General features: G+C 38.5%; 419 protein-coding genes, 1 other RNA gene, 11 pseudogenes, 1 riboswitch and 1 other annotated feature (2 of these 433 cut by a window edge). Of the genes and pseudogenes, 139 read left to right on the forward strand and 292 right to left on the reverse strand.

The window, feature by feature from the left end:
* Positions 1-266, reverse strand: partial view of a transcriptional repressor LexA gene (gene lexA / locus IGK01_RS06230; protein ID WP_010735571.1) — the beginning only. It extends 358 nt beyond the left edge of the window; only the first 266 of its 624 coding nucleotides appear in the window; the start codon lies at positions 264-266; its stop codon lies beyond the left edge, outside the window.
* A 151-nt stretch (positions 267-417) separates the two neighbouring features.
* Here lexA and IGK01_RS06235 point away from each other — a divergent pair, with 151 nt between their 5' ends.
* The 30 genes from IGK01_RS06235 to IGK01_RS06380 all read left to right on the forward strand — a co-directional run bounded on the left by IGK01_RS06235 (position 418) and on the right by IGK01_RS06380 (position 39,259).
* Positions 418-669 (forward strand): DUF896 family protein, encoded by a 252-nt coding sequence (locus IGK01_RS06235; protein WP_010735570.1) that lies wholly within the window; start codon positions 418-420, stop codon positions 667-669.
* Positions 670-767: 98 nt separating this feature from the next.
* Positions 768-2,762 carry a transketolase gene (gene tkt / locus IGK01_RS06240; RefSeq protein WP_244062920.1) on the forward strand — a complete coding sequence of 665 codons (1,995 nt, stop codon included), beginning with the start codon at positions 768-770 and terminating at the stop codon, positions 2,760-2,762.
* A 257-nt stretch (positions 2,763-3,019) separates the two neighbouring features.
* Positions 3,020-3,889: a glucosaminidase domain-containing protein gene (locus IGK01_RS06245; RefSeq protein WP_019724201.1), complete on the forward strand. Its 870-nt coding sequence runs from the start codon at positions 3,020-3,022 to the stop codon at positions 3,887-3,889.
* Positions 3,890-4,022: 133 nt separating this feature from the next.
* Positions 4,023-4,949, forward strand: coding sequence for a cysteine synthase A (gene cysK, locus IGK01_RS06250; RefSeq protein WP_010735567.1), 927 nt, complete (start codon positions 4,023-4,025; stop codon positions 4,947-4,949).
* A 182-nt stretch (positions 4,950-5,131) separates the two neighbouring features.
* Positions 5,132-5,557 carry a Fur family transcriptional regulator gene (locus IGK01_RS06255; protein WP_019724202.1) on the forward strand — a complete coding sequence of 142 codons (426 nt, stop codon included), beginning with the start codon at positions 5,132-5,134 and terminating at the stop codon, positions 5,555-5,557.
* Between the two features lie 373 nt (positions 5,558-5,930).
* A complete protein-coding gene (locus IGK01_RS06260) occupies positions 5,931-7,283 on the forward strand; it encodes an NADH oxidase (protein ID WP_010735565.1) in 1,353 nt (450 codons plus the stop codon).
* Positions 7,284-7,543: 260 nt separating this feature from the next.
* Positions 7,544-7,834: a DUF5960 family protein gene (locus IGK01_RS06265; RefSeq protein ID WP_023519579.1), complete on the forward strand. Its 291-nt coding sequence runs from the start codon at positions 7,544-7,546 to the stop codon at positions 7,832-7,834.
* A gap of 237 nt (positions 7,835-8,071) precedes the next feature.
* Entirely contained in the window at positions 8,072-8,776 is a 705-nt protein-coding gene (locus IGK01_RS06270; protein WP_010735563.1) for a DnaD domain-containing protein, read from the forward strand.
* A gap of 1 nt (position 8,777) precedes the next feature.
* Positions 8,778-9,443 carry an endonuclease III gene (gene nth, locus IGK01_RS06275; protein WP_438840571.1) on the forward strand — a complete coding sequence of 222 codons (666 nt, stop codon included), beginning with the start codon at positions 8,778-8,780 and terminating at the stop codon, positions 9,441-9,443.
* Positions 9,444-9,915: 472 nt separating this feature from the next.
* A complete protein-coding gene (locus tag IGK01_RS06280; protein ID WP_010735561.1) occupies positions 9,916-10,491 on the forward strand; it encodes a hypothetical protein in 576 nt (191 codons plus the stop codon).
* Between the two features lie 540 nt (positions 10,492-11,031).
* Entirely contained in the window at positions 11,032-12,528 is a 1,497-nt protein-coding gene (locus tag IGK01_RS06285; protein ID WP_438840572.1) for a helix-turn-helix domain-containing protein, read from the forward strand.
* Between the two features lie 261 nt (positions 12,529-12,789).
* Positions 12,790-14,142: a lytic polysaccharide monooxygenase gene (locus IGK01_RS06290; protein ID WP_137072376.1), complete on the forward strand. Its 1,353-nt coding sequence runs from the start codon at positions 12,790-12,792 to the stop codon at positions 14,140-14,142.
* Positions 14,143-14,465: 323 nt separating this feature from the next.
* The gene (locus IGK01_RS06295; protein WP_096081506.1) at positions 14,466-15,926 is read left to right on the forward strand and encodes an HTH domain-containing protein; all 1,461 of its coding nucleotides are present in this window, start codon (positions 14,466-14,468) and stop codon (positions 15,924-15,926) included.
* A gap of 35 nt (positions 15,927-15,961) precedes the next feature.
* The gene (locus tag IGK01_RS06300) at positions 15,962-17,701 is read left to right on the forward strand and encodes a VirD4-like conjugal transfer protein, CD1115 family (protein ID WP_438840573.1); all 1,740 of its coding nucleotides are present in this window, start codon (positions 15,962-15,964) and stop codon (positions 17,699-17,701) included.
* 2 nt (positions 17,702-17,703) lie between these two features.
* Entirely contained in the window at positions 17,704-17,940 is a 237-nt protein-coding gene (locus tag IGK01_RS06305; RefSeq protein ID WP_010735554.1) for a hypothetical protein, read from the forward strand.
* A 29-nt stretch (positions 17,941-17,969) separates the two neighbouring features.
* Entirely contained in the window at positions 17,970-18,794 is an 825-nt protein-coding gene (locus tag IGK01_RS06310) for a hypothetical protein (protein WP_062805304.1), read from the forward strand.
* 15 nt (positions 18,795-18,809) lie between these two features.
* Positions 18,810-19,160 carry a PrgI family protein gene (locus tag IGK01_RS06315; protein ID WP_062805303.1) on the forward strand — a complete coding sequence of 117 codons (351 nt, stop codon included), beginning with the start codon at positions 18,810-18,812 and terminating at the stop codon, positions 19,158-19,160.
* Positions 19,102-21,411, forward strand: coding sequence for a VirB4-like conjugal transfer ATPase, CD1110 family (locus tag IGK01_RS06320; RefSeq protein ID WP_077151368.1), 2,310 nt, complete (start codon positions 19,102-19,104; stop codon positions 21,409-21,411). The genes IGK01_RS06315 and IGK01_RS06320 overlap by 59 nt, the downstream gene beginning before the upstream one ends.
* A complete protein-coding gene (locus IGK01_RS06325; RefSeq protein WP_438840574.1) occupies positions 21,404-24,631 on the forward strand; it encodes a lysozyme family protein in 3,228 nt (1,075 codons plus the stop codon). Before IGK01_RS06320 ends, IGK01_RS06325 begins: the two co-directional genes overlap by 8 nt.
* A gap of 19 nt (positions 24,632-24,650) precedes the next feature.
* On the forward strand, positions 24,651-25,580 hold the full coding sequence (locus IGK01_RS06330) for a hypothetical protein (protein WP_062805300.1): 930 nt from the start codon (positions 24,651-24,653) through the stop codon (positions 25,578-25,580).
* A 39-nt stretch (positions 25,581-25,619) separates the two neighbouring features.
* Positions 25,620-30,062: a hypothetical protein gene (locus IGK01_RS06335; RefSeq protein ID WP_438840575.1), complete on the forward strand. Its 4,443-nt coding sequence runs from the start codon at positions 25,620-25,622 to the stop codon at positions 30,060-30,062.
* An 18-nt stretch (positions 30,063-30,080) separates the two neighbouring features.
* Positions 30,081-31,403 (forward strand): MucBP domain-containing protein, encoded by a 1,323-nt coding sequence (locus tag IGK01_RS06340; protein WP_438840576.1) that lies wholly within the window; start codon positions 30,081-30,083, stop codon positions 31,401-31,403.
* Positions 31,391-32,530 carry a MucBP domain-containing protein gene (locus IGK01_RS06345; protein ID WP_438840577.1) on the forward strand — a complete coding sequence of 380 codons (1,140 nt, stop codon included), beginning with the start codon at positions 31,391-31,393 and terminating at the stop codon, positions 32,528-32,530. Before IGK01_RS06340 ends, IGK01_RS06345 begins: the two co-directional genes overlap by 13 nt.
* A 31-nt stretch (positions 32,531-32,561) precedes the next feature.
* Entirely contained in the window at positions 32,562-33,122 is a 561-nt protein-coding gene (locus tag IGK01_RS06350; RefSeq protein ID WP_438840578.1) for a hypothetical protein, read from the forward strand.
* Positions 33,123-33,168: 46 nt separating this feature from the next.
* Complete coding sequence (locus IGK01_RS06355; protein WP_023519596.1) at positions 33,169-33,342, forward strand: hypothetical protein; 174 nt, start codon at positions 33,169-33,171, stop codon at positions 33,340-33,342.
* 74 nt (positions 33,343-33,416) lie between these two features.
* Positions 33,417-34,607 (forward strand): hypothetical protein, encoded by a 1,191-nt coding sequence (locus IGK01_RS06360; RefSeq protein ID WP_224434705.1) that lies wholly within the window; start codon positions 33,417-33,419, stop codon positions 34,605-34,607.
* A 147-nt stretch (positions 34,608-34,754) separates the two neighbouring features.
* On the forward strand, positions 34,755-37,715 hold the full coding sequence (locus IGK01_RS06365) for a BspA family leucine-rich repeat surface protein (RefSeq protein ID WP_438840579.1): 2,961 nt from the start codon (positions 34,755-34,757) through the stop codon (positions 37,713-37,715).
* Positions 37,716-37,844: 129 nt separating this feature from the next.
* A complete protein-coding gene (locus tag IGK01_RS06370; RefSeq protein WP_371740692.1) occupies positions 37,845-38,294 on the forward strand; it encodes a hypothetical protein in 450 nt (149 codons plus the stop codon).
* Positions 38,295-38,318: 24 nt separating this feature from the next.
* Positions 38,319-38,882, forward strand: coding sequence for a hypothetical protein (locus IGK01_RS06375; protein ID WP_153829870.1), 564 nt, complete (start codon positions 38,319-38,321; stop codon positions 38,880-38,882).
* Between the two features lie 5 nt (positions 38,883-38,887).
* Positions 38,888-39,259 carry a hypothetical protein gene (locus IGK01_RS06380; protein ID WP_438840580.1) on the forward strand — a complete coding sequence of 124 codons (372 nt, stop codon included), beginning with the start codon at positions 38,888-38,890 and terminating at the stop codon, positions 39,257-39,259.
* 88 nt (positions 39,260-39,347) lie between these two features.
* Here the strand turns inward: IGK01_RS06380 and IGK01_RS06385 are convergent, their stop codons facing one another.
* Together IGK01_RS06385 and recU are read right to left on the reverse strand one after the other, a co-directional pair.
* Positions 39,348-41,738: a PBP1A family penicillin-binding protein gene (locus IGK01_RS06385; RefSeq protein WP_023519603.1), complete on the reverse strand. Its 2,391-nt coding sequence runs from the start codon at positions 41,736-41,738 to the stop codon at positions 39,348-39,350.
* A complete protein-coding gene (recU, locus tag IGK01_RS06390) occupies positions 41,728-42,369 on the reverse strand; it encodes a Holliday junction resolvase RecU (protein ID WP_438840581.1) in 642 nt (213 codons plus the stop codon). The genes IGK01_RS06385 and recU overlap by 11 nt, the downstream gene beginning before the upstream one ends.
* A gap of 64 nt (positions 42,370-42,433) precedes the next feature.
* Here recU and IGK01_RS06395 point away from each other — a divergent pair, with 64 nt between their 5' ends.
* From IGK01_RS06395 to IGK01_RS06425, 7 genes are all read left to right on the forward strand, one after another.
* The gene (locus IGK01_RS06395; RefSeq protein ID WP_010735546.1) at positions 42,434-42,973 is read left to right on the forward strand and encodes a DUF1273 domain-containing protein; all 540 of its coding nucleotides are present in this window, start codon (positions 42,434-42,436) and stop codon (positions 42,971-42,973) included.
* Positions 42,974-43,062: 89 nt separating this feature from the next.
* Positions 43,063-43,476: a cell division regulator GpsB gene (gene gpsB / locus IGK01_RS06400; RefSeq protein WP_023519604.1), complete on the forward strand. Its 414-nt coding sequence runs from the start codon at positions 43,063-43,065 to the stop codon at positions 43,474-43,476.
* Between the two features lie 18 nt (positions 43,477-43,494).
* An RNA gene (gene rnpB / locus IGK01_RS06405) (RNase P RNA component class B) lies at positions 43,495-43,865 on the forward strand.
* A gap of 297 nt (positions 43,866-44,162) precedes the next feature.
* Entirely contained in the window at positions 44,163-45,332 is a 1,170-nt protein-coding gene (locus IGK01_RS06410) for a THUMP domain-containing class I SAM-dependent RNA methyltransferase (protein ID WP_438840582.1), read from the forward strand.
* Between the two features lie 81 nt (positions 45,333-45,413).
* Positions 45,414-45,881, forward strand: a complete 468-nt coding sequence (locus IGK01_RS06415) for an ASCH domain-containing protein (RefSeq protein ID WP_023519606.1) — start codon at positions 45,414-45,416, stop codon at positions 45,879-45,881.
* Between the two features lie 60 nt (positions 45,882-45,941).
* Positions 45,942-47,444 (forward strand): carboxypeptidase M32, encoded by a 1,503-nt coding sequence (locus IGK01_RS06420; RefSeq protein ID WP_023519607.1) that lies wholly within the window; start codon positions 45,942-45,944, stop codon positions 47,442-47,444.
* A 30-nt stretch (positions 47,445-47,474) separates the two neighbouring features.
* The gene (locus tag IGK01_RS06425; RefSeq protein ID WP_224434709.1) at positions 47,475-48,149 is read left to right on the forward strand and encodes an HD domain-containing protein; all 675 of its coding nucleotides are present in this window, start codon (positions 47,475-47,477) and stop codon (positions 48,147-48,149) included.
* A 177-nt stretch (positions 48,150-48,326) separates the two neighbouring features.
* Here IGK01_RS06425 and IGK01_RS06430 read toward each other — a convergent pair whose 3' ends face one another.
* Positions 48,327-48,650 (reverse strand): hypothetical protein, encoded by a 324-nt coding sequence (locus IGK01_RS06430; protein WP_010735540.1) that lies wholly within the window; start codon positions 48,648-48,650, stop codon positions 48,327-48,329.
* A 127-nt stretch (positions 48,651-48,777) separates the two neighbouring features.
* Between IGK01_RS06430 and IGK01_RS06435 the strand changes: the two genes are divergently transcribed.
* Together IGK01_RS06435 and IGK01_RS06440 are read left to right on the forward strand one after the other, a co-directional pair.
* Positions 48,778-49,923 (forward strand): VanZ family protein, encoded by a 1,146-nt coding sequence (locus tag IGK01_RS06435; RefSeq protein WP_438840583.1) that lies wholly within the window; start codon positions 48,778-48,780, stop codon positions 49,921-49,923.
* A 75-nt stretch (positions 49,924-49,998) separates the two neighbouring features.
* A complete protein-coding gene (locus tag IGK01_RS06440) occupies positions 49,999-51,348 on the forward strand; it encodes a DEAD/DEAH box helicase (RefSeq protein WP_409173912.1) in 1,350 nt (449 codons plus the stop codon).
* Positions 51,349-51,455: 107 nt separating this feature from the next.
* On the opposite strand, the gene IGK01_RS06445 is transcribed toward IGK01_RS06440, so the two are convergent.
* Complete coding sequence (locus tag IGK01_RS06445; RefSeq protein WP_010735537.1) at positions 51,456-51,884, reverse strand: GNAT family N-acetyltransferase; 429 nt, start codon at positions 51,882-51,884, stop codon at positions 51,456-51,458.
* Between the two features lie 359 nt (positions 51,885-52,243).
* Here IGK01_RS06445 and alaS point away from each other — a divergent pair, with 359 nt between their 5' ends.
* The 3 genes from alaS to IGK01_RS06460 all read left to right on the forward strand — a co-directional run bounded on the left by alaS (position 52,244) and on the right by IGK01_RS06460 (position 56,828).
* A complete protein-coding gene (alaS, locus tag IGK01_RS06450; RefSeq protein ID WP_438840584.1) occupies positions 52,244-54,886 on the forward strand; it encodes an alanine--tRNA ligase in 2,643 nt (880 codons plus the stop codon).
* Positions 54,887-55,053: 167 nt separating this feature from the next.
* On the forward strand, positions 55,054-55,650 hold the full coding sequence (locus IGK01_RS06455) for an ECF transporter S component (protein WP_065095763.1): 597 nt from the start codon (positions 55,054-55,056) through the stop codon (positions 55,648-55,650).
* 38 nt (positions 55,651-55,688) lie between these two features.
* The gene (locus IGK01_RS06460; protein WP_010735534.1) at positions 55,689-56,828 is read left to right on the forward strand and encodes a cation diffusion facilitator family transporter; all 1,140 of its coding nucleotides are present in this window, start codon (positions 55,689-55,691) and stop codon (positions 56,826-56,828) included.
* A gap of 931 nt (positions 56,829-57,759) precedes the next feature.
* Here the strand turns inward: IGK01_RS06460 and IGK01_RS06465 are convergent.
* The gene (locus IGK01_RS06465; protein WP_010735533.1) at positions 57,760-58,155 is read right to left on the reverse strand and encodes a ribonuclease HI family protein; all 396 of its coding nucleotides are present in this window, start codon (positions 58,153-58,155) and stop codon (positions 57,760-57,762) included.
* Positions 58,156-58,230: 75 nt separating this feature from the next.
* Between IGK01_RS06465 and IGK01_RS06470 the strand changes: the two genes are divergently transcribed.
* A complete protein-coding gene (locus tag IGK01_RS06470; RefSeq protein WP_010735532.1) occupies positions 58,231-58,668 on the forward strand; it encodes an EbsA family protein in 438 nt (145 codons plus the stop codon).
* A 108-nt stretch (positions 58,669-58,776) separates the two neighbouring features.
* Here the strand turns inward: IGK01_RS06470 and IGK01_RS06475 are convergent, their stop codons facing one another.
* Complete coding sequence (locus IGK01_RS06475; protein WP_062805278.1) at positions 58,777-58,989, reverse strand: cold-shock protein; 213 nt, start codon at positions 58,987-58,989, stop codon at positions 58,777-58,779.
* 180 nt (positions 58,990-59,169) lie between these two features.
* On the opposite strand from IGK01_RS06475, the gene IGK01_RS06480 reads away from it, so the two are divergent.
* A complete protein-coding gene (locus IGK01_RS06480; protein WP_438840585.1) occupies positions 59,170-60,840 on the forward strand; it encodes a formate--tetrahydrofolate ligase in 1,671 nt (556 codons plus the stop codon).
* A gap of 378 nt (positions 60,841-61,218) precedes the next feature.
* Here IGK01_RS06480 and IGK01_RS06485 read toward each other — a convergent pair whose 3' ends face one another.
* Positions 61,219-61,476 (reverse strand): hypothetical protein, encoded by a 258-nt coding sequence (locus IGK01_RS06485; RefSeq protein ID WP_438840586.1) that lies wholly within the window; start codon positions 61,474-61,476, stop codon positions 61,219-61,221.
* 298 nt (positions 61,477-61,774) lie between these two features.
* Between IGK01_RS06485 and IGK01_RS06490 the strand changes: the two genes are divergently transcribed.
* The 20 genes from IGK01_RS06490 (at position 61,775) to IGK01_RS06585 (ending at position 80,331) form a co-directional block, all read left to right on the forward strand.
* Entirely contained in the window at positions 61,775-61,969 is a 195-nt protein-coding gene (locus tag IGK01_RS06490) for a helix-turn-helix transcriptional regulator (protein WP_196768995.1), read from the forward strand.
* The gene (locus IGK01_RS06495; RefSeq protein ID WP_010735523.1) at positions 61,956-62,447 is read left to right on the forward strand and encodes a DUF6773 family protein; all 492 of its coding nucleotides are present in this window, start codon (positions 61,956-61,958) and stop codon (positions 62,445-62,447) included. Before IGK01_RS06490 ends, IGK01_RS06495 begins: the two co-directional genes overlap by 14 nt.
* Before the next feature lie 96 nt (positions 62,448-62,543).
* A complete protein-coding gene (locus IGK01_RS06500; RefSeq protein ID WP_096081520.1) occupies positions 62,544-62,927 on the forward strand; it encodes a hypothetical protein in 384 nt (127 codons plus the stop codon).
* Positions 62,914-63,612 (forward strand): CBS domain-containing protein, encoded by a 699-nt coding sequence (locus tag IGK01_RS06505; RefSeq protein ID WP_023519620.1) that lies wholly within the window; start codon positions 62,914-62,916, stop codon positions 63,610-63,612. The genes IGK01_RS06500 and IGK01_RS06505 overlap by 14 nt, the downstream gene beginning before the upstream one ends.
* Before the next feature lie 4 nt (positions 63,613-63,616).
* Positions 63,617-64,081, forward strand: a complete 465-nt coding sequence (lspA, locus tag IGK01_RS06510; protein WP_010735520.1) for a signal peptidase II — start codon at positions 63,617-63,619, stop codon at positions 64,079-64,081.
* Positions 64,078-64,989, forward strand: coding sequence for an RluA family pseudouridine synthase (locus IGK01_RS06515; protein WP_077151345.1), 912 nt, complete (start codon positions 64,078-64,080; stop codon positions 64,987-64,989). The genes lspA and IGK01_RS06515 overlap by 4 nt, the downstream gene beginning before the upstream one ends.
* A 240-nt stretch (positions 64,990-65,229) precedes the next feature.
* Complete coding sequence (gene pyrR / locus IGK01_RS06520) at positions 65,230-65,769, forward strand: bifunctional pyr operon transcriptional regulator/uracil phosphoribosyltransferase PyrR (RefSeq protein WP_029594119.1); 540 nt, start codon at positions 65,230-65,232, stop codon at positions 65,767-65,769.
* A 14-nt stretch (positions 65,770-65,783) separates the two neighbouring features.
* A complete protein-coding gene (locus IGK01_RS06525) occupies positions 65,784-67,067 on the forward strand; it encodes a solute carrier family 23 protein (protein ID WP_010735517.1) in 1,284 nt (427 codons plus the stop codon).
* Positions 67,068-67,079: 12 nt separating this feature from the next.
* Positions 67,080-68,006 (forward strand): aspartate carbamoyltransferase catalytic subunit, encoded by a 927-nt coding sequence (locus IGK01_RS06530; protein WP_023519624.1) that lies wholly within the window; start codon positions 67,080-67,082, stop codon positions 68,004-68,006.
* A gap of 20 nt (positions 68,007-68,026) precedes the next feature.
* Positions 68,027-69,307 (forward strand): dihydroorotase, encoded by a 1,281-nt coding sequence (locus IGK01_RS06535; RefSeq protein WP_349519410.1) that lies wholly within the window; start codon positions 68,027-68,029, stop codon positions 69,305-69,307.
* A 4-nt stretch (positions 69,308-69,311) separates the two neighbouring features.
* Positions 69,312-70,391 carry a carbamoyl phosphate synthase small subunit gene (locus IGK01_RS06540; RefSeq protein ID WP_010735514.1) on the forward strand — a complete coding sequence of 360 codons (1,080 nt, stop codon included), beginning with the start codon at positions 69,312-69,314 and terminating at the stop codon, positions 70,389-70,391.
* Positions 70,391-73,576, forward strand: coding sequence for a carbamoyl-phosphate synthase large subunit (gene carB / locus IGK01_RS06545; RefSeq protein ID WP_438840587.1), 3,186 nt, complete (start codon positions 70,391-70,393; stop codon positions 73,574-73,576). Before IGK01_RS06540 ends, carB begins: the two co-directional genes overlap by 1 nt.
* An 85-nt stretch (positions 73,577-73,661) precedes the next feature.
* Positions 73,662-74,438, forward strand: a complete 777-nt coding sequence (locus tag IGK01_RS06550) for a dihydroorotate dehydrogenase electron transfer subunit (RefSeq protein ID WP_062805262.1) — start codon at positions 73,662-73,664, stop codon at positions 74,436-74,438.
* Entirely contained in the window at positions 74,435-75,364 is a 930-nt protein-coding gene (locus tag IGK01_RS06555; RefSeq protein ID WP_438840588.1) for a dihydroorotate dehydrogenase, read from the forward strand. Before IGK01_RS06550 ends, IGK01_RS06555 begins: the two co-directional genes overlap by 4 nt.
* Positions 75,361-76,071, forward strand: a complete 711-nt coding sequence (pyrF, locus tag IGK01_RS06560; protein WP_438840589.1) for an orotidine-5'-phosphate decarboxylase — start codon at positions 75,361-75,363, stop codon at positions 76,069-76,071. Before IGK01_RS06555 ends, pyrF begins: the two co-directional genes overlap by 4 nt.
* A gap of 3 nt (positions 76,072-76,074) precedes the next feature.
* Positions 76,075-76,707, forward strand: coding sequence for an orotate phosphoribosyltransferase (pyrE, locus tag IGK01_RS06565; RefSeq protein WP_010735509.1), 633 nt, complete (start codon positions 76,075-76,077; stop codon positions 76,705-76,707).
* Positions 76,708-76,903: 196 nt separating this feature from the next.
* Positions 76,904-77,545 carry a YfbR-like 5'-deoxynucleotidase gene (locus IGK01_RS06570; RefSeq protein WP_010735508.1) on the forward strand — a complete coding sequence of 214 codons (642 nt, stop codon included), beginning with the start codon at positions 76,904-76,906 and terminating at the stop codon, positions 77,543-77,545.
* A gap of 41 nt (positions 77,546-77,586) precedes the next feature.
* Positions 77,587-78,288, forward strand: a complete 702-nt coding sequence (locus IGK01_RS06575; RefSeq protein ID WP_010735507.1) for a carbonic anhydrase family protein — start codon at positions 77,587-77,589, stop codon at positions 78,286-78,288.
* Positions 78,285-79,187, forward strand: coding sequence for a LysR family transcriptional regulator (locus IGK01_RS06580; protein WP_010735506.1), 903 nt, complete (start codon positions 78,285-78,287; stop codon positions 79,185-79,187). Before IGK01_RS06575 ends, IGK01_RS06580 begins: the two co-directional genes overlap by 4 nt.
* A 208-nt stretch (positions 79,188-79,395) precedes the next feature.
* Positions 79,396-80,331 carry an ETX/MTX2 family pore-forming toxin gene (locus IGK01_RS06585; RefSeq protein WP_438770702.1) on the forward strand — a complete coding sequence of 312 codons (936 nt, stop codon included), beginning with the start codon at positions 79,396-79,398 and terminating at the stop codon, positions 80,329-80,331.
* A gap of 77 nt (positions 80,332-80,408) precedes the next feature.
* Here IGK01_RS06585 and efbA read toward each other — a convergent pair whose 3' ends face one another.
* Positions 80,409-82,109 carry a fibronectin-binding protein EfbA gene (gene efbA / locus IGK01_RS06590; RefSeq protein ID WP_153829855.1) on the reverse strand — a complete coding sequence of 567 codons (1,701 nt, stop codon included), beginning with the start codon at positions 82,107-82,109 and terminating at the stop codon, positions 80,409-80,411.
* A 192-nt stretch (positions 82,110-82,301) separates the two neighbouring features.
* On the opposite strand from efbA, the gene IGK01_RS06595 reads away from it, so the two are divergent.
* From IGK01_RS06595 to IGK01_RS06665, 15 genes and pseudogenes are all read left to right on the forward strand, one after another.
* Positions 82,302-82,928 (forward strand): hypothetical protein, encoded by a 627-nt coding sequence (locus tag IGK01_RS06595; protein ID WP_023519630.1) that lies wholly within the window; start codon positions 82,302-82,304, stop codon positions 82,926-82,928.
* 422 nt (positions 82,929-83,350) lie between these two features.
* Positions 83,351-84,376 (forward strand): tryptophan ABC transporter substrate-binding protein, encoded by a 1,026-nt coding sequence (gene trpX, locus IGK01_RS06600; RefSeq protein WP_023519631.1) that lies wholly within the window; start codon positions 83,351-83,353, stop codon positions 84,374-84,376.
* Positions 84,373-85,254, forward strand: a complete 882-nt coding sequence (locus IGK01_RS06605; RefSeq protein ID WP_409173917.1) for an ABC transporter permease — start codon at positions 84,373-84,375, stop codon at positions 85,252-85,254. Before trpX ends, IGK01_RS06605 begins: the two co-directional genes overlap by 4 nt.
* A 2-nt stretch (positions 85,255-85,256) precedes the next feature.
* Positions 85,257-86,027, forward strand: coding sequence for an ABC transporter ATP-binding protein (locus IGK01_RS06610; protein WP_023519632.1), 771 nt, complete (start codon positions 85,257-85,259; stop codon positions 86,025-86,027).
* A gap of 181 nt (positions 86,028-86,208) precedes the next feature.
* Entirely contained in the window at positions 86,209-87,069 is an 861-nt protein-coding gene (locus IGK01_RS06615) for a shikimate dehydrogenase (protein WP_438840590.1), read from the forward strand.
* A 114-nt stretch (positions 87,070-87,183) separates the two neighbouring features.
* Positions 87,184-88,332, forward strand: coding sequence for an LCP family protein (locus IGK01_RS06620; protein WP_438840591.1), 1,149 nt, complete (start codon positions 87,184-87,186; stop codon positions 88,330-88,332).
* Between the two features lie 163 nt (positions 88,333-88,495).
* On the forward strand, positions 88,496-88,759 hold the full coding sequence (locus tag IGK01_RS06625) for a type II toxin-antitoxin system Phd/YefM family antitoxin (protein ID WP_010735497.1): 264 nt from the start codon (positions 88,496-88,498) through the stop codon (positions 88,757-88,759).
* Positions 88,759-89,026 (forward strand): annotated as a pseudogene (locus tag IGK01_RS06630) (Txe/YoeB family addiction module toxin). The gene IGK01_RS06625 and the pseudogene IGK01_RS06630 overlap by 1 nt, the downstream one beginning before the upstream one ends.
* A 623-nt stretch (positions 89,027-89,649) precedes the next feature.
* A complete protein-coding gene (locus IGK01_RS06635; protein ID WP_438840592.1) occupies positions 89,650-90,003 on the forward strand; it encodes a hypothetical protein in 354 nt (117 codons plus the stop codon).
* A 151-nt stretch (positions 90,004-90,154) separates the two neighbouring features.
* Positions 90,155-90,736 (forward strand): hypothetical protein, encoded by a 582-nt coding sequence (locus IGK01_RS06640; protein ID WP_062805249.1) that lies wholly within the window; start codon positions 90,155-90,157, stop codon positions 90,734-90,736.
* 142 nt (positions 90,737-90,878) lie between these two features.
* Entirely contained in the window at positions 90,879-91,496 is a 618-nt protein-coding gene (locus IGK01_RS06645) for a hypothetical protein (RefSeq protein ID WP_438840593.1), read from the forward strand.
* 342 nt (positions 91,497-91,838) lie between these two features.
* A complete protein-coding gene (locus tag IGK01_RS06650) occupies positions 91,839-92,381 on the forward strand; it encodes a hypothetical protein (RefSeq protein WP_438840594.1) in 543 nt (180 codons plus the stop codon).
* On the forward strand, positions 92,378-92,905 hold the full coding sequence (locus IGK01_RS06655; RefSeq protein WP_438840595.1) for a hypothetical protein: 528 nt from the start codon (positions 92,378-92,380) through the stop codon (positions 92,903-92,905). Before IGK01_RS06650 ends, IGK01_RS06655 begins: the two co-directional genes overlap by 4 nt.
* Positions 92,906-93,033: 128 nt before the next feature.
* The gene (locus IGK01_RS06660) at positions 93,034-93,588 is read left to right on the forward strand and encodes a hypothetical protein (protein ID WP_438840596.1); all 555 of its coding nucleotides are present in this window, start codon (positions 93,034-93,036) and stop codon (positions 93,586-93,588) included.
* An 18-nt stretch (positions 93,589-93,606) separates the two neighbouring features.
* Positions 93,607-94,188 carry a hypothetical protein gene (locus IGK01_RS06665; protein WP_023519644.1) on the forward strand — a complete coding sequence of 194 codons (582 nt, stop codon included), beginning with the start codon at positions 93,607-93,609 and terminating at the stop codon, positions 94,186-94,188.
* A gap of 111 nt (positions 94,189-94,299) precedes the next feature.
* Here IGK01_RS06665 and IGK01_RS06670 read toward each other — a convergent pair whose 3' ends face one another.
* Positions 94,300-94,917, reverse strand: a complete 618-nt coding sequence (locus IGK01_RS06670) for a hypothetical protein (RefSeq protein ID WP_375148440.1) — start codon at positions 94,915-94,917, stop codon at positions 94,300-94,302.
* 125 nt (positions 94,918-95,042) lie between these two features.
* Positions 95,043-96,923 carry an RNase A-like domain-containing protein gene (locus IGK01_RS06675; RefSeq protein WP_438840597.1) on the reverse strand — a complete coding sequence of 627 codons (1,881 nt, stop codon included), beginning with the start codon at positions 96,921-96,923 and terminating at the stop codon, positions 95,043-95,045.
* Between the two features lie 415 nt (positions 96,924-97,338).
* Between IGK01_RS06675 and IGK01_RS06680 the strand changes: the two genes are divergently transcribed.
* Together IGK01_RS06680 and IGK01_RS06685 are read left to right on the forward strand one after the other, a co-directional pair.
* Complete coding sequence (locus IGK01_RS06680) at positions 97,339-99,510, forward strand: DNA topoisomerase 3 (protein WP_438840598.1); 2,172 nt, start codon at positions 97,339-97,341, stop codon at positions 99,508-99,510.
* 76 nt (positions 99,511-99,586) lie between these two features.
* Positions 99,587-99,901 carry a hypothetical protein gene (locus IGK01_RS06685; RefSeq protein WP_438840599.1) on the forward strand — a complete coding sequence of 105 codons (315 nt, stop codon included), beginning with the start codon at positions 99,587-99,589 and terminating at the stop codon, positions 99,899-99,901.
* Between the two features lie 36 nt (positions 99,902-99,937).
* On the opposite strand, the gene IGK01_RS06690 is transcribed toward IGK01_RS06685, so the two are convergent.
* The gene (locus IGK01_RS06690; RefSeq protein ID WP_077151336.1) at positions 99,938-100,426 is read right to left on the reverse strand and encodes a GNAT family N-acetyltransferase; all 489 of its coding nucleotides are present in this window, start codon (positions 100,424-100,426) and stop codon (positions 99,938-99,940) included.
* A 261-nt stretch (positions 100,427-100,687) separates the two neighbouring features.
* Here IGK01_RS06690 and IGK01_RS06695 point away from each other — a divergent pair, with 261 nt between their 5' ends.
* Positions 100,688-103,228: a cation-translocating P-type ATPase gene (locus IGK01_RS06695; protein WP_438840600.1), complete on the forward strand. Its 2,541-nt coding sequence runs from the start codon at positions 100,688-100,690 to the stop codon at positions 103,226-103,228.
* 742 nt (positions 103,229-103,970) lie between these two features.
* Positions 103,971-104,144 (forward strand): hypothetical protein, encoded by a 174-nt coding sequence (locus tag IGK01_RS06700; RefSeq protein WP_179099911.1) that lies wholly within the window; start codon positions 103,971-103,973, stop codon positions 104,142-104,144.
* A 222-nt stretch (positions 104,145-104,366) separates the two neighbouring features.
* Here the strand turns inward: IGK01_RS06700 and IGK01_RS06705 are convergent, their stop codons facing one another.
* The 13 genes from IGK01_RS06705 to IGK01_RS06765 all read right to left on the reverse strand — a co-directional run bounded on the left by IGK01_RS06705 (position 104,367) and on the right by IGK01_RS06765 (position 116,287).
* Positions 104,367-104,507: a hypothetical protein gene (locus tag IGK01_RS06705; RefSeq protein ID WP_438748019.1), complete on the reverse strand. Its 141-nt coding sequence runs from the start codon at positions 104,505-104,507 to the stop codon at positions 104,367-104,369.
* Positions 104,508-104,628: 121 nt separating this feature from the next.
* Entirely contained in the window at positions 104,629-104,868 is a 240-nt protein-coding gene (locus IGK01_RS06710; RefSeq protein WP_081398701.1) for a hypothetical protein, read from the reverse strand.
* A gap of 115 nt (positions 104,869-104,983) precedes the next feature.
* Positions 104,984-105,928 carry an L-lactate dehydrogenase gene (locus tag IGK01_RS06715; RefSeq protein WP_034688252.1) on the reverse strand — a complete coding sequence of 315 codons (945 nt, stop codon included), beginning with the start codon at positions 105,926-105,928 and terminating at the stop codon, positions 104,984-104,986.
* Between the two features lie 114 nt (positions 105,929-106,042).
* Positions 106,043-106,567, reverse strand: a complete 525-nt coding sequence (locus tag IGK01_RS06720; protein WP_077151334.1) for a hypothetical protein — start codon at positions 106,565-106,567, stop codon at positions 106,043-106,045.
* A 5-nt stretch (positions 106,568-106,572) separates the two neighbouring features.
* Complete coding sequence (locus IGK01_RS06725; RefSeq protein WP_077151333.1) at positions 106,573-106,908, reverse strand: hypothetical protein; 336 nt, start codon at positions 106,906-106,908, stop codon at positions 106,573-106,575.
* A gap of 35 nt (positions 106,909-106,943) precedes the next feature.
* Entirely contained in the window at positions 106,944-107,135 is a 192-nt protein-coding gene (locus tag IGK01_RS06730; RefSeq protein WP_019724541.1) for a hypothetical protein, read from the reverse strand.
* A gap of 162 nt (positions 107,136-107,297) precedes the next feature.
* Positions 107,298-107,591 carry an rRNA processing protein gene (locus tag IGK01_RS06735; protein WP_438840601.1) on the reverse strand — a complete coding sequence of 98 codons (294 nt, stop codon included), beginning with the start codon at positions 107,589-107,591 and terminating at the stop codon, positions 107,298-107,300.
* Positions 107,592-107,674: 83 nt separating this feature from the next.
* Complete coding sequence (locus IGK01_RS06740) at positions 107,675-109,723, reverse strand: beta-galactosidase (protein WP_244063030.1); 2,049 nt, start codon at positions 109,721-109,723, stop codon at positions 107,675-107,677.
* Positions 109,720-111,966: an alpha-galactosidase gene (locus IGK01_RS06745; protein WP_438840602.1), complete on the reverse strand. Its 2,247-nt coding sequence runs from the start codon at positions 111,964-111,966 to the stop codon at positions 109,720-109,722. Before IGK01_RS06745 ends, IGK01_RS06740 begins: the two co-directional genes overlap by 4 nt.
* 92 nt (positions 111,967-112,058) lie before the next feature.
* Positions 112,059-112,496, reverse strand: coding sequence for a DUF3284 domain-containing protein (locus tag IGK01_RS06750; protein WP_153829836.1), 438 nt, complete (start codon positions 112,494-112,496; stop codon positions 112,059-112,061).
* A 12-nt stretch (positions 112,497-112,508) separates the two neighbouring features.
* Positions 112,509-113,843 carry a PTS sugar transporter subunit IIC gene (locus IGK01_RS06755; RefSeq protein ID WP_010735470.1) on the reverse strand — a complete coding sequence of 445 codons (1,335 nt, stop codon included), beginning with the start codon at positions 113,841-113,843 and terminating at the stop codon, positions 112,509-112,511.
* 147 nt (positions 113,844-113,990) lie between these two features.
* A complete protein-coding gene (locus tag IGK01_RS06760; RefSeq protein ID WP_438840603.1) occupies positions 113,991-115,034 on the reverse strand; it encodes a LacI family DNA-binding transcriptional regulator in 1,044 nt (347 codons plus the stop codon).
* Positions 115,035-115,249: 215 nt separating this feature from the next.
* A complete protein-coding gene (locus tag IGK01_RS06765; RefSeq protein WP_010735468.1) occupies positions 115,250-116,287 on the reverse strand; it encodes a Gfo/Idh/MocA family oxidoreductase in 1,038 nt (345 codons plus the stop codon).
* A 212-nt stretch (positions 116,288-116,499) separates the two neighbouring features.
* Here IGK01_RS06765 and IGK01_RS06770 point away from each other — a divergent pair, with 212 nt between their 5' ends.
* Positions 116,500-117,372, forward strand: a complete 873-nt coding sequence (locus tag IGK01_RS06770) for a MurR/RpiR family transcriptional regulator (RefSeq protein ID WP_010735467.1) — start codon at positions 116,500-116,502, stop codon at positions 117,370-117,372.
* A gap of 97 nt (positions 117,373-117,469) precedes the next feature.
* On the opposite strand, the gene IGK01_RS06775 is transcribed toward IGK01_RS06770, so the two are convergent.
* The 7 genes from IGK01_RS06775 to IGK01_RS06805 form a co-directional block, all read right to left on the reverse strand.
* Positions 117,470-118,048 (reverse strand): histidine phosphatase family protein, encoded by a 579-nt coding sequence (locus tag IGK01_RS06775; RefSeq protein ID WP_349519457.1) that lies wholly within the window; start codon positions 118,046-118,048, stop codon positions 117,470-117,472.
* Between the two features lie 259 nt (positions 118,049-118,307).
* Complete coding sequence (locus IGK01_RS06780; RefSeq protein WP_010735465.1) at positions 118,308-118,919, reverse strand: TetR family transcriptional regulator; 612 nt, start codon at positions 118,917-118,919, stop codon at positions 118,308-118,310.
* 18 nt (positions 118,920-118,937) lie between these two features.
* Positions 118,938-119,618 (reverse strand): ABC transporter ATP-binding protein, encoded by a 681-nt coding sequence (locus IGK01_RS06785; RefSeq protein WP_010735464.1) that lies wholly within the window; start codon positions 119,616-119,618, stop codon positions 118,938-118,940.
* Positions 119,619-119,625: 7 nt separating this feature from the next.
* Complete coding sequence (locus tag IGK01_RS06790; RefSeq protein WP_010735463.1) at positions 119,626-120,699, reverse strand: ABC transporter permease; 1,074 nt, start codon at positions 120,697-120,699, stop codon at positions 119,626-119,628.
* A 282-nt stretch (positions 120,700-120,981) separates the two neighbouring features.
* The gene (locus tag IGK01_RS06795; protein ID WP_438840604.1) at positions 120,982-122,826 is read right to left on the reverse strand and encodes a carbohydrate-binding domain-containing protein; all 1,845 of its coding nucleotides are present in this window, start codon (positions 122,824-122,826) and stop codon (positions 120,982-120,984) included.
* A gap of 13 nt (positions 122,827-122,839) precedes the next feature.
* Positions 122,840-123,514, reverse strand: a complete 675-nt coding sequence (locus IGK01_RS06800; protein WP_438840605.1) for a DUF4956 domain-containing protein — start codon at positions 123,512-123,514, stop codon at positions 122,840-122,842.
* Complete coding sequence (locus tag IGK01_RS06805) at positions 123,504-124,229, reverse strand: polyphosphate polymerase domain-containing protein (RefSeq protein ID WP_023519668.1); 726 nt, start codon at positions 124,227-124,229, stop codon at positions 123,504-123,506. Before IGK01_RS06805 ends, IGK01_RS06800 begins: the two co-directional genes overlap by 11 nt.
* Before the next feature lie 141 nt (positions 124,230-124,370).
* Between IGK01_RS06805 and IGK01_RS06810 the strand changes: the two genes are divergently transcribed.
* The 7 genes from IGK01_RS06810 (at position 124,371) to IGK01_RS06840 (ending at position 131,791) form a co-directional block, all read left to right on the forward strand.
* The gene (locus IGK01_RS06810; RefSeq protein ID WP_010735458.1) at positions 124,371-125,045 is read left to right on the forward strand and encodes a response regulator transcription factor; all 675 of its coding nucleotides are present in this window, start codon (positions 124,371-124,373) and stop codon (positions 125,043-125,045) included.
* Between the two features lie 4 nt (positions 125,046-125,049).
* A complete protein-coding gene (locus IGK01_RS06815) occupies positions 125,050-126,360 on the forward strand; it encodes a sensor histidine kinase (RefSeq protein ID WP_244063025.1) in 1,311 nt (436 codons plus the stop codon).
* 247 nt (positions 126,361-126,607) lie between these two features.
* Positions 126,608-127,606, forward strand: coding sequence for a tyrosine-type recombinase/integrase (locus tag IGK01_RS06820; RefSeq protein WP_438840606.1), 999 nt, complete (start codon positions 126,608-126,610; stop codon positions 127,604-127,606).
* A gap of 621 nt (positions 127,607-128,227) precedes the next feature.
* On the forward strand, positions 128,228-129,757 hold the full coding sequence (locus IGK01_RS06825; RefSeq protein ID WP_153829829.1) for an AMP-binding protein: 1,530 nt from the start codon (positions 128,228-128,230) through the stop codon (positions 129,755-129,757).
* A 175-nt stretch (positions 129,758-129,932) separates the two neighbouring features.
* Positions 129,933-130,739 carry a bifunctional hydroxymethylpyrimidine kinase/phosphomethylpyrimidine kinase gene (locus IGK01_RS06830; protein ID WP_438840607.1) on the forward strand — a complete coding sequence of 269 codons (807 nt, stop codon included), beginning with the start codon at positions 129,933-129,935 and terminating at the stop codon, positions 130,737-130,739.
* The gene (locus IGK01_RS06835; protein ID WP_010735452.1) at positions 130,729-131,226 is read left to right on the forward strand and encodes an ECF transporter S component; all 498 of its coding nucleotides are present in this window, start codon (positions 130,729-130,731) and stop codon (positions 131,224-131,226) included. The genes IGK01_RS06830 and IGK01_RS06835 overlap by 11 nt, the downstream gene beginning before the upstream one ends.
* 16 nt (positions 131,227-131,242) lie before the next feature.
* Positions 131,243-131,791, forward strand: coding sequence for a TIGR01440 family protein (locus IGK01_RS06840; protein WP_077151324.1), 549 nt, complete (start codon positions 131,243-131,245; stop codon positions 131,789-131,791).
* A gap of 64 nt (positions 131,792-131,855) precedes the next feature.
* Here the strand turns inward: IGK01_RS06840 and IGK01_RS06845 are convergent, their stop codons facing one another.
* The 12 genes from IGK01_RS06845 to IGK01_RS06900 form a co-directional block, all read right to left on the reverse strand.
* Positions 131,856-133,496 carry a glycoside hydrolase family 13 protein gene (locus tag IGK01_RS06845; protein ID WP_438840608.1) on the reverse strand — a complete coding sequence of 547 codons (1,641 nt, stop codon included), beginning with the start codon at positions 133,494-133,496 and terminating at the stop codon, positions 131,856-131,858.
* A 176-nt stretch (positions 133,497-133,672) separates the two neighbouring features.
* The gene (locus IGK01_RS06850; RefSeq protein WP_438840609.1) at positions 133,673-135,910 is read right to left on the reverse strand and encodes an AAA family ATPase; all 2,238 of its coding nucleotides are present in this window, start codon (positions 135,908-135,910) and stop codon (positions 133,673-133,675) included.
* A 22-nt stretch (positions 135,911-135,932) separates the two neighbouring features.
* Positions 135,933-136,412, reverse strand: a complete 480-nt coding sequence (locus IGK01_RS06855) for a DUF6530 family protein (RefSeq protein ID WP_010735448.1) — start codon at positions 136,410-136,412, stop codon at positions 135,933-135,935.
* A 155-nt stretch (positions 136,413-136,567) separates the two neighbouring features.
* Positions 136,568-137,416, reverse strand: coding sequence for a DegV family protein (locus IGK01_RS06860; RefSeq protein ID WP_010735447.1), 849 nt, complete (start codon positions 137,414-137,416; stop codon positions 136,568-136,570).
* A 263-nt stretch (positions 137,417-137,679) separates the two neighbouring features.
* Entirely contained in the window at positions 137,680-139,272 is a 1,593-nt protein-coding gene (locus tag IGK01_RS06865) for a polysaccharide biosynthesis protein (RefSeq protein WP_010735446.1), read from the reverse strand.
* Between the two features lie 128 nt (positions 139,273-139,400).
* On the reverse strand, positions 139,401-139,718 hold the full coding sequence (locus tag IGK01_RS06870; protein ID WP_194179954.1) for an AzlD domain-containing protein: 318 nt from the start codon (positions 139,716-139,718) through the stop codon (positions 139,401-139,403).
* Entirely contained in the window at positions 139,711-140,490 is a 780-nt protein-coding gene (locus tag IGK01_RS06875) for an AzlC family ABC transporter permease (protein ID WP_010735444.1), read from the reverse strand. Before IGK01_RS06875 ends, IGK01_RS06870 begins: the two co-directional genes overlap by 8 nt.
* Positions 140,491-140,756: 266 nt before the next feature.
* Complete coding sequence (locus IGK01_RS06880) at positions 140,757-141,731, reverse strand: cation diffusion facilitator family transporter (protein ID WP_349519474.1); 975 nt, start codon at positions 141,729-141,731, stop codon at positions 140,757-140,759.
* Positions 141,732-141,761: 30 nt separating this feature from the next.
* Entirely contained in the window at positions 141,762-142,154 is a 393-nt protein-coding gene (locus tag IGK01_RS06885) for a DUF4430 domain-containing protein (RefSeq protein WP_153829825.1), read from the reverse strand.
* Positions 142,155-142,270: 116 nt separating this feature from the next.
* Positions 142,271-143,347: a hypothetical protein gene (locus IGK01_RS06890; RefSeq protein ID WP_438840610.1), complete on the reverse strand. Its 1,077-nt coding sequence runs from the start codon at positions 143,345-143,347 to the stop codon at positions 142,271-142,273.
* A complete protein-coding gene (locus IGK01_RS06895; protein ID WP_010735438.1) occupies positions 143,347-144,225 on the reverse strand; it encodes a hypothetical protein in 879 nt (292 codons plus the stop codon). Before IGK01_RS06895 ends, IGK01_RS06890 begins: the two co-directional genes overlap by 1 nt.
* A 191-nt stretch (positions 144,226-144,416) precedes the next feature.
* Entirely contained in the window at positions 144,417-144,608 is a 192-nt protein-coding gene (locus IGK01_RS06900; RefSeq protein ID WP_010735437.1) for a hypothetical protein, read from the reverse strand.
* 159 nt (positions 144,609-144,767) lie between these two features.
* On the opposite strand from IGK01_RS06900, the gene IGK01_RS06905 reads away from it, so the two are divergent.
* The 3 genes from IGK01_RS06905 (at position 144,768) to IGK01_RS06915 (ending at position 148,600) form a co-directional block, all read left to right on the forward strand.
* Positions 144,768-146,270 (forward strand): DUF1846 domain-containing protein, encoded by a 1,503-nt coding sequence (locus IGK01_RS06905; protein ID WP_010735436.1) that lies wholly within the window; start codon positions 144,768-144,770, stop codon positions 146,268-146,270.
* Between the two features lie 418 nt (positions 146,271-146,688).
* Positions 146,689-147,870 carry a NupC/NupG family nucleoside CNT transporter gene (locus tag IGK01_RS06910; RefSeq protein ID WP_096081545.1) on the forward strand — a complete coding sequence of 394 codons (1,182 nt, stop codon included), beginning with the start codon at positions 146,689-146,691 and terminating at the stop codon, positions 147,868-147,870.
* Between the two features lie 169 nt (positions 147,871-148,039).
* Entirely contained in the window at positions 148,040-148,600 is a 561-nt protein-coding gene (locus IGK01_RS06915; protein WP_023519683.1) for a guanylate kinase, read from the forward strand.
* Positions 148,601-148,630: 30 nt separating this feature from the next.
* On the opposite strand, the gene IGK01_RS06920 is transcribed toward IGK01_RS06915, so the two are convergent.
* The 25 genes from IGK01_RS06920 to IGK01_RS07040 form a co-directional block, all read right to left on the reverse strand.
* Positions 148,631-149,137, reverse strand: coding sequence for a GNAT family N-acetyltransferase (locus IGK01_RS06920; RefSeq protein ID WP_010735433.1), 507 nt, complete (start codon positions 149,135-149,137; stop codon positions 148,631-148,633).
* A gap of 13 nt (positions 149,138-149,150) precedes the next feature.
* The gene (locus IGK01_RS06925; protein WP_062805223.1) at positions 149,151-150,113 is read right to left on the reverse strand and encodes a sce7725 family protein; all 963 of its coding nucleotides are present in this window, start codon (positions 150,111-150,113) and stop codon (positions 149,151-149,153) included.
* A gap of 7 nt (positions 150,114-150,120) precedes the next feature.
* Positions 150,121-150,810 carry a hypothetical protein gene (locus IGK01_RS06930; RefSeq protein WP_062805222.1) on the reverse strand — a complete coding sequence of 230 codons (690 nt, stop codon included), beginning with the start codon at positions 150,808-150,810 and terminating at the stop codon, positions 150,121-150,123.
* 265 nt (positions 150,811-151,075) lie between these two features.
* Positions 151,076-152,533 (reverse strand): amidase, encoded by a 1,458-nt coding sequence (locus IGK01_RS06935; RefSeq protein WP_438840611.1) that lies wholly within the window; start codon positions 152,531-152,533, stop codon positions 151,076-151,078.
* Between the two features lie 146 nt (positions 152,534-152,679).
* A complete protein-coding gene (locus IGK01_RS06940; RefSeq protein ID WP_062805220.1) occupies positions 152,680-153,621 on the reverse strand; it encodes a dihydroorotate oxidase in 942 nt (313 codons plus the stop codon).
* 83 nt (positions 153,622-153,704) lie between these two features.
* Positions 153,705-154,346, reverse strand: a complete 642-nt coding sequence (locus IGK01_RS06945) for a PepSY domain-containing protein (RefSeq protein ID WP_023519688.1) — start codon at positions 154,344-154,346, stop codon at positions 153,705-153,707.
* 180 nt (positions 154,347-154,526) lie between these two features.
* Positions 154,527-155,693: a class I SAM-dependent methyltransferase gene (locus tag IGK01_RS06950; protein WP_438840612.1), complete on the reverse strand. Its 1,167-nt coding sequence runs from the start codon at positions 155,691-155,693 to the stop codon at positions 154,527-154,529.
* Between the two features lie 177 nt (positions 155,694-155,870).
* A complete protein-coding gene (locus tag IGK01_RS06955) occupies positions 155,871-156,692 on the reverse strand; it encodes a hypothetical protein (protein ID WP_010735426.1) in 822 nt (273 codons plus the stop codon).
* Between the two features lie 12 nt (positions 156,693-156,704).
* Positions 156,705-157,556: a sugar ABC transporter permease gene (locus IGK01_RS06960; protein ID WP_010735425.1), complete on the reverse strand. Its 852-nt coding sequence runs from the start codon at positions 157,554-157,556 to the stop codon at positions 156,705-156,707.
* A gap of 2 nt (positions 157,557-157,558) precedes the next feature.
* Positions 157,559-158,857 (reverse strand): carbohydrate ABC transporter permease, encoded by a 1,299-nt coding sequence (locus IGK01_RS06965; protein ID WP_010735424.1) that lies wholly within the window; start codon positions 158,855-158,857, stop codon positions 157,559-157,561.
* Between the two features lie 144 nt (positions 158,858-159,001).
* On the reverse strand, positions 159,002-160,261 hold the full coding sequence (locus IGK01_RS06970; RefSeq protein WP_010735423.1) for an extracellular solute-binding protein: 1,260 nt from the start codon (positions 160,259-160,261) through the stop codon (positions 159,002-159,004).
* A 98-nt stretch (positions 160,262-160,359) separates the two neighbouring features.
* Positions 160,360-162,126 carry a glycoside hydrolase family 13 protein gene (locus IGK01_RS06975; protein ID WP_096081549.1) on the reverse strand — a complete coding sequence of 589 codons (1,767 nt, stop codon included), beginning with the start codon at positions 162,124-162,126 and terminating at the stop codon, positions 160,360-160,362.
* Positions 162,127-162,285: 159 nt separating this feature from the next.
* Positions 162,286-163,398 (reverse strand): o-succinylbenzoate synthase, encoded by a 1,113-nt coding sequence (menC, locus tag IGK01_RS06980; RefSeq protein ID WP_226076621.1) that lies wholly within the window; start codon positions 163,396-163,398, stop codon positions 162,286-162,288.
* Entirely contained in the window at positions 163,389-164,225 is an 837-nt protein-coding gene (menH, locus tag IGK01_RS06985) for a 2-succinyl-6-hydroxy-2,4-cyclohexadiene-1-carboxylate synthase (RefSeq protein ID WP_409173357.1), read from the reverse strand. Before menH ends, menC begins: the two co-directional genes overlap by 10 nt.
* Positions 164,225-165,934 carry a 2-succinyl-5-enolpyruvyl-6-hydroxy-3-cyclohexene-1-carboxylic-acid synthase gene (gene menD, locus IGK01_RS06990; RefSeq protein WP_409173358.1) on the reverse strand — a complete coding sequence of 570 codons (1,710 nt, stop codon included), beginning with the start codon at positions 165,932-165,934 and terminating at the stop codon, positions 164,225-164,227. Before menD ends, menH begins: the two co-directional genes overlap by 1 nt.
* On the reverse strand, positions 165,931-167,289 hold the full coding sequence (locus IGK01_RS06995) for an isochorismate synthase (protein ID WP_226076497.1): 1,359 nt from the start codon (positions 167,287-167,289) through the stop codon (positions 165,931-165,933). Before IGK01_RS06995 ends, menD begins: the two co-directional genes overlap by 4 nt.
* Positions 167,270-168,754 carry an o-succinylbenzoate--CoA ligase gene (menE, locus tag IGK01_RS07000; RefSeq protein WP_349519484.1) on the reverse strand — a complete coding sequence of 495 codons (1,485 nt, stop codon included), beginning with the start codon at positions 168,752-168,754 and terminating at the stop codon, positions 167,270-167,272. Before menE ends, IGK01_RS06995 begins: the two co-directional genes overlap by 20 nt.
* On the reverse strand, positions 168,729-169,544 hold the full coding sequence (menB, locus tag IGK01_RS07005; protein WP_010735416.1) for a 1,4-dihydroxy-2-naphthoyl-CoA synthase: 816 nt from the start codon (positions 169,542-169,544) through the stop codon (positions 168,729-168,731). The genes menE and menB overlap by 26 nt, the downstream gene beginning before the upstream one ends.
* A 439-nt stretch (positions 169,545-169,983) precedes the next feature.
* Positions 169,984-170,271 (reverse strand): transposase, encoded by a 288-nt coding sequence (locus IGK01_RS07010; RefSeq protein ID WP_023519698.1) that lies wholly within the window; start codon positions 170,269-170,271, stop codon positions 169,984-169,986.
* A 280-nt stretch (positions 170,272-170,551) separates the two neighbouring features.
* Positions 170,552-171,553, reverse strand: coding sequence for an N-acetylmuramoyl-L-alanine amidase (locus IGK01_RS07015; RefSeq protein WP_010735415.1), 1,002 nt, complete (start codon positions 171,551-171,553; stop codon positions 170,552-170,554).
* Between the two features lie 122 nt (positions 171,554-171,675).
* The gene (locus IGK01_RS07020; protein ID WP_224434735.1) at positions 171,676-172,575 is read right to left on the reverse strand and encodes a peptidoglycan recognition protein family protein; all 900 of its coding nucleotides are present in this window, start codon (positions 172,573-172,575) and stop codon (positions 171,676-171,678) included.
* Positions 172,576-172,605: 30 nt separating this feature from the next.
* On the reverse strand, positions 172,606-172,878 hold the full coding sequence (locus IGK01_RS07025) for a holin (protein ID WP_010735413.1): 273 nt from the start codon (positions 172,876-172,878) through the stop codon (positions 172,606-172,608).
* A gap of 1 nt (position 172,879) precedes the next feature.
* Positions 172,880-173,113, reverse strand: a complete 234-nt coding sequence (locus IGK01_RS07030) for a hypothetical protein (protein ID WP_023519700.1) — start codon at positions 173,111-173,113, stop codon at positions 172,880-172,882.
* A gap of 287 nt (positions 173,114-173,400) precedes the next feature.
* A complete protein-coding gene (locus IGK01_RS07035) occupies positions 173,401-173,814 on the reverse strand; it encodes an ArpU family phage packaging/lysis transcriptional regulator (RefSeq protein WP_023519701.1) in 414 nt (137 codons plus the stop codon).
* 641 nt (positions 173,815-174,455) lie between these two features.
* Positions 174,456-174,716 carry a helix-turn-helix domain-containing protein gene (locus tag IGK01_RS07040; protein ID WP_066025029.1) on the reverse strand — a complete coding sequence of 87 codons (261 nt, stop codon included), beginning with the start codon at positions 174,714-174,716 and terminating at the stop codon, positions 174,456-174,458.
* Between the two features lie 135 nt (positions 174,717-174,851).
* On the opposite strand from IGK01_RS07040, the gene IGK01_RS07045 reads away from it, so the two are divergent.
* The 7 genes from IGK01_RS07045 to bsh all read left to right on the forward strand — a co-directional run bounded on the left by IGK01_RS07045 (position 174,852) and on the right by bsh (position 179,396).
* A complete protein-coding gene (locus tag IGK01_RS07045; protein WP_023519703.1) occupies positions 174,852-175,298 on the forward strand; it encodes a helix-turn-helix domain-containing protein in 447 nt (148 codons plus the stop codon).
* Between the two features lie 97 nt (positions 175,299-175,395).
* Complete coding sequence (locus tag IGK01_RS07050) at positions 175,396-175,587, forward strand: hypothetical protein (protein WP_023519704.1); 192 nt, start codon at positions 175,396-175,398, stop codon at positions 175,585-175,587.
* Positions 175,588-175,790: 203 nt separating this feature from the next.
* Complete coding sequence (locus IGK01_RS07055) at positions 175,791-176,150, forward strand: PaaI family thioesterase (RefSeq protein WP_010735408.1); 360 nt, start codon at positions 175,791-175,793, stop codon at positions 176,148-176,150.
* Positions 176,151-176,387: 237 nt separating this feature from the next.
* Complete coding sequence (locus IGK01_RS07060) at positions 176,388-177,236, forward strand: YitT family protein (RefSeq protein WP_062805210.1); 849 nt, start codon at positions 176,388-176,390, stop codon at positions 177,234-177,236.
* Between the two features lie 162 nt (positions 177,237-177,398).
* Entirely contained in the window at positions 177,399-177,809 is a 411-nt protein-coding gene (locus tag IGK01_RS07065; RefSeq protein ID WP_010735406.1) for an organic hydroperoxide resistance protein, read from the forward strand.
* A 55-nt stretch (positions 177,810-177,864) separates the two neighbouring features.
* The gene (locus tag IGK01_RS07070) at positions 177,865-178,305 is read left to right on the forward strand and encodes a MarR family winged helix-turn-helix transcriptional regulator (RefSeq protein ID WP_010735405.1); all 441 of its coding nucleotides are present in this window, start codon (positions 177,865-177,867) and stop codon (positions 178,303-178,305) included.
* Positions 178,306-178,421: 116 nt separating this feature from the next.
* A complete protein-coding gene (gene bsh / locus IGK01_RS07075) occupies positions 178,422-179,396 on the forward strand; it encodes a choloylglycine hydrolase (protein ID WP_010735404.1) in 975 nt (324 codons plus the stop codon).
* Between the two features lie 71 nt (positions 179,397-179,467).
* On the opposite strand, the gene IGK01_RS07080 is transcribed toward bsh, so the two are convergent.
* Positions 179,468-180,826 carry an LPXTG cell wall anchor domain-containing protein gene (locus IGK01_RS07080; protein ID WP_438840613.1) on the reverse strand — a complete coding sequence of 453 codons (1,359 nt, stop codon included), beginning with the start codon at positions 180,824-180,826 and terminating at the stop codon, positions 179,468-179,470.
* A gap of 129 nt (positions 180,827-180,955) precedes the next feature.
* Between IGK01_RS07080 and IGK01_RS07085 the strand changes: the two genes are divergently transcribed.
* From IGK01_RS07085 to IGK01_RS07100, 4 genes are all read left to right on the forward strand, one after another.
* Positions 180,956-182,488 (forward strand): helix-turn-helix domain-containing protein, encoded by a 1,533-nt coding sequence (locus tag IGK01_RS07085; protein WP_438840614.1) that lies wholly within the window; start codon positions 180,956-180,958, stop codon positions 182,486-182,488.
* Between the two features lie 141 nt (positions 182,489-182,629).
* A complete protein-coding gene (locus IGK01_RS07090) occupies positions 182,630-182,980 on the forward strand; it encodes a DUF2200 domain-containing protein (RefSeq protein WP_438840615.1) in 351 nt (116 codons plus the stop codon).
* Positions 182,981-183,049: 69 nt separating this feature from the next.
* Positions 183,050-183,577 carry a DUF308 domain-containing protein gene (locus IGK01_RS07095; RefSeq protein ID WP_010735400.1) on the forward strand — a complete coding sequence of 176 codons (528 nt, stop codon included), beginning with the start codon at positions 183,050-183,052 and terminating at the stop codon, positions 183,575-183,577.
* A gap of 175 nt (positions 183,578-183,752) precedes the next feature.
* A complete protein-coding gene (locus IGK01_RS07100; RefSeq protein ID WP_010735399.1) occupies positions 183,753-184,904 on the forward strand; it encodes a cation:proton antiporter in 1,152 nt (383 codons plus the stop codon).
* 68 nt (positions 184,905-184,972) lie between these two features.
* On the opposite strand, the gene IGK01_RS07105 is transcribed toward IGK01_RS07100, so the two are convergent.
* The 5 genes from IGK01_RS07105 to IGK01_RS07125 form a co-directional block, all read right to left on the reverse strand.
* Complete coding sequence (locus IGK01_RS07105) at positions 184,973-185,131, reverse strand: hypothetical protein (RefSeq protein ID WP_023519711.1); 159 nt, start codon at positions 185,129-185,131, stop codon at positions 184,973-184,975.
* A gap of 228 nt (positions 185,132-185,359) precedes the next feature.
* On the reverse strand, positions 185,360-187,393 hold the full coding sequence (gene pbp4 / locus IGK01_RS07110) for a penicillin-binding protein PBP4(5) (protein WP_438840616.1): 2,034 nt from the start codon (positions 187,391-187,393) through the stop codon (positions 185,360-185,362).
* A 175-nt stretch (positions 187,394-187,568) separates the two neighbouring features.
* The gene (locus tag IGK01_RS07115) at positions 187,569-188,450 is read right to left on the reverse strand and encodes an LCP family protein (protein ID WP_077151305.1); all 882 of its coding nucleotides are present in this window, start codon (positions 188,448-188,450) and stop codon (positions 187,569-187,571) included.
* A 319-nt stretch (positions 188,451-188,769) separates the two neighbouring features.
* Positions 188,770-188,936, reverse strand: a riboswitch (M-box (ykoK) riboswitch).
* Positions 188,937-189,099: 163 nt separating this feature from the next.
* Positions 189,100-189,714 carry a flavin reductase family protein gene (locus IGK01_RS07120; protein ID WP_010735396.1) on the reverse strand — a complete coding sequence of 205 codons (615 nt, stop codon included), beginning with the start codon at positions 189,712-189,714 and terminating at the stop codon, positions 189,100-189,102.
* Positions 189,715-189,902: 188 nt separating this feature from the next.
* On the reverse strand, positions 189,903-191,195 hold the full coding sequence (locus IGK01_RS07125) for a lytic polysaccharide monooxygenase (RefSeq protein WP_438840837.1): 1,293 nt from the start codon (positions 191,193-191,195) through the stop codon (positions 189,903-189,905).
* 451 nt (positions 191,196-191,646) lie between these two features.
* Between IGK01_RS07125 and IGK01_RS07130 the strand changes: the two genes are divergently transcribed.
* Positions 191,647-192,414: an ankyrin repeat domain-containing protein gene (locus IGK01_RS07130; RefSeq protein WP_010735394.1), complete on the forward strand. Its 768-nt coding sequence runs from the start codon at positions 191,647-191,649 to the stop codon at positions 192,412-192,414.
* Between the two features lie 80 nt (positions 192,415-192,494).
* Here the strand turns inward: IGK01_RS07130 and IGK01_RS07135 are convergent, their stop codons facing one another.
* The 14 genes and pseudogenes from IGK01_RS07135 to IGK01_RS07200 all read right to left on the reverse strand — a co-directional run bounded on the left by IGK01_RS07135 (position 192,495) and on the right by IGK01_RS07200 (position 205,144).
* Complete coding sequence (locus IGK01_RS07135) at positions 192,495-194,048, reverse strand: bifunctional metallophosphatase/5'-nucleotidase (protein ID WP_409173363.1); 1,554 nt, start codon at positions 194,046-194,048, stop codon at positions 192,495-192,497.
* A gap of 22 nt (positions 194,049-194,070) precedes the next feature.
* Positions 194,071-195,354 carry an extracellular solute-binding protein gene (locus tag IGK01_RS07140; protein ID WP_438840617.1) on the reverse strand — a complete coding sequence of 428 codons (1,284 nt, stop codon included), beginning with the start codon at positions 195,352-195,354 and terminating at the stop codon, positions 194,071-194,073.
* A 17-nt stretch (positions 195,355-195,371) separates the two neighbouring features.
* Positions 195,372-196,652 (reverse strand): annotated as a pseudogene (locus tag IGK01_RS07145) (MBL fold metallo-hydrolase).
* Positions 196,636-197,454: a carbohydrate ABC transporter permease gene (locus tag IGK01_RS07150; RefSeq protein ID WP_010735390.1), complete on the reverse strand. Its 819-nt coding sequence runs from the start codon at positions 197,452-197,454 to the stop codon at positions 196,636-196,638. Before IGK01_RS07150 ends, IGK01_RS07145 begins: the two are co-directional and overlap by 17 nt.
* Positions 197,451-198,338, reverse strand: coding sequence for a carbohydrate ABC transporter permease (locus tag IGK01_RS07155; protein WP_041684204.1), 888 nt, complete (start codon positions 198,336-198,338; stop codon positions 197,451-197,453). Before IGK01_RS07155 ends, IGK01_RS07150 begins: the two co-directional genes overlap by 4 nt.
* Positions 198,338-199,408: an ABC transporter ATP-binding protein gene (locus IGK01_RS07160; protein WP_062805200.1), complete on the reverse strand. Its 1,071-nt coding sequence runs from the start codon at positions 199,406-199,408 to the stop codon at positions 198,338-198,340. The genes IGK01_RS07155 and IGK01_RS07160 overlap by 1 nt, the downstream gene beginning before the upstream one ends.
* A 553-nt stretch (positions 199,409-199,961) precedes the next feature.
* On the reverse strand, positions 199,962-200,204 hold the full coding sequence (locus IGK01_RS07165; protein WP_010735387.1) for a GlsB/YeaQ/YmgE family stress response membrane protein: 243 nt from the start codon (positions 200,202-200,204) through the stop codon (positions 199,962-199,964).
* 34 nt (positions 200,205-200,238) lie between these two features.
* The gene (locus tag IGK01_RS07170) at positions 200,239-200,793 is read right to left on the reverse strand and encodes an Asp23/Gls24 family envelope stress response protein (RefSeq protein ID WP_019724584.1); all 555 of its coding nucleotides are present in this window, start codon (positions 200,791-200,793) and stop codon (positions 200,239-200,241) included.
* Between the two features lie 12 nt (positions 200,794-200,805).
* Entirely contained in the window at positions 200,806-200,994 is a 189-nt protein-coding gene (locus tag IGK01_RS07175) for a DUF2273 domain-containing protein (protein ID WP_438840618.1), read from the reverse strand.
* Between the two features lie 12 nt (positions 200,995-201,006).
* Positions 201,007-201,573, reverse strand: a complete 567-nt coding sequence (gene amaP, locus IGK01_RS07180) for an alkaline shock response membrane anchor protein AmaP (RefSeq protein ID WP_023519722.1) — start codon at positions 201,571-201,573, stop codon at positions 201,007-201,009.
* Positions 201,574-202,269: 696 nt separating this feature from the next.
* Entirely contained in the window at positions 202,270-202,434 is a 165-nt protein-coding gene (locus IGK01_RS07185) for a cyclic lactone autoinducer peptide (protein WP_010735382.1), read from the reverse strand.
* A 2-nt stretch (positions 202,435-202,436) separates the two neighbouring features.
* Positions 202,437-203,003, reverse strand: coding sequence for an accessory gene regulator B family protein (locus tag IGK01_RS07190; RefSeq protein ID WP_137072478.1), 567 nt, complete (start codon positions 203,001-203,003; stop codon positions 202,437-202,439).
* Positions 203,004-203,105: 102 nt separating this feature from the next.
* Positions 203,106-203,858 carry a LytR/AlgR family response regulator transcription factor gene (locus tag IGK01_RS07195; RefSeq protein WP_438840619.1) on the reverse strand — a complete coding sequence of 251 codons (753 nt, stop codon included), beginning with the start codon at positions 203,856-203,858 and terminating at the stop codon, positions 203,106-203,108.
* A gap of 2 nt (positions 203,859-203,860) precedes the next feature.
* Positions 203,861-205,144, reverse strand: coding sequence for a GHKL domain-containing protein (locus IGK01_RS07200; protein ID WP_438748087.1), 1,284 nt, complete (start codon positions 205,142-205,144; stop codon positions 203,861-203,863).
* Between the two features lie 586 nt (positions 205,145-205,730).
* Between IGK01_RS07200 and IGK01_RS07205 the strand changes: the two genes are divergently transcribed.
* Both IGK01_RS07205 and IGK01_RS07210 read left to right on the forward strand, forming a co-directional pair.
* Complete coding sequence (locus IGK01_RS07205) at positions 205,731-206,204, forward strand: DUF2975 domain-containing protein (protein ID WP_010735377.1); 474 nt, start codon at positions 205,731-205,733, stop codon at positions 206,202-206,204.
* 8 nt (positions 206,205-206,212) lie between these two features.
* Positions 206,213-206,428 (forward strand): helix-turn-helix domain-containing protein, encoded by a 216-nt coding sequence (locus IGK01_RS07210; protein ID WP_409173367.1) that lies wholly within the window; start codon positions 206,213-206,215, stop codon positions 206,426-206,428.
* A 73-nt stretch (positions 206,429-206,501) separates the two neighbouring features.
* Here IGK01_RS07210 and IGK01_RS07215 read toward each other — a convergent pair whose 3' ends face one another.
* The 14 genes from IGK01_RS07215 to IGK01_RS07280 all read right to left on the reverse strand — a co-directional run bounded on the left by IGK01_RS07215 (position 206,502) and on the right by IGK01_RS07280 (position 216,161).
* Positions 206,502-207,938, reverse strand: coding sequence for a helix-turn-helix domain-containing protein (locus IGK01_RS07215; protein ID WP_096081557.1), 1,437 nt, complete (start codon positions 207,936-207,938; stop codon positions 206,502-206,504).
* A gap of 152 nt (positions 207,939-208,090) precedes the next feature.
* Positions 208,091-208,453 (reverse strand): LPXTG cell wall anchor domain-containing protein, encoded by a 363-nt coding sequence (locus IGK01_RS07220; protein WP_010735374.1) that lies wholly within the window; start codon positions 208,451-208,453, stop codon positions 208,091-208,093.
* Positions 208,454-208,651: 198 nt separating this feature from the next.
* Entirely contained in the window at positions 208,652-209,068 is a 417-nt protein-coding gene (locus IGK01_RS07225) for a hypothetical protein (RefSeq protein WP_010735373.1), read from the reverse strand.
* Positions 209,034-209,510, reverse strand: a complete 477-nt coding sequence (locus IGK01_RS07230; protein ID WP_224434746.1) for a hypothetical protein — start codon at positions 209,508-209,510, stop codon at positions 209,034-209,036. The genes IGK01_RS07225 and IGK01_RS07230 overlap by 35 nt, the downstream gene beginning before the upstream one ends.
* Positions 209,507-209,704 (reverse strand): hypothetical protein, encoded by a 198-nt coding sequence (locus tag IGK01_RS07235; RefSeq protein ID WP_224434747.1) that lies wholly within the window; start codon positions 209,702-209,704, stop codon positions 209,507-209,509. Before IGK01_RS07235 ends, IGK01_RS07230 begins: the two co-directional genes overlap by 4 nt.
* A 476-nt stretch (positions 209,705-210,180) precedes the next feature.
* Positions 210,181-210,423, reverse strand: a complete 243-nt coding sequence (locus IGK01_RS07240; RefSeq protein ID WP_010735371.1) for a GlsB/YeaQ/YmgE family stress response membrane protein — start codon at positions 210,421-210,423, stop codon at positions 210,181-210,183.
* 87 nt (positions 210,424-210,510) lie between these two features.
* Entirely contained in the window at positions 210,511-211,281 is a 771-nt protein-coding gene (locus IGK01_RS07245; RefSeq protein WP_409173368.1) for an Asp23/Gls24 family envelope stress response protein, read from the reverse strand.
* A gap of 11 nt (positions 211,282-211,292) precedes the next feature.
* On the reverse strand, positions 211,293-211,481 hold the full coding sequence (locus tag IGK01_RS07250; protein ID WP_010735369.1) for a DUF2273 domain-containing protein: 189 nt from the start codon (positions 211,479-211,481) through the stop codon (positions 211,293-211,295).
* A gap of 12 nt (positions 211,482-211,493) precedes the next feature.
* A complete protein-coding gene (gene amaP / locus IGK01_RS07255; protein ID WP_010735368.1) occupies positions 211,494-212,057 on the reverse strand; it encodes an alkaline shock response membrane anchor protein AmaP in 564 nt (187 codons plus the stop codon).
* A gap of 30 nt (positions 212,058-212,087) precedes the next feature.
* Positions 212,088-212,981 carry an SDR family oxidoreductase gene (locus IGK01_RS07260; protein WP_023519734.1) on the reverse strand — a complete coding sequence of 298 codons (894 nt, stop codon included), beginning with the start codon at positions 212,979-212,981 and terminating at the stop codon, positions 212,088-212,090.
* 64 nt (positions 212,982-213,045) lie between these two features.
* Positions 213,046-213,987 (reverse strand): magnesium transporter CorA family protein, encoded by a 942-nt coding sequence (locus IGK01_RS07265; RefSeq protein ID WP_409173369.1) that lies wholly within the window; start codon positions 213,985-213,987, stop codon positions 213,046-213,048.
* Between the two features lie 26 nt (positions 213,988-214,013).
* Positions 214,014-214,364: an iron-sulfur cluster biosynthesis family protein gene (locus IGK01_RS07270; protein WP_010735365.1), complete on the reverse strand. Its 351-nt coding sequence runs from the start codon at positions 214,362-214,364 to the stop codon at positions 214,014-214,016.
* 44 nt (positions 214,365-214,408) lie between these two features.
* On the reverse strand, positions 214,409-215,311 hold the full coding sequence (locus IGK01_RS07275) for a glycosyltransferase family 8 protein (RefSeq protein ID WP_010735364.1): 903 nt from the start codon (positions 215,309-215,311) through the stop codon (positions 214,409-214,411).
* Positions 215,304-216,161, reverse strand: a complete 858-nt coding sequence (locus tag IGK01_RS07280) for a glycosyltransferase family 8 protein (protein ID WP_010735363.1) — start codon at positions 216,159-216,161, stop codon at positions 215,304-215,306. The genes IGK01_RS07275 and IGK01_RS07280 overlap by 8 nt, the downstream gene beginning before the upstream one ends.
* Before the next feature lie 325 nt (positions 216,162-216,486).
* On the opposite strand from IGK01_RS07280, the gene IGK01_RS07285 reads away from it, so the two are divergent.
* The 4 genes from IGK01_RS07285 (at position 216,487) to IGK01_RS07300 (ending at position 218,975) form a co-directional block, all read left to right on the forward strand.
* Positions 216,487-217,299 carry a Cof-type HAD-IIB family hydrolase gene (locus tag IGK01_RS07285; RefSeq protein WP_096081560.1) on the forward strand — a complete coding sequence of 271 codons (813 nt, stop codon included), beginning with the start codon at positions 216,487-216,489 and terminating at the stop codon, positions 217,297-217,299.
* Positions 217,300-217,312: 13 nt separating this feature from the next.
* Positions 217,313-217,804, forward strand: a complete 492-nt coding sequence (locus tag IGK01_RS07290) for an isochorismatase family cysteine hydrolase (protein ID WP_438840620.1) — start codon at positions 217,313-217,315, stop codon at positions 217,802-217,804.
* 536 nt (positions 217,805-218,340) lie between these two features.
* Positions 218,341-218,574: a helix-turn-helix domain-containing protein gene (locus IGK01_RS07295; protein ID WP_010735359.1), complete on the forward strand. Its 234-nt coding sequence runs from the start codon at positions 218,341-218,343 to the stop codon at positions 218,572-218,574.
* Positions 218,575-218,612: 38 nt separating this feature from the next.
* Positions 218,613-218,975 (forward strand): TIGR02328 family protein, encoded by a 363-nt coding sequence (locus IGK01_RS07300; RefSeq protein ID WP_023519740.1) that lies wholly within the window; start codon positions 218,613-218,615, stop codon positions 218,973-218,975.
* Between the two features lie 121 nt (positions 218,976-219,096).
* Here the strand turns inward: IGK01_RS07300 and IGK01_RS07305 are convergent, their stop codons facing one another.
* Both IGK01_RS07305 and IGK01_RS07310 read right to left on the reverse strand, forming a co-directional pair.
* Entirely contained in the window at positions 219,097-219,297 is a 201-nt protein-coding gene (locus IGK01_RS07305; protein WP_010735357.1) for a cold-shock protein, read from the reverse strand.
* 184 nt (positions 219,298-219,481) lie between these two features.
* On the reverse strand, positions 219,482-219,958 hold the full coding sequence (locus IGK01_RS07310; protein ID WP_438840621.1) for a flavodoxin family protein: 477 nt from the start codon (positions 219,956-219,958) through the stop codon (positions 219,482-219,484).
* A gap of 419 nt (positions 219,959-220,377) precedes the next feature.
* Between IGK01_RS07310 and IGK01_RS07315 the strand changes: the two genes are divergently transcribed.
* Both IGK01_RS07315 and IGK01_RS07320 read left to right on the forward strand, forming a co-directional pair.
* Positions 220,378-221,097: a hypothetical protein gene (locus IGK01_RS07315; protein WP_438840622.1), complete on the forward strand. Its 720-nt coding sequence runs from the start codon at positions 220,378-220,380 to the stop codon at positions 221,095-221,097.
* Positions 221,098-221,368: 271 nt separating this feature from the next.
* Positions 221,369-221,518, forward strand: coding sequence for a hypothetical protein (locus IGK01_RS07320; RefSeq protein ID WP_010735353.1), 150 nt, complete (start codon positions 221,369-221,371; stop codon positions 221,516-221,518).
* Positions 221,519-222,268: 750 nt separating this feature from the next.
* On the opposite strand, the gene IGK01_RS07325 is transcribed toward IGK01_RS07320, so the two are convergent.
* The 11 genes and pseudogenes from IGK01_RS07325 to lepA form a co-directional block, all read right to left on the reverse strand.
* Positions 222,269-225,112 (reverse strand): endo-beta-N-acetylglucosaminidase, encoded by a 2,844-nt coding sequence (locus IGK01_RS07325; protein ID WP_153829802.1) that lies wholly within the window; start codon positions 225,110-225,112, stop codon positions 222,269-222,271.
* A 303-nt stretch (positions 225,113-225,415) separates the two neighbouring features.
* Positions 225,416-226,222, reverse strand: a complete 807-nt coding sequence (locus tag IGK01_RS07330; protein WP_438840623.1) for a MerR family DNA-binding transcriptional regulator — start codon at positions 226,220-226,222, stop codon at positions 225,416-225,418.
* A 352-nt stretch (positions 226,223-226,574) separates the two neighbouring features.
* Positions 226,575-226,982, reverse strand: a complete 408-nt coding sequence (locus IGK01_RS07335) for a NusG domain II-containing protein (RefSeq protein WP_023519745.1) — start codon at positions 226,980-226,982, stop codon at positions 226,575-226,577.
* 36 nt (positions 226,983-227,018) lie between these two features.
* A complete protein-coding gene (locus IGK01_RS07340; protein ID WP_224434756.1) occupies positions 227,019-227,396 on the reverse strand; it encodes a hypothetical protein in 378 nt (125 codons plus the stop codon).
* A 30-nt stretch (positions 227,397-227,426) separates the two neighbouring features.
* Positions 227,427-227,594, reverse strand: a complete 168-nt coding sequence (gene rpmF / locus IGK01_RS07345) for a 50S ribosomal protein L32 (RefSeq protein WP_010735347.1) — start codon at positions 227,592-227,594, stop codon at positions 227,427-227,429.
* Between the two features lie 17 nt (positions 227,595-227,611).
* The gene (gene rpsN, locus IGK01_RS07350; protein WP_010735346.1) at positions 227,612-227,881 is read right to left on the reverse strand and encodes a 30S ribosomal protein S14; all 270 of its coding nucleotides are present in this window, start codon (positions 227,879-227,881) and stop codon (positions 227,612-227,614) included.
* Between the two features lie 429 nt (positions 227,882-228,310).
* Entirely contained in the window at positions 228,311-228,493 is a 183-nt protein-coding gene (locus IGK01_RS07355; RefSeq protein ID WP_023519747.1) for a hypothetical protein, read from the reverse strand.
* 242 nt (positions 228,494-228,735) lie between these two features.
* On the reverse strand, positions 228,736-230,115 hold the full coding sequence (locus IGK01_RS07360; protein ID WP_438840624.1) for a C39 family peptidase: 1,380 nt from the start codon (positions 230,113-230,115) through the stop codon (positions 228,736-228,738).
* A gap of 225 nt (positions 230,116-230,340) precedes the next feature.
* Positions 230,341-231,048, reverse strand: a pseudogene (locus tag IGK01_RS07365) (ABC transporter ATP-binding protein).
* Positions 231,049-231,241: 193 nt separating this feature from the next.
* On the reverse strand, positions 231,242-232,606 hold the full coding sequence (locus IGK01_RS07370) for a hypothetical protein (protein WP_409173375.1): 1,365 nt from the start codon (positions 232,604-232,606) through the stop codon (positions 231,242-231,244).
* A 386-nt stretch (positions 232,607-232,992) separates the two neighbouring features.
* On the reverse strand, positions 232,993-234,828 hold the full coding sequence (gene lepA, locus IGK01_RS07375; protein ID WP_010735341.1) for a translation elongation factor 4: 1,836 nt from the start codon (positions 234,826-234,828) through the stop codon (positions 232,993-232,995).
* A 148-nt stretch (positions 234,829-234,976) separates the two neighbouring features.
* Here lepA and IGK01_RS07380 point away from each other — a divergent pair, with 148 nt between their 5' ends.
* From IGK01_RS07380 to IGK01_RS07390, 3 genes are read left to right on the forward strand one after another with little or no spacing between them, the layout of a single operon-like run.
* Entirely contained in the window at positions 234,977-236,194 is a 1,218-nt protein-coding gene (locus IGK01_RS07380) for a GNAT family N-acetyltransferase (protein ID WP_023519751.1), read from the forward strand.
* Between the two features lie 20 nt (positions 236,195-236,214).
* On the forward strand, positions 236,215-236,709 hold the full coding sequence (locus IGK01_RS07385) for a nucleoside 2-deoxyribosyltransferase (protein WP_010735339.1): 495 nt from the start codon (positions 236,215-236,217) through the stop codon (positions 236,707-236,709).
* Entirely contained in the window at positions 236,702-237,370 is a 669-nt protein-coding gene (locus tag IGK01_RS07390; RefSeq protein WP_062805177.1) for a hypothetical protein, read from the forward strand. The genes IGK01_RS07385 and IGK01_RS07390 overlap by 8 nt, the downstream gene beginning before the upstream one ends.
* A gap of 82 nt (positions 237,371-237,452) precedes the next feature.
* On the opposite strand, the gene IGK01_RS07395 is transcribed toward IGK01_RS07390, so the two are convergent.
* From IGK01_RS07395 to IGK01_RS07640, 50 genes and pseudogenes are all read right to left on the reverse strand, one after another.
* Positions 237,453-238,307, reverse strand: coding sequence for a GRP family sugar transporter (locus IGK01_RS07395; RefSeq protein WP_010735337.1), 855 nt, complete (start codon positions 238,305-238,307; stop codon positions 237,453-237,455).
* Between the two features lie 125 nt (positions 238,308-238,432).
* Positions 238,433-241,015 (reverse strand): glycosyl hydrolase, encoded by a 2,583-nt coding sequence (locus tag IGK01_RS07400; protein ID WP_077151295.1) that lies wholly within the window; start codon positions 241,013-241,015, stop codon positions 238,433-238,435.
* 2 nt (positions 241,016-241,017) lie between these two features.
* On the reverse strand, positions 241,018-242,127 hold the full coding sequence (locus IGK01_RS07405) for a PTS fructose transporter subunit IIC (RefSeq protein WP_077151294.1): 1,110 nt from the start codon (positions 242,125-242,127) through the stop codon (positions 241,018-241,020).
* 27 nt (positions 242,128-242,154) lie between these two features.
* Positions 242,155-242,469: a PTS fructose transporter subunit IIB gene (locus IGK01_RS07410; RefSeq protein WP_010735334.1), complete on the reverse strand. Its 315-nt coding sequence runs from the start codon at positions 242,467-242,469 to the stop codon at positions 242,155-242,157.
* Between the two features lie 23 nt (positions 242,470-242,492).
* Complete coding sequence (locus tag IGK01_RS07415) at positions 242,493-242,942, reverse strand: PTS sugar transporter subunit IIA (protein ID WP_010735333.1); 450 nt, start codon at positions 242,940-242,942, stop codon at positions 242,493-242,495.
* 1 nt (position 242,943) lies between these two features.
* On the reverse strand, positions 242,944-244,851 hold the full coding sequence (locus IGK01_RS07420; RefSeq protein ID WP_077151293.1) for a BglG family transcription antiterminator: 1,908 nt from the start codon (positions 244,849-244,851) through the stop codon (positions 242,944-242,946).
* Between the two features lie 280 nt (positions 244,852-245,131).
* Entirely contained in the window at positions 245,132-247,744 is a 2,613-nt protein-coding gene (gene clpB, locus IGK01_RS07425; protein WP_077151292.1) for an ATP-dependent chaperone ClpB, read from the reverse strand.
* A gap of 377 nt (positions 247,745-248,121) precedes the next feature.
* Positions 248,122-248,616 (reverse strand): GrdB-related putative oxidoreductase, encoded by a 495-nt coding sequence (locus tag IGK01_RS07430; RefSeq protein ID WP_169058370.1) that lies wholly within the window; start codon positions 248,614-248,616, stop codon positions 248,122-248,124.
* A gap of 17 nt (positions 248,617-248,633) precedes the next feature.
* Complete coding sequence (celB, locus tag IGK01_RS07435) at positions 248,634-249,986, reverse strand: PTS cellobiose transporter subunit IIC (protein WP_438840625.1); 1,353 nt, start codon at positions 249,984-249,986, stop codon at positions 248,634-248,636.
* A gap of 76 nt (positions 249,987-250,062) precedes the next feature.
* The gene (locus IGK01_RS07440) at positions 250,063-250,398 is read right to left on the reverse strand and encodes a PTS sugar transporter subunit IIB (protein WP_010735328.1); all 336 of its coding nucleotides are present in this window, start codon (positions 250,396-250,398) and stop codon (positions 250,063-250,065) included.
* Positions 250,399-250,445: 47 nt separating this feature from the next.
* Positions 250,446-251,393: a N(4)-(beta-N-acetylglucosaminyl)-L-asparaginase gene (locus IGK01_RS07445; RefSeq protein WP_010735327.1), complete on the reverse strand. Its 948-nt coding sequence runs from the start codon at positions 251,391-251,393 to the stop codon at positions 250,446-250,448.
* 168 nt (positions 251,394-251,561) lie between these two features.
* Positions 251,562-252,863, reverse strand: a complete 1,302-nt coding sequence (locus tag IGK01_RS07450; RefSeq protein WP_169058369.1) for a Sapep family Mn(2+)-dependent dipeptidase — start codon at positions 252,861-252,863, stop codon at positions 251,562-251,564.
* 10 nt (positions 252,864-252,873) lie between these two features.
* A complete protein-coding gene (locus IGK01_RS07455) occupies positions 252,874-253,602 on the reverse strand; it encodes a GntR family transcriptional regulator, LSA1692 subfamily (protein WP_438840626.1) in 729 nt (242 codons plus the stop codon).
* Positions 253,603-254,047: 445 nt separating this feature from the next.
* Positions 254,048-255,100, reverse strand: coding sequence for a lysylphosphatidylglycerol synthase transmembrane domain-containing protein (locus tag IGK01_RS07460; RefSeq protein ID WP_438840627.1), 1,053 nt, complete (start codon positions 255,098-255,100; stop codon positions 254,048-254,050).
* A 10-nt stretch (positions 255,101-255,110) separates the two neighbouring features.
* Positions 255,111-255,383: a DUF1294 domain-containing protein gene (locus IGK01_RS07465; RefSeq protein WP_409173414.1), complete on the reverse strand. Its 273-nt coding sequence runs from the start codon at positions 255,381-255,383 to the stop codon at positions 255,111-255,113.
* A gap of 13 nt (positions 255,384-255,396) precedes the next feature.
* On the reverse strand, positions 255,397-256,299 hold the full coding sequence (locus IGK01_RS07470; protein WP_409173415.1) for a diacylglycerol/lipid kinase family protein: 903 nt from the start codon (positions 256,297-256,299) through the stop codon (positions 255,397-255,399).
* A gap of 200 nt (positions 256,300-256,499) precedes the next feature.
* A complete protein-coding gene (gene pepT, locus IGK01_RS07475) occupies positions 256,500-257,732 on the reverse strand; it encodes a peptidase T (protein ID WP_010735319.1) in 1,233 nt (410 codons plus the stop codon).
* 15 nt (positions 257,733-257,747) lie between these two features.
* A complete protein-coding gene (locus tag IGK01_RS07480; RefSeq protein ID WP_010735318.1) occupies positions 257,748-258,872 on the reverse strand; it encodes a Nif3-like dinuclear metal center hexameric protein in 1,125 nt (374 codons plus the stop codon).
* Between the two features lies 1 nt (position 258,873).
* Positions 258,874-259,566 (reverse strand): tRNA (adenine(22)-N(1))-methyltransferase, encoded by a 693-nt coding sequence (locus IGK01_RS07485; RefSeq protein WP_137072496.1) that lies wholly within the window; start codon positions 259,564-259,566, stop codon positions 258,874-258,876.
* A gap of 222 nt (positions 259,567-259,788) precedes the next feature.
* The gene (locus tag IGK01_RS07490) at positions 259,789-260,220 is read right to left on the reverse strand and encodes a hypothetical protein (RefSeq protein ID WP_010735316.1); all 432 of its coding nucleotides are present in this window, start codon (positions 260,218-260,220) and stop codon (positions 259,789-259,791) included.
* 183 nt (positions 260,221-260,403) lie between these two features.
* Positions 260,404-261,330 (reverse strand): primosomal protein DnaI, encoded by a 927-nt coding sequence (gene dnaI / locus IGK01_RS07495; RefSeq protein ID WP_010735315.1) that lies wholly within the window; start codon positions 261,328-261,330, stop codon positions 260,404-260,406.
* The gene (locus IGK01_RS07500) at positions 261,330-262,712 is read right to left on the reverse strand and encodes a replication initiation and membrane attachment family protein (protein WP_438840628.1); all 1,383 of its coding nucleotides are present in this window, start codon (positions 262,710-262,712) and stop codon (positions 261,330-261,332) included. Before IGK01_RS07500 ends, dnaI begins: the two co-directional genes overlap by 1 nt.
* A gap of 22 nt (positions 262,713-262,734) precedes the next feature.
* Entirely contained in the window at positions 262,735-263,220 is a 486-nt protein-coding gene (nrdR, locus tag IGK01_RS07505; protein ID WP_010735313.1) for a transcriptional regulator NrdR, read from the reverse strand.
* Positions 263,221-263,678: 458 nt separating this feature from the next.
* Positions 263,679-264,011: a hypothetical protein gene (locus IGK01_RS07510; RefSeq protein WP_010735312.1), complete on the reverse strand. Its 333-nt coding sequence runs from the start codon at positions 264,009-264,011 to the stop codon at positions 263,679-263,681.
* 57 nt (positions 264,012-264,068) lie between these two features.
* Positions 264,069-264,689, reverse strand: coding sequence for a dephospho-CoA kinase (gene coaE / locus IGK01_RS07515; RefSeq protein WP_349519738.1), 621 nt, complete (start codon positions 264,687-264,689; stop codon positions 264,069-264,071).
* Complete coding sequence (gene mutM, locus IGK01_RS07520) at positions 264,662-265,498, reverse strand: DNA-formamidopyrimidine glycosylase (RefSeq protein WP_010735310.1); 837 nt, start codon at positions 265,496-265,498, stop codon at positions 264,662-264,664. The genes coaE and mutM overlap by 28 nt, the downstream gene beginning before the upstream one ends.
* 401 nt (positions 265,499-265,899) lie before the next feature.
* On the reverse strand, positions 265,900-268,545 hold the full coding sequence (polA, locus tag IGK01_RS07525) for a DNA polymerase I (RefSeq protein WP_438840629.1): 2,646 nt from the start codon (positions 268,543-268,545) through the stop codon (positions 265,900-265,902).
* A gap of 300 nt (positions 268,546-268,845) precedes the next feature.
* A complete protein-coding gene (locus tag IGK01_RS07530) occupies positions 268,846-269,526 on the reverse strand; it encodes a Bax inhibitor-1/YccA family protein (RefSeq protein WP_019722650.1) in 681 nt (226 codons plus the stop codon).
* 1 nt (position 269,527) lies between these two features.
* The gene (locus tag IGK01_RS07535; protein WP_010735307.1) at positions 269,528-270,001 is read right to left on the reverse strand and encodes a MaoC/PaaZ C-terminal domain-containing protein; all 474 of its coding nucleotides are present in this window, start codon (positions 269,999-270,001) and stop codon (positions 269,528-269,530) included.
* A gap of 338 nt (positions 270,002-270,339) precedes the next feature.
* Positions 270,340-271,674: a UDP-N-acetylmuramate--L-alanine ligase gene (gene murC, locus IGK01_RS07540; protein WP_010735306.1), complete on the reverse strand. Its 1,335-nt coding sequence runs from the start codon at positions 271,672-271,674 to the stop codon at positions 270,340-270,342.
* A 137-nt stretch (positions 271,675-271,811) separates the two neighbouring features.
* On the reverse strand, positions 271,812-272,570 hold the full coding sequence (locus IGK01_RS07545; RefSeq protein ID WP_023519770.1) for a YdcF family protein: 759 nt from the start codon (positions 272,568-272,570) through the stop codon (positions 271,812-271,814).
* Between the two features lie 21 nt (positions 272,571-272,591).
* Complete coding sequence (locus tag IGK01_RS07550) at positions 272,592-273,059, reverse strand: SprT family protein (protein ID WP_010735304.1); 468 nt, start codon at positions 273,057-273,059, stop codon at positions 272,592-272,594.
* Positions 273,056-275,236, reverse strand: a complete 2,181-nt coding sequence (locus IGK01_RS07555; protein ID WP_409173419.1) for a Tex family protein — start codon at positions 275,234-275,236, stop codon at positions 273,056-273,058. The genes IGK01_RS07550 and IGK01_RS07555 overlap by 4 nt, the downstream gene beginning before the upstream one ends.
* Before the next feature lie 299 nt (positions 275,237-275,535).
* A complete protein-coding gene (locus IGK01_RS07560) occupies positions 275,536-276,273 on the reverse strand; it encodes a metallophosphoesterase (protein WP_438748125.1) in 738 nt (245 codons plus the stop codon).
* A gap of 191 nt (positions 276,274-276,464) precedes the next feature.
* Positions 276,465-277,403, reverse strand: coding sequence for an oxygen-dependent tRNA uridine(34) hydroxylase TrhO (gene trhO, locus IGK01_RS07565; protein WP_438748127.1), 939 nt, complete (start codon positions 277,401-277,403; stop codon positions 276,465-276,467).
* Between the two features lie 193 nt (positions 277,404-277,596).
* Positions 277,597-277,968 carry a VOC family protein gene (locus IGK01_RS07570; RefSeq protein ID WP_010735300.1) on the reverse strand — a complete coding sequence of 124 codons (372 nt, stop codon included), beginning with the start codon at positions 277,966-277,968 and terminating at the stop codon, positions 277,597-277,599.
* A 439-nt stretch (positions 277,969-278,407) separates the two neighbouring features.
* A complete protein-coding gene (locus IGK01_RS07575; protein WP_409173420.1) occupies positions 278,408-278,674 on the reverse strand; it encodes a hypothetical protein in 267 nt (88 codons plus the stop codon).
* Positions 278,675-278,890, reverse strand: a pseudogene (locus IGK01_RS07580) (TIGR04197 family type VII secretion effector); the annotation flags it as partial.
* Positions 278,891-279,087: 197 nt separating this feature from the next.
* Complete coding sequence (locus IGK01_RS07585; protein ID WP_019724480.1) at positions 279,088-280,479, reverse strand: L-cystine transporter; 1,392 nt, start codon at positions 280,477-280,479, stop codon at positions 279,088-279,090.
* A gap of 214 nt (positions 280,480-280,693) precedes the next feature.
* Positions 280,694-281,092: a DUF1149 family protein gene (locus tag IGK01_RS07590; protein ID WP_010735294.1), complete on the reverse strand. Its 399-nt coding sequence runs from the start codon at positions 281,090-281,092 to the stop codon at positions 280,694-280,696.
* 52 nt (positions 281,093-281,144) lie between these two features.
* Positions 281,145-281,765, reverse strand: coding sequence for an HAD-IA family hydrolase (locus tag IGK01_RS07595; RefSeq protein WP_196228153.1), 621 nt, complete (start codon positions 281,763-281,765; stop codon positions 281,145-281,147).
* Between the two features lie 54 nt (positions 281,766-281,819).
* Positions 281,820-282,242 (reverse strand): hypothetical protein, encoded by a 423-nt coding sequence (locus IGK01_RS07600; protein WP_224434815.1) that lies wholly within the window; start codon positions 282,240-282,242, stop codon positions 281,820-281,822.
* Positions 282,243-282,308: 66 nt separating this feature from the next.
* Positions 282,309-282,980 carry a hypothetical protein gene (locus IGK01_RS07605; RefSeq protein ID WP_010735291.1) on the reverse strand — a complete coding sequence of 224 codons (672 nt, stop codon included), beginning with the start codon at positions 282,978-282,980 and terminating at the stop codon, positions 282,309-282,311.
* A 211-nt stretch (positions 282,981-283,191) separates the two neighbouring features.
* Positions 283,192-283,479, reverse strand: a complete 288-nt coding sequence (locus IGK01_RS07610) for a hypothetical protein (RefSeq protein ID WP_010735290.1) — start codon at positions 283,477-283,479, stop codon at positions 283,192-283,194.
* 1,220 nt (positions 283,480-284,699) lie between these two features.
* Complete coding sequence (locus IGK01_RS07615; RefSeq protein ID WP_010735288.1) at positions 284,700-285,074, reverse strand: P-II family nitrogen regulator; 375 nt, start codon at positions 285,072-285,074, stop codon at positions 284,700-284,702.
* Complete coding sequence (locus tag IGK01_RS07620) at positions 285,071-285,844, reverse strand: DUF1538 domain-containing protein (protein WP_409173423.1); 774 nt, start codon at positions 285,842-285,844, stop codon at positions 285,071-285,073. The genes IGK01_RS07615 and IGK01_RS07620 overlap by 4 nt, the downstream gene beginning before the upstream one ends.
* On the reverse strand, positions 285,841-286,524 hold the full coding sequence (locus tag IGK01_RS07625) for a DUF1538 domain-containing protein (protein WP_010735286.1): 684 nt from the start codon (positions 286,522-286,524) through the stop codon (positions 285,841-285,843). The genes IGK01_RS07620 and IGK01_RS07625 overlap by 4 nt, the downstream gene beginning before the upstream one ends.
* 359 nt (positions 286,525-286,883) lie before the next feature.
* A pseudogene (locus IGK01_RS07630) lies at positions 286,884-287,690 on the reverse strand (carbohydrate ABC transporter permease); the annotation flags it as partial.
* Positions 287,691-287,758: 68 nt separating this feature from the next.
* Positions 287,759-288,628 carry a carbohydrate ABC transporter permease gene (locus IGK01_RS07635; RefSeq protein WP_010735284.1) on the reverse strand — a complete coding sequence of 290 codons (870 nt, stop codon included), beginning with the start codon at positions 288,626-288,628 and terminating at the stop codon, positions 287,759-287,761.
* Positions 288,629-288,983: 355 nt separating this feature from the next.
* Complete coding sequence (locus IGK01_RS07640) at positions 288,984-290,273, reverse strand: ABC transporter substrate-binding protein (RefSeq protein WP_438840630.1); 1,290 nt, start codon at positions 290,271-290,273, stop codon at positions 288,984-288,986.
* A 225-nt stretch (positions 290,274-290,498) separates the two neighbouring features.
* Here IGK01_RS07640 and IGK01_RS07645 point away from each other — a divergent pair, with 225 nt between their 5' ends.
* Both IGK01_RS07645 and IGK01_RS07650 read left to right on the forward strand, forming a co-directional pair.
* Entirely contained in the window at positions 290,499-291,998 is a 1,500-nt protein-coding gene (locus IGK01_RS07645) for a response regulator transcription factor (protein WP_169058828.1), read from the forward strand.
* Entirely contained in the window at positions 291,995-293,722 is a 1,728-nt protein-coding gene (locus IGK01_RS07650; protein ID WP_010735281.1) for a cache domain-containing sensor histidine kinase, read from the forward strand. The genes IGK01_RS07645 and IGK01_RS07650 overlap by 4 nt, the downstream gene beginning before the upstream one ends.
* Before the next feature lie 145 nt (positions 293,723-293,867).
* Here IGK01_RS07650 and IGK01_RS07655 read toward each other — a convergent pair whose 3' ends face one another.
* From IGK01_RS07655 to IGK01_RS07665, 3 genes are read right to left on the reverse strand one after another with little or no spacing between them, the layout of a single operon-like run.
* Positions 293,868-294,821, reverse strand: a complete 954-nt coding sequence (locus IGK01_RS07655; RefSeq protein WP_010735280.1) for a beta-galactosidase small subunit — start codon at positions 294,819-294,821, stop codon at positions 293,868-293,870.
* Positions 294,802-296,679, reverse strand: coding sequence for a glycoside hydrolase family 2 TIM barrel-domain containing protein (locus tag IGK01_RS07660; protein WP_438840631.1), 1,878 nt, complete (start codon positions 296,677-296,679; stop codon positions 294,802-294,804). Before IGK01_RS07660 ends, IGK01_RS07655 begins: the two co-directional genes overlap by 20 nt.
* A complete protein-coding gene (locus IGK01_RS07665; RefSeq protein WP_010735278.1) occupies positions 296,663-298,897 on the reverse strand; it encodes an alpha-galactosidase in 2,235 nt (744 codons plus the stop codon). Before IGK01_RS07665 ends, IGK01_RS07660 begins: the two co-directional genes overlap by 17 nt.
* Positions 298,898-299,010: 113 nt before the next feature.
* Here IGK01_RS07665 and IGK01_RS07670 point away from each other — a divergent pair, with 113 nt between their 5' ends.
* Entirely contained in the window at positions 299,011-300,039 is a 1,029-nt protein-coding gene (locus IGK01_RS07670; protein ID WP_023519788.1) for a LacI family DNA-binding transcriptional regulator, read from the forward strand.
* Positions 300,040-300,344: 305 nt separating this feature from the next.
* On the opposite strand, the gene IGK01_RS07675 is transcribed toward IGK01_RS07670, so the two are convergent.
* Together IGK01_RS07675 and IGK01_RS07680 are read right to left on the reverse strand one after the other, a co-directional pair.
* Positions 300,345-301,475 (reverse strand): 5-methyltetrahydropteroyltriglutamate--homocysteine S-methyltransferase, encoded by a 1,131-nt coding sequence (locus IGK01_RS07675; protein WP_194179807.1) that lies wholly within the window; start codon positions 301,473-301,475, stop codon positions 300,345-300,347.
* Positions 301,476-301,558: 83 nt separating this feature from the next.
* Positions 301,559-301,790, reverse strand: a binding site (T-box leader).
* Positions 301,791-301,835: 45 nt separating this feature from the next.
* A complete protein-coding gene (locus tag IGK01_RS07680) occupies positions 301,836-302,600 on the reverse strand; it encodes a MerR family transcriptional regulator (protein WP_438840632.1) in 765 nt (254 codons plus the stop codon).
* Positions 302,601-302,697: 97 nt separating this feature from the next.
* Here IGK01_RS07680 and IGK01_RS07685 point away from each other — a divergent pair, with 97 nt between their 5' ends.
* A complete protein-coding gene (locus tag IGK01_RS07685; RefSeq protein WP_438840633.1) occupies positions 302,698-304,446 on the forward strand; it encodes an ABC transporter ATP-binding protein in 1,749 nt (582 codons plus the stop codon).
* Positions 304,433-306,220: an ABC transporter ATP-binding protein gene (locus IGK01_RS07690; protein WP_010735273.1), complete on the forward strand. Its 1,788-nt coding sequence runs from the start codon at positions 304,433-304,435 to the stop codon at positions 306,218-306,220. Before IGK01_RS07685 ends, IGK01_RS07690 begins: the two co-directional genes overlap by 14 nt.
* Positions 306,221-306,285: 65 nt before the next feature.
* Here IGK01_RS07690 and IGK01_RS07695 read toward each other — a convergent pair whose 3' ends face one another.
* The gene (locus IGK01_RS07695; RefSeq protein ID WP_224434823.1) at positions 306,286-309,300 is read right to left on the reverse strand and encodes a bacterial Ig-like domain-containing protein; all 3,015 of its coding nucleotides are present in this window, start codon (positions 309,298-309,300) and stop codon (positions 306,286-306,288) included.
* A 189-nt stretch (positions 309,301-309,489) separates the two neighbouring features.
* On the opposite strand from IGK01_RS07695, the gene IGK01_RS07700 reads away from it, so the two are divergent.
* Positions 309,490-310,977, forward strand: a complete 1,488-nt coding sequence (locus tag IGK01_RS07700; protein WP_438840634.1) for a helix-turn-helix domain-containing protein — start codon at positions 309,490-309,492, stop codon at positions 310,975-310,977.
* A 300-nt stretch (positions 310,978-311,277) separates the two neighbouring features.
* On the opposite strand, the gene IGK01_RS07705 is transcribed toward IGK01_RS07700, so the two are convergent.
* The 15 genes and pseudogenes from IGK01_RS07705 to IGK01_RS07775 form a co-directional block, all read right to left on the reverse strand.
* Positions 311,278-311,784: a DUF3114 domain-containing protein gene (locus IGK01_RS07705; RefSeq protein WP_438840635.1), complete on the reverse strand. Its 507-nt coding sequence runs from the start codon at positions 311,782-311,784 to the stop codon at positions 311,278-311,280.
* 253 nt (positions 311,785-312,037) lie between these two features.
* Entirely contained in the window at positions 312,038-312,166 is a 129-nt protein-coding gene (locus IGK01_RS07710) for a hypothetical protein (RefSeq protein WP_010735268.1), read from the reverse strand.
* Positions 312,167-312,549: 383 nt separating this feature from the next.
* Complete coding sequence (locus tag IGK01_RS07715; RefSeq protein WP_269147263.1) at positions 312,550-312,675, reverse strand: hypothetical protein; 126 nt, start codon at positions 312,673-312,675, stop codon at positions 312,550-312,552.
* 628 nt (positions 312,676-313,303) lie between these two features.
* A pseudogene (locus IGK01_RS07720) lies at positions 313,304-313,801 on the reverse strand (GNAT family N-acetyltransferase); the annotation flags it as partial.
* A 343-nt stretch (positions 313,802-314,144) separates the two neighbouring features.
* Positions 314,145-315,509: a 23S rRNA (uracil(1939)-C(5))-methyltransferase RlmD gene (gene rlmD, locus IGK01_RS07725; protein ID WP_023519797.1), complete on the reverse strand. Its 1,365-nt coding sequence runs from the start codon at positions 315,507-315,509 to the stop codon at positions 314,145-314,147.
* 163 nt (positions 315,510-315,672) lie between these two features.
* On the reverse strand, positions 315,673-316,719 hold the full coding sequence (locus IGK01_RS07730; RefSeq protein WP_010735265.1) for a diacylglycerol kinase: 1,047 nt from the start codon (positions 316,717-316,719) through the stop codon (positions 315,673-315,675).
* 9 nt (positions 316,720-316,728) lie between these two features.
* Positions 316,729-318,159, reverse strand: a complete 1,431-nt coding sequence (gatB, locus tag IGK01_RS07735) for an Asp-tRNA(Asn)/Glu-tRNA(Gln) amidotransferase subunit GatB (RefSeq protein ID WP_010735264.1) — start codon at positions 318,157-318,159, stop codon at positions 316,729-316,731.
* Positions 318,156-319,628, reverse strand: a complete 1,473-nt coding sequence (gene gatA / locus IGK01_RS07740; protein ID WP_409173429.1) for an Asp-tRNA(Asn)/Glu-tRNA(Gln) amidotransferase subunit GatA — start codon at positions 319,626-319,628, stop codon at positions 318,156-318,158. Before gatA ends, gatB begins: the two co-directional genes overlap by 4 nt.
* Entirely contained in the window at positions 319,628-319,933 is a 306-nt protein-coding gene (gene gatC, locus IGK01_RS07745) for an Asp-tRNA(Asn)/Glu-tRNA(Gln) amidotransferase subunit GatC (RefSeq protein ID WP_010735262.1), read from the reverse strand. Before gatC ends, gatA begins: the two co-directional genes overlap by 1 nt.
* A gap of 93 nt (positions 319,934-320,026) precedes the next feature.
* Positions 320,027-322,069: an NAD-dependent DNA ligase LigA gene (gene ligA / locus IGK01_RS07750; RefSeq protein WP_409173430.1), complete on the reverse strand. Its 2,043-nt coding sequence runs from the start codon at positions 322,067-322,069 to the stop codon at positions 320,027-320,029.
* A 20-nt stretch (positions 322,070-322,089) separates the two neighbouring features.
* Positions 322,090-324,333 carry a DNA helicase PcrA gene (pcrA, locus tag IGK01_RS07755; protein WP_409173431.1) on the reverse strand — a complete coding sequence of 748 codons (2,244 nt, stop codon included), beginning with the start codon at positions 324,331-324,333 and terminating at the stop codon, positions 322,090-322,092.
* Between the two features lie 599 nt (positions 324,334-324,932).
* A complete protein-coding gene (locus tag IGK01_RS07760) occupies positions 324,933-326,864 on the reverse strand; it encodes a PTS fructose transporter subunit IIABC (RefSeq protein ID WP_010735259.1) in 1,932 nt (643 codons plus the stop codon).
* A gap of 18 nt (positions 326,865-326,882) precedes the next feature.
* Complete coding sequence (gene pfkB / locus IGK01_RS07765) at positions 326,883-327,797, reverse strand: 1-phosphofructokinase (protein WP_224434826.1); 915 nt, start codon at positions 327,795-327,797, stop codon at positions 326,883-326,885.
* A complete protein-coding gene (locus tag IGK01_RS07770; RefSeq protein WP_409173432.1) occupies positions 327,794-328,546 on the reverse strand; it encodes a DeoR/GlpR family DNA-binding transcription regulator in 753 nt (250 codons plus the stop codon). Before IGK01_RS07770 ends, pfkB begins: the two co-directional genes overlap by 4 nt.
* A gap of 254 nt (positions 328,547-328,800) precedes the next feature.
* Positions 328,801-330,126, reverse strand: coding sequence for a hypothetical protein (locus tag IGK01_RS07775; RefSeq protein WP_409173433.1), 1,326 nt, complete (start codon positions 330,124-330,126; stop codon positions 328,801-328,803).
* A gap of 125 nt (positions 330,127-330,251) precedes the next feature.
* Between IGK01_RS07775 and IGK01_RS07780 the strand changes: the two genes are divergently transcribed.
* Positions 330,252-330,401 carry an SPJ_0845 family protein gene (locus IGK01_RS07780; protein WP_010735255.1) on the forward strand — a complete coding sequence of 50 codons (150 nt, stop codon included), beginning with the start codon at positions 330,252-330,254 and terminating at the stop codon, positions 330,399-330,401.
* Between the two features lie 67 nt (positions 330,402-330,468).
* On the opposite strand, the gene yihA is transcribed toward IGK01_RS07780, so the two are convergent.
* The 7 genes from yihA to IGK01_RS07815 all read right to left on the reverse strand — a co-directional run bounded on the left by yihA (position 330,469) and on the right by IGK01_RS07815 (position 337,262).
* Positions 330,469-331,056: a ribosome biogenesis GTP-binding protein YihA/YsxC gene (yihA, locus tag IGK01_RS07785; RefSeq protein ID WP_029594239.1), complete on the reverse strand. Its 588-nt coding sequence runs from the start codon at positions 331,054-331,056 to the stop codon at positions 330,469-330,471.
* A gap of 115 nt (positions 331,057-331,171) precedes the next feature.
* Positions 331,172-332,419, reverse strand: coding sequence for an ATP-dependent Clp protease ATP-binding subunit ClpX (clpX, locus tag IGK01_RS07790; protein WP_010735253.1), 1,248 nt, complete (start codon positions 332,417-332,419; stop codon positions 331,172-331,174).
* A 187-nt stretch (positions 332,420-332,606) separates the two neighbouring features.
* On the reverse strand, positions 332,607-333,893 hold the full coding sequence (gene tig, locus IGK01_RS07795; protein WP_010735252.1) for a trigger factor: 1,287 nt from the start codon (positions 333,891-333,893) through the stop codon (positions 332,607-332,609).
* 151 nt (positions 333,894-334,044) lie between these two features.
* On the reverse strand, positions 334,045-334,980 hold the full coding sequence (locus IGK01_RS07800; RefSeq protein ID WP_409173435.1) for a hypothetical protein: 936 nt from the start codon (positions 334,978-334,980) through the stop codon (positions 334,045-334,047).
* 88 nt (positions 334,981-335,068) lie between these two features.
* The gene (locus IGK01_RS07805; RefSeq protein WP_224434897.1) at positions 335,069-335,746 is read right to left on the reverse strand and encodes an RDD family protein; all 678 of its coding nucleotides are present in this window, start codon (positions 335,744-335,746) and stop codon (positions 335,069-335,071) included.
* Between the two features lie 188 nt (positions 335,747-335,934).
* On the reverse strand, positions 335,935-336,960 hold the full coding sequence (gene sppA, locus IGK01_RS07810) for a signal peptide peptidase SppA (RefSeq protein WP_023519806.1): 1,026 nt from the start codon (positions 336,958-336,960) through the stop codon (positions 335,935-335,937).
* A gap of 11 nt (positions 336,961-336,971) precedes the next feature.
* Positions 336,972-337,262, reverse strand: coding sequence for a hypothetical protein (locus IGK01_RS07815; RefSeq protein WP_010735248.1), 291 nt, complete (start codon positions 337,260-337,262; stop codon positions 336,972-336,974).
* Positions 337,263-337,653: 391 nt separating this feature from the next.
* Between IGK01_RS07815 and glmS the strand changes: the two genes are divergently transcribed.
* A complete protein-coding gene (gene glmS, locus IGK01_RS07820) occupies positions 337,654-339,462 on the forward strand; it encodes a glutamine--fructose-6-phosphate transaminase (isomerizing) (RefSeq protein ID WP_137072519.1) in 1,809 nt (602 codons plus the stop codon).
* Positions 339,463-339,558: 96 nt separating this feature from the next.
* On the opposite strand, the gene IGK01_RS07825 is transcribed toward glmS, so the two are convergent.
* Together IGK01_RS07825 and IGK01_RS07830 are read right to left on the reverse strand one after the other, a co-directional pair.
* Positions 339,559-340,317 (reverse strand): ABC transporter permease, encoded by a 759-nt coding sequence (locus tag IGK01_RS07825; RefSeq protein ID WP_023519808.1) that lies wholly within the window; start codon positions 340,315-340,317, stop codon positions 339,559-339,561.
* Complete coding sequence (locus IGK01_RS07830; RefSeq protein ID WP_137072521.1) at positions 340,318-341,247, reverse strand: ATP-binding cassette domain-containing protein; 930 nt, start codon at positions 341,245-341,247, stop codon at positions 340,318-340,320.
* 94 nt (positions 341,248-341,341) lie between these two features.
* Here IGK01_RS07830 and IGK01_RS07835 point away from each other — a divergent pair, with 94 nt between their 5' ends.
* Positions 341,342-342,301, forward strand: coding sequence for an Rgg/GadR/MutR family transcriptional regulator (locus IGK01_RS07835; RefSeq protein ID WP_023519811.1), 960 nt, complete (start codon positions 341,342-341,344; stop codon positions 342,299-342,301).
* A gap of 73 nt (positions 342,302-342,374) precedes the next feature.
* On the opposite strand, the gene glmM is transcribed toward IGK01_RS07835, so the two are convergent.
* The 4 genes from glmM to nifJ form a co-directional block, all read right to left on the reverse strand.
* Positions 342,375-343,730 (reverse strand): phosphoglucosamine mutase, encoded by a 1,356-nt coding sequence (gene glmM / locus IGK01_RS07840; RefSeq protein WP_010735243.1) that lies wholly within the window; start codon positions 343,728-343,730, stop codon positions 342,375-342,377.
* A gap of 23 nt (positions 343,731-343,753) precedes the next feature.
* Positions 343,754-344,929, reverse strand: a complete 1,176-nt coding sequence (locus IGK01_RS07845) for a CdaR family protein (RefSeq protein ID WP_137072525.1) — start codon at positions 344,927-344,929, stop codon at positions 343,754-343,756.
* Positions 344,926-345,810 (reverse strand): diadenylate cyclase CdaA, encoded by an 885-nt coding sequence (cdaA, locus tag IGK01_RS07850; RefSeq protein WP_010735241.1) that lies wholly within the window; start codon positions 345,808-345,810, stop codon positions 344,926-344,928. Before cdaA ends, IGK01_RS07845 begins: the two co-directional genes overlap by 4 nt.
* 170 nt (positions 345,811-345,980) lie before the next feature.
* Complete coding sequence (gene nifJ / locus IGK01_RS07855; RefSeq protein ID WP_438840636.1) at positions 345,981-349,658, reverse strand: pyruvate:ferredoxin (flavodoxin) oxidoreductase; 3,678 nt, start codon at positions 349,656-349,658, stop codon at positions 345,981-345,983.
* A gap of 291 nt (positions 349,659-349,949) precedes the next feature.
* Between nifJ and IGK01_RS07860 the strand changes: the two genes are divergently transcribed.
* Entirely contained in the window at positions 349,950-350,465 is a 516-nt protein-coding gene (locus IGK01_RS07860; protein ID WP_010735239.1) for a DsbA family protein, read from the forward strand.
* A gap of 75 nt (positions 350,466-350,540) precedes the next feature.
* Here the strand turns inward: IGK01_RS07860 and IGK01_RS07865 are convergent, their stop codons facing one another.
* The 12 genes from IGK01_RS07865 to uvrB all read right to left on the reverse strand — a co-directional run bounded on the left by IGK01_RS07865 (position 350,541) and on the right by uvrB (position 364,583).
* Positions 350,541-350,714, reverse strand: a complete 174-nt coding sequence (locus IGK01_RS07865; protein ID WP_153829763.1) for a hypothetical protein — start codon at positions 350,712-350,714, stop codon at positions 350,541-350,543.
* Positions 350,715-350,837: 123 nt separating this feature from the next.
* The gene (locus tag IGK01_RS07870) at positions 350,838-352,037 is read right to left on the reverse strand and encodes a hypothetical protein (protein WP_438748162.1); all 1,200 of its coding nucleotides are present in this window, start codon (positions 352,035-352,037) and stop codon (positions 350,838-350,840) included.
* Between the two features lie 380 nt (positions 352,038-352,417).
* Entirely contained in the window at positions 352,418-353,128 is a 711-nt protein-coding gene (locus tag IGK01_RS07875) for a hypothetical protein (protein WP_438840637.1), read from the reverse strand.
* Positions 353,129-353,355: 227 nt separating this feature from the next.
* Positions 353,356-353,640 carry a helix-turn-helix domain-containing protein gene (locus IGK01_RS07880; protein WP_023519818.1) on the reverse strand — a complete coding sequence of 95 codons (285 nt, stop codon included), beginning with the start codon at positions 353,638-353,640 and terminating at the stop codon, positions 353,356-353,358.
* Positions 353,641-353,677: 37 nt separating this feature from the next.
* Positions 353,678-354,097, reverse strand: coding sequence for a hypothetical protein (locus tag IGK01_RS07885; protein ID WP_438840638.1), 420 nt, complete (start codon positions 354,095-354,097; stop codon positions 353,678-353,680).
* 202 nt (positions 354,098-354,299) lie between these two features.
* Entirely contained in the window at positions 354,300-355,235 is a 936-nt protein-coding gene (gene whiA, locus IGK01_RS07890) for a DNA-binding protein WhiA (RefSeq protein WP_010735234.1), read from the reverse strand.
* Between the two features lie 36 nt (positions 355,236-355,271).
* The gene (locus tag IGK01_RS07895) at positions 355,272-356,267 is read right to left on the reverse strand and encodes a gluconeogenesis factor YvcK family protein (protein WP_010735233.1); all 996 of its coding nucleotides are present in this window, start codon (positions 356,265-356,267) and stop codon (positions 355,272-355,274) included.
* Entirely contained in the window at positions 356,264-357,148 is an 885-nt protein-coding gene (gene rapZ, locus IGK01_RS07900) for an RNase adapter RapZ (RefSeq protein ID WP_010735232.1), read from the reverse strand. The genes IGK01_RS07895 and rapZ overlap by 4 nt, the downstream gene beginning before the upstream one ends.
* A 375-nt stretch (positions 357,149-357,523) precedes the next feature.
* Complete coding sequence (locus tag IGK01_RS07905) at positions 357,524-358,228, reverse strand: amino acid racemase (RefSeq protein WP_010735231.1); 705 nt, start codon at positions 358,226-358,228, stop codon at positions 357,524-357,526.
* 3 nt (positions 358,229-358,231) lie between these two features.
* Positions 358,232-359,497, reverse strand: a complete 1,266-nt coding sequence (locus IGK01_RS07910; RefSeq protein WP_041684221.1) for a D-aspartate ligase — start codon at positions 359,495-359,497, stop codon at positions 358,232-358,234.
* Between the two features lie 262 nt (positions 359,498-359,759).
* Entirely contained in the window at positions 359,760-362,579 is a 2,820-nt protein-coding gene (uvrA, locus tag IGK01_RS07915) for an excinuclease ABC subunit UvrA (protein WP_438840639.1), read from the reverse strand.
* A gap of 9 nt (positions 362,580-362,588) precedes the next feature.
* The gene (gene uvrB, locus IGK01_RS07920; protein ID WP_019723722.1) at positions 362,589-364,583 is read right to left on the reverse strand and encodes an excinuclease ABC subunit UvrB; all 1,995 of its coding nucleotides are present in this window, start codon (positions 364,581-364,583) and stop codon (positions 362,589-362,591) included.
* 198 nt (positions 364,584-364,781) lie between these two features.
* Between uvrB and IGK01_RS07925 the strand changes: the two genes are divergently transcribed.
* Together IGK01_RS07925 and IGK01_RS07930 are read left to right on the forward strand one after the other, a co-directional pair.
* On the forward strand, positions 364,782-366,371 hold the full coding sequence (locus IGK01_RS07925) for an amino acid ABC transporter substrate-binding protein/permease (RefSeq protein WP_438840640.1): 1,590 nt from the start codon (positions 364,782-364,784) through the stop codon (positions 366,369-366,371).
* 1 nt (position 366,372) lies between these two features.
* Entirely contained in the window at positions 366,373-367,110 is a 738-nt protein-coding gene (locus IGK01_RS07930; RefSeq protein WP_019723724.1) for an amino acid ABC transporter ATP-binding protein, read from the forward strand.
* 60 nt (positions 367,111-367,170) lie between these two features.
* On the opposite strand, the gene IGK01_RS07935 is transcribed toward IGK01_RS07930, so the two are convergent.
* The 5 genes and pseudogenes from IGK01_RS07935 to lacG form a co-directional block, all read right to left on the reverse strand.
* A complete protein-coding gene (locus tag IGK01_RS07935) occupies positions 367,171-368,802 on the reverse strand; it encodes a glycosyl hydrolase 53 family protein (protein WP_194179793.1) in 1,632 nt (543 codons plus the stop codon).
* Between the two features lie 20 nt (positions 368,803-368,822).
* A pseudogene (locus tag IGK01_RS07940) lies at positions 368,823-369,143 on the reverse strand (lactose/cellobiose PTS transporter subunit IIB); the annotation flags it as partial.
* A gap of 77 nt (positions 369,144-369,220) precedes the next feature.
* Positions 369,221-370,505 (reverse strand): annotated as a pseudogene (locus IGK01_RS07945) (PTS transporter subunit EIIC); the annotation flags it as partial.
* A gap of 18 nt (positions 370,506-370,523) precedes the next feature.
* Complete coding sequence (locus tag IGK01_RS07950) at positions 370,524-370,835, reverse strand: PTS lactose/cellobiose transporter subunit IIA (protein WP_010735223.1); 312 nt, start codon at positions 370,833-370,835, stop codon at positions 370,524-370,526.
* Positions 370,836-370,851: 16 nt separating this feature from the next.
* Entirely contained in the window at positions 370,852-372,252 is a 1,401-nt protein-coding gene (gene lacG, locus IGK01_RS07955) for a 6-phospho-beta-galactosidase (protein ID WP_010735222.1), read from the reverse strand.
* 226 nt (positions 372,253-372,478) lie between these two features.
* Here lacG and IGK01_RS07960 point away from each other — a divergent pair, with 226 nt between their 5' ends.
* Together IGK01_RS07960 and IGK01_RS07965 are read left to right on the forward strand one after the other, a co-directional pair.
* Entirely contained in the window at positions 372,479-373,255 is a 777-nt protein-coding gene (locus IGK01_RS07960) for a DeoR/GlpR family DNA-binding transcription regulator (RefSeq protein ID WP_019723884.1), read from the forward strand.
* Positions 373,256-373,265: 10 nt separating this feature from the next.
* Positions 373,266-373,964: an HAD family hydrolase gene (locus IGK01_RS07965; RefSeq protein ID WP_023519827.1), complete on the forward strand. Its 699-nt coding sequence runs from the start codon at positions 373,266-373,268 to the stop codon at positions 373,962-373,964.
* 28 nt (positions 373,965-373,992) lie between these two features.
* Here IGK01_RS07965 and dnaJ read toward each other — a convergent pair whose 3' ends face one another.
* The 7 genes and pseudogenes from dnaJ to IGK01_RS08000 form a co-directional block, all read right to left on the reverse strand.
* Positions 373,993-375,159, reverse strand: coding sequence for a molecular chaperone DnaJ (gene dnaJ / locus IGK01_RS07970; protein WP_010735219.1), 1,167 nt, complete (start codon positions 375,157-375,159; stop codon positions 373,993-373,995).
* Between the two features lie 354 nt (positions 375,160-375,513).
* On the reverse strand, positions 375,514-377,343 hold the full coding sequence (dnaK, locus tag IGK01_RS07975) for a molecular chaperone DnaK (RefSeq protein WP_010735218.1): 1,830 nt from the start codon (positions 377,341-377,343) through the stop codon (positions 375,514-375,516).
* Positions 377,344-377,398: 55 nt separating this feature from the next.
* On the reverse strand, positions 377,399-377,947 hold the full coding sequence (grpE, locus tag IGK01_RS07980; RefSeq protein WP_010735217.1) for a nucleotide exchange factor GrpE: 549 nt from the start codon (positions 377,945-377,947) through the stop codon (positions 377,399-377,401).
* A 79-nt stretch (positions 377,948-378,026) separates the two neighbouring features.
* On the reverse strand, positions 378,027-379,070 hold the full coding sequence (hrcA, locus tag IGK01_RS07985; RefSeq protein WP_023519830.1) for a heat-inducible transcriptional repressor HrcA: 1,044 nt from the start codon (positions 379,068-379,070) through the stop codon (positions 378,027-378,029).
* 232 nt (positions 379,071-379,302) lie between these two features.
* Positions 379,303-380,484, reverse strand: coding sequence for a radical SAM family heme chaperone HemW (hemW, locus tag IGK01_RS07990; protein WP_062805103.1), 1,182 nt, complete (start codon positions 380,482-380,484; stop codon positions 379,303-379,305).
* A gap of 358 nt (positions 380,485-380,842) precedes the next feature.
* Positions 380,843-381,285, reverse strand: a pseudogene (locus tag IGK01_RS07995) (IS3 family transposase); the annotation flags it as partial.
* A gap of 9 nt (positions 381,286-381,294) precedes the next feature.
* Complete coding sequence (locus tag IGK01_RS08000; RefSeq protein ID WP_438840641.1) at positions 381,295-381,525, reverse strand: hypothetical protein; 231 nt, start codon at positions 381,523-381,525, stop codon at positions 381,295-381,297.
* Between the two features lie 115 nt (positions 381,526-381,640).
* Between IGK01_RS08000 and IGK01_RS08005 the strand changes: the two genes are divergently transcribed.
* Positions 381,641-382,183: a hypothetical protein gene (locus tag IGK01_RS08005; protein ID WP_224434841.1), complete on the forward strand. Its 543-nt coding sequence runs from the start codon at positions 381,641-381,643 to the stop codon at positions 382,181-382,183.
* A gap of 10 nt (positions 382,184-382,193) precedes the next feature.
* A complete protein-coding gene (locus IGK01_RS08010; RefSeq protein WP_010735211.1) occupies positions 382,194-382,646 on the forward strand; it encodes a hypothetical protein in 453 nt (150 codons plus the stop codon).
* Positions 382,647-384,249: 1,603 nt separating this feature from the next.
* On the opposite strand, the gene IGK01_RS08015 is transcribed toward IGK01_RS08010, so the two are convergent.
* From IGK01_RS08015 to IGK01_RS08040, 6 genes are all read right to left on the reverse strand, one after another.
* Complete coding sequence (locus IGK01_RS08015) at positions 384,250-385,986, reverse strand: glycosyl hydrolase family 28-related protein (protein ID WP_178946442.1); 1,737 nt, start codon at positions 385,984-385,986, stop codon at positions 384,250-384,252.
* Positions 385,987-386,268: 282 nt separating this feature from the next.
* The gene (locus IGK01_RS08020; RefSeq protein ID WP_438840642.1) at positions 386,269-387,282 is read right to left on the reverse strand and encodes an RnfABCDGE type electron transport complex subunit D; all 1,014 of its coding nucleotides are present in this window, start codon (positions 387,280-387,282) and stop codon (positions 386,269-386,271) included.
* Complete coding sequence (locus IGK01_RS08025; RefSeq protein ID WP_349519696.1) at positions 387,279-387,872, reverse strand: SLBB domain-containing protein; 594 nt, start codon at positions 387,870-387,872, stop codon at positions 387,279-387,281. Before IGK01_RS08025 ends, IGK01_RS08020 begins: the two co-directional genes overlap by 4 nt.
* A complete protein-coding gene (locus IGK01_RS08030; protein ID WP_224434845.1) occupies positions 387,872-388,549 on the reverse strand; it encodes a hypothetical protein in 678 nt (225 codons plus the stop codon). Before IGK01_RS08030 ends, IGK01_RS08025 begins: the two co-directional genes overlap by 1 nt.
* A gap of 523 nt (positions 388,550-389,072) precedes the next feature.
* Positions 389,073-389,969, reverse strand: coding sequence for a 6-phosphofructokinase (locus tag IGK01_RS08035; RefSeq protein ID WP_023519838.1), 897 nt, complete (start codon positions 389,967-389,969; stop codon positions 389,073-389,075).
* Between the two features lie 596 nt (positions 389,970-390,565).
* Entirely contained in the window at positions 390,566-390,823 is a 258-nt protein-coding gene (locus tag IGK01_RS08040) for a hypothetical protein (protein ID WP_023519839.1), read from the reverse strand.
* Between the two features lie 1,106 nt (positions 390,824-391,929).
* On the opposite strand from IGK01_RS08040, the gene IGK01_RS08045 reads away from it, so the two are divergent.
* Positions 391,930-392,388, forward strand: coding sequence for a helix-turn-helix domain-containing protein (locus IGK01_RS08045; RefSeq protein ID WP_023519840.1), 459 nt, complete (start codon positions 391,930-391,932; stop codon positions 392,386-392,388).
* A 49-nt stretch (positions 392,389-392,437) separates the two neighbouring features.
* On the opposite strand, the gene IGK01_RS08050 is transcribed toward IGK01_RS08045, so the two are convergent.
* The 20 genes and pseudogenes from IGK01_RS08050 to rpsB all read right to left on the reverse strand — a co-directional run bounded on the left by IGK01_RS08050 (position 392,438) and on the right by rpsB (position 415,067).
* Complete coding sequence (locus IGK01_RS08050) at positions 392,438-393,289, reverse strand: GRP family sugar transporter (RefSeq protein ID WP_169058790.1); 852 nt, start codon at positions 393,287-393,289, stop codon at positions 392,438-392,440.
* A 10-nt stretch (positions 393,290-393,299) separates the two neighbouring features.
* Positions 393,300-394,085 (reverse strand): glucose-1-dehydrogenase, encoded by a 786-nt coding sequence (locus IGK01_RS08055; protein WP_244063099.1) that lies wholly within the window; start codon positions 394,083-394,085, stop codon positions 393,300-393,302.
* Positions 394,086-394,275: 190 nt separating this feature from the next.
* Positions 394,276-395,220: a riboflavin biosynthesis protein RibF gene (gene ribF / locus IGK01_RS08060; RefSeq protein ID WP_062805094.1), complete on the reverse strand. Its 945-nt coding sequence runs from the start codon at positions 395,218-395,220 to the stop codon at positions 394,276-394,278.
* A gap of 7 nt (positions 395,221-395,227) precedes the next feature.
* The gene (truB, locus tag IGK01_RS08065) at positions 395,228-396,151 is read right to left on the reverse strand and encodes a tRNA pseudouridine(55) synthase TruB (protein ID WP_438840643.1); all 924 of its coding nucleotides are present in this window, start codon (positions 396,149-396,151) and stop codon (positions 395,228-395,230) included.
* 505 nt (positions 396,152-396,656) lie between these two features.
* Entirely contained in the window at positions 396,657-397,004 is a 348-nt protein-coding gene (rbfA, locus tag IGK01_RS08070) for a 30S ribosome-binding factor RbfA (protein WP_010735198.1), read from the reverse strand.
* A gap of 24 nt (positions 397,005-397,028) precedes the next feature.
* Positions 397,029-398,918, reverse strand: a pseudogene (gene infB / locus IGK01_RS08075) (translation initiation factor IF-2); the annotation flags it as partial.
* A 138-nt stretch (positions 398,919-399,056) separates the two neighbouring features.
* Positions 399,057-399,479 (reverse strand): annotated as a pseudogene (locus tag IGK01_RS08080) (translation initiation factor IF-2 N-terminal domain-containing protein); the annotation flags it as partial.
* Positions 399,480-399,491: 12 nt separating this feature from the next.
* Positions 399,492-399,803, reverse strand: coding sequence for a YlxQ-related RNA-binding protein (locus IGK01_RS08085; protein ID WP_010735196.1), 312 nt, complete (start codon positions 399,801-399,803; stop codon positions 399,492-399,494).
* The gene (gene rnpM, locus IGK01_RS08090; protein WP_010735195.1) at positions 399,800-400,093 is read right to left on the reverse strand and encodes an RNase P modulator RnpM; all 294 of its coding nucleotides are present in this window, start codon (positions 400,091-400,093) and stop codon (positions 399,800-399,802) included. Before rnpM ends, IGK01_RS08085 begins: the two co-directional genes overlap by 4 nt.
* A gap of 23 nt (positions 400,094-400,116) precedes the next feature.
* Positions 400,117-401,304 (reverse strand): transcription termination factor NusA, encoded by a 1,188-nt coding sequence (gene nusA, locus IGK01_RS08095; protein WP_010735194.1) that lies wholly within the window; start codon positions 401,302-401,304, stop codon positions 400,117-400,119.
* Positions 401,305-401,325: 21 nt separating this feature from the next.
* Entirely contained in the window at positions 401,326-401,799 is a 474-nt protein-coding gene (gene rimP / locus IGK01_RS08100) for a ribosome maturation factor RimP (protein WP_010735193.1), read from the reverse strand.
* Positions 401,800-402,004: 205 nt separating this feature from the next.
* Positions 402,005-406,357: a PolC-type DNA polymerase III gene (locus tag IGK01_RS08105; protein WP_137072540.1), complete on the reverse strand. Its 4,353-nt coding sequence runs from the start codon at positions 406,355-406,357 to the stop codon at positions 402,005-402,007.
* Between the two features lie 404 nt (positions 406,358-406,761).
* Positions 406,762-408,471, reverse strand: a complete 1,710-nt coding sequence (locus IGK01_RS08110; protein ID WP_010735191.1) for a proline--tRNA ligase — start codon at positions 408,469-408,471, stop codon at positions 406,762-406,764.
* A gap of 58 nt (positions 408,472-408,529) precedes the next feature.
* On the reverse strand, positions 408,530-409,798 hold the full coding sequence (gene rseP, locus IGK01_RS08115) for an RIP metalloprotease RseP (protein WP_062805088.1): 1,269 nt from the start codon (positions 409,796-409,798) through the stop codon (positions 408,530-408,532).
* A 200-nt stretch (positions 409,799-409,998) separates the two neighbouring features.
* Positions 409,999-410,799: a phosphatidate cytidylyltransferase gene (locus tag IGK01_RS08120; protein ID WP_023519848.1), complete on the reverse strand. Its 801-nt coding sequence runs from the start codon at positions 410,797-410,799 to the stop codon at positions 409,999-410,001.
* Positions 410,796-411,602 carry an isoprenyl transferase gene (locus IGK01_RS08125; RefSeq protein WP_010735188.1) on the reverse strand — a complete coding sequence of 269 codons (807 nt, stop codon included), beginning with the start codon at positions 411,600-411,602 and terminating at the stop codon, positions 410,796-410,798. The genes IGK01_RS08120 and IGK01_RS08125 overlap by 4 nt, the downstream gene beginning before the upstream one ends.
* Before the next feature lie 180 nt (positions 411,603-411,782).
* Positions 411,783-412,340 (reverse strand): ribosome recycling factor, encoded by a 558-nt coding sequence (frr, locus tag IGK01_RS08130; protein WP_023519849.1) that lies wholly within the window; start codon positions 412,338-412,340, stop codon positions 411,783-411,785.
* A gap of 3 nt (positions 412,341-412,343) precedes the next feature.
* Positions 412,344-413,066, reverse strand: a complete 723-nt coding sequence (pyrH, locus tag IGK01_RS08135; RefSeq protein WP_010735186.1) for a UMP kinase — start codon at positions 413,064-413,066, stop codon at positions 412,344-412,346.
* Between the two features lie 234 nt (positions 413,067-413,300).
* Positions 413,301-414,182, reverse strand: coding sequence for a translation elongation factor Ts (gene tsf / locus IGK01_RS08140; protein WP_010735185.1), 882 nt, complete (start codon positions 414,180-414,182; stop codon positions 413,301-413,303).
* Between the two features lie 102 nt (positions 414,183-414,284).
* A complete protein-coding gene (rpsB, locus tag IGK01_RS08145; protein WP_010735184.1) occupies positions 414,285-415,067 on the reverse strand; it encodes a 30S ribosomal protein S2 in 783 nt (260 codons plus the stop codon).
* A gap of 374 nt (positions 415,068-415,441) precedes the next feature.
* On the opposite strand from rpsB, the gene IGK01_RS08150 reads away from it, so the two are divergent.
* Both IGK01_RS08150 and IGK01_RS08155 read left to right on the forward strand, forming a co-directional pair.
* Positions 415,442-415,921 (forward strand): arginine repressor, encoded by a 480-nt coding sequence (locus tag IGK01_RS08150; RefSeq protein ID WP_010735183.1) that lies wholly within the window; start codon positions 415,442-415,444, stop codon positions 415,919-415,921.
* A gap of 401 nt (positions 415,922-416,322) precedes the next feature.
* Positions 416,323-417,306 carry a hypothetical protein gene (locus IGK01_RS08155; protein WP_438840644.1) on the forward strand — a complete coding sequence of 328 codons (984 nt, stop codon included), beginning with the start codon at positions 416,323-416,325 and terminating at the stop codon, positions 417,304-417,306.
* Positions 417,307-417,324: 18 nt separating this feature from the next.
* Here IGK01_RS08155 and IGK01_RS08160 read toward each other — a convergent pair whose 3' ends face one another.
* The 5 genes from IGK01_RS08160 to arcA all read right to left on the reverse strand — a co-directional run bounded on the left by IGK01_RS08160 (position 417,325) and on the right by arcA (position 425,280).
* Positions 417,325-419,352 carry an EndoU domain-containing protein gene (locus IGK01_RS08160; protein ID WP_438840645.1) on the reverse strand — a complete coding sequence of 676 codons (2,028 nt, stop codon included), beginning with the start codon at positions 419,350-419,352 and terminating at the stop codon, positions 417,325-417,327.
* A 356-nt stretch (positions 419,353-419,708) separates the two neighbouring features.
* Complete coding sequence (gene argS, locus IGK01_RS08165) at positions 419,709-421,400, reverse strand: arginine--tRNA ligase (protein ID WP_349519713.1); 1,692 nt, start codon at positions 421,398-421,400, stop codon at positions 419,709-419,711.
* A 458-nt stretch (positions 421,401-421,858) separates the two neighbouring features.
* Complete coding sequence (arcC, locus tag IGK01_RS08170; RefSeq protein ID WP_010735176.1) at positions 421,859-422,812, reverse strand: carbamate kinase; 954 nt, start codon at positions 422,810-422,812, stop codon at positions 421,859-421,861.
* Positions 422,813-422,925: 113 nt separating this feature from the next.
* Positions 422,926-423,945 (reverse strand): ornithine carbamoyltransferase, encoded by a 1,020-nt coding sequence (gene argF / locus IGK01_RS08175; protein WP_010735175.1) that lies wholly within the window; start codon positions 423,943-423,945, stop codon positions 422,926-422,928.
* Positions 423,946-424,050: 105 nt separating this feature from the next.
* Positions 424,051-425,280 carry an arginine deiminase gene (gene arcA, locus IGK01_RS08180; protein WP_062805084.1) on the reverse strand — a complete coding sequence of 410 codons (1,230 nt, stop codon included), beginning with the start codon at positions 425,278-425,280 and terminating at the stop codon, positions 424,051-424,053.
* Between the two features lie 459 nt (positions 425,281-425,739).
* Between arcA and IGK01_RS08185 the strand changes: the two genes are divergently transcribed.
* Positions 425,740-426,441, forward strand: coding sequence for a Crp/Fnr family transcriptional regulator (locus tag IGK01_RS08185; RefSeq protein ID WP_023519859.1), 702 nt, complete (start codon positions 425,740-425,742; stop codon positions 426,439-426,441).
* Positions 426,442-426,549: 108 nt separating this feature from the next.
* Here the strand turns inward: IGK01_RS08185 and IGK01_RS08190 are convergent, their stop codons facing one another.
* The 18 genes from IGK01_RS08190 to galE form a co-directional block, all read right to left on the reverse strand.
* Positions 426,550-427,968, reverse strand: coding sequence for an oligosaccharide flippase family protein (locus tag IGK01_RS08190; protein ID WP_010735172.1), 1,419 nt, complete (start codon positions 427,966-427,968; stop codon positions 426,550-426,552).
* 4 nt (positions 427,969-427,972) lie between these two features.
* Complete coding sequence (locus IGK01_RS08195) at positions 427,973-429,139, reverse strand: nucleotide sugar dehydrogenase (protein WP_438840646.1); 1,167 nt, start codon at positions 429,137-429,139, stop codon at positions 427,973-427,975.
* Complete coding sequence (locus IGK01_RS08200; RefSeq protein ID WP_301358384.1) at positions 429,136-429,927, reverse strand: glycosyltransferase family 2 protein; 792 nt, start codon at positions 429,925-429,927, stop codon at positions 429,136-429,138. Before IGK01_RS08200 ends, IGK01_RS08195 begins: the two co-directional genes overlap by 4 nt.
* 44 nt (positions 429,928-429,971) lie before the next feature.
* A complete protein-coding gene (locus IGK01_RS08205; RefSeq protein WP_438840647.1) occupies positions 429,972-431,237 on the reverse strand; it encodes an O-antigen ligase family protein in 1,266 nt (421 codons plus the stop codon).
* Positions 431,238-431,565: 328 nt separating this feature from the next.
* On the reverse strand, positions 431,566-432,711 hold the full coding sequence (locus IGK01_RS08210) for a glycosyltransferase family 4 protein (protein ID WP_301358386.1): 1,146 nt from the start codon (positions 432,709-432,711) through the stop codon (positions 431,566-431,568).
* Positions 432,712-432,820: 109 nt separating this feature from the next.
* Positions 432,821-433,570: a tyrosine-protein phosphatase gene (locus IGK01_RS08215; protein ID WP_438840648.1), complete on the reverse strand. Its 750-nt coding sequence runs from the start codon at positions 433,568-433,570 to the stop codon at positions 432,821-432,823.
* Between the two features lie 17 nt (positions 433,571-433,587).
* On the reverse strand, positions 433,588-434,265 hold the full coding sequence (locus IGK01_RS08220) for a CpsD/CapB family tyrosine-protein kinase (RefSeq protein ID WP_062805073.1): 678 nt from the start codon (positions 434,263-434,265) through the stop codon (positions 433,588-433,590).
* A 12-nt stretch (positions 434,266-434,277) separates the two neighbouring features.
* Positions 434,278-435,054, reverse strand: a complete 777-nt coding sequence (locus IGK01_RS08225; protein ID WP_010735161.1) for a YveK family protein — start codon at positions 435,052-435,054, stop codon at positions 434,278-434,280.
* A 20-nt stretch (positions 435,055-435,074) separates the two neighbouring features.
* The gene (locus IGK01_RS08230) at positions 435,075-435,929 is read right to left on the reverse strand and encodes a hypothetical protein (protein WP_438840649.1); all 855 of its coding nucleotides are present in this window, start codon (positions 435,927-435,929) and stop codon (positions 435,075-435,077) included.
* 9 nt (positions 435,930-435,938) lie between these two features.
* Positions 435,939-436,586 (reverse strand): class D sortase, encoded by a 648-nt coding sequence (locus IGK01_RS08235; protein ID WP_023519871.1) that lies wholly within the window; start codon positions 436,584-436,586, stop codon positions 435,939-435,941.
* Positions 436,587-436,617: 31 nt separating this feature from the next.
* Positions 436,618-437,199, reverse strand: coding sequence for a hypothetical protein (locus IGK01_RS08240; protein WP_010735158.1), 582 nt, complete (start codon positions 437,197-437,199; stop codon positions 436,618-436,620).
* Positions 437,200-437,492: 293 nt separating this feature from the next.
* Positions 437,493-438,536 (reverse strand): tRNA (adenosine(37)-N6)-threonylcarbamoyltransferase complex transferase subunit TsaD, encoded by a 1,044-nt coding sequence (gene tsaD / locus IGK01_RS08245; RefSeq protein ID WP_010735157.1) that lies wholly within the window; start codon positions 438,534-438,536, stop codon positions 437,493-437,495.
* Positions 438,533-439,003, reverse strand: a complete 471-nt coding sequence (gene rimI, locus IGK01_RS08250) for a ribosomal protein S18-alanine N-acetyltransferase (protein WP_010735156.1) — start codon at positions 439,001-439,003, stop codon at positions 438,533-438,535. Before rimI (IGK01_RS08250) ends, tsaD begins: the two co-directional genes overlap by 4 nt.
* A 6-nt stretch (positions 439,004-439,009) precedes the next feature.
* Positions 439,010-439,552 carry a ribosomal protein S18-alanine N-acetyltransferase gene (gene rimI / locus IGK01_RS08255; protein WP_375152353.1) on the reverse strand — a complete coding sequence of 181 codons (543 nt, stop codon included), beginning with the start codon at positions 439,550-439,552 and terminating at the stop codon, positions 439,010-439,012.
* A complete protein-coding gene (gene tsaB, locus IGK01_RS08260) occupies positions 439,536-440,258 on the reverse strand; it encodes a tRNA (adenosine(37)-N6)-threonylcarbamoyltransferase complex dimerization subunit type 1 TsaB (RefSeq protein ID WP_153829881.1) in 723 nt (240 codons plus the stop codon). The genes rimI (IGK01_RS08255) and tsaB overlap by 17 nt, the downstream gene beginning before the upstream one ends.
* A gap of 134 nt (positions 440,259-440,392) precedes the next feature.
* Positions 440,393-441,388: a LacI family DNA-binding transcriptional regulator gene (locus IGK01_RS08265; protein WP_010735153.1), complete on the reverse strand. Its 996-nt coding sequence runs from the start codon at positions 441,386-441,388 to the stop codon at positions 440,393-440,395.
* 29 nt (positions 441,389-441,417) lie between these two features.
* Positions 441,418-442,902 (reverse strand): UDP-glucose--hexose-1-phosphate uridylyltransferase, encoded by a 1,485-nt coding sequence (galT, locus tag IGK01_RS08270; RefSeq protein WP_224434858.1) that lies wholly within the window; start codon positions 442,900-442,902, stop codon positions 441,418-441,420.
* A gap of 10 nt (positions 442,903-442,912) precedes the next feature.
* Positions 442,913-443,902 (reverse strand): UDP-glucose 4-epimerase GalE, encoded by a 990-nt coding sequence (gene galE / locus IGK01_RS08275; protein WP_010735151.1) that lies wholly within the window; start codon positions 443,900-443,902, stop codon positions 442,913-442,915.
* Positions 443,903-444,148: 246 nt separating this feature from the next.
* Between galE and IGK01_RS08280 the strand changes: the two genes are divergently transcribed.
* Positions 444,149-444,316, forward strand: a complete 168-nt coding sequence (locus IGK01_RS08280) for a DUF3042 family protein (RefSeq protein ID WP_010735150.1) — start codon at positions 444,149-444,151, stop codon at positions 444,314-444,316.
* A 371-nt stretch (positions 444,317-444,687) separates the two neighbouring features.
* Here IGK01_RS08280 and IGK01_RS08285 read toward each other — a convergent pair whose 3' ends face one another.
* The 16 genes from IGK01_RS08285 to IGK01_RS08360 all read right to left on the reverse strand — a co-directional run bounded on the left by IGK01_RS08285 (position 444,688) and on the right by IGK01_RS08360 (position 456,687).
* Positions 444,688-446,490, reverse strand: a complete 1,803-nt coding sequence (locus IGK01_RS08285) for an FAD/NAD(P)-binding protein (protein ID WP_438840650.1) — start codon at positions 446,488-446,490, stop codon at positions 444,688-444,690.
* A gap of 333 nt (positions 446,491-446,823) precedes the next feature.
* Positions 446,824-447,219, reverse strand: coding sequence for a rhodanese-like domain-containing protein (locus IGK01_RS08290; RefSeq protein WP_010735146.1), 396 nt, complete (start codon positions 447,217-447,219; stop codon positions 446,824-446,826).
* 14 nt (positions 447,220-447,233) lie between these two features.
* Positions 447,234-448,199: an ROK family glucokinase gene (locus tag IGK01_RS08295; RefSeq protein WP_019723942.1), complete on the reverse strand. Its 966-nt coding sequence runs from the start codon at positions 448,197-448,199 to the stop codon at positions 447,234-447,236.
* A gap of 2 nt (positions 448,200-448,201) precedes the next feature.
* Positions 448,202-448,411 carry a YqgQ family protein gene (locus IGK01_RS08300; RefSeq protein WP_010735144.1) on the reverse strand — a complete coding sequence of 70 codons (210 nt, stop codon included), beginning with the start codon at positions 448,409-448,411 and terminating at the stop codon, positions 448,202-448,204.
* Positions 448,412-448,430: 19 nt separating this feature from the next.
* Positions 448,431-449,135 (reverse strand): rhomboid family intramembrane serine protease, encoded by a 705-nt coding sequence (locus IGK01_RS08305; protein WP_349519756.1) that lies wholly within the window; start codon positions 449,133-449,135, stop codon positions 448,431-448,433.
* An 18-nt stretch (positions 449,136-449,153) separates the two neighbouring features.
* The gene (locus IGK01_RS08310; RefSeq protein ID WP_349519758.1) at positions 449,154-449,705 is read right to left on the reverse strand and encodes a 5-formyltetrahydrofolate cyclo-ligase; all 552 of its coding nucleotides are present in this window, start codon (positions 449,703-449,705) and stop codon (positions 449,154-449,156) included.
* A gap of 542 nt (positions 449,706-450,247) precedes the next feature.
* Positions 450,248-450,637, reverse strand: a complete 390-nt coding sequence (locus IGK01_RS08315; RefSeq protein ID WP_349519760.1) for a hypothetical protein — start codon at positions 450,635-450,637, stop codon at positions 450,248-450,250.
* A 126-nt stretch (positions 450,638-450,763) separates the two neighbouring features.
* Positions 450,764-450,931, reverse strand: a complete 168-nt coding sequence (locus IGK01_RS08320; protein WP_438840651.1) for a hypothetical protein — start codon at positions 450,929-450,931, stop codon at positions 450,764-450,766.
* 21 nt (positions 450,932-450,952) lie between these two features.
* Positions 450,953-451,099 carry a hypothetical protein gene (locus IGK01_RS08325; protein WP_157072117.1) on the reverse strand — a complete coding sequence of 49 codons (147 nt, stop codon included), beginning with the start codon at positions 451,097-451,099 and terminating at the stop codon, positions 450,953-450,955.
* A gap of 162 nt (positions 451,100-451,261) precedes the next feature.
* The gene (locus IGK01_RS08330) at positions 451,262-451,624 is read right to left on the reverse strand and encodes a hypothetical protein (RefSeq protein WP_034687665.1); all 363 of its coding nucleotides are present in this window, start codon (positions 451,622-451,624) and stop codon (positions 451,262-451,264) included.
* A 16-nt stretch (positions 451,625-451,640) separates the two neighbouring features.
* Positions 451,641-453,062 (reverse strand): transposase, encoded by a 1,422-nt coding sequence (locus tag IGK01_RS08335; RefSeq protein WP_438748252.1) that lies wholly within the window; start codon positions 453,060-453,062, stop codon positions 451,641-451,643.
* Complete coding sequence (locus IGK01_RS08340; protein WP_010735297.1) at positions 453,059-453,406, reverse strand: DUF3958 family protein; 348 nt, start codon at positions 453,404-453,406, stop codon at positions 453,059-453,061. Before IGK01_RS08340 ends, IGK01_RS08335 begins: the two co-directional genes overlap by 4 nt.
* Positions 453,406-453,687 carry a TIGR04197 family type VII secretion effector gene (locus IGK01_RS08345; RefSeq protein ID WP_438840652.1) on the reverse strand — a complete coding sequence of 94 codons (282 nt, stop codon included), beginning with the start codon at positions 453,685-453,687 and terminating at the stop codon, positions 453,406-453,408. The genes IGK01_RS08340 and IGK01_RS08345 overlap by 1 nt, the downstream gene beginning before the upstream one ends.
* A gap of 209 nt (positions 453,688-453,896) precedes the next feature.
* On the reverse strand, positions 453,897-454,901 hold the full coding sequence (locus IGK01_RS08350) for a FecCD family ABC transporter permease (RefSeq protein WP_023519883.1): 1,005 nt from the start codon (positions 454,899-454,901) through the stop codon (positions 453,897-453,899).
* The gene (locus IGK01_RS08355; RefSeq protein ID WP_062805058.1) at positions 454,898-455,887 is read right to left on the reverse strand and encodes a FecCD family ABC transporter permease; all 990 of its coding nucleotides are present in this window, start codon (positions 455,885-455,887) and stop codon (positions 454,898-454,900) included. The genes IGK01_RS08350 and IGK01_RS08355 overlap by 4 nt, the downstream gene beginning before the upstream one ends.
* Complete coding sequence (locus IGK01_RS08360) at positions 455,887-456,687, reverse strand: ABC transporter ATP-binding protein (RefSeq protein ID WP_023519886.1); 801 nt, start codon at positions 456,685-456,687, stop codon at positions 455,887-455,889. The genes IGK01_RS08355 and IGK01_RS08360 overlap by 1 nt, the downstream gene beginning before the upstream one ends.
* 165 nt (positions 456,688-456,852) lie before the next feature.
* Here IGK01_RS08360 and IGK01_RS08365 point away from each other — a divergent pair, with 165 nt between their 5' ends.
* Positions 456,853-457,809 (forward strand): iron-hydroxamate ABC transporter substrate-binding protein, encoded by a 957-nt coding sequence (locus IGK01_RS08365; RefSeq protein ID WP_438840653.1) that lies wholly within the window; start codon positions 456,853-456,855, stop codon positions 457,807-457,809.
* A 153-nt stretch (positions 457,810-457,962) separates the two neighbouring features.
* Here the strand turns inward: IGK01_RS08365 and IGK01_RS08370 are convergent, their stop codons facing one another.
* The 3 genes in view from IGK01_RS08370 to IGK01_RS08380 are tightly spaced (at most 27 nt apart) and all read right to left on the reverse strand, a layout consistent with a single transcriptional unit that may run on beyond the window.
* Positions 457,963-458,646: a response regulator transcription factor gene (locus IGK01_RS08370; RefSeq protein ID WP_349519770.1), complete on the reverse strand. Its 684-nt coding sequence runs from the start codon at positions 458,644-458,646 to the stop codon at positions 457,963-457,965.
* A complete protein-coding gene (locus tag IGK01_RS08375; protein WP_137072551.1) occupies positions 458,624-461,248 on the reverse strand; it encodes a sensor histidine kinase in 2,625 nt (874 codons plus the stop codon). Before IGK01_RS08375 ends, IGK01_RS08370 begins: the two co-directional genes overlap by 23 nt.
* A gap of 27 nt (positions 461,249-461,275) precedes the next feature.
* On the reverse strand, positions 461,276-461,373 hold the 3' portion of the coding sequence (locus tag IGK01_RS08380) for a potassium-transporting ATPase subunit C (protein WP_023519889.1). It continues 424 nt past the right edge of the window; the window shows 98 of its 522 coding nt (coding positions 425-522); its start codon lies off the right edge, out of view — the gene reads right to left on this strand; the stop codon is at positions 461,276-461,278.

Here is a 461,373-nt window from a genome sequence, read left to right on the forward strand (position 1 = left end):
ACGCCGAGAACAGGGATCGTCGTTGGGCGAATCCCAATTTTTGATAATCCTTGTTGCGTCAATTCGATTGCACGTGGTTTCGTAGGGTCTCTTTGAATAAAGCCTTTTTTCTCTAATCGGGCAAGATGACCATGGACTGTCGATGTGGAAGAAAGCTGAACAGCTTCTCCGATCTCACGGACAGTCGGTGGATAGCCTTTTTGGGTCACTTGTTCGTGAATATATCGTAAGACTTCGATTTGTCTTGTTTCAGTTTGTCGGGCCACAAGGTACACCTTCTTTCACTTGATAACTAAATAGTACCATAGAAAATACATGATTTCAAACAAATGTTCGCATTAAAGACTATTGATGTAGTTGTTTTTTTTTCGTTTTTTATATAAGATGTAGGAGAAGCAAAAGCGAGGAGGAATAGTTGTGTTATCGCCTGAAAAAATCGAACGTATCAATCAGTTAGCTAAAAAGAAAAAAGCAGAAGGATTGACACCAGCTGAAGTCAAAGAGCAAAAGGAATTACGAGAAGCATATCTGACAGCCTTTCGTTCTGGCATGAGACATCATATTGAAGGGATGAAAGTGGTTGATCCCGATGGAAATGATGTCACACCAGATAAATTGAAAGAAATCCAGAAGAAAAAAGGCCTCCACGATCGAAATAGCAAGTTTTAGTAAAAAAAACTAAAAGTCGTTGCTTTTTCAGAGGAGATACTATAAAATTAGAAGTAGAAATATAGGTAAAAAAAACCTAAATTACAGGAGGGGTTACATTGTTTGATAAAATTGATCAGCTTGGTGTGAATACGATCCGTACATTGAGTGTCGATGCAGTACAAAAAGCAAATTCAGGACATCCGGGGTTACCAATGGGTGCCGCGCCAATGGCTTATGCCCTTTGGACGAAACACTTGAAAGTGAATCCGAAAACTTCTAAAAACTGGGCAGACCGTGACCGTTTTGTCTTATCTGCGGGACATGGTTCAGCGATGTTGTACAGTTTGTTGCACTTAGCAGGGTACCAAGTGACGATTGATGACTTGAAACAATTCCGTCAATGGGAGTCAAAAACACCAGGACACCCTGAGGTCAACCATACGGACGGCGTCGAAGCAACGACTGGTCCGTTAGGACAAGGGATCGCAATGGCTGTGGGGATGGCAATGGCAGAAGCGCATCTAGCAGCGACCTACAACAAAGATCAATTCAACGTCGTTGATCATTATACCTATGCGTTATGTGGCGATGGCGACCTGATGGAAGGCGTATCTCAAGAAGCAAGTTCGATGGCTGGTCATATGAAATTAGGAAAATTAATCGTTTTATACGATTCAAACGATATTTCTTTAGATGGACCAACCTCAAAAGCCTTCACTGAAAATGTTGGCGCACGCTATGAAGCTTACGGTTGGCAACATATCTTGGTCAAAGACGGCAATGATTTGGAAGCTATCTCAAAAGCAATTGAAGAAGCGAAAGTCGAAACAGACAAACCGACATTGATCGAAGTGAAAACGGTCATCGGATTTGGTGCACCAAACCAAGGTACTTCTGCGGTCCACGGCGCACCACTTGGCTTAGAAGGCATTCAAAAAGCCAAAGAGATCTATGGTTGGGAATACCCTGACTTTACCGTACCAGAAGAAGTGGCGGAACGCTTCCGTCAAACAATGGTTGAAGAAGGCGAAAAAGCTGAAAATGCTTGGCGTGAGATGTTCGCAGCATACAAAGCAGCGTATCCAGAATTAGCGCAACAATTCGAAGATGCTTTTGCTGGGAAGTTACCAGAGAATTGGGATGCCGAACTTCCAACGTACGACGAAGGTGAAAGCCAAGCGAGTCGTGTCTCAAGTAAAGAAGTTATCCAAGAATTATCAAAAGCGATCCCAAGCTTCTGGGGTGGTTCTGCCGATCTATCTGGATCAAACAATACGATGGTGACAGCAGACAAAGATTTCACGCCTGAACACTATGAAGGCCGCAATATTTGGTTTGGTGTTCGTGAGTTTGCGATGGCATCAGCGATGAACGGGATCCAATTGCATGGTGGTACCCGGATCTATGGGGGAACATTCTTTGTCTTTGTCGATTACTTGCGACCAGCTGTGCGTTTAGCAGCGATCCAAAACACGCCAGTTATTTTCGTCTTGACCCATGACTCTGTGGCAGTTGGTGAAGATGGCCCGACGCATGAGCCAGTGGAACAATTGGCTTCGGTTAGAAGTATGCCAGGTGTCCATGTCTTACGTCCGGCGGACGGGAACGAAACTCGTGCGGCGTGGAAAGTTGCGATGGAATCGACAGATACACCAACGATCTTAGTCTTGAGTCGTCAAAATCTACCAGTTCTTCCAACAACAAAAGAAGTGGCGGATGATATGGTTAAAAAAGGTGCCTATGTCTTGTCTCCAGCTAAAGGGGAACAACCAGAAGGAATCTTGATCGCGACAGGTTCAGAAGTGGATCTAGCGGTCAAAGCGCAAAAAGTATTAGCGGAACAAGGAAAAGATGTCTCAGTGGTTTCTATGCCAAGTTTTGATTTGTTTGAACAACAATCTGCAGAATATCAAGAAAGTGTCTTGCCAAAATCAGTGACGAAGCGTGTTGCGATTGAAGCGGCTGCTTCATTTGGATGGGAACGTTATGTAGGAATTGAAGGTCAAACGATCACGATCGATCACTTTGGTGCTTCTGCTCCTGGAAACAAAATACTTGAAGAATTTGGTTTTACAGTAGATAATGTAGTTAACGTCTTCAATCAATTATAGACAAATACTGAAAGCAGTTCGATTGGAGTGCTTGGAGATTTTTTCCAAGCCTCCAATTTTCTATTTTTTTAGGTACAAATTAGTAAAAAGGGATAATTGTCGTTACTTTTGTGTTACTTTTTGATTACGTGAAGATTACAAAAAGTAAATAATTGAAGATTCGTTTGAGTTTCAATAAAATAAAACGTATAATTTAAATGATTAAGTTTCGTTTAAGAGGAAGTTTTATTTACTGTTTCATTTGAGGAGGAATTTGAATGCAAGAGCTGAGAACCCGTAGCGCTCGACACCATAGGCCCAAAAGGAAAATGACCATCAATAAAAAAGCCATTGCACCTTTAGTGGGGACAAGCCTATTAGTTGGGCCAATGTTGGTCACAGCAACACCACAAACTGTACGTGCGGATGAGTTAGATGTCGCATCTTCTGCCGATCCGCAAGCATTTATCAATCAAATCGGATGGGCTGCTTCTGAAGTTGCAGCAAGCAATGACTTATATGCATCTGTCATGATTGCACAAGCATTACTTGAAAGTGCTTATGGTACATCTGGATTATCAAGTGCACCATATTACAACTTATTTGGAGTCAAAGGTAGCGCAGGTCAATCTGTGGTATATATGAATACGCAAGAATATTTGAATGGTCAATGGGTAACGATGAACGAACCTTTCCGTCGCTATTCATCTTATTGGGAATCATTCCAAGATCATGCGAATGTTTTACGATCTACTAGTTTTTCGACAGGCGATTATCATTATTCAGGTGTATGGAAAAGTAATACAACCAGCTATTATGATGCAACAGCTTATTTAACTGGACGTTATGCAACAGATCCTAATTACGCATACAAATTAAATGAATTGATCAGCACATATAATCTGACTCGCTTTGATACACCATCAACTGGTTCAACAACAACTAGTACGACAAGTACCACAACGACCAGTACGACAACCTCTACAACGACTACGACAAGTAGTAACCAAACTTATACTGTCGTCTCTGGAGATACACTTTGGGATATTGCTCAAAAATTTGGTATGTCCGTCGATGATCTGATGGCAAAAAATGGCATGACGATGTCAAATTATTCATTATTGGTTGGACAAGAAATCAATGTCTAACTTTATATCAACTTAAAAATAGAGGCATATCATTGGATATGCCTCTATTTTTTGCTTCTCCAGTAAGAATCACTCGCAGAAGTACCTCTTTTGTATTATGATTAATAGAGAAGCAAATGAAGGGGGAAAAAACATGACACAGATTTATCAGTCGATCACAGAATTGATCGGTAAAACACCTATCGTTCGATTAAATAAGATGGTTCCAGAAGGAGCTGCGGATGTTTTTGTTAAATTGGAATTCTTCAATCCAGGTGGAAGCGTGAAAGACCGTATTGCCTTGAATATGATTGAAAAAGCAGAACATGATGGAATATTGAAACCGGGTGATACAATCATTGAACCAACTTCAGGGAACACTGGTATTGGTTTAGCGATGGTCGGTGTAGCAAAAGGATATCATGTGAAACTTGTCATGCCTGAAACGATGAGTATCGAGCGTCGCTTATTGATGAAGGGCTACGGAGCAGAACTAATTTTGACTCCAGGGACAGAAGGCATCAGTGGTTCAATCAAAGAAGCAAAACGTCTGGCTGAAGAAAATGGGTATTTCTTGCCTCTGCAATTTGAAAACCCAGCTAATCCATTAGTTCATGAAAAAACGACTGGTCCAGAAATCCAAGCGGCGTTTGGTGTGAATGGGTTGGATGCGTTTGTCGCAGGAATCGGTACTGGTGGAACGATCACCGGTGCGGGACACGAATTAAAACGGATCAATCCAGCGCTTAAGATCGTTGGGGTTGAACCAGCCGAATCTGCCGTTTTAGAAGGAAAAGAACCTGGTCCACACAAAATCCAAGGCATCGGAACAGGGTTTGTTCCGGATACGTTAGATACGAATGTATATGATCAAGTCTTATCAGTATCTAGTGAGCAAGCAATGATCACAGCTCGCCGTATGGGGCAAGAAGAAGGTATCTTAGTGGGTGTTTCTGGAGGAGCTGCAGTTGAAGCTGCACTTAATGTAGCTAAAGAACTAGGTGCTGGAAAAAAAGTTCTTGCGATTATTCCTGATAACGGAGAACGTTATTTGTCTACTCCTTTGTATCAGGATATGTAAGTCTACGTGAAAATCTGAATAAAAAGTGTGAAATAATGGTGAAACATCTGTTATTTTACACTTTTTTTGCATAAAATAGGCAAAATTATAAAATTCTTTTCTTTTTCTTTCCATAATATGTAGATTTAAAAAAATAAAAATAGTATGATAATAAAAGAACAATAAGGTGGGGTTTTGTTTATATGGAAAATAAAAAAGTAGAAGCGGCGATCGAGCAGCTGAAAAAAGAAAATATTCGGATTACGCCGCAAAGATACGCAGTTTTAGAGTATCTGATTGAGCATCGTTCGCATCCAACTGCAGATGAAATCTACAAGGCGCTTGAGCATCGCTTTCCTAATATGAGTGTTGCTACAGTTTACAATAATTTACGATTGTTCACATCGATCGGGTTTGTTCAAGAAATGAAATATGGTGATGCATCAAGCCGATTTGATTTTAGTTCACAAAGACATTATCATGTGATTTGCCAAAATTGTGAGACGATCGTCGATTTTCATTATCCAGGGCTAGAAGATATTGAAATGGCGGCGGGGCGCTTAACTGATTTTGAAATCCATGATCATCGTTTAGAATTATATGGGCTATGTCCGAATTGCAAAAAATAAATCGTGCGAACATCTGAAACATCGATAAGGTCAAATGACTTTGTTGATGTTTTTTTGTCTTTTATTTGTGACGTGTAGAAAAACATGGAATACCTACTCCTATGAAACTAAGAGGAAAACACACTAACAGTTTTAAGAAAGGTGAAAATATTTATGCGATTTTTTATGCGATTTCGTATTCATTCACAAGCATAGAGGTGTTAGTTTAAAACATCACAAAAAGAACGTTTGTTTATCAGCGTTTTAAATCGAAAATGCGCAAAATATGATAAGTAAGCACTTGTGAATTCACAAGCATAAAACTGTTGGATACGTTTTAATTTTGCTATAGTAAAAATTGTTAAAGGACAAATCGTTTATCGGAGGGACACACATGAAAGTAGTAGTAATCGGCTGTACCCATGCAGGAACAGCAGCAGTAAAAAGCATCTTAAAAAACAACCCAGAAGCAGATGTTACAGTTTATGAACGTAACGACAATGTTTCATTTTTATCTTGTGGGATCGCATTGTATGTTGGAGGCGTCGTGAAAGACCCAGCAGGCTTGTTCTATTCAAACCCTGAAGAGTTAGCTTCGTTAGGTGCGAAAGTGAAAATGGAACATGATGTCACTGATGTTGACACAGAAAACAAACAAGTCACAGCGAAAGATTTAAAAACTGGCGAAACTGAAACAGTTTCTTATGACAAATTAGTAATGACTACTGGTTCATGGCCAATCATCCCGCCAATCAAAGGGATCGAATCTGAAAATATTCTTTTATGTAAAAACTATAATCAAGCAAACGAAATCATTGCTAAAGCAGAAGAAGCGAAGAAAGTAGTGATCGTTGGTGGTGGTTATATTGGGATCGAATTAGTCGAAGCGTTTGTCGAGTCTGGCAAAGAAGTGACATTGATCGATGGTTTAGATCGTATCTTGAATAAATATCTTGATAAACCATTTACGGATGTGTTAGAAAAAGAATTGGTTGATCGTGGAGTTACTTTAGCTTTAGGTGAAAACGTTTCTGAGTTCATTCCAGATGAGAATGGTAAAGTAAAACAAGTAACTACAGCTAGCCAAACATTTGATGCGGACATGGTTATTTTGTGTGTTGGTTTCAGACCAAATACAAAATTAGTAGAAGGTAAAGTAGAAACATTGCCAAACGGCGCAATCAAAGTAAATGAGTACATGCAAACAAGCAATCCAGATATTTTTGCAGCGGGCGATTCAGCAGTTGTCAATTATAACCCAAGTGGTACGCAAAACTACATTCCTTTAGCAACAAATGCAGTCCGTCAAGGATTGTTAGTAGGAAACAATTTAACAGAGCAAAAAATGGCTTATCGTGGAACACAAGGAACTTCTGGTTTGTACTTATTCGGTTGGACGATCGGTTCAACAGGTGTAACAACAGAAAGTGCCCCAATGAATAACTTGGATGTCCAAGCAACACTATTTGAAGATAACTATCGTCCAGAATTCATGCCAACGACTGAAAAAGTCATGATGGAATTAGTATATGAAAAAGGAACAAATCGTATCGTAGGCGCACAATTCATGTCTAAATACGACATCACTCAATCTGCTAATACGATGTCATTAGCGGTTCAAAATAAAATGACTGTTGAAGACTTAGCTCTTTCTGACTTCTTCTTCCAACCTCATTTTGACCGTCCTTGGAACTACTTGAATCTTCTTGCACAAGCAGCTCTAGGAGAAATCGAGACAGCTCAATAATTGGTCAAAGCGTCATAGACGAGCCATCTGGAAGCAATATTGTTTCCAGTTGGTTCTTTTTTTTGGAACTCAACTGGCTATTTAAAGGTCAAAATTTTTTATTGACACTTTTTGTTTTATTTCTCACGAGACAGGAATGGTTTGTTGCAGACTTCACCAGTTGCAATTAGTTGTTTTCCTTTGTTTTTTTTGTCAAAATAATAGATGTAATTAATTTCCAACAAAGCAGATGTAGTGAGTTGGACTAGAGGAGGATCATTATGGAAAAAGAATATTTTGTACAACAGGATAATTTTATTGAAGATTATAAAAAAGTGACAGGGAATGAAACGATCGATATCGATTCTTTAGCAGAAGAAGTGATCAATCAATTAAATGAAACTCAAGCAGAAGAATTCGTTTTATCTGGAGATGAGACAACAGATGGTGAGGACCATCAATTTCCGTTTAGTCGACGGATCTATACCGATGAAAATGATGGAACATTGAATACAGAGTATACGTATGAAGGACAACCATACGAGCTACGAACGGATGACGAAGTACAATAATAAACGTTCTATCGAGCGTGAGCGTCATTCTCTAAGCTGCTTGTAGATTAGATATTAGACCTTTTCATAGAGGAGAGCATATACTAATACAAGCAGCCTTTTTTTCTAGCATACATATATTCCGAAAAGTGAAAACTAAATATAAAAACCACTAAAACATTTTAAAAAAATTCAACCAATCCTTTCTTGCTTCAATTCTTGTTTTTACGTATACTAATTTTAAAGAGAGGGATAATAATGTTGAATTTAGAAAACTATTTAAAAGCTGGTCAAACGATCGTTTCCAATCTTTTGCTTAAAAATTATCATCGTATCGGCTTACAAGCAGATGAATTTTTATTTATATTACAGTTGCATATGGCACAATCAGAAGGAGATTCATTCCCGGATCTGATGAATATTTCCCAGAATATGGGCGTTAAGCAAGAAAAAGTTTTTCAAATTTTGAATCGATTGGTCAGTGGTCATTTCATAGCGATCGAAACTACACTTATTGATGGACGTAAAGCGGATCGCTATGATTTGACACCAACGTATGTGCATTTAGAAAGATTATTAGAAAAAGACTCTCTAAAGCAAGAAGAAGAAGTCCAAGAAAAAACGACACGTTCAGTCTATCAATTATTTGAACAAGAGTTTGGACGGCCCTTATCCTCTATTGAATTCCAACGGATCGGACAGTGGTTGGAAGAGGACCATTATCATCCGGAGATTTTGAAATTAGCTTTACGGGAGGCTGTATTGAACCAAGCGTATAGTTTCAATTATATCGACCGTATCTTATTATCTTGGGAACGGAAAAATTTAAAAACCAAACAGCAAGTAGAAGAAGATCAAAAACGCAGAAAGCAGCAACTGCTTCAAAAAGAAATCGATCAGCCAGCCCAACAAGAAGAGCTGCCAAAAGTATCATTAAAGAATTGGCTGGAAGAATGGGAGTAATATGTTAGGTAAACAACGTACAATGGAAGCTTTTGAGAAAATGTATGAGATGTTTCCAGAAGCGCATGGAGAATTACAACATAAGAATCCTTATGAATTATTGATTGCCGTCATTTTAAGTGCACAAGCGACAGATGTTTCGGTCAATAAGGCAACACCTGCTCTATTTCAGGCTTTTCCAACTCCTGAGGCGTTAGCTAAAGCCCCACTAGAAGAGATCATTCCTAAAATAAAAACAATTGGATTGTATCGGAATAAAGCGAAAAACATTAAAGCATGTGCGCAACAGCTGATTGATCATTTTGAAGGACAGGTCCCTCAGACAAGAGAAGAGTTGGTCTCATTACCTGGTGTGGGTAGAAAAACAGCAAATGTGGTGCTTGGGGATGCATTTGGGGTGCCAGCTATAGCAGTTGATACTCACGTAGAACGTGTGACGAAACGACTAAGAATCTGTAAATTGGATGCGTCAGTACAAGAAGTTGAACAAACATTGATGAAAAAGGTGCCGGAAAATTTATGGGTAAAAACGCATCATACATTGATTTTCTTTGGACGGTATCACTGTACTGCTAGAAGTCCCCACTGTGAAGTATGTCCTTTACTGGATATGTGCCAGGATGGCAAAATGCGAATGAAAAATCCTGCAAACAAACACTTAAAATAAGAAAGAAGAGGTCATGACAGAAGTGTTTAGCCTCAATCAATAAGGCACCATCCACGAAAATTGTTCGTCCAATTTTTGTGGATGGTGCCTTATTTCTGAATTAGTTACTTTTATTCTTGCCATTTATTCGATTTTTGAATATGTGAGCGGAGGAAAATCCCACTTTTTTTTGTAAAGAAAAAAATGTTGAGAAAAACACATGAGAGTAAAAGAATAAATAATTGTTTATAACATTACGAGCAAATTTGCTGAATGATACAAACGAGAATTATTTCGACGAAATAAATAATAAAGGATTATCAGGATAATAAAATAAATCAGTTATTTTATTATGATGTTTTTATAAAATATGTATGTTTGAATTAGGCAATTATAACACATTTAATTTATTTATTTTGTTTTAAGTATGTTATATTTTTAGTTTTAAATAAAAGAGTTTTCTGTTAGAATTTAATTATAGAGGAGGAATTATATGATTAAAAAAACATTGCTTTTATCAACTTTAGTTTTAACGATGGCGGGATGCGCTACATCTGCCCAAGGAGAAGACTCAACTAGTACAACAAATGAGACACAGAAGGAAACACCGGTCATTACTCTTTCGGATGTAGAAGAAGCACAACAAGAATGGGCAGAGAATATTATTGCGATTGGTGAAGCTAGTTTGGAAAGTGACGAAAAAGCCGAAGAAAAAGCGCTTGAGACACTGGAAAATCTATATGCTTACGATGACGGTCAAGTGCTCTTCAAACCAACGAAAGCTGCGGAAGTACCATTTCGTGGAACAAAAGATGAAGCACTATCTTATTTTGTTGGTGGGGACATCGCAGAAGATGGTGGATTTGCCTTAGAGCCTTGGACAGATATCCGCTTTGATAATCACGATACGATCTTGAACGGTGATACAGCGATTTCTTCAGGTGTATATTACTTTACTTCAGGGGAGACCAACCAAGAAGTCAAAGTTGAATACACATTTGGTTATATCATGGATGAGGATGGCGACTTGAAAATCCAGTTACATCACTCAAGTGTGCCATTCGGATAAGAAAAAGATGTATGGCTAAATCAACAAAAATGGCTGACTATCCTGCTTGATCTTCTAACGCTTCCACCATGTAAGAGTGATACATAATGTAGGGTAGTCAAACGAATCATCGAAATAAATTATAGGCACCAACTGAAATGATTTTAAACAATATTTGTAAAACAATTGGAGGATCAAACGAGGTAACTCATTGGTTCTTCAGTTTTTTTTGCTAGGTATCGTATGTAAAAAATCAATAAATTTCTTTTAAATTTATTGGTATAAAATAAATTCAAGAATATAATTATTGGAATTTTACGCATAAATATTCTAACATTAGATTGTACTTGTATTTTTATAATAGTTATTTTAGGTTATCTTTAAAGAGAACGAAATTTTACTCTGTTTTCATGTCAAATAATTACTATAAAACAACAAGTATCTTTTGTTTTCTAAATAGTAAGAATATTTTTGCTATTTAAAAATGACAGAAAAAGATTGAGGTGATGTTATACTATTTGAATTTTTACATTTCAACTATAGATTGAGGAGAAAATAAATATGCTGCCAGATAAATTAATATTATTATTCATTACAAAAACACAATTTTTACAAATGAAGGTATTAAAAGAAATGAAACATGGAGCAGTCTCAATAAAAAAGCTGGAAGATGAAATGGATCTAACAAAAAGACAAGCAAGGAAGATACTTCAAAATTTGATGAGAGAGTATGATGAAAGTGAAATTTCAAAAAAAACGCACACCTCTTTGATTATAGATAAAGATGAATTGCGCTGTATGCCACAACTAACCGATACGGAATATCTCGAATTGATCAATATTTTTCAAGAAAGATATTTTGCAGAGTCAAATTTGTATCAGACATTGTTATATGTGTTGGAAAAAAGGAAATTCAGTGTTTCAGATATCGCAAAATATCTAATCTATAGTGAGTCACATGTATACAAACTTTTAGGAAAGTTGAAAGAATTGTTTCAATTACTAAAAATTGATATTCGATTGATGAAGGTCAATGAAACATTGATTGAGTTAACAGGTAGTGAATCTACTATACGTATGTTGCATTATCTGGGAATTGCAGTCATTTCAAAAGGAAACTATTGGTTGTTCAAAACGATTACACAAGAAGAAGTAATCAACTTACGCTTATCCATCAACTTTGATCATTACCAAAAGTTATCTCCGCTAGGGAAAAAGCGTATCAACTATTTATTAGCGGTTAGTTTGATATCATTGAAAAATGGGTACCAAATCCAGGATCTATCCTCAGAACTCGTGGAGCTGGGAGAAACAGTCTATAAGGAGGAGATGGATGCGTGTTTAGAAAAGCTGACTGTCAAAAAGATGATAGATGGCACAAATGCACGAAATGAATGTATCCATTTCGCCTTTCTATCCAACTATTTTGCACAAGATTTAAATAAGAAAGAAGAAAAAGAAGAACTGGGAAGAAAGCTAGGGGAGCTAAAGAAGAATTCAATCGTCACCAAATGTAAAAAATTACTCACGTGCATGATTGATTACTTTCATATACCAGAAACGATTTTTTACCAACTACTCTATTATTTGACAAACAAATTAGTCACTATCCATCATTTGGAATTATATAAATTTATGCCTATATATCATGATGCATTACCAACAAATCGTTATGGAGCCTATATAGAGCGTTGCATCGATAAAAACTTAAAATCTTACCAAAATGAGCCTTCTTACCATCACATCAAAAATAGTTTTGTGCAAGTCATCTTAGGAAGCTTGGCCTCCAACAGTCTTAAATCTGAACATAAAGTTTATGTGGAATTTTTTAACCTTCCAGAATCTAAAAATATAGTCGAAAATGTTATTACTCATTACTACAATAATAAACGAATAAAAATCGTAGAATCGTATGATCATGCTGATATCGTTATTTCGGATACCCATGGATACGAAGATAAAGATTTATTTTATTTTAAGCATATCTCAGATAAGGATTCATGGACGAGGTTGGGATCGTATTTTAATAAAGTCATCGTAAATACGTACAAATTTTGACCACCGATTGACTAAATAACATAATCAGATATGACAAATCGAAGTTATTTGCTAAATCTGTTTATCATCTCTTGGTTTAAATGAACAATAAATGAATAATAGTTTTGATTTTCACAATAAATAAACACTTATTTATAAAGGTTTGTGTTTATTTTATATGTTAATTTGTGATTTATTGAACAATAAAAGCGTGCTATTTTTAAATAAGTTATTATGTTATAAAAATAATGTAACAAAAAAATATTGGAAGGAAGGTATGATATGAAAAAAAGATTATTGGGTAGTGTTGTTTTGGTTTTAAGTCTAGGAGGAATAATTTTTGGTGCGACAAAAGATGTTTCTGCACATGGGTATGTAAGGGAACCAATTAGTCGAGGATACCAAGGGTCATTAGATGCTCGCACCAACTGGACTGCAGCATTTCAGAAATATGGGGCAGTGATCAATGAGCCACAATCTTTAGAAGCATTGAAAGGCTTCCCAGCAGCAGGACCAGCGGATGGACGAATTGCTTCTGCAAATGGTGCATTAGGTTTTGAGTTAGATCAACAAACAGCAACTTTATGGACAAAGCAAGATATCAGTACTGGTCCTAATAATTTCACTTGGCATTTTACGGCAAATCACCGGACCGCGAAATATCATTACTACATCACGAAAAATGGTTGGGATCAAAACAAACCACTTGCGAGAGAGGATCTAGAGTTATTATCGGAAATCGATGGTGGCGGACAATCTTCTGCGAATATTAGCGCAACGCACACAGTCAATATTCCAGAAGACCGAATGGGGTATCACGTTATTTTAGCAATTTGGGATATTAGTGATACTGCGAATGCTTTTTACAATGTGATTGATGCGAATATCAAGAGTAATGGAGCAATACCAGTCGTACCAAATAAACCAACGAATGTCAGAGCAGTGAATACGACAAAACAGTCAGTCTCACTTTCTTGGGATGCACAAGCAGCTGTTGAAAAATACAATGTGTATCGTGATGGTCAACTGATTACTACAACTTCTGCGAACAACTATCAAGATAATCAATTAACAGCAAATACCACGTATAAGTACGAAATCGAAGCAGTATCGTTTACCGGACAAGTATCTGAAAAAAGTGATGCGCTTCAGGTAACAACGTTAGCAGATAACGAAGTAGAAGTGCCAACAAGACCAGGTAACTTACATTCAATGGGGGAAACGATGAACTCAATCTCATTGATGTGGAATCCTTCGAGCCACTCTGCAGGAATCAAAACATATGAAATCTATAGAGATGGCCAATTAGTTGGTAAAACTGCAAATACCACTTATCTAGATACTGGGTTGAATGCGGGGGCTCAGTATACGTATACGATCAAAGCAGTGAGCAATGATTCTATTCGATCAGAGGCAAGCAATCGCTTAGTGATTTCAACAAAAACAAATGAAATTGCACCACCAAGTGAACATCGTCAATTTGAGTTAGGAAGTTTGTTTAATCCTGTGAGATATACTAAGGATGAAATTATTTTTCATGAGGGAAAACTTTATACGACACTAGTTACTCATGATAATTATGGGGACCCATCTTGGGCGCCAGATAGTGCCGCTAGTTTATTTAGAATTAAATAACTTTTAAAAGTCTTTTAGTCTTTTGAATTAATTTAGGATTCCAATAGAATAACTTTTTTATAGAAAGCTTAAAATCTCAGAGGGCCATTTATTGTAGATAAATAAAAATAGTGGATTAGTGTTATTAATTACGCCTTAAAGAGGCTATACAATTTGTATAGTCTCTTTTTTATTGTTATCTCTCGAATCTGAAATCTATAAAAAAACTTTAAAAAAACTTCGTCTTCTAAAGAATTTTTTTCTCTAAGTCGGGAAATACAATACCTCGAAATAAAAAAACAGATTGTTTATAGTGAAGTTGTTATGTGAAAGGGGGAAGGTAAGTGGAAGAGATTCTTGAACGATTAATATCGAATGATTACAAAAAACGTGTCGTATTTATCTTGAATACTTTAGAAAGAAGAAAAAATGTGACCGTTCAATATCTTGCAAAAAGTCTCAAAGTAACTAGAAGAACGATTACCAATGATTTAAAAACGATTCAAGATGAATTTTCCGACACAATTGAAATATTGACTTCCTATAAAGGGGTCAGCATGTTTGTATTGAACCATTTTAAATTATTCGAGAAAAAAAAATCTTATTACATGAATGAAGACTTAGTAAAAGTGACAACAAGTATCCTTACAGGTGAACTGAAGCAGGTGATCGATTGGAGCTGGGAATTACATTACTGTGAGAAAACAGTGATCCAAAAAATGCGAAAGCTAAAGAAAATCTGCCATCAATATGGTTTGAATTTAAAACTTTCACCGGTTGAATTTTTAGGGAAGGAGATCAGAATCAGAAAACTGTTTATTGATCTTTACATTAAATCAGCTTATCTAGAGATCGAAGATTATTGCCCCTATAAAAATGAAATGGAAGAAATAACCAAAATCGTTTTGGCGTTATGTTCGGATGTTTCCCAATCAATCACAAAGAAAATACTTGCTTTAACTTTTATCCGGTTTGGAAAAGATAAATTATATATCCAGTCGCGATTGTTAGATTGGTTTAGAAACAATCCCTTAACGAATCAATTATTCGTTGAATTTATTCAATTAGATTGTTTCAAGACCTATTCTAAAGAAGTCATTTTTGAAGAATGTTGTTTTATAGCTTGTATGATCCATTTACATGAATGTTATTACACAGAGATAGAAAAACACAATAAAGGATTTGCAGAATACTTTGGTTTTTCCGAGACAGTCAAACATTTAGTTTTAGATCTCAAGAGTGTTCTCGGGAATCGGATCCAAGTTGATAATGAGCAACTGTATTCAATTGTCAATTGCTTTTTATTTCAAGAGAAAATCAAACAGGAACTTGAAATTGATTTTTCATATAACGATGAAGAATCGGCGATGTTGATTGATTCAATCAACCGGCGACTATATAAAGAAATGAATACAGTCATCAAAAAAAATAAAGCGATCCAAAAGAATTTCCTTCAAAAAAGATGTGCTTCGTCATTTACTTCTGACTTATTACTTTTCTTATATACGAACAAGGCATGTGAAGTTTTAAGTACAGTTGTTGTTGCATTGAAACGAGGATTTTTAACGGATTTTGCATTAAATGAAATTATTGAAAGATATCTACACACCAGAGCAAGTATCATGTACCAGGAACAATTGGAAACCATTGAAAATCCACTTGATGTAGATATCTTAGTGACAAATATTCTACCATTTCCGTATCAAGTTGGGGATAAAACCAAAATGTTTTATCTACCAGAAAAAGCAGATATTGATCGAACGATGGACGTCGTTTCAGATTTGCTTGTTACGGATTTTAGATAATAAAAAAGATAACTTATGTCGTTTAGGAGGACAAGTTGAAAAACTCAAAGACTTGGTATTATAAATTACTTTTACTATTTTTATTTCTTGTATTCGCGTATACGGCAAATCGGACCATCCTAATTTACGAGAATTTCCGACAACAGACAGAAGATATCGCACAAGTCTTGGTTCGCACAATCGACCAATTGGGACTAGAAGTTAGTCGCTTTGAGTTTGATTTTAACTATAGTATAGCAAGTATCATTGGTACATTTACAATCGTGGGGGGGCTTGCTCTTGGTATCTTGTATCACTCAGGCATGCCGAAACATACAGAGTTTGAATACGGAAGTGCCAGATGGGGCAACAAAAAAGACATAAAGCCGATGATGGATAAAAAAAAAGACAACAATATCATTCTCACAAAAAGTGAATCGCTGTCTATGTCTGGTCGTATGAAGATCACTAAGTCTAATAACTTTAATCGGAATAAGAATGTTATCGTAGTAGGAGGAGCTGGATCAGGGAAAACAAGGTTCTATGTAAAACCTAATTTGATGCAACTACATTCTTCCTATGTCGTCAGTGATTCTAAAGGACTCTTGTTAAGCGAAACAGCAACGATGTTTAAAGAGGCCGGATATGAAATCAAGGTTTTTGACTTGATCACGCGGGAAAATACAGACTACTATAATCCTTTTACTTACATCCGTACTGAAGACGATATTTTAAAAGTCGTCAACAACTTGATCAAAAACACTTCAGATCCAGAAAAAAAGGGTGGCGATGATTTTTGGGAGAAAGCTGAGACAGCCTTATTGATGGCTACATTCAGTTATCTTTTGCAAGAAGTTGATGAAGAAGATCAAACATTGACGAATGTCGTTGAAATGGTCCGCTTAGCAAACTGTCCAGAGGATGTGCCAGATTATGTTTCCCCACTAGATGTGATTTTCAATGAACTTGAAGAAAAAGATCCTACCAACTTTGCAGTCGCGCAATACAAAATTTTCAAATTAGCGGGGGATCGCACCGCAAAAAGTATTTTAGTCAGCTTAGGAGTACGATTATCACCTTTTGATATTCCGAATATCAAAAAAATCGTGAGTAAAGATACGTTAGCATTAGACACGGTTGGGGACAAGAAAACGATTATCTATATTTTATTATCAGATACAGATACAAGTTTCAATTTCTTAGCAAGTATGCTGTACCAACAATTATTCGATAGCTTAGTTTACAAAGCAGACAATGTCTACAAAGGTCGTCTACCACATCATGTGCGATGTGTCTTAGATGAATTTGCCAATATAGGACAGATTCCAGACTTTGAAAAAGTGATTTCAGTGATTCGAAGTCGTGAGATATCAGTCAATGTGATCTTACAAAACATTAGTCAGCTTAAAAATTTGTACAAAGATACTTGGGAAACAATCATCGGGACCAGTGACGTTTTTCTTTATTTAGGTGGAATGGAGTTAAGCACCCATGAGTATATCTCTAAATTACTAGGAAAGAAAACGATCCAGCACAAGAACGTTAGCATCACCAAAGGTAGTAATGGGAACTACAGTGAAAATTATCAAAAAATGGGTCGGAATTTATTAGATGTAGATGAAGTGGCGAATCTTAGTGGAACAAAAGCGATTTTGAAGATTCGTGGAATAGTTCCGTTTATCTCAGAAAAATATGATATTACGAAACATAAAAATTATAAAAAACTCGGAGATGTGACTCCAAAGAATTGGTACGAACGAAATCAATCACCAGAAAATGAAGAGGAGAATAAATAGAAATGAACAATAACCAACAATTATTACAGGATGTATTTAACTTGATTTCAAGATTTACGATGGTTGGCGGAGGATTATGGATTATTTGGGGAACTGTTATCTTAGCCGGAGCATTAAAAGATAAAAATGGACCACAGCTACAACAAGGGATCTGGCAAGTCGTCGGCGGTGCATTGATTTTAGTTGCCGCAGTTTGGTTCGTGACCGCATTTGATGTCGGCTCACTTTTAAGTAGGTAAAAAATTTTTTATAGAAAGAAGGTTAATCAGTGCGCTCAGCGATAATGATGCTATTTGATCGAATGATGGAATATTTAAATGGGGACAATATTGCAGAAACCTTAAGCCGTGGTTTGCAAGATTACATGGCAGATGCCTATCGAGTAGCAGGAATCATCCAACAAACGATTATAGCTCCAGTTGCATTTTCAATACTAGCGATATTCATCTTATTTGAATTTCAAAAAATTTCTTTAAAAGTTGAGAATGCAGGTGGTGCTCCAACTTTGGGATTTGAAATGATCATGAAAGCATTTGTAAAATTTATTATTTGTTATATTGTCATCTTAAGAATCCAAGTGATTCTCGATGCCATTGTCGCATTAGGGGCGATGTTAGCAGGGCAAATAATGGCCCTAAATAGAGATGATTTTTTAAGTTCTTATCGCAATGTAGTCGATTCAGCAGTAAGAAGTCTTTCGTGGTGGGAAGTAATGGTCGTATTAATGATTTTTGTTGTTCTATTTTTAGTTTCTTTAGTGGTAGGGGTCTTTATCAATGTCATTGTCTATATAAGATTTTTTGAATTATATATATTTAGTGCGATTGCTCCTATTTCGATGGCGGCATTACCCCACCAAGAATTTTCATCGATGGCAAAAGGATTTTTCAAGAATTTTGCAGCTTCCTCCTTACATGCTGTAATGATCGCATTAGTATTGACCATTTATCCTTTGATTTTTGTGAATTTCTTAAATAGTCATAGGAGTGGCATGTGGTCGCTGATTTTTGGTTTGACGATTTACATGATTGCTTTGATGTTTGCAATAAATAAGACAAAAGGATGGGCGAAAATGATTGTATCCGCCTCATAGAAAGGAATAAAAGTAATGGCAATTGAAGTCAAAGTCCATAAAGATGTACGTGAATATAAAGAGCGGATCGTAGCAGGTATGAGTGTCAGACAACTAGGGTTTCTTTCCGTCGCGGTACTGATTAATATCGTGATCAGTTTTGTCTTTGTTCGCTTTTTTGGTTACTCCATGGACGTGATCAGTTGGCTGATGATTCTCGTTTCAATGCCAATCGTCGCCTTTGGGTGGCTAAAAAAAGAGGGACTGCCTTTTGAACGTTATTTGAAATACTATTTTATTTACCATTTTGATCAAGGAGTAGTTGTGTATGAAGAATCTGATCGGCCCCAATTTAATGAAGGTGAACTTCAGACAAAACAAGAATAAGAAAAATACGCAAGAAGAAAAAAAATCTTTTTTACTTTTTGAAGAAATCTACGATAACGGTATTTGTTTAATTGCTGAGAAAGAATACTCTCTAACGATCAATATTGACGATATCAGTTATCAGCTTTGTTCCGAAGAACAACGTATGCAGATATTCATTAAATATTGTGAGTTTCTAAATTCTTTAGATGCTTCCATAGATTACAAAGTCACGTTAGTAAAAAAGAAAAAAACAGTTGAAGAATTGAACCATGTGCTTTTTAAAGAAAAAAATGAACGATATGATGATAAATACCGCCAAGAAATGAATGACTATTTAAAGTTGAAGATCAACGAAAAGAAAAATGCGTTTGAAAAGAAAATTTTTATCACCTTTACTCAAAAACACGAGAATCAGTCATTTGCTGAAAGAGAGTTATTCTTGGTTGCCGATCAAGTGGATCTATTCGCTCGAAAAATTGGCTCGACGATCCATATTTTAAAAGGAGAAGAACGCAAAAAATTGATTGGTCAAATATTAAACAATGAGAATCACGAATTGCTACCAAAGCGAATCGAGCTTAAATCTGATAAGCGCTTGATCAAGGTGGACGACAAACTAAATCAGACGCTCTATTTGGATGGCTATCCGGCTGAACTATCAGATGAATGTTTGACAGGCCTTATGGAAATCGATGAAGAAATCACTCTTACGGTTAGTTGCAAACCAATACCAATGGCAAACAGTTTCGACTTAGTAAAGACTAAAATGGCGTATATGGATCAGCAAAAAGTGGATGAACAGCGAAAAGCCTTAAATAGTGGGTACGATTATGACATGCTACCGTATGACTTATCTTATTCCATGGATGAAGCAAAAGAGCTTTTAGATTCATTACAAAGCAAAAGTCAGAAACTATTTGAAGTGACCGTATTGATCAATTTCTATGCAGATAATCAGGAAAAGTTAAATAAAATTGCAAGTAAAATCAAGTCGGTAGGCCGAAGATTTGGCTGTACGATCATTGGATTAGCCTATTTACAGAAGTTTGCTTTAAATACAGTGTTACCAATAGGAAAAAATCATATTCCTTTAAATCGCTTATTGGCAACTTCTGCAGTTTCGGCGTTGATGCCATTTTCGATCGCTGAAATGCTCCATGAGAATGGAAATTATTATGGGATCAATTCTGTGACAAAAAATCTGACGATTCTTGATCGGAAAAAACTAATGGCGCCCAATGGGTTTGTCTTAGGTACACCAGGATCAGGTAAGAGTTTTTCTGTCAAACGGGAAATTGTCAATGTTTTATTAAGAAACGCTGAAGATGAAGTGATCGTCATTGATCCTGAATCAGAATATCAGCATATTTGTTCAGAATTTGATGGCCAAATGGTTCGATTGGCTGGTAATTCAAACACCTGCATCAATCCAATGGATATCAATAGTAACTATGGCGATGATGCAGACCCAATCGCTTTAAAAACCCAGTTTTTGATTTCACTTTGTGAGCTGATCACTGGAGGTATTTTAGGATTATCTTCCCAACAAAAAACAATCATCGACCGAGTATGCCGAAAAATTTACCAAGAACAGACGCAGTTACCGACATTAAAAGAGTTTTATATGGCGCTAAATGTACAGCCAGAAGAAGAAGCAAAGCAATTGGCGATTGAATTAGAACTTTACACAGAAGGTAGTCTAGCACTATTTTCTAAAAAAACAAATGTGGATCTGAATAAACGTTTGATTATTTTTGACATCAAAGATTTAGGAAAACAACTCAAGCCGTTTGGAATGTTAGTTGTGTTAGATCAAATTTGGAACCGAATCACGTTGAATCGAGAATCAGGAATTCGTACATGGTTATATATTGATGAATTACAGTTACTCTTTACAAATGAATACTCAGAAAATTATTTCTTTGAATTGTGGAGTAGGGCAAGAAAGTGGGGCGCTATACCGACGGGGATCACCCAAAATGTAGAGACGTTATTGCTTTCGGATCTAGCTAGAAGAATGCTTTCAAATAGTGACTTCGTTGTTATGTTCAATCAAGCAAAATCTGACCGCTCAGAGTTGACTCGTTTATTCGATATATCGGAAGAGCAGGAAAAGTATGTATTGAATGGAAGTGAAGGTACTGGATTGATGGTGTTTGGGGACACGATCATCCCATTTGAAGACCGACTTCCTAAAGAAACAAGTCTCTATCAAATTATGACAACTAAACCTGGTGAAGAGGTAAAGACAAAGCAAGATTATGAGTGAAACATATGACGGGAATAAACAAGAAAACAACAAGCCGCAAGATTTGTTATCAATCAAATTGAACCGTGTCAGTACGAAAGAGCAAAAAAAGAAAGCATTGAAGAAGCGCCTCCGATTAAAAAAACGTCAACAACAATTAGCAAGAAAAAAAAGAGACAACTTACAGCTGAAAAACAGAAATATCGTTGATTTCAAACAACATATGGTGAAGAGCCAGTCAAGAAAAGATCCATTAAGTAAAGGCGTAACAAGCACAAAAACAAACGACAGTGGTTTTAAAAAGCGCTATCTTATGACAAATAAAAAAAAGTTAAACAAAATAAACAGAAATAAAAAACATAGTACCACTAGAGAAAAGGCCTATTTCATAAAGAATAAACATCGCTCACCTAAAGAAATCGATCATGCGCTTTTAGGAATAAAAAAGAGACAAACTTCATCCAATAATATAGGGACGAATCAGCGAAGTCAGCTTTCTACTGATAAAATCAATAAACAAAAACTAGGATCAAAAAAATTTTATCATAAGAAACAAGAAAAGCTTGACAAAAATATTCTCAATCTAGCTGGAATAAAGAATACACTTACTGCGACTAAACAGACCAGAACTAAGAAGCTTGAAGAGAAACTATTCGGCATCAAAGACAAACTTGAACGTAAACATCAAGTATTAAGTAACTCCAACAAAATCAAACGATTAAAAAAGCAAACAAAAATTCCATCGAAAAAAAAATTCAAACCCAAACTGAAAAAAAATCTGGCACAAACAGCCATAGACACAGTTGGCAGGAACAAAGATGGCGAATTAAATATTCTTGGAGTGCTTTTAGTCTTATTTATTATTCTCAAACTAATCCTCATGTTGTTGTCTGTCAAAGTAATGATGATCTTGGCGGTCGTCATCGTCGTCATCGTCGTTATTATCGCCATCTTTAATTTTATCGCTAGTATATTTACTATAAAAACGGAAGATATGGCATTAGCAGAGGCATATGAGCATATCACACTTTTGGATGCCAGAAAGAACAAAGAAGTACAACGGGTTTTTGAAGATTTTTCAGAAAATTCTGAAATTGAAGAAGTTTATTTTGTTGTAAATGGTGTTGCAAGACCAGATAACAATTTTATCTATAGCTCTGATGCAGATACGTACCTCTATTACCTGAATGCAAAATATGAAGATTATAACATCAGTAAACGTATTTCAGCGAGTAGCAATATCTTTGGTGCAACTAGAGTTCGTGGAGAAGTAGAAGGGATCCATGGGTATACCTTTAATTACACGACAGAAATCGAAACAAGAGAAGTACCAATCATTTATCCTGATGAGCCTAATCCAGAAGAGGATGAATCGGAAGACCCTGATGATTCAGAAGAAGATGAGGAACTAGAAGAAGACCCTGATGATTCAGAAGAAGATGAGGAACTAGAAGAAGAACCAGAAGAATCTGATGATTCAGAAGAAGATGAGGAACTAGAAGAAGAACCAGAAGAATCTGATGATTTAGAAGAAAATGTGGAACCAGAAGAAAAGCCTGCTGATATAGAAGGAGACAAGGAACTAGAAGAAATTGATGATCTAAATGAAGATCACGAGCCTGAAGAAGACCCAGAGGAGCTGGAAGAAGAATCTGAAGCAAATCAAACGAATGAAGGCCCGACTGGGGACCGACACGTTCCCCCTCATAATGAAGAAGATCGTCCAACCCATCGCACGATAAAAGTGGCATTGATCAATATTGAAATCAAAACAATCAGTCAATTCATTGATGAAAATTCAGACACGATGTCGGAGGAAGAACTAGATAAATTCGGACCAATTCAGGAATTGGACCGATTTGAAAATAAATTGTTTTTGCAAAGTCCTTTTGGTATGAATCAAGATGCCATCGTTGTTCAAAAATATGGCTATCGTGGATCAGATGACAGAAATAGACATAACCACATTGAGCTGTTGGCTCAGCCTGGTACCCCTGTCTATGGGATCGATAATTCTGGATCAGGAAGAGTTCATGCTGCTGGGAATGATTATGTAACTATCAATACTTCTTTGAGTAAAAGAGTTGTTTTGTCTCCATTAAAAAATGTCCGAGTGAGAAATGGAGAATGGGTAGATGCCGATACCCTAGTTGGAGAAACGACCGGGAATTTGAAGGTTGAAGTCATTGAACGTCGAACATTCTGGCCAAACAGACACATTTATCCATCTGCTTATATTTTTGATCTGGAATTTCAATATCCATCTGAGATAGAAGGGTTTACACATAATTCTTCAAGATCGATCTCAGGAAGTCTTAAAAATCCTGGACAAATGATTTTACAATGGGAACATCTTGTTCGAGAAGCCTGTGAAAAGTATGGGATTCCAGAGTATGTCAACATGATCTTGGCAATCATCCAAGTAGAATCAGGTGGTGATGCAGAAAGATTCCCTGACATCATGCAGGCCAGTGAGTCACAAGGTTTGTCTCCTAATACGATCGATGATCCAGAACTATCAATTGATCGAGGCACCCACTATTTTGCCCAATTATTAAGTAAAGCGAGAGAATTACATCTGGATGACCGTGCGGCACTTCAAGCCTATAACTACGGAGAAGACTTTTTAAATTGGTTAGCAAATACCAATAAGCAATATAGCTTCTTTCATGCAGAGTTATATGCAAGAGAAAAAAGCAATAGACAAACCGTTCGTTATACCCATCCAGTAGCTTTAGCACATGGATTTTCATGGCGATATGCTTACGGAAATATGTTCTATGTACCTATAGTAACTAACTATCTATGGCTCGAAAACTCAGATTTCCTTGAGGCCGCAATCAACGAGATTGGCACGATTCAAGGTGAGAAATACTGGCAATGGTATGGATTTGAAGGAAGAGTAGAATGGTGTGCGATCTTTGTAAGCTGGGTAGCAGATCAAGTAGGTTATCTCAATCAAGAAAAAATAATCAAGTCTGCTAACTGTTTAGAAATGATCAACTGGTTAACAGAAAAGGGAAACTATAAGAAAGCTTCAGAGAACTATCATCCACAACCAGGTGATTTGATTTTCTTTGATTGGAATGGAGGTGGTACAGGAAAAGATCATGTGGGAATCGTAGAGTTTTCAGATGGAAATATCATTCAGACCATCGAAGGGAATACTGCCAACAAAGTAGCTAGAAGGACCTATTTCGTCAATGATCCAAGTATTTCAGGTTACGGTATTCTTCAATAAAGAAAGAAAAGGATGAACAATGAAACAAATAAAAAATATAGTTGAGTCAAAAGAAGGTAAAAGAATCGTGTTTATAGCTGTCGGTATTTTCATCGCAATGTTCAGTTTTATTTTTTACTCGCTATTTTTTCATCGCAATACGGATGAAAACGCAGGATCTACTACAAATAGTGAACCCTTGTCTGTAAATGAGCAAAAAAAAGAGGACCTAAATTTAGTGGAAAAAAACGAAGCCTTAGTCTATAGAGGGATTTGGTACTCTGATCGAGCGGATGGCATGGTCTTAGAATTAAAAAATGATGGGACCTATCAGAGTACTGATTGGCTCTCAACCGGTAATTATCGCTTGGTGGATACAAAACTTGTGTTGACCGACAAAGACGAGAAGGAAGTTACTTTTGAGCTGATGACCAGGCTAGGGGAAACGATCTTCTTTTATAAAGACAATGAGGGGGACATTACCTATTTCTATCCAAGTGTTGAATTGATGGAGAAAGCAAAAGAAATGATGGATTCTGGTGGTGATGAAGTGAATGAGATGATTAGTCAGAAATGGAATGACGTGTTACTTCAAGGTAGTTGGACAGGTACAACGATGAATAGTCAAGTGTTGATTGATTTCACAGAAGATACATTTGTTCAACGAAAAGTGGATGACGGAGACGAAATAAGTCGAACTTTTTACTATCGAGTCATTTCTGAAGATATTTCTGAGACGTCATGTGTGTTAGAACTGTCAGTCACCGATGAAAATTCAGCAGTTAAAAAATTTGAAATCACATTAGAAGAAACAGAATTTGGGTATCGCATGAATTCCCTCCCAGGAATGTTTTTATGGGTAAATAATTACGAAAAACCACATCAAGCAGTGCGATTAACTCAAACAGGTGTATATAGGGAAGAAAATACATCTTTAGAACAGTTGCTTGAACATCGCTTAAATGGTTAATCGACTCTTAAAAAATTCTTCGTTGAATGGAGGAGACCGATGTTTTATAAAAAATATGAAGACTATCTTAAAGAATATCTAAACAAAGATATTTCAATAAAATCAGTAAAACCTCATGAAGAAAAAATATTCAATGAGTTTCAAGCAAAAGCAATATTGGATAGCAACTCTGAAACTTTGAGAGAAGAATTCCACTTCGTTCTAGACTTGATTTCTTCACGAAAAGAAGTGAATGAAGAAAAGACAAATGATTTAAAAAAATCATTTGAAAGAATGATCCAAGGCATTGATCCATCAGACTATAATGCGCTGAGATTCTCCATATATAAATCGCGGATGATGGTCTTAAAAGAAAATATACGTGAGCGAGAAACAAGTTCAAAAGAAGTGCCACCTACTTTTACGTCGAACACATCATTACAAGCATCTGATGAATTGGTAAGTCCTAAATTAGTGGCGGAACAGGAAAAAAGATTTGCAGAACAAGCAACACTCAATAAAAGAGACAACGGAAAGCAAGAAGCTTTATCCAATGAGCAGATAAAAGAGAATGTCGCGACGTACGTAAATTTGGCCCATACTACGAATCAATCTACAAAAGAAGAACAGCACCAAAGACCTAAAGTGAGTGATTTAAAAGAACGATTTGAAAAAGAACGTTCTTATAATAAAGAACCCCATTCAGCTGAAGTACCATCAGGGACAGTCAACCGATTGCGCCAATACTATGAAGGTCTGAATCATTCAACAAATGATCATTCACCATTAGAAAGTCAAAAGTCGTCTAGATGGAGAACCTCGCAAACGAATGATTCACAGAATGTTCAAAATAGGCAAAATCAACCGACAGATCGACAGAACCAAAGAAATGAAGGAACATCATCTTATCAAAAATCTCCTCCATTAAAAGGTACTAGCGAGTTTGTGCGTAGAGGATACGAACGTACAGTCTATACGAATGAATCATCACCCACAAATAAAGCAGAGCCGGATCAAACCGGCATGACGAACGAAGAACTTCAAAGACGACGAGACCGGTTTGGCAATATGCCTGGACCAAGTAACGAACCACCAGTCATAAAGAGAACAACCCAAAGCGAACCGGATAATTATCAGACAGCTACTTATCAAAATCCACCTAGGCAGCAACGAAGTAGTGAGCTAGTGCAAGAAGGTCAAGCTAGTAGGATAGATAACAATGATTCATTGAGGACAAACAATGCAGAATGGAGTCAAACTGGTAGGGCGAACGAAGAATTTCAAAGATATCGAGACCGATTTGGCAATATGCCTGGACCAAGTAATGAACCACCAGTCATAGAGAGAACAACCCAAAGCGAACCGTATAATTATCAGACAGTTGCTTATCAAAATCCACCTAGGCAGCAACGAAGTAGTGAGCTAGTACATGAAGGTCAAACTAGTAGGATAGATAACAATGACTCATTAAGGACAAACAATGTAGAACTGAATCAAACTGGGAGGGCAGACGAAGAATTTCAAAACCTTTTTGCTCGATTTGAAAATCAGACTAGTACAAGCAATGAACCATCGTTTTCCAAGAAAAAGAGTCGTGGAGAGAATGAACATCAAGGAACTTCTTATCAAAGAGCTACCACCCTGCATGGCAGTAGCGAAATCGTACGTAAAGGAAACGGAAGTGCAGTTCATACGAATGATTCAGCATCTGCAAACGAAACAAAATCGAATCAAAACGACATGACGAACGAAGAATTTCAAAACCGTCGCACTCGATTCGAAAATTCCAGTGTAAAAAGTGATAACCACCTTGCATCAGAATCCACGGGTCGAGTGAAAGCAGTGAGAGATCAGTTTGAAAATCCGAACGCCTTTAGCAATGAACGATCAATTCCAGAACCCACGGGTCAAGTGAGAGCAGCGAGAGAACGGTTCGAAAAAGCGAATGTCCTTCGTGATAAGCGACCAGCTCCAGAATCCACGGGACGAGTGAGAGCAGCGAGAGAACGGTTCGAAAAAGCGAATGTCCTTCGTGATGAGCGACCAGCTCCAGAATCCACGGGACGAGTGAAGGCAGCGAGCGATCAGTTTGAAAAAGCGAACGATCATCCTAATGAGCGACCAGCTCCAGAATCCACGGGACGAGTGAGAGCAGCGAGAGAATGGTTCGAAAAAGCGAATATCCTTCGTGATGAGCGACCAGTTCCAGAATCCACGGGACGAGTGAGAGCAGCGAGAGAACGGTTCGAAAAAGCGAATATCCTTCGTGATGAGCGACCAGTTCCAGAATCCACGGGACGAGTGAGAGCAGCGAGAGAACGGTTCGAAAAAGCGAATGTCCTTCGTGATGAGCGACCAGTTCCAGAATCCACGGGTCAAGTGAGAGCAGCGAGCGACCGGTTTGAAAAAGCAAATGAGTTTTCTAACAACCGCCCATTTCCAGAATCCACGGGTCAAGTGAGAGCAACGAGAGACCGGTTTGAAAAAGCGAATGAGTTTTCCAACGACCGCCCAGTTCCAGAACCCACGGGACAAGTGAAAGCAGCGAGAGATCGGTTTGAAAAAGCGAATGAGTTTTCTAACGACCGCCTTGCTCCAGAATCCACGGGTCGAGTTGAAGCGATGCGAAGACAGCACGAGTCCAGAACTGGGAGAGAAACTGAAGCTAGTGTCTCTAATGAAACATTACAGCAACAAAATGGCTTGGCTAATGAAAGATTTCGTCAACGCCAAAACCAATTTGAAAATCCTGCTGGAACAAGTAGTGATGGCCCAAAATCGGAAGAAAGTGTTACATCCGATCAGCTAGATCGTAGAAAAGAATCAAGCAACCAACCTACTGCTCTCTCTGCTGATCAAACAGGTATTGTTGATGGTAACACAAAAAAAATCCGTGAATTGTTAGCTGATAAACTCAAATTTAATCCAATAGAGAAAGAACCACCTGAAACAAACACTCAAACAGATAGTTCCAACGTGCCAGTAGAGGAATCTTCCTCAGACACTCAAAACAGCCAAATGAGAAATCAGATGAGTGAAGGTGGGGAACCGAAACCAACAAAACTGGATGAAGCGAGTATAGTCACTCGAGGAATGGATAAAAAACGGTCGGAAAACACAACTGATTCTTTAGATAAACTTGGAATAGACGCGAGTAGTGATACTTTTGGCTTGAATGAAAATGCTTCAGAAAAAACGGATAAAACTACAGAAACCGATTTTATGGATGACGATATAGAATTGCCAGAGTCAGGACCGCATACACAAAAAAAGAAAATCCACACAAAAAAAAGCCGAGCCATTCAAATCGGAAGAATTTTGTTGAACTTACTACCATTAGCATCTTGGCCATTGATCAGCATGTGGGTAACTGGCATTTTAGGTATCGTTCCAATCTACTTTGCTATGTATGGGCTACCACTAACTCTGTTCATTTACGGTACGGTTTTGGCTGCCTTTTATGGGCCAAAACTCATCAACTATATTCGTAAACTTCGTTCTAGAATACAAAACTACCGCCAAGCAGAACGAAATCGACAGAGAAACTTAAAAGATCGAGTGATTGATCCAAAAGAAAAATCAATTCAAAGAGAAACTGCTGCTCATGAGAAAGAAACAGCAAAAACAAAAAAACAGAATCACGCATCAGAAAAAGTTGGTTTTGAAAATCCAGAAAAAGACAAATCTGTAAAGGGCTATTTTAAAAGAAATTGGAAATCTTTTGCGATCATCATTGGTGTTGGCTTAGCTGTAGCAGGAATTGGTATTGCACTGACACCAGTAGTAGCACCATATATCTTTGCGGCGGCCACTTCAACTCCTTTATTTATGTACAAAGCAACTTCAGTTATTGCAATGGCACTTGCGGTTTCCTTTGGTGTGACTGCCTTGAGTAAAGGACTGCATGCACTACAAAGAAAGTTTTATAAAAAAGAAAATCAAACATTAGAAACCACGACACAAAAAGAAACAATCGAAAAAAATTCTTTAGAGGTAGATAAGGATTTTGATAAAGTCTATGAAAAAGTGGATAAGGATGATCGTGCACCTGCCCATGATAATTCTTCAATAGAAAGTGCTGGATCAAAAGAAGATAGAATAAAACTCGCTAGTAATGAAACGAAGTCAATGGAAAAAAGTCCATATGCATGGGTCTATGGTCAAGAGACAGAAAATAAAGCACAAAATGAATCGAATCGTTCAAGTCGGAAGAATTCGTTCAATACCCATGAAACACTTCATGTAAAAGCGGATATTCATGAGCCACCGTCACAGTCATTACGTGAAAACCGTGCGACGAATCAATTAAGTGAAGCCGCAAGATATCAGGTAGATAATAGGAAATCTGAAAGTAATCCACAAATTGCTGAACAGAATAAAGGAATCAATCGTCAGCCAGCCGTCAAAGAGGCATTTGATTCAATCAAACAAAAAGCAATTTCAAAGAGTAATAATGTCAGTGGCAAGCCCCTACTGAAAGGTCAAATATCTTTTGAAAAATAGAGAATACGGAGTGATTCAATGAATAAAATCAAACTTATGAGCATATTTAGCGTCATCTTGTTGCTCTTGCATTTTCCAGTGAGTGTTTATGCTGTTCTTAATCCTATTTTTAATCCTGAGATGCTCAATGAAAACCATCAAGGAAAGACCTTGCGAGCATGGTTGTATGACGAAGGAGAAAACGCAATCTCTCAACAAATCAAGGCTATACCACAAGTAGATGGTTCTTTGGGGGTGGATATGGGGGATAGTGTGAGTTTTTCGATTGATATTCCTACCTACGCCTTAGTGGCAGACCGAGGTGGCTGGATTCCAACACTGACGGGAGGTAAGAGTGGAAATGTGTTTGTACCCAATTATTTTTATAAAGAGATGCGTTATGAAAAGGCACCAAATCTGACAGGTGATTTTAGCATAGGTGAGGTGACCGCGTCAAATCTTCCTTTGGGAGTGACCATTAGTAGAGTCGTTGGCTCGACTACGGGAAATTTTACAAAAGTTGATGTGACAGTTACTAGGACTCAGGTGAGTGATATAAATGGTCATACTAACTCAATCAATCTTAACTTGAGTTCGCTTTATTTAGATACATGGGCGAGTGAAACACCAAATTCTAATTCTCCTGGACAAAGTCCGATGAATGTAGGGGGCATCACACTTACTAATCTTAATTTAGGCACATTGTCACTGCGAACAAAAAATTCAATCAGAGTGAGATATATCGATGAGGCAGGAAATGATCTCCAAGAGCAGCTGGTCGAACAAATGGAGGTTGGTCAAAACTATGCGTATACACCTCCAGCCATTCCGGGATATACCTATAGCAGATTATCACCTGGAAGCGTAAGTGCTTCCGGTCAGATGGTAGCTGGTTCGGAAAGACTTGTTGAATTTGTCTATACAAAGAATCCAACGGTAGGCGGAGCAATCACAGTGAACCATGAATTTATCGGTGATCCGACTAAGAATACGAGTGAGCGATTCACGGATGTCGGTAATGTAGGCGATCGATTTGATTTGACGCCTAGAACAGAAGTTGGCTGGCAAGTAAAAGGTGAGTTGCCACAAGTGACAGTGACGGAACAAGCACAAACAGTAACCATCCAATATGAACGTCAAACCGGCGGAGCAATCACAGTGAACCATGAATTTATCGGTGATCCGACTAAGAATACGAGTGAGCGATTCACGGATGTCGGTAATGTAGGCGATCGATTTGATTTGACGCCTAGAACAGAAGTTGGCTGGCAAGAACAAGCACAAACAGTAACCATCCAATATGAACGTCAAACCGGCGGAGCGATCACAGTGAACCACGAAAAGGTGAATTGCCACAAGTAACAGTGACGGAACAAGCACAAACAGTAACCATCCAATATGAACGTCAAACCGGCGGAGCAATCACAGTGAACCATGAATTTATCGGTGATCCGACTAAGAATACGAGTGAGCGATTCACGGATGTCGGTAATGTAGGCGATCGCTTTGAGTTGACGCCTAGAACAGAAGTTGGCTGGCAAGTAAAAGGTGAGTTGCCACAAGTGACAGTGACGGAACAAGCACAAACAGTAACCATCCAATATGAACGTCAAACCGGCGGAGCAATCACAGTGAACCATGAATTTATCGGTGATCCGACTATGAATAGCAGTGAGCGAATCACAGATGTTGGCTATGTGGGCGATCGATTTGACTTGAAACCTAGAATAGAAGCCGGGTGGCGAGTAAAAGGTGAATTGCCACAAGTGACAGTGACGGAACAAGCACAAACAGTAACCATCCAATATGAACGTCAAACCGGCGGAGCGATCACAGTGAACCACGAATATATCGGTGATCCGACTATGAATAGCAGTGAGCGATTCACAGACGTAGGAAATGTGGGCGATCGCTTTGAGTTGACACCTAGAACGGAATCCGGTTGGCAAGTAAAAGGTGAATTGCCACAAGTGACAGTGACGGAACAAGCACAAACGGTAACGATCCAATACGAGCGTAAAGTTGGCGGTCAAGTAGTCGTCAACCACATTTTTGAGGAAGCACCTGAAAAAAATCGAATGGACATTCTACTTGGACGTTGGGGAGAAGCTTTTAAGGCGGAGCCAATGCAAATAGCTGGTTGGGAAGTGAAAGAAACCATCGGCCAACCTACAGGTGTATTTACAGATGAGGAGCAAGAGATAAATTTCATCTATGTTAGAAATGAGGAGCAGCCGATACCAGAGGAAGACAAACCTAATGATAATAAGGAAAAGCACCCTGAAACAAAACCGGTGGACCAAACAACTGACAAAAAAACTTCAACTAAAAAGAATGATGGGGTCGCAATCAGAAGAAAAGAAGAGAAGCGTTCGCTACCAAGATTGAATAGTCAAGCAGGAATTTCCTTAACTGTAGTAGGGACGTCAATCGTTGCATTTGTCTTTTGGAAACAACTAAAAAAGCGAACTAAATGTAAAAATAAATGATACCAAACGTTTGATTTAAAGGAGGAGTTCGATGATCACCAATGAACAGCCAGATCCAGAGGTAAAAATGCTACAAAAAACATCCTTGAAAACGCCTAAATTTGGTTTTATGGGACTAAAATATTTAGGACGATTTGTCGTCAAAGTGACGAAGATGATCAAAAATAGAATCACAAAAAAGAAAGAAAAAGAGCAATCACCTTTAGAAGCATTTGCTAATACGACGAAGGCAGCTAAAAAACAACCTGTCAAGCTGGAAGCTGCGAAAGAAAAAGCGCCTGTTGTAAAAAATATCGCAACAAAAACCAATCGGAACCTTTTTCAGTTTTTATACAAATTAGGGACGAACTTCATGAAGGTTGATCTTTTAAAAAGTATAAAAACACTAGGTATCAGTGCAACATCCTCTCAACGAAGAATCAAATCTGCCGAAGTCAAAACAGTGAAAGCGGCAAAACAACAATCCGTTGCTAAAGTCAAAAAATTAAGTTTTGCTACAGTAAAAAAAGAGGCGATCAGTAAAAGTAATAAAATCAATCAATTATCAAAAAATAATCAGTTAACAAGAAGACCATCATTGCAAAGATCATAAGGAATTTTCATGATCAATTTGAACCATCCTGATTGGAGGAGAAAGAATGGAACATGAGCGTATGAGTGATGAACAACGAAGAATCGGCCGCGAAACTAAGCGAATCCAAACAATGAAAAGGATAGAAGAAAACAAGAGAGAGCAAGAACGCGTTTATTTGGAGAGTGTTCGATCGTCAGAGGGATTCAAACGTTCGTTACTAAAGAAAAATAAAAAATAGGAAATAAGTCATTTTGTTCATAAATAATTTCGCAAAGACAGATAAAGGATTTCTTTAAGAAAGTGGGAATGATAATGGATGAACAACTCGCAAAATTAAACCAAAAAATTGCACGTATAAAAGATATCAATGATCCTGAATATGATCGCTTAGTAGCAGAGAGAAATAAGCTGCGACAACAAATCACTGCACAGAATGAAAGACAGTCAACCGCTACATCTAGTACCTCTATAGCTACTGAGGTAAAATCAGACCCTGAGAAGATTGAGCAATTAACGGAAAAAATCTCACGGAAACAAGCCCAAATAGACCGCCTCAAAGATTTGAGTGATCCTCGCTATGAACAATATGAAGCGGAGAAAGCACAGTTGATTCAAGAAAGAGAAGCAGAAAGACTTAAATCAGATCAGGGTAGTAAATCGACAAAAAGAATAGACGTATCTAACCAAATGAAAGAGACGGCACCAATCGTTCAAGCAGATTTAAAACAAGCCAAAAAAATGATCCATCATGAACTTGATGATCAATTTGAAAAATTATCTGTTTTTTTTGATCAATATAAATTTCAGTATGATTCAGCAAAAGATGAAAAAAATATCAATGAGTTAGGTGATAAAATCGCAATGCATAAAAAAAGATATGACTTGAAGATGGATGCTAGTTTCAAGGATTCGGATTTTTATGGCAGGTTTAAACAACATCAAACACAAAGTGAATTAGCACTTGGTAATTTCATTGAAAACTGGAAAGAAAATCAAGGATACTATCGAGATACTCATTCCGTTTTTGAAAACATCCATGAATTAAAAGAAACAATTATAAAAAATCATAGTTTAGAGAAATACAGTATGAAAGTCATCACGAAACAAAATGAATTAACCGAATTACAAAGTAAAAAACAGCGAATCAATTTTTTTAGTAAGTATATTTTTAACCGCGCAAAATATCGTCAATTAAAAAATCAGATCAGTGAATTGAAAAATGACTTAAATATCGCACAAAAAGCTCGATTACTAGCCATGAAAGGCGATTATTCAAAGGCAGAGGCTTTATTCAATGTGAGTGATCGCACGGGGACGTCTCATGAAGTGAAGCAACGAAGACTGACGCAAAAAACATTAACACCTTCCTTAGCGACAAATATCGCCGGTCCCAGTAAGCTACAAAACAAAATGGAAGCAAGCGTAAACAAATCAGCAGAAATCATGCAACGCAAAAGTTCAGAGAAATTGCGTAGTTCTTCCCCTAAAGAGCAACGCGCATAAAAAAAGTATCTCTAATCGCTAAAAATTTTATCGATTAGAGATATCAATGATTAATTGTCTGATGAATAGTCACGTTGTTAATTTATAAGAACTCTAACAAAGAAAGAATATTCGCTTGTTGCAACAGCTAAAAGTTAAGGAGTACCAATGAAAAGCAAAATAAATAGTAAAAAAATAATCATCTTAATGACTGTATTAGTGATTCTTTTGACCCATCTACCTTTTCATTTTGCCTATGGATCAGAAACTAGTGAACTTACACCCGAAAGCCAAAATGATCCAAGTTTAGGAGTAGAGAGAAATGCAACAATTACATTTGAAACAAGCCCTTCAGAAGGTGGTAGACCTAGTTCTATACCTCGTATAACTCTGCCAGGGGGAAGTTTATTATACACTATCAGTGCAAATCCGAACCAAGGGTTTCGTTTTGTTCGATGGGAGCTAATCAACGGATGGAATGCTTCGATAGGCAATCTAAATGCAGAAACAACAAGTCTTACTATCTCTACTGGTGGCCCTATAGGACCACCAGTGCATGAGACGATAACGATACGAGCAATATATGAGAGGGTTTACAATTTAACTTTCCAATCTTCTCCAAATGCTGGAGGAAATCCAAGAGCGGATAAAGCAATACTGGCACAAGGTGAAACGACCACGATCCATGCCAACGTTTCGAATGGATATCGCTTTGTTCAATGGGAACTTGTTTCTGGAAACACGACTATCGCAAACCGAACGAGTCAAAGTACATTCATTACGATGGGGGCAGGAGATTCGTCCATTCGAGCAGTCTATGAACAAATCACTCATAGTGTGAGTGTGCAGGCCAATCCAACGATTGGTGGCAATCCTACGGTTTCAGCTTCATCCGCTGCCCAAGGAGCAACCATCAATTTGAATGCGAATCCAGCTGTCGGATATCGGTTTGTCAATTGGCAGTTTCTAACCCAAAACGGAGCGACGATTACAAACAGTAATCTTGCGAATACCAGTTTACGAATGGGTACGGGACCTGTGAGCGTTCAAGCCAATTATGAACGCTTGCAACAAGGCAGTGTCGTCGTAAGGTATGTGGACGAAGAGGGTAATGAGATAGCTCAAAGCGATATTTTAACGGGATTTAGCGGAGAAGCATATCGTACAGAAGCAAAAGAAATCGAAGGGTGGGAATTGCTTGTTGCACCGGAAAATGCAACAGGGGTTTTCACGAATGTTGAGCAAATAGTCACCTATACTTATCGGAAGAACCAGCAGTTATGGGGAACTGTCCCTTGGGAATACGACGAGGCAACGAAAACGATCCATTTGTATGGTGGAATCGGTGGATCGGTCCCAGAAGCGCCATGGAAAAGCCATTCCGAAGTTGAAACGATCATTGTCACCAACGAGGTATTTTTACCGGAAAATAGCGCATCTCTTTTTAACGGAGCAAGACAGTTAGAAAGTATTGAAGGTGTAGGGAATTTTAATACATCTAAGGTAACGAATATGGATGAGATGTTTGCCCATACTTTGGCGCTAAAAGAGCTAGATATTAGTCAATGGGATGTGTCTAATGTAACTAGCATGAGTCACACATTTGCTTGGATGACCAATTTAAGAAAGCTAGATGTCAGTCAATGGGATGTGTCAAATGTGACAACGTTGACTCATGCATTTGCGTGGACATCCAACCTTGTTGATATAGATGTTAGTCAATGGAATGTTGGTAAGGTTTCTAGCATGAGCAATTTATTTATGTCTTCCTTTTCGCTAACTGAATTAGACTTGAGCAATTGGGACACAAGAAATAAAGATATCAGGGGCATGTTCTATCTTGCATCAAGACTTTCATCCCTTAAATTAGGAAAAGAAACAGTTATCGGAAATACCAGCTTACGAACTATCGTTCCGACAGCGGAATATACAGGACGATGGGTGCTTGAAGAAAGCTTGGATAGTTCAGTTCGAACAATCACGTTTGAGAATTCAAACGAATTTATGGCAAATTATGACGGAAATCATCCAGGAACTTATGTATGGGAACGTTCTCGTCCGGAAGAATTAGTGGCAGCATTAGAGCCATTAAGTGACCAATCAACAGCAATCACTGGCTGGATGACAGAAGTAACGGATAATCGAACGATCACCTATCAAAATACAGCGGGACAAACAGTCACTGTAACTAAAGAATCACCGAGGATCAAGTGGGGAGATTACCAAGATGCAGATCAACGGATTCGACAGTTTGAGATACCCTTAGCAGAAAATGAGCGTTTAGCAACAGACACAGAGGTAACGCTCACTGTTGCTAAACCATCCGTCGAAACAACTGGTGATTTGACGATTGACAAAAAGGTAATCAAAGGTCTCGACTACACTGCAAATCACTTCACTTTGGAGCGTAAGAAGTTAGAGGCATTAACCAGTCAAGCAGAACTCCATGAATTGATTCTGAAGGAAAGTCAGGCAACAGCACACGATGTTTTGACACAGGACGATCGCAGTCAGGAAATTAAAATCGTGGCTACAGATTTAACCAAGGATGAAGTGGACGATGGCACGTATTTCGCTACATTTCAAGTAGGGAACAAAGCCTATCAATTTACAATAGGCATTGATGTTAATTCGAAGATCCATCATCTAAAAGTTTCCATACCGACGAAAATGGTGTTCGAATCCCTCTACCAAGGCGAGGAAACTAATCGTGAATTTGTTAGTCCAGATTACGAGATCCGTAATCATTCAGATCTTTCTGTTGATACGTATGTAAATCAGTTCATTATTGAAGATGATGCAGGGGTCACCTTGTTAAGGGAGGATGAAAATCCTTTAGATCACGCGCCATTGCAAGAAGGACAACCGAAAAACTTCTCTGATATCAAACAACCACTATTGGAATTACAGTTGATGTCTAATGAAACCAAAATTTCTTTATATGGACGAAGAAGTGAACAACGCTTGGCACAAGTTGCACCATACTCAAGTGTCCCTTTCCATTTGACCGGTCGATTTTATGGGCCCTATCCTAAGTGGATCTCGGAAAGTGACAATGAACAAGGGGGCTATTATCAAGATTCATTCGTTCCTACCTATCGTATGATTTTACGATTTGTTCCCAGATAGAGGGCATAAATGTACGAGATAAAAGAATGATAATAACTAGGAGACGTTCAACCAATGAGTAAAACAAAACGAAGGAATCAACAAAAGAAACGACGGAAGAACGGCGTCTTATTATTGTTTGTTTTTTTAATGGTGATGGCTGTTGCTAGTTGGTATTGGTTTAGTCACGAAGGACCCACTCCAGTTATCAGCGCGGATTTGTTACCTGAAATCGGTGATGCGAGTGATCTACGGATTTCTGAGCGTGCGCAAGAACTAGCAGATGCAAATTATTTCACCTTGCAGATCAACCCAGAAGCAGTTTTCGAAAATGGCAGAAGTCGTGGATCGATCGAAATCGTCAATCCTGGCACGAATGTTTATCCGATTGCGGTCGATATCACGATCAATGATACGAAAGAAGTGATTTATTCTTCTGGCGCGATTTATCCCAATCAATTGATTGAAGAGGTGTATTTGAAGCGACCTTTAGAAAAAGGAGAATATCCTGCAACAGCGACAGTCAGTATCTATGATCCAGAAACCAAAGAAAAACAAGGCGTAACCGAAGCAGAAATTAGCATATTGATAAAAAATTAATCCAATTTAAGTGAGGCTACCTAAATGAAAAAAGCAACAAAATTAGTATTAAGTATTCTAACAATTACAGGAGTATGTATTAGTGGAATTACCGCTTTTGCTAGTCCAGTCCAAACCATCGATGGGCGAGAAGGCGCAACTTCTGGAGATATCACTATAAAGGGGATCATCGGTGAATTTGATAATACAAAGCCTGGTCCAAATCCAGAAAATCTCGATCAATGGATCAATGTGACCCTACCGACGACAGCTATTTTCCGGACAACAGAAGAATCTGAGCATAAAAAGATTACTTCTCCGGCTTATCACGTGACGAACCATTCTGCGCTAAGTGTGCGAGCTTCCGTTTCAAATGTGACAGAAGTCAAAGAAATGAGCGAAGTGGATCGACTAATGATCAATACGATCGAATTATTTAAAGACGGAGTTTCGACAGTTGCAGCTACGCCTTTATTCACCTTATCTGGTAATGAGGGGAATCATACGGTTGGTAACTTCCGATTTAGTGGGGATGCGGCACCGAAAAATGCTTCCGTAGAAAGTAATCCGAGTTTTAAACTAGTATTAAATTTTGCAGTAGAGGAATAAAGTAAATGGAAAATCTACTATCAGATAGTAAGATGAGGAAGTCTAGAAGTAAAAAATGGCAAATTTTATCGGTACTACACATACTTCTTATTATCAGCTTATCCTTTTCAACCCTAGTTAAGGCAGAAGAGGTGCAATCCACTCACAATATCAGAGTATCTGGTACGATTGGATCGACTGTTGAAGAAACAAAAGAAACAAATAAGCATCAGACACTAGTCGCAGATCTTTCTGCGATCACTCAAAAAAATCTACCGGAAACTGGAACAGTAGTAAATCAACGAATCGTTTTCTTAGGCTATCTATTGATTGGAATTTCTGGGGGAGTATTTTTGTTTTGTAGGAAACAAAAATATCCTATTGAATACTTTCAATGATCAAGCTAGTAGGGCAATGATCATTGAAAAATAACAGAAAACGAGTAAACAAAAAAGCCATCCGCAGAGGATGGCTTTTTTCTATTGGTCAATCACTACTGTTTCTTGACGAAGCTCGAGTAGAAGGTGCAGTTCGTGTCCCGCTGTCACCGCCAGCAGCATTTGTATCTTCAGAGCTTGATGGCGTAGCAGAGGATTCAGGTGGTGCTTCCTCGCTAGAAGAGGCTGGTGGTTCTGTAGAAGGCACACTACTTGGTTCAGTTGGTTCACTACTTGGTGGTGTCGACTGTTCAGAGCTACTAGGTTCAGTCGTTGAGCTTGTAGAAGTCTCAGGAACAGTTTCACTAGTTGAAGAGTCTGGAACAGGAGTTACAGGGACGACCGCAGATGAAGAAGGAATCGTCGTTGAAGGCACCGTAGCGTTTGAATTGCCAGATGATGATGCATTTCTAAAGAATAATTCACCACCAGAACGGTACAGTCCGCTAGGCATCGTCCAATCCGTATTTGTCACATTTGCGGAGACAAATTTCATCAATTCGCGATAAACATCTGAAGCTACATCTGTTCCAGTGGAAGTGATCGGAGTCATTTTATCATTGTATCCCGTCCACACAGAAATTGCATAATTCGGTGTGTAACCAGCAAATAAAATATCTGGATAAACGCCCGTTGAGGTACCTAACTTAGCATATTCCTCGTCCGTATAATTAGATGTTCCTGTTTTACCTGCTTGAATCAACCCTGGGATTGCGGCATTCGTACCAGTTCCGCGAGTAATCGTATCTTTCAAGATGTCAGTAACCATATACGCTGTTTCTTCAGACATCGCTCTCGTTCCTTCTGGTTCAAACGTTTCTTCAGTGCCATCTTGGAAAACGATCCGATTAACGTATTGTGGTTTATAGTAAGTGCCACCGTTTGCTAAGGCAGCGTATGCTGCGGCCATTTTTTCAGAAGAAGCACCGTATTTTGTACCATCTTGTTGTTCAGTATTACTTGAAATCGCATTTGACTGATGGATCGTGCTATATTCGATCCCTAAGCTACTCAAGAATTCTGCGACTTTATCTGCGCCAACTTCATTGAAGAGCTTGACTGCCGGGACGTTTCTTGAAAGGTATAACGCTTGGCGCAAGGTGACCATTCCCATGTAACGGTTGTCCCAGTTCGAAACAGGAATAGAAGTTCCTTCATAATTGTAAGGTGCATCGGCGATCAATTTGCCAGTAGAATAGTTCAATTCTTCAAATGCTGGCGCGTAGTCAGTGATCGGTTTCATGGTTGAACCAAAGTCACGAGAGGTATTAACAGCCAAGTTATTACCTAAAGCGACATCATCCGGAATGTTTCTTCCACCGATCTGCGCGGTGACTTGTCCAGTATTGACATCGATCAACGTAGTGGCAACTTGCATTTGATCATCTGGATATGCAACGTATTGATCTGTATTCACTACATCATATAAGTGTTTTTGGGCATTCAAGTCTAAGTTCGTATAAATATCTAAGCCATCGGTATAGACATTCTTGTCTGTTTTAGCATGGACTTCATTGATGACCTCTTTGACATAATTGTCGACGATCCGTGTATTAGTGTCTTCTTGGGTTAATTCTTGTAAACCATCCGTGATCGGTGTGTTGATCGCTGTATTGTACTCTGTTTGAGAGATTTTTTCGTTTTGGAGCATCGTGTACAAGACAGTGTCACGACGTTTTTTTGCTTGCTCTGGAAACTGGTAAGGATCATAAGCTGACGGTGCTTGAGGCATTCCTGCTAAAAGCGCGGTTTGCGGTAAATTCAATTCGCTTAATGTTTTTCCAAAGTAAGATTGAGCCGCTGTTTCCATGCCATAAAGACCGTTAGACATATAGACTTTATTGACATAATAGGTCAATATCTCTTGTTTTGATTTCGTTTGTTCCAGTCTGACAGCCATCCAAGCTTCTTGGGCTTTACGTCTGATTGTTTGGTCTTCGGTACTAGTTGAGAAGAAAGAGAGCTTGATCAGCTGCTGAGTCAACGTACTACCACCCTGTAAGCCGCCAGATGTAAAGTTGGATAATGCGGCACCGATGATCCGAACAGGGTCGACACCGATATGTTTGTAAAATCTTCGGTCTTCGACTGAAACGATGGCATCTTCAAGTGTCTTTGGCAGTTCGTTGGCAGAAATTTTCTCTCTTTTTTCCGCCCCTAGATCCTCAAACAACTCGCCATCTTTTGTATAAAGTTTTGACGAAACTGTTGCATCCAGTTTTTCGTCGGTCAAAGCAGGAGCATCTTTGGCATAAAACCAAAAAAGTCCGACCCCTGCGAGAAAAGCGACACAGATCAAGGAAAGACCAATTAAAAGAATACGTGTGATCAATCCTTTTCGATCTTTTCCAGTGCCTTTTTTCGTTGATTGTTTTCCTCTTTTCTTTGGAGAAGAAGAGGAGGTGCTTCTTTTAGAAGATCTCGTTTGATTAGTTGGCATTCTTTGGTTCTCCTTCATTAGATTCTAAGTACTGGTCGATTGCTTGCAAGTATGGAACACGAGGGGCAAAGCCACTTGGAATCTCGATTCCTAATTCTTCGATCAATGAAAGCGGCAAGGATTTTCTTCCTTGTGTCTGTTGTTCGTGCCAATAGTGGATTAAATGTGTACTATCTAAATAAAAACAACGCTGTAAGGTAGAAAACCATAAAAGGACAAAACAGATTCCTCCTTGTTTTTGACAAGCTTCCATATGTGAGATTTGATGGGGATGAAAATTTTTAAATGGAAATGAAGTTTTGTTTTTTGTCTCTTTTGCTTCAAAATCCAAATAGAAACCTCGATAGACACCGTTATAATCAGTTGTGGAAGCTTGTGTAAAATAAGCTTCTTTAATGACAGCGGCACTACGTCGAGGGTAGTCAACTTTTACGATTTGAACCGGTGTTGGCTTTTTATGGATAACGGCCATTTGATGTGCCAGGTAATACTCGTTGCTTTCATTGATGGCTTCTTCAAATCGCATCCCGCGATTGCCAAACTCCGTATTTGGGTTCCTTTTTACTTGTTTTTTTTCTTTGGACGAGGCATCCTTGATATAAGGACAGCCATTTGGATAGCGTAAAACCATGATCGAATCACTCTCCTAGGCCACATTATAGCAAAAAAGCACAGAGAAAGAAAAGGAAACTGGAATGGATACAATAAAAGTAATGTATATCTCTGGTTATCGCAGTTTTGAATTAGGCATATTCAAAGATAATGACCCTAAAATGACAGTTATTAAAAAAGTTTTAAAAAATGAATTGACTCAATTAGTGGAAGAAGGATTGGAATGGGTGATCATCAGCGGTAACTTAGGTGTCGAATTATGGGCAGGTGAAGTCGTCGCTGAAATGAAGACGGATTATCCAGAATTGAAGCTTGGGATCATTTATCCGTTTGCAGAGTTTGGCAATGGTTGGAATGAGAACAATCAGGAAAAGAAAAGACTGGTAGAACAGCTTTCTGACTATCGTGAGTCGGTGAGTCATCAACCCTATCAATCACCAAGTCAACTAAGGAATCATACCCAATTTATTCTACAACACACAGACGGGACCCTATTGATTTATGATCCAGAATATCCTGGAAAAACAGACTATTTTTTTAAGGATGCACAAAAATATCAAGGGAGTCATCCTTATGAGATTCGAACCGTCAGCATGGATGATTTGCAAAATTTTAGTGAATAAAATAATATAGTGTTTGATTTATCAAGTCTTTTCCGATACAATAAAAAAGTAGAAACGTTAATACGTAAATGAGAACTAGAGGTGTAAATATGGCGAATTTGATTTATAGTCCTAAAGACATTTTACAACAAGAATTCAAAACAAAAATGCGCGGATATGATCCGATCGAAGTGGACGAATTCTTAGACAATATTATCAAAGATTATGAGAATTACAGCAAACAACTCCTTGCTTTACAAGAAGAAAACGATAAATTAAGTGCAAAAGTCGCTCAATTATCGAAAAACCAAGGAGCAGCTCCAAGTCGTGCACAACAAACAGAAACTCCGAAAAGTGCGGCAGTAACAAATTTTGATATTTTAAAACGTCTATCAAATCTTGAACGTGAAGTATTTGGTAAAAAATTAGATGCACAAGCAGGAAATGTACCACCAGTAACACCTAATCCAAACAACTATACAACAACAAACGAAGATGACAACGAAGCAACACGTCAGTTTTAAGCAATGAATCGATTTGTGGTTTTCGGGTAATCGCGGTCTGGCTTTGACCAGACTGAGGAAAGTCCATGCTCGCACAGGCTGTGATGCCTGTAGTGTTCGTGCTTAGCGAAAAAATAAGCTAAGGTACTCTTTTTAGAGTAACGGCAGGAAAACAAGCTAAGGTTTCGGCTATGCTTCAGTATCCTTGAAAGTGCCACAGTGACGAAGCGAACGAGGAAACTTGTTCGGTGGAACGCGGTAAACCCCTCGAGCGAGCAACCCAAACAACGGTAGGGGCGCTTTTTGTCGGGGAATCAGAACGAGACAAAAGGGCAGTTGATCTGCAGATAGATGGTTACCGCTTTGTTTTTCTCCCTGGAAAAACAAAGTACAGAACATGGCTTATAGAAAACCACATCTTCAGGGAATAAATCGTTAGGCGAATAACAGCCTACAAAATCAGTACTAACAATAGCTTTTTCCTACGTCAAGCCTTTTCACATAGAAAAGATCGGATGTAGGGGATTTAGAAGAGGGTGTGACGGAAGCGCACAGCTCCAAGAATTAAGCAGCAACATACGAAAATAGCTTATCGTATTTTTGGGTGTTGTTGCTTATTTTCTAAGGGCTGCTTCTGCCACACCATTTGTTTGATTATAGAGGATGAAGATCATCATGCCTCTTTTTTGATTGATAAGGAGAATACAATGGATAAAAATAGAGAATTCAATTTAATAGCGACAGCGGCAAGCGGGCTAGAAGCATTAGTAGGAAAAGAACTTAGAGATCTTGGCATCGAGTGCCAAGTCGAAAATGGTCGTGCGCGTTTCAAAGGGACGATGGAAACGATTGCTACAACCAATCTATGGTTACGTACAGCAGATCGTATCAAGATCGTCGTGGGTGAATTTGATGCCCGTACGTTTGATGAATTGTTCGAGCAAGTCAAAGCGTTACCATGGGAAGATTACCTTCCATTAGACGCCTCTTTCCCGGTTGCAGGAAAATCAATCAAATCGACGCTTTATAGTACACCAGACTGTCAAGCCATCACTAAGAAAGCAATTGTTGAAAGACTACGTACGTATTATCATCGTCCGTCTACTGTGCCATTGACAGAAACCGGTGCACATTTCCAACTAGAAGTTGCTTTACTGAAAGATCATGTGTTAGTGACCCTTGATACAACTGGTCCAAGTTTGTTCAAACGCGGTTATCGCTTAGAAAAAGGTGGTGCCCCATTAAAAGAAAATATGGCAGCAGCTTTAGTGATGTTGACGAACTGGCGAAAAGATCGTCCGTTTTATGATCCCGTTTGTGGTTCAGGAACACTGTGTATCGAAGCTGCACTGATCGGTCATAATATCGCCCCTGGTTTCAATCGTGAATTTGTGTGTGAGACGTGGGATTGGTTCGATCCGGCTATCATGGAAAAAGTTCGTGCAGCAGCAGAAGAACAGGCAGATTATGATATCGAATTAGATATCACTGGGTCTGATATCAATGGTCAATTGATCGGTATCGCCAGAGCCAATGCGGAAGAGATCGGTTTAGGAGATTCCATCACTTTCCAACAACGGGCAGTGAAGGACTTCAAAATGGAAAAAGAATACGGCGTGATCGTTGCTAATCCCCCTTATGGTGAACGCTTAGGTGAAGAAGAGTCTGTTCGTCGTCTCTACAAAGAAATGGGTGAGGTCTTCCGACCATTGAAAACGTGGAGTAAGTACATCTTGACAAGTGATTTAGCATTTGAAGAATTTTACGGACAAAAAGCAACAAAAAAACGTAAATTATACAATGGTGCATTGCGCACAGATCTGTTCCAATATTGGGGAACTCGGCCACCAAGAAAAGAACGGACTGAAAACGAATAACTAGGATATAAGTATGGACACCTAAAAACCATGGTTGGGACTTTAAGACCTTTGACCCTATGATTTTTGGAGGAATTCAAAATGAATGAACAAGCAAAAAAGTATTGGAAAGAATTTTGGCAAGGTGAATTCCCTCCAACAAATGTTACGGCAGAGCAGTGGGGTTGGGAAGGGACACCGATGGCAGATGAATTGGCGGACTTGATTTTAAAGGGGATCAAAACGGCGTCATGTTCATCATACGATGAATGCCTGTATTACGATGAAGCCCCGTTGTCTAAAATCGGCAGTTATACCATTGTTTTAAATAGTAAAGACGAACCTGTAGGCATCATAAAATATACAGATATGACGGTAATGCCAATGAATGAAGTAACAGAAGAAATTGCCCGTGCTGAGGGTGAGGGTGATTTGAGCTATGATTACTGGTATAAAGTTCATAAAAAATTTTTTAGGGAGTTACTGCCCCAAATTGGAAAAGAATTTTATGAAGAGATCCCCCTTGCTGTTGAACGGTTTGAATTAATCAACGCAAAGGAAATGTCGTAAAAGTAAGTGAGCGATAACTATTGGATAAATGATAACTAGGATAAGTTGGAGGATTTTTGGATGAATGAAAAGGAATTTTTGAAAGAAGTCAAAGAAATCGATTTAATGAGTCAAGCGTTAACAGTATTGGACTGGGATATCCAAACAGGCATGCCAGAAAAATCAAGTGAAGAACGCAGTGAAGTCAACAGTTATTTATATGGGCTATATTTCTCAAAAAAAGTCGGACCGAAAATCGCAGAAGCAATCGAATACTTCTCTGCGCACCCTGACGAATTGTCTGAACTTGGAAAAACGGTTTTTGAGAAAGTCAAAGAAGACTATGAATTAGAGCATAAAGTACCGGAAGAATTGATGATTGCTTTAACTTCTGCGACTTCTAAAGCCCACACAAAATGGCAAGAATCGCGTGAATCAAAACAATTTGGTGATTTTGAATCCGCGTTATCTGAAAACATCAAGATCACAAAACAATTGATTCCATATTGGCGTAAAGAGGAGAAAACAGACTATGATGTGCTGTTGAATCAATATGAACCAGGCATGACCGTAGAGATCTTAGATCAAGTATTTGATCAAGTCAAAGAAGGTATTATGTCCATCCGTCAAGCCTTAGTCGAAAAAGGAACAGCACCGGAGACAGATTTTCTTTCACGTAAAATGACGAAGGAACAACAAAAACGTTTTGTAGTCGGTGTGATCAAACAGTTAGGATATGATTTTTCTAGAGGTCGCTTAGATGACACGATCCATCCATTTATGATCGGGATCAATCGTAATGATGTCCGCATCACGACACGTTGGAATGAAGAGGACTTCAAAATGGCAACGTTTGGAGTGATCCATGAAGCCGGACACGGGATGTATGAACAAAATATTGATGAAAAATATATGTATACACCAGTTGGTGAAGGTACTTCGATGGGCATCCATGAGTCGCAATCACTTTTCAATGAAATCATTGTCGGCAGCAACCGCAGTTTCTGGGAAAAGCAGTACCCATTCTTCCAAGAGTGTGCTGAAGGAACCTTTGATGATATTTCTTTTGATGATTTCTATCGTTCATTACAGTATACAAAAGCAAGCTTGATTCGGATCGAAGCAGACAGTTTGACGTATCCATTACACATCATTATACGTTATGAGATCGAAAAAATGATGTTCAATGAAGGGTTAGAAGTTGAGAAATTACCAGAAGTATGGAACCAAAAATATGAAGAGTATTTAGGTATCCGTCCAACAAACGATTTAGAAGGAATCTTACAAGATGTCCATTGGTCAGGTGCAAGTTTTGGTTACTTCCCATCTTATGCGTTAGGATTCATGTATGCTGCACAATTATTACATGCAATGAAAAAAGATATCGCTGTTGATGAGATTTTGGCTTCTGATGATTACTCACCGATCAAAGAGTGGATGACAGAAAAAATCCATCAGTACGGCGCATCAAGAAAACCAAATCAATTGATTCAAGAGGCGACAGGAGAAGCATTGAATCCGCAGTACTTGATCGATTTTATGCGAAAACTTTACTTTAGCGTTTATGGTGTTGAAGAAGTCTAAAAAATTCTCAAATAGAAGGTGAAAGCGGCAGTGGATAAATTAAATGAAATTGCTAACTACAGCATGGCACAATTGTCTTTGGATCGTTCAGGACATGGGGTGGACCATACGAATCGAGTAGTCGAACTTTCCCGACAAGTCCTTGAGACACTACCGCAAGCCAATCCTTTTATCACGCTGGCAGCGGCATATCTACACGATACGATCGATGATAAAGTGGTTGAAGATGAAGAGCAAGCGAAAGAAGGACTCAGAGTCTTTTTGGCAAACATCGGAGTTGCAGAATCAGAGATTCATCAAATCTTTCATATCATCGAAAATATGTCTTTTTCAAAAAGTTTGTCTGATAACGTCGAATTGTCCTTAGAAGGCAAGATCGTACAGGATGCAGATCGCTTAGAGGCGTTAGGTGCGATGGGTATCTTACGTACGGCATATTATGGAGGACATAAGGGGCATCCGATTTTTGACCCAGCCATCCAGACAATCAATTATACGAACAAACAAGATTATCGTAAAGGCTCGACAGTCATCAATCATTTTTATGAAAAATTGTTGTTATTGCCAGATCAAATGAATACGGGGTACGCGAAACAAGAAGCAAAACGACGTGAAGTGTTCATGCGTGAATTTCTAGAGGAGTTCTACAAAGAATGGTTTGTCGGCGATGATTCACTAGATGCACAAATCTGGCGTAACCGATAATTAAATAGATACGTCTGAGCCATTCGTCCTCTCGCGTCATCTAAAATCAAATAAACGGCGGGAACAGAAGGAAGTTCTTCGTAAAATAAGGCGTCATCCACAAAAAGTTGAAAAACAATTTTCGTGGATGACGCCTTATTTTTTGAGGTTAAACACTTCTGTTTCGATCTCGTCTTTCTATTTGTTTTTTCGAATTTGCTTGATCCTTAACAATGCTCGGAAGATATTCAACAAAAATAATAAAGTAGCAATTCCAATCGGTACCCAGATCAAATAGACAGAATAGCCAAGTTCTGCAGAAAGTTCTGCACTTGAAGAATGTGAAAGCTCAGAGACTGCTTGTTGCCATGTCTGTAAGTTGAAAACAAGCATAAAGCCTGCGATGATCAATAGAATAAAGCCTAAGTAATGGATCGATGTCCGCTTACGAATCAATGCAAAGACTAAATAGAGAATAAGTAAAAATGCTGGAACACCAAATACAAAATAAATATTAAGCAAAATGAATCGCCTCCTCATAATAATCATACTTCAATTGATAGGAATTTAAAAATAATTTAGTCATTACTTGCATTCTTTTCACCAATATTGCTAAGATAACTGTATTCAAAGGAGGTCTTTTTGTTTTATGGCAAGTTATATCGAGCCGATTCGTTTTGCGTTGATTGTCTTTCCTTTTCTTGCATTGGCGATTTCTGCTATCTTTTTTATTTATGAATACCGAAAGTATGGAACGTTTCTCCTAACTAGAGCGGTCATTTTATATTCATTTGTCTTTTATCTATTATGTGCTTACTTTTTAGTGATTTTACCTTTACCTACTAAGGAAGCTGTTGCGAAAATGACAGGTCCAAAAATGGAATTACACCTATTTGCGTCTTGGGAGAACTTCAGAGCGAATACAGTCCTCGTGTTGTCCGATCCGAGTACCTATTTATCTGCGATGCGACAAAGTGTTTTTTTAGAGCCATTATTCAATGTCTTTTTACTCTTACCTTTTGGCATCTATTTAAGGTATTATTTCCGACTATCCTTCGTCAAAACGGTCATTGCAAGTTTCTGTCTCTCCCTATTTTTTGAGTTGACACAATTAACCGGTCTTTACTTTATCTATCCACGTCCGTATCGATTATTCGATGTCAATGATTTACTGACCAATACATTTGGCGGAATGCTTGGCTATCTTGTGACGCCAATCTTTACGTTTATGTTGCCAACAAGAGCGAGAATGGATGAAGTATCTTATGAAAAAGGCAAGACAGTCTCTTTGACACGCCGTCTGGTTGCCTATTTGATCGATTGGTTTTTCTTATCTATTTGTACGTCGATCATCGGAGTGGTTGCCGGATTGTCGATTGGAAGTAGCGAGTTCACCTCCTATAGTTGGTGGTTGTTCGTGCAAGTCTTTCTCTATTTCATGCTTCTTCCTGTCTTTACAAATGGTCGAACACTTGGGAAAAAAATCGTCCGGATCAAGCTTGTTGAAGATGGGAGGGAACGAATCAGATTTCGTGCATTGTTCATTCGATATGCGTATCTCTATTTCTTATTTTATGGGCTAGGCTGGTTGAGCCAATTAGTTGGTCCAGTCATCAATCAAGCGACTGGTGTCACACAGATGAGTGCAGTATTCATTTTCTTATGTACCTTGGTTGCACAGTTCATCTTCGGCCTGAATCTATTCTTATCTTTTTTTCGCAAAAAGAGAGTTTTATTCTATGAGAAAGCGAGTCATACTTATACGATCAGTACGATCAAAGATAGAAAAGCCTGACCTTTTCAAGCAAAATAAGCAAATTTATGGTATAATTCCAAAGTCGTGAAAAATACAAAGAGAAGAGGTGTCGAAATGAGTCATTTTAAACAATTCAATTTTCATCCGTTTATCAACGAAGCGTTAGCAGAAAAAGGGTTCCAACAACCAACAGAAGTGCAAGAACGATTGATTCCTTTGATTTTAAAAGGGAAAAATATCATCGGACAATCACAAACTGGTTCAGGAAAAACGCATACGTTTCTTTTGCCTCTATTTCAAAAAATCAATGCCAATAAAGAAGAAGTCCAAGTGGTGATCACAGCACCAAGTCGTGAACTGGCGACGCAGATCTATGAAGCTGCTATTCAAATCGCTAAGTTTTCCGATCCGGAGATTCGCGTATCGAATTTTGTCGGCGGAACAGACAAACAACGTCAATTAAATCGCTTGAATCACCAACAACCGCAAATCGTTGTCGGTACACCAGGGCGTATCCTTGACATGATGAATGAGCAAGCTTTAAAGATCCATACAGCCTTTGCGTTCATCGTGGATGAAGCAGATATGACCTTAGATATGGGATTCTTGAATGAAGTTGATCAAATCGCTAGCCGCTTGCCAGAAAAATTACAATTTTTAGTTTTCTCAGCAACGATTCCAGAAAAACTACGCCCATTCTTGCGTAAATATATGGAAAATCCAATCATCGAAGAAATCAAACCAAAAGCAGTGATCTCAGAAGATATCGAGAATTGGTTAGTTTCAACAAAAGGAAAGGATAAGAATCAAACGATCTATCAATTATTGACGATCGGGCATCCTTATTTAGCAATTGTCTTTGCAAATACGAAACAACATGTAGACGAAATCGCTGATTACTTGAAAAACCAAGGCTTGAAAGTAGCGAAGATCCATGGAGATATCACTCCTCGTGAGCGTAAGCGTGTGATGCGTCAAGTGCAAAACTTAGAGTATCAATATGTAGTTGCGACAGACTTAGCTGCTCGTGGTATCGATATCGAAGGCGTTTCTCATGTCATCAATGCGGAGGTTCCAGAAGATCTAGATTTCTTTATCCACCGTGTCGGTCGTACTGGTAGAAATGGCTTAAAAGGAACCGCGATCACTTTATATGCACCAAGTGATGAGCCATTGATCGAAGGCATCGAAAAAATCGGTATTGTTTTTGAGCCAATGGAAATCAAAAATGGTGAAATCGTTAAAACCTATGACCGTAACCGTCGGACGAAACGTGAAAAATCAAAAGATAGTCTTGACCCAACGCTGATTGGTTTAGTCAAAAAGAAAAAGAAAAAAATCAAACCTGGTTACAAGAAAAAAATCGACTGGGCGATTGCGGAGAAAAATAAAAAAGACCGCAAGATCGAAAGACGTCAACAAACGCGTACAGCCAGAAAAAATAAAAAGAATTCCAACCAATAAGAGCAGTCATGAGCGAATCACGCTGCCCTTGACTTTTAGCCCCAAAAACCTAAATAGGAAATCTATTTTGGGTTTTGGGGCTGATTTTTTTGATTAAACAGTTGATATTAGGAGAGCTGTTTTCGCATCTGTTGACAAAGAATGCCGTCTTCGATCAGTGGGTCTGAAAAACTCTGATAGCCCTGCTTTTCGTAGAAAGGAACGGCGGGAATTTCTGCAATCAAATAAATTTCTTTGAATGCTTCATTTAGTGCTCGCTTTTCTGCCAATTGAAGCATTTCTCTGCCAATCCCACGTTTGCGCCAATCTTTTGCGACACAAAAACGATCAAATTGGATTTGTTCGTCACTTTGTTTTTGGTAACGTAAGGTAGCAATTGGCTGTTCGTTATGGATCATGACAAGGTTTGGGTAATAGGCATCCTTACCGTCAAATTCTAAATGAGCAGGTATTTCTTGCTCTAACACGAATACGTCATAACGTAAAACGTAACTGCTGGCTTTTATCCATTCTTCGGTTCCAAAATACGTTTCCATTGTTTTGCCTCCCTAGGGTTCTTTCCTGATTATAGCAAGGAAAACGTAGACCGCAAACAATGAAAAATCAAAAAGTAGGATTGACAGCATCGCTAAGAATACGTATACTGATAAAGTACAAAAAGGACATAGTTTGTTTTAGACTGACTCACAGAAAATTCTTTCTCGGCTGAAAAAAGAATAGTCACTGTTCAAACTGCTCCCTTTTTCAATTTGATAGAAATATCAACGCGACTCAGCGTTAACGAGTTTAAGAGGTAATGAGTAAACATCATTGCAATCAAGGTGGTACCGCGAGTTTTCGTCCTTGGCTGTAATGGTGTTTTTTGTCGTTTATTATGTAGAAAGAAGGTAAAACAATGAAAAAATTAAGCAGTGCAGAAGTACGTCAAATGTTTTTAGACTTTTTCCAAGAAAAAGGACATACGATCGAACCTAGTGCTTCACTAGTACCGGTCAATGATCCAACCTTATTATGGATCAACTCAGGAGTGGCGACACTAAAGAAATATTTTGATGGATCTGTTGTACCAGACAATCCAAGAATCACGAATGCGCAAAAATCGATTCGTACGAACGACATCGAAAATGTAGGGAAAACTGCACGTCATCATACGATGTTTGAAATGTTAGGGAACTTCTCGATCGGCGATTATTTCAAAGAAGAGGCAATCCACTGGGCATGGGAATTTTTAACAAGTCCAAAATGGATGGCGTTTGATCCTGAGAAATTATATGTCACTGTTTATCCAAAAGATACAGAAGCAAAACGTATCTGGCACGAAGAAGTAGGATTATCTCTTGACCATATCGTGGATGTAGAAGATAACTTTTGGGATATCGGTGCTGGACCATGTGGGCCAGATACAGAGATTTTTTATGATCGTGGCGAAGCCTATAATGACTTGGAAGAAGATGATCCTGAAAACTACCCTGGTGGCGAAAATGAACGTTATCTTGAAATCTGGAACTTAGTATTTTCAGAGTTCAACCACAAACCAGATAATACGTTTGAACCTCTTCCACATAAAAACATTGATACGGGCATGGGCTTGGAACGAATGGTTTCAATCGTTCAAGATGCACCAACCAACTTTGAAACAGATTTATTTATGCCGATCATCCATGCAGTTGAGCAATTGAGCAACAAAGTAAAATACGGTGAGGATGCCTTAACTGATATTTCATATAAAGTAATCGCTGACCATATCCGAGCATTATCCTTTGCAATCGGTGACGGGGCATTGCCTTCAAATGAAGGTCGTGGCTATGTCTTGCGTCGTTTGTTACGTCGAGCAGTCATGCACGGGAAAAAATTAGGGATCGAGCAAGCTTTCTTATACCGTTTAGTGCCTGTTGTTGGCGAAATCATGGAGAGCTACTACCCTGAAGTTTTGGAACAAAAAGAATTCATCGAAAAAGTCGTTCGTATGGAAGAAGAACGTTTCAATGAAACGATCAACGAAGGGCTTGAGATCTTGAACCAAGTGATCAAAGAGGTAAAACAAGCAAACGGAACAACGCTTGCCGGAAAAGATATCTTTAAACTTTACGATACGTATGGATTCCCAGTTGAATTGACAGAAGAAGTGGCGGAAGATGAAGGATTGAATGTCGATCACGCAGGCTTTGAAACAGAAATGCAGGCGCAACGTGATCGCGCGCGTGCGGCTCGTAATACAGAAACATCTATGGGTGTTCAATCTGCTTTATTGACAGATATCAAAGTAGATAGCACATTCATCGGTTATGACCATATTGAATCTGACAGTGAATTACTAGTGATCGTCCAAGACGAAACAATCGTCAGTGAACTATCAGATGGGGAAGCGCAATTGATCTTTGATCAAACACCATTTTATGCTGAAATGGGTGGACAAGTAGCCGATCAAGGTTGGATCATTGATGCCTCTGGTGAAACAGTAGCAAATGTGACTGATGTTCGTAAAGCACCAAATGGACAATTCTTGCATAAAGTAGAAGTCCTTTCTGAGATCAAAGAAGGAAACACCTATCATTTATTGATTGATGAACCAAGACGTAACCGAATCATCAAAAACCATACGGCTACTCACTTATTGCACAAAGCATTAAAAGAAGTATTAGGCGATCATGCCAACCAAGCAGGTTCATTGGTTGCACCAGGTCATTTGCGTTTTGACTTCACACATTTTGGTCAAATCACAAGTGAAGAATTAGCGAAAATGGAACAAATCGTAAACGAAAAAATCTGGGAAGCCATTCCTGTTGAAACGATCGAAACAGACATCGATACAGCGAAAAATATGGGCGCAATGGCATTGTTTGGCGAAAAATATGGCAACGAAGTCCGCGTGGTCAATATCGGCGGTTGGTCGATCGAGTTATGTGGTGGTACGCATGTTGGTAATACCGAAAACATCGGAATCTTTAAAATCGTTTCTGAATCAGGGATCGGTGCAGGGGTTCGTCGGATCGAAGCGGTGACAAGTAAAGAAGCTTATGAATTGTTGGAAAGCGAAGAACAACAACTAAAAGAAGTTGCGGCAATCGTGAAATCACCACAATTGAAAGAAGTCGTAGTTAAAGCAGAACAATTGCAACAACAATTAAGAGAACTACAAAAAGAAAATGAACAATTGGCAAGTAAGTTAGCCAACCAACAAGCAGGAGATATTTTCAAAAATGCAGAGACGATCAATGGTAAAACGATCATCACTGCACAAGTTAAAGTAAAAGACATAAATCAATTACGTCAATTAGCCGATCAATGGAAACAAAAAGCAGTTTCAGATATTCTTGTCTTGGCAAACGAACAAGAAGGTAAAGTCAGCTTGTTAGCAGCAATGACGCCTGAAGCAAATGAAGCAGGTTTAAAAGCTGGCGATTTGATCAAAGCAATCGCACCGAAAGTTGGCGGTGGTGGCGGTGGTCGTCCAGATATGGCGCAAGCAGGTGGAAAAAACCCAGCTGGTATCTCAGACGCATTGACAGAAGCAAAAACATGGTTAGAAAATAAATAGAAGCAAGCGTAGTTTTTTACTACAAATAAATGGCAAGCGAGTTTGGGATGATTTCCCAAGCTCGTTGCTTTATTTTCATTGGCTCAACGGTTGTTGATATGTACAAATTTATTGACAAATCAACAAAACGCTATAGGATTAGAGTAAAGCAAACAGGGGGAGATTCAATGAATAGCAAAAATAAAACATTTCGGTTAGTACTTCGTGCCATTTTGTTAGCCATCATTATCGTTCAATCAATGATTCCATGGTTAGGCTTTATCCCATTAGGTTTTATTAGCTTGACGATCATCCATATCACAGTAATCGTAGCGGCCGTAGTATTAGGACCGAAAGATGGCATGTTGATCGGCTTGTTCTGGGGAATTGCGACGATCATCCGAGCCTACGCGATGCCAACTACACCGTTCGATACATTGGTTTTTACCAATCCAATCATCTCAGTTGTACCCAGAGTTTTAGTGGGACTAGTGGCTGGCTTAGTATTCCATTGGTTGTATAAGCGTTCCTCTACGATCGTCGTACCGGCTGTTGTAGCTGGGATTCTAGGCTCTCTAGTCAATACGATCCTTGTTTTAGGATTTATGGGCTTATTTTATACGAATGCCACAGCTCAAGCTTATGGTGTCGATGCTTCGGTCTTGTTCAAGACACTTGCTGGGATTGCTGCAATCAATGGGATTCCAGAAGCTATCGGCGCGGGGATCATCACACCATTACTCGCCAAAGCATTATTTGCAGCAACACCTTTAAAACCTGAATGATATAAGACCAGCAATCACAGATAAAAGGAGTCACAAATTTGGCAAAGAAACAAGAAACACTAACAGCAAAAGAACGAACAAAAAAAGCATTGATGGCAGGAGTATGGGGACTGTTAACTAATGTGATCCTATTCGTTGCGAAATTGATGATCGGACTACTCTCTGGAAGTGTGTCGATCATGGCGGATGCCATCAACAGTTTGTCGGATACCGCTTCTTCTGTTTTGACTTTGGTTGGCTTCAAAATCGCGGCAAAACCAGCAGATCCGGAACATCCTTATGGACACGAACGTTTTGAATATATTAGTGGACTATTCGTATCTCTCATCATCACGTATGTCGGATTCCAGTTCTTACACTCCTCAATTGAAAAAATCATCGATCCGGAAAATATTGCCTTATCACCGATCATCTTTTTAGTTTTAGTCTTTTCGATTGCTTTAAAAGTTATTCAGGGACGTATGTACAAGAAAACCGCAAAAATGATCGATTCGGAAACGTTACATGCCACTGCCAAAGACAGTTATAATGATGTATATACGACCTTTGCTGTTTTACTCTCAGCTTCTGTCGAATGGTTGACAGAGTGGCGCGTGGATGGCTATATTGGCTTCTTGTTAGCACTTTACATTTTGTACAGCGGCGTAATGATGTTAAGAGAATTCGTATATGAATTATTAGGGAGCCGTCCTACTGTTGAACAGATCCAGGCGATGGAGGAGCAGCTAAATGGCTATACAAAAATACTCGGTTATCATGACTTGTTAGTGCATAATTACGGACCAAATCAACGTTTTGCTTCAGTTCACGTGGAAGTCGATGATCGGCTAGATTTGAATGAAGCACACAAGATCATGGACATTATCGAAAAGGATTTTAAACGATCATTAGGTGTAGAATTAGTCTGTCATCTAGATCCTGTACCAGTCAACAATGAGAATTATCAAGAGATTCTTAATGAGTTGAAAAAAATCATCAATGAGACAGCAGAAGGTCTGAAAATCCATGATTTCCGCATGATCCATAAAGGACAGATCCTACAATTTGATGTCGTTGTCCCTGAAGGTACGCGATTGTCTGACGAGGAATTAGAACGAATGATGCGTATCCAAATAGAAAAGAGAGTCGGGCAGTATCAATTAGATATCACCTTTGATCATAATTATTTACTTTTCTAAATTGTTGACAAAAAATAATACGCGATGTTTAAATATCTATACGACCTATCTGTCGCGATGAGATTTTGACTAAACTTAAAATAAGCAAAAAACCCGATTATTTAAGATTTCAGGTTTTTTGCTTATTTTAAAACAAATCTTTTAGCCTTTCATTTTGGTTATTAGAAATACTATAATGGATGACAGTAGACTTTTACGTTATATTGTTCTGAAAGACGTATGTGTTTTCTAGGACAAAATAGGATAACCAAAACAGACAATGGCTGCTTCTTCGTTGTACCTACAAATGTTTGACTGAACCTAGATGAAAGTTTTCGCGGATTTGTTCGTCACGCTAAATCGAATTTTGATGGTGAAAGAATCAGAAGAGGCAACTTCTCGTCGGATTTAGACATGGTCAAATAGTACATCCGAGGGATAATAAAAGGAAGTGAAAAATTTGGCAGAAAACTAAAAACGAATCCTCTTTTGGAACAGACTTCAATGATAGCTTTTATATCTTATCATGACCCATAAAGACAGCGTTGATAAAATAAACAGAATGATCGATACATATATGGATAGTCAGACTTTTTCAGAAAATACCTTGGAGATTATGAGGTCATGTTAGCTGAATTCGGCGTATGTTAATAGTTGACCAAAATAAAGCAGTCAAAAATTTTGTCGGAATCTAGCTATTAGGACTTATTTATTCTAATCGATAACTGGAAACAATAAACATTTATTTTGCCCTTACAATCTTTGAGTTAGTCCAAATAACAGCGACATAAAATTCTGAATATTTAGCAAATGTTTGAAAGAATCGTGTCTCAACATTTGTTGATCTATTATTATGAATATGTTCTTTTATAGACCGAGACAAAAGAAGAAGTTGACCGTATAAAGTGCTTGCAAATCAAGGTACGATTACTAATTGCTTTGTTCCAATATTTTATAAAAATTTTTGTAAAGCTTGTCTAGCTAGATTATCAGCGCCTTTATTTTTACTTTCAGGTACCCACTGAAGGATCAACATTGAAAAATCTTTTAATAGACTTTGTATTTTTTCTAAATAAGGTAAAAAATCTTTGTTGTTCGTATGATTTTTATCGATAGTTGATACAAGTACTTTACTATCGGAATAGCAGAGAATGATTTCTTCGGTCATCTGTCTATTCTTTAGAATTTCTAAAGTTTTTAAAAAGACTTCAAACTCGGCTTGATGGTTTGAACCAAAGGACAAAGGGATAGACAACTGTTCTTGTTGTTGATCAGCGATTATTAATATTCCTCCACCACTAGGTCCAGGGTTGCCTTTTGTTGATGCGTCAATGTATACTTTTAACATAAGGAAAAACACGCCCTTCAAAAATTGTCGGTTTGACTTATTATACCACTACAGATAAAGACACGAGGTTGAAGAATGAAAAAAAATATTCGCTGGCAGCCCGAAACGGCACAGTCGATCATTTATTGGTCATCAACATTTATTCTATTATTTTTGAGTTTGATTTTATCGTTAGAAAATACAAGGCCTTATTGGAAAAGTAATATTTTAATGGGAATTTTCTTTATTTTTCTTTTGCTAGGATTTCGACGCTCACTAGTTTTAAAGAAAGAGGCAATAAAAATAAAATATGCTGCTTTTTGGAGAGATCGCGACATACCTATCAATGAAATCAAGGAAGTCCACGTACAAAAACGTAAAGTATCTTTATCTCTTGTAAAAGGCAAAGAGCCATTCGTGATTTTCGTCAATCAGAAGGCACAAGGAAAATTGCTTGATCACTTGAAACATCCACATAAACAAACGATCAACACTTCTTCACTGTTAAAGAATACGAATGATTTAGTTGAGTAAAAAATAACAATAGAGACTTTAGCTATTTTTAACTGCACAGAGAGTCGTCTATAATAATAAAAAAGCTATTCCGAAAAACACCGGAATAGCTTATTTTGTTTGATTGGACTAAGCTTGATCATTGATCTTTTTGACATGGGCCGCCTGAATGCCTCGATTACCTTCAATGACGGTAAATTCTACCACTTGGTTTTCTTCAAGTGTTTTGAATCCTTCTTCTTCGATTGCAGTAAAATGTACGAAGATCTCTTCTGTTTCATCATAACTAATAAAGCCATATCCTTTTTTGTTATCGAACCATTTCACCATTCCTGTGGTCAAAACACTCACGACCTTTCTATGTCTGATCATAGCCTATATTATAAAGAGAATTAATAGGTACGTCAAATAAATTAAAAGTCAGTTTTTTTTGTTTTTTTTTACAAGGAAAACAGGTATAATGGATTTAACTTAACAAAATATAATTATTTTTATATATAGTTCGTGAAAAGGGGCGTTTTAATGAAGAATGATTTAGAAATTTCACAAGAAACACAGCTAAAACCGATAGTTAGAGTTGCGGATAGCATTGGAATCAATGAAGATGATTTGGAATTATATGGAAAATACAAAGCAAAAATAAACTTTACCGTAATAAATGATTTTTCGGAAAAAGAGGATGGTCGCCTCATATTGGTAACTTCTATCAATCCAACACCAGCGGGAGAAGGAAAATCAACAGTTACAGTCGGATTAGGTGACGCGTTGAACCAAATAGACAAAAAAGCAGTGATTGCATTGCGTGAGCCCTCATTAGGTCCGGTTATGGGAATCAAGGGCGGAGCGACAGGAGGTGGCTACGCACAAGTATTACCAATGGAAGATATCAATTTGCATTTTACTGGCGATATGCATGCCATCACTTCTGCAAACAATGCATTGTCAACTCTATTAGATAATCATATCCATCAAGGAAATGAGCTGGGGATCGATCCTCGACGTGTCATTTGGAAACGTGTGGTGGATTTAAACGACCGAGCATTGCGAAATGTGATCGTTGGGCTGGGCGGACCGATGCAAGGGGTACCAAGAGAAGATGGATTCGACATTACTGTGGCTAGTGAAATCATGGCAATTTTGTGTTTAGCTGCTGATTTAGATGATTTAAAAGCTCGGTTAGCACGAATCGTGATTGGCTACACCTATGATCGTCGCCCTGTAACAGCAGGGGATCTAAAAGCAGAGGGTTCCCTTGCTTTGTTATTAAAAGATGCAATTAAACCGAATCTCGTACAAACGATCTATGGTACACCAGCATTTATCCATGGTGGACCATTTGCAAATATTGCTCATGGCTGTAATAGTGTACTAGCAACTAAAACTGCTTTGAAAATTGCGGATTATGTAGTGACTGAAGCTGGTTTTGGTGCTGATTTAGGAGGAGAAAAATTCCTAGATATCAAAGTTCCTAATTTGCAGAAAGCACCAGATGCGATTGTGATCGTAGCAACTGTCCGTGCGTTAAAAATGCACGGGGGATTGGATAAGGCAGAATTACAAAATGAAAATCTCAAGGCGTTGCAAACTGGATATGCGAACTTAAAACGGCATATTCGTAATATGAAAAGTTACCAGATTCCAGTGATCGTCGCAATCAATGAGTTTGTGACTGATACAGACGCTGAATTAGAATTACTGAAAGAATTGTGTGAAAAAGAAGGAGTCGTAGCAAAACGCGCAAGTGTTTGGGAAAATGGTGCGGAAGGTGGCGTGGACTTAGCAAAGGCAGTCGTAGAATTGATCGATACAGAAAGCGCGGATTACGTTCCATTGTACCAATCCAGTGATCCGATCAAAACAAAAGTCCAAGCGGTTGTTCAAAAAATCTACGGTGGCAAAGAAGTCTCTTTTAGTAAAAAAGCAGAAAATCAAATCATTGAATTTGAGAAAAATGGTTGGTCTGACTTACCGGTTTGTATGGCAAAAACCCAGTTCTCTTTTTCTGATGATCCAACATTATTAGGTGCACCAGAGGATTTCACAATCACGATCCGTGAATTTGTACCTAAGTTAGGTGCCGGATTTTTAGTCGCTTTGACAGGCGAAGTGATGACGATGCCTGGATTACCAAAAAAACCAGCCGCCTTGAATATGAACGTAACGAATCAAGGAGAAGTAATCGGTTTATTCTAATCGAAAAATTAAAAATTTGAAGTAGTCTTAACTAGACCTTTTCAATATGAAAGTGCATAATCTAAAAAATAGAGCAACTATTTTCTTGCTCTTTGTCAATCAGGATTAATGCGTTGAAAAAAATCAAATCTGGATCAGAATGAACCTCATTCTGGTTCAGATTTTTTGTTATCTCACTTTAATTAATTGATTTAATAGATTCTATTTTTCATGTGGACAAACAGTTTAAATCCTTAAGATAATCGCTTTATTGTCTTTACGTGGGCATTCTTCGCTTCTATATTTTAATTAGAGTAAGGATAGATCATCTCATTGGTGATGCCTTCTACTGATTCATAAAAAAGAGCACACCTCTTTTTTGGAATGTTGAAACCCCAATCAATCAAGCATCATTACTTCAGTAAGAAATGGGTATTTATTTAGGTGCTCGGAAACTGTTGTATGTTTCATATTCACGCGGAAATGATTGCACGTTTTTTTAGTAGAAAGCGCCAGTTCTTGTTCAGTTTTTCTGCATAGCACGTATAGGCAACTCACTGAAAGCTTGAATCTATATTTGACAATATGACATCGATCAATCACTTCACTTGTATTTGGCAGAACACATTTGGCGGGCTGTAAGTAGTCGGGGTGCATGTCGGCGACTAAGAAGGATATTTCTTTCGATAATCTCAGTATATTTTGTAATGATTTCCTTCTATTAGAGCTTATTATGTTTTTTTATCTCTAAAATGAAAATGGGACTGAAGAATTAATTCTACTTATTCAGTTCAAAAATTTTAAAAGAAATAATGCTTTTCCTGTATTTTTATTATCACTAATCTTCATTTTCTTTCTTTTGAAGCAATATATATTTTACATTTAGTAAGATATAGTTTACAATCAGGATGACTGTGAAGAATGGAGGTTAACCATCAAGTTGAAAAACATCCGAATGAAACTCGCGCGTTTAGCAAATGATTTAAGCCAAGAAGAATTGGCCCAACGTGTAGGAGTGACAAGGCAAACGATTGGATTGATTGAAGCAGGGAAGTATAATCCCACACTCAAGTTGTGTCAGGCCATCTGCCATGAATTAAATCAAACATTAGATGATCTATTTTGGGAGGATAAAGATGAAAAAGAATAAACTTAAAGATGAACGTATCGTACAGGTCAATAATCAAATACAAAGTGAAGCCTTTTTGTTATTATTGGTATTATTAGGGACTTCGATCTTTGTAAAAAGTTATTTGTTGGAGCAACCAGTTTCTGAAGTGTTTACCGAATTATTGTTGCTAGGAGTAGCGTTCATCTATTTATTGATCCGTGGCTCACTGATTGGTCACGAGCTTATCGATCAATCCAAACATGCAAAGAAATTACGAGTGTTAGCAGTCATTGTTGGAAGTGTATTCGTTTCTGCAGTTACTGGGGTGAGAAATTATAGCTTATATCATGAGTTATACACTGGTTATTTCGATCCTCATTTTTTAGCGATTTTAGGGATTACATTTATATCTTCGGCTTTATTTATGTCTGCCTTAGTGTTTTTGGTTTCTTCTGTCAATCGATTTGGGCAGAAAAGACTGGAAAGTAAATTAGAGGATGAAAATGAGGAAAAATGATTGCTGAAAAAGATGATATAAGGATCGATCCATTAGGGATAACAGAGATTCCGCTTGTGTTTTGATAGAGACTAACGCATAATAGGAGGAGCGAAAATGGAAGTGAATGTTACTAGAGATACGGGATTTTACGGAATGGGTAGTCCAATCACATTACGGGTGGATGATCGGAAAATCAGTTTGGGGCAAAACCAATCTGTTACTCTAGATGTAGACGCCCCGTTTCAGATGCAAGTCACCTTTTTTTGGCTCAAAAGTCCAGTCTATACGATAACAGAACCAACTAAAAACTATCGGATTACGATGAATTTATTGCTATTACAGTTATATCCCGTACTTTTCTTATTTACAGGGATCAGTGCTGTTGCTATTCAAAGTATCCTTTATAGTTTACTGATCGTCGTCGTAATGATTGGTTTCTTTCTATTTATAAAAAATAAAGCATATGTCATCAAGGAGGCTAGTGATGAAGAATTCTGATCTTTTTTTGAGTAGCTTTAATCGGATCGAAAAATGGATGCAAGAAGAGATGGGGAATCCACGAAATATGGGGTTCACTGAACTCGTTCGTCGTTTAGCACAAAAGCAACACCAAAGTATCAAAAAATATGAGGATGACTTACTACAGTTGGCTCAATTACGTAATGCGATCGTGCATGATCGGATCGCCGTCGATTTTATTATCGCTGAACCTAATGAATGGGCGACGAAGCGTATCCAAAGAATCGAGCAAGAACTGATTCGTCCAGAAACAGTGTTACCGCGTTTCGCAAAGCATGTAACTGGGTTTGAATGGGACATCCCATTACCTAGTTTGTTGGAGACTGTTGCTCAAAAGCGTTATTCTCAGTTCCCGCTTTATCATAAAGGAACATTCAAAGGATTAGTGACGTTGCGGATGTTAGGTTTTTGGTTAGCCAAAGAAAGTCATCATGGTGTGATCGATCTTCAAGGAAAAATAGCTGCCGATCTGATCACTCAAGATGGTAAGTACACCAATTATCATTTTGTATCCGCTCAGACAACGATTGCTGAAGTAGAAAAAATGTTTGGCGAGCAGGGTACGCTTGAGGCTGTGTTGATCACCAAAAACGGCGACCCTAACGGAAATTTATTAGGGATCATCAGACCAAGAGATATTTATCATGAAGTAGAAAAGGAATGATTGTTTGTTAGCGATATATTGGATTATAAGTGCGTTGATCATCGGCTTAGATCAATGGGTAAAATGGTTGATCGTCGATAACTTTGCTTTAGGAGAAACGAAATCAGTGATTCCAGGGATCTTGTCCTTGAATCATATCCGTAATTTCGGAGCAGCTTGGAGTTTACTAGAAGGAAAAATGTGGTTTTTTACTGTCGTGACGATCATTGCAGTTGTAGTGATCTTGACGTTGATGATCAAAAATCGTAGCAACGGAAATCGTTGGTTCATGATCGGTCTGACATTGATTCTAGCTGGAGCAATCGGTAACTTTATCGATCGTGTCCGTTTAGGGTATGTGATCGATATGTTCCAAACTGATTTCGTGAATTTCCCGATTTTTAATGTGGCAGACATTTCTCTAGTGATCGGTGTGATCTGCGTATTGATTTATATTATTTTAGATGAAAAGGAACAACGAAAAAAATGACACAATTAAAAGCAACTATCAAAGAAGAAAAAGGACGGATCGATAAAGTTCTGACAGCATTATTTGCGGATCATAGTCGTTCACAAGTTCAACAATGGTTGAAAGACGGTGCCGTTTCCGTAAATGGGGAACCAGTAAAAGCGAATTACAAAGTAAAATCGGCTGATGCAATCGTCGTGGAAGTACCAGAGCCTGAAGAACTTGAGATCGTAGCAGAAGACTTACCAATAGAAATCGTCTATGAAGATGACGACGTAGCTGTGGTCAATAAACCACAAGGCATGGTCGTTCATCCTTCTGCTGGTCATGCCCAAGGAACACTAGTCAATGCGTTGATGTACCATATGAAAAATCTATCATCGATCAATGGCGTGATCCGTCCAGGGATCGTCCATCGAATCGATAAAGACACGTCTGGATTATTGATGATCGCCAAAAATGATCAAGCCCATGAAGCGTTGGCGCAGCAATTGAAAGATAAAACTTCCCTAAGAAAATATATTGCTTTAGTCCATGGCGTTATTCCTCATGAAAAAGGGACGATCAATGCACCTATCGGGCGCTCAAAAGTCGATCGAAAAATGCAAGCGATCCGCGAAGATGGAAAACCAGCTGTGACGCATTTTACTGTACTAGAACGTTTTGAGAATTTCACTTTAGTAGAGTTACAATTAGAAACAGGGCGTACGCATCAGATCCGTGTGCATATGAAGTATATTGGTTATCCTTTAGCAGGTGATCCCGTATATGGACCAAAGAAAACCCTCAAAGGCAATGGCCAATTTTTACATGCGAAATTATTAGGTTTCACTCATCCTCAAACGAATGAACGAATGACCTTTGAGGCACCATTGCCAGAAGTTTTTGAAAAAACTTTAGAGAAGTTGAGAAAAGATATTGCTTTTTAAAGTACTTAACGGTATAGTAATAAACAATAAAAGAAAAACTTAATAGCAGTCCTTTAAGTTTAGTCCCGTGAGGCTAAGAAGGGTGTGAGTAAGAATTCCTGTGGTGCGCCATAGCGAGACTTGCTCAATGACGTCGCATACACAAAGCGACCGGTGTGGTAGTATACACTCAGTCTAAACATTCCTCCTGTCCTCTTAGGGCAGGAGTTTTTTTGTGTAAAAAATGGAGGGGGAAAAATGATGCAAGCAAAAGAAGTAGTGGATCAAGTAACGATGAAACGAGCGCTAACACGTATCACTTACGAAATCATCGAAAGAAATCAAAGTATCGAAGAGATCGTCTTAGTCGGAATCAAAACGAGAGGGATCTACATCGCTGCTCGAATTGCCGAACGTCTGAAACAACTCGAAAATATCGAAGTACCTGTAGGAGAACTTGATATCACATTGTACCGTGACGATAAAAAAGAGATCGCTCAAGAACCAGAATTGCATTCTTCAGATATTCCAGTCAGTTTAGAAGGAAAAGAAGTTATCTTGATCGATGATGTGTTATACACAGGACGGACGATCCGCGCTGCAATGGATGCAGTCATGGACTTTGGTCGTCCAAGAAAAATCTCACTAGCAGTTCTAGTTGATCGGGGACACCGAGAATTACCGATCCGCGCAGATTACGTAGGAAAAAATATCCCTACAGCAAAAAAAGAAGAAATCTTAGTAGAGATGCAAGAATTAGATGGACAAGATCGCATCATGATCTTAAACGAGGAAAAGTAGAGGAGTAAGGCAAGATGGCAGAAGAAAAAAAGTTCCACAACGATAGTGTGGTATTAGACATCCATGATCGACCAACCATTGGACACTGGGTGGGTTTAAGTTTACAGCATTTATTCACGATGTTCGGTGCAACTGTCTTAGTACCGATCTTAGTCGGAATCGACCCTGGGATTGCCTTGGTCAGTTCAGGATTAGGAACGATCGTTTACTTGATTACAACAAAAGGGAAGATTCCAGCATATCTAGGCAGTAGCTTTGCGTTCATCGCCGCTATGCAGATGTTGATGAAAACCGACGGCTTCCCGGCGATCGCACAAGGCGCGATGACAACAGCACTTGTCTATCTGATCGTTGCGTTGATCATCAAGAAAATCGGTTCGGCTTGGTTAGACAAAATCTTGCCACCGATCGTGGTTGGCCCAGTCATCATGGTCATCGGTTTAGGTTTAGCTGCCAACGCAGCAAACAACGCGATGTTCAATCAAGACCATTACGATTTCAAATATCTATCAGTTGCGTTGATCACTTTAGGATTGACGATTTTCTTCAATATGTTCTTACGCGGGTTTCTAGGATTATTACCGATCTTGCTTGGCATCATCTCTGGTTACATCGTGGCTTTGCTTTTCGGGATCGTTGACACCCAACCAATCATCGATGCGCCATGGTTCGCGCTGCCTAACTTTGAGATTCCATTTGTGCAATATCAACCGAAGTTATATATAGGGGCAATCACTACGATGGCACCGATCGCCTTTGTCACAATGACCGAACACATCGGCCATTTGATGGTCTTGAACAAATTGACCAAACGAAATTTCTTTGAAGATCCAGGCTTACACCGTACATTGACAGGAGATGGCTTGGCTCAATTAGTGGCAGCTTTTGTTGGTGGGCCGCCAGTGACAAGTTATGGTGAAAATATCGGCGTCTTGGCAATCACTCGCGTACACAGCGTGTTCGTGATCGGAGGCGCAGCGGTCTTCGCAGTGATCCTTGGCTTCATTGGCAAACTAAGTGCTTTGATATTAAGTATTCCTGGCCCAGTCATTTCAGGTATCAGTTTCATCCTATTCGGAGTGATTGCGGCAAGTGGGATGAAAATCTTAGTCGAAAACAAAATCGATTTTGATAAAAAGAAAAATCTATTGATTGCTTCAGTCATCTTAGTCGTAGGTATCGGGGGATTAGTCCTAGAAGTCGGGACATTCACTTTATCTGCCATGGCACTAGCAACAGTTTTAGGAATCATTTTAAATCTTATCTTACCAGAAACTTCACGCAGCGAAGAAAATTAAGGAGGACATCGCATGATCATCAAATCAGAACGCATCAGTTTAAAACACTTATTAACGGTAGAAGCATTAACAGACCAAGAAGTAATGGGGTTGATCCGACGAGGACAAGAGTTCAAACAGGGCGCAACTTGGTCACCACAAAAATCCCAATATTTTGCAACGAACTTGTTCTTTGAAAACAGTACACGAACGCATAAAAGTTTTGATGTAGCAGAAAAGAAACTTGGTCTTGAAGTGATCGAATTTGAAGCAAGTACAAGTTCAGTTACAAAAGGTGAAACATTATACGATACCGTTCTAACGATGTCTGCACTTGGGGTGGATGTAGCTGTTATCCGTCATGGAGATGAAAACTACTATGACGAATTGATCCAAAGTAAAACGATCCAATGCTCGATCATCAATGGCGGTGACGGTAGCGGGCAACATCCAACGCAGTGCTTACTTGATTTGATGACGATCTATGAAGAATTTGGCTATTTTGAAGGCTTGAAAGTGGCGATCGTCGGAGATATCACACATTCTCGTGTCGCAAAATCGAATATGCAGATGTTGAAACGTCTTGGCGCACAGGTTTTCTTCTCAGGTCCAAGAGAATGGTATGACGATGAATTTGAAGTTTACGGTCATTACTTACCACTAGATGACTTGCTGGATCAAGTCGATGTCATGATGATGTTACGTGTGCAACATGAACGCCACGATGGAAAAGAAAGTTTTTCAAAAGAAGGCTATCATCAAGAGTACGGCTTGACAGTCGAACGCGCTAAAAAAATGCAAAAACATGCAATCATCATGCACCCGGCACCAGTCAATCGAGATGTCGAATTGGCGGATTCACTGGTTGAAGGGTTACAGTCACGGATCATTCAACAAATGAGCAATGGTGTATTTGTCAGAATGGCGATCTTAGAAGCTGTATTAAGTGGAAAAGCATAAACATAAGAGGAGGAAGAAACATGAAAACACTCATTAAAAACGGTCAAATCAATACAAAAAGAAATGAAACAACACCAGCAGAAATTTGGATCGAAGAAGGAAAGATCAAAGCAATCGGTACAGGCTTTCCTGAGGCTGAATTTGATGAAGTGTTTGATGCACAAGGGCAGTTGATCACACCTGGATTAGTGGATGTCCATGTCCATCTGAGAGAGCCTGGCTTTACTTACAAGGAAACGATCGAAGCTGGCACGAAAGCAGCTGCTCGAGGTGGGTTCACCACTGTTTGTGCGATGCCAAATCTTGACCCAGTACCTGATACAGCAGAAAAATTAAAACAAGTCTATGACATCATCAAACGTGATGCTGTCGTCAAAGTATTACAGTATGCACCGATCACTGAAAATCTTCGAAGTGAAGAACTGGTCGATCAAGAAGCATTGATCAATGAAGGCGCATTTGCTTTTACCAATGATGGTGTCGGCGTGCAAACAGCAGGCACGATGTACTTAGCGATGAAAGAAGCTGCGAAAAACAATAAAGCACTCGTTGCTCACACAGAAGATGAATCATTATTATTTGGCGGTGTGATGCACGCAGGAGAAAAAGCAGAAGAGCTAGGGTTGCCAGGTATTTTGAGTGTGACTGAGTCTTCTCAAATTGCTCGTGATCTCCTATTAGCGGAAGCAACAGGCGTTCACTATCATGTCTGCCATGTTTCAACAAAAGAAAGTGTGCGGGTGATCCGCGATGCGAAAAAAGCCGGGATTCACGTGACTGCAGAGGTTTCACCGCATCATCTGATCTTGATCGATGAAGATATCCCAGAAGATTTTGGTTTTTGGAAAATGAATCCACCGTTGAGAGGCAAAGCCGATCGCGAGGCATTGATCGAAGGCTTGCTTGATGGCACGATCGATTGTATTGCCACCGACCATGCTCCACACGGATTAGAAGAAAAAAGTCAAAGTTTCTTGCAATCACCTTTCGGGATCGTTGGAAGTGAAACAGCCTTCCAACTCGTGTATACACATTTTGTTGAAACAGGAAAATTCACACTAGAGCAAGTGATTGACTGGATGGCAGTCAAACCAGCAGCCATCTTTGGTTTGGAAGCTGGCACCTTGACGATCGGCGCACCAGCAGACTTGGCAGTTTACGATATTGCGCATTCTGCAGTAATCGATAAAAAAGATTTCTTATCAAAAGGCGAGAACACACCTTTCGTCGGTTGGGAAATCAAAGGGGAAACATTGATGACATTTGTCAACGGAAAACTTGTTTGGCATAAGGGGGAATAATTGGATGGAACGGTTGCTGATTTTAGAAGATGGCACAGTATTTAAAGGGAAATCATTTGGCGCGACAGCCAATGTGTTTGGAGAAATCGTCTTTACGACAAGTATGACAGGATATCAAGAAACGATCACAGACCAAAGTTTTAATGGACAGATCATTACATTTACGTACCCGATGGTAGGGAATTATGGCGTCAACCGTGATGATTATGAATCGATTGCACCAACGTGTAAAGGTGTAGTGGTCAAAGAGCATGCACGTGTTGCGTCAAATTGGCGTAACCAAATGACATTAGACGAGTTCTTGAAACAAAAAGGAATCCCTGGTATCTCTGGCATCGATACACGGGCGTTGACACGAAAAATCCGTGAAGTTGGGACGATGAAAGCCAGTATCGTGGATGCAGGCGACACATTTGAACATGCGTTTGACCAACTAAAAGCAACCGTCTTGGCAACGAACCAAGTCCAACAAGTTTCAACCAATAAACCTTATCCTAGCCCAGGAACAGGAAGAAATGTGGCAGTCATTGATTTTGGATTGAAACATAGCATCTTACGTGAATTGAGTAAGCGTGACTGTAATTTAACAGTCTTACCGTACAATACGGATGCGGAAACGATCCTTTCATTATCGCCAGACGGCGTGATGCTGACGAATGGACCAGGGGATCCGAAAGATGTACCAGAAGCGATCGAGATGATCAAACAAATCCAAGGAAAAATCCCGATTTTCGGCATCTGCTTGGGGCATCAACTTTTTGCACTAGCAAATGGTGCAGATACGTACAAGATGAAATTTGGTCATCGTGGACTGAATCATCCTGTGCGTGAAGTTGCAACAGGAAGAATCGATTTTACGTCACAAAACCATGGCTATGCGGTAAATGAACAAACGATCGATCCGGAAAAATTAATTGTCACTCATGTGGAAGTCAATGATGGCACAGTCGAAGGTGTCCGTCACCGTCGCTATCCTGCCTTCAGTGTGCAATTCCATCCAGATGCAGCACCTGGCCCACATGATGCACTACATTTATTTGATGAATTTATGGAAATGATGGACGCTGGAAAGGAGCAATTCTAATGCCAAAACGCACAGATATCAATAAAATCATGGTGATCGGTTCTGGTCCGATCATCATTGGTCAAGCCGCTGAGTTTGACTATGCAGGTACACAGGCTTGTCTTGCTTTAAAAGAAGAAGGCTACGAAGTCGTCTTAGTCAACTCCAATCCAGCAACGATCATGACTGATAAAGAAATTGCCGATCAAGTCTACCTAGAACCAATCACATTAGAATTTGTCTCACGAATTTTGCGAAAAGAACGTCCTGATGCGATCTTACCGACATTAGGTGGGCAAACAGGTTTGAATATGGCGATGGAATTAGCTGAATCAGGAATCTTGGACGAATTAGGCATCGAATTATTAGGGACGAAATTAAGTGCGATCGACCAAGCAGAAGATCGTGACTTGTTCAAAAAGTTGATGGAAGAATTAAATCAACCGATCCCAGAATCAGAAATCGTGACAACGGTGGAAGAAGCAGTCGCCTTTGCCAATAAAATCGGTTACCCGATCATCGTTCGACCAGCCTTCACATTAGGGGGGACTGGTGGTGGTATGTGTGAGAATGAAGCCGAACTACGACAAATCGCGGAAAATGGCTTGAGCTTGTCGCCCGTCACACAATGTTTGATTGAACGTAGTATTGCAGGCTTCAAGGAAATCGAATATGAAGTGATGCGCGACTCTGCCGATAATGCCATCGTTGTCTGCAACATGGAAAATTTCGATCCAGTCGGTATCCATACAGGGGATTCAATCGTCTTTGCACCGAGTCAAACATTAGCAGACCATGAATATCAAATGTTAAGAGATGCGTCACTATCGATCATCCGTGCATTGAAAATCGAAGGTGGCTGTAACGTTCAGTTAGCATTAGACCCTCATAGTTTCAACTACTATGTCATCGAAGTGAACCCTCGTGTTTCACGCTCCTCTGCTTTAGCAAGTAAAGCGACCGGCTATCCGATCGCAAAATTAGCAGCTAAAATCGCGTTAGGCTTGACCTTGGATGAAATGAAAAATCCAGTAACAGGAACGACTTATGCAGAATTTGAGCCCGCATTGGATTATGTAGTAGCAAAAATCCCACGTTGGCCTTTCGACAAATTCGAAAACGGTGAACGTGTCTTAGGCACGCAAATGAAAGCAACCGGCGAAGTGATGGCGATCGGTCGTAACATCGAAGAATCTTTACTAAAAGCCGTTCGTTCATTAGAAATCGGGGCGCACCACCTTGAATTGCCAGAACTGAAGACAGTCAGTGAAGAACGTTTGATGGAGAAAATCGTCCGAGCACAAGATGATCGTTTATTCTACTTAGCCGAAGCGATCCGTCGTGGCTATCCGATCCAAGAATTGGCAGACTTGACGAAAATCGATTTATTCTTCTTGGATAAATTGTTGCATATCATTGAATTAGAAGAGGAGCTTTCGGCACAACCGAAACAGCTGGATCTACTTCTTGCTGTGAAACAAAATGGCTTCACAGATCGCAAAATTGCGGAATTGTGGAAAACGACGACGGAAGCGATTCGCCAATTACGTACGGAAAAGAACATTCAACCTGTTTACAAAATGGTCGATACGTGTGCTGCCGAATTTGAATCCCACACACCTTACTTCTATAGTACGTATGAAATCGAAAATGAAAGCCATCGTTCAGAAAAACCGTCTGTTCTAGTACTTGGTTCTGGACCGATCCGTATCGGACAAGGAGTAGAATTTGATTATGCAACAGTTCATTCAGTCAAAGCCATTCAACAAGCAGGCTATGAAGCAATCATCATGAATAGTAATCCTGAAACCGTTTCGACAGATTTCTCGATTTCTGATAAACTTTACTTTGAGCCTTTGACTTTTGAAGATGTGATGAATGTCATCGAGTTGGAACAACCAATCGGTGTCATCGTCCAATTTGGAGGACAAACAGCGATCAATCTAGCTGAACCATTAGCAAAAGCAGGTGTAAAAATCCTAGGCACAACGATCGAAGACCTTGATCGTGCGGAGAACCGTGATCTATTCGAACAAGCGTTACAAGAATTAGGGGTGCCTCAGCCACTAGGAGATACTGCGACAAGTAAAGAAGAAGCAGTTGCAGTTGCCAATAAAATCGGCTATCCAGTACTTGTTCGTCCAAGCTATGTCTTGGGAGGTCGGGCAATGGAGATCGTTGAGAACCAACGCGATCTAGAAGATTATATGGAACATGCGGTCAAAGCTTCACCAGAACATCCAGTCTTAGTCGATCGTTACTTGATCGGTAGTGAGTGCGAAGTCGATGCGATCTGTGATGGCGAAACCGTCTTGATCCCAGGAATCATGGAACATATCGAACGTGCAGGGGTCCATTCAGGCGATTCTATGGCGGTTTATCCACCACAAGCGCTGTCAGAGGAAATCAAGCAAACAATCGAAGATTACACGATCCGTTTAGCACGAGGGTTGAATTGTATCGGGATGATGAACATCCAATTCGTGATCCATGACAACCAAGTATATGTCATCGAAGTGAACCCACGTGCGAGTCGAACGGTTCCTTTCTTGAGCAAAGTGACGAATATCCCGATGGCACAGATCGCGACAAAAGCCATCTTAGGAGAAAAATTGAAAGACTTAGGCTATGAAGATGGTTTGTACTCTGAAACTGCCAACGTCCATGTCAAAGCGCCAGTTTTCTCATTTACGAAGTTGCATAAAGTGGACACTTATTTAGGCCCAGAGATGAAATCGACAGGTGAAGTCATGGGTTCGGATCAAAACTTAGACAAAGCGCTGTATAAAGCGTTCGAAGCATCTGGTTTACGCTTGCCTGATTATGGTGCTGTCTTGTTTACGATCGCCGATGAAACGAAAGAAGAAGCCTTAGGTCTAGCAAAACGCTTCGCAGAAATCGGCTATAGCTTATTGGCAACGAAAAATACCGCAGTGTTCTTTGAACAACACGGACTTGTGGTGACACCAGTAGCTAAAATCTCTGAGGAAACAAAAGAGAAAAATGTCGTTGACCTGATTCGTGCGGGCAAAGCACAAGTGGTCGTCAATACCATTGATAAAGATCGTGGGAATGCGTCAAAAGATGGTTTTATCATTCGACGTGAAGCAGTAGAGCATGGCACGCCATTGTTTACTTCCCTTGATACTGCGGATGCGATCGTCCGCGTGATGGAATCCCGAGCATTTTCAACACAAGCAATCTAATCGTGGAGGGCAATTGCCCTCCTATTTAAAAAATGAAAAAAGCAAAGCAGTCTAGCGAAAAGTCCCAAAACATAGGAGTGTTAAGATGAAACAAGAAGTAATGAAAATCGTTCACCAACGGCAACTAGCACCACGAATCTATGAAATGACACTGACTGGGGAATTAGTCCAAGAAATGACACGCCCTGGACAATTCCTTCATATTCGCGTACCCCGAGCAGATTTGTTGTTGCGCCGACCAATCAGTATCAACCAGATCGATCAATCACAAAAAACTTGTCGTATCATCTACCGTGTAGAAGGAGACGGAACAAAGCATTTCGCAGAATTGACTGCTGGTGATTCTTTAGACGTCTTAGGGCCTTTAGGGAATGGCTTCGATCTTTCAGGATTAACGAACAAAGATGAGGTCTTCATTGTCGGTGGAGGGATCGGTGTTCCTCCTTTATACGAACTATCGAAACAGCTGAAGGAACGAGGCGTCAAAGCGATTCACTTTTTAGGCTTTGCTTCACAAGAAGTAATGTATTATGAAGAAGAATTTCTAAAGCTAGGTGATACAAGGATCGCAACGGATGACGGCACCTATGGACTCCATGGGAATGTCGGTAATCTATTACTTGCGGCAAAAGATAAGCCTGCTGCTATTTTTGCATGCGGTTCAAATGGATTACTAAAGACAGTGGAACAGCTTTTCGCCGGTCATCCTAACGTCCAATTGTCATTAGAGTCTCGCATGGCCTGTGGTGTCGGTGCATGTTACGCATGTGTCTGTCATGTCCCAGGCGATGAAACAGGAACGAAAAGCTTGAAAGTCTGTGATGAAGGACCGATTTTCCAAGCAGGAGAGGTGATTTTATGAGTAACCCTTTAGCAGTTAAACTTCCAGGATTAAACTTGAAGAATCCAATCATGCCAGCAAGTGGCTGCTTTGGATTTGGCAAAGAATATGGCAAATACTACGATTTGAACCAACTTGGCGCAATCATGGTCAAGGCGACGACACCTAAAGCGCGCTTTGGTAATCCCACGCCGCGAGTAGCAGAAACACCTTCTGGTATGCTCAATGCGATCGGGTTGCAAAATCCTGGAATGGAAGTGGTCATGGAAAAATCGCTACCTGAATTAGCCACCTATAAAGATTTGCCGATCATAGCAAATGTCGCTGGCGCCTGTGAAGAAGACTATGTTGAAGTTTGTGGCAAGATCGGTGATGCACCGAATGTCCATGCCATCGAACTTAATATCTCGTGTCCAAATGTCAAACATGGCGGAATTGCTTTTGGTACTGACCCAGATGTGGCGTTCCAACTGACACAAGCGGTGAAAAAAGTGGCGAATGTCCCTGTCTATGTCAAATTATCTCCTAATGTTACGGATATCGTGCCAGTGGCACAGGCTATTGAAGCTGGCGGCGCCGATGGGTTTACGATGATCAATACCTTGCTGGGGATGCGTATCGATCTGAAAACTAGAAAACCGATTCTTGCCAATCAAACAGGCGGTCTCTCAGGACCAGCAATCAAACCGGTGGCTATTCGTTTAATCCATCAGGTGGCAAGTGTCTCAAACTTGCCGATCATTGGGATGGGCGGTGTGCAAACCGTTGATGATGTACTGGAGATGTATATGGCAGGTGCAAGTGCAGTTGCTGTTGGGACAGCCAACTTTACCGACCCTTATATCTGTCCAAAACTGATTGCAGACCTACCAGCGAGAATGAGCGAGTTAGGCATTGAGTCTTTAAAGCAATTGATCAAAGAAGTGAAAGAAGGTAGAAATCAATGAATCAACGACCAATTATTGCTTTAGATTTTTCATCTTGGCAAGAAGTAGAAACCTTTATGCAACGTTTCCCAGAAGACGAAAAGTTATTCGTTAAAATCGGTATGGAGCTCTTTTATCAAGAAGGACCAATCATCGTTCGTTGGTTAAAAGACGCTGGACATGACGTTTTCTTAGATTTGAAATTACATGATATCCCAAATACCGTGGAAAAAGCGATGCGAGGCCTAGCAAAATTAGGCGTAGACATTACTTGTGTCCATGCTGCCGGCGGTATCCGTATGATGGAAGCGGCGATGCGTGGCTTGACAGATGGAACACCCGAAGGTAAGAAACGACCTTTACTTTTAGCAATCACGCAACTGACTTCCACAAGTGAAGAAGAGATGTACCATGATCAACTGATCGAAGTACCCTTAGAAGAAAGTGTGATCCACTACGCAGCTTGTGCAAAAGAAGCAGGTTTAGATGGGGTCGTATCTTCAGCACTTGAAGTGGCATCGATCAAAGCAAAAGCAGGTGACACATTTACGTGTCTAACCCCTGGCATCCGACCGGAAGGAACAGTTGCTGGTGACCAAACCAGAATCGTGACACCAGCCCGTGCAAAAGAAATCGGATCAACCTTTATCGTTGTCGGTCGACCTATCACACAAGCAGAAGATCCTTACCAAGCCTATCAAACAATCAAAGCAGAATGGAGTCGTTGATCTATGAATATCGAACAAACTATTGCCAAAGACCTTTTAGAAATCGAAGCTGTTTTCTTAAGCCCAAACCAACCATTTACTTGGGCAAGTGGCATCAAAAGCCCCATCTATTGTGACAATCGCATCACGATGAGTTATCCAAAAGTAAGAAAAGAAATCGCTCAAGGATTAGCTGAAAAAATCAAGCAAGAATTTCCAGAAGTCGAAGTGATTGCTGGAACGGCAACTGCAGGAATCCCTCATGCAGCATGGGTAGCTGAGATCTTAGACTTACCAATGGTCTATATTCGCAGCAAAGCGAAAGCTCATGGCAAAGGGAACCAAATCGAAGGACGGATCTTCGAAGGACAAAAAATGGTGGTCATTGAAGATTTGATCTCAACAGGTGGAAGTGTACTAGAAGCCGCTGAAGCAGCGAAACGAGAAGGTGCGGATGTTTTAGGTGTCGCAGCTATCTTTACTTACGAGTTGCCAAAAGGAAAAGCTAACTTTGAAGCAGCGGGTCTACCATTGGTTACTTTGACGAATTATTCTGTGCTGATCGAATTTGCTTTAGAAAATAAAACCATCGACGAAACAGAATTAGCTTTACTAAAAGAATGGAAAAAAGATCCTGAGAACTGGGTGACGGATTAAGTTGAAAAAAGGGCGGAAAACATTTGTTGTTTCAGCCCTTTTTCTATTTGTGGAATAGGTAAATCCTGATGATACATAGTAAAAACTATTCTTTTATAAATGAAAACCTCTAAAGATAATAAGCTGAAAATTTGCGAATTCAAGTTATTTAATGATAAGATTATCGGAAAAGTCATCTCAAGGAGGAGGAATCTTTATGGGATTGAATGAATTTATTTTAGGACTAAATAACTTAGAAAGAATCACACGGGCGCCAGGTTTCTTCAAACACACTGAACATACTGTTGCGGCTCATTCCTATCGTGTGGCTTCAATTGCGCAAGTCTTAGGTGATATTGAAGAACTCCATGGGCAATCAATCGATTGGAAACTCTTGTATGAAAAAGCTTTGAACCATGATTACACTGAACGTTTTATCGGCGACATCAAAACTCCAGTAAAATATGCAAGTAAAGAGTTGCGGGGGATGCTACAGACTGTCGAAGAAAAAATGACGGATGAGTTCATCAATCAAGAAATTCCCGAAGCGTTACAAGACGTCTATCGTCGCCGCTTGTTCGAAGGAAAAGACGATACGGTCGAAGGCGAATTATTAGCAGTTTCAGATAAAATCGATTTGTTGTACGAATCATTTGATGAGATCAGTAAAAATAATCCGGAGAAAGTCTATAAAGAGATGTTTATTGAGGCAGTCACAACGATCAAAGGCTTCGACCATCGACCTTCCGTCCAATATTTTTTCAAGGAGATCTTTCCGGAGTTGCTCAATCAAGAATTCTATGGAAAAGAGGATTTCTTAGCAGCTGTTTCAAACATTGTCAAAAAAGAAAAAGAATAGTCGAAGTGCCTTGTAGGTAACTGATTCAGGAGGAATTTTAGTTGAAGAAGAATATGGATGTTGAGTGGGGTTATTCTGGTGAAAGAGGACCGGAACATTGGGCAGGATTGTGCGATTGGTTTGCAAAAGGAGCCGAATTTGAGTGGCAATCGCCCATTTCTCTAGTTACATGTGAAGAAAGCAGTGACACGAAAGAAACACTGTCTTTTCATTATCAGAAGCAACGCTTCACGGATAAGGAGTTCAAGAACACGATCCATCTTGTGCCATACGATCAAATCAGTTACGTTCTTTTCAATGAAGACAAATACTATTTGACCGACATCCATTTTCATATGCCGTCAGAACACGTCATCAATGGGAAACAAGAAGATATCGAGTTTCACTTTGTCCATACGAACGAACGACAAGAAAACTTAGTGGTTGGTGCGATGTACCATCTATCAAATGATGAGGGTTGGTTGTACGATCGCCAAAATGGCGACAAATGGGATCTCGATGCCCATGAGCATTGGACCGATGCCTCTGTCTTTTTCCCTGAGCAGAAAAGTCATTATCATTACGTTGGCTCATTGACCACTCCGCCAACGAGTGGGCCGATCCAATGGTTCGTCATGGATCAAGTCGGTCAATTGAACCGTGATTTTTTGATCCCATTCAAAGGACAATATGCGCAACCAAATAATCGTCCATTACAACCACTAAAGGAACGAAAAATTTATTATTACAAGGGGACGAAATGAACATCCAACAATTGAAATATGTCACTGCGGTAGCGAATAATGGAAGTTTTCGAGAAGCAGCAAAAAAATTGTTTGTTTCTCAACCAAGCCTTTCTGCAGCGATCAAAGAATTGGAAAATGAATTAAGTATCACTTTATTTACCCGCACGAATCGAGGTGCCTATCTAACAGAAGATGGTCAAGCCTTTTTAAAACGGGCGGAACGGATTTTAGTACAATTAGATTCTTTGGAAAACTATTACCAAAAAAGTGAAAAGCGAGAAAGCTTTTCGATTGCTTCACAACACTATGATTTTCTAGGACCATTGACTGCGCAACTGATCGAGACGTTTAAAGCAGAAGTGAAGCAGTTTCGGATCATGGAAACGACAACAGCAAACGTGATCGAAGAAGTCCAACAGCAGCAAAGCGAGTTAGGTATCCTTTATATGAATGACCATAATCGCACTGGGATCAAGCGTTACTTAGAACAAGGGGAATTAGTCGCGCAGTCTTTAGGAACATTTAAGACCCATATCTTTCTTAGACAGCGCCATCCACTTGCCCAGCAAGAAGAAATAAAGGTAGAAGAGTTAGCAGCATTTCCACAAGTTCGGTTTACACAAGATGGCAATAATTTTCCTTACTTTTATGAAGATCTAATTGAGATCCCTGAACAAGAATCGGTGATCTATACGAGTGACCGTGGCACGTTGATGAACATTGTGTTAGAAACAGATGCCTATGCTTCAGGCTCTGGCATCGTGATCGGGGAGATCAAAGAATATTTACGCTTGATTCCTTTAGCGGATAGTCCGATGAATGAGTTATATGTCATTTATTCTGGAAAGCAGCCATTAAGTGATATCGCCAAGAAGTTTATCACAAGTATCCAACAGGTGATGAAACAGGTGAAGTGAACGTTTAAAATCGAATCAATCCTTTCATTGGAAAAGAAGGTAAAGCAAAAGATAAGTCGTGAAATCAGTGAATGTTGATTTCAGGCTTATTTTTTTGTTCTTTCAAGTCTGACTGTATTGTTGCAGTAAAGTACATAATATCATTAATAAAACGATCGGTAACGATTTCATCATCGGTTTATCAATAATGATAAAGGGGATCAGCAAAATGAAAAAAGTAATTAAATTAATGTTAGGAGTAGTGGGAGCGACGAGTGTAGGACTATTTAAAGGGGAGTCTGTTGCTTGTGCGGATGATTCGCTTCCACAAATCGGAGAAGGGTATTTGAAATCGGTCAATCAAAGCACGATCGATCGCATGAGTACGATGGCCTATGCTTTATCCTACCAAATGTATCAATGGGGAGATATTGGTGTGAATGAAAGACTCACTGGCAATGAATACAATCCAAAAAATGTGTCCAGTCAATCCTATTCAGTAGGAGTCAATAGTGATATGGGAACGAAACAAACGTCAAAAACTGTGAATACAAGTGTTTTTCATAATCAAACAAATCAAGATCAAACGTTTACCACACCTTCTTATACCGAAACTTATATAGATTCGATTACGACATCAACCACACATTCTGCAGGTATTTCTACATCAGCGAGTACTGAAATCAGGGTACCAATGTTTGGCTCGGCAAGTATGGGTCTTGAATTAAGTTACAATTTTAGTACAACCACTTCGCATACACGGGAGACACAAAAAGGCTGGACTGTTCCTGGTCAAGCCATCAATGTTCGACCGGGACATACAGTCGAAGTCAATTGGGTATTTTATACGGGTGAAGCAACAGGAACGGTTGATTTGCAAGAACGCATCCGAGCAGATATCCCATACAAAAAAGATGCTGCTGGGCGCATCCATACATATGGACTTGGAATGGTAGTTGGCGACCGCCAAGTGCTGTCAGATAGTTATTGGTATCGCTATATCACAGAAACTCGTAATAACTGGAAGAAAGTCGATGCAAATGTGGCAGGACATAAAATTGGTGCTGGTACCTATCGTGTCGATTATGGTTCAGGATTTGTCTTAGAAGCCTTTGACCGTACAACTGGCACAAAAGAAATCATTGCGACAGGCTACCAATTTTAATTGAAGATAGTTTTAAACACACAAAAAAACCGATCGTCAGAAGTCATGACTTCTTGACGTCGGTTTTTTTAGCAAAATCAATCTTTCGTCATTGCTTGGATTTTTTCTTCTTCTGGCGTCACAATGATCGTTTTTTGGTTTTCGTAAATCACATATCCTGGTTTAGCGCCATTCGGTTTGCGAATATGTTTGACTTGCACTAGATCCACAGGCACTTGTGCAGAGTGGCGATATTTGGAGTAATACGCAGCTAGTTCAGCAGCTTCCGTAATGGTTTCATCAGAAGGCTGATCACTCTTGATGATCACGTGAGACCCTGGAATGTTTTGCGCGTGCAACCAGTGATCCGTTTTTCTTGCAGTTTTCATGGTTAATTGATCATTTTGCAGATTGTTTTTACCAACTAAAATCTCAGTGCCGTCAGAAGAGAAGTAGCGATCAGGTTGAGAAGGTTTTGCTTTCTTTTGTTTTTTGTTTGTTTTCTTTTTCAAGTAGCCCTCTGATAATAGCTCTTCTTTGATCACTTCGATATCCATCGGTCCAGCAATCTCCAATTGCGAAAGGACAGATTCAAGGTACTGGATCTCGCTTTTCGCTTCTTCGATTTGTTTCCCGATCAATTTGACCGCATTTTTAAGTTTTTGGTAGCGATGAAAGTACTTTTGCGCATTCTGATTAGGTGTTAAGGCGGGATCAAGAGCAATCCGGATTGGTTGATTCTCTTCATAATAATTCGCCAAGGTCACTTCAGTCGCGCCACGAGGAACTTGAGTCATGAAAGTCGTCAATAGTTCGCCATCACGACGAAACTCTTCCGCATTTTCTGAATCAAGCAAGGTCTGCTCGCGCTTTTTCAATTTATTGCGATTACGTTTCAGTTCATTTTCGATTTTACGGATCAGTTCGCCGCCTTGTTGTTTTGCTCGATCTTTTTCCGCTTTTTCCTGGTAAAACGCATCTAACAACGCGCTTAATGTGGCGTATTCTTGTGCTGAATCGGCTTGTTTTGCCAATTCTTGATAAGCGATCGGCGTAAAGTATTCTTTTGTGCCGACTTCATAGTGTGTGGGTGTAGGTTGATTGATCGCAGTAAAGAATTCTTCCCAGACAGCCATTTTTTCATTCGGTCGCTGATTGATCCGTTCGACTAATTCTAATGCAGTGTCGTGACCTAATCCTTGAAATGCTTGTTGTAGTGCTTTTGCATTTGGCTCGATTTTTGATAGGCGTTCAAATACTTGTTCTTTTGTTGCTTCAAAAGGATCAAGTACCGCTTGTTCAGGTGGTGCGACATATTCGACACCAGGGAGTAACGAACGATACGTGTTTTGTGAGCTGCCGATATGTTTGATCGCGTCTAGGATCTTTTGTGTTTGTTGATTCACTAAAACGATGGTACTGTGTCGTCCCATCAATTCAACGATCAAAACAATATTTTGTAAGTCGCCTAGTTCATCCCGCTTTGAAAAATGGAAGTGGATCACTCGGTCATTTTTGATTTGCTTGATATTTTCTAAAATCGCACCATCTAAATGTTTACGCAACATCATCACGAAGTTCGGTGGATTTTCTGGATTTTGATAATCGATCTCTGTGATCTGGACACGGGCATAGCTTGGATGAGCAGATAACAACAATCGGTGGTTCTTTCCACGAGAACGAATCACCAAAATGATTTCATTTTCATACGGTTGGTGGATCTTTGAGACCCGACCAGATAATAGTGTTTCGCGCAATTCATGGATCATTGCATGGGTAAATACACCATCAAAGGACATGATTCATTCCTCATTTCTATTCATAAGTACACTTATTATAACGAAAAAAGAAAGGAAAGACCAATGGACCGGATGATTTCTTCTATAAAAGAGAGAATAAAGAAAGAAATTACATGAAAAACTAGTGTTTTATTTCGTTCTTTCGCTTGATTTTAGGTATAATTAGAGAAAGAACAGGTGGGGGAAAAGAAGATGCAGCGATTAATGGTAGAGATAAAGGATAAAATCATAATGAGCTACACGAATTTATCAGAGGATTTTGAGCAACATCCTCAAAAATATTTCAGACGGATCGGTCTTCTTTTGAGCTGTTCATTTTTGTTGACGGTCGCGATGTTTTTCTTGCCGAGTAAAATCAAAGAAGCACAGGTGGATTCATTGATCTATTCCTCGATACACTCCGAAAAGTTACAGCCTTTGCCATTTTCTTCCGCGCATCAAGAGATCACTGATAGTCGAGCCATCTCTGTCATGTTTAGTCTGCCGAAGGGTGAACTTTACAAGCAAGTGGTGGATATATTTGAAGATCCGCAACAAAGTAGTGAATTGAATCGAACGATTTTCTTCTATCCACTCGTTTATGATACCCAAGAATTAGAACAACGTTATGGGATCGAAAAAGATAAAATCACTATTATTTTCTTTGATGGCGGAAAAGAGAGAAATCGCTTAGTCCTTTCTGACCAAAGTAAAGAGGAACTTGAGAAAACCTTGGTTCCTGCATTGAATCGATTGCCACTGATCAACATCAAACAACTTGAAAAAGAATTAGCAAACGGCGAACAAGCGGAAGAAACAACAGAGAGTACCTTGGAGTAATTGTAGCGAAATACTTAGTGATAAATAACAAAAAGTCAAAAAAATAAAAAATTAGTTGACGGATAAATAAAATTCGATTAGACTTAGGATAACACTTAAAGGAAAGGATGGTCCAAGATGAACTTATCAATTCAATTTTTATCAGAACATAAAAATAATTGGCGTAACTGGCGTAGATAAGTTGTATCAAGGGCGAACTTTTTCGTAGATACAACTTTTTAGAGTACAACAATGTACGATTCTAAAGTTTGTATCTATGCTGGACAAGAATTTGACGACCGCATAGATGGCTCTATGCGGTTTTTTGTTGGTAAAAGACAATGACCGTACCAGCGGTGATTGTCTTTTTTTGTTCATTCGCTCAAAGTTACAAACGTAGCCGATTTATTTAAAAAAATACATAACAAAAAGGGGAAATAAAAATGAAAAATAAACGATTGATCGCAGTAATCGCACTGATACTTATCTATTTGACCGGTACATTTATCTACGAAACGATCAAGGATCAGCCACCTGTTGAAGGAAATCGAACAGGTGATAAGAAAGTTGTTGGGGTCTTACAGTTCGTTAGTCACCCTGCGTTAGATGAAATCTATCGAGGGATCAAAGATGGATTAAAAGAGTCAGGTTTGGAAGAAGGACGAAACCTAGAAATCAATTTCCAAAATGGTCAAGCCGACCAAAGTAAGTTAGCAACCATGAGTCAACAATTGGTTCAAAATAATCCAGACGTTCTCGTAGGTATTGCGACACCAGCAGCACAAGCCATCGCAAACACCACAAAAGATATCCCACTTGTCTTGGGCGCAGTGACTGATCCTGTAGGGGCAGGGCTAGTAAAAAGTTTAGAAGCACCAGGGGGCAACATCACAGGAGTTTCTGACCAACCGCCTGTGGAAGCGCAGATCCAGTTAGCGACAGAACTATTACCAAAAGCAAAAACGGTCGGGATTCTTTATGCATCATCAGAAGACAATTCACGTTATCAAGTCAGTCAAGCAGAAGAAGCGGCAAAAGCCAAAGGACTAACACCAGTGAAGTATGCCGTCCCTTCAACGAATGAAATTGCACAAACCGTCCAAGTCATGAGCCAATCAGTTGATTTTATCTATGTTCCTTTAGATAACACGATTGCTAACGCGATGCAAACGGTCATCAAAGAAGCAAATAAAGCAGATATCCCAGTAATTCCTTCTGTCGATACGATGGTCGAACAAGGCGGATTAGCGACAATCGGGATCAATCAATACGAATTAGGTGTACAAACAGGTAAAATGGCAGCCGCTTTAGCAAATGGGAAAGAACCAGCCACCACCCCTGTCTATGTGTTTGATAAAGGCGATATCATCGTCAATGAAAAACAAGCAGAACTGTTAGGAATCACGATTCCTGAATCCATCAAACAAGATGCAAAAGTACTGACAGAGATCAAGGAGGAAGAACAATGATCGTATCCACAATTTCACAAGGTATGTTATGGGCCATATTAGGTTTAGGGATTTTTATGACTTACCGCATTTTAGATTTCCCTGATATGACAACAGAAGGTTCATTCCCGCTTGGTGGGGCTGTCTGTGTAACAGCGATCACGCATGGCGTTAGTCCATTATTGGCAACGATTCTAGGGGTTTTGGCCGGAATGGCAGCTGGACTTGTTACAGGCTTACTTTATACAAAAGGAAAGATTCCAGTCATCTTAGCCGGTATCTTAGTAATGTCAGGTTTAAACTCAGTTATCTTGTTCGTGATGCGCACACCCAACCTTTCATTGTTGAATCATCCAGTCTTACAAGATGTGTTCCACGCACTACATTTACCGAATTATTTTGACACTGTCTTATTAGGATTATTATCGCTGGGCTTATTGATCAGCGTATTGATCTTCTTCTTCAATACAGATCTAGGGCAAGGCTATATTGCCACTGGGGATAATGAGACAATGGCACGTTCATTAGGAATCAAAACCGACCGCATGAAAATCTTAGGTTTGACTTTATCTAACGGAGTAATTGCTTTATCAGGCGCATTGATCGCTCAAAACGATGGCTATGCGGATGTCAATAAAGGAATCGGCGTGATCGTGATCGGACTAGCTTCAATCATCATCGGGGAAGTCATTTTCCAAGAGTTGACATTGATCGAGCGTTTACTAGCAATCGTTGTCGGAAGCATCATCTATCAACTATTGATTTTAGCTGTTATCAAATTAGGTTTTGATACGACTTATCTGAAACTATTCTCAGCGATCATCTTAGCGGCTTGCCTGATGATCCCACAAGTAAAACAAGCATTGAAATTAAAAACTGGCTTTGAAAAGGAGGTCTAACGATGACAGCTATCTTAACGATCAAAAATGGTAGAAAAGTAGTCAACAATGGGATGCACGAAGAAAAAGTATTATTGGATGATATCCAATTGACCATCAATGAAGGAGATTTTATCACTGTTCTTGGCGGTAATGGGGCGGGCAAAAGTACTTTGTTCAATACGATTGCCGGAACATTACAATTAAGTCAAGGTGGGGTTTATTTCAAAGACCAGCCAATCACTAAGTTATCAGAAGAAGCACGAGCTTTATTTCTATCACGCGTATTCCAAGACCCAAAAATGGGGACTGCACCACGGATGACCGTGGCAGAAAATCTATTGTTAGCCCAAAAACGAGGTGAGAAACGGCCGCTTCGTTTGCGTCAATTGAAAAACCAAAAAGAAGCGTTCTATAAAATATGCCAAGAAGTAGGCAATGGATTAGAGCAACATTTAGATACACCTGCTGGCGAATTGTCAGGGGGGCAACGTCAAGCCTTAAGTTTATTGATGGCAACGATCAAAGCGCCAGAATTACTTTTATTGGATGAACATACCGCAGCACTAGATCCTAAGACAGCCAAGCTGCTGATGGAATTGACCAACCAACGCATCACAGAGCAAAAGTTAACATGCTTGATGATCACGCACCGTATGGAAGATGCTTTGAACTATGGGAATCGCTTGATCGTCTTACAAAAAGGCCGGATCGTCAAAGACTTAGCGAAAGAAGAAAAACAAGCATTATCCATGAACGATCTCTTACACTTCTTCGAAGAAGTCATCGATTAGTCATTCGAGAACGCTATCTCCGTTTGACAAGTTTGTTTCCTTCAATTTATACTTGTGATAGCAGGTATAATAACAATCAAAATCAATACGATTCATATCAGAAAAATGATTGATGCCGCTTGTTCCTTCGTAGGTTCTACGAATGGACGCGGCATTTTTAGCGTATTATAGGAGGCGTTCCATGATTTCAGGAAAAACAAGATTAGCAGGGATTTTTGCATCTCCCGTTACCCATAGTTTATCTCCATTGATGCATAATACAGCCTTTCAAGCTCGTTCGATCGATGCTGTTTACTTGGCATTCACAGTCGATCAGTCGAATCTTATGCAGGCGGTTGAAAGCATTCGTACATTCAATATGTTAGGTGTCAATCTTTCCATGCCTAACAAAACAGCAGTTATTCCTTATTTAGATGAATTAAGTCAAGAAGCGCAGTTGATAGGTGCTGTTAATACAATCGTTCATCGAGACAACCGCTTGATCGGCTATAATACGGATGGCATGGGCTTCATGCGTTCAGTACACGAAGCGGGTGTCGCAATCAAAAACAAAAAAATAATCATGCTAGGTGCAGGTGGCGCAGCGAAAGCAATCGTTGTTCAAGCGGCGTTAGATCAAGCAAAAGAAATCGTCATCTATAAACGGAAGAATGCTACTTTTGCGAGTGTCGTTGCGGATTTTGAGAGAGTTGCGGAACAAACCAACTGTTCCATCATCGTCAAAGATTATGCAGATACTGAGCAGTTGAAAAAAGATCTAGAAGATACGGACCTTTTGATCAATGGTACCGATATGGGCATGGGCAAAAAAAAAGAGTTGATGCCAATTGATCCTCAGTTTCTCCATAAGAAACTCGCAGTTTTTGATTTGATTTATTCCCCTAAAGAAACACGCTTTCTAAAAGAAGCCAAAGCAATCGGTTGTCTCATACGAAATGGGCTAGGGATGCTGATGTACCAAGGAGCAATTGCCTTTGAGCTTTGGACAGGCGAGACCATGCCGATTGAAGAGATCCAACCTTTACTCGTTTCAAAGAGATGAAACGAGTGATATCAAAGGATTCGTTAGCTTTTAGTTAAATTTACAACGATCTTACTGTTTTTCATTAAGAAGTATCGTATGATTTTACTGAGTTGAACAAAGGGAGGAAATCAAATGAGTCGGATGGATCGCTATCAGAACATCCATAAAAAAGCAAAACCAATCAAAGAAAAGTCATCGCCGCTATCTTGGCGACGCGCAAGTAAGAAACAGGCAGAGCCTGAAGAGGAAGCAATCCCTTCTTACGAACAAACTTATGAAGAACGTCCAAGTGATTCTCGATACTCAACGCCTTACGAAGAACACGTTCATTCAGAACAACCACCCCAGAAAAAAGGACTCTTTAAAAAGAAACAGCCCAAAGGTCCACGTAAGAAGCGGTCTTGGTGGAAAATCATTTTAGGAATTTTACTAGTCTTGTTTGTCTTTTCACTGATTTCATTTTTCGTCGGCAAGTTCGTGGCTGAAAATGATCAGTCACTGGAACCAGCGACTTCAGAAACATTCAATGGCACCCAATCAATAAGCGGCGCACACAATATTTTGATTTTAGGAAGCGATACAAGGGGTGAAGATGCGGGACGAGCAGATACGATCATGGTTCTGCAATTAGATGGACCAGCTCGTAAACCCAAATTGATCTCATTCATGCGGGATAGCTTCGTGACGATCCCTGGGGTCGGAGACAATAAAATCAATGCAGCTTATGCTTATGGTGGCGCTGAGTTAGTCCGACAAACCTTGTTAGAAAACTTTGGGCTGAACTGTCAATACTACATGAAAGTCGATTTCAAATCATTCGAAAAAGTGATTGATGCCATGTTCATGAATGGCGTGTCGATCGATGCTGAAAAAGACTTGAATCTAGACGGTGTTGATATCGCTAAAGGCAAACAACGGATGGACGGTCATGTGCTGTTGCAATATGCGCGTTTCCGGATGGATGAAGAAGGCGACTTCGGTCGCGTCCGCAGACAGCAACAAGTAATGGATGCGATTTTTGGACAACTAAAAAATCCATTGAACTTGATCCGCGCGCCATATGCTGCCGGAAAAGCAATCGGTTATACATCCACCGATGTACCGATGACTTTTTTAGTCAGAAATAGTTTCTCTATCTTACGTGGTGCTGGCGGAATCGACCGTTTAAGTGTCCCAGCTGATAATACTTGGAGCTATGGTCAAAGTGATTATGCGGGTAGTATCCTCGTATTAGATAAACAAATGAACCGTGAAAAGATTGAACAATTTTTGAGTAAATGATCGTTGATGTTTTGTTAAAAAGGCTTTTCTAGAAGTATTTAGTTCTAGAAGAGTCTTTTTGTGATGTTAATTTATTTTGCTTGCTATAAGAATAGTTTTATAATTGATTTACTTATTTGAGTACGTCAAAATATAGGTAATAAATGCAAAAAGGAGAAGGAAAATGTCTAATACTACTTTAAATCCGAGTACTGCACGAAAAAAATTTTATCAATTGTTAAAAGAAGTGAATGAAAATCATACAGAAATCGAGATTATTAGTGAGCGTAATGAGAATAACGCGGTCTTGATTGGTTTAGAAGATTGGCGAGCAATCAAAGAAACGCTATTTTTGGAACAAATTGGTACACTTGACATCGTAAAGAAAAGAGAACAAGACGATACGGGATTTATAAATGTAGACGATATTGATTGGGATGACCTTTGATGGGGAGTTATAAGGTAGTAGTTAAAAACTCAGCTGAAACAGATTTTAAAAAAGCTAAAGAGCTCTAATTTAAAAAATCAATTTCTTGCTATTATCGAAACATTAAAAACTGATCCTTATTGCCCTAAACAAGCATTTAAAAAGCTAAAGCCAACTCATGAAGGAAGGTATTCAAGAAGATTGAATCGCCAACATCGAGTGGTGTATAAAATAAATGACAAAGAAAAAATTGTTGAGATTTACTCTGCATGGACTCACTATGAATAATCGATCACACAGGAATAACTTGTCATCAAAGATTTTTTTATGGCTTTTCTAGAAGGATTTACTTCTAGAAGAGTCTTTTTGTGTTTCCTTTTTTACTGGTTTCAAACGCATGCTATTTCCTTAAAAACGTACTTATCTCTATGGTTCTAAAAGTATACTGATTACTGTCAATCAGTGCTTTTTTTTATTATACATACTTCATAGATCGATGCCGATTTCAACATTTCCATATTATTTACCTAACAAATCAACTTATCATTCACAATGATTTCATCAATTATTTTGTGCTTTTTTTATGCGCTTATTTTTGCTTTTATTTCTTAAAAATAAATGTTTGTTTCGTAGGTATAAGGTAATAAAAAAACAACATGGTTTAAACAAAAGAACTTGTCGATTTATTTATCATGCTATAATATAAATTTATAATGATCTTACCGCTATTTTGATTTACATAAAATAACGAATATAAATTAGTTTTCAGATTGTCGATTTGATTTTTTAGAGGTTCGAAAGATCAATATGAATTTTAAGTAAAAGTCTGGTAATTTAGGGATAAAATAAATCTTTATAAAAATTATATGAATAATAGTTAAGTACATACAACATTTCTAAAGGAGGTAAAGATGAAATTTTTGGAAAAGGAAACAGATCGATTTGTTCTGACTATGGTTGAAAAAAATATCTGGATGAAAGATTTAGCAATCAACTATGCATTCTTCCAAGAAAAAAAACATCAAGAATACGAAAGCCATAGAAAAGCAGCTTTGGCATTTGTTACGTTCATCAATCAGAGACGAGGGCATGATCAAATTGAGTATACGAATAAACTTGAATTACCAGTCAATATATCAGTAACCTATTCCATAAACTTAAATTTAATGGATGCAGCAAGAATTCCAGTCGATACTTTTTTTTCTGCACACAGCGACTTAGAAGGTCATTATATTTCAGATTATATTCCGAGAAGGAAACATTAGTCATTTATCAATGGAACAACACGTGGTCAGATTATTTCGCTTATGGAAAACATTCCGGAAAAGGAGCGTACCTTTGGACGATTTATGATCCAACAAGAAAAAGATTTACGGTATGTGGGGCATCAACATTGAGTTGAATGAGGAGGACAGAATGAAGTTATTAAAAGAAGATACGTATCAATTTAAACAAAAACTCTATTTAAGAAAATTTCCAATCAATGGACTTTTACTTGATTATGTATTTTTTGAAGAAACAGGTTATCGTGGATACTCCAGTCATCGTAAAGCCGCTCTTCAATTTATCAAAGTAATGAATGAAAAAAGAAATATTCCAGGTCTTCTATATACAGATTTGCATTATTTCGATCACTTACCCATAGTATGTAGCCCAATAAGATTGAGTTATGCCGTAAATCCAGAGTTAATGTATGGAAAACGGATAAAGGCAGATGTTTTCTTTTCTGTTGAAAAAACAGCTTCTGGAAGCTATTTAAATTGGTATGCACAAACATTTCTTTTCCCACCATATTCATATAGTGGGGACGAAGAAGATTTTATTTCCTTGAATAAATTATTATTCCCTAAGAAAAGTGTGTTAATCATTTATGCATGGAATAACAATTGGTCGAATTACTTTTCTCCTGGGAGAGAATGGATGGATGCCTTTCTTTGGACGATTTACGATACTGCATCGAATAAACTGACTGTCATAGGATCTTCTATGACAGATTGAGTTTAATTTAGTTTTTTAAATTTTTATCCTACTTAGTAGGTAAATCAAGTCACAATTATTGTTGATTAATATGTTCAAGAAAAACAATAACTATGACGAAATAGGTATCATGTAATACATAAAACTTCGAGGAGGAAAAGACATGGAATTATTGGTAAAAGAAACATTAGAATTAAAAAAAGGGGATGTACTTTTTCCGCATTACGTTGGTTATACATTCTTTAAGGAAAGTGATTACCAAGGAAAGGTCACCCATAAAGAGGCAATTTTGGCTTACTTAAATTATACAAGTCGCATAATAAGAACAAATCTTTGGTCATCAAAAAAACGCAAAGAAGCTGGAAAAACGGTTACCCATGAAATGTATGTAGCGAAATTTCTTGAACTAAATTCTGATTCAATTATATACACAGCAATTGATCCTACTACGTTAAACTTAGATGGCTACCCCATTGAAGTCAATGAAGAGATGATGGAAGGCATTGAACTAACTGCGGAGGAATTTTTTATGGATGGCGGGGTATATGAGGAAGCTTTTTTTGATGAATTTCATGGTACAAAGTTATCTAAGACAGACTTTAATCTGGTAAATCAACGGTTCTTTCCTTTAAAAGACAAATTAATCATCTATTCATGGAATTCAGAGTTTACAAATTACTTCAACTATCCTAGAGTATGCATCGGTGCCTATTTATGGAGTATTTACGATACGAATACAAAGAGATTTACAGTCATTGATATTTATTTAGGCTATGAATAAAATTTAGAACTTAAAAATTATTTCAATTATACGCGTGTGGGCTGGGGCGCCTATCTTTGGAGTGTTTATGATTCTAGAACCCAAATCTTTACGATCATCGAGATTTTTTTAGCAGAACAGGGGTAAGAGGATAACAAACCTATAATTAGGTTAAACAATTGAATCATTTAGTAAAAGTAAATAATTGGGTAATAAAAACATAGGGAAACCGAAAACTGATCATTATGAAATGTATGCAGAGAAATTTCATTCATCGGATTTTGACTCAATTTTCAGTGCTTGGTGCTTTATTGACTACATAATAGAAAAGAAAACATCACATTAAAGAAAGGAAAAATCAATTTGAAATTATTAGATGGAGAGACGTATCGATTCCCTTTGACTATGATGGAGAATAATATCCCGATTCTTTTTCTATTCTTTCATGAGAAAGATTACGAGGAAGATAGCAGTCATCAACAAGCAGCAATTCAGCTTGTTAAGTTTGCGAACCAGAAAAAAAGATATCCTATGATTACTTGGAATAAGCAGGAACATTTAGATAACCGAATACAAGAATATACAATAAATCCTACGCTCATGACCGCTCGACGTTTAAGTCACGAGGTTTTTTTCTCAATTTCTCGGAAACCTAAACAACCGTTTCTTTCAAATTATGCTTATGCATTCTTCCAGATGTCTTCATACTATCTCGGAAAAGTAGACCATTTTATTCAAATGAACGATATTCTTTTTCCAGATAAAGAGCAACTGATTATTTATGAGTGGAATAATACTTGGTCAGATTATTTTCATTATGGCAGACAGCATAGAGGAACTTTTATATGGACGATCTATGATCCTAAAAGAAATAAGTTTACGGTGATCAATGCAAGCATTTTATGAGATTAGGAGAAAAATATAATATGGAGTTTTTACTACAGGAAACAGAAGTATTGAGCCAAAAATTAGAGGAGAAAGTATTATTTACAAGACGTTTAAATTTAGACTTTGTCTACTTTAAAGAGAAGAATTATCGAAATGTGGAGAGTCATCAACAAGCAGCGATTGAATTTATAAAGGTGATGAACAAAAAAAGAGTAGGGTACTCATGTGTTCATTCAACAGAATTACATTGTTTTGATGATTTACCTATTTTTATTAAGTCTTTGGCTTATCCTTATGCAGTGAACCCAGAGTTGATGTATGCGAAATCAGTATTGCCTCCTGCCTTTTTCTCTACTAAATGTGAGAATGGTAAATATGAATCTTCCTATGCTTATTCCATACTCTCACAGATATATAAACCTCAGCGAGAAGAGATTTTTTTAAAAGCCAATGAGTATCTATTTCCTGTACAAGAGAACCTAATAATCTACCAATGGAATAATGATTGGTCAAATTATTTTTCAATAGGGAGAGAGGAGTAGGGGCTTATTTATGAACGATTTATGAGAGGGAAACTGAAAAATTTACAGTGATAGGTGCTTCGATGAGGTACTGAATACTACGTGAAAAATACTATCGAGTACATACAACATTTCTAGAGGAGGGAAAGATGAAATTTTTGGAAAAGGAAACAGATCGATTTGTACTGACTATGGTTGAAAAAAATATCTGTATGAAAGAGCTCGTACTTACTTACGGCTTCTTCCATGAAGAAAATTACAAAGGGGAAGAAAGTCGCAAAAAAGCAGCACTTGCCTTTGTGACAGCAATCAATCAAAAGAGAGGACATACAAAAATTGAGTATACGGATAGAGTAAATTTCCCTGTCAATCTGAGAAAAACTTATTCCATCAATCAACTACTGATGCAAGGGTTTATAATCGAAGGGAATGTTTTCTTTTCTACAGCCTATGATTCGGACAAGAAATATACTTCCGATTATGCCACTGCTTTCTTTAAATTATCTTCATCTTATAAAGGAGAGGAGAAAGATTTTATTCAATTGAACAATCATATCTTTGAAAATAGAGCCAAACTGATTATTTATCAATGGAACAATACTTGGTCAGATTATTTTTCTTACATAAAGAAGATGAATGGAGCTGCTTACTTATGGACAGTTTACGATGAAGAAAGTAAGAAGTTCACAGTTTTAGGAACTTGAGAAAGAAGGAGGTCGATCATGAGATTATTGAGAAAAGAAACATTTGAGTTTAAACAAAATGCCCACAAGAGAAACATTCCAGTGCAGGGTCTTTTGATAGATTATGTTTTTTTCGAGGAGAGCGAGTATAAAGGGCGCTCTAGTCATCGAAAAGTAGCACTTGAATTTATTAAAGTGATGAATGAAAAAAGGGATGTTCCAGGAATTTACTATACTGAATTACTTTATTTTGATTGTTTACCTAGATATGGCAATCAACTCCAGTATAGATATGCCGTGAATCCAGACTTAATGTATGGGAAACTCTCAACGATCGAGGAGTTAATATCAATAGACAACAAAAGTGCAGGTGGTTATCAATCTATGTATACCTTTCTTTTTCTTCATCCTCCGTACAGCTATGGTGGTAAAAAAGACCACTTTATACAACTTAATGATTGGTTGTTTCCTAATAAAAAAACGCTAACGGTGTATGAATGGAACAGCGAATGGTCAAATTACTTTTCTTTTGGAAGAGAATTATATGATGGATTTTTATGGACGATATATGACAAAGCACAACATAAATTTACAGTGATCGGAATTTCAATAGCTGATTGAATAACACAATTAATCAAGTATAATAATATGCAACTGAAAGTCATGTGATGACTCTCAGTTGCATATGTAAATAAGTGAAGAAAAAGCATTTTTTCAAATACGGGTTCATCACTAAGGATTCAAAAATACACTGATTACTGTAAATCGTTTTCTTTTTTCATCGTAAATACTCCATAAATATGCACCGTAACAATCACGCGCACGATTAAAGCGATTGGAGAAGGATGCATCCCACTCGTAGATTTTTAAATGCTCTCTTTCAGGAAAGAATCGTTGATTAAGCACTAAAAATTGTTCTTTACTCACTGTAGTTGTTTGAGTTTCATGGAAAAAGGCTTTTTCATAGGCTCCTCTATTTTTAAATAGGATTTCAGGATTAATTTTTTCTGCTTTCATCATTTCTTTATTGACGTAAATCGGGTTTGTTTTCCAACCTAAATAATCAGGGTCTCTTTTGATATAGATGAGCGGATTAGCTTTTATTGAACAGAAATACTCGTTGAATTGTTCTATACTAGCAGGGTTTCCAGTTTTTACTCTGAGGTCTGATGCCCAGTGGTTACATTGGGCGATTCGATGTAAAAACTCTAGATATCCTATTATAGCTTGCTGGTGACTGTGAATTCCTTGATAATATGGTTCATTAAAGAAGCTATAATTAACATAATTTGGTATATTTTCTCCATTCCAATCCCGGCATGCTAGTGTTTCTTTTTCTAATAGTTCCATCTACTTTCCTCCTTTATGTCACTCAATTTCTTAAACCTCCAGTGTTCGAGAAATCGGAAGGTTAAATTAGAAAAAGATGAATCTTTAAATCCACCTTTTTCTGATTATTTTCTAACGAACTTCTATCAACTAGGACTCCATCCCTGAACCGTTCTTTCTAAATCAGGAAATGCAGTAACAATAAAATATTTTCTATTTTTTCGGACTGCTTGTTTGGTTTTTCGGATCATGACCTTTGCATAAGGGATGTGCTCATGCCGATCAAATTGATTAGGTATTGTGGTTTTTGATAAACCAAAACCTAGAGAAACCCCTAATGACAATTGACCATAGGATCGATAAGAAATCGAATTGCTATTTTCTGGTAAATTGCAGTAACCTAAGTCGAAGCCTTTATCTCCGGCTAATAAATTTTCATGTTTTGCTGTCCAAATGGCATAGTTGACTATTAATAAAGCTTGGAGGGCGTTGTGAAAACTTGTAGTATATTTTAGTTCGTCGTCACCTTCCATTCTAGTTAACAAGGTGTCCCAATTTTGAATAACATGATCTGTAATCGTATGGCCTTTGCCACCATGAGCATAGTACTCATCATAGATTAAGTCGAGGGGGGTATACCAGGCATCTTCGTTATCGTCATATTTACGTAGTTCAGCCACCAGAGTTTTGTAGCTAGCAATGGTCCAGTCCCCTAATGCTGAATCAATTAAAGTTTCATTTGTTCCTTCATTGATTATGCTTCCTGTTTCTGGATCAAATGTCCCTCGCCTACCGTTAATCGTAAGAGCATTATCATAAGGTATTGACTCTTCACTATAAGAAAACTCAATCGCTCCAACTAAATGCGCTGGAACGGCTTGTTGCGTTTGAGCATAGATAAAGTTCCCAGCGTGATCCAATACAACTGCGGCACCATATAATGTAGCGATCATTCCTGATGGATCAAAGTCTAACCCATTGTTGTTTGGAGCCAAGGCTTCGCTTAAACTTTGGCTGATTTGGCTGGTTCGTTCATCATATGCGACAGCCATTTCTTGGGCAGTTTCAATAGCTAAGGCCTTAGAAGGTTCATTGACGACCCCAAATTCAAAGGGTGTGGTTGCTTGGACGTAGTCGAGCAATTGTTCTTTTGTTGTGATCTCTGTTAAGAGCGTAGAGATGCTCGTATCAAGCTTGACTTGATAATTAAAAGGTTCTGGGAAATCATAGCCGTAGTAAGAAGAACCGGTGATGTTCAAGATGGCATCATCTGCACCACGAACGGATTCGCCATACTGGATGCTTTCTAAAACGAAAAACTCATTCTGGGAGAGAGAATCGGCTAGTGACGTGTTACGTCCGACCACCGCTGCTTGCTCTCGTAGTGTCCAAAGGATGGTGTAGTTGATGTAGCGACGATAGAGTTCAACACGGTCACTGACGCTGAAAGTAAAGATTCCGTGGTCGCTCTCGCCAGTCAAGTACTCACGCATCAACGCATTGCTTGTTACATCTTGTGCGTAGCGGTTTTGTAAGGCTGCGGAGAAATTGTAGGTATTTGTTGTCGAATCAATTCCAGACATTGCAAAAGCGTTCAGTTCATTTTGAGTGGAGGCACTGCTACCGATCGATTCAAATAAGCCACTGTTTGTTTTCGCTAAATCAGCTGTTGCTACGCCTAAAGAGGCACCGAGCTGATAAAAACCGACCCCTAGACCAATTCCTAGTAGAGCGGGGGCAAGAACAGCGGAGGCGGCGGTCGACAGTAAGCCAGCGCTAAGTGTACTACCTGATAAACCAGATGCATAAGCAGACATGCTGATTCCATTAAAAACGTTTAAGGCAACTGCTGCATTTTGTGGTTCTGCGGACGAAGGAATCGCTGAGGTGGTATCGATCGGAACGATGGTTTCGTCAGGTTGGGTTATTTCGCCAGCGATCGCTTCTTGGGCGTGGACATCAAGTGGCAAAGTGGCAAAAGGTGCGAGCAACAGACCAACAAGTAATAGGCGATAAAATTTTTTCATTTTTTACTCCTTTTTATCAAATGGCTTGAGTGACTACCAACAGTTCAACTACCAAAAACCTCCTTATTTGTGTCGTAGGTTGCTTAATTATATTTTCCAAAATATAACAATAAACTTCAAGTTTATTTAAAATTATAATTATAAAAAAACTCATTTTTTTATATAGTTATTTTCTTTGCAAATACTAATTATATGTTAAGACATGCTGTTCTTTTATCAATGTTTTTATCCTTATTTAAAAATAACAGCATGATAATAATAAAAAGGTAAATGTTCTTCTTTAGGTGATTATAGTTATTTTTTTGTAACGCTTTTTTCCATTCAACAAAAACATCTTCAATTTTTTCGCTATTCTTTTTGAAAACCATTTGGTAAACTGTTAAAGAATTCTTATTTTATCAAGAGGAGGAAAAACATGAAAACAGTGATACTTGCTGAAAAGCCTTCTCAAGCAAAAGCGTATGCGGAAACGTTCAAAAAAAAGAAAAAGCAGGAAGGTTATTTTGAAGTCAGCGATCCACTATTCACAGGTGAAGTAACAATCACTTATGGATTTGGTCATTTAGTGGAAATGGTTCCTCCTGGAGAGTATGAAGAACGCTGGGCGAAGTGGTCATTGCCCAACTTGCCGATATTTCCTGACCAATTTAAATATACGGTGCCTCCAGAGAAACGGAGCCAATTCGCCATTGTCAAACGACAATTGCAAGCAGCTAATACGATCATTATCGCAACAGATAGTGACCGTGAAGGTGAAGCGATTGCTTGGTCGATCATCCAGCAAGCAAAAGCCTTTACGAAGCAAAAGCAGTACTTACGTTTATGGATCAATTCATTGGAAAAAGAAGCCATCTATCAAGGGTTCAAACAACTGAAACCGGCGGAGCAATTTTATCCAAAATACAAAGAAGCACAAGCACGTCAACATGCGGATTGGCTGATCGGGATGAATGGCAGTCCACTGTATAGTTTGCTGCTGCAACAAAAAGGAATCTCAGGGAGCTTCTCCTTAGGGCGCGTGCAAACACCAACGCTTTATATGATCTACCAGTTACAAGAAGAAATCAGGAAGTTTAAAAAAGAGCCTTATTTCGAAGGAGAAGCGCAGATCAAAAGTCAACATGGGCAGTTTGTCGGTAAAATCGAGCCGAAACAAACTTTTAAGACTGCGAACGAATTAGTTACTGCGATTGAGGGAAAAGGAGCGCATTTAGGAAAACAACAAGGAACGATCTTACAAGTAACGAAAAAAGAAAAACAACAAAGTAGTCCACGTTTGTTTTCTTTGTCAAGTTTACAATCGAAAATGAATCAACTGATGAAAGTCAGTGCGAAAGCCACACTTGATGCAGTTCAAGGTTTGTACGAAAGTAAGTTTTTGAGTTATCCTCGAACAGATTCTTTTTACATTACAGAAAGCGAACACCAGTATCTTGTCCAAAATCTTGATCGCTATAAAGCGTTTTTAGGGATCACAGAGGTAGCGACACCAGAAACATTTCCTAAAAAACGATATGTGGATGCAAAAAAAGTCCAAGAGCATCATGCGATCATTCCCACAAAAACGATACCGACGAAGGAACGTTTTGCGAAGCTTTCCCGACTAGAGCAAGCGATCTATTTGCAGGTGATGCGTACGACTTTAGCAATGTTTGCAGAAAATTATCGCTATGAAGAAACCGTGATCCTTACAGGAGTGGAACGATTGCGTTTAAAAAGTGTCGGGAAACGTCCGATTGCAGAAGGCTGGCAACAAATCTTGACCGTAAAAAGCAAGAAAAAATCAGATGGTCAGCTTTTGCCTAAAGTTAGTGAACAAGAGGTAGTGGCTGTTGATCTGAGAAGGCTTGAGAAAGAGACTCAACCGCCTAAGCCCTACAATGAGGGAACGCTGATCACTGCGATGAAAACCGCAGGAAAGACCTTAGATGATGAAGAAGCGCAAGAGATTCTGAAAGAAGTGGAAGGGATCGGAACGGAAGCTACCCGCGCGAGCATTATTGAAAACTTGAAACAAAGGCACTATATCGAAGTCAATAAAAATGATATTCAAGTGACTGCCAAAGGTATCACTTTGTGTAAAGCAGTAGCAGGAGAATCTTTACTGACAAGTGCTGAGATGACGGCGCGGTGGGAAAGTTATCTAAAAAAAATCGGTGAACGGCAAGGAACATCGGAAGTCTTTTTAGAAAATATCAAAAAATTTATTCTGCATTTATTAGAAGTCGTCCCAGAACAAGTAAAAACAGTCGACTTGTCGGAAGAGCAAAGCGGCTTGATGCAAATCGAAGCAATGGAGAAGAAGAATGACCAAGTCGGGCGTTGTCCGAAATGTAAAAAAGGCATTGTGATGTTGTATCCAAAAATCGCGACATGTACGAACAAGGAATGTGATTTTAAATTATGGCCTACGATTGCTAAGAAGAAATTGACTAAAACAAATCTTAGAGAGTTACTCTCAAAGGGAAAGACCAGAAAAGTGGTCAAAGGATTCACGGGGAAAAAAGGAAAGTTTGATGCTGTCCTTATTTTGAAAGAAGATTTAACGATCGGCTTTTCATTTCCTTGGATGGAAAAACAAGAGTAGGTATATATATTCCGAAAAGTAAAAATACCTAAACCAAAAAATACTAAAGTAATCATTATTAGAGGAGTACTTGTACGTGAAAAAAATCAATTCGCTTTTGAATTATGCAATGGGGTTGTTAACGCTGGTTGCGCTATATCAAGCAGTTATTGCATATCCAGAATACGGAACCAAATTATTAGCTATTACAAAACATCCGACTGGCTACTCACCGATGGTCATTTTGACAACTTTGACCGCAGCAGCCAAAAGTGGCACTTACTTGTTGCATACAACGAGTAGTCTACTGAAAAGAAAGAAACAGCGGAAACAGTTGCTTTTCGTATTAGCTGCGGCGGGTGTTGTTTATTTCTTACCGGTGATTACGCAATTTATTCAACAGTTCATATAAATAGATAAAAAAGACGACGATAAGAGAAAAATTTCCTTATTCGCCGTCTTTTTTTAACTCTTTAATATACCAAGCGTCCATCGTCGAGTGTTCAGAACCTGCTAGTGGATCAGCTATCAAGTGAAAGCCGAACTTTTCATATAGTTTACAAGCTGGCTTTAATAAATGCATCGTTTCTAAATAGCATTGACGGTAATGTTGAGTGGCATAAGACAATGCTGTTTCCATCAATTGGTTGGCAATTCCTAAACCTTTTGCTTCTGGGGCTAAGTACAATTTTTGTAATTCACATATCTGCTTTTGCTCGTCAAAAGGTGTGATTCCGATTCCGCCAACTACTTTATTTTCTAATTCCACCACCCAATAAGCAGCACAGGGGAGAGCATGGTAGTAGTCTGTTAAATGGTCTAATTGTGGGTCGAAATAGGCAGTTCCTTCAATCGCTAAATCGAGTGATTCTAGGGAAGTTTGAATAATTTCTTTGATGATTGGATCATCTTGTGGTTTGATTTCTCGGATCAGCATCGGACAAGGCTCCTTTTCTATCGTGTTTATTTATCGTAATACAAATGAACGGAAGGGTCAATTTACTTTGTACTCAGAGGAACATTCTTTTATCAACTTCTCCCTTGACCCATTGCTTGAACTGTGAAATAATAACTTCATAAAAAATTTATGACTTAAGAGCGTTCGCCGGAACGATCTTGTAGGAGTCAGACAAACGAACCGTAGGCTTTAATGGTTCGTTTGCCTGGCTCCTTTTTGTTTTGGGAGGGAATAGGCAGAATGAAAATAGAAAACTTACAGACAGATAGACAAAAAGGATTGACGGAACAAGAAGCAAACGATCGATTAGAATACTACGGTGTAAACTCGATTGACACTCAGTCAACTAAATCTTTTATTGTTTATTTCAAAGAAGCAATGAAAGATATCACGATTTTGATTTTACTTGTTGCCACAGGACTATCTACGTTTATTGCTTATCAAACACATCCGGATGATTTTACAGAACCGATTGTCATCTTTTCAATTGTCCTATTAAATCTTTATTTGTCGATACAGCAACAAAAAAGTGCGGAAAAATCAATGGATCAACTGAAAAAAATGAGTACGCCATCTAGCCGTGTCTTGAGAGAAAGTTCCGTTAAAGAAATCAACAGCTCTGAGATCGTTCCTGGTGATATCGTACAACTTAAATTGGGTGATCGTGTCCCTGCTGACGCGAAAGTAATTACAAGTACTAATTTCTTTGTTGACGAATCATTTTTGACTGGAGAAAGTGAACCGAGTGAAAAGGACGCTTCTTATCGTGCTAGTGATATTGAAGCATTGAGTGATCGTAAAGACCTAGTATTTTCAGGTTCATTGGTTGTGACAGGTAAAGCAACGATTTTAGTAGAAAAAACTGGTAAAGCTACAGAAATCGGAAAAATCTCTCATTTAATCACGAATGAAGGAACGCATGTCGCACCACTGCAAATCAAAATGCAAAGATTGGGTAAAGTACTAGGAATAGTCGCAATTACTGCTGGTTTCTTAGCAATTGTAATTGGTTTAGTAAAAGGTTTGAGTGTGGAATCAAGTATCATGACTGCAATTTCAATGGCAGTTGCAGCAATACCAGAAGTATTACCGGTTGTCGTAACCATCTCTTTAGCTGTGGGAATGGGGAATATGGCAATTAAGAAAACCATTGTTCGAACACCTTCAACTGTTGAAACAGTAGGCGGTGTCTCTGTGATTTGTTCAGATAAAACGGGTACGATCACTGAAAATAAAATGACGTTAAAAAAAATCGTTCCTCTAACAGAATTACCTATTCTTATAGACTTCACTAAAGACAAGGAAAAAAATCTACTTTTACTGTTTTATCTTGCGAGTGGTTCTTCTGAGAACGATGGAGGGGGCAATCCAACGGAATTAGCGATTCAAAAAGCTGTAAAAGATCGATTTTCGGAGAAAGAATTACAGGAATCTCTTTCTGACTTGAAAAAAATCAAAGAATTGCCCTTTGATTCAAAAAGAAAACGTATGACAGTCGTCTATCGTATGGGTCAAGAATATTTTTCAGTCACAAAAGGAGCATTCGATCGGCTGCACTTGGTGAATCCAAGCGAACATTACCAAGCGGAACATGATCAACTTGCTGATCAAGCGTACCGTGTATTAGGAGTAGCGTACAAGATATTCCAGCAACCGATTGAAGAATTATCAGAGGAAGAACTAGAGGAGGAGTTGAAATTTGCCGGCTTTATCGGCATTATCGATCCAGCGAGGAAAGAAGCAGCAAAGGCAGTGGAAATAGCCAAAAAAGCAGGGATCAAAACCGTTATGATCACTGGCGATCATTTATTAACAGCTTCACGTATTGCTAAAGAAGTAGGGATAATGGGAGAAGGAGACCAGGCAATGACAGGGGCGGAACTGAAAAGAATGGGTGACAAACAGTTAGCCGAAACTATCGATAGATGTCGAGTGTTTGCTCGAACGTCACCTGAGGACAAGATACGAATCGTTAAAGCTTTTCAACAAAATGACGAAATCGTCGCCATGACAGGGGACGGAGTGAACGACGCTCCGGCATTAAAAGCAGCGGACGTCGGCATTGCTATGGGGAGTGGAACGGAAGTGGCGAAGGAAGCTTCTGATATGGTTTTAGTAGACGATCATTTTGCAACGATCGTCCAAGCGGTAGAAGAGGGGCGCAGAGTGTATCAAAATATCCGTAAATCTCTATATGCCATGTTAGGTTGTAATATTTCAGCTTTAACGATCGTATTGATTTCTTTGATCTTAGGTTGGGGGGCGCCAGTCACAGCGATCCAATTATTGATCATCAAAGTAGTCGCAGATGGCATCCCTGGTTTTAGTTTAAGTGTCGAACCTGCAGAGGAAAAAAATATGGAAAAACAACCGATCCATAAATACGATAGCATTTTTTCACGAGGATTGACCTTTAAGATCCTGGAAATCTCTGTCGTGTTTACCGTCGTCACATTATTGGCTATAGTTATTGGTCGTACACAATCAGTAGCGATTGCTGAAACAATGACATTTATTGTCTTAGGGTTATCCACGATCAGCCATATGTATAATTGTCGCAGTGAAGTATCTATTTTACGATTGAAATTTTTGGGCAATCCATTGCTAGTCTTAACTACAGCAATTGGTGCATTGATCATTGTCTTATTAGTGACAATCCCTCTGACACAACATATCTTTGGATTTGTTACGATTGGACTTTCCAACTGGCTATGGGTTCTTGGTTTATCTTTTATTCCAGTAGCCTATATCGAAGTGAAAAAATGGACACATCTGTTTTAAAGAATTATTTTAAAGAATTACCTGAAGGATTTTCTCTTAGTTAAGTTTAATTATGTTCGTCTGTAGTTTATTTTTTCCGAAGCTACGGACGAACTTTTCTTAAAATGACTTAAAAAAGCGCAAATGATAAAAATAAATACAGATAACAAAAAAACTAGAGAATTATGGAAATTTACGATTAGTGAGAGAGGTTAGAACGAGGAATTATGAACGTAATCATTTTTTATTTATTCTAGTTTACATAATATATATTATACAAAGTAGATTCAAATGAAGTATAAACCATTATCAACCTGAATTAATCCGAATTTTACCACAAAACCGATTTTTGGCCCTTCTGCAAAATTTTAAAATTATTTTGCACTTGATTTGTTTATTTTCTATTACTTACCAACCATCTGTTTACAGAAAACTTAGATTTTAAATCTATATTCCTACAATCTACAAAATATCAGATTGACATTCTTGCATCAGATTTCAGTTGGTCTCAAGAATTTTTTATGACTTCGTCAATATCAACTAATCTATATCAGTCATTCTAATAGTATGTTTTACTAATTCCATATGTTTATTCATAAATCGCATGTTAACGATCAGTTTAGCAATCTTATTCTATTATTATTACTTTAAATAACTTAGCTATTTAAGTTCCTTATTTTCCTCGAAAATCACTTTTTTGGTTCTCTTAGGCCAAGCTTAATGTGATATGTTATCTATAGAATAATAACTGAGGTGATAAAAAATGAAAATTGTCAAACTAGAGAAAGAAAAAATCAAACAGTACATATTAAATGAAGCCAATGAACAAGATATGATTGAAATGATCGAGCTGATGCGTGCCAAGAAAGCGATTTTAGACTTAGAAAAAATCGCAACGGAGAAGAAAAAAATCGTTGATAAATTTAACAAATTGTAAGAGTTCTAGCTATTTTTTTATCTACCCCACTTCTTTACGATTTGAAGGAATGCTAATAAACGAATTCATAAAGAAGTGAGGCGGTTCCGTACAATAATATCGTAGTCTAGCGTTGCCAAGAAGGTCCAGAGCGCACAACATTTGATTTTTCTTGATCTCTTAATCTGGATAATTCACTGCGGACTTTCTGGATGTTCCTTTCTACATTCACTCGTTCAATTGCTACGTCACATTGTGTGCTTTAAAACTTGAATTTTTAATAGGTAGCCTTTTTTCGGCCTCTGTGACAGAAGCTAAAAAGCGTTTTTTAGCTTCTAATGCAGAAAGTTCGGCTTCCAATGCATTTATTCTTTGCCTATTCATTCTTCAATCCTCCTAGATAGTATACTTGAGTATTTTGAATAGCATAAGGTATTATTTTGCAGAGGGTTAGGAATATTTAGGTATAACTTGTTCTTCTTTTACATTTATGAATCCGTTATCACTAAAAGTGGATCACAGAAATATGATAAAAAATAATCCCAATAAATACGCCAAATAGAATATGTAAAACAACAGCAAAAACTAACGGAACAACCTTGGCTCCTTTTTTATCCCAGCTGTACTTTGCTTTCTTATTCTTCCATAGTAAAGAGATAAGTAATAAACTGAGAATCACGATCCATAATAGAAACGCAATACCAACTAAAGGCATTATTTTTTCATTAATAATAGCTATACCCATAAATACTCCTTTCTTTTCTATATACTCTTCTATCATCAAAAAAAACGGGAACAATCGGAAATAATTTTTTTGCTATTCCGATTGTTCCCGTTTTTTGTTCATTTCATTGCTGATGTTAGCGTACAGTATCAAGTACGGCTTTTAATTCACTGACTGATTGATGGAACATTGCTTTTTCTTGAGGTGTGATCGATAGATCAATGATTTCTCTTACCCCATTTTCATCAACGATCGATGGCACACCAGTAAAGATATCTTCTTCACCATACTCGCCATTTAAGTAAGCTGAAACTGGTAGTACAGCTTGTTCATTATTTAGGATGGCTTTGACGATTCGAGTCGTACTCATACCAATACCGTAATAAGTTGCTTTTTTACGGTCAATGATTTCATAAGCTGCATTTTTTACTTTGTCAGCAAGTACGGTTAAATCATTTTCTTCTAAACGATGATCTTTCTCAACATATTCCATGATTGGTTTACCACCGACTGTAGTATGTGACCAAGCAGCTACTTCTGAATCCCCATGCTCACCTAAGATATAACCGTGTACGCTACGTGGATCAACTGCAAGTTTCAAAGCAATTTCTTTTCTGAATCGAGTTGTATCTAAAGTTGTTCCAGTTCCTACCACTCTTGAAGCTGGTAAACCAGATTCTTGCCATGTTAAGTAAGTTAAAATATCGACTGGGTTTGAAGCAACAACGAAGATACCATCAAATCCTGAAGCCATTACTTCTTTAACGATTTGACGAGTGATTGTTGCATTTGTTTTCACTAGATCTAAGCGAGTTTGACCAGGTTTTTGGTTCACGCCAGCAGTTAAGATCACTAGATTTGCATCTTGACATTCTTCATACGTGCCAGACCATACAGAAACGTTCTTTTCGCCCCACGCCATTCCATCTAGTAAGTCTAAAGCTTCTCCTTCTGCTTTTTCTTGGTTGACATCGATTAAGACAAGTTCATTGGCAACACCTTGATTGATCATCGCATAAGCAATACTTGTACCGACAAATCCTGTACCTACGATTACAACTTTACGACTTGTTTTTTTCATGTCTAACACACCTTTCATCCGTTCTTTGTTATTTTCATGAAAATTATAAATCGATTACCATCATTTTTCAATAATATAGAAATTATATATACTATAATTTTTTTTTATAGAAAGTCAATAACGTTTATAGTCAGATTGTGTTCTTCTCACTCTTGGTATTTCTTTACGAGAAGTGGGCAATTCTTTAGTTGAAGGATCATTTGCTTTTGCTAAAGCAGTCATTTGCGGTGAAAGGTTTTTAACTTTAGATCGTAAAGACATAAGTTCAGGTTTTGTTGGTTGATAAGTTTGATGTTCATCAGGTAAAGAATTGGTACTGGATTGTCGTGAAATATAACTAAAATTAGGATCTTCTTCCAAACGAGTAGGAGAAATTTTTAGTTGTAAATCTTCGACATAAATTCTTGAAGAAGGTTTTTTATAGAGTGGATCACCAAGTTTAGGGAGCAAGTTTTTTCTTCTTTCGCTGCGATTGAGCTTCTTAGCTAACCGCTCCATTTCATTTTCACCAGTAAATTTAGGATAGTTTGCAGCATGATAAGTCGAATAGATGGCTTCGTTGATTCGTTGGAATAACATTTCCCGATATGTATTTGTATTGAATAATCGATGAAACTGATACAGTATAAAGTTCCTCAATCTTTTTACTCCTCATTCTGGTTCCATGGCTCAAAGACATCACTTTGTCTACTTGCTCGGGCCTTTTCTTTTTCTATATTGCTTTTAACTCTTTCTTCTTGGACTTTATATGAAGCCGCAACTTCTTTTTTAAAATGCCTGCGATCTTTACGAGTCACTCTTTTTATATATTTGAATATTTGCCAAATAATTACGACAAGTAAGTAAACCGTAAAAAAGCCAGAAAAACCAAACTGAATAATAAACGCCATAACAAAAGCAGCAAGCTTACCTGCTTGACTAGATGGTGAAAAATTTTCCTGCTGTTGCGCAATAAATGTTGAAACCCAGAACATGCCCATTTTCTTTTTCCCCCTACTCCTCTTTGTTCCAGTGATTACTTACTCTTTTTATACCGACTTTTGGCGAGTGCTTGTTTAGATGGTTTCTCCATTTTAGGTTGTGCAACCATTTTTACAGAAATAAAAACACACAAAACAATAACAAAACTTGTGATACCGATGATCATAGATGTGTTATTGATAAAATATTTTGTCAATAATTGAATGATGTCTGTTTGACCAACCACTATGTTTCACCTCCTTTAGACATACAATAAGCAATCATAGTTTATAATGAAAGGCTGGTCCGAAAAAAACTCTTTTTGACTTATTTTGAAAAAATAGAAAAGAACTTGCATCCGTAAGCCTTCAACATGGCTCATGTGGATACAAGTTCTTTTTTTGATTACTTATTCTTTGTGTTTCGTTTTAAAAGCGTCAAATTTTTCTTTCGCTTCTTCTACCACTTCTTCTAGTTCGTTCTTCAAATGATGTTTCTTTGTAGGATGCTCAGACTCTTCTTCCACAGCATTTGAACCAGACATCGCGACTTCTTTTTCTTCCCCGGAGTTGGTCCCAGCTAACGCCTCTTCTTTATTTGTTGTTTCACCTGAATTAGTTCCGGCTAATGCAACTTCATCATCTGTTTTAGGCGCCATTGACCCTCTTAAGCGTTTTTCTTTTTCTCCATCATAATTTGTCATGTTCTCGTCCTCCTTGTTGCTCTGTCTCTATCCTACAACAAGAATAAAATAACTGTCAAAACATAAAGGCGTATTCATTCGTATTAATTTTCTTTCCTTAGAATTTTCACTTCGTAAGGTGCAAACGTTAGTATACCAGTAAGCGTTTGATTTGTTTCGATAGCCAAGTGAGGATCAAGTAACTCAAGTTGTTGCATCTCATCAGAAAAGTTCATTAGAAAGTAATAACTCTGTGTCCCATCTGTTCGCGATTGAATCGATACTTTTGGATGTGATGCCTTAACGATTCCTTGTTGCAACGCTAATTTTTCGATGATCGGTTGGTAAAATACTTCTAAAAAATCGAGATTGGTACGAGCCGCTAAATAATAAGCAGTCCCCTTCCCTAAGCGATTTTCAACTAAAGCTGGCGTACCAGTATAAAAGTCCTTTTGGTAAGTAGCCCTCACCTTCCCTGTCGTTTCTTTGACGATACCACAGTAGTCTTTTGTTTGATACGTTTGTTCCTTGTAAAGGATTTGATTGTGTTCACCTGGATAAAGCGTATCAAGCTCTTTTGGCAAGACACCAAAAAGTGTTTGCAATACTTGTGACCATTCTCCAAGATGTAACCGATCGTGTTCATTGACCATTCCGGTAAAATAGCTACCAATCAACGTACCACCATTTTTGACATACTCTGAGAGTGCAACCATTGTTTCTTCCCGCATCAAATAGAGCATTGGTGCAACGACTAAAGCATAATTAGAGAAGTCTTGATTTGGCGTCAAAATATCAACAGCGATATCTCTTTCCCAAAAGAATCGGTAATGTTCTTGTAGTGTTTGGATATAACGACGAGTTGGACGACCAAAACCACCGCCTCTTTTTAATGCCCAATTGCTTTCCCAGTCAAATAAAATAGCGACTTTTGCCTCTGTTTGTGTACCTTTGATCGAAGACAAAGTGTCTAATCGTTTTCCGTAAGCCGCTACTTCTTGGAAGACTCGATTGTTTTCTGAATTGTCATGTTCGATCACCGCCCCGTGGAATTTTTCGGAATTTCCTAGTGATTGCCGCCATTGAAAATAGAGTGTGCTATCTGACCCATGTGCCAGTTGTTGCATCCCACTGAGCAGGTGCATCCCTGGCTTCTTCGCCTTGTTGAATGCGTGCCAATTCACGTAACTAGGCGTCGATTCCATCACGAGAAACGGTTGTTTCTTCAATGAACGATATTGATCGTGGACGTAAGCTGATTTCATGGCGGTCACATGTAAGGATTCGTACGGGTTATGCCAGTCGGGGTAGCTATCCCAACTGACGATATCTACAACTTCAGCAAATCGGGAATAATCAAGTCCTTCCAAGGGAATAAAGTCATGTTGATCATGGCCTTCTGCCATAAAATTAGTCGTTACTGGGATTGCTGGTGTGAGTTCTCTGATCGGTTCGATTTCATGTAAAAAGAAATCGATCGTCCGATCTGTCACAAATCGTTTCCAGTCTAAGTCCATGCCATGTACTTTATGTTCTCCAAGAGGCGAAGGTGGTACAACTTGTGACCAACTGGAATAATCATTACTCCAAAATGTCATCCACCAAGCGTCATTCACCGCTTCTAAGGTTTGATATTTCGCTTTGACCCACTCACGCCATTTGGCTGCACAAAGTGGACAGTAGCATTCTCCTGAGTATTCATTACTGATATGCCACAGCAATAATGCCGGATGGACACCATATCGTTCAGCTAAACGCCGATTGATTTGCTGGACTTTTTTTCGATAAATAGGGGATGTGTAGCAATGGTTATGGCGAAAGCCATGATGATGCTTTTGTCCTTTTGCATTCGTTCGATTCACCTCTGGATATTTTTCACTCAGCCATTGCGGTCGTCCGCCACTTGGTGTGGCCAAGATCACACGTCCTTGACGTTTGTGCATCTCTTCAAACACTTTATCCAACCAGTCAAAGTGATAAACCCCTTCTTCTGGTTCTAATGTACTCCATGAAAAGATCCCGACAGTTACGGTATTGACATGTGCTTTGTCCATCAACTCAAAATCTTTTTTCAAAACTTCAGGGTGATTCAACCATTGTTCCGGATTATAATCCCCACCATGGAGTAAACGTGTGTCATTATAAGTCTTCACTTCATTTCCCTCCTTTCTACCAAATGATAGACGAATGATTGACAGTCTCCTGCAAGTTGGTACGTCGTATGGTTGGCTCCATTGAACAAATGTGGTTTTTTCAGACCAACATTCATCAGGAAATGACCGCTAATCGTTTCTTTTTCATTGATTTGATAATAACTATCCTTATTCAGGCATTCTGGAAGTGGTAAATATGCCTGTGCAGCTGGATTTGCACGTCCTAATTTTTGATAAAAACCAATGATTGCTTCTGACCGATCGTGATTAAATACCCCCCAACAAATTTCATTATCATACGGATGATTTGGCAAGATCTGGAGAAATTCACCATGAGTCAGCAACTGACGATGGGCTTTGTAAAAAGTGATCCGGTCGCTGATCTGTTGTTTTTCTGCTTCTGTCAAAGTCAATAGGTCTAATTCATAGCCTAAAGGCCCAAACATGGCTACATCTTGGCGGAATGATAAAGAGGTCTCACGTAATACTTGATGATTCGGAGAAGCAGAGACGTGATTACTAAAGCTAGAAAGGGGGTATCCTGCCATTGTTCCGCTAAGAATACTTAAGCGTTCCAACCCATCACTGGTATCACTAGGCCAGATTTGCGGACTATAAAATAAGATACCTAAATCATATCTCCCTCCCCCGCCAGCACAACCTTCAATCAAAAGATCAGGATAGCTGGTCAATAATTTACCGTAAAGCGTGTAGACGCCTTGGACATAGCGATGGAAAAACTCCTGTTGATGCATCCCTTGTTTTTCTAAATAAGCGGAATAGGCTTCAGTAATATTGCGGTTCATATCCCATTTGATATAAGTTAAATTCGTTTCTTCGATGATCTTTGCCATTTGCTCATAGATTCCTTCAACAACCGCCGGATTCGCAAAATCAAGCACATATTGTCCACGTCCCACCGAGATACGTGAATAGGGATGTTTCACCACCCAATCTGGATGTTTTTCCAATAACTGACTATCAGGAGAGATCATTTCAGGCTCGAACCACATGCCGAATTGAAGACCCATGTTTTTGAGCTTTGTTGCAAAGGAAGCCAAACCGTGTGGGAATTTTTGCTTATCAGGCGTCCAGTCACCTAATGAGGAACGATCATTGTTTCGTTTGCCGAACCAGCCATCATCTAAGACAAAACATTCCATCCCTAATTCTTTTCCAATGGTCGCAAGGGACAAGAGTTTTTCCTCAGTAAAATCGAAATACGTTGCTTCCCAGTTGTTGAAGACGATTGGCCGTGGCGTGTCTTGCCATTGACGATCAATCAGATAGTTTTCGATAAAATGTGTCAATTGTTTGGCAAGACCATTCGTACCTGCAGCGCTATACATCAAGACTGCTTCGGGTGTCGTAAAGCTTTCCTTAGGCGCTAATGCCCAAGTAAATTGTGTCGGATGGATACCGATCATCACTCGCGTTTTATCCCATTCATCCACTTCTGCTTGAGCGAGAAAATTACCGGAATAAACGAGATTCATTCCATAGACCTCTCCTTGATCAAGCGTTGAATTTTGATGTTCTAGCCGGATAAAGGGATTATGCTGATGGCTACTTGCACCTTTTAGTGAGCCAATTGCTACGACTCCTTGTTCAAGCGGTCGTTTCTTTTCATGCCGTTCTTTTAACCAAGCACCTGAAAAATGAGTGAAATCATATGCTTTGGTAGAAAGATTCAAGACCCCTGAAAGCATGCGATGGATCTGTAACTCTGCCTCAGATTGATTGATCAGCGTCTGACTTTGTACAATGGCGGTGGAATCGTAAAATAATGTGTAATGAAGTATTATTTCTAACTGACGCTCCTGATCCATTAATCGCAATGAGAGTGTTTCAGTTTCTTCCTCATTCCCATAGGTAGCGGGACAGTTTAAGGTTCTTTTCTTGCCTTTTTTAGTCGTGGCTTTGACAAAGCGGAAATCTGTGTAGTAAGGCGTTTGGTTGCTTGAAAGTTCGATCGCGCCTTCTTTGAAATCAGAAGAACCATACACAGGATATGCTTGTGGATGATCAGTCAACGTAAAGTTAGGGTCATCTTCAAAAAACTTGACTGTTCCAGCAGATTTATTTTGATCTGTGACCAAGTAGTCGATTTCTTCGACAGATAAGCCATGTAAAGGTTTCCCGTAATAAATCTGCTCGATCTGTCCATTTTGCATGACATGGAGAATAAAGCTAACTTGCGAATTATTCATGTGAAATATGCGGTTATTTAATTGTTCAATCATGGAAGGCAACACCTCTTAATTTTTAGTTAGTAAAACAGACAAGGAATGAAGAGAACGACGTTTTGTTCCTCCATTCCTTGTTTATGGAGAAATCAGAGCTTTTGTATCAAATAATTGACTCTTTTGGCTAACTGACGATTGTAAAAGAATTTATAAAATGGCAGGACAAAAAGCAAACTCAGCTGCGTTTTGGCATCAACCAGTTCATTTCTTTCAGAATAATACAATGTGAACTGCTGCTCATCATGACGTTTCAGTTGGTAGGTTTGAATGATTTTTCCACCGGAGTAATCAGTAGTCATTTCAAGTAGTTCATCTTTGACTAAACGTTGGATCGTTAGCGTACTTTCGACAGTTGCTTGCCCTAGTTTTGTTTGAAGCGCAGTCGTGACGGCTGCTCCTTCTGTCAGCTCGGTAATTGAAGAGTCCTTGCTGTGAAAATAGTTTAATTGTTCTTCAAGAAGTACTTGGTAAAAATGTGCGGAGTGTGTCGGTATTTTCTTTCGGTAGTTCAAGGTATCGATCCGCATACGAATCACTCCCTACTGTTCTTCTATGGTGATTTTTCCATCCATCAGTTGGTTTTCTTTTTCTTGTTTCACTTGTTGGCGTTCTTCCTTCAAATATTCACGGTCCATTGCAACTAAGAAAGGCACCCAGATCAGTGTCATCACAACTACTGTTACGATTTGTAAAAGTGCGCCGGTGATCGAACCAGTTCCTAACCACCCTGACAGTAAAATCGGAGTCGTCCAGACAACCGTTGCCCCGATTGGACGAGGAACGAAGCCGAAGTAAATCGCAAAGTATGAAATCGTGGTAGAAGCTAGTGGCGCTAGAATCCAAGGGATGAATGCTATAGGGTTCAGCACGACGGGCAGTCCAAAAGTCATTGGTTCTGATACATTAAAGATCGCTGGCGCCATGATCGTTTTCATCGTTTTCTTCATTCGGATGGAGCGAGCAATAAAGAACGCCATCGTGATCGAAATACCAAGTTGCATTCCTTGATTGACGAACACCCCCATAAAGGTCGTATTGATGATATGTGGCAACTGCTCAACGCCATTTTTATATGCTTCAAAGTTTTCGATGGCTAAAGCACCCATGATTGGATCAATCACTGCATTGATGACTAACGTGCCATGGATACCGAACCACCAGAAAAGTTGCGTAAAGAAAACAGCGATCAATACAGCTGGTAAAGTTCCGCCAAGTCCCATCAAAGGTTGTTGCAACATCTGATAAACGAAATCGACTGCATTTCCCCAGGTGGTAAAAGTAAATAGATAGCGGATGATGTTGAATAAAAACAAAGGAGCAGCTCCAGGGATGATGGCCACAAAAGATTCAGCAATCATCGGCGGTACAGATTCTGGCATTTTGATCGTAAACCCTGAGCGACTGATCCGGCTATAGATTTCTGTAGCGACGATCGCTGTCAAGATACCCACGAACATCCCTTCAGCGCCTAGCTTCGATAAAGGAATAAACGTACCCATGGTTTCATCGCTCCCAAACGGTAACAGCATGATGAAACAAGAAAGTGAAATGGCACCAGCAAAGATTTGTGGTTGTTTGTAGTGCCCAGCCAATTGATAACCAATCCCAAATACAATAAAAAGTGCAGAAATACTCATTGTCGCATTGCCAACAGGACCAAAGAACTCATTTAAAAAGGTATTGAATGCTTCTGGCAGAAAAGTAGCGAAGCCAAATGTTGTTGGCAAATTTTGGATAATGATCATGATGGAAGCAAACATTGTTGCGGGAAAAGCCATCATAAAACCATCTCGGAGACTGAGTAGATATTTATTATTTGCGATCAGCGTTGCAGCGGGCACCATTTTTTCAGCTAATTTATCGACAAATTTCATGTGGGATAACTCCTTTTATTTAATATGTGCAAACGTTTACTTGGTGAGTATAATTGTTTACTTAATGTTTACACAAGAGAGAACACAAAAAAAGTTCGAGAAAGAGAGATTCTCGAACTTTTTCAAGGGTTAAATGTGCAAAATGAGTTAATCTAAAAGCGGACTGTCCTGTCCGATGGAATCTCGTAAGACGAATTCACTGTGACAGATCACACGAATCGGCATCGTTCGTTCTTTTAACATGCGTTCCTTCGCTAAGCGTACAGCTAAACGCCCCATTTCTTCCGGATTTGCCTTGATACTTGATAAGCTTGGTGTCATGAATTGAGCCATTTCGATATCATCAAAGCTCACGACAGCAATATCATCAGGGATTTTTTTATTTGCTTCACTGATTGCTTTATAGACACCTACTGCCATCGGATCACTGGCGACGATAACTGCTGTGGGCGGTGAGGATTGCGCCAATAACTCTTTGCCTAAACGAAGGCCATCTTCAGGTTTCCAGTTTCCTTGATAGGTGTTGGCATAATGTGGCAGGCCATTTAATTTCATCCATTTAAGGTAAGATTCCGCTCGGATCTCTTCTTTGTTTTTATGAACTTCACCGTTTTCAGCTACTTGACTGCTGTATCCACCGATAAATGCGATGTTTCGATGGCCTTTCTTATAGAGAACTTCTAATACTTCAACGGTTTTTTGTTGGAAGTCGGTTTGGATACAATCAAATTCCTCAGAGTTCGAGTAATTATCCACCAAGATCAAGTTGGGATTGATTGTAGCGATTTTTTTCGTTGCTTCAATCGTCATTTCACTGATCATGATCACTGCACCATATTTCGCTAACTCTTTCCATTCTTTATGGGCATCTCTCATATGGAAAGCACGGATCGTGCGAAAACGCCACTTTGCTGCTTCTTTTTCAATGCCACCACGGATTTTGCGAAAATAGGGATCATCTAATTCTGCTTCTTCTTGATGTCGAACGATCAAGGCAATCGTCATTTCATCTCCTAAACTTCGACTGCCGCGTTTATTTTTATCAACAGAATAATTTAATTGATTGGCAATTTCAATCACACGTATCCTCGTTTGTTCGTTGATGCTAAATGTGGGATCTTCATTCAGGATACGGGAAACACTCGCTGCTGAAACCCCAGCGATTTTTGCGATATCACGTATAGATGCCATTTACTCACCTCTTGTTTACTGTTTACTAAATAGTAACAGAAAATCAAACAAAAGGCGAATGAAAATTTAGCATTTGCTCTTTGAGAATTTGTTGTTGCATTGTGTGAATCAGTGGGCAGGATAAACGAAAAAACCGTAAATCATCCTTTGGATTTACGGCTCGATTCTTTCATTACTTGGAAAAAGAGTATCCCCTTTTGGATGTAACAATATCCTTAATTTTCAAATGCAGTTTTTGCTTCTTCAATCTGTTGGATACCTGTTTCTAATATTTTCATTTGTAATAACGTTTCTTCATCTTTTACGATTTTTTCTGCACCATTGATCAACGTTTCGTAGATTCCTTCGTACACTCGGCGATAATCTCCGACTTCAGAAACAACTTTCTCTTCATGATAAGTTCCTTCTTTATCAATATAGGTCAATACACCATAGTGTTCCGGTTGATCAATCCCGAAGTCCGCGTTTTCAGGCATATAGAACATTTTCAAGTGTTCTTCTTGTCGGTCTTTTGTTTGTTTGACAAACATCCCTTTTTTGCCATAGGCAACAAAACTAGGACGTTCTTTGATACGGAAATAACTTGATTTGATCGAAACTTTCATTCGACCGTAGTAAAAGTCTAAGTCAAAGTAATCATTCATTCGGCCGGTTCCTAGTAATTGACGGACATCGTAATGGATATCATCTGGTTCACCAAAATAAGAAAGGACCTGATCCACTGTATGACAAGCATGGCCATATAAGTAGCTGTTGGCAACTGAAAATTCCTTTGTACCCTCTGGGATTTCTGGACGGAAGTAGTCATAGTGCATTTCCACTTCTAAAATATCACCAAGCTTTCCACTTTCGATCACTTTTTGGACAGTCAAAAAGTCCGAATCAAAGCGGCGATTTTGATAACATTGGATAAATAGTCCTTTTTCCGCTGCTAAATCGAATAATTCTTTTGCTTCTTTTGAAGTTTCTGCAAAAGGTTTTTCGACTAACACGTTCTTGCCATTTTCCAAAGCAAGTTTGGCGTATTCTGCATGAAATTGGCTTGGTGTCGTGATGACTACTAATTGGATTTCAGGATCATTCCACAGATCAGACAATTGATCGGTATATTCGATCTCATCAAAAGTTTCCCAAATTGGTGCTGATGGAGAGTAGATTTTTTTGACGTTGATTTTGTCTGGTAGCCTTCTTGAGAAGGGTAAATGATAGCGATTGGTACTTTTACCATTACCTAAATATGCGATTGTTAACATGTCGTTTCCTCCTACTTTCGAATGATTTCTTTTCTTGAGTATAGCGCACAATAGGTAAAAGAAAGCCGACTCTAGTTTTTTTGGTAGAAATGTTCAAAGAAATTGAAAGAATGTCGATATTTTTGAAAAAGATGTTCAATCTTAGACTACTGTAAAAAGAAGTGGTTATTTTTCTAGTTATTCAGTAAGATAGATTTGGAGGTGTGTGATGGATGCTTATCGAAGAAAAATTAACCCAACAAGAAACATTTACTACAAATGAAAAACGGATCGCCGATTATCTGCGGATGAATTTGGAAGCAGCAGTTTATATGACGATTGAAGAGCTGGCAAAGGAGACCTATACCTCCCATTCCGCCATTATCCGATTCTGTAAAAAAATCGGCTATAGCGGATTTAAAGAATTTCGCTTTGAATTAGGACGAGAAGTCCACCAACTGGTTGCTCAGTTCAATCAAGTCATCGATCCTAATTTTCCTTTTACCGTTGATGATGATGCGAAGATGATTGCCAAAAAAATGGCAGATCTATCCATTCAAGCTATCAAAAAAGCGCAATTTCAAATGGAAGATCAATCGTTAGAAACCATCGCGACTGTTTTAAACAAAGCAGAGCGCATTTTCTTATTTGCAAAAGGTGATTCGCAAACAACTGCTCGGAAATTCCAAAATAAATTAGTTAAACTAAATAAGTTCTTGATCTTAGCCGAAGAATATAGCGATTCGTCCTGGAATGCGGCTAATTTGACGGAAAATGACTGCGGGATTTTTATTAGCTATAGTGGACGCATCCATCATTACGAACGTATTCTTACCTATCTAGCACATATTGGCGCACCTAGTTTATTGATCACAGGAAATGAACAGTCTGAAATGGCAAAGAAAGCAGCCATGCGGTTGGTCGTGTCTCAAGAAGAGTATGATTTTGCGAAAGTTGCTACATTCTCTTCTCAAATTGCCTTCGACTATGTCTTGAATACCTTATACTCCTTGATGTATACGCAAAACTACCAAGAAAATTTATTGAATTTGAAAGAAAAACAAGAGTTGATCCAAAAAGGATTGTTAAAGGAATACAAGAAGTAAGCGTTGTAGTAACAAAATAATAGCCCAAAGACTGAATCCTTCGTTTCGTCTTTGGGCTATTAGTATGGGCGTATAAAACTTCATTCATCAAAAAAACTTAAAATTGATGATTGATCGCCTGGATGAATGAAAATTGACGATAGCTATACTCGAATTCTAAAATACAACAATTTGAAAATTTTATCTTGGCCACTTGCTCATAAGGCAACCATTTTTGAATGAATAAATACATGGCACCACCATGGCTAACTGCTAACACGCTTTGGTGCTCTTTTTCCATGATGTCGATCAAGGTCGTGTTCATTCTTTGTTGGAGTTCTTTTGCCGACTCACCGCCATAAGGAACAAATGAATCACCATAGGAAGTTTCGCCAACTGGTCGTTTAGGATTCAATGCTTCACTTTCTCCCTCAAATCGGCCAAAGTTCCATTCTTTTAACCCTTTACATCGCTGATATTCTTTTTCCCCGATAATGATTTCTAGCGTATCAGAAGCTCGTTCTTGTGTGGATGAATAATACGCATCAAAGGTGATTTGATTGGTTTCAAAATAGTCTCTTGCCACCTCTGCTTGTCTGATCCCAGCTTCTGTCAATGGAGAGTCACAAGCCCCTTGGATTTTCCCTAATTGATTGAACAAGGTTTGACCATGACGCATGAGATAAAGTTTTTTCATTTAAAGACCTCCTGTTGGTTTGTATATGTATCTTCATTATTTAGTATAGTCTCTGGAGTAAACTCCAAGTCAATAGAAAACCTATTTTTTTCGATGAGGTGGGGATAAAAGTTGTCTTGACTTGAGATGATCAATGCTCCAGATGTTTACCATCAAGCTTTAATCATGGTTATTCAGCTATTGTATAAAAAAGAAGCGCCTACTCCCAATTACAAAGAATGATGCGGAAGTAGATGCTTCTTTTTATTTATAGACTTGTCTAACTATTAGCCTTACTCTTTACCCCTATCTCTAGCCATTTGACTTTATAGCGGAAATCCTCTACTAGTTCTTCAGCTGTCCATTGGTTGATCATATAATCTGTCAAAGAATTCATGACAAGAGCCATCACGAAATATAAAAAGCTGATGGCTTCTTCTGTCGTAGCCATGACGATCTGGTTGATTTTTAACAAATCAAGCCATTGTTCAACCATCGATGTGTCACCTTGATCATTTGAACGCTTCGCTGAACCTAGATCGTTTGCACGTGTGAGTAATTTGATGGATCGCCAATAAGAACTATCTTTACTTAGCTGTCCACACCAGGCGAGATATTCTTCGATTCCTAAGAAAAAATGATCTCGATTTCGATTGATCGAAGCGATGATATCTCCATGGACTTGATTGGAATAGTTTCGGACAGTAAACGTATACGCATCTTCTAAATCCTGAAAATATTTGTAAAATGCACCACGAGACATCCCCATTGCTTCAACGATTTCTGAAACTTTGACTTGGCTGATGTGCTGATCATAAAATGTATCTAATAAAATCTCTAAGATCCATTGCTGTTTTTCTTTGGAAATATTGAAAAATGTTTCTTTTGGCATAAACACTCTCCTTACTGCTTAAGCTTTAGCTTGTTCTTTTAAATAGCCGTCTTCCATGCGATAGACACGGTCGCTCCACTGGATCATCCGAGAATCATGCGTGACCATGACGGTCGCTTTTTGCTTCTCATGGGCTTCCTTGACTAACAATTTGACAACTTCATAGGCATGATCCGTATCTAAGCTTGCTGTGGGTTCATCCGCTAAAATCAAGCTTGGGTCATTGAATAATGCTCTTGCGATCGCTACTCGTTGTCTTTCTCCACCAGATAAATCTTTTGGATAACTGTCTTTTAACTCATAGATATCCAATGATTTCAGCAATTCGTCGATTCGCTCATCCCCTGCTTTTTTCTTAGCGACACGATCGACTAAGTAAAACTGTTCTTTGACTTTTAGGAAAGGGATCAAATTTGAACTTTGTAAAATGAAGCCAATTTCTTTAAAGCGTAAGTCTGCTCGTTTTTTTTCATTTAATTCAGAAAACGAATGACCGTTAATGTGAATTTCACCTGAAGTAGGTGTTTGAAGACCACCAGAGATGGTTAAAAATGTACTTTTCCCTGAACCAGAAGGGCCGATGATGCTGACAAATTCTCCTTGTTTCACTGAAAAATTGATTTCTTTTAGTGCAGTCACTTCTGTTCGGCCGTTGCCGAATTTTTTGACGATATTTTTCATTGTCAAGATTTCTTTCATTTTTCTATTACCCTCCTATCGCAATAACTGGATCAACTTTAGCGACTGTCCGAATGGAGAATAGCCCACCGATCATTGCTACGAGTATCAATATCCCACTATATAAAAGCCACTGAGGCCACATGATCGCGAAAGGCATGGCAGTCGGTAAGATCAAACTAGTCAAGAAAGCAAGCCCTACTGCGAATGCTACACCAACCACTCCTACGATGAATGCTTGTGCTAGTAAGGAACGGGCGATAAATGAATTTCTGATCCCTTGTGCTTTCATCACACCGAAAATCGCTGTTTTTTGTAAGGTGATCACATACATAAAGATGCCTACAACTGCTGCAACAACGACAAACAAGAAATAAATCATCGCATTCAATGTCATGTTTTGTGCAGAATAACCTGGGAGACTTTGAATAAAGTCGTCAATCGACAATTTTTGTAATGTTTTTGATGCCCCATCCGATTGGATAGTGGCAGCTTGTTTCGTGACAATGGCATTGATCGGCTTCTTCTCATCCGAAGCAAAAGGCTGATCGCCAAATTTCAACTGTGTCCATGTATCAAGGTCTGTATAAACGACCGGCCCCACCGTGTAATAAGTTTCAGGGAAGATCCCAACGATTGTTAGTTCTTCATCATAGCTACCGATTTTGATTTTTTTGCCAATCGAAAAACCTAGATCTGCCATATTTTTGGAAATAATGATTTCATTTTTTTGTTTGAACATCTCGCCTTCTAATAAATCAGGCAATAAGAACGCATCGCGTGTCGTCCCAAATACAGTGATATTTTCCTTTTCTTCTGCTTTGACTGCTCCGCTGAATAAGCCAATAGGCGCTTTGTCTTTTGCGTCTACTTGATCCAGATCTTCTCTCGTCAATTGAGAGGCAGCAAAGACTTTATTGGCATCTTCTGATAGCACGATTTCTTGTGCTTGCCAGTCAACAATTGCTTTTTTGAACTCTTCGGAGAGTCCACTTGCTAAACCAGTTAACATAAACACAACATAAGCGATCAAGAACATGATTCCAATAATCAGCCCATAGCGTAGTTTGGCATAGCGCATTTCTTTTATCGCTAAAAACATTTTTTTGATTCCTCCATTTCGATTTCTTCATGAGTGACAAAGTGTCACTGGATAAAAGTATAGCGCTTGTGCATCCAATAAGTCAATTGCTTCGTCTGATAAATTCGTTCATAATATTAGTATTTTTAAGAAAAAAACACACTAGATAGCCATATTCTATGTGACACAAGCGTTTGCAATCTGTTACGAAAGTAGTGATGAACAAAAAAATGATCCCAAAAATGGCGCTTGTTCGCACGCTATTCTTGGGATCACTATCCTTCGTTCTCTTCGGTGATGGAACTAAAAACCTCCTGGCCCCATTTGACCAAAGGAAACTTCTTCCCCAGATTGAGAAATCGTCATTGACGTATCTGCGAAGCTGAACGTGCCTAAATCTTCTGCATCACTGATTGATAGTTGTTCACTAAAGCCATTCGTAAGTTCAGCTTGAGTCGTGCCACCGGTAGCAATCGTATACGTTTCCCCAACTGCAAGCTGTGGTGACGAGACTACGATTGTTTGATAATTTTTAGCAGGTTGATACGCAATCACTGCTTCCCCTGCGGTTGTTTGCAAACTCATGAGTGTATCTGCTTGTTGAACAGTGTCATAGCTGATCGCTACTGTCGCTTGAGTAGAACTATCACTGACGGTTTGCGTCATCCCACTTGAACCAGCAGCGACAAATGTCCCGCCTGTTAGAGTAAATGTCCCACCATAATCCAATGCACCATTACCACCATTTACGGGGCCGTCAATCAGCATCGTACCGCCAGACATCTCAATGTTCCCGTTGCTGTCTAAACCGTCGCCTTCTGAATCAACGTAGATTGTCCCATCATTGATCGTGACTTCTTTGCTCTCATCCGCCTCATCCGGTGGACCACCAAAGCTGTCAGCGCCAAACTGTCCAGTGGTCGTTTCTGTGTCACTGCCACCACCAGCATTGATCCCGTCATCACTAGCAGTAACATGTATCTCTCCGTCATTGAAGGTGATGACTGCTGATTCAATTCCTTCATAGGATTGCTGGATGTCAATTGTGCCGCCATTGAAGGTCAATTCGTTGTCTGTATGAATCCCATCATCTCCAGAGCTTAATGTGAGTGTCCCGCCTGTTATTTCCGCACTGTTATTGGTATGGATACTGTCATCGGCGCTATTGATGGTATAGTTTCCGCTACTGATCAACACATTATTCCCGGCTTTTAGGCCTTTGTAACTTTCATTTGTATCTAAGTTCGTGCTATCGGCTCCGTCGGCCGTCTGGATCGTGATTTCTGCTCCTTGGCTACGGATGGATGTTTCTGCTTGGATGCCGTCTCTTCCACTGTTTATATTGAAAGTCCCGCCGTCGATCGCAACAGCACCTTTTGTCTCGTCCTCTGTTCCATTTGCTTGGATGCCATCCCCTTCTTCGGTGGTGATCTGATAGCTTCCACCTTTGACCGATACCGCATCTTTTCCTTTCAATCCGTTATTTTTTGCATTGATCTTATAGGTTCCAGAGATCAAGACTAAGTCATCTTTGCTACGAATCCCGTTACTATAATTGCCATCGACAGTCAATGCGCCAGTACCATTGATCGTCAAATCTTCTTTGCTGTACAATGTGGCATCTGGCTCAGTCTCATTTTCAGTAAGTGTATATGTCTTTCCATCAGCTAAGTGATTTTCAGTGTTGTCTGCTAAAGTCACTATCGCTTTTTCTGTTTGTTGGATATCAACAGCCGGTCCGTTAGAGTTGGTGATCGTTACACCTTTGAAAATCAGGTGGACGTTTTCTTCTTTCGGCACGTTCACGATCAATTGCCCATTAGTCAATGTTCCGCTGAGAACATAAGTCCCTCCTTGCGTGATCGTTACTTGTTTATCAGAAACTTCGACACCTTCTCCTGTCACTTCTGTCTCCTCCCCTAATTGGATGTCGACAGCGGAACTTTCCTCATAGCTAGTTGTTAGATCTTCTGTCTCATAATTATCGAACGTCGTTTCTGATTCCGTAGATGTCGTATCTGTCGAGAGATTTGTCACTGTACTTGTATCTGTTTCCTCTGTGCTAGTCTTACCCGAAGAAGCTGAATTTGCTGAGGAACAGGCTGTTAATAAGAGGCTGGTAGCGATTAATGAATAGAATTTTTTCATGCGAGTTTCTCCTTTATAATTCATCACGATTCGTGGTTACTTTACCGAGTACGACTGGTAAATTACCATTGCGAACACGTATTTGATCAATGATTTCTTTTTCCTGCTGTTGATTTTTCAAGAGAAGAATATAGCGTAACTCGTACAAGCTCCCCATTGTCGTTGTTCGCACAGAACTGAGATGATGCGTATACGTATACTCCTCAAAAATATCGGTAAACAGTTCAGGGTAGTCCAAATCTTCTGGAATCGTTACCTTCAATTCTCGCTCGGCTACATTATTCTGATTGGCAAAAGGTGAAAGATAAAGCAGTAGTAAAAAGAGTGCGACGATAGCTGAGAATATCACCACGTATGTAACGTAGCCCATCCCTGTGGCAATCCCGATACCCATCGACCAAAAAATACTAGTGATTTCTCTTGAACCACCGGCAACCGAACGAAAGCGAATCAGACTGAAGGCACCGACGACCGCCAAGCCTGTTCCAAGATTGCCATTGACCAACATGATGACTGATTGAACTAGTATCGGCAAAACAGCGACGGTAACAACAAAACTTTTCGTATAGATGTTACGTTGCATATGGATAATTGCAACTAATAACCCTAAAACTAATGAAGTGGCGATACAAATCAATAATTCTTTAGGTTGAATGGTTGTCCCTGATTCGATTAAACTAGATAGCATGGTTCTTTCTCTCCTTTGTCTGAATGAATAAATGTCGCTGATACGTTTCTGCGTATTTTGAAAAGCTCCCTTTTCTTAGCTGATAATCGTTCAACAGCTCCACAAACCACAAGGGATACGCCCCTAGCGCTTTCACTTCCATCAGTATGCCAATCTCAGGAGCAACCAAAGTTTCTTTCCCTGTGATTGATAGATCCAAATTGGTACTGCGAAAACGGATGTTCTGATCAAACGTCACACGAAAATCTGGATCTGACGTGCCAAATAGTGAAATTCGTTCATAAATGATCATTGTTTTAGGCGACAAATCTGGATTTCTTTTGAACAACCAATTCACTTCCTGTGGGATTTGTTCGGCTTCATTCTTGAGAAAATATTTTTGATCAAGCCATTGCAGATACTCAGCATAAGTGAGTGGCATTCTTCTTTTATAGACAATTCCGTTGACCTTCTTTTTTATTTCTAGAAAGACCATTGATGTCTCCTGCGATATGCCATAGCTTCTTACTCTGAATTTTTCTTTGTATTTTGGTTTCGTCATAGAATTGGTAATGAAACGATCGTCTGGTGTATCAAAGTACAAGGATAAAATAGTATGCAGCCCATATTCGTCGATCTGCATCTGTTTTTTCAAGTCTTTTAAAAAAGAATGGAACTGTGCCGTTGGGATCAGATATTTTGTTTCTTTGCGTTGGAATACATTTTTTAATTTCATTTTTTTCCTCCTGTCGTATCAAGTGATGTCATCTATCATACAAAGGTTAGCTTAAACGGAACTTAATCCGAAATTTAAGTTTTGTTTATGCTAATCATGGTAAAATTAACTTATATGGTGAAAGCAATAGAGGTGGAATGTATGATTAAATTATTAGTGGTCGAAGATGATCACGTATTGTCGGATAATATCAAAGAGATCATTTCTGAAATCGGTGAAGTGACTCAAGTCTATGATGGCAGCGAAGGCTTATATGAATTGGAATCTGGTGTTTATGATCTAGCAGTTCTTGATTTGATGATCCCTGAAATGAATGGATATGAAGTATTAGCGCATCTTCGGAAAAAGAACATCTTGACGCCGGTACTGATCTTGACCGCAAAAGATGGTTTAGAAGACAAAATTGAAGGATTTGAACGTGGTGCGGATGACTATTTGACCAAACCATTTTATCGTGAAGAATTACTGATGCGGATCAAAGCATTATTGAAACGTTCACTCGGACTCTTCAGTGAACATACGTTGGAGTATCAAGGAATCATCTGTGATTTGCAACAAAATACCGTCGAATACAAGAAACAACTACTTCCGATTCAAGGAAAAGAATTTGAGTTGCTTGTTTATTTCTTGCAAAATAAAGGGATCATCTTGACGAAAGAGCAGATTTTCGACCGTATCTGGGGCTTTGATTCTGACACGACGATCACTGTCGTTGAAGTTTATATGAGCAATCTTAGAAAACATCTTCGAGAGACCGGCTTGGATAAAGAAATCAAAACGTTGCGTAATGTCGGCTACATCTTACAGGGAGAGTGAGGCGATGACAGACAGTATTTTCAATAAGCAACGTACAAAACTTTTTGCAGCCAATGTGACCGCCTTTGCCTTGATTTTTCTTTTGCTTGGAGGAATCATTCTACATTTATTGAATCAGTCAGCCTATCGTGAGACCAACCTGATGTTGAAGAATGTCTCAATGAACTCGCGTATGGTGCAATTAGAAATCGAACGTTATCAACAGGGAAACCCTTTTTTCAACGCCCAGATCCCCCCACGTCAAACAGAGTCACTACCTGAAGGCGATCGTTTCAATACTCAAGTGATCTTGTGGTCTGCATCAGGTGAAGTCTTGAATAAAGAAACCATTGGTGGTCGTTTTAATCAAATCGAAGGGATCAAGCTGGATACGAGTCAGTTAGATACGATCCAAGACATTGAGCTTGCACAAGCTGACCAAGGAACGCCCCTTTATTTTCGATCGATTACTAAAAAAGCAACAAATCAAGGAGAAGTTGCCTACGTCCAAGTATTAGAAAATACCAATCAAATCAACTCTTCTCTGCGAACATTCCAAACGATTTTGATCCTTTGTATGATTTTCTTTTGGCTAGGTTCCATTGGCGTCAGCTATTATTTGTCTAAGCTCAACATGCGTCCGATCTTAGCATCATGGCGCCGACAAAGAGAATTTGTGGAAAATGCTTCCCATGAATTGCGAACACCTTTAACAATCATCCAAAACAGTTTGGAACACCTCTTTACTAAACCAAATCATACGATCATCGAAGAATCTGAAAGTATTGCGCAAGCATTGTCTGAAACAAGACGCCTGACTGGCTTGACCTCTGATTTATTGACCTTAGCACGAAGCGATTCGAGTCAAGATACGCTCGCAAAGCAAGAACTACAAACAAAAGGATTTATCGCTGAATTGATCAAACCTTTCCAAGAGATGGCAACGATTGATCAAAAAGAATTTATAGTCGATAACCAAGCAGACATGAGTGTTTTAGTTGATCCGAAAAAAATCCATCAAGTATTAGTCATTTTGCTAGATAACGCACTCAAGTACACGAGTGAACACGACGAGATCATTGTCACATCAGCTAGCACCAATAAAGACTGGGTGATCCATGTCAAAAATACAGGTTCTGCGATCAGTGATGAAGACAAAAACCGGATTTTTGATCGCTTTTACCGTGAAGACCAAGCTAGATCAAAGGAAACGGGTGGCTATGGACTTGGCTTAGCAATCGCAAAACAATTGATCGAGCAACACAAGGGACAATTGACTGTGTCAGATCACTTGCCTGTAGGTGTGGATTTCAAGATCCAGTTACCCATCAAATAATCATTTAGTGACACGCGAAAAGACACTTTGAACCATAGCTGATGCTACGTCAGAGTGTCTTTTTTATTGATTTAGTTTTTAGTATTCAGTGAATGATTGTAGTAAAATAAGACGAGGATCACAAGTAACAGTTGCCCTTCATCGCTACCCTATCAGGCTAATACATTTTGGGAGGCAGAAGCAATCTTTCCAGAAATACACTAGTTCCTGTTCCCATGACTTTAGATACGAAATGGAGGTTTTTTGCATGGATGTCAAAACAAGAAAACAGATACAAGAAAAGTTGAAACAACGAATGCTCCAGTTACCACCGATCTTCAATGAATTTTTGCAGGCGAACTCAAAAAAATTATCATTAGCCAGTCGCTATGAATATGCAAAAGATTTCCATTTATTTACAGATTACTTACGAAAAACGCATAAACAAGAAATAAATGATCAGTTGATCATCCAATTGGAAAAACAAGTCTATCTTAATTTTTTAAGTGAAGTTTACCTTCACACGCGAGCTTTTCATACAGCTGCTGCACAAGAAACACAACAGCAATTCAAAAATGGTTACTACGGGATCTCTCGTAAGCAATATGCTTTGAATCATTTTCTACGCTTTTTGTATGAAGAAGGCCTTGTTGAAAAAGAGATTTCCTTATTAGGGGATAGTTTACCAGAAACTACCTCTGCCGCTCCCCGTTACATCGACGCTTCTTTATTAAGTAATTTTGACTCGCTTTTCGTTCCTGAAAAAGGTTTTAATTCTCCACGGGAAGCACTTTTTGAACAAAAAAATCGTGCAAGAAATCTGGCAATCGTGGCTGTTCTCCTCTATTGTGGCTTGAAAATCCATGAAGTCGTTGAATTAAAATGGAAAAATATAGATATGAAGAAACAGATTCTGGTTGTAGATCGGAAAGCGAATCGTTTGGAGCGAGTACCTATTCCAAATGAAGCCCTTCCGATACTTGCGAATTATGCCAACCAACATAAAAATGGTGCATCTGGAGAATCCTATGTTTTCCGCTCTTCACACGATGAACAAATCTCGCCTCGCACGATTCGCCAAATCCTTGATCGGATCACGGTGTACAAAAACGTTTCACCGGAATTGTGTCGGAAAACTTTCCGTTACTATACTGAATTATACTTAGGCGACAAAGATGCAGTGAATTATCTCTGTGGCAATCGCTATGTACGTCCACACTCATTTGAAGAAATCTACGAGAAAATGCGTGACTTCTCCTATCGTTGAATCGTTCAATGATCTATGAAATCATCGCATAGAAAGTTCGCTACATCGCTCTGTTTCTTCACTTTCTATGCGATCTATTTCTTATTGAAGAATTTATTAACTGACAAGTATCCTCACTTAAAGTTTTTAAAAACGATCAAGTTGCTTTTGTCTTCTTTCTTGAAATAAGGTTATCGTAACTGTTCATTTTACATTGACTGATTCTTGCTTAGCATTTTGATCAGAATTTTTATTGCGCTTATTCTCAAATGTACCGACTGCTTTACGATGTTCTTCGATTTACATTTTTTCATTCCTTTTCAATACAGCTGATTAATTCAAATAGTATATCTATTATTTTCGTTTATCTTATTAAAAAAATAACTGATTATAAGTACATTTTTTTGAAAAAAACAAAAAAATGATTGATAAATCCTTTATAAAAAGCGAGTGGTCAAGCATTTTCTCAAAAAAAACCTTACGTCACCTCATATGGATATTGTGCATTTTTCATCCAATCTGCCCTCTCAATCCAAAAGATAACTTTACATCTAGGTTTTTCTGTTATTTAGATTGTGGATATGCTATCATATTTTAAGACTTTGTACATTTATTAACAAATTTATTTATGGAGCGTGAAAGATGGAAACAATCGACTATACCCCACTTAATCTTTATACGAATTTTCAAGAAGCTGCTGAACGCACACCTGATGTCCCAATGATTTTTGATCAGATATTAGTGGCTTTTCCGGAGCTTGGTTTTAAAAGCACTTACAGCGAATGTCATGAATTAGTAGTAACACGTGCCTACCAACTGGCTAGTTTAGGTGTGACACTTGGTGACAAGATCATGATCTACAAAAGCTCTGCTTTTGATACCTACTTGATGGCCGTTGCTGCCTCTTATCTAGGTGCAATTCCTGTCATGCCTTCCTACCATTTACCAACAAGTACTTTAGAAGTATTTGTTGATCGTTTGGAAGATCCTTTTATCTTATTTGACGAAGTTACAAGTGAACGCGTTGCAGGTATCACTAACGGCACGAAGAGCAAACAATTGGCTGTCGCTGATTTGCTCAAACAACCCGCAACTCCTGTGGCACAAAAGAAATTAGATAATGATGAAATCTCTTATATGACTCACACTTCAGGCACGACCGGCATTCCTAAATTGATTTGCCACTCTGCACATTCAATGGGCTGGCGGACAAAGTGGCAAAAAATGGTATTTACTAAGATCACCGAGAAGAAATTAGTCGCTTTTCATATTTCGCCGGTTCATTCACGATTCAACATCGGCATCTCTTCTCTTATGGCAATGGGCTTTCCGATGATGCCAATCGCAGATCCTCAAGGTGAACATGTGGTAAAACTGTTATTAGAGAATCCGCCAATTGCTTTAGAGACACATCCAAATAACTTTGTTCAGTGGAGTTTCACTGCTAGAGAGCATCCAGAAGCTTTTTCAGGTATTCGCTACTACCACTCTACATTTGATGCCATCAACAATCAGACAATGGAAGTATTCCTTCAAACGTCAGCAACAAAAGAAGCAATCTTTTTGCAAGTCTACGGACAAAGTGAATGTGGACCGATGATTTTGAAAGCTCATACTTTGGAGAGCTTAAAAACAAGTGACGCACGTGATATGGGTGTCGGGTTAGGTGACTTGACCAAAGCAAGGATCACTGATGAAGAAGGCAATGAACTACCGGCGAACACAGATGGTCACATCCACTTGTTATCAAAAGGCCGTGCATTGACTTATTATAAAGAAGATGCTCGATTTCAAGAAAATGTGTATGGTGTTTGGTGGGATAGCGGCGATTATGGTTGTATCGATGAAAATGGCCATCTACATCTGAAAGATCGTCAAGTTGACTTGATCGATACGATCAATAGTACATTAGCGATCGAAGATTATTTGTTGGATTCATTGGAATTTTTAGCTGAAGTCGTCATCGTTCGTGATAAAGATAATTCACCACAACCAATCATTGCTTTAGCGCCGAATCAAGAGATGGATTGGGATCGTTGGTGGAACCAAGTCCATGAATTGCCACGTTTGAACACACCGATCATTCGTGCTTACGAAGATATTCCAAGAACAGCAACCATGAAAGTCCAACGGTTACAAATTGAAAAGGAATTTAAAGAAGCAAATCAATAATTATCTCCTCCAATAGTCCAGACAAGTACTTTTCCTGTAGTTAGGAAAGTGCTTGTTTTTTTGTATATAGATTTCTTTTCTTTTTTCTATATAAAGTGGCTGACTTGATAATCTGCCAATTGGCTGTTTTTCTTTTTATTCGAACAAGGTATACTCTTTTTGTGGAGGGATAAAAGTGAAAAAAATAGTAACGATTGGAGGATCTGATCCGTTTGCTGGTGGCGGCATACAGTCCGATTTAAAGACATTTGAAAACCATCATATTTTTGGGATGAGTGCATTGACCTGTATCGGAATGCTTGACTCAGATGGTTCGTTTATATTAGAGACGATCCCGCCTGAATGGTTAGCCAAGCAGCTAGATTCGATTCGACGTATGACAGATTTAGATGGCATAAAAATTGGCTTATTACATTCATTGGAAGCCATTGACGTTGTGAAGGATTTCCTTACATATTTTGAGGATGTTCCCATTGTGATCGATCCTGTGTTTGCCTTTAAGGAAACAGCAAATACCTTGAATCAAGCTTATATGCAAAAAATGATACAGGAGTTATTTCCTTTTGCGGATGTATTGACCCCGAATTTGAAAGAAGCCTCCCTGCTTTATGGCCAACCCGTTCAAACTTTTCTCCAAATGACCGATTGTGCAAAATATATCCATTCACTAGGTGCTAGGAACGTAGTGATCAAAGGTGGTACTGGGATTATCGGTAACAAAGCATTGGATGTTTTATTCAACGGAAATGAAACAATCTCATTTAGACAGGAAAAGTTAGACGAACAGACTGTCAACGGTGCAGGATGTACATTTGCTTCCGCGATTGCCGCAAATCTGGTCTTAGATTATCCTTTGGCGGATGCTGTTGCCCGGAGTAAGGATTTTGTTTATGACTGTATCTTGAATGGTGTCATGATGAATGATCAAACAGGAAGTGTTTGGTCAAAAGGAAAAGGAGTGGAAATAACGAATGAATACTAAAAAAATTGCGATTTATGCCATGCTGACGGCTTTAACTGTGGGGGTTTCTTTGGTCATCTTGATTCCAATACCTGGAACCAACGGATTTGTCACCTTATGTGAAGTTGGCATTTATACGGCAGCTGCTCTGTTCGGGCCGATGGGTGGATTGATTGTTGGTGCAGGAAGTGGTTTGTTTATTGATTTATTATCCGGCTATCCCCAATGGGCGATTTTCTCTTTATTGATCCATGGCTTACAAGGACTGGTTGCTGGCTATTTTGCGGGTAAAGGTTCTGTGCGTTGGGGCTTTGGTTTATCACTTGGAACGATCATCATGGTTGCTGGCTACTTCTTTGCCAGTTGGTTGCTTTATGACTGGCCAGTCGGTGTCGCATCGCTACCAAGTAATTTGGTCCAAAACATTGTCGGTATCGTGGTGGCGATCCCACTTACAAAGGCATTGATGCGTTTACCTCTGCAACAATCAACGGTAAAAAATAAGTAAAAAGGATGAATTGAAAATGGAAGTATCAAAAGACAGTTTCAAACAGCAATTATCTGAAATGGTTTCGGACGTTCTCAATGAAGCCAATCTTAAAGCAGGCGATCTATTCGTTGTAGGATGCAGTACCAGTGAAATTGTTGGTGGACATATTGGTAAAAACTCAAATGCAGAAATTGGACAATGGGTCATCGAAACATTGAAAGAACAATTAGACCCTCTGGACATTTCGTTAGCAGTCCAAGGCTGCGAACACCTTAATCGAGCATTAGTCGTCGAACGTCCAGTAGCGGAAAAGAAACAATTTGAGATCGTCTCTGTCATTCCGGCACTCCATGCAGGAGGTGCCTGCTCAGTTGCAGCATTTGAACAATTCAGCGATCCTGTCGAAGTGGAACATGTCGTTGCTCAAGCAGGAATCGACATCGGTGATACTGCGATCGGGATGCACATCAAACATGTTCAAGTGCCTGTACGTCCTCGTTCTAACACATTGGGTCATGCACATGTCACTGCTTTACGGTCTCGTCCTAAATACATTGGCGGACCTCGCGCGCAATACGAATAAGAAAAAACTACGAACGAATAAGAGAATTGTTCCCTTTCTTACGTTCGTAGTTTTTTCATGTGAGCTAAATTTTTCGATAAAGGCGCGCTTCATAAGGGGCGAATGTACCACTTGATTGAAATTCTTGACCGGGTTGATTTTCCAATAATACTTCCCAATTTGTTTCGATTTCCGTTGGTAAGGTATAAGTCGCTGCTTCATCAGCCAAGTTGACGATGATCAGATAACGTTCTTCATCTAGGACTCGTTCGTATACAAAGAGCTGTTCATTTTCAGGAAGATATTCATTGAAACTACCATAAATCAACCCTTTGTTTTCTCGACGTAGGGTAATCAATTTTTTGTAAAAAGATAAAATCGATTCTGGGTCATTGGTTTGATCAGCGACGTTGATCATTTGATAATTCGGATTGACCAGTAACCAAGGGGCAACCTTAGAAAAACCAGCATACGAATGATCATCCCATTGCATCGGTGTACGACTATTATCTCTTGTGGTATTGGCTACGATATCCAATGCTTCTTCTTCAGAACGTCCTTCATCAAGCAATTGTTGATAGAGTCTTTTCGAATCCACTGCATCGATCTCATCAATAGAGGAAAATGGTAGATTCGTCATACCGATTTCTTGTCCTTGATAAATAAATGGCGTACCTTGTAAAAAGAAATACATCATGGCGATTGCTTTTGCAGAAACTTGCCAATACGCAGGAGACGTATCTCCAAAGACAGACACACATCTTGGCACGTCATGGTTTTCCATATAAAGAGCATTCCAACCTTTACCATCCAGTGCTCGTTGCCAAGCGCTCAATGATTGTTTCAAACTCAATACATCTAGATCACCGTCTTTTTCATGTTTCCAGATCGAAATATGGTCAAACTCAAAAATCATATCAAAATAGCCATTTTCGCCTACCCACTCAGGTCCTTCGTTTGCAGATACCCCACTTGCTTCTCCTACCGTCATAATATCGTATTCATCAAAGACATTTTTTAATTCTGTCAAATGATCTTCAATACCGGAGACATTTTGAAAAGGAGAAAATGGGTTCTCAGTTGCCTTGACAGAGTATTCATCTTTTTTTACATGAGAAATGGCATCTAAGCGGAAACCATCGATCCCTTTATCTAACCACCAGCGGATCATCGTGAAGAGTTCAGCTTTTAACTTGTCACTTTCCCAGTTCAAGTCAGGTTGTTCTTTTGCAAAAATGTGTAAGTAGTATTGACCAGTTTGTTCATCGTATTGCCAAGCTGAACCGCCAAAGATCGACTGCCATTCATTTGGGGCTTGATCAGGTGTGCCATCGACCCAAATGTAGTAATCACGGTAAGGGTTATCGACTGACTGGCGAGATTCAATAAACCATTCATGCTGATCAGAACTATGATTGATGACGAGATCCATGATGATCTTTATCCCCATCTGATGGGCTTCAGCTAATAAGGCATCAAACTCATCCATTGTACCAAACTTCTCAAGGATTGCTTGATAATCGCTGATATCATAGCCGTTATCGACAAATGGTGACTGATAAATAGGGTTGATCCAAATAAAGTCGATCCCTAACTCTTTCAAATAGCTAAGTTTTTCGCGAATGCCGTTGATATCACCGATACCGTCGTTGTCGCTATCTTTAAAGCTCGCTGGGTAGATTTGATACCCAACTGCTTCTTTCCACCACTTTTCTGACTGCTTCATGCTTATCCCCCTTTTTTCTTTATTATAGCTCAATTTCAAGCGGTTACATATTTGTTACCGTTAACTTTTTTCATGCTTACATCAGTTGGAGTAGTGCTTATCATAAATGAAAGAACTCAAAAAAGCGAACATCAAAGACCATGAGTGACGCATCATCTTTGATATTCGCTTAATATTTATAAATAACGAGAAATCAATTGGATCAATTGTTTAGGAAATGTCGATAAATCGGTAATATCGACGAAGCGACTTGCGCCATAGATTTCTTTGATTTCTTCCTTATCTTGTCCAATTGCCGCAGAAATAAAGACGATACCTTGGCGTTCATATTCGGTCAAGACTTCTTGGATATCTTTTTTTGCTTTAGCGCCTGTATAATCAGGTAACGCTTTTGGTTGGCCATCACTGATGTTGACGATCAGTTTGGTTGTCGCAGGTTGTTCTGTCAGCTTTCCAGCGATCAGACGCAACACTGCACCATCACGATTATTTTGTCTTGGCTTCATAGTCACTAATTTCTGTTCCAACCACTCAAATGAATCTGAAAATTCTTTGTACGAAAAGACAGATGTCTTTTCTCTTGTCGAAACATCTGCTGTATCCCCGTAGATCAATAAAGGAATACGTACTTTTTTAGCAAATGCGGAAATAGCAAATGCAGCTTTTTTTGCAGCTAACATGCGGTCTTCACGAACCATCGAACCAGATTCATCGATTCGTAGAGCCACTGCCAAAGAAGGTTGTTCGTGAGGGGGATTTTTTTTATCAAATTGCCGTAAATCACCATAAGCTACTCGACTAGCATTAAAACGTTGGCCTTCGTACTTTCCTTTTTGATAAGTTTCGCTTTGTTCATTTTCCAAAAGATCAAGGATTTGCCGACTCAATGAATCCACGATCGGATCGATTTCTTGTCGGATAGTCGCTACTTCAGGATTTATGACAGCAAACTTAGGGCGATGAACGATCATTCCTTCTTTTTCATGGATCGTACCTTTCATCAGCTGCCGCGCTTCTTTATTGAGTTCACGCTTGAGTTGCTTGTCTAAGGCTTCCATATCTGAAGCTGACATCTCTTGGGATTCATCATCTGCTTGGTTTTGTTGTTGACTTCGTCCTTCGACTTCCTGGCTCCGCTCTTCCGATAAAGGTAACGTGTCTATCGGGGTTTCTTCTTTCGCCGCTGCTTCCTTTGTCTGCTCTTCTGGTAACACTTCCTCTTTTTCTGAGAGTTGTTCAGCAAGGGATGTTGTTTCTTCTGCCAACTGATCGATTTGACGTTCTATCGCTTCTTCTGCACGAATTGTCCGTCCTTTGGTTCGTGGGGATTCGTCTGATAAGTCCCCCCATTTCTTTTGTCGAAGCAATTCTCTGAGTTCATCTAAAAGCCCACTATCAGTTAGTGCAGTCGTCAAAATGTGTAATTCATCTGGATCAGTCGTCAGTTTATATAAGACTTTAGGATAGAGCGATACGAAAATGTCTTGATTTTGTTTCATTGTATTGACCCAATAAAAATAAGAACGCATACCTGCCACACCTTTGATAGCATTTGCTTTGGCAGTTTCATCTAACAAACGGATCACTTCTGCCATTTTCAACAAAAGTGTCGGCTCTTTGACTTGTGTCTTGCTGATAGCGCGTTCCACCATGACTGAAAGCTCTGGCAGGTCCATTTTCTCAGCATGTTGCATACGATCTCGAAGCGATTCATTCAACGGTCGGTTTCCTTGGTAGTTGCGATTGGTTGTAATGATGATGATACAATCAGGGTGGCGTTTGATCACACCAGTAGGTAAGTTCAACAAACCGTTCGTTTCTAAGGCAGAGTTCAAGGCAACAAGAACCGAAGCATCACGTATCACCGTTGGTTCTTGGATTTCTAAAAGATAACCCTTTTCGATTGCACGAACGATTTCTGACGGATAGTATTTGTAGTGGATCGTACTTTCTTCGTTGTTTTCGATTCGTTGCACGAGATCGGCTAATTTCTGTTTGGCTGTTTGTTGATCGACGGAGTAATATTGTTCGATCAACGTCAATACCGCAGATAATGTATCCGTTTGATAAATAGCGGTCAATAACTCTTGATCCTCTTCTTGGTCTGAATCAATGACAGGTAGTAACGCACCAAAGACATCTGATTTATCCATATCAGCAAAGCATGTTACTTTCGTATAAGGTAACTGCAGATCACAGGATAATGCTTTGGCTAATTGCGTTTTCCCAGAACCTGCATCTCCTTCCAATAGCACATTGCTGATTTTCATTTCCGGATCTAGCCAGTTTGCTTTGATTTCAGTTGCAATACGCAGCTCTTCAGCACTTGTTTGATGACTTGTCGGTTTTTTCCAGATCATTTGTTTTTCGATCGGTGTAAACGTTCGTTGATCGGTGAGTGAAAAGTTTTCCATGATTAAACACTTCCTTATAACATTAATACCCTAGATCATCTAATAGACGTTTCAAGATACGAAAACGTTCACCAAGTAATTCGCCATCTTTTTGTAAAGCATCGTAGTATAACATGATATCTTCATCGATTTTAGGGTTTTTCGTGTCCACTTCCACCGTCATCCGGTTTCCTTGCAAACCGATGATATCAACGACAGGATTTTCAGGGTCGTAAAATTTTTCATGGCGGTAAGCATCTTGGAAGTATACACTTCCTTGCGCCACTAAGATCGCTAAGTCAAGGATACGAGTGATCGGTAATTCTTCCGATTGACGTGACCACTTTTCACCTGTATGACGCCACACTTTTCCTGAGATATCGACTTTGCCTCGATCATTCCACTGAGCTAATCCTAAAGACAGTCCTTTTGCATCTGTATGCAAGGCATTTCTGCCATCAACTTTATCATAATCTTCAACGACGATCACTGGTTTATGTTTCAAATTTGTTGGTATTTCCATCCTTCTCTACTCCTTTTTAGTAATTTAGTGATTTAGTAAATTACTAGATAATTAAAGATAGTATAAAATAATTAGGGTAGAAATGCAAAAAAACAGTCCAAGCAAGTCATTGCTCAAACTGTTTCTTTTCTTTGTGTTTTTGCTTTCTGCCCTATTTATTGTGCAGAGATCGCAATACCGATCGCTTTTTCACCCAAGTGACTACCGATCACTGGACCAAAATGGCCGATCTCGATTTCTGCTTGTGGGTATTGTTTTTGAAGTTTTGCTTTTTCTTCTTCGGCAACTTCTAAATTGTTTGCATGGATCACATATAATTTTACTGGTGGCTTAATTTCTTCATTTCGTTTGCCAATGATTTGCTCTGCACGGGCAAAAGCTTTTTTACTTGAACGGATCTTCTCGAATAAGATGATCTTACCTTCTGAAAAAGTCAGGATCGGTTTGATTTTCAATAGTCCCCCGATCAGCGCAGCCCCATTAGTCAAGCGACCTCCGCGGACTAAGTTGTTCAAGTCATCAACGATCAAATAGGCGTATGTATTGTCTCTAATTCGATCGATGTGAGCTAAAATGGCTTCAAGTGAATAACCTTTATCATTCAAGTCTAAAGCAGATTCGACCATATGCCCCATTGGCATACTGGTGATTTTCGAATCATAAGGAATAATCGTCATCTCTTTGACGTCGTCTTTCATCGCGAATAATGTATTGACGAATCCAGAAATCCCACTTGATAAGTGTATGCTTAAAATCGTATCATAGCCTTTGGTTTTCAGTTCTTCATATAGTGCCAAAACTTCACCTACAGCAGGTTGGGAAGTTGTTGGAAAATCTTTACTGTTTTTCAATAGTCCGTAATATTCGTCTGCTTCGATGTCAATGCCTTCGTTATAAATTTTTCCATCCAAGATCACAGGAATAGGAATCACATATAAATCAGGATGGTTTTTGATACGTGTTGGCAGGAAAGCTGTACTGTCAGTTACGATTGCTAATTTCATTTATTTAAGTTCCTCGTTTCAAAGAATTTTACCAGTCCTTAATACTATATCATAAGTAAGAAAAGATTTGAACCTTTGTCCAGATTATAGAAAAAGCAACCCATGTTTTTTATTAAAATCTAAGGTTTTTATCACTTTCATTATTTATTAGAATGAATAAAAGCCAGGACTAGAAAATTTTTCTCAAGTCCTGACTTATTATCCGAAATTAGCTTGCACTCTTAGTTAGCTATAGAACCACTGGTGCTTGCCAAAGCATCCCCTTATCGTCTGAAATTCTTGACCATCTGCATGGCGTTTCTACCAAACTGGGCAAAGGCAAACGTCAAGCCACCGACACCGCCAATCACCACACAATAAATGACTGCATGCGTTTTTGATGTCATGGATAGGGAAAGACTCAAAACGAAGAAAAGAATGCAGCACAGAAGCAACATGGCCATTGTCGAACGAAACGTCTTCAAGAAGAAATGACTGATCTTTGCGAATGGCGAGATGCGGTATTCTTTTGATAAATAAAGATATCCACGAACAAACACAAAAGCAAAAGCCACTGTATTAGATAAACTCATTCCGTATCCGCCAAATAAAGCTAACCCAATCGCTTGGAATACGACTTTTAAAATAATGGCTTCTGTTGTCAGTTTGATCGCAACCAAATGATGATTCAATGATTGGAGCATCGTCGATAAAATCGTAAACAACGAGAAGAACAAGGAAGCTAGAAGCGCCATTTGGAAGTACCCGACACTCTCTGGATCATAGCCAAAAAACAAGGTGTATAATGGTCCTGCTAATAAGGACATCCCTGCTAACGAAGGCAAAAGGATCAATAAAGCAATCGAGAAGCTGTCCCCGACTGTTTTTTCAATCTGTAGTCGGTCTTTTTTTCCTAATGTACTCAGGATCGGCAGACTACTGATTGCGACCGTTCCGACCATTGAAATCAAGATCAGTGTCAATTTGTTCGGATTGACTGATGCACGACTAAACAAAAATTCGAGTTGCTGGTCTGCAATTTCTGGTCTGAACAAATGTAAGAATGGTTTCATCGTCACCTGATCGATCATTTGTACAATCGTGATCACCGAACCAACATAGATGAACGGTAAGGTTTCTCGAATGATCGAAACAGACGCAGAACGATTGTCTTTTTGGAAATAGCGACTTGAGATCCAGAAATCTTTTAAACGGAAATAATCGTTTTGCCGTCCAATAACAAACATATGACCAATAGCTGCTAGTCCACCGAAGAAAGAAGCAACAGTACTGATCAATACCGCTTGCACAATCGTGCCATCTGTCAACACACGCAAATAATACGTACCAGCTAAGATCACGATTACACGGACTACCTGTTCAATGATCAAGGAAGTACCGTAAGGGCGAAGATGATTTTTCCCTTGGAAGTAACCTCGCATCGCACTTAATACTGGGATCGCTACTAAGGAAGGACAAAGACTACGAATCGCCAAAATACCGTTATCGACATTCGAGATCGGACTGATTTTTGCCAAAGCGGGAGCAAACAAATACATCAATAAGGCAGATATGATCCCGATAACGAACATGATATTGATCGTACTGCGAAAAATGACCCGACAAGCTTGTTCATCCCCTTTTTTCGTCGCCACCGCCACTTTTTTTGCTATCGCATTTGGAAACCCGACTGTACCTAACATCAGGAAAAGGCCATATGGTAAATAGCCCACATTATAAAGGGTAGTTGCTAACATGCCATCTTGATTGTTCCCCATCATACTTAACCAAGGAATCAAATAAACGACACCTAAAACTTTACAAAGTAGATTGGCAAAGGTAAGCCAAAATGTCCCTTGCATCAATTTCTTATTCATATGTCAACCTCATCTATCTCTATTAGAATAAACATCTTCCCTATTATAACAAAAAAAACTTGGAGGACAACTCGTTGAGGAAAACAAAAAAATAAGCTTCCCAATTTTTTGGAGAAGCTTAAGAAATTCTATAACATTGATAATAAAAACAAAGAAGAAAGTCCTGTAATGACAGACAAAGCCATTGAGCGGGTTTTATAAGCAACACCTGCGACAAATAGCATCGCAACGATTTTAATGTTCCACGCAATATCTAAATGTTCATGCGTGATAAAAACATCTTTGAAGGCCAACGCTGCAAACAAAGCAACTGGTACATATTTCATCCATTCGCTAAACCATTTAGGCACTTTTCGATGTGTAAAATAAAGCATAGGAAAAACTCGTGGAATGTAGGCAACGACAAATAAGCTGATCACCAATAACAACAAGTACCACTCAGTCATGATGTTGCACCTCCTGTTCTGGGAAATGGAACAATGGCTCATTCAAAGGTTGGGTCTCTTTGCTGGATTTCTTTTCTTTTTCCTTCTTGAAGGCTCTTTCTAATACAAAACCTGCTGAAGAAGCAATCAATGTTGCAACGATCAAACCGAAAGTGTTTTGGAAAAGTACCATGAATATGACACTGAGTATCCCAGAAAAGATCCCTGTGAAGATGAGTAAAGCATTTTTCATTTGCATGATGAACATAAAAATAAACATAGCAGTTAAGGCAAAATGCACCAAATCCGTATCCACTCGGATCACTGATCCAAAAATATTTCCGACCATGTTGCTAATCGCCCAAGCCCCCATTGAAAACCAATTGACATATAAAGCTTTTCGCTTGTCCCAAGTGGGATCAGTAGAATACTTCAAATAGTTGACGGCATAATTTTCGTCATTCAATGATTGAGAGAACACAGCTAAAAAGAATCGCTTTTCTTTCTTCATAAAGCCTGAAAGACTCGACCCTAGCAAAATATACCGTAGTTCTAAGAAAAAAACCATCAAAAGTGTAGTTGAAAATGGCGCTTGTGTGGCTAACATAGAGGCAACTAAGAATTGTGCGCCACCAGAAAATACTAAGATAGATAATAGACCAGCTAAGAGTGGATCAAAGCCAACTTGCTGCAGTAATACTCCGCAAGCTAACCCAACTGGGATATAACTAAGGCAAAGTGGCAACGAAGCATGTAGCGAATCCTGCCAAGGCGCCCGTTTCTGTTTATTCATTAACGATATCTCCTTCAATTTACAACAAATAAATAGCGGACTAATTGTAACATAAATAAATAAAAATGTAGCCGTTTTATCGTTAAACAACATGATATTTTTCTCATTTTCAAAGGAGAACGATTAAAAAAAATAAAAATCATCGAAAAAGATAAGATGAAATTCATTTTCCTCCTACCTTTCAGATGATTTTACACTATAAATAAACGAGTTATTTTTTTGACATCAAACTTTTTTATAAGTAAAAAATAACACTAGTTTCTAAATTATTTCTCGACGTTCTCTATCATATTTTCTTGTGTTTTCTTTATTTGCGAATAATTTGGATCATATTTATCTGTTTCAATGTAAATATAGATTTTTTTATCCTTTAATTGTTCACGGATCGTCCGTTCAATATCATTGATGATCATGTGTACTTGATATTCTTTACTCTCAAATAGATCGATTTTTGCCGCAACTAAAATCTCTGTCGGACTTAAATGCACAGTTTTGATATCAATGACGCGATTCACTTCATTTCGCTCAAAAGCAAATTTGATCTTTTTCAAATCTGTTGTAGTCACGCTCTCGCCAATAATCAAACTATAAAATTCTTTTGCCAGAAAGATAGCAGCACCCATCAATAGAAAGCCGATCAATAGTCCACTGATGGCATCAAAAGCTGCAATCCCTGTCACCATAGTCAATCCGGTGCCGACTAAAGCAAGAACAAGACCAATTACAGCACAGAGATCTTCGGTGAAGATCACGAGGATCTCACTGTGGCGACTTTCGCGTAAAAAGCGCATGATTGAAAGGTTTTCAGTGTTCAATTTGCGGATTTCTTTCATCGCGATTCGTAATGAACTCCCTTCTACAGCTAGACCAAATAATAGAATCAGGATGACGATCCAAGGATTACCAACTTCGTGGGCGGGATGGGTAAGTTTTTCAAAAGCTTCCATCACACCTAGCGCGCCCCCACCAAAAAACAACATCATGGCAACAATCGTACTGAAAAAATACTTTGCTCGTCCTTCGCCAAATTGATGTAATTCGCTTTGACCACGATTCGCACGTTTGTCACCGACTAGTAGTAATACTTGATTGCTACAGTCAACGATACTATGGATACTTTCATTCAACATAGCGGCACTGCCACTGATGGCATAACCGACAAATTTACTAAACGCAACTAAGAGGTTGGCACCTAACGCTGCCAATACAGAAAACATTCCGCTCTTCTTCAAATTCTCCATTGCTTTTTCTTCCCTTCATTCTTAACAACATCAAAGAGTATCTAAATTAAAGATGACGGTTTGATTATTTTTTAATATAGTTTCTTTTGCGCCTACTTTTGTATTTTTACCATCCACACTGAACATCCAATATTTTTTCTCTTCGGTATTTTGGCTCTGACCATTGATCGAGGTGATAAATCCTTTGTCTTCTTCCACACTAAAGTTTTGTTCCAACACGTCCAGTAAATTTTCTCCTGTATGGAACGTCACTTTTTTTACTAAGGTATCAACCCCATCTTCTTGCAAGGTGATAGTTGCTGTTTCATTCGTCACCATGGATGACGGTTTTGGGTCAGCTTTTTTTGTCTCTTGATTTGTACAACCGGTAAAGAAAAGCAACATCGAACAGACAATGAGTAAACTGGTTCCTATCCTTTTCATTTTACTCCTCCTAAGTATAAAAAAAGCCAAGGAGAAACCCGATTCCTTGGCTCTTTTTTCATCAATCATCTGAATGGATCATCCTGAAGCATATAAGGCATGATTGCTCTTTTTCATCAATTTTTGCGGACCATCAAAGGTACTAAAAATTCATAATTGATAAAGAAATCGATCACTGAACGATGATAGTCACCAGAAGAAATCGCTAGATCTGTCTGTGTTGTGTCTTTAAGAGAAATTTGGAACGACTGACCTTTATCCAGCAACACCTTATAAGTCGTGTCATCCAATTTTTCCATATCATACTGCGGATTTTTCATTGTGACAATAAAAATATCATCTAATACTTCTTGCGTAGCTGGAAACTTACTTGAAATATCTAATCTTAGTGGCTTCGTATTGTCCAACAAGGTTTGATCCACCGTAAAACCTAATTTACGTGCATAAGCAAATAATTGATTCAACTTGTGATTGAAAATCGTGATCTGACTAGCCGAAAACACGCGTTCAACAGACCAATGACGAATCAATGCTAACACTCGGTCATCATCAATCTCGATCGTCATTTGTTCTGGGGATACTCGCATCAAATTGATGGATTCTACTTGGTATCGTTGGTCGATCGTTGGTAACACAAAGGAGAACAACAATTCTTTTTGTGGGGTCAAACTATAATTGATTGAAAAATATCTTGTTTCCCATACATCATATGCTTGTTTGGATAACTCCAAGCCAATATCATTCAATGGTTTTAATATCTCGTAGGCAAAGTATTCGATCAAACTTGTCTTAGCAATGGCAGAAATCGGTGTATCTTCTAACACATAGCGATGATATGCGACCAATAACTCATTGAAATCCGCTTCGATCAAATATTTACGTAATCGTAAATCGGCCAACTCTTCTTCTGCGGCTGCAATCAAGTCAACGATGTCTTCGTGATCATTTTGTTTACCAGAAAGATATGCTTGGTTTTCATTGACCGCTTGCTCGATCGTTGAACGTTCATTATCTGTTTGATTCGTCGAGTTTGGGACGACTTTTTCTTTTTCGTGGATTTTGGCTTCTTCGCGAATTTCTTCTACTTCATTCGCCAACTCTTTGTCGATGCTGGATGCTTCTTCTACTGGGTCAGTCGTTCCATGATTTTCAGCTGTTACTTCTTGTAGGTCTAAATCTTCTTGTTTTGTCATCACTCGTCTCCTCCCTCTTCTACTATTTCAGGGTTTTCACTGCCAAGGTACGACATCAAGAAACGATGGATCGACTGTCTGAAACCTTCCATGTCACCAAAATATTTTTTGATTTGACGTTGTTCTTTTTCAACGATCGCAGCGCGTAGCTGGTCCGCTTTTTCTTCATGTAATAAGGTTTGCTTTTGTTTTTGGATTTTTTCTGGTTCTTCGATATAAGGCAACCAACCTAATTTTTCATTTTCAAGTGCTTGTTTCTTTTGTTCTAACGCTTGGATTTCTTCGTCTATTTTTTTACGATTCAAGAAACCTTTCGTATCATCTAAGTCAGTGATTTGCTGATCGATCTCTTTGATGGCCTCTTCTAAACGCTCGATCTCTGTTTTTGCAGTGATCACTTTTGCCTCTAACTCATTGATTTTTTTATCAAAATCATGGGTTTGTTGCGTCGCATAGTTCTCCCATTCTTCATCGATTTGCGGTAATACAAAGATTTCAGGTAAGCTGGCATCGATCCCAATCGTTGCTCGTTCATGAAAATAGGTGCCGATCTGGTAATAACTCATCGTCGGAGAGATGGTCTCTGTATGTTTCATAAAGGGAAATTCTTGCAAGAAACGGTCATGGATCTTCCGCATCAACAGCTGATCGATCTCATGATTTTCATTTGAGCTTTTTTTAAGCTCATCGTTCAAGCGTCCATTGTATAACTGATAGATTGCGGGAATATTCTCCTCGCGGACAGCTTGTTCAAAAGCTTGCAGATCTTCTAATAATTGTGAAAGATTCATACTTGCTTTTTCTTTGATATCGTAAAACGAAGATGCTTCCTCTTGTTCGTTTTCATCATAATGTTCGTTCGTCTGTGGGTCTATCATCTTACTGGCCTCCTCTTGCTTTTGAACGCATCAATTTTCCATCAATTATTCTATGTAATCCAATAGTATCATTTTCTAAGAAAAAAGTGTTACTAAGTATGCGCTGACTTAGAACAAAAATTACTTTTACTTGTATTAATTGAAAGTTAGAGAACATAAAAGAGCGGGTCAGCGATTCCCCGCTCTTAGCTTTATTTTTTGGGTAAATCTCTTGTTGTAAAATGGATGCGTTGGTTTTCATCTCGTGTAAGTAATGTTTCTTCATTTAAGTAAGAGAACTTTAATTCATTTAGTTCACTATCTTCTAGCATATGCTCATATCCTGTAAAAATTGAGCGTATATACTGTTTGTACGCGTTTTTCTTTTTTTGTCTTTTTTTCATAGGACACCTTCCTTATCAAACCTATCATACCAATGAATGCCTTCTGAGACAAGCATGTTTCTTTTGTTTTTTCTTTGAAATTTCTTTATATACTTAATTGATAGTTGACGAAACCTTCAAAAAATGAAAAAATGCGAGAGTAGCTAAGGAGGGAAACAAGTGAAAAAAATAGGTTTTGACTCAGAAAAGTATATCGAAGAGCAATCTGCGTATATCCTTGAACGCGTTCATCATTATGATAAGTTGTATCTGGAATTTGGTGGGAAATTAGTCGATGATAAGCATGCCAAACGTGTCTTACCAGGATTTGAAGAAGATGCTAAAATCAAATTATTGCAAAAGTTGCGTGACCAAGCGGAGATTTTGATTTGTGTGTATGCTGGTGACATCGAGCGGAATAAGATTCGTGGTGATTATGGGATCACATATGATATGGATATCTTGCGCTTGATCGATGAATTACGAGGATATGGATTATCGATCAATAGTGTAGTGATCACCCGGTATAACGGACAACCAGCAACTAAAGTATTTATCAATAAATTGGAGCGTCGGAATATCAAAGTCTATAAACACGCTGAAATCGAGGATTATCCGATCAATGTCGAAAAAATCGTTTCAGAGGATGGTTTCGGCAAGAACGAATACATCGAAACAACGAAACCAATCGTTGTCGTGACAGCTCCTGGTCCAGGTAGTGGGAAATTAGCTACCTGCTTGAACCAACTGTATCACGAGAGCCAAAAAGGCAATGCAGCAGGTTACTCTAAATTTGAGACTTTCCCTGTTTGGAATGTTCCATTGAAACATCCCTTGAACATTGCTTATGAGGCAGCAACAGTCGATTTGAAAGATGTCAATATGATCGATTCTTTTCATTTTGATGCCTATAATAAGGTGGCAGTCAACTACAATCGTGATGTAGAGACTTTCCCAGTCATTAAACGGATCATCGAAAAAATCACTGGTAAGGAATCGGTCTACCAGTCTCCTACTGATATGGGCGTCAACCGCGTAGGCTTCGGTATCACGGATGATGAAGTCGTACAGGAAGCCTCGAAACAAGAAATCATCAGACGCTATTTCCAAACGGCTTGTGACTTTAAAAAAGGTTTGACAGATGAAGATGCCGTCAATCGTATCAAATTGATCATGGAGGAAGTCGGTTTACGTCCAGAAGACCGTAAAGTCGTGACCCCTGCTCATGAGTATGCAAAAACTAGTCAAGCGGCAAGTACTGAACCGATGGCAGTGATCGCGATCGAACTTCCTGATCAAGTGATCCTTACAGGTCGGACAAGTCAATTAATGGATGCTTCGGCTGCTGTTGTCTTGAATGCGATCAAATATCTCGCCCATATCTCTGATGACATTCCGTTGTTATCGCCTCTTGTCTTGGAAACGATCCAAGGACTTAAAAGCAAGGCATTGCACTCTTCGATCGATACACTCAATCTCAATGAGGTGTTGATTGCTTTATCAATCAGTGCAGTGACTAATCCAATCGCACAAGTTGCTTATGAAAAATTAGCAGAACTTGAAGGTGCGCAAGCACATTCAACTGTGATGATCAATAAGAATGATGAACAAAACCTGAAACAATTAGGTATCGACATCACTAGTGCGCCTGTTTACCCTTCAGAAAACTTGTATTATCAATAAATAATTCTTCGATGATGGCTAAAATAGAAAAATAGAAGTTACCTCGATAAATAAGGTGGTATCCATGAAAATTGCTCAAATTTTTGTGGGTACCCTTTGTTTTTTGGAGAAGCAGCTTCTGTGTCAGACTTTCCTGTTTTAAAAATAAATAAAGTAAAGTTGTTGCTCGTCTAACAAGTCCTGATAATATTCATCTACCTTCATCTACCAAGTAATATACGTATATGCCACAACTGCTAGATAAATCAACAATTTAGGTTTCCCAAAGTGACTTCTATTCATTAAAAGACACCTATCTTTCCGTTCTCTTACATGTATACGCTTTAGTCTAAAAATCTCATGAAATTTCTCTCAAAAGATTCGTATTCTTTAAAAATAACATGTAGAATTAAACGGAATTTGGTAAGGAGTGATTTTTTTGAGTCAGTTTATTGGAATAATAGGTTTACTTTTGATTTTTGGGTTGGCGGTTTTGATCAGTAGCGATCGAAAAGCCATCAAACGCAAACCATTGATCATCATGCTCGTTTTGCAATTTGCGTTTGGGTTTGTTTTACTGCGTACGACTTTTGGTACAGCGGTTGTTGCGATGCTAGCCAAGCTATTTGATCACTTATTGGCATTTGCCGGTGAAGGTGTCAATTTCGTCTTTGGGGGTGTAGCAAACGTTGGAAGTGCCCCATTCTTCTTGAATGTGTTGATGCCAATCGTCTTTATTTCTGCAATTATTGGGATTTTGCGTTACATCAAGATTCTTCCTTTATTTATGAAAGCAGTCGGTTTAGGATTGAGTAAAATCAACGGAATGGGAAAATTAGAATCTTATAATGGTGTTGCTTCAGCGATTTTAGGTCAATCAGAAGTTTTTATCTCCATCAAAAAGGAACTGCCTTTCTTAACCGAAAAGCGTCTGTTCTCGATGAGTGTTTCCGCAATGTCCACGGTTTCGATGTCCATCGTTGGTTCCTATATGGCATTGATTGATTCAAAATACGTGATCACTGCTTTAGTTTTGAATCTTTTTGGTGGATATATTCTTGCCTCGATCGTCAATCCTTATGAGTTAGACGAAAAAGAAGATGAATTAGTGATTGAAGAAGACAAAGAACAAACATTTTTCCAAATGTTAGGCGAATATATTTTAGATGGTTTCCATGTCGCAATCACAGTGGCTGCAATGTTGATCGGTTTTGTTGCTTTGATTGCTATGATCAATGCCTTGTTCAGCGGGATTTTTGGGATTACATTCCAACAGATTTTAGGGTATATTTTTGCGCCATTTGCATTTATCAGTGGGATTCCTTGGAAAGAAGCGGTTGATGCCGGTAGTATCATGGCAACAAAACTTGTGACAAATGAGTTTGTAGCAATGACTGAATTATCGACTGGGACTTTTGAATTTACAGAACGTACCACCGCTATCTTATCAGTCTTCTTAGTATCATTTGCGAACTTCTCTTCAATTGGGATCATTTCAGGGGCAATGAAAGGGTTGAATGAAGAAAAAGGTAATCTTGTAGCAAAACATGGATTGAAAATTTTGTTCACCGCTTCATTAGTCAGCTTTTTAAGCGCAATTGTTACCGGAATACTGTTGTAAAGCTATCTTTTATCTAGCGTCTTAAGTATACTGAACTTGGCTGGTTTGAACAGATGACCTGTTTAAATTGGTTAAGTTTTTTTATTTTAAATGACAGATTTCCACTTTTCGGTATATATTAGTTATAAACATGTCTTTGATCATGTCACTATAGAAAGGAATATTTCCTATGAATAAATGTTATGTATTTATTGGGCCTTCTGGTTCCGGAAAGACGACACTAGCTCATGCAATTTTTTCTTCACAACAAAAGATCATTACGTATACGACCCGCCCCCCACGAAAAAATGAAAAAAATCACCTTGATTACCATTTTGTTTCTCAAGAGACCTTTGAAGAAATGATCGTCCATCAGGAATTTGCCGAATGGGATCGGTACGCCGATCACTATTATGGCTCAAGTAAACAAGAGATCTCAACGAAGCTTGCACAGGGTGACTGCTTCACGGTCCTTACAGCCCCAGGTTTTTGGCACTTGTATGAACAATTTGGTCGTTGTATCGTCCCTGTCTTCATCATAGTAGCAAAAGAAAAGTTGTATGAACGATTTGTACTTCGCGGAGACTCACCAGATAAAATCAGGCAACGGCTTGCTCTCTTTGAAAAAGATCAAAAAGAACTTGAAAAATTAACACTTATTCCTACCTTGATCTCATTTGAAAATAATCAGACGTTAGAAATCGAAACAGAAAATTTAAAGCAAGCCATCCATGCAGCGGATCATCGCTGAACAGTTGGCTTGCTTTTAGTTTTGAGCACTTCACAATAATTTTTGATAGGCTTTTCTTTCTCCGTGTGGGAATGGAAATTCAATCATGCCACAATAATGAAAACCTGCCGAGTATATCGTTTTTTCCATTGGGTGATTAGTGGGAAACGTATCGATCCGAACGTCCTTGATTCCTTGACATGTGGCAACGGTCAATAAATGATCTAATAATTGTTTTCCAAGTCTTTTCCCTCTTACGTTTTGATCAAGAGCAACTCGATGGATGGAAAGATACGGCTCTCTCCCCTCCCAATTTCCGGCAATTGCTGTATAGACCGGATCAATGCCTGCAACAAGCGCCGCAGTGCCAACGATGTCTTCTTCGTCAATCAAGACGAAGCTTTCCTGCCTTTCAATGTCTTCGATGAATCGTTCTTTTGATGGTTTTTGATCTCCTTGCCATTGAGGCAATCCTTGCTCAGCAAGGTATGCTGCAGCTTGATCAATGATTTGTAGCACTCTCGGCAAATCATCTAATGTAGTTTTTCTAAGGTACATATCTCTGCTCCTTTTATTGATCTGTGATCAATTTGTATAGCTTGTCTATTCTTGAACCACTGCGTAACCAGTCTGTCGGATGATCTAAGAGCTGACTAACTAATTCAAGATGATGTAACAATGTCCATTTCTTCAAAACTCCCAGACCAGGGAATTTTTGTTGGCGATACAAGCTGACAAGCTCAAGTAATCCTTCCGTGATATAAATTTGTTGATGGTTCCTCATCAACCAACCATACATTTTATTGGCTGCTTCCATAAATTTCAATGCTTGATCTTTTGCGGAATCATTGGTATCTGAAACGAAGTGTTTGATTCGCATATTCCCATAAGCATCGACGTATGTAATATGCAAGGCCAACGCTCGACTGGGAAATCCTTTATCGAAGTAACGACTGCCTTCGATCGTAAAATTGGAAAACCCATGATAGCCATCCATTTGAAAGAACAGATGATCATCGCTAAAAAAATCATCATTTTTTTCTGCATAATTTTCCACATGCCGTCTCGTTTGAAATTGATCACGGACAATGATTTTATTCTCAGGCAATTGCATGCGTAAGCGACTAGAATCAGGAATGAAAAATGTCGCATTAGTTTTGATCAAAGCTTGCCAAATCGCATTTTCTCTAGGTTGATGTTGTCCATCAAAAATAATGAATGGCGGGGGTGATTCAATCATTCTTTCATAATTGCTCGGCGTAATGATCTCTGCCTCTGCTAACGAGCTATCTTCACTGGTCACCCATGTGTGAATCGGTTGATCGAACAGTTTGAACTGACCCACTTGCGGATTCTTTATGATAATCAGCGGATGATTCTTTTTTTGAAACAACTCGACAACATTTTTTAGCGTCGCCGAATCACGTACTGGCTCGATGATTGGCTGAATCTTAGTGGATAAAAGTCCACGATTCAAACTTTCCTTTAATGCAAGTAGATCGAATTGTTTGCCACGTAAATAAGGATAATACATATATTATTCACTCCAATGGTTCAGTTGGCAGACGTCGAATATGACGTTGCTGGCGCAACCAGTCCTGTTCTTGTCGCAAGGCACGATTTTCTTCTTGCAGATCATGGATTGCTTGACTTTCAATTTCATCAATAAACCTTTCATAGTAGCGTTCTTTTGAGAAGGGATCTTGCGTTTCTGAGCGTTTTTTTAATTCTTTGTACAGCTGATCTGAAGGGAAATATTTTACTCCCCGTTCCATTTGTTTGGCCTTTCTGACTTCTCTAAACAATGAAGCCATAAAACGATTAGTCAATGCCTCTTCTGCTACACCTAATTCACGGCGCATTGCTTTTTTTGCAATAATAAAAGTTCCAGGAACAGGCATTTCCTCTTCTAGTGCATACGAACGATAAACTAATACACCAATCTCTGGTGGGATCTCACTTTTAACTTCTTCATATAAATTTTTTGGTAAAACAAAATAATTATAGTGACCGACAAAGGACAATTTTGCAGTTGAGCGAAAATCAGCTTTTGTGACTTTCAATTCATAACAGCGCCATTCTCTTGTTCCGTCAAATTTCATCAGACAACTTAAAGTATCCACGATTCCATGATCCTCAGGCATTGTCACTTCCTCGACCACGATCCCTCCCTGTTCGATACAATAATGATACAACGATGATTCCAGCTCGATCGTTAAAGGAGTTTTCATACACTTCACCTCCGAACATACTTTCGCTTTTCATTCTACCTGAAAAGCCAAGATAATCCAACTACCATTTTATTTTTTTGTATGCTACTTGTCTAACAATAAAAAAAGCAACATAGAAAAGACGAAAAATGCAGCTCAAACATCACATTTTTCGTCTTTTCAATTGCACTCGTTTTTTATTGATCGATCGACTTAAAGGTAAATTCTTCTACCTGTTTGCTATTCTGTATTAAAAATCGTACGATTCATTTGTTCTGTTGATCTTTTACGCTTGCTCGATTTCTGGCGGAAGATAAAACAAACCATGCTTTTCAAATAATTCACCAATCTGAAACAGTAAGTCTTCTCTTCCTCTGGCAGCCATAAACTGAATCCCTAGTGGCAATCCTTGTTCACTGACATGTGTAGGTAGACTGATTGCAGGTTGCCCAGTTAAGTTCGCTAATTGTGTATAAGGAGTGATCGTCAAGCTCTCTTCAAACATCGCTGACACGACTGCCAACCCTTCATCTGCCGATAAATGAGGGACATCAGCCATCTGCTGACGGATCGAGTCACTTTGTAAGTCAGCTGTGATTTTAGGCGCAGTATCCGCAGTGGTTGGCGAAAGAAACAAATCAAAGGACTCAAACAAGCTTTCCATTGTGACAGCTGCATGATCCCATACGTGCAATGATTGCACATAGTCTGCTGCAGAAAGTTTTTTACCATATTGCCATAATGTCCATGAGATTGGTTCTAGCTCGTTGCTTTCTATCCCCCGCTGCAACCCATTTTCGATCGACTCGATCATTGCTGCCGTTTCAGCACCATTCATTTGATAATACGAGTTGATCAATGTACGTCCATCTAAAGGATAAGGAATCTCAACGATTTCATGTCCTGATTGTTCTAGAAAATGCAGTGCTTTTTGAACAGCAATTTGAGCATCTACACTTACCTTCGACCCGATTGGTGAATCAACACAGACAGCGATTTTCAACCGTTCCTTCACTGGATGCTGTTGCCAAAAGGCTGGTGTCACTTGATAAGGTGCCCCACTATTGATTCCTTGTAATGCTTGGAACAACGCTTTTGTATCTCTCATGGAAATCGTTAGTCCGAAATCAATTGCCGCTCCTTGCCAGCCTCGCCAAGCATTTGGACCAACCGGCATTGTTCCTCTTGATGGCTTCAAGCCGATCAAGCCAGAAAATGAGGCTGGAATACGGATCGAACCACCCCCGTCACTGGCACCTGCCATAGGAACGATCCCAGCCGCAACAGCCGCCGCAGCTCCGCCACTTGATCCTCCTGGAGAGTATGCCAAGTTCCATGGATTTCGTGCTGGGCCATATAATTGTGGATCGGTAATATTCTTAAAGCCAAACTCAGGTGCATTCGTTTGACCAAATGAAACTAGGCCGGCTTTTTCTACCGCCTGAACATAATTTGAATTTTTGGATGCTCGGTGTTCTTCGAAAATCCTTGAACCAGAAGTTGCCAACCAGCCTTTTTTTTCTTGTCCTAGCATTTTTAAAGGAAATGGTATTCCTGCTAGTAGCGAATCACTCTCCAGTTGTGGTCGTTTTACATTTGATTGGAAATCAAGTGCTTCAAGTGTGACAAATGCGTTGATTTCTGGATTGAACTTTTCGATTTTCCGCTTTGTTTCTGTAAAAAGTTCTTCCAAGCTGAATTGCTTTGTTCTTAAACCATTCGCAAGATATGTTGCATCTTTCATGCTCTCCCTCCTCAGTTACGGTTATTTTCTCATATGACAGAAAAAGCAACAATGTTTACGCTTAGTCTCTTATTCTAAATAGAAAAACACTTGAAGCAGCTGAATGCTTCAAGTGTTCTACTCTAGTTATAAGAATGAAAGAGGTATTACGACATCGAGCGTAATTTCCCTCTAAATTCGTCGATTGAATGGTAGCCTTTTTCCGCCATGATCGTCTCTAATTCTTTACTGATACGATCAAAAATAGCTACTCCCTCTTTGTGAAGTTCCGTACCGATCTGTAACATGCTTGCGCCGCATAATAAATGTTCAAAAGCATCTTGTCCATTGCGGATACCGCCAGTACCGATGATTTTGATCTCTGGTTTCAAGCGGGTATAAAATGCCCGGACATTCGCTAACGCAGTAGGTTTGATATATTCGCCTCCAAGTCCACCAAAACCCTCTTTTGGTTTGATGACGACTGTTTCACTCTCAGTATCGATATAAAGGCCATTTCCCACACTGTTGATCGAGTTCACATAGGCGATCGGGTACTGATTCAAGATTTCCGCCATTTGATCAAAGTGGGCGAAATCAAAATAAGGAGGAAGTTTGATTCCCAACGGTTTTGAGAACACTTGAAAGACTTCTTTCAATAAAGCTGCTGTTGCCTCGAAATCGTAAGCTAGCTGCGGTTTTCCTGGAACATTTGGGCATGAAAGATTCAGCTCAGTGATCCCTTGGTAATCACTTTCTTCGATCAACTTCAACATTTCCAGATTTTCCTCTGCACTCATACCGGCAATCGAGAAAAACAATGGTTGTTCTTGTCCATGCTCTTTCTCGTAGGCCAATGCATAATCCAGATAATAGGAAAAACCTAAGTTTGGTAAGCCCATTGAATTGATACTCCCCAGTGGCACATCATAATAACGAGGTTCAGGGTTTCCTGCTCGCTCATTGATGGTACAGCTTTTTGTAATGAACGCCCCCGCATTCGAATGTGCAAGTTCATCTAATTCCGCTGTAGTCATGCAATGGACACCAGAAGCGTTCATCAAGGGATTTTCAAAAGAATGATTTAAGAAAGTAGTCGTTAAGCTCAAGTTATTCTCTCCTTTTAATAAAGCGTTTTTTCTAGTGTATCATTTAAGCGAACAAAATCAACAAAAATTTATCGAATGTTCGATCAATCATCGATTTCTGAAGACAATACTTCTCCTGTTTGACTATTGATTTTTACATTTGTTGTTTGGTTGCCATTTTTCACTTTGACATCCCAGTAAGTAGTTCCTAATTCTTTATCAAGGTCCCAATCTGTAGCAGTTCCAGCGCCAACTTTTTCAACCGCGATTTTCCCAGCTTCTTCGATTGAGATCAGATTGCTGACATCTAAGCCGTCTTCTGATTTTTTCTTGCCGTTTTGTTCGTCACGATCTAATTGCTCTGGATTCTCTGCCTCAAGTTTTTCGTCCATCGCATTGATTTTCACTGAATATTCGTTTTGATCATCGACACCTTCAATTTTGTAGAAGTAGCTTCCCCAATCACTATCGAGTTCTAAGCTAGTGATTGCTGCATCTGGGTATTTGTTTTGGAATAATTCAATCGCACGATCCGCAGAAACTTGAATATCAGGGTTTGCTGTTTGTGAAGAGGATGAATCAGTAGAACCAGCGGATGTGCTAGAGTCTTCTGACTTGTTCGTAGAGGTTACAGTTGTTTCTGACGACTGATTGGTCGTACTTGATGGGGTAGTTGTTTGGTTTGGCTGGCACCCCGCCAAAAGTAGTAAAGAAAATAAGCCTGTAAAAATAACTTTTGATTTCATAACAATTCTCCTTTTTATTAGGTATTTATTTTCAGTATAACGAAAAGAGTGAATACTGTCAGCCGATACCATGAAAAATCAGTCTATAGTCTGATTTTACAACTAAAAAAGAACCTGTTTTTACGTAAAAAAGTAAAAACAGGTTCTTTTCATTTAAATAAAAAAACAAAACTCAATAAATTATTTCCGATGCATTGGGATCGAATTGTTCCCTGGATGGACTAACAAGTACTGGATCACATCGATATTGCTCGATTCAAAAGATGCGGCACAGGCTTGTAAATAAAGATCCCACATACGATAGAACCGATCACCCATCTCCTGAGTCACCTGCTCTTGAACCGCATGGAAACGTTGCGTCCAATGTTGTAATGTCCATTGGTAATCACGACGTAAACTTTCTAAGTCGATCACTTGTAGATCGTTTTCCGTGATATCCTTAATCAGTTCCGTCACACCTGGTATATAACCGCCAGGGAAAATATATTTATTGATCCACGCATTCGTTGCACCACCTTGTTGTCGGCTGATTCCATGGATCAAAGCAGTTCCTTTAGGTTTCAACAAATCTTTGACTACTTTGAAATATTCAGGTAGATTTTCTGACCCTACGTGTTCGAACATCCCCACACTGGTGATATGATCGAAAGTCTCCCCTTTCAACTCACGGTAATCCATTAGAAACACACGACATTGGTCTTCTAGATGCTCTTCTTTGATTTTATTGGTGATGAAGTTGTATTGTTCTTCACTGAGAGTAATACCAGTCGCTTTGACATGATATTCTTTTGCAGCAGTAAATAGTAACGTTCCCCAGCCACAACCAATATCCAAGAGGGATTCCCCTTCTTTGATAAATAGCTTATCTAAAATATGATGGACTTTATTGATCTGTGCTTGCTCCAGACTATCTTCTGGAGTTTTGAAATAAGCACAAGAATACGTCAACGTTGAATCAAGCCATAAGCGATAAAAATCATTGCCTAAGTCATAATGAGCATGGATATCCGCTTTATTTTGCTGCTTTGTGTGTTTCTCTTTTTTTGGTAACCACTTCAGATAATCTTTGCTACGCAAGAAACTATCGGTATGACTGTATGCATCGTTGATCAATGATTGGATATTCCCTTCGATTTCAATGCGATGATCCATATAAGCTTCCCCTAAAGAAAGAGAAGCATTTTTCGTCAACTCTTTGATTGGGATCTCTTCATTGAGCGTGATTTTGATTTGTGGAGGGTTATCGGTATCCCCATACTGCTTCGTCGTTCCATCCCAATACGTGACTTCTACTGGAAGTGAAAAAGAGTGCGAAAATAGTTGATGATAAATTGTTTTTTCTAACATAATGATCCTCCTAAAACAAAAATTACACTATTACGTTATACCTATTTCGTCAAAGAATCAACAGATTACAGGCAATAAATAAAAGCTTTTTGAAAATTTCAGAAACACAAAAATAAAGAATGTAAGGAGGAAGACATTTCTGCTTTCCCTCTTACATTCTTCATTTTTTTGATTCGATCAGACTTGGATCGCTTTTGAATCTTTGAAGCCAGTTTTAGCGAAAATCCATAGTAACAATAAAACGGCTATGGTCGACTGGATGCCCATCATCAAGACAAAATCAAAATGGATAAAACCGACAAAACCAGCAATTATCGAACTCACACCTAGAACATTCAACATCAAATTTGCGCTCTCTTTAAAGTTTTTTATAGAAGAGAATTTGCTTTTTCTTGTTAGCCATAAAAAGAAGGCAGCGCCGAACAAAATCAAGCCCGTCATGATAAACAATAAAATACCTAACGTCAAACTGTAAGATAAAATGATCATCGGTCGATTACTCGCATAAAATTCATTCTCTAAAAACTGTTCAAACTCTTTTGGACTTGTCATTCTCATAAAATCAAATGAGGAGGGATATGACATATTGTATTCTCGTGTTTGTCCATCCACTTCTTGACGGATCGTCCAGCTGGTCTCTTCAAAATTGATTGCGGCTCCTCTTTCTGCCATTTCTTCTGGCGTCAGTGCTGTTCCGATGATGACATCGTTTGTTACACTGATGATCTCAGAGTCAGCTGTTAAGCGACCGTTCGTAAGTTGTAGTTCACGTAAGCGTGCCACCCCTTCCTGATCGATCAACGTATTCACCGATAAGAATTGTTCCATCGGGATCGCCGAGACTTGATTCGTATAAAATAAAGTAATCGGCATGACCATAAAAGAAATTAGAAACAGAAAGATCACGATAAATTTTGGCCAAGTGAGTTGTTTTCTACCTAAAAACAACTGTTTTGGACTTCTTAAGCTTGAAAAGTAATTGAGTGGGAATTTATCCATAGCAAACGACTCCTAACCTTTGGTCCCGCCTGATGTCAGTCCGGTCACAAAGTTTTTTTGTAAAAAAAAGAACAATAAACATATTGGTACAGCAATCAAGATTGCTCCCGCCGCAAACAGAGAAACGCGTTGGTTGGTTACATCAGAAATAAAGGTTTGTAATCCAACTGCAACTGTTTGATTTTCAGGCGTACGAAGTAGGAAACGTGCCAACATGAAGTCACCAAATGGTCCCATAAATGCCCAAAGCGCTTGGACTGCGATCATTGGTTTGACTAATGGCAAGACGATTTGCAAGAAAATCCTAAAGTGTCCTGCACCATCCAATTTAGCTGATTCATCTAAATCGATTGGGACTGTATCGAAGTATCCTTTCATCAGCCAAGTGTTCATTGGGATTCCCCCACCGATATAGATCATTGTCAGGAACCAATAACGATCCAATGCACCTAATAGAAAGGCCATCACATAAAAAGCGGTCAATGCTGCCATCGTTGGTACCATCTGGATCACTAGAAAGAACATCAAACTTGATTTTCTTCCGATGAAACGATAACGACTATACGTATAACCAGCAAGTGTCACAACAGTTACTTGAATGACCATCGTTAAAACAGAAATGATCAACGTATTTTTATACCACGTGCCATACAAGGTTTCATTGAATAAGCGAGAAAAATTATTTAAGGTCCAATCACCGGAGAAATCCAAACTAAAAGCAGCAATATTGCCTGGTTTGAAAGCAGTACTAGCTGTGATCAATAACGGATAGATGATAATGATCGACAATAGGATCAAAAACACATAAGTGAAGAAATGCGAAAGTCTCCGTTGGAACTTAGCACTCGTACTAAATTTTTTCATGACTAGTCCTCCATTTTGAACGCATTAGTTTTCTTGAATACCAACAGAGAAACGGCAATGACGATCATCGAAATGATCAGCGTGATCGCAGAAGCCATCGAATACTGTGGCGAGGTCCCCGTGGTCAATTTATAGATCCACGAAATCAAGATATCCGTTGATCCTGCACCACCACCGACACTTCCCGGTCCCCCATTATTGAAGAGGTAGATCATGGAGAAGTTATTGAAGTTCCCTGTATACTGTGTGATAAACGTTGGTGCTGCTACAAGAAAGATTGCTGGCAACGTGATACTTGAGAAGCGCTGCCAAGCATTCGCACCGTCGATTTTTGCTGCTTCGTAAAGATCTTCAGAAATCGATTGTAAGATCCCTGTGACCATCACATAGATGTAAGGAAAACCTAACCAGCCTTGTATCAAGATGATTGCGACTTTTGTCCAGTTCGGATCAGTTTTCCAAGGAACGGAGGCAATATCTACAAAGGGGATATTATTCAAGAATGGAATAACTTGCGTGTTGATCGCTCCCACACTATCGTTAAAGATGTTTGAAAAACTCATGATCGTGATAAATGCTGGGACTGCCCATGGTAAAAGGAAAATAATTCCAAAAACACGTTTGAATTTGATAAATTTCTGGTGCGCGATCACTGCTGTAAATACGCCTAACGTGATTTGTAAAGTAGTTGCACAAAGCGTCCAGATGACGGTCCAAGAGAACACGGCAACAAATGTATTTCGATAAGAACTTAAAAAGAAAATACTGAAGAAGTTTTCTGCTCCCACCCAGTCGATCAAACTTGCTGGTGGGATGTGTTGGAAATCATAGTTTGTAAATGCTGTAAATAATGTCACTAGAACCGGAAAGATGATCGTGAAAATCATCAATAGATACGCTGGAAGCGTCAAGAGATAAGGAAAGCCTTCATCACCCACATTATGTATGACTTCCTTCATTGTTCGATTGATCTTTTTCCCTTCTTTTCTCATGACTGCGACACGTTTTGCATCTACTAGATTGATGAAATAAAAAAATAAAAACAAGGCTGTCACAATCAATTGCAAAGTTCCTTGGATCAACATAAATAATGAGTGATCTTCCATTGGGACACTCCCTAAGGTAACTAAACCTATTAAGGATTGAAAACCACCTAAAACCATTTGGATGATAAATCCGATAAATAGTGCTAAAAATACGACTCCTTTAAATACTTGACCATTTGCAAATTGACCCAGTCCTGGAATGATCGAACGTAACATCGTGCCTTTGACATTGACCGCTGTATCTTCTTGTTGCATGGTGTTGTTCCCCCCTCTTGATACTAAAAACAGGTGCTGTATGTTGAAGCGCCTTTTCTATAAAATCATCTCACGTTCATCAAAGGTAAAACATGGAGCTGAGAAGCAATTTCCTTCACAGCTCCAACCTTTTTGATGATCTAATTAATATTTTTGCTCAATTGCTTCGCTGATCGTCTTCACCGCGTCGTCAGCCGATTCTTTTGGTGTTTTTCTGCCTGAACCAGCATCAAACATCAAGTTTTCTGCGCCTGTCCAAACTTCTGCCATCTCTGGAATATTTGGCATTGCTTGTGCTGTTTCATATTGTTCAATAACTGCAGTCGTCAATTCATCATTTGTGCCTTTTGCTGTTTCACGAGCCGCTTGATTGGCTGGTACTTCGTTGACCATTTCAAAGAATTTTTCTTGATTTTCTGTATTGGTTACATAATCTAACCATTTTTGAGCCACTTCTTTATTCTTAGAGTAGTTACTTACGACCCAACCTTTTCCTCCACCAAATGGTTGATAAGATTCACCATTATTCAATGTTGGGATTTTTGATACGCCATAATTGAGGTCGTTTTCTTGATAAGTTTGTGCTTGCCATGGGCCATCGATAATCGCTGCTGCCTTGTTTGACATGAACTGTTGGTTGACAAAGTCGCCAGCACTCTTGATATCTTGCATTCCTTTAGGCCAAACATTTTGGAACCAATCTGTAGCATAAGTGATTCCTTCTACTGCTCCTGCATTGTTTAACCCAATTTCAGATGGGTCTGTTCCATCTTCACCAAATACATAGCCACCGTAACCAGAAATCAAGCCATATGAATAATAAAAATCAGTCCATTTTGCTAAAAATCCTGTATTCGTTCCTTCTTCAGATTCAAAATTGAAACGTTCATCTTTTGCTAACGCTTCCAAATCTTTGAAAGTTGTCGGTGCAGTGTCAACTAGATCTTTGTTATAGTATAAAACTAGTGTCTCGATAACTGCCGGTGCCCCATAGATTTTATCCTCATACGTTACTTGAGCTTTATCCGTATCATTGTAATCTGCTTCGTTCCCCAATTTCACTTCTGCCAAATGCCCTTGTTGTCCTAATGCTCCGATCCGGTCATAAGCTGCCATCATGACATCTGGTGCTTTTCCTGCGGGACCGTCCAACGCAAGCGATTCCAATTGTTCGAACATGTCTTTTTCGACTAACTTGATTTTAACGTCATTGTCTTCTTCAAATTTTGTTTTAATCTCATTGACATAATCTTTGTAACCAGAATCGACAGAAATCGTTAATGTTTTTCCATCTTCTTCATTTGCTGCAGTTGATGAACCACCATTACCACAGGCAGCAAGTCCCCCGATAAACCCTAAAGATAATGCGCCTAACCCGAATTTTTTTAGCAACTGTTTACTCATTTTTTTTCCTCCGATTCTATTCTATTCCTCTTACAATTTGATTATATGTTTACAAAAGCTCGATTTGCAAACGCTTTCTCTATGTTACCGATAACAACTTAACAAAGGATCAAAAATCCATTCGTTTGGACTTCAGCTTTGCCGTCTTTTAAGATGTCACAATTTTGGCTGAACAAAACATCATTTTCTAAATCGACCAAATACGATTCTGTTCCTTGATTGAAATAAGCATGAATGGTTTGCTGATCGAGATGACGAGTCAAGTGAATTTGTTCGTTTTTGTCGTCGACCAATCGCCAAGTCAGATCCCCTTCAATCAACACTTGTTGCACTTGTTTACGCACACAGATCAATTCTTTGACGAACCCCTTCAATTCAAGATCTTGCTGGTCCTTTTCCCAGACCATACATTTTCGACAGTCAGGATCATCATGACCTGTCATGCCGATTTCTGTTCCGTAGTAGATACAAGGCGCCCCTTTTTGTAAGAACATGAAAGCTAGCACTGATTTCATCAGTTCCTTGTCCTCTTTACACAAAGTCAAGATTCTGGCTGTATCATGAGAATCCAATAAATTGAATGTCCCTTCATTAACTTGATCACGATAAAGCATTTGCTGATGATTCATGCCACTGACCATTTGAGTGGGTGTGATTTTTTTATGGACGAAATAGTCTTTGATCGAATCCATAAAGGCGTAGTTCATCACCGCATGGAATTCATCGCCCTGTAACCAAGCTTGAGAAGAATGCCAGATTTCGCCTAAAATATAAATATCAGGTTTGATCGTAGTGACCGCTTCTCTGAATTTCTTCCAAAAATGATGATCCACTTCATTTGCTACATCTAACCGCCACCCATCGATATCAAATTCCTTGACCCAATACGTGGCAATATCTAATAAATAATCTTGTACTTCTTGATTTGCTGTATTGAGCTTAGGCATAAATGGTGTAAAAGCAAACGTATCATATGCCAGATTTTCGGCTGTTTCAGGAACATCTGTCATTTGATAGGCATCCACTGGAAATGAATGGATGTGGAACCAGTCTTTGTAGCGGGATTTCTCGCCATTTTCGATCACATCTTGCCATTGTGGGGCATGACTACCCATATGATTGAACACAGCATCCAGCATGATTCGGATTCCTTTATCATGCGCTTTTGTGATTAACTCTTTCAATAACTCTTTATCACCAAATTGTGGATCGACCGCATAGTAATCGATCGTGTCATATTTGTGATTCGAGGTTGCTTCAAAAACAGGACAGAAATAAATCCCTGTGATCCCTAAATCAGCTAGGTAATCGAGATGATCGATCACCCCTTGAAGATCTCCGCCAAAGAAATCTTCTCGATCCGGGTCTTTACTTCCCCAAGGCAACGTACCTTTAGGATCATTTGTTGAATCACCATTCGCAAAGCGTTCAGGAAATATTTGATACCAAATCGTTTGTTTTGCCCATTCAGGTACTTTGAAGCGATCGATTTGTTGAAAATATGGCATACGGAAATAATAGTTTGCATTCGCCAATGTTTCTTCTTGATAAGGGAATATTCCTTGGTCTCCGTAAAAACAATCCATCCCATCAATTCCCACGATGTGAAAACCGTATTGCAATCGTCTAGTATCACTCGTCAACTCGATTTCCCAGTAATCATGAAGAAGTGTACTTAATCCTTTTTTCATTGGTTGTTCTTTTAAATACCAATTTTCTGAGAAAATCGTATATGGATCTCCGCTGATCACAGAAACTTGTTTGACATCATCTTTACTTGTACGTAAGCGAATCCGCATCGTTGTATCACTGTATAAATAAGCAAATTCACTTTCGGGTCGATGATAAATTGCTGCAGTATTCATTTCAGTCCTCCCTTGTCTTTCAGTTAACAAAAACAACTATAAAAGATAACTAACTTAAAGACAACGCTTACATTGTTGTTATCGGTAACAAGATTTTTAGCAAAAAAAAAGATGAATGGCACACTGTTTACAAAGCATGCGTGATTCATCTTCTTGACGCTATTTATTTACATAGGTTTTCTGATCATATGCATACTTTAACAACTGCTCTTCTTGCCATGTGACACCAATCCCTGATTGACCAGGAATCCTCAAATGTCCATTTGTGATTCGTGCTTTGGGTTCGACAATATCATCATAGAAATAGCGATCAAAAGCAGACAAGTCTCCTGGAAAAGTAAAGCAATCTTGACTTGCAAAATGCAGATTCATCGCTCGACCGACTCCGGATTCAAACATCCCACCTAACCAAACGAGCAAGTCATTTTCCTGACAAAAATCGACGATTCTTAAAGCCTCAGTGATTCCTCCGACTCTGGGAATCTTTAAATTGATTGCTCGACAACTTCCCAGTGCATGAGCTGTTTTTACGTCTTCCAGTGTTCGAATATTCTCATCAAGACAAACTGCTGTTTTGATTTCCTTTTGAAGTATGGCATGGTCAACATAGTCACGAGGGTGAAAAGGTTGTTCGATCATCGCAAGCTTCAAGGCATCCATTTTCTTGAATAACGGCAGATCGCTGATCGTATAAGCAGAATTCGCATCAGCCATCAATTGGATCTCTGGATATTGTTCACGCAACACTTGCAGTGGCACTAAGTCATTGCCAGGAGTGATTTTCAACTTGATTCGTTGGTATCCTTGATCAACATAAGTTTTTGCAGTCGCAAGTAAATCTATCGGGTTGTCATGGACACCAATACTGACACCTACGGGAATCGCTGATCGTTCGGCGGAAAACAACTTTTGTAATGGGCGCCCTATTCGACGAGCATAAAGATCCCAAACCGCTGTTTCGACCGCTGATTTTGCCATAAAATTCCCTTGCGTATATTTGAAAGCTGACCAAATTTCTTCTGGATGTGAGAAGTCAAGTTCGAATAAACAAGGAATCAGCTCTTTTTGTAATACCGATCGACTCATATCAATCGTTTCTTCGATGTAATCTGCACGTTCAAAAGCGACTAACTCGCCGATCCCCTGATTCCCTAACTCATCTTCCACGATCAACAAATCAAAAGCCTTTGTATCCAATCGACCATAACTCGTTCTGAAAGGTGTCACTAAGGGGAATCGCAAACAGTACTGTTGGATGTTGACTATTTTGATGGCGTCCACTCCCTTTCCATTTCACTGATCCAAGTAGTGACAGTTGTCTCAAATAGCCTAGGTTGCTCGATGTGACAACAGTGCCCGCATTCCGTAAGGATCTGGCAACGAAAAATCTCTTTGATGTTTGTTATTTGTTTACCGATCTTTTGGAACTTCTCATCCTTTTGACCAACAAGATACAATAGTGGGCATTCGATACTCGCTAAATCTGGCCAATAATTTTTTTGCGCGCCAGTTCCCATATAGTAAAGACTTAATGCTAAACCTAGCTTATTTTGAGCAAGGCGCTCGTTTCTTACTCTGCTTTTTTGTTCCAAGGATAACGCCTGTTGTGAAGCGAATAGTGGCAACTTCTCCCAATAATCAACAAAATCACTCAAAGGCTCTCTCAATAAACGTAAAGCAAGTTTTCGATCAGCTTTTTTACGATGGTTTCGTTGCTGTTCATCTGCAATTCCTGCAGTTCCACCTTCTAAAATGAGGCCTTTGATCCCTTGTGGCCGTTCGAGCGCCCAAGCAAGTGCTACTCGAGCCCCCATCGAGTAGCCTAATACATAAAAAGAAGGAATTTTTAATAATGAGACTAAACTCGCCAAATCAGCTACCAATGACGTAAGTTGGTAACGGTAAGGATGAAGGTAAACCGCTGTTTTTCCATGACCGATCAAATCAATGGCTAAGTAATTAAACTGAGGATTCTCAAACATAAACGTTTGTGTACTACCGGTAAAGCCATGCAAACAAATAACCGTTGGCTGTTTTGGATCAGTTTGGTGTAACCAACGGTAATGGTAAGCCACCCCACGTACAGTCTTAACTGGCATCAGTCTATTTCCTCCTGATAACGACGCTTCATCTGCTCCCATAATTGGACAGGTTCTTGTTGTTGCCCTCTGATTTCAATCATTGTCCAATCCCCTTGATTCCGGCTTTTTTCAATCGCTTGCTCAAACTCTTTACTTGAAGGTGGTTGTATATAATGACCATTATATAAATCTGCTACTTTCTCTAATTCTAAATCAAGTGGTGTACCAAACAATGGTTCAAAATCAGTCTCTGAAAGTTGATTTTGAGGAAGAAAAGAAAAAATTCCACCACCATTGTTGTTCAATACGACTAAAGTAACAGGTAAGTGATAACGTCGAATTAGCTCCAACGCGTTCATGTCATGAAACAGCGCAAGATCGCCGATCAAGACAAACATCCGCTTGTTCCTTACCAAAGCGATTCCTGCCGCTGTAGAAATCAACCCGTCGATCCCGTTGATCCCTCGATTCCCATAGATCGGAAATGACTCTGTAGTAGGCGAAGCAAAACGATCAACAAAGCGGATCGCGTTACTATTTGCCAAAAATAAAGCTTCCTCTGATTTTATCGCTTGCAATAACTGGCAACTAGCATTGCTTTCGCTCCATTCATCGATAGACAATTCTTTAGTGATAACTTCTCTCGCTTTTTGATAAGCTCTTTTCCATTGCACCAACCATTCGTCAGGGGGTGGCGTAGGTATTGCATCCAAAGTTTCCGATACTAGTTTACAGAAATCAAGTACACCGATTTGGATAAAACTTGTTCCTAAATGTAATGGATCACGCCATTCTTCCTCATCGATCAAGACATAGTCAGAAATAGTTTCGTGATGTTTTTTTAAATAAAGCATCACATTTTTAGCTACAGGAAGATTACCAAATTGCCAAATGACTTCAGGAGTTTCAGGAACCGGTCCAGAAAAAATCAAATCTGCGTGCGGAAGATAGACATCGCTCATTTGTTGACAAGCACCTAGATTTGCCAATGGATCGCCAATGATTGGCCATTGTAAAGCTGTTGCTAAAGTAAGTAACGCTTTTGCCTCATCAGGTGTCAATTCTTTACCGACGATCATCAACCCTTTTTTTGATAGCCAAGGAACAAGCTCCGGTACTTGCTTCGACACAATTTGAGTAACCAGTTTTTTTGGATGAAAAGATCCATCAAGAGAAAAAGTTAAATCAGGCAATAATGGCTCTCTAAAAGGCAAATTGATCTGAATAGGGCCAGCAGGCACGCGTGTTGCTTCATAGGCACCATTGGCACCATGCCAGTAGCTATACCGTATCATTTCCGAACTGGCTTCAGGAAGTGCTAATTCAATAAACTTTTTGATATGCGAACCAAATAACTTTTGTTGGTCCATCGTTTGTGGCGAACCAACGCCACGTGCTTCTGGTGGACGATCTGCTGTTAGCAATAGTAAAGGAATGTTTGTTGCTTTTGCTTCACAAACCGCTGGAAAGAAGTTCGCTGCGGCAGTACCAGACGTACAAAGAACCCCGACTGGTTGTTTCAATGCTTTTGCCATACCTAATGCAAAGAATGCCGCCGATCGCTCATCAACATTGACTGTTGTATTGATCTCTGGGTCTCTATGAAGTAACAAGGCAAGTGGGGTCGATCGTGAACCAGGACTGATCACGACATTTTTAAGCCCGCCTTCTTTCATTCCTTTGATGAATGCCAATAAATAAGCGGTCATCTCTTGTTGTCTCGTCATCCTTTCACTCCTCTAAGCATTGGTTGGAATTTCAGCAATGTTTCTTGGCGTTCTGCCTCAGGATCAGAATCCGCAACAATGCCACAACCTGCATATAATATTCCTTCGGTTTCAGTCAAGATGCCTGAGCGGATGCCTACAGCAAACTCACCGACATCCTCGATCGGGTCCACCCACCCGATTGGTGCCCCGTATAACCCTCTACCGAAAGGTTCATGATCTTTGATCCATTGCAACGCTAATCTTTGAGGTTCACCACCTAAAGCCGGTGAAGGATGGATCAGTTCAACCGCATCGATCAATGAGACTCCCTGTTTACGTTCTCCAGAGAAAGTCATCGCTAAATGTTGAATGTCACGGTTTTTCAATAACCGACGGGAAGAAACAGCGACATCCCCTGCGACAATATTTGCTAATTGATCCTCTAATCGTTGCGCAACAATTCCGTGTTCTTGTGTATTTTTAGAGTCTTTTAAAAGTTCTTTGCCGATTTCATCGTCTTCCTGCATAGTAGATCCTCTAGGTGCCGAACCTGCTATCCCAGCAGTCATAAAATGACTTTTCGTTCCTTGAATCAATCGTTCTGGAGTTGCACCAATGAAAGCAAGTTGATTCGATGCTAAAAGAAATAAATAAGTCTGTGGTTGTTGTTCAGCTAAACGATGAAGAATTTGAGTGATCGACTGGAAAGATCCGTGTATTGCCAATTGTCTTGCTAAGACGACCTTTTTAAGCGAAGTAGCTTTGTGTATGATTTCCTTGCGCGCATCATCTACATTGTGTAGAAAAGTTGGAACTGCCAGCTCTTCGGACGACACAAGAACATTTACTGATTGTTCTTGTTCTTTGCCTTCTAACAATTCACTCACAAGACTATCTAAATACGAAAAATCTTTTAAAAGACTCCTGGTTGTTGCAGCTTCTTTTCTGATTGTCAAAACAACTTGAGTCTTTGAACCTATTCGCTTGAAAAGAATACTTGGTAGAATGAAATAGCCAGATTCAACCTCACTCCAAATCTTTTCTTTTAAGTTGTTTGGATCAAAGGGAAAGCCTCCAAAAAGCAAAGGTCCCCCCTTCTGGCTTGATACGTTTAAAAAACTTTTAGAAAACTCAAGAGAAAATCCTTTGATAGCACTAGGCATATCATCCTGTTGTCCATCAAATAAATTTTCTCCTATTCCTAATAGCTCACAATCCTCATCAGGAGGACACCAATAAAAGCGATCTCCTTTAGATGGGACAAGAGGCAAGAGTTTTTTTACCGTTTGTTCACCAAGCTCGTAGCTATAAGTAAAATAAAGATGATTTTTTAAAAGCTGATCATCGATTGAGCTATCTAATTTGATATTCAATGTAATTCACTCTTTCTTCTGTCATTAAAAGACGTTTGATTGGTTTTCCAGTCGCCGTTTTAGGAATTTCCGAGACACAGTAGATTTTAGTTGGATGCTTGTAACGTGCTAATGGCGCTAGTAGATCAGTGATTTCTCTATCAGTAAGTGGTTCATCTAATCGCACATAAGCAACAGGTGTTTGCCCCCATGTTTTATCCCAAGCCCCTACGACAGCGACCTCCGCAATTTTATTGCAAGTTAAAAGTACTCGCTCGATTTCAACTGGGAAAATATTCTCTCCCCCCGAAATGATGCGTTCACTCATGCGACTGACAATATAAAGATAATCCTCTTCATCAAGGTACCCCCAATCGCCAGTGTGAAACCAACCATCCTCTGTCCAAGAATCCGGATTGACGCAATTCAAATAGTGGTCGATGATCGATGGTCCTTTGACTAAAATCTCTCCCATTTGATCTGACTTCTTATCTTTTTGAATACGGATCGATACCTCAGACAAAGCTTTACCAGAAGAACCGGTTTTTGCTTCGAATGACTCCGGAGAAAGGGCGACGATCTGTGAACAGGTTTCTGTCATGCCATAAGAAAGCATCACAGGCACCTGTTTTTCCATACATGCTTGCATGACTCGTCCTTCTCCCGGCCCTCCCCCTAATAATACTTTTTTGAATGAGGGAGCATAACCACTTTCTGGGATCAATGGTTCAAGGTCTTTCAACATTTTGCTGACCAAAGAAATATAGTTGCCACTTCCATTTGCTAAAAGTTGATGGACTTGTTGAGGAGAGAATCCCTGCAACAGAATCACTTGGATGCCTAAAGCAAGTGAGCGTAATAAAATAGACAAGCCACTAATGTGATAGAGTGGCACACAGCAGATCCAGCTATCTGAACGATCTACTTCTAAACTTAGCGCAGTCGCTTGGCTACTCGCATAGTGATTGGCAAATGTTTGCGGTACGCCTTTCGGTTTACCTGTCGTTCCAGACGTATACATGATTGACGCAATTGCCTTTTCTCCGTACCCTTCATCAAACCAATTCTTCGGCTGTAGGACGTGTAATTCCGAAGGATCGGGAAATGAAAACCAAGTGATGCGCTCGTTGACTGCTAATTTATTGGCAGAAATAAGAGTGGATGTCCCAGCATCTGCCATCTGTTCATTGATCTCATTCGTCGTCAAGCGTGTATTGACAAACTGGATTTCTTTTCCTAACTCCCATAATGCCAAGATCGATAAATAGGCATCTAAATCATTTTCACAATACAAGGCAACTCGTTCACTCGCTTTGGGTAATATTCGATGATAATACTCTGCAAAACTTTGAACGTGTGAAGTCAGCTCGCGAAAAGACAAATGATGATCGTTCCACTGACAGGCTGGTGCATCTGGATGAAGCATTGCTTGTTTTTGCAACCAGCTATTAGGTTGAGGTTTAAGGGAACTTAGGAAATTGGTCAAAATCAGGTTCTCTTTTTTCTTTAAATGCGTCGCGTCCTTCTTGTGCTTCATCCATGGTGTAATATAAAAGCGTCGCATCCCCTGCCAATTGTTGGATACCTGCTAAGCCATCTGTATCTGCGTTCATTGCCGCTTTGATCATTCGTAGAGCTAGTGGGCTTTTCTTCAACATCTCTTCTGCCCACTCGATCGTCACATCCTCTACTTGTTCGAGCGGTACGACCGTATTGATCCAATTCATTGCCAACGCTTCTTCAGCACTATACTGCTTCGTCATGAACCAAACTTCTTTCGCTTTTTTATGCCCTACGACACGAGCCAAGTAACCCGAACCATAGCCACCATCGAAGCTCCCAACGTTAGGCCCTGTTTGACCGAATTTCGCATTTTCGGCTGCGATTGTGATATCACACACAAGTTGTAAGACATTTCCACCACCGATCGACCAACCTTTTACCATCGCAATCACTGGCTTAGGAATGACTCGGATCAATCGTTGCAAATCTAGTACATTAAGACGCGGAATTTGGTCTTCACCAACATACCCACCATTTCCTCGAACTTTCTGATCGCCACCTGAACAAAATGCTTTGTCACCAGCCCCTGTCAAAATGATAACACCGATATCTTGACGATCACGACTGATTGTAAAAGCTTCGATCATCTCAAAGACTGTTTTTGGTGTAAAAGCATTATGGACCTCCGGACGATTGATTGTTATCTTAGCAATCTTCCCATATTGTTCAAATAAGATTTCGTCGTATTCCTTGATCGTTTTCCATTCTCTCATTTCTATCTCCTCCTAAAATTCATTAAATTTATTATACACAAGTTTTAAGCATTTAATGATAATTTCTTTATAAATTACTGTACAAAGAATATTGAATGAGTTAAGCGCAAGAAAAGCTTTATAATCTAACTTTCAAATAAATGATTTTAGATTTTTTCAGTGAATTTATTGTTTCTATTTTTCATTGTAATTGATTACTTCAAATATCTTCTCTTATTAGTCCCTGACTATATTCATAATCTAGCATATACCTAATACGTAATTTTTTTGCTTTTACCATTCATACTCATAATAAACAATTGCTACGCAAGCAAATGAATGTTTTCAAAATCCTCTATTTCGTTTACTATTTTAGTCGCTATTTCCTAGATAGACATACTTTCACAGCAGTACAGCTCTTTTATATAAATAATGAAGAGGTTGATTCTGTTCTCACCGCTTATTCAGTTTCAGGTGGTATGAGAGGGCTAATATCTCTCTCCAAAAAGTTTAATAGACAATAGGCTAACCGGTTATTTTGACAGAATTTTTCTAATGGACGAGAGGAGACACCGGTTGCTTCAAAAATAATTTCAGGCGTTTCTGGCAGTACGGTGATTTCTTCAAGTAACTGGCGGAACTCTTCTTGATTATGACAGACTTTCCCTTCTGTTAGACATTGTTGATTATGGTAAAGTACTTTGTAACTTTTACCTTTAGATACGTCAAAAGCAAAAATAAAGGTCATGCGACTTCTCCTTTATTATTTGATTGAACATCTTTCACTCATTCATTCCGATTCGACTTTTCTTTACACGGACTCGAGGTCCATTAGAGTATGTTCGAGCTTCCCTTAACTCTCACTATACTTGAATAAGAGAAATAGTGGTTATCGATGTAGTTTCAAAGGCAAATCTTTCGAAAACAAGTAAAAAAACGAAAATTTATTTTCAAATTCTCGTTTTTTTACTTGTTTCTGTTAGTTTTCGGCTTTTCTCAAAACTGTGCGTAATTATTAATTATAGCAATTAGATTTCAATGCCAGTAACCCAGTATGAAGTAACGATTCCATTAGCAGTTGAACCAATAGCCAACCAAGTATAACCTTCACTAATTGACTGTCTTACAAAGGCATGGCCATTCTTTTGTACGAGTATTTTGTCATATTCGAACGTTTCCCCCAGATCCACGCGACGTAGTATTGGCAGACTAGTTGGATTGGTTACATTGTCACTTGAAGGTCCTCGTAAGTTGATCCCTCCTGAAATAGCGACAGTCACCTCGCCTTTTCTTTCAATCCATTCATTATCAGAAGATGCTTCTGCTACTAATGATCCTGAAACCCAGCCGTTACCATCCACTTCATACCAGTGTCTGATACCATTCACTAACTCCCCGTTGATCGTCACTCGTGCAGAATGGAAAACTTGACTTCTAGTTAATTGACGTAAGATTGCTGATCGTGTGTTTGGCTCTTGGCGTACATTTAAAACATCTGCTGCTACGACCATTTCTTTATTCCAATCATGCATGATATAGTCCGGTTCTGGAACGTTGCCATCCCCACCATTAAGGATATCTCTGACAGCATCCATATTTGTCCCTGGACAAATATTTGACGCATGTCCACTAAACTCATTATGACCTAAGACGTTTTCAACGGATAAACCAAATCGTTCCATTGCGGCTTTCGCACGCTGATTGAAAGCTTCTTCTTGAGCTTCCGTAAATGAACCATTTCCTACTAAACAGATATGATAGGTTGGTGTATTGTGCCCACCAACACCATTAGTTACATCTTCATCAAAGTAGCACCATTGTACAGTTCCGTCACGTAAGATAATCTCATGATAACCGCCAGTTCCCCAGCCTAGTTCTCCATTCCAATATTGTTGAAAGATAAAAACATCTCCTGTTTCAGTTGCTGAATGGTGACGTGCAATGTTTTTGACCACTGAAACGTCTCGTTTCGCATTAGTTGGTCCTAAAATCCGTGAATCTCCTCGTAAATCCTCAATTTTGATTGTCATAATAATCTTCCTTTCTCTGATTTTATTATTTTACAAAATCATTTTCTCATTAAATTTTGATATTTTATTTATTGTTGTATTGTTTTTGTTTGATTATAATATGAACAATGAAACAAACTTTATTATCGTTTAGGAATGGTCAAAGTATATTCTGGAAAAGAAACATCAACTGTTTGTCCACTGATCATATTTCCGTTTGGTTCATTCGTCCGTCTTAACATCGGAAATACTTTTTTTCCTGCATGTTTTTGAATGTCAAGTGTGCCGTCCAAACCAAACCGTAAACCAGTTGGTAAGCCGTAAGCAACATTCACATCGTCTCGTATAATGCCTGCTGACCGACAACGACCAATTTCTACAGAGGGATTATCGGCATCTATCCAAAAAACATAGCCTAGATCCAAAAAGGCTGCTCCATTTTGGGGTATTAACCATCCTGCTATCCGAAATATACCTAAAGATAGCTCATTAAATATTTCTAATTTTCCTCGATAGTTTCCGACTACCTTGGGTGGACTAGCTAAAATGATTTCATCATGTGTCAAGTCCTCAGCATCACCTAAGCGATCACGAATCATCCTCATGTTAATACCCGGACAGATAGTCGAAGAGTGTCCAATGAACTCATTGTGCCCCAAAACATCCTTCACTGATAGGTCAAAACGTTGCATCGCCGCTTTTGCTCGCGTGTCAAATGCTTTTTCCTGTTCTTTAGTGAACGAGCCATTTCCAACAAGACAAATATGGTAGGTTGGTATGTTATGTCCCCCCACACCATTTGTGATATCTTCATCAAAGTAACACCATTGTACCGTGCCATCTCTTAGGATAATCTCATGATAGCCACCAGTTCCCCACCCCAATGTGTTCTTCCAATAGTTTTGAAACGCCCATACATCTCCTGTGGTTGTTGCCGAATGATGACGCGCAATTTTAGTTATTTCTGATGCCTTTCTTTTGGCATTGGTCGGTCCTAAAATACGTCCATCTCCTCGTAGATCCTCCAGTCTTATCTTCCTCACCTCCTTTACTGGTTAAAGAAACTTGGACGATCAATTGCTTTTATTAGACTCCTGTAACTTCATTACATGATCTCCTAAATCAAATAATCCACCTGCGGCCAAACCAGCAATCGCTCCTGCCCATAAATAAAGAATGAGATCCTGTGGAACGAATGAGAAGGAATACAGCCCACTAAGCAAAATTCCAGTAACCACGTTGCTGATAGGCAAAAGTTTACTGCGTCCTATTTGTCCTTTCACCAGTTCTGTCACACCGACGACCAGTGGTGTGATAATACTTGAAATCGTTAAGATTTCGGTCAACCTACTTCACCTCCTTTCCAATTTGTTTGAAAATAGATTTGATTTGTTCTTCAATAATTGAGAGACGATTGCCATACTCGATTTGGCTTTTTTCTACTCGAACAATAGTATTCTCTAATTTCCCCAATGTATGATCGAGCTTTGTAAACATTGCATAGAATTTTGCTACGCCTACAATCAACGTTCCACCAAGTGTTATGACAGCCATCCATTCACCAATTGATACTTCCGTCATTCTCTACCTCCGTTATCTTTGACGTTTTTGTTTCTGTGAGAGTATTTGTATCTTTCATCATTTGATTCTTCTTTCGTTTCATATAGTGACTTAAGTTGATTGCTCTATTTTCTTTATTCCACTATATGTGCCATGTTCATCTTGAAAATGTAGATACACCTATCTATCACCTGTTATTACATAGAAAAACAAATACTTATTATTTTCTGCCATTTCCTAAGCTTACATTCATACTAGCATCAAAGAAGAGATGGGAACCGCCAATCATCTGCCAAAAAAACGCCAAATTATTTATACGCAATCAGTTTTCCAGTCTTATATGCTTCAGCGAATTCAATCAATGCTTCTGCTTTTTTTCTCTGAATCGTTCTTTCGGAATAACCGATTTCAAGACTAATCTTATAATTCGAAAAACTTTCAGGAACAAAATAAGAATAATAAAGGATCATTCGATTCGTTAGACTCAAAACCATCAAAGCATTTAAGATTGCATTCCTTTCTGCTTCAATCGCTATCATTTGCATAGATGCCCTTTCTGAAGATTGATCAGAAAGAGTTGCTTTTAAGCTATTGATTCTATGAGGAGATTGAATGTCGACTGTGACACGTCCTACCAGCCGATCAAGTTTACGAAAATTTTTTAAAACTTCTCTCACATTACATCTTGTTTGTTTCATATCTATTCTTTTGGGGTACATCACAAAAAATCACTCCTTTAAAAATTCATCTTTTAGATCTACTGATATAAAGTATTTGGCTTCTACTAGTCAAACCACAAACTAAATTGCACAGAGTTTTCATTTTATTTCTTTTCCAACTCATATATAAATAGACGTTTCGTAAGGTATGAAGTATTTTTTTGTCATACTATACTTAAACTAATGATTGTTCGAATTAGCCAATCATTAAATCTTCATAACCAATATCATTGGATACACAATACTTTTCTATTTCTTTTCGTGTCTATTCAGGATGATTGACCTGTTTGACCGGATTTTTGAGATTACGTAATCCAGACTCCATTTTTACTCCTCTTTTCCAACGTGGTTTTCCCTTCAATTACCTCATTACTGCTTCTATTCCTTCAGAATCTGGTTGGATAAACCGAAGATTTGTATGTCCGAGTTTTTTCTTTTTTTCTAGACCGACAGTTCAATGGCATTCTTACTCACTCCTTAATAAAAATTAAATGTGTCTGCTTATATTAGTACCTATTACAAGGACGCTAAAATGTTGAAAGACCATCGTTTGGTTTAAATGATTTTATTCGTCACATCAAATAATAGGTCATATGCTGTTCATCAATTTTAAGTGGTTATCTTGATGTTTATCACATGAATCACTAAAGATTATTTTGGTTTAATCCACGCGAAATATAACTTAAAGTTGATTTGTTACCGAAAAATATATAGTCATCGGAAATACCATAAATTTCCGAAAATTTCTTTGCTAAAGAAATTGGCACATCAGTGGCATCATCCTCGTACTCAGCAAGCTGTTCCTTAGTAAGATTTAGACCATAACTATTTTGCAGAATGTCAATTACTTCAGTCTGATTCAAATCTGAATTTACTCTTGCTGCTTTCAAAGATATTTGCAACATATAAAACACCTCCTATTTATACATTTTAATATAACTTAAAGTTATAGTAAATAATTTTATATAACTATGTATAACTTAATGTTGATTTAGACCAGTTTCTGGTATATTATTGGAGTAAGAACTCGGAGGATTATTATGGATAAAAATATTATTGGACAGAAGATTAGTGAACTAAGGCATAAACAACAAATGACGCAAGAAGAATTGGCAATAAAAGTCGGTGTTAGCAAGCAAACTATTTCTAATTGGGAAACTGGATTAAAAACACCTCGTATGGGTGCTATTCAAAAAATTGCTGAGTTATTTCATGTGACAAAAGGTTATATTATTGAAGGTGAGGAAGAAAATTCTCGTCGTCTACTCTCTATCTTTGAAAAACTTAATAGCGAAAGACAACAGTCAGTCATCTCTTTTGCAGGAAAAAAATTAGAAGAACAACAGTTAGAAACAAAGCTTGATAATGAAGAACTTCTCAAAGAAATTGATGAATTCGTAGAAGAATATGGATTCGAGGCCTTTGAAAATTTACATAAAGTAATTACCAGTAAAAGGCAAAAAGAACAAAATAAAAATATCAGCTAAATCCCTCTCCCCCTTTTTAAACGAACGGTTACAATTTTAGAATAATAATAATATAATTGTTATATAACCGTATATATAGGGGGTGTTTTTTTTCTGATTGCCTAAAAAAAATAAATTTTCAAAAGAAATAGTTGATTTTGAAAAAAGACTTCATCATAAAAAGGCAGGAGTAGAAAAAGAAAAAGCATTGGTTAAAGGGATAATTGGTGGCTATACGCCTAATGAAATAAAAGAAATCCGGAAATTAATGAAAAAACTAAAAAAAGCAGACCATTATTTGTTTTTATGAACTTTGGCATTTTTTCTGGTAAAAGATTTAGAACAAGTGTTTCATTCAAACTAAATGATTAAATTTTAACTGACAGTTCTTCCATTCATCAGTAAAAAATTTTTAATTGAATACCCTAATAGTTCGCAAACAGTGTTTGAATGATAAAAATAGAGTTTAATTATGACAGTAGCAATAAAGAATAAGAAATAAGGAGTAACAGGATGAATTTATTAGATCATCTAGGGATTGAAACGTGTATTGTTTCACCTAAAGAAGTCCAATTGACTTTAGCAATTGACGAAAAGCATCACCAACCTTATGGCTATTTGCATGGAGGAATCAATGCTGTATTGATCGAAACGGCTTGTAGCATTGGGGCTAACGAATATTTACAAGCCCCCCACTTTGCTGTAGGTATCGATCTGCAAGTCCAACATTTGAATAAAGCCTCTACAGGTAACTTGAGAGTGGTTGCACAACCTGAAAAAATCGGGAAAAATATTCATTTTTGGCAGGCAACGATTTATTTAGATAATGATTTAAAAATCGCTACAGGGCAATGCACCTTGATGGTCAATTAGCTTTTGTAAATAGTTTCTATAAATAACGAGTCAGCATAAATCAAAAAATACACGCTTTGTTCCATTTCATAATTGTTTTTATTGATTGGTGTCCAATATTTCGACCCATTTTAGCTTTGAACGATTCATTATAAATTTAGGTTTATCTAACTTTCTTTTTCAACTTTGTTAACTTTTATACAAAATTAATGTATAATGAGAATAGTTGGAAATAAATGTATAGTAGGAAGTGGATAAATGAAACACGGTAGAAATATAATTTGGACATACATTAAAATAGTATTTGCTTTAACTATTTTAGCTATCAGTATCAACATGTTTTTAGGTCCGCATCACATTGCAGCTGGTGGCGTAAGTGGACTTGGTATTTTACTTGAGTCAGCTTTAGGTTTGAACCGAGCAACAGTTATACTAGTTTTGAATATCATCATGTTGATTTTGGCCTTGATTTTTTTAGGCAAGAAACCTTTCTTTAAAGTATTATTTGGTAGTTTAGTCTTCCCAGCGATCATTGAGATCGTCCCAGAGTATATGATCACGCCTGATCGTCTCTTATCAGTCATTTTCGGTAGTGCGATCTTTGCTTTGGGTGTAGCTATCTTATACAAAAATAATTCATCTAGTGGCGGTACCACGATTCCTCCCCTTATCTTCAAAAAATACTTCAATATAAGTACTTCCATTGGACTTTTGATGACCGATGCTGTCGTTGTTTCCTTAACCTTATTTGTTTTTGGATTTGATGAATTTCTCTATGCGATTCTGTCGATCGTAATTACATCCATCGTGATGAATTACATTGAAACAGGAACAAATCGTCAAAAATCGATCATGGTTCTAAGCGAGAATCATCTTTTAGAAATCCATACACGTTTAAGTCAGGAGATTGGACGTGGGTTCACGATCCTAGAAGCTAGAGGCGGTTATAGTAATCTATCAAAAGAAGTGTTGTTGATGGTTGTAACTGACCAAGAATTTTCTAAAGTCAAACCGATAATTGAAGAAATCGATCCGAATGCTTTTGTCATCGTCAATAGTGTAGCAGAAGTCATGGGTAGTGGATTTACGTACCATCCGATCGAATGATGTCACAATTAAAATGAACGGACCTATTCCTATAAAAAAGTCTACTCTTAGTTTTTATTCATAAACCAGGAGTAGACTTTTTTCAAAGCAAGTTAGTTGCTCTACCTAATTAAATTGTGTACAATTTAATTGTATCAAATATAAAAAGAGGAGTGATTTTTAATGAAAAAAATGTATTCAACAAAAATGATCAATACTGGCGGACGTTCTGGGGAAGTACACAGTCCAGATCACTCATTCGAGCTTAACATTGCAGCTCCAGGTAAACGTGTAGAAGATGCAACAAATCCGGAACAATTGTTTGCCGCTGGCTTCAGTGCATGTTTCAATAGCGCATTAGACTTGATCAAAACACAAAAAAATATTGACGGTGCATCAACAATCAGCGCTCAAGTGTCTCTATATGCAGAAAGTGAAATGAGTTTTGTGTTAGGCGTTGAGATCGAAGGTTCAGTTGAAGGTTTATCAATCGAAGAAACACAAGAATTACTAGAAGCTGCACATAAAGTTTGTCCTTATTCAAAAGCAACAGCTGGCAATATTGAAGTTACTTTGACAGCCGTAGAGAACTAGATTTTTTTAGAAAAAACAAGTATGCTATAAAGTAGCACATTAGGAGGTGGTCTATTTGGAGGAGTTATTACTAAAAAATCAATTATGCTTTCCTTTATATGCCACCTCTAAAGAAATTACTCGTTACTATACGCCCTTGTTGAGGCCACTTGATCTTACTTATACGCAGTATCTTGTTTTACTTGTTTTATGGGAGAGAAAACAAATCACCATGAAGGAATTAGGAAAGATCTTGTGTTTGGATTCAGGAACTTTGACTCCTGTAATAAAGAAATTAACTAGTAAGCAGTATATCACTCGTAAAAGAGATGATTCAGATGAACGAGTATCTATCCTATCTCTAACTGAACAAGGACTTTTGTTGCAAGAACAAGCAAAAGACATTCCAGAAAAGATCCTTGATTTTTTACCTTTAGATGAAGAAGAATTATCTATGCTACTTTACTTGACTAAAAAAATGCTTAAAAATTTTAATAAAGAACAACACGCTCGGTAATCACATTACCGAGTTTTTTTCGCTTGATTGACCAGTTTATAAGAAAAGAGGATCATTTTATTAGTAATTTTTCCTTTATCGTCTTAATATAGAATTAAACAAAGGAGGTTATTATAATGTGTACATCTATTACTTACACAACAAACGATCATTATTTTGGACGGAATTTGGATTTAGAGATTTCTTATAATGAACAGGTGACGATCACTCCAAGAAATTTTCCTTTTGTTTATCGGAAAGCACCAAAACAAGAGTCTCACTATGCGATCATCGGTATGGCAGCAGTTGTAGATAACTACCCCCTCTATTATGATGCAACAAATGAAAAAGGTTTGAGTATGGCTGGTTTGAATTTCCCTGGAAATGCCCATTTTTTTGACGAAGATGCCGAAAAGACCAATATCACACCATTTGAATTTATTCCTTGGATATTGAGTCAATGTAAAAACGTGGAAGAAGCTCGTACGTTATTAGTGGATATCAATTTAGTCAACATCAATTTCAGTGAAGAACTACCGTTATCTCCTCTTCATTGGATATTAGCAGATCAAAAAACATCGATTGTTATTGAATCAGTTGCCGAAGGATTAAAAATTTATGATAATCCAATCGGTGTACTAACAAATAATCCAACCTTTGACTATCAATTATTTAATTTGAACAACTATCGGTCAGTCTCACCGACTACCCTTAAAAACCATTTCTCCGATGAACTTGATTTATCAGTCTATTCTCGCGGTATGGGCGGATTAGGTTTACCTGGAGATTTATCATCTGCTTCTCGTTTTGTCAAAGTTGCATTTACAAAATTAAATTCTGTCAAAGCAACGACTGAACAGGAAAGCGTTAGTCAATTCTTCCATATCCTAAAATCGGTCGAACAACAAAAAGGACTATGTGACGTTGGGAATGGTAAATTTGAGTATACGATCTATTCTTCTTGTTGCAATGTGGATAAAGGAATCTATTACTACACGACTTACACAAATAGCCAAATTAATGCAGTCGATATGACGAAAGAAGATTTAGATAGTACAGAATTACTTACCTATCCATTGATTGAAGAAGAACAAGTCCACTATGTTAACTGATTATTAATCATTTTCTACGCAAAAATGCCTTGAAACATTCCGTTTCAAGGCGTTTTTACCTATTACAATCATTAGTTGATTTTTCTAAAAGTAACCATACTCATTCCTGTGATCAGCAGACCAAACATCCATGTAAAGAAGCGATTGTGCTCTCCTGTTTTAGGTAATTGCTTCGTTGCTTCCTCTGTGGCTGTTGCAGAGTTCTTATCATTAGCTGCTTGATTTGAAGAGTGAACTATTTTTGTCATTGGCAGAATTTCTTTCGCAATTTCAGACGATTGTTTATTTACCAGTACATCTGTCGTATCAATATGTGGAATTGATTGTTTTCGAATTTGGGACAATGGTTTTACTTGCTCAGGTATTGTGATCGCTGGATTGCTGCCTTCAGGGTGGATTTGTGGTTTAATCACTTCTTCACCACCATGTCCACCATTTCCATCTTCCTCGTTATCCCCTTCATAGTTTCCATTGTTCCCCTCTGGTTTATCCGGTTTTGCATCTGGATTCTCATCTGGGTTCTCGTCCGGATTATCCGGTGTCTCATCGGGATTTTCATCCGGATTATCCGGTGTCTCGTCTGGATTTTCATCTGGATTATCCGGTGTCTCATCTGGGTTCTCGTCCGGATTATCTGGTGTCACATCGGGATTTTCATCCGGATTATCCGGTGTCTCATCTGGGTTCTCGTCCGGATTATCTGGTGTCACATCGGGATTTTCATCCGGATTATCCGGTGTCTCATCTGGGTTCTCGTCCGGATTATCTGGTGTCACATCGGGATTTTCATCCGGATTATCTGGTGTCATATCGGGATTTTTATCCGGATTATCCGGTGTCTCGTCTGGATTTTCATCTGGATTATCCGGTTTAGGATTAGGATCTGGATTAGGATCTGGATTAGGATCTGGATTAGGATCTGGCTCAGTCAAGCCCCCTGTTCCTCCAGCTTTTTGTTCAACTGTTTGACGTTGACTATATGGTGTCAAATGATGACTGTCCTCAGGTTGACCATCTGCTACTTTTACGGTAAATAAAGCAGGTCTATTGATTGGTTGTGTCAGTGTAATATTAAACGTAAAAGTTGCTAGTTTGTTGTGGAATACAAGTGAAGCTGGATCGTGTTCGATCTTCAACGCTGGATCAACGTTTTCAAATTGGACAACAGACTGTAAAATCGGTTGAATATCCCCTGAATAAGTCACCAGTGCCTTCACCGTGATCGTCTCTCCTAGTTTAAGTCTCATAATACCAGAGTTTGCTGAAACATGCTCTTCTAAAAATTTGATTTGATTCACATTTGCCCAGACGGAATGAGAAGCTAGTTGAGCGACATCATTGCTAGGTTGTTCATCTGTCTGTGCAGCTTCGACTGATACAGAAACACTACTCAGTAAAACTGAAGCAAAGAGAAGACTTAAATATTTCATGAGAATTCCTCCTATTTAATATCATTATCATGTTAAACATAAGATAATATAGATTGAGACGGAAGATTTACTGTTTTTTTGTTGAAAATAAAGAAATTTTCAGTAAAATTTTCAACCGGAGGAATTTCAATGCAAACACAAGAAGCAATCAAAAAGTTTTTATTAAAGAAGAAAAATGTAACAAAGCTTGAGATTTTTCTTTTTTTAACAGAGCATCAGTTCTTTATCACCACGCACTATCTAGCCGACCATTTTAAGATGTCTGATTCAAATTTTCTTTTATATCTTCATGAAATCGAACAGGACTTCCATGCTTTGGGCATAAATAATCTGGAAGTAGTGAAAAACAAAAAGTTTGTCAAAATTTCTTTGAACGATGCTGACCTTGCGAAGTGTTATTACGAATTATTTGGTAAATATTGTTTTGAATCAACTAATTTTCAAATCATCGCTGCCTTACTTCGACAAAAAGTCAACTCAATGGTCACGATCAGCCAAATGACAAATTACAGCCCTTCATATCTCTATTCTAAAATGAAAGCAATCAACCAATTTTTAGCTCTATATGGAATCTCCTTCAAGTTTTCAAGTAAAGGAAAAAAAATAATCACTGGTAGTGAAGTTCAAATCCAATATTGTTTTCTAGATGTTTATTGGACGATTTTTGCTAATACGTCCCTTCCCTATCACAAGGAAGAGCCAAAAAAAATCGATTACACTCTTCATGTCTTCTTCAAGAAAGAGTTATTGGATGGGATGAATGGTGGCGTCTTGGATAAGTTGTATCTTCTTTTAAAACTTTGCCAGGATAATTTTCCCATGACTTCTTTAGAAAATGTTCAAAAAGAATTAAGTCAGTTTAAGTATATTGATCTTCTAATTGAACCTGATGTGGATATTTTAAATCCTGATTTACCGATTTGTCGGGAACAACGAATCATACTCAATTTATTAGCACGCCTAACGATTTCTCAATTGGATAGTGAAGAACAAAGTTTGACGCACTATCAAAGACTGTTAGCGATCGATTTTCCTTATTTGATTTATTCCAAGAACTTAGTCGAAACATTCAGTCAGCATTTCGCTTTAGAGCTACCTGAAAAACAAAAAAAGTTATATGCACTGTCCTTTACGATCAATAAACTTCACAATACCTTTTTGGATAGCGAACAGCCGAATACACCTTTACCAACTTTTTTGCTTTATAGGGATCAGAAAAACTATGAACACTTAAGAACCGTGGTCGCTGAATTTTATGAGAACTTCCGGCAAGAAAATTGGCATTACTTAACAGATTTTCTAGAAAAAGAAAATATTTCATGGGTAGTCGAAGAATTACTACATTTCTACGACCGATTCAAAAAGCAACCGCCAATCATTATCGGTGTGAATCACACGAAAGACTTTTATATCAGCAAAGATTTAATTGTTAAAATTGAACAAATCTTTTCAAAAGAAGCGATCGTCATCCAACGTTACTATATGGAGCGTTGCGATATCGTCATTAGTGATTGTCCACTAAACCAGCTACCCGAGCGTATCAAAAAGATTTATTTGTTAAACGGCATCGTTCGCCCAGATGATTGGAAAAAGATGATTGCTCAATTAGCTACCTATATTTTTGAGATTAAACAAGAACGTGACTACGCTGATTTTGATTGATCATCACAGAAACAATTAGCTCAGTATCCTGTAGCGTTCTTACTATCTATCCCCCTGTTCACTGAACTTTCATGAGACTTGACACTATAGCTATTCTTTTCGAACAGTTCATTATATAATAATGGAAAAAGGAGCTTCTTTATGACTGAACATCGAATTTTTACTATGCCCTTTTCTTCTGTCTATCCTCTTTATCTAAAAAAAGCAGAACGAAAAAATCGTACAAAAGAGGAAGTTGACCAAATCGTTTATTGGTTGACCGGCTATAAACAAGCTGAATTAGAGGAACAGATCAAACTGGAAAAGGACTTCAAAACTTTCTTTGCTGAGGCACCGAGATTGAATCCTGACCGTAAATTTATCACTGGCGTCATTTGTGGTGTTAGAGTAGAAAATATTGAAGAGCCATTGATGCAAGAAATTCGTTATTTGGATAAGTTGATCGATGAGTTAGCTAAAGGAAAGAAAATAGAAAAAATTCTAAGAAAATAATGGAATCACTAGTTTTTAGTTGGTTTAAACAACAATAACCGTTAAAATAAAAAAAAGGAGGTTATAATAATGTATGAACTTATTCGAAGTAATTTTCAAAGATATGCTATTTTACGAGCAGCTATTTATATCATTGCTGGTATCGCCATAGTCATCAATCCAACTGCCGTATTTAATTTTGTCGGCTATCTTATCACTGCTTATTTTGTTTTATTAGGTCTGATCAATTTATTTGAAGCCTATAACAACAAGCAAAAAACGGGTGCTTGGGGATTTGGTCTTTTCAGCGCAATTGCTTTTCTGATTTTCGGACTGATCGTGTTCTTATTTGCATCAGCAATCGTTTCGATCTTGCCAATTCTTTTAGGCTTGATGATTTTAGCAAATGGCGCATTTCAATTGTTCATCAGTTTGAATACAAAATCAAAAGGATGGTCATTATACAGCGTGATTTTACTGATTGGCGGATTGATTTTACTATTTAATCCATTCCAAAGCTTGATGGTACTTTTCCAAATCTTTGGCGGTATCTTGATCTTTATGGGGATTTCTGAAATCATCAACTACTTTAAAGTAAGAAATATGTATGTCAATTGATTAGTTATTTTAATTCGAGGTTGGGCTTAATTGCCTAGCCTTTTTTGTCCTGCGCTTTCATATATCCATACAATGGACGATACTATATAAATAACGTTATTTATGTTATCCTGTTTAGTAGGTCATTTGACACGAATAAAATAAATTCTTTTTTGAGAAAGGAAGGATGAAAAGAATGGAATTTATAGGTATTCTCTGTTTGATCTTGTTAGCGACAACCATTGGCTCTCACCTTTCACGGAGGTTTGGTGTACCTGCGGTGATCGGTCAACTACTCGTTGGCGTCTTGCTTGGTGGTGCGGGTCTGGGATGGGTGCATCCAAATATTCTCGTCCACGATTTTTCAGAAATAGGTGTCATTTTATTGATGTTTTTAGCTGGACTGGAAAGCGATCTTTCTCTTTTGAAAAAATACTTTCGACCAGGAATGTTCGTTGCTTTATTAGGGATCATACTCCCCGTATTATTTGGTTGGTTGACGGGTGAAATTTTCCAAGTCACAAGGAATGAAGCTATCTTCTTTGGAATCATCCTCGCAGCAACTTCTGTTAGTATCTCTGTTGAGGTATTGAAAGAACTTCATGTAGTCAACACAAAAGAAGGTTCGACTATCTTAGGTGCTTCAGTAGTTGATGACATTCTTGTCGTGTTGGTGTTAAGTTTCAGCTTATCATTTTTGACAGGAGAATCTGGTAGCAGCCTCCCTTTACCGCTTCTTTTATTGGAGCAAGTGATTTACTTTATTTTTATATTTTTATTAGTCAAATGGATTGCCCCATTTTTGATGTCACTAGCTGGAAAAATCTATGCCAACTCTGCGATTATCATTGTTTCCTTGGTTTTATGTCTAGGTATGTCCTACATCGCTGATTTGATCGGACTAAGTTCAGTTATTGGTGCATTTTTTGCAGGAATCGCGGTGAGTCAAACATCGGTCAAAGAAGAAGTGTATCATAATGTCGAGGCATTAGGTTATGCCGTATTTATTCCAGTCTTTTTTGTCAGTGTTGGACTAGAAGTCGATTTCTCTAACTTTGGAGAACAATTGATTTTTATCTTGATCCTAACAACTGTTGCAGTCTTGACTAAACTTGGTGGTGGTTATCTAGGGGCGAAAGTAGCCGGTTTCTCAACGAATAGTGCCTTTATGGTAGGAGCTGGCATGATCTCACGTGGTGAAATGGCACTGATCATCTTGCAAATTGGACAACAAAGCCAATTGATTGAAGCAAAATATTATTCTCCACTTGTGATCGTAATCTTATTAAGTACTTTGATCTCTCCATTGATTCTTAAATACTTTACTAGAAAAGTGTATCATGGGTGATTCGTTCTCAGATAAATAGAGCCTTTCTACTAGATTTCTCGAATCTAATAGAAAGGCTCTATTTTTGATCAAATAATATGCTCTTTGCTATCGTTCCATAACTCTTCTGGCGAGTAATAATCATTTTCATTCAGAACAAGAGTGCCATCTGGTTGAATTTCGATGGTCGATCCTACCCAGGTTGTTTGTGAAGCCAATAAACTATTCTTTCTCTTGCCATTTTTCATCGAAAAAGCTTCTGCATGTTCTTTGGCTAAATGTGATTTTAAATATCTTGTTTCCTCATTATCAAATTAGATCTTCAACATGCTTGCTGCCATCTCCGCTTTTACTGCTCTTGGGACATCAGTCATCTTATCTCCTCCTCTTGTTATTTACACTCGTTTCTATAGACTAGTGGATCACTAGAAAAGGAAAATAGCCAATGGTTTTGTATCCGATTTCACACTCTATGTTTATTGGTAAGTTTGGTTCAAATACTGCAATAAAGCAGGCGCTCGATTAGTAGCAGAATCGCCTTCTTCTCTGTTTTCTAACATGCTGATCACCAAGTAGCCATTTGTTTCAGGATTGATCGCATAAAGGAAACTGTTTTCTTGTCCTTTTTCATCCTGCTTTTCTTTGATTTCAGCTGTGCCAGTTTTTGCTGCAAGCGGAATGCCAAGAGCAGCTAAAGAATGTGCAGTTCCGTTAGGATCTTGCACAACGTCGACTAAATCTGGCAAAATCGTTTGGACACTTGATTCACTGATCACATTTTTCTTATCTTTTGTTTCCTGATCCATAACTAATCGTGGATAAACTAAACTGCCATTATTTGCAAAAACACTATACATCGCAGCTTGTTGGATCGGATTGATCAATAATTGTCCTTGCCCATAGCCTGTATCTGCCAACAAAATCTCCGAATTGAATGAGTCTTCATTTGAGATCTGCGCAGGATTCATTTGGATCGGTAAATCAAGATCTTCACCAAAAATAAATTGATTCAGTCCTTTTCTAAAGGCTTCTTCCCCCATTTTCAATGTTTCTTGTGCCATATAGATATTATCAGAATAAACTAAAGCATTTTTCAAGTTGACTTGTGGTACATCACTGACACGTGTCACTTGGTAAGAACCCCAAGAGCTATCTTTTTGCCACTTCAATCCATTGATCGTTAAGACTTCATCTGGATTCAATGTTCCATTATCTAAGCCGATGGCTGCCGTGATCATTTTGAATGTTGAACCCGGCGCATAACCTGTCGCAAAACGACTGATAAATGGACGATTTGGGTCTTCTTCATATACTTTGTAATCATCTTGGGAAATACCGTTCGTCATTTTATTTGGGTCATAACTAGGTGAACTGACAAGGGCCAACAAATCTCCAGTTTTAGGGGCTGTCGCCACAGTAGAACCTGGTTTTCCATCTAAGCTATCGAATGCCGTTTTTTGCGCATTAGCATCGATCGTCAACTGGATATCCTGTCCATTTTTTACTTCATGTTGGAGTAAGACCGCTTTTTCTTTTCCTTCTTCATCTGTGACACTTAATTTCCCGCCGTTCGTACCTCTTAATTCTTTGTCGTAAGCCATTTCTAAGCCTGAACGCCCGATTTTTCCTGTGCTACTCAACTCAGGATTTTTCTCAATGTCTTCTGCGGTGATATCTCCTACATAGCCAATCAATTGGGCAGCGGCTTCCCCTAGTGGATAATAACGACCGTCAACTTCTTGGATCGTTGCTCCATTGGGAAGTTCTGGTGTTTCCCCATCAATGATTTTTAAAGGAACAAAGTAATCCGGTTGGACCCAACCTTGAGAAATCGCTTGTTCTATACTGGCTTCCGTCAAATCGAATGCTTCAGCGATTGCTTTGATATTCGCTGATTTTTCCTCACCCTCACCTAATTTCGCAGGTACGACACCTAATTGTTTTAATTTCCCAGTTATCGCTAACGGCTGTTTATTACGGTCCAAGATTTCGCCACGCGACGCTACATCTGTACTCAAGCTGACTTTATCTTGTCCTTCCATTTGCGGAAAAATCAAATTAGGTTGCCAATTGATTTTGGTTTGGTCTCCCTCTTTGGACAAGGTTCCTTCATATGCTAAGTCTTTCAATTCACCTAGCGTCGTATTCATTTTAGCTTCATACGTAAACTCATACGTATCATTCTCTTTTTTTGTCACGGATAAGTCTGAGAGTTTGATCCCTCTGATCTCTGCTGCACCGTAAATGTTTTGATATTTTTCCAAAATATCTTGTTCAGTAAGATCACTATCTTTCTCTACTTGAAGTGATTTTACCGCTTCTTCATAATTTTCCTGATTCAGGGAGTCAATAAATCCTTCAATCGTTTGTTCTCCAGCTTTTACTGCTTGTTGTTCCTGAACGTGTTGATAATAAAAGAAGCCACCACCAGCTGCTGCAAGCAAGACGACGATTCCCGCTCCGATATAGATGCCGGTCGATTTTTTCTTTTGTCTGCCACTCCTCTTCATGTTTTGAATACCTCTCTTTATTAAAAGTACGAATCAAAGATATTCTAACACATAGAAGAGGAAATAGAACAGCAGCCCAAATGATTCTTAACCAGTACTGTTCTTATGTTAACTTTTTTTTAATCAAAATAAACCAGTTCGTTTTAGGAACTGGTTTATCAATATGGTTATATGGTTATTTGTCCAAAAACTCGTGTATCGCTTGCTGATTTTTAGTCAAGTCGATTTCCAAGACACTACCAGCTGGTGTATTATCATTGAAGTCCCAACTTTTATCAACGGGCACGGACAATGTATCGATTTTCTTCTCGTCATCTAGGAAATCTAACCCACAATCTAACAGTACACTTTCCGGTAGATTGGTTTGGATACTACCTAAAAGTTTGCCGATCGCCTTGGGTAATTTGATGATCGATGTGACATCTTTCAATTGACTGGCTACCGCCTCAACGACTTGTTGTTGTCTACGAATCCGTCCAAAATCACCTTCTTCGTCTTCACGAAAACGAGCATATTGCAGCAAGGTATTTCCGTCCATTGTTTGCTTTCCTTTTTTGATAGCTACCCCATCTAAATCCAAATCTTTTTCTGCATCGATCGTGACGCCATCTGGAAACAATTCATCGATACAATCAATAAAATCTTGAAACGTAATACTTGCATAGTAAGGGGTCTCTAATTTGAAATTATCTTGTAAGGTTTGGTTTAATAAGTCGATACCTCCATATGAATAGGCGGCATTGATCTTATTCATTCCATAACCAGGAATAGAGACGTAAGAATCTCTCATGATAGAAATCAATTTGGCTTGTTTGGTCTTTTGATCATATTGGGCGACCATCAAAGAATCCGAACGACCATTTTCTTCTTTTGATCGTGCATCAGAACCAATCAATGCTACATTGATGATCGATGGGACATCTTGTGCATTGACTTTCTCAACTGTTGCAGATTGTTTCACTGAGGAGAACCCTTGGATAAATTCAAAAGAAAAAAAGCCAATGACCATTGCAAGTACTAACAAGATACTTAATATGATTTTCTGAAATGGTTTCATTCAGTTGCCTCTTCCTTTCAAACTCTTCTACTTGAAACGAGGACCTTTGTCTATTATGATGAATCAAGTAAAGAGTTTATTCTCTTACATGTCTTTGGGTCGATTGAGCTGCAACTCGTCGACCTTTTTTGTTTGTCTCTCTGTTTTATTTCGTTCGGTATTCTTTGGAGTGAGACGAATACCTTTATTGATAAAATCAAATAGCTTGTTCCAGCGCATCCCCTTTCTTGTCCAGACACAAGTTAGGCAAAGCGAGTAAAAAAGGAAAAGGAAGCATAAGAAAAGGTCAGAAACCTTTTCGAACAAGATTTCTGACCTAGCATCATCTCATCGTCCGAGTTTTAGCACTATACAACGTAAAGAACGTATTCTTAGCTATTGGAAAAAGCCTTAATCCGACAATTCCTGTTTGACCCATTGGCGTCTTTCGACGTTTCTGGGCAATAGCCTATGTTTGTATAGGAGCCTCACCTAACAAGGTTAGTACTTATTTGATTTTCACAAAATTTATCATATTCCTCTTCCCATTGATAATCAATAAAAAAAAGAATAAAATAACTAAATTAAACTTTATTTAATAAATGTAGAGCTAACGTTTGATTCTTAAATCATTTTTACACTAGAAAAAACTGCGTTATCAGCCGGATATTTACTCCGGACGTAACAAGCGAATGATCTCACCTAATTTACCGTAGTCGTTTCCTGCTAAGCGGCTGATTGGTTGTAACTGTTTCGGATCGATATAGCCTGTTTGTTCATCATAAACAGCTTCACTTATTTGATAAGTAGAAATTTGCAGTAAAAATAAATCAGCGGTTGTTTCTTGGCCTTTTTTGATCGGCACATGTTGGTATAGTGTCGTTTCAAAGGCAATACTTGCTTCATTGATTCTTGGGACGCTGATCGTATCGGATTCGGAAGTAGTGAAAGAGGTCAACGACAATTCACTTTCTTCGCTTGATAAGCTAGCAGCTGTCTGATTCGCATCTACAAGTATTCTTTCGTCAAGAACATGGATCACCGCTTCTTTTGTATCGATAAGATGCTTTGCTGTATCTTTCCACTCCCCATTTTTTCTTTGGATAGCTAAAGAAAGTATCGGCGGATTGGAACTGACGATATTGAAATAACTAAATGGTGCTACATTGGTCACTCCTTTTGAAGACCTTGTCGCAACCACTGCCACTGGGCGAGGGATAACTGAGCCAATCAACAGTTTATAATTTTCTCTTTCTGTTAACTCTGAAGGTACTCGTTTGAACATTTGCTTTCCTACTTTCTGGTTGAATGATCATTCCTGATGATAGTCATGGTATCGGACAATCTCCTTCATTGTCAACTAAACGTTCTTATTGCAACCTTTATTCACAAAAAAACACCCAGCGCAGTTTCATGCGCTGAGTGTCAAATTGATTATTTCAATCGGAATAATGTTGGTGCTTGGTCAGGTGCCTAAGTAACATCACCAAAGTTGAAATGTGGAACAATAGTGATGTAGACTCTTCCATTGTGTCTTACTTCTTCATTCATAGAATAACGTACTGGTGAAGCCATTGAACCTACTTTCCATTCACGGATTCCTTCGATTGTTTCATCTTGTTTCGTTGTCACTGATAAAGTGTTACTTGCATCTGAAACTTCGTCTGTTGTACTGATTGCACGTACCACGTATGAGTATGTTGTGCCAGAAGCCAAGTTTTCATCTGTGTAGCTAGTAGATGGCGTTGAAGCCGCTAACTGACCATTGCGATAGATATCATATTGTTTGATACCTTGTGTATGGGTTGAAGCTCCCCACATCAATGACACGCTTGAAGTCGTTTCGCCCATTGAATGTAAGTTTTTAGGAGCAGTTGGTTTTTCTTCAGCAGTTGTCGCTCTAGTTGTCACTGAAATCGCTGTTTTGTCAGATGTCAATCCAGTTTGGCTAACTGCTTCGATCTCATAGTTGTATGTTGTTTCTTCATTTAGTCCTGCATCTTTAAATTCTGGATCATTTGTATTACCAACTAATTCACCGTCACGGTAAACGTTGTATGATACAGTATTGGCTTGGCCATTCCATGCTAATTCTACAGAAGAAGCAGTCACATTTGCAGCACGTACATTTTGTGGTGCTTGTGGTTTCACAGGAATAGCTGAATCACCTTTCACATCAACATCAATCACGTTGTAGAATGCATTAGCTGTATCCGCTACATCCCAAACAGCTAAAATCACATGGTAACCTAAACGATCACTTGGTACGTTGATTGCGTGTGATGTCGTTGTTGCTGGTGTGCCATTATGGTTGATCGTACCAATCAATTCAAAATCAGAACGTTCTAATTTATCGTTTGGATTCCAATCTGCTTTTGTCATGTAATAATGCCATTTTGTTGTTGCATGTCCAACAGTATAGCGCCATGTAAATAAGTTTGCTCCTTGATCGATCGATTGTTTTGTCCAAAGTGATGAAGTTTGTTGATCAAGATTGAAATCACCAAGTGAACCACCTGCTGATGCAATTTGTCCATCAGCTGGTCCAGCTTGTGGGTATCCTTTTAAGGCTTCTAAAGATTGAGGTTCGTTGATAACCGCTCCATATTTTTGGAAAGCAACATTCCAGTTTGTGTCTCTGTCTAAATGTCCTTGGTACCCACGACTGATAGGAGACTGTACATATCCGTGTGCAGATGCTTCATTCCCACCAATTGCTAGACTTGCTCCAAATAAAATAGTTGAGCATAAAATGGTTCCTAAAATTTATTTTTTCATGTTTCCCTCCGTAATTAACGATTAATATAGATAACTTCAACTTTTTTCAAAAATTTCATATTATGTATTTGTTTTTGTTATCTTAAACTAAGAATAACAGACAAATATGTTTAAATCTAACCAGTTATTACCGCAAGCAAGGTAATAATAAATTACAAAAAAATGTTGAATCACCGTACAAAACGTTCTTTAAACAAGATTTTATGGATGTATTTTAGTATTGGAATAATTGAAAAAAATATTGATCGTCTATATTCTTGATTTTTTATTATAAATCAGCAAATTTTCAACTATTAAAATTTCGTTATTTCTTATTTATGAAAAAAAACTATAACTCTAACTATAATAACAACTAACCCCTTACTCTTTTGCTAGTGTAAGTTCATTCATTTGCGGTATCGATTGCTTCATCATATGATGATACAAAGGGGGAGTATTTATGAAAGCTTGGCTGATCGTGCCCTTTGCCGTTTTATTGTTTTCATTAACGGGTTGTGAAGAGCCACAGCAGATGACTGTTCCTGATCAAACGAAAAGCACTAGTTCTACTGTCGAACAAATAACCACTGAACAAACCGATCATTTAATCGAAGAAACGGAGGAATCGCTTGTGAGTTACCCATCTGGCAGTTTATTAGCCGCAGTCGAAGACAACGATCGAAAGAAAGTTGAGGATATTTTACAAACAGAGTATTCAATCGATGAACAAAATGACAAAGGCGAAACACCTTTACTAATTGCCACACATCATGATTTTGTCGAGATCGCCAAACTTCTGATCGATCATGGTGCGTCAATCGATATCCAAGATGCGATTCAAGACAGCCCTTACCTTTACGCTGGAGCACAAGGAAAAACAGAGATCCTATCTTATATGTTGGAACAGCGTGAACCAAATCAAGCAATCGTCAATCGTTTTGGCGGTAATGCCTTGATTCCAGCAGCTGAAAAGGGCCATTTAGACAATGTGAAACTCCTGTTAACCGACGCACGTGTGGACATCGACCATCAAAATAATTATGGTTATACCGCGTTGATTGAAGCAGTTGCTTTACGTGATGGTTCTGAAATCTATCAACAAATCGTTCAAGAACTGTTGAATCATGGCGCAGACAAAACGTTACGTGACAATCAAGGGAAAACTGCGGAAGATTACGCAAGAGAACTGGGATATACTGAGCTATTGGCACAACTATCTCAATCATAATATAAATATAAATATAAACGCTGAAAAAACTCCCTCAAATGCGGTGTACACGCATTTGAGGGAGTTTTTTCATCCTATTTTTATTTGCCGATCACGTTGAAATTATGATTCACTTTTGCATCTATCACTTTTTTTCGTTTGAAATAGTCGGCAATCAATTCGGTCATATCGATTGGATATTCTTTTACGATCTTCTCCGCTGAAAACATCTTATAATTTCCACCACCAACTGCTCGATATTGATTGATCACCACTTCTAGTGGTTTATCTAAGGGAATCGGTTCCCCTTCTTTTTCAAAGCGCGTTACACGATGCCCGATGGGGTGATTTAAATCAATTGTGTAATTGATACCTTCATACATATCATAGTTATAATATTGAGGTTTGGGCTGGATATACTTCGGATCAAACGTAATTCCTTCATCGGTTGCCATTAAGTAACCAGCCGTTTGTTCGAGTGCTGCTTTCAGTTCTTGTCCCGTCACACGTACAACAGCCAGAGTATTCGGGTAAATATAATTCGTAAGAATATGACGCATACTGACAGATTGTGGCAAACCAGTCACTTCATTATTGAATAAGGCTGTTCCTGAAATCTCTGCTCCAGTCGCATCCATCTGTATTCGATTGATCAATTCAATATATGGATGCTCATTGACTCTAGCTGCCATTGGATCAATAATCCGTAGATCGCCCAGCACTTCTCCCACTGGTTGGTCTAGCCACACATCTAATGCTTTTGAGACTAGTCCAACTTGTTCAAGAACACTAGGATCTGCAGATGCCTCGTTCGTCGGATAAAGTTGACACGAGTGGTCTAAGACGATAAACTTATTATCTTGCTTTTTGACAGTTAGTTTGATTGCTCCTACAAAAGCCCCACGATATCCTGGTTGGATCACTGGTACACCATTGACGACTTCAGCAATTTCACGATGTTGATGCCCTGTGACTAACGCATCGATCCCAGGTACTTCTTGTAATAATTGACTTCCTTCGTTTTCACCAGTCATTGCTTCAGTCGGCTCGTTTGTTGTTAGATCTTTTTCAAAACCACCATGGTATCCAACGACGACTAAATCTGCTAACTCACGTAATAGTGGCACGTACTTTTTGGCCGTTTCCACAGCCGACACAAAGTGAAGATCCTTGATTGTTTCAGGATTTTCCCAGTTTGGGATATACTGGGTCACTAGTCCCAAGACCGCCACTTTGATCCCTTGTTTCTCAATGATCTGATACGGAGGTAAAACCGATTCCTGTTGATTCTTCCTTAACATATTGGCTACGACTATTGGGAAATCATAGGATTGGATTGCTTCATTCAAATAGTTCCAGCCATAATTAAATTCATGATTACCTAACACACCTACATCATAGTTCATGCCGTTTAGAAGCTTTGTTAACGTCGAGACAGAATACTCCGGTTGTTTTGCAACAAAATAACTAAGTGGCGAACCTTGGATAAAGTCACCGTTCTCAATCATGAATACCGGACCGCTTGCTGCTTGTCTTAATTCCTTCAGTTTTCCAGCTACCTTCGCCACACCAAAAGGTTGTTCTAGGTCACTGGCATAATTCGTCGGCAGAACGTAGCCGTGCATGTCACTTGTTGCAAGGATCGTCACTTCCATTATTTCACCCTCTCAGTCGTTTTTATTGGTTCCAAGCATCTTCTAACTGCGGTACTGAATCTGTGATCAATTGATCTGTATCTTGATTTGTGTTAGCTAATATATTCTCCATGATCGTACGTATTTCGTTGAACGCATTGTCACTATTCTCCACGACTGGAATCGAGAACAATTCTTTCGTTGCCTCTTCTAACTGTCGTGGGACTTTTGTTTCCGATGAATTTTTGTAGTCATCACTTTCTAATACTGATTCGATCGTTGGCATATAGCCAGTCATGGTTGCCCAATACAATTGGTTTTCTGGCTCTGATAAGAATTTCATATATAAAAACGCTGCTGTCCGTTCTTCTGGTGTGGCACTACTGAACATGTAGAGATCCGTTCCTTGTTGTAAATTGATTTTTTCAGGGCGTGGAGCAACATCATACGTAAATACACCTTCCGTATCTTTCTTCACATATCCTTCCCCTGCAATCGATCCGATAAACATAGCTACTTTTTGATTGGCAAAAGGCCCTGATAAATAGTTGTCTGATCCCGCAATCCGGAAGTATCCATCTTTGACACCCTCCGCGTAATAGTTGATCAATTCTTTTGATTTGTCACTGGTCAAATCTAACTCTTTGTTAAATTCAACCCCTTTGTTTTCCATACCGATCGTATAATAGTTGTTCAAAGAATCAAAGCCGGCACCTACAACTTCGCCATCCGTTGCTTCATAAATCTTTTGGGATGCTTCTTTGAGTTCAGCGAATGTCGTTGGTACAGCGACATCATATTTTTCCAACATATCTTTGTTATAAAAGAGCATTTCAGTCGATTTATTAAAAGGAATACCGTACTGGACATCATTGATCTTGGCGCCATCCAGCAAAGAGGTACGAATCGCTTCTTGGTCTTGCCAACCAATCGTGTCATTTTCGATCAATGGTTGGAGATCAACGAGCATCTCGTCTTGTGCAGCATCGTATAACCAACCAGGATAAGCTTGAGTAATAGTTGGTAGATCTCCTGGTGACGGAAGAGTGGAGTTGATCTTTGCTTGTAGATCAGAATATTGGGCTTGGTTTTGTAATTCGACTTTGATAGTTGGGTTTGCTTTAACAAAATCATCAGTCATCTTTTGTAACGCTGTTTCTTGCGCACCGTTCATTGCATGCCAAAAGGTGATCGTCGTGTCTTTTGTTAAATCAGTGACAATTTCTTCACTTGACGAAGATGCGTTCGAGCCAGTGTTCCCACAGGCGCCTAAAGTCATTACAGCTGCTGATGCTACCAAAAACTTACTAATAGTTGTCCATTTCATTTTTCATTTTCCTCCAATTATAGTTGAATGGTTTCGCCTCTTTGTACTAATACTCTGCTTCCATATGGATTATGCATACTCTCAGGTTTTAACGTATGGATTGGGACCAACATAGCTGGTTTTATCCGATCGATGATTTCTGCTAGATCCGCAGGTTTTGCATGACCTGATAATGATAACTGCTTAAACTCCACTTGTTGCTTTTCAAAAGATGCTCTAAAAATCGCGTACTGGGGATCAAACTCGCCTAATGGTTGGGCATCACTGTGTATATACAGACCTCCTTTTTGTAATGAGTCAACCTTACCAACAAATTACCAAAAATAATCTGTCGAATCTGCTAATAAAGTATCGTAAGAATACTCAAGTTGTGGATCTAATGTATCGATCCGCTCTTTCTTCTCAGCGTAGTAATAAGGGACTTCTCGTTTTGCGACTTTTTGTAAGAGTAAAGCCATTTCTGCTTCCACAACTACTTGTCGTGGGGAGGCATCGATCAAAGCTTCCCAGCGTTTGATGTTCGCTGGATAAAAATTGAAGGTCAATTGACGATTCTCGTTTTCTTGGATCAACTTCACCAGTTGCTCCGTCAGTCCTCTTTCGCTATCTAGTGATGTCACATGTTTCTTTTCTTTCTCTGGGAAACTAATGCTCACTCCTTCCAGCATCAATACATCGACCTTCTGTGCCGCTTCACAAAACTCTTCTGTCAAATGTCGGTCAAATCCATGAAGACGAAGGTCACCTGAATAAGCAATCAAAGCAGTTGGTGTTTCGATAAGAAAGGCTGCTGCCCCATATGCATCATGATCCACAGGAAACAAACGTATCGTTATTTCGCCAATGTGAATATCTTGATCAGGCGCAATCGTTTTGATCATTCGTGTATTTCCTTCTATATAAGGGGAAGGCAACAAGAATGTCCCGTTACGATTTAAGCTTTCCAATAAATCTTTGGTCGGCTCTAATGTATATAAGGGGATTTTTGGATCAAGATAATTGATCATTTTTGTATGATCCAAGTGAACATGCGATAAAAATACTGCAGTATTTTTAAACTTAGTCTCTTGCTTTTGTGTGGTCAATCGAGGATCATAAATATCAATTGCTGGAATAAATCCTACATCTAGTAAAGTTGGTAGCTCTTCATTTGGTAAGTTGATCTCAGGATGATATTCTGTCCCAAAGTCAAAAAAAATTCTATCGTCCCCGTAAGCAACTTCAATGACTGTTCCACCGATCGTCATGAGCCCACTATGAAAGGTAATACTTGTTTTTTGATTAGCCTTTGATCCCATTTTTTGCCACTCCTCGGATGATTTCTTTTCTAAAAATAAAGTAAATAAGCACAATTGGTAATACCGTTAAGGTGGCTGCTGCTAATTGTAAGTGGACATCACTGCCACTTTCGCTCGTAAATGCAGATAAGCCATTGTTCAATAATCGAAACCTTTTGTCATTTGTGACCAATAACGGCCATAAAAAGGAGTTCCAACTCGAAATGAAAGTCAAAATTCCTACTGTGACCAGCGCTGGCTTAGACATAGGAACAAGGATCTTTTTTATATATTCCATATCAGATGCGCCATCGATCTTAGCTGCTTGATAAAAGGAACGTGAAATACTTTTCAAGTAATTAGTCAAATAATAAATATAAAAAATACTCGTCAAAAACGGTAAAATCAAGGCAGTATAAGAGTTCAACAAGCCTAAACGTGCGATTGTATTATAATTCGTAAATATGATCGACTCGTATGGAATCATCAACAGAGAAATCAATCCTACCATCACTACTTTCTTGTAGCGAAATTCCAAAGTTGCTAAAGCAAATGCTGCCAACAGTGAAGTGATAATGGTTGCCAATGTGGTTACTAACGATACAAATGACGTGTTGATGAAGTATTGAATAAATGGCGCTTTTTCAAATACCGCGAAATAATTCACCCATTGAAAGGAATCAGGTATAACAGTTGGTGGAATACTTGTCGCTTCCCGATACGTCATCAATCCACCGAGTATCATATAGATAAATGGAAAAACAGTAATGATTCCTAGGAGTGTCAAAAATAAGAGTGAGAGCAATGTAACGATTTTTTTCATCTTTGTCTCCCCACTTTCTTCAAAATCAACTGTTGGAAAAAAGTAATACTTAGAATAAGCAAGAATAAAACAAGTGTTGCTGCCATAGCTAGACCTGGTCTACCTGCAACGTGGAACTTATCATAAATGTAAAATACTGCGGTCATCGCACTTTTTGCAATTCCAGCTTGACCACCAAACAGTGCATAAACTTGCGTGTAGATTTTAAATGCGCCAATCAAATTGACTGTTAAGAGAAACGTCAATGTAGGAAGCAGTTGGGGCAAAGTGATTTGTAAAAAAATCTCCCATTCATTTGCGCCAAACATTTTCGCGATCTTGTAATGCTCTTTGTCAATGTTACGGAATCCGGCTAATAATATGATGATATTGAAAGCTAGACTTGTCCAAATACCAAAGAGGATCAAAGTCGGCATACTCATTGACACACTATCTAACCAATTCACGCGGGGAAGCCCAACAAACTCGAGTAAATAATTGATGAGTCCGTAAGATCCGTTGAAAAAATAGCGAAAAACAATACCGATCGCTATTGTACTCGTGACATAGGGCATAAAAAAAATCGCTTCAAAAAATGACTTATACTTTACTTTTTCAAAAATCACCCACGCAATTGCTAATGAAAGAATCAAAGCAATTGGTACGACGGTAAAACTGTAGAATGCAGTATTTTTCAATGCGCGAAAAAATACCGGATCACTAAACAACCGTTGATAATTCTCAACTCCTGCAAAGCGAGGATTGATCAATGTCCCTTTTTGAAAGCTCATAAAAAAAGCTCGAAAAAGCGGATAAATATTGAATACGAAAATTGCAAGTAATGCTGGAAGCAAAAAATACCAAGCCTTTAGCTGATTTTCAGAGTTATAATTCTTCTTTCCCATCAATAGATCCTCTCTCCATCAAGACTGAATAAGAACACTTTAGGATAAGCCAAATTAAACGTAACCTCAGTTCCTTCAGTAATCTCATTTTCCACTCGTACAATCGACTTTACTCGCTCTCCTGCAAGTTCAAAGTGTAAAATCCGTTCACGACCGATCAACTCAACACTTTGAATCTTCCCTTTCAAAGGTCCATTATCGCTTGGAAAGATATCTTCAGGACGCATGCCTAAGTAATATTTACCATTTGTGATTGATTTTTTGAAACGCTTTTCCATAAAATGAGTAAGTGGTAAATCAAATGACGCATGTTTGACCCGATCATCGATGACTTCAATCGGTAAAAAATTAATAATTGGATTACCAATGAATTTCGCCACGAATAAATTTTCTGGCTCTAAATAGAGATTTTGAGGGTCATCTTCTTGTTGTATCTTGCCATCTTCCAACAAGATGATTTTGTCACTGATCGATAGAGCTTCTTCTTGATCGTGGGTGACAAAAATCGTCGTGATCCCCACTTCTTTCACTAACCTGCGAATTTCTTCACGGATCTTCAAGCGTAGTCGAGCATCGAGATTACTTAAAGGTTCATCCAATAATAAGACTTCTGGTTCTTGTACTAAGGCTCTCGTGATGGCTACTCGTTGTTGTTGCCCACCAGATAAAGTCCCAGGTTTCTTGTTCTGCAACTCTTTGATATTGGTTAAATCCATATATTTTTCAGCAATCACTTTTGCTTCGCCTTTTTTCTTTTTATTATCCCCAACTAATAAAGGAAACATGATGTTTTCTAAGACAGTCATGTGTGGATACAACGCGTAATTTTGAAAAACAAAGCCAATATTACGATCTTTAGGTTCTGTTTTTATGACCGATTGCCCGTTAAAACGAATATCGCCATCTGTCGGTTGTAATAGTCCTGCGATGAGGTTCAACATCGTTGATTTACCACAGCCACTAGGGCCTAAAAGACAAACAAGTTCTCCTCTTTCAATCGCAAAATCTACTTGCTTCAATGCTTCAAAGCCATTATCAAAAGTTTTCTGTAATCCGATCACCTCAATCATAAGTGACCCTCCGCTCTTCCTTATATTTTTTATGACAGTTGTTTTCTTTCACATCTTCATCTTAACGTTCGAATATTTAGATTACATATATTATTTGTAAATATCTTGAAAATATTCTTAACTCCTAGTTTTTATGTTTGTTTTATTGTAAAAAATTGAAATCAACGTTATAAAATGATGCTTATAAAAACTCTTCATATAATATTTCAATAAAAGGATAACAAAGAAAAAATGCTTTATCTATAGCAATATTTAACGTCAATACGAGAAATAACAGTTATCTAGCAGTTAAACCTCGAAGATTGCTATGGAATAAGCATTTTGTTATTTTTTTAATATCAAAAAAATCGTAATTTACATATTATTTTTATGATAAATACGGAATTCAAGTGACTTAACCGATTGATAAAAGACAAACAACGAATATTCGAAAATATGTACAAACAAACAGACCACAAAGAGTTAGAATAAAAACTACTCTTTGTGGTCTGTTAGAATGTTTAGTCGATCTCTTTCTTGATCAGATCATTACATCTGAGTAAGCGATCTTTGCTTAAAGCTTACGTGCAAAGAATGAAACGATCAATACTAAAATGATTGCTCCGATAAGTGATGGTACGATTGCCATTCCACCGATCACTGGACCCCAAGTACCTAAAAGTGCTTGACCAATAGCTGATCCAACTAAACCTGCGATCACATTCGCAATGATTCCCATTGAAGAACCTTTATTTGTGATTGCTCCTGCAATTGCTCCGATAATACCACCAACGATTAATGACCAAATAAATCCCATGATTATTTCCTCCTAAAATTCTATAAAATTAATTTTATTGTACGCGTGGTTCATTGTTTTCTTTTACTTTTTGCGCACCTTTGCCAACAGCTGATTTTGCTTTGTCAGTTTGTTTTGAAGCAAATTGACCAGTTGATTTTGCTGCATCAGTTACTTTATCTTGTACTGTTTCTTGATCTTTTTCGTATTCTGCTTGTGTTTTGATGTCAACAACATTTACGTTAACTTCGATCACATCAAGATGAGTCATTTCATTTACTTCTGTGCTGATCAATTCTTTGATTTGATCGTAAATGTTTTCGATATCTTTTCCATATTCAACAACTACATCTAAATCAACAGCAACTTGTTTTTTACCAACTTCTGCGTTGATTCCAGCAGTCACGTTATCTGTATTGACTAATTTTTCAGCAATATTTGAGAAAAATCCGCCATCAAGAGTCAACAAACCGTCAACGTCTTTCAATGCGTAACCAATGATTTTTTGAATGACTTTGTCTTCATAAGTCAATTCACCTTTTGCTGCAGTATCAGCAACTGGATTTGTACCTGTAGTAGTGTTCACGTTTTTGAAATCTTTGTTTTCCATATTAAATTCCTCCTATGATTTGAAATATACATCTAACAATTTGGTTTCTTTTAAATAAAAACCAATACCCACACCAATAGCGGTCATGATCAATATTAAAAGAGTTTTGAAAAATCCAACTGTTAACCATAAAACGGCTAATAGTAAGCCAAGACCCCCAAAGATAATAGGGAGCTTATATAGTGAAAAAAATTCTTTCATTTGTGTGCCCTCCTATTCTACTCGTGAGTGCTGGTTGTCTTCATGATCTTTTTCTTCTTGATAACTACTATAATTGACAGCTACTTTGATCTCTTGTTCTGAACCAAGGACATTGGCAACTTGATCTCTCACTTCTTGCATCAACATTTCTGTTTTGCCAATCAGAGAAGAAGTACGTTTTAGATCGCCTTTTACATGAATATTGATTTTCTGTTTTGTTGATCGTACTTTGACTTTTGGTGATTGGATGAACTCTTCTTCGTGTAGATACGAACGAGTCAGTCCTTCAATTGCTTTTTTATCCAACGTCAATTTTCCATCTTTGTGCTTTAATACGAATGTTCCTTTCGATTTTGGATAGAAAAGAACAAATAATAAGATGAGAACGACAACAATTGCAAAAACGACTGCAACCCAGAAAATAAATTGTTGCATATAATAATTTGTTATCGTAAAAAAGCGAAAACGTTCCAATTGTTCAGGTAAGATATATGGTGCATTAACTAGAGCGATGATCAAAAGTACTGAAAGTAAAATTATGCTTACAATTACACCGATGATCTTTACCCCCTTATTCATTTTCCACCTCCTAAGTATCTTATTTTTTATTTTTCAACACATGACCAACAAGTATATCGCTTGAGGAACCCATAGAAATACCTACCTAAAGTAAGCGCTACCAAAAAGTGCAGGGTCAAAATAACTTTGGTACTCCCTCCTGAATAGAAATCTTAAATAACAGTAACAATTATTATATAACTTCTATTGTTTCTTGCTGGCTATACTACAAGGATAGTATTCAAGATTAAAAATTGCAAAGATAATGCTCATTTATATTACAAAATAAAAAATAAAAATGACAAAATGCAGCAAGAAACGATCATTCCCCACTTTCAAATCAAATGTTTTAATGTTTTATTATAAAGGATGATACCCTTTTCAAAAACCATTAAAATATTTTATAATAAGTAAAAGAAAAATGTTAGAATAATAGTTATTCAATTTAGTAAAACTATTACTCTTAGAAAGAGGTGTCATATGCTAAAAAAATCCATATATGCATTTATAATAACGATTATTTACTTGATTGTTTCCAATGCTGGTAATCTATTTTTTGGGGTGTCTAAAGAATTTAGTTGGACCACTACTCTGTGGGAATCATTGTTTTTCTTTTTATTCGTTCTCTTACTACAAAATTATCGAAAGAAATGAATGGGTATGAATATCAAAAAAATAAAAAGCGATTTAGATTTTTTCTAAATCGCTTTTTTATTTTTATTTATTCATTTCATTTTTTAATGCTTCAGGCATTTTGGGTTCGTAGATAACGAATGTGCAATCTGCACCGATCGTTCCCATTGCGTAAGTTGCGATAGCAATCGCCATTGTTGAGATAACCTGCATCATTTGTAATTTCTTTGTTTTTAGACTTGTTAACATATTTACTCTACCCCTTTATTTTTAATAAACATCAACAATATAGCAATTGCTAGACCTAACAAAAGATATGTACGAATACTGTCACTAGGTAAAAGCAAGCCGATCGTTGTGATGAACAAAATAATAAGAACCGCTTTTCTTAATCGGAAAGGTCCTTTTGCTTGATTGATCGTCCGCTCTTTTACGAATATTCCTAAACCCACAAATAGAATTCCGAGAACAAACACAGGACGAGTCGATTCAAAACCAAGCGAAGCGGTGATCCATGGCAAAACAACCAAGAAAAGCACACTAAGTATTGTACAAACTGCACTGTTACTTGCATGAAATCCTTTCGTGGTAAAACGAACTGAGATGAATACAAGGTGTGTGATGAATACTGCTCCCACAATATGTAAGAGAAATGCAATACCATACATCACGATCATCTTGAACAGATCAACAAATAGGATCGATAACCCATATTCCACCTTTGCTTGTTCAATCGGTGAAAGTCCTAATTGTGAAGCGAAATGTCCACTTATTTTCTTTGATAATTTTTCCTCTATTGAAATGTACTCTTCAGTCATCTTTCACGCTCCTTCGCAGTTTATTATACCTATTTTATAAATCTATGGATTATTTTATCAAAAGTGTTTCTTTTTTTGTCAAAAGTGCAAAAAACGATGCGTTTATGCTTTGGGCGAAAACTCATTTTCAAAACGAGTAGCTAATTTTTTTAAGTATCTGGTAGATACTAAACATTCTTCCCCGTTCGTCATAATCACTTTTCGCTCTTTTTTATTGATTTCTGCTATATTTGCCAAATTGACGACAAACGATTGGTGACAGCGACACAAAGAATCACTTAATTTTTCGATTTCTTTAATTTTCCCCGCATACTCAATCATGCGATTGTCCAAGTGTACGATCAATTTATGTGGTGTTGAACTTGAACTAAAAAAGAGAATTTCATCCACATATAATTTTACATCGACGGCACCTCTTTTTAACCAGATCTGTTCCCTGGTCGACAACGCAGTATTCATATAGCGTTCGATCGCAATATCAATACAACTGTTGATTTTTTGTTGCAATTGTTCTTCATTATCTTTGATTATATAATCCAACGCCTCTACCTTATAAAGAAAAGTAAGATAGACAAAATCGGTATAAGTCGTAACAAAAATGATTTTGGCTGTTGGATCATACTGTCGGATCTGCTTTCCTAGTTCCACACCATTGATATCTGAATTTAAATCGATATCTAAAAAATAGATACCCTCTGTTTTGTTAGTTGATACGTAGGATAAAATATCATACGGGTTATCTGCAGCTAGTTGGAACTCCACATCATAGTCCATCATCATCACGTAATTTTTAATAATATTGGTGATGCGGTTACGATGGATCTCTTCATCATCACAAATAAAAATTTTTAACATAGTTACCCCTCTACCTCACATATAGTTATGATTTGTATAAACTTTTCATCTTGGATCTTTGTATCTAAAAATACATTTGCATTCAACTGGACTAGCTCATCCAGAATTGTCAAACCTATCCCAGAATTACCGGGTTTTGTCGTAAAACTTGCTTTCTTTAAATCATGTAATTTAGGCAAATCATGTGGACAGTTATTGATCAACATAAATGTACAGTCTTTATGGTCTGCCACGATTGCTAGTTCAATTTCTGGATGTTCAATTTCTTCTGAGGCTTCAATTGCATTGTCCAAGATGATCCCCAGCATTCTTACGAGTACCATCGTAGACACTTCCACATGATTGACCACTTCAGGCACAGAAATGCTCACATGGATTCCTTTCTGGTGTGCCATATATAACTTACTCATGATCACACTTTTGATTTCTCGGATTTTTATATTTGAAATCGAAGACATCCTAAAAATTTCTTGGTCAAAAATCGATCCTGTCGCTTTGATACTATTTCTAAAATAATCCTTTAGACCTGTTAAATCTTCAGTTTCGATATACTCTTCCAATGAAATTAGAATATTTTTGTAATCGTGTTTAAATTTTAGAATCTCTAAATAATTTTTTTCAGCTTGTTCACTATATTCGATCAAGTAACTCATTTGACGTTTTTGCTCTCTATTTTCATATTCCGTTCTTTTTATGAAAATAAAAGAAAAACAAATGATCGCTGACAACAGCCCATACAATATCATGAATAGCTCATGTGCATCGATCAAATAAATTCGCAAATTTGGAAATCTTTCAATGACCACCAGACAAAAATAGACACAAATCGTCGCTGTTGCGATGATTCCGCTGATTTTCATCGTCAAGAGATCTTTGTAGCACTTTTCTAATAACCATGTTTTGAAAATATATGCAAAGAAGAAAAAAAGAAGGGTTCCTAGAATCACAGTTAATCTTATGTTTAGAACCAAATGAAGAATCGTATAACTAAAATTGATGATATAATCGGAAAAAATATATAAACAGAATGTGACAGAAGGGATAAATAGCGCAATATAAATATTTCTCCGGAAGTAATAGGTTACGGCACATAAACTAGCCCATAAAACTGCAGTTGCAAAAAAATTCATCAAAAAATAAAGTGCCATATAGCAAATGATTCCAATGATTGACAAAATGACGTAATACCGATTTTTTAAATGCGTTTCCAAATAGCTAGTCACCCAAAAGATGCAAGCCGTTTGAACGATGACAATCAACAAGCTTTCCAGCGTGTCTAAATTCACAAAATATCCCCCTAATTTAAGTAAGTCCTCACGTGCACAACAAACCAAAAACAACAAAGAATTGCTTCATTACCCATTTCTCTTAGACAAAGACTAATTTCTTCATTTTATGTACCTTTCGATAACAAAAACGTTTTAATCCTTTTCACCAAAAAAGATTGTAGCACATTTCACTAGTCTTTTGGATTACATGTTGATTAATAAACTGCGTAGAACTTTTCATTTTTTCGGTGCAGCCAAGGATTTTTTCTGGAAGTAATAGTCTATTTACATCAATTGTATGTTGTGCTATAATAGATATATTGCGAATCATATGTTATACGACATCTTAATTTGTTTTTATGAAATTTAATCCCACTGGCGTAACTAAAGGGTTACAAGGATGTATTAGTGGTTAGGGAATACATTGTTTAAATGAGAAAGAGTTAATATAGAGTAATCGCCTCTTTAGAGGTTTTAAGTAACACCAATGCTTCGTTAGATTGCCTTTTCTTCGGAAAAGGCAATCGTTCAACTATTTTTTTATCGAAAAACGATATATTATAGTTGAATATCAATATATACATTCTATTAGGAGGTTAAATAAATGAAAAATCATTCACGCTTTTTAAAAACAACGACTATCGGAATATGTGTTGTTTTCGGACTCTTTGGTCTGTTGTTGGGTACTCAGTTACTGACCAAAGAATCAAATGCCCCCTTAGATTGGCAAACCACCCTATTGAGTTTAGTCATTTTCACCACTCTACTATCAGGTATCATTATTGGCGGTATCATTTTTAAATTATTAACAATCATCTCTAAAGACCAAACATTTTCTGATCATTCACATCGTTTAGTTAGCTATATCCGAAAAGTAATGATTTTCTTATCACTCAGTACTTTTGGTATTTTACCAAAATTCTATCAAATGGCAGATGCGGATGACGCGCCTGGATTGATGCTATTAGGTTTTGCACTGGTTTTCTTACCTTTTGCGGGGTTAGTATTAATGAATGTCTTGATTAAAATATTGGAAGAAGCAATTCGTTTGAAGAAAAATGACGAATTGACCGTGTGAGGTGTGAGATGGCGATCATTGTTAATTTAGACGTAATGTTAGCAAAGCGGAAAATGTCAGTAACAGAACTAAGTGAAAAAGTGGGTATTACCATGGCTAATCTTTCAATTTTAAAAACTGGAAAAGCGAAAGCGATTCGCTTCACCACATTAGATAAAATCTGTGAAGTTTTGAGTTGTCAGCCAGGAGACCTTCTTGTCTTTGAAAAAGATCAAGAAATCTAAATAGTTTTGGTGTTATAAAAATGCAAGCTCCATAATCTCAAGATTTGGAGGACTTGCATTTTTTTATTCGTAATCAAGCCAGTAATTCTTGATAAAAGTTGATCAGATTATGGATCTCTCTCGCTTTTGGAAAGACGGATATACCGAATATAGGGATATTATAGGTTTTATCAATCGTAATATTTGAAATAATACAATCAAAATTTTCATAATTGATTAAATCTTGGGACAAGGTTTGATTATTTCTAGCAACAAATTCAAAATGATTACCCAATTGTTGGTCTAATTCACTGAGTAAATAGGCGTCATATTTTAGTGTAGAGTTGGTGATGACTAACGCGCGAACTTGCTTATTATCTTCGAATTTTTTTATTAAATCTGGCCAATACAATAATATTTCTGTAAACATAGTTGTCGCAAATTCTTCGAAATCATTTAGTAGGATATGATGTGTATGTACATAATGTTTTAACTTATTCCATAATCGAAGCTGGATTTTATTCATTTCTGAGTGACTATTTTTAAAAAAAAGAGAATTTTTTTGATAACTTATAGAGAAAGGCACCGTGCTTTGTTGTAATAAAATAGTTGCTTTACGAAAGATCTTTTTTTTATCTTCGCACACAATTCCATATTTTTCTTCCACTTCTTTGATAAAACTATCAATTGCAAATAGAATTGGATTTTTTTGATTCAAAGAACCTCTGTCGAATAATTGAAAAATAAATGCTTGATCGAATATAAAACTTGCCAAGTGTTCATTAATCAATTCGTTGCTCTTTGGTAGACGCAAACGTTTATTTGATAGTATTTCGTACTTGAATTTTTTTTGTTTTTTACTAACCGAAACTACCCCATTATCATTTTGTAGCAATAATATCCGAGCAGCAATCCAAAAATGAAATATTTTTTCTTCTTGCGGTTCCAAACTAATCAGTGCTTGTTGCAAGTTGTTTTCTTCAACAAAATCCTGCGCAAGTTGAGTCACCATCAACCGAAAGGATGCAGGAAATGCATCTTCAAAATAATGATATTTTTCCATTAAGAACTGAACGGTCATTTCAGTAATGACTTGATCGTTTCCAACAAGTTTGATCAGTGCTTGTACTTTCAGATCATAACTCTGTAACATTGGATTGATTTTATCGACGATTCGCCGCAAGGTACTTTCAGAAATAAATAAATAGTCTGCTAATTCAAGATAATTCTTGAATTTATGTAATAAAATAGCTTCCAAGTAGCGATATTCAATCGACTCTTGCTTGATCACTTGATAGATATAATCTTCCGTGACATGAGGTAGAATTGTTGCTTTCACTCCCTCTTCTCGAGTCATTTGGATTTTGATATCGTTGGCATAAGAATGAATATCAAGCAAGTCATTTCTTAACGTTTTGGCTGAACAACCAAGTAAATTTTCTAAGTCGTTAAAGCGATAGGTATCACCTTCAAATAAGTATTCCAGTAACTTCAATTGTCTTTTTAATTTTTTTGACAAAATCTTCAACATTTCTATTCACCTCACAAACAAATAAAAAACACTCAAATTTGGGTTTCCCTTCCTTTGAGTGTTTCCCATATTTAATTTTAGAGGTCTTTTTTCTTCTCTAAAAACTATTTTTTCTACTATGAATAAAAAAGTGGATAAAAAATGTCTTAATTTTATTTATCGGACTCTTTTTCCAACTTTTCAGTCGATCGTTTTTTCCAGAAGAAAATACCGCCAACCAAGGCAAGTAACATAGTTCCTATTACTGAAAGAAGTGTGTTTCGAGTGGCATTTGTTTGTGGTAAGTTGCCTGTTGCTTCAAGATCACTTCTGTCATCTTGTCCACTTTCTCCATTTTCACAGCTTTCACTTCCAGCACCCTCTTCGCTAGCACCTGGTTTATCTTCTGCACCTTGTTCGTCCACTGAGTATCTTCCTTGAACACTCGCAGGACTCAATTCTAACTGCAATCCTTCATCTGGAACAATCGTCACATCCATACTTTCTATTGCTTCTCTGCCATCTTGGATACGCACTCTCGCATGCCAAATGAATTGCCTAAATTAGTGGTACTGATAGTATTTATCCACGTAAGTTGATAACTGCCATCATCCGCGATCGTAAATAGCTCTTGCGACATAGGATTCGAATCATTTTGACACATCGTAACTTGAGGATTGGTCGTGGAAATCAATGGTTTTATTTCGATTTCAATAGGAAGCGTGACAGCAGGTCTACGGTTTGATCACTAACTCTAATTTCAATGCTTTACTTACCTCTAATTGACTTGTATCAGATTGCGTTACCCATTCATACTCTACCGTTCCCCTCGTATTGTGGGCATCCACAAAATTTTCTGGATCAGGAATACCCTGTTGATGTTCCAGAATCAATGACTCAGATTTTGGAGTAAGGCGAATACTGCCAATGTCAGTTCCAGAGAAATCGACAATGAAACTAGTTGAGCTACTCTCCAATCTCCAACATCCATTATTTATTCCCTGGGAATGTCCCCAGTAAGAAAATGGGAATCTGCGGATTTCGAATTCTTCTTCTTGAGGTAGTGCTATTTTTAAACGGGTAAAGACCACATTCATTTCCCCGTCTGTTCGAGTATTATGTAAGGCGCTTAATGAAGGTGTGACTTGCATTGGCCAAGTTCCCACTCTTTGGATCAGAAATCACCGTATAAACTGCTCGTTGAGTATGATCATTTCGGAGCAAAGGGCTTAGATCTTCGACGATATATCGAATAAAATCATTATAACCAAAACCCGGTGTTCGGTAGTACATAGGTGTGACATTTCTTAAAATAACTTTATCACCTATGTTAAAATTATCTTGTGTTAGATCTAGGTTGCTTCTGATCCCAGCTCTTAAATGCCCCGTCAACATGTCCCCTAATTGCCTATCCCGTAGGTTACTTACATACGGAATCCATGAAGGTAAATCTAGTGCGTGGATGGGATTTAATAGTTGATCTAACGAATCACTCCGTTCTATTATCTCTTCTTTACTTAAATTCTTTAACTCCTCTTTGCTTAGTTCATTTATTTCCTTCGAGTCATTTTGCTCTTTCTCTGGTTGTTTCACTTTTTCATTTGTTTCTTTTTTACTTTTTCCACATTCTTTTTTTCCCTCTCATTAGTAGTCGTTCTTGCCTGTCTACTTTGAATCGGACCTAGTTCATGGAATGCGGTCACTGCTTGAACGACTATGTCATTGAGATTACCTAAAGTCAAACCTAGGATCAAAGCACTGTTCAACAGTTTTCTTCTTGTTCTCAAATTATCCCCCCTTTATCAAACAATCAGAGAAAAACTTTTTCGTCTGGTTCATTCTCTGTTGATAGTCGTTTCTTTTTTTATTAAAGGATGTTCGTAGTAATTCAAATGACTCTTTTATAAAAACGTTATGTATTTTGCGTTTCTTAATCGTATTTTTACTATTCACTCCTTTTTCAAATCATTTAGAAAAGCATTGAAAAGCTTTACTTCTTCAATTTTATCGGTCATCATCGTCTTGCGTAACGTCATTTTTCCCTTTTGATCAGGAGTAATTGAAAGAAGATTTTTTGTGAGAAAATAATTTACTAATCATCTACTTGCAAAAACGCCGAAAGGACAACAAAAAAGAAGGATCTTCACTTCGTTGAACAAGTCAACTTGTAAAGATCCTTCAATCAAATTCAAGATAATTGAATGTTACCGATTATTTCAAAGTAAAAGAATTTTTGCATCCATTGCAAATTTCTTCTTTATTCTTATAATTTACGCGCAAAGAATGACACGATCAAAACTAAAATGATCGCACCAATCAATGAAGGCACGATTGCCATACCACCAATGACTGGTCCCCATGATCCTAATATTGCTTGTCCGATTGCTGAACCAACAAGTCCTGCAATGACGTTCGCAATGATACCCATTGAAGAACCCTTATTTGTGATTGCTCCTGCAATTGCTCCGATAACTCCACCTACGATTAATGACCAAATAAAACCCATCTGTATTTCCTCCTATAGTGTCTAGCCGATTTTTTCAATGCGACATCTCATTTATTTTAATTAAAAGTTTTGACTCACCAAGATATTTTATTGTACTCTTGGCTCGTTATTTTCTTTTACTTTTTCCGTTCCTTTGCTTGCTGCATGTTTTACTTTGTCTGTTTGTTCTGACGCAAATTCTCCAGTTGCTTTTGCAGCATCCGTCACTTTATCTTGGACAGTGACTTGATCTTGTTCAAATTCTTCTTTTGATTTGATATCTGTTACATTGACATTCACTTCGATGACATCTAAGTGTGTCATATTCGCTACTTCTTCACTGATGATCTCTTTCATTTGTTTAAAGATATCTTCAATGTCTTTGCCGTATTCAACGACGATCGACATATCAACAGCAACTTGTTTCTTACCTACTTCTGTTTCGATCCCAGCTGTTTCATTGTCAGTATTGACTAATTTTCCAGCTACATTAGAGAAAAATCCTCCGTCTACTGTCAATAGTCCGTCGATACGTTCTAATGCGATCGCAATAATTTTTTGAATGACTTTGTCATCATAAGTTACTTCACCGTTCATCGATTCTTCACTGCCCTTCACTTCATTTGTCTGTTTGTTTGCCTCATGAGTTGGAGTATGCACACCAGGAGTTTTCGCTTCATGATGTGGATGATCGTGGTGTTCTTTTTGATCATGCGCTACTTTTTCTTCTACATGCGGCACCACTGGATCTGGATGTGCAGACACTGGCGCAGTTTTATTTTTTTCATCTTTGATCCCTTGTGCTTGATTCGGTGTTGTTGGATCTGGATGTGCTGATTTCGGTGTATTTCCGTTTTGATTTGAATGATTGTTTTCCATGGTAAAGCCTCCTAAGATTTAAAGTAATGTTCTAAAATTCCGGTTCTTTTTAAATACATGCCGATGGCTACACCAAGCGCAACCATAATCACGATCAGCAATGTTTTAAAAAATCCGACAGCTACTAGTAAAATAGCTAATATCAATCCAAGCGCACCACAAATAATTGGGAGCTTGTATGTCGAAAAGATCTCGTTCATTTTCTCTCCCCCTTACTGTACTCGTGAGTGTTCGACTCTTTTTGATTGTGGTGAGTCAAAACCGGTATAATTGATCAGGACATTCACTGGTTCATCTGTACCGATGATTTGTTTTACATCACGCTCAATGTCTGTCATCAGTGCTCCTGTTTTACCGATTAATGATGACGTACGTTTCAACTCGCCTTTTACTTTTACGTCAATTTTATTTTTTGTTGCTTTGATCGTTACTTTTGGGGAAGAAACAAACTCTTCTTTCGTCAATCGTGAACGAACCATTCCTTCGATTGCTTTTTTGTCTAATGTTAACTCGCCATCACCTTTTTTTAGTAAGAATGAACGGTAAGTTTTTGGGTAGAATAATAAGACTAGAATCAATATAAGTGTCAACACAGCAAAAGCTGCGGTTACCCAAAAGACATATTGTTGTACGTAAAAGTTAGTTAATGATAAAAAGCGAAATTCTTCTAACTTAAACGGCAATGGATAAACTGAGCTTAGCAACATTGCAAATATTAAAACAGACAGCAGAAGGATCAGTAAGATCGCTCCTATCGTTTTGGCTCCTTTGTTCATTGTCTCGCCCTCCTAGCTTCTTGTCACTGATTATAGATTAATGGCTTCTCCACCAGTGATACCGTAAATCTGTGCTGTGACATAGCTTGCTTTGTTGGATGCAAGAAAGACATAAACAGGCGCTAATTCAGCTGGTTGTCCTGCACGTTCCAACAATGCTTGTTGACCAAACTCAGGTAGATCTTCTTTTGGTTGACCTGCATCTAGTTGTAATGGTGTCCAAATTGGTCCTGGTGCTACGCCGTTGACACGAATTCCTTTTGGTGCTAATTGTTTTGCTAAACCAATGGTGAAGTTTGCAATCGAAGCTTTAGTCGCTGCATAATCTAACAAGTGTTCACTTGGATTGAATGCTTGGACTGAAGTCGTTGTAAGGATTGCTCCTCCTGCTGGAATATGTGGAATTGCTTCCTTCACAAGTGCAAACATTGCGATGATATTTACAGCAAAAGTATCTTTTACTTGTTCCAATGGGATTTCTGCAATTGAAGGGGACGAAATTTGTTGCGCCGCATTAAGAACAAGTGTGTCTAATCCACCAAAAGCATCCACTGTTTTTTGGATGATTTCTTTTGGTGCAGCTTCATCTCGCAAATCATAAGGTAATAGTAATGCTTTACGTCCAGCTTCTTCGATATAATGGGCCACTTGTTGCGCGTCTTCTTCTTCACCTGGGAAAAATTGAATGGCTACATCTGCACCTTCTCGTGCAAAGGCAATAGCCGCGGCACGTCCAATACCAGAGTCTGCACCTGTGATCAAGACACGGCGATTTGCTAATTGCTCTGTGCCTTTATAGCTTTCTTCTCCACAATCAGGTACAGGTTTCATATCCTTTTGCAAAGCCGGAGTTTCTTGATCCTGTTTTGGAAATTCTTCTGTGTGATATAGTTTTCTTGGGTCGATTAAATTTGGTTCTGTCATGTTGATCCTCCTAGTTTTTAGTCATAACTGACGTTATAAATTTGGGCGTTTAAGCCCATATTGGTTATTTCGTGTAATCTTTTCTAAATAAATGATACCCTAAAGCAGCAGCAGCAACGATTGAGCCCCCTAATACTAAGAGGAAACCAGTTGCTGAATCTTCTCCTGGTAAACCGCCTGTGTTCATTCCCCAAATACCTGCGATCATCGCAGGCACAGAGATGATCAATGCGGTAGAATCCAGATATTTCATCAGATGATTCAAATTGTTGTCCATCATGCCATTGAACAGATCACCGATACTTTCTAACAGATCGCGATAAATCAAAATCATCTTCTCTGTTTGACGTTGTCTCAAACGAACGTCATAAAGCAACTGTTCATCATTGACACGTTCTTTGAATTCAGGAGTCTCCCAGAGGAGGTCCATTGTCTCTTTTTGATCCCGCAACGTATGATCGATGTAAACAATATCTCTTTCTAAATCAGCCTGCTTATACAATTCTTCATTTTCTGTCGTTTTTCGTGCTTCTTGATCTAGCGAATCAATACGCGTTTTCATTTCACGAAGTTCTTTGACAAAATGGGTATAAATATCTAATGCCGCATAAACAATCACTTTTTCGAAAGAATCGATTTTATTACCATGATGTTCAATCAGCCGATCGATAAAATTGGTTTTTTCGTCTTGACAAGTAATCAATAAGTCATTTGATATGACGAAAGATAATGGTGTCAGACGACGTTCGATTTTTTCTTTTTCACTTGAAAGGTTGAGCAGTACTAAGGAAATCGGGTTGTTCAAACTTGTTCCTGATAGATGTTCTAAGCGGGAGACCTCTTCTGGATAAGTCATACCGACAAATATATCTTCAGGGAGTTGATAGGTTCGAGTTACCTGTTCGATTTCCTCAGTATCGCTCGTATCAATAACAAGCCAATTAAAATGTTCTTCATCTGCGGCTATTACTTTCTTGTTTTCATCAATCAAGTAATATTCCAGCATGGTGAATCGTCCTTTCTAGTGTGCACTCAGCTAAAGAAACAATTAGTTAGTTTGATGTTATGATCTAGTACAGCAATCTCGTTTTCCAATGAGAAACTATTTAATACATGATCATAATCCATCGTCAAATGTTTGCCTAAATAGCATTGTTCACTTTGTGATGTATAGATTTCTAGCGAAGGATGATTGATTTTTGTGACGTATAGTCCAAACTCAGTAACAAAAGGGATAATTTGAAAAAAGCTACCTTTCGCACACGCTCCTTTGTCTCTAAGGAAAGGATCTTTACTATTGATCAATGCAAGCGCTAATTTTGATTGTTCGCCTGCTTTTTTCTTCAAGATGTCCATCGCATTTCTTGTCAGCGTAATTTCCATATCGATCATCTCCTCTATTAATAGTAAGTTTTTTCTATTATCGATCAATGACTCAATTCAGTATTTCGTTGAACACGAGCGTACAATGGATATTTAGGGAATGATTTAACACAACGAAAAGCGGTCATATTTGCATACTTTTCATAGTATTTTTTACTAGCACCTTTAAACTCTTCACTCCATGGTTTGATATGCCCAGAGTAATGGATGATATAAGGCTTACGACGTGCTTCTTCGTACTCTTTTTCTCCTTGAGCCGTTGGATGTTGTTTTGCTTTCGCCATGATGTAACCTTGTGCATTCCATTTTGGATGCAAAGCAATCCAACGATCGTGTAAGATAGCATTCAAAGCATCTTGGTCATGGAATCGAAGTTTTTCTGGGTTTTCTTCGATGAATTTTAGAACGTTTTTCGTGATGTTTTGTTCTAACCATTTTTCAACATTGATCAGCATCAAGCCGGAGTTAAAGTAACGCATTGAATCTGCTTCAATCTCCATTTTTTCAAGACGTTGGTGGAAACCAGCATCTTCAACTGCTGCCATCACTGCGCCATTAAACTCTAGATCCCATAGTTTACTGATATCATTCAACGCGATCATGTCACAGTCCATATAAAGGATACGTTCGACATTTTTCCCTCTAAATAACTCAGGGATCGCAATACGATAGTATGCTGTTTCAGGGATACGATCACTTGTCACTAAGTTTTTGAAGAATTTTTTGTTGATTTTCAAAAATTCAACATCTGTATTCATTCGTGAATTTTTCACTGAGTAACGTAAAAGATTTTTACTTTCTAATTCAATATCATCATCAATCACGTAGAAACGTACAAACACTTTCGGGTCACTATTTTCTAAAATCGACACAAACAGTGCTGCTAGATGAGGCACAAATTTTGTATTACAACTAGAGACAACTGCTACTTCTTTTCTTCTATTCATTTACCTCGCCTACTTTCATTAATACGCTATGCGCTAGATTTTTTAGATAGATTTGTGTATAAGGATGATCCTCTAATGTATTCCAAGGTTTATCATGCCCTGTGAAATGGACGATTGAAGGAGCTTCATTCCCGCTCTTATATAATTCTTCATATTTCTTATCTGGAGCTGGATGGCGTTCAAAAATCAATGAACATTGCATGTTCCATTTTGGATGAAGTTGTTCCCAATCTCCATATAAGACACCATTCAATGCGTCTTGGTCATGATAGATAATCTGTTCACCATTTTCTTTTAGGAATTGGATCGTTTTATCTGTAATGTCTTTTTCATTCCATTGATCAATATCGATCACCATGACACCTGAGTTAAAATAGTATTCTTCTGAATCGATCCCTAGGCGCTTCAACGCTTTCGTTTGTCCTGGATCAATTACTGCCCCAATTGTTTTACCGTTCAATGATTCGTCATATAATGCAACGATATCATCTAACACTAAAACGTCTGCATCTAGATACAACACTTTTTTATAATTGTATTTTGCTAAGATCTTAGGTAGAGAAATTCTTAAATACGCCGTTGTTGTAATGTGGTCACTGACTAAGAAATCTTCATATACATCTTTCTCCACTGTCAAGAATTGGATGCTTGCATGTTCTGAGTGTTGTGCAACTGTCTGACGCAATCCTTCTTTACTATATTCTGATAGGCCATCATCAATCACATAAAAATATATATGTCTCATCTTATTCGCATTTTCCAGTGCCGTTGCAATCATTACGCTTAGATAAGGAGCATAATTTTCATCTGAAGCAGTCACAACCGGTACAGTCCCATACTTAATCTCCATCAAAATCACTCCTTTTTTTAATCTTTTTCTAACCTGTTCTACATCTACAATATGCCTACTTTTTCCTGAAAGCAAAAGATATGCTTTGTTTTTTATGAATATTACCCAAAATTTGCCCTTTTTTATGAAAATGAAAACGAAAACATTAAGATTGTTATGCTTTTTTATACAGCGGTCTTAACCATTTCCTTACTAATATCCTTTTCTCCGTTTATGAAAAATCTTTTTTGAAAAAATTCAAAGAGTTAAAGCATTTTATTTTTATTTTAGAAGTTTCTCATTTAAGCTATTGGTGAAAGAAAAAAGACTAAGGGAGCGTAAAAAGATGAAATTAGCAGCTATTGATCTAGACGGGACCTTGCTTGATTCCCAAGGAGTTGTCCCACAAGAAAATATTCGCGCATTAAAAGCTTTCTCCTCTAATGGAGGAATCGTAACGATTGCAACAGGAAGAAATAGTATTTCTGCCAAGGATGTCTTTGAACAATTAGGCGTCAGCGGCTATTTGATTTCTTCTAACGGTGCATTGATTTCCGAAATGAAAAATGGCAAGATCGATTATGTATTAAGACGCTCAAAAATCGAAGTACCTATACTTAAAAAGGCCTTTTATTTAGCAAAAGAAGCAAAAATATCGATCATCGCAAGTCGAGAAACGCAAGATGATCAAATCACTTTTGATGAAACTGCCTTAGTAAAAGACGATCCTTATTATCAACACTTCAACTTGCAAAATCATTCCTTTGATGAGATCACAAAACAGTTGGACGATCCTTCCTTAAGCTATTTGAAATTAGCTCTGACGGATAAAAATGAGGAAAAACTACAAAAAATCCAAGCAGAGTTGAAGAAAGAAGGAATTGATTCTGTTTTTTCAGACCCACATTTCCTAGAAATCACTCCTAAAAATATTACAAAGGCCCACTCACTCTTATTTCTAACTGAGTACTTAGGGTTATCTTCAGAAGACGTCATGGCGTTTGGTGATCAAGAAAATGATTTGGCAATGCTTGAATTCAGCGGATTAAGCGTGGCTATGGGCAATGCGCAAGAACATGTGAAGGATTTAGCAGATGAGGTGACAGAAACCAATGATGAAGCCGGTGTCGCAAACTTTTTGAATGATCACTTTTTATAAGGAGAGATGATAGATGTTAGTTGTTATCGATATGCAAAATCATATTTTAGATCCAACTAGTGAATTTTATATCGAAGATGCTGAAGCATTAGTTGAGCGAGTAAACACACGTTTAAACCAAGCACGTGCAGCAAATGAATACGTACTATTCACTCGTGATATCCCTATTGAACGGAAAGATGAGGCAGAAAGTGAAGATCTTAAAATCATTTCCACGCTCTCTCCTCTACCAAATGAGCGGGAAATCAAAAAATACTACTTTACTCTGCCGCCAGAAACATTAACAGAGATCAAGCATTCCCTTTTTGAACGTAAAGAAGAACAAAAAACGATTGAAGTGGTTGGGATCGAAACTAATTTGTGTGTCTTATCCAACACAATCGCTTTACAAAGCGCCTTTCCAGAAGCTGACTTTATCATTGATTCGTCACTAGTCAGCAGCCGTGTTCACGAGCCACAAGCACTTAAACTTCTAAAAGACTTTAATGTCTATGTCAAAGATTAAATGGTCGAAACGAATCTAAAAACATAAAAAAAGGTGGAATGAAAGTTCCACCTTTTTTTATGTTTTTTTCAAATTATACGTCTACAGAAGAATCATGTTTTTTATCGAAATATTTGTTCAGAATCGCATAACATGCTATCTTTTATCTAGTGAATATAAATCTAGTATATTCTCAAATAGAATAACTCAAAATACAATTTATGCACGAATAAAATATAGCTATGGGAGTTTATTTATTATGCTGGAATTGAGCCGACTTGCTTTTATTTTTCCTATTTTTATATTTGTACCGATTGTCTTTTCGTTTATCAAATGGACGAAAGAACGAAAAAAAATCGCTTTAAGTAGTTTGCCTGCGATCTATTTTATGTATAAAATATTAAACTATCAGTTTTTCGAACCCTTCCAGATCTTCACATTTAATTTAGTTGGGTTCATTTTCTCCATACTCTTTGTCATTGGGTATTTATTTTATCTAAACAGAAAAAATAAACGTTAACTCTCATAGATGATTATTTAGAGAAAGGTGAGGTAAAATGACGATTGAAGAAGCGATTTTACTGGATACACTGCATTGCCGTTTAAACTTCCTCAAAGATAAAAAGCATTTAACTACACCACAGGTTGCTGAAAAAGTGAACTTACCGATTGAGACATATAAAAACTATGAAGATGGAAAAAATATACCTAGTATCATCGAATTGATCTTTATCGCAGATTTTTACGACACGACCATCGATTATTTGATTGGTCGAACGGAAGCATCCTAAACACTTAATTCACTGTTTTAGAAAGAAGGAAATATTATATGCGCTTATGGCATCAAAGCCTCTTGCAATCACTTCCGCGCCAACAATTATTAGGACAACATCGCGAATGTTGTGCTCTGAGAGGCAATGGTTGGGGACGAAAACATGCGACTGTCGATTACGTTTTTACACATTCGCCTTACAAATTATTTCAGTATCATTTGTTAGTAATGGAAGAAATGAAGAAACAAAATTATAAACCTGGTGAGGAATGGTTTGATCCCTTGTATCGTGGAAAAATTTGTGAACCTTATTCTACCCTTTCCCCTATTGAATGGACCTCACCACTTTATCCAGAACATGATCAAATCTACTTAGCCGAATGTGTGGCAAACTTAGAACAGAAAGGGATCATCTTGTAAACAAGCAATAATACATTGCTCTATCAAACCTCTCGATTGCTGATCGAGAGGCTTTTATTGAAATTAGACATAAAAAAACTGCTCTTTCATAAGAAAGAGCAGTAAGATATCAATCGTTTGATTATGCTTTAACGATGTTGATTGCTTGAGGGCCACGTTGTCCATCTTCAACATCAAAAGTCACAGCTTGACCTTCGTCTAATGTTTTGAAACCGTCACCTTGGATAGCTGAAAAATGAGCGAATACGTCATTTCCATCTTCACCAGTGATAAATCCAAAACCTTTGTCTGCGTTAAACCATTTTACTGTACCGTTATTCATGTATATTTCCTCCTGATACGTATCAACGTACGTTTATAGTGCAATAAATATTTGATAGGCAAAAGGAGTCTTATAATGTTTAACTTATAGCTCAAATTACGTTTCAAAATAGATTACTTTTACACTATAGCATGCCCTTTTAGAAAACACAACTATAAACCCTCGGTACTTTCAATTTCTCTATTCATCTCATTTGTTTGATTTGTTCATTAGATGAAGCAATGTCTTTCTTCTGATAAATCATTCCTAACTTCTGCATCAAAAACCGGTCACTCACATTAGACAGCATTCGTCTAATTCCGCTGATAGCTTCCTCTGGCGCAGATCCTTGAACAAACCAGAAAACCGATTTTTGATACAAAGGAGCATCTGGTGTGTCTAACCCATACTCAAATAGATCCGTCCAGCGATCAATAAATGTTTTTAACAAACCGGTCACATCCCACCAGTAGATGGGCGTACCAATCACCAAGACGTCAGCTTGTTTGATTACTCCCATGACTTTGTCAAATTCATCCTTTTCGGTCATCTGTCCTAACTGATTGATCGAATAATCAACTAAATGCAGGACCGTATAGTCGATATCCTTTAAGATTTTTTCTCCCCATTTAACGGTCATCTCCTCTTTGTTCGGGCTTGCATTAATAAACAAAATGCGCATATTAACTCCCCCTCTACCCAGTTTTTCATCCTGACTCTCTTTTTCATGTAAACTCTTGGTTTATTTTTATATTCGAACGATTATGATATCAAAACGATACTTTTCTTCATCAAAAATAACATTTTTTACATTAAAAAAACAAATATTAAAAAAATCATCATCCATTAAAACTCTCTGTTATTATGTTCATCTTAATGATAAAATAAAGTTTGTTTGTTATTATTTCTTTATATAATTATAACGTTGTGCTTTCTTCTACTACTTTTCTTTTTTGATTTATCTACACTCTCTAACTGGCTTTCGTCGGTTCGATTCCGACATAGAGAATACGGTCAATCACCGTAAATAAAACCAATCGCTTTTATTAGGGGGAGCTTTGCATGAAAGCGATCTATTTTTCGTAGAAACAGGAGGAAAAAATGAATTTATTGTTGTTATTGTTAGGATTAATCAGTTTGATGCTTGGTCTAGATCTATTTAGTCGATCAAGTAAAAGAAATGGAAAAGCTTGGCAGCGCCATCTCATTTTATTTAGTGCTTTATTCGGTTTACTACTGATCAGTAGCGCTTGCGGATCTGGTACCAATCAAGCGTCAAAAGCAGATACCGCTACTTCGGAAACAACTTCAACATCTAGTGAAGAAAAAGCCCAACGAGAAGCGGCGGAAAAGAAAGAATTAGAAGAGAAAAAGAAAGAAGAAAAATTAGCAGCTGAGAAAAAAGCACAAGAAGAACAAGCGAAACGTGAAGCAGATAAGAAAGCGCAAGAAGAACAAGCAAAACGTGAAGCAGATAAAAAAGCACAAGAAGAACAAGCAAGACTTGAAGCGGAAAAGAAAGCTCAGGAAGAACAAGCTCGTCTCGAAGCAGAACAGGCAGCACAAGCACAGGCAGCGGAACAAGCGCGTATCGCTGAAGAAGCTCGTGTAGCTGCTGAACAAGCAGAAGCCCAGCGCGTGGCACAAGAACAAGCAGCCGCAGCTCAAGCGCAACAGGCACAAGCAAATGAAGCACAAGTCTTAGTTACCAGAACTGGAGCAAAGTACCATACGCATAAGTGTGGTAACGGTGACTACTATCCTGCGACAATGAGTGAAGCATTGGCACGCGGATTGACCCCTTGCGAAAAATGTTACTAAAATAATTTATGCAGTATACGAAATGATCACTCTGATCTCGTATACTGCTTTTTTCTTATCAATTTCATAATCTAGTCTACATCTTCTTATCCCTCCTTTTCACTTATGTAATCCAATTTTTTTGTGTCAATGATCCACTTCAAATAATAATAATTATTATTTAATAAAAATACAGTTGATTCAATTCACCTATCTGTGCTATAATAGTTATGGAATTTCGTTATCAACGTATCGTTGCCTTTCAACAGAACAATAAGAAAGGAGAATGACTATGACATTCTATAACAAAGAATTACAATATCGTGTCACTCTTAATACCGATTTAAATCTTTTCGTTGTATTCGACAAAGAAGATAGCAATCGTGTAGCGACTGGTGTAACGATCGAACAAGCAGTGCAAGAACTAAAAAAATCCGCATAGGAGTGAAAACCTCGAATGGACGATTGCAACTCTAGTTCACAATAAGACACCTACTTGAAAGGTCAAAGTAGGTGTCTTAAATTTTATATGCGTGATGTAACTCCACTCTTATCTTACATATGACGATCGAATGATTCTAGCTTGTTCTTAGGAATATTCTCTTTTTCAATTATTTGATCCTATTTTTTAGCAATTTGAATAAGTACCTGATTTGTACTAATCTTCAACTAATCCTTACAATCTTTTTTACTTTGTGCTAAAATTTCTTTTTCATGATGAAAATATTTTTGTCTTTATAAGCCGTTGACAAGGAGGTTTAGAAGTGAAATCAGCGATAGCTCATTCTTTATGTGACACCAGAAATTGACGCTTCGATGTTTTCAATATGCTATGGAAAAGAATCTAACCGTATGGACTTTACTATTATGTTTGATCATTGGACTAGCTTTATTACTTTTTAATGTGATCAGTTGGACAACATACTTTGTTGTAGTATTAATTATTGCTGGATTGACGTTCTTTGAAAAAAAGCGACGCTCAAACCTTAATAAGTAAAACTCTTTTGATTATATAAAGGCAACGAAAACTGCATTAGAAATGCATGGCTAAAATAAGCGCCACCCCTCAAAAATCATTTTCATGGTTTCGAAAAGGGTGACTCTTATTTATTATGATGTGGATTTTAAACATCTCAATTATATTAAATGATAGAACTGATGGCATGACACGTATACTTTTTTTCCCACTAAGTTAGTGTAATAATTCTGGCAATCCAAATACTTCAAATCCATAGATTCTTGCTGCAGTGTCTGATCCTTGTGTTGGTTTGTCAATACGTAATCGGACATATCGTGCAGATTGTACTGCAAAAGTCTCGACGGAGCTACTCGCCGTATTATTGGTAGTTTTGGCAACTTCTTTATATATCGCTCCATCTTCACTTATTTCGATCGCATATGCTTTTGTATTCATGTCAGGACTTTCTCCACCTGCTTGCGCATGGTCTATGCGAACTTCACTAATGGTTTGAACATTCCCTAAATCAAGTGTCAATTCGTGTGGTGGCATACCCGTTGCACACCATTTAGTCGTCAAGTCGCCATCGATTGCAAAATGAGGGGCTTCCGCTTCGTTGGTATAAGAGGAAGCGGTCGCTTTCGCGTTTCGTGATAACAGCGGTAACTCCATTGGTACTTTATTAGAAATTGTAATCAAACCATTTTTTTCAGCAGGTGTCTCCCCTGCTTGATTGCTTGCCGTTAATTTGACTTTATAAACACCTTCTTTGTGGTAAGTGACAACTGGCGAATGTTCATGACTTGTCGTAATATCCCCACCTTCAAATTCCCAAGTAACCGTTTCAGTGTTTAAGGATGACGTGTTTGTAAAAGTAATCGCTGATCCTGGAGCAGCTAACGTTCTTGAAGCAGTAAAATCAGCTCTCGGCACTTTATTATCCGGCCAATCAAAAGAAACGGCCTCTGAATGTTCACCTTGATTACCCAGCGCATCAACAGGCACGACAATCAATTTGGTTTGCGCGGTGTCTAAGGTTCGTTCAAGGGCATTGATATAATGATTCGTAGCTGGTGTTGCTCCTAAGAAAGATTTTGAGTTATCAGGATTTAACCGGTAGATCTCATAGTAGCATGCTTGACTCTCCGTCTCATCCCAAGCCAGTCGTATGCCAGCGTATCGCCCTTCCTCTTCATCAAATGCAACATCTTCAAGCCTCAGTCCCGAAACTTTTGTGGTTGGAAGTTCCTTTCCATCTGTCAGTGCTAATTGACCCAAGTGTAGCGCGTAATCGGACTGAGTCTCTGAAGAAGCAAGCTGATAAGAGAGTGTGTTGATTTTTTCTCCTGCTAACCGACTGACATCATAGCTGACAGTCGTCCAATCCCGACCGATTGGCTCACTTGCCGAGATGATTTCTTTTCGTCCGTCAGCCATTTCTAAAACTAAGTCAAGTTGGCTCGTGCTCGTTGCTTTTGCCGTTGTTGTGATAGAAGTTTTATCGGAAATGATTCCATCCATTCGATACAGTTTGATTGTGCTTGTTGCCTCGTTCACCATACTCCCTTTAAGAAGCAAAGAATTTCCGCCACGAAACGCCTCATCGTAATCCATCTCAACGGCTAATTGATTTTCTCCTTGATGATCAAAGATCCAACGATACGTTGGCATCACGTCTTGCATACTGCGATTATTCCACTCTAGATCAGATACTTTTTTTCCATTGATAAAGTATCCATACCCATTCCCCATACTAAAATTCGTCACAAAAGGCATGCTGGTAATAGCGCTCTGCTCTACTGCATACGTAGAGATCCCAGGCCATTCTTTTTCTACCGGTGCCTTCCCTTTCGTTGGATCACCTTGTTCATTTACCCAAAAACGCAATTCACGACGTTGAAAATCAGCAGGATCACTAGCTGATGAGTATGTCCAACTTGGCACATATAGACCTAACGAAGTATACGGAGTGCCCGTTTCATCTGTGAACAACCGCCAATTCACTGGTGTATCATAGCCATTTTGTTGGACATCGATGCCCGCATATAATTGATAAGGATCAATGCCTAATTCATTTGCTTTCTTTTTAGAAGCTTTCAATAGCTCTTGACTAGCTAAACGATCGGTGTTCCACCAGAAATTCAAAAACATGCTATCTGCTAAAGGATTCATCTCCGCATCGACTAAAAAAGCTTGGTTTTTATCCGTCAGTGCATTTTGCCAATCCATCTTCCCTTCCGAAGTCATTGAATCATACCACATGATTTCTAATGCTGCTTCTTTTTGCTTGAATTGTTTGATGAATTCTTGCATCAAATCCGCATGTTTTTTACTCAATCCTTCTGTCGTATTCGCCCCTTCTACCTTTTTATGATTGTTTGCATCGTCAAAACTTGTGACTAATGTGTCCGTTTCCTGATTGATAAACCAGCCATCAAACCCATATCGAGTAGCTACTTCGATCAATTGATCGACTAAAGGAAAAGTACCATCCTCATCTTTTTGCAAGAATGTATCCAACCATTCGATTTTACCGCCATGAGCAGACTGCGGAAAGAAAACTGTCCCTAATACTGGCACGCCATTTTTATGGGCTGCATCAATGACATCAGGACTTGGCGGTACAATGATCCCTTCACCAGACGAACCACCCCAATACACAAGTTGATCGATATATTGCCAATTGGAAAATACATTGGCATCAAAAGTATTGATACCTCTAGGCGCATTCCCACTTGTACTGCTATTCATGATCGACAAAGCGACAACTTTCATTTCTGGTGTCTGCGTGTCATTTGAAGTTGCCAGTGCGTTTTTATCGATCCGTTTTGCCAAAGGTACTTGGCTAACATTATAAGGTGCATCTGGATCTTTAGAAAATTCCCATTCTAGCAAGTCTTTAGGAAACCAGTAAGACGATTCTGGCTGATTATCCATTCCTCGTTGGTAAGTTGCTGCTTCTGTTTCTTTGTAATCAAACGTTTTAGTCTCTGCGTGATACGTTGTCCCACTACCAATTGCACTTGCTATTACTACTGCACAAAAGAGTCCGACCGCCATTTTTTTCTTATCCTTCATCTCCGCTCCTCCTAAATTTAATTGATTCACAAAAATGATAACGTTTTCTTTGTTTTAGGTATATGAACAAATCATAGAACTTTCACAACAAATTATAGGTAACATGAACAAAAAAACTGATTTTGATCGTCGATCGAAATCAGTTTTTGTATTGTTGATTCGCTATTATGCCCTTTTACGATAGATTTTATTTGAAACCCTCATGAAACCAATCAACTATAATAAAACTTGGATTGTCTGTCAGCATGATTAGTTACTTCAACATTTTGACTTTTCGTCGTTTGTTCAGTGATGACGGATTTTTCAATCATTCATTCCCTCGCTGAAAACTCGAATCTCATAAACGATTTCTTCTAATGTTCCAGTGGAAGCTTCTGCTTCGATCGTAAGAACAGTCGACTTTTTTTTAAATATTTCTGGAAACAACTCTGGAAGGCGCTCACCGTAACTTTTAGGACTAAATCGGCATGCGTATTCTCCACTAGGTAAAATCTTGATATTGTTACCGACATTTTTTGTAGGCTTGATTTCTATATACATATACTGGTGCACGTTTTTATCAATAAATTCATAGAGAATACCAAAATCATATAAAGGCTCATACCCTGCTTCCATCGATCGATCAAACAAATTGGCTGCTTCTGTATAAAGTGTCTTTTTGTTATCAGTCTGTTGATAAGGAAAAACATATAAGTACTTTTCTGACAATTGCCGAATATGTTGCTTTTTAGAATGTCGATATGTTTTTAACAAATTAATTTCTTCTTTTACCTCTTGCATTCCTTTTAAATTTTGTTGGAGCGAATCGATTTTTTGTTTCATTAATTCTTCGCTATATGATAAAAAAGATAGGTAATCGATGGAATTATTCGGATCACTGAAGCGATGTAATTCCTTTAAAAGCAACCCAATCTCTACACATGCTTGAATCAGCTCGACCGCACTCACTTGCGCTAAGGAATAATAGCGATAGCCAGAATCTGGATTGATGTATACCGGCAATAATACCCCGACTTGTTCACAATATCTTAACGATTTAATATTGACACCGGTTATTTTCGCCAATTCTCCGATACTCAACAATTCACTTCTTTTGTCCATTTCTCTCATTATAATTCTCCTACATGATAATAATCTTTAATATCAAGCGTTCAGATACTGATTATATCATAAACTATTTTTACATATTATATTTTATCGTTATTTTTTAATCTAAAACCATTCACATAGATTGCTTTATTTAATATTTTTCATCCATAAATTTTGATAAACAGCTATATTTATAACGTTTTAAATTCATCTTTATTTTAGTTATATATAAAAAACAAATGAACCATTAACACAATTTCAATGATTCATTAGATAAAGATATAATAATTCCGAATCTTCTCTATTTTTGAGACAACTAAAAAAACTACCACCATCAACTTTATCTAAGCTGATAGTAGCAGTTTTCTCTTACTTAATAGATATGATAATCCGACTGTCCTTCTTGTTCAATTGTAATGACTAGTCGATGCGGCAAACAGATACTTGTTTGTCCAGGTTCCGAGATCCAGCCAGTTCTGACAGCGATTTGATCGGGACTATTATCTTCTTTAACTCTGATCTTGCCTTCATGGATTTCGACAATATTGTATTGGGTATCAGATGGATAGTAAGTCACCATCTTGCTACTGATTTCATCTAAATCAAATCGTTCGACTTCTTTTCCGTCGATTTTGACTACTGCATACTTCACACTATTACCGATTTCTGCGTTATCAAATGACAAAGCAAAGACAATTGTCGGAACGAAAGAAGCAACTACCAGAATACTAATAATGATGATATCCCAAGGTTTTATACCTGATTTACGAAAGTTGTGCATATTGATTGTCCTTTTGGATTTTCTTATTCTATCCTTTTATCGATCTTCTAAATAGATGTTGATTTGTTGTTCGTCATCATAATCCAGTTGATCAGTTTCAAGCATTTCCATTAATTCTATTTTCAAGTCTACAGGAATCTCCCAGAAGCCGTCAATAGATTTGAACAAATCGGCGTCATACTTTTGAAAAATAGGATAAATGTCCAAAAATTCTTCAAAGGACAAGTTTTGTTTTTCGTAATAGTCTTTGACAAAGCCTTGCTCTAGCGCATGTTCTGTAGGAAGGCCAGTTTCTGTGATCAGTTTCTTATCGACCATCGCACGATAGAATTCCCCTTTATCTACAGGTTCTTTCACCGTTTCCGAATAATATTTGATTCCTTGTTCGACTAATGGCGGATAAATAATTTCCATTTCTTGAACCCCCTTGCAGCTTCCAATCGGTTATTCTGTCACTTTGCGTCCTTTATAGTAGCCTTTTAAAGAGACATGATGGCTTCGACGATAATCACCAGTCAACTCGTCAAAAGAAATCTCTGGTTTCGTCAAACTTTGGTGTGTTCGTCGCAAACGTTTTTTTGCTTTCGATGTTTTTCTTGCTGGTACTGCCATAACTTTTTCCTCCTATTTTACCAACTTGCTTTTTTAACTCCTGGGATCAATCCTTGATGTGCCAGTTCTCTAAAAGTGATTCGAGACATGCCAAATTTTCTCATGTAGCCTCGAGGACGTCCATCTGTTTGATCTCTAAGTTTTAAACGATTAGGATTAGACTCTTTGGGCAACTTAGCTAGTCCTTCATAATCATTTGCTGCTTTCAACTCTTGACGTTGTTCACTATATTTATTGATCAAAGCTACTTGCTTATTCATTTTTGCAATTTTTGATTTTTTTGCCACTAATAATCTGCTCCTTTATTTCACTTTATATTATCCAAATCGTAACTATTACGTTTTAGGTAGAACAACAATACCATGTATTTATTTGTTTGTCAAAAAAGTAACACTAATAAAAAATATGGCTGATCGACCTTGTACTGAGCGTGTGTTTTTGAGAACATTGAAAAAGCACCCATGATATGTATCACATCCATCACGGTGAGCTTTTTTTATTATTAACTACCTCAAATGTAATTAAACAATTCAGCCATTATATATTGATTTTTTGCAATGCTTTCGTAGGCACTTCGTTTTCTGATACTTCACTCCAGCGCTTTCCTTGTAAACCTTTTGCATCGATTTTACAAGTATCGACCTTACTTTAATTTGTGATCCGCTAATTTTATTTACTGTTTGTTGAGTGTCATCTTCATCGTATCCTTCAAACGTCTAGAGATAATCCTTCCCTTTTTTATCCCCACTACTTGTTTTGACATAGTATTCTTTCACTTCTTTATCAGATAAAAAATTATCCGTTAATGCTTGAAAGCCTTCTGTCTTTGATTCAATAAAAAATGCACCGATTCCTAAAATAAGCGCAATTACTAATAATCCTTTTACTAGTTTTCCCATTATCATTTCCACTTCCCTATTCTTTTTCACTTCCTGTCTAAATTATAAAATAAGGCAATGATCCGAAATCTATTCTTCCTATGTTTAACTTACATTAACGTAATAGAATTTGTTTCTAACCATTGATTTTGAACTAGATAGAATAATGCAATAAAAAAAACCCATAAAATCCAAACTATTCTCGGATTTTACAGGTTATGGGAAAAGAATTACTGCAACCATTGTTTTTGTTAAGCTTTAGTCTATCTTACAACTACCGCATATTTACGTGCATTATAAATATTCTCAAATGTTGCCCGATTCATCCAATAAGAACCACTGATAGGATCAGATACATGGACTTGATTACTTCCTTTATTATATCCATCAAGAGTGACCGCATGATTATTATTCGCTGCGATACCAAAATTCCAATTTCCCCAACGGATTGGCTGAAAGTTGATCGTCACCCAAGCAACAACCGGATGGCCATTTTTGACTTCGTTTAACAACGTACTCATCGAGCTACCTGAAATATTTTGGACATTTCCGTACTTCTTGCCCCACGCCGTCAAAGGTGTAGGATAAATTGCAGAATAAGTCCATGAGTTTTCGACAAATGGGCTGCCGACAAAACCGCTGTTTGGATTACCATTCGGAGATTTAGGAATTGTATTCAAAAATTGAGTCAAACTCCAGTTGGTGATCTTTCCTTTATATTGAAGTGCCTGTAATAAAGAAGCCCCTTCACATCCACTTGGCGCACCCAACGCATATTGGTTGTAATTTTTCACACCCAATAGCTTATAGTCCTCTTGATTTTGTTGACCACTGCCAACTGCGTACCAACCAACACCTTCATAGACCCAGCCTTGTTTCGTGATTACTTTTTTCTCGTTTTCATCTAATGTGTAATGGTGCCAGTTCACTCGTTTACTATATAAACGACTGACAGGAATGGCATTCGCTCCTTTATAGGAATACCAACCGATTCCTTCATACTTCCAGCCTTGTTTCGTGATACTATCTCTTTCTTTTGCGTTCAACGTATAAAAATGTTCTCCATTGTAGCGATTGTACAAACGATAGACTGGATCACCACTTGTCGGTGCCTGCCAACCAACACCTTCGTAATTCCAACCAATCCTTCTTAAATGATCTCGTTCACCAGTATCTCTCGTGTAAAAATGCTCCCCACTATGTGGATTGAATAAACGATACATTGGAATCGTTTGCACAGCTGCTCGAAATAATCTTGGAGAACCTTCGATCAATTCCTCTTTTGGCGCTTGCGTGATATCAACTTCGTTTTTACCAGCTTTTTCCGGCGCTTGCAAAACTACTTCTACTCCATCGACGATTGCAGTTTGTGGTTGCTCTGGTTGAGCTTCTTTTGCTTCACTCGCTTGTACTGGTGGTGTTTGTTGTGTCTCTTGCGCGGGTATCTCTGTTTCTTTCTCTTGACTGACTTCATTCGTTTCTGTACTTTTTATCTGTGGAGCTGCTGACGTTTGAGTCGATTCAGTCGAGGTTTCCATTGTAGACGAATCCTCTGCAAAAACTTGACTCATACCAAACGAACTCGCTAAAATCGCAAGTATCGTGAACCCACAAATCCCCTTAGAAATAAATCCCCTTTTCATCTTTTTCCTCCTCATAAATGAACAAAAAATAGCAATAGATTTTACATAAGATGTTTCCTAAAAATATTATAACGATAGTAATATAAACTCTGATTAAATTATACATGAATCTATTTTTTTGTCCGAATGATTTGTTTAATCTATTTGAGAACCAAAGGAAGCATACGCTAATTTCATTTAGTAAAAGTAGATGGAGCTAAGGTAGAAATGAATGAATCGTATCATTTAGAATATGAGGGTTTCCAATATTGGCGAACTTATATTATTATGAATGCGCCCATCCTTTATAACAATTGCTCTGGAAGATTGACTGGCAAGCTCTAGATCATGAGTCAACATAACGATTGTCTTTCCTTTGCTTACTAATTCTTTAAGTACTTCCATAATAAGGATACGTGAGTGAGTATCTAATGCGCTAGTAGGTTCATCTAAAAACAATATTTCTGGATCTGCTAATATTGTGCGCCCAATTGCAACTTTTTGTTGTTCACCACCCGAAAGAGCATCAATAGGCTGGTGTAAATCCGCTTTTAATTCCAATCGTTCTGCCAAAGTATCGACATTTCCCCTTTTTATTTTGTGCCCATTCAATGTTCCTGGGAGTACCATATTATCGTAGGCTGACAATGAAGGTATGAGTTGAAAATCTTGAAAAATAAAACCAATTTTTTTACGACGAAACTTTGCTAATTTCGCTGCACTCCATCCATATGGTGATTAATCATCAATTAACACCTCTCCTTTTGTAGGAGGTAATAAGCTAGAAATACAATGAAGCAACGTTGTTTTTCCTGAACCAGAAGGTCCTACGATCGATACAAACTCTTGTTGCTTTACTTCAAAAGAAATATCAGTCAGCACTTGTAAAAGATTTCCTTTCGCAAGCTGTATCTCTTTTTTTAATTCGTTTATTGAAATAACTATCTCTCTCATCGATATTAACCTCCATAAAATCATTCTAGTTTATAAATCAAACTCTCATACAAAACTGTAGGACGCAAACTACTCATTGATAGTAGAAGGATCTCCCAATTCAGCAATTTCTTTCCTTCTTTCAATCTGAATTAATTACTTTCTTATATTTGATTCAATTAAAACAATCTATTCTTTTAGTATATTAATAAATCTACTCGACATACTTTTTTAACGTATAGTGCTCAAACCAATAAATTGCAATAAAACATAAACCGAATATTAGAAAAGCGCCTAACGATAATAGGAGATTAACCGACCAATTTGCCTTAAAAATATTGCCACCACCCAGATAGGTCACTCTTAGCAGTGGAATCGCAAACAATATTGTTCCAATGAAGGTAATTATTATTGAAATGAATGAAACTGAACTGATTTCAATGATTCTCATTTTAAAAATCCAATCTGGTGTACATCCAGTATAAAAATAATTTTTAGATTCAACTTTTGTTTTTATTCTAAAAAGGCAAATTGACACAATTACATTTGCTAAACTAATGAGTATTGGCGCCCCGAATACAAAAATAAGGTTGATGATCAAATCTGAGATATAAGAACTATCATTTGTTCCATCAATTAGTAGTTTAGTGTTGAGAAACAAAGCTATAAAATTCCCAACTAGCATAGTAATGATGCTGACTGGACGAATTAATTTTATTAATTCTTTTATATTGTAAAGTGCAGTGCGGATCATCGGATTCTTTGTCATTTTTGGCACCCCAACAATTCTATGTACTATCCCTCGAAATATGGGACGAATCAAAAAATTCATAGTAATCAGTACAGACAACCACAGAAGAAGCAATAAATTCATCGAGTTACTCATACTTCGAGTATATTCTTTTATTAAAGTTGGATCAGGAACATTTTTTAAATATAAATATATCGTTGCCCCTACGCTCACTAGTGATGCATGTATTCCCAAAAATTTGCCGCTATTCTTCATTTTAATAAACGCTCTGTTGGAAGAAAGGCTCCCCTTTCTTTTCTTATAATTTTTAAGACAATAACGCATACATGTATATAGAATAATTGCTAGTTGGATCAATATCACAACAAAAACAACATTCCATGAGAATTGAAGCGGGATATGTACAAGAGAATCTTTAGCAGAACTCGAAGGTAAGGTGGTCAAAAAAAGCTGTGAAGCTTTTAAGGAAAAGCCGCTCCCAATAACAGCTCCAATCATACCAATTACTAACATTTGTCCAGTCATCACCAAACTGATTTGAGCAGGAGAAGCTCCTAAAAGAAGCAATATGTCATTTGTTCCATCAAAAAAGTCTATACACTGTTTCATTGCATTGATAGTCAATAAAAAAAACATTACTATCCCTATTACTATTGGTAACTGCATAAAAACACCATAATCAACTGAACTGTTAAGATCAGCCCTACTTAAAGCATTTAATATCACAAAAGCAGTGCTAAATATTAATCCAGAAACAATAAAAATAGGTAGGATGGATAGCCAAATTTTCCAATGCTGTAAAAATTGCTTTAAAATCAACTTAAACATTTATCTGTTGCCTCCTCATTTAACATATCTAAATTTAAGGTAGCATAAGAAAATTGTAGTAACAATTAGACTTTAGCCTTATTATGTATAAAGATTAAGTAATCAATCTAAAAAATACGCATCAAGAACCTACTATGTTTTAGCTATTCTAATAGAATGCTTGGATAGCTAACAATTATCTTAAGATATTAAAGCGAAACCCTTAAAGTGATAGAAGTCATTACCTTTTCAAATGAAGGATCTTGCTTCAACATGGAAAAACATTGTTTTCCAGAAAAAAAGACAGAAAGAAATTCTCCACTTCTTTCTGTCATAATTATTCTAATATTCCTCTTAACCAACATCATTTGACAAAGAACTAAGTTTTTTTGCAATAGCCTATTAGGCTATTTCTTCGGTTCGTCCTCATCCATTTTCAGAACAGCCATGAAGGCTTCTTGAGGGACTTCGACGTTACCGATTTGTTTCATTCGTTTCTTACCTTCTTTTTGTTTTTCAAGAAGTTTACGTTTACGGGAAACGTCACCACCGTAACATTTGGCCAACACGTTTTTACGTAAGGCTTTGATGTCTGAACGGGCAACGATTTTTTGTCCGATCGCCGCTTGGATCGGTACCTCGAATTGTTGACGAGGGATCAGTTTTTTCAGTTTTTCAACGATGGCTTTTCCGCGTTCATAGGCAAAATCACGGTGAACGATGAAGCTTAATGCGTCGACTTTTTCAGCATTCAGCAAGATATCCATTTTCACTAGCTTGCTCTTTTGATAACCTGACATTTCGTAGTCAAGTGAAGCGTAGCCTTTCGTGCTTGATTTTAGTTTGTCAAAGAAATCAAAGACGATCTCTGACAAAGGCAAGTTATAAACGACATTGACACGATAATCATCTAAATAATCCATTGTAATAAAATCGCCACGTTTACGTTGCGAAAGTTCCATGACTGCACCAACGTACTCATTAGGTACCATGATCTGTGCTTTCACAAAAGGTTCTTCGACATCTTGGATCGTGACTGGTTCAGGAAAATCAGCAGGATTATCAACAACGACCATCGAACCGTCTGTTTTGTTGACATGATAGATTACAGAAGGCGCTGTCGTGATCAATTCAAGATTGAACTCACGCTCTAAACGCTCTTGGACGACATCCATGTGAAGTAATCCTAAGAAGCCACAACGGAAACCAAAGCCAAGTGCTTGTGATGTTTCTGGTTCAAACTGCAAAGCAGCATCATTCAGTTGAAGTTTTTCCAATGCTTCACGCAGATCATTATATCGTGATGTGTCGATCGGGTATAAACCACAATAGACCATTGGGTTCATTTTACGATAACCTGGTAATGCTTCTGTAGCTGGATTATCCGCAAGTGTCACTGTATCCCCAACACTTGTATCTTGAACTGTCTTGATGCTTGCGGTGATATAACCGACATCACCGACCATCAAAAAGTCACGAGCAATCGTTTTTGGTGAAAAAACGCCGACTTCGGTCACATCGAAGGTCTTGCCATTACTCATCAATTTGATTTTATCCCCTGCTTTGACAACACCATCGGTGATACGTACGTTTAAAATAACCCCGCGGTAACTGTCATAGATCGAATCAAAAATCAAGGCTTTCAAAGGAGCTTCTAGATCGCCTGAAGGTGCTGGGACATATTCCACTACTTGTTCCAGTATTTCTTCGATACCAATTCCAGACTTCGCACTTGCTAAGACCGCTTCACTGGCATCGATGCCGATCACTTCTTCGATTTCATTACGCACACGCTCTGGATCTGCGGCTGGTAAATCGATCTTATTGATGACTGGTAAAATCTCTAGGTCATTATCTAATGCCAAATAAACATTGGCTAATGTTTGTGCTTCAATCCCTTGAGCGGCATCCACGACTAAGACTGCGCCTTCACAGGCAGCTAAACTTCGAGATACTTCATAGGTAAAATCGACGTGCCCTGGGGTATCGATCAAATGGAAGATGTACGTCTCCCCGTTTTTAGCCGTATAGTTCAATTCTACGGCATTAAGTTTGATCGTGATCCCACGTTCACGTTCTAGATCCATGGAGTCTAATAACTGATCTTGCATTTCGCGAGACGTCACAGTGTTCGTCTTTTCCAAAATCCGATCGGCCAAAGTTGATTTCCCATGGTCGATATGAGCAATGATCGAAAAATTTCGAATTTGCTGTTGGCGTTGTTTCATTTTCTTTATATCCATAGCGTCTCCTCTTTTCATATAATCAGCACTTTTCATTATACCAACGAAAAGGAGGAATTTAAAGACTTTTTCCTTCTAAGGACTTTAGAAGTTTTTTTTAGAAACTTTTGTTATACTGTGAACAAGTAACTAAATTGGAGTTGAAAAAATGGACCAAACAGATTTTAGAGAAAATTTTGAGTTGAAGCCTGTCACGGAGGAACATGTTGACCAGTTCAATGAGTTACTTTCCTACGTTTTTCAAGTCACTGACTCTGATATTGAAGAAAGTGGATTTGAAAACAAACGGGAATTTGTACGTTCCAAGCGACCGATTCTAGAATTATCAAATGTATTCGGCTGGTTTCATAAAGAAAAATTGATTTCTCAAATCGCGATCTATCCTTGCGAGGTTAATATCCACGGTACACGGTACCAAATGGGCGGAGTGACTGGTGTTGGAACCTATCCTGAATATGCCAACCATGGATTGATGCAAGACTTGATCATCGTCGCATTAGACAACATGCGCAAAAACAAACAGTGGGTCTCTTATCTTTATCCTTACAATATCCCTTATTACAGGCGTAAAGGTTGGGAAATCATGTCAGATAAGTTATCCTTTAAAATACGTGATACACAACTACCTAAACAAGTACCTGTTTCTGGTATCGTGGAACGACTGCCTGTCGATCACGAAGATGTTTTCCGTGTCTATCAACAGTTTGCGGGAAAGAATCATGGTGCGCTGTTTCGTAGTGCCTTTCACTGGGAAGAATATTGGCGTTTTGAAAATGAAGAAGAACGGACTGCGGCGATTTATTACAATAGTGACAATGAACCCACCGGAGTGCTTTTTTATTGGGTCGCCGAAGAAGTCTTCCATGTCAAAGAGATGTTTTATTTGAACCAAGAGGCGCGTAACGGATTGTGGAACTTCATCTCTGCACATTTTTCAATGGTTTACTGGGTACATGGCGATATCTACAAAAATGAACCCCTTGCTTTTTTATTAGAAGATAGTCAAATCAAAGAACAGATCGAACCTTACTTTATGGCAAGGATCGTTGACGTCAAAGAATTTATCCAGCGCTTCCCTTTTTCTGGTACAGCAGAAGACTTCCATTTCATCGTGGAAGATTCCGTGGCACCTTGGAATAATGGCGTATTTGGCTTGACGTGGCGAGATGGCCACTTGTCAATCGTTAATGAACCGATTGGTAAAATGGTTCGTTTAGATATCCAAACATTGACGTGTCTAATGATGAATTATCGTCGTGCTTCTTACCTTGCTCGAATCGAGCGCATAACCACAGATGAGGAGATGGTCAAGACATTAGAGCGAATCATCCCAAACATGGAAGCTTATTTTAGTGACTATTTCTAATACAAAGGATGTTGAAACGAATGAATATTTATTTTGCAGCACCACTTTTTGCAAAAGGAGATTTGCTTTATAACGAATCTCTTGTCAAAAAAATTAGAGAGATTTCTTCTGATTTGTCGATCTATCTACCACAAGAAAACGAAGCAATCAATGATAAGACTGCATATGCAGACAGCAAAATGATTGCCTTGGCTGATACAGAAAAAGTACTAGAAAGTGACTTGATGATCGCACTTTTAGACGGATTGACGATCGATGCCGGAGTTGCTTCTGAGATCGGTGTCGCCTATGCTAAAGGCATCCCGATCATTGGTTTATATACAGACAGCCGCCAACAAGGTGCGACTCATCCAAAAAAAGTCGCTGCCTTGCAACAGGCTGGTGAAAATCAGTTCCATTATTTAAATCTTTATACGGTCGGCTTGATCAAGTTGAACGGAACGATCGTGTCTTCTGAAGAAGCATTGTTCAAAGCATTGAAATCATATCTAGCTGGGGGAAAAATTAGTGAGTAAGACAGTAAAAAAAGTTCAGATTGCATTAACGATTTTCGGTCTATTTGTTGTTGGTTATAACATTTTCGAATTTGTAACAAACAAATATTCGACCACACAAGGAATCACCTTTATCGTCGAATCACTGGCAGGTATCCTATTGATTTATTTGCCACAGATCGTTTGCCGATTATTCAAGATCCATGTTCCTGATGCCATTGTTTTATTTTATTGGTTTTTCTTGTTCATTTCTGTCTTTTTAGGAACAGGTATGCACTTGATCAGTATTATTTCATTTTGGGATAAAATCTTACACGCCGTTAGCCCGATGGTTCTGACTGCCTTAGGTTACGGTTTGATCGGCTTCTTGCTGAAAGACGCACCAATCGAGAAAACAAGTCCTTGGCTATTTCTTTTATTTGGATTTGCTTTTGCTGGGTTATGCGGTGTTTTCTGGGAATTCTGGGAGTTTTTATGCGACCAATTCTTAGGAATGAACTTGCAACGGTTTGCTGCATCTGATGGTACACTCTTCGTCGGACGCGAAGCATTGATGGATACAATGGGAGATTTACTAACAAATACAGTCGGCGCCTTTATCATGGGTGTTTATGCGTGGGTCCAAGTGAAAAAAGACCCAGCACATTTTGAGAGTTACCGACTACAAAAATTAGATCACTGATCAATCGTAACAAGTATGATAGATAAATAAAAAAAATTGGCAAGGGATTTTGTTTGATCCTTTGTCAATTTTTTTCAATTCTTTATTTTAAAAGACTCATTCCAACCACACCCACTACATACACCAATGTACCCAAATAGATTGAGCGTTTTTCTAATGATGTCTTCTTCTCTCTCAAAATAATGATGCTTCCGTAAGTTGCGACAAGTAAACTCATTTGCGAAAAGGCATAAGTAATACCCACACCTAAAGACGCAGACACAGCAAATAACGTCGTGTTAGCGATCACCCAGGAACTACCAGTGAGGATATTTCGAGCGATAGCGTTGACTTTCAATTGTCTGATTTTCTTCATTGAGAGGATCATCCCTCCAACAAACATGCCGATGGATTGAGGTAGAAACACTTGCGGTCCATGAATATCAAAATAACTAGTGATCGTTACATATAGCATCAAAAACGCAGATGAAATGCACAAAAAGACAATCACTTGTTTCGCCACTGCGCTGTTTCCATTGCTTGTCTTAGTCACCAATAGCACACCGACTAAAATGACCGCCAACGCCACGATCGACATCATAGCGACAAAGAAACTCGTCCATTCCAATAAAAAAATTCCTGAAATAAGCGTGACAAAGGCTAATTGTGTCCCAACAGATATGGGCATCGCTTTTGACACTTCAGCCTTTTCTAATGCGCGGAACTGAAAATATTGCCCCACCGCCCAGAATACTCCGGACAAAAAACAAACAATGAATGAAACCGTTTGGTATGTTACTTGCTGAAACAAACTAAATATCAACCCAAATAATAAAGCAGCAATGGTGGTGCCAATCAATTGTTCTTCTGACTTGCCCCCCATGATCTTAGATAATATTGGCATCATGCCCCACCCTAATGCTGGGATCAAAGCTAAAAATAAAAGGTGTATCGCCATAATTTCTCCTCTTTCAATTTCACAACTAAACGGAGACACAAGTAGTCAACTTGCTGTTCCTAAAACCCGCTAAACGGTGTTCCAGAAGCAACTCCTTGAGAATCAACTTGTGCCTCAACGTTTTTTTATTTTGTTAATAAATAAGTGGCTAAGCCATAGCCGCTGATCGTTTTTGTCTCTGTCACTTCTTCTTCTAAGGCATTGATACGTGTGTATTTGAACCCTGCAAAAAGCTTCTCTGGCTCAAGGTAACGCTTTTCTGAAGTTCCATTAACTAATCGAATCACTACGCCTTCTGAATAATAAGCGTTATGGATCGCACTGACAGCCAATCCTTCTTCCAAATCTAACGAAATTTGCGTATACGTCGTTTCACTCAAAGAAAGTGGTTGGATTCTACTTTGGATCTTATTGTCGATTCGATAAACGAAATAATTCAAATCTTGCAATTGATACGAAATCGACGGTTGTTCTTTGTCTGATTTCCATGTCACTAATGTGTGTTCTGAAATATCAGTTGGCGCCATGCGCACTGAAAAGTCAAAATCGATCCGTTGATTTTCCATTTGAGCAAGCGGTGTCTCCATCATGATATGCCCTTTTTTCGTCGTATCTCCTGAAGCCCGCCCTGGACGATACAGCAAATCTGGTTTCCCTAACGAATCCGTCGTGGCTAATACCGTGACGTATAAGGAGTCATTGATATATTCGTATTCCTTACTTTGTTCGGTATAAAACACTAATGCCTCTTCAGAACTATACGCGATCACTTGTTTTTCAAAGGGCTCGATATTTACTGGCATCTCAGAGTATTTTTGTTCCCAATCGTTCATTGACTGGTTTATTTTTTCTAAGTAACCAAATTGGATCGCAGAGACGACCTTTTCAATCGATTGATTCAACTTTGTTTTGATACGGACACGGTGATTTAATACAGAATTTCTAAAAGAAAGACAACCTTGGACCTCTCCCTGTTCCGTTAACTTCAATGTCAGCTGGTAAGCGAAGACTTTCGTTGTTTGACCGGCGATACGTTCTGCCAATGTATAAGGAAGCTCTAGTTTTCCTTCCAAGATCAAGGTTTCTTCGTTGCCTTTACATGAATCAAATGTCAAAGAGACTGGGTGATCATTAGGTATCGGCGAATAATCGTAAGTATCTCCGGCATTGCTATCATCCACGATTTTCAAGAAGTCTCTAATCGTTTGGTCACCATCTGAAAAGGCAAGTTGTCCCTCTTCAAAAGTCAAAGAATAGTTCCCTTTTGAGATCATCGTTCGTGGCGTCATATCAGGTAGATCAGCTGTAGTCTGTTCGACGAAATCGAAGACTTGATAACCTAGTCCATCAAAGGAACAATCAACTGCTACTTGTAAAATATAGTACCCTGGCTCTTCAATAAATCGATTGCCGGCAGGTGTTTCTTGCATGATATTTTGGCGGCTAGGCACATAATCCATCGAGATGACAGCAGAATCATGGCCCAATACTCCGATTTGATTGACTTTTGAGATAAGTTTTACCACTTTTTTTCCTTTGAAAGGTGTAACTGAAGTATTCAAAATCAAGAATTGTTGATCTGTCAGCTGTAGTCCTTCAGAAATTCTTTTCAATACCAAGTTTTCGATACTGTCACAGATTTCTGATACTTCTTTCAAACGATGGGCGATGTCTTGCGCAACACTATCTGACACACAGCCGGCTAAACTGTCATGTGCTTGGCACTCAAATAATTTTTTCCATGCCTTCATGACTAACCGATTGCTCAAAACGATGCCTAGCTCCTTGGCAATCACGACCATTGGTTCGATTTCAAGTGTCAGTTTATTCTCTAATCTGAAAATCTCACGTTTTAGATCCATGCGGACAGAACCAATCGTCTTATGCACACGGGCAAAAACAGGCGCGCGAAACTCTCCTTGATACTCTTCCAGATCCTTTTGACGGACCAAATCCATGAACGCTTGATACGTGCTTGTTTTATAGTTATATTTACCGATTTGATTGATTTTATCGATTTTCTCTTCTAAAGACGAGATGATCCCTAATTGATCGTTTCCTGTTGGAATCAAAATTTCTGTTTCATCTGCGTAGCTCTTGATAAAATCAATGCCTTTGTCTAATCGTCCTTCCACATAACACTTCGTTGGCTCTAGTTGTTGTTGCGCACCATATCCTTGGGGAAAGTTCACTGCATACAATTCATTCTCCCCGCTTAAACTCTTCCATTTGAAATATGGCGATTGGACATGTTCGCCTAAGTCGATCCCACGCCAAAAAATGATATTGTCAAACCCAGCTTCGTTTAAAATCGTCGGCATTTGTGCGTTGAATCCAAATGTATCTGGAAGATAACCAATAGGTAGATACTCCCCATATTTTTTACTTTCAAAGACGCCCACCATTGCATTTCTTAAAATAGATTCCCCTGAGGCAAAAAACGCATCCGTTTGTGTGAACCAAGGGCCAATAAATAATTGACCCTTCGCAACTAATTCTTTGATCTCTGCTAATTTCTCTGGATATAGTTCCAAGTAATCATCGAGGATCGAAAGCTGTCCATCTAAAACAAAAGTAGCATTAGGTTGTCTTTTCAACTCTTCCAAAACATCTGTAAACAACTGATCACTTAAAACGATGCAATCCATTGAAGTAAAGTACCATTCTCTATCCCAATGTGTGTGATTTACAATGTGTATATTTGTCATAGTTACGCTTCCCATTGTTCTTCCCAAGCAGCTTCATCAAATTCTTCAACTGCTGATTCTACTCCTTGTCCAGCATCTTTTGAACGTAGCACGCTAGTTAGGATCGCGATAAACAACGCACCTGTAGCGATCGAAAGTACATAGATCGGCCATTTTTCTACGGTGAACCAGCCATAGAATCCTGAGATCGGTGCAGTGTTCACTGCCCCTAAACCAACTGCCATCGCAGAACCTAAAGCAGAACCAATCATATTGATCGGGATAACTTTCAATGGATTTTCAACGGCAAACGGGATCGCTCCTTCAGAAATACCGACAAGCCCCATGATCACAGCTGATTTCCCAGCTTCTTTTAATTCATTGTTGTATTTATTTTTCGCAAAGATCGTGGCTAACCCTAATCCGATGGGTGGAATGATGATGGCCACTTGTGCCGCAGTATTTGGTGCATAAACATTACTAGTCAATAGTGCCATTGCTGTGGTCACTGCCGCTTTATTGACTGGTCCACCTAAGTCAAATCCAACCATTGCGCCAACGACCGCTGCCATAACGATGGCATTCCCACCACTTAAACCGTTCAACCATGATTCTAAACCAACGTTCAATGCTGCAAATGGCGTCCCAATCACATAATTGACTAATAGAACGGTGATCAATGTGCCTAATACTGGTACTAGAAATACTGGTACAACGGATGCCATTGATTTTGGCAATTTGATTTTGTTTTTGATCAACAAGCACGCATAACCAGCAATCAGACCAGAAACGATGGCGCCTAAAAAGCCTGCATTGATATCTTTCACTAGCATCCCACCAATTAAACCAGGAGCAATCCCTAATTTGTCTGAGATCGAATAGGCAATAAATGCGGAAATCACTGGGAACATCAAACCAAGGGCTGTGCCACCGAAGCCATCTAAACTATGCAATAAACGAATGATTGCATTACCACTCTCGCCATGAGAACCGTCCCAAATATCAACAATCCCGTAAAATGAACCACCCACACGAGAAATGGCCATGATGACCGCTCCAGCGATTACCAAAGGTATCATATAAGAAATTCCTGTTAAAACATGATTTTTGATTTCACTTGCTATTTTTTTCATTTACTTTCTCCCCCACTGATTAATTGATTAGTCGATCATTCCTAAAGCTTCTTCGATGACTTTTTCGGCATTCTTGATTGGTGCTGCGACTGGTACTTTTAAGATTGTTTTTCCTTTGAAACGCTCTTCATTTCTCACTTTTGTATCCACTGCAAAAATAACGACTTCGCCAATGTTGCAATCTTTTTCAGTCAATTCATTTTCGATACCTGTTGCTCCTTGTGTTTCCACTTTGATCAAATCTCCACGTTTTGCTGCTGCTTTTTTAAGTGCTTGGGCTGCCATATACGTATGAGCGACCCCTGTAGCACAGGCTGTAACTGCGATAATTTTTCTTTTCATCTCTTTTTCCTCTTTTCATTTGTTTATTCGCTTAATAGTTTCGCAATTTGTTGTTTATCTGTCTCATTTTTTAACTGTGCCGTAATGTCATCATCCATCAATTTCATCGCAATTTCAGATAAGATCCTTAGATGAGTATCCCCTTTTTGTGACTCTGGGATCGCCAATAATATGACCACAAAGACTGGCTCTTCATCTAATGATTGCCAATCGATTGGTTGTTTCAATCTAGCAAAAACAATTGCTGGCTCACTGACTGCTTCACTTTTCCCATGAGGAATGGCAATATTGTTCCCAATGCCTGTCGTCGAATGTTCTTCTCTTTCTAATACAGACTGGATATATGCTTCTTTGTTGTTGATTAAGCCGTTATTCGTTAGAACTTCCCCTAATTGACGAATCGTTTCTTCTTTGGTTGTACTCTCCATATCTAAAAAAATATGATCAGAAGGTAGTAAAGTTGCAATGCTCATATTAAAATTCCTCTTTCAAATAGTTTTTGATCTCATTTTTTGTTCCCTTTAACAAATAGTTTTTTTCACCAGATTCGATGATCTCTAGCATGACATCATAGATTTCTTCCAGCTCTTGTGCTGTTTCATCTTTAATACAGATGAAAAATAAATATTTGACTTTCGTTTCTCCCCACATCAATTCATTAGCTAATCGTAAAAAGACGATCGCCGATTTTTTAACATATTTAGGGGCCCCGTGTGGTGTTGCAAATTTTCCAAAAGAGGTAAAAGAAAGCTGTTCTCTTTCTAAAGAAGAAGAGATGATTTTTTCTTCTGCGTATCCTTTTTTAATCAATTGTTGTCCTACGAATTGGATCACTTCTTGATAGTCTGTGAATGAATGATCCAAAAAGATCAAGTCATCTTTGATCAACTTCCCAAAGTGATTCGTTGATTTGATTGGTTTATTTTGGGCATTTTTTAAAAATTGCTCGATTTTCTGACGTTCTAATTTGTTGAGAACCGGTGAAACATTGATCGTTGGTATCGTCTCTAGGTTCAAGTTGACAGTCGATATCACCAGATCTTCATCGATCGATGTCTGCATCAACTCTTGGATCGAAAGTATCCTAGAAATTTCGATCTTCTCATAATTTCTACGAAGTCGGGCAGCCAAGAGTTGTGAGGTGCCTTTGCCACTGCTACAAACAAGTAAGACACTGACTTTCTTTTGATGTTTTTCTTCTTTTTGCTCTTTCATTGCTTGGATATGGACAGCAAGAAAAGCGACTTCATCTTCTGGGACGTTGATGGAAAAATCTTGGCTTAAGGCATTCGCTAATTGGATGGCTTCTGTAAAAGCCACAGGAAAGTTTTTCTTCACATCTTGTAAAAAAGGATTATGGATCAATAATCCTTTTTTGATACGCAAGACTGCTTCTTTGATGTGCGTAACTAACCCTAAAATGATACTTTCGTTGTAAAGGGTTACATTTTCGTGAATCAATTGGCGAATGTGTTCATCTGTCACTTCATGCATTTGCTTCGTTTGTTCAAGCAATGTATCACCTTCTAAGTGTAAGAGAATATAACGGACTTCAGAAGAAGGTAATGTCAATAAGAAAGTTTTTTCTAATTTTCGAATGAATAAATCAAATGGTTTATTTTCTCTGACTTTTCCAAATACTCCTTCACTTTCTAAATAGTTATCTTCTCTTACGCGATCAATCATAATCAACAGATGGAGCAATAATGAATGGTAGGTCGTATCATTCAACCTTATTTGTGCCTCTCTTAGGTATTCCTGTAATAATGTATCAACTAATGTGATGTTCTTCATGTCGATGAACTCATTGACAAAAGGAGGAATGCCTTGGATCGAGTGTAGATATAGTTGATTCTTTTTGGTGATTTTCCAATTACTACCCCAAAAATAGTAGATTAGATCAAATGCTAAGCGTCTTTTTTCTTGCTCTGATAAGTTTAGAAATGAACCTTTACCAGGCAGGCGATCGATGCTAACGTTGAAATGGCGGAAAATCTCATGGACTTGGTTCATATCACCTTCTAATGTCGATTTGCTTATAAATAGTGTATCTTGTAGTTCTTGGCGAGTGAAATAGGTCTTTTTTTTCAAGAGTTCAAAACAGAGGAATTGGATACGTTCTTTTTTAGAAGCTGGAACTGTTACCATTGTCGTCGTATCAAGCTCACTTAGTACTTCGTTTGGATCACCGTTGATCGAGACACCAACTCGTGGTTTTCTAATTAGTTCGATGGTTGTTCCGCTAAATAGTTCATCGATCAATTTTAATGATTGTGAAACTGTTTTATTCGATAAATTCATGTGTTTCGCTATTTTTGTGACCGTCGTATGTTCGTTCATCAAAATATATTGAATGATTGCTTTTTCTCGTTCCTTGATCATCACACTATCACCTCATCTACATTTCCTATCTTAGCTTGTCTACCGATTTATGAAAACACTTACTTTTACCGTTTTGAATACAGTAAATCATAGGTTTAGCCGTTAACTTGACGACTACCATTCATTTTCTAGTTCTGGTCCTTCAATGAACCATGTAATTGTTTATTAAGTATAGACGAAAAAAAATACCTGTCAAAGTGCAGACTATCAGTAATAGTCTTTTACTTTGACAGGTAATGCTTTCCCCTTCTGTCATGTATAAGGGTAGTACAAGCGTTTCTTATGATTCATCTTCGGGTAAGTTTTCAGTTGCGAATGCCAAGTGGTGATCAAACAAAGTGATCGTTACTTTCGATTTTGGCATGATTTTACCAGCTACGATTTCTTTAGCCAATGGCGTTTCAACTTCTTTTGTGATGAATCGTTTCAATGGGCGTGCGCCATATGCAGGCTCGTACGCATTTTCTGCAATCCATGTTTTTGCTTCGTCACTGATTTCCAAAATGATTTCTTGATGTTCTAAACGATGTGCCAAATGAGAAATCATCTTGTCAACGATCCCTTTGACATTGTTTAGACTTAATGGCGTAAAGAGGATCGTGTCATCAATACGATTCAAGAATTCTGGTTTGAAATGACCACGAAGGATCGTTCGCACTTGTTCTTCGACTTCTTCTGGAATCGTTCCTTCTGGGGTGACACCTTCTAACAATAATTGAGAACCGATATTGCTTGTCATGATCATCACCGTGTTTTTAAAGTCAACGAGACGACCTTTGGAATCCGTCAAACGACCATCGTCTAATACTTGTAATAAAATATTGAAGACGTCTGGATGTGCCTTTTCAATTTCATCAAGCAAAACGATCGTATATGGGTTTCGTCGCACAGCCTCTGTTAGCTGTCCACCTTCTTCGTAGCCAATGTAGCCTGGAGGCGCACCAACTAAACGAGAAACGGCATGTTTTTCCATGTATTCACTCATATCGATCCGCACCATATGCTCTTCAGAATCAAACAAGTTTTCTGCTAAAGCTTTTGCTAGTTCGGTTTTACCGACACCAGTTGGTCCTAAGAATAAGAATGAACCCAATGGTCGGTTTGGATCTTGTAATCCCGCACGAGAACGAATGACCGCATCACTTACTGCGTCTACCGCTTCATCTTGCCCAATGACACGTTTATGAAGAGTTTCATTCAACTTGATTAGTTTTTCGCGTTCACCTTCCACGAGTTTTGTTACTGGAATCCCTGTTAAACGACCTACGACTTGAGCAATTTCATTTTCAGTGACAGATTCTTGTACCATCTTGATGTCACTGTCTTTTGTTTTTGCTTCAAGTTCTGCTAGTTCTTTCTCTAATTGTGGAATGGTACCATGACGCAAAACAGCAGCACGCTCAAGATCATAATTGTTTTCTGCGTCTTCTAATTCATGTTTTGCCTTATCGATTTCTGCACGTTTAGAAGAAACGGTATTTACTTCTTCTTTTTCAGTTTCCCACTGCATCTTCATCGCATTGGCTTCTTCTCGAAGATCGGCTAGTTCTTCTTGTAAGTTCTTCAAACGTTTTTTACTTGCATCATCAGATTCTTTCTTCAAAGCTGCTTCTTCGATCTCCAACTGCATCAATCGACGAGTCACTTGATCTAATTCCGTTGGCATGGAATTCATTTCCACTCGGATCGTAGCACTTGCCTCATCGATCAAATCAATGGCTTTATCAGGTAAAAAGCGGTCTGTGATATAGCGATCGGATAATGTAGCTGCCGCAACCAAAGCATTGTCATGGATATTGACGCTATGGTGGATCTCAAAACGCTCTTTCAATCCTCGAAGAATACTGATCGTATCTTCAACAGTTGGTTCCTTAACTAATACTTTTTGGAAACGGCGCTCTAACGCTTTGTCCTTTTCCATGTATTGGCGGTATTCATCTAAAGTAGTCGCCCCGATCAAATGAAGTTCCCCACGAGCTAACATCGGTTTAAGCAAGTTACCGGCATCCATACTACCTTCCGTTTTTCCTGCACCGACGATATTGTGGATCTCATCGATGAACAAGATGATCCGTCCATCGCTTTTCTTCACTTCTTTCAAGACTGCTTTTAAGCGTTCTTCAAACTCCCCACGGAATTTTGCTCCAGCAATCAAGGCACCCATATCTAAAGAAAAAATGGTTTTATCTTTTAAGTTTTCTGGTACATCTTTGCGAACGATACGTTGCGCTAATCCTTCAACGATCGCTGTTTTACCAACACCAGGTTCCCCGATCAACACAGGGTTGTTTTTAGTTTTACGTGACAAGATCCGGATCACATCACGAATTTCTTCATCTCGGCCAATGATCGGGTCCATTTTGCCACTACGAACTTGTTGGACGAGATCGACACCATATTTTTCTAACGCTTTATATTGTTCTTCTTGATTTTTTGAGGTCACACGCTCTCCTCCCCGCATGTCTTCGATATTTTTACGCAATTCTTTTTCATTCAGTCCCTGTTTTGTCAAATAAACAGTCAGTGGATAATTTTTTAATTTCATTAAAGCTAATAGCACGATCTCAGTGGATAAGAATTCATCACCAAAACTTTCTCTCAATTGATCCGCTTCATTCAATAAATGAAAAAGATTTTGACTAAGATTTTGTCCGTATTGGACATTGCTGCCTGAGACTGTTGGATACTCATCTAACACTCGATCAATCTCTTGTTCAAACGCATCTGCATCGATACCTGCATCTGTATATAGATTACGGCCAAAATGATTTGGCTGTAAAAAGATCTTCCATAAATGAACGATGTCGATTTCTTGATGTTTTCTTGTCATCGCTACTTGTTGTGCTTCTGCAATCGCTTCTTGGAGCGTAGTTGTCATTTTTTCACTATTCATATATTTCCCTCCTGTAGTAGAAGTTGTTTGGTCAAAGTCAACTATAACTTTCTCTAACGTCTATAACATCCGTCTAAAGTCTCGTTTTCTTTAACCTTTACATGATTATTATACTCATTTGGTCAGCTTTGGTCAAAGATTATACTCTCGATTATTAAAAAATTTGAGAAAAAAGTTACGGTAAATTTTGTCTGTCACTCTATACCAAATAAACGTCAAAAAAGAAACCTCTATAAAATAAGGGCAACAACCACAAGCATTTATAGAACAATTTCGTGATTGTTACCCTTAATTCTAGAGGTTGATTCTATTCCGACCTAGAGGTATTTATTTCTGATGATTGCTTAGCACAAACTAGTTGATTCATCGAAATCTAGTCATGATGATTGATTTTGATGAGCGAGGATTGAAATAAAGTGACTGATATTTTTATATGAATCATTTAAACCAATTCCGCCTTTTTTAGGCATTTTGATTATGTTGATCTTTTCAGTGTAATTGGCAAAGGCAGGATTCTCTTCAGACATCGCTGCTACACTGGGAATTCCTTGTTCGCTGAAGGCCAAGGCTAATTGGGCTGCCATCATGCCAAAATTAGCATAATGCATCGCGGGTCCACAAAGAACAGCATCTGCACTAAATTTTTTGGCAAATCCTACAAATTTTTTATTCACCTCTTCTTGGTGATCGAGATAATACTGATCACCACAATACAATGTAGCAATGATTTCTGTATCGTGTTCTTGAAAAAGTGGATTTAAGGTACGCCCAGGTCCAAGGGCTGTTTTTTTGCCTCCAGGAGATAGCTGGGCATTTTCATCACTGCCCAAGCCTGCAGTTAAATGATTGAGAATCAAGACTATTTTTTTCATTCCTACGGCCTCTTTTCCTATAAATCATCAAAATCGAATTCGTCAAAATCGATTTCTTCTTCTTCCTGTATCGCCTCTGCTTCTTCTTTTAAATACTGATTATCTAGCACTTTGATAAAAGGATAATAAATAGCCATTCCTAGTAGGATCAGTAATGCTTGCAAAACAGATGCCTGCCACCCACTAACTATTAAGCCAGAGATGATCGGTGGTGTTGTCCACGGCAGTTGAATACCATTTGTATAGTTTACTAATCCTAAATCCATACAAAAATAGGAAATGATGATATTGATCGTGGGTACGAGTGCAAATGGAATAAGTAAGACTGGATTTAAAACAATTGGTAAACCAAAAATAATCGGTTCATTGATTCCAAAAATCCCTGGTACTAGTGACAATTGCGACAGTTTTTTCACTCGTTGGCTTTTGCATACTAGAATCATGACTAGAATCAATGAAAGCGTAGATCCCCCACCACCAAAAGTAGCAAACATATCTTGAAATTGACCTGTGATGATATTTGGTATATCTGCGCCATTTTTGAAAGCATCTAAATTTTCAACGGATAGTGCTCGTAAAATCGGATTGAATACTGCCCCAACCACACTCGAACCGTTGATACCGAAAAACCAAAAAAAGTGCAAGAATAAGTAGGCTATGATCATCGCGCCTAGAGTATTTCCTAAGCTAAGTAAAGGAGTTTGTAGGAACTTAAATAGTATTTCTTGTAAATTACCATATGAGGTTAGATTGGCTAACCAATTGACAATCATAAAAAGAGTAACAATCACAAAACTTGGGATCAACGCTCCAAAGGATTGTACGACGGTTGGTGGCACACCTTCTGGCATTTTGATCGTCCAACCTTTACGTAATAAAGCGACAAAGAATCGGGTAGCAACCAAAGCCACGACCATCCCTAAGAACAGGCCACTAGAGCCCATCCAACGTAATGGCAAGCTTCCTACTTCATAGACTTCAGTGGAGCCTTCTGGTGTAAACAGGGTTGTAAAAGGGGTCACGATAAAAAAAGCGACCAATGAAATAATTGCCGCTTGCATGGCATCTACTTTAAATTGTTTTGCCAGACTATAGCCAATACCCCCAACTGCTAAAATCGTCATAATATCAAAACTTGCCGTGGCAGGCATATTCAACATCGTTGACCAGTTATCTCCGAGAATATGGCTCATCGTTTCATTCCAATTTGGAATTGGAAAATTAGTCAAAACTAAAAAGAGCGATCCTACGATCAATAAGGGTGTTGATAGCAAAAAACCATCACGAATCGCAATCAAATACTTGTTTTCACCGATTGTTTTCGCCATTGGTGTTAACACACGTTCTAACCAATCCAAAAATTTTTGCATGTTTCTTCCTCCCATCCAGTTGCTTTATTTTTGTTTGAGGACATAATTCTTCGATCGAAAATCTCATTTTGCCACTCTACTTTGTCGCTTTTGATTTTTTGATCAAACCCAAGACATCTTTCAACGCTTTTTCTCCGTCCATCATGCCATATGTTTCTGGAGCAATCGTGCCAACAGGAATCCCCATTGGGTCAAACGTTTCTTTCATTTTACTCGCTAAATGACGGACTTGAGGCCCTAATAAAATAGCCACAGGTTTTTCTTGTGCGACTTTTTCTTCCGCATGGATCGCAGGAAAAGCGGCAATTTCTAATGGCATTTTGTGTTTTCTGACGACGTCCATCATTTTATTGACCATAATACTTGTTGACATTCCTGCTTCACAAAACAAATAAATTTTTTTAGTTGTCATATTTATTCCTCCATTTTATTCTTGTTAACCGTTTATCCGATTCGCTGTTAAATTGGTGCTTTGATACGTGCTTCATAGGCATCAAGCCATTCTTGCGTGATTGGTGTGATCACTGTCGTCTGATCTGGACCAGGGTTGGCCATGAAAATTGCTGGTTCTTGAGCCATCGTTGCAACACTAAATGTAAATTCAACGTTCGTAGCTACCCCCCATTCGCCATATTTATCTAATGCTATTAACGAGAACGCCCCCGCTTTGCCATAACGTTTGCGCAATCGCTCATCAAATCCATAAACGGCTCGATCACAAGCCACTTGTGGCGTACATCCATTCCCCATCAATCGAACGATTTCATAAGAGAGACAGCCCTTCATAAGATCTTCCCCTAAGCCTGTAGCTGCTGCACCGCCAATCGTACTATCCACATAAAATCCCGAACCAGATAATGGCGAATCTCCTACACGTCCATGTTTTTTCATAAACAAACCGGAACTGGATGTTCCTACTGCCATCTGTTGTTGCGTATCGAGCGCGACAACTCCGACCGTATCATGGCCATCATAAGGATCTAAATTCAACGTGGCGATTTCTTTTACTCGTTGTTCCCATATTTTTTTTGCACGTGCCGTTAACATATTTTTTCGTTCAAAACCAGATAGCATTGCATATTCTGTTGCTCCTTGCCCTACTCGAAAACTATTGAATTTTTCATCGCTTAATTGCCGAGCAACAGAAATCGGATTGGCTACATCAGTAATCCCAGCAACTGCACCAATCTTAAATGTTTCTCCATCCATAAAAGCAGCATCCATTTCTACGATCCCTTTTTCATTTGGTAACCCACCATAACCAACGGATTTATAAAATGGATAATCTTCTACCACTTTGATCGCCGTTTCCACAGCATCTTTACATGAAAACTGTGCTTCTAATTGTTGTTTAGCGGCCAAGACACCTTCATGTGCCATGCGCCAGGTTGCAATCATTCCCCACATTTTTTTCCCTCCATCACCTAACATTTGTAGCGCTTTCAAGCATATTCTATATGGTATATACTATTATGTCTATACTAAAAAACGAGTTTCTTTTTAAAACTCATCGTTTTATTAGAAACTCGTTTTACATGAAATTTATTTTTCAATTGTTTATTCTATCTGAATGTTTTATTCTGTTAATGCTTGGAGGCTGCGCATGTAGATTTCTAAATTTGTTCTTAAATCTGCGGAATCCATATATTCATTCGCCGTATGGGCAATTCCTTTTTGCCCTGGAAATGAAGGGCCAAATGCTAAGATATTCGGCATTTTACGCGCATACGTGGCGCCTGTTGTTGTCACTGGTTTAGGATCATTACCGGTGACTTGATGATAGATTGTTGAAAGTATATCGATTTTTTTTGACTCTTCCGTCCGACAAAATCCAGGAATACTACGAACGACTTCTAAATCAACACCTAAAGGCAATTGGTTTTTCAAACGTGACACGACTTGTTTTTCTGATACGGTCACCGGGTAACGTAAGGCAATTTCTAATAGCAAGCCTTCTGGAGACTTTTGCAGCACAACAGGTGTCAAAATCAACTTGCCTGAATCTTCGTCTTCAAACGCTAAATCGATCCCTTCTCCAAAATGTTTTTGATGAAAGCTTTGACAAATCCAGCGGAAATAACCCTGTGCAACTGGCGGGATCATTCGTTCTTCAGTTAGTTTTGTCGCCAAGATCGTGATAGCATTTTCTCCTAACTCAGGCGCGTTACTTGGTGCTCGTTTACCACTGGCGCTTATTTCTTTTTTGGCAATTCTCACGTGCAATTGGTCTGGAACATGATCACGGAACTGGTCCCCTTCGAATCGACTGATTTGTTGATGTTCCTCTTCAGGTAAAGTAAAGTGGAGTACAACATTTACGATACCACGTTCGCCATAGACCACAGGATATTTACAATCGGGCGTGAAACCAAATGACGGAGGGCTTTCCTCGGCTAAGTAATGAGAAATATCTGACATGCCACTTTCTTCATCCGTTCCAAAGATGATCCGCAGATTCTTTTTTGGCTGGTGACCTAGGTCTTTTAATAGTTTCATGCCATACAGACAACAAATGATAGGCCCTTTGTTGTCTAATATTCCTCGACCATAAAAACGATCCTTTTTCTCACTGAGATCAAACGGTGGAAACTCCCATCCTTGACCAGCAGGGACAACATCGAGATGTCCCAGAACCCCGATATACTCACTTCCATCATTTCCCCACTGGGCATAGCCGATCGCATCATCGATTACTTTTGTTTGGAACCCATATCCGGCACTTTTGTCCATGACCAAAGAAAGAACCGAGCGTGCTTCTATACCAAAGGGTGCTCCTGGTCCAGCTTTTGATTTAACACTAGGAACTTGCATGACTTGTTTGAGTAAATCCAGAAAATCCAGCCAATTCTCTTCAATTGCTGTGTTGATTTGATCCATTTTTGACCTCTCATTTTTGACGTACCAATGTATTCTTAAACGTATATTGATCTGCACGATAAAAAGACGTGTCGAACAATATCGGTTTAGCAGAAGGAGAATAAGTCATCGAATGGACGAGAAGCATTGGATCATCTTCTGATACATGCAATAACTTGGCAATATCTGGCGGACTTATAACTGCTTCAACTTCTTGATGCGCGTAGCCAATCTCAATGTTTTCTTCAATTATTTCATACAATGAAGATGCCAGCTGAGCTTGAGGGATCTCACCACTTTCATTTTGCAAATAACGTTTTAGTATATAGAGGTTTTCTACTGTCATTGGTTCATCATCAAAGTAACGTAAACGAGACAGATAAACCATGGCTTCATTTCCATAGTCAGCGAACATCTGGCGAATCTTCAGCGGTACTTCTTTTATGATTCCAACTTGCAATACTTCTGTCCGGGTCTTTTTTCCTTGAGCCTTGGCAGTTTCAGTAAAACTTTGTAAGCCACCGGAACCGCTTTGGATCTTCGGTTGCTTCATAACATAAGTTCCTTTTCCTCTTTCTTTCACTAAAATATTTTGACTGATCAAAAGATCAATTGCTTTGCGCACCGTCAGTCGACTGCATTGAAATTCTTCCGCTAAATCATAATCTGAAGGTAACTTTTGACTGGTCACGTAAGTTCCATCATTGACTCGTTGTGCAATTTTTTCAGCTATATCTTGGAAAACCGCTTGTTTTTTCACTTTATTACCTACTTTCTAACTACATATCATTCATCAAACAGTCGATTCGTTCTGACACCAAAAGTCAAACGTCTAAAAGTTGAACGGTTAAAAAATGAAAGAGCAACTTTTATCGTCTTTTATCCTGTTTGTAGGATGAGTAAAATCAAGAAAATCTTTCTTGTCGAGAGCTAAGCTTTCTATTTATTTTATATACAGTATATACCATTAAGTATAGACTTTCAGCAACTAATCGAGGGATTTTAATTTTACCCTTCCGGTGTTGATTGTTTCTTCCATACATTTGGGAAACTGGCTTGTTTTAGAGATAGCAACGTCTAGCCTATTCTGCGTGAAAGCAATTGTTGAACAGATATTGTTCAACAAACAAAAAAGAATCAATCTAAGCATTTTCAGCTCAGACTGATTCTCCATTTGAATTCTCCTTGAAAGATGTTCAAATTATTTAATTTTTCCCCTTTGTACGCTTTTTTTCTGCCTTTACTTCATGGATCTCTTGACGTAAGATATTCCGTCTTTCTGCAATCACATAGAAAAATCCATAAATGAATGGCAAGATGAACGAGCCAAATCGATAAAGCAATAAGGAAGAAACAGCATCTACCGTTCCAACAACAGGTCGAAAGAGCAATAGATAAACAAATTCAAACGAGCCAATGCCTGCGGGTGTTGGTAAGACTCCTGATAAAACCACTGCAAAGCTGATAAATGAAAATGTCAAAAGAAAATCAAGATGTGGATGATTTTCTACTAAAAACAGATAAGGCATCACATACCAACAGAGTAGTTTTAGCAGGTTCCAACAATAGATCCTGATCAATGCGGTGCGGTCCTGGATGATCGTTTGCACCGTTTCTCTCAGTGAATAGATCTGGCTGTTGCACGTATCGACCCAGTGACGTAAACGTTCAGTTTTGAATAAACGATTGGAAACTTTGACGAAAAAAACTTGAAGATTCAAACTGACGGAGACGGTCACAAGAAATAAAATGATCAAAGCCGTCAAAATGATACCAGCAATGATAAACCAAATCATATTTGGTGCCTTTTCGTAGAACAAAGAAAATTGAACAATCAAGCCAATGACTGCATAAGTGATCACCGCTAATTTATACATGATCATATGCAGGGCAGTGACTCCTGCTCCTTGAGAAAACTTCATCCCTTTTTTATTGTAAAAATAAATTTCTGAGATCAGAGTACCCGTTCCAAATGAGACAATCCGATAAAAGGCAATATAACAAGACGTCCAGAATCCATCACTTGTACTGAAGGATTTGGAAAACGGCTTGGCGATCTCTTTGATTGAGCGACCTTCTACAATTTGATAAAGTGTACCGAAAAAAAACATCGCCAGAAGCACTTGGACACTTGTTGAAAGCAACTCCTTGAAAATATCCGCAAAAGATTGGTTGATCAAATAATAAATAATAGCGAGAATAATAGTCAATAATAATAAATTAATGATGATTTTGATTTTTGTTCCTTTAGTAGACATGTACGACTCCTTAATGGAAAAAATAGATCAAGACGAGATCAATCATGATTCCTAACATGAAAACGATCGTGAACTTCTTTTTTTTAGTTTTGTGACGAAACATGCGTTGTGCGAACAAACCGCCCAAACCACCGCCTAACAAGCTAACAAACAACAAATTACTTTCTGGTACACGCCAAGCGCCTTTTTTTGCCTGACGTTTATCATAACCCATCAAGCCAAATAGATAAACATTCACAATGAATAAATAAAACCATAAGGGATTATGCATCAATACTTCCATCAACTTCCTCCAATTATTGCTCATCTTTTGGTACATAGATCGTTATACCTTCTGGGATGACTTTTAATTCGATCGGTAAGTCATCTGTAGTATCACCATCCGTCCGAGTCGTCACTTTCTTTTCTCGTGCCTGGATATTGACTTGACTAGCTGTCAGATATTTGATTCCAGGAACAGAATAGATCTTACCTTTGATCATACGTGGGAGATAAAATGCAAACCGGAAAAAATCTAATGAGGGCACGATGGTGATGTGGAACTTGCCATCATCTGGCGCAGCAGAATCATCGAAACCAGTAAAACCGCCTACTGAGTTGGACATCGTGATCGTCAACAACTGTGCTTTTCCCTTCCAATGCTCTTCTTCCGTTTTGATATCCAAATGATATTTTTTCTTTTTTAGCAATAATTTTACGAAACGTTTGATAAAGATCCATGAACCATATTTTTGCTTTTCTTTTTGGCTGATCCAGACCGCTGTGTCTGCTAATATGCCAATAGTCAAAGTAGAAATGACTACTTTATCATTCACTTTCCCATAATCGATTTTGCGGATCGATTCCTCTAACATCATTGCTGCTGCTTCTTCTTTCTCAAAAGGAATGCCTAACACTTTCGCTAAGTTATTGATCGTTCCACCAGGTAATAAGCCAACATGGTAATGGTCTAATTCATCTTGGAATGCTTGGATGATATGGTGGATCGTGCCATCACCACCAATGATGACTAGTGTATCTACCTCATGTTCTTTTGCTTTTTTCCTCAATGTTTCATCTTTGATCGACGGTCCAGTTTCTGTTAGATAAACCTCTAGTTCTGGTCGGTGTTTTGCGACGTACTCCTTGAACCATTCTGCTAATTGTTCCCCTTCATCCTTTCCTGAACTTTTGTTATAAAATACCAGTAACTTCTTCATAAACCATATTCCTCCTACTTTCCTGCAAAAAACAAAGGGAGTGGATGCGAAATAAACGCTCACCCTCCCCCATGAACAGTGATTCGAGCACTGACTAAAATAGCCTCGAATCAATCATATGTCAATGCAGTGTAGCAATCAACCAATAATGTGAGATTATTGGTTGAAATTTAATCTTTTTTATCAATGAAACGGATCAATTACACCTGCGTATTCAACTCCGCGATTTTAACAATGACATCTGTCGCTTTTTCCATGACTTGTAGAGACACAAATTCAAAACGTCCGTGCATGTTTTCGCCACCTGCAAATAGATTTGGTGTTGGTATCCCCAGATAAGAGATTTTTGAGCCATCTGTCCCACCACGTACCGGTTCAATCACTGGCTTGATGTCTAGTTCGATCATTGCTTTTTCAGCTAGATCAACGATACTCATATCCTTTTCGATGATTTCACGCATATTGTAGTATTGATCATACATTTCTACTTGAATACGCTCTTGGTCAAACCGTTGATTCATTTTTTCTTGAATGCTTGTGATCATTGCTTTTCTTGCTTCAAATGACTCACGTTTATGGTCACGGATGATATAGCTCATTTTCGCCTCTTCTGGACTACCATTCAAAGCCATCAAATGGAAGAATCCTTCATAACCATCTGTTTTTTCAGGAACTTCATCAGCTGGTAATTCATTGTGGAAGTCAATCGCTAATTGTAAAGCATTGATCATTGTATTCTTCGCTGTACCGGGATGGACATTTTTCCCTTGGATCGTGATGTTTGCTTGCGCTGCACTAAACGTTTCGTATTGTAACTCTCCTAAAGGTCCACCATCGATCGTGTAAGCAAAATCCACGTTGAACTGTTCTACGTCAAATTTGTCCGCACCAACTCCGATTTCTTCATCTGGACCAAAAGCGACTTTGATCTCCCCATGAGGAATGGAAGGATTTTTCAACAAAATCTCCATAGCTGTCATGATTTCTGCAATACCTGCTTTGTCATCTGCGCCTAATAATGTCGTACCATCAGTTGTGATCAACGTATGGCCATCATAATTTTTTAAATTAGGGAAATCTTTGACATTCAAGGTAAAGCGCCCTTCTTTATCTAGAACGATCGTTGATTCTCCATCATAATTTTCAATGATCTGAGGATTTACACCTACTGCATTGAAATCAGCTGTATCCATGTGAGCAATAAAACCAATCGAACGTACGTCATGATCGATATTACTAGGTAGTGTAGCTATCACAAAACCGTTTTCTGTATTATATGTTACATCAGACAAGCCTAGATCTTCTAATTCTTTTTTCAAAACTTGCGCAAACTCTACTTGCGTTTGGGTAGATGGCGTAGTATGACTTGTTGGATCGGATTGTGTTTCCGTTTTGACATATCTTAAAAATCGCGGTAATAAGTTCTCGTACATAAATGACTCTCCTTTTTATTTAAATTCAAATGGATTGGTCGATGTTTCTGAAACAAAAAAGTCAACCGTCCAATTCTCTTCGTTTTTCCACTTTTCAAACTTCTCTACAAATTTTTCCTTACACAATGATTCGATATAATGGCCAGGATCAATTGCAGCTAATCCCGCACTTTGCATATCTTGCGCTGTATGGAAATAAATATCGCCAGTAATATAGACATCCGCTCCTTGAGCCAAGGCTGCGGGATAAAACTTCTCACCACTTCCACCACAAATAGCGACTCGTTTGATCATTTTTTGTGGACTTGTCGTTGGGCGAACCACACGTAAACCTTCCAATTGAAAAACTTCTTTTACATGGGCTGCGAAATTATCCAAGCTCTGTTCTTTTGCTAGTTCCCCAATACGACCTAATCCCCAGGTTTTAACTGGTGCATCGATCGAGAACAAATCAAATGCTGGTTCTTCGTAAGGATGTGCTGCAAACATCGCTTGTAAGACTTTCTCTTCTATATTTTCTGGGAAGATCACTTCGACTTTGGCTTCTTGGACTTGTTCCCCACGGCCGACTTCACCAATTGTTGGATTCGCTCCAGCTTTTGGACGGAATCGACCTTGGCCAATCGAGGTAAAACTTGTACTATCATACTCTCCTTGTTCTCCGGCCCCCGCTTTTGCTAAGGCAGCTCTTAAACGCGGAGCATCCTCCACTGGAAGATAACTGATCAATTTTTTGTAGCCACGTTCATGTGTTCGAACAAGATGACCTGTGACCTCAATTCCTAATTGCTCACAAAACCAATCGTTCAACCCATCTTCAATGATATCCATGTTTGTGTGGGCAGCATAGACTGCAATATCATGTTTCAACAAATCAGCGTACATTTTTTCTTGTGGAGAATCAGTAATCAAGCGTTTGACTGGTCTAAAAATCGGGGGATGTTTTGCAATCAAAAGATCGATCTTTTTCTCAATGGCTTCTGCCACCACTTCTGGTCGGACATCTAAAGTCATCATCACACGTTGGATCGGTTTGTCCAAGGTGCCGATGTGCAACCCAACTGGATCGCCTTCTTCTGCTAACCATTGCGGGCAATAGCTTTCAAATTTTTTGATGAAATCTTGTGCTTTAATGGACATGTCATAAAACCTCCTTGATCCATTCCACCTCTTGTTGGATTGTCTCATATCTGTTTTGTTCACTCGCATTTTTTAATTGCTCTAAGATCACTTCACGTTGTTTAAGCTCACGTTGCCATTTTGCCGAAAAAGCAGCGTTTTTCTCTTCGAGTAAGAATGGCCCAAACATCAGCTCTTTTTCAGAATAGTCGATGGGCTGTTCTTTCTTTTCAGCTACGATGATCTCATAGATTTTTTTGTTTTCTTCGATGATTTCTTCTGCAATGATCTGATAGTTATTTTCTTTCAGCCACGTTCTTAAAGTTTTTTCGCCAATATTGGGCTGTAGAATCAAACGTTCTTCTCCCGATAAGCGCTGGTTTTGTCGACCAGATTCTAAGATGTCGCGAATCAAAGAGCCTCCCATGCCAGCAATCGTGATCGCGCTGATTTGATCGTCCTTTTCGATGGCCTCTAATCCATTGGCCAAGCGTACCTCGATTCGCTCAGACAGTCCATTTTTCATCACCTGTCGTTTTGCCGATTCAAAAGGTCCTTTAACGACTTCTCCAGCTATAGCAAAGTCGATTTTCCCTTTTAGCATCAATGCGACGGGTAAGTACGCATGATCTGAACCGATATCTGCTAAACGAGCAGCTTCCGGTACAAAACGTCCGACAGTTTCAAGACGTTTCGATAACTCTGTGTGATTCATTTTTCCACTCCTTAACTACTGAATGTTTGGATGTCATCCAATTTGTCATGACTTTAGACAAACACTTACTTATTAAAGTTATCCTACTTATTTACATTTTTATGATAACTATTGTTCTTATCCCTATCATAACATTAGTTTATGTTCAATAGAAAAAAGAACTGGGAAAATATCCCAGTCTTTTTTTAGCAAGTAATCAAAAGATTTCGATTGATTCTTTTTTTATTGGGCAGTGATCTCAATGATCGAATTTCCAGGAACTTGTGGAGGGATCGACATCGTCATGACCGCCATTTCTACCAATTTAAATTCGATCTTTTCTCCTTCTTTCAAGGAATCGACACCACCAGTGATTTGATCCACTGAAGCATTTAAGATCACCCCATCATTGCTGAAGGACGTACCGATATTTGCTGGATCTTCTATTTCTTCTACATCTTTGACGGTGATTTGGTATACATCACCTTCCGCTTCGCCGAAGCTTTCGATCGTACCTGTAAACACACTTTGCTTTTGTTCGGTAGAACTATCTGTTTCCACTGTCGATTCTGCATTGATCGAATCGATTGAACCTGTACTTCCTTCTTCGTTGCCGCAGCCTGCCAATGCAAACAAGAGACCGGCAGCAACTAGACCAGTTAAAATAGCTTTCATCATACATCCTCCGTGTAATTTCTTGCGTTACTGCTTTGATGATCCCATCCGGTTATTTCTTCAAGTCCATGGATTCGTTTCATCTTAACTTTGTTCATTTTATGAATTTTTATTGAAAAGGTGAAAAACAGTGACAGTTGAGTAGATACTCCAACCTGTTTCTGTAAAAATCATTTAATGACATTAGCCATTTCGGCGATTTCGGCCTGTCATTTCGATTTCTTTTGTCAAATAGCGGATTCGTTCCATGATCCGTTTGGCTTTCAACGGTTCCTCATCGCCTCGTTGTGTCACCGTCAAATGCTGTTCTAATTCGTTCATCGTGAAGTTTGAAGAAAAGAACGTTGGCAATTGTTCTTGCATCCGATACTGTAAGATGACACCAAATACTTCGTCACGGATCCAACTACTCATCGCATCCGCTCCAATATCATCGATCATCAAGATCGGCGATTTCTTCACCGCATCTAACTTCTCAGCCACTTGATCTTTACCGATGGCTTGCTTCATTTCCACTGCAAATGTTGGAAAATGAACCAACGTTGTGGTGAATCCTTTGATTGCCAGTTCTTTCGCTGTTGCACCTAAAAGATAGGTTTTCCCGATACCAAAACTTCCGACCAAGTACAACCCTTTGTGAAAGCTTTTAGGATCAGCTGAATATTGTTCAACGAAGTCTAATGCTTCCAAGCTTGCATAGCCACGTCCATCTGTTCGTTCGAAATTTTCAAAGGAAGCAGATTGAATGTCTTTGGGCATATCCATTGCTTTCACACGACTCTTGATCTCTTCTTGTTTTTGACGAGCTAAGAGTGCTTCTGTCGGCACGTAGGTGACGTCGACATAGTGGAAATTCAATGTCAATTTTGGTTCATATCCGGGAGCGATCATGGTTGGATCGTTCGTTTGATATTTTCTTTTTTCTTGGACATACTCATAGAGTTTGGCATAACTTTTTTCGATATCCGCTTGCGTCAATCGGTCTTGATGGGCTGACAGAAAGGCTTGAACATCCGCATCATTCAAAACTTCAGCAATCATCTCGGAATACTTTTCTTGGTAGTTGCGTTTACTGATGATTTTCTTCAGTTCTTTTCCCACATCTTCCATTAGCTCTCACCTTCCTTTTTAGCCAGATACTCTTTGAAGCGACGATCGATCTCGGCTTTTTTCTCTGTACTGATTTGCGTTTCGTCTTTTGGTTGATTGACCCAATCAGGCAATTTTTCTCGCCTTACATTTCGACGATAATTTGACGTGTTGTTTTGTTTTGACGCTTTCGGTTGTTTCGCTTTCGTACTCAAGGTATGGAGATGTTCAATCGCTTCTTCTGGCGTACTGATTTTTTTTTGCGCCCACTCATTAGCGATCGTATTCACGAAGCTCGCATTTAAGCTCGCATGGTTTTTTATAACTAACACATAGTTGATCAAAATGTTGATGACACTGCTAGACAGACCGGATTGAGTGACCAAATCTTGCAACAACCAATTTTCCTGTTTGGAAACATACCCGCCTTTTTCTTTTTTTATCGCTTCGAGATAACGCATCGGTGGGGTTTGGCGTGCGACTTGGATCAATTGTTGTGCAGCACTAGGCAACGCCTGATTGACAGGGACACCTGTTTCAGCAGACTGATCGGTAACCAGAGTGTTGCTCGATTGTCGCAACGTATTCTGCTGTTGCTGCCGTAACAAGACGATCCGTTGGAGTTCTTTTAAAGATACTTCTTCTGTCGTAAAATCAAATGACTGTAGAAGCAACTCTCCTAAAGTCAGTTCATCGAAGCCATAGAGTTGTTGGTATGTTTTCGCTTGTTGCAGAACTGGTTCTGTCAACTGATTGATGTGTTGTTTCTTCAACCAATCGGTTAAAAACGTCCAGTCAAACGAGTCTGAATCTGCGATCAATGATTTGGGTTCAACAGTTGTGAATTGTTGCTGGATCGATTCCACTTGTTCTTGGTTTGCTGCATAGACTGTTTCATTGAACCGATAAACTTCCAAAAACTTCTTAGTGATTTTTTGATAGCCTTCATGCGAAAGATTTTTTGGCTTAAATAATTCCGTCAATTGGTTGAATCGACGTTCGCCAACTTTTTCTAAAAGTAAAAAAGAAAGTAACGTGTCATTGAAAAACGTAGGAACGTCCATCGGTTCTAGCAACTCATAAAGAAAACAATTACCCAAATTTTCATCTTTTTTGAAATAGACTTCTAAAAGACCGATTCCTTCTAATTTTTTTCGTGCCTCATAAAATTGCGGTAATCCACAACTTAGACTACCCAATAAATCGGCGTGTAATCCTTCAGGACCTACGCCAGTTTCTAGCGAGATCTCCGAATACAACGTCAAGTAAAGACTCAACGCTTCTCCCCCGATCAATGGTTGGTAAAGGGATAACAAGGCAGACTTTCCTTCTTCTTTTAAAGGACTGCTTTTTCTTCCTTGGTAAATATTTTTCGGTTGTAATTCTTTCCACGCATTTTCCAAGGAATGCTCCCTCCTTTATTAATTACGCATCATTTTCACTATTACTCGTATCTTTTGCTTTATCAACAATGTCTTGTAATTCTTTCAAAAAGACAGACATATCTTTGAATTGACGATAGACACTCGCAAAACGAATATAGGCGATTTCATCTAAGTTCACTAAATCTTCCATGACGTATTCACCGATCAGATTAGTTGAAACCTCATTTTCGCCAAGACTTCTTACACGATTTTCAACATGGTTGACGATCTGTTCCATTTGTTCCATCGCTACTGGCCGTTTTTCGGCAGAACGGATCAATCCACGTAAAATCTTGTCACGATTGAATTCTTCTCGTTCACCATTTTTCTTGATGACTAATAAAGGTGCCGCTTCAATTCGTTCAAAGGTTGTAAAACGGAAGGAACATTTTTCGCACTCACGGCGTCTTCTTATCGCTCGACCATCGTCAGCTTGACGACTATCGATCACTCTTGAGTTATTATGTTGACATCTAGGACATCTCATCGTAATTTTCACCTCTCTTGGTGTAGTTTGATCGCTTATTTGAATGTACCATATGAAGTTGTTCTATCAGTTGATTTTTAACACCAATTATGAATCATTGGTGTTAAAAAGGCTGGTTTTCAACACTAAGCTTAAAAATTATAAAATATGAAAAGGATTTTTTCAATTTATATCTTATTGCTCAGTTCAAAGTGATTTTCACAACTTCACTGCTTATTGTTTTAGATTTTTTTCCACTGATTTTTTATTGAACTAATTCAAGTGGATCGTAATAAACGTTTTCTTATTACTAACTTTAGTATAACATGAAACAATTAAGCAATGCGACTGTCCCAGTTAAAAAATCGCTTGAACTGAAAGATTTGTTGTGTTTTATCTCAACGAACGAAAACAGACTGGCGTTCAGCACCAGCCTGTTTCTTTTTGATTTTCTATTTTAATCAATGCTTGGGTAATCCTTATAGTTTATCTTCGATTCCCGTGTAATGTTTCATTCGTTCTTCTTCGATTTTTTGTTCTGTTGAACGATGATCGACTTGGGGGTCTTGGTTTACTTCAGGACTTGTTTCTGGATCTTTGCGTTCTGTGGTTAAGTCCTGTCGCTTGGATTCTTTTTCGACATGTTGGTCTTCTAACTCAGCAATTCTCGCCCGGTATTCATCTTCACGAATTTTACCTTCTTCTGCTTGGATCTGTCCCTTTTCCTGTAAATCTTCTTTGTGGAGAATCTCACCAATTTTTTCTTTCGCAGAACCTACTACTTTATCTTTTTGGTTTTTGAATGTACCCATCGTATCATCTCCCCCTCTTTCTTTATATAAATAGCATAGCAAAATGTTGCGATTTACTCAAAGAAAGCGATTAAGCAACAACCATTTTTTGATTTCAGCGGATAAATCTTCCTTGGTTTGGCGATTATCGAATACGATATCCGCACGTTGTTTCTTTTCCTCGATTGACAGTTGGCTTTTCACCCGTTGTTCTGCTTCTTGCTTCGATAATTGATTGCGTACCATCAAGCGTTCGATTTGCTGAGATTCTGGGATATAGACAACTGCGACGGCATCCATATGTGTATCATACTGTCCTTCAAACAATAAAGGAATATCGACAACGATCAACGGATATTGTGCTTTCTTCTCTATGATTTCTTCAGTGATTCTCCCACGGATAAATGGATCTAATACTTGATTCAATTGCTCACGTGCAGTGACAGAGCCGAAAATCAATTGTCCAAGTTTTGCCCGATCTAACTGACCATCCTGTTGGAGGATCTCTTTGCCGAATGCTTGAACCAACGCTTGAAGTCCTGGCGTATCCGGTTCAACGACCTCTCTTGCCACTATATCGGCATCGATCACTGGAAAGCCATATTGTTGGAAAATAGCAGCGGCAGTACTCTTGCCTGTCGCAATTCCCCCTGTCAAACCTAAAACAAATCCTACTTGGGTATTCTTAATTTCTGACATGTTGGACAATAGTGCGTCCCCCTTTGCGCAACTTTCGTTTTCACGATTGGTGTTTGACAACGAATACATGCTTCTCCTGTCTGTCCATAGACATGTAAAGCCACTTGGAAACTCCCTGACTCACCTAACGCATTGAGATAACTTCGGATCGTTGTTCCCCCTGCTTCAACTGCTCGTGACAACACATCGATGATTGCTTGACGGAGTAATTTGATTTCTTTTGGGCGTAAAGAATCAGCTGGTTGCTCTGGATGGATCTTCGCTTCCCATAATGCTTCATCTACGTAGATATTTCCTAGTCCTGTGACCAACTTTTGATCAAGTAATAAAGGTTTGATGGCTTTGTGTGACTTTTGTAGCCCTACGGTAAAGTCTTTTAATAAGAATAAATCTGGTAAAGGCTCTGGACCTAATTTCAAGATTCCTTTATAGGTATTGCTCGCTCCTTTTTCAACGATCGTCATGCGGCCGAATTTCCGTACATCGTGGTATCGTAATTGGCTGCCATCTTCAAAAGAAAAAATCACATGTGTGTGTTTGTCGATCGGTTCTTCTTTTTCAAAATATTGATATTTCCCCTCCATCCGTAAATGGGAAATCATTTCATAATGACTCAAGTGAAAAATCAAAAATTTCCCTCTGCGACCAATCGATTCGATCGTTTCACCAATTAACGTTGCTTCAAAAATCGGTACCTCCGGTTGTTCAATGATTTTCGGCCATAGCACTTGGACGTTTTTTATTTTTTTGTTTTTCACTAATTTTTCTAATCCTCTACGGACAGTTTCAACTTCTGGTAATTCGGGCATCCTTTTTCTCACCTACAATTTTCACTTATTTGATTTTGAATCGAACTTATCTGTGACAAAAATAAAAGCTATTTTGTTCCTGAACTTAAAACAGAATAAACGGTGTTCCATAAGCTGACCTTCAACATTAAGCTAAAAATTGTAAAAATATGAAAAGCTATTTTTCATTTTTCTATCTTACTGCTCAGATCAAAACGCTTTTGTCACAACCTTGATAAACAGTGTCCCCGAAGCAACTACTTCAGAAATAAGCCAAGAAACCCAAAAATTTGAAAAACAATTTTCGGGTTTCTCGCCTTATTCTCAGAGCTGGACAGCTCTGTCACAATCTACTCCTGCATCGAACGAACCCGATCCAAGATTTTCCCTCGATGTTTGTCTATCGGTATAAAAGTAAAGAATTATTTGGCTTCATACCATGTTTTGCCCCAGCTGCTGTCTGTGATCAGTGGAACATGTAAAGCAACCGCCTGTTCCATTACTTCGCTGACTAATTTATCTAACATCTCTAATTCACTTTCTGGCACTTCAAAGACTAATTCATCGTGCACTTGAAGTAACATCGTCGCTTGCAAGTCCGATTCTTTCAAGCGTTTGTCCAATTCGATCATGGCGATTTTCAGGATATCCGCCGCACTTCCTTGGATCGGCGTATTGATTGCTGTTCGTTCGGCAAATGAACGAATGTTGTAGTTTCTTGAATTGATATCTGGTAAATAGCGACGACGATGGTATAACGTTTCTACAAAACCTTGATCTTTCGCTTCACGAACAATACGCTCCATGTATTCTTTGACACCTGGATATTTTTCAAAGTACGTATCGATATATTGTTGAGCCGCTTTACGCGTAATGCCTAAGTTTTGTGATAACCCATAATCAGAAATTCCATAAACGATTCCGAAATTGACTGCTTTCGCTTGACGACGCATATTTGGTGTGACGTCTTCGGCTTTTTCAATGCCGAACACACGCATTGCTGTACTTGAATGGATATCTTGTCCTTCTAAAAAGGCAGCTTTTAAATGCTCGTCATCTGAGATATGCGCCAATACACGTAATTCGATCTGAGAATAGTCAGAAGAATAGATCAACCAATCTTCGTTTCTAGGAACGAATGCTTGACGGATCTTGCGACCTTCATCTAAACGGATCGGAATATTTTGTAAGTTGGGATCAACTGAACTCAAACGGCCTGTCTGCGTCAATGTTTGAACATAGCGAGTATGGACTTTCCCGTCCGATTGGATCACTTTCAGTAAACCTTCGACATAGGTCGATTGGATTTTAGCGATTTGGCGATAAATCAAAATATCGTCAACGATCGGTGCTTGCTCACGCAATTGTTCTAAGACATCAACCGCAGTCGAATAGCCTGTTTTGGTTTTTTTGATCACTGGAAGACCCATCTTTTCAAAAAGGATCACACCTAATTGTTTAGGTGAGTTTAGATTGAATTCTTCTCCAGCCTCTTCATAGATTTTTCGTTCGATCTCTCTCAATCGATCCGAAAATTCGATTTTCATTTCTTGAAGACGAGTCGCATCCACTTTGATCCCACTGATTTCCATTTCAGCCAAGATGATCGACAAAGGTAATTCCATTTTTCGGAAAAGATCTTCTTGATTTTTTTCTGCTAATTCTTGACTTAGTTTAGGCGTCAAACCATTGATTGCTGAAACTTTTCGTGCTAGGTGGGCAAAGAAAACTTCTTCATCTTCTGGTAGACCTTTCTTCGCGCCTTTTCCGTAGATTGCTTCATCCGATTGGATATCATGATACCCGTAATGTGACGCTATCCCTTCGATGTCCTCACTTTTCTCGTTCGTATCCAATAAATAAGCACCTAGTAAGACATCAAAGTCGATCCCTTGTAATTTCGTTGCATAGCGGTTCAATGCCACATACGTACGCTTAGCATCATATACATTTTTCAGACGAGTCTTGTCCCCGACCCATGAAAGAAAGGCTTCATTTTCAAAAATCGCTAAGTCATTTGTCACATAGATTTTCTCTGGTGTTCCCCATGCCACACCAACGATGTCTTCTGTATGATAGTTGTCGCCCATCATCTCAACATATAAAGCCATATTTGTCTGGAACATGCTCTCATCATATTCATGGACCACTTCAAACAAAATATCTTTCATTTCTACTTGTTCTTCGACCACATCTAATTTAGCAAGAAATTGTTTGAAATCCATTTCCTTGAAGAAAGGCACCAATTTATCTAAGTCTTTTCCTTGATAGGCAAGGGAGTCAATATCCACTTCTACTGGCGCATCGGTATCGATCGTTGCTAATTTTTTGGACAAGAAAGCTTGCTCTTTGTCATTGATCAGATTTTCTTTCATCTTACTTTGTTTCATGTCGTCGATATGTTCATAGATCCCTTCAACAGAGCCATATTGATTCAATAATTTGATCGCTGTTTTTTCACCGATCTTTGTTACGCCAGGGATATTATCTGAAGCATCCCCTGCTAATCCCTTCATATCGATGATTTGTTTCGGTGTAAGGCCATCATATTTTTCCGCCACATATTCTGGCGTATAACTTTCAATATCACTTACACCTTTCACAGTGATATCGACTTTGATTTCTTTTGATGCCAATTGTGTTAAATCTCGGTCACCGGACAAGACAACTACATCGAATATTTCTTTATCCACTTTTTCTGCCAAAGTACCGATGATATCGTCTGCCTCATAGTTCGGTAACTCGTAATACTTCACACCCAGACCGGTTAGAAGCTCACGGATATAAGGCATTTGTTCTTTGAATTCTCCCGGTGTCTTTGAACGGCCACCTTTGTATTCTGCGTACATTTCTGTTCGGAATGTTGTTTTCCCTGCATCAAAAGCAACCAAAACATGCGTTGGTTGTTCTTTTTGCATGACATTTTCAAACATATTATGAAACGCATAGATTGCGTTGGTATGCAACCCATTACGATTTTTAAAACGTTCCAACGAATTGTGCAACGCAAAGAATGCACGAAAGGCCACACTATTTCCGTCAACGAGTAATAATTTATTTTTAGTCATCCGCTTAACTCCTTACTATAAAGTTCTTACTCATTCTAACAAAGAATGCCAAAGAATGCGAAAAGAAAAAACGGACAGGCAAAAGGTTGTTAGAAAAGCGGTACGTACTAAGGCGTAAGACACCAGTCTTACTTTTTGAATACCGTTTATCCTAGATTGCGAACAAAGTAATTTAGGATAAAAATAGTGATTACTGGTATCGAGGACCCAAAAAAGAACCCACTAGAATTTGACGATCAAATTCTGTGGATTCTTTCTTTTCATATGAGAGATATTTTTATCTTGCTCTTCGTTTATTGCTTAGTTATTACGTCCAAAGATTCGTAAGAATGCCAAGAACAAGTTGATGAAATCTAGATATAGTTGAAGTGCCAAGAATACGGCAATCCCACTATTTGCTTGTCCATTTGATTGAACATATACATTTGCGATCTTTTGGTTATCATAAGCAGTGATACCTGCAAAAATCACGACAAGTAGTAATGAGATGAACAGTTCAACTGCACTACTTCTTAAAATAAAAACATTCAAGACCATCGCAATGATCACACCGATCAACGCTGCCATTCCGGCACGACCCACACCTGATAGATCTTTTTTAGTGAACATCCCGATTGCTGACATCCCAATGAACATCCCAGTTGCTGAAATAAAAGCAGTTGTGATCGTTCCGATATCATAAAAAGCTAATGTAACAGCTAAAACGATACCATTCAATAAGGAATATGCGATAAATCCACCGATTGCTAAGCTTGGATTTTTTTGTGCTTTTGCTCCTAAAACTAAAACCAAAATGATTTGGACAATCCATAATCCCATAAAACCTAATGGAAAATTATTGATGAAGCTTGCTACTTGATAAGGAAAAACTTGGATCGCTAAATAGGAAGTGATCGCACTCAGCGCTAGACCGATTCCTAAAAATCCGTAGACTTTCGCATAAAAGCGGTTGATACTATTTGATATGATTTGATTGTTCATCTTATTCACCTTCACTTTCAAGAGTTAATTCTTGTTCTAATTCTGGTGGTTGTACCATGACTACTGCATCTAATACACGATTGTCTTGTGTATTCGTGGCCTCCACTGAAATAGTCACAACATTTTTCATCTTATCCACTCGAATGACTTCAAACTGAAAAGTCAATGTTTCATAATGAAAAACCGGCTCGACAAAATTAGCTGAAAAATTCACCACATGAGAACCTGGACCAGGCAAGTGTTTTGACACTGCACTTGTTATGATTCCCATTAACATCACAGTTGGAACAATGGGTTGATGATATTCCGTTTTCTGTGCAAAATCATGTTGGATATATAAAGGATTGGCATCGTTTGTTAATCCTAAATATAATAATAACTGACTATCTTCAATTGATTCTGTTAAAGATAACGAGTCGCCTTCCTCGATTTCATTGATTGTTTTTCCTAATTTACGCGGTTTACTTATGTTCAAGTTTAAACCCTCCAGTTTATTTATTCATTCGTACCAATTGTACCAAATCATACAAAAAACGCAAGTTACAGAACATGCTTTGGTCTTTCACTTATGTAAGCAATCACTTCGATGATCGTACATTATTTATTGAAGACTATAGCATAGTTGAATAAAAACCGTTCGTATTTTGTCTGGATACTTTAGGATTTCTTAATTCGATTGAATACGTACGGTCACTATAAGCAGGCGAAACATTACTGAAAAAGAACTCTACCTATCACCCACAAATAAACGCCAAAAGGGGCTGCCACCTGACAATCCCTTTTGACGCTAACTTCTTTTATTCACTTAGATGATTACAGAACGTTTTTCGTTGTACTGCTCAATAATTTTTCATAGGCTTGTTCAAATTTTTGAACATCACCAGCACCCATGAAAATAATCACTGCTTCGTGGTAGTCTAATAACGGCGAAACGTTATCTTCTTTGATTACTTGACCACCTTTTTTGATTTTTGCCCCTAGGTCTTCGATTTTAACGTCCCCTTGTTCTTCACGGGCAGAACCAAAAATATCACATAGATACACACGGTCAGCTAAATCTAAGGCTTCGGCAAATTCATCCATCAAGGCAATCGTACGAGTAAATGTATGTGGTTGGAAGACTGCAATGATTTCTTTGTCTGGATATTTCTGACGTGCGCCATCAATAGTTGCTTTGATTTCTGCTGGATGGTGAGCATAGTCATCAACGACTGTCATATCAGCCACGATTTTCTCGCTAAAACGACGTTTCACTCCAGGGAATGTCAACATTTCGTCAGCAACTTCTTTCACGTCTAACTTCTCGAAGTAGGCAACTGCGATAACACCAAGTGCATTCAAAATATTATGTTTTCCAAATGCTGGAACTGTAAAGTGTCCAACAAACTCTTCGCCATGGAACACATCAAAAGCTGAACCAGTTGTCGTACGTTCAATATTACGTGCTTGGATATCGTCATCTTCATTCATACCGTAATAATAGATCGGCACATCCGCTTCTAACTTTCTTAGATAGTCGTCATCTCCGTAAGCAAAGATCGCTTTTTTGACTTGTTTTGCCATCGTTTGGAAAGCGGAGAAAACATCATCGATACTTGTATAATAATCAGGATGATCAAAATCGATATTCGTCATGATCACATAATCAGGAGAGTAAGCTAAAAAGTGGCGACGATATTCACATGCTTCAAAAGCAAAGAATTCTGCCTCTGGATCACCATGACCAGTGCCGTCACCAATCAAGTAACTTGTCGGACGAATCCCTGTCAATACATGTGATAATAGACCTGTCGTACTTGTTTTCCCATGGGAACCAGTGACAGCGATACTCGTATAATTTTGGATAAAATCTGCAATAAAATCATGGTAACGGATCACTTCTAATCCAAGCTCTTTTGCACGTTGGATCTCTTCGTGTGAATCTGGAAAAGCATTGCCGGCGATCACGATCATTCCTGGTTTGACGTTTTCTGCATCAAACGGCAAGATAGAGATATTGGCTTTTTCTAAATCTCTTTGAGTAAAGAAATATTTTTCGATATCTGATCCTTGGACGTTTAATCCTTTTTCATGTAATACAAGTGCCAAAGAGCTCATTCCTGAGCCTTTAATACCAACAAAGTGGTACAAATTTTCTTGATTTTTCATTTGAATCCTCTTCTCTTAACTATCATCCATTATTTTATTCATACATTCAACACGAAACCCATTATCTTATAAACAATAAAAAATTTCAACCAAATTTATTCGGATGATTTTTAGTTCCTTAAATATTAGTGCCCTGATTACCTTTTTAGCGAAACTTTTTCATTCATCGCTAAGAGACGTAAATAAGCAGACCACACCTCATCTGGGATGTCGACATGACCGATAAATCCCGTTCCATTAGGTCCGTAACCTTGGGCATCATCTTTCAAACGAACTATTTCTCCAAATACTAAGGCTTGGAAATAATCAGAAGGCCACAAGTCATTTAGTCTTTGATCAGAGAAGTTGAATCCCTTGGTACTTTCTGTCACTTGTGGAAGTATCGGTACATAATTATAAAAATGAATAGACTCATTGCCCCATTTCTTCTCAAAAGTCGCCTTTGTTCGTCGTTGCAAGGTGGGATCATTCATTAAAAGAACACGTTCAGGTAATGGGCCCTGTGCTTTTAATAAATTGTAAGAAAATGAAGCATTCTCGCCACAATTGGTTGACTTCGTTTCTAACAATAGTGCCTGTTCAGGTAACCTATATTTTTCAAGCAAATAGCGGGCACAAATCTCACTTTCACTTAAACCTTGTTCAAATAAGAATCCTTGTTTTTCAAAATTTTTATAGAGATACTTCGTCGCATGTCCGATCCCACCAACTAAAACGATTTGCGCAACCTGCTGGTTCAAGTAAGCCTTTGCTGCTTCATCTACTAGGACGGGCAGACAATTCCCAGCTAAAATCAGTGTTGGTGCTTTTAGTTCCGAACACTCCTGTGGGTCAGGGTCTGCTAAAAAATCCAATAAGCAATTCCAGTCTGCAATTCTTGATGGTTCACCTGTCATTCTGTTTCTCTCCTCATACAATTATTCAACATCCAAGTACGTGGTTTTTTGCCATACCAATCGTCCTCTACAACGCCCACACAAATAGCGATCTGTATTGATTTTCCTTTTACGATAAATCCATTCAGCACACTTTTGGCATTGATATCCTTCGATTTTTTGCCTTCTATTTGAAGGAATAGCAGGTGCATAACGTAAGCCACCCGTCTTTACCAATAACTGTTTGAAATCTGAGTCACGATGGCGATACCCTTTTCCAGTCAAGTGAAGATGATAATGACACAGCTCATGTTTGATGATCCCGATGATCGTTGCTTGATCGGCTACTGCAAACATCGTCGGATTAAAATCCAAATGGTGATCATTTAAATGATACCTACCACCTGTTGTTTTCAAACGTTTGTTGAACATTGCTTGGTGCATGAACGGACGCTGGAAGCTTGTCCAAGAAATCTCTTCGACTAACTGTTGCAATTCTTCTTGTGTCACGCTTGATCCTCGTAAGGCGAAAGCATCGTCAGACTGATACGCCCTTTGTTCGTATCCACTTGTTCGATCCAAACAGTGACGACATCACCAACGGAAACCACGTCAGTTGGATGTTTGACGAATTTATTGCTTAATTTAGAAATGTGGACTAAACCATCTTGTTTCACACCAATATCGACGAATGCGCCAAAATCGATGACATTGCGAACTGTTCCTTTTAATTCCATGCCGGGTTTTAAATCTTCCATACTCAATACATCTGAACGTAAAAGTGGCGCAGGCATTTCATCTCGCATATCTCGTCCTGGTTGGGTCAACCCCTCAAGAATATCTTTTAATGTTTCTTCACCTACTTGCACTTGTTGTGCCAAGCGTTGTGGAGAAATCTGACTTAATTTTTCAATTGCTTCTTTCGTTCCTAAATCCTTTTCAGATAATTGGTTTGCCTGTAAGATCTCTTTTGCTACTGCATAACTCTCTGGATGGATCGCGGTGTTGTCCAGTACATGTTTGCCACCAGGCACACGTAGGAAACCGATTGCTTGTTCATATGCTTTTGGCCCTAAACGTGGGACCTTCTTCAATTGCGTTCGAGAAGCAAATGCACCATTTTCTTCACGATACGTTACGATGTTTTGAGCAGTCGTCTTATTTAGACCAGAAATATGTTGCAACAACTGAGGACTCGCTGTATTGACATCGACCCCTACTTGGTTCACTGCCGTTTCAACAACAAAATCCAACTGTTCTGCTAATCTTTTTTGTGAAACATCATGTTGATATTGTCCCACGCCAACAGCCTTCGGATCGATTTTCACTAGTTCAGCCAACGGGTCTTGTAATCTTCGAGCAATCGAAACTGCACTCCGTTCTTCGACTTGTAACTCAGGAAATTCTTTACGGGCAATATCACTTGCGGAATAGACAGAAGCTCCGGCTTCATTGACGATGGCATAAAACGCTTGATGTTTGGCTAACTTCAACTGTTCTGCCACAAATAACTCCGATTCACGGCTCGCCGTCCCATTACCGATTGCAACCATATCCACGTGGTACTGATCAATCAATTTCACAAATGCAGGACCTGCTTCGGCTCTTTTTGCTTGATTTGCCGGTTTATGTGGGTAAATCACTTCGATCGCTAAAACCTTACCAGTCGCATCCACCACTGCTAATTTACAGCCGGTACGATAAGCTGGGTCAAAGCCTAAGACAACTTTCCCTTTTAAAGGTGGTTGTAATAACAAGTTACGCAGATTTTCACCAAATATAGCGATGGCTTGCTCGTCCGCTTTTTCGGTCAATTCATTACGGACCTCCCGCTCAATCGCAGGTTGGATGAATCGTTTGTAACTATCGTGAATCGCTAAACGAACAGAATTAGCAGAAGACGAAGCTGTATCAGGAATCAATTGTTTCTCCAAATAAGTTAAAATCGCAGCTTCATCAACCGTAAGATTGACTTTCAACACTTCTTCTTTTTCTCCACGATTGGTTGCTAAGATGCGATGAGAAACAATTTTATGAATTGGTTCAGAAAACTCGTAATACATTTCATATACGCCTTTTTCATCATTTTCTTTGTTCTTGACGGTACTTTCGTATAGCCCCTTATTGTACGTATATGAGCGGACCCATGTTCTGAATTTTGCATTGTCACTTACCTGCTCTGCAATGATCTCATGGGCACCTTCTAAGGCTTCTTCAGGAGACGGAACTTCTTCAGTGACGTATTTAGTTGCTTCGGTCAAAACATCTTCAGATGAAAAGGTCAATAACCAAGTTGCTAAAGGTTCTAACCCTTTTTCTTTCGCAATCGTCGCTTTCGTTCTTCGTTTTTGTTTGTATGGACGATACAAATCCTCTACTTGTTGCATCTTTACAGATTGTGTAATACTTTGTTGTAATTCTGGAGTCAATTTTCCTTGTTCATCAATCAAACGCAAGACTTCGGTTTTACGTTTTTCCAAATTTGCTAAATAAGCATAGCGCTCTTCAATTTCACGGATTTGTACTTCGTCCAAGCTTCCGGTCATTTCTTTACGGTAACGAGCAATAAAAGGCACCGTATTTCCTTCTGCTAATAGATTTAAAACAGTCGTCAACTGTTTTGCTTGATAATCTGCCAATTCTTTCTTTACAAGATCTAGAATCGTTGGATTTACTTTGTCTGTCATTAAATAGCCTCTTTTCTAAGTCGAAATCGATTCCTACTACGGTTTATTCATTAAAAAGCAAGAATCAAAAAATCATACTGATTTATTTTAGCATAGATTCTGGTATTTCTAAATGTAACTAAACAGTGTCTAGAACAAAAATAAAATTCATTTTTGTTTTTAATTTGAAAATGTATAATCGGTTTTCCAAAATCTGACCTTCAGGACTAAGCTAAAAAGCCCAAAAATTTGAAGAACAAATTTCGGGTTTCTCGGCTTATTTATCAGAACTATACACTTTTATCAAAAACTTTTTCTGATCAATCACGTGGTTGCCATGGTCCTTGATTGTTTTGATACTCGATATCTTGGATGATTCCAGTTGGTTCAAAAACGACACCATGCATCGATCCGCCAAAGACAGCCCCACCGTCGATCCCGATTTTCTGATCTTGTATCCACAAATCAGTTGTCTGCATATCTCCATGGAGTAATGGCGTGATCGTATGACCAAATACGATCGTCTTATCAGTCCGATTCTTATGCTCATGAAAAGGCTCTCTGATCCATAAAAAATCTCCAGGGCTAGTATCACGCCAATCTTTTTTAGTTAGATCAACACCCGCATGGACAAAAAGATAGTTTTCCCATTCATAATATAAAGGCAAATTACATAAAAAATCGACCAATTCACGATATCTTGAACGAATCATCATGGCAATCTCAGTTGGTGAATATTCTTCTGCTGCACCTGGATGCAAAAGACTTTCCATTGTTTCTCTTCCACCGTTTCTTAAGTAAGACGGATACCAGTCTTCTGGTTCTTGGAGAAACTGTAAGAAGTACTCTTCATGATTGCCTCGTAAGTAGACCGCACCAGTTTCTTTCACTAACTTCATTCCTAGTAATAAGCAATCTTTTGTTTTTGGTCCACGATCATTCAAATCACCAATCAAGACTAATTGATGAATATGTGGATCATAATGTGTTAATAGCTTTTTAAAAAGATTATAACTTCCATGGACATCACCGATTGCATAGACAAATGGTTTATTCATGACACCACCACCTTTTCATTTGATTATATCGCAATTTTATCCTCATAGGTAGCAACAATTTCCGAATAGTTAAGAGAAAAATCTCCTGATTTCAGATGAAAATGAGAGCCACGAAAATTTGAAGAACAAATTTCATGACTCTCATTTTATTTTATAAACACTAACTACGTCAGCTTTGATTTTTAGAAAAATTATACAAATGCTGCTAAATGAGCGTCGATTTCTTCCGCAGATAGATTTCTTTCTTTGACATAGCGATTATGCGGATGTTTAGCACAGGCTACTGAACATGAGCCTAAATGTTTTTCTTCATTTTCCACTGAGGCTAACATTTGACGATTACACTCTGGATTTCCACAGTTGATGTAGCGTTCGCAAGGAGTACCATCAAACCAGTCTTTCCCAACGATCTGCTTATCTACGCGATTGATATCGACAGCGATACGCTCGTCAAAAACGTACATTTTTCCATCCCATAGTTCTCCTTGGACTTCTGGATCTTTACCATAGGTCGCAATCCCCCCATGCAATTGACCGACATCTTTAAATCCTTCTCTCACTAACCACCCAGAAAATTTCTCACAGCGAATCCCGCCCGTACAATAAGTCACGACTCGTTTTTCCATAAACTCTTCTTTATGGTCACGAATCCATTGTGGTAGTTCTCTAAAGCTACGGATATCAGGACGAACCGCTCCTCTAAAATGCCCGAGATCATATTCATAGTCATTTCGTGCATCGATCACAACCGTATCTTCATCAAGAATCGCTTCTTTAAACTCTTTAGGCGACAAATAAGCGCCCGTCATTTTTTTTGGATCAATGTCATCTTCTAGTTTTAGTGAAACTAGTTCAGGACGCGCACGAACAAACATTTTTTTGAAGGCATGACCCTCGCTAGGATCAATTTTGAAAAATGTGTCAGCAAAACGTTCATCTGCCAACATCGCTTCCATGTATGCCTCAGTTTCTGCGATCGTTCCAGAAACTGTCCCATTGATCCCCTCTTCTGCGACAAGGATACGTCCTTTTAAATTTAGTGATTGGCAAAAAGCAAGATGCTCTTTCGCAAAAAGTTCAGGTTCTGTGATTGTTGTATATTTATAATATAGTAGTACTTGGTAATCCATTTAGTTACTTCCTTCCATCAATTCATTCCATAACAGTATAAAGAAGTATAAATGAAATGACGATATTTCTGCTTGTGTATTTTTGCGCAAGTATAGTTTACATAATATAAATATCGTAATCTTATGTATTCAAAGACACAAAAAACCGACTAAAATTTCAGTCGGAGTTCTTGCTTCATTCTTACTAAGTAAGTTATTTTCCTGTCACAGCAAAGTAATTGCCATCGGGATCTGCAAAATTGAATACATATTCTTCACCTAAATGGACTAAATCACCTAATGTCACTTCTAATTGTTGCATCTTTTTGTATAAACCAAAAATATCCTCACTATAAAACATCAAAGAAGGTGCCCCACTAGCTGTACCTGGTGAATGCTGTTCGATAAATTCACGATCATATAAAACAAACGCAGTACCCGCATCTTTTGATTGGGCAATCTCAATAATCAATGTACCATCCATTTCTTGACGATCCAACACAACAAAACCGATCTGCTGCCAGAAATTTGCATTTTTTTCAACATCATCTACGTATAACATGATTTTCATTTCATTTGTAAACATCTATTCATTCCTCCACTTTTTTCGTCCTAGCTAGTTTAGCATAGCTGGTACTGAAAATCTATGTTGGAGAGGTACGAATGAGAAAAGTGATTTATGTCATTCATTTTATAAGTAAACTCATCTTTTACTAGTCAAGTCTATGCTATATCATAGTCATCAGTTTTTTTATCTACTATATATTCTTCATTTAAACTTTTAACAATGTGTTTGATGTTAAATCCATAAATTATATCTGTGAACATATCACCTTCTGATACATCACAATCACTACAAAAACATTCAATGGAATATAAGCCATCTGAAAGTAAAATATCAGCTTCTCCTGAGTCTTCATCTATTCAGTTTACTTTTTTTATATTAATCATCTTGTATTATTTCCTGTGGTTTTAAAAGATACAATTTCATTAATTAAAACATTGATTTCAAAGTTCTTCTATTTTTATTTATCCGCCCTATATTTTTTTATCCAGTCAAGAGTTTCTTCTTTATTTGTTATTAGAATAATAAAACTTTCTTCCGTAAATTTTACACGGGTGTCTTTTACACTAACACCATGATCCTCACTTATCATATCTATTATCGTTACTTCTCCTTCAGAACTAGCTAATAAATATTGATTACCTTCTAAAAATATTCCCTCGTATTCGTCTCCTTCATACAACTCATCTTTAAAATTACTATTTTTACTAGTATCAGCAGTTTGCAATTGACTAGCTGCGCCTGAGATGGCTGAGGCAATTTGATTGGCTGAGTTTTTGGCGGACGTTATGCTACTTTGAATGTCTTGATTGCCAATTAGCGTTGTACGTGTGTCATTTTGAAGCGATGATGCTTGGTTTAAAGGGGTGGTTGCACTGGTAATTTTTGAAGTGGACTGCTGGGCTTGTGAAGAATCATTGCTGAATGTTCCTCCTCGAATAATATAGGCTGTATAGAACGCTTACACATTCATTATAGCAATACATAACCCTTCGGTGAATAAGAATTGTATTAGATAGTTTTTGTTACCTTATATTTTTATAGATTTTTGTATCAATTATTTTAAGTTTTCACTTTTCGGAATATATTTACAGAGTAAAAAAAGCGAGAGCATTTCGCTCTCGCTTTTTGTTTTTTTTATTAAGCATTCACGTCAACGACTTTTGCTTCATCTTTGATCACATCTCGATCAAGATCATTGATACGTGCACTTGTAACAATACCTGCTACCATACTGCCACTTACGTTGACAGCTGTACGAGCCATGTCGATCAATGGTTCAACGGAGATAACTAAACCAACGATTGCTACTGGTAAGTTCATTGAACCTAATACGATCAATGAGGCAAAGGTTGCCCCACCACCGACACCAGCTACTCCGAATGAGCTGATTGTTACAATGGCTACAAGAAGCAAGATGAATTGAATGCTAAAGACATCCATTCCAGCTGCTGGTGCAACGATTGTCGCTAGCATGGCTGGGTAAACACCCGCACAGCCATTTTGACCGATCGATAAACCAAAGCTGGCAGCAAAGTTTGCTGTGGCTTCATCCACACCAAGCGCTTTTGTTTGTGTTTCGATATTCAATGGCAAAGCACCCGCACTTGAACGTGAAGTAAATGCAAAACTTAGTACTGGAAATGTTTTTTTCAAGTAGTCGATCGGGCTGACTTTCACACCGATCAAAATCAAGAAATGAACGATCATCACTGCAAACAATGCAAGATAAGACGCTAACACAAATTTACCTAAGTTCAAAATGGCATCAAAATCACTTGTTGCCATCACGTTCGTCATCAATGCGAACACGCCATAAGGTGTCAAACGCAAGACTAACGTCACGATACGCATCACGATACGGTACAAGCTATCGATCATATCAGCAAAGAATGATGCTTCTTTTGGTGCTTTTCGTTTGATTCCTAAGTAAGCAACCCCAACAAATGCCGCAAAGATCACGACAGCAATCGTACTTGTTGCACGAGTTCCGGCAAGGTCTGCAAAAATATTTTTAGGAATAAATGACAAGATTTGTTGTGGGATACTTAATCCTTCCACTGTTTCTTGTCGTGTCGCTAACTCAGAAATACGAGCAGTTTCGGCCGCTCCTTGCGTAAATTCAGCACCTTGAAGACCAAATGCGATCGTCACACCGATCCCGATCAATGCGGAAATAGCCGTTGTTGCTAATAAAGTGGTCAGCACCGTTGCACTGATTTTACCTAATTTTTCTGATACTTTCATTTTTGTAAAAGCCGCAACGATTGAAACAAAGACTAAAGGCATGATCAACATTTGTAAGAAACTAACGTAGCCGTTCCCAACGATACTGATCCAATCCATGGATTGCGTAATAACCTCGTTTTCTACTCCAAAAATCAGTTGCAACGCGCCCCCGAATACGATACCGGCAGCTAGCGCAGTGTAAACCCGCGTTGAAAATTTTGCATGGCGCTTTTGCATACGATAAAACACATATAATAATGCCGCAAAAACTAGAACCACTAAAACTGTGATGAGTGTTGTCATTTTCATCCTCCTCTTAATTTGTAATGACAAGTCCATCTAAGGAAGTAAAGGTTCCCGAGAAGAACTCTTCAGCTCTTCTCCTGAAAATATTTTTTTCAGTGACTTATTCATTCTAGACTATTTTCCGAAATTTTTCCTTACTTTTGCTTACAATTAGTAATAGAAAAAAACACCAGTGATAGCTAATAACTATCACAGGTGTTTTCTCTTAATTTTATTCTTTGGTTTTTTCTTCTTTTTCTGATTGGAAGTTCAATTTCACACCTGGCGCATCCAAGGCGATCTCTGTTACTTCATAGGCCAGACGTTTGACCATTTCAAAAAGTGGGGCCACTAATTCATCGACCTCTTCTTGCGTCACATCATTTTGATCTTGGACTTTGCGATTCAAGATGTGGTTGATTTGACTAACGCTTCCAGATAACACATATGTATCAAATACTAAACGAAATTCTAAACGGGCACCAACGATGCTATGTTCTTTCGGATAGTTTTCAATTGTCTCTTTTAGTGGTGAAAAACCTACTTTTAAGTCAGTTTGTACCTCTTGATCAGGTTTTAAAAAATCATAATGAAAAGCTTCTACTACTTCTTTTTGTCTTCTAATTTCCATTTTATCACTCCTCTGTTTAAATTATAGCATAACTAAAGTTGAAAGGGGATACTTATTCTGCATTCTTTTCGATTGCTAAAATATCCGCTAGATTCGCCACAATATGGTCGGCAGGAATCTCCCCTAAGAAATGATCGATATCATATAGGCAAGTGTGGATCTTTGCGTTGATCCCCGCTTCAATATCTAATCTTCGATCCCCTATCATCATTGTTTTTTCTGGGTCTAAATGATAACGATCTATCAAGTGACTGATTGCATCAGGTGCTGGTTTTCTGGCAAATCCTTGGTCGATACCAATCACTTCTTCGATCAAATCTGCTAGCTCAAAGACTTTTAAAAGTTTCCAAGTAGAAGCCGTTACACGATGTGTTAAAATATAATGTTTTGCTCCCTTCTGTTTTAAACGACGTAAAACCATTTCAGTCTCTTTGAACGGTACTGAGAGTTCTTGATATTGTTCTTCATATTGATGAAACAATTGATTGAAGGAGGCTTCTTCTAATTGATAACTTTCTCGTAGTTTTCTCACCGATTCTTGCTTCATCACGCGATATATTTCCTTTTTTGGTCGTTCGATACCAAAATCTTGTAATGCTTGAGATACTCCTTCAACCATCGCCGGATACGTATCGAACAATGTCCCATCAAAATCCCAAATGTAATTTTTAATCATTCTTTTACTCCTTTTTACTCATTTCACTAGACCTTTGCCTAATATTTTTTCTTATACCTTTGTTGTGAATTGCGTGCCGCACTTTTTACAAGTCACTCGAATCTCACCCTTGCCTTTCGGCGCCCTTTGCTTGAGTTGACAAGTTGGACATGAAAAAATCGTGTAGGTAGTGCTAGCTTGTTGTTCGGATTGACGTTTCAGTTTATTTTTCATTTTCGTAAACCAGCTTTTGATCGCAACTGTTTTTTGTAAATACGCTTGATTTTCGTTTGAACGAACATAGATTTTCTTTGAACTAAATCGAGCGATGGTCAAAGCGATAAAAACGAAGAAGAGTAGATAGCCTAAACTGAGAGGCAACCAATATCTAACGACAAAGAAAAATAATCCTAAAACTAAAAATAAACGATTCAATGGATCAAGACGCGCATATCTCCCTTTCATGACTTGTTGATATTTTTGTTGAGCTTTCATTATACGTTGTATCCAAATAGGTCCCATTTTTTTCTCCATTTCTCTTTTATTCAAAAAGAAAAAGCCTTAGTTGGCCTTTTCCATCGTCATTTGTTGTAACACATGACGGTTCCTCATAAAATCGATCACGATCAGTTTTTTTTCATCTTCACGTTTTACTACTCGAAAGGTATCTTGTAAAGGGAATGTTAACTTCTTAGATTGGATTTCCTTCAAGCGTACAAAACGACGGATCAATGAGAGCAATTGTGGAAACTGGATCGATGTGTGTAATAATTCTGGATATTTTTTTAGTAACTGCGTTGTTTTAAACAAATTTCTTTTTCGGCTGATTTGTTTTAAAAAACTTTTTAATATCTTTTGCTGCCGCTGAAAGATTGAAAGAGAGCCTTCTTCATCGATCTGGTAACGCATCTGACGTTGTAGATCTTTCACCGATAGATGTACTTCAGTGGTACCTGACTCTACGTTGATTCCTTGAGGGAAAAGTTCTGAAATTGCTTTGTCCCACTCATTTAATGATACTTCAAGATAGTCATTCAATGGCAGTTGAAGTTCTTGAACAAAAAATTGCTTCGCAGCTTGAATGCCACCTTGTTCATAAATTTCCCCAATCGTCAACCCTTCTAAATGAAACTCCGGCGAAAAATGCAAGACTGTTTTTTGTTCATCGATTTGCGTATAGATGAATGTCGACCGTTTGAGAATCGTATCTTTTAAAACAACTAAAAAATTCATTCTTTTCCCCCTTTTTTCTACTACAAAATAGCATATTTTCAACTGTTTGTGTGCAAATATGCTGAAGATTTCATAAAATCTTATTCTTTGAATTTTATGCGCATATAAAAAACTTTTTCATGGCTCTATTAGTTTTTTTATTCATGTATTTGATATTATGGGAGATTCGATAACCGTTACCGAGTATCTGAATCTAAAGGTGTCTGACAACTTATAGATTCATTTCGGCGCGCCTTCTGATTTTTTGCTCGTTAATAAGCCTTGTATTCGTATCATTACTATTTGTTTTACCTATATTTTTAATTGTTGAAAAAATGCTATTTCCCGAAGGGGCCTGTGTAAGCTGTGAGACGTTGATTGCTGTCGTTATTTCCGCGTTTTCTAAGGTAGTTTCCAATGGATGCTCGTATATTAAATTCTCCACATTAACTACTTTCATCACAGCAAGAACAAACAATAGGTCGCCGTTTCCTAGTTGGTCAGCTAGACTTCTTTTCATTGGTGCGCACTCAAAAAAGTTTCGTCCTAATCCAATTATCACGAAGACAAGCCATTAGCATCTCAGCATCGGTTATTTGAAGGTTTGCTTTTAACATTTTGTCAGTCAGTACAGCATTCAAGACAGCTTGTTTTGTGACAGTCGGCAATTTTAACATGTCACTTACATTTTCCACAAAAGAATTAACCCCCTCGCCATGAATTAGCTTCAGAAATTTTTTCGTATCTCTTTCGAAGATCTTCTCCACTATCCCTGAAACCTATCGGACTCCTTAGATAACTTATCAAATCGTCCGATGATGCGACAATATGGGTCACTTCGTGCATAAGAGTATCCTTGGGACTTGGCTGCACTTGAATCCTTGGTCTAGTAGCTGGATTCACATGAAAAACTATCAAGCATGAAAATAATTCGACATTCAGGGGCAAACCGCATGACAAACGCATGTGCACTCATGAATCCTTTAATTTGTGAGTAGTGATTCTTTGTCACCCCATCATGCAATAAATCAGTAGAAACAAGCCAAATATTTTTTAAAATTAAAATCCTCTATTTGTTGAAGAAGCTGTGCACTTTTTTTCAACTGATAACAAGCGCTTCATAATTTTTTTTACATTTGTTCTTGATTTTCTGCATCACCTCGTCTAAACCTTTCGATTAAGTAAGCTTCCGCAGGCGTAGTTGCAAGAGTCTCTTCTTTTGATAGTTCCTTCTCTATAAATTTCTGGAAATCTTCCTGCGCATTTTTAAACTCTACAGTAAATTATTCTAGAAATGGTTTGAGTGATTCTAGCGCTTTAGTGATATCGATACCAGAAAATACACGATAATTCGGATTTGAATCTTCGGGGAAATCCCCTTTAATCGCTGAAGTAATTAGCTCTCTTAATTTAGCTTCACCACTAATTACAGAAGACGGGAATTCTGGGACAAACTCTTGATATAGGTTCTACCTGTCTCTGAAATCATCAATCCCAAATCATCTAAAGTTTATCTAATCAAAACTTTCTTTATTCATAATTTTAAGTTATAACCTAAAAAAATACTGATCCAGCAAAATAGACAAGGCTTTTTGGTAAAAGAAAAAGCCGTAAAAAACTTAAAATAGCACAAGGTCTATTTTGTTTTTTTCGACTTATTGTCAAAATAAGATTATCAAATTTTAGTATATTTCAAGGTAAGTTCTATTCCAAATTTAGCAACTTGCATTTGGATGAGTTTCAATTATCTTCTAATAAATCTTTCATGTCAACGACTTCGCGATATTGATGGATTTTCGTAATACCAATCACTTTATCGATATCAATACTAAAACAAATACCATTGCCCGGAACATCGATCTTGATACCTTTTCCGATCGCATCCATCACTTCATTTGTCAAAGTATCTGGTACTAATGTCAGAACGATATCCTTTTCCGGTGAGATATCCAACCCTAAGAATTTTCCTGTGTCATGGACTCCAGAACCACGTCCATGTAAAATCGTGCCCCCAGATGCGCCAGCCTTCTTTGAGTAATCGATCACATCTTCCCCAATACCACCATCCACGATCGTGACGATCATCTCGAGATTTAGTGCGACTAAATCATTCATTGTTGTTCCTCCATTTGTTGTAATTTTTCTTTGTTTTTCTGATCTTTTTTGTCTTTTTGTTTATATATGAACCCTAAGACTAATGTCGATAGTATCGGTGTCAATGCGATCATTGCCACCACACCAAAACCATCAAGAATTGGATCTCGACCATCGATCTGTGTGGCGATTGCCACACTCATAGACAAAATAAAGGTAGAACACATCGGTCCTGTGGCGACGCCACCGTTATCAAAAGCCATCGATAGAAAAATCTTGTCAACTTTTGCACCTAAGACAAATGCTAAGCCATATCCAGGGACCAAGAAATAATAAAGAGAAAAACCAGCTAATAAGCGCCACATGGACAGACCGACTGCTAAACCGATCCCAATCGAGATCACTGCTAACATTACTTTTGCATGAATCCGACCTTCACTTAATTCTTCGACTTGTTTGACCATCACATGGATGGCTGGCTCTGCAAAACCTACTAAAAATCCCATAACAAACCCTAAAGGAATCAGGATCTGATTATTCGCTAAAGAAGCAATTGCACTCCCCAGGTGTTGTCCCACTGGTACATAAGCAACATTTACACCATGTAAAAATAGAATTAATCCGATAGTTGTGATCAAAAAACCTTTCATGATATCCAAAAAACGTTTTTTTCTTAATTTAAATGAAAGAAAGTTCATCAGTACAAATAAGATCACGATTGGTGCCACCGCAAGGATGACTTCATATCCGACTTGTCCAATACCTGTAAAAAAAGTGACCAAAAAATTCATTGGAAGATCACCCCCAAGATCATGACAGCCAAGATAGGACCAAGTGAGGCAATACCAACCATTCCAAAGCTATCATTTTCATTTTTCCCTTGACGGATCATGCTTGTCATTCCACCAGCCAAGGCTAGAATAAACGGAACAGTCACTGGGCCGGTTGTGACTCCACCTGCATCAAAAGCAATTGGCATAAATTCATTACTTGTGAAAAAGGAAGCGATGAGTACCGCAAGATAACCGATCACCATCAATCGATAATACGACAGTTTAAATACGACTCTTAGTAGGGCAAAAGCTAAAAATACACCAGTTCCCACACTGACTATACCGATCAATAAGACTCGACCAATCTCTCCATCCGAAATATCAAATACTTGTTGACCTAATACTTGTACAGATGGTTCGGCAATCGTGATCACGATTCCAATCAGAAAACCCAAACTAATAACGATTGGTAGACTTTTCTTTTTGATCATATATTTACCAACTAAATCACCAACTTCCATCATCGAATAATCCGCACCAAACAAAAAGAGACTCATACCAACCATCATCATGATTGCTCCTAAAATGAATCTTCCCATGCTTTCAACATCTAATGGTGCAAATACAAAGGTCAGGATAACGATCAATATCGTCATGGGCATGATCGCAATGATTACTTCTTTAAAATTTTTTCTCATGTATCCTCCTCCTTTACTTCTAGTTTACCTGATTAAAAGTAAGTTTACGAGGAAAAACAGTAAGCGATACCATTTTTATGTAAAAACGGTAAAAAAAAACAGCAAAAAAACTAACTAGAGTATCAAAAAAAAATCGACGAATATTGTTTTATATCTATGCAAAAAAAGGCTAAAATACATGCTATAAGCAATAAAAGCCAGAAATAGATAAACTATTTCTGGCTTTTACCGCTTATTTTAAATAAGTTTATTTTATAACAAAAGTTATCCGCATATTGTAAATCTAACGGTGACGTTTTTCATATTTTTGATCATTCAAGTGATAGTGCCTGAACATGAAATTTCAGGCTTATTTCTGTCTATTTGACAGAACCAATCATCCCTTGAACAAATTGTTTTTGTAAAACGAAAAACACGAGTGCAGTTGGTAAGGTCGCAATCACCAGTCCACTCATGATCATGCCATAGTCTGGTGTATAGGATGCCCCCATGGCTGATAATACTAATGGAACTGTTCGTTTATCTGGAGATTGTAATGCTACTAAAGGCCAGAGGTAATTGTTCCAACTACTCATAAACGTGATGATCGCCGCTGCGGCATACGTATTTTTAGCTGTTGGTAAATAGACACGAAAGAAAATACTTAATTCTTTAAGACCGTCTAAACGTGCCGCCTCTACTAGGTCCTTAGGAAAGGATTTCGCGTTTTGGCGGAAAAAGAAAATCAAAAAAGCGGTACTTACTGAAGGTAAGATGACGACTAGAAAACTATTGATTCCTAATATCGTACCATTCAATTGTGAAAACATCCGATATAGCGGGATCATCAATGCCGCAAAAGGGACCATCATCGATAATAACAAAATATTAAAAACGACTTCTTTTCTTTTACTCTTATAGATCTCAAAGCCATAACCTGCCATGGAGGAGATCAATAAAGCAAAAATCGTTGTAACCACAGCGATCATTGCAGAATTAAGTAGAGAGCGTGAAAAATTCAAGTCATTCGAAAAGAGATTTTGGAAATTGATCACTAAATTTTCACCGATCATCAGTTTACCTGAACTAATATCGACTGCTGTATTTGTCATCCCTAAAATCATCCAAACAAACGGGAAAATTGAAATAAAGGAAACGATGACTAAAGAGGTATATTTAAAAATGCTTAAGAGTAACTGTCCGATACTCACTTGCTTTTTTGTAATTGACCGGGGTTGACTACTTGTCATTTCTCTCATTTGCTCTCACTCCCTATTTTAGTTTGAATCACTGATAACAAGACAATAAATAGTACGATAACGAAAGAAACAGCTGCGGCATAACCAAAATTCGGAGTGAATTTATAACTCAAATTATAGATATATTGTGACAATGTCGTTGTTGCATTTGCTGGCCCACCACCAGTGATATTTTGTACCTCATCAAATAATTGCAAGGTACCGATTGTTGAAGTGATCGACGTAAACAAAATGATTGGTTTCAAGTTAGGTATCGTGATTTTAATGAACTGTTGCCACCTTGATGCGCCATCAATATCAGCAGCTTCGTATATTTCTGGATCGATGTTTTGCATACCAGATAAAAAGAAAATCATATTATACCCTGTCCAACGCCATGTGATGGAAATAATGATCAATACTTTTGCCCAGAATGGATGAGTCAACCAACCGATCGGGTTATCAATCAAGCCAATTCCAACTAAAAGGTTATTGATTAAACCTGATTGGGAAAATAAACTTTTCATGATCAAAGAATAGCTGACCATTGAGGTAATACATGGCAAGAAGATCGCTGTTCTGAACAATCCTTTGAACTTCAATTTTTTATCATTCAATAGATTGGAAATAAACAATGCCAAAAACAACATGACAGGAACCTGTACTAATAAGTATAAAAAGGTATTGAAAAATGCTTTACGGAAAGTTGAATCTCCTAACATTCGTTGATAATTTCCTAATCCGTTGAATGTCATGTTTACCGGAGGTCCGCTTTGAAAAGAGGTGATCAGCGCTAACCCCATTGGTATAAAAACTAAAATTGAGATCATGATCACTGGAAGGACTAAAAACGCGTTGCCATTTTTAAATAAATCCTTTTGTTTCATATTATTCCCCACTTTCATTACACATATGTCGAAGAAATACATGCCTCACAGAAAGTCAGACAAAATTGCTAGTTATTTTCTTCTAAGCTTTTTACCACTGCCTCAATGATTAGTTCCATCGGACAGAGAATAGCAAACGAGTGGAACTTCTTATTTTTTCGAATACCATTGCTAAAGTTATACGGGATAGCTAACGGTGCGAATGTCCCCTATCGACATTTCAATTAATTGCTTATTCTATAAACGATACCTTCAAACGAAAGAACAATACTCTCGTTGATCCGTTTGAAGAGATCGCCACTTATTTCTTTGTTATTCCATTCATCATAGGTTTACTGTTGACGCTGAATATGACTTAATTGGCTAATTGAGCTTCGACTTGTTTTTGCGTATCTGCCAAAACTTTTTCTGCTGATTCACCATTGATGATTCGGCTCAAGGATTCCGCCACAACAGATTCAATGGCATAAGTTTCATGACCATAGTTCACTTCAGGGATTTCTGCTGTCCATTTTGAAAAGTCATCGAATACTTTTTGATTACTATAGAACTCAGACGGCTGTTGATAAGCTTCTTGGTCATTCGCGCTCAACATAGTCGATACTAAACCGATCTCTTCTGCTAATTTGCCCATCAATTCTTCATTCGTTGCGAATGTCTTTTCCAAGAAATCTTTCGCATTTTCTTCACCAGCTACGCCCTTGATCACATACCAGCCGGCACCACCCAAGTTGGAAGCTTGTTCTTTTTGCATGTTAGCAGGTAGAGCTGGAATCGGTGCGATCTTCCACTTACCTGATTGATCTTCTGCCCCTTGAATGGTTGAAGAATACCAAGCACCAGTTGGTGTAGAAGCAACAGCTCCTGATTGGACCGCCGTAACCCCAGCATTCCAGTCAGATGTTTGTTCGACTAGATCTTCTTTAAGCAAGGTAGCAAAGAGTTCTAACCCATATTTTAATGATTCATTATTTTCGATCGTCACTGTTTCTCCATCTTCCGAGGTATACCATTCTCCGGCTTGTTGCATGATCATGCGCACACGACCTAAATCGGAAGGATTGACTTCAGAGATTTTTTTTCCTGTTTTTTCTTTGACATCTCGTGCAACTTGTAAATAATCATCCCATGTTAAGTTCTTCATATCTTCTTCTGAATAACCAGCTTCTTCTAAGATATCTGTCCGATAGAAATTGGCTGTCACACCTGAGTCAAAAGGTACACCGTAAATTTTATCGTCAACTTTGTTGACTGCAAATTTATATGCGGCAAAGTTATTTTCATCCACAATATCTGTCAAATCAGCAAACGCATCTGGGTAAGAGGTCAGATACCCTTGGATACGGTAGTCTTCGATCAACACAACATTTGGTAAACCATCGGTATTTCCGCTAGCTAATGCCGTATTCAGTTTTTGTACGATATCATCTTGAGACATCGTTACTACTTCTACGTCAACATCCTCATTTTCGTAAAACTCTTTGGCTTCATTGACGGCTTTGATATTAAAGGCTTCATCCCATGCCCAGACCGTTACTTTATCTTCGTTTCCCGAAGCATCACTGGAAGAATTGCCACACCCGGCAAAAAGTGTAACTGCTGCTGTTAGGACGAAAGCACTAGCTAAAATTTGTTTTATTTTCATTTTTATACCCACCCTTTTTAGTGTTTGTTTTTTTCTTACATGCTTATCATAACAGACTTGCAAACGTTTTCTTCGTTGATGATCGTTCTCAAGAAAAATATCCTAAAATAAGAAAAAAGTACAATTTTGTCATCTTTTGATTTAGTAAATGAAATTTTAGACTTGCATTTGTAAACGTTTCCCAGTATTTTTAACTTACGTAACAAAGGAATAGGGGGAAAAACATTGAAAAATATCGTATTGATCGATGATGAACAGACCATTCTCTCTGGTCTAAGTACCCTGATCGATTGGCCAGCGCACGACTTCCATCTCAAAGGGGCCTTTTCAAAACCACTAGAAGCGCTCGAATTTATTAAGCATCAGCCTCTTGATATCGTCGTAACGGATTTGATGATGCCAGATTTAAATGGTATCGAACTTTCTCGATTGATCAAGAAGGAACAACCTGAAGCAAAAATCTTAGTTTTATCTAGCTATGATGACTTTCAATTGGTCAAAGATTCATTCAAAGAAGGCGTTTCAGATTATTTACTTAAGCCAAAATTGAATCCTAGCGAGTTTTTAGCTTCTTTAAAGAGTCTGGTGGAACAATCTACAGAAGTAAAGAAACCACGTTTGACAGAACTCGAAAAAATGAGTCAGCTACTCAGCACTTATTTGTCCGGAACTTCTCTTGATTTAGGTATATCACGCGAACAATTCCCACATGACTACTTTTTTTTAGTCTATTGTGAAGAAAAGCAATCGGAAAAACTGCGTCGAAGTGAACAATTGATTGCAGAAGCACCACAATATACAAATCAGCTCGCCTCTGTCTTCCCTTTTTCTACGACAGCAAATGATATTGGTTATTTTATCAATGTCGCTTCGAAGAAGGCATTCGATCAGCTGATTGAACGATTTCAGCAAGAACACCAGACAGATTCTTGTCTCTATGTTCTATCTGATGTTCTGGATTTTGAAAACTTTTATTCTGAATTCCTTACATTAAAGCAAAAAAGTAGCGGACAGCACTTTTATCTGACAGATCACTGCGTTATTTGTGAAAAGCTATTATCTCCCCTACTCTCTTCTTATGAACAACAAACAAAAAGTTATTTGACCAAGATCATGAACAAAGATTTTACGTCTGCCATCGAAGAATTGGACAATTACATGAGTAAGGTGCTTGATCAACGTTTGCAACCAAGCTATCTGAAACACGAGATCATCAATCGACTCTATGCCTTGATCAATGCGATCGCGGACGAACATGAAAAAAGAGAAGAAATCATGACACTAAAAATCACAATTCCAGCACAGATCACGCAAGCAGAACGGTGGGATGATCTGGTGTTGATCGTCAATAATACGACGAAGTTATTACGTGAAGTCACCACTACATTCAGAAAAGACAACTCAGATGTGTTGACGTTGATCTATGAGTATGTCCAAGAGAATTATCATCAAGACATCAGTCTACAAACGCTATCCGAAAAATATCATTTTTCTTATAGTTATTTATCAACGATCTTTACAGAAAAGTATGGGATCAATTTTACGAAGTACTTAAAAAAAGTCCGTATCAACCAGGCAAAACTATTGTTGAAAGAATCGAATCTTTCGTTAAGTGATATTGGTCAGCAAACTGGATTTACTGAACTTGGTTATTTTTCTCGGGTATTCAAAGAAGAAACTGGATTGACTCCTTCACAATATCGTAAAGGAATACTGACCGTATGATTAAAAAGCTAAGAGAACACGAGCTTTTGACCAAACTTTTGATCATTCTTTTTATTGCTTTATTCACTCAAGCAGCGACGATTTCTTTGTTTATTTATCAACGCTCAAGAGACGCCTACATCCAACAATTCGATCAATCCAATCGAATGACCTTACAAAAGATCCAACATGATTTTGAAACATTGAATGACAATATAGAGAACACTTTGACATTATTGGCTGAAAGCTCTGCTGTAGAGGGGTATTTCAAAGAAGGCCAACAAACGACTTTGGAGAAAATCAATCAACTACGTACGGTGCAAAAAATGAATGATTCATTGGCACCGATCTTTCCAAACATCAAAGATGATATTTTTCTTTTTGGGGAAAATGGTCGGATGTTCATTAGTAATGACATGGTGAGTGATCTCACTGCTGATGACTTTTTCCAATTAGAGTTGATCCAGAAAGTCAATGAGAATCCAACAGCGACACAAATGGTCTTTACTCAGTTCGGACTGACGAAACGCGATAAACATTCACCAAGTGTCTTGTTTATCAAAAAGCTTAGATCTACTTTGAATCAAACTTATGGTTACGCTGTCGTAGCCATCACTTCTGATGAGTTGGCAAAAATATTCAGCCAATCGGTCGATCCGGAAACCACGCAAATCGATTTTGTGACAGATGAGAAAAAAATCTTTGCTTCAAATGTTCAGAACCGGATCGGAACGACGTTTGATTCATTTGATGAGTTAGTCGAACACGAGACGTTGACCAAAGCCAATCAGCGGATCACTCGTTTACCACTTTACCGACAAAACTCGGCTTTGGTCAGTGAGGTCAATGTCCACTCGATCGCCGATCAAATGAATGTCATTATTCCGATCATCCTTTATAATATTGGAACGCTGATTTTAGGCGGTATCTTAGTGGCGATCTATTTAAATCGCAACACTCGCTCCATCTATCAATTAGTAGATTCATTGAACCAAATCAAAGAACCAGTAGCAGCTACTGTTCCGATCCAAGGAACATATGAGATCCGAACACTCGCTACTACGATCAATCAGCTGCTAACAACGATCAGTGACAATCATACGCAATCTTTACAAAATGAAAAGAAAAAACGGACATTAGAGATACAAGCGATGCAAGCACAGATCCAGCCTCATTTTATATATAATACGTTAACTAGCCTCAAATTTTTAGTGTGGCAACAAGAAAATGAAAAAGCAGTCGCAGGCATCGATAGTTTTATCGACCTTTTGCGCAGTACGATTGGCAATAAAAATGAAATTATCCCTGTAGAAGAAGAACTGAACAGTGTGAGAAGTTATATTGCGATCTTGACACTGCGTTACGGTGATGCGATCTCAACCAAAATCATGGTACCAGAGGAACTTTATTCTTTATATATGCCCAATATGATTATCCAACCGATCATCGAAAATGCTTATTTACATGCGTTCCAAACGAAGAAAAATGGCTACATCACTTTGTATGGGATGATCCGAGAGAATAAATTGACGTTTGAAGTCATGGATACAGGTGATGGCTTTGATACGGAACAGCCAACGAAAAACAGAGACTATTTTTCAGGTATCGGTAGCAAAAATGTTCATGAACGAATCCAATTACTTTATGGTGAAGATTATGGCTTACACATTGATTCAGTAGTTGGTGTGGGTACATCGGTAACGATTACGTTACCGATCATAAAAAAAGAGAGTAATACTGAATGAACGTGGAGACAGAAACAATCCCTTCATAAAATCAGGCGAACTACTTCTTTCATGACTTTTAAGTATCAACCGCAACTCATAGAACCCACTAAAAATCCATTCTACGGATCTTTCGTGGGTCCTATTTTTGATGTTCCAATTTACATTATTTAATGATAAAACTAAATTCGTGGTCTTCTTCACCACTAATATGATAGGCTTCTTCTACATCCGCTCCCCATGAATCAATACCTCCGACTCCTCGGACTTTCGCCAACATCGTGACAACCGTTCGCCGTTCCGGTGGTAGTTCCTCCATGTGTGTCGCCTGTTCTAATTCTTCTGCTTTGAATGGTAATGCCGCAAAAGCAAATGGCGAATCCTTTTGTTCAAATCTTAAGGAGAACTCTTCCTGACTTTTATCTGCATTATTCAAGGTTGTCTTGCGCGTAATCTCTAACCACTTGGTATCCATATGGACGCCACAATCTTGTGGCACTAAATAAGGTGGGATTGGCAAGCCCTCCACATGATAGACCCCTGGTGCGCCACCAGCTTTACGATCCGGATAAGTTTCACCTGACAGGCCTTCATAATCGAAATGAGTGGCTTTTGTTGGCATGATCATGCGAAATCCTAATACTGGCAGCTCGGGTAATCCTTCCTTGCCATGATAGTACATGTTCACGTGTAGATCCCCTTGTTCGTTGACACGATACGTCATATCGACGGTCGTTTGTGGGGTTGTGTTGACTGCCAATGTGAAAGTGATCTCGACTGTATTTGCATACTCTTGGTTACTATAACGATTGTTGACTGGTGCGATCGGCAGTTCGATGGCTTGGTCGTTTATTGCAACATGGATTGCTTCCACTTTTAGATACAACCCTGCGCCAAGCCACATACTAGAGCGATACCCAAAGCCATTTCCTCGATCATTATCTGTCAATGCTCGCCAAAAAGTTGGTTGCGTTTCACGATAAAGCCATTCTTTTCCATTCTTTTTAAGTGATTCCAAACCACCTCTGGTGTAAGAGAAAATATAATGTTTTTCTTCTGTTTTGATTCCTAAAGTGCAGTCGCCATAAATGATTCTCAATTTAGGATCTGTATTTGCCATAATAGTATCTTACCTCCTGTAATGCTGGTTTTTCTTGTCCATTTGCAAAAACGATGCCGTTTCCGGAAAACTCATAATCACTTGGACGATCATCAAAATCCCCGCCGTAACGCATGACTTTTCGATTGGTCACTGGATCAAGTACCTCAAGTGCTTGATCTTTAAAATCCCAAATATATCCGCCTTGATACATCTCGTATTCATCTAATAATGCCATATAAGAACCTAATCCACCTAAAGAATTTCCCATATCGTGCATGTACTCGCACAAGATGTATGGTTTATCTGCCTGATTCTCTAGATAATCAGCGACCGCCGCAGGTGTTGCGTACATACTACTTTTCATATCCGAAACAGAAGCTTCAAATGTGGGATCAACATAATTCCCCTCATAGTGAACAAAACGGTCTGGATCAACCTTCTTGAAGTATTCATTCATCAACCGAATATTCTCCCCTACATAGGACTCATTGCCTAAGGACCAGAACAAGATACTTGTATGGTTCTTGAACGTTTCAAAATGGGTTTTTGCTCGATCTAGCACCACTTCTCGCCATTGCGAAATGCCTCTTGGTACATTATAGGATGGCTCAAAAGCACCCATTTTTTGCCATGACCCATGTGATTCTAGATTGGTTTCTGCCATCACGTGGATACCTGCTCGATCGCAGAGGAAATACCAAGGAATCTGGTTGGGATAATGTGAGGTCCGGACGCCATTGATGTTGGCATTTTTAATCACTGCCAAATCCTTTTCCATGTCATCTAAGGTGATCGCACGTCCTGTTTTTTCACTCCACTCATGACGATTGACTCCATTGATGATCAAGCGTTTTCCATTCAGATACATCACTTTATCTTTTAACTCGATCTTGCGAAACCCGAATGGATACTCGACATATTCAGTCACTCCGTCACGGTCCCTGGTTTCAATTTCAAACGTATAGAGATTCGGCGCAAAATGATCCCATAATACCACTTCACCTAAATCAATACTGAGCTGCACTGTTTCGCCTATCGCTTGCTTTTCTTCATAGATCGTTTGTCTGTCTAAATCAAGGACCCGTACCTGTAAGTCGTTTTCAGCTGTAAGATTTTCAAAAGATAAGGACACATCCAATTTTCCTTTTTGATACGTGTCATCTAATTGAGGACGTAACCACAAGTCTTCTAAATGATTCTTGCCACGAGCAACTAAGACGACATTTCGAAAAATCCCAAAGAAACGGAAAAAATCTTGGTCTTCTAAAAAGGCAGCTGTGCTACGTTTGTGGACTTCGACTGCCAAACGATTCTCTTCTTCAAGATAAGGGGACAAATCAAATTCGGACGGTGTAAATGAATCTTCTGCATAACCGACGAAATGACCATTCAACCACACATACATGGCTTGTTCGACACCTTCAAAACGAATCGTGACATCTTTTCCCTTCAATCCCTCTGCTAATTGGAAAGTCGTGACATAGGACCCTACTGGATTTTCTTCAGCTTGAGAGAACATCCCTGCCATTTCCTTTTCTGAAGCAGTTGTATAAGCGGGACGACGAAACTCATGACCTTCCCAAGGATACATCGTGTTGATGTAATGGATCTTATCAAAATCACTTAGTTCAATGTGGCCAGGCACATGGATCGTGTCGAATGAACGATCATCAAAATCTTGTTCAAAAAACTCTTTGGGGCGCTTTTCTGCATTTTCAGAAAAATAAAAGCGCCATTCACCATTTAGCGACTGTAGTCGGGAACTTTGACTTCTTATTTCTTCTTTTGAACCGTAGACCGTATGATCACTGTGTGCCTTTCGCTGATTCACACGAAAAACTTGTGGATCATCTAACCAATCAATTGATGCTTGCATGTTCTTCTTCCTCTCCTGTAACTATTTTCTCAAAGTGAAAAATTTCTGTTTGAAAATCTCCGTGAAAATCAGGGAGATAAAACCCCATCGTCATTAACTCCGAGCCTGAATAAATCAATGAACTTTTACGTTCACGATACATCCCTTCCTCCAAACCAACCAAGCGGATCTCATGAAAAGGCGGTTGTCCAGAAGTTAATCGTCGTGCCATAAAGACCACGATCTCCTTTTTATTTGGAGAAACAAATTGCCACGCCGCAATGTTTTGTTCAAAGGGATTTTCTAAGCGGTCAAATTTTCCTTGTTGGATTGTTTGACGAATTTCTTTATACGTGCTGATCTGTTCTTTGATGATTTTCTTTTCTTGTTCGTCTAATGCGGTCAAATCTAGTTCATAACCAAATACCCCGCTCATCGCTACATCCCCGCGTGTCTTTAAATCTGTCACACGTCCACTTTGATGGTTAGGCGATGCAGAGACATGGGCACCCATGGATGAGATGGGATAGCCGAGACTCGTGCCATATTGGATATCGATCCGTTCCATTGCATCGGTATTGTCACTTGTCCAGGATTGTGGCATATAGTAAAGAATTCCTGCGTCAAAACGTCCACCCCCACCTGAGCATCCTTCCCATAAGATATCTGGGTAAGCTGTGATCAACTCTTCTAAAAGGTTATATAATCCTAAAACATACCGGTGATAGACCTCTCCTTGATTCTCCACGTAAGCAGAGTAAACATCTGATAAGGAGCGATTCATATCCCATTTCACATAATCGATCGGTACCTTATCCAAAATCTTTCGTAATTGCTGACTGATCGAATCTCGCACTTCTTTTCGTGTAAAATCCAAAACAAATTGCGACCGAGATGCTGCAGGCGTGCGTGCTGGTTCTTGCATCAAATAATCAGACGCCTGACGATACAATTCAGAATCGATCGAAATCATTTCAGGCTCCACCCATAGCCCAAATTTGAGGCCTCTTTCATGAGCATACTCTGCAATTCCCTTCAATCCATTCGCCAATTTCCCTTCATATTCAAACCAGTCTCCTAAAGAAGAAGTATCTGCATCTCTTTTCCCAAACCAGCCGTCATCTAAGACGAACATTTCCATACCTAACGCTGCTGCTTCATCGATCAGTGCTTCGATTTTTTTGCTAGTAAAGTCAAAATAAGTCGCTTCCCAATTATTGACCAAGATTGGACGTGGTTCGTACTGATACTTCCCACGTGCCACACGTTCTCGCAACAGCTCATGATGTATGTGGCTCATGCCATTTAATCCTTCGTCTGAATAAGAAAGGATCATTTCTGGCGTTTGAAACGCTTCATCGGTTGAAAGTTGCCATTGGAACTGATACGCATTGATGCCACCAACGATTCTTAGTTGATCGATTTGATCTTTTTCGATCTCGAACGCATGATTGCCAGAATAGATAAACTGTAGACCGATGGCTTCTCCAAGAACTTCCGTTGTATGGGTATGTGTCAAAGCGATAAAATTGTTCATTTGGTGACTGCTGCTTCCTCGTCGACTTTCAAATGATTTCACCCCCTCAGTGATCCGTTGTCTTGAAATCAAACGCTCTCTAGCGTGGGCTCCAGGTAAGGCGATCACTTCAGTAAATCTGCCCGAATTCGTCATATCTAATTGAAAAGAAGCTGCTTTATCTAACCAGATCATTTGTTCCGTTTGATTACGATACTTAGCAGATCGAACGATGGCCCCTCGTTTTTCATAGATCGTATAAAATAGATCTACATAAATTGGTAAATCGCGATCTTTCAATGTAACACATAACGTTTGTGCCTCTTGTTCATCCAATACATAGGTTTGTGGTAATCCTGTAAGCTTTGGTTTACCTTGGATGATCTGATACGTTTCATATCTTAAATCAAGCAAGCTAGAGCCATTCTCACGTGTGATGATCGTGGCTGGAATGCGATAATCCATACTTCCGTGTCCCGAAAATTCTTGTGGCAGCGTATCTTTTGAAAATGCCCGCTCATCATGCAAAGGAACATTTCCTGAAAAACCACGATCTCTTCTTGGGTATTTTTTGTTATTAGTATAGTTACTCACTTTTTTACCAAAATGAACATGGGTCAACACACCAGATTCTTCAATTTTCATCACATAAGAAATCAATGGATTCGACAAATGAAAAACATTTGTATCCGAATCGAATGCAATCAACGATTGTCTTTTCATTTCTTCACCTCACAAATTTTTAGAAACCATTTACTTTTTAACTAACTCCTGTATACTGTTTACTAAACATATTTGTCAATAACTTTTTTTATATTTCTTAAAGGAGTGATTTTATGGTAGGGATTCGTGATGTCGCTCGAAAAGCGAATGTCTCTCCTGCAACTGTTTCACGCATATTGAATCAAGATAAGACAATCCATGTCGCACCAGAAACAAAGAAACGGATTTTTGAAGTTGCAGAAAAATTGAACTATGATATCAATAAACGAAAATATATCAAAAAACGAATGCCATCGATCGGTGTGATCTCGACGATCAGTAAGGCAAGTGAAGCACAAGATGTCTATTACAAAGAATTACGTATGGGATTAGAAGAAGAAGCAAACCGCCTGCATATTGGCATGAATCGCATCTACAATCTCTCTGACAATCCCAAGGAATGGAAAGACTTAGATCAACTAGGAGCGATCATCGTAGTTGGAACAGTGACGAAGCAGTCGATCACTGATCTATTGACACAAAATCAGCATTTGATCGTTGTTGATAATCCTGATATCCAACAAGAAGTCGATATGGTTTATGGAGATTTGGAGCGAATGACCAAAGCTGTTTTAGAGTTGTTTCTAGAGAGTGGGCATCAACGGATCGCCTATATCGGTGGCTACCAAGTCGATATGGATGAACGAGGAGGCAAGACGATCAATCCAGATGAAAAACGCATCCGTGCCTATTTGCATTTCATGTCCGATCACCAGTTACAAGATTACAGTACGCACTATCTGGGAAATTGGACCGAAGAAGACGGTGAACGATTAGCTGAAGAGCTGATCCAAAGCTCTGATCCACTACCAACCGCACTCCTTGTAGGAAGCGATCCAATGGCAATCGGCGTCTATCGCACAATGAAAAAACACCATTTGGCCATCGGTAAAGACATCATGATCGCCAGCTTCGACAACATTGAAGCAGCCAGTAAACTAACTCCTGGCTTGACCACCGTCCAAATCAATGCCAATTCCATCGGTAAAGCCGCCGTACGCTTAGCCGTCGAAAGAATCGACCAAATCCGCGACGAACCCATTATTTTGACCTACCCCACCCGATTAGTGGTAAGAGAAAGCTTTGTGCCAAAGAGGTCGTGAAAGGCGCGTTCAGCACTGAGGCATAAGATAAAAAAATAGAAAATGGCTCTTTCATTTTTTATTTTTTTGGCTTATGTCCGAAGTGTTGCGCCTTGAACACCGTTTATCAGAGATCGTGAGAAAGCTGGTCAGCTCCGAGCAGTAAGATAGGAAATCGGAAAATAGCTTCTCATATTTTTCGATTTTTTAGCTTAGTGTTGAATATCAGCTCCAATAATTGATTTTTTTCAGCAAAAAAAAAACCACTAAAAACAACTGGGTTGTTCTTAACGGTTTTTCTGAATACTTGGTTTATCGGCGTTTACTTAATTCCAGACCTCTTCTGCAATACTCTTGATCAACGCAATTTTCTGCCATTGCGCTTCTTCTGTCAAGATATTCCCTTCTTCGGTGGAGGCGAACCCGCATTGTGGGCTTAAACATAATCGATCTAAAGGGATGTAACGAGTAGCTTCATAAATTCGCTCAATGATTGTTTGACGATCTTCAAGTTCGCCGGATTTTGAGGTTATCAGTCCTAATACTACGAGTTTTTCTTCACTAACTTTCGCAAGTGGTTCAAAACCGCCTGAACGATCGTTATCATATTCTAAATAATAGGCATGAACATTTTCTTCCGTAAATAATGGCTCAGCTACAGCATCATACCCGCCAGCTGCTGCCCAGGTGGAGTGGTAATTCCCTCGACAGACATGGGTATTCAAAATCAAATCTTGTGGTTGATTTCCAAGAACCGCATTATTGATTTGTAAATAGGTCTGCGCCAACTCTTTGCGAATCTTGCTTTCCTCTTTATCACTCTCTGCTAAAAATCCTTCTGGTAAAGGTGCTACTAATACGCCCCACGTACAATCATCCAATTGGATCGTTCTGGCGCCTGCTTCATATAAATCTGCGATCACTTGCCGATAAGCTGTTACGATATCTTGAAAAAGTTCTTCGTTTGTCGGATAGATGGCACGAACATGAGGCAAAATGTCTGGACGTAACAACTCCACTAACAGTTGAGCTGGAGCTGGAATGGTTTGCTTTACTTCGATGCCCTCGGTCGTATAGTTACGTGTAAACCGAAAATGGTCCACAAAAGGATGGCTCTCTCCTGTGATTTTTTCTGTTACAATCACCGTTCCTGGACGTGTCTCTTCTCCGTGAAACTGATAACCACGCTCAGGTACAAAAAACTCGATACCTTGTAAACCAAAGAAAAAGTCCAAATGCCACCAACTCCGACGAAACTCACCATCTGTCACCGCATGTAAGCCAGCAGCTTCTTGTTTTTTGATCAGTTCGATAATGGTTTCATCTTCTATCTCTTTCAAATCAGTAGCAGAAATAAGCGATTCGTTATATGCTTTTCGTGCTTTTTTTAACTTTTCTGGGCGCAAAAAGCTCCCAACGATGTCATAACGAAATGGGGATGTTGAACGAGTAGTCATAAAAAAATTCCTCCTTAGATTGCGTAGTAGATAAAGACCTGATGAAAACAAAAAAACACTCATCCCTTTTGCCAAGTCTTGACAAAAGGGACGAATGCGTCGTGTTACCACCCTTATTTGCATTATCCTCACAAATAATGCCTCAACGATACTATCAGATATCCGGCGAGTTAACGGTCGCAGTCCGGTTTTACTCATTTACTAGTAAAACAAGCTCCAAGTTCATCTTCACTAAGGTTTCTGGTCTCCTTTTTCACCCACCGGAGTCTCTTTTTACCGTTGACCGTTAGTTACTCTTCTCTTCTACGCTTTGATATTGTCAATTACTATCCCATGTTTACTTCCGAATGTCAACTAATCCTACTTTCCCTCATTCACTTCGATCCAAGCTCGGTAATATTCAAAGGAAATCTTTTCCTTTGTCGTATGGGTCAACAAGTATTGACCAATCGTTTGTCCTAATCGATAGCCTTGCTTTTGCAACCTGTCTTTTACTTCAGATAGATTATTATTTTTTGTGTTGTTCACTTCGACTTTTAGTAGAAATCGCACGTACTTTTTCGCAGGATCATTCTGCCAGATCGTCTGTGAACCTGGGAGTTCTTTCGTGTGCTCGTCCGTACAGAACCCATAAATACTATTCTGATTATTTTCTGGAAAATAAATCACGAAACTTGAATAATTTTTTAGATATTCCTTTGAATATAAGAGGTCATCAGATGCTGCCACGACGATTTTTTGAAAGGAAATTTCTTCTTCAGGAAATTTATCTGGTTCACTATCGATCATTTCTTTCAACTGTTTTTTTCTTGATAATACTTCTTTATGTTTTTGTTCTAAGATTTTTTTCTCATGATCCAAACGCTGTTCCGTTTCAGCTAAAATGTCGTACATCTCATTTAACGATTTACTATATAGATTTTTCATTTGCTTCATGGGAATATCGAGTTTTCGATAAAAATTGATGTCATATACTTGAAAAATAGCATCGATATCAAACAACCGATACCCGTTTTCCTCTTCTCTTGCTGCATGGATCAACCCTTCTGCATCCCAATACCGAATGGTTGATCGAGGGATATCCAATAACTCCGATACTTCCCCAATCGAATACAATCGTTTCATACCTTTCACCTCAATGATAGTTTATGCTTTTTCTTCTTGACCTTCAAGTAACTTTAAGGTGTAGAATGCGTATTTGTCGGGAAAAGGAGGAAACACAATGACATTATTAAAAACATCTATAAAAAACAATAAAGGAATTGCTTTACTTACTCTTTTATTTATCTGTTTACAACTGCTAGGAACCCTTGGTGTGCCAAAGTTAGTAGCTGATCTCATAGACACAGGGATTGCAAGTGGCGAAGTGAAACAAATCCAACAGATTGGAATTCAAATGTTACTTGTTGCTCTATTAGGCTCTTTTGCTGCAGTTGCCTCAAGCTACTGTTCTGCTTTGTTAGCCGCACGATTTGGCTATCAGACACGAGCAAGTTTTTTCAATAAATTCCAACAATTGTCGATGAAAGATGTCGATCAATTTAATACCGGTTCACTATTGACCAGGATGACCAATGACGTAGATAACGTCCAACAAATGATCGTCATGTTCTGTCAGATGATCATCCCTGCACCAATTATTTCATTATTTACGATTCTGATGATGTTGGAGCATTCCGTCAAGTTGACATTGATTACGTTAGGCTCGATCTTCATCTATGCGCTGATCACGTATTATTTGATGAAAAAAGGAACCCCTTTATCTTTGAGTATTCAACCGAAGATGGATCGTGTCACGACAACGTTGCGTGAATTCTTTACAGGTGTCAATATGATCCGTGCCTTCAACAATCAAGACTATGAAGAAAAAAGAACAAATGAAACCTTTGAAAATTACGCGCAACAGATGCTCCGAGTCAATCGAATCTTTGCTTGGGTCACACCGATCGCCTTTTTACTCATGGGTATCGTTTATGCATCCATTTTGTGGTTTGGTGGAGGCTTGGTGGCTAATGGTAGCTTACAAATCGGTATAGTAACTGCCATTGTGGAATATTCGATGTTGACACTTGCCTATTTAATGATTGCCGCAATGGTTTTTGTTATCGTACCAAAATCAATCTCTTGTCTTAAACGAATCGAAGAAGTATTACAAGCTGAAATCGAAATCAAAGACCCCGACCAACCAGAAACTTTATCCTTCGATTCAGTCGATGATACTTTCTTATCCTTCGAACATGTGACGTTTCGCTACAACGAAAACGCCGATCCTGTATTGGAAGACATTGATTTTATTGTACCAAAAGGAAAAACGACAGCCATTGTTGGTGGAACAGGTTCAGGAAAAAGCACGATTGCAAAATTACTGTTACGTCTAAACGATGTTTCAAATGGACAAATCAAATTCGCAGGCACCCCGATCACAGAAATGAACCAAGAAACGCTTCGAAGCTATATTAGTTATGTTCCCCAAAAAGCATTTTTATTTAGTGGAACGATTCGCAGTAATCTATTGATGGGGAACGAACATGCGACAGATGAAGAACTAACCAAAGCAATTCGCATCGCACAATTGGATGAAGTATTAGAAAACCTACCGGATCAATTGGACAGCTTTGTGGCTCAAGGCGGAGATAATTATTCTGGCGGCCAAAAGCAAAGGATGTGTATTGCTAGAGCGTTAGTCAAATCTGCTGAAATCTATGTCTTTGACGATAGTTTCTCTGCATTGGACTATCGAACCGATGCTAAGTTACGTGGGGCGTTGCAACGTGAAATGGCAGATAAAACACTGATTATCATTGCACAACGTCTAAGTACCATCATAAATGCTGATAATATTATCGTTTTAGATGAAGGACGGATCGTTGGACAAGGCACTCATGAAGAATTGTTGAAAAATAATCGTTCGTATCAAGAATTTGCGAAATCACAAGGTATGTTAAAGGAGGGAGTCGATGGAAATGACTAAAACAACGATAAAAAAACAAAGCTTGAAACGTTTCTGGCGAATGATCCAGCCTGAACATAAAATCTTCTATGGTTCATTACTTTGCAGCTTGGTCGGTAATACATTAGTCGTTGCTATGCCACTAATCATGGGTATCGGGATCGATCAACTACTCGGGCGGATCAAAGAGGTTGGACTTAACCATATGACAGTAACAGATGTAAAAGAAACATTGCTTTTACCAGTGATCCTGTTGATACTCTTCTCCTTACTAAGTAGTATCACTTCCTTTATTCAAGAACGAGCGATGGCTTCATTAAGTGAACGAGTGACCTTACGTGTCCGTAAAGAAGTTACAAAAAAATTCAAAGCTCTTCCAATGGCTTTCTATGACCGTCATCAAGTTGGTGATATCATCAGTCGAACAACTACAGGTTTAAATCAGCTATCACAAGTATTGCTCACAGGGATCAATCAACTTTTCACCTCTCTTGTAACGATCCTATTAGCTGGTATCATGTTGTTTTACATCGATATCAAATTGACTTTACTTGTTCTTATTTTGATTATGATCAGCACAACTGTTACAACAAAATTCGCAAACAAGAATAAACAAATTTCTGATCATAACCAAGAAGAACTGGGAGATTTGAATAATAAAGCAGAAGAATATCTAACTGGGAATTTGGTGATCAAAGCCTTCAACCAACAAGCATTAGCGATTGATGAAGTCAAGAAAGCAAATGAAAAACAATCGCAAGCTTTCAAAAAAGCGCAGTTCATGAATTTTGCGATTTATCCAGCCATCCGTTTGATCAATCAATTAGCATTTATCGCAAGTGCGGTCATTGGGGCAATAGCCGTTTTATCTGGTGGGATCACCATTGGTTTCTTACAAGCGTATTTGCAGTATATCAATCAAATATCAGAACCAATCTCCACTGCTTCATATGTCATCAATTCTGTACAATCAGCCATGGCATCCATCGAACGAATCTTTGAGATCATGGATGAACCAGAAGAAGCAATTGATCATGCAGTAGAAAATCCCATCATTGCACCACAAGGAGCAATTGAATTCAAACATGTTCGTTTTGGTTATACATCAGAAAAACCATTGATGAAAGATGTCAACTTCTCGGTCAAGCCACAACAAACGGTTGCCATCGTTGGGCCAACTGGTGCTGGAAAAACAACTCTTGTCAATCTTTTGATGCGTTTTTATGAAATTAATGACGGTCAGATTTTATTCGACGGTCATGACATCACCGATTTGCCGCGCCATGAATTGCGGAATCTATTTGGCATGGTACTACAAAATACTTGGTTATTCGAAGGTACTGTTGCAGAAAATATTGCTTACGGCAAAAAAGAAGCAACTAGAGATGAAATCATTCAAGCAGCTAAAATTGCTCAATGTGATCATTTTATCCGTACGCTGCCACAAGGTTATGACACCATTATCTCAAGCGAAAATGGGTCGATATCTCAAGGGCAACAACAGCTCTTAACGATTGCACGAGTCATTTTAGCTAATCCTGCAGTCGTCATTTTAGATGAAGCAACGTCAAGTGTCGATACACGTACGGAAGCCTTAATCCAAGAAGCGATGGATGCTTTAACTAAAAACCGGACCAGCTTTGTGATTGCCCATCGTCTGTCAACGATTGAACATGCGGATATGATCGTAGTGATGCAAAACGGAGACATCATTGAAACAGGAACGCATACAGAGCTATTGCAACAACCGACACTTTATGCAAGCTTATACAATAGCCAATTTCAAAATAGTTGAGCGATAAAAAACCAACTTAGTCTAGGATCACTCCGAAACTAAGTTGGCTTATTGATTTTAAAGAATCAATCTTTACGATTTTTCTTTTTCTTGTAGATATAGGTTCCGATTGCTCCTCCAACAAGAGCAAAACCAAGAACGGTTGCACTAGATCGGATCTCACCAGTTTTTGGTAAATTTTTTGCTGCATTTCCTTGGACTTGTTTTTTTGAGGTTGCAGAGGTGTTGGCTGTTTTCTTTTGCTGAGTATTCCCTCCGCCTGTGTTGGCATTTCCTCCGGCAGTCCCTCGTTTACTCACTGTCACTTGACTTGTTTCTGAAACTGAACCATTCGTGTAAGTGATCGTATAGGTTCCTTCTTTGTTGGTATCAACATCGCCTGACACCATATTCTGGTCAAATGCGAGAGTGAACCCTTCGCGATTTGTTGCGGAGACAAAGCCATCGCTTGGGTCCCACGTATCACCGATATATAATTGAAGATCCTTTGTTACAATCGTTTCTCCGTTTTCTTTTACAACCACCACAACTTCTTCTGTTGCTCGACCGTTGGTATAAGTCAACGGATAATCGCCAGCTTTAGTTGTATCTACCGTACCACTAACCATGCTTTCATCAAAAACGATCATTTCCCCATCTTTGTTTGTAGCAGATACAAATTGATCACTTGGCGCCCACTTATCACCGACATAAATGCTGCCATTTTTTGCTTGGATCGTTTCTCTATTTTCAACCACGGTCACTGTGATTTTTTGAGAGGCTTCTCCATTCGTATAAGTAATGATGAAGTTTCCTGTTCGTCCGGTATCAACGGTGCCTGACACCATACTTTCATCAAATGGCAAAGTGTCACCTGCTCTATTGGTCGCTGAGATAAAATTATCGCTTGGATGCCAAACATCCCCTGTGTGGATTCTTGAATCGATCGCCTTGATCGCTTCTTGACTAGCAATGACGGTCACTGTGATTTCACGACTGAGTCTCCCAAAAGTATAGGTGATCTTGTACTCACCTACTTGTGTCGTATCGACTTCGCCGCTGACCATATTTTCATCAAAGGCAACAGCTTCTCCCGTTTTATCAGTAGCGGAAACAAAATTATCACTTGGTGTCCAAGCATCCCCTACAATGATCGTCGAATCTGTGACTTTAAGGGTTTCTTGACTTTCTTCGACAGTCACATTGATCTGTTGACTCGCAGATCCATTGGTATAAGTCACTGGATAGACTCCTGCTGTCGTCGTATCCACAGTACCACTGACCATACTTTCATCAAAAGGAATTGATTCTCCATTTGGATCGGTCGCTAAGACAAAATTGTCGATTGGTTCCCAACTATCACCAACATAAATCGTTGAATCCATTGCGCGGATCGACTCACTAGCGATTGGTTGCCACACATAAGTATCCGCCATACTATTTTGATAAGTTGTCATCAGTGAAGAGGAGCTTAATACATATTCACCAAGTGGGACATCTTCTGTGCCAGATCCCACATTTTGCCAGTAACCCGTATGCTCTTCTGTAGCGAGCAACTCTGGAATATTGGTATCGGTTAAAGAATAGAACTGGATACCTAAAGAAATTTTAGATAAGGAGATTGTACCAGCAAACATCTCTTGCTGCAATTGCACCTTGCCAGTTTTAAAATGTGATAAATCCAATTCAGTGATATTTTGGCAGTTTCTAAACATTCCTCGCATAAATCGAAGATTCTCCGTATCAAAACCACTGACATCGATTGCTTCTAAATTGAGACATTCTGCAAACATAAAACTCATTGTTGTCACGTTAGTAGTTGAAAAGTTCGTAACATCTAACGCCGTCAGACCGGAACAACCGAAGAACATATAGTACATGGAAGTCACGTTTTTCGTATCAAAGCGACTAACATCGAGTTCTGTCAAACCGGAACAGCCATGGAACATATAATGCATGTACATAACGTTGCTCGTATCAAAATGTGTCACATCTAACGCTTGTAATCCCGAACACCCATGGAACATGAAGGACATTTCTGTTGCTTGACTCGTTACAAAACTAGAAAGATCCAGTTGAGCCAATCCGGAACAACCGCGGAACATATGACTGAAATTCGTCACGTTGGCTGTTTGAAAACCAGTTACATCCAATGTCGTCAAGGCAGAGCAATCATAAAACATGTAGCTCATGTTCGACACGTTCATCGTGTTAAAACTGGATAAATCTAATGAAGTCAATCCGCCCATCCCATAAAATATATGACTCATTTCAGTGACATTCGCTGTATTGAAGTTGCTTAGATCGAGCGTGCTAACAGAAGACACCCCATTGAACATATAGTTCATCGAACGAACATTTTGGGTATCAAAAGCTGTAAGATCCAATGAAGTCAGCTGCTGGCACCATGCAAAGAAATAATCCATATTCGTGACTTGACTTGTATCTAAACTGGATAAATTCTCGATCGTCGTTAGCTGATTCAAATCAAAAAACAATCCTAATGATTCAGCATTTGCTACCACGGGTCCAGTAAGAACAATTTTTTTGATAAGTGAACGGTGAGGAAACCAAGGTGCACGAGCCGCCGACGTTGTTTCTCCTAATGTCCCTGCATCTATGTACAATATACCTTCTTGGTCGATTCGCCATTGGCTGGTACCGAATACGCCAGAATCAACTTGATCATCTACCTCCTGTATCTCACAAACTGTGCGAGCATCTGGATCTGGGATCACTGGTTCACTCGCAGCTTTAGTGACTTCTTCTCCAACAGTTGAAGCAACAGTCGAATCCGTAGTCGATTGCTCTGTCACGGTGGTTACATCTGTTGTCGCTTCCATCGTTGGTTCTGTAGGGGGTTCTGACGGAACAGAGACTGATGATTCTAGGATTTCAGTTTCTTGCTGTTCTTTCGTCTCTTCACTTTTTATTGCTTCCATAGTGACGTCTTCAGCTTGTTCTTCAAGCGTCGAAATAGCTACCTCTTCTGTCATTTGTCCACTGTCTAAATGATCAGCAAATGTCGTGATACTCTGTTGGGATGCGTTCATAAGTAATAACATTGAAGCTGTCATTTTTACTATTTTTCTGTGGTCCATTCCTTATTCAACTCCTCAAATTATAGAAAGATAAAAAAACATCCAACTAAATTCTAACGTAATCTGTGAAAGAAAATTTTTTATTTTTTTTTTTTGAAAAAAATATTTGAGAATCGATTTGTATTTCCATAATAAGAAAGATAAAATAAAACAATCGAATAAGAGTCACCCAAACGAAAGGAGCAATTAATGGAACCTTTTTTCAAACTACATGAAAATAAACAATTACATCGCCAAATCAATATTCTTACTTATTTGAGAAAACGAAATGACATCACTTCGATCACAGAACTAGTTCAAGAAATAGGCTGTACACCTCCAACTCTACGTTCAGATATCCAAGCATTGCGTGCCAAATTACCACCATCGATTCATTTGCAATCAATCAAAATGATCGGTTACCGCTTAAAAATACCCGATGGGGAAACACTGGATACCTATCTTTTATCTCTTGTTAGAGAAACGATTACTTATAAAATCATTGACCGTAGCCTTAAGGGAAATCAACAATCCTTCGAAGCCATGCGCTTGGAGTATCATTTGTCTAGTTCGGCTTTACGCAAAATCATTCAACACATGAACCATGAACTAAAAAACTACCGAATCCAACTCTCTCCCAAAAATGGTGATCTTGTTGGAAAAGAAAACGAGATTCGTTTTTTCTTTTTTAACTTTTATACGAGTTTTCGACGAACGATCATAACAGATCATTCCTATCTATTCTCTCAGGAAACATACAAAGTCATGTTCGCTGAACTAGAGCAAGTATTTCAGTCTCATTTACATATTAGTAATTTTCGTGCAACGTTATGGTTGTCCATCTTAAAAGAAAGATGGTTGCGTCGTAAACAAGGTGAAATCCCCTCAGAAACATTGAGTATGATCCAGTCTAGAAAAAGCTTCAAAAGGTTCTCAAAAAAAATCACTCCTTTTCTGAGAGAGATTCTTGGGATTCAACAGCTGTCTGTAAATGAACTAGTTTGGGCTTATTTGATTGCTTTACACTGTATTTCCTATAGCTCATCGAACTATCAAGAGACAAGATCGCATAAAGCGACCCATTACCAAGAAGAAGCACCAACCAAAAAATGGATCAAGCAATTTTTACTCGACGAAGCGCTGATTGACGGTACAACAAAGGAAGGTATTGAGCAAATGAGTGCTTACTTAGCTAATTTACGCTTGCTTAATAAAATCACTGATGGTTTTGAGAATCACCCATTGGCAATTGATCATTTAGTCGATCCATCCTTTGAATTACTCTATCACTCCTGGCAAGACCGATTGCAGCAACTCAAATGGCAAGAGATCCTACCAATGACCTGCATAAAAGACGTTACACTATCCTTAAGTATGATCCAATCCTCCTATCAGCAAATCCAAAGAAGGAAAAAGCAAACAATCGTCTTTACTTTTCATGGAGATGCTGGCTATGATAATTTTTTAATGGCTATGATCCAAAAGTGGCTACCTGAAACGTATCACCCTCTTTTTCTTTTTGATCAACCGATTAAACAAACAAAGATCGACGAGTTAGAAGCTTGTCTCATCGTCAGCAACTATGATCTTACGGAGAAAATGACCTGTGAAGTGATTCAAATTGCCCAAATACCTACCCATGAGGAGTGGAAAGATTTGAAACTACACTTGATTGAACGGGCTTCAAGTCATTCATAGCATAGTATCCAGGAACCACTCGACTTTTGCTGTAGACTTAGGGAGAAACGTCTAAAATCCCCCCCTAAGTCTAAGACTTGCGGCTATTCACAAATGAAGCTACTAGACTATGGATGCCAACCAAAGAAGGTAAAACGAAGTGTGAGAGTCTTTCAAAATAGTTTAAGACAGCGAAACACTTGAAATAAATCTTCCTTGTGGTTACGTATAAGATAAACACTTAAAATGGTCACCACAAGCACTAAAACAAAGACATCGATCTGTTTATATGTTCTCGTCTGCATAGAAGGTTCTCTCCTTTCATCTGACTTTTTTGTTCATTGTTCTTTTTCTTTGTCTATGACAAAAAAGAACAAAAAAATGAAACGCCAAAAAGAGTAACAATCCAAGAATCATCGGCGAAATATTAGGGTGCCGATGGAAGTATTCTGTGATACTCGCGCTGATCCAACCTTTTTTTGCTTGTTGACGAACCTGATGATCAAGTTTTTTTGAGGGGGAACTATCTAAAAGTTTATGCAATCGATTATTTTTGCTGGCATAATTAAACGATTCTCCATCAAGTAATTCTTTTCGCAAGTCGAAATGAAATGAATAGTGTGCCGGGTTACTATCTACTCGACCATTTTCCATTTTTAATACATTCCAGCTACTCACAAAGTCCCCTTCAGGATTCAAGATAAATTCAGAGTGAAAGCCTCTATTAACCAATATTTTTCGGTTTTCTCTGCCGATGATACTTTCTTTGAATGTTTTGTTTTTGGGATATTTATTGTGAAATCGAGCGGGAGAATACTGCTGTTCCACTCCCCATCGTTTCCCATATTCCGCTAATGCCTCCTCTCAATTAATGTAATTTAAAAAAATTAAAATAGATAACGTATTTTTTTCAAGTAATCAGTTCTCTCTACTTTTTTAACCATTAATCCTTTATATTTGTATGAACTTTTATGTTTTTAAAGACCTACTTCTTTATTTTAAGACAAAAAAACACCAGTGATTAATCACTGATGTCAGTTTTTATTAACAAATAATTTAGCCGATACTCGTCAGGCGTTTACTATTTATTATAGATTTTAGGTCCTTTTCTCATATTGCTACGATCATTTTTTGGAGTAGCCATCTTTTCTACTCGACCGCCACCTTGTTTCTTTTTGATTATTTCAAGCATTTTTTCTTTTGAATTCATCTGTTTCCCTCTTTTACTCTATTCACTTTTTTACTACTATGATACACACTTCATTATTGTAACACATTTTTACTTGAAAACTTCAAACTTATTGATTTCTTTATGATTTTATCATAAAAGCGCACGGTTTTTGTGTGTTCATCACAGGATAAGATCACGTAACTTTTCTCATTATAAAAACCTAATACAAAAAGCAGATGAAGAGCACTAACTTGTTGCTACCTGGAAGTTGATTGGTGCAATCGTGGCATGATGAGGAATCGCCGTAACAACTAGAAAAACCAATGCTTTGGCCAATCGTTGCGGTGTGCGATACGCTTAAACTGCTTTGACAAACGCAAGAAAAGCACCAATGGTAGAATTTCCAGTGATCAACGGGAAAATCACTCGGCGCAAACGATAAAAATGCCACCACCAAAAATCACTACACTTTCATCTAGAGCAGCACCGAGGTTCAGTAACGCATTTTTTAAGATCGTCAAAATAAAAGAAAAAAGATGAAAACTCATCGTTAATACAAGACCCCAAAAAGTTTTCTGATAAATCTCTTATAAAAGTAAGCAGCTATTGAAATAGCTCACGACGTTAGGTAAATAAGATCCAGTCAATGGTTGCAATATATAGAGGTTTCATAAACGGTATCAGCAAAACGATATCTAGCCTTTTTTTCTCTGTGATCTTTGTCCTGACCGTCAAAAAAGCTAATAGTAACGCAAGCACAGTCGAACAGATCACGACTGCAATGCTTAATAACAACGTACTGATGATCGTTTTTCCTACATCCAGTGATCCATCATAGACTAAAGCACGATAAAATATGACGCCGATAGGAATCCCTGTCAGTATGACTAAGAGAAGTCATATGGGAACTACCGCCCCACATGTCGAATTTTAATCATGTATGTTCATTGAGAAGACTCCACGACGGAAAAGAACTCGCTCGTGATATCAGAAGCGTGTTCCATCATCCAGTCCCAAGCCACATCCAATCATGTTGATATTTGATAAGTTTCCCTATAATCGATTTATCCTGTATTTCTAGCGCTTTTTATCAGAGCATAAATTATGGTAATTTTTAGGAAAATGATCTAAAGTTACTTTGACCCTATATAGATATGAGTCATCATTCGACAAACTTTAGTTATTTTTCACAATATTTGTCCCTGCCAGTATATTCAAGATTGGACCCCAAAAACGTTTAAAAATCTTTTGATAGTTTTCAATTTCAAACACTCCATTAGTAAAAAGGATCTCTAGTTTCTCTCCCCCCATCTTCACAATGTGATGGTCTGGTCGATAGCCATTCCTAAGATAAAATGCTTTACGGATTTTTCTTTGCTCATTGTTGCTAGCAGCTGGATTTTCTGCCTCTAAATTTAATACAATGCAATTATCTGGATAGTTCTCTTTGATATGTGATAATACTTGCGCCCCGTAGCCTTGACTGCGTAAGTCTTGAACTACCGCTAAATACCAGAGGTACGTCAAGTTTTCAAATGTAATGAGATACGCTAGACCGATAAACTTTTCTTCATCGTAATAAGCAATAAAATCGATACCCTCTCTCTTTGAACGCTTCAGCAATGTTCCCATAGGCACTTGTTCAGATTTTGGAAAAGCTGAATGATATAAGTGCTCGACTTGCTGAAAGTTCTACCATTTGCTTGGCCACCATTTTTATTTTTATCATGTAAGGACTCCTTTTACACATTGGATTTTTATTTTTTTATCTGTCCTCTGATGAGAAAGAACGTTTACTCGAAATTTTTTTATAACTGAACGATATACTCTCTATTTATTATACACTATATTTATAAAGCATTAAAAGATTTATGTCAGTCTTAAAATAACTCTCTTTACTTTCAAATCGCTTATTTCACTCAAACAATTGTATAAAAAAAGACGTTTCTTTTGACAGAAACGTCTTCTAAAATGAGTGTATAGGATATAATGCCTTGCGCTCATCTATTTAAATCACTTACCCTTTGCGTAATAATCCGACACATTCTACATGGTGCGTTTGTGGGAATAAATCAACTGGTTGGACTTTTTCTAACTGATAACCGTCTTCTGCAAACAACTTCACATCTCTAGCAAAAGTTGCAGGATTGCATGAGATATAAACGATTCGCTCAGGAGCCATCTCGATCGCTGAATCAATAAAGCGTGCGTCTAAGCCTTTTCTTGGAGGATCGACAACTAAAACAGTTGGTTTGATTCCTTTTTCTTGCCATTTTTTCATGACTGTTTCCGCTTTTCCAACTTCATAATGCGCATTTTCGATTTTGTTTGTCAACGCGTTGAACTGCGCATCTTCAATCGCTGCTGGTACGATTTCCATGCCATAAACATTTGCTACTTGATCCGCTATGGATAAACCAATCGTTCCAATTCCTGAATATGCATCAATCACGACATCCTCTTTTTTCAATTCAGCAAATTCGATCGCTTTTTGATACAATGCTTCGGTTTGTAATGTATTGACCTGATAAAAGGATTTAGAAGAAATACGATAGGTCTTACCAAGTAACTGATCTTCGATATACGATTGACCAAAAAGAACTTTTTCTTTTTCTCCTAAAATGACATTCGTTTTTTCTTCGTTGATATTTTGGATCACTGACACTACTTCCGGTAAAGCTTCATGGATAGCTTCAGCGATTTCTTTCGATTTGAAGAATTTTTCTTTTCGAGTGACTAAAACCACCATCATTTGATGCGTGTAATGACCTCTACGAACAATGATATGACGAATTTGTCCTTCATTTTTTTCTTCATTGTAGCCACGTACTTGAAAACGTTGCAAGATGTCTCTTACCTTGATGATGGCTTGATCGATTTGTGGGTCTTGGATGAAGAAATCTTCTATTTCCACTAAGTCATGACTATTTTTCTTGTAAAAACCAGTCACTAATTCGCCTTCGACGCGACGAACAGGAATCTGTGCTTTATTCCGATAGCCTGTAGGTTCTTCCATAGCGATCGTTGGTTGTACTGTGACTTCAGGCATTTTAGCGATTTTAGCTAAAACATGTTCGACTTGTTTTTGTTTGAATACTAATTGTTGCTCATAACTTAAATGGGCTAAAGGAGCGATTCCTGTACGCAATAGAACATTACTAGTGATTTCTTGACGGTCTGGTGACGTCGTCAACCAGTTTTCGACCTTACCGTAGCCAAATTTATTGCCTGCTTTTACGACAAGGATCTCCACTTGTTCACCTGGCAAAGCATTTTCAATAAATAATGGATAGCCATCAATTTTCGCAACACCTAATCCTTCGTAACTTAAATCGATGATATCAACAGTATACCGTTCATTTTTCTTAATTGTTTGTGTCATTTCATTACTCCTATTCTTTTGAATGGTTTCTAATTTTGTCCGTTCAACAAAGGAAAGAGCTGGGAGATCCATTCATTCCCAGCCCATTTTTCTTCAGTCTATTGGAAAAAACAAGTAATCCTATGATCTTTGCTTTTTCCTTCTAATAGTCGTCCAATCCTGCTCAGTTCTGATCCTTGTCAGCAATTTTGCCATCGCCATCGATATCTTCATCCGTCAAACGTTCTACTTCTTTGACGAATTCTTTGCTAACTTCTTCTAGCTCTTCTTCCTCAAAACCAGTGATTGCCTCATCTGGAATTTGATCTGTATTTGCATAAAACTCGATATGCTGATGAAGATTTTGAAAATGCATCGGAGCATTCCCACCGTATTCGCCATCTAAATTGATCATGACAGGGCGATTCGCATTATCTTCGGTTTCAACATAAAGAGAACTTGTTTTCGTATAGATGACTCTTGGATCATCGACATGCTTCCCTCCATTGAGCATTAAGGCAGCAATGTGTAGGATCTCAAAAATATTCGCCGTTTTGACGATGATCAAAGAGAATTTTCCATCATCTAGCTTTGCATCAGGCGCAATTTGTTCAAAGCCACCAACGGAATTCGTCAACCCTAAAAAGAACATCGAAGCATTGCCATTATATTCGCCTTCGTCATACTTCAAGTGCATCTTGATCGGTTTGACACGTGGTAACATTTCTGCTCCTTTTGCCAAATATGCAAGATAGCCAAAAATACTTTTCAATTCGGAAGGAACTTCATAGGTCAATTCTGTCAAGTAGCCACCAGCTGCAATATTGATGAAATAGCTATTATCGGATTGACCGATATCCATTTTGACTGTTTGATTCTTTTTGATGACTTCTGCTGCTGCCTTGATATTATCTCTAGGAATCTTCAAGGCGCGAGCATAGTCATTGGTCGTTCCCGCTGGAATGATCGCCATTTTAGGTCTAACTTCCAATGAGGCGATACCATTAACGACTTCATTGATCGTCCCATCGCCACCAGCAGCAACGACAAGATCAAAACCTAACTCAGCGACTCGTCGTGCTTCATTTTTTGCCGAGTCCTGTTCCGGAGTCGTTGCATAAGCACTTGCTTCATAGCCCGACTCCTCCAAAGCTTGGAGGATGTCGGCAAGATTACGTTTTAACAATTCTTTACCTGAGACCGGATTATAGATCACACGCGCTTTTTTCATAGCATCCCTCTATCGTTTCGCTAATTCTTCATTTAGCAATTTGTTGACCACACCTGGGTTTGCTTGTCCTTTAGTAGCTTTCATGATTTGTCCAACTAAGAAACCTACTGCACGGTCTTTTCCGTTTTTGAAATCATCAACAGATTGTTGATTATTATCTAAGATTTCATTGATGATCGGTAATAACTTCGCTGGGTCAGATAATTGGACCCAACCGTTTGCTTCAACAACACTTTGTGCATCTCCGCCATTCATGATCAACTCACGAAAGACTTTTTTCGCAATTTTAGAGCTGATCGTGCCATCTGCGATCAAAAGAATCATACCCGCTAAGTTTTCAGGTGTTAGTTTCGTTTCAGCTAATTCCAATTTCTCACTGTTTAAGTATGCTGATACTTCACCCATCAACCAGTTGGAAGCTTGTTTGGCATCTGCTCCGTTTTCCAATGTTGCTTCAAAGAAATCAGACATTTCTTTTGATAGCGTCAATACTTTCGCATCATACTCTGGTAAGCCTAATTCGCTGATGTAGCGTACACGACGAGAAGCTGGCATTTCTGGTAAGCTTGCTTTCACTCGTTGGATCCATTCGTCATCGATCACGAATCTTGGAATATCAGGTTCTGGGAAATAACGATAGTCACTTGACCCTTCTTTGACACGCATCAAGATCGTCTTATTCGTCGTTTCATCAAAGCGACGAGTTTCTTGTTGGATCTCTCCACCAGATAATAATACTTTTGCTTGGCGTTTTTCTTCAAATGCTAAACCTTTTTTGACAAAAGAAAGGGAGTTCAAGTTTTTCAATTCTGCTTTTGTCCCAAATTCTTCTTGTCCATAAGGGCGTAAAGAAATGTTCGCATCACAACGCATTGAACCTTCTTCTAATTTCACGTCACTGACTTCAGTAAATTGGATCACAGAACGTAAAGCTTCTAAATAAGCATAGGCTTCTTCTGGTGAACGCATGTCTGCTTCTGAAACGATCTCGATCAATGGTGTTCCTTGTCTGTTTAGATCGACATAAGAGTATCCACCGATGCCGTGCATGTTTTTTCCTGCATCTTCTTCTAAATGTACACGTTCAATGCGGATTTTTTTCTTTTTACCTTCTACTTCGATCTCGATCCAGCCATCATGACCGATTGGTTGATCGAATTGTGAGATTTGGTAAGCTTTGGGATTGTCTGGATAGAAATAGTTTTTGCGGTCAAAATGAGTATCTTTCGAAATTTCGCAATTCAATGCTAACGCTGCACGCATCCCAAATTCCAGCGCTGCTTTATTCATTACTGGTAAAACTCCAGGGTATCCCCAGTCGATCACATTGGTGTTGCTGTTTGGTTCAGCACCAAAATGCGCAGGAGCTGGAGAGAAAATTTTTGAGTTGGTTTTTAATTCCACATGGACTTCAAGTCCAATGACTGTTTCAAAATTCATTCGGCTTTCCCTCCTAAAATAGCTGGTTGTTGACGATGGAACTCTATCGCTTGCTCAAACGCATAAGCTGCTTGATACATGGTTTTCTCTTCGAAATAATTACCGATGATCTGTAAGCCAACTGGTAACCCTTCCGATAAGCCTGCAGGTACTGACATACCTGGTAGTCCTGCCAAGTTCACTGGGATCGTCAAGATATCACTCATATACATCGTGATTGGGTCGTTGATATTTTCACCAAGACCGAACGCAACTGTTGGTGAAGAAGGGCCGATGATCAAATCATAATCCGCGAAAACTTTTTCAAAGTCACGCTTGATCAATGTACGGACTTGTCCTGCTTTTTTGAAATGCGCGTCATAGTAACCTGCACTCAATGAGAACGTTCCTAACATGATCCGGCGTTTTACTTCTTCTCCGAAACCTTCAGAACGTGAATTGACATAAACGTCATCCAAGTTCTTGACATCTTCTGAACGATATCCATAACGAATACCGTCAAAACGTTGCAAGTTCGAACTAGCTTCAGATGAAGCAATGATATAGTAGACAGCCACGCCATATTTTGAATGAGGTAAGCTAACTTCTTCTACTGTTGCACCTAATGAACGGAATGTTTCAGCTGCTTTAAGAATTGCTTCTTTCACGCCTTCATCGACACCTTCACCTAAGTATTCTTTAGGTAAAGCAATCTTCATTCCTTTAATATCACCAGACAAACCTTCTGCAAAGTTAGGGACAGATACACCAGATGAAGTACCGTCTTTTTCGTCGTAGCCACTGATTGCGGTCAATGCTAATGCGTTATCTTTGACTGTCCGGGTCATTGGACCGATTTGGTCTAAAGATGAAGCAAATGCAATCAAACCGAAACGGGAAACACGACCATAAGTTGGTTTCATTCCTACGATTCCATTGAAAGCGGCTGGTTGGCGGATACTTCCACCAGTGTCACTACCTAGAGAAACTGGCACTTGTCCTGCGGCAACTGCAGCTGCTGAACCACCAGATGATCCGCCAGGAACTTTTGTTTGATCCCAAGCGTTCTTTGTTTTTTTGAAGTAAGAAGTTTCGGTACTTCCGCCCATTGCAAATTCATCCATGTTCAATTTACCAACAGGGATCATGTCTGCTTCGTATACTTTTTCCATGACTGTCGCATCGTAGATCGGTTCAAAATTATAAAGGATCTTTGAAGCTGCTGTCGTTAAAAGATCTTTCGTCACGATATTGTCTTTGATACCGATCGGGATACCTGAAAGAACATTGTTTTCGTCGATACCTTTTTCGTCCAAAGCTTTGGCTTGGGCTAAAGCTTTCTCTTCATTCAATGTGATGAATGCATCGATCGCGGGTTCTGTTTCCTTGATGCGATCAAATGTAGCTCTCACTAAGTCTTGTGCAGTGATTTCTTTTGACACTAATAAGTCGTGTAGTTCTTCTAATGAACGATTGTATAATTCTGTCATTATGCGCCAGCCTCCCCATTATCGATGATTGCTGGTACTTTGATGAAACCATCTTCTTTTTCTGGTACATTTTTTAATAATTCATCTCTGCTCCAACCTAGTTGTGCACGGTCTTGTCGCATGACGTTGACAGTCTCAACAACGTTTGATGTAAATGGTACGCCTTCTGTGTCTACTTCTTCCAGCATTTCTACCATGTCAATGATTTTTCCTAATTGGTCAGTAAAACCTGCGCGCTCTTCGTCGGCAAATTTCAATTTGGCTAACTTCGCTACATGTTTTACTTGTTCTTCACTAATCGCCATAGTACCCCTTCTTTCCTAAATGAAAACTTTGCTTCTTATTTTAACATAAGAAATTCGCATTCTGAAATTCTTTCTTGAAATTTATCTGAAAAATTATTCTGCTTCCTCAGCAGGATGACTCTCCGCTAACGCTTCAGCCATCTGATCTTCCGTCCAAACCTCGACCCCTAACTCTTGGGCTTTCGTTAATTTACTACCTGCATCTTCGCCAGCGACAACGATATCCGTTTTTTTAGAGACGCTGCCAGTGACTTTTCCACCAAGGTTTTCAATCGTTTCTTTGGCTTCTTCTCTTGTGAATCGAGTTAATTTGCCTGTCAACACGATCGTCTTGTTTTTGAACGGCGATTCTACTTCTTTCAGCTGTGTCGAACGAATGCCTTTGTATTCAAGGTTGACACCTGCTTGTTTAAGTTCTTCCATCAACTCGTGGACTTCTTCGTTGTCAAAATAAGTCACTACACTATCTGCAATGATATCCCCGATCGTATCTAATTGGATGATCGATTCAAAATCGCTGCGACTCAACGTTTCTAAATCGCCAAAATGCTCCGCTAAGATTTTCGCTGCTTTTGCGCCAACGTGACGGATACCTAAACCAAAGATCAAACGTTCTACCGAGTTCTCTTTGCTATTGTCGATTGCTGTTAAAATATTATTCGCTGATTTTTCTTTGATTTTATCTAACGTCAATAATTCTTCTTCTGTTAGTTTATAGAGATCAGCAACATCAGCGACTAACTTCTTGTCATACATCTGTTCCAAGACTCTTGGTCCTAAGCCATCGATGTTCATCGCATTTCGGGAAACGAAATGGTTCAGTCCTTCTTTCATTTGTGCGGGACACTTTGGATTGATGCAACGCAAGGCAACTTCTTCATCTAAATGAACTAACTCACTGTGACAGACAGGGCAATGTTCGGGCATTTTATAAGGCTCGCTGTCTTTTGGACGTTTATCTAAAATGACTTGTGCGACTTCAGGGATGATATCCCCTGCCTTGTAGATTTGGACAGTATCATTCAAGCGGATATCTTTCATTTGGATATAATCGCCATTATGCAGACTAGCACGGCTGACTGTCGTACCAGCCACACGAACCGGTGTCATGATTGCTGTCGGTGTCACTACACCCGTTCTGCCGACCGTCCATTCGATTTCTTCGATGACCGTCTCTACTTCTTCTGGCGGAAACTTATAGGCCGTCGCCCACCGTGGAGCTTTGACCGTAAAACCTAATTGGTCTTGCAATGAAAAATCATTGACTTTAATAACGATCCCGTCAATCTCGTAAGGGAGATCTTTACGTTTTTCATGGTATTCTTCAATGAACGCCCAAACTTCGTCGATTGAATGACAAAGACGTTTTTCATGGTTCGTATGGAAACCGATTTTGTCTAATTCTTCTAACGCTTCGTATTGCGTCGTCGCTTGCATCGGTCCAAAATCTGCTACGGTATATAAGAACGTATCAAGATTCCTTTTCGCTGTGATCTTGGAATCTAACTGGCGCAATGAACCTGCTGCTGCATTACGAGGATTGGCAAAGACTGGTTTGCCTTCTTCTTCATTTTTTTGGTTCAATTTAACGAATGAACGTTTCGGCATAAAACATTCACCACGTACTTCGATACTCATCGGTTCTTTTAATTTGATTGGAACAGAACGCACCGTTTTTAAGTTTTCTGTGATATTTTCGCCGACCGAACCATCTCCCCGAGTTGCTCCCCGTACAAACTCACCATTCTCATATCGTAAAGATACCGATAGTCCATCGATTTTCAGTTCACAACAATAATCGACTGGACGGCCGATTGCTTTTTGGACACGTTGATCAAATGCTAAGAGTTCTTCTTTATTGAAGACATCGTTCAAACTATATAATGGAATGTCATGTGTGACTTTTTCAAATGAGGAAAGAATCTTTCCACCTACTCGTTGGGTCGGTGAATCTGCGGTGATCAGATCTGGATATTGTTCTTCGATCGCCACTAATTCGGCATAGGTTTTGTCATAGATATAATCTTCTACCGTTGGCTGGTCCAACACATAATACTCACGAGACCAACGATCTAACTGCACTCTGAGTTCTTCTGCTTTTTTTGTCGCTTCATCGATCGTCATTTCGTGTTCCATCTTTTTCTCCCCCTATTGAACTAAACTTTTTCGATTGGTGCAAAAGCGGCTAATACACGTTTGACTCCTTGACTTGGAAATGCAATATCAAGCTCAAGGTCTTTTGCATCACCACTAACTCTAACCACTGTACCAGGTCCCCATTTTTTATGTTTGACTTTATCTCCTGGCTTCCAACCACCTGTTTCGCCACCTGTAGCGACTTTTGCTGATACACCTGCTTTTGTCGGCTGTTGGTACTTAGGTGTCGCGTTATTCGCACGAAGAGGCGACGGCTGAGAGGCATTGGAAGTTGGTCGCATCCCGTGGATATCTAATAATTCTTGATCGATTTCTTCTAAAAATCGTGAAGGTCGATTGTATTGCGTACGACCATATAAAGTCCGTGAAAACGCATTGGTCATAAACAATGCTTCTTCTGCCCTAGTGATCCCTACATAGGCCAAACGGCGTTCCTCTTCCAGTTCACTTTCCTCCATCAAGGCACGAGAAAGTGGAAAGACACCTTCTTCTAGACCGATCAAAAAGACGACTGGAAACTCTAGACCCTTCGCAGCATGTAAGGTCATCAATGTCACTTGCTTCGTTTCTTCTTCTAAGCTATCGATATCTGTTACAAGTGCAAGGTCATTTAAAAAGACGACCAGCTTGTCCTCTGGCGAATCAGCATTATCTAGCCCTTCTTTTTCAAATTGTTTATCAAATTCTTGAGTCACCGTCAAAAACTCTTCTAAGTTTTCGATACGTGCTTGGGATTCTAATGTATTTTGGATTTTTAGATCATCCAAATAGCCACTACGTTCTAAGACTTCTTTGGTTAACTCTGTAACGGTCAAATAAGGGATCATTTCAGTCAATTGATGCATCATCTCGCCAAAAGAGCCTAACTGTGTTCCTGCTTTTCCGCCGATGTTCGCTAACTCAACATTTCTTGCAGCCTCTAGCAAGGGCCATTCGTGCATCGTGGCAAAGCTACGAAGTTTTTCCACCGATCCTGGTCCAATCCCACGTTTTGGTGAGTTGACGATCCGCTCAAAACTCAATGAATCTTGAGGATTTGCCATCACATTAAGATACGCCAAAACATCTTTGATTTCTTTTCGATCATAGAATTTGTGACCTCCAACCATTTTGTACGGAATATTGGCTTTCAGTAAGGTTTCTTCCATGACACGTGATTGGGCATTTGTTCGGTAAAGAATAGCAAAGTCTCCATAATTGCGACGATTCGTCTGGATCTCTTCTTGCATTCTTTCTACAATAAAACGTGTTTCGTCACGCTCATTGTCTGCTCGATAGTACGTGATTTTGTTACCGTCTTGGTTTTCTGTCCAAAGATTTTTGGGTTTACGATTGCGGTTGTTTTCGATGACTTGATTCGCTGCATTCAAGATCGTTTTCGTTGAGCGATAATTTTGTTCTAACAAGATCACCGCGGCATCTGGATAATCTTTTTCAAAATCCAAGATGTTTTGCATATCTGCTCCACGCCAGCCGTAAATACTTTGATCTGCATCCCCAACTACACAAAGATTTCTGAACCGTCCAGCTAATAGATTGACTAACGTATATTGTGCGTGGTTCGTATCTTGATATTCATCTACATGGATGTAATGGAATTTATTTTGATAATACGTCAATGAATCTGGATGCTCGTCAAATAAACGGATCGTATTCATGATCAGATCATCAAAATCCATACATTGGTTGTATAGGAGTTCCTTCTGGTATGCTGCATAACATTTTGCGGCAATTTCTTCATAATAACTGCCTTGCATTTTGGCAAAAGCCTCTGGTGACAACAAACTATTTTTTGCTTGCGAGATTGATCCTAACAAGCTTCTTGGATCGTATTTTTTAGGATCGATATTCAACTCTTTCAAAATTCGTTTCATCAATGATAATTGTTCCGAAGAATCAATGATCGTAAAGTTTCGATTATAGCCGATATAATCCACATCTCGTCTTAAAATACGGACACACATCGAGTGAAAGGTAGAGACCCAGACATCTTCGCCACCTGTTTCTAAAATGGCATTGACCCGTTCTTTCATTTCTTTCGCCGCTTTATTGGTAAAGGTGATTGCCAAAATATTCCATGGATTCACTTCTTTTTCTTCAATCAAATAAGCGATTCGATGAGTCAAAACACGTGTTTTTCCACTACCGGCACCAGCCATTAATAAAAGCGGGCCATCTGTATGTAGAACCGCTTCTTTTTGACGAGGGTTCATTCCCTTTAATAAGTTTTCTTTGGATGACATTCACAACATCCTTTCTATTATCAATCCTTCTAATTATAGCATTAACCCCCTATTCGATAAAGGGAATCTTCTTGTAAAACGTCTTCAACATCACATTAGTCATTGATTCAAGAATAGTCTGACGCATGGTTAAATCGCTTCAGCAAAAAGCCAGAATTTGAGACAACATAAAGGGCCACTTAACGTTTTTGCGATACTATTCTTCAGTCACTAGAAATAATTTTTCAACCTATTGAGAATACCAGACCAATTACATCTTAGAGAATCAGATTTGATTATCTACTAACACAAGTAAAAAAAAGAGAAGTCGGACATTAGTTCTCCCCCACGCCTATAACCGAATAAACGGCGGGAACAAAAGTCCCCTCTTCGGAAATAAGGCTAAACCCTTCCGTCCCAACCTCCTTCACTATTTGATTGAAAAATCTTCACAGATTCATTCCGATTCGACTTTCCCTTACACGGACTTCAAGTCCATGAGATCATGTTCGAGCTTCCTTTCACTCTCACTATACTTGATTACAAGAAAATAGTGGACAAGATATTCCGTCGAATACCTTACCCACTATTCTTAGTCTGTTTTATATTTTTAATAAAGATTAGGCTACTTTAACAGCATCTGGTGATTTTCTTAAAGCACCATAAATTACTCCAGAAACAATTGCACCAATTGCAATGAATACAAGATACATAATCGGATGACTTAGTAAGAAGACAACGAAGATCCCGCCATGTGGTGCTAACAATTTGATACCAAATGCTCCCACTAAACCACCTGTCAATGCAGAACCAATAATGAAACTTGGAATGGCTCTGATTGGATCAGCTGCGGCGAATGGAATCGATCCTTCGGTTACGAAGGAGAGCCCCATAACAATGTTTGTCAAGCCAGCATCTTGGTCTGTTTTACTGAATTTATTTTTAAACAAACGTGTTGCAACGAAGATAGCTAATGGTGGAACCATTCCTCCTGCCATAACGGAAGCCATCACAACACTACCACCGGTTGCGACAGTGGTTGCTAATGTTGCTGTACCGAACACATATGCTGCTTTATTGATTGGTCCACCTAGATCGGCAGCCATCATCCCAGCAAGTAACGCACCTAATAATGCAGCATTTGAACCGCTAAGTCCAGATAAGAAACTATTCAAACCATCATTCAGTGCTTTCATCGGTACATTGACCATCAACATCAAGAAACCGGTAATCAATAATCCAAAAACAGGATAGAATAGAATCGTTTTGATTCCTTCAAGTGACTTAGGCAAGTTTTTAAACAATTTACGTAAGAAGACGATCACATAACCTGCTAAGAAACCACCGATCAAGGCACCTAAGAACCCAGCACCGCCAGTATTTGCTAATGCTCCCGCTGCAAAACCAACGATCAATCCAGGACGGTCACCAATACTTGAAGCAATGAATCCTGCTAAAACTGGTAACATAAAGCCAAATGCAGCTTGTCCAATTTGATTGAACCAGCTTGCTGCTTGGTTGTAATTCCCAAGGTTTGCTAATTGATCTTGTGGTACACCCATGAATTGGTCGACCATGAATGATAATGCAATGGCAATCCCACCACCGATAACGAATGGTAACATGTGAGAAACACCGTTCATCAAATCTTTATAGATTCGTTGGCCGATCGTTCCATCTGCATTTCCTTCGTCAGAAGATTTTTCTTTTCCATCACCATGGAAAACTGGTGCTGAGCCACTGACAGCTAAGTTGATCAATTCTTCAGTTTTTCGAATACCGTCACTTACTGGACGATTGACTAATTCTTTTCCGTCAAAACGATTCATTTCGACTTTTTTATCAGCCGCAATGATGACGCCATCTGCACGAGCAATATCTTCAGCAGTCAAACGGTTTTTGATTCCTTCTGAACCGTTTGTTTCAACTTTGATCTCAACACCCATCTCTTTGGCTTTTTTCTTCAGCGCATCTTCAGCCATGTAAGTATGGGCGATCCCTGTCGGACATGCAGTAACTGCAACAACGAATTTTTTATTAGATGAAGCCGCTGTTTGTGCTGCTTCTTCTTGTTCTGCTACCGCTTCTGCTTCTTTTTGTTGTTCAGCTGTTTGGAACAATTCTTGGACTTCTTCCGGTGTTCCTGCTTCTTTTAATTTTCCAACAAAATCTGGATCGATCAATAAACGTGATAAGGCAGCTAATGCTTGCAAATGTGTGTCGTTTGCTCCTTCTGGTGCGGCGATCATAAAGAATAAGAAAGTTGGTTGACCATCTAGTGCTTCATAATCTACGCCTTTATTGCTTTTCGCAAACAAAACTGTTGCTTCTTTGACAGCAGCATTCTTCGCATGTGGCATTGCAATGCCATCGCCTAGCCCAGTGGATGTTTGAGCTTCACGAGCTAAGATCCCTTGTTTATAAGTTTCGATATCTGAGATACGACCTGCATCATACATTTTTTGGACCATTTCATCGATGGCGCCTTTTTTATCAGTTGCCTGTAGATCCATGATCATCGCATCTTTAATCATTAAGTCTTTGATTTCCATGATTTATCCCCCACGATATTAATCAATTTTTGTTATTTCTACTTCTGGTAACAATTCATCAATGAATGGGCGAACCGCTAAATCATCCGAAAAAGCAGTTGCACTTCCACATGCCACGCCCCACTTGAACGCTTCTACCGCATCTCTATGTTTGCTATATGAACCGATAAAACCAGCAATCATCGAGTCTCCGGCACCCACTGAATTTTTCAATGGTCGAACTAATACATTGGAACGGTAAGTTCCTTCTTTTGTGAACAATAAAGCACCATCTCCAGCCATTGAAATCAACACATTTTTTACTCCTTCTGCCAATAATTTCTTGCCGTAAGGAATGATATCTTCAACGGAACGGAATGTCACATCATACAATTCAGCTAATTCGTGATTGTTTGGTTTGATCAACAACGGTTCTTTTTTTAATGCTTCTTTCAAATCATCGCCGGTAGTATCGATCACAAACTCAGCACCTTTTTCACGGATGATCTCAATCAATTCTTGATAGAATCCAGCACGTAAACTCGCAGGTGCGCTTCCTGATAATACCACGATATCGTCTGCTCCAACAGTTGCTAATTCTGCTTTCAAACGATCAATGGCTTGATCCGAGATTGTTGGTCCTTGTCCATTGATCTCTGTTTCAGAATCAGACTTTAATTTGATGTTGATCCGAGTATCTTCTTCCACTTGTGTAAAAGCTGTTGCGATTTGTTCTTCTTTCAACCAGTCAGAAATAAAATTCCCAGTGAAACCACCAAGAAATCCTAAAGCGGTCGAATCAGAATCGATGCGCTTCAAAATACGGGAAACATTGATCCCTTTTCCTCCAGGGACTTTGAAATCTTCGGTCATTCGATTTAAATCACCGAGTTTTAATCCATCTACTCGTACGATAAAATCGATGGATGGATTAAGCGTTACTGTATAAATCATTGATTTGCCTCCTTAATTGTCGTCCGTTCACTGTAGTCGTCAAGAAATTCTAGTGGACAACGCTCGGTTATGATCGTGGCATCTTGCAGTGGTGCAACAGAAACAAAGGTTTGCTTATTGAACTTCGTATGGTCAAGTAAAACATAACTATCTTGGGCATTTGTAATGGCTAAGCGTTTGACCGCTGCTTCTTCTGGATCTGGGGTAGTAAACCCACGTTCAAGATGAACGCCATTCATTCCCATAAATGCTTTATTAAAATGGTAAGCCTGTAATTGGCTAAGTGTATTAGCTCCTAACACTGCATTTGTTGAGAGTTTCACTTGGCCCCCTAGGACGATCGTTGAGATTTGTAGATCAACTAGCGCGGCAGCATGTTTCACTGAATTGGTCACAACAGTGATCTGTTTATCTTTTAAAAAAGGAATCATCTCTAACGTGGTTGATCCTGCATCAAGATAAATGACTTCCTCATTGTTCACCAGTTCTGCTGCTAATCGTGCAATCATTTGCTTTTCATGAATGTTTTTGAGCGTTTTTTCACTCATGTTTTGTTCAAAACCTAAAAGATCCTCTTTTTTTGCTCCTCCATGGATACGTTGCAATAAACCTTCATCTTCTAACTCTTGGAGATCCCGTCTAATCGTTGATTCAGAAGCATCTAACAAGACTACTAACTCTTGGGATTTGACAATTTTATGTTGTTCCAATAGTTGTAGGATTTTCTGTTTACGTTCTTCTGTAAGCATTTCCACGATCACCTCACGATAGATTCTAGCATATTTTTATTTAACATTCAACAACATTCATTCAAAAACATTCAAAAACGATAAAAATCTTGAATACACACGTAACTTCAATTACAAGTAAGAAAGCATCCACAAAATCATACTTCAATTTTTATGGATGCCTTCTGATATTTTAGATTTTAAACTACTCTACCATTTCACTTTTCCGATCATCTCAGTATGATCCGGCTTTTCTTGCAAATTATTGAAATCAGCTAATTTTTCTGCATCAATAGATTCCCAGACAATTCCGCTTGATCTAACAAGACGACCCGAAGACGTTTTTTTCCTTGAACTGCATCAAAGCTTAAACGTCCTCTTCTCTTGCGTATTCGTTTGAATTGGATCTCTGATAATCGATCGCGGATCTCCTCGATGGGAAAATCAGCTAAAAACTTGGTCGGCAAGTAAATGCGCAATGAGGTCAAATAGTCTTGGTACATTTCATCGGGGGCTTCAACATTCAAGTATTCATTAATATAATAACTATAAGCATCGATTCCCTTATCTAACATGAATGTTGGATCGATCACTTTATAACAGATCAACTGGCTATGGCTTTCATCGACCCAAGGAAAAAATGCTTGACGATTCAGGACACCTCTCGCTCTTTTTTCTTTGTAATCGTAAGTAGCAAAATCATAGCTTCTTGTTACGAAAAATGTTGCTTTCTTCTTTTCTGTTGGTTGCATCAAATGATTTTGATACTGGACCGCTTGCAAGGAGTCCTGAGTATAGGCATACTCGACAAATGGCTCTTTCAGTAAACCAACGCCGTTGTCCCACGACAAATGATCAAAGCCTAATTGATCTCGATAGTATTGTTGAAATTTTAAATTCGCTTCACTTTGCCAACGATATGGATCGCGATACAACTGGATACCAATGACTTGATTCTCGTATTGGGTGATTTCCTCCACCTGTTGCATTTCCAAAAAAATCTCTTTAGGGATCAGTCGATAATAATATTGACTATAATACATTTCCCAACAAGAAGTAAAACAACGCCCTTCTACGATTAGATCATAACCGGGAAACTGGTTACAATCTACCTCAATCTGCCCATTTCGACCTTTGATTTTAGGCAACTTCTCGATGTTCTCGGCAGATTCAAAGGATAAACGCTTTTCGATTTCTTTCGTATTATGATATAAATATTCTTCGACACTTCTCATATAAGCAAAAATACCATTTTTTTGCATTTTTGTTTGAAGATAGTTTCGAATCACCGATTCATTTTTTTGAAATACCTGCCACAAAAACTGATAATCAATTTGGAGATGATGATAGCCAAATTCGAAACGGCAAGTGAGATCATTCTGATAAATTTCAAACCAACCGATCTCTTCATCAGAGATTTCTTCTAAGGCTTTTTTTAGTGCAATTAAGGTATATGATTCTTTCGAATGACGAGAGGATTGGAAAAAGTCAGGAGTAAGCAAGATACGAGTCAGCATGGACCAATCATAGGCTTCTTCTTTTTCGTTCGTACGATCTCTGGTCAACACGAGACGGAACATCATTTTTTCTTTCGACACCATATTTCTCACCTCTCTCAAATCTATTTATAATCAAATTATAACGAATAATAAAAAAAACTAAAACTTTTCGTCTTATGCCACCGATTGAGGGGTAGCATGTTAAAATAAAGAAAGAGGTGATAAACATGGGATTGAAATTTGAGCGTACAGATAATTTCGACAAACTATTTGAATCTTTTGGCGTTGATCCGGAAAAGACCGTTGCTCCAAAAGAAGACATTGACCGCTTTTTAAAACCAAAAAGCGACCCAAAAAAAGACAAAAAAAAGAAATAAACAAAAAAGACTTGATATTTAGCTTTTGAAAGTTTGCCTTTCAACCTAAGTATCAAGTCTTTTTTGTTTACTCGCTGATCGCGTCTTCGATCGCTTTCCACGCTTCTTCTTTTCCTTGTTTAGTTACAGAAGAAAATAAAATGAATGTGTCATTGCGATCGAAATTCAATGCTTTTTTAATTTCGCTTTCGTGTTTGTTCCATTTTCCACGAGGGATCTTATCTGCTTTTGTCGCAACAACGATCACTGGGATATCATAGTATTTTAAGAATTCATACATTTGGATATCTTCTTGCGATGGTTTATGGCGAACATCCACCAGTGACACCACAGCTTTTAATTGTTCTCTCGATGTCAAATAAGTTTCGATCATCTGTCCCCATTTCGCACGCTCAGTTTTAGAAACTTTCGCGTAACCATAACCTGGAACATCGACAAAATGCAGCGCATTTTCGATCAGATAAAAATTCAGGGTTTGTGTTTTCCCTGGTTTACCTGATGTACGTGCGAGATTCTTTCGATCGATCAGCGTATTGATAAAGGAAGATTTCCCGACATTTGAGCGACCTGCTAAGGCAATCTCTGGTAGATCTGTTTCTGGATATTGTTTCGGTGCAACAGCACTGATCACAATATCCGCATGATGGACTTTCATATGCTCTCTCTCCTTCAAAGCGGCAAAGTGGCTCAATCCCTCTCCACTTTCTTCGACAGAATGAAAAGGAGTAGTCGAAAAAGCTGCTAAAACTTTCACGACTGCTCCTTTCATTTTATCCCGCTTTTTTTTCTGAGTCTTTGTAAATAACTGTTGGTTTGCCGGTAAGTTCGGCAGCTTCTTTTGTAATGATCACTTTTTCGATCGTTTCATCAGAAGGAATATCAAACATGACATCCATCATGATTTCTTCGATAATCGAACGCAAACCACGTGCACCAGTATTACGCTCAATTGCTTTTTTCGCAATGGCTTTTAGTGCTTCTGGTTCAAATTCTAAAGCAGTGTCATCTAGTGAAAGTAATTTTTGGTATTGTTTCACTAACGCATTTTTCGGTTCCGTCAAGATACGAACTAAATCGTCGGTTGTTAGTTTTTCTAACGCAGCCATTACAGGTAAGCGTCCGATAAACTCTGGGATCAAGCCGAACTTCAATAAATCTTCAGGAATGATATGTTGCATGACACTTTCATTTTCTGAGAGTTTTTGGTTTTGTGTACCGAAACCAATCGTTTTCTCGCCCATACGATTTTTTACGATTGTTTCGATGCCATCAAACGCACCACCGACAATGAACAACACATTCGTCGTATCGATTTGGATGAATTCTTGATGAGGATGTTTGCGTCCACCTTGTGGCGGCACACTGGCAACTGTTCCTTCCAAGATTTTCAGTAAGGCTTGTTGTACACCTTCCCCTGATACATCGCGTGTGATCGATACATTTTCGCTTTTACGTGCAATTTTGTCGATCTCATCAATGTAGATGATTCCTTTTTCCGCACGTTCAACATTGTAATCAGCAGATTGCAAAAGTTTCAATAAGATATTTTCGACATCTTCACCTACATAACCCGCTTCTGTCAAACTTGTTGCATCAGCAATGGCAAATGGTACATTCAATGTTTTTGCTAATGTTTGCGCTAAGAATGTTTTACCTGAACCAGTTGGACCGATCAGGCAGATATTGCTTTTTTGCAATTCGACATCATCGCTGTCTTTTGCTTCTTGATTGACACGCTTATAGTGATTGTAAACAGCTACAGCCAATGAACGTTTTGCACGTTCTTGTCCAATCACATAATTATCCAATACTTCAAGAATCTCAGAAGGTTTCGGTACTTCAGTAAACTCTCGTACTGCTTCTTCATAGAATTCTTCATCAATGATTTCTTTACATAGGTCGATACATTCGTTACAGATGTAGACCCCCGGACCTGCTACGATTTTCTTTACTTCTTCTTGTGTTTTACCACAAAAAGAACAGCGTACAGTCTCATTACCACTTGGATTATCATACATGGTCTTCACCCCTTAACTTGCGTTGATTCGCAAGAAACTATCAAAGACTTTACAGTCTTTCCCTATCATACCATAATTTAAAAAAAAGCAAAAGTATCAAAGAAGTTTAAAACAAAACGAAAGAGTCTAGGCTTCATCTAAGCGCCTGGACTCTTTCATATAGATGCAGATCAACAATTCTATTCGCTTATTCTGCTTCTTTTGCTGTACTTGTAATCAATTCGATTGCTTTTTTCATGATCACATCATGTTTTAGCATATCTTCTGTCAATACACGTTTGATTTGGTCAATTGGCATATTGTAAGTTTCTGCTAATTCTTGGATCTCTGCAGTGATTTCTTCTTCTGTTGCATCTAAGTTTTCAGCAGCTGCTACAGCTTCGATCACAAGGTTTGTTTTTGTACGCATTTCTGCTTCTTCTTCAAACTGTTTGTGCAAGTCTTCTTCTGTTGAACCAGTTAATTGGTAGTACATTTCTGGTGAGATTCCTTGACGTTGCATGTTGTTTAAGAATTCGTCCATTGAACGGTGAACTTCATCATGGACCATAACATGTGGAAGATCAACGATTTCCGCATTTTCGACTGCCAATTTGATTGCTGCTTCATCTTTTGCATCTTCTGCAGCTTTTTCTTTCGTTTCAGTCAATTCTTTCATGTATTTTTCTTTTAATTCTGCTAATGTAGATACTTCATCGTCTACATCTTTTGCGAACTCATCATCTAGTTCAGGTACTTCTTTTGTTTTCACTTCGTGGATCGTTACTTTGAAGACTGCTTCTTTACCCGCAAGATCTTCTGCTTGATAATCTTCTGGGAATGTCACAGTAACATCTAAGTTTTCGCCTGATTTGTGGCCAACTAATTGGTCTTCAAAACCAGGAATGAATGAACCTGATCCTAATTCAAGTGAATGGTTTTCGCCTTTTCCGCCTTCGAATGCTTCATCGTTGATGAAACCTTCAAAATCGATGACAACAGTGTCGCCATTTTCAGCTGCAGCATCTTCTTTGATGACTAATTCAGCTTGCGCTTCTTGTTCACGTTTAATACGTTCTTCAACGTCTGCTTCTGTTACTTCGCGGTCTTGTTTTTCAACCACTAAGTCTTTGTAATCACCTAATTTTACTTCAGGTTTTACAGTTACTTCTGCTGTGATTGTCCAGTCTTGACCTTTTTCCATGCTTGCTACATCGATCTTAGGTTGAGAAACTGGATCGATTGCTGCTTCTTTAACAGCTGCTTCATATGCTTCAGGTAAGACAGCGTTCAATGCATCTTCGTACAATGCTTCTTCTCCGTACATACGGTTGAATACTTGACGAGATACTTTTCCTTTACGGAATCCAGGAACGTTCAAGTTTCCTTTTACTTTATTAAAGGCAGTTGTCAATCCTTTTTGGATTTGATCTTGCCCGATCGTAAATGTTAAAACACCATCATTTGTGCCTTTTTTTTCGAATGTTGCAGTCATTTATTTCCCTCCGAGTTTAGAAATTCATTTGATACATCAAAAACGTTTCATGCATACCTTTAAATAGTACACTAACCCTTCCAAATTGTAAACATATTGAACGAGGGGAATCCACGTTTTTCATGACTTTTTTATCTTTTCCTCTGTTTTTTTACGTATTGAATAATAATAGTTCTGTCATTATTTTATTTCTTTTTTCAGTGAATTCGTGTTGTTCAGATGCCAAAAGATCCTCACACGGCTGATTCGTATAGGTTGCTACTGTTTGTTTGAACCATTTGTCAAGATTTCCAATGTAGCTATCATAGATCGGATAAACGATTGCCGATTGCATCGCAAACTCTTCTTTCAAGTTCTCACTCATTAAGGCGTCTTCTCGTTCATATGCTTCCGCCATTTGTTTGATTCGTCGATAGGAAGTTTGCTCTTCTGGACGCACCGTTTTCTTTGGTATCACTTCGATCAACTCTTCCTCGATCGTCAAGTATGCAACTGGTGCTGCTTCTTCGACTTGAACGAGCGACTCAAGCAACTTAGCCCTTACAAGAACATGGACCGTTTTTAAAACGATCAACTTTCTAGCGGTCTGGATAAATTCGTGGTAAGGCAGTTGCTCGATTTCTTGAATATAACTCAACTGGGTAGTTGGTTTTTCAAAAGGTAATTTTTCTACCAGTTGATAGATTTCACGAATCTTCTGTCTTCGCATCTGTCCGACTAATTCTTCTGATTGTTGGATTTTCAACAAAACTGCTTGCTCAAAATCATCGGGAAAATCAGCACTTGCAATCAATTTTCGTGCATATAAAAAATCTTTTGCTGTAATCAGTAGATCAAAGTAAAAAGTAGCCAATTCTTCATTCATCAAATACTGTTTTTCATGCAAAAGTGCTTGATGAAGTGCTTCTTCCCACATATCCAATTCTGATAGTGCCAACACGTATAACGTATTCGCTTCAAATGTTGCTTCAAGTTCATATGCACGTTCAAACAGCTCTTTTGCTTGACTGTACTGATGATCTGTTAATGCCTGTTGGCCAATACGCATCAAATTGTCGTATTTATCAGGAAAATCGATCGGTCTCACTTAGGTTCTTCCCTTCACTGTTTTATCATTTGTCTGACACGACTTATTGAATAATAACCATATTCAGCCATTTTCTCTACCTAAAGCATCAAGCATTCATCTCTTGATTAAATGCTTTGATCATATTGATGGTTACTACACTCGTATTTGAGAAATAATCACCGATGTGTTGTTTTTTCTTACTAAAGATTACTGGGAGATAGCCGATAAAAAGTAACGGAAATCTCAAAATGAAGCGACAAGCGCCCTCACGGACTAATACTGTACTCCATGAAAGTTCCTCTTCATCAAAACTGATCACTCGAATACCAAAAATCATTTTTCCAATCGTCTGTCCGTGATTCCATTTCGTCAATAAAATAAAATAAGCTAAATAGGCGATCAACGACAAACTACCATAGATACTCAAATAAGAATCAGAAACTTGAAGCCATCCTAGGTTCACTGCGATACCTAACGTTAAGCGAGTGATTGACCCAATACAAATCAAATCAACCAAAAACGCAGCAAAACGAACCCAAAAACCGGCAAAGAAATAATAAGGAAAACGATTGATACTTGGTTCCTCGGTTTTTTGTTCTGTATATTTTTTCCATTTTTTCTGATTTTCTTTGATCTCAGTTTCTGACAGTGGTTTTTCTTCAAAGGAACTTAGCACCTTTTGAGAAAATCCCGCATCTGGTCCTACAGCCGGTTGGTCATTTTTTGCTTGTGCTGCAAACTCAAGTTCTTCCGAAGAGCTACTTGTGTTTTTGTCAGCTGTAATTTCGTCTTTAGGAGCGACTAAAGCGTCTACTGTATCCTGGTTTCTACTAGTAGGATCTACTAATTTATTTTCTTCTACCTTAAAAACTTGTTTAGATGATCCCTCTGTACGTTCAGCTACTTTCGGTTCCTCATTGGTTTTTGAGCGTTCTTCGGGTGTTGACGCGTTCGTTGATTTCTCATTCATGCTTACTCACCTCCATATAGATACATTGCTCTTGGAGATTCTGCTGTTCCTAGACTTTCAAGTAATGACAAGATCTGACTTGTTTCAGAAGCTTGCAACCCTTGTAATTCTGCTAATTTTGCACCAAACCAAGTATTGCCAAATCCAGTAGAACTAGTTGAGTATTCGACTAACTCAGCATCTTGTAGATCAAGATCTTCTCTCATCGCAGCTAAAGCATCTGTTGGATAGCCGATTTCGTCCACCAAACCTGCTTCTTTCGCTTGTACACCGTCGTAAATACGACCATCTGCGACTTTTTTCACTTCATCTTCTGATTTGTTTCTTCCTTCACTAACAACTTTAACAAAACGATTATAGGCGTTATCGATGTAAGCTTGCAACACTGCATGATCTTGCTCAGTTTCAGGTCGAGTAGCCGATCCCATATCTTTTAGTGCGCCACTTTTTACTGTTGTATCTTCGACACCGATTTTTTCAAGTAAGCCCGAATAGTTGAGTCCGGACATAATGACACCGATTGAACCAGTTACTGTTTCTTCCGTTGCAAAGATTTTATCTGCTTGTGCGGAAATATAGTAACCACCACTGGCAGCCATATTTTTCATGCTGACATACATCGGTAGATCACGTTCTGTTCGGACCTCGTTGAGTAAGTTGGCAATTTCTGCACTTTCATAAACTCCGCCACCCGGAGAATTGACTTCCAATAAAATCCCACTGACGCGTTCATCGGCTTCGATCGCTTCAATTTGTTTCAAGAAGTCTTCATGATTATAACTATCAGTAGCAAATAAACCAGAAGAGCCTCCACTAGCTATGGCACCATCAACGGACAATTTTGCAATCCTTCCCATGCCACTGCCTTCTTCAAGTACCACCGGTGACATTTCATCGTCCCCATATAACCAACTATTGATGTTCCCCATCTGCATCTCTTCTTGCGGTTGCGTCAAACTTGATGATACCAACGAAACAACCAATAAGCCGGCAGCAATCAGTACTGCTATCCAACGTTTCTTATTCATTTTACACGCTCCTAATATAGATTTCTAATCACGATCACCGTTTCAGAACCAGGTTTCGCATTCATCTTTTCTGCTTTTTCTTCAAGGGTGTAACCAGTAAACTGTTCGTGGGTCAATTCATCTTCAACGACAAACTGTTGCGCATGTTCGATTTCGAACGCATCAGGGGCGATTTCTTGGATACTGTCCCATCCGGTATCCAAAAAGATTTTAGTGTCATCCGTCACGTGTTCTGTTTTTTCAAATGCTGCAATTTGTTTTTTTAACATCCCCAACGTCATGATTTCTATCTTCTCTTCCATCTTTCATCCTCCTTCTATCTATAATTATTGTACCGAACTACAAGAAAAGATGATAGTCGAATTTGATATTTTTCTTTCGTCCATCCCAATCAGATATATACCAATTTATTTTTTTGTCTTTTTTATTGACAAACCTCACACATTAACGTTATGATTTTAGATGTTTCCAAACAAAATAATAACAGGAGGATAATTAGACCAATACGGAATAGCGCCAGGTCTGTTTTAACAGATGACGAGGAAAGGGTTGATCGAAGGATTCGGCGGATGGCCCTAGGGACTGCATCCTAAAAAGAAACATAAAAACTATCTGTGAAGGTAGAACAAAAGGTTTCTTACGCAGTTGGAAACGCTAATATCAAGTTTATAACAGAAAGTAGGATGTTTTTTTATGTGCGGAATTGTTGGAATGATTGGATTAGAGAACGTGACACCAGGGTTGATCAATGGTTTAGAAAAATTAGAATATCGCGGGTATGATTCGGCGGGTATCTTTGTCTCAAATGGAAAACAGGACCATTTAGTCAAAGCACGCGGTAGAATCCAAAACCTTAAAGATAAATTATCTCCAGAAACAACTGGTACAGCAGGTATCGGTCATACAAGATGGGCAACTCATGGGGAACCCGCTGAGAAAAATGCGCACCCCCACCACTCACAAAGCGGACGTTTTGTTTTAGTCCACAATGGGGTGATTGAAAATTTTGAAGAATTGAAACAACAATACGTAGCCACTGATGACTTCATCGGCGAAACAGATACGGAAATCGTTGTTCATTTGATTGAAAAATTCGTGGAAGAAACGCAAGATACACAAGAAGGATTTAGAAAAGCGCTAGAAGTCATCGAAGGTTCTTACGCTTTTGCCTTGATGGATCGCACAGCTCCTGAAACAATTTTCGTTGCCAAAAACAAAAGCCCTTTATTGATCGGTAAAGGCCAAGGATTCAATGTGATCGCAAGTGACGCGATGGCGATGCTTGCTTACACTAAAGAATTTATTGAAATCGAAGACCAAGAAATGGTGATCGTTCAAGCAGATGATATCACGATCCAAACAATGACTGGTACGATCATAGAACGTGATTCTTATGAAGCACAAGTAGATGCTTCTGACATTGAAAAAGGAACATACCCTTACTATATGTTGAAAGAAATCGACGAGCAGCCGATCATCATGCGTAAAATCGCGCAAACCTATGTGAATGAGGACAATGAAATTCCTTTAGATCACAAATTGATGGATGAACTGTTAGCAAGTGACCGTATTTACATCGTGGCATGCGGCACAAGTTATCATGCAGGATTAGCGAGCAAGCATTCCTTCGAACAAATGACTGACATTCCAGTAGAAGTCCATTTGGCCAGTGAGTTTGGTTATACCATGCCTTTATTATCGAAAAAACCATTCTTTATCTTTTTAAGTCAAAGTGGCGAAACCGCTGATAGTCGTCAGGTGTTAGTCAAGATCAATCAATTAGGTCATCCTTCATTGACGATCACGAACGTTGCTGGTTCTACGTTATCAAGAGAAGCTGGCTTCACTCTGTTGCTACATGCAGGTCCGGAGATCGCTGTTGCTTCAACTAAAGCATATACTGCTCAAATCGCTGTACTAGCTTTACTTGCAAAAGCAGTCGGTGATCAAAAAGGCAATAAACGTTCATTGACATTTGATGTAGCGCATGAATTGAGTATGGTAGCGAATGCGATGGAAACAGTAATTACCCAAAAAGATGAACTCCAAGAACTAGCTGCGGAATTCTTGAATGACACGCGCAACGCTTTTTATATCGGTCGTAGCAACGATCACGATGTCGCTTTAGAAGCTGCTTTGAAACTAAAAGAAATCAGCTATATCCAAGCAGAAGGTTTTGCTGCCGGTGAATTGAAACACGGTACCATTGCACTGATTGAAGAAGGCACACCAGTAATTGGGATTATTAGTGAGGAAATCACAGGGGCTCATACACGTGGCAACTTAAAAGAAGTTGAAAGTCGTGGTGCAAAAACCTTAGTGATCGCGGCACATGGATTAGAAAAAGAAACGGATCAATTAGTGATTCCTGCTGTCCATCCATACCTTTCTCCTCTTGCCATGGTCATCCCGACGCAATTGCTTGCTTATTACGCTACCCTATTGCGTGGATTCGATGTAGACAAACCAAGAAACTTAGCTAAATCAGTCACGGTTGAATAATTGTCCGATTAAAAAATAAGTATCAATAGCAAAAAATCCAGTGAGAAAAACGAAAAGTTTGTTTTCTCACTGGTTTTTTTATTGTAGTTCGATAAGTTATTTCCACCTCACACACTTATTAAAAGCCAATAATGCTAAGAAACTAAAAATCAAAATCAAACTAATACTCCATAAAAATGCTTGCTTTAATGTTGGATTTGGAAGACCTAGTAGCAACCCTCGAAGTGCTTGGATGATTGGTGTCATCGGTTGGTACTCAGCAAATAGTCTGATCGCTGTAGGCATATTTTCAGTCGGTGCGAATCCTGAACTTAAATAAGGTAAGATGGTAGTCAGGAGAGTAAATAAGCTTGCCATTTCTGATGATTTCGCTAATAACCCAAACAAGGCCGAAATCCAAGTAAAGGCAAGGATAAAACAAAGAATGAGCAACCAAACAAGTAGCCATTTTGCAAAGGTGGCGTTTGGATGAAAACCGATGAGCAATGCCACGGCTAATACGACAAAACTGCTCATCACACTTCTAAAGGCAGCTGCAAATACATGTCCATTTAGAAATGCTCCCCTTGAAAGATTTAGTGTTAGGAGTCGTTCAACCATACCAGAACGGACATCTTGGTTAATGACTAACCCGACGACAGAAGCACTTTGAGCAATACATTGGACTAACACTCCGGGCAAAACAAAATCAACATAAGATAGCTCACCTACTTCCATCGCTCCTCCAAGTACATAAACAAAAAGCAACATCAATATCACTGGGGTTAGTAGTCCACCGATAAATGTTTCCAGGCTACGAAAAGATAATTTAATATTAAGTTTAAATAATGTATTTGTTTCTATGATTGCTTTCAATTAGACCACTCCTTGTACTAATTTTAAAAAGATGTCTTCTAAAGATGCATTTTTCTGCTGGAAATTTGTGATCCTGATCGGTAATCGTTTTAACTCGTTCAGAAGATCAACTGAATCATTGAAATGATCCCCTACATTGACAGTCACAGAAAGTTTTTCTTCATTTTTTGTCAGTAGTCGTCGTTTAAAATGTGCAGAAAGTAGATTAAAATCCTCTATGGTCAATACATTGATCTCCATTTTCTGTTTGTCATATGTGCTTTTGATCATTTGTGGCGTAGCATTCACAATGATTTTACCTTCATGTAATATAGCCACTTTATCTGCAAGATACTCTGCTTCTTCCAAATATTGCGTAGTCAAAAAAATAGTCCGCCCTGATATTGCGGTTTCTTTGATCAATTGCCACGTTGCGATTCGGTTCTGGGGGTCCAAGCCTGTTGTCGGTTCATCGAGAAAAATCACTTGCGGATCACCGATAAAACTCATCGCTATATCTAAACGTCTTCGCATTCCACCTGAATAATTTTTAACTAGTTCTTGGCTGTATATTTGCAAATCAAACCGTTTCAATAAGTCACTGACAACCTTGTGCTTATCTTTCACATGACGAAGAGCTGCAATCATTTTCATATTCTCGTAACCTGTCAACATCTCATCAACTGCGGCAAACTGTCCAGTCAGACTAATAGCTTCTCGCACTTTAACTCCGTCTTTCAGTAGATCATGTTCATTGATTCGAACTTGCCCTCCATCAAAAGGAAGAATCGTAGTCAAAATTTTACAAAGTGTTGACTTTCCAGCCCCATTAGAGCCTAAAAGAACAAAAATTTCACCACGTTTAACCGTAAAATCTACGCCTTTTAATACTTGTTTTTTACCAAAATCTTTTTTTAGATCAATACTTTCGATTATTTTTTCTTTTTGCATGGCTTCTTCCTCGTTTCTATAAGATAATTCAACTATATATAAAATTAGAAGTATTATTTATTTTAGTTCAATATATTGAAAAGAAGGTGCGCGTATGAAAAGTTACGGAAAAACAATTAAAGAAATTCGCTTAAGTAAAGGGATTTTACTTAAAGGACTGGCGGATAAACAGCTATCGATGTCTCTTCTTTCTCAGTTTGAAAATGAGAAATCAACGATCTCATGCGAGAGATTCCATCACTTATTGTCAAAGTTAGAAGTAACATTTGATGAATTTATATTGATGCAAACTGAGAATACTTTTTCTGCTTCACAATTGGCGATTATCGAATATATGGAATATATGTATATCGAAACAATCCAAGACTGGATAAAGTTAGAAGAACAGTATGAAAAATTGTATATTTATTATCAAGAAAATTATTCTTTAGAATTGGATCATGTGTTACAATTATTTCGTTTTGATTTGGCAATGAAAAAGGAGATTATTCAAGATACGCCTGTCCTTGAAGCATATAAAAAACATAATCATTACTTAGAACCTGCCAAACACTATTTATTGAATACTGATACTTGGGGTATCTACGAGTTAAAATTATTCGCCCGTATCTCTATAGCAATTGAACCTTCTCTATTATTTCGTTGCTTGAAAATTGCGGTCAAGAAAAGTCAGCGTTTATCCAAAATACCGGGAAATAAAGATATTCTCTATCAAACCTTTACAACAATATTTTCGGTCTTTTGTTTCTTCGAAGAAGTAGCTTACGCTAAAGAAACATTCAAACTATGGAAAACATGGGTCTTTAAAGAAGAGCACATCGAACAAGCCATTTTTATTCCTTTTTATGAAGGTTGGATTGCTTTTTTAGAAAACGATGTGTCTCTTGCTGATCGAATGATGGAACAATCACTCCATCATTTAGAAACATTAGGCATGTCAAAGTCGTTAAAAGGTTATCGAATTTTCAAACAACTCATTCTAACCAATGAATTCCCCGGAATCATTGTAAATGATCCCCTATTTGGCGATTTTTTAGATATCAAAAATTACTAAAGAACGTGCATTTGATCAAAAGAAAAGAGAATCAACATCCTCTACTTGAGGGTTGATTCTCTCATCGTACGTTTTAATCGATTCCAATCTCAGCTTTGACAACTGCTGCGATTTTGTCAACATAATAGTTTACTTTTTCATCAGATGGTGCTTCTGCCATCACGCGTAGTAATGGTTCTGTTCCGGAAGGGCGAACTAAGATACGTCCTTCACCGGCCATTTCAGCTTCTGCTTCTTCAATGACTTGTTTGATTGCAGGAACTTCCATTGCACCGTTTTTGTTACTTACACGGATATTGACTAATTTTTGCGGATAGATCGTTACTTCTGCTGCTAATTCTGATAATTTTTTACCAGTTTGTTTCATGATATTCAACAATTGGATCCCAGAAAGCATACCATCTCCAGTTGTATTGAAATCTAAGAAGATCATATGACCAGACTGTTCGCCACCGAAGTTGTAGTCATTTTTACGCATTTCTTCGACCACATAGCGGTCGCCCACTTGTGTCACAACATCTTTCAAACCGATTTCTTCGACCGCTTTATGGAAGCCGAGGTTACTCATGACCGTTGTAACGATCGTATCTTTTTTCAGACGATTTTTAGCTGACAAATATTTCGCACAGATAAACATGATCTTATCGCCATCTACGATATTTCCTAATTCATCCACCGCAATGATACGGTCGCCGTCGCCGTCAAAGGCAAGACCGACGTCTGCTCCTTTTTCTACTACCATTTCTGCTAGACGCTCAGGATGCGTTGATCCGACACCGTCATTGATGTTCAAGCCATTCGGATTTGTTCCCATCGTGTAGAAATCAGTTTCCAAATCAGCAAACAAGCGATTGACAGATGTTGCTGTTGCACCATTTGCCGCATCTACACAGACCGTTAAGCCCGAAAGATCGCCGTTGATCGTCTGTACTAAGAATTGTGAATATTTCAGCAACCCTTCTGGGAACTCTTCGACTGTACCTAATCCCTCAGCAGAAGGTCGTGGTAATTCATCGACTTCCGCATCTAACAATGCTTCGATTTCTAATTCTTGGTCATCATCTAATTTAAATCCATCTGCACCAAAAAACTTGATGCCGTTATCTTGAGCTGGATTGTGTGAAGCAGAAATCATGACACCTGCGCTTGCTTTTTGCAAACGTGTCAAGTAAGCCACTCCTGGTGTAGAGATCACACCTAATTGAAAAACTTCGATCCCGACAGATAACAGACCAGAAACTAACGCTTCTTCAAGCATTTGACCTGAAATTCTTGTGTCACGTCCAACCAATACACGTGGACGTTTTCCATCTTTCTCATGTTGGCTCAGTACATAACCGCCGCAACGTCCTAATTTGAAGGCCAATTCCGGTGTTAGTTCTTTATTCGCTTCTCCACGGACACCGTCCGTTCCAAAATATTTACCCATAGCTGTAAATTTGCTCCTTTAACTTAATTTTCCGATGAATCCTCTTGACTATTCGGTTGACTACTTGATTGTGTTGTCTCACTTGATGATTCATTCGACCCTTCACTCGATGTTGACTGCGTCTCTTCAGACTGACGTGTCGTCGATGACGAAGAGTTCGCAGGTGTCGACCCTGCACCAGAAGTTGTACTTCCTCCCGAATTTCCGGAATTTCCCGAATTAGAACGGCTAGTGTTTTCCGTGCTTGTTTTCAGGACCGGTGTAATCTCAACATCGATTGAAGGTGGTGTGATACTAAGTCCACTCTCTACCGGAATATCAATATTTCTTGTCGTCCGGTGGACGATCCCAGAAATATCGATTGGTATCGTGATGCTATTTCCTAGTTGAGCCAGTTGACTCTCTGAACCAGTGACTTCTGCTTCAATGTCAGAGAAACTGAAATCGTAACTCTCCACATTATCTGCGGGGGTCCCTTGTGCTGTTCCATAAAGTCGAATCGTTTTCGTAGGCTTTGTTACCGTTGCTTTTGCAGTGACTTGCACTGGATCTGAAACAATACTTAAAGGTTCTCCTGCACTATTCAATGCTTGTACAGTGACTCTCGTATCGACCCCATCGTCCGTGATCATCGCAGGTTCGATCCTCGCTACGACCTGTTGGATCTCTTCCAGTGTCTGATCGCCAGTCGTGACCGTCACTTTTTTTGGTGATAATTCAAGGTCATTCAATTCGAATCCAGCTGGAGTTGATTCTGTTGTGAGTAAAGGCGTGACCTCAAATTCTTTTGTCACTTTTTTCTCGATAGTCACTGTGATCGTATCCGGCTCTAGTTTTGCTTTGACTGCACTGCTCAGATTTCTGATTTTCAATGGTACTTCATGTGTTCCTTCACCTAAACCAGTGAGATCTGCTGTCACCCGAAACATTCTTGTATCTTCAATTGCTTCGGCATTCAACTGAACACGATTGGCACTGGACAACTTCGCTGTGACCGTACTCTCATATCCATGGATATAATATTGATCCGTATCGTATAAAAGTTGTACTGACACATCAGAAACGTTTTGCGTATAGGCTTCATTTCCTGACAGCGTGTCTTGGACAGATTGTCCATTTGCATTAAAATACAGCACAATACTGAATAATAACGCAACAAACGCATATAAGATACTTTTACGCCTCTCTTTTGAGATCATTTGTGATCCCCTCCTTTAGTCATCACGTCTAAGAAGGTTTGGAGCGTATTTTTATTTTTGTTTTTTTCTTCGACGATCAAATTTTTACGCAAGATCGTCAAATATTCTTCTTGAGATAAGCCAGGCATCAATTGGTTATCCAACGTAATGCTGACATCTCCTGTTTCTTCTGAGACAACGATCGTAATCGCATCGCTCGCCTCACTGACTCCGACAGCCGCTCGGTGACGGGTTCCGAATTCTTTCGGAATCAACATACTTTCAGATAAAGGCAAGTAGGCACTGGCTACTGCAATTTTTCCATCTTTTACGATCACTGCACCATCATGCAGCGGTGTATTCGGAATAAAAATATTGATCAGTAATTCGCCAGTGATATCGGCATCTAAAGCAATCCCTGTTTCGATATATTCATCCAACCCGGTGTGGCGTTCGATCGTGATCAAGGCACCGATTTTACGTTTGGACATATATTGGATCGCTTTGTCGAAAGAAAGGATCATCTGTTCATCTTCTTGCTTCTCACTCTTCGATTGTTTGAAAAGTGAGCTACGACCGAGGTGTTCTAATCCACGCCGTATCTCTGGTTGAAAAATGACGATAGCCGCAATCACACCATACGTGATCACTTGATTCATCAACCAAGATAAGGTATGTAGACCAATAATCTCGGCTAAGATCCGAATAACAACAAAAATCCCTACCCCTTTTAGCAATTGGATTGCTTTTGTTCCTCGCAATAGTTGAATGAGTTTATAAACTAAATACCAAACAACCAATACATCGAGTATGTTCACCAAAAAATTCTGAGAAAACAAGTCACCGGAAAACATTTGTCGCCAATAGTCTAAATTAAAAAGTTCTCCGATTTGAAATGACATAGACAGCCTCTCTTCTCTTTTGAGATTTCCTCTTTAGTATATCATATGTTTCCTCAGAAGAGACTTATCTGCTTGGAATTTCCTAACAAAAACCAATTTTTTTCAAGAAATTTACATTTTCCATTTATTCACCAATAAGTTATTCTATTTCCTTGGATCGTTTCGTTTTATCATTCTTTGGTTTTTCTTCGTTCCGCTCTAGCGGCACGTCTGGCAGCACGTCTAGCTTCTGCTTCCGGATCAACCGTTCGTCCTTTTTTGACTCTCGGTTTTTCGATCTCTGGACTTTCAGTACCTTCTGTCGGTTCGATCTTCGCTTTGATTTTTTCTAATTGACCAGTCATCGCCGCATAGTTGTAAAACCGTTTTTTCGCATCTTGGATCGTTTTATTGAATAACTGCTCCGCTGCCTGCGGATGAATCGTTTCAAGCGATGAAAAACGGACTTGCTTGCGCATGAAGTCAGCCATCATGGTAAAATCAGGCTTTTTATAGTCTAGCATCATCGGCGTTTTCTTCTTTTCGATCAATTCAGGATTATAGCGATACAACGACCAATAGCCTGAAGCCACTGCTTCTTTTGCTTCTTTGATCGATTCTTTCATTCCACCTAGTAACCCATGAGCAATACATGGCGTATACGCAATGATCAACGATGGTCCAGGGAATTTTTCTGCTTCTTCAAATGCTTTGATCGTTTGCATTTGATTCGCGCCTGAAGCGATCTGTGCTACATACACATTCCCATACGTCATCGCCATCATGCCTAAATCTTTCTTCGAGGCATATTTCCCATTTGCTGAGAATTTAGCGATTGCTGAAGCAGGTGTAGCTTTCGAGACTTGTCCACCTGTATTGGAATAGACTTCGTTATCCATAACTAAAATGTTTACATCTGCGCCACTTGCCAAGACGTGATCGATTCCGCCAAAACCGATATCATACGCCCAGCCATCACCACCGATCATCCATTGACTATTTTTGACAAATAGATCTTTTTCTTGGTAGATCGTTTGTAATTCAGGAACAGCTTCAAGCTCATTTTCGATTGCCCCACGTAATTTAGCTGCCCGTTGTTGGGTTCCTTCGCTTTCAAACATATGCGCCAACCAATCTTCCATCAATTCACGTAGTTTTAAGGAGACTTTAGACATCACTTTTTTCATCGTTTCTGCTAAAGCTTCTCTTCTTGTTTGTGCGGCTAAAAGCATCCCATAACCAAATTCAGCATTGTCTTCTAATAATGAATTTGACCACGCAGGTCCTTGCCCACAATCATTTGTGGTAAATGGTGAAGCCGGCACTGCTCCGCCCCAAATAGATGAACAACCTGTCGCGTTGGCGATCATCATACGGTCACCGAACATCTGTGTCAATAGCTTCACGTAAGGCGTTTCCCCACAACCGGAACATGCCCCGGAAAATTCTAATAAAGGTTGATTGAACTGTGTTGATAGCACTGTATTTTTGCCTTTGATCGGATTTTCTTTTTGTCGCAAGGTCATCGCAAATGCCCAGTTGATTGCTTGTTTCTTTTGTTCTTCATAGGGCTTCATCACTAGTGCTTTACCTTTTGCTGGACAAGCTTCAACACATAGGCCACAACCAGTACAGTCTTCGACAGACACTTGGATGCGATACTTCAAACCATCTGGCCCACGCATTTCTCGAACAATGAACCCTTCCGGTGCTTCTTCTAGTTCTTCCTCATCGGCTAAGAATGGTCGAATCGCTGCATGAGGACAAACGAACGAACATTCATTACACATCGTACAGCGCTCACTGATCCATTCAGGTACTTCAAGTGCTACTCCGCGTTTTTCGTAAGCAGTGGTTCCTAAAGGCATATCGCCTCGTGTCATTCCGTTTTCTGCTAAGGTCCTCACTGAGAGCTGATTTCCTTCTTGAGCGTTGATTGGTTCAAGGATGTCTCTGATATAGCGATTTTGAGTATTTTTCTCCTTATCAGGAAGCGCCAATGTTGCCCATTCAGCCGGCACTTCGACTTTATGCAACAATTCCACTGTACGATCGATCGCCTTGATATTTTTTTCAACGATCGCTATTGATTTATGACCATAACTCTTCAAGGCTTCCTCTTTCAAAATCGGTAGGACTTCTTCGAAAGGTATGATATTCGCCAACTTGAAAAATGCTGTTTCCATCGCCGTATTGATCCGCCGACCTAGACCTACTTCTTGCGCCAAACGCATCGCATTGATCGTATAAAATTGGATCTCATTTTCAGCTAAATATCGTTTTAAATGGGTCGGTAGATGCGTAGCTAGTTGTTCGTCTGACCAAAGTGTATTCAATAAGAAAGTCCCTTTATGTTTCAACCCTTTGACTAAATCATAGCTGTGAAGATAAGCAGGGGTATGACAAGCTACAAAATCGGCATGTTCGACTAAATAGGTCGAACGGATCGGTGTATCGCCAAAACGCAAATGTGAAACAGTCAGACCACCTGATTTTTTTGAATCATAGTAAAAATAGCCTTGTGCGTATTTGTTTGTATGGTCACCAATGATTTTGATCGCTGATTTATTTGCTCCAACTGTTCCATCAGATCCAAATCCCCAGAATTTCGCTTGGAAAGTATTCGCTTCAGTCAAATCAAGTAATGGGCCAACCTCCAAAGAACAGTAAGTTAAATCATCAATGATCCCGATCGTGAAACGTTTCTTCATATCCGTTTTTTCTTTTTTCAATTCATCATATACCGCTACAATCTGATCAGGGGTGACATCTTTTGAACCAATGCCATAACGTCCGCCGATCACTTTCAGATGACGTTCTGCATCATATAACGCACTTTGAACGTCTAATAATAAAGGTTCTCCCCCTGCTCCCGGCTCTTTACTGCGATCTAGAACAGCAATTGCCTTTACGGCATTCGGTAGTTTTTCAATCAATGTTTCAATTGGAAACGGACGATATAAGTGGATATTCAAGAAGCCGACTTTACGACCGTTTTGGTTCAAGTAATCAACTGTTTGTTGGATCGTTTGCGCAACTGATCCCATTGAAATAATGACTTCTTCTGCGTCAGCCGCTCCATAATAAGTGACCAGATCATAAGAAGTTCCTCGAAGTTCATTGATTTTATCCATATACTTTTTCACGATTTGGGGCAAACGATCATAGTATCGGTTGATCGTTTCTCGTTGTTGAAAGTGGATATCAGGGTTTTGATTCGTCCCACTGGTCGTCGGCCGATTAGGATTCATTCCACGTTCACGAAAGGCCTCCAATTTTTCTTGAGGAATCAAAGGAGTTAATTCATCATATTCCAACACTTCGATTTTTTGGATTTCATGACTCGTTCGAAAACCATCAAAAAAGTTAACAAAAGGGATTTCTCCTTCTAAGGAAGCTAGATGCGCAACTGACGCTAAATCCATCACTTCTTGGACGCTGCTTTCCGCAAGCATCGCAAATCCTGTTTGGCGAGCGGCCATCACATCGCCATGATCACCAAAAATATTCAACGCATTCGTCGTCACCGCTCGACTAGCTACGTGAAAAACACTAGGTAAAAGTTCACCGGCTATCTTATACATATTTGGGATCATCAATAATAATCCTTGTGAAGCAGTGTACGTTGTTGTCAATGCTCCGGTTTTTAATGACCCATGTACGACACCAGCAGCACCAGCTTCTGATTGCATCTCTACGACTTTCACTGGTTGTCCGAAAATATTTTTTTTACCTGAAGCTGCCCATTGATCAACCAGTTCAGCCATTGTTGAACTAGGCGTAATTGGATAGATCGCTGCTAATTCTGTAAAGGCATATGAAATATATGCCGCAGCAGTATTCCCATCCATCGTCTTCATTTTCCGCATGTTTCATCACCTTTGCTCAATTTATCTAAATAATCTTTATTATTATACCGTAAACGAACAAAGAAAACCTCCTAATTTTGAAAGAAAAATCACATGCTAAAGATATGACAGAAATGCTTCGACCAGAATCGACAGGTAAAAAATAAAAAAATAGCTTTTCCCTTCTTACAACTTTTAGCTTTTTAATCTAGGAAATGAGAGATTAACGATTCACACACATTTATTTCTTTGAACAAATCATTGTCTTTTTTAGGGCAAAGTTATTACAATAGAATAAAGAGGTGTTAAAAAATGGATATTTCAATTATTGATGCAACAAAAACAAACAAAACTACTGGAATCATGTACGGAAACGAAAATGCACCAAAACAAATGATCGAATTTGTTAATCTTGCTTGTCCTTATTGTCGACAATGGTTTATCGAATCTTATGACATTTTAGAAGAGGCGGTTCAATCTGGAAGACTCTTACGAATCATCAAATTGTTCGACAAAGAAAAACCTAGTTTACAAAAAGGAAATGTGATGCATCATCATATCACTACGACGGATGGAAAAGTCGCATTAAAACAAATCAAAGCGATTTTCGATGCGCAAGATGAATGGAAACAACTTGATTTAGCCGGCATTGCCGAATATGCAACAGAAACACTTGGTTTAACCGAACAAGAAGACCAAGCAACTACTCAAGCAATCATCGATGAAGCAAATGCTGCTCACATCCAATTCGTCCCTACTGTAATCATCGATGAACATATCTTTGATGAATCGATTACACCAGAAGAATTGAGTGAATTGGTTAAATAATTCATCATTTGATCATTCCTTGATGTTCAAAATCAAAAATAGACCGAAAAGCGATTGGCTTTTTCGGTCTATTTTTTATCGTTGTAGTAACGAAGTATGCTTGGTTGAACGAAACTGTTGCGGCTTTTCTTGGAGGACCCGCTTGATATTCTCTACTTTTGCTTGTCGTTTGATTTCTTTTTCTATTTCCTTGAATTTTTTTAGTTTCTCCACATCATTTTTACGTTCACTGATTTTTTTTATGCTCATTTTATTATTGCGCTTCGAGATGACTCGAACTGACTCTATGCTTACCCCATGTTTCATGGCATTAGTGACCTTATCGAGATACCTAGCATCTGCAAGGATCGCTGATTTTTGTTCATCTGTAATTCAATACTTTTTGTTAGATAATCTTGTCAGTCTTTTCAATGATCGCCTTTTACTGATGACTAATGATTTTTTTACCGAAAGTAGCTGCGCAATTTGGCTGTTTGTTTTTCCTTCCCCAATCATCCGCTTAACATCTTGCGTTTGCTCCTCTGTCAAATAACTATTTGTCCGTTTTTTGATATTGGGATAGTTTACTAGATCCGCTTGAAACGTGATTTGATAGATATTGGTCAAATTAGTATTGAATTGCTTTGCGACAGCTTCTGTTTTCTCCCCGTTATTAAGCTTCGTTAAAATCAGGTGATTTCTAATTGCACAAGTTTTATGGTGATCCAAGTTAAGAGAGAGACCAATTTCGGCCATTGATTTCCTTTTTTTTAATTCCTCCATAAATTTGGCACATGCTTCAACTGAAAACAACGTCAGTGGCTCAGTTTTATTCTCTTTCTTATCTTTTTTCATGGGCTGTTTTACTGCTCGATTATGATAAACGACTTTCCGAAGTGCAGTAGTTTTCATATTGAACTTTCTAGCTAAGATCCTTGCTTTGATTCCACCCTCGCGATAATACAAAATTCGCTGATTCCTAAGTTTTCTTAGTTCATCCACAGGTGTATAAAATCGCTTGCTGATTTCTACTAGTGGCTGCCTTTGCTCGAATGCTTGTTCAATATGACGCGTGCGTGTCCGAATCACAAATTTTTGGTTGATATTCAATTGCTGGGCAATGATTCTTGTTGGCTTTCCTTGTTCTAAGCTCGCGACAATTGCTTGTTCTTGTCGATTGATATTTTTTAGCCATTTCTTACTTTCTTTTGTGACATGACCTTGCAAGGCAAGTGGTTGGCTAATTTTCTGACGAATACGTAAAACATCTTCAACTGATAATCGAAAAGTAGTGGCAACATCTTCTGGATGAGTCATTTGTAATCGTCTTAAAATGGCTTGTTCTCGTATCTTTTCTACACTACTCTTTGCCAATCTCCACCTGTGTGCAACTTCTTTGATGGTCAATTTTTGAACTAACTTTTTCTCGATCATATGATTTCGAATAGTAAGTATCTGTTGATGCTCCATATGTAGCTTTTTAGCGAGATCATTCTTTGAAGCACCGTTTATTAGATGATGTTTGATATAGTTATTGCGTACCTCTCGAATTTGATCTAGCGACATATTCAATCGGTGAGCGATTATTTCCATACGCGTACCTTTTTTGATCTGTCGTATAATTTCTCTTTTTATAACGAATCTGACCTGCCAAAGAGTAAGGTGATGTTTTTTTATGATATATGCGTTCGTTTTGCGATGTCTTATTTCCGCTAATACGTCTTGTTTTTTTCGATTGCTTGCGTACGTATTTGAAATCTTTTTTTGGATGTCACTACCTGTTTTTCATAATCACTCATTTACAGTTTCCTCCTAACTTGTTTGTTTCATTCTCTCGTTATAGGAGTATTTCTTTGATCGATCTTTCTTTTTTTCAACATATGCTAAAAAGAGATCAAGGGAATGATTCTACTTCGTCTTGATCAAAAAGAGTGCTAATGCTCTTTAGAATACTGTCCATTACTCGTATCTATTTATTCACGTTGTGTCATCAATTTCGTTTTTGGCATTTTTTCTTTTTGAATAATTTGCTGGATATTGCGGATTTTCGCTTCTTCTTTCACCTTAGTAAGTAGTTCATCCATCTTTTGTAGTGCCTTCATTTTTGCTGTTTTTCGTCTTTCTTGGATTTCTCTCCCCTTGATTTCTTCAAACCTAGTAGCCAAAACGCGGATGGTCGACTCACTAACCCCTGATTTCGAAGAATTCACAAAAGGAGTCATGTAGTTTAGGTCTTGCATGATCTGCTTTTTTTGTTCTTTTGTGACTCGATGCTTCATCTTGATTGTTCCTTTTTGTGATTTCATTTTTGTTTGCACACATCTGACCAGCGAGTCTTTGATTCCTAGTACTTCAGAGATTTCTCTGAGCGTCATCTTGCGATTGAGGCAGTTTCTAACTGTTTGCACTTGTTCAGGTGTCAAATAATCTAAAGTACGTCGTTTGATATTTGGAAATTCTGCCAGATTTGCTCGGAAAATAACTTCACGAACATTTTTGATATCCATTTTGAATTCTTCTGCGACCGCTTGAGTGGATTCTCCACTGTTCAATTTTGTTAATATCCCATGATTTCTCACTTTATAGATCAGGGGGACGATTACTCCTAATTCTTTTCCCAAAGCCTTCGTTATTTTTGTTTCTTTGATTCGTTTCAGAATTTCTTGTCTTGTCTCATCAGACACTACTGAAATATCAAATGTTTTCGAGAGCTTGCTGTAGTATGATCAAGCTTACTAGAAGCATTATTCCGACACAAAATCGATCCAACTCTGGATAATGACACATTAAATCTTTTTGAAAGAAGACTACTCGTTTTCCCTTGATCGCTTTGTATCAATAGACGAACATCTCTTAGTCGATAGAGTTCCTCGATTCCAATGTGGAATCGCTGACTGATTTCTTGGCCAGTCTATCCAGCTTCGAATGATTTTTCGATTTCCCGATTACGGATATCAATGACTGCTCGTTGACTGATCATTAATTCTTGTGCTACAGCTTTTGTTGTTTTGCTTTCTTCAAGTAAACTTAGCATCTTCGCTTTGCGTTCCTCTAATTGATCCAAGAGATTTTTGTTCGCGGAAGACAACTCTTTTGTCTTACTATTTGATTCTAGCGAACGTTGCTTGATCAAAAATACTTGTTCCATTGATAAATTGAAATCTCTGGCAATTTCTTCAGGATGTTGTTCTTTCAATCGTTCGATAATCTGTTCATTTCTGATTGAACAAATTCTATTGACTGATAACTGTGAATCTTTTGCTACTTCTGTTAAACTCGATCCTTTTATTGCGAATCTGCAAGTTTTGTTTTTCACTCATCTGAAATTCAGCTGCTAATGCTGCTATCTCTCCATTTTTTGCTAATGCGGTATAAATATAATCATTTCGATACTTACGAACTTGTGAGACTGTCAATTTCAACCGATAGGCAATTTTTTTTTGGCTTTTTTGCCCGATAATCTCTTGGATTGCCAGCTTTTTCTTGGTTGTATAGAGGCGCTCTCTGCTGATTTGATACTTGTTCATGATGTCTTTTTCCAACTGACCTGATATTAACTCACGATAAATGGCTTGATCACGCTTTTCTTTTAGGTCTCTTGTAGGATATAGTTCATCTATTTTACGTTTCTTACTTTTATGTGCTTCTTCCATAATGCAATCTCCTCCTCACTATCACTAATTTACATTCATTATAAGTACCTAAACTTTAGATTCAGGCCCATTTTTAAGAAAAAGAAAAAAAGTGGTCTGACATCTATCCTCTTGCTTCGATGGACCCTAAAAGCAAAAGACAAATTAGTCAAACCACAATATGTTTATATTTCCATTAAATGAACAATAAATTCATTGTTCGTTAGGATGCTTGTTCCTTTAATTTTTCAGCAAATTCGTTGATTTTTCGAATCCGATGATTGATCCCTGATTTCGAGATCGCTCCGGATGGGATCATTTCTCCTAGTTCTTTTAAACTGACTTCAGGATGTTGCAAGCGTAATTCAGCAATCTCTTGTAACTTTTCCGGAAGTGCTTGTAAACCCACTCGTGCTTCGATCAATTCAATATTTTCAATCTGCTTTGATGCTGCATCAATGGTTTTGTTCAGGTTAGCCGTCTCACAATTGACTAACCGGTTCACTGAATTTCTCATATCACGCACGATCCGCACATCTTCAAAGCGCAACATCGAATTTGTTGCCCCAATCAGAGTCAAGAAATCAGCAATTTTTTCGGCCCCTTTTAAATAAGAGATATAGCCATTACGTCTTTCTAGTGTACGCGCGTGTAAACCATAGTAATTCAACATATTACAAATATCTTGGTTATGTTGTTCGTAGATCGAATAAATCTCTAAGTGATAACGACTTGTTTCCGGGTTATTGACTGAACCCGACGCCATAAATGCGCCACGTAAATATGAACGCATCTTTTGTGCATTTCCCATGATCTCATCGGAAACATGCCCATTGAACATCATGCCATCCATGATATCCAGATCCATCAATACATTTTTTGTTCCTTGTTTCAAGCGAACGATGTAGACATTATTCTTCTTTAATTTCATTTTCTTGCGTACGAGCAGTTCGCTTCGTACTTGATAATGATCTTTTAAAAGTGAGTAGATCCGTCGAGCAATTGCGGCGTTTTCTGTCTGTACATTCAAGATGAATTGCTGGTTGACGATTCCAAGTGAGCCATTCATTCGTAATAACGCGGCTAATTCCGCTTTTGCATGTTCTCGATGGACTTCCAAACCAGTCAATTCCTTCTTGACTTCAGCTGCAAATGACACGTTATCCACCTCCTTTTCACAAAATTTTTCCTTTAATTACTTTGAGCCAAAGACGATACGAAATAGTTCTTCGACTACCTTTTCACCATCATGGAAGACCCCGCCATTTTTCAACTCTAAAAAGTCTGTCGAAATGACCCGACAATTTTCTTCTCTTAAGCCATTAAAATCATGTGCTACTTGGACAAGGTATTCATCGTAGATTTCCGGGTCCATGTAATCTTTTGGTACTTTTTCTGTATTGACTAAAACAGTATCGATAAAGGGTTGGTCTAAATGTTGATGCAACACACGAATATGGTCTGCATCTGAAAAATGTTCTGTTTCCCCTTTTTGTGTCATGATATTACAAATGTACACGACCTCTGCTTTCGTTTGAAGCATGGCTTCACCAACTTCTGGTATGACTAAGTTAGGAAGAATACTCGTGAACAAGCTTCCCGGTCCTAAGACGACCATATCTGCTTCCATGATCGCAGAAACGACTTTGCGGCCTGCTTTGGCTTCACTTTCGTCTTCTGTATTACGCACGAATACCCGATCGATCGTTTTGCGGTCAAGAGCGATTTTAGATTCTCCGATCGCTGTCGTTCCATCTTTGAAGACCGCATGTAAGGTCAACGGCGTTTCAGAAGAGGGATAGATGTGACCATCCACGTGCATCATTCGAGACAATAGTTGTACTGCTTCATAAGTACTCCCTCTCATTTCAGCAACTGCCGCAATGATCAAGTTACCAATGGTATGATTGGCTAAAAATTGGTCTTCTTTTTTGAAACGGTACTGAAAGATATCTTCGTAAAATTGAGGCATATCAGATAGCGAGACTAACACATTTCTTAAATCTCCTGGAGGAGCCATCGCAATCGACTGGCGAATCTCACCGCTGCTACCGCCATCATCTGCGACAGTCACGATTGCCGTGATATCGGCTCCTTGATTACGTAGACTTTTCAAAATAACAGGTAAGCCAGTACCGCCTCCGACTACAACGATTTTGGGTTTTCGAATTCGGTAAGTTTTCATTTTCATGAGCGGTTCACCGTCTCTTTGCGCTTATCTTTGTCACGATGAGTTACATTGACTTTATATGTTTCACTAAGCGCTTGAGATAACCTTTCTGTTAAAGCAACTGAACGGTGTTGTCCACCCGTACAGCCAATTGCTACAGTCAAACTGCTTTTTCCTTCTTTGATATATCCTGGCATGACTGTCTTTAATAAATCAAGGAATTTCAAATAAAATAATTCTGTTTCGTCAAAGGACATGACGTAATCATAGACTGGTTTATCTTTCCCAGTCAATGGTCTTAAATCAGCGATATAATGAGGGTTCGGTAAAAAGCGAACATCCATTACAATATCTGAATCAATCGGTAATCCATATTTGAAACCAAACGAAACAAACTCGATGCGAAATCCTTGATCATCTTTTGTTTTAAATGTTTGATTGATTTTTTCACGTAGTTGTCGTGGAGTTAAAGTCGTCGTATCAATAATGACCGAAGCTTGTGCTTTGATGTCATTTAAAATCGCCCGTTCCTTACGAATACCTTCCGTTACTAGACCATCCATCGCCATCGGATGTGTTCTTCTGGTTTCTTTATAACGAGCAACCAACTCTTCATCAGAAGCATCTAAAAATAAGACAGAGGTATCGATGAAATTTGTGTTTTCGATCTCGATCAACATACTTTGGATCTCTTCAAAGAAAGAGCGTGAACGTAGATCCACACCAAGTGCCATTTTTGTGACTTTCCCCGATTCCTTGATCAGTTCCCAGAATTTCGGGATCAGTGTTGGGGGCATATTATCGATACAAAAGTACCCCATATCTTCAAAGCTTTGAATGGCCACAGTTTTACCTGCACCGCTCATTCCTGTAATGATTACTAGTTCTAAATTATCAGCCATCCGTATGGCCTCCTCTCTCGTTCTCCTATAAAATTATATCATCCCGGGCGTATCATTGCTAGTTTGAATTCGATTTCTTTTGATTTTATTCAAAGACTGTGAAACAAAAACAAATCACTTCAAAATAAGCACGAAAAGTGAGTGGGACATTAGTCCTCACGCACATTCTAAAACCGAATAAATGGCGAGAACAAAAGTACGCTCTTCGGAAATAAGGCGCCATCCACAAAAATTTGAAGAACAATTTTCGTGGATGGCGTCTTATTTCTCGAGGGGAAACATTTCTGTCTCTAACTCTTTTCGCGCTAATTTATAGGAGATGAACCCCTGTGGATCAAACTCAGCCCACAACTATTATTACACTCAAAACGTATCTTACTTTCGAGCAGACAGTGCCATCTCGATTGTTCGATCAGCTAATATCGACTGCGCATCGATCACAGGATAAGGATTATCGGAGGCAACTTCTTGCATCAAAGACAATTCTGTACAGCCTAAGATGATCTTTTCACATGCCAATCGTTGAACGACTTCTTCTAAAATCTCAAAATAAAGTTCTTTGTTCAAGCGATCTGCTTCTTTGATTTCATGATAAATCAAGTAGTTCACTTTTTCTTGTAGTTCTTGGTCAGGAATCACCACGTCAAATCCTAACGCTTTGATTTCTTTTTCGTAAACGCCGGCAAGAATACTTCCTTGAGTTGCTAAAACAGCTACTTTACCCGTTGTTTTTTGACGGACAAGCTCTTTTGCCGCTTCTCGTGGCATATGCAAAATCGGAATCGTCGTCTCTGCTTGTAAGTCATCAAAAAAGTAATGAGCTGTATTACAAGTCAAAACAATGAAATTCGGTTGTAGTAAATTTTGTTTTTTGACATCCTCTACTAAATAAGAGACAGGATTTTCTTTTGTTTGATCCAAAATGTAGGCCGTTCGATCAGGAACTGTCGCATGATTGAACAATACATAGTTCAAATAATCCTGATCTTTGGCGGCTTTGACACGATGATTGATCAAGCGTACAAAGCTTTCCGTTGCCATCGTTCCCATCCCACCTAAGATGCTGAAAAAATTCTCCATGAACTAGCCTTCTTTCGAATGAAAGTATTTTTTAAATCTTGGAATATAGTTTCGGAACATATAAGTCATCAATACCCAGCGTTTAAGTGAATGATCTTTCTCATAAAACACAGTCGTTCCATAGCGTTTTTCTTTGATCAACTGCAAGGCACGTTGTTTTTGTTCGTTCTCTTTGGCATAAGTCAAAAAGACTTTTTTAGGCACGCCAAGCCATAGCTTCGCTTGGTCTGATTGGTTCGTTCCGTAGGTCGTTTCCACGAATGGCACACCAAAGACACGGTCTTCTGTTAGAAAACGTGCTAAATTCAGACCATTAAGCGTAACAAAGAAACTACTTCTTCCTTGACGAAGATTGATCTCAAATAATTTATATTCCCCATCTCGTGGGTCATATTTCATGTCGAAGTTTGCAAAACCAGTGTACTCGATTTTTTCTAGAAATGCTTTGATCGTTTGGTAGATCTTCTCGTTATAGTCAGGCATGATCACCACATAGTTTCCGATAGACGCTGGTGTTGGGTCTTCAAGTAATGGATGTCCTAGACACATCATTCGTACTTGATGCTGGTCATCAACGTAGGCATTCAAAACACGCATATTGCTGTCATCCCCAGGAATAAAATCTTGTGCGATCATTTCGCTCGTATAACCTGCTTCATAGATCCGACCTAACATCAAATCAAATTCCTCGCGATTATCAATAATAAACGCTTTTTTTCGTCCCTCAAATTGGACAGATAAATATTCCACACTATTTGCCGGTTTTAGTGCTACAGGAAAATTGAAAGGTAACTCTTGTTCCAAGCGGCCATTGTTCAACATTTCTTTTCGAATGATCAATGTTTTGGGATAAGGTAACTGATATTCTTCACATATCTCATAAAAACTCACTTTATTCACTAATCGCTCGAAAAGTGAATAATCGATATAAGGACATATAAAAGTTTCAGACAGCTCCTCTTTATGCTGAGATATCAACTCGGCATATCCATCGCCACAAGCTATCAGTAAATATTTTTTATTTTTATCCGTATATTTTTCTTTTGCTAAACGTCTCATCGTCTCTATAAAAACCGGATCTTGATCAAATCCTGGAATCACTTCAACGTTTACGATTTTGCTATAGCGGGTAGGCGCTAATTGATTCGACGCATAGGATTGACAAACTGTGCCATATGCCTCGTGAAATGAACGGGCCATACCATAAACGTTCATATCGCTACCTAATAAAATAGGGATAAATTCATTTTTTTCATTACTGTTCATCATTATCTCTCACTAACTTAATAATCTCTTGTTTTTTCTTTTACAATTACACAAGGAATATCATACCATAAAGAAAAAAGCAATCAAAGGAATCTCCTCCGATTGCTCAATTCTTTTTTGAACGGATTGAACTTATAGGAAGTTTTTATCTATACCAATAAGTGTAGAAAGAACTACCATATAAAATATTCTAGAATATTCATGAAAAGAAAACAATACATATTGTATTCTTTTAATATTTTTTTAACTATCATCATCACTTTTATTATTTTCCCATGATTTTTTTCAAATAATGTCCTGTATAGCTTTCTTTGACTTTCACTAATTCCTCTGGTGTACCAGTCGCTAGGATCGTACCGCCACCTTCGCCACCTTCAGGTCCTAGGTCGATCAAATGATCCGCTGTTTTGATGACGTCTAAATTGTGTTCAATGACTAACACAGTATTTCCTGCATCAACCAATCGTTGCAAAACATGCAATAAACGAGCAATGTCATCAGTGTGAAGCCCTGTAGTCGGCTCATCTAAAATATAAAAATTCTTCCCATTAGAAATTTTGTGCAGTTCACTCGCAAGTTTCATTCGTTGCGCTTCTCCGCCGGACAATGTCGTTGCTGGTTGTCCCATCGTGACATACCCTAAACCAACATCAACGATCGTTTGTAGTTTTCGATGGATCTTAGGGATCGGTTGGAAAAACTCAACGGCATCTTCAACCGTCATCTCTAAGATATCCGCAATACTTTTTCCTTTGTAATGAACTTCTAATGTTTCTGAGTTATAACGTTTCCCATGACAGACTTCGCATGGGACATACACATCTGGTAAGAAATGCATTTCGATTTTGATGATCCCATCCCCGCGGCAAGCTTCACAGCGTCCACCTTTCACATTGAAACTGAAACGACCTTTTTTGTAGCCACGCATCTTCGCTTCATTAGTTTGAGCAAACAGATCACGGATATCATCAAAAACACTCGTATAAGTCGCCGGATTACTTCTTGGTGTCCGACCAATCGGGCTTTGATCGATATCAATGATTTTTTCGATTCCTTCATAACCAGTTATCGTTTTGAACTTTCCTGGTTTGGCTGAATTACGATTGATTTTTTGTGCTAATGCCTTCTTCAAGATACTGTTTACAAGCGTACTTTTCCCTGAACCAGAGACTCCAGTGACCGCCACGAACTCACCCAAAGGAAACTCGACGTACACGTTTTTCAAGTTGTTTTCTGTCGCACCTGTGATCTTGATCGCTTTCCCTGTACCTTTTCGTCTTGTTTCAGGAACAGGGATCGATTTTTTGCCAGACAGATATTGTCCGGTCAATGAATGTTTATCCTTCGCAACTTGAGCTGGGGTTCCAGCAGAAACGATCTCGCCACCTTGATGTCCCGCACCAGGCCCAACATCGATCAAATAATCAGCTGCACGCATCGTATCTTCATCATGTTCCACAACCACTAAGGTATTGCCAAGATCACGCATTTTCTTCAATGAACCGATCAAGCGATCATTGTCCCGTTGATGCAAGCCAATGGAAGGCTCATCTAAGATATAAAGAACTCCCGATAGATTTGAACCGATTTGTGTGGCTAAACGAATCCGTTGCGCTTCTCCGCCTGATAAAGTGCCCGAAGCACGACTAAGTGTCAAATAATCAAGACCCACATTTTCTAAGAATGACAAACGATCATTGACTTCTTTTAGAATCGGACGAGCGATGACTTTTTCTTGCTCTGATAAAGTTAGATTTTCAAAAAATTCAACGGCATGTTGGATCGACAACTCATTCGTCTGACCAATATTCGTACCATTGATCTGTACGGATAAAGCTTGTGGATTCAACCGGTAACCGTCACAAGTCTTACACGTCAATTCTGTCATGTAAAGACGCATTTGTTCTCTCGTAAAATCGCTGTTCGTATCATGGTAGCGACGTTTGATATTGGTCATCACCCCTTCAAATGACGTTTCAACATCTCTCACTCCTCCAAAATCATTTTCGTAGTGGAAATGGAAGGGCTCTGAGGTACCATTCAACACGATTTCTTGATGTTCAATAGGTAAGTCTTCAAATGGTGTATCCATATCGATGCCATAACTTTCGCACGCTTGAGCCAGCATTTGTGGATAATATTGCGAACTGATGGGATTCCAAGGGATGATTGCTCCTTCATTCAATGTTTTTGTTTTATCTGGGATCACTAGATCGATATCGACTTCTAATTTGACACCCAAACCATCACAATCCGGACATGCGCCAAATGGTGCATTGAAAGAAAATAAGCGCGGTTCTAATTCTCCCACTGTAAACCCACAGTACGGACACGCATAATGTTCGCTAAAGAGCATTTCTTCTTCCCCGATCACATCGATCAGTACATAGCCATCCGCTAAACGAAGCGCTGCTTCGATAGAATCGAATAAACGAGAGCGGACGCCTTCTTTGACCACGATTCGGTCAATCACGATCGCGATATCGTGTTTTTTATTTTTCTCTAATTCAGGTACTTCGCTAACGTCATAGGTTTCTCCGTCTACACGAACACGAACATACCCTTCTTTTTGGACACGTTCAAATACTTTTTTGTGTTGTCCTTTTTTCTTTACCACGATCGGTGCTAAAATTTGGATCTTCGTCCGATCAGACAGTTCTAGCACTTTGTCCACCATTTGTTCGACGGATTGACTGGTGATCTCGATATGGTCATTTGGACAGATCGGATGACCGACCCGAGCAAACAACAAACGTAAATAATCATTGATCTCTGTGACTGTCCCTACGGTAGAACGAGGGTTTTTACTGGTTGTTTTTTGATCGATCGAGATTGCTGGGCTAAGTCCATCAATACTATCGACATCCGGTTTATCCATTTGCCCCAAAAATTGACGGGCATACGCAGATAAACTTTCGACATATCGGCGTTGTCCCTCTGCGTATAATGTGTCAAAAGCAAGTGAACTTTTCCCTGAACCGGATAATCCGGTGACGACCACGAATTTATCACGTGGGATCGTCACATCGATATTCTTCAAATTGTGCGCTCTTGCGCCATGAATAATAATTTTATCGTTAGCCATGTTTACCCCCTACTCAGATGCTTTTAATTCAAGAATCATATCACGCACATTGGCTGCAGTCTCGAAATCCAATGCTTTCGCTGCATCTTTCATTTCTTTTTCTAGTTTCATCAATAGTGTTGCTTTTTCTTCTCTTGTCATCTCTTCATAAGAAACTTGTACCGTTTCTTTTGCATCATCTTCTGATTCTTTCGTAATCGAGATCAAGTCTCGGATTTCTTTGATGATCGTTTTCGGAACAATACCATGTTCCTCATTGTATTGTTGCTGGATACTACGACGTCTTGACGTTTCGTCCATGGCCAAACGCATAGAATCAGTGACTCTGTCCGCATACATGATGACTTTACCTTCTGAGTTACGTGCCGCACGTCCGATGGTTTGGACTAACGAACGTTCACTTCGTAAGAACCCTTCTTTATCGGCATCTAAAATAGCGACTAACGATACTTCAGGGACATCTAATCCTTCACGTAGTAAGTTGATACCAACTAATACATCGAACTCACCTAAACGAAGGTCGCGAATGATCTCTGTTCGTTCTAATGTTTTGATATCACTATGCAAGTATTTCACTTTGATCCCTAACTCTTTGAAGTAATCGGTCAAGTCTTCTGACATCTTTTTCGTCAACGTGGTCACGAACACCCGTTGATCTTTTTCGACCCGCTCATTGATCTCACCAACTAGATCATCGATTTGACCCATGATCGGTCGTACTTCGATGACTGGGTCTAATAATCCTGTTGGTCGAATGATTTGTTGGACCACTGTGTCTGTTTGTTCGTACTCATAAGGTCCAGGAGTAGCTGAAACATAGACGATCTGGTTGACATGTTTCTCAAATTCTTCTAGACGCAAAGGACGGTTATCTAGTGCAGATGGCAAGCGGAAGCCATAATCGACTAGCATTTGTTTTCTCGCACGGTCTCCGTTATACATTCCACGGATCTGTGGCATCGTCACATGAGATTCATCAATGACCATCAGCGCATCCTCAGGGAAGAAATCTAATAACGTATACGGCGGTTCGCCTTCTTTACGACCATCCATATGACGTGAATAGTTTTCGATCCCTGAAGTATAGCCCATCTCTAACATCATCTCGATGTCATAGTTCGTCCGTTGTTCTAAGCGTTGCGCCTCTAGTAATTTGTTCTCATTACGTAACACAGTCAAGCGTTGTTCCAGTTCTGCTTTGATATTTGCGACCGCATGTTCCATATGATCGTCATCGGTCACAAAGTGAGTGGCTGGGAAAATAGCGACGTGCTCTGTTTCGCCTAATACTTCACCTGTCAACGCATTCACCTCACGGATTCTTTCGACCTCATCACCAAAAAATTCCACGCGTAATGCTCGCTCATCACGTGAAGCCGGAAAGATCTCCACGACATCACCACGCACTCGAAAACGACCGCGCTGAAAATCAATATCGTTTCGCTCGAATTGGATGCTGACTAGATCTCGGATCAATTGATTACGGTCCATCTCCGCACCTTGTCTGATCGACACGACTTGTTTTTGATATTCGAATGGTGAACCTAATCCAAAAATACAAGAAACCGAAGCAATCACGATCACGTCATTTCGTTCTAACAATGAACTTGTGGCGGAATGACGCAATTTATCGATTTCATCGTTGACACTTGAATCTTTTTCAATGTACGTATCACTCGAAGGTACATAGGCTTCTGGTTGATAATAATCATAGTAAGAAACAAAATATTCGACCGCATTATTCGGAAAGAACTCTTTGAATTCCCCATATAATTGGCCAGCTAGTGTCTTATTATGTGCAATGATCAAAGTTGGTTTATTTACTTTTTCGATCAAATTAGATATCGTATAGGTTTTCCCTGTTCCGGTCGCACCTAATAAAATCTGCGCTTTTTTACCCTCATTTACACCTTCGACCAACTGCTTGATCGCTTCTGGTTGATCGCCGGCTGGTTGGTATTTTGACACCAACTCGAAATGACGGGAGGTATCTCTTTCAATCATTGTTCGTCCTCCTTTTCGTTCATTCCTTCTCTCATTTCATCAAAAAAAAGAAAAGGAAAGCAAAGGCATTCCTTGTTCTTCTATTATATCACGGCGAACATACTTTCGCCAATTGAAAGTTTCAGATCTTATAGTTCATCTCTTTCTTTTATTACATGTCATGTTTTCTTACATACCATGTAATAAACTGCTACTTTTTTGAATTATTTTTTCTTGGAATCTTGTGTTAGGAATATCTTTTCGCCTATAATAGTTAAATATGGAAATTATCGAAATTTATATAGGAGGTTATTTATGAAAAAAAGAAACATGTTACAGACATTCCTTTTCATAATGACAGGACTTGTTACATTCGCTCTGCACACGCCTGTGCAAGCTGATGAGACGCAATCGACTACAGCAACTAGCGAGACGATGCAAAAAATAGAACCTAAAAAAGACGTTTATGTGATTGCAAGTGATTCGGCCTTCGCTCCATTCGAGTATCAAAATGCGGATGGCGAATATGTGGGGATCGATGTCAGCTTAATGGAAGCTATCTCAGAAATGCATGGGTTCAATATCCGCATGGACTTCCGCGGTTTCTCTGCTGCGTTACAAGCATTGGAATCTGGACAAGCAGATGGAATGATCGCGGGGATGACGATTACAGATGAACGTAAAAAAACGTTTGATTTTTCAGACCCTTATTTCCAAAGTGGTATCCAAATCGCAGTCAAAAAAGGTAATATTTCGATCAAGTCTTATGAAGACTTAGATGGAAAAACAGTCGGTGCGAAAGTCGGTACCGAAAGTGCAGATTTCTTGGTCGCTAACCAAGAGAAATATGGCTACGAAATCAAATATTTCGATGCTGCAGATCAACTATATGACAGTTTGAGAGTCGGAGCAATTGACGCAATGATGGATGACTATCCAGTAATCGGTTATGCGATCAAAAATGGTCAGGAATTAGAAACGCCGATCGAACGAGAAACTGGTGGCTCTTATGGTTTCGCAGTGAAAAAAGGAGAAAATCCTGAATTATTACAAATGTTCAACGAAGGATTAAAAGAATTAAAACGAACAGGTCAATATGATGAGATCATCAATCAATACATCTCTACAGACGAAAGTGCAGCAGCACCAGCTGTTGATGAATCGACATTGACTGGCTTGATCCAAAACAATTACAAAGCGCTATTGAAAGGCTTATGGCAAACGATCCTATTAACCTTGATTTCATTTGCACTAGCTTTAGTTGTCGGCGTAATCTTCGGTCTTTTCAGTGTTGCACCGATCCGCGCCTTACGAACAGTTGCCAGCATCTATGTAGATATCATTCGTGGAATCCCGATGATGGTACTTGCTTTCTTCATCTTTTTCGGTCTACCAAGTATCGTCGGCTTTACGATTCCTGACTTTATTGCAGGGATCATTACATTGACCTTGAACGCGAGTGCCTATATCGCTGAAATCGTACGTGGTGGGATCAATGCAGTTCCAACAGGACAAATGGAAGCTTCACGAAGTTTAGGTCTGTCTTATAACCGTACGATGCAAAAAATCATTTTACCACAAGCATTTAAAATCATGATTCCATCGTTTGTCAACCAATTCGTGATCTCATTGAAAGATACGACGATCATTTCAGCGATCGGTGTGGTCGAGTTGTTACAAACTGGACGAATCATCGTTGCTCGGACCACTCAAAGTACGTATGTTTACTTGATCATCGCAGTAATGTACTTGATCTTGATCACTGCATTGACGAAATTCGCGAAAGTTTTAGAAAAGAAGGTGAAATAAGATGACAGAAAAAATCTTAGTCGAACATCTTGTAAAAAAATATGGAGACAACACTGTCTTGAACGACATCAACGTGTCGATCAATGAAGGCGATGTTGTTTGTGTGATCGGACCTTCTGGTTCAGGTAAAAGTACTTTTTTACGTTGTTTGAACCGTTTAGAAGATCCGACATCCGGTGATATCATCATTGATGGTGCTCATTTGATGGATAAAAACACAGATATCAACTTAGTAAGACAACATATTGGCATGGTATTCCAGCATTTCAATCTTTTCCCACATCTTTCTGTGTTGGAAAACATCGTTTTAGCACCGATGGATCTAAAGAAACTCTCTCGTGAGGAAGCAGAGAAAAAAGCAATCAAATTGTTAGAAACAGTTGGTTTAGAAGACAAAAAAGATATGTACCCAGATAACTTATCTGGTGGACAAAAACAACGGGTTGCTATCGCTCGTGCATTAGCTATGAATCCCGATATCATGCTCTTTGATGAACCTACTTCAGCCTTGGACCCAGAAATGGTCGGCGATGTATTGAATGTCATGAAAAAATTAGCGAAACAAGGAATGACTATGGTCATCGTGACACATGAAATGGGCTTTGCTAAAGAAGTCGCTAACCGTGTCATGTTTATAGATGGCGGCAACTTCCTTGAAGATGGCACACCACAACAAATCTTTGAAAATCCGCAAAATGAGCGAACGAAAGATTTCTTGGATAAAGTATTAGATATCTGATCGACTAAAAAAGGCCTCTAAGAACGTCTGGAAAAACCAAGCGTCCTTAGGGGCTTTTTACTATTGATTTTTAACGAATGTTACATGATCCACCGATACCCATCCTTGCGCTTTTGCATCAACATAAATGCCAATCTCACTCGTGCCTGAAGTAACCGGGATATCTTTGATCGTTACCTTCGTCCACTCGCCACTTTTAGTGATCGAAGTCTTCAGTTCTTTCCCACCATGATTTTTGACATACACCTGACTAGTGGTCAAATCGCCGCCTGCCATAGTATAAGCAGTTAATGTGTAGGTTCCCTTGCTTAATCCATTAACCGTTTGATATATCGACATTTGATACGCTTGATCATCCCAAAAGGTTGCTTTATACGTTCCGGAAAACCCACCAGTTTCAGTTTTCAATGTATCGATTGCTGCACCATTGCCTCGCCACACCGACCAATTGGACGGTGCGTTCGTGAAACCGTCATTTTCAAAACTAGGATTTTTCAGAAGATTTTGCTGTCTCCCGGCTTCTTGAAACGCCTTTAAGCTGGGAAGTGCTTGCCCATTGAAATCAAACATCGCTTGGTTGTCCCACTCATTTCCTGTTTGAGATTGTACGCCTAGATAGTTCATTCCAGCAGCTGTTGCCCAAGAGACATTGCCGTTATACCATAGAGGTTCCCAGTAGAAGAATCCGTTTCCTTTCTCATTCGGCACGGTTTGGATACGGGTCACCAAATCATTCAAATATTCTCTTTGTCCTGCTGGTGTTGCCGCATAGCCTCCTGCAATTTCCTGTTCAGGTCCAAAAGCATTGGGCATACTATCCGCACTGGCAGTTGTGTGTCCATACGCAGTCTCTACCACATTGACTTCTTTATCATATCTGGCACTGATCGTGTTCATTGTTGTTTGTAAGGCATTCATCGAGCCATGCCAATAAGGATAATAGGACAGGCCGATCAAATCGTAATCCACCCCACGTTTTGTAATCTCATCAAACCACCAAGTAAATACATCTGTATCTCCACCATCAGCTAAATGTAGCATGATCGGCGTGTCGACTGGTTGTGTTTCTTTTACTCCCCGAATCCCAGACTTCAAGAAAGTGGCTAATCGATCAAACTCGCCACCACCTTCCCCCCATGATTTCCCATGTGGCCAAAGCATGCCGCTATTCAATTCATTACCTATCTGGACCATATCAGGATATACGCCATTGTTTTTCATTTCTGTCAATACACTTTTCGTATAACCGTATAAGGCTGCATCAAGTTGCTCAAAGCTATAGTTTTCCCATGCTTTCGGTAGGTTTTGTTTGCCAGGGTCCACCCAGAAATCACTATAATGAAAATCAAGTAACACTTTCAATCCTAGGTTTTTCGCACGTTTCGCCAAAGCAATCGTTGTTTTCAAATCATTCGTGCCTGCACCATATGAATTCCCTTGATCATCATAAGGATCTTGCCATAATCGCAAACGAACATAGTTGACGCCATTGTTCTTTAGAATCTGTAATGCATCTTTTTTCACACCATTTTCGTAATATCCTGCACCAGATTTTTCCATATCTGCTAATATCGAGATATCTGCTCCTCGTATCAATTCCTTTGCCTCCACTTGCTTTGTGCCTAATACTACACTGACTAATGAAACAAATAATCCGACAACCAACACTCGCCAACCTTTTACTTTGTTCATTTAACGATCTCTCCTTTGATTTAAAATTGATCTAAAACAAACCGAACAGCTTTCTCAGGATCTCTTGTCAAACCAATGTATTCTGCACCTTTTGTGGCAACCAATTTAATCCCTAAACGATCTGTGTCTTCCTTGATATCCTCATAGTAAGATTGGACTTGCGGCGCCAAGACGATCATATCAAAGTCTTCCATCATCTCGTAATGAGAACCATAAGCACCTGCTAAAGCACTGATTGGTGCATCAAATTCTTTTGCTCCTTCTTTTAAGGCATTTGCAAGCATAGCACTTGTACCTGCACCTGCACATAAAACTAATACATTGATTTCTTTTCCTGAATCACCCAAAGAACTCGCTTCTGTTGCCAATACTTCATTCGCCGGAATCGTCACAGTCACTTTTGTTTCGTTTTCTTGCATGGCTACTTGTTCTGCTTGTCGTGCTTCTTGCTCGACTAACGTTGCATCATACGCCTTACAGAATGGGAAGTAGATTGCAAAGTCGACGAGAATCAAGACGGCTGCTAATACAAACGCCAAAACCCCCATGCCGGTTCCCAAAACTAGTCCAATCGGCGCTGGCGTTGCCCAAGGTAAGACATACATGAAACTATTCATTCCAAACACATCAACAAAAAACTTGAACAAGCAAACGTTTACAATCGGTGTCAATAAAAACGGAACAAAGAAATACGGATTCAAAATCATCGGTGCCGCAAACAACAACGGCTCATTCACAGCAAAGCTGACTGGAATAACTGAAGCTTTACCAACGGCTTTTAACTGTTTGGATTTTGCAAACAGCAAAAAGATAAACGGCACGACTAAAGTCGCACCTGTTCCACCCATCGTTCCGACAAAATTTCCTAAACCAACAGTCAATACATGTGAAGCTTGTTCCCCAGAATTAAACAGTTGTAAATTGGTTTCGACATTCGCATAAATGATCGCTGCAATCGCTGGTTCAACAATCGATGGGCCATGCACACCAACAAACCAGAAAAATGCCATAGCACCCCAGATCACGGCTATCCCCAAATAGCCATCTGCTGCTGTAAATAGTGGTTGTAATAAAGTGATGATGGCTTCTGCAAAAGAGATGCCAAAAAGACTACGTGCAGCTAAGTCGACCAACACGGCGGCAAAGACCGAAAATGAAAATGGAAAAATATCGCGGAACGTTTGAGAAATCGTTCCTGGCACTTCTTTTGGCATCTTGATCGTAATATCTTTTCGTACACAAAACTTATAAATATTTACAGTAATAAATGCAGCGATGAACGAAGCAAGTAATCCTTTCGTCCCCATATATTCCGTTGAAAAACCACCTTCGATCGGTGAGACACTCAACAATAAGAAACTAACTAAAGAAGCAAGCATCACCGATGTGGTATTGATGATTTTATTTTTCGGCATTCTCCGATTCATCGATTCAGCTAAACAACGTGCAGTAGTTGTAGAAACTAATATGCCCACGACCCCCATCGAATAATTGTAGATTTTCCATAACCAGGTCGATACTCCTTCTGGCCATTGAAAACCAAAAATCTCAGGAACTGCCGCAATCAAAATAAAGATACTTGAAAATAAAATTGCAGGCATAGCCGTCAAGAATCCATCTCTGACCGCACCTAAGTATATATTACGTGAGATTTTTTCAAAGATCGGTTTGCCTTTTTCAATTTGCTTGATGATCCCATTCATGCTTTTCACTCCTAGTGATTATTTGTTTTTATATAACTCAATAAAATCTTGGATCAAATCTCTTAGCAATAAAGTAGTCATCAAGTGATCTTGTCCATGGATAAAAATAAATCCCATATCCATATCTTTTCCTGAAGCTTCTTCTGCTAAGATCTTCGTTTGTGAATTATGGGCTAATGTCAAATTCTCATCTGCATCCTTCAAGGCTTCTTCCACACGATCAAATTTCCCTTGACGTACTTCTCTTAATAATGTGAGTAACGTACTACGTGCATCCCCTGAATAAGCCACGATCTCAAAACCTAACATTTGCAATTCTTCTTTATTCATCTTCCATTCCTCCAACTTAAATGATTGTTTTTGTTTCACTGACGAATTTGTACCAATAGGCGGACTCTTTAGGGTAACGTTTTTGTGTTTCGAAATCGACATAGAAGAGTCCGTATCGTTTATTGTAACCATTTGACCAAGAGAACAAATCCATTAACGACCATAGGAAATAGCCTTTCACGTTGACTCCAGCAGATATAGCTTGGCTCAATGATTCTAAATAAACTTTCAAATATTCGATCCGTGGTTGGTCCATGATCACACCATCATCGAACTGATCTTTGAATCCCATCCCATTTTCAGTGATGTAGATTTTATTGTAGTGGGGATAATCTTCCTTGATACGTAACAATAAATCATATAACCCTTCTGGATAGATCAACCAGTCCCAATCCGTTCGAGGGATCCCTTCTTTATAGATCCGTTCCCCAATTCCTTTTACTTTATAAACAGAAGTTCCTTTGTCCCCTGTGCCATTATGATGGATCGCATTTTCTCCATGATACGCTTTGACAAAGTGGCATTGATAATGGTTGATCCCCAAGTAATCATTACGATGTGAGGCACGCTTCATCTCCGCCAGATCCTCTTCAGGAAACTCATAACTTGCGTCGTTCGCTTCACAAATCTCAGCAAGTGCTGACAATGTTTCATCAGAGTAATATCCTAAGTAAGTGGCATCTAAGAGAAAACGGATCGACAACGCATCATCTAAGAATGCTGCATGTTGATCTTCCAAAGCGTCCGATGCAGGATATTTCGTTTCTAAGGAATGAACCACACCAATTTCACCGGCGTATCCCTCGTCCTTGAACAAGTTCACCACTCTTGCGTGCGCATACATCATGTTATGCAAACAAGCAATGATTTTGGTAAAATCATAGGTGATTCCTGGTGGGAAAATCCCTAATAAATATTGATTCGTTGCCACTGGATAAATCTCGTTGAAGGTACTCCAGTAACGCACTTCTTTAAATTCTTTAAAGCAAAATTTTGCATATGCAACAAATGCTTCTATATTGTCTCTATTTAAAAAATCACCTTGATCAAATAAAACTTTCGGAGTATCAAAATGATGGAGCGTCACAAAAGGAAGTACACCATGTTTCTCACAAGCTGCAAAGACCTTATGGTAAAATGCCACACCCTCTTCATTGACTTTCCCAGTTCCATCAGGAAAAATACGACTCCACGCAATGGATAAACGTAACCCATTCACACCAAACTTTTCACATAATTCAATATCTTTTTCATATTGATGATAGAAATCACTTGCCGGATCAGGACTGAATCTTCCTTGTTTCTCTAAAAACTCGTCCCAAGCAACTTCACCTTTTCCGCCTTCTTTTGTTGCACCTTCTACTTGGTATGCCGCTGTTGCTCCGCCAAAAATAAAATCTTCTGGTAATTTCAGCATCTCTTCCCCTACCTTCTTGTCTACTAATTTATATGACAACACGAATTGTAATCGCATCCAAAACATTTGTCAACAAAAACAAACAAATTCAATCAAAAAATTGCATTTATTTAAAATAAAAGTGGCAATTGTTTGTTTAGGTTGATTATTTTTGTTTGCACATGTTTGTTTTTGTTGACCTCCATTCTATTCTATGGTAGATTATTTGTGAATTGGGAGTGATTAGATGTTAAAAAGAGAGCGCTTACTAACAATTAGTGAGATGGTGAATAAAAAAGGAATTTTAACGGTCAGTGAGATCATCGAACAATTGAATGTCTCTGATATGACCGTTCGTCGAGATTTGGATGAGCTAGAAAAGTCAGGAAAATTATTGCGTATCCATGGCGGGGCTCAAAGTCTTACCTATACCCTCGACCAAGAATTATCACATACAGAAAAATCAGTCATGCAAATCAAAGAAAAGCAACAGATTGCAGCAACTGCTGCACAGTTGATCAATGAAGGCGATACAGTCTTTTTGGGCCCAGGAACGACGATCGAGTTATTAGCTTCTCACTTGATCCACAGAAAATTGCGGATCATTACGAATAATTATGCCGTTTTTGAAGTGTTAGCCCAAGCAGAAGTTCCCGAAATTTTGTTGATCGGTGGCGATTTTCGAAAAAACACTGGTGCATTTGTCGGCCCCATCACCAACGATAACCTCAGAAAACTGAAGTTCACCAAATCTTTTATCAGCGCTAACGGTGTGCATAATGAAACAATCTCAACCTATAGTACTGAAGAAGGCGAAGCCCAACAAATTGCATTGAACCATTCGAAAAATAAATACTTATTAGTGGATCACCAAAAATTTAATCGCGATGACTTTTATATCTTTTATCAATTACATGATTTCGATTTATTGATTACTGATCCACACATCAAGTCACATGTGAAAGATCATTATTCGCAATATGTCCAAATAAAATTAGCGGAATCGCTAGAAAATGAACTTTAGGAGTGAACGTATGAAAGGAATTATTTTTGATTTTAACGGGACGATGTTCCAAGACTCCCATTTACATGAAGCGGCTTGGGTCCAAATGATCCATCATTATTCTAAAAAAGAGCTTTCTGATGAAGACATTGTTAAAAATATCCATGGACGTACCAATAGCGAGATATTGAATTATTTTATCTCACCTACTTTATCTAAGGAAGAAGTCGAGAAACTATCAAACGAGAAAGAGGCATATTATCGCACTCTTTGCTTAGAAAAACCGGATGATTTAGTGCTTACGCAGGGATTGATCGGTACTTTGGATATATTGAAAGAGGAGGATATCCCGATCACCATCGCTACAGCGACAGTCAAAGAAAACGTTGAATTTTATTTCGAGATTTTCGATTTAGCGCGATGGTTTGAATTTGACCAAGTCGTTTACGATGATAATACTTTTCCAGGTAAACCACAACCTGATATCTTTATCAAAGCTGCCCAAAAATTGGCTCTTGAACCAAAAGACTGCTTGGTCATTGAAGATGCTTATTCTGGACTTTTAGCAGCCAAGCGTGCAAATATCGGTACGATCATCGCCATTGATCCATTTGGAAAAAATCGCCAGTTATTCTCCGATCAAGAACTAAGAAAAGATGGTGTGATAGAGAATTTTGATGATTTCTATCTCAATTTCTTCTCCACTGCAACTTCATCAAAAAAAAGATAGACGTATGATCGTCTATCTTTTTTTGTATTTATTTACGTTTTTTTCCGCCAAACGCATCTTTTACTTTATCAAAAAAACCATCTTCTTGTTGCTCTTGAACATGCATGCCGCCTGCTTTAGCAAACGCACGTAAAGCTTCACGCTGTTCCTCATTGAGGTTTTTAGGTGTGATCAATTTCACACGTACATGTTGGTCCCCTGTAGAACCACCACGTAAACGCGGCGCTCCTTTGCCACGTAAACGGAAGTTCGTTCCCGTTTGCGTACCAGCAGGGATTTTCAATTTGACATCCCCATGAACAGTTGGCACTTGTACTTCATCGCCTAATGCCGCTTGCACGAAGCTTAATGGTAACTCATAATAGATCTCTGAGCCATCGCGATCGAAGATATCACTTTCTTCTACTCGGAAGACCACATATAGATCTCCGAATGGGCCTCCATTTTCGCCTGCTTCACCTTGTCCTGCTAAGCGCATTTGTTGTCCTTCTTCCACACCGGCTGGTACATTCACTTTGACCGTATGTGCTTTCTTCTCATGACCAGAGCCATGACAAGTTGGACATGGTTCTTTGATCTCTTTCCCAGTACCTCGACACACATCACAAGTTTGGCGGCTCATCACACGACCAAGTGGCGTTTGACGTTCCACATTGATCGTTCCAGAACCATGACATTTATGACAAGTCGTCGGTTGTGTTCCTGGTTTTGCACCATTTCCGCTACACGTGTGACATATTTCTTCACGGTTGTATTTGATTTCTTTTTCTACCCCAAAGATTGCTTCTTCGAAGGATAAATTGACTGTATATTGTAGATCTGATCCTTGACGAGGGGCATTTGGATCAACAGATCTTCCACCACCGCCAAAAAACGAATCAAAAATATCTTCAAATCCACCAAAGCCAGCTCCACCACCGGAGAAGCCGCCAAAGCCACCAAAGCCGCCGCCACCTGCGCCATAATTAGGATCAGTTCCGGCATGTCCGTATTGATCGTAAGCCGCACGTTTTTGTGGATCACTTAAAATCTCATAAGCCTCGGAAACTTCTTTGAATTTTTCATCAGCATCAGGCTCTTTATTGATATCTGGATGGTATTTCTTTGATAACTTTCGATAAGCTTTTTTTATTTCGTCTTCTGAAGCTCCCTTTGACAGCCCCAAGACTTCGTAATAATCACGTTTTGTTGCCATAGGCTTTCCTCCTATTGGTTCTCTTCATTTCCACGTCGTTTGTTATCATATCACACTTTGATCGAAACAAAAACCGGAAATTTCGAAGTATCGACTAAAGAAGAAAAAATCGATCATTGATTTCTATGGCATGAAGAAAAGAAAACATTTCTCTTCTTGATCCAAAGAAAAATCATAATTGATGACTTGTTTCTTTACACTAGCGATGCTTCTAAACTCTATAAAATAAAGTGATACAAGATTATTCCCTCGGAAATAAGCCGAAGAATCGCGAAAATATGAGAAGCTATTTTCGAATTCTTCGGCTTATTCTAAGCGGGACTTGATCTCTTTAAGTGAAACTAAATGAACTGATTATTTTTTGTCGTCATCGACTTCTTCAAAATCAGCATCTACGACATCATCCGCTCCGCCTTGGGCAGCTTCAGGATTTTCTTGAGCTTGTTGTTGTGCCGCTTGTTCATATAATTTAACTGTCAAGTTTTGCACGATTTCGTTCAACGCATCACGTTTTGTTTTCATTTCTTCGATGTTGTTTGCTTCTACTGCAGCTTTCAACTCGTCACGAGCTGCCTCAGCTTTTTTCACTTCTTCTTCGTCAACTTTACCTTCTAATTCTTTCAAGGTTTTATCAACTGAGAATAGCAATGCATCGACATCGTTACGTAGATCCACTTCTTCTTTACGTGCTTTATCTGCTTCTGCATTAGATTCAGCATCTTTCACCATGCGTTCGATTTCTTCGTCTGTTAGACCTGAAGAAGATTTGATCGTGATTTTTTGTTCTTTTTGTGTACCTAGATCTTTAGCAGATACATTTACGATACCATTTTTATCAATATCGAATGTTACTTCGATTTGAGGGATACCGCGTGGTGCAGCTGGAATATCTGTCAATTGGAAGCGACCTAATGTTTTATTGTCCGCAGCCATTGGGCGTTCCCCTTGTAATACATGGATATCTACCGCAGGTTGGTTATCCGCAGCTGTTGAGAATACTTGTGATTTACTTGTTGGGATTGTCGTATTACGATCGATCAATTTTGTAAATACGCCACCCATCGTTTCGATACCTAATGATAATGGTGTTACGTCTAGTAAAACAACGTCTTTTACATCACCAGTGATCACGCCACCTTGGATTGCCGCACCCATCGCTACAACTTCATCTGGGTTTACTGATTTGTTTGGTTCTTTTCCTGTTTCTTTTCTTACAGCTTCAACAACCGCAGGAATACGCGTTGAACCACCGACTAAAATCACTTCATCGATTTCTGATTGTGACAAACCAGCATCTTTCAATGCTTGACGTACAGGAACTTTCGTACGTTCCACTAAGTCAGCTGTCAATTCATCAAATTTTGCACGAGTCAATGTCATTTCTAAGTGCAATGGACCAGCATCGCCAGCTGTGATAAATGGCAAGCTGATTTGAGTGCTTGAAACACCTGAAAGATCTTTTTTCGCTTTTTCAGCAGCGTCTTTCAAACGTTGTAAAGCCATTTTATCTTGACCTAAGTCAATGCCATTTTCTTTTTTGAATTCAGCAACCATATGATCAATGATTTTGTTATCAAAGTCATCTCCACCTAAATGGTTGTCTCCAGCAGTAGATAATACGTCGAATACGCCATCGCCTAATTCAAGGATCGATACGTCGAATGTACCACCACCAAGGTCAAATACTAAGATTTTTTCATCGCGATCTGTTTTGTCTAAACCATAAGCTAGCGCTGCCGCAGTCGGTTCATTGACGATACGCTCTACTTCTAAACCTGCAATTTTACCAGCATCTTTAGTTGCTTGACGTTGTGCGTCATTGAAGTATGCAGGAACAGTGATAACTGCTTTTTCTACTTTTTCGCCTAAATAATCTTCTGCGAATCCTTTAATGTATTGTAAGATCATTGCAGAGATTTCTTGTGGTGTATATGATTTACCTTCAACATCCACTTTATAACCAGCTTCACCAATATGGCGTTTGATGGAAGAAATCGTATTAGGGTTTGTTACTGCTTGACGTTTTGCTACTTCCCCTACTTGGATCTCACCATTTTTAAATGACACAACAGAAGGTGTTGTACGGTTTCCTTCTGGGTTTGCAATGATTTTTGCTTCATTTCCTTCTAATACAGCTACTGCTGAGTTTGTAGTACCTAAGTCAATTCCGATAATTTTACTCATAATCAACGTCTCCTTATCTTATTACTAAGTTGTTTGTTTCTATTCCATCATGACTTTATTGCGCAACGATAACCATTGTCGGTCTCAATACGCGGTCATGTAATTTATAGCCTTCTTGTAACACTTCAACGATCGTATCAGCAGGTAATTCATCTGTTGCTGGCACGGTCTGAACTGCTTGATGCAATGTCGGATCAAAAGGTTCACCTTTTGCAGGGATTTTTTCGATTCCCTCTTCCTTCAATGCATGTTTCAAACTTTCAAGAACCATCTCGACACCTTTTTTCAAACTTGCACCTTGCTCATCAGATACTTCTGTTGCTAAAGCACGTTCTAAGTTGTCGATCGAAGGTAATAATTTTTTGGCTAAATCTTGTGAACGATATTTTTGCAATTGCTCTCGTTCGTTTTTACCACGATTTGCCATATTAGCGATTTCTGCTCTCGCACGCAAAAACTTGTCTTCCATTTCATCAAATTCAGCTTGGAGATTTGCAAGTTCATTTGCTTCTTCTTCCACTTCTGAAACTTCTACTTCTTCCGTTTCTGGATCTAGCTGCGTATCATTCAATTCCTGATCTAATTCTTCATGGTTTTCTTTCATGATGCAGTCTTCCTTTCATTATTCAGTCAGATGCTTGATCGCTCAAATCGAAAAAACGATCAGTCACTTTTGTGATTGTTTAAAAATCCGAGCGATCAAGTGTGCGATAATAATCAGCGAGTTTGTGCGCCAATTCTTTTCGATAGACATCGACAAGGCCTAACATTTTGGAATATGGCATACTAGTTGGTCCTAGCAATGCAATGGTTCCACGTCCATGGCCGACGATTTCATAACTCGCTTGGATCATACTCATATTTTGCAATAGGTCATTGCCTATTTCCGAACCGATTTTGATATGTATCTTGCTATCCATCGGTACGATCATCTGTGTCAGTTCATAGGAATCTGTCATAAATGAAAACATTGACTTGAACTGATCCACATCTTGCAACGGTTCATAATCCAATAAGTTCATTTGGCCACTCACATAAACTTTATCTTCAAACGCATGACTCAATACCGTATCAAAGAGATTTGACATCCCTTCCGTTGTTTGAAAATATTTATGCAAAATCATTGGGATCTCCGTGCGTAATTTGTTGTATACCGTCACTAACGGATCTCCTACCAAACGGTCATTGACAATACGAACCATTTTTTCTAAGTCCTGACTACCTAAGTTTTCAGGAAGAGTAAAAACCTGACTTTCAACGTTCCCATTATCAGTCACCACGATCGCAATCACCTGACGACTGTTCAATGGCACGATGCGAAAACCGGTCAAACGGCGATCTTTAATCTCGGGTCCTAACGAAAAAGTAGTGTAACTAGTCAACTCAGATAAAATCTCAGCTGATTGTTTGATGATTTCGTTGATTTCATGGAATTCCTTGTTTAAAGACTGTCGAATTTGGTGCAAATCATCATTTGCTACACGAGCAGGTCGTAACAGATGATCCACATAATAACGATAACCTAGCGCAGACGGTATACGTCCAGAAGAAGAATGTGTCTTTAAAAGTAGACCTTCATCCTCTAAAGCTTTCATATCATTACGGATCGTCGCTGGACTTGCCTCGACTCCTTCCGCCATTAACGTTTTGGAACCAACGGGCACCCCACTACTCGTATAGTTTTGGATGATCAGACGTAAAATATCACTTTGTCGCTGTGTTAACATCTTTCTCACCTCTCATTAGCACTCTTAGCTTCTAAGTGCTAACCCACTTATAAATATAGCAAGAAGACTAAAAAGTGTCAAGGAAAAGAACCTACTTTTTTAGCACTCTGCCACCGAGAGTGCTAATCAATTGTCAACTTGCTTAAAATACCGTCATATCAGTCTTTTAATCATAAAAAAATTGATCAAATCGTTTTTTTATTTCGTTGTTATAAAAAATTTAAACAATCATTCAGTCGTTTATCAAGTCCTTATCCAATAAAAACCGTTCGAAGACATTATTTCCCAAAAAAGTTCCTTTTTGTGTCAAATATACTCGGTCTTCTTCATTCACTAACAACTCTTCTGCTACTAACTCATCCAGGACAGATTGATACAACGATTCAATCGATCGACCATAACGCTGTAAAAAGTGTTGCTTCTCAATGCCCACCTTTTTTCTTAAACCAAGAAACATCTCTTCCTCAATTTGATTTTTACGAGATAACTCTTCACGTTCTAATACCGGTAGCTCACCTTCACGTAACGGACGCAAATAATGTTGGATCGGACCTTTATTTCGATATCGCGTATGATCCAAATAGCCACTTGCCCCTGCGCCAAAACCGAAATAGTGATCATTATTCCAATACATCAAATTGTGTTGCGATTCATGACCAGCTAAACCAAAGTTACTGATCTCATATTGATGACGTTGGTGTTTTTCCATCGCCGCAATCGTTTCTTCAAACATCCGTGTCTCCGTCTCTTGATCTGGCAATTGCAACCGACCTTGTCGAACCCAATTCATAAACATCGTTTTATTCTCTAAAATCAATGAATAAAGAGAATAATGAGGTAAGTCTAAGGCTAATGCCCGCTCCAAAGTATCAAGATAGCCTTCTAACGTCTGCCCAGGTAACGCATAGATCAAATCAATGCTGACATTTGAAAAATTTTCCGCCTCTAAAAATCGCATTGTTTCATAGACATCTTCCGCCGTATGTTTTCGACCAATTTTCTTTAATAAGCGATTATCAAAGGTCTGGACCCCCATCGATAAACGATTGACCCCATAATTCTTCATTACTTGTAGCTTTTCCCTGGTCAAATCACCAGGATTCGCTTCCACCGTAAACTCTTTTCCTTCATTAAAAGGTAAGATCTCTCTGGCACCAGACAATAGTCGATCGAGCTGCTTAGCCGATAAAGAAGTCGGCGTTCCACCACCAACATACAGCGTCTCCAACTCATTCACCGGACGACGCTCCATCATGATCGCCATTTCCTTTAGTAGCATTTCGACATACTCATCCACTGGTTGACCTTCTAGAAACACTTTATTAAAGTCACAGTAATAACAGATATGTTCGCAAAATGGAATATGGATATAAGCAGAAACCTTATGTTCTGCGGATTTGTTTGTTTCTTTCATTTGATTTTCTTTCTCCTTACGTCAAAAAGTCGTACCGCTTTTCGACCACTCTTTAAACGGTGTTCAAGTGCCAACTCCTTGAAATAAGCTAGCAATTTTCAAAACATGAAAAGCTGTTTTAAAAATTGCTTTCTTATTGTCATCGGAGCTAACCGACACTTTCACGACCTCTTATATACGCATACTAAACGTATTTAACAAACAAATCCACTAAAAAATCCAAGAATCGGTTTCTTGGATTAGTTTTTCTTTAGTTGTATTGGAGACTTGTTTGTAAATTTCCAGTGTGGTTTTCATGTTGGCGTGCCCTACACGTTCTAGAATGTATGCGTTTCGTGTTATAGTAAGTTTCAATCTATTTAAATATCTCCATTTGAGCCTGATCAATATCTCTAAATTGAGCATCATTGATCAGCTCTCTTTTTATCGTTTTGTAAAAAGATTCCATTAAGGCATTATCATAAGGTTTTCCTTTTCGGCTCATACTAGAGCGTGCTTCTTTTTTTCTTAACACCGATTGGAATTTAGCGCTTGTTTATTGTGAGCCTTAATCAGTGTGAATAATAACCCCTGGTCCAGGCTGCTCTTTTCCAAATGCTTGAAGAAAAGAGTCCACAACTAATTGACCTTTCATTCTAGGTGACATAGACCACCCAACAATTTTTCTCGTACAGATATCAATAAATATAGATAAATAAAGCGTTCCTTCTTTCAGAGTGATATAGGTAATGTCTCTTAACCAAATTTTATATTTTCTGTGGCCTTGAACCTTTGTTGATTAACAAAATTGGGTTGTGAAAGTGGCTCGCACTACATAATTTTCCTCTGAAAAAAAGCATAATCAGGCTCTCTGCGATGTTGATCATAAAAGATATAAAAAGTAGTTTCTGCCTTACGTATTTTTGCTCTTAATAATGCTTTTATTTTTTCTGAATCAAAATCTACAAAAGACAATTCACATAACACATGCTGGATCATTTCTTTGTAACGACCCATATATTCGCCAAATTTGATTGGTTTTCCAAGTTGTTCAAATTTCATAATACAATACTTTTCTGTTGCGCATACTTATCGTCATGGAATATTTAGATACAATATATTCAAACCATGTTATTATATAATTTGAGGAGAGTGAAATAATGAAAAAAATATTTGGTTGTTATTACTTGTATCAACGATTACTTTATTTGCTGGTTGTTCTAATCAAAGTACCGAGCCAACCACAAAAAAAGTTAGTTCTACAACGAGTAGTACGGTTGAACAAACAAAAATATCAAGCAGTGAACCAACTTCTGAATCATTATTAAAAGAATATCCTGCAAGTGAATGGCATCCTGGAAAAATGGATATTCAAGGTATGATTAATGCTACTCAAGGCAACGAAACTAAAGCTTTGCAGGATGCCTCTATGGTTGCAGAATTGAGTTTATCACCTTATTTTTCTGATAATACTGACAAAGCTGAAATTGAGTTAACTAAAACAGGAGATAACTTCTATAGTCTAAGCATTACTAATAATTATTTAGAGAGTGAACAAGATTTAGAACGTTTTGAAAAGAACTCAGAGCTTTTGATGGCACAACAACCAGTAAATAAATCAATTAATCTGTATATATTTACTGGAACAGGAATGGGACTGAGTCGCCAAGTGGTTACTAGTTATCAATTAAAAGATGATGGTACTATCGCAAAAATTTAGACTAAAGTTAATGAATAGTTTTGCAGACTTCTTTGATCAGCAAAATATAATTGACGATAGAATAATCTATGGTTTTTCTGAAAATGGTAAATATGTATATTTAAAGGATTTCATTATTATTATACAAACTAGTAACATACCTGGTCTAGATGTATCAGACTACCTGGTTAATTCCTTATTTATTTCATCCCAACCAATTGCATTAATTGATAATTTAAATATCATAAAATCCACTTTTTCCTTTGACTCATATGAAAGATGGAATCAAAGTTCTCCAATCACAATATCTATAAATAAAGCAGAAAATTCTGAATCTGTAAACTATGGTAAGGAAAATCTAAAATCAATTGAAAGCTCATTTCTAATAGAGGTTGATACAATGGAATTTTCTAAAAGAGCTATACTATCAAGGAGACATATTGATGGATTTACAAAATTTGAAATTTCTCTAAAAAAATTTTGAAATAAAAGTTTTAAACGACAGTCTACTTCCTTTTTAAAGATTTTAAAGATAGTTTACTTAAAATCAATAATTTTTATTCAATTTTTTTTGGGACGAAAACTAAATTATAGATATTTAAAAATATTTACAGATTCACAAGAAATTATCTTACCCACGGAGATTCAGTAAGTAAATATGAATTAGCCATTACCAATCCAATAGAATTATATATGTAACTCTAAAATTACAATGTATCTTAGATATTCTTATGCTAAAACAATTAGATTTCGACGAATTAACAATTATAAAAAATATTTCTAGATACGATGTTCCTTATCAGAATCTTTTCTATCATAATAATTCTATCCTACCGTAAAAATTTTATACTCTCTTTTTCATAAATAATCGGGCTTACAACCGATTATTTATGAAAATAAACATAATACACTTTATGCTGAATATAAATTGTAATCAAAGAGAAATAATATCAATTAAATACTAATTAAAACGTATTAGTATTAAGATAAATGCTAATGTAAAAAAAACTATATAAACATAAAACCTATATTTTGTTAAATAATCTTGTGTTTTCATATAATCTGATCTTGACAAACTTTTCCCAAGGTTTTGTCGTACTAATTTTTTTATTCTCCATAAAAAGCTAATGCCTATACTAAAACACAACAGACTTAAGAAACATAAGCCTATTCGGATCGCGAAATATATCAATTTAACCTACCTACATCCTTTTCAATATGTACTGTTAAAGGCTTATTCCAAAAGATAACTATTATTTTTCTGACGATTCTAGCTATACCTTCTGCAAGAATTCTCTTTACCATAGTTCATAGTAGTACCAAGAAAATTTTAATTACAAAAAAATTATTAATCTTTAGAACTTTTTTTACATAATATACAAAAAATCATAAACCTTTAAGCCACACGTTTAATATAACCTAATAACATAGTTATTATTCAAACTAATCATAAAAACTTATTTTGAACGCATAAACGTTAAATTTATCTCAATCAAGTATGATAAAATCAGCAAAACAAAAAAAGCCATACACATATTTCTTGGATGACTTCAGTATCCAATCCATTTTACCCTAACCAACTAATCCTTTCTGTCTTTTATTCGCTTCATCTGTTACATATTTCATTCCAGCATAAAATTCTTTCGCTATGACAATCTCTACTAAATCCACAATACTTTTATTTTACATTTCTTGTACCTTTTCCTTTTCACTTTATAAGTGTATTTTTATTTAACTGATTGATAAACTACTTAGGCAAAATAAAAATCAGTTGAACATCCTCCGTCTTTATACTATGTCTATAAAAAGAAGGAATGTTCAACCAACCTTATTTTTTGGTGCGAAAAAATAGAAGAGATATAAGTAATTTCATGCATCTGTTCTTTTGTCGAAATCACCTATTTAGCCAAGCTCATTAACACCGCCTTTTCAATCGAAAATTAAGCGGTAAAAACTTGGTATTTCTGATAAAATGACTACTTGTAAATCTTTATCGAGCGAAAATATTTCTAACTCTTTCGACTTTGGCTAGAAAATGATATGCCAAGAAGTTTCAACTGGTTTTTGAATCGCTTGAACTTTTTATATTATTGAAACATGACTGTCACATTTGAAACCACACGCACTGTTCGTCCATTTGGATATGAAAGCATTAGCTCTAGCTTATGTTGACCAACTTTTGATAGAACTTCAGGATTCAAAATAGTGATTTCAGGACGATCGTTTTCTTCTATATGGGTTTGCTCAACAAAATCAAATGGATCATAAGATTCACCTAAAATAATCTCAACCGTCCGACCAACAGGAAATGCATCTTGTATTGGTATTTGCGTTTCTTTATATTGATCATACATTGTAGAATCGATCAAACTTCTCCAATCCTTTGGCATTTTGTCATACTCTGCTGAGGTCCAATACTCAACATTTAATTGACGATCAGATGTGTCATCACGTGTATTGCCAGAAACATATGTTGACTCTCCTTTAAAACCTTCAGAAGCTTGATTCATGATCAATAGCTCTCTCCGGCGGTTGGCTGGAATATTGTGATAATTGATAAATTTATTATCAATAAATACCCCATTGTATACGTTGTCCTTTCCAGTATGCCGATTATACTCTATCCCAATCGCGTATTTATCCTGCCACTCTTTAAAATCAAACACGTTATTTGCTACGAACCAATTCGATAACTCAGCTACTTGACCTTGAGCAAAACTATCTCCTAATCCAAATTCTGGTGTTTCATACATGATAATACCGGTATTACGTAGATAATTATTCATGATCGTGATGTTACGTCCTGATTTGAATTTAAATCCACCATAAGGTCCATTGTGCAATCCACGAACGTGATTGCCTACAACCTGTACATTCTGTGATCCTCTTAGATAGATGGCATGATCACCTACCACACCATATCGATCCTCGTTCTCGTACATCTGCTGGAAGAAATTATTTTTTATCAAAACATTCTTCGAATTACTATATGAATTGACACCACAAGAAAGATAGTTTTGTTCGTTATGTTCAAGAGACATTTGCTCAGACTCCAATGCAGATTGTAGACGATTGATGGTTTTGATAATCTCAGGATTGCTAAAGCTCTTGATTGCTTCTAACTCATTGATCCGTAATCCAAATAGATTATCTGTAATCTGTACATTTTCCATATACTCATATCTTCCAACCGTCGAAAAACCACCAATATAGATTGCCCGATTTTCTGTATCTGGCGTGGCATGTTCATGATCTCTCATAAATATATTATTTTGCATAGTTGCCCCATTGGATGTCTGTAGGTTGATCGGATATAAAGAGACAGGATGATAAAACACATTATCATTGATGGTAATGTTATTTGCTAAACGTGTAAAAATTCCTACTCCATCGAAAAACAATGAATGAATCTCAATATTGTAGCTTGTCTGGTAATTTTCATCTGACAAATAAACGTTTTGTCCTGTTTCATTTTTCAGTATCGTTGGATTCTCTTCTTCTCCTTTGATCTTAAGACCGCTTCTTAACACTACATTTTTGTTGATAATATACGTACCAGCTGGAATATATAACTGTTTTGTTAAAGAATTGGCATGATCAATAATCGCTTGTAATTGATTTGACTGATCTTCTAAACTCTCACGTCGCAGCGCGTGCTCTCCAAAAATCGTCGCATCTGTTGCATCTAACCATTCGGTGTGCTGAGCCGAAAAAGTTTTTTGGCCCTCTAACTCATTCGTTGCTTCTGCGTTTATATTTGCTGGTATGCTTATTACAAACAGAACCAGAAAACATAACATCATTTTTAGTTGTCGTTTGTTCATTTGTCTCTCCATTCTTTTTAGCTGTGATTGGCTATCGTTCTAAACAGGAAGTATTCTTTTATTTTTGATGTTAGGTACCTTTTGTTTTAAGACACTATAAAATAACGAACGATATCCATTTGTAGATTAGCAGATAAATAAATAGTTTGGCACTCAATAATTTCATTCACAGGTGAAATTATTGAGTTCTTTCACAAAAAAAAATAGTTGAGCAACAGTTTTACCTAAAAAGACCCGACTAAATTTCTCTAGTCGGGTAACAGTCCTATTCCTTATAAATTATCACTTGAAACTTGATAATCCTTTTCTATTTTCTTTATCAATCATCGGGGTTATCTTAAACTCTTTTTCACTATACACCCGATGCATCGTCCACTGATCAATGAATGGTACCGCTAGATTCATGACAACAATCGCTACGCCGATCCCCCCTGACAAATCTAAGACGATTCTTAAAACAGCACATAGTAAACCACAGCCGATAGCGAAATAATACTTCCCTTTATCGGTTGCAGGTGAAGTCGTATAGTCTGTTACCATGAAAACAGCTGCCATGATCAATGCTCCACTAAGCAAATGAGCTGTAGCAAAGCTAAAATTAAACCCACTATAAATTAAAATCGCTAGATAGAAAGAGCTTAGGGTCAACAGAGGAACGAATGGATGGATGATTTTTCGCACGATCAAATAGCCCCCTGCAATCAATAAGAGCAGTTTACTTGTTTCCCCCATTGGACCGCCTAGATCAATCCCTAAGAAAAGTTTCCACCATTCAGGTGTGGTCGCGCTGATTTCTCGAGAAAAATGAGCAAGTGCCACAAGTGGCGTCACAGTAGTGATCACATCTGGTCCTGGTGCGATCCAATTGGTGATCCAAGGAGATAAAAAGAGCTTTAGAAGGACTCGTGCTGCTACTGCGGGATTGATCCAGTTCCTTCCTAACCCGCCTCCTAGATGCTTTACAAGGACGATAGCAATAAAGTCTCCGACAAGCACTGTCCATAATGGTGCACTAGTAGGTAATGTCAAAGCTAACAGCCAACCTGTGATCACAGCAGTCAAATCATTGACCGTGATTGGTTGTTTACTTACTTTTTGGATAACCCCTTCAAGTAATACACATGTGAGGATACTGGTAATGATCATCACTAACGAACGCCAACCAAAAAAGTAAGTAGCACCAATCGTTGGAAATATAAGGGCAATCAATACTTGTTTCATTTTCCATTGGCTTGTCCAATCATTACGGATATGCGGACCATTGATCGTTCCGTTTCCTAGATATTTCGTACTCATCCTTTTGCCTCCATGATCTGATTTTTTACTGCTCTGATATCTTTTAATAAATTGATTTTTGAAGGACAGATAAATGAACAAGCACCACATTCTAAACAATTCAACGCGCCTAACTGTTCGGCTGTCTGAAGATCCTGATGACGGTACGCTTGACTGATCAAGATCGGATGTAGACCGATTGGGCACGCATTCACACACTCGCTACATTTGATACACTTTTGTTCCTTGGGGATCATTGCCTCTGCTGCAGACAATGCTAAAATCAAATTAGTCGTTTTTGTGACTGGTTCATCTAATGATTGGATAAGTTTCCCCATCATCGGTCCACCATTCAATACCTTAAGAGGTGACGACACAAATCCACCACAAGCATCAATCAATTCCTCTACTGGTGTGCCAATTCGTACTCGTAGATTTTTTACTTCTTTGATCGGTGTACCTGAAACTGTTACTACCCGTTCGAAGGATGCGACCTGCTTCAACGCAGCACTAAAAATACTATGTATCGTCGCTACATTCAAGGTGATCACTCCGACATCAAAAGGGAGCTTGCCTTTAGGTATTTCTTGAGATAATACATGCTTGATCACTAATTTTTTCGCACCTTGAGGATATAGATCCCTAGAATATGTAACTGGATTCTTGGATCAATCAGATGTTTATGTAAATGTTCAATCACTTGTACAGATGATTTTTCGATCGCAATCCTTGCTTTGGGGATTTGATAAGTATCCAAAATCATTTGTTCAGTATCTTCAATCAATAATCTTCTATCACTAGTAATGGATGGTTCACATTCTGCTGCGTTAATGATCAAGGTATGGATCTTTTGTTCTTCTTTAGGTAGTAGCTTTAAGTCAGTTGGAAAACCAGCGCCTCCCATCCCTACAATTCCTGCATTCGCGACGATATTATGTAAAACTTTGTTTTTTGTATGTAATAATTCCATACGGTCAGAAAAGTCATTTTCTATAATGACCACTTCAGTCGACCGATGATTGACCATGCGGTTCTCGATTTTTTTTACGACTCCTGCCACTGAACTATGTACATTGGCAGATATTGGTCCATCTTTTTCTCCGATGAGTGTCCCAATTGCCACTTTATCGCCTACTTCAACAACGACTTTAGCAGGTTTTCCAAGATGCATAGACATTGGTAAAATAATTTTCTTTGGTGGCGTTAGTTTCTCGATGGCTTGTTGTGCTGTATGTTTGTTTTTATCAAGATAGACGCCATTCAACCTTTTTTTTACTATTAATTTCATTTTCATTCTCCTAACGATAGATAAAAAAGTAATAAATCAAACCGATAGCTACTAAAACTAATTGCAAACCTAATCCGATCCATTCATATTTTTTTCGATAACTAATTTTTTTCATTTCTCCCCCTAGAATAACAATTATTTTTTTATATAAAACAGTTGTTTTATTACTCGAATGAATATGAACAAAATAGTATATATTCGCCCAAACTCTACTAAAGAAAATGATTTATAAGTGAAATATTTTACTATTTCCGTTTATATAAAAGTAAATAAAATAACTGTTTTTCACAAATATAATAACATTATATAACGTAATATAAAAGATTAATTTATAAAAATTTTTATCTTATCTTTTTTACTAAATGACAATAACAAAAAAAACTAACTCATGTGTTGCTTTGAGTTAGAATTTTTTATTGATTTGCTTGCGAGAAATAATTTGAAGGGTTACCTTTTTGCCAGATCCTGATTACCGAAAATTATTTCGTGGAACGTGACATTCTATCCTGTAACAATCTGCTTACTAATAGTTACTCCACCGCTTGTTTTTCACATTTTGATGATAAGGACTTTGTTCAAACAACACCTTCCCATGTGAGAAATACAATTCAGCGTCTAAACATTGCCTGTCGTTAAGTAAATCAGTTATGACATTCGCTAATTCAATTACCGCAATTCGATCAAACGCGGTGATCATCGACTGTCCAATGGCTAAATTATCTAAAACAATACTTCTATAGTCGGATAATGTGGGACAAAACGTTTCAACAAAAGAATCGATTGAACTAACTGAACGGTTCAATAAAAAATGCATAGGATGGCTATTCATATGTTTCAAAAGATATTTTTTATTATTCGTTAAATCAAGTTGATTAGCAATACAAACATCGATTTCATTTGTCAAAGATAGTTCTCTTGTGACTTTACCTGTGATGGTATCGTCAATTTGGATGAACGTTACTTTTTGATGAGAATGTCCAGTATCGACTATCCGATCAATCACTTTTGTTACGCCGTTGATAAATGTATCTGAACCTACTGTATAGTCACCACTTGGATAATCAAGATAGTTGGATACTGGTACAGTGATTACTGAAAGTCCATGGCTACGTAGCTCATTTGCAAATACAACACTCGAAGTCCCACCTAATAATACGAAGGAGTCGTAATTTGCCTCTTTGATCAATTGAATAAATTGATAGTTTACATGGTTAGTTTCTGAACATAAATAGGAACAATCAAATAAATGCCAATTATTTATATTTTGATCCAACTTTGTTTGGATATATTGTTCTTCAGAAAAATTGATTGCGAATAATTCGATTTCTTGTTCAGGTATGGAAAGCACAAGCTGTTCCACTAATCGCTCTCCCCCTTTTACATAGCCTTCTATTGATAAAATCCCAACTTTTTTCGCCATATTCTTTTCCCCTCACTGTATTCTTTCATTGAATTTCTATACTAAGTTAGTTCCAAGAGCTATCTTCCTCAGTCAGCAGTAATTTCTCATGCCGATCAAATAAATAGCAGCCCTATGTAATCGGTATCATTTAATCGTAAAAGTTTTCGAAAAGTCACTTAATTTTGTGATTTCCATAGGATAAACATAGTATCTTTCCGCTGTTTTCTATTTAAGTAAAATATACCATATTTATTCCAATATAGCATAGAGGTTTTTTTATTGGTAGAAAAAAGTATAGGAATACTAAAATAATAGTAGCAATTGCGACAGAACAAATTATGATATTTTTGTCTCACGGCAACACCTAGAAAGCGAGAAAGACAAAGACATTTCTTTTATTGGTGATCATCGAATCAGGCTTTGGATCTGTCTTCAACAAAAAAATAGACCGCAAGTGTGACTTGCAGTCTATTTTTAACGTTCGATAACTCAAAATAAAACAGCTTTAAACTTATTGTACCTCCAGCTGTAACATGTATATTTTATTCGTAGCAACAATTAGAGCTGTTTCATGTTGAATGATCCAACATAGAGTTAGATAATGTGCTTTTCATTTAACAAACAATCGATCGCTTCGACAAATCAGTTAAAAAATTTTCAATAAATAAATCTGTTCCTTCTTTTGTCAGTTCATTCGCGTGACTAAACTTTTCTTTTACTTTTAATTTGATTTCTTTGATGGTCTGTTCCTTTGTCAGAAGATCGAAGATATATGTCGCTACTTCATTCTCCAGTAGAAAGATTCCCTCATCTGATGACAAGTAGATTGTATTTCCTAATTTTTCATAAGCGATCGCTTTGTTTAACTTCATTTCTTTTTCTTCCTTTCCTATAACTCCATAACCAATAGTTCTACTATTGATTGTCTTCTTTTAACAGCAATTCTTCGAAATTGATGGTGTTCTGAATATTACTTCACTTGGACTGCCTTTTCAAAAGCATTAACCGTATTACTTGTTCTTATTCCTTATTCCAAAGATAAGAGTTCCTTTATTCTTGGCGGGTGATCGATTCTTGCATTTACTTTACATCGTAAAATAATCAAATGCGAATAAGTAGTAGTTTTCATCTCAAAATGGTATGTATACACATAAGATTCACTATATAGATAAGGTTTATCCTTCTTATCTGATCTTGGTCATCGTTAACTTACAATTGATTATTGTGAGGCAAATCATAGACGAAATCATTTGCCTCACAATATGGGGATTTTTAGGAAACTAAAGTTAGTCTGTACAAAAAAGGGGAGTTTTTTAGTGTACTAACTTCGTTTCTACCATAAAAAAGAACGGTGTAAGCTTTGGTCCATTTGCTAATCATCTAGAACAACTACATGACTTCACTTTGGTATACGGTCATTTAATGTGCTTAGAGACTCTTCACAGATCCTTTGAGCTAACTATCACTGTCCTCCTCTCTAGTATTTAGGAAAAAATTTCACTTTTTTTCCTAACATTAGTATAACGCGATTAATGTAAAAGTCAATATCTTTGTTAGGAAAAGTTAGGAATAAGTTTATTTTTATTAAACAGCTTATTCGTACTGTTTTCATGGATTGCAGGATTTTAGACACTGAATTAAGAAGTAACTAGCTATCCTATATTGAAACACTCACAAATTTTAGAGAATGTTTTAGAAAAGGTTTAGGCGGATTGTTTACAGACTTGATATTTACCTTATCGATATTTTGCAAAAGTTTAAAAACATAACAATAATCTTCAAAAATTATGGTTTTAATGCTTTATATTGAGTATAATAATTTGAAAGACATCCTTATTTTTTCTCTATTTATTTATTATTTTACGCTATATTTATATAATTGATAGGCAAATCATAATAGCAAAAATCATTTACCTAACTCGTAAATGGTACTAGTTATTTGTTTCTATCATTCAAGAAAACGGAGGAAGGAAAACTGATGAAGAATTATTATTCAGTCAATGAAGTTGCAGAGATTCTAGGAGTAACTACTCGTTCTGTACGAAATTATCTACGCGAGGGAAAACTACAGGGGATAAAGGTTGGAGGAAAATGGAAATTCTCAGAAGAAAATCTGTCAGAGTTTCTACAGTTCTCTCTTAAAAACAAACCAAGCTTCGTAGGAACTGACCAACCAATAAATAGTGCAGTAGTCCTAAAATTCTACCTTCAGTACGAAACGTTGGAGTCATTGCACCAATTTAGAGATTGTATGATCAGCTATCATCAAGATGTTTATTCAAATAAAGAAGATCGTTACTTTTTTTATAATGTCTTAGATGATACCTGCGCGGAATTTATCATTAGCGGGAATTTTAACTATGTTCAAAGTTTTGGTACTTGGTTTAATGAAGCTGTTTTAAAACGAACGGATATCTCATTGACCGCACCAAAATAAAGCAGTGTAAGACATTTTTATTAGTCGATGTCTTACATTGCTTTATTTTTTAAATCAGCACAGTAATCATACTACCCCCGACAATCAAGGCTAACCCGATCAACGTGTATCTTAATTCTTTTTTGCTCTTCTTTTCGTGCAAAATAACCATACCACCTAATGTTGAGATCACTACGTTCAGTTGTGTGATGATATAGGCAGTAGCTACTCCATTGGCACTAGCTGAAAATATATAAGCAAATGCAGCTAAACTAAAAATGACTCCGACGATCGTCGCTTTCCAACTTTTTCCATCTCCGTACGCTTTTGGTTGCTTCAAGACGACGTAAATAGCCGCTGCTAAGAAAACACCTAACATTTGTGGAAAGAAGATAGCTACACCATCTGCATTGACTAATTTAGGTAGTGCACTGTACACCCAATAACCAATACTCGTAGAAGCAAGAATCGAAATTCCTTTAGTTATTCCACCTTGTTTACTTCCCCCATCAGTTACTGCTGTTAGTGCAGAACCAATCACTAGCAAGACGATCGCTACTCCACCAATCACTTTCCCTGTTGTTCCTGACCATTCGCCAAAAGCAAAAACACCAATGAGTGACGTTCCAACAAGCTGCATCGCAGTGGAAATAGGCATTGTTTTGGATACGCCGATCAAATTGAACGTCGTATATTGTCCGATTTGGCCAATGACCCAAAACGCCCCAGATAAAAGACTGATCAAAAATGTAGTAATCGAAATACCACCGGGTGACATGAACAATTGAACAACTAGACCAACGAGTAATGCCCCAATACCTGTACCCAATATTTCATTGGTGGGACGTCCACCGATTTTTTTCAAAACCAGTGGTTGGATTCCCCAGCCAATCGCTGGTATTAATGCAATTAAGATTCCCATCAATCAATCCCTACCCTTTCCCACCTTGAAATGAAGGATAAAGCGTCATACCACCGTCTACAAACAACGTGATACCTGTAACGTAGCTTGATTCATCTGAAGCCAACCAAGCAGCCGCAGCGGCGACTTCACTTGGTTTTCCAATGCGTTCCATCGGGATCATGCTTTCTGTTGTCGCTTTTTGCTCTGGATCATCAAACTTTTCGGCATTAATCGGTGTTTTGATCGCTCCTGGTCCGATACTATTGATACGTATTCCTTCAGGCGCATACTCCATCGCAACACTTTGAGTGAATAGTTTTACCCCACCCTTTGAAGCGGCATAATGTGAGAAGGTCGGCCATGGGATTTGTTCATGGACAGAGGAAAGATTGATAATACTTCCTTTTACTTTGTGTTTTTTGAAATAATTGATCGCGGCTTTTGTTCCTAAAAACACGCCAGTAAGGTTGACTTGAATCACAGTTTCCCATTCTTCCAAGCTTAATTCGTGCGTAGGTTTTTGGTTTTCAGTGCCAGCATTGTTGACCCAAACATCCAACTGACCATAGGCTTTTATCGCTTGATCAATCAAAGTCTGCACGCCTTTTTCTGTTCCTACATCCGCTTTGACAGCTAATGCTTGACCCCCAGCTTCTTCAATCGCTTTAACTGCTTCTTCTGCTCCATCAGCATCCGAATGGTAATTTACAACTACTTTCATCTTCTCTTCTCCAAAACGCTGAGAAATGGCTGTACCGATCCCTTTGGACCCACCAGTCACTATAGCTACTTTCTGTTCTAATTCTTTATACATAGAAGACACCCTTTCTTTTATCACATTAATAACAGATATTTTAAAACATTCGTTATTAGCTATAAAGACAGTGTACACTACGCAGTGTAGGTGAAAGCAAATCATACGCACTAAAAAATTCTTTCCAAAAAAGAAAGCCCTTCAGCTATCCTGATTGGGCTTCTTCCTTATTCTCGAATACTACATTTGCTTATTCAACATGTTCAAAAAAATCAGCAGTTACTCGTTCGTCTGCTTTTAATTGCTCGATCAAAGCTTCTGCTCCATCAAACTTCACTTGATCTCGGATAAACTCGTGCCAACGAATGTAGACATGTTCACCATAGATATCTTGATCAAAATCTAGAATATACAGTTCGACTGTCAATTCACGTCCATCGCCAAATGTGTCATTATGTCCGATTGATCCCATCGCTGGGTACCACGTCTCACCGATTTTGATTTCACAAACATAGACCCCCACTTTTGGTAAATGAACGGTGCTTTTAACTTTGACATTGGCTGTCGGAAATCCTAATAAGCGACCACGTGCGTCCCCGTGGATGACCACACCGTCGATTTCATAAATATATCCTAGCAAATGGGCCACACTCGCGACATCCCCAGCATCCAAGTCTTGACGAATCCGTGAAGAACTGATTTTTTCCCCTTCTTGTTGCTCTTTTGGTACAGTGACTACTTCAAAGCGACCTTTTGCATAACCTGGGAGATGAGGGACATCCGCAATTTCTTTTGGACCATACGTATAGTCAAAGCCAGAAACGGCATACTTAGCATTTAGCCCTACAATATATTGATCAACGAAATCTTGAGGGGCTAAGTGAGCAAATGCAGAAGTAAATTCAATTTCGTAAAGATAATCGATCCCAAGTTCTGCCATTTTTTCTTCTTTTTGTTCTAACGTAGTCAAGTATTTGACGTTACTTGGATTGATTTTTTTAAAGACGATTGACGGATGTTGATTAAATGTCATCAATGCCAATTTCAGACCCTCTCTTTGAGCAATTTCTCGCCCCGTTTCAATCACTTTCTGATGTCCTAAATGAACTCCGTCAAAGAAACCTAAGATCAATACGACGTCTTCTTTCGGAATTTGAGAAACTTGATAAGGGTGTCTGATTTTGATGATTTCCATTTTTACATTAAACCTCATTTCTTAAAACTTTACTTGGTTTTAACTTATTTTTTTCTTTTGGATTTGGTTGGTAGATACTCACTACTTTTCCTTGATAAAAAAGGGCAATTTCTTCTGATGGCATCTCGGATAGACCGAATACTTGGTAATCTAAGCGCATACTATTCTTGACTTTCTGCCACACTGTTTCATCGATATCGACCTGTTTGAACTTTGCTACACCCGTTTCAATGGGTAATAAATACTCTTCGATCGTACCATTCTCCATATATGATGCTACTTCAGCTAAAGTAATTGCTTGGGATTCATCCATGCCGGCACTCGCTGTTCTCGTCAAATCTGACATATGCGCAGGATAGCCTAGCTTACTCCCCGTATCTACAGCCAACGTCCGAACATAGGTACCTTTGCCACATTCGACTTCAAACCGCCACGAAACGGTCCCTGCTTCTTTTGACCAGAGGATTTCACTTGTTCGTTCAAAACGATAGATCTGTGCCTTGCGAACAGGTCGTTCCACTGTCTCATTATTTCGAGCATATTCATATAAACGTCGACCATTGACTTTCACAGCCGAGTACATCGGAGGAATCTGTGTGATCTCACCGACAAAAGCAGCCATTGCTTCATCTACTTGCTCCTCTGTCAATGCTTCGGTGACAGCTCGTTGTTCAACGATTTCACCTGATTTGTCTTCAGTCGTCGTACTGTAGCCAAGTGTGATTTCTCCTTTGTAGGTCTTCCCCGAATCCGTCAGATATTCAATGACTTTAGTGGCTTTACCAATACAAATTGGAAGAACACCATCTACATCAGGATCTAATGTCCCACCATGTCCGATTTTCTTTGTATGTAAAATTTTTCGTAATTTGAATACACAATCGTGGCTAGTCATGCCGCGTTCTTTCCATAAAGGTAATAAGCCTTCCATCTTTTGTTCTCCATTCTTTTAAGTATTAACTGAATTATTATAACACATCGGATCAAAAACTGACGGGATTGATCCTTAAATGTACGATTATTTTGTTTTAGAAACATAAACGTAACAAAAGTTCACACTGTTGTAAATAGAAAGGTGGTATTCTTTTTGTAAAGGAGGGAGCACCTATGGAAAATCTTTTCTTTGCACCTTTTGATTGGTTATACGGATGGTTATCTGGTAGATGATCGGATGATTCTTTGATCAGTCAATTCTTATCTTTTGCTTTTATGATGAAACATGTTTTCCCCAAAAGCGGACAATTCAGCGATGATCATCTGCTACGAATACAACGAAAAAATTCGAAAATGGCTCCTTTTATTTTTGGATTCTTTCGTTGTATTTTGTTTGGCTCTCTAGTGTCGAATGAAAATAGACAAAAAAAAAACAGGGAGGATACAGTTATTGTATCCTCCCTGTTCGACCATTGATACGAACGATTTAACTCGCTAGAACATTAGTCTTTGTTTAAATTACGCAATAATTCATCGATATGATTACCATAGACAACTGATTCGTCTAGCTCAAACGTCAATTCAGGTGTTTTATAAATGCTCATGTTATGTCCTAATTCACGACGAATCAGTCCACTTGCTTTATTCAACCCTTCTTGCGCTTTTTTCTTATCTGAGGCTAAGTCAGATAAGAGGCTATAATAAATCGTTGCTTGTTGCAGATCACCCGTGACATGCACATCTGTGATCGTTACGTTTTCCACACGTGGATCACGTACCTTTTTGCGTAAGATATCATTCACTTCTTTTAAAATTTCTTGACCGACTCTGCGGTCACGATAGTTAGCCATAATGAGCGGCCTCCTTTTTTTAAATTAGTCGACTTTGATTTCTTCCATGATAAAGCCTTCGATAACATCGTCTACTTTAAGATCATTGAATTTCTCTACCATTGCTCCACATTCAAAGCCCATTTTCACTTCTTTGACATCGTCTTTGAAGCGTTTCAAGCTTGCTAATTGTCCTTCGAAAATGACGATGCCATCACGAATGACACGTACGCCGCTATCACGACGAATGTAACCATCAGTGACAAAGGCACCAGCGATCGTTCCGACTTTTGATACTTTGAAGGTTTCACGGACAGTCATTTGACCAGTGATTTTCTCTTCAAATTCAGGATCTAGCATCCCTTTCATCGCTGTTTCGATTTCTTCGATGGCTTTGTAGATGATACGGTGAAGACGGATATCCACTTCTTCTGTATCTGCTTGGATTTTCGCTTGTGGTGTCGGACGAACATTGAAACCAATGATGATCGCATTACTTGCCGCAGCAAGCGTTACATCACTTTCATTGATTGCTCCAACAGCTGAATGGACGATCTTGACACGTACGCCTTCAACGTCGATCTTCTTCAATGAAGCAGCTAGTGCTTCTGCTGAACCTTGTACATCAGCCTTGATGATGACATTGACTTCTTTTAATTCGCCTTCTTTTAAGCTTTCAAACAAGTTATCTAATGTCACACGGCTAGTTGCTGCACGTTGTTCTAACATCGCACGTTTGCCACGTTCTTCACCCGCCGCACGAGCTGTTTTCTCATCTTCAAAGACAACAAAACGATCGCCTGCTTGAGGTACATCATTCAATCCTGTGATTTCAACTGGTGTTGCTGGTCCAGCTGTTTTTTCACGGCGTCCTAAGTCGTTGACCATTACACGTACACGACCATATGTGTTTCCGACAACGATTGGGTCTCCAACATTCAATGAACCTTGTTGAACAAGTAATGTTGTCACAGGACCTTTTCCTTTGTCTAATCGTGCTTCAATCACTGTACCGATCGCACGTTGTGTTGGATCAGCTTTCAAGTCTTCCACTTCAGCGACTAAAAGAATCATTTCTAATAGTTCTTCGATGTTTTGACCGAATTTCGCTGAGATTTCTACAAAAATCGTTTCGCCACCCCATGCTTCAGGAATCAATTCATATTCACTTAATTCTTGCATCACATGTTGTGGGTTTGCACCTGGTTTATCGATTTTGTTGACTGCAACGATGATTGGCACACCAGCTGCTTTCGCATGGTTGATCGCTTCTACAGTCTGTGGCATTACGCCATCATCGGCGGCTACAACTAAAATCGTGATATCAGTGATACTTGCACCACGCGCACGCATACTTGTAAAGGCCGCATGTCCTGGTGTATCCAAGAATGTGATTGGTTTGCCATCAATATCGATTTGATACGCACCGATATGCTGTGTGATACCACCGGCTTCTCCGCTTGTTACGCGAGAATGACGTAAGGTATCGAGTAAAGTTGTTTTACCATGGTCAACGTGTCCCATGATCGTAACAACTGGAGGACGTGAGACTAATTTTTCTGGATTCACTTCATCCGCTTCAAAGAATTTGTCAATATCCGCAATATCTACTTGGATTTTTTCTTGTGGTTCCATCCCGTAGTCTGTTGCTAACAATTCGATCGTATCTTTATCTAATGCTTGGTTTTGATTGACCATCACGCCTAGCATAAATAATTTTTTAATGATCTCTGCTGGTTCGCGGTGAATTTTCTTCGCGATATCTGCAACATTCATACCTTCTGTATACTCTAATACTTCAGGTAACTCACGGAATTTACGTGGTGGAACTGCTGGCTTGTTTGACGTTTGTTGTTTGCCTTTTTTTCCTTTTTTGTTGAAACGATTGCGGTTGTTATTGTTGAATTTGCCGCGATTGTTATTATTGTTTCTATTTTGGCCGCCGCCTTGGTTTGCTCCTTGACGGTTTTGGTTACTGCCCTGAGTGTTTCCTTGGGTAGAGCCTTGGCGGTTTTGGTTGCTACCTTGGCTGTTTCCTTGGGTAGTTCCCTGACGGTTTTGGTTGCTGCCTTGGTTGTTACCTTGGCGATTTTGATTATTGTTTTGAGTAGATCCTTGACGGTTTTGATTGTTTCCACCTGTCTGGTTACTCTTATTCTGATTTGTTGATTGGTTTTTTCCTTGATTCACTTGACCGCTCCCTTGACCGCGATCTTGATAGTTGCGGTTACTTTTATTTTTTTGTTGGTTCGATGGTTCGTTTGTTTTCTTTTGGTTACTTGGCTGTTGTCCGGCTGGTTTTTGGTTTGCTTTTTGTACTGGTTGCTTTTTCTGCTGTGGTTGGTTGAACGCTTGTTGCAGTTTCTTTTCATCTTGTGTGCTGACCGCACCCATGTGATTTTTCACATCGATTCCAAGTTTCTGCGCTTTATCAACGACCTCTTTACTAGACTTGTTCCATTCTTTCGCTAGTTCATAAATTCGTTTATTGCCCATGCAATCACCTTCCTAACCTTCAATTAGCTCCTTGACCTTTTTTGCAAAGCCGGTGTCCGTGATTCCTATCACTTTCCGAGGTTTACCGATCATCTGCGTGATTTCTTCCTCAGAAAACAGCTCAAAGCAAGGAACTTCGTAGTACGAACTCTTATCTTTGATTTTTTTTCTGGTATTCTCACTGGCATCACTTGCGACGAAAACGATCTTGGCTTTTTGACGACGGATGTCTCCGATCGTCAATTCTTCACCTGTGATCATTTTCCCTGCACGCATCGCTAGACCAATAAGATTCATGGCTTTTTGCCGATTCATTCCATTCATTCGCCAAATAGCTCTTTTCGGGCTTTTTGGTGAGTGACGTAATCTAATAGTTCTTGATAAAATTCATCTGTTAGCTTAGCTTCAAGTACACGATCCAAGAGATGTTTATCCCAAGCTTGTTGTACTTCCTCCGGCTCAAGTGAGACATACGCTCCTCGTCCAGGCATTTTTCCAGTAGGATCGATCGATACCACACCTTCTTTTGAACGTGTGACACGAATCATCTCTTTTTTTGGTTTCATTTCACCTGAAACCACAGATTTGCGTAAAGGGATCTTCCTTTGTTTCATCTCTTTGCCTCCTTCACTAGCAGTTAAATTTCTTCTTGTTCAGTTACTTCAGCTGTTTCGTCTTCAAATGCGATTGTTTGATATTCATCATCTGTCAAATCTGATTGGATGATTGCTTCATCGTGTAATTCTTCAGAGATTGCTGCTTCTGCCTGAGCTTTTTTCTCATAGAATTCAGTCATGTCTGACTCTGATTTGATGTCGATTTTGTGGTTCGTCAATTTGGCTGCTAGACGCGCATTTTGTCCGCGTTTACCGATTGCCAATGACAATTGATAATCCGGTACAACGACCGTACAAGCTTTTGGATTTTGTTCGTCAAAAATGACATCCACGACTTGTGAAGGATTCAATGCGTTCGCAATGAACACCGCAGGATCTTCATCCCACTCGACGATATCCATGTTTTCGCCCTTCAATTCATTCACGATCGCTTGGACACGTTGGCCTTTAGGACCAACACACGTGCCGACAGCATCGATATTCGGATCCGTTGAGCGGACAGCCACTTTTGAACGATCGCCTGCTTCTCTAGCCACACTGACGATTTCAACAAGTCCATCATAAACTTCTGGTACTTCTTGTTCGAACAAGCGACGCAAAAGATCAGGATGACTACGGCTAACAAAGACTTGAGGGCCTTTTGATGTATTCTCAACACGTGATACATATACTTTGATACGATCATGTGGTTGATAAAATTCATTTGGCATTTGGTCTTGTTTTGATAGTACCGCTTCGATTTTACCTAAATTGACATAGATATAACGTTTGTCTTGACGTTCAACGATCCCTTGCATAATGTCTTTTTCATAAGCACTGAATTCGTTATAGATGATCGTGCGTTCTGCTTCACGTACACGTTGCAAGATGACTTGCTTCGCTGTTTGGGCAGCGATACGACCGAAATCTTTTGGTGTGACTTCAAAACGGATCTTGTCACCAATCTCGTAAGCAGGATTGATCAACAAGGCGTCTTTCAAAGATACTTCTAATTGTGAGTCCATCACTTCTTCAGTGACTTCTTTCACTGCATAGACATGGATCTTGCCTTTTTTTTGTTCAAATTCTACTTCTACGTTTTGTGCTTGCCCATAATGGCGTTTGTATGCAGAAACTAACGCAGCTTCTAAAGCGTCGATCACGATTTCTTTTGAGATTCCTTTTTCAGCCTCTAAAGCATCTAACGCGTTCAACATTTCTTTACTCATTCTTCTGTTTCCTCTCCGTGATTAAAATTGGATTGCTAAGCGAGCTTTGGCAATATTCTTACGGTCAAAAACAATTTCTTTTTCCCGTGTCTTTATGCGTATCTTCAATGTAAGCTGTTCAGCATCAAATGATTGGAGAAAACCTTCGTATTGTTTTTCTCCGTCAACTGGTTGATATAAAGACACATGGATATACTCTCCTCGTGCTTTTTCATAATCTGCCTCTTTTTTCAAAGGGCGTTCTGCGCCTGGAGATGATACCTCTAGGAAATATGCTTGTGGTATCGGGTCTGGCTCTGTCGTATCAAGTTTCTCACTTAATTTTTCACTGACAAATGCGCATTCTTCAATGTCGATTCCGCCTTCTTTATCTATAAACACCCGTAAAAACCAGCTTTTTCCTTCTTTGACAAATTCTACTTCTACTAGCTCAAACTTTTGTTCATCTAAGATCGGTGTCACCATTTCTGTGACTGTTTCAACGACGCTACTCAAAGATTTCGCCTCCTTAAAATTAGATCCGTAATTCCATTAAAAAGAGTGAGCGAAAATTCCGCTCACTCACAGTTAGTATCATTACCTTAAATAACTATAACATAAATCACTCTAAATGACAAGCCATATCATTAGAACCAACTGGCAACCAGCTTTACTAATCTTTGCTTTCATTTTGATTCATTTTCATTTCTCACATTGACTTTTATAACATATCAAATAACGATAATTGATTTTCATCAGGTAAATCTTTCAAGACACCATTTTCTGTCATATACTCGATCAATGTCTTCGAGACTTTCCCACGAGTTGCCAAGTCTTCTTTGGATAAGAAAGGACCATCTTTTCTAGCTTCGACGATTTGTTTCGCTACGTTGGCCCCTAAACTTGGTACCGCACGGAATGGCGCAATCAGCGTGTCTCCTTCGATCACAAAGTTTACTGCATCGGATTTGTATAAATCGATCATTCCGAATTTCAAGCCACGTTCTAGCATCTCATTGGCTAACTCTAAAACTGTCAACTGATTCTTTTCTTTTACAGAAGCATCTAAGCCTTTATCCGTGATTTCCTTCATCGCCTCTTTCACTGCTTCTTTTCCTTTGCACATAGCAACAAGATTAAAGTCATCTGCACGAACGGAAAAATAGGCACAGTAATACAATATCGGAAAATAAACTTTGAAATAAGCAACCCGTAGCGCCATCAAGACATAAGCAGCCGCATGGGCTTTCGGGAACATGTATTTGATTTTCGAACAAGAATCGATGTACCAGTCAGGTACGTTATTTTCTTTCATTGCGGTCAAATACGTTTCACGCAATTCGTCAGGGATCTTATTCCATAATCCTTTACGCACCGTCTCCATGATTTTGAACGCCATCCCACTATCTAAGCCAGCATGGATCAAATAAACCATGATATCGTCACGACAGCCGATTACTTCAGCCAGCGTCGCATCCCCACGTTTGATCAATTCCTCTGCATTCCCTAACCAAACATCCGTACCATGAGAAAGACCAGAGATCTGCAATAATTCCGCAAAAGTCGTTGGGTGTGTTTCCTCTAACATCCCACGAACGAAACGTGTCCCAAATTCCGGTATCCCTAATGTACCTGTTTTAGAATAAATCTGTTCTTGTGTGACTCCCAAGACTTCGGGTCCAGAAAAGATCCGCATGACTTCTGGATCATCGGTTGGGATCGTTTGTGGATCAATCCCAGATAAATCTTGCAACATCCGGATCACCGTTGGATCATCGTGTCCCAGGATATCAAGTTTCAAGACATTGTCATGGATCGAGTGGAAATCAAAGTGGGTCGTTTTCCATTCTGAATTCTGATCGTCTGCCGGATATTGGATCGGCGTGAAATCATATACATCCATATAATCGGGGATAACAATGATCCCTCCTGGATGCTGTCCGGTCGTTCGTTTGACCCCAGTAGCACCTTTGGCTAAGCGATCCACTTCGGCGCTGCGGTAATGCAAGTTGTGGTCACGTTCAAACCCTTTAACGAATCCATACGCCGTTTTATCCGCAACAGTACCGATCGTTCCCGCACGATAGACATATTCTTCGCCAAACAATACTTTCGTATAATGATGGGCTTCTGCTTGATAATCCCCTGAGAAGTTCAAATCGATATCGGGTACTTTATCGCCATGGAAACCTAAGAATGTTTCAAACGGAATATCATGCCCATCTTTATTTAAACGAGTACCGCATTTTGGACATTTTTTCTCAGGCATATCAAATCCTGAACCATAAGTTCCATCTTCATAAAATTCCGAATACTGACAATCTGGGCAATAGTAATGAGGTGCCAATGGATTGACCTCTGTGATCCCTGTCATGGTTGCGACGAAACTAGAACCAACCGAGCCACGAGAACCTACTAAATAGCCATCTTCATTACTTTTATGCACTAACTTTTGTGAAATCAAATAAATCACTGAGAAGCCATTACCATTGATCGAATCCAGCTCTTTTTTCAGACGCTTTTCTACGATATCCGGTAATGGATCACCATACATTTGTTTTGCCTTCGAATAACTTAGATCCGTGATTTCATCTTCCGAACCAGGAATTTTAGGGGTATATAATTCATCTTTCACTGGCACGACTTCTTCACAGATATCTGCAATCTTATTGGTATTTTCAACTACGATTTCTTTTGCTAAATCCGTACCTAAGAAGGAGAATGCAGTCAGCATCTCATCTGTTGTTCTGAAATGCACTTCGGGCAGACTGTGACGATTCAATGGATTGGCTCCCCCCATCGAATTGACCAAGATTTTACGATAGATCGCATCTTCTTCATTCAGGTAGTGGACATTTCCTGTCGCTACAACGATTTTATCTAATGATTTGCCGATTTCTACTAAGTTACGAATGATTTCTTCTAAGTCATGTTCATTTTTGACAAGCTCTTGCTCCAGGAGTGGTGCATAGACAGCTTTAGGCATGACTTCGATATAGTCATAAAATTTCGCCCGGTTACGTGCTTCTTCTACCCCTTTTTGCATCATGGCTTCAAAAATCTCACCCTTGTCACAGGCAGAGCCAACTAACAAATCTTGTCGGAATTTTTTCAGCTGTGATCGGGGGATTCGTGGCACGCGTTCAAAATAATCGACGTTTGACATCGAGATCAATTTGAACAGGTCTTTTAATCCAGCTTGGTTTTTAGCCAGTAATGTGACATGGAAAGGTCGCGCCCGTTTGTAAGAATCACCTTCACCTACATGGGCATTCAACTGATCGTGATAATACATTTCGTGGTTTTCCATCGCTTCTTTGATAAATATCCAAGCCAGATGTCCGGTTGCTTCCGCGTCATAAATCGCGCGGTGATGTTGTTCCAAGCTAACACCGAATTTTTTGGATAGTACACCTAAACCAAACCGTTTGAATTGTGGATATAAATAACGAGCTAATTCTAAGGTATCTATAACTGGATTGGCTGCTTCAGGGATGTTGTATTTGGCATAACTTGTATTCAAAAATCCCATATCGAATGCCGCATTATGGGCAACTAGGATCGCATCTTTTGAGAATTCCAAGAATAAGCGTAAAACTTCCTCCTCAGATTTTGAACCGCGAACCATTTCATCCGTGATCCCTGTCAAATCAATGGTTGTTCGTGATAAGGGATGTCCAGGATCGATAAATTCATCAAAACTTTCGATGACATTTCCTTTGTACATCTTAACAGCAGCTAACTCGATGATCGTATCATAAACAGCAGACAAACCTGTTGTCTCCACGTCAAACACGACATAAGTGGATTCACTCAATGAATCATGGGCGTCATTATACGCAATCGGCACCCCATCATCGACCACATTCGCTTCGACACCATACAAGATCTTCACACCAGCTTTTTTCCCTGCACTATGTGCCTCTGGAAATGCTTGTGCACCGCCATGGTCAGTGATTGCAATTGCTTTATGTCCCCACTTACCTGCCTGTGCCACAAGATCTGAAATATTGTTCGTTGCATCCATAGTACTCATATTACTATGAAGATGTAATTCGACACGCTTTTCCCCTTCAGGAGAATAATCTTTACGTGGTGCATGTTTGACTTCTAAAATGTCTTGGGCATTCATCACTAGGTCACGAACAAACGTGTCTTCTTGTACACTCCCACGAACTTTCAACCAACTACCCGTACTGATTGCTTCAAAGATTTGTTCATCTTTTTCATTATTTGAAAACTTTTTGACGATAAATGAAGAAGTGTAATCTGTGATCTTCAATGTCAAAATCTTACGTTTTGAACGAAGCTCGCGTACTTCTTTATCGAACACGTAGCCTTCGATCGTTACCCGGCGTTCCTCTTCCAAGATATTGATCATCGGTGTGATAGGCTCATCATTCGGGATATTTCTACCTAGCTGGATTGGCCCGTCAAGCGCTGGTAATTGCTCTTTGCGCTCTTTTTTCTTTTGTTCATGAACAATCAAGCTTTCAGCTGCTTGTTTCATGAACGCCTCAGCCTGTTCTTGTCGTCTTTCTTCAAAAAGCTTTAGGACTCTTTCTGCTTGTTGCTCATCAACTTCTGGTTCGATTCGAAACTTAGGAAAACCGTAACTAACAAATAACTGTTCTACTAATGGCAGATATTGTTGTTTAAGATAGCCGATCGCTCCTTCACCATCAACAGGCAAAATCACCTTATGCTCTTTGATCATTGGTACTTGCGTCTTTAATACCTTTTGTACTAAAGGTGTATCGCATTGCTGACTTTCCAGTGCTTGCGACCAATAATCTTGTAAGAGTTGTTCATCGAATGTTTGATCCGCTGCTTGGACTGTGATTTTCACCTCAGCAATTTCTTTGAATGCAAGTATAACATGCTGCACCAGCGAGCGATAAAGCATCACAGGCAAAATAGCTGGAAAACGTAACGTAAACTCCCACAGACGAGATTTACGATGGACCACCACCTGTTCCATTTCCCCAGCAGAAATAAGCGGATGTGCTTTTTCTGTTTCTTCTAATTGGATCTGCTCCAATAATTTCTCAAATAACTCTCGTTTTTCTGACAAAAATATACGCCCTTTCTGTCAAGACCAGAAATTATTCCATTTCCGACCCTTACTTTTCAATACTATTTAGTATAACCCTTTTTAGGGAAATTTTCATTAAGGTTGTAAGAAAAGCGCTCTGACCTGAGCAGTAAGATGGAAAATCAGAAAATAGCTTTTCATATTTTTTAATTTTCCAGCTTAATGTTGAAGGTTAGCTTTTCGAAAACCGTTTATCAGGTTGTGAAAAAAGCGATCAGCACTGAGGAATAAGACAAGAAAATCGAAAAATGGCTTTTTCATTTTGATTTTTTTGGCTTATTATTGAAGTGTTGCTTCTTGAACACCGTTCATTAACTGAAGAAAAGGAAATGAAAAAGTCGCTTCCGTCTTCTAAAAGACTGATACGACTTTTCCACTCTTATTTATTCGCCTTGATTCAATAAAATCGGTAGTGTATTTACGAGTTCTTCTTTCCGAACTTCGACCATTTCACCTGTTTTTTTGATTTTCACTTCGACGATGCCATCTACTGCTTTTTTACCGACGGTGATACGGATTGGACATCCGATCAAATCAGAATCAGCAAACTTAACACCGGCACGCTCATTGCGATCATCAACAAGTACTTGATAACCGGCTTCGTTCATTGCTTTTTCCACTTCATTCGTCAAGTTCGTTTGGAACTCATCTTTTAAGTTCATTTGTACGACATGCAAATCAAATGGTGCAATGCCTTTTGGCCAGTGAATACCGTTTTCGTCAGCATTTTGTTCAACGATCGCTGAAAGTAGACGGCTCACACCGATACCATAGCAACCCATGATCACGTGTTTTTCACGACCATTTTCATCAAGAACAGTAGCACCCATTGATTCACTGTAACGTGTACCTAGTTTGAAGATATGCCCAATCTCGATTCCTCGAGTGAAGGCTAATACGCCATTATTATCTGGCGAAGGATCGCCTTCTTGGACAAAGCGTAAGTCTTCATATGCTAGGACATTGAAATCACGTTCTGGATTGACATTGATATAATGGTAGCCAGTTTCATTCGCTCCCGCAATCGCGTTGGCCAGATCTTGAACATGACGATCCGCATAGACTTTGACTTCTTCTGCTACACCGATTGGTCCAACTGATCCAAAATCAGCGCCTAAATAGTTTTTCGCTTCTTCTTCTGTTGCTTCTTCTAAGAAATCTGCACCTAAGAAGTTTTTCAATTTCACATCATTGACTTCATGATCGCCGCGAACTAAAACTAGAACAGGCTGCTCATCTGCTGTGAAAAGTACAGACTTAATGATTTTTTGTGGTTGAACGTCAAAGAAAGCTGCAACCTCTTCGATGGTTTTCACATCTGGTGTTTCTTTCTTTTCCATTTCCAATTGTGTTTCATGGGATTTTTTTGGCACATAGTAGCTCGTCGCCATCTCCAAATTTGCTGCATAGTCACTTTCTGTTGAATAACAAATCGTGTCTTCACCAATTTCTGAGATTGCCATAAATTCTTTTGAGTCTTTTCCGCCCATCGCCCCACCGTCACCGATGATCGCGCGGAACTCTAGACCACAACGCTTAAAGATCTCTGTATAAGCTTTTTCATAATCTTTGTATGTTTCATCCAAACTCTCTTGAGACGCATGGAAAGAATAAGCATCTTTCATGATAAACTCGCGTCCACGCAATAGTCCAAAACGGGGACGTTTTTCATCACGGTATTTTGCTTGGATCTGATAAAGATTCAAAGGTAATTTTTTGTATGAATTGACTTCATCACGGATCAATTCTGTAAATGTTTCTTCATGTGTTGGTCCTAAGATCATCTGACGATCGTTACGATCATTCAAGCGATACAAGTTGGGACCGTATGTTTCATAACGACCAGATTCTTGCCATAACTCAGCAGGTAAAATCGCTGGCATCAACATTTCTACTGCGCCGATTTTTTCAAATTCTTCGCGCATGATCGTTTTTAATTTTTCTAATACACGATTTGCAAGTGGTAAATAAGAATAGATTCCAGCCGAAACCTGACGAATGTAACCGGCACGTAGTAAGATTTGATGACTTAATACTTCCGCATCATTTGGAACTTCTCTTAATGTTGGAATCAACATTTTTGATTGTCTCATTATATAAACTCCTTTATTCCTCAAATAATCTAACGCATGTCATTATACCCTACTTTTTCTAGAAAAAGAATCGTTGAATGTCATTCCATGTTACTAATACCATCAATAGCATCAGGAAGCCAAAACCAACGAGCGTCAAAACGCCTTCTTTTTCCTGACTAAGTGGTTTACCACGGACACCTTCAAAAATATTCAAGACTAGTTTTCCACCATCTAATGCTGGAATCGGTAATAAATTGACGATCCCTAAATTCATGGATAAGATAGCCATCAAACCAATGACTGTCATGATCCCTTGATTCGCTGCCTCAGAAGACAATTGGAACATCATCACCGGTCCACCTAATTTGTCCAAGCTAAAGCCGGTAAATAATGAACCTAATGCTTTGAATATTTCCAAAGAGCTACTAAATGCACGTTGTGTTCCACCGATGATCTTATCGAAGAAGCCAGTTTTCATTGGCGCTTGTATCCCAAGTTGACCAATTTTTTCACCATTTGACTCAATTGCTTTCGGTGTCACTTCAACAGAAGAAACCTGTCCATTTCGTTCAACTTCAAAATCAAGTGGTTTATCTGGATTTTCAGTAATGATCGCTGTCAGATCATTCCATGTTTGGATTGATTTTCCCTCTACTGAAAGAATTTCATCATTTTCTTTCAGTCCGGCTGCAGCCGCAGCTCCGTCTGGCGTAACAACACCGATTTGGTTGGTATTTGTGACAGTCACCCCGCCTTGCATGAACGCTAATACGATGAATAATAGAATTGCTAGAATAAAATTATTCATTGGACCTGCAAAGTTAGTTAACATTCGTTGCCATAATTTGGCTGATTGGAACTGCACATCTCTCGGTGCGATCCTCAATTCAGTCCCATCCGCCTCGATGATCGAAGCATCGTGATCCACTGCATACGTTACTTCTTGCGTTTCATCACCATTCACATAACCTGTGATCGTGAGTGCTTCATCAAGATCATAACGGATCAATTCCATTGGGATCGCATTGGTCAATTGGATCTTTTTGCTTAAATTGATTTTCTTTACGACATGATCTGAATCCATCAAGAGTGATAACGGCATTCCTGGGGCCATTTCCGTTTCGTCGTCCCCATTCCCAGCCATTCTCACATAGCCACCGATCGGTAACAAACGCAATGTATAAGTCGTGCCGTCTTTTGCTTGATGACCGTAGATTTTAGGTCCCATGCCAATCGCAAACTCGCGAACTAGGATTCCTGATCGTTTCGCAAAGAAGAAGTGGCCAAATTCATGTACGATCACTAAGATGCCAAAAACGATAATGAACGTGATAATTGTTCTCATCCTATTCTCCTTTACATTAATCATTATTTTTTATTCAGTTAAAATAAAACTACTTAATTTTACCATATTATCGACACTTCACCAAGCACCTATTAAAATGTAAAAAAATAAAAATCCTGTAAAGAATCTCCTTACCGATCGTGTCTGATTGACGGACGAAAAACTTTTGGCTTCGGAAGCTTCTTTTACAGAATTTTTATTTATATCAATCCAAATAAGTACATGACTGGAAAGACGAACAATAGACTATCGAATCGATCTAAGATCCCACCATGTCCAGGTAAAATGTTCCCTGAATCTTTGACCTCATAGTGGCGTTTAATTGCCGACTCGACTAGATCCCCAAATTGGCCTACGATCGATAGAATGATCGTTAGGAGTAACATGACGAATAAGCCATGTCCAAACAATTCTTGTGGTGGATAAAGTAAGAAATATAGTAAGGCAACAACTAACGCACTACCTATTCCCCCTAATGCACCTTCAATCGTTTTATTGGGTGAGATATCTGGCCATAGCTTACGCTTACCAAAACGTCTACCAACTAGATATGCGCCAATATCGGTTGCCCAAACGATGAACAAGCCAAAAAGTAATACGTTGATTCCTTCTGTACGCGCACTAACAAAGTTTTGAAAACCAAAACCGACATATAAACTAGTAACAACTGGAAAACCAGCTTCATCGATCGTATACATATTTTTTGAGAAGACAGCGGCACCCAATAGGATCATCACAGTCAAATAAAACAACATAAATTCATTTGTTTGTTCAGGTAAAAAGAAAAACCAGCGCTCTTTCGGCAGGACAAGAAAAACTGCACCAATGGCAGAAAGAACTCCTTCAAAACTTAATAGTGTCAATCCTTTCATACGAAAAAGTTCATAGACACCAACTACTGCTAATAAAGCCGCTACTAGCTCAAGACCAATTCCTCCGATCCAAATGATCGGAATAAATAATGCCAATGCTACGACCGCAGTGATCACACGTTGCTTCATGATTGTTCTCCTTTATCTACACTTTTTACGCCACCAAAACGACGGTCTCGATGTTGATAAGAAGCGATTGCTTCCTCTAAATGGGCGCCGTCAAAATCTGGCCATAAGGCTTTTGAAAAATATAATTCACTATAAGCAATCTGCCACAATAAGAAATTACTGATCCGTTCTTCGCCACTTGTCCGGATGACTAATCCTGGATCGCGAAGTTCGGGAGGTAAGAAACCGGTCATCAAATGATCCGCGATCATGTCCTCGTCGATGTCTTCCGTAGAAAGATCGTTTTCTTTTACTTGTTCACTGATTGCTTTGACTGCAGAAATGATTTCTGCCCGACTACCATAATTCAGTGCGAAGTTTAAGATCATTCCCGTATTTTCTTTGGTTTGTTCAATGGCACGGCGTACTGCATCTTGCGTATGTTCCGGCAAAAGTTCTTCATAGCCCATCACTTGTACCTTGACATTTTCAGCAATCAACTCAGGGACGAACGTATCAAAAAAGTCTACAGGTAATTGCATCAAAAAATTGACTTCCTCTTTTGGACGTTTCCAATTTTCGGTTGAAAACGCATAGAGCGTTAACACCTTTACCCCAAGTCGAGAAGCTTTTTTAGTGACTTTCTTAACGGTTTCCATGCCTTCTTTGTGGCCAGCCACTCGTGGAAGACGACGGTTTTGTGCCCAACGACCATTCCCATCCATGATGATGGCGATATGTTTCGGGATATCTCTCTGCGCATCAAAATGGTGCTCACTTTTTTCTTGAATATATTTGTTTTTTTGCGGAAAAAAACGTAACATTCTTTTTCCTCCCATACTAAAAAATTACAACTATCTTTACCATTATAGCAATATCTATCGTTATTTCCTATGGTATAGCCCTTTTTTTACGCAAATTCAAAGGATTTTTTAGTTTTTCTTAGTCAAAAAGTAAAAAACAGGAGACAGCACTTCACACTGTCCACCTGTCTTTATTGATTCTTATACTTCAAGCAATTCTTTTTCTTTGTCTGCAGCGATACGATCTACTTCTTTGATACTATCATCTGTTAGAGTTTGCACTTCTTTTTCTAAGTCACGCAAATCATCTTCTGTGATATCGCCATTTTTTTGTTGTTTCTTGTACTCATCGATTGCATCACGACGAATGTTACGGACAGCGATTTTCGCATTTTCAGCTTCTTTTTTCACGTCTTTCGCTAATTCTTTCCGACGTTCTTCTGTTAACTGAGGAATGACTAAACGGATCACATTTCCGTCATTTGTTGGGCTGATACCGATGTCGCTTGCCATGATCGATTTTTCGATGTCTTGAAGCACACTTTTATCGAATGGTGTGATCATCAATACTCTTGCTTCTGGGATCTGGATCGATGCTAATTGGTTCAATGGTGTTGGTGCGCCATAATAATTAACAGTTATACGATCTAATAAGCTCGCATTCGCACGGCCGGCACGGATCTGTCCAAGTTCACGTTGTAGATTTTGTGCTGCTTTTTGCATCTTGTCTTTTGCTTCTGTCATAATTGCATCTGCCATTGTTTATTTCCCCCTTACGGTTGTTCCGATATTTTCACCTAAGATTGCTCGGCGAATGTTTCCATGTTCATTAAGATTGAACACAAGTAACGGGATATCATTGTCCATACTCAATGAACTAGCAGTTGAATCCATTACTTGTAATCCTTTTGCAATGACTTCCATGTGTGTCAATTCATCGAATTTCACTGCTGTTGAATCGATTTTTGGATCGGCAGAATAAACACCGTCAACATTGTTCTTAGCCATTAAAATAACATCAGCGCCAATTTCAGCTGCACGTAATGCCGCAGTTGTATCTGTAGAAAAATAAGGGTTTCCAGTACCACCGGCAAAAATAACGATGCGCCCTTTCTCTAAATGACGCTCTGCTTTACGACGGATGTATGGTTCTGCGATTTGTCGCATTTCAATTGAGGTTTGTACGCGTGTAGGAACACCAACATTTTCTAATGTATCTTGTAATGCTAAAGCATTCATCACAGTTGCTAACATGCCCATGTAATCCGCTTGTGCACGTTCCATCCCCATTTGTGCGCCAATTTGACCGCGCCAGATATTTCCACCGCCGACAACAATTGCCATCTCTACGCCTAACTCGTGGACTTCTTTGATTTCTTGGATGATTTCTTTGATAACTGGTGGTTTGATTCCAAACCCTTCATCTCCAGCTAAAGCTTCTCCACTTAATTTTAAGACGACACGCTGATATTTTGGTGTGACCATGTTCATTCCTCCAATATTTTCTATTGACATTCTACCATATCCAGATAGTTTAGGCACGAAAATACCTATGCTCCTGATATCTCTTGCCCTAAAAAAAAGAGCTGTGACGAATGTCGCTGCTCCTCATTTCATTCAAATAAGCGATGGAATCGATGGGGGCACAAAGAAAACGGAGAATGATCTTCATTTTCTTTGCCCCAAACATCGTCCCATTGATCAAGTCTATAAACCGGATTATTTTTTCACTTGGTTCATTACTTCTTCTACAAAGTTATCTTCGCGTTTTTCGATACCTTCGCCGACTTCAAAGCGGACAAATGATTTCACAGTTGCGCCTTTAGAAGCAACAAATTTTTCAACAGTCATATCAGGATCTTTAACGAATGGTTGGTCAACCAATGCGATTTCAGCTTTAAATTTGTTTAAGCGTCCTTCAACCATTTTTTCAACGATGTTCGCTGGTTTGCCTTCGTTCAATGCTTGTTCAGTCAAGACTGTACGTTCGTGATCTAATTCAGCTTCAGGAATTTGTGTTTCGTTTACATAACGAGGGTTGATCGCTGCTACGTGCATCGCTACGTCTCTAGCTACTGCTTCGTCAGTTGTACCTTCTAAAACAGCTAATACAGCAATACGTCCACCCATGTGTAGGTAACCGCCAAATGCAGCGTTGTCATCTTTTTCGATTACTTCAAAACGACGGAAGCTGATTTTTTCACCGATAACTTGTGTTGCTTCGATCAAGTCAGATTCAACTGTTCCTTTTGATGTTTTGATTTTCATTGCTGCGTCCATGTCAGCTGGTTTGTTTTCAGCAACTAGTTCAGCGATTTCTTTTACTAAGTCTTGGAACATTTCGTTTTTAGAAACGAAGTCTGTTTCTGAGTTGACTTCAACGATTGCTGCAGTATTACCTTTCACTGCAACTGAAGCAAGACCTTCAGCGGCGATACGATCGTTTTTCTTCGCAGCTTTAGCCATTCCTTTTTCACGTAAAAGATCTACTGCTTTTTCGATGTCACCTTCAACTTCAACCAATGCTTTTTTCGCGTCCATCATTCCTACGCCAGTCATGTCGCGTAGTTCTTTTACCATTTTAGCTGTAACGTCTGCCATTTTTTCTTCCTCCTAGTTGTATGCTTTTTCTTTAAAAAAAGCTGTTTCAAAGGAGAGTGAGGCTTGTCGCCTAGCCTTTGAAACAGCTCCATCATTTAAAAATTATTCTGCTGAAGAGTTGTCGCCTTCAACAACATCAACGATTTCTTCGATTGAAGTCGCTGTGTTTTCTGCTGAAAAATCTTCTTCAACTACTTGATCTTCCCCTTGATTTCCTTCGATGAAAGCATCAGCCATTTTTGAAGTAATCAATTTAACGGCACGGATTGCGTCGTCGTTTGATGGGATAACTACGTCGATCTCATCTGGATCACAGTTTGTATCAACCATTGCTACAATTGGGATATTCAATTTGTGTGCTTCTTGAACGGCAATGCGTTCTTTACGTGGGTCAACGATGTACATTACATCTGGGATTCTTGGCATATCAGCGATACCACCTAAGAATTTTTCAAGACGTTCACGTTGTTTGTTCAAACCAGCAACTTCTTTTTTAGGTAGAACTGCAAAAGTTCCATCTTCTTCCATTGCATTGATTTGTTTCAAACGAGCGATACGTTTTTGGATCGTATCCCAGTTTGTCAATGTTCCACCTAACCAACGGTGGTTTACAAAGTATTGTCCAGCACGAGTAGCTTCATCTTTGATTGCTTCTTGTGCTTGTTTTTTTGTACCTACGAATAAAGCAACGCCGCCTTCTTCTGCTACGCTCTTCATGTAATCGTAAGCTGCATCTACTAATTTAACTGTTTTTTGCAAGTCAATAATGTAGATTCCGTTTCTTTCTGTGAAGATGTATTTCTTCATTTTTGGGTTCCAGCGACGCGTTTGGTGACCAAAGTGTACGCCGGCTTCTAGTAATTGTTTCATTGAAATTACTGCCATGTTTGTTTCCTCCGATTTGGTTTTTATTTTCCCTCTTCTTGTCTTCCAACTCGCTAGCCAACTTTTACAAGCACCGACCAACGATCCAACAAGAATGTGGATTTATTGAGTAGTGACGCAAGATACACCAAAGTGATCTTTTTCTGCTCAACATTCAATAGTTTAACTGAATTGGGCATAAAATTCAAGAAAAAAAATCAACTTACTTAATTTTTTGTGTCTTCTTTTTCTCCCTCTCATTTTTTTATTTTATTTCTTTGTTTTTTTATAAGGAATTCGTGAAAAAATAAACAGGTAACTGGAAAATAAAGATGGGCAATTCAACGTTTTTTTGTTATGATACTTGTGAAAAGTTTCGTTAAAGGAGAACTAAAATGCGAAAAACTGAGCGACACTTGTTGATTAAACAAATCATTGAAGATTATACGATCCGTACACAAGATGAAATGTTAGCTAAGCTGACTGAAATGGGTGTATCTGCGACTCAAGCGACGATTTCAAGAGATATACGTGACTTAAAAATCGTCAAGGCGCCTGATGAAAATGGTGTTTCCCATTTTGTCCTGTTCAAAGAAAAGGAGACAGCTGAATCAAAAAGCGAAGATGAAAAACGTTTGATCCAGATGATTGAAGATATCGTGTTAAAAGTGGAACGAGTTCATTTTTTGACTATCGTCCACACCTTACCAGACAACGCACCATTGTTCGCTGCTGTCTTAGATGAAATCAAACCGCCTCATATCGTTAGTACGATTGCTGGCTTTGATACAACGATCATTATTTCGAAAGATGATGAAGATGCGCAGTTAGTTGAAAACTTCTTGCATCATCCCACTACAGCTACAATTTTTTAAATACCATAACAAATAGTAATTGTATCTATATTTTTTGATGTTGGTGAAATTTGCCAGCATCTTTTTTATTTGAATCAATACTAGAGAAGAACCTTGAACCTCTCTCAAGTTGACTTAACCTTCAGTTACTACGAAATTTCCGCTATACCTCGCACTCAATGCCTCATAGTAACAACAATAGTAATGTTTTCCACTAGTAGAATAAATACAAATTTGAGAAACACCACAAGCGCTAAAAATCATATAAAGCTTATTTAACTTTGAATTAGGCAGGTATTGCTTGTTTCATTATAAACCTCTACTTTTTTCTGATTGACGAAAAAAACAGTCCCCAACACTCCTTATTTACATGTCATAATTTAATTAAAAAAATTTTTATAGATAGAAAGGAAAAAACGATTATGACCTTCTTCCCCTTTGTCGATCCCAATCGTCGACCACAAGCCAAGATTCGAAAAATGACAGAAGAACTCACACAAAAATTTCAAGCAATCGATCCAGATTTGACTTTGATACATAATGATAACTTTATTGATTATGGTCCAGAGGTCTTTCCACAACTTTCGTCGATTTACTGGGATCCTCGCGTGGCAAATCATCCGATGGAACATTTTGCGTACTCGGAGTACCAACTTAGATATAAAAACTATCCTCTTTACTGGTTTACTCCTTATGGTGAATGGCTTTACGAAACTTATAAAAAACCTGGAGGAACTCCAGATCCAGAAAGAAAAACTTTAAAAATGATTGAACAGACTCTCCTAAGAATCATTCATGACTATCAAGTGCGTAACCTACTTTACTGGAAAGACTTATTTACAGAAAAACAATTTGAACAGGAAAAGTTAGAACCTTATAAACGATTATCACAATTCGTTGGACCAGTAAAAATCATTAGTTCGCCAATTAGTTTCACTGACCCCAAACATCGATCTTTAGCTGCTGTAGAAAAGAATACCGAATTTTTAGAAACTCAATTAGATCACTTAGATTCTCAATTAACGGTGATTCATGATGATTCTTATATTGATTTTGGTCCGGATATTGGCCATTTTCTTGCGGAATGTCCTTATGATCCTGAAGAAGACGAGCCAGATGATCCTAGACGTTACTTATCTCACTATGATTACCACATTTATTTTAATGAGACAGCCATTTACGGACTTTCTCCTTATAGTATAGGAACTAGTTTTCATGGCGACTTCTTTAATGGGGGGATTGCTAATGTTACGTACCTTGGACTTAGTAAGGAACTAGATGATGCGATCGAAGTGATTATGAGGAAATATATGCTCTATAATAAATATTACTGGCGCAACAATTATTCCTATGAAGATTTCCAAAAAATAGTGCGTAACTATAAAAAGACATGGAAGTTGAATTAATTCAACTTCCATGTCTTTTTATTTCACCGGATAGGCTGTTGCAACAGTTATTTTACCATTCATTTTAACATTTACATTTCCTTTTATCTCAAATCCAGCTGTACTCTTACCACTAAATGAATGATTTCCGGGAGTGGTAAAATTATGTTTTTTTACAATCTGTTCTACCTCACTCGTAATTTTTTGAGCATCCCAATTATCTGGGAATACTGTAGATTCTTTGACCTTCAAAGTACCTGGATAAGTTATTTCGGCGTTATAAGGTTGCCCTTCTACTACAGTCTCTGTCGGCTTATATACAACTCCACTTTCTGGACTATAGAAATCAGGATGGCGCGAATGAGCACCTGTGATTTCAGGATTGCCAGTTCTTCCCGGTCTTACCTCTCCCGCCACATGGCGCAAGGCTTTACGGTTATAGTATTCGGTGGTTGGTAACTTCTCTACTAAAGCTTCATTTGGACAGCCTTTGGTGATTAGAGCCTTTTCCGCTTCCAATACGCGAGCGGCTTCGGCTTCTTCGACTTCAATCGCTGTTAGGATGACTTCATCGGATTTGACGGTCCGTAAGACAGAAATCATTTCTGACCATGGTAAGCACATGGCGATGAGTAAGACGTCCATTGGTTCGGGCTTCAATTGGGACTGCTTGATGACCCAGTCGGTATTTTCGTAATTTGGTAAGTGCTTCAATACACTGCCACCGACTTCAGAAATCGCTGCAATGGTGGTGTCATCTAAACTCTTTGGCAAAGAATTCGTGCGTTCTTCATCAAGCAAGCCATCGGCTAACGCATAGTAGTTGCAATAGACACCGAAAAAGCTTTGCACTTTGCGGATCGTATAGATGACTTCTTGGTTAAAACCGATGTCGATTTGGTCTAAGGGAACAATTTCTTGCGTTCCCCGATACACAAACTCACCTTCTCGATCAATGACAACTTCTTTGTCATTGGCTTTCGCTGCGATCCGGAATAGATTGATCTGAAACGTATCAGGTAATTGATCAATCAGCGCATCCCGCTCATCGATCATCTGACGTGTGATTTCTTTTCCGATGTCATTGACAGAATCAACATCTGTTGGGGCTACTGCCCCAAATTGGACGGACGAGTATTCTTTGACCACTTCCAGAGCTTGTTCAGGTGTGGCGATTTCTGCTAAAAATGTGTCGAAATCCGTTTCTAAAGGAATCGTGATGCCCCGAATATCATATTGCGTGTATAGTTCTTGGCGATGATCATAGGCGGTATAGCTCATGGTCACATTGACATAGGGTGTTCCTGGACCATTATATGGAGAAAAATTGATTTGTTTCAGGGCGCCGATCCGTGGAGGTAATTTTTCATTTCCCGGTAAGTATTCATTCAGTGAAGTATCTGGATAAACTAATAGACTTTGATCATTCGTGTCTTTAGGAACGAACAATCCGCTCATACCGTCTGTGCCGGTTCGCATCTCATATCCAGATAGTTCTGGTGTTGTTTGTATGTATTCAAGGAACTGGTTTTGGACCGTAATCCAGCTAGCCAACTCGATTTTGGTGGTCGGATAAATCTCAACGGGGTCTTCTGGAGCATCAATGGCATCACCGAGCAAGCTGATCGACTGCCTTAGGATACTTGTCGAAGTCAAACGGTACAATTGGCTGACAGCTGTCTCTTTGGTTGATTCTTTTAAGTAGGGTCGGGTAAATTCAGCAAAGGCGGTAGCTTGGATGATCGGTGCAATTTTTGAACGAGCAAACCGAGTACTGAGGGGTAACGTACTTGGCCCTTCCATCACGTCTAAATAATCCGCTAGAACTAAATTATCAAATACGTTATGTTCGGCAGTCAGGGTATCCGTAAATCCTCGGAGTTTTGCCCATTCGTTCCATGTTTTTTCATCTTTTGCTGGCGAAGTGCCACTTAAATCAATCGCAACAGCCGGACGCGAGGTCGCTTCTTTGAAGGATCGATCACTCGCAAAGGCTAAGAGTGTCGGTTGGAAAACCGACGACAACAACATTACAACCATCAACAACGAGAACCATTTCTTTTTCATTTTTCCACTCCTTTTCTTTTTTATTGACACCGAGAGTATATCCCAAGAAAAGAAAGCGCTTAATAAAAAGTGAAAATTCTCATGAAACGACTTTTTCTAAAATAAGAAAAGGAAATTCAATTATTTATTCATAAAAATTTTTGTATGTACAATTCAACATAAAACAACTATAAGAATGTATGCCGTACCAAAAATACGTCAAAAAAGCCGGGATTTTTTCAAATCCCGACTTGGCTCGTTTCCAAAAGAAACCCTTCTAGATAAAAATCAATTCAATTGTAAAATATGCCATGGATTATTGACTGGAACATAACATTTAGATTTCTCTTCAGAAAATCTTTGAACAATGAAACTTTTTACATTTTATCTGGTGCATGTAATCCTAATAGACGTAAGTCTTCTTTTAGTAAAACAGTGACAGCATAAACTAACGCTAAGCGCGCATCTTTTTGGTCATCATCCGCTAAGATTTTTGTATGTGCATAGTACTTATTGAACGCTTGTGCCAATTTGATCGCATGTTTTGCAATGATCGATGGCTCATATTTTTCACCAGCTTGAAGCACTGTTTCAGGATATTTCTGTACAAGCTTCACGACTTCCCAACTATTTTCGTCATTCAACGCATAAGCTTGATCTTCAGAAGGAACAAAACCTGCTTTGTCTAATAAACTCATCGCCCGAGCATGAGTATATTGGACATAAGGACCTGTTTCTCCTTCAAAACGAACCACTTCTTCTAAATTGAAGTCAAACGTATTCAAACGATCATTTTTTAAATCGTGGAAAATAACAGCACCCACACCGACTTGTTTTGCGATGACATCTTTGTTTTCCAAATCAGGATTCTTTTCACTGATTTGGTGTTTCGCTGAGTCGATTGCTTCATTCAATACTTCTTCTAGTAAAACGATCTTTCCTTTACGTGTCGATAGTTTTTTACCACCTTGTGTGATCAAACCAAACGGGATATGGTGCATATCATCTGCCCAGTCAAAACCTAGTTCTTTCAAGACAGCTTTCAATTGTTTAAAGTGATAACTTTGTTCATTACCAACTACGTATAGTGATTGACTAAAATCATACGTACGTTTACGGTATAGTGCAGCTGCCAAATCACGCGTAATATAAAGTGTCGCACCATCTGATTTTTTGATCAAGGCAGGATTTAGATCATAAGCAGATAAGTCAACGATTTCTGCACCTTTGTCTTCTTGTAAGAGATGTTTTTCTTCTAGTAATTCGACGATTTCATCCATCTTGTCATTATAGAAAGCTTCCCCGTTCAATGAATCAAAACGAACTTCTAACAAGTCATAGATCTTGTTGAATTCTTTCATTGATTCGTCACGGAACCATTGCCATAACTCCATCGCTTCTTCGTCGCCTTCTTCTAGACGCTTGAACCAAGAACGAGCTTCATCATTCAATTCAGGTTGTGTTTCAGCTTCTTCGTGGAATTGGACATATAGACGCAATAATTCATTGATTGGTTCAGCTTTTACAGATTCAGCAGATCCCCATTTTTTGTAGGCAACGATCAGTTTTCCAAATTGTGTACCCCAGTCTCCTAAATGGTTGATACGTACTGGTTGATAACCTAATTTTTCCATAATAAAGCCAATTGAGTTTCCGATTACTGTCGAACGTAAGTGACCCATTGAAATTGGTTTTGCAATGTTTGGTGAAGACATATCGATTGGCACGCTTCCTTGGTTACCGATCGTGCTATCCCCATAGTGTTCTTTTTCTTTTACTACTGTAGCTAACACTTGCTTACTGATGATCTCTTTGTTCATAAAGAAGTTCAAGTATGGTCCGACGACTTCGATTTTTTCAAAATTTGTTGCATCGATTTTCTCAGCAAGATCCGCTGCGATCTGTTGTGGTGCTTTGCGGAAGATTTTTGCTAAAGAGAACGTTGGAAATGCGACATCTCCATGGTCCGCTGATTTTGGATTTTCAAGTAATTGTGCGACTTGCTCCAACGTCAAGTCATCTTGTACGACTTCATATAGTGCTTTTGCAACAACATCTTTGTTATTCATTTATTTTCCTCCTACATATTGTTTGCTGTAAAACAAAAAAATCTCTAGCAAATCCATATTTCCTATGAATTTACTAGAGACGAGAATTCCCGCGGTACCACTCCAATTGTCCTAAAAAAGACCTGCTCGATCTGATATCGGTAGACGACCGTCTGTCAAAGACAGAGTTCTCCAAGTGCGCTTCATTGGGATTTGTCCGTCCGGCTTCCACTCTACCCAGACTCGCTTTGAACGAAATGACACCAATTACTCTCTTGTTCAGCAAACGTTGCTCTTATTTAACTTGATTTGAATTATAGCAGATATCCAATCTCCTGGCTAGAGTTTTCTTCATAAATAAACGGTGTTCGAAAAGCTGACCTTCAACAATAAGCTAAAATGTCCAGGAGGTCTAAAGGAGATTAAAAACCAACTGGACATTTTATACACATGGTCATGGTAAAACGATAAAAAGTTTCTTACGCTTCATCAGCAACAATGATTGTTCCTTCTTCTGAAGCTAATAGATTTTCAATATTTTCTAAGGAAGTAATAATTGCTTTCCCAGTAGGACGAGCCTCAACAAAGGCAATCGCTGCTTCCACTTTTGGCAACATGCTTCCTGGAGCAAATTGGTTTTCAGCAATATACTGTTTCATTTCTGAAACACCAACTGTTTCTAATTTCTTTTGATCTGGTTTTTGATAATTTACGTAGACATTATCGACACCCGTCAACACGATCAATAGATCTGCACCAATGATCTCTGCTAATTTTTCAGAAGCAAAATCTTTATCGATAACAGCTTCTTTTCCTTCAAGACCTGTTGCAGTTTCCACTACTGGAATACCGCCACCACCTACAGAAATGGTGATTACGCCTTGTTCCACTAATGTTTGGATGACTCGAGCTTCTTTGATTGAGATTGGTTTTGGAGAAGCAACGACCTTACGCCAACCACGTCCTGCATCTTCTTTGAATGTTACAGAAGAGTCTGCTTTCATCTGATCATTCGCTTCTTCTTCTGTATAGAACGGTCCAACTGGTTTGCTTGGATTTTTGAACGATGGATCATTTTCATCAACGATGACTTGTGTCACTAACGAAACGACATCTTTATCGATTCCTTTTTCCTTCAACACTTCGCCCATCGCATTTTGCAACCAATAGCCAATTGAACCTTCCGTCATCGCCACACATGTATCTAATGGCATTGCCGGTGTTTTTTCTGAATCAGCCGCTTGTTGTTGGATCAATAAATTCCCAACTTGAGGACCATTACCATGTGAGATGATCAATTCATCTCCTTGTTCAATAAATTTCACTAAGTATTTTGCTGTTTCCATCAATGCGTCTTGTTGCGCTTTTGCACTTGCATCTGTTGATAAAATCGCGTTTCCGCCTAATGCAACAACCACTTTTCTGTTTGCCATGTCTATCTCCCTTTCTTTCAGAACATTCTGAATTTTACCGATGACAAAACAAGCCAGCGTTCTTTCTGAACGATCCTCACGCTGACTCGTTTTGATTATTTACTTGTTAGTTGTTACACACGAGGAATGAATAAGTTTCCTAGTGTTGCTGCCATGATTGCTTTGATTGAGTGCATACGGTTTTCTGCTTGCTCAAATTGACGTGCATATTTACTGCGGAATACTTCGTCTGTTACTTCCATTTCAGTGATGCCGAAGCGTTCTTTCATTTGTTCACCGTAAACTGTCTTCGTATCATGGAATGCTGGTAAGCAGTGTAAGAAGATCAAACGATCTGTATTGTTTGTTTTTTCGATCATATCCATATTGATTTGGTAAGGTTTCAATAATTTGATACGTTCTTCAAATTTATCTTCTTCACCCATTGATACCCAAACGTCTGAGTAAAGAACGTCTGCTCCGTCTACCCCTTTAGCAACATCGTCAGTGATCATTAATTGTGCACCTGATTTCGCTGCAAACTCTTCAGCCATTTTCACGATTTCTTCTTCAGGTTGTAATTCTTTTGGTGCAACGATACGCATATTTGTTCCTAAGATCGCACCTGTTACTAACAATGAGTTCGCCATGTTGTTACGTCCATCGCCACAATAAGCAACTGTGATGCCTTCCACTTTACCGAAGTTTTCTTGGATCGTTAAGAAGTCAGCGATCATTTGAGTTGGGTGCCATTCATCAGTTAAACCATTCCATACAGGTACGCCTGAGAATTCAGCTAATTCTTCCACCATTTTTTGGCTGAAACCACGGAACTCGATTCCGTCAAACATACTACCTAATACTTTGGCAGTATCTTCTGTAGATTCTTTTTTACCTAATTGGATGTCATTTGCACCTAAATACTCTGGATGCGCACCAAGATCGATTGCTGCCGTTGTAAATGCTGCACGTGTACGTGTTGATGTTTTTTCAAATAGTAATGCAATGTTTTTTCCTTCTAAGTAATGATGTGGGATGCCACGTTTTTTCAAATCTTTCAAGTGTTGAGAAAAGTCGATCAAATATTGTAACTCTTCCTTTGTAAAATCTTTTTCTGCTAATAAACTTCTTCCTTGAAATACTGATTCTTTCATATGAACATTCTCCTTTAAAATTGTATTCTATTTGATAGTACATAAAGCACTTGGTATTAAGAGGAAATCTGATGGCAGCTGACAGTGACTGCCATCAGGAATAAACTATTTTAAATCTTCACGAACTAATGGTTGGCTCATGCAACGAGGGCCACCACGACCGCGTGACAATTCACTTGAAGTGATTTCCAATACTTTGATGCCGTAGCTTCTCAATAATTCGTTTGATACATAGTTACGATTGTAAGTAACTACCACCCCTGGAGCAATCGCTAATGTGTTTGAGCCATCATTCCATTGTTCACGAGGTGCAACAATCGCATCGCCATTACCTGTTGGGATCAATACAAGATCATCTAACCCTAAAACTGATTTCAATGACTCTTGTAAATCATCTGAATGAGAAATTTTGATATCATCGCCAGCTTGTTCAATTGTAAAGACGTCCATTTTTCCTTCTTTACTTTGGATCGCTGGATGGATTGTGAATTTATCATGGTCAACCATAGTAAATACTGTATCTAAATGCATCATGGCACGATTATTCGGGATCTTGATTGCCAAGACTTTTTCAAATCCTGCATTTTTCGCAAATAAGTGACGTGCTAAACGCTCAATCGCTTTTGCATTTGTTCTTTGTGAGATACCCACAGCGACAACTGTGTCACTAAGGATCAATTCATCCCCACCTTCGATATGATCTGGATTTTCGCGATCCAACCATACGTCAACCCCTTTATTTGCAAAACGTGGGTGGTGGTTCAAAATGTATTCTGTGAACATTGACTCACGACGACGTGCTTCAAATGCCATTTTATTGATTGTCATCCCATTCCCCATTGATGCGGAAGGGTCCCTTGTAAAGTATAGGTTTGGCATTGGATCCATGTAGAAAGGATAGTCGTCATCAGATGATAAATCGTATAAACTACGTGATTTCACATCGATATCTTTTGTACGGACACCCGCCATGATCTTATCTACCATATCTTGAGTTTCCATTGATAGAAGGAACTCATGAAGACCATCTCTAACAGCATTAGATGCAATAAAAGATTCATCTAACATTTTATTTAAAAATTCCTCTTTGACATTACCTGCATCGATTGCTTCAGCCGCTAATTTTTCTAAATATAATGTTTCAGCGCCTTCACTTTGGAGCACTTGTGCAAATTCATCATGCTCAGCTTGTGCAATCGGTAGATACGGAATGTCGTCGAACAACAAACGATCCATAATATCAGGCGTTAGATTTTCCACTTCTTGACCAGGTCGTTTTAATAATACTGTCTTTAACTTTCCTATCTCAGAGAAAACGTGAATCGGTTTATCCATGTTGTGTTGCCTCCTTCGTTTTGATTACATACTTAGAATAAACTGCTTTTGTAATCACTTTCATGCTTTTCTCGCATTTAAAAAGAGAAGAATCTCTCATTATTAAAGCTTAATTAAATAATTACACATTTTTGCATCTTTTATTAATAATTTCTCTTTTTTTTATACTGAAAACTCTCTCAAAAAAATTTTTATTCATCAAAAAATTTTTTTTGTATATTTTTAAATTCCATTTAAATTAAGGTTGTTAGCGTTTACTTTATGTATATTATTTGTTTTTTATACACTTTTATGATCACTCATCAAATTATATTCATCTGTTTTGTATAAATCCTACATAATAACAAACGCAATTAATATTTTACAAAATATAGCTTTTCTCGGAATGTATTATGGCTTTACAAAAGAAATAAAAGAAGTCACAATAGAAGGAGAGAATTATAGGAAGCAGGGATGTTCATGCGTGTAAATAAAATCGATTATCATTTTTCTAAACTCAGATATCAACCTGATTTTGAACACTTTACTGATGAGGAATTTGAAGAAATCAAAGAGCAGACTGTCCTACGTTCATATAAGAAAGGACAAGTGCTTTTTGATGAAGGAGATGAGCGGCAACGTTTCTATGTCTTAACAGAAGGATTGATCCGTTTAGAGCGTTATGACGAAAGTGCTACTTATTACTACTATGATTATGTCACAGCAAATAATCTCTTTCCAATGTCTGGTATTTTTGAAGAAGAACCTTATACGTATACAGCACAAGCCATGACAGATATCGAGACTTTTTATTTTCCTGTAGCTTGTTATGAAAAAATTGTCAAAAACAACCCCAATCAATTGATTTACATGATCCAGAAGTTAGGAAAAGTCGTTCAGATGCACGAACTACGCATTCAAATCGGCTTGACCTCCAGTGCATTTGACCGAGTGAAACAAAACTTATTTGTTTTAAAAGAAGAATTAGGAATCCCTACAGAAGACGGTCATATATCGATACCCTATCCGATCACGTTGAAAGAACTAGCAGTCAATAGTGGTACCACTCGTGAAACCGCCGGACAGGTGATCAAACAGCTGAAAGACTCCGGCTTGGTGAATTATGACAAGAAGCGGTTCACGTTTTGTAAGGAGGCAGTGACACCGGGATGGCGGGAGTGATTCTTTGCCATCCTCTACTATAAATATTAATAAATGAGCCAAAGGTATTTGACAATATCCACTACCTTTGGCTCATTTTTTGATAAATAAAAAGAAGTAAGTAATCAGTCACTTACTTCTTCTCTCTTGAATAAATGAAACAATAGGATTTGTTCTCATTACTACTGTAAAGATAAAATACAGGGTAATAGCAATTAAACCTTGTACTATATTAGTTATTAAACTTGCTTGCATAGAATTAGTCAATATTCTGGTGATAATCATCATTGCAAGTGCTGAAATAAAATAAATACTTATTCGCCGAAAATTAAAAGAAAAGTTAGTAGATTTGAGAAACGAGCGCACTCTTACTGCAGTAACAAAGAATTCAGCCAATAAATTAGAAATGACAACTCCAAAAAAACCAACAGTTGGTAGTAAGATTAGATTACTGATAATGTTTATACCTGCACCAATAATCACAGATTTATTATATTCTCTAACTTTACCTATAGGAATAAGGTACTGTCTTGAAACAGCCATACCTAGCGGAATAATTACTATTAAAGGAGTAAAAAATGGGATAACATTATTAATAAATAAAAACTTTTCCCCAAAAAACCATGGAACAAGCTTATCATATACAGTTAACATCCCAAACATGATCGGTAAACTAAAAAACAACTGTAGATCAATCGTTTTATCCATCAGCTCTACAATTCGCTCAACATTTTTTTTAGCAAACAAACCACTCATATGTGGAAGTAAAACAATATCAAGTGTAGTGATGATTGTTATAAACACTGTATTTAAGGTGAGTGAGTTTGTATAAAATCCAACTGCTGAAGCCCCTATGAATAAGCCTAATAAGGTCTTATTTAAATTCGTATATAAGGTAATCGCTACTTGGGGTATAAAGAATTCAAACGAGCCTTTGATGTGACTAAAACTTTTTTTTAGATTTATTTTTTGAAATGTTATATAAGGTTTGATAAAGAACCAAACTAACACTTGTGAAACAAATATACCAGCTGTTTGGATCAAAATATAGATACCTACATCATTTGAATCTTTAATAAAAAGCAGTATCAACACAAAAGTAATTATTTGAACGAATAAACTCGATACACTAGTTAACTTAAAATCTTCAATTCCCATAAAGAACCATGATATATCAAAAAGCACTGCTAAAATGGTTAAACTTTGAAAATAAAAATAATTACTGTTAGGTAAGAAACTGACAACAGCAATGTAGATAAAAAATACTGCTAATGTCAATATCGCTTTAAATACAACAATTTCCCAAAATAATTTAGAAATGTCCTCTTGTCGATTATACGCAAGTGCGATTTCTCTATTCCCATACATAGCTACACCTAAGCTAGCAACTAGTACAAAATATTGTGCGATTGAATTGGTATAGTTGAAGATCCCTATTCCAGCAGGACCTAACGCCATAGATACTATAGGTATGGTTATAATTGGAATAACGATTTTCATTATCTGGAATATGGATTGATAAATGAAATTACGAGCTATGTTTTTCACTCAATCAATCCCTTCTAAAAATATCTCTAGTATAAACTTTTTCTTCAACGTCATCCAATTCTTCATCAAATCGATTGGAGATGATTACATCACTTAGATTTTTAAAATCTGCTAGTTCAGGTATCACCGGAAAACCTGAAAAATCCTTCTCATCTACAGTAGGTTCATAAACAATAACAGAAATACCTCTCGCCTTCAGTCTTTTCATTACTCCTTGAATTGAAGAATAACGAAAATTATCTGAAGCAGCTTTCATAGTCAAGCGATAAATCCCTACAACTTTGGGACTTCTAGCTAAAATTTGTTCAGTGATAAAATCTTTTCTCGTCGCATTTGCATCAACGATTGCACCAATCAAATTGCTTGGGACACCACTATAATTTGCACGCAGTTGCTTAGTATCCTTTGGTAAACAATACCCTCCATAGCCAAATGATGGGTTATTATAATGCGAACCAATTCTAGGATCTAGTCCGACACCTTCGATAATTTGCTTACTGTCTAAATCATTCGATTCAGCATACGTATCAAGCTCATTGAAATAAGCAACTCTTAAAGCTAAGTAGGTATTTGAAAACAATTTGATTGCTTCCGCTTCTGTTGAATTCGTCAATAGTATCGGGACATCATTATCATGAGCATTTTCCTTAAAAAGATTAGCAATTTCTTGTCCCCTATCTGAGTTTTCGCCAATCACGATTCTTGATGGGTGAAGGTTATCGTATAGTGCTTTACCCTCACGCAGAAATTCTGGTGAGAATATTATCCGCTCCGTTCCATACTTTTTCTTTAATTCTTCCGTGTACCCTACAGGAACGGTTGATTTGATTATAAAAGTAGCATCTGAGCGAATTGCTAAAGCTTGCTCGATGACTTTTTCAACTGATGAAGTGTTAAAATAATTCTTTTTTTCATCGTAATCTGTTGGGGTTGCAATAATTAAGTAGTCACCGAAAATCACAGCTTCTTCAAAGTCTTTGATAAAATTAATTTTTAGATTATCCTTTATTAAAAATTCACTAATTTCTTTATCCTCTATAGGAGAAATTCTTTGATTCAACTGGTCTATTTTATCTTTAACAATATCATATGCTTTGACTTCAACGCTTTGGCTTAGAAGTAGTGCATTTGCTAGGCCAACATAACCTAAACCGAATACTGAGATATTCAAGCTCTATTCCTCCTTGATTGTTTCAATGATAAGATTTTTCTTGGTACGATTAATGCAACTAAAGGTTTGATAATATAAATATATTGTGTTGGTGATAGCTTGAGTTTCTTAAAATTTCTATATCTAAATTTGAATTCACCAATTCTATTTTCCCAAGAAATCTTATTATAGTAATTCTTATCTTGATAATAATAAACAAGCTTTTCTTGTATATTGTATCCCCTAAGTCCATTTACATACAATCGCAAGTATAAGTCATAGTCCTGACCTCTCACAGTTTCTTTAGAAACCCTATAACCTTGAACACTCTCTAGGGCTTCCTTTCTAAACATGACTGATGGATTAATAAATGGACTAGTTTTTAGCAAGTCATTAATTTCAGGTTTATCTTTTATTATCAACTCACCATATATACCATCTTGATCCCAAAGATAAGCATTACTTCCAACAAAATCATATTCAGGATGATTATCTAAAAATAGAACTTGCTTTTCCATTCTTTCCTCGTGACAATAGTCATCATCATCTAGTTGCATGATATACTTTCCAGAAGATTTATTTATTGCTTTATTACGCGTATAGGCACTTTTAGAATTTTTTTCATTTTGATAAATTTGAATTCTTGAATCTGTTTCTTCCAGTTCCTTTAATATTTCCCATGTACCGTCTGTTGAACAATCATCACAAATTATGATTTCAAAATTTTGGTACGTTTGATTCAGAATAGAGTCTATAGCTTTTTTAATTGATTTCTCCGCATTAAATGTGGGTATAATAACACTTATCATTTATTTTCTCTCCTAAGTTAGCTCATAACATAAATTCCAAAATTTTATTTATCTCTTAAATTTCCAGAATAATCAGAAACTGATTTTCTTGAAAATAACATTGCCAATAGAATCCATAGTATTCTCGAGTTTTGTAGAGATATACTGAAGGAAAAAAATACTGTTCCAAGAACTAGCGCAACAACTATCCAATTTTTTTTTGAAAGTTCAATAATACTTTGTTTTACCACGGCTATTAAACCAACAACTAATGGAATAATTCCCCACTCCACTGCTAATTGCAAAAACGTATTATGCGCTATAATTGGACTACCACTTATTACTCGCGCGACACTTGAGTAATCCATAAAGCCTATTCCCATAAAGTGAGTATCAAGGATAAGTCTATAAGCTGTTTCCCATGCATCTACTCTCCCTGAACCACCTTCGGTAATTGCACCGCTAAAATTTTCAAATACAATGTATATTCGTTCCAGTTGAGGAACTGATTGTGTAAATACCAGTAAACCTGTTATGATTGAATCGAAGAATACATAAAATATAGTCAAACACCCACTTATTACTAAGAATAAAGTTGCTAACTTAGCTGGTGAAAGGCGTTTTTTTAAAATTTTTTTAATACTTAAAATACTAAGCATAACAATAAAAACAATCAATCCAGTTTTTGAAGCTGATAATAGAATAGTTGTTGGATAGATAATCATTGCCAATAGATTTGTTATTTTATGTTTGAAACCTTTGAGATACCAAATACAAAATCCACATATCTGCATATAAGCAAAATAGTTAGGATCATTCATAAACCCTCTCATACGTATTTCTCCAAACAAAACAATTGAACGTAGAATTGCTGGACCAATAAAATAAATTAATATCGATAGAGTACCTAAAATCAGGGTTCCATACTTTAATCCTTTGAAAAAGTTATCCTTTATTTTTTGGTCTATTGTCAAAGCAGAAATAAAGAGAATAAAATACAGTAAGCTAATCAAAAACTTTTGAATCGTAATAAATATAGGCATAAACGATATCGAAATATTCAACCATTTCGTTAATTGCATGGTTGAAAAGAATCGCAAAATAAAAAGTAAAACAAAGTACAGGGTAGTTTGTTTTGTTAAGTAAATCGATTTTGTAAAAAATAATAAAATAAGTAAGATAAGCAAAAAAATGTCACTAAGTGAAATATTTATACCTAGAAAAACCTGCGTAATACTGATTGTAAATCCAATAAAAAAAACAATCCGCTCAATGGTCAATCTTCTAATTTTACTTTTATCTTGAGATGTTGAAATATTTGTAGCTTCCATTCTTTTCCTCCTAAAAAGGATGTTGGTCACTTCTTAAATAGATTATTCATTTGATTTGTGACTAATAAAATTCCATATTCCTCATTGCTTCAGCTGCTTTTTTCCTTAAATCATTAACAAAACATAAAAAAATACAACTTTTAATTAACTATTCCTATTGAATCAATTTCGATTATTTTTATATTAGTATAATTAAAATATTTCTATATCCTATCAAATTTTTTACTTAAATTTTTCTCATTTAGTTAAAAAATTTTCTGAATTTTCTATATAGATTTCAAAATTAATTTTTGTAAAATATATTCATTTGAGTAACCTATACTGAAAGTTAATTTTCTTCTCTACCTAAAAGCATATCATAAATATCACTCATTTGAATAAGCACCTTATTTGTTTCAAAATCCTGTATTTTTATATAAGCATTGGTAGCATATTCTTCAATCGGCAAGCTATTATCAAAAAATCTTTTCAATATATCGTCCAACTGTTCTTTATTTTTTAAATCAAATAATTCACCGTTCACTTTATTTTCAATCAAATCTCTATTTCCTCTGATGTTTGAAGCGACTACTGGTACACCAGCACTCATTGCCTCCATCACAGAAACAGGTAGCCCTTCTCTATAAGAAGGAAATACAAATAAGTCAGCATCTGCAAGAATTTTAGGTACCTCGTTAGAGTACCCCAATAATATAACATTATTTTTTAAATCCAGCTCTTTAACTTTTTCTTCTATATTTCTTCTTTGTGCACCTTCTCCACAAATAAAGTATACAAAATTCTTATCTACTTCAGCTTTAATTCTTGCTAATGATTCAATTACTGTGATATGGTTTTTATTTTTATTTAACTCCCCTATTGAACAAATAATTTTTGTCTCTTTCGAGATCAAATATTTTTCTCGTAAATTTCCTGAAGCATTATGAAACTTATCAATCTCTACTCCGACGCCATTAACCAGCTGTACTTGTTGACATTTAAAACTTTTTCCTCTTTTAAAATCCTCTTGGTTTATTACCAATAAACAATCGGTGTCTCTTGCCATAAGTCTTTCAACCGGATAAAATAGCATCCAATTCTTTAATGGTGCGCCTTTAAAAAAATGAAACCCATGAGCTTGATACAATATTTTTGTACCGCTATTTCTCCTAGATTGTCTAGCAGCTAAACGAGCTAGTAATCCGCCTACAGGAGTATTGCAATGAATCAATTCAAAATTTTCTACGTCAATCACTTTTTTTAATTGTGAATAAGCTTTTGTCATATCAGTGAAAAAAGGATTTCTAGGAAAATCAATATCATGATATACATCACAATTCGGTATATTAAGTGAATCTTTAGGTACAAAATCATTTTTAGCAGCTACATGAACTTCGTAACCTAATCCTTTAAAATATTCCATATTTTTTATGTGAAATGTATTAATATGGGTTTTTACTACTGTTGCAACAAACAATATTTTTTTTGTTTTCATTTTACTCCTCATCCTTACAAACGATTGTTTTTAATTTTCTCATATCCCCATTGATACATATTTGTATAAAAACAATATTCGACTAACACCTATTATTTGAGAGTTGTAATTAAATAATTCTCCTTATATATTTATAATTTTCTGCTTTTGTAAATGTACCATTAATTATATCTCTACAAGTTTGGTCCATTTTGTTTATAACTTCTATTCCATACTTTTTCCCAACAATTTTGTATGCTTTCTCCATATAAAAATCTCTGTTTTTCCGTGAATGTGCATCGGAAGCAATCATTTGTACTAAATTATGTTCAATTAACTGTTCACTTAACTTCTTGATCTGTTTGCCATAAACACCTGCAATACTCGGTGCAGTCAACTGCGCCAAACACCCCATATTCAAGTAGGGTAATAATAGATTAGGACTTTCTTGGAAACCGCGGTTCCGCTCAGGATGGACAATGATTGGTACGATCCCCATCTGACGTAATTCATAAAACAAACTTTCTGTGTATTCGGGAATGCTGTTTGTTGGTAGCTCAGCTAGCAAATAGCGATCGGCGACATCTGCAAAAAGAATCTTGCCACTTTTAATTTCATCGATCAAATTACTTTTTATTCGAACTTCTTGTCCTTCAAATAAAGTTAGGGGGATGGACTGTCGATCGAGTTCTTTTTGCAAGTCTTCGACAGCTAGTAATACATCTGCTTTTTCATTGGTGAAACGTTGATTGTGATGAGGGGTGCATAAAATGTGGGTGATTCCTTGTCGAACAGCTTCTTCTGCCATGGCGATCGATTCTTTGACCGTTTTTGGTCCGTCATCTATACCAGGTAAAATATGACAATGTAAATCAATCATTTTTGCTCACTTCCTCATCAATAGTAATAATAATTAAAATCTGCATTCTTCTTCGCACCGTTGTAAACAACACCTAAAATCGTTGCTTGTGCAATGGATAGCAGTTCTTTCGCTTTGATTAATTCTTGTTTCATTGTTTTGCGTTCTCGGACGACTAAAAGTGTCCCATCTGTTTTTGCGGCTAAGATCTGAGCATCAGTGACTGTTGCAATGGGTGGTAAATCAAAAATGATCAAATCAAATACTGCTTTTAGTTGTTCGATCACTTCTTCCATTCGTTTCGAATCAAGTAGTTCTGATGGATTCGGTGGTTTCGGTCCACTTGTCATGACCCAAAGATTTTCGACGGAACTGGTGTGATAATATGATTCCGGTCTTCCTTCACGATCGCCTAAGAAATTACTTAATCCATTGACATTTGGCAATTGAAAAGTCAATGCTACACTTGGTTTTCTCAAATCAGCATCAACCAGCAAAACTCTTTTGCCACTATTTGCGAATACGACAGCTAAGTTAGCAGCTGTTGTTGATTTTCCTTCACCTGGACCAGATGAAGTCACGACCATCGTCTTCAATTCACGATCGACAGAAGCAAATTGGATATTTGAACGGATCGTCCGATATTGTTCGGAAACCATGGCATTTTTATCGGTAATGCTGAGGAGTGAAACAGGTAAAATAGTGTTTTTCTTCATAAATACTTCTCCTTATACACGTTTTCGAGAACGACGGCTTTCTCTTTGTTCTGTTGTTTCAATCGTTTCGACTTCTGCTGGTTGAAACATACGGCCGTTTTCAAGTTCTTTCTTCGTCATTTCATTGACATCTCCAAGTATCGGCAATCCTAATTCTTCTGTGACAAAACGTTCATCTTTAACTGTTTTATCTAACAACTCTAGAAGAAAGGCTAATCCGACTCCAATCATCAAGCCAAGTAACCCACCAATAACTACGTTCAACATGTTATTTGGTGAAACAGGTGTAGGATTGCTTTGTGCTGCAGAAGTGATCGTCACTTTATTGACATTCAATACGTCCGTTGCTTTTGATTGGAAAACTTGTGCTGTGACGTTGGCGATATCCGTCGCATGATCTGGATTATCAACAGTTGCAACGATTTGGAACATTTGTGAGTTTTGTGATTGATTGACACTGATCACCGATTTCAACTCACCCTTTGTAAGACTTTGTCCATAATTTTGTTCAAGTTCTCTTTGAACATCATTGATGACAACATCACCTAAAATCATATCTTTGTAAGTATTGATCAACAATACGTTAGCGTTGACATCTTGTAGATTCGTATTCGTATTTTCTGCTTTTGACTGAACGATCATCTCAGCTGATGAACTGTATTTAGGTGTGATCAAAAAGAACGTGACTCCAGCAGCTAATGCAAATCCGGCAAGCGTGGTCGCAAGAATCAGCAACCAACGCTTTCTTAAAATCTCAAATAATTCTCCTAGACTAATCGTTTCTTCCATGTTTTCTCCACTTTCTATCGTTAATATCTTTTCTTAACTTTTCGTCTTCTTAATAGTTCGCTCAACATCCAGATGATGAAACTACAAATAATGAGCACGATTCCCCATTGGATAAATGTTACAATAAAGTTGCTTAGATACGTAGTTAAAAAATGATAGAGCGACTTTGAATTGATGCCGATACGCTCGACCATTTTTGAAAGGTACACAAAAAGAGGTAACGCTAAAAGCATTAGACCAGCGCCACCCACTGCATAACTTAAATAGCGTAACGCACGATGGAAAAAACGTGTGTCGATTGCAATGATCGCAATCACTAATAATGCAGAAACTGTCATTGTAAAGAAGAGCAATAAGGTCAGCGTTCTTTTATACCCCATCACTTGCTTCCCATAGGTCAAAAGATAAGGGATCTCAATATATTCACTATAGGTTTCGATGGCAGATTTTTTTAGATTGTCAATCGATTGTTGCGTTTCTGCATTGATTTCATAATTGTTTTCTTTCGCATAATCTTCGACTTTTTTCTGGATGATTTTGTCTACATCCTCTGTCCGTTCAATCAAAAAAGGAATGTCTGTATAAATGGTGCGAATATAGTGTTCAACATTCGATTGTACATAAGCTTGAGGAACAGTGTCTGCCAATACATCTGCAGGAATATTGCTTCCTCGACCTAGATCGCTGATTCTTTGATTGATCTCAGAGGTGATCGTTTCTGAATAATTGGCTTCTTCCATGGCTTTTTCCATAAACTGTTGGTTGAACAACGTTAGTCTCAATACAACTAACGTCATGCCGGCAAACAAACTCAAAGAACAAATAAAAGTAAGTAGCCAACGAGACCCTTTTTGCATGAATTTTTGCGTACTCATGATTTCCTCCTATTTATTAGGATTGATCAACGGACCTTCAACTAACTCACAGATAACAAAAAGTCGTTCATCCGTCATGCCTAAACTATCAACAGGATAGCATGTATAAAGAAGCAGTATTGGTTTATCTTTTTGACTGATCAATTCATTGATTTCCGGATCATCTTTATGACGAATCACCATTTCTTTTACTTGATAGCGGTAATTCGCATAGGTCGTCTTAGCTGTCACGATATCATTTGTTTGAATACCGCTTAGCTTACCAAACCCATCAACATTGTGCCCACCGACTAGTGACGTTCCAGTCTCACCTATGTAGACAGAACCCATATATTGTCCCGCACCTTTTCTTAATATCTCATCGGTATCTCCAAAATACAAAGGCACATTCAGATCTAAAGAATCTACCATGATGTCACCATAGCGTTCGCCACCTCTAGGGTAAGCGATACTGCTAGATGCCAGTTCATTGTTCTCATCTTTAGCGACATCTTCTTCTTTTACAGCTTCAAAGCTTTGTTCTTGCGTTTCGAATGTTGGAACATCTGAAAGTAAAAACAAATTTAAAGAAGAAGTGGCAAAATGAATGACAGGTCTTCCTATGACGTACATTAGAGAATAACCAGCTGCCAAAAAAAAGACAGGGACAAAAAGCATTGCCCCTAGTCTCTTAAGAAGCTTGCGCTTTTTACGCAATCTTTGTCTTTCTTCCTACTACAACCGCACCTGCTGCGACTAATAGTAATGAAGCAATTGCCATTGCACTAGCGGTATAATTACCACCTGTTTGTTTAATTGGAGAACTAGTGCTAAAAGCTGGTGAAGTTGTTCCATCAGCATTTTTTGCACCGATTTGGATATCGCTGCCATTCCAACTTAGTACAACTAATCCCAACGCGTCAGCAACTCTCGTTACCTCTTGTTGGATTTGCATGATGATATCCCGCGGTAAAGCACGAATCAAATCATCAAGCGTGTTGATTCCTGTCATATCGATTGTTACTGAACCTAACAGATTACGCACATTTTGAATACCTGTAACGGCAGTTTCTACTTGTGCATCCGTTAAATCATTTTGTTTCAAATGGTTTTCGGCTTGTGTAATGTAAGTATCAGGGACAGTGAATTCTTTTCCTTGAATACTTACTGGTGCTTTTAACAAGTCTAGGATCTGTTGCTCATTCGCAGAAATCGCGCCAGCGGCATCTACAGGAACAGTGAACAATAATGCAGTGAAAAATACAACTAAATATCCGACAAACTTTTTCATCCATTCGACCTCCTTTGCATTTTATTGTGAAGGCTTTCAGCCTTCAGATAAAACATTATAGAAAATAACATTATTCATTTTATTTTCTACATTTCTTATACTATCACATAGAGTTAGCTGACACAATTTATATAACCTAAGTAAATTTATGTTTTTTTGGGCCTATCAGCCATGTTGATATTAAGTGTATAAAAAAGGATAAGATTCCCATCCCCTAGCAATTTTTACCACAGCATAGATTATATTCATATAATCTTTTTGTTTGCGAATATCTAGGTTAAATGTCAGGTGATTTACCTGACATTTTCCAAGGACTCACCTAACACTAAACCTGGTTCTGCATTCAGTCGATAATCAGCAAGATGCCCTTTTCGCCATTCGACAGATGCAGCGGCTCCGATCATTGCCGCATTGTCCCCACAAAGACGTAATGGTGGTACGATCAGTTCCAATTCAGGTAATTCTGTGGCTAAATTTTTTCTCAAACTTTCTCTTAGTCCTTGATTAGCAGCAACACCGCCTGCAAGGATTAATTGCTTCACCGGATAAATTTTGCAAGCACGTATCGTTTTTGTTACCAAGACTTCGACAACACTGGCTTGAAAACTCGCAGCAAGGTCTGCTCGATCTAATTCTTCCCCTCGTTGCTCCGCGTTGTGGACTAAATTGATAAATGCACTTTTTAAGCCACTGAAACTAAAATCATAGTTATCTTCGCGAAGCATTGCCCGAGGAAAGTGGTAGGCATCTTTCCCTTGATGGGCTAATTCATCGATTTCTTTTCCACTTGGATAGCTCAATCCTAAAACACGTCCTACTTTGTCGTAGGCTTCTCCAGCGGCATCGTCTCTTGTTTCACCGATGATCTCATAAGCGCCATCTTCTTCCATATAAACTAACTCCGTGTGCCCTCCACTGACCAACAACGCCATCAATGGAAATTCATACGCTTTTTCGAAGCGGGCGGAGTAAATATGTCCTGCCATATGATTGACAGGGATCAATGGCAGATGATTTGCCCAAGCAAAAGCCTTTGCTGCTGAAATACCGATGAGTAATGCCCCCACAAGGCCTGGTCCTTCTGTGACAGCAACCGCGGTAAGTTGTTCGGCGGTCACGCCTGCTTCCACCAACGCTTCTTCAAGACATAAAGTAATTTGCTCTACATGATGGCGACTGGCCACTTCAGGTACGATCCCGCCAAAGCGTTTATGGCTGTTGATTTGAGAGGCAACGATATTTGATAAGATTTCTTGCCCATCTTTCACGACCGCTACGCTTGTTTCATCACAGCTTGACTCAATTGCTAAAATCAATTCTGTTTGTTTTTCATTCATGGTTTCATCACCTCTGTTTTTAGCTTTGTACACATGATGACCGCATCCTCGACCGGATCATGATAGTAGGCTTTTCGTTTACCTACTTGGCGGAATTTTTCTGATTCGTAAAGGTGTTGGGCAGCAATATTTGACTGTCGTACTTCTAAAAAAACACTATGCGCTTGGTTAGCTTTTTCTCGTTGCAGCATCTCTTGTAATAATTGTCTTGCTACACCTTTGTGTTGTTCAGCAGTCAGAACTGCAAGATTCGTCACTTCTACTTCATCAAGTACTTTGGCATATCCAATAAAGCCAATGATTTCCTCTGCTTGATGAACGACTAAATAATTGGTTTGTGGTTGTTGGATATCAGACAAAAATTGATCTTTTGTCCAAGGTGACCCATTTAAAAAAGCATCGTCACTGACTTGCCAAAGCGCTTGGGCTAATTTTGTATCATTGAAAGCTGTTTTTTCTTCAATCACTTTATTTCACTCTTCTTTTAATAGTTTTACCATATCTAAGGCATCTTCATTCGTTTCTGTATAATACCCTTTTTTTACTTTTCTCGATTGGAAGCCTAGTTTTCTGTATAAGCGTTGGGCATTCTGATTACTGATCCGTACTTCTAATGACATGGTCTCGCATTGATTCATCCGTGCGAATGTCTCGATCTCGTTGATTAAATAGGTACCGACACGCTGCCGTTGGTAACTCGGACTGACCGCAATGTTTGTGAGATGGCAATCGAGTCCTAATACTCTGGATCCAACAAAGCCGAATAATTCTTCTCGATCGAATATCCCTAAATATAAAGTCATGAATGGGGAAGTCAGCTCTGAGATGAACGCACTTTTTGTCCAAGGTAATTCCCCCAAATAAACTTCCCGTTCGATACTTAACAACGCCTTGACATCCTCAACTGTCAGTTCCCGTATTTGAAATTGCTTTTCGCCTACAGTGACCGTTTTCTCTGGATAATCTGCTTTTTCTTGAAGCATGGTCCGTAGATAGGCTTTAAATTTTTTCAACATAGCTTTCTTCTCCTGGCGTATGTGTCTCCAACCATTTTTCTTCTGCTTCCACTCGTTTCAAGTAACGTGGTAAAAAGGCTTGGATATCGTTGACCGGATTACTTGAAGCCCCTAATTGCGCGACGACAACTCCACTAGGAATATCCCAAAGTGGCAAGGAGTTACGCTTAGCATCAGGTATTGATTCAGCGATTTCTGAGTTGAATTTGTGGCAATCGCTACCGACAAAAGTGATCGATCCATCCATTTGTTTTAATTTTTCGGTTAATTCTACGAAAGCAATATGTCTGTCCTCTAGAACGTTTTCTAATGTTCCATGATGCCAGCGATAGGCACCAGCATAAACATTTTTTCTTCTCGCATCAAATATCGGTACAATGATTCCTTCGATTCCTACGCAATTTGCTGCAAGTACAGCAAGACTGGAAACACCAACCAATTCTTTATTTAAAGTATATGCTAATGTCTTGGCAGTTGTGACACCGATTCTCAATCCTGTATAAGATCCTGGACCACTTGACACAGCAATTCGATCGATTTGTTCTGGTGTGAGTTGGCAATCTGAGATCAATTGATCCAACGCTGGCATCAACGTCAGACTATGATTTTTCTTTCTATTGATTTGGATTTGACCTAACACTGTTTCGTCTTCCAATACGCCAACAGCTAAGGTTTGATTTGCTGTATCGATCCCTAATGTAATCATTTGACCGTTCCCTTCTACTACTCTAATGTCGTTTATCATTGTAGCATACTTCGAGGTAAAAAAGGGGAGGAAAAATCAAGTTTGGCTCTCGCCGCTGTCGAAATTTCCACCCCTATACTTAGGTTGATAATCGTCTATTTGATCGTAGATTGTTTTGTTGATTCTCGTAAAATTAGTTCTGTCGCGATCGTGATTTTTCTTGCAACCGGTGCAGTACTATGGATTAACTGGGTCAATGTCTCAACTGCCAACTCCCCCATCCATTCGGTGTACACTTTGACTGTAGAGAGGGGTGGTGAGACATACTTTGCCACGCTGATATCATTGAAGCCAATCACTGAGATATCTTGCGGAATAGTCAATCCTGCTTCTTTGATTGCCTTCAATGCACCAATTGCTAATGCATCATTCGCAGCAAACAACGCATCCGGTAATTCCTTTTCTTGCAATAAAAAATCATGAACAGCTTGATATCCTGCCTCCACTGAAAAATCCGCTTCAATGATCTTTCCTGTGAGGTTCTTTTCTTCACTGATCAGTTTTTGAAAAATTGCCGTTCTAGGATCAGTCACCGGTGTTCGGTGTTGCTTCGTGTACTCTTTTCCGGCTAACATCACGAGTTGTTTGACTTCTTCTTGTAAGAAATGATCCATCACTAAGCGAAGACTCGACTCAAAATCAACGACTAATGAATCGATGCCAAATCTTGTGCCATCTGAATCGACAAGTAAAAGGTTCTCTTGCGTACGTTTCAATTCTTTCAATTGCTCTTCGTCAAACTTTCCTAAAGCAATCGTTCCATCTGCAGATTGCTCACTGATGGCATCCCATGTTTCCTTGATAAGGCGAATATTCGCTTCTTCCGCTTTTTTTTCGATTCCTAAGCGTATAGAAAGATAATAAAGATCTTCTAATTCTTCTTGTGTATCATACCATTGGATCAATTTGATCGTTTGTTTTTCAGAGGCTAGATTCTTATGATGTTTTTTATAATTCAAGTGTTCAGCTACTTCAAAAATTTTTTGTTTCGTTTCCATTCCTACTGACAATTTCTCATCATAATTCAGCACTCTTGAGACAGTGGCAGGAGAAACTCCCGCCAACTGAGCAATATCTTTGATTGTGGCCATTCGTTTCCCCTCCTGTAAGTGACCGATGCTTATAATGTTTCAGTAAAGCGCAAGAACGCAGCTCTTCCTTGTTCGTCCCGTTTGAAGACACCGGCATCTTCTAAAACTCTGGCGAAGACTTGCCCAACAGCATTTTGGATAACAACTGTCGCAGTCTCTTCAGTCAAATCAGGATTTGCTTGTTTTAGCTGTTCTGCCCATTCACGATGGTAGTCCGCGACTTGATTTTCTTCACCCAGTAGATATTGCTTCACTTCTTCCAATTCTGGTTTTAAGCGTGGCGGCAACACAGCCAACCCCATAACTTCGATCAAGCCAATGTTTTCTTTTTTGATATGTTGGATATCACGATGAGGATGGAAAATCCCTTCAGGATATTCTTCGGACACATTGTTGTCGCGCAATACTAAGTCGATTTCAAAGTAATCATCTCTTCGACGAGCAATCGGCGTGATCGTGTGGTGTGGCGTACCATCTGCTGAATAGGCGATGACTGATACTGATTCATCTGAATAGTTCTGCCATTTGTTTAAGACCGCATCTGCTGCTTCTACTAATAAATCTTTATCGGGCGACTGTAACCGGATCACCGACATCGGCCATTTGACGATCCCTGCAATCACCTGCGGATACTCGCTTAGCTTGATCAATTTCTCCATCGGCGCTTTTGCCATCGGAAATTCGTGACGTCCAGCTTGATAATGGTCATGTGAAAGGATCGATCCACCAACGATCGGCAAATCAGCATTTGAACCTACGAAATAGTGTGGTAAGACTTCAGTGATCTTCAACAACCGAGCAAACGTTTCTTTAGTGATGCGCATTGGTCGATGTTCTTCTGATAAAATGATCGAGTGTTCATTGTAGTAGGCATAAGGCGAATACTGAAATCCCCAACTTTCTCCGTCTAAGTTCATTCGGATGATTCGATGATTGGTTCGTGCTGGGTAATTCAACCTTCCTTTGTACCCTTCATTTTCCATACATAACATACACGATGGGTAATTGACTTGTACCGCTTTTCTTTCTGCAGCAATTTGTTTTGGCTCTTTTTCAGGTTTAGATAGATTGATCGTGATTTCCAACTCCCCATATTCAGACGGATAAGTATACACGATATTTTTTGCGATGGCTCGTGTTTTGATATAGTCATTGTTGCGGCTCAACTGATAAAAATAATCCGTTGCTTCTTCTGGACTTTTTGAATAATGTTGAGCAAAAAAAGCATTGACAACAGAAGGTGGTGGCGTCAAGAAATCCATCAATTGTGCCTCAAATATTTCTCGGTCAGCTGTTACATCCGTCACCAAGCCATTTTCTTTTGCTTGTTCAACTAAACGATCCAATAGATCGACCGATTCTTCTTGCACTGGACGTACTTCAAAAGAGTCGCCGGCTTCTTCGCCAATAAGACCTAAAATACGATTTTGTAAGTAGATACGGTCCATTTCCATCCAACCACCAGACGCGATTGCTAGTGTGACAAAATCTGCAATTGTTTGACTAATCGTCATTTTCTTCCACCTACTTTTCATACCCGTTAGGATGGCTTTCATGCCATGCCCAAGCAGTTTTGATGATTTCTTTCACATCTGTATATTCAGGTGCCCAGCCAAGGATTGCTCTCGCTTTTTCACTTGACGCTACTAAACGACTTGGATCACCTGCTCTTCGTGGTGCGATTTTCGCAGGGATATCACGGCCTGTGACTTCTCGTGCTGCTTCTAGCATCTCTGTGACTGAATAACCTTTGTTACTTCCCAAGTTGAAGAAGTTGCTTTCATTTCCAGCTTTTAAATATTCTAAAGCTAAAATATGCGCAGCAATCAGATCTTCTACTTGTACGTAATCTCTGATACATGTTCCGTCTGGCGTATCATAATTATCCCCATAGATTGCTAATGACTCTCGTTGGCCTAAAGCTACTTGTAAAATGATCGGCACTAAATGAGTTTCGGGCGTATGATCTTCGCCGATCGACGCATCATTCTTAGCTCCTGCTACATTAAAATAGCGTAAAGCCACATAACGCATGCCATATGCTTCGTCACACCATTTCATCATTTTTTCCATCATCAACTTACTTTCGCCATAAGGATTTTTCGGATTCGTTGGTGACCCCTCTGTAATTGGCGATTCTTTTGGCTCACCGTAAGTCGCAGCTGTTGAAGAAAAGACAATCCGTTTCACATCAAACTCGTGCATTACTTCTAATAATACTTGCATGCCATAAACATTATTATTGAAGTAGACTAAGGGTTTTTCAACTGATTCACCGACTAACGAGCTCGCTGCAAAGTGCAAGACGCCCTCAATCGTTTCTTTTTGGAAAACTCCACGTAAAAATTCTTTGTCACGAATATCGCCTTCATAAAAACGTGCATCAGTATGAACTGCTTGACGATGGCCTGTCAAAAGATTATCCACGACTGCTACATCATAGCCCTTTTCAATTAATTGATCGACGGCATGGGAACCAATATAGCCTGCTCCGCCTAATACTAAAATTGTCATGTTAAGACTCCTTTATCCATATAATTATATTCGTTATTTATTTTAACAAAAGTGATGACCAGAAAACAGGGACTTTTTTTGACAAAACCTTCTTTCATTTTATTTAGTAAATTTATAATAAAACATTTAGTAAATTTTTTCAACATTTTATTGTAAAGGGTTTCAAATAAAAAAACGAAAGACTAGCGTTTTTCCTTGTTTTGCTTCATAATAGAAGTGTCAAATAGATAAATGAGGTGAATCATTATGAAAAAATTTGTATCAGGTATCTTAGTAGGTAGCTTGGCTACTGTAGCAGCTGTGGCTGGTTTAGTAACTTCTGTGAAGAAAACAGTCATCGACCCAATCGACGAAAAAGAAGCAATGATTGAAGAAAATCGTAAAAAAGCAATGAGAAAACGTGTATCACGATAAGAGCTAGTGATTGAAGCATTCAGCTTCAAAAACAAAAAACCCAAAGTTGTTCTTCAATTTTTTGGGTTTTTTTGTTTCTACCGAGTTTTTTCTAAAACTCGCATTTTTAAGTTACGATAGAAATGGAAGCTGACAAATAGCACAGTTGTGTTTCCACTATCTCCCTCATGCTATCCAAAAAGAACGTTCTTACAAGTGTCAGGACAGAAGTGTTTAGCCTCGAGAAATAAGGCGCCATCCACGAAAATTGTTCTTCAAATTTTTGTGGATGGCGCCTTATTTCCCAAGAGGTTACTTCTGTTCCCGCCATTTATTCGGTTTTAGTTGGTGGGAGAGAACTAATGTCCCTCTCTCCTAAAGGAACGTTCTTTTTATGATTTTTCTGCTAAAATCAGTTGTGCGATACGATCAATTTGTCTAAGATTCCAAAAATCGACATAGGGTCTCGGAACGGAGGCTGTTAACCATTCTACCCCTTCAGTTGGGATGCCGATACAATACAAATTGTTTTGTACTTCTCCATGGGCATCGATCACACGTGAATTTTCTCGTTCGATTGCTACCGCACCAGAAACGAAATCGCCACTTGGATCATGCAACTGGAATGGCTGAAGGATCTGGGCATCACGTAGACTGATCAAGGCTGGATTTCTTGTTGTTCGTAAGTCATTTTTTGGTAATCGTGCCTCAATTAGATAGCTACTTGTAAACCCTTCTGGTTCCAGGTGAAATCTCTTGTCCTTTCCTACAACAGTAAAAGGAGGTTCCACCAAATGGAAAATTCCTGCATCGATCAATGCTGCTAATTCCTGCGTTCTTCGTAAAGGCGGACCAATAGTAAAAAACGCATCAAACGTATTGAACCATTGCCACAATATTTCTTTATATTCTTTTGCAGAAAAAACTTCCCATAGCATCACTTGATGCACGATATTTCGCCAATCTTTCAATGCATCCAACGTCGCAATCAATGGACCACTCACATTGCCTTTTAACGCTTCATTGATTTGATCTTCGATATACCTCCGACTCATTTGTTGATACGGCAACGTGTGGTCGAGCAAGTGATCCAGTAAGTCCCATGACCACAAGTGGCTTGATAATTCAGGATATTTTCGCAGCCATTCCTTTTCTGTAGCCCCAAGAAAGACTTCTTGAAATTCGCTGAGAGCAATCGACAACCCATGTTCCTCGATCACTTTTTTATAATAAAACAATTCGAGATCTTTTTTTAAGTCAGTAAAAAAATCCTCCCCAGTCAGTTTTTTAGTACGATAATACATATTTAATCGTTCTTGCGTCAGAATGACTGGTTGTGCCACCTCGCCAACTTTTTTCTGGTTGCGTCCGTGGGGATAGTAAGGTAAGCCTCGCCGAGAGCCGCAATAGACGACTGGCTCTTCTCCCGACGGACGATAAACCAATCGACCTTCCAATTCTTCAAAGCGACCGCCTCGTTGTTGTGTCAACAAACCAATATAATCAAAAAAACAGAGTCCTAACCCCCGAATAAACACCGGTTCTTGGGCAGGAATCATCGATAAATCAACATCGGCTGGATTAGCTGGTCCTTGGTAAAATAAGTGATGCTCAGCCGCATACTCACTTAATTGGCTTTCTTCTGACGTTTGTTCATGTTCCCAATGACCCGTTGCTAGGATCAGTTGATCCACCACATAGGCTTCTTCTTTAGTTCGCAGAATGAATTGTTTCTCTTTCTTGGTGGCTTCGATAACTAATTCTTGTATATAATCGAAACGATCAGAAAATCGTTCTTGTAGGCGCGCGTAAAACCATTGGAGATAGACGCCAAAGAAGCGACGACTTGTTGGTTGATTTTCTAATAAATTAGCTGCTTCACACAAAAACGCTTCTTTTTCTTTGATAGTTGTCTGACTAAGATAAGAAGGGGCAAATTCTTTCGCCCATTGATAAAGATTCACTCCGTTAGCGACCACGCCTCCACTACTTAATGTCTCATCCGTAAACATCGTCACTTGTGACGCCAATGAATTCATCAGTACTTCTTTTGGCTGATCGACTCGCCAAACCTTGCCACCGATTCCACTTGGATCAAAAAGGAGGATCTCAATATTTTCTTGTTGTTGATTATAGAGTAAACGCTCTAACATGCTAAGTCCACGAGGTCCTGCCCCGATGATCCCAATTCTCATCTATCCACCTACCTATATGTATTTGCTTGATTGTCACGCATCTTTTCTCTTGATTTCACTCAATACGCGCTACAATGATTTACTTGGCTAACTCACTGAGGAGCAACAGTTCTTCATGTTTTTTATTTTGTGACCAACTGATTTCCAAATAACATCCGTAAATTAAAAAACCGAATTTAGGAAAACATTTTGTGATGACTACCTTTATCATATCCTCTCATTCCATCATAGCATAATTTTTCTGCAATAAGAAAAAACAACAAGAAAAAGGAGCGAATAACCGCTCTTATTCTTGTTGCTACTAAGGTAACATAAGAAGTACAAGACTCCTCGTTAGATTTTTTTACTTTTGATTTTACCTGACCAACCATCATAGCCGCCTTTTAAGATATAGATATCTTGGTAACCTGCTTTACGCAGTTGGTTAGCTGTACGAATACTCAAACTTTTCTTTTGATCATAAATATAAACCGGTTGGTCTTTACGAATCGAACCAAGTGAATTTTTTAGTACTGTATATGGAATATTTCTAGCGCCTAAAATATGACCCGCATCAAAGACATCTTTTTCACGAACATCGATGACTTGTGCACGACGCATTCCTTCACGAAATTCTTCTTCTTCAAGCATTGTTGCAGAACGTTTAGCCATTACTCGTAAGTAAACTTCCCAAAATACGATAGCTAAGATGATCAGTAATAAAATGATGTTAATAATCCATAAAACCATGTCGTGCCTCCACTTTATTCAGCATATTTCAAGGCTAATGAGGCAGCACCGATAACGCCTGCTTCATTTCCTAATTCAGCTAATTTAATTTTTGTTGATTCTCTCACTTGTGGGAAGGTAAATTCTTTGAAGTATTTCTCCACACGACTGCGTAAAAATTCTCCCGCAGCTGATACGCCTCCACCGATGACAATACTTGATGGATTCAACGTGTTTCCTAAATTCCCGCAAGCTAGTCCTAGATATAGACAGACACGATCGACCACCATCAAACCAAATGGATCATCTGCTTCTGCTAATTCAAAAACATCTTTACTTGTTACTTCTTCACCATTATCAAGCATCGCTTTCAAGCGTGAATCACCGGCATATTCTTCTGCCAAATGACGGGCCACTCGAACGACACCTGTCGCACTTGAGACAGTTTCTAAACAGCCACGTTTGCCACAAGTACATTCGAATCCATTTGGATCGATCGTAATGTGTCCTACTTCTCCAGCGGCTCCAGTCACCCCATGAAGTAAATGACCATCCGCCACAATACCGCCACCAACACCTGTACCTAGAGTGATGAATACGACATCAGGATCATTTTCGCCTGCACCTTTCCAACGTTCGCCTAATGCTGCGACATTGGCGTCATTATCGATGGCAAATTTGATGCCCGTTCCTTCTTCAATCATTTTTTTGACAAATTGAAGCTCGCGCCAATTTAAATTGTACGCACCAATCACTGTACCAGCTTCGCTATCGACTGTTCCTGGTGTCCCCATACCGATACCGATGAAATCTTCCGCTTTCATACCGTATAAGTTCAGACGATGATTGATAGATTCAATGATTTCAGGAATAATGTGTTTGCCATCATCCAAAATATTGGTATCGATACTCCATTTCTGTTGAATTTCTCCGTCAGGTGTCAAGATCGCAAATTTTGCTGTTGTTCCACCTAAATCAATCCCAATAATTTTTTTGTCCATGATCAAATTCCTTTCTTTCTGCTCTCTTCGATTCGGTGTTCTCTTTTTAAGATGTGCCACGCAGTCATATATGTTTCGTGATCGATCAAATGATTATCATAAAGCTTGCGTAATTCGATCGTCATCAATTCAATATCATAAATCCGTGCTCCCACATAAATAAAGATACCAAATCTCTTGAATAGCTGTTGTACGTCGTATAAGCTTTCCATTTAAAGCACTTCCTTCACATTATACAAGTATTCCATAATTTTTTAAACCCACTAAAACACATATTATAAAAAGAAAGAGAAAAACGATCGACGATATAATACGATGATGGATTGAGTAATCATTGGATCGATTTGGTAATCCTAATAGATTCCCTATCAGGAAACCTCCGATCAAGCCACCAACATGTCCCCAGATATCTACTGAGGTATCTGATATACCGAATATAAAAGAAAAAACAATGAATATCATGTAACGGCGTACAAGCTGTTTCACCACATTATCATTTTTGTAATGAATACCTAGAACAAATAACGCGCCAAATAAACCAAAAAGCGATGTACTTGCCCCACCAGATAATACGTTCATTTCATTGAAGGCAAAACTGGTCACATTTCCCATGATACCACTAAGTAAATAAATCAAGAAAAAGCGCCAATGACCGTATACCGTTTCGATTTGTGAACCCATAAAATACAAAACGACAGAGTTCAGTACAAAATGCATCATCCCAAAATGGATAAATATTGGTGTGATCAAACGCCACCATTCATGTAGGTAGGCAATATGCTGGCCAGACATGCCTAGTCCAAAAGCCACGCTATTACCAGGTAATACCTCCATTGCGAAAAAGACGATTGTTTGGATTACTAAAAAAATCTGTGTTAAAAATGGCCCATCGAGCCAAGATTTTAATTTGAATTGTTGCTGCCGATTTACTTTCATATATACCCCCTTGTTTTTTTAGTCGTTCAATAAATGTTGGATTTTCTTATCAAAGTCTTCTGGTTCCCAATCATTATGAATCATCTCTTTGAAAGTCAAGCTGCACGTTTGATGCGGATACTCTTTCAGATAGCGATCATAATACCCTCCACCAAAGCCGATTCTGTACCCATCTGGATGAAAGATGATTCCTGGGACGATCAATAAATCGATCATCGTTGCCTCATAAAAATGCGTTGAAACAGGTTCTAACACACCAAAACTTGAACGTTCCAATACTGTGTTCTCGGAGAACTCATAAAATGCCATTTGACGTTTTGGCAATGTTTTGGGGATCACAACGATTTTCCCTGAGGCTCTCGCTTGTTCGATCAACGGTCGTGTATCTATTTCAAATTCATTTGAAAGAGTTATACCGATGACTTGCGCCTGCTTCCAATACTCGGTTGCAAACAATTGCTTATAGATTTTTTGTTCTTTTTCTTTTTTGTAGCCACTTGCAGCAATTTTTTTAAGTTCATTAATGCCAAATTGACGGAGCTGGTCTTTTTTCTGCTTTTCGTGTCCCAAATAATCACCTGCCTACCTTCTGTTAAAATGGTAGCGGAAAACGGAGAAAATAGCAATTTAACTTTTTAGATTTTTGGATTTGTTCTGTCTAATTTTAGTTAGGACATCGATTTATCATAGCTGTACTGGTTTTACATTCGTTGAACCATGTGTAACCCGCGACTACGTCATGTAGTTATTGCCATCAAATTCCACAAAAAACATTCACAAATTAGTTTTGACTAATAATGTGAATGTTTTTTATTAACTATGTTTCCTATTCAGTTTCAACTTCATTGCTTATGAATTAAGTATTTTCAAGTATTTAAATGTGTTAAATCTTAACAACTCGATTTCTATTAAACCTTAGTTTACTTTTTTCATTTTTAAAAAATATATAATATATCTTTTTGTGAAATTAAAGATTTTGGAATGACTTCTTCTAAATTCTCAATCCTAGCGGTCATGTATTCTTTCTCTTCTCCCTGAAGATTTGCTATTGCCCAGCTCTTCAATAAATCTAATTCTTCTATGACAACGCCTAATTTAATATTTAAAAATCGCTATTCAAAGTCTGTATGAACAATATTATTCACTTGGACAAGATCTTTTCTAGTGTACTTGTAACTTAACATTTTTTGTTTACTAAGAGACTCACTTGCAGAAATTTTATTCAAATAATACAAATCTCCTTTTTTGTTTATAACTTCTGATAAAACTTTTCGCCCAACTGTAACATCTCTAATATATTGAAATTTTTCACCACTATCATCTAGTTCACCAAAAAGATAAATTTTACAATTATATTCTTCATTGATTTTCATAAAATCAAAATTTTTAAAACTAGTAACAGCAGAATCATCAAAGCATACATCAATAGTAGCTGTATCTAAACTTTCCAATTCTAAGTTTCGTGTTGCTACTGATTCTTCTATGGAAAGTAGTTTATACATACACTTCCTCCTTTTTAGTTATGTGCTTGGATAAAAAGAAACTACAAAACCATTACTTTCATATGCCAAAGTATATTTTTGTCCATCTATACTTTAGACCGAAAATGGTCTTTTAGGTCCGATTCCTTATGTTATTGGTTTTATTTTCAATGTATCATGTAGAAAACTAGGAATATCTTGAACACCTTTAGCATTGAAATCCTCTATATGTCCATTGACAATATGCTTTAATACTGCTTTATCTTTTCCTTTTTCAAACCAAAATAATTTATTTGAAGAATCTTTTCCAATCATAATTACATGATCGGGGTTATACTATACATCGCTTTTCGAAAGTTCTTCTAATAAACTAGGTTCTAACAATTTATTTCCTTCCCGCCCTTTAATCTTACCATTCTCTACTTGCTTCACACCAGTGGTCGTTAATACTTTGTATAAGTTGGATGCATATTCTAGATCCATGCTTAAAATTTACTCACGTATTAGCTTTTCTATGTATAACTCAAAGCCCCAAGAACCAAAATCATTCACAAACTAGATAAATCTAGTATATGAATGATTTTATTTCAATTACCATGTTTATTAAGTTTTTCAATTTATATCTTCATTGGTTCAATAGATTTCTTAGTAAATATCAATTCTTGCAATATCAGCTTCTAAATATTCATGTTGTTTTATATCCTTTGGAATATCTCCATCTGACAAATCTATTTTAAATTCTCCTATTTGAAGAATTTCGTTTTTCAAATCTATAAGCTCTCCCTGAACATGATAGTAATCATTTTTTTTATCTATTATATATTCTTCATTTAAACTTTTAACAATGTGTTTGATGTTAAATCCATAAATTATATCTGTGAACATATCACCTTCTGATACATCACAATCACTACAAAAACATTCAATGGAATATAAGCCATCTGAAAGTAAAATATCAGCTTCTCCTGAGTCTTCATCTATCCAGTTTACTTTTCTTATATTAATCATTTTATAACATCTCCCATTATTTTAAACCTAAACTAGGTGCTTTTTTTATAAGTTCTTTTACAGATTTTAAGTGCAAGGTTGTTATGTTCCCAGTTGTTCTGTCTAATCCTACAAATGCATACTTTGCACTTCCTTCTCCACCAACCAGTTTGATATATCCGTTCATTTCAGGAACAAATTGTCCCTCTTTAATCACATGATTTGCATCTCTTAAATACTCAACTATTGAATAGTGATTTTTATTTAAAGCTTGTTGTATTTCTGAACCATGTTTTGAAAAGTGAACTTCTAATTTAGTTTTACTATTAAATTCAATTCCACTCACATCCTCAATCTTACCACTCTCCACCTGTTTCACACCAATGGTCGTCAAGACTTTGTAAGACGCATACGTAAAGCCTAAGATCATCAGGGCTTGACCGAGTTCAGATTCATTGATCCATGTGTAGCCGTCTTTGACGTATTGTGAGGTAGAGACGAGACTGCCTAAGAGTGGGTCTAGTTTTTCACCAGTTTCATAATTAACACCTTGGCGCCAAGCCACATTGACTTTTTCTTGGTAAGTATCGTACGTCATGAATTGGATCAGTTCAGGTTCTAAATATTGCCCTACTTTCGTGACATATTGATAGAGCTCGGGGTTCACGATACCGTAGCCTGATTGCTTGTCTTCGATTTTCCAAAAGACACGTGGATTCCCATCGCTATCGTGAATAATGAGAGCATAGACGTTGTACTTTTCTAGTTCTTTATTTTTAGTTGGATCGATGCCTTTTTTCTCGTTTTCTGCTTGTTGCCATTTGTCTTGGATCGTGGTTGTCCACGACAAATCTTTTGGGATAGAGAATGTCTTCGTTTGGCTATTCCAAGCAGTTTTCGTTTGAGCAAGGCCTTGATTGACTGCTTGTTCGAGACTTTTGATTTCTGTAAAAAATTGGGCGGAACTTTGATTGTAAGCTAAGAGTTTTTGGAGTTTTTCTTCCAGTTTGTGTTTCAAGTCATGATACATCATGAGTAACAACGTATTCTGATTGAGTTGAAAGCCTTGGTGTTCTTCCGGCATATGAGGTGAAAGAAGCAACTGCCGTATTCCCTCGGCTTGGGTGATATATTGATTCATTTGACGAATTTGCGCTTCTAATTCGGATTGTTTCAAGCTGATGGAATCAACTTGATTTATGTATTCCTGTGGAAATCGTTTCGCTGCTTTTTCGACCGCTTCGGAGAGTAAGATTCCTCCTTGGACGAGTGGGTAAAGTATTTGAGAAAAATAGGCTTTCGCAGCGTCGTAGGTTTTCCCTTGGAGATTGGGCGTTTGTAAAGTGAATTGAGTGATGGCTTGTTGGAGATTTTGGTAATCAGTGACTTGTTTTTGGCAGAAGTGACTGGCGCTCGTAGCTTGTGTTAAGGAGTCGTTTAGGTACATGTCGATACTCATAGGTTTTGTTCCTCCGACATGATTTTTCTTTTCTCAAAAGCAATTTCTTCGAGTTTATTCGTGATTCTTTGTTGTTGGATCATTTCGTGATGTTGGCATTCATCAAAGCCATTCATCAATCGCCTACTTTGATGTGAAAACTCCGAGGTGAATGTTTCGATGGACGTAAAGATATTCGATTTCTGGTAAGACAATTGTAATCGAAATAAGAAGTTTCCGATTTCTTTAAAGTGATTCTGGTAATCTGAACGGCAGGCATCAAGTTGTTTCATTTTCTTTTCCTGTTCTTCTCTTTTTGCTTGCAGCAACGTTTCCTCGGTATCAAGATTTGTCCATTGATTCATTAGCGTCTCTCCTTAAAAAGATCTCGACTTAACTGAGTGTCTAGTGTAGAAAATCCTTGAGCAGCAGTTTGCAATTGACTAGCTGCGCCTGAGATGGCTGAGGCAATTTGATTGGCTGAGTTTTTGGCGGATGTTATGCTACTTTGAATGTCTTGATTGCCAATTAGCGTTGTACGTGTGTCATTTTGAAGCGATGATGCTTGGTTTAAAGGGGTGTTTGCACTGGTGATTCTTGAAGTGGACTGTTGGGCTTGTTGAGAATTACTGCTGAATGTAACCATAGATCTCCTCCTCGATTTATATAGGCTGTATAGAACGCTTACATATTCATTATAACAATACATAACCTTTCGTTGGATGAGAATTGTATTAGATAGGTCTTGTTACTTTATTTCTTATCTGGCTGTTGAAGGTATTTCTCAATCTACTAAAAAACACTAAAGGCAAAATCGCCTTCAGTGTTTCCCGATCCCAACATTCTGGTCTTATCCTAGACAGATAGTTGTTTCTTTTGAATATAAAATAATAAATAAAGAAAATACGGTGCGCCCAAGACGGCAATCAAGATCCCTGTAGGAACTTCTCCATCTGGTAAAATGATGCGCGCAAGAATATCAGCAATATTGACAAATAATCCTCCGAACAAACCACTGAATAGGAGTGTCCACTGATTTTCTTTACGTACAATGATTTTGGCAGCATGCGGTGCGAGTAAACCCACAAAGGACAAGCTGCCTGCCACAGCAACACTGCCACAGGCTAAACCAACTGCAAGCAGTAATAAAACTGACTGACTTCGTGACACGTTCAACCCTAAGCTTTGCGCACGTTCTGGGCCAAAGGATAAAAGACCAATCCTGCGACTATAGAAAAACGCTAAAGGGATCAGAATAAGTACCCATGGCAAAAAGGCAGTGACATAAGGCCAACTAGCCCCCCAGATTGAACCTGCTAACCAAGCGTTCACAAAGCCATAATTTTCTTTTGAGATTTTTATCGTACTTAAAAGCATTGCCGCAGAAAAGCCCGCATTCACAGCGATACCTGAAAGGAGCAAGCGATTCATCGCTACTTGTCCAGAACGCTGATAGGCAACAAAATAGACTAGACATGCAGCAAGCGTGCCGCCTAAAAAGGCAACGAAAAGCAACAAGAAAGGTGACGCATGGCTAGTAAAAAAACCTAAGTATAGCATCACAAAAAATCCTGCGCCGGAGTTGATACCTAAAATACTTGAATCAGCTAATGGGTTTCTAGTTACTCCTTGCAAAAGATAGCCTGCGATTCCTAGACAGGTACCTGCGAATAAACTGATCAATAGGCGTGGCAAGCGAAATTCTGTCAGAACCAATTGTTGGACCTGTGTTCCTCTACCAAGTGCGACATCGATCAATTGATCAATATAAAGAAACGGTGTACCGATCATTAAACTGATTCCCGCAGTCACAAGCCATAAAAATAGTAACAGGCCAATCCCCCAATATATTTTTTTCACACGCGTTCCCTCCTAACTTGTACCAATAAAAAAGGGACACCAATCAAGGAAATGACTAAGCCAAAAGGTGTTTCAAATGGTGGATTGACCATGCGTGCCACAAAATCTGCTAACATAACTAAGATCCCCCCAGCGATAAATGAAGCTGGCAAGACATACCGATAATCCGTACCGACAAAGCCACGAACAACAGGTGGAACCATCAAACCAATAAAAGAGACGGGCCCAACTAAAGAAACAGCTAACGCTGCTAAGATCGAAACAAAGATGAAAACCAGTACCCGTGTGCGCTGTGGATGTCCTCCTAAGGCGATCGCATGTGATTCACTCAAATGGATCAGGGAGATCGACTTCCCTAATAGAAAAGAGCCAATAACCGCCACTAGATAGATAGGTGAAAGAACGAGTAACTGTTGCCAAGTAATATTCGCCGCACCGCCAACAAACCAAAAAGTCAAATCTTGTTGTAGATTAAATAACTGGGTCAGTGCTTGGCTGATTGCGGTAAAAAAAGAACTGATTGCCACACCGGCTAAAATCATCTGCATAGTACTGAGTCCTATTTTTGAAAAACTGAAAAAACCTAGAACGATCATCGTCACGATCAACGAACCAAGTAATGAAAGCAGAAAAATTGAAAACGGCGAAGCTTTAGGTAAAAAAGCAAAGCTAAATGCCATGGCTAACGAGGCACCAGCATTGATCCCTAACAATCCTGAATCTGCCAAGTTGTTTCGCGTTACCCCTTGCATCAAAGCGCCACTGAGGGCGAAACAGCTACCCACAATAAATGCTCCGATGACCCGAGGCAGACGGATATTACGTATGATCTGCTGGGCTTGATCAGTTGGATCGAAATGGAACAACGCCTGCCAGACTTCATTTCCTTTAACTTCAGAAGCACCATTATACAAAGCAAAAAAGAAGACAAGGATTGCCAATAACAGAAGCAGCCATAGGATATTTATTTTTTTCCCTTTCCTCATCATTTTCCCTCCGGTTTCTTGATGAGATCATATGTTAAAAAGACAGGTTTATTTGTTTCAGGTAATTGAACGATTTGTGCTTCGATCTCAAAAATCTCTCTCATCCATTCTTTCGTGATGACTTGTTCTGGAGTCCCGTTGACAATTAATCGCCCTTCTTTCATTGCGACTAAATAATCGGAAAAACGGGAGGCATGATTGATGTCATGGATCGACATCAAAATCGTTGTTTTTTTCATTCGGTTGATTTCTTTCAGCAGATCTAAGATTTCCAGTTGATGCGCCGGATCTAAAAAAGTTGTCGGTTCATCAAGGATCAAGATATCTGCTTCTTGAGCTAACGCCATCGCAATCCAGACTCGTTGGGCTTGACCTCCGGATAAACTCGCTAAGTCTCGATCTTTTAGCGAGATCAGATCCGTCGCTGTCAATGCCCACTCAATGGCTTGCAGATCTTGATCATCCATGCCACTGAATAGTTTTTGATAAGGATATCTACCGTAGGAAACGACTTCTTCGACTGTCATTCCTAATGGGTATTCACTCGTTTGGGCTAGTAAGGCAAGTTTCCGAGCTAGTTCTTTCGAATGATAGGTCGTCAAGTCACGATCGTTGACTAATATTTTACCGTTTTTTACAGGAAGTATGCGGGTAAAGCTTTTTAATAATGTAGACTTACCACTGCCGTTCGGGCCAATCAAACTGGTGATTTTCCCTTCTGGTATAGCGACAGACAAATTTTCAATTATCGTTTTGTTGGGGTAACCGGTAGTAATTTCAACTGCATTTAATCTAGACATATACTTCCCCCTCTCATTGAAAATCATTCTCAATTATGACGGTACTTCACAAATTCGTCAAGCACAAATTTCGTCATTTACGTTAGTAAAAAGAGTTGACAGCGCCCTTTTCTTGGGGAATAATAGCAATTGAGAAACATTCTCAATTACGTTTGGAGGAAAGACATGAGACTTAAAAATAAACTATTCACAATCTCTAGTGCATTACTTTTGGTGGGATTACTGAGTGCTTGCTCGCCAGGCTCATCTACAACCGAAGAGACAACCGCATCATCGACTACTGCTGATAATGGTACGCATACCTTGACAGATACATTAGGACATTCAGTTGAAATACCTAACCAACCAAAGCGGATCATCGGCAGTTATTTAGAGGATTATCTTGTTGCGTTAGGTGAAACCCCGGTTGCTCAATGGACAGTCGGCAGTGGTTCGATCCAAGATTATTTACAAGATGATCTGAAAGATGTCCCAACTATCTCCTATGATCTCCCCTATGAAAATGTGTTAAGTTTTGAACCTGATTTATTATTGATTTCTTCTTCAGCCACTGTTGAAGGTGGTAAATACGAGCAATATAGTAAAATTGCTCCAACCTATGTTGTTAAAAATGGTACCGATGTCACATGGGAAGAACAGTTGCAAGACATTGGCAAAGTATTGAATAAAGAGGACAAAGCAGAGGAAATCATTCAAGATTATCAAGATTACGCGAAAGAAACACGAGAAGAATTGAGTGATCAGATCGATGGGAAAACAGCGGCTGTCTTATGGGTCACGAACAACTCTGCCTTTATGGTCAGCCAGAATCGTTCAAGCGGTCGCATCGTTTATGAAGATCTACAATTTGGTGTGCCATCTTTAGTAGAAGAAGTATCAAAAGAGGCAACCTCTGATTGGTCAGCTATTTCATCAGAAAAATTAGCTGAATTAGACGCAGACTACATCATCTTAGTCAATAGTGATGAACAAGCAGCGATGTTCAACGAACCCACTTGGCAAAATCTGAAAGCAGTCAAAGCGGGTCAAGTGTTCGAATTTGGTCCAACTTCTAGCTGGTTATATAATGGACCAATCGCTAGTCGTCAAATGATCGATGATATCAAAGGCGAGCTAAAGTAAAAACGTGAAAACCACAATTTGGCTTGCGCTGTAAATAAAAGAAGTGTTCCATGTGCTAGCTGGTAAACAGCACATCGAAAAACGACAATCACCAAGAGGTAAAATTCTTCGGTGATTGTCGTTTTTTTCGATATTCAATTTGTTTGTCGCTTACTAAGAATTTCGGTAATCACGTAACCGATAGCCAACTCCGATCTCAGTGATCAAATATTCTGGACGAATGGTATTTTTCTCGATTTTTTTCCGAATGTTTGACATATTCACTCGCAACACTTGGGAATCTGTTCCATAAGGCCCCCAAACTTCTGATGTTAATACGCGATAAGTGACGACCTTCCCAAGGTGTTGGAATAATACGAGCAAAATGCGATATTCATTCTTAGTGAGATGGATCGGTTCTCCTACTTTGGTTAACAGTTGGCTTTCTGTGTCCAAAGTCAATTCACCATTGGTGATGACTGAAGGTAATTCCTCTTGTTTACGATGACGAAAAGCGGTTCTGATCCTAGCAAGTAATTCATTCATCCCAAAAGGTTTAGTGACGTAATCATCAGCACCGAGATCAAGGGCTTTGACTTTTTCATGCTCGTTGTTTCGCGCTGAGATCACGATCAACGGTGTAGCCAGTCGTTTACGAATGATTTTCAATAATTCGATGCCATCAATGTCTGGCAAACCTAAATCGAGCAAAATCAAGTCAAAGGAATCTTCTTGGAACACATGCAAAGCTTCCATGCCTGTTGTGGCAATCGTAACGTGATAATGTTCTTTTGCCAACACGACTTCCATAAAATCAGTGATCGTTGGGTCATCTTCAATCAATAGTACTTTCCTCATGTAACGTCACCTCCTCACTCTTGTTCAAATAGATGCGAACCACTGTTTTCCCTTCTGATACAGCCATCTCTAATTTCCCATTATGGGCATGGATGATGGTTTTGACAATACTTAATCCAATGCCAAGACCATTTTTTGAATCGATTGGTACTTCTTCTTCATTAGATAGATTCATCTGGATTTTTTCATATTGCTTCAATGAGATTTCACCATCATTCTTCACTTCGCAAATGACCTGTTGTCCCTCTTGAAACACGCTAACTTCTACTTGCCCTTGTGTCGATCCATGACGAAACGCATTTTCCACCAGATTGAACATCGCTTGCTCAATCAAGATAGGGTCAACTTCGACAAATAAAACCGCTGTCGGTAAATGAACCAATAGTTCCTTGTCAGGATAAACTTTTGTGACATGTTCATAGACTGCTTCGATGATTTCCTCAATCGGTTCTGTTGTTTTTTTCACTTGCATCGTGTCCATATTGATCCGTGTGATCGACAACAGATTCTCCACCATTCGAATCAACCATTGAGATTCTGTCTGGATATCGGTCAGCAATTTTTGGCGCGTTGCTTGTTTCAGCTCTTCATCTGTTTGCAAGAGTGTTTCTGCAATCCCAGAAATCGCAGTCAATGGTGTACGCAAATCATGGGAGATCGCACGTAATAAATTACTGCGAACTTTTTCACGTTCATTTTCTAACTCAATTTGTTCTTTTTCATTCTTAAGCTCTGTTTGCTCTAAGATAACAGCAAGCTGGGTCAACACTAACCGTAAATAATTCAATTGACTATCCTCGATCGGCAGCCCGCGACTGCGACGAATCCCTAAAACAGCTAACGTCTTACCATTTGCGACAATCGGTAAATAAAAACCTTTTGCGCCACTTAATGTATCCGTTCCATAACCTGAGTCTTTTTGATTTTTAGCCGTCCAATAAGCTACTGCTGCCTCTTCTGGATGATCGAGTAAAAATGGGGCATCTTTTGGTGTATATTGGCTTAGCTTGATGGCATGTTTATCAAAGAAAATCACTTCCCGATCCAATAGCCTACCTAAATAAGTGGCAGATAATTCAACGATTTGTTGCTGGTCTTCTGCTAAAACAAACTGCTTGTTCAGTTCATACAGAATTTCCATCTGTTGTTCTTTTTCTCTGGCATGGACAGCCTGTTTTTTCAGACGAACCATCAAATTACTGATCATCAATGCAACGATCAGCATGATGACTAAAGTAATCGGATAACCTTGTTTATATACGGTCAAGGAATACAGCGGCTCGACAAAAAACCAGTTGAAAGCTAAGACACTTAAAATAGAAGATAATGCGCTCCAAAAATAGCCAGAGGTCAAACGGGCAACAAGTAAGATAAAGAAAATGTACACCAACATCAAGTTTTGTTCTCCAAAGTGAAGATATTGCATCACTTCAGTCAAGAGCGTTGCTACGAACACACAGATCAATGAAATCGCAAAATCTTTTCCTCCCCCTTCCACTAGTTTCTTGGAATGGGAAAGGATGGTTGAACGTTTTTCTTTATAAGGAATCAAGTGAAGTTCAGTTTCTGGCAATCGTTTGAGCAGTCGTACATCCAGCTCTTCTGAAAACAATCGCTCCGTCCACGGTTTCGCCAAATTTTTACCGATGATCAAATCGGTTGCGCCGACCAGTTTAGCATATTCGACGATCGTTTCAAATGAATGGTCCTCCTCGATTACCACGACTTCTGCGCCAAGTTTCTCCGCTAAGTCATTCGTCCCTTGTAAACGATCATCGGAACGAATGTATAGCACGATCCATTCTGCCCCCAAGCCTTGAGCTAACCGAGCAGTCCACCGAATACTTTTCTCAGCCATTTTAGGGAAAGCATCTTGAACGATCGTGATCAATTTACTTTGGACACCATTTGTTTTACCGATCACACGATTGATATGATCCGAAGCCCGTTGAATCGCTAGACCTCGTAACTGTTCCAATTTTTTAGGAATAAAGAAGTGCTGCAAGGCGCGTTTTGCATTTTCATCAGCATAGATTTTCCCTTGCGCTAAACGATCGATCAATTCATCTGGTTCCACATCGATCACCTTCAATGTCGCCTGTTGGAAAAACGTATCCGGAACCGTTTCTTTTACTTCGATCCCAGTCACTTCTTCAACGATATCATTCAAGCTTTCAATATGTTGGACGTTGATCGTCGTATGGACATTGATTCCTGCATTCAATAATTCTTCGATATCTTGATATCGCTTGCGATTTCTTGATCCTGGCGCATTACTATGGGCTAATTCATCGATCAAAACGATCTCTGGCTGACGTTTGATAATGGCATCGATATTAGGTTCACTCAAAGTCAGCCCCTTATACGTCACTTCTTTTAAAGGAATCTGTGGTAATCCTTCTAATAATTGGTTCGTATCCGGGCGATCATGAGGTTCGATGTAGCCTACCACAATGTCTTTACCTAGTACGCTCAGCTCTTGTGCTTCCGCCAGCATTGCATACGTCTTGCCGACTCCCGCCGCGAAACCAAAATACACCCGTAGACGTCCTCGGCTTTTTTCACGCTGGTGTAACATTTCTGAAACATCCTGTCTTTCCATCTTTGTTTCTCCTAACCCCTCTGCCACCTACATGTTATCAAGTGACAGATTCAATTCAAGCACGTTGACAAACATTCGATCTGAAAACCAATCTTTTTGTGCTTTTTCCTGTATTATAGCACGAA

This window comes from Enterococcus sp. AZ080 (assembly GCF_051714945.1).
Classification (GTDB): Bacteria; Bacillota; Bacilli; order Lactobacillales; family Enterococcaceae; genus Enterococcus_B; species Enterococcus_B pernyi.

Bases quoted from the DNA above. Each gene is read 5' to 3' on its own strand.
- IGK01_RS06415 (WP_023519606.1), top strand. From the start codon at position 45,414: ATGAATGAACAAGCAAAAAAGTATTGGAAAGAATTTTGGCAAGGTGAA.
- nifJ (WP_438840636.1), bottom strand. From the start codon at position 349,658: ATGCGGAAAATGAAGACGATGGATGGGAATACTGCTGCGGCATATATT.
- glmM (WP_010735243.1), bottom strand. From the start codon at position 343,730: ATGGGTAAATATTTTGGAACGGACGGTGTCCGTGGAGAAGCGAATAAA.
- IGK01_RS07620 (WP_409173423.1), bottom strand. From the start codon at position 285,844: ATGAATTTTTTGGTCACTTTTTTTACAGGTATTGGACAAGTCGGATAT.
- IGK01_RS08020 (WP_438840642.1), bottom strand. From the start codon at position 387,282: ATGAGTACGAAATATCTAGGAAACGGAACGATCAATGGTCCGCATATC.
- IGK01_RS07275 (WP_010735364.1), bottom strand. From the start codon at position 215,311: ATGAATAGAAGAAAAGAAGTAGCAGTTGTCTCTAGTTGTAATACAAAA.
- IGK01_RS06920 (WP_010735433.1), bottom strand. From the start codon at position 149,137: ATGTACCTTAGAAAAACTACATTAGATGATTTGCCGAGAGTGCTACAA.
- IGK01_RS06930 (WP_062805222.1), bottom strand. From the start codon at position 150,810: ATGAAAACTCCTTTAACGATCGAGCTGGAATCATCGTTGTATCATTAT.
- IGK01_RS07835 (WP_023519811.1), top strand. From the start codon at position 341,342: ATGAAAAGTTACGGAAAAACAATTAAAGAAATTCGCTTAAGTAAAGGG.
- rbfA (WP_010735198.1), bottom strand. From the start codon at position 397,004: ATGGCTAACTATCGTGACCGCAGAGTCGGTCAAGAAATTTTAAAAGAA.
- IGK01_RS07845 (WP_137072525.1), bottom strand. From the start codon at position 344,929: ATGATCTCAAAAGAGAGGCGTAAAAGTATCTTATATGCGTTTGTTGCG.
- IGK01_RS07295 (WP_010735359.1), top strand. From the start codon at position 218,341: ATGACGATTGAAGAAGCGATTTTACTGGATACACTGCATTGCCGTTTA.
- IGK01_RS07490 (WP_010735316.1), bottom strand. From the start codon at position 260,220: ATGAAAGCTATTTTAACTGGTCTAGTTGCTGCCGGTCTCTTGTTTGCA.
- IGK01_RS07260 (WP_023519734.1), bottom strand. From the start codon at position 212,981: ATGACAGAACCAAATTTAATCGACCCAAGAAAACTATATCACACAGAA.
- IGK01_RS08220 (WP_062805073.1), bottom strand. From the start codon at position 434,265: ATGAAGAAAAACACTATTTTACCTGTTTCACTCCTCAGCATTACCGAT.
- truB (WP_438840643.1), bottom strand. From the start codon at position 396,151: ATGGAAGGCTTATTACCTTTATGGAAAGAACGCGGCATGACTAGCCAC.
- IGK01_RS08210 (WP_301358386.1), bottom strand. From the start codon at position 432,711: ATGAAAACAAAAAAAATATTGTTTGTTGCAACAGTAGTAAAAACCCAT.
- IGK01_RS07205 (WP_010735377.1), top strand. From the start codon at position 205,731: ATGAAAAATCATTCACGCTTTTTAAAAACAACGACTATCGGAATATGT.
- menH (WP_409173357.1), bottom strand. From the start codon at position 164,225: ATGCCAGTTAAGACTGTACGTGGGGTGGCTTACCATTACCGTTGGTTA.
- IGK01_RS07290 (WP_438840620.1), top strand. From the start codon at position 217,313: ATGTTAGTTGTTATCGATATGCAAAATCATATTTTAGATCCAACTAGT.
- amaP (WP_010735368.1), bottom strand. From the start codon at position 212,057: ATGAACAAAGGAGCCAAAACGATAGGAGCGATCTTACTGATCCTTCTG.
- IGK01_RS06380 (WP_438840580.1), top strand. From the start codon at position 38,888: ATGGAAAATCTACTATCAGATAGTAAGATGAGGAAGTCTAGAAGTAAA.
- IGK01_RS07165 (WP_010735387.1), bottom strand. From the start codon at position 200,204: ATGGGATTTATTTGGTCATTAATCGTTGGTGGTATTATCGGAGCAATT.
- IGK01_RS06455 (WP_065095763.1), top strand. From the start codon at position 55,054: ATGAATAGCAAAAATAAAACATTTCGGTTAGTACTTCGTGCCATTTTG.
- trhO (WP_438748127.1), bottom strand. From the start codon at position 277,403: ATGGATTACCAAGTACTACTATATTATAAATATACAACAATCACAGAA.
- IGK01_RS06870 (WP_194179954.1), bottom strand. From the start codon at position 139,718: ATGACTGAGTGGTACTTGTTGTTATTGGTGATCAGCTTATTTGTCGTT.
- IGK01_RS06445 (WP_010735537.1), bottom strand. From the start codon at position 51,884: ATGGAAACGTATTTTGGAACCGAAGAATGGATAAAAGCCAGCAGTTAC.
- IGK01_RS06750 (WP_153829836.1), bottom strand. From the start codon at position 112,496: ATGCGGATCGATACCTTGAACTACCGAAAGAAAATACCGACACACTCC.
- IGK01_RS07095 (WP_010735400.1), top strand. From the start codon at position 183,050: ATGTATGAACTTATTCGAAGTAATTTTCAAAGATATGCTATTTTACGA.
- IGK01_RS07370 (WP_409173375.1), bottom strand. From the start codon at position 232,606: ATGTTTAAGTTGATTTTAAAGCAATTTTTACAGCATTGGAAAATTTGG.
- IGK01_RS08265 (WP_010735153.1), bottom strand. From the start codon at position 441,388: ATGGCCACAATCAAAGATATTGCTCAGTTGGCGGGAGTTTCTCCTGCC.
- IGK01_RS06335 (WP_438840575.1), top strand. From the start codon at position 25,620: ATGTTTTATAAAAAATATGAAGACTATCTTAAAGAATATCTAAACAAA.
- IGK01_RS07060 (WP_062805210.1), top strand. From the start codon at position 176,388: ATGAAACACGGTAGAAATATAATTTGGACATACATTAAAATAGTATTT.
- IGK01_RS07905 (WP_010735231.1), bottom strand. From the start codon at position 358,228: ATGGAGAATTTTTTCAGCATCTTAGGTGGGATGGGAACGATGGCAACG.
- IGK01_RS06470 (WP_010735532.1), top strand. From the start codon at position 58,231: ATGAAAAAAAATATTCGCTGGCAGCCCGAAACGGCACAGTCGATCATT.
- IGK01_RS06670 (WP_375148440.1), bottom strand. From the start codon at position 94,917: ATGGAACTATTAGAAAAAGAAACACTAGCATGCCGGGATTGGAATGGA.
- IGK01_RS07950 (WP_010735223.1), bottom strand. From the start codon at position 370,835: ATGAATAAAGAAGAATTGCAAATGTTAGGTTTTGAGATCGTGGCTTAT.
- IGK01_RS07470 (WP_409173415.1), bottom strand. From the start codon at position 256,299: ATGAAGAAGTTACTGGTATTTTATAACAAAAGTTCAGGAAAGGATGAA.
- IGK01_RS07445 (WP_010735327.1), bottom strand. From the start codon at position 251,393: ATGTGGGGAATGATTGCAACCTGGCGCATGGCACATGAAGGTGTCTTG.
- IGK01_RS07570 (WP_010735300.1), bottom strand. From the start codon at position 277,968: ATGTTTACAAATGAAATGAAAATCATGTTATACGTAGATGATGTTGAA.
- arcA (WP_062805084.1), bottom strand. From the start codon at position 425,280: ATGGATAAACCGATTCACGTTTTCTCTGAGATAGGAAAGTTAAAGACA.
- IGK01_RS07815 (WP_010735248.1), bottom strand. From the start codon at position 337,262: ATGGAAGAGAAGATAGAAATCATGACGTTGGGGATGTTAAAAAAACAA.
- rseP (WP_062805088.1), bottom strand. From the start codon at position 409,798: ATGAGAACAATTATCACGTTCATTATCGTTTTTGGCATCTTAGTGATC.
- IGK01_RS07280 (WP_010735363.1), bottom strand. From the start codon at position 216,161: ATGGAGATTAAGTATGGGACTGTACCGGTTGTGACTGCTTCAGATGAA.
- IGK01_RS07225 (WP_010735373.1), bottom strand. From the start codon at position 209,068: ATGCAAGTCACACCTTCATTAAGCGCCTTACATAATACTCGAACAGAC.
- tsaB (WP_153829881.1), bottom strand. From the start codon at position 440,258: ATGATTACATTAGGGATCGATACAGCAAATCAAACCTTAGCTGTTGGC.
- sppA (WP_023519806.1), bottom strand. From the start codon at position 336,960: ATGAATAAGAAACGTTGGATAGCAGTACTGATTGCTGCCGGCTTATTG.
- IGK01_RS06640 (WP_062805249.1), top strand. From the start codon at position 90,155: ATGAAGTTATTAAAAGAAGATACGTATCAATTTAAACAAAAACTCTAT.
- IGK01_RS07300 (WP_023519740.1), top strand. From the start codon at position 218,613: ATGCGCTTATGGCATCAAAGCCTCTTGCAATCACTTCCGCGCCAACAA.
- uvrB (WP_019723722.1), bottom strand. From the start codon at position 364,583: ATGATTGAAAGAGATACCTCCCGTCATTTCGAGTTGGTGTCAAAATAC.
- IGK01_RS07040 (WP_066025029.1), bottom strand. From the start codon at position 174,716: ATGTTGCAAATATCTTTGAAAGCAGCAAGAGTAAATTCAGATTTGAAT.
- IGK01_RS07465 (WP_409173414.1), bottom strand. From the start codon at position 255,383: ATGGAAGTATTGATGCATAATCCCTTATGGTTTTATTTATTCATTGTG.
- IGK01_RS07440 (WP_010735328.1), bottom strand. From the start codon at position 250,398: ATGACAACTAAAAAAATTTATTTGTTTTGTGAAGCAGGAATGTCAACA.
- IGK01_RS07320 (WP_010735353.1), top strand. From the start codon at position 221,369: ATGACATTCTATAACAAAGAATTACAATATCGTGTCACTCTTAATACC.
- IGK01_RS07065 (WP_010735406.1), top strand. From the start codon at position 177,399: ATGAAAAAAATGTATTCAACAAAAATGATCAATACTGGCGGACGTTCT.
- IGK01_RS08285 (WP_438840650.1), bottom strand. From the start codon at position 446,490: ATGAGAATTGGGATCATCGGGGCAGGACCTCGTGGACTTAGCATGTTA.
- clpB (WP_077151292.1), bottom strand. From the start codon at position 247,744: ATGAATAGTGAAAAAATGACAACTACGCTCCAAGAAGCGATTGCAGAA.
- IGK01_RS07265 (WP_409173369.1), bottom strand. From the start codon at position 213,987: ATGCTGGAATATTACTTGATTGATGAAAACAAGAAAGTAATAGCCGCA.
- IGK01_RS07430 (WP_169058370.1), bottom strand. From the start codon at position 248,616: ATGAAAAAAATAGTCTTGATTCTCAATCATTTAACTGCAGGCTTGGGC.
- IGK01_RS07730 (WP_010735265.1), bottom strand. From the start codon at position 316,719: ATGAAAAAAGCGCGTGTGATCTATAATCCGGTCTCAGGTAAAGAATTG.
- IGK01_RS06835 (WP_010735452.1), top strand. From the start codon at position 130,729: ATGAATACTAAAAAAATTGCGATTTATGCCATGCTGACGGCTTTAACT.
- IGK01_RS07405 (WP_077151294.1), bottom strand. From the start codon at position 242,127: ATGAAAAAAATAGCAAGTGAAATCAAAAATCATGTTTTAACAGGAATT.
- IGK01_RS07030 (WP_023519700.1), bottom strand. From the start codon at position 173,113: ATGACGGAAGTATCAATTGGTGAATGGATGGCTGTCATAACACTTGGT.
- IGK01_RS07615 (WP_010735288.1), bottom strand. From the start codon at position 285,074: ATGAATGATTTAGTCGCACTAAATCTCGAGATGATCGTCACGATCGTG.
- pepT (WP_010735319.1), bottom strand. From the start codon at position 257,732: ATGTACGAGAACTTATTACCGCGATTTTTAAGATATGTCAAAACGGAA.
- IGK01_RS06945 (WP_023519688.1), bottom strand. From the start codon at position 154,346: ATGAAATCAAAAGTTATTTTTACAGGCTTATTTTCTTTACTACTTTTG.
- IGK01_RS06385 (WP_023519603.1), bottom strand. From the start codon at position 41,738: ATGCCAACTAATCAAACGAGATCTTCTAAAAGAAGCACCTCCTCTTCT.
- IGK01_RS07160 (WP_062805200.1), bottom strand. From the start codon at position 199,408: ATGATTGAGGTGATCGGATTACAGAAAACTTTTGATAATGGCTTTGAA.
- IGK01_RS07380 (WP_023519751.1), top strand. From the start codon at position 234,977: ATGGACCAAACAGATTTTAGAGAAAATTTTGAGTTGAAGCCTGTCACG.
- IGK01_RS07215 (WP_096081557.1), bottom strand. From the start codon at position 207,938: ATGTTGAAGATTTTGTCAAAAAAATTAAAAAGACAATTGAAGTTACTG.
- IGK01_RS06580 (WP_010735506.1), top strand. From the start codon at position 78,285: ATGAACATCCAACAATTGAAATATGTCACTGCGGTAGCGAATAATGGA.
- IGK01_RS06435 (WP_438840583.1), top strand. From the start codon at position 48,778: ATGGCAAGTTATATCGAGCCGATTCGTTTTGCGTTGATTGTCTTTCCT.
- IGK01_RS07360 (WP_438840624.1), bottom strand. From the start codon at position 230,115: ATGAAAAGGGGATTTATTTCTAAGGGGATTTGTGGGTTCACGATACTT.
- IGK01_RS06540 (WP_010735514.1), top strand. From the start codon at position 69,312: ATGGAACGGTTGCTGATTTTAGAAGATGGCACAGTATTTAAAGGGAAA.
- IGK01_RS07395 (WP_010735337.1), bottom strand. From the start codon at position 238,307: ATGGCGATACACCTTTTATTTTTAGCTTTGATCCCAGCATTAGGGTGG.
- IGK01_RS06660 (WP_438840596.1), top strand. From the start codon at position 93,034: ATGAAATTTTTGGAAAAGGAAACAGATCGATTTGTACTGACTATGGTT.
- IGK01_RS08340 (WP_010735297.1), bottom strand. From the start codon at position 453,406: ATGAATCAATGGACAAATCTTGATACCGAGGAAACGTTGCTGCAAGCA.
- IGK01_RS07895 (WP_010735233.1), bottom strand. From the start codon at position 356,267: ATGAAAATGAAAACTTACCGAATTCGAAAACCCAAAATCGTTGTAGTC.
- IGK01_RS06265 (WP_023519579.1), top strand. From the start codon at position 7,544: ATGGAAAAAGAATATTTTGTACAACAGGATAATTTTATTGAAGATTAT.
- IGK01_RS08315 (WP_349519760.1), bottom strand. From the start codon at position 450,637: ATGTATAAACTACTTTCCATAGAAGAATCAGTAGCAACACGAAACTTA.
- IGK01_RS06780 (WP_010735465.1), bottom strand. From the start codon at position 118,919: ATGCCAAAAGAAACATTTTTCAATATTTCCAAAGAAAAACAGCAATGG.
- IGK01_RS06535 (WP_349519410.1), top strand. From the start codon at position 68,027: ATGAAAACACTCATTAAAAACGGTCAAATCAATACAAAAAGAAATGAA.
- IGK01_RS06925 (WP_062805223.1), bottom strand. From the start codon at position 150,113: ATGTATTATCCTTATTTACGTGGCAAACAATTCGATCTACTTGCATTA.
- IGK01_RS07245 (WP_409173368.1), bottom strand. From the start codon at position 211,281: ATGGAAAACAATCATTCAAATCAAAACGGAAATACACCGAAATCAGCA.
- IGK01_RS07545 (WP_023519770.1), bottom strand. From the start codon at position 272,570: ATGACAGGTGAACCATCAAGAATTGCAGACTGGAATTGCTTATTGGAT.
- IGK01_RS08155 (WP_438840644.1), top strand. From the start codon at position 416,323: ATGACCTTCTTCCCCTTTGTCGATCCCAATCGTCGACCACAAGCCAAG.
- efbA (WP_153829855.1), bottom strand. From the start codon at position 82,109: ATGTCCTTTGATGGTGTATTTACCCATGCAATGATCCATGAATTGCGC.
- IGK01_RS06820 (WP_438840606.1), top strand. From the start codon at position 126,608: ATGGATGTCAAAACAAGAAAACAGATACAAGAAAAGTTGAAACAACGA.
- murC (WP_010735306.1), bottom strand. From the start codon at position 271,674: ATGAAAAATCAAGAAAATTTGTACCACTTTGTTGGTATTAAAGGCTCA.
- rpsB (WP_010735184.1), bottom strand. From the start codon at position 415,067: ATGGCAGTAATTTCAATGAAACAATTACTAGAAGCCGGCGTACACTTT.
- polA (WP_438840629.1), bottom strand. From the start codon at position 268,545: ATGACTAAAAATAAATTATTACTCGTTGACGGAAATAGTGTGGCCTTT.
- IGK01_RS07150 (WP_010735390.1), bottom strand. From the start codon at position 197,454: ATGAAAAAAATCGTTACATTGCTCTCACTCTTATTTTTGACACTCCTA.
- IGK01_RS06355 (WP_023519596.1), top strand. From the start codon at position 33,169: ATGGAACATGAGCGTATGAGTGATGAACAACGAAGAATCGGCCGCGAA.
- IGK01_RS07590 (WP_010735294.1), bottom strand. From the start codon at position 281,092: ATGGAAATTAGAAGACAAAAAGAAGTAGTAGAAGCTTTTCATTATGAT.
- IGK01_RS07635 (WP_010735284.1), bottom strand. From the start codon at position 288,628: ATGAAACAAAAGGATTTATTTAAAAATGGCAACGCGTTTTTAGTCCTT.
- IGK01_RS07315 (WP_438840622.1), top strand. From the start codon at position 220,378: ATGAATTTATTGTTGTTATTGTTAGGATTAATCAGTTTGATGCTTGGT.
- cdaA (WP_010735241.1), bottom strand. From the start codon at position 345,810: ATGTCATTTCAAATCGGAGAACTTTTTAATTTAGACTATTGGCGACAA.
- IGK01_RS08160 (WP_438840645.1), bottom strand. From the start codon at position 419,352: ATGAAAAAGAAATGGTTCTCGTTGTTGATGGTTGTAATGTTGTTGTCG.
- IGK01_RS06570 (WP_010735508.1), top strand. From the start codon at position 76,904: ATGGGATTGAATGAATTTATTTTAGGACTAAATAACTTAGAAAGAATC.
- IGK01_RS07285 (WP_096081560.1), top strand. From the start codon at position 216,487: ATGAAATTAGCAGCTATTGATCTAGACGGGACCTTGCTTGATTCCCAA.
- IGK01_RS06375 (WP_153829870.1), top strand. From the start codon at position 38,319: ATGAAAAAAGCAACAAAATTAGTATTAAGTATTCTAACAATTACAGGA.
- IGK01_RS06615 (WP_438840590.1), top strand. From the start codon at position 86,209: ATGATTTCAGGAAAAACAAGATTAGCAGGGATTTTTGCATCTCCCGTT.
- IGK01_RS07870 (WP_438748162.1), bottom strand. From the start codon at position 352,037: ATGGAAATAATCGCTCACCGATTGAATATGTCGCTAGATCAAATTCGA.
- IGK01_RS06855 (WP_010735448.1), bottom strand. From the start codon at position 136,412: ATGGAAATACCAACAAATTTGAAACATAAACCAGTGATCGTCGTTGAA.
- IGK01_RS07655 (WP_010735280.1), bottom strand. From the start codon at position 294,821: ATGGCAAATACAGATCCTAAATTGAGAATCATTTATGGCGACTGCACT.
- IGK01_RS06555 (WP_438840588.1), top strand. From the start codon at position 74,435: ATGAGTAACCCTTTAGCAGTTAAACTTCCAGGATTAAACTTGAAGAAT.
- IGK01_RS06935 (WP_438840611.1), bottom strand. From the start codon at position 152,533: ATGAAAGATGCAACATATCTTGCGAATGGTTTAAGAACAAAGCAATTC.
- IGK01_RS08205 (WP_438840647.1), bottom strand. From the start codon at position 431,237: ATGGAAGCTACAAATATTTCAACATCTCAAGATAAAAGTAAAATTAGA.
- IGK01_RS08045 (WP_023519840.1), top strand. From the start codon at position 391,930: ATGAAGAATTATTATTCAGTCAATGAAGTTGCAGAGATTCTAGGAGTA.
- IGK01_RS08035 (WP_023519838.1), bottom strand. From the start codon at position 389,969: ATGGCGAAAAAAGTTGGGATTTTATCAATAGAAGGCTATGTAAAAGGG.
- IGK01_RS07700 (WP_438840634.1), top strand. From the start codon at position 309,490: ATGGAACCTTTTTTCAAACTACATGAAAATAAACAATTACATCGCCAA.
- alaS (WP_438840584.1), top strand. From the start codon at position 52,244: ATGAAAAAATTAAGCAGTGCAGAAGTACGTCAAATGTTTTTAGACTTT.
- IGK01_RS06340 (WP_438840576.1), top strand. From the start codon at position 30,081: ATGAATAAAATCAAACTTATGAGCATATTTAGCGTCATCTTGTTGCTC.
- IGK01_RS07140 (WP_438840617.1), bottom strand. From the start codon at position 195,354: ATGAAATGGACAACTATTAGTAAGTTTTTGGTAGCATCAGCAGCTGTA.
- IGK01_RS07055 (WP_010735408.1), top strand. From the start codon at position 175,791: ATGAATTTATTAGATCATCTAGGGATTGAAACGTGTATTGTTTCACCT.
- IGK01_RS07420 (WP_077151293.1), bottom strand. From the start codon at position 244,851: ATGATCAAGGAACGAGAAAAAGCAATCATTCAATATATTTTGATGAAC.
- IGK01_RS06285 (WP_438840572.1), top strand. From the start codon at position 11,032: ATGCTGCCAGATAAATTAATATTATTATTCATTACAAAAACACAATTT.
- IGK01_RS08015 (WP_178946442.1), bottom strand. From the start codon at position 385,986: ATGAACAAACGACAACTAAAAATGATGTTATGTTTTCTGGTTCTGTTT.
- IGK01_RS06875 (WP_010735444.1), bottom strand. From the start codon at position 140,490: ATGAATAAACAGAAACGGGCGCCTTGGCAGGATTCGCTACATGCTTCG.
- ribF (WP_062805094.1), bottom strand. From the start codon at position 395,220: ATGGAAATCATCAAAATCAGACACCCTTATCAAGTTTCTCAAATTCCG.
- clpX (WP_010735253.1), bottom strand. From the start codon at position 332,419: ATGTATGATAATCCAAGTGGTAATGAGACTGTACGCTGTTCTTTTTGT.
- IGK01_RS08375 (WP_137072551.1), bottom strand. From the start codon at position 461,248: ATGGAAAGACAGGATGTTTCAGAAATGTTACACCAGCGTGAAAAAAGC.
- IGK01_RS07660 (WP_438840631.1), bottom strand. From the start codon at position 296,679: ATGCAAGCATCAATTGATTGGTTAGATGATCCACAAGTTTTTCGTGTG.
- IGK01_RS06765 (WP_010735468.1), bottom strand. From the start codon at position 116,287: ATGTTAACAATCGCATATTTAGGTAATGGTAAAAGTACCAATCGCTAT.
- yihA (WP_029594239.1), bottom strand. From the start codon at position 331,056: ATGAAAGTCCATCATGCGGATATTGTGATCAGTGCTGTTGCACCGAAA.
- IGK01_RS07015 (WP_010735415.1), bottom strand. From the start codon at position 171,553: ATGACAATCAAAATTGAGGATTTACGAGGAGATTCACGGATTTTAGGA.
- IGK01_RS07410 (WP_010735334.1), bottom strand. From the start codon at position 242,469: ATGAAAAGAAAAATTATCGCAGTTACAGCCTGTGCTACAGGGGTCGCT.
- IGK01_RS06775 (WP_349519457.1), bottom strand. From the start codon at position 118,048: ATGAAAAAACTTTATCTCATGCGTCATGGTCAAACCTTGTTCAATCAA.
- IGK01_RS06895 (WP_010735438.1), bottom strand. From the start codon at position 144,225: ATGATAGACCCACAGACGAACGAACATTATGATGAAAACGAACAAGAG.
- IGK01_RS07325 (WP_153829802.1), bottom strand. From the start codon at position 225,112: ATGAAGGATAAGAAAAAAATGGCGGTCGGACTCTTTTGTGCAGTAGTA.
- IGK01_RS06530 (WP_023519624.1), top strand. From the start codon at position 67,080: ATGATCATCAAATCAGAACGCATCAGTTTAAAACACTTATTAACGGTA.
- IGK01_RS06610 (WP_023519632.1), top strand. From the start codon at position 85,257: ATGACAGCTATCTTAACGATCAAAAATGGTAGAAAAGTAGTCAACAAT.
- IGK01_RS06320 (WP_077151368.1), top strand. From the start codon at position 19,102: ATGAAGAATCTGATCGGCCCCAATTTAATGAAGGTGAACTTCAGACAA.
- IGK01_RS07715 (WP_269147263.1), bottom strand. From the start codon at position 312,675: ATGAGTTTTCATCTTTTTTCTTTTATTTTGACGATCTTAAAAAATGCG.
- IGK01_RS06705 (WP_438748019.1), bottom strand. From the start codon at position 104,507: ATGAATAGGCAAAGAATAAATGCATTGGAAGCCGAACTTTCTGCATTA.
- IGK01_RS06550 (WP_062805262.1), top strand. From the start codon at position 73,662: ATGAAACAAGAAGTAATGAAAATCGTTCACCAACGGCAACTAGCACCA.
- IGK01_RS06885 (WP_153829825.1), bottom strand. From the start codon at position 142,154: ATGAAAAGGATAGGAACCAGTTTACTCATTGTCTGTTCGATGTTGCTT.
- IGK01_RS06880 (WP_349519474.1), bottom strand. From the start codon at position 141,731: ATGGAGAATTTGAAGAAGAGCGGAATGTTTTCTGTATTGGCAGCGTTA.
- IGK01_RS07190 (WP_137072478.1), bottom strand. From the start codon at position 203,003: ATGACTGAAGAGTACATTTCAATAGAGGAAAAATTATCAAAGAAAATA.
- dnaJ (WP_010735219.1), bottom strand. From the start codon at position 375,159: ATGGCAACAAAACGTGATTATTACGAAGTCTTGGGGCTGTCAAAGGGA.
- IGK01_RS08040 (WP_023519839.1), bottom strand. From the start codon at position 390,823: ATGAAGTTAAACAAAGCGATCGCTTATGAAAAATTAGGAAATACAATC.
- IGK01_RS07770 (WP_409173432.1), bottom strand. From the start codon at position 328,546: ATGCTTACAGAAGAACGTAAACAGAAAATCCTACAACTATTGGAACAA.
- IGK01_RS06755 (WP_010735470.1), bottom strand. From the start codon at position 113,843: ATGAAATTTGTCGATAAATTAGCTGAAAAAATGGTGCCCGCTGCAACG.
- IGK01_RS08010 (WP_010735211.1), top strand. From the start codon at position 382,194: ATGAATAGTTTTGCAGACTTCTTTGATCAGCAAAATATAATTGACGAT.
- rimI (WP_375152353.1), bottom strand. From the start codon at position 439,552: ATGTTGAAAAAATTTAAAGCCTATCTACGGACCATGCTTCAAGAAAAA.
- IGK01_RS06840 (WP_077151324.1), top strand. From the start codon at position 131,243: ATGGAAGTATCAAAAGACAGTTTCAAACAGCAATTATCTGAAATGGTT.
- pyrH (WP_010735186.1), bottom strand. From the start codon at position 413,066: ATGGTCACACCAAAATATCAGCGTGTCGTCTTAAAATTAAGTGGAGAA.
- IGK01_RS06915 (WP_023519683.1), top strand. From the start codon at position 148,040: ATGAATAAATGTTATGTATTTATTGGGCCTTCTGGTTCCGGAAAGACG.
- IGK01_RS06245 (WP_019724201.1), top strand. From the start codon at position 3,020: ATGCAAGAGCTGAGAACCCGTAGCGCTCGACACCATAGGCCCAAAAGG.
- IGK01_RS07305 (WP_010735357.1), bottom strand. From the start codon at position 219,297: ATGAATAACGGTACAGTAAAATGGTTTAACGCAGACAAAGGTTTTGGA.
- IGK01_RS07340 (WP_224434756.1), bottom strand. From the start codon at position 227,396: ATGGAAATTATTTATCCGCCATTAGTCGAACAAGGAATCAAATATTAT.
- IGK01_RS07665 (WP_010735278.1), bottom strand. From the start codon at position 298,897: ATGAAAAGACAATCGTTGATTGCATTCGATTCGGATACAAATGTTTTT.
- IGK01_RS07240 (WP_010735371.1), bottom strand. From the start codon at position 210,423: ATGGGTTTTATTTGGTCATTAATCGTAGGTGGAGTTATCGGAGCAATT.
- IGK01_RS06805 (WP_023519668.1), bottom strand. From the start codon at position 124,229: ATGAAATTAAAAAATGTATTCCAACGCAAAGAAACAAAATATCTGATC.
- IGK01_RS08325 (WP_157072117.1), bottom strand. From the start codon at position 451,099: ATGGATCTAGAATATGCATCCAACTTATACAAAGTATTAACGACCACT.
- IGK01_RS07010 (WP_023519698.1), bottom strand. From the start codon at position 170,271: ATGACCTTTATTTTTGCTTTTGACGTATCTAAAGGTAAAAGTTACAAA.
- IGK01_RS08355 (WP_062805058.1), bottom strand. From the start codon at position 455,887: ATGAGGAAAGGGAAAAAAATAAATATCCTATGGCTGCTTCTGTTATTG.
- IGK01_RS07415 (WP_010735333.1), bottom strand. From the start codon at position 242,942: ATGAGCATTGCAACTTTACTACCTTCTGATCATATTTTTTTAGATATG.
- IGK01_RS06625 (WP_010735497.1), top strand. From the start codon at position 88,496: ATGTCTAATACTACTTTAAATCCGAGTACTGCACGAAAAAAATTTTAT.
- IGK01_RS06525 (WP_010735517.1), top strand. From the start codon at position 65,784: ATGGCAGAAGAAAAAAAGTTCCACAACGATAGTGTGGTATTAGACATC.
- IGK01_RS08120 (WP_023519848.1), bottom strand. From the start codon at position 410,799: ATGAAGCAACGTGTGATCACTGCGGTCGTAGCATTGGCATTATTTATT.
- IGK01_RS07460 (WP_438840627.1), bottom strand. From the start codon at position 255,100: ATGTCTACTAAAGGAACAAAAATCAAAATCATCATTAATTTATTATTA.
- IGK01_RS07450 (WP_169058369.1), bottom strand. From the start codon at position 252,863: ATGGATCAAATCAACACAGCAATTGAAGAGAATTGGCTGGATTTTCTG.
- IGK01_RS07270 (WP_010735365.1), bottom strand. From the start codon at position 214,364: ATGGAAATTACGCTGACAAGAAATGCGATGGACATCTTGAAGAAAAAA.
- nusA (WP_010735194.1), bottom strand. From the start codon at position 401,304: ATGAGTAAAGAAATGTTGAACGCGTTAGATGCTTTAGAGGCTGAAAAA.
- IGK01_RS07885 (WP_438840638.1), bottom strand. From the start codon at position 354,097: ATGGAAGAAGCACATAAAAGTAAGAAACGTAAAATAGATGAACTATAT.
- IGK01_RS08345 (WP_438840652.1), bottom strand. From the start codon at position 453,687: ATGGTTACATTCAGCAGTAATTCTCAACAAGCCCAACAGTCCACTTCA.
- IGK01_RS07560 (WP_438748125.1), bottom strand. From the start codon at position 276,273: ATGAATAAACCATTTGTCTATGCAATCGGTGATGTCCATGGAAGTTAT.
- IGK01_RS08150 (WP_010735183.1), top strand. From the start codon at position 415,442: ATGCGAAAAACTGAGCGACACTTGTTGATTAAACAAATCATTGAAGAT.
- IGK01_RS06825 (WP_153829829.1), top strand. From the start codon at position 128,228: ATGGAAACAATCGACTATACCCCACTTAATCTTTATACGAATTTTCAA.
- IGK01_RS06515 (WP_077151345.1), top strand. From the start codon at position 64,078: ATGACACAATTAAAAGCAACTATCAAAGAAGAAAAAGGACGGATCGAT.
- IGK01_RS06485 (WP_438840586.1), bottom strand. From the start codon at position 61,476: ATGCACCCCGACTACTTACAGCCCGCCAAATGTGTTCTGCCAAATACA.
- IGK01_RS07965 (WP_023519827.1), top strand. From the start codon at position 373,266: ATGAAAGGAATTATTTTTGATTTTAACGGGACGATGTTCCAAGACTCC.
- IGK01_RS07480 (WP_010735318.1), bottom strand. From the start codon at position 258,872: ATGTCCATTAAAGCACAAGATTTCATCAAAAAATTTGAAAGCTATTGC.
- IGK01_RS06635 (WP_438840592.1), top strand. From the start codon at position 89,650: ATGAAATTTTTGGAAAAGGAAACAGATCGATTTGTTCTGACTATGGTT.
- IGK01_RS06745 (WP_438840602.1), bottom strand. From the start codon at position 111,966: ATGATTGAACAATTAAATAACCGCATATTTCACATGAATAATTCGCAA.
- IGK01_RS06365 (WP_438840579.1), top strand. From the start codon at position 34,755: ATGAAAAGCAAAATAAATAGTAAAAAAATAATCATCTTAATGACTGTA.
- IGK01_RS06690 (WP_077151336.1), bottom strand. From the start codon at position 100,426: ATGCTGATCCGAGAAATCAAACCACAAGATGATCCAATCATCAAAGAA.
- gatB (WP_010735264.1), bottom strand. From the start codon at position 318,159: ATGAATTTTGAAACAGTCATTGGACTTGAAGTCCATGTGGAATTAAAA.
- IGK01_RS08300 (WP_010735144.1), bottom strand. From the start codon at position 448,411: ATGGAAAGCTTATACGACGTACAACAGCTATTCAAGAGATTTGGTATC.
- IGK01_RS06280 (WP_010735561.1), top strand. From the start codon at position 9,916: ATGATTAAAAAAACATTGCTTTTATCAACTTTAGTTTTAACGATGGCG.
- IGK01_RS07960 (WP_019723884.1), top strand. From the start codon at position 372,479: ATGTTAAAAAGAGAGCGCTTACTAACAATTAGTGAGATGGTGAATAAA.
- IGK01_RS07045 (WP_023519703.1), top strand. From the start codon at position 174,852: ATGGATAAAAATATTATTGGACAGAAGATTAGTGAACTAAGGCATAAA.
- IGK01_RS07675 (WP_194179807.1), bottom strand. From the start codon at position 301,475: ATGACTACTCGTTCAACATCCCCATTTCGTTATGACATCGTTGGGAGC.
- grpE (WP_010735217.1), bottom strand. From the start codon at position 377,947: ATGAAAGAAAACCATGAAGAATTAGATCAGGAATTGAATGATACGCAG.
- IGK01_RS07210 (WP_409173367.1), top strand. From the start codon at position 206,213: ATGGCGATCATTGTTAATTTAGACGTAATGTTAGCAAAGCGGAAAATG.
- IGK01_RS08295 (WP_019723942.1), bottom strand. From the start codon at position 448,199: ATGGACAAAAAAATTATTGGGATTGATTTAGGTGGAACAACAGCAAAA.
- rnpM (WP_010735195.1), bottom strand. From the start codon at position 400,093: ATGAAACAAAGGAAGATCCCTTTACGCAAATCTGTGGTTTCAGGTGAA.
- pcrA (WP_409173431.1), bottom strand. From the start codon at position 324,333: ATGTCATCCAAAGAAAACTTATTAAAGGGAATGAACCCTCGTCAAAAA.
- IGK01_RS07170 (WP_019724584.1), bottom strand. From the start codon at position 200,793: ATGGAAAACAAAGATTTCAAAAACGTGAACACTACTACAGGTACAAAT.
- celB (WP_438840625.1), bottom strand. From the start codon at position 249,986: ATGCAAAAATTTTTGGATTGGTTAGAACGTGTGTTAACACCAATGGCG.
- IGK01_RS07935 (WP_194179793.1), bottom strand. From the start codon at position 368,802: ATGAACAAAGTAAAAGGTTGGCGAGTGTTGGTTGTCGGATTATTTGTT.
- IGK01_RS06360 (WP_224434705.1), top strand. From the start codon at position 33,417: ATGGATGAACAACTCGCAAAATTAAACCAAAAAATTGCACGTATAAAA.
- IGK01_RS08365 (WP_438840653.1), top strand. From the start codon at position 456,853: ATGAGACTTAAAAATAAACTATTCACAATCTCTAGTGCATTACTTTTG.
- IGK01_RS06900 (WP_010735437.1), bottom strand. From the start codon at position 144,608: ATGAAAAAAAGACAAAAAAAGAAAAACGCGTACAAACAGTATATACGC.
- IGK01_RS06305 (WP_010735554.1), top strand. From the start codon at position 17,704: ATGAACAATAACCAACAATTATTACAGGATGTATTTAACTTGATTTCA.
- IGK01_RS06680 (WP_438840598.1), top strand. From the start codon at position 97,339: ATGAAAACAGTGATACTTGCTGAAAAGCCTTCTCAAGCAAAAGCGTAT.
- pyrR (WP_029594119.1), top strand. From the start codon at position 65,230: ATGCAAGCAAAAGAAGTAGTGGATCAAGTAACGATGAAACGAGCGCTA.
- IGK01_RS06465 (WP_010735533.1), bottom strand. From the start codon at position 58,155: ATGTTAAAAGTATACATTGACGCATCAACAAAAGGCAACCCTGGACCT.
- IGK01_RS07775 (WP_409173433.1), bottom strand. From the start codon at position 330,126: ATGGTGTCGAAAGAAAAAATGATGTTCCGTCTCGTGTTGACCAGAGAT.
- IGK01_RS07115 (WP_077151305.1), bottom strand. From the start codon at position 188,450: ATGAAACCATTTCAGAAAATCATATTAAGTATCTTGTTAGTACTTGCA.
- IGK01_RS06490 (WP_196768995.1), top strand. From the start codon at position 61,775: ATGAAACTCGCGCGTTTAGCAAATGATTTAAGCCAAGAAGAATTGGCC.
- IGK01_RS08320 (WP_438840651.1), bottom strand. From the start codon at position 450,931: ATGATTGGAAAAGATTCTTCAAATAAATTATTTTGGTTTGAAAAAGGA.
- IGK01_RS06950 (WP_438840612.1), bottom strand. From the start codon at position 155,693: ATGTTAGAAAAAACAATTTATCATCAACTATTTTCGCACTCTTTTTCA.
- argF (WP_010735175.1), bottom strand. From the start codon at position 423,945: ATGAAAGAATCAGTATTTCAAGGAAGAAGTTTATTAGCAGAAAAAGAT.
- rpmF (WP_010735347.1), bottom strand. From the start codon at position 227,594: ATGGCAGTACCAGCAAGAAAAACATCGAAAGCAAAAAAACGTTTGCGA.
- IGK01_RS07760 (WP_010735259.1), bottom strand. From the start codon at position 326,864: ATGGAAATCAAAGACTTAATGATTAAAGATGCGATGATCATGGATCTA.
- pyrF (WP_438840589.1), top strand. From the start codon at position 75,361: ATGAATCAACGACCAATTATTGCTTTAGATTTTTCATCTTGGCAAGAA.
- IGK01_RS07680 (WP_438840632.1), bottom strand. From the start codon at position 302,600: ATGAAACGATTGTATTCGATTGGGGAAGTATCGGAGTTATTGGATATC.
- ligA (WP_409173430.1), bottom strand. From the start codon at position 322,069: ATGGAACACGAAATGACGATCGATGAAGCGACAAAAAAAGCAGAAGAA.
- IGK01_RS07690 (WP_010735273.1), top strand. From the start codon at position 304,433: ATGGAAATGACTAAAACAACGATAAAAAAACAAAGCTTGAAACGTTTC.
- IGK01_RS06845 (WP_438840608.1), bottom strand. From the start codon at position 133,496: ATGAAGCAGTCAGAAAAGTGGTGGAAAGAAGCAGTTGGGTATCAAATC.
- IGK01_RS08230 (WP_438840649.1), bottom strand. From the start codon at position 435,929: ATGAGTACGCAAAAATTCATGCAAAAAGGGTCTCGTTGGCTACTTACT.
- menB (WP_010735416.1), bottom strand. From the start codon at position 169,544: ATGAGAGAATGGAAAACGATCAAGGAATACGACGAAATCTTATTTGAA.
- IGK01_RS07120 (WP_010735396.1), bottom strand. From the start codon at position 189,714: ATGTTCAAACGAGTACCTTCAGAGTTAACAGAAAGAGAAAATTATAAA.
- IGK01_RS06975 (WP_096081549.1), bottom strand. From the start codon at position 162,126: ATGAATACTGCAGCAATTTATCATCGACCCGAAAGTGAATTTGCTTAT.
- IGK01_RS06890 (WP_438840610.1), bottom strand. From the start codon at position 143,347: ATGACAAAACAAGAAGATTTAGACCTACAAGAAGTAACAGCTGAAAAT.
- IGK01_RS06735 (WP_438840601.1), bottom strand. From the start codon at position 107,591: ATGACAAATTATGATGGAGAAAAAGAAAAACGCTTAAGAGGGTCAATG.
- IGK01_RS06585 (WP_438770702.1), top strand. From the start codon at position 79,396: ATGAAAAAAGTAATTAAATTAATGTTAGGAGTAGTGGGAGCGACGAGT.
- IGK01_RS06760 (WP_438840603.1), bottom strand. From the start codon at position 115,034: ATGGCATCTATACGTGATATCGCAAAAATCGCTGGGGTTTCAGCAGCG.
- IGK01_RS07105 (WP_023519711.1), bottom strand. From the start codon at position 185,131: ATGAAAAATGGCAAGAGAAAGAATAGTTTATTGGCTTCACAAACAACC.
- tig (WP_010735252.1), bottom strand. From the start codon at position 333,893: ATGACTGCAACATTCGAAAAAAAAGGCACAAATGATGGTGTTTTAACA.
- IGK01_RS07100 (WP_010735399.1), top strand. From the start codon at position 183,753: ATGGAATTTATAGGTATTCTCTGTTTGATCTTGTTAGCGACAACCATT.
- IGK01_RS06715 (WP_034688252.1), bottom strand. From the start codon at position 105,928: ATGAAAAAAACAAGTCGTAAAGTTGTAATCGTAGGTACAGGATTTGTC.
- IGK01_RS08185 (WP_023519859.1), top strand. From the start codon at position 425,740: ATGCGTGTAAATAAAATCGATTATCATTTTTCTAAACTCAGATATCAA.
- IGK01_RS06785 (WP_010735464.1), bottom strand. From the start codon at position 119,618: ATGAAAGAAATCTTGACAATGAAAAATATCGTCAAAAAATTCGGCAAC.
- IGK01_RS07400 (WP_077151295.1), bottom strand. From the start codon at position 241,015: ATGACAAATATACACATTGTAAATCACACACATTGGGATAGAGAATGG.
- IGK01_RS07695 (WP_224434823.1), bottom strand. From the start codon at position 309,300: ATGGACCACAGAAAAATAGTAAAAATGACAGCTTCAATGTTATTACTT.
- carB (WP_438840587.1), top strand. From the start codon at position 70,391: ATGCCAAAACGCACAGATATCAATAAAATCATGGTGATCGGTTCTGGT.
- cysK (WP_010735567.1), top strand. From the start codon at position 4,023: ATGACACAGATTTATCAGTCGATCACAGAATTGATCGGTAAAACACCT.
- IGK01_RS07600 (WP_224434815.1), bottom strand. From the start codon at position 282,242: ATGAAAGCTCAACAAAAATATCAACAAGTCATGAAAGGGAGATATGCG.
- IGK01_RS06860 (WP_010735447.1), bottom strand. From the start codon at position 137,416: ATGAAATTAGCAATCGTAACTGACAGTACAGCTTTCCTGCCAACACGT.
- IGK01_RS08000 (WP_438840641.1), bottom strand. From the start codon at position 381,525: ATGAAATTTGAACAACTTGGAAAACCAATCAAATTTGGCGAATATATG.
- IGK01_RS07640 (WP_438840630.1), bottom strand. From the start codon at position 290,273: ATGAAAATAAAACAAATTTTAGCTAGTGCTTTCGTCCTAACAGCAGCA.
- IGK01_RS07555 (WP_409173419.1), bottom strand. From the start codon at position 275,236: ATGACAGACAAAGTAAATCCAACGATTCTAGATCTTGTAAAGAAAGAA.
- IGK01_RS07385 (WP_010735339.1), top strand. From the start codon at position 236,215: ATGAATATTTATTTTGCAGCACCACTTTTTGCAAAAGGAGATTTGCTT.
- IGK01_RS07710 (WP_010735268.1), bottom strand. From the start codon at position 312,166: ATGAATTCAAAAGAAAAAATGCTTGAAATAATCAAAAAGAAACAAGGT.
- galT (WP_224434858.1), bottom strand. From the start codon at position 442,902: ATGACGATTAGTCAAACAATTGCAGATTTTGTCACACTAGCAATCGCG.
- IGK01_RS06695 (WP_438840600.1), top strand. From the start codon at position 100,688: ATGAAAATAGAAAACTTACAGACAGATAGACAAAAAGGATTGACGGAA.
- recU (WP_438840581.1), bottom strand. From the start codon at position 42,369: ATGGTTTTACGCTATCCAAATGGCTGTCCTTATATCAAGGATGCCTCG.
- IGK01_RS07625 (WP_010735286.1), bottom strand. From the start codon at position 286,524: ATGAGAAAAAATTTTAAAGAAGTAATCATTGCGATCATGCCCATGACG.
- IGK01_RS06480 (WP_438840585.1), top strand. From the start codon at position 59,170: ATGAAGAATGATTTAGAAATTTCACAAGAAACACAGCTAAAACCGATA.
- gatA (WP_409173429.1), bottom strand. From the start codon at position 319,628: ATGACAGAATTATACAATCGTTCATTAGAAGAACTACACGACTTATTA.
- IGK01_RS07930 (WP_019723724.1), top strand. From the start codon at position 366,373: ATGACAGAAAAAATCTTAGTCGAACATCTTGTAAAAAAATATGGAGAC.
- IGK01_RS07510 (WP_010735312.1), bottom strand. From the start codon at position 264,011: ATGGGTACATTCAAAAACCAAAAAGATAAAGTAGTAGGTTCTGCGAAA.
- IGK01_RS06665 (WP_023519644.1), top strand. From the start codon at position 93,607: ATGAGATTATTGAGAAAAGAAACATTTGAGTTTAAACAAAATGCCCAC.
- IGK01_RS08370 (WP_349519770.1), bottom strand. From the start codon at position 458,646: ATGAGGAAAGTACTATTGATTGAAGATGACCCAACGATCACTGATTTT.
- IGK01_RS08085 (WP_010735196.1), bottom strand. From the start codon at position 399,803: ATGAATGGAATGAATCGGCAAAAAGCCATGAATCTTATTGGTCTAGCG.
- IGK01_RS06595 (WP_023519630.1), top strand. From the start codon at position 82,302: ATGCAGCGATTAATGGTAGAGATAAAGGATAAAATCATAATGAGCTAC.
- uvrA (WP_438840639.1), bottom strand. From the start codon at position 362,579: ATGGCTAACGATAAAATTATTATTCATGGCGCAAGAGCGCACAATTTG.
- IGK01_RS07195 (WP_438840619.1), bottom strand. From the start codon at position 203,858: ATGTTAAAAATTTTTATTTGTGATGATGAAGAGATCCATCGTAACCGC.
- IGK01_RS08280 (WP_010735150.1), top strand. From the start codon at position 444,149: ATGAAAAAATTTGTATCAGGTATCTTAGTAGGTAGCTTGGCTACTGTA.
- IGK01_RS06795 (WP_438840604.1), bottom strand. From the start codon at position 122,826: ATGAAAAAATTCTATTCATTAATCGCTACCAGCCTCTTATTAACAGCC.
- IGK01_RS08050 (WP_169058790.1), bottom strand. From the start codon at position 393,289: ATGGGAATCTTAATTGCATTAATACCAGCGATTGGCTGGGGAATCCAA.
- IGK01_RS06420 (WP_023519607.1), top strand. From the start codon at position 45,942: ATGAATGAAAAGGAATTTTTGAAAGAAGTCAAAGAAATCGATTTAATG.
- glmS (WP_137072519.1), top strand. From the start codon at position 337,654: ATGTGCGGAATTGTTGGAATGATTGGATTAGAGAACGTGACACCAGGG.
- IGK01_RS07155 (WP_041684204.1), bottom strand. From the start codon at position 198,338: ATGGGAAAGAAGAATTATAACTCTGAAAATCAGCTAAAGGCTTGGTAT.
- IGK01_RS06290 (WP_137072376.1), top strand. From the start codon at position 12,790: ATGAAAAAAAGATTATTGGGTAGTGTTGTTTTGGTTTTAAGTCTAGGA.
- IGK01_RS06850 (WP_438840609.1), bottom strand. From the start codon at position 135,910: ATGGAAAACTTTTCACTCACCGATCAACGAACGTTTACACCGATCGAA.
- hemW (WP_062805103.1), bottom strand. From the start codon at position 380,484: ATGAAAGAAACAAACAAATCCGCAGAACATAAGGTTTCTGCTTATATC.
- IGK01_RS07670 (WP_023519788.1), top strand. From the start codon at position 299,011: ATGGTAGGGATTCGTGATGTCGCTCGAAAAGCGAATGTCTCTCCTGCA.
- IGK01_RS07605 (WP_010735291.1), bottom strand. From the start codon at position 282,980: ATGAATTTTTTAGTTGTTTTAAAAGATACGATTCTCAAACGGTCGACA.
- argS (WP_349519713.1), bottom strand. From the start codon at position 421,400: ATGAATAACAAAGATGTTGTTGCAAAAGCACTATATGAAGTCGTACAA.
- IGK01_RS06965 (WP_010735424.1), bottom strand. From the start codon at position 158,857: ATGCAACAAGAAGATACAGCGGTCAATGTCAAAGGCACGATGTTACGT.
- IGK01_RS06800 (WP_438840605.1), bottom strand. From the start codon at position 123,514: ATGCTATCTAGTTTAATCGAATCAGGGACAACCATTCAACCTAAAGAA.
- rapZ (WP_010735232.1), bottom strand. From the start codon at position 357,148: ATGGCTGATAATTTAGAACTAGTAATCATTACAGGAATGAGCGGTGCA.
- IGK01_RS07685 (WP_438840633.1), top strand. From the start codon at position 302,698: ATGACATTATTAAAAACATCTATAAAAAACAATAAAGGAATTGCTTTA.
- pyrE (WP_010735509.1), top strand. From the start codon at position 76,075: ATGAATATCGAACAAACTATTGCCAAAGACCTTTTAGAAATCGAAGCT.
- IGK01_RS06370 (WP_371740692.1), top strand. From the start codon at position 37,845: ATGGTGATGGCTGTTGCTAGTTGGTATTGGTTTAGTCACGAAGGACCC.
- lacG (WP_010735222.1), bottom strand. From the start codon at position 372,252: ATGCTGAAATTACCAGAAGATTTTATTTTTGGCGGAGCAACAGCGGCA.
- IGK01_RS08200 (WP_301358384.1), bottom strand. From the start codon at position 429,927: ATGATAAGTGTTATTATACCCACATTTAATGCGGAGAAATCAATTAAA.
- IGK01_RS07335 (WP_023519745.1), bottom strand. From the start codon at position 226,982: ATGCACAACTTTCGTAAATCAGGTATAAAACCTTGGGATATCATCATT.
- IGK01_RS06675 (WP_438840597.1), bottom strand. From the start codon at position 96,923: ATGAAAAAATTTTATCGCCTATTACTTGTTGGTCTGTTGCTCGCACCT.
- IGK01_RS06770 (WP_010735467.1), top strand. From the start codon at position 116,500: ATGCTTATCGAAGAAAAATTAACCCAACAAGAAACATTTACTACAAAT.
- IGK01_RS06495 (WP_010735523.1), top strand. From the start codon at position 61,956: ATGAAAAAGAATAAACTTAAAGATGAACGTATCGTACAGGTCAATAAT.
- IGK01_RS06645 (WP_438840593.1), top strand. From the start codon at position 90,879: ATGGAATTATTGGTAAAAGAAACATTAGAATTAAAAAAAGGGGATGTA.
- IGK01_RS07585 (WP_019724480.1), bottom strand. From the start codon at position 280,479: ATGACAACACTCATCACAGTTTTAGTGGTTCTAGTTTTTGCGGCATTA.
- IGK01_RS06815 (WP_244063025.1), top strand. From the start codon at position 125,050: ATGACAGACAGTATTTTCAATAAGCAACGTACAAAACTTTTTGCAGCC.
- IGK01_RS08360 (WP_023519886.1), bottom strand. From the start codon at position 456,687: ATGTCTAGATTAAATGCAGTTGAAATTACTACCGGTTACCCCAACAAA.
- pfkB (WP_224434826.1), bottom strand. From the start codon at position 327,797: ATGATTTATACAGTAACGCTTAATCCATCCATCGATTTTATCGTACGA.
- IGK01_RS07530 (WP_019722650.1), bottom strand. From the start codon at position 269,526: ATGAACAATCAAATCATATCAAATAGTATCAACCGCTTTTATGCGAAA.
- IGK01_RS06500 (WP_096081520.1), top strand. From the start codon at position 62,544: ATGGAAGTGAATGTTACTAGAGATACGGGATTTTACGGAATGGGTAGT.
- IGK01_RS08330 (WP_034687665.1), bottom strand. From the start codon at position 451,624: ATGATTAATATAAGAAAAGTAAACTGGATAGATGAAGACTCAGGAGAA.
- IGK01_RS07830 (WP_137072521.1), bottom strand. From the start codon at position 341,247: ATGCAAAAAGAAAAAATAATCGAAAGTATTGATCTAAAAAAAGATTTT.
- IGK01_RS06395 (WP_010735546.1), top strand. From the start codon at position 42,434: ATGGATACAATAAAAGTAATGTATATCTCTGGTTATCGCAGTTTTGAA.
- IGK01_RS07080 (WP_438840613.1), bottom strand. From the start codon at position 180,826: ATGAAATATTTAAGTCTTCTCTTTGCTTCAGTTTTACTGAGTAGTGTT.
- dnaK (WP_010735218.1), bottom strand. From the start codon at position 377,343: ATGAGTAAAATTATCGGAATTGACTTAGGTACTACAAACTCAGCAGTA.
- galE (WP_010735151.1), bottom strand. From the start codon at position 443,902: ATGACAATTTTAGTATTAGGCGGAGCAGGCTATATTGGTTCCCATGCC.
- IGK01_RS06315 (WP_062805303.1), top strand. From the start codon at position 18,810: ATGGCAATTGAAGTCAAAGTCCATAAAGATGTACGTGAATATAAAGAG.
- IGK01_RS07310 (WP_438840621.1), bottom strand. From the start codon at position 219,958: ATGCGCATTTTGTTTATTAATGCAAGCCCGAACAAAGAGGAGATGACC.
- IGK01_RS06655 (WP_438840595.1), top strand. From the start codon at position 92,378: ATGAGATTAGGAGAAAAATATAATATGGAGTTTTTACTACAGGAAACA.
- IGK01_RS07355 (WP_023519747.1), bottom strand. From the start codon at position 228,493: ATGGGAAAACTAGTAAAAGGATTATTAGTAATTGCGCTTATTTTAGGA.
- IGK01_RS07090 (WP_438840615.1), top strand. From the start codon at position 182,630: ATGACTGAACATCGAATTTTTACTATGCCCTTTTCTTCTGTCTATCCT.
- IGK01_RS08225 (WP_010735161.1), bottom strand. From the start codon at position 435,054: ATGGAAGAAACGATTAGTCTAGGAGAATTATTTGAGATTTTAAGAAAG.
- IGK01_RS07610 (WP_010735290.1), bottom strand. From the start codon at position 283,479: ATGAAAAGAAGTCTAGCTGACCAACTAGGAAACGGCGACCTATTGTTT.
- IGK01_RS08215 (WP_438840648.1), bottom strand. From the start codon at position 433,570: ATGATTGATTTACATTGTCATATTTTACCTGGTATAGATGACGGACCA.
- IGK01_RS06325 (WP_438840574.1), top strand. From the start codon at position 21,404: ATGAGTGAAACATATGACGGGAATAAACAAGAAAACAACAAGCCGCAA.
- IGK01_RS08335 (WP_438748252.1), bottom strand. From the start codon at position 453,062: ATGAGTATCGACATGTACCTAAACGACTCCTTAACACAAGCTACGAGC.
- IGK01_RS07085 (WP_438840614.1), top strand. From the start codon at position 180,956: ATGCAAACACAAGAAGCAATCAAAAAGTTTTTATTAAAGAAGAAAAAT.
- IGK01_RS07185 (WP_010735382.1), bottom strand. From the start codon at position 202,434: ATGTTAACAAGTCTAAAAACAAAGAAATTACAAATGATGCAGGTTATC.
- amaP (WP_023519722.1), bottom strand. From the start codon at position 201,573: ATGAATAAGGGGGTAAAGATCATCGGTGTAATTGTAAGCATAATTTTA.
- IGK01_RS07330 (WP_438840623.1), bottom strand. From the start codon at position 226,222: ATGAGAGAAATGGACAAAAGAAGTGAATTGTTGAGTATCGGAGAATTG.
- IGK01_RS07650 (WP_010735281.1), top strand. From the start codon at position 291,995: ATGATTAAAAAGCTAAGAGAACACGAGCTTTTGACCAAACTTTTGATC.
- IGK01_RS06810 (WP_010735458.1), top strand. From the start codon at position 124,371: ATGATTAAATTATTAGTGGTCGAAGATGATCACGTATTGTCGGATAAT.
- IGK01_RS06330 (WP_062805300.1), top strand. From the start codon at position 24,651: ATGAAACAAATAAAAAATATAGTTGAGTCAAAAGAAGGTAAAAGAATC.
- arcC (WP_010735176.1), bottom strand. From the start codon at position 422,812: ATGGCAAACAGAAAAGTGGTTGTTGCATTAGGCGGAAACGCGATTTTA.
- tsaD (WP_010735157.1), bottom strand. From the start codon at position 438,536: ATGAATGAAAAACAAACAGAATTGATTTTAGCAATTGAGTCAAGCTGT.
- menD (WP_409173358.1), bottom strand. From the start codon at position 165,934: ATGACGAGACAACAAGAGATGACCGCTTATTTATTGGCATTCATCAAA.
- frr (WP_023519849.1), bottom strand. From the start codon at position 412,340: ATGGCAGATGCAATTATGACAGAAGCAAAAGACAAGATGCAAAAAGCA.
- rlmD (WP_023519797.1), bottom strand. From the start codon at position 315,509: ATGACACAAACAATTAAGAAAAATGAACGGTATACTGTTGATATCATC.
- IGK01_RS06505 (WP_023519620.1), top strand. From the start codon at position 62,914: ATGAAGAATTCTGATCTTTTTTTGAGTAGCTTTAATCGGATCGAAAAA.
- IGK01_RS06255 (WP_019724202.1), top strand. From the start codon at position 5,132: ATGGAAAATAAAAAAGTAGAAGCGGCGATCGAGCAGCTGAAAAAAGAA.
- IGK01_RS06790 (WP_010735463.1), bottom strand. From the start codon at position 120,699: ATGTTTTTAGCGATAAAAGAAATGCGCTATGCCAAACTACGCTATGGG.
- nrdR (WP_010735313.1), bottom strand. From the start codon at position 263,220: ATGAGATGTCCTAGATGTCAACATAATAACTCAAGAGTGATCGATAGT.
- IGK01_RS07865 (WP_153829763.1), bottom strand. From the start codon at position 350,714: ATGAGCATAAAAAAAATCAGTGAACGTAAAAATGATGTGGAGAAACTA.
- hrcA (WP_023519830.1), bottom strand. From the start codon at position 379,070: ATGTTAACACAGCGACAAAGTGATATTTTACGTCTGATCATCCAAAAC.
- IGK01_RS08235 (WP_023519871.1), bottom strand. From the start codon at position 436,586: ATGCTTTTTGTCCCTGTCTTTTTTTTGGCAGCTGGTTATTCTCTAATG.
- IGK01_RS08290 (WP_010735146.1), bottom strand. From the start codon at position 447,219: ATGGTTTTATGGATTATTAACATCATTTTATTACTGATCATCTTAGCT.
- IGK01_RS06710 (WP_081398701.1), bottom strand. From the start codon at position 104,868: ATGGGTATAGCTATTATTAATGAAAAAATAATGCCTTTAGTTGGTATT.
- dnaI (WP_010735315.1), bottom strand. From the start codon at position 261,330: ATGGAAGATGTGGGAAAAGAACTGAAGAAAATCATCAGTAAACGCAAC.
- IGK01_RS06605 (WP_409173917.1), top strand. From the start codon at position 84,373: ATGATCGTATCCACAATTTCACAAGGTATGTTATGGGCCATATTAGGT.
- lepA (WP_010735341.1), bottom strand. From the start codon at position 234,828: ATGGATATAAAGAAAATGAAACAACGCCAACAGCAAATTCGAAATTTT.
- IGK01_RS06865 (WP_010735446.1), bottom strand. From the start codon at position 139,272: ATGAATAAGAAATTGATGCAAGGGACATTTTGGCTTACCTTTGCCAAT.
- IGK01_RS08110 (WP_010735191.1), bottom strand. From the start codon at position 408,471: ATGAGACAATCAAAAATGTTGATTCCAACATTAAGAGAAGTTCCAAAT.
- bsh (WP_010735404.1), top strand. From the start codon at position 178,422: ATGTGTACATCTATTACTTACACAACAAACGATCATTATTTTGGACGG.
- IGK01_RS08305 (WP_349519756.1), bottom strand. From the start codon at position 449,135: ATGAAAGTAAATCGGCAGCAACAATTCAAATTAAAATCTTGGCTCGAT.
- IGK01_RS07485 (WP_137072496.1), bottom strand. From the start codon at position 259,566: ATGAATCACACAGAGTTATCGAAACGTCTTGAAACTGTCGGACGTTTT.
- IGK01_RS06350 (WP_438840578.1), top strand. From the start codon at position 32,562: ATGATCACCAATGAACAGCCAGATCCAGAGGTAAAAATGCTACAAAAA.
- IGK01_RS06260 (WP_010735565.1), top strand. From the start codon at position 5,931: ATGAAAGTAGTAGTAATCGGCTGTACCCATGCAGGAACAGCAGCAGTA.
- IGK01_RS07780 (WP_010735255.1), top strand. From the start codon at position 330,252: ATGGGATTGAAATTTGAGCGTACAGATAATTTCGACAAACTATTTGAA.
- IGK01_RS08125 (WP_010735188.1), bottom strand. From the start codon at position 411,602: ATGTTACGTTTTTTTCCGCAAAAAAACAAATATATTCAAGAAAAAAGT.
- IGK01_RS06700 (WP_179099911.1), top strand. From the start codon at position 103,971: ATGAAAATTGTCAAACTAGAGAAAGAAAAAATCAAACAGTACATATTA.
- IGK01_RS06410 (WP_438840582.1), top strand. From the start codon at position 44,163: ATGGATAAAAATAGAGAATTCAATTTAATAGCGACAGCGGCAAGCGGG.
- IGK01_RS07175 (WP_438840618.1), bottom strand. From the start codon at position 200,994: ATGAAAGAATTTTTTTCACTATATAAGCTCCCTATTATCTTTGGGGGT.
- IGK01_RS06620 (WP_438840591.1), top strand. From the start codon at position 87,184: ATGAGTCGGATGGATCGCTATCAGAACATCCATAAAAAAGCAAAACCA.
- IGK01_RS08240 (WP_010735158.1), bottom strand. From the start codon at position 437,199: ATGAAAAAGTTTGTCGGATATTTAGTTGTATTTTTCACTGCATTATTG.
- IGK01_RS06955 (WP_010735426.1), bottom strand. From the start codon at position 156,692: ATGGATAAATTCCCACTCAATTACTTTTCAAGCTTAAGAAGTCCAAAA.
- IGK01_RS07910 (WP_041684221.1), bottom strand. From the start codon at position 359,497: ATGATGAACAGTAATGAAAAAAATGAATTTATCCCTATTTTATTAGGT.
- mutM (WP_010735310.1), bottom strand. From the start codon at position 265,498: ATGCCCGAATTACCAGAAGTTGAAACTGTCCGTAGAGGATTAGAAAAA.
- trpX (WP_023519631.1), top strand. From the start codon at position 83,351: ATGAAAAATAAACGATTGATCGCAGTAATCGCACTGATACTTATCTAT.
- IGK01_RS06970 (WP_010735423.1), bottom strand. From the start codon at position 160,261: ATGAGTAAACAGTTGCTAAAAAAATTCGGGTTAGGCGCATTATCTTTA.
- IGK01_RS06725 (WP_077151333.1), bottom strand. From the start codon at position 106,908: ATGGGCATGTTCTGGGTTTCAACATTTATTGCGCAACAGCAGGAAAAT.
- coaE (WP_349519738.1), bottom strand. From the start codon at position 264,689: ATGTCAGAAATTAAGAATACCCAAGTAGGATTTGTTTTAGGTTTGACA.
- IGK01_RS06960 (WP_010735425.1), bottom strand. From the start codon at position 157,556: ATGAAAAAATTTAGTACGAGTGCTAAGTTCCAACGGAGACTTTCGCAT.
- tsf (WP_010735185.1), bottom strand. From the start codon at position 414,182: ATGGCAGACGTTACAGCTAAAATGGTAAAAGAACTACGCGACATGACT.
- pbp4 (WP_438840616.1), bottom strand. From the start codon at position 187,393: ATGAAGAGGAGTGGCAGACAAAAGAAAAAATCGACCGGCATCTATATC.
- IGK01_RS08055 (WP_244063099.1), bottom strand. From the start codon at position 394,085: ATGTATAAAGAATTAGAACAGAAAGTAGCTATAGTGACTGGTGGGTCC.
- nth (WP_438840571.1), top strand. From the start codon at position 8,778: ATGTTAGGTAAACAACGTACAATGGAAGCTTTTGAGAAAATGTATGAG.
- gpsB (WP_023519604.1), top strand. From the start codon at position 43,063: ATGGCGAATTTGATTTATAGTCCTAAAGACATTTTACAACAAGAATTC.
- IGK01_RS06270 (WP_010735563.1), top strand. From the start codon at position 8,072: ATGTTGAATTTAGAAAACTATTTAAAAGCTGGTCAAACGATCGTTTCC.
- IGK01_RS07130 (WP_010735394.1), top strand. From the start codon at position 191,647: ATGAAAGCTTGGCTGATCGTGCCCTTTGCCGTTTTATTGTTTTCATTA.
- IGK01_RS08030 (WP_224434845.1), bottom strand. From the start codon at position 388,549: ATGAAATTAATAGTAAAAAAAAGGTTGAATGGCGTCTATCTTGATAAA.
- IGK01_RS07135 (WP_409173363.1), bottom strand. From the start codon at position 194,048: ATGGAAGTGACGATCCTTGCAACAAGTGACATGCACGGCTACGTTCTG.
- IGK01_RS07860 (WP_010735239.1), top strand. From the start codon at position 349,950: ATGGATATTTCAATTATTGATGCAACAAAAACAAACAAAACTACTGGA.
- gatC (WP_010735262.1), bottom strand. From the start codon at position 319,933: ATGGCGATTAGTGAAGAACAAGTAAAACATGTAGCGAAGTTAGCCAAA.
- IGK01_RS06440 (WP_409173912.1), top strand. From the start codon at position 49,999: ATGAGTCATTTTAAACAATTCAATTTTCATCCGTTTATCAACGAAGCG.
- IGK01_RS07250 (WP_010735369.1), bottom strand. From the start codon at position 211,481: ATGAACGAGATCTTTTCGACATACAAGCTCCCAATTATTTGTGGTGCG.